Source organism: Staphylococcus piscifermentans, from assembly GCF_900186985.1.
In the GTDB taxonomy this organism is placed as follows: domain Bacteria; phylum Bacillota; class Bacilli; order Staphylococcales; family Staphylococcaceae; genus Staphylococcus; species Staphylococcus piscifermentans.
In genome coordinates this window covers 1,730,144-2,191,516 of sequence record NZ_LT906447.1, presented here as the reverse complement: position 1 = coordinate 2,191,516, position 461,373 = coordinate 1,730,144, and the positions used below count along the sequence as shown (strand labels likewise).

Below are 461,373 nucleotides of genomic sequence, written 5' to 3'. Positions count from 1 at the left end.
GATGGAACAAGGGAATCCGTCACTGCAAAAAGTAGCGATTGCGATCGACTTACGCGGGCAAGAATTTTTCAAATCCTTAGTTAAAGAAGTAGACTTACTTCGCAGTCAAAACCATGTTATTGTAGATGTGATGTTTGTGGAAGCGAGTGAAGCTAAGCTGATTTCTAGATATAAAGAAACACGTCGTGCGCATCCATTAAATGATAATGGACAACGTTCTTTGATAGATGCGATTCAAGAAGAAAAACACTTATTATCAGAAATCCGTAGTTTTGCAAACTTTGTCATAGATACAACAGCACTTAAACCTAAAGAATTACGCGCGCAAATAGATGAGTTGTTCAATCGAGATAATATTGAAACTTTCAGTATCAGTGTGACAAGTTTTGGGTTTAAACATGGTATTCAACAAGATGCAGATTTAGTATTTGATGTGCGTTTTTTACCTAATCCATTTTACGTAAAAGAATTGAGACCTTTGACTGGGGTAGATGACGCAGTCTATCAATACGTCATGAAATGGCAAGAGACGGCTATCTTTTATGACAAGTTGTTAGATTTATTGAAGTTTATGATTCCGGGATACAAGAAAGAGGGCAAGACACAGCTAGTGATTGCAATAGGCTGTACTGGTGGACAACATCGTTCGGTTGCCTTAGCGAAACGTCTTGCCGAGGATTTAAACGAAAGTTATGACTATAATGTGTATGTCCATCATCGGGATGCACATATTGAAAGTGGCGTGGAGAATGAAAAAGGTTAAAATTGTATTAATCGGAGGCGGCACAGGACTCTCAGTCTTGGCGCGTGGTCTAAAAGATTATCCGATTGACATTACTGCTATTGTGACTGTAGCCGATGACGGCGGCAGTACAGGTAAAATACGCAATGAGATGGATATACCGGCCCCTGGAGATATCAGAAACGTTATTGCAGCTTTAAGTGATACAGAACCTACTTTAAAAGAATTGTTTCAATATCGTTTCCAAGACAATCAAGTGGAAGGGCATTCGTTAGGTAACCTGCTTATTGCAGCGATGACCAATATTACAGATGACTTCGGTCATGCAGTAAAAGAACTAAGTAAAATATTAAATATTAAAGGACGTGTGATTCCTTCTACTAATTCTAGTATTCGTCTGAATGCTGAAATGGAAGATGGGGAAATCGTCTATGGCGAATCTAATATTCCAAAACGCCAAAAGAAGATTAAACGTGTATTTATTGAACCTGCTGATGTACAGCCGATGGAAGAGGCGATTGATGCATTAGAGCATGCGGATTTAATTGTTTTAGGGCCTGGTTCACTTTATACAAGTGTGCTTTCGAATTTGTGTGTTCCAGGTATTGGGGACGCTATACAAGAAAGCGATGCACCTAAAGTATATGTATCTAACGTCATGACACAACACGGGGAAACAGATGCCTTTGATGTTATGGATCATGTACATGCATTAAATCGACATATGGGTACGAACTTTATCGATTATGTCATTTGTTGCGGAAATGAAGATTATAGCAATCAAATTTTAGAAAATTATCGTAAAGAATGTGCCGAACCAGTTAAATATCATAAAGAAGATATTGAAGCAGAAGGTATTATACCCTTAACTCACCCTGATTTAGTGCATATTTCTGAGAAGAATCGAGTAAGACACAATACTACGCGACTTGCTCGGATGATTTATGATTTAGCTCTAGATTTGACAAGCACAATTCCGTTTAAACCTAAAAAAAGAAAAAAGTAAAGAAAGGAATGGCGCAGCATGAGTTTTGCATCAGACATGAAAAACGAATTAACAAGAATAGATGTCGATGAAAAAAATGCGCGGGCTGAATTAAGCGCCTTGATACGTATGAATGGAGCCCTCAGTTTATCTAATCAGCAATTTGTGATTAATGTACAAACTGAAAATGCTACAACTGCAAGACGTATCTATTCTTTAATCAAAAAAGTTTTTAATATTGAGGTAGAAATCCTTGTTCGTAAGAAAATGAAACTAAAGAAAAATAATATCTATATTTGTCGTACGAAGGTAAAATCTAAAGAAATCTTAGATGAATTAGGCATATTGAAAGATGGCGTTTTCACCCATGCAATTGCACCTGAAATGATTCAAGATGATGATATGAAACGCAGCTATCTCAGAGGTGCCTTTTTAGCAGGCGGATCTGTAAATAATCCTGAAACTTCATCTTATCATTTAGAAATCTTTTCTTTATATGAGAACCATTCAGAAGGATTAACTGAATTAATGAATGAATATGATTTGAATGCTAAACATTTGGAACGAAAGAAAGGCAGTATCGTTTATTTGAAAGAAGCGGAAAAAATATCGGATTTCTTGAGTTTGATAGGCGGCTATCAAGCAATGCTGAAATTTGAGGATGTACGCATTGTGCGTGATATGCGCAACTCCGTAAACCGGTTAGTCAACTGTGAAACAGCAAATTTAAATAAAACAGTAAGTGCTGCCATGCGCCAAGTTGAAAGCATTCAACTGATTGATCAAGAGATTGGGATAGAGAATTTACCAGATCGCTTGAGAGAAATTGCCAAGTTGCGTGTGGAGAATCAAGACGTGTCACTCAAAGAATTAGGTGAGATGGTCTCTACTGGTACGATTTCAAAATCAGGTGTCAATCATCGTTTGCGTAAATTGAATGAGTTGGCAGATAAAATTCGAAGCGGCGAACATATCGATATGTAAAAAATGGCTGAGACAAATCAATGTCTCAGCCATTTTTATCTCATTTCTTAATCAACAAATTGTGATTTTGGAATTAAGAATGCAATAACTAAACCGATAAAATTAACGATAGATAAAGCTATAAACATCATCGTGAATGAAGGCAATTCTAATAATCTTAGAGATAAAACCGGCGCGATTGCTGTACCAATAAACAGCATAAATGTGTTTATAGAAAGGTAGAATCCTTTATCTTTATCTGTTAATAAACCGATTTGTGAAATGACAGATGGAACGGCAAATGCAATACCTGCGATAAAGGTAATACTGAATGTAGTAATCAGAACAATATTATGAGTAAGTCCCATTAAAATAATTGAAATACCGCTTGTAAGCAATGCAATAAGCAATACCTTTTTAACACCAATGAAATCACTCGCACGTCCAGCTAATAGTGCAAGCACCATACCGATTAAACCAAATAATTTAATAGTGGAAATCATAGTTAAATCTGCGTGAATCGCTTTGGATGTTAAAAACTCATTCAATATTGTATACATCGAAACAAATGAAGTGAGAATTGTGAGCGATACGAAGAAACATAACACAATCCCTTTATTGTCAAAGATGTGTCGCATATTTTTAAAGAACACAGAGAATTTTGTATCTGGCGTATGATACGGACTTTTAGGAATAGTACGCAAGATCCAAATTGCCAATAGAATATAAACGACTGTCAAAATAAAGTAGACAATACGCCAGCTCATATGTGCAGCGATAATATCACTTAAGTTTTGGCCGATAACACCGGATAACATGAAACTTGTACTGATAAAGCTGATTGCAGTAACACGTTTATTGATTGGGAACACTTCAGTAACATATGTGAGTGATACAGGTGAGAAACTTGCTGCAGCCATACCTTGTAAAACCCTTACTACTAAAAGCAAAATGAAATTATGAATAAATCCAATTGCAAGTGTAGTTAAAGTTAATCCGCATAAACCAATAAGAATCACTTTTTTCTTGCCGAATTTATCTGAAATAATTCCATAGAACATGCAGCTGACTGAATAAGAAATAGAGAATACGACACCGATCAGAGTAGTTGCACTCTCACTTAAATGAAGTTCTTTACCGATAACAGGCATCAAGGGGATAGCAGAATAAAGGCTGCACATAACTGCAATACCTGTTATAAAGAACACAGTTGTGATTAAGTTGTAATTAAACTTTTGCTCCATTACAAACCTACCTTTCTTTAAATAATTAATATGAATGAAAATTGTTTAATGGGAATTTCAAAATTTACATAAAGAAATAGGGACAAATGTTTTAACACGTCCCATTAATTATGCAAAATGCTCGCAAGATGGCAATATGTCATCGAGCACAAACGGGGGATTGGACAATATTTCTGTCTAACCCCATCACCTTTAAAATGCAATTTTAATTTTAACACATGAAACTTAAATTAAAACGGGTTTGCTCAATATAAAAATATTGTGAAAAATCAGCAGAAAAAATATAAAACCGATGGAAATAGAAACCAATTCCATCGGCTTAATAGCAAGATTAAATTTATATTCGATTATTTAAACTTTCTGTGCTTCAGTACAATGTGAGGACCTATTATTTCGATTTCTAACGAAGTCGATAATAATACCGATAAATGTTAATACTAAGAAGGGATATAACCATGCCAATCCTTGTTCAGACAAAGGCAATGCTTGGTATAAACCGTTTAAAGGCTGAATTAATTTAAAAGTATTAAAAATCTCAAGTACCGAGATAATCAATGTTGAAATAGTCGGTAGAATATATGCGATTTTTAAATGTGTAGGTATCACAATAGCAATTAACGAAATGAGTACTAACACAATAGAAATCGGATAAATAAATGTCAACAATGGTACTGCAATTTGCAAGATCATATTTAATCCTAAAGTTGAAATTAAGAATCCAACTAATGAAAAAGCAATAACATAGGTTTTATATGAAATTTTAGGAAATTTCTTCATTCCAAATGCTGAGCTTGCGTTGACGAGGCCGATACATGTCGTTAAACATGCTAGAATAACGATAACCCCAAATAATATATTACCGAAAGCTCCAAATAATCTGACTGAGTTATAAGTTAGGATACTCGCTCCATTTTTAAATCCTGGCTTGCTTGTAGTAATACCGAGATAGGCAAGTGAAAAGTAAATGACTGTTAACAAAACAGCTGAAATCAAACCTGCTAAAATCACATTTTTAACAATCTTCTTACTATCTGAAATGCCCGCTAGTTTGAAACTTTGTACAATAACAACTGAGAAGGCGAGTGCAGCCACTAAATCCATTGTGTAATAACCTTCTAAGATACCTGAAACTAATGGCGCTTGAGCGTATTTACCTTGTGGTTCGCCGACTTTGCCTTCTGGGTGAATAATAGCAGCCACACAAAGCGCTCCGATTACTAGTAATAACGCAGGTGTCAGAACTTTTCCTAAATTGTCTACCATTCTATTAGGATATAAAGCAATTAACCCTACTATTATAAAGAATACAAGTGAAAACCCAACTAATGTCCAAGTGTTATGGACAGGGATAATAGATTTAGCGCCGATTTCATATGCGACATTTGCAGCACGCGGAATGCCGTAAAGCGCTCCAATAGATAAATAAATACATACTGCAAAAATAAATCCAAACTTTGGATGAACACGATTACCTATAAATTCTACACCACCGTCATAATAGGCGATTACGATAACTGTTATGTATGGCATTAAAATACCGGTAATTGCAAATCCAGTCATACCAGCCCACATATTACCCTGTGCGGTATAACCTAACATTGGTGGAAATATCAAGTTGCCAGCTCCGAAAAATAAGGAGAAAAGCATTAAACCGGATACTAATATTACTTTTTTCATTTGAACCTCCCGAAAATCAAGAAACAATATTTACTAAAATTTCTGAATATTATCTAATGTTGAAACCTTTCAAACATATAAACTTTAACATAATTCTAATTATTAGCAAAGTTTAAATTGAAGAATTAATATAAAAAGTGATAAATTGAACCGAATAGTGCAAATTGAAATGGTTATAAAGTGTCAAAAGCAGGAAAATTTTAAGGCGAATTTCGGCAAATAAAAGAAACGCTGAATTATTTATCAGCGTTTCTGGTTAATAAATATTAGTTATGGAACCCCCTCGAAGGGAATCGAACCCCTATTTTAAGAACCGGAATCTTACGTGTTATCCATTACACTACGAGGGGTAAATATTAACAGACAATTAATAGTGTACCTTTAACCGACTATAGGGTCAATATGGAGAAAGAAAATAAAAGGTGAGTATAATTTTTGACCATTTTTGACTTTTAGGTTAAAATATAGTTAATTCATAAAAGTACAAGGAGGAAATGTAATGAATTTAATTCCTACAGTAATTGAAACAACTAATCGCGGAGAACGCGCTTATGACATCTATTCAAGATTATTAAAAGACCGTATTATCATGTTAGGTTCAGCGATTGATGATAACGTAGCAAACTCAATCGTATCACAATTGTTATTCTTGCAAGCTCAAGATGCTGAGAAAGACATTTATTTATATATCAACTCACCAGGCGGCAGCGTAACAGCTGGATTTGCAATTTATGACACAATCCAACATATTAAACCAGATGTACAAACAATCTGCATCGGTATGGCCGCTTCAATGGGTTCATTCTTATTAGCAGCTGGCGCAAAAGGCAAACGTTTCGCGTTACCAAATGCTGAAGTTATGATTCACCAACCATTAGGCGGTGCGCAAGGTCAAGCAACTGAAATTGAAATCGCTGCTACTCATATCTTAAAAACACGTGCTAAATTGAATAAAATTTTAGCTGAACGTACTGGTCAATCAATTGAACAAATTGAAAAAGATACAGATCGTGATAACTTCTTAACAGCAGATGAAGCTAAAGAATACGGTCTAATTGATGAAGTAATGCAACCAGAAAAATAATATATTTGATAAATGTAAATAAAACAAGGGCGGGGACAAAATTTTGTCTCCGCCCTTGTTTCATTTGCTTAATGTTTATTGCGGTTTCTTTTCAAATATTTCATCAGCACGCTCACCAATATTACGATACCTACTAAGAGGTACAAGATAGCAATAAAGACTGATGGAGCTTGGGTCGTCATGGCGAAACTTCCGATACATATTAAAAGAATACCAGCAATTGCTAATAATGATTGAGTTAAAATATCGTTCTTATCCACAAATCCACCTTCGTTCTAACCACGTGGCTGACATTTATCAGTCAGGAATTTCTTAATTAAATACTACTTTAAATGAGTAGTTGATTATTCGTGCACTAAATTATCTAGTGCAGCTTTTAAATTTGGATAAGCAAAATCGAATCCTCGAGCTTGCAAGCGATTCGGAATTGCTTTTTGTGTATCTAAGATGATTGTAGCACGTTGCCCTAACACTAATCTCAAGACTAAACTAGGCGCCCATGTTTCATGAGGTTTGTGCATTTCTCTAGCCAGTGTATATCCGAAAAGATTTTGTCTTTCAGAGACAGGAGCAGTGAGGTTGAATACACCCTCAGCATTTGAATCATGAATTAAGAATAAAATAGCACGTGTTAAATCAGTGATGTGAATCCAAGAATACCATTGGAAGCCTGTGCCTAATTTGCCGCCAAAGTAAAATCTGTATGGAAGTTCCATAGTAGGGAGGGCGCCGCCTTCATCTGAAAGAATCATGCCGAAACGTCCGATTACGACTCTTGTACCTAATTTTTCAAATTTACGTGCAAATCGCTCCCATTGATAAGTAATATCTGAAAGAAAATCATGAGGATCGCATTTAGAAAGTTCTGTATAAGTTCTATGGAAATCAGGTCGATAATAACCCACAGCACTTGCGTTAAATAAGACAGATGGATGCGTATTCTTATGCTCGAATAATTCATAAAGCGCTTGAGTCGAACGAATGCGGCTCAACATTAAAGTACGTTTATAATCTTCAGTCCAACGATTATTTAATGAAGCACCAGCGAGATTGATTACAATATCGATATGATCAGGTACTTTGTTTTCCCATCCATCTTTATTCCAATTAACATAAGTAATCTTATTGTCTAAGCTATGACGATCTTGTCGAGTGAGAATAGTAATATGTGAATCGGTATTATAGATAGCATCGACCAAATGACTACCTACTAAACCTGTACCACCTGTGATTAAATACTCTTTCATTTTAGCCACCTCTTTTATAATATACGTAGTTCTGCTTCACTTCTTATATAGACAATATTCATTCTAAATATTCATTGTTTATTCAATGTTTAGACATTAATATGTCAATAAAATCTTAATAGAAGTATTTAAAACAAATACAGAAAAGTTATAATGAAAGTACCTTCGGAAATTAATTAAACATCTCTTAATTAAAAACAGTATACCCCATAATATACATGCGAAGGTGAAATTTTGACTCCCTTTAGTATTGGGCCTATGCGAGAAACGTATAGGTCCATTATTTTTTTAGGAGATAATTATGTGAATTTCATTATAACAATCTTTCGGAAGTTAATCATCTATACACCCTGGGCAAGAAAATGCTTGCTATATATACATTGATAAAGTGAATATTAAATTCAGATTAATATCGACTCTTTTCCTCGCAAAATGATGTATATATCATTGGAAAATGTTATCATTAGTTAATGAAAACTATGAAAATAACAATTCAATCGGGTATATAAAAATAAATTGCAAAAATCTTAATGTGTATATTATTAGGAATTGAATTCGGAAAGAGGAGAGCACATGTCTAATAAAAATCGAAATGATTTTGGCAAGCCACCTAAAAATAAAATGAGCGGCCTCGCGAAAATTGTGAGTGCTATTATTGTTGTTATTTTATTATTCACGCTTGCATTTGCCACTTTCGCGTTTGTGGATCACTCTAAGAAAGGCAGCGAGAGATTAAGTCAGGAACAGAAAAAAGAAAAACAAGAAAAGCAAGATAAAAAAGAGAAAAAAGAACGTGAAGAGAAAAAGAAAAAAGAAGAGCAGAAACGAAAAGAAAAGGAAAAAGAACAACAAGAACAAGCCGACCAACAAGCTGCAGAACAACAAAGACAAAATAATATAAATGCACAAAGAGAACAAGCAGCACGACAAGAGGAACAAAATAGAAAAGCTCAAAAACAACAGTCAGCAAACAACAAAGCACAACAAGACAAGCAACAGGAACAAGCACGTAAAGATCAAGAAGCAGCTAAAAAGCAAGCTGCAGAACAACAAAAGAAAAATGATGAAATAGCAAAAGAACGCCAACAAAAGGCGAAAGAACAAGCTGACAAAGCTATGGAACAACAAAAAGCTAAAGAACAGCAAAATCAACAACAGCAGGAACAGCAGAAAGCACAACAAGAACAAGCAAATAAACAACGCCAGCAAGATCAGCAAAAATCTAATCAACAGCAACAAAATCAACAGCAGAGTAAACCACAACAGAATACTCAGAATCAACAGTCAAACAATAAGCCCAGGCCAGGGCAAGGACAGCAATCAACAGTAGATAATACATCGAGAAACGCACAACCATCAAATAATTCTAGTGCAACACAAAATAAACAGACACCTTCAAATCAAGGTAATAATAGTGCTGCTCAGTCGAATAAATCTAATCAAAGTAATCAATCTAATAATAGTAACAATACATCATCACAACGATAATATTTGTGTTGAATCATAAAGCTGAAGTAGGAGTGAGATAGAAATGATGTCTCAGCCTCTTCAGCTTTTTTAATTAATTAAGTTTATTAACCAAGTAATTAATATAGATATAATGATAAGGAAAGGTAAACAACCGCAACCGATAGGAAAACAGCCGCCGAAAGAATAATATTTAAATCTTCTTTCATTCTCGAAATGAGATTGACGATTATCAGAGTGTTGAGGATGAAAATATGTGTCGTCTTTATATCTAGGATCTTTTGGGTCGATCACTTCTGGATTTTTATTTTTTTCAGACATATATAAACCTCCTTCAATGCATTATTATAGTGGTTAACTGGGTATATGAATAATCATAAGAAAAATTGTGTGGAAAATATAGTTTTTAGATGATTTTTCTTGCGACAAAAGGGTATAATATAATTGTTAAGGAACAATTGTATGCAACAGTAAGTTTTAAAATTTATTATAAGCATTCGGACTTGCTTTTTAAATCAGATGATAGTATTATTACAAATGTAAGAGATGTTATTTTTTTGTCCCACCCGGGACTCAAAACGTCAAAGTGTGGTTGCATGCTGACCCTTATAGATATAGAGGAGGAAATAGTAGTGGAAGACTTGCTTAAAGTCCAACAGAAGTTAATTCCTGAGCTTGTCGACAGAATGTATCGCAGATTCACTATACTCACTACTATCAAGATGCACCAACCTGTTGGAAGAAGAAGCTTGAGCGAATACATGAACTTAACTGAACGTGTATTGCGGTCAGAAACAAACATGTTGAAGAAACAAGAATTGATTAAAGTGAAACCTACAGGAATGGAAATTACTGATGAAGGTGAACATTTAATCGATGAATTGGATAATTATTTCAATATGTACTCAGATGGTTACCATTTAGCACAACTGATTAAAGAACGTTATCAAATCAGTAATGTGTATGTCGTACCTGGAAATACAGATATCGATAATGCAGTGAAGAGTGAAATGGGTAATCAAGCTGGACAGCTCTTAGAAAAAACTTTTTATAAAGACGCAATAGTATCAATAACCGGCGGCTCTACAATGGCATCGGTAAGTGAATCAATGCATGTATTGCCATTTAAAACGTTCTTTGTACCAGCAAGAGGCGGTTTAGGGGAAAATATGGTGTACCAAGCAAATACTATTGCAGCAAGTATGGCTGAACAAACTGGCGGTGATTACACAACATTATATGTTCCTGATAATGTCAGTGAGTCTACATATGAGTTGTTGATGCAAGAGCCTTCAGTTGCTAATACATTAGAAAAAATCAAGCAATCAAATATTACAGTTCATGGCATTGGTGATGCGCTGAAAATGGCGAATCGACGTCATTCACCTAAAGATGTGATTGAAATGCTTCAACATCACAATGCTGTAGGAGAAGCATTTGGTTATTACTTCGATATTCATGGAAAGATCGTCCATAAAGTTAAAACGATAGGACTTCAAATGGAAGATTTAGAATCGAAGCAATATATATATGCTGTAGCTGGAGGTGCTTCTAAAGGCGAGGCGATAAAGGCTTATTTATCGATTGCCCCTAAGAACACTATTCTTATCACAGATGAAGGCGCAGCTAAAACTATCGTACAATCTTAAACAAATTTGGTTATAAAAAGTGAAACCACTTTTTAACAATATCTTTTTAAAGGAGGCCATAATAATGGCAGTTAAAGTAGCAATTAATGGTTTTGGTAGAATCGGTCGTTTAGCATTCAGAAGAATTCAAGATGTTGAAGGTATCGATGTAGTAGCAGTAAACGACTTAACAGATGATGAAATGTTAGCGCATTTATTAAAATACGATACAATGCAAGGACGTTTCACAGAAGAAGTTGAAGTTGTAGATGGCGGATTCCGTGTGAATGGTAAAGAAGTTAAATCATTCGAAGAACCAGATGCAAGCAAATTACCTTGGAAAGATTTAGACATTGATGTTGTATTAGAATGTACTGGTTTCTATACAAGTGATGAAAAAGCTAAAGCACATATCGACGCAGGTGCTAAAAAAGTATTAATTTCTGCTCCAGCAACTGGCGACGTTAAAACAATCGTTTATAACGTAAACCAAGATACTTTAGACAGCTCTGATGTTATCGTTTCAGGTGCTTCTTGTACTACAAACTCACTTGCTCCAGTAGCAAAAGTTTTAAACGACAGCTTTGGTTTAGTTGAAGGTTTCATGACTACTATTCATGCTTACACTGGTGACCAAAATACTCAAGATGGTCCACACAGAAAAGGTGACAAACGTCGTGCACGTGCAGCAGCTCAAAACATCGTACCAAACTCAACTGGTGCTGCTAAAGCAATCGGTAAAGTAATCCCTGAAATTGACGGTAAATTAGACGGTGGTGCTCAACGTGTTCCTGTTGCAACTGGTTCATTAACAGAATTAACAGTTGTATTAGACAAAGAAGTTTCAGTTGACGAAGTAAACGAAGCAATGAAACAAGCTTCTAACGAATCATTCGGTTACAATGAAGACGAAATCGTATCTTCTGACGTAGTTGGTATGACATTCGGTTCATTATTCGATGCTACACAAACTCGTGTGATGACTGTATCAGGTCGTCAATTAGTTAAAGTTGCAGCTTGGTATGACAACGAAATGTCTTACACTGCACAATTAGTACGTACTTTAGAATACCTTATCAAAGACGTAAAATAATTTAATAATGAGATCTGAATTTGACAAGCTGTAAATGTGCTGTTGAATTTTAATGGTCAGCTTTTGAGTAAGCGGAGAGGCACATACGCTTCTCCGCTTTTTTAAAAATTAATAAGCTGTATTGAAACTTAGTGAATAGTTTGTTTCTGAACAGAAAAAATTTCAGATGCTTTAGATGTTTTTTCTGCAATATTGACAGCTATATGCTAATCTCAATCTATAGACCTTCTTTCTTTTGAACAACGTCAGACTATCAACTGAACTATCGGCATATGCCGTTGGGTATACAAAAAATTTATCGAAATTAACTAAAATTTCTATAAAACCGAACAATCATACATGAACGGTTTTGCTTTCAGCAAATGGATGAACAATGTGTATCTTCCAAGTCATCCGGATAAACATCGAGTTAAACAAAGTGCCAGCAAAGCTTTCAAACAATCTATTATGAATGTACATCGTGCTTATCAGACCTTTTTCAAAAAACCAAAAGGTTATCCGAAGTTCAAAAAGAAATCTGGTATCGGAAGTTATTATTTGATCGTTACCATCCATGTAAAACGACATCGAATTACGCCAAGTCGACAGATTTTATCCATCCAGTCAAATATGTTCTGATTGCGGTCACATACAACCCATGTCTTTAAATCAAAGAACGTATTATTGTAACCATTGCGGAATGATTAAAGATAGAGATATAAACGCCAGTATTAATTTGAAACAAGCAACAGATTACACCGTGATAGTGTAATAAAATAAAGAAAGGGAAACTGCTAAAAGGTTATCACACAATTTAAATGTATTGATAAAGTTTCAAACTACGGTGGGCTACATCGGAAGTAACGCTCTGGGAGAGGTTCATAGAATTGATTTCAATCGAAATCAACCTCATTGAAAAGAGAAATCCTCTAATAACATTTGAATATGTTTTTAGTAGCAGGAAGTTTAGATGGCTAAAAAACATGTATCTGATTTAGATTTGAAAGGTAAAGTTGTATTAGAACGTGCTGATTTCAACGTACCTTTAAAAGACGGAAAAATTACTAACGACAACCGTATTGTTCAAGCTTTACCAACTATTGAGTATATTCTTGACCAAGGTGGCAGACTCGTTCTTTTCTCACACTTAGGAAAAGTTAAAGAAGAAAGCGATAAAGAAAAATTAACACTTAAACCTGTAGCTGAACGTTTAAGCGAAAAATTAGGTAAAGATGTTAACTTTATTCCTCATACTCGTGGTGAAGTTTTAGAAAAAGCAATCGCAGAATTAAAAGATGGAGAAGTGCTTTTAGTAGAAAATACTCGTTTTGAAGATTTAGATGGTAAAAAAGAATCTAAAAACGATCCTGAATTAGGTAAATACTGGGCATCATTAGGTGATGTATTTGTAAATGATGCATTTGGTACTGCTCACCGTTCACATGCTTCAAACGTAGGGATTGCATCTCACTTAGAAAGTGCAGCTGGCGATTTAATGGAAAAAGAAATTAAATTTATCGGCGGCGTTGTAAATAACCCTGATAAACCAGTTGTGGCTATCTTGGGTGGAGCAAAAGTATCAGATAAAATCGGTGTCATCGAAAACTTATTGAATGTAGCAGATAAAGTCCTTATCGGTGGTGGTATGGCTTATACATTCTTAAAAGCTCAAGGCTATGAAATCGGTAAATCATTATTAGAAGAAGACAAAGTAGATTTTGCAAAAGATTTATTAGAACGTGCAGGAGATAAAATTGTATTACCTGTAGATGCTAAAGTTGCAAAAGAATTCTCTAATGAAGCACAATTCACTGTTGTAACAATCGACCAAATTCCAGCAGATCAAGAAGCGCTTGATATTGGTCCTGAAACAGTAGATTTATTCAAAAAAGAACTTGAAGGCGCACATACTGTAGTATGGAATGGTCCAATGGGCGTATTTGAATTTGAAAACTTCGCACAAGGTACTATCGGTGTTTGTGAAGCGATTGCTTCATTAAAAGACGCGACTACTATTATTGGTGGCGGCGACTCTGCAGCAGCAGCAATGATGCTTGGATTCGAAGACGACTTCTCACACATTTCAACTGGTGGCGGAGCTTCTCTTGAATATCTTGAAGGCAAAGAATTGCCAGGTATCAAATCTATCAGCGACAAATAAGTAATATAATTTATATAATAATTTTTCAAGGAGCGTTTAATAATGAGAAAACCAATTATTGCAGGTAACTGGAAAATGAACAAAACAGTACAAGAGGCTAAAGACTTTGTAAATGCTTTACCTCAATTGCCAGATACAAATGAAGTTGAAGCAGTCATCTGCGCACCAACTATTCAATTAGATGCTTTAACAACTTTAGTTAAAGATGGAAAAGCTGAAGGTCTGGAAATCGGTGCTGAAAACACTTATTTCGAAGAAAGCGGTGCATTTACTGGTGAAACTTCTCCAGTTGCATTAGCTGAATTAGGTGTGAAATATGTTATCATCGGTCACTCAGAACGCCGTGATTTATTCCATGAAACTGACGAAGAAGTGAACAAAAAAGCGCATGCTGTATTCAATCACGGTATGACTCCAATTATTTGTGTCGGTGAATCTGACGAGCAACGTGAAGGCGGCAAAGCTGAAGAAGTTGTAGGCGAACAAGTTAAAAAAGCTTTAGAAGGATTATCTGAAGACCAATTGAAACAAGTGGTTATTGCTTACGAACCAATTTGGGCAATCGGTACAGGCAAATCATCAACTTCTAAAGATGCTAATGAAATGAGTGCGTTTATCCGTAAAACTGTTGCTGAACTTGCTAACCAAGAAGTAGCAGATGCAGTGCGCATTCAATATGGCGGCAGTGTCAAACCTAACAACATCGCTGAATACATGGCAGAATCAGATATCGACGGTGCTTTAGTCGGCGGTGCTTCATTGAAAGTAGAAGATTACGTACAATTATTAGAAGGTGCTAAATAATATGGCAAAACAACCAACAGCTTTAATCATCCTTGATGGTTTTGCGAATAGAGAAAGTGAACACGGTAATGCAGTCAAACAAGCAAACAAACCCAACTTCGACCGTTACTATGGCAAATATCCTACTACACAAATCGAAGCCAGCGGTTTAGCTGTAGGACTTCCAGAAGGCCAAATGGGCAACTCTGAAGTTGGTCATATGAACATCGGTGCAGGTCGTATTGTTTATCAAAGTTTGACTCGTATTAATAAAGCAATTGAAGATGGAGACTTCTTTGAAAACGAAGTCTTGAACGAAGCAATTGAACATGTAAAAGCAAATGGTTCAGCATTGCATGTCTTCGGTTTATTATCAGATGGCGGTGTACACAGCCACTACAAACATTTATTTGCGATTTTAGAACTTGCGAAAAAACAAGGATTAGATAAAGTTTATGTTCACGGATTCTTAGATGGCCGTGATGTAGATCAAAAATCTGCCTTAAAATATGTCAAAGAAACTGAAGAAAAATTCAAAGAAATCGGTATTGGCCAATTTGCTTCAATTTCTGGACGCTATTACGCAATGGACCGCGACAAACGTTGGGAACGTGAAGAAAAAGCTTATAATGCAATTCGTGATATTGATGCACCTGAATACGCATCAGCTGAAGAAGGTATTGAAGCTAATTACGAAAACGATGTGACTGATGAATTCGTTGTTCCTTTCTCAATCAAAGAACAAAATGAGGGCGTTCAAGATGGCGATTCAGTAGTATTCTTCAACTTCCGTCCTGATAGAGCAGGTCAACTTTCTGAAATCTTCACTAATAAAGATTTCAAAGGATTTGAAGTGGAACAGCCTAAAGATTTATTCTTTGCAACATTTACAAAATATAATGACCAAGTAGATGCAAGTATTGTATTTGAAAAAGTTGATTTGAAACAGACAATTGGTGAAGTTGCTGAAGCTAACAACTTAAAACAATTACGTATTGCTGAAACTGAAAAATATCCTCATGTAACTTATTTCATGAGTGGTGGTCGTAATGAAGAATTTGAAGGTGAACGTCGTCGCTTAATCGACTCACCGAAAGTTGCAACTTACGACTTGAAACCTGAAATGAGTGCTTACGAAGTTAAAGATGCACTATTGGAAGAACTTGATAAAGGGGATTTAGATTTAATTCTCTTAAACTTTGCTAACCCAGATATGGTCGGCCATAGTGGTATGCTTGAACCGACTGTGAAAGCAATTGAAGCGGTAGATGAATGCTTAGGTGAAGTTGTAGATAAAATTATCGAAATGGGCGGCCACGCAATTATTACTGCTGACCATGGTAACTCAGATCAAGTATTGACTGATGACGACCAACCTATGACAACTCATACTACTAACCCAGTTCCCGTTATTGTGACTAAAGAAGGCGTAACACTAAATGAAACTGGTAAACTTGGTGATTTAGCACCTACATTGCTTGATTTATTAGGTGTACAACAACCAGAAGAAATGACTGGTGTTTCTTTAATCAAACATTAAGAAATTAATGTGTCATTACTCAACAATCAATTCAATTTTGATAGGAAAAAAGTTATAATATAAGCGAAAGCTATTATGAAAAGGAGATTATCAACATGCCAATTATTACAGATGTTTATGCTCGCGAAGTCTTAGATTCTCGCGGTAATCCAACAGTTGAAGTAGAAGTATTAACTGAAAGCGGTGCATTCGGTCGTGCATTAGTACCATCAGGTGCATCAACAGGTGAGTACGAAGCCGTAGAACTACGTGACGGTGATAAAGATCGTTATTTAGGTAAAGGCGTTACTAAAGCAGTTGAAAACGTAAACGAAAAAATCGCACCAGAGATCGTTGAAGGCGAATTTTCAGTATTAGACCAAGTTTCAATCGACAAAATGATGATTCAATTGGATGGAACTGACAACAAAGGTAAACTAGGCGCAAACGCTATTCTTGGTGTTTCTATTGCTGTTGCTCGTGCAGCTGCAGACTTATTAGGTCAACCGCTTTATAAATATTTAGGCGGATTCAATGGTAAACAATTACCAGTTCCTATGATGAACATTGTAAACGGTGGTTCACACTCTGATGCACCGATTGCTTTCCAAGAATTTATGATTTTACCTGTTGGCGCTGATTCATTCAAAGAATCATTACGCTGGGGTGCTGAAATCTTCCACAACTTAGCTAAAATTCTTAAAAAACGCGGTTTAGAAACTGCAGTAGGTGACGAAGGTGGATTTGCTCCTAAATTCCACGGCACAGAAGATGCTGTAGATACTATTTTAGAAGCAATTGAAGCTGCAAAATTAAAACCAGGTAAAGATGTTTACCTTGGATTCGATATCGCTTCTTCTGAATTCTACGAAGATGGTGTTTATGACTATACTAAATTCGAAGGTCCTGAAGGTGCTAAACGTACTTCAGCTGAACAAGTTGACTACTTAGAAGAATTAGTTAACAAATATCCTATCATCACAATTGAAGATGGTATGGACGAAAACGACTGGGATGGTTGGAAACAACTTACAGATCGTTTAGGTAAAAAAGTTCAATTAGTAGGTGACGACTTATTCGTTACAAATACTAAAAAATTATCTGAAGGTATCGAAAAAGGTATCGGTAACTCAATCTTAATCAAAGTTAACCAAATCGGTACTTTAACTGAAACATTTGATGCAATTCAAATGGCTCAAAAAGCTGGTTACACAGCAGTTATCTCACACCGTTCTGGTGAAACTGAAGATACTACAATTGCTGACATCGCTGTAGCTACAAATGCTGGTCAAATTAAAACTGGTTCATTATCAAGAACTGACCGTATTGCAAAATACAACCAATTATTACGTATTGAAGATGAATTATACGAAACAGCTGAATTCGACGGTATTCACTCTTTCTATAATTTAGATAAATAAGCAAAGGTTTACTAATATTGAGTTCACGCAAAACTTCATAAAGTAGTAATCTTATTAGAGAAGCTGCTAGAGTCTTTGAAGACTTTAGCAGTTTCTTTTTTTGTACTAGCTTTTTGTCGAAAATCATTGAGAAACTGATATAATTAAATAAATAGAGTTAAACTTTCAGCTTGAATTAAGGAGACTGAATTAAAATGGAAACTATAGATCAAGAAAAGGAGCTAAGAGCTAAAAAGTCTGGACGCTTTATTGCTTATGCTTCAGTATTATTAGCTGTTATCTATGCAATCTATCTTTTTGTTTCTTTAGACAATAGTGTGGTAGCGGATATTCTGACATCACACCATATTGATGCGACAAAAAATGCAGTAGGGAATTTTATTAACAGCTATCGTTTAACAGGAATTATGTATTTAATTGCTTATATGTGCGGATTAATCGCAATTTGGAATCAACACACTTATTTATGGTGGTTCCTCTTTGCTGTTTATATCTCTCAAGCCTTTTATACTGCAGTTAATGCAGGTGTGATTATTCAAAGTATTAATCACGTGAAGTCAGGATTTATGACATTGCCTTTATGGATTACTATCATCGGTTCACTTGCTTTAGCGGTGTACATGTTGATTATTTCCATCAAACGCAAAAGTACGTTTAATCGCTAATAAGTAAATAAGAAGATTGACCAAAAGTTGATAATTTACATTAAAATGTGTTATGCTTATTGAGTATATTATGAATGGAGGACTACGCATGCACACTTTATTGACAGTTTTATTAATAATAGACTGTATCGCTTTAATCACAGTTGTGTTACTCCAAGAAAGCAAAAGTAACGGCCTCTCAGGAGCAATCAGCGGCGGTGCTGAGCAGCTCTTCGGCGGTAAGCAGAAGCAGCGCGGTGTTGACTTATTCTTGAACCGTGTAACGATTGGATTATCTATTGCATTTTTCGTGTTGATGTTAGCAATTACTTATTTCAATATGTAAGGTCCGACAATGTAAAAGTCGGGCTTTTTTCTTTATAATAGGTCTATGAGTAAATTTGATTAATTGGGAATCATGAAAGGATTGAAAGACATGCAGATTAAATTGCCGAAGCCATTCTTTTTTGAAGAAGGAAAAAGAGCGGTATTATTATTACACGGCTTTACTGGGAATTCTTCTGATGTAAGACAGTTAGGACGTTTTTTACAAAAGAAAGGTTATACATCATATGCGCCTCAATACGAAGGGCACGCAGCACCACCGGAAGAGATTTTACAATCCAGCCCGCATGTCTGGTATAAAGATGCATTAGATGGTTATGACTATTTAGTGGAGCAAGGTTATGACGAAATTGCTGTAGCTGGGCTTTCATTAGGTGGCGATTTTGCGCTTAAAGTAAGCATAAATAGAGATGTAAAGGGTATTGTAACGATGTGTGCGCCTATGTTTATCAAGACAGAAGGCTCAATGTATGAAGGGGTACTCGAATATGCGCGCAACTTTAAAAAATACCAAGGGAAAGATGAAGCAACAATTGAACGTGAGATGGAAGCTTTTCATCCCACAAACACATTAAAAGAATTGCAACAGACAATTCAAGATGTTCGTAATCACGTTGATGAAGTGATGGATCCATTATTAGTCATCCAAGCAGAACAAGATAAAATGATTAATCCTGAATCTGCTAATGTGATTTATGATGAAGCATCTTCAGAAGAAAAAAATATAAAATGGTATGCGGATTCCGGTCACGTCATTACAATTGATAAAGAAAAAGAACAAGTCTTTGAGGATATTTATGATTTCCTTGAAAGTCTTGATTGGTCAAAATAGAAATAAGAAACAAACAAATTAAATAATGAAAGGAGGGGGCATAATGAATTTAAAACAATCTGTAGCAGATATTATTAAACAACCTGATTATGAACCCATGTCAGTTTCTGATTTTCAAGATCGTTTAGGTTTAAATAATGCCGACTCATTTAGAGACTTAATAAAGGTGTTAGTTGAACTGGAACAATCTGGCTTAGTAGAGCGAACGAAGACGGACCGCTACCAAAGAAAAGGAAGTCAAACTATGAAAAATAATCTCGTAAAAGGTACATTAAGTCAAAATAAAAAAGGTTTCGCGTTCTTACGTCCTGAAGACGAAGAAATGGAAGATATCTTTATTCCACCGACAAAAATTAATCGTGCAATGGATGGAGATACCGTGATTGTTGAGGTTCAACCATCAAAAGGTGAATTTAAAGGCAAAGTTGAAGGCGAAGTCAAAACCATCGAGAAACATTCTGTCACACAAGTCGTGGGAACTTATACAGAAGGACGTCATTTTGGTTTCGTAATACCTGATGATAAGCGAATTATGCAAGATATTTTTATACCTAAAGGTCAAAGCTTAGGCGCTGTCGAAGGTCATAAAGTATTAGTGCAAATTTCGAAATATGCAGAAGGAAATGACAACCCAGAAGGTCATGTTTCTGCAATATTAGGTCATAAAAACGACCCAGGTGTAGATATTTTATCTATTATCTATCAACACGGTATCGAAATTGAATTTCCTGATGAAGTGTTGAAGGAAGCGGAAGAAGTTCCTGAGACAATTGAACCATCTGAAATTGAAGGCAGAACAGATTTGCGTGATGAATTGACGATCACTATCGACGGTGCAGATGCAAAGGATTTAGATGATGCTATTAGTGTGAAAAAATTACCGAATGGCAATACTCAATTAACTGTCAGCATTGCAGATGTAAGTCACTATGTTAAAGAAGGATCAGCTTTAGACAAAGAAGCTTACGACCGCGGTACAAGTGTTTATTTAGTTGACCGCGTTATTCCGATGATTCCTCATCGCTTAAGTAATGGTATTTGTTCGTTGAACCCTGATGTTGACCGTTTAACTTTAAGTTGCCGTATGGAAATTGATCAAGATGGCAACGTGAAAAATCATGAAATCTTTGACAGTGTCATTAAATCTGACCATCGTATGACTTATGATGAAGTTAATCAAATTATTACTGATAAGAATCCAGAAGTACGTGAAAAGTATAAAGACGTGACGCCGATGTTGGATTTAGCTCAAGATTTATCCAATCGCTTAAAACAAATGCGTAAACGTCGTGGTGAAATTGATTTCGATATTGATGAAGCTAAAGTATTAGTTAACGATGAAGGTATTCCGGTAGATGTTCAATTACGTGACCGCGGTGAAGGCGAACGCTTAATTGAATCCTTTATGTTAGCTGCAAATGAAACCGTTGCGGAACATTTCAATAAAATGGAAGTACCATTTATTTATCGTGTCCACGAACAACCGAAATCAGACCGTTTAACGCAATTCTTTGATTTCATTACGAACTTCGGAATTATGGTCAGAGGCACAGGAGAAGATATTTCTCCAAGTACTTTGCAAGAAATTCATGAAAAAGTAAAAGGATTGCCAGAACAAACTGTTGTGTCCACAATGATGCTTCGTTCTATGCAACAAGCACGCTATGAAGATGCAAACTTAGGACACTTCGGGTTATCAGCTGATTACTATACTCACTTCACTTCACCGATTCGTCGTTATCCTGACTTAGTAGTACATCGATTGATTCGTAAATATTTAATTGATGAAACAATGAGTGGTAAAGAATTGAGAAAATGGGAAGACAAGCTTCCTGAAATTGCTGAGCATACTTCAAACCGTGAACGTCGTGCTATTGAAGCAGAGCGTGATACGGATGAACTGAAAAAAGCTGAATTTATGCTGCAACATATTGGAGAAGAATATGAAGGTATTATCAGTTCTGTGGCTAATTTCGGAATGTTTGTCGAATTGCCGAATACTGTAGAAGGTATGGTTCATGTTTCAAACATGACAGATGATTACTACCAATTTGCAGAAGGTCAAATGGCGATGATTGGTGAACGTTCAGGTAATGTATTCCGTATTGGGGATGCAGTGAAAATAAAAGTTGTCAATGTAGACGTTGAACAACGTATGATTGATTTCCAAATTGTTGGCATGCCTGAACCTAAACGTAAAAAATCTGAAGATCGCCCAGCACGAGGTACAACTATCCAAGCTAAGACGCGCGGTAAAAGCTTAGGAAACGATAAGAAAAAAGGTAAGAAGAAACAACGTAAAGGCAAAAATCAACGCAACCGTGATAAACAAAATAATACACAGCATAAACCTTATTACAAAAGCAAAAAAGTAAAACAAAAAGCGCGTAAAAAGAAATAAATTATGATTTATGATTGGGGAAGGACTGTGACAAATTCAGTCCTCCTCACTTTGAAATTAATTCAACAAGAGGTGAACACGATGTCGAAAAAGAAGAAAAAATCTCCAGGTACCTTAGCGGAGAATCGTAAAGCAAGACATGATTATAATATAGAAGATACGATTGAAGCGGGCATTGTGTTAAGAGGAACAGAGATTAAATCAATTCGACGTGGAAGCGCAAACTTGAAAGATAGTTTCGCACAAGTCAAAAACGGAGAAATTTACGTTCATAATATGCATATTGCACCTTATGAAGAAGGGAATCGATTCAATCATGATCCCCTTCGTCCACGTAAATTACTTTTACACAAAAGAGAAATTGATAAGTTGGGTACACGTACAAGAGAAATAGGATATTCGATTATCCCGTTGAAGCTTTATCTTAAACATGGCGTTTGTAAAGTCTTGATTGGTATTGCAAGAGGTAAGAAAAAATACGATAAACGTCAAGATCTGAAAGATAAAGCAGTTAAACGTGATATGCAACGTGCTATGAAAGATCGCTATTAAAAAAGGTAGAAGCGGTAATGAAAGTTTCCGCTTCTACATCTTCAAATTAATAATCGTAGTCTAAACATTAGAATTGCGTCTAATCGCGTAATTTGATATGATTAAGAATGCTATCGGATTCATCAAAGAATGAATCTCATATTTATATTACGGGGACGTTTTGGATTCGACAGGGGTCCCCAGAGCTTATTAAGCGTGTCGGAGGGTTGTCTCCGTCATCAACACACTCAGTTTATAATAACTGGCAAATCAAACAATAATTTAGCAGTAGCTGCGTAATAGCACTCTGCATCGCCTAACAGCATCTCCTATGTGCTGTTAACGCGATTCAACTTTAGTAGGATACGCTAGGCACTGCTGTTCGAAGTCTGCCTAGAAGAGATGAATCGGACTAGCATGATGCTGGTTGTCTGTTTCCTACCATCATGTGAAACTTATTAATAGACTACACACGTAGAAAGATTTGTATCAGGATCCTTGGACGCGGGTTCAAATCCCGCCGTCTCCATACATACAGGCTTACAAACGTTGATATATCAATGTTTTGTTGTAGCAAGTGTCAAATAAGTGTCGAGAAATTAATTTTCTGGCAATTATATGACACTTGCTTTTTTACATTCAACAAACAAGTGAGAATAATATCAAGTAAGATTGAAGTAGTAGAACTTCCTAAACTTTTACTAATATATATTAAATTGGAAAACTCATCTTTAATAAATCACTAAAAGTACTTAAAGATATTGAATATTGCTTATATTTAACGTTTGTAATTTTGCCTGACTTATGGACTGTTAAGTATTTCTTGAAGTATTCACTAAATGATGTGTGCGGATATTACGAAAGAAATGCTTGCATATTATGCGAAGCAATTACTCATCATAGGAGCAGCAAGTGTGCAAACAGAAACATAACGTTTTCAATACATTTAAATAATCGACGAGGGCGGAGAATAAGCGTTAATTGCTAAAATGGACGAAAAAAAGAGTGTGATATGCTAGGCGCACAAAGTAAAAGAAATGGTATCGGAAATGAGTACATCGCCATTATGCCCACATTGTATAAGTACAACAGTGCCGAACCCAGATAAAGACTGGCGTAGAGAATTCTTTTCGTAATTGAAAGAGTTTTAAGAATATTGTATAATTTAAGTGGAATAAAATATAAAGTGAGATGATTAATATGGCTGTAACTCCAATGTTAGATGGCTATATTCCATTAGAGGATATTTTGGAATCTTTGGGAGAATTGTATGAGAAAGAAATTGAAAAAGAAAAAAAGGCCTATTTAAAAAGTAAAGAAAAAGAAAACGAAAAATCTTAAGCACCTTACTAAAATAAATGGTAAAGGTGCTAATTTTATGTCTATTTTTAAGCAATTGCATATTGCAACGGATATTTTTGTGGATTTTGAAATCCGCACCCTATGACGATGTAGAAATTATCGAAGCAAAAGCATGTAAAGAACATGTCCATATATTGTTCAATATACGTCGAAAATATCCGTTTTAAGTTTTGTTGGTTACTTAAAAGGTAAGAACGGTTTGATGATTTTTGATACGCAAACAAATTTGAAATATAAATACAGAAACCGAAAATTTTGGTGCAAAGGTTTTATTGTAATAGAGGGAAACTATTCGTTTAAAGAGGATGGGATAGTAATAAATGAAATAGCAATAACAACAAATACCAAAAAACACTATCTACTACGGCAATAGTAAATGGTGTTTGGCGTTTTATCATGTCGATGACACAATAATCTTCTCAACTTACTTATAGAATATCTTTTTTATCATTGTTTGTAAAATCCCCAATAACTATTCAGACCACAAAGTATAAGGCGTTAAGTTTTATAAGTGTGTGAAAATATCTTAAACTGTATTAATAATATAAAGATGGGTGGTTTGAAAATGTTTATTAATCCTAATGAACTTGAATTAAGCAAAATGTATAAAACGCTGATAGGTACTGTAACGCCTAGACCTATAGCCTTTGTAACCTCTCAAGATGAAAATGGAAAATTAAACGCAGCACCATTCGCCTTCTTTAATATCGTGTGTCCTGACCCTCCAATGCTAATGATTTCTGTAGGTAAACAAAATGGCGCGCTTAAGGATACTAGTTCTAATATTCTTAATAACAAAGAATTCGTCATTCATATTGTAGATGAATCGATTGTAAAAGAAGTGGTCAAAACAGGTGATAATTATCCTCATGAAATTAATGAGCTGGATAAAACAAACCTGACTACTACTCATTCAAAAACAGTAAGCGTTCCAAGTGTTAAAGAAGCTAAAGTACGTTATGAATGTGAATTAGTGCATCATTTGGAATTAGGCGACAAGCAAACTGGAACGGACATGCTAATAGGTCAAGTTAAAGCGGTATATATCGATGATGCTATTTATGACCCTGAAAGTGCATACGTAGATGTTGAAAAGTTAAATCCTATCAGCCGTGTAGTCGGAGATCATTATGTAAGAATTGGTGAGTCTGTAAAAGAACTGCTTGATGAATAAACTGTTTCAGGATAAGTGCATCTAAAAAAGAAAAGAATCTTCAAAGTTTTTTCTTTTGATTACTTTTTAGAATTACAGGGAAATATCAAGAAAAGTTAACTCATGATAGAGAAAGGACAGTCTGAATTGAATACATTTTTCTTAGGTATGGAAGATGAACTTGTAATTGTAAAAGAAACAGCAACGGGTTATATAGTAGAAACGCGCTTAGAAGGAACGCATCCTGTTGACTTAGCCCAAAATCCCACATCTCCAGAAGTATTATATTGTGCAACTTATGGAAATGGACTTTGGAAAAGTGAAGATAACGGAGACCATTGGAAAGCGATAGGTCAAATGAATGCTTATCATGAACCTACGTTGGGAAAAGGGATTACCTCTGCTTATATGACTGCTGTGGCGATTAATCCGCATCATCCAGAAATATTATATGTGGGCACAGAACCAAGCGCTATCTATTACTCGGAAGATGGCGGCCAAACATTTACGGAATTCAAGGAAGTGCAACACTTACCTTCACAACCTTTTTGGGAATTCCCAGCTAGACCGTACACCAATCATGTACAAGATTTAATGCCTAGTTCTAAAGATAGTCAAACACTGAATGCAGCTATTGAATTCGGTGCTTTCATTAATACTACAGATGGAGGAGAAACTTGGAATGACCGACCATTTTTCAGTCCTAAAGATATTCATGAAATGGTAACGCATCCTTCTAAGCCAGGTAAATTGTTCGCAGTATGTGGCGATGGCCTGGCGCTTGAGGGTCATTCATTTGCGGAAAGTGATAATGATGGAATGAGTTGGCAGTATTCCAGTAAAGGTTTGGATAAGCACCCTTATTTATATTCTATCGCGATTAATCCTGAAGACGCCTCGGACTTATTAGTTGGTGCGGCACAAAATGCTTTTGCAGCGCATTATCGCGACGAGGAGAAAGAATATCCTCGCGCCACTATCTATCGTAGAAATCAAGATGGCAGTTGGAGCGAATGTGCCCAAGGTCTGCCCTATGCAGGAACTTATATGAATCAAATAGAAGCGGATTCAACTCATCCAGGCGCTTTCTATGCACTGAATAATCACGGTTTGTTTCACTTAATTGATAATCAATGGCACCAATTAGAGTTGTCTTGGAAAGATAAATACCTTTATCAGCATCCTACATTTTTAAAAATACTAAATGGATAATCTGTTTTTTAAGAAAAAAGTAATAACAATAGAGTTGCTTGCATAAGGAGCAATTGAATAAGGAAATGGATTTTTTCTAAAAATAAAAATACAAAAAGGTATACAAAACGAAAAAATAAGTGTAGTATTGAGGTTAAGTAATTATTGTTCGTGAAATTGATTTGAAGTTTTATTCGTATGAATTTACTCCCATTGATTTTTATTAACAAGTTACAAATATTCGTGCAAAAGCACATGGAGGATTTTTATATGAATAACGGTACAGTTAAATGGTTTAACGCAGAAAAAGGTTTTGGATTTATCGAAAGAGAAAATGGTGACGACGTATTCGTACACTTCTCAGCAATCCAAGGCGACGGCTACAAAACTTTAGAAGAAGGCCAAAGTGTAGACTTCGACATCGTTGAAGGCGACCGTGGTGAACAAGCAGCTAACGTTGTAAAAATGTCATAATTTTTGCTTTAGCTGATAAATAGAAGCAGTGAACAATCTATATTAATAGGTTGCTTCACTGCTTTTTTGTATAATGAGGGCAAAGATAGAAAAGGGTGGTTTTTAGTGCAGATATTCAGAGTCAGTCCTAATCCAAATGTCAGTGCAGAATTTCTAGATAATCGTCGTTTATCGAAGCAAGTATTAGAACTTTATCAAATTATTCGCGTATGTCTAGGTGAGTTGGGCGCTATCCAAACTGGAACTGGATATCGTAATCATCCCGTTGTAAAAGCAGTCTATAATGAGGGGAATCCCTATTTGTGGGGAGCCTTAGAAATTATGGATGCTATGAACCGTGAACATTTGCGTAGAGGGGGCAATCAGTCTGAACACTTTAAAAATGAATTAGCCGATCTGCGTCAAATTGTTGAAGAAGCGGTCGAAGAATATCAACTTTCGCACGCTAAGCTGCCGCCTTTTTATGTAGAAGGTAAAGTACGCATTGAAGGTGATGAAGCTTATGAACTATATCAAAAGTTATTATATAAAAAATGGAGAAATGATAAAATACCGCCACGTTGCAATATTAATTTAAAAAATAAGGGCGAGAGACAGAAATAATATTGCCAAAGAGATAAAAAACTGAGACCCTCAATTAAAGTCTCAGTCCGGTTATTATTTTTTATCATTCAGCTTGGTAAGCAGTTTGATAATTTTTTTATTTTGATGAATAATTTCTTCGTTTTGTTTAATAAGTTTATCTGTTTGAGTATCTAACGGAGAATCTAGATTTTCTGGCTGTGGTTTCTCTGGTTCTTGATTTGTACTTTTATTAAATTTACGATGCTCAATTGCTGATATCATTGTTTCTGTAGGTTCGTAGATTCCTTGAGATTCTAAGTAGCGTTTAATAATGTCGTGAGATGCTTTGTTGTTGAAAGTTTCTGTTTCGTATTTGAATTGATTTAGCAGTTTTTTCTTTACCGAAACTGATTTTTCCTTATATTCTTTACGTTTTTTTACTGATAAAGTACGTAAGTATTCAGTTTCGAGGTTGGTGTTGTCAAAAATTCCCATGATGCGCCTCCGTAATTCAATTATATAATTATTATACACTATCCATCGAATAGTCGGTAGATGCTTCATCATTAAAATATAGCTCTCAACTTTGAGGGTATTGCATTCGTTTTAATTTATCCAGAAAAAAATTAATAAGATTAGTGCTGAGGATTGTTTGTTACAGCAGACTGTTTTTGTGTTTCCGATGTTGCTTGCGGTTGGTTATTATCTAATGTTTTTTGCTTAACTGCGGTGTTTCCATAATTATCATACATATGGTAAGAAGGCGGAACTTCAGTTCCTTTTTCAATATTTAAAGAGGATTGGTAAGCCGCTTCAGGTGGTCCTTCCATAACGTTGCCTTGCGGAATAACTCCATTAGCAACCGCATTATTATAAGCATTTAATTTTTCTACTTCAGAATAATTCCCGGTCATAATTTTATCCAGTTCTGCATGATTAGTAACTTTGCTGGTATCTATATCTTCTTGGTTGCTTAGGTAATTCCAATAATTATTATCAGATACAACTGCTTTTTTATTATTTGCTACGTTTTCAACTGGAATCTTTTTGTTATCCTCTGATTGCCTATTATCCTGTTTTTCTTTTTTCGTTTGAACATTCTTCTTCTCAGTATGTTTCTCTGTCTCTTGATTATTGCATGCTGAAAGCGCCAATGAACTCGCTACAAATAGGAACAAGAATTTTTTCATAAGCATTTTCCCCTTAATATTTATTTATACACTTAAATTATACACTGTTATAATATTTTGTGGCACAAAAAATCGGAATAAAAAATTATTTTTTAATTCCGATAGATATATTTATTAATCTTTACATTAACTTAAGACTTATTGCTTATATTGATCATATTTTCCAGCACTGATGTATGCTTCTTTTTCTTGGATTCTCGATAAAAAATCGGACGAATATTATCCACTCGTCCGATTTGGTATAAAACTCTCTTAGCCTTTCATGGTTACTAAATTTTATAATCCTCAACTAAATCACCTTTTTCTAGTTGTTCGATTGACCGTTTGAGATGTGCAGCATTAGCTGGGGTTTGTTGTAAATAAAGAGTCTCCATGATTGCATTATAATCAGATTCGGACATTAAAACAACGTTTTCTTCGTTGGTTGTGATAGTAACAGTTTCGCTATTGTCATTTACTTGTTTAATTAAACTTCTAAAGTTTTTTCTAGCATTTGAATATGTTTCAACAGCCATTTTTATCATCTCCTTAAAAAGATTGTACCCTAAGTTGTACGACCTCTCTATAATTAAAAGTATACCAACACCAAAAATTAAAGAGATAATACGCTCATTTCTAATATTGTACCAATTACGCTTGAAATTACAGATAAATATTTCCTTTTGCATATTGATAAAGCCGTTTTTTATCAGGAATAAATAATGCCAGTACAGTGGCGACCCCAATTTTTCCGCAAATCATCACGAGTATAATAATCGCTTTCGTAGCAGTATGATATTCAGTCGTAAAATCCATAGTTAAGCCGACAGTACCAAAGGCGGAGATGACTTCAAAGATAACTTTGATAAAGGGAGTATTTTCGTTTAAAATACTGACGATAAAAGTAACGAGCAATACGAAAAGACCACTCACAGTAGTAACTGCTACCGCTCTCCCAATAATTCTAGGTTTGATTGTTCTATGGAAGATTACCGTATGATTTTCGTTACGCAAGGAACTGTACACAAACATGATTAAAACGATGAAAGTTGTGACTTTAATCCCGCCCGCCGCACTAAATGGCGCACCGCCGATAAACATTAGTACCATCATTAATAATGCGGTAGGTGTATGAATCAGACCCAAGTCGACTGATTGGAAGCCGGCAGTTCTTGTAGTGACAGATTGGAAAAAAGAAGTGCCGATTTGTCCCCAAATATTAAAGGGTTTCAAAGTATTATTAAACTCTAATACGTAATAGAGTAGAGTACCTCCGACAATCAATGCTAGAGTAGTAGACAATACTACTTTGGTATGTAGCTTTAATTTAGATAATCTTCGTGTTTGAACTAGGTCTGACATTACCAGGGGTCCTAGTCCTCCTAAAATAATTAATAAAGGAATTACAATATTGACTACAGGATCATTGTTAAATCCAATCATATTTTGAGAAAATAGGGCGAACCCCGCATTGTTGAATGCTGATACAGAAGTAAATAAACTGATGTATATTCCTTTGCCGAATCCGTAACGCGGTATAAAAGATAAGGCTAGTAAAAGCATACCGATGAATTCTGAAGTCAAACTGTATACTACCAGTTGGCGGATAAAACGGACCATTCCACCTGGCTCATCAATGCTCCATGTGACCATGATGAGACGACGATCATGCAGTGAAATTCTGCGGTTGGCTATGATTAATGTTAGTGTTGTAATAGTTACAATTCCAAGCCCGCCGATTTGAATCAACAACATAATAATCAAGTCGCCCAGCCAATTAAATTGTGTAGTGATATCTACCGTGGACAAACCTGTCACAGTAAATGCACTGGATGCGACGAAAAATGCATCAATAAAGGGCGTAGGATGTTTGCCGGTGATAGGCAAATACAACAAGAACGCTCCAATGAGTGTGGTACTCAAGAATAATATAAGATACACCGAAAGAGGTTTCTTTAAGAAATCCACATGAACACCTTCTTAACTAAATTATTCAACTGTTATTAGTGATTTTAATACATTAGTTATTATACATATCTTTTGCTTATGTGCACCAATTTTATTAATGAACTTTTTAAAATTTTTCAAGAGAGAAAAAAGTTCTTTTCTCTACAATCGTGTATGACGACCATTTCATGTATAATAAAATTAAGAAATTAAGAGTTAAAGGAGTTTAAAAATTTGAAGAAGACACTTACCCCGATTATTATTATTGGTATTGTAATTGTAATTATTGGCGCAATGATGATTGGTCCCTATAATAAATTGGTTGGTTTAGATGAAGATACAGATAAAGCACTCTCTAATATTGACAACCAGCTTCAACGACGTGTGGACTTAATCCCTAACTTAGTCAATACAGTGAAAGGTTATACTAAGCATGAGGAAGATGTTTTTAAACAGGTCTCTGATGCACGCAGTAAATTAGCGGGCGCTGATTCTCCAAAGGAAAAGGCAGAAGCGAATGATGAAGTCAACTCTTCATTAAGCAGATTGCTCGCAATTAGTGAAAAATATCCTGATTTAAAAGCAGATAAACAATTCACTGGATTACGCGATGAATTAGCTGGGACAGAAAATAGAATTGCCGTTTCAAGAAAAGATTATAATGATTCTGTAAATGAATATAACCAAGCCATTCGACACTTCCCAACAACAGTCGTTGCTAAAATTTTCGGATTTGACAAAAAAGAATATTTTAAAGCGGACAAAGGTGCCGAAAAAGCTCCAAAAGTAGATTTCGGTACTGATAGTTCTCAATGATGAAACGCATAATCGGCTTTTTAGCTGTTATGTTTGTTGGGGTGCTGATAACAGCACAAAGTGTTTCGGCATCAGAAAAGTTTCCACCTTTAGAGAAACCCGTTTTTGTACAAGATCACGCAGATATCATTTCACAAAATGATAAAGACGACATTGTTAAAAAGGGTCAAAAATTACAAGATGGAACGGATGCAGATATTCTAGTAATGACTATGAAATCGATTGGAAATACACCAAGAGAAGATTATGCATATGAAGCGGGACGCCATTACAAAGTCGGTGATCAAAAACATAATCGAGGCATTGTAATACTGGTGAATTTAGATAATGATAACGAAAATAACAATAGAGGCATACAAGTCGCTGTAGGTGATGGCCTAGAAGGCGTGCTTAACGATGCGAAAGTTGGTGCCTTAATTGATGACAAATTTTCTCCGTATGCTAAAAAAGCTGCTAATACAGATAATAAGGCTGAAAAAAAGCAATATTATAGTCAAGGTATTACGAATTTATATAATGCGATTTGGGACGAGATTGCTAAGGCATATGGCTATAATGGAAAGGAATTTAAGGAAGATACGCCTAAAGAAACAGATAACTCTGGCAGCGGCGGTTTCCTAGGCTCTTTCGGATTCATATTTGTAATTATCATCATTATTTTGATTATTATTACCAGAAATGGCGGCGGCGGTCCTCCTAGAGGGGGAGGCCGCAGAAGAGACGACTCTGGAATGTGGTGGGTAGGACCCGGTTCTGGAGGCGGCTTTGGAAATGGTTCTTCCGGTGGAGGCTTTAGTGGAGGCGGCTTCGGCGGAGGCGGTGGCTTCTCAGGCGGCGGAGCTGGAAGAGGATTTTAATGTAAAAGGGAGTTCGCAATTTAGCGTGCTCTCTTTTTTAATGTTAAAGTAGAATGAGAAGGAAAGAGAATTTTGTTCGCTAAATCTTCTTAAAAATAATTAATTTTGCGTAATGAAGTTGTGATTAATCGGCAAACTTTGTTGGACTGCTCTTGTATCTCTACAGAGCATCCGTTAATTTAGAATTAAGTCACTAAAGCAACATGAATAATACATTATTTATTGAGGTGGTTAGTATGGAAAAATTAACAGGAACAGGCAAAACAGGACCTATCTATCAATCAGATCAGCAGACAATTGTGAATATCGTCTTTAAAGCAGGAGAGACGCTTCCTACTCATTCTGCGCCGAATTGTGTAGTTGTAGTACCAGTAAGAGGAACGATTCAATTTAGAGGCGAAGATTTTGATGAACGCATTGCACCAGGTTCAGTTGTGCGGATAAATCCTGATGAAAAGCACAGTTTAGAAGCACTTACAGACGCAGAAGTAATGGTTATAAAATCGCATTTAGCTTAAAAGAGAAAAAATTAATGAAATCAACTTTTATGTATATAATAATTTTGTGAAAACTGTATTTATATTTTATCTGTTGTGATATACTAGAAGAAATCCTATCAACCTAATAAGAAATGTTTTTTCGATATGTCGAAAATGAGAATTATTGAATTTCTGATAAGGAAATACCTTTAAGTGAGGTTGTTGAATGTCATTTTATAAATTTATTATTACATTTATGGAAGACGATACACCATTTGGTCAATTAGCAGATTATATTACAAAAGATCATAATTTCCCAAAAGAAGAGACAAACGTTCAAAATATTTATGATTACGTACATGAACATTATATGGAAAACCATCTTCTAGAATCCGCCAATAGAGCAATGAGTATATATGAAAAACATTAAATGTAACAAGTGCGAAGTATGTATGATACTTGCACTTGTTTTTTATAAATTTAAATCGAAAAAATTACGATTTATGGTTTACAAATAGAGTATTATGCTGTAATATAAAACGTAACCGTTACGATTTGCGGTCACTTAATTACAACTTACTTTACTTAGTCAATTCGGTACACGGGAATGTGCCGAATTTTTTATTAGACAGTCATTCTAATGGATAACACAGTACGAGTTAATTAGCAGGAATTTCAGTAATTAACACGACGTTGCCTAGGGTATCAAAATAGGCGGCTTCGAAGTTAAGTACGTCAACTAACCAATGACTGATGCCTGTAGCAGCAGCCCGGTTACAAAATTCTTTAAAGGTAAATTCCCCAGCTCGCGCTCCTTGCAGAACTTCAGTAAAGGTCTTTTTATCTGCATAGTGTGGAAAAAGAACAGACGTAGCATCTTCTTGAATATAGATTTCGTCTCCTTCTTCATCTGTGAATATATATAGTCCATTTTTTAAATGATAAGTATACTTTACAACTCCGCATTCTTTAAACTTCTTTAAAGTATTCGGGAAATCAGCAGTAGATGTTTCGTTCTTCAATGCTAGTTTTAAATTAAATTTTGTGAACTCCATATTTTCCCTCTTTTCACTATTAAGTTAATGATTCACTTTTGCAGTATTTTCAATAGGATAGATAAGCCAATGCTCATCTATATAGTGATTATTATATTTACGTGAATTCGTTTCAAAACCAACTTTCGAAAATCCATATTCACTATAAAAGACCATAGCCCCAATATTATTAGAAGCAACAGGTGCTAAAATCTTTTCGATATTCATTTTATGACAGAAATCCACAACGGAATCAAGTAAGTGTTCATCCAGATGATCAATATCTTTTACATACATATTCTCAATGATACTTTTATGTTTAGTGCCGACAATAATAGGGTGGAATAAAGTCAGTGCACCTACTAAAACATCATCTAAAAAGACGCCGAAGAGATATTGTATTGTGTTATTTTCATCAAGCAGGTGTGCGAAATATTCTTCAGAGATTGTATTTTCGTCATAAATGGCCCAAGTATAAATATTTTTCTTATCTTGGGCTGCCTCTCTAAACAAGTTATATACATTTTTCAAATCATCTGGTCTCAATAAACGGATTTCTTTCATTTTTCACACTCCAAATTTCAAAATCGGATGAAATTATTTATTGTTTTAAGGCAATAGAATAACATCAAATAGTTAATTTTAATATTATAATAGGGCTATAAACAAATCAATGACAAATTCATGTACTTTTCAAAAAAGTTAAAAAGTTAAAAGATGCTATATTTGTTGTATGTATAAGCATAGAGAGAACTGTGTTTCTGGGATTGTTAAATATACAAACCATTTAATAAATTTGATATAATAAATTGCATATGTATTTGAAAGAGGTTACAACTATGGAATGGCTAGGATTTCTAATACCTACATTAGTATTGTTGATTGCAGTATTTTTCTTTATACTTATTATCTTTTTGGATAAATAGTATTGAAAGAAGTAAGGGGAAATTGAATAATAAGTGCGATGATTGAAAGTGAGGTATGTAGTATGAGTAAGGTGGATGTAGCAGTTACAATCGCTCCCTATGAGGGAAAAGATGAACAATTGAAAAGCGACTTGATAAGAGAAAAGGAAAATATTGATATCATTGAGCTGCGTATTGATCAACGCGAATCATTGGATTTCAAAGAATTAGAAAAGCTATTGAAAGATTTAAAGAATATCGATATAAAGGCTAAGGTTTTAGTAACTTATCGCACTGCAGTACAAGGTGGTAAAGGAAGTAAAAACGGCAAAGACTATTATGAATTTTTGCAAGACCTTATTCAAATTGAAGGATACAATATGATTGACATCGAGTGGGAGGAAACGCAAACTGACACATTGCTGCAATTAATTGCACAAGCGCAAGCAGCTGGATTAGAAGTCGTTTTATCGCAGCATGATTTCGAGCAGACACCTAATTTGGAAGCGTTAAAATTCACTTATTTTAAAATGAATAAATTGGGTGCAGATATATTGAAAATAGCAGTGATGCCAAAAGAAAGACAAGATGTCTTAAACTTATTAGAAGCACTTGCTACTTCTGCAGAAAGTGTACAAGCCAAATCGGTCGGTATTGCTATGTCTCATCTTGGATTGGTCTCTAGAACAGCGCAAGGCGTCTTCGGAGGAGCTATCTCATATGGATGTTTAGGTGAACCGCAAGCGCCTGGACAAATTCACGTACGCAAATTAAAAGAACTTTTGAATTTATACGAAATAAACAAATAATTTGAATAAAAACATTCGACAATCTATACTATAAATGATAATGATTATCGTTAGATGAAAGGGAGTTAGACTGTGGAATTAAAAGATGCAATTACTTCAAGACGTAGTGTTAAAATATTTGACCATGATATGCAAATAGATGATGAAGCATTGTATGAAGCGCTCAAACTTTCTACAGATGCACCTAATCATGGTATGAGGGAGCCTTGGAGAATTGTGCATGTTTCCAAAGAACGATTGGGAGATATGAGTCGATCAGTTTCTCGCTTTGCTTTTAGAAACGAACCTGAGAAACAACAAAGTCATTTTGACGCCGTAACCAAACTCGGCGGATTATTAGTGATGATTGTCAAAAGAGATCCAAGACAAAAAGAAAATCTTGAAAATCATTTAGCGTTCGGAACTTATGCACAAAATCTGATGCTCTTATTGTATGAAGCGGGCATTGGTACATGTTGGAAATCTCCGGAATATATTTTCTCACCAAAAGTAAGAAAGGTATTAGGAGTCCAAGATGACGAAGATTTAGTTGGATTTTTATATTTAACGGATTTAGAAGGTAAAATACCTCCTAAAAAACCGCGTCATACAGAAAACTTTATTTCGGAATATTAATTGAAAACGGTCTGTGATTTACTTAGAAATCACAGACCATTTTTGTTGTTTGTAATTACTTGTTGAATGTTTCACTTAAGAAAGATTCCACTTGTTCAGGGGATTTAGCATTTGCGGAATGTAAGTGTGCAAGTTTATCTCCATATTGGAAAACAAGCAGACTTGGAATTCCCATTACTTCATTTTCTTGAGCAACTTCTTCTAATTCGTCTCGGTTAACTGAATACCATTTATAATCATCGTATTTTTTAACGATTGGGTCAATCCACATGTCCATAGCTTTGCAATCAGGACACCAACCTGCTTCGAATTTAACGATTACAGGTTGTTCGCTTTGGATCACTTTATCAAATTCTTCACGTGTTTTTATAGCTTCCATTATTAAGTCTCTCCTTTAAAATTGCTTATACGCTTATTATAACTAATGATTTGCGAATCTAAAAAAATTTCAACCTATAAATTAAAGCGTTTTAATTGATAATTTGGTATATTATAAACAAAGTTAAAGGAGGTCAATAAATTGATTAGATTTTATCAGTATCAAAATTGTACAACATGCAAGAAAGCAGCTAAATTTCTAGATGAATACGGTGTAAGTTACGAACCGATTGACATTGTAGAGCTTAATCCCAATAAAAGAGAGTTGCAAGACATGATTGATAAGACCGGTGTCGAAATTGACAAATTATTCAATAAGCGCGGAGGTAAATACCGTGAATTAGGCCTGAAAGACCGTTTAGATGATTTATCAGACGATGAAAAGCTAGATTTATTGGCTTCAGACGGTATGTTAGTGAAACGTCCGTTAGCAATTTCAGGCGACAAAATAACGCTTGGATTCAATGAAAAAGAATACAAAGAAAAATGGGTAAACTAATTCGGCTGTAGTCCGTACTTGCATTCTTTTTAAGAGCTCGAATAATTAAATTAACCAAAAAAATTTAAAACATAAAAGATGTCTATAAATAGTTGAATGAAAAGGTTTCATATGGCATCATTAAAGAGTATTCATTTATATTATAGGAGGGGATTCGTGTGGCAGTGCCAGAGGAATTGAAATATTCAAAAGAACATGAATGGGTTAAAGTTGAAGGCGATACAGTAACTATCGGTATTACTGAATACGCACAAGGTGAACTTGGCGACATCGTATTCGTTGAGTTACCAGAAACAGAAGATGATATTGAAGAGGGCGAATCTTTCGGTAGCGTAGAATCAGTTAAAACTGTATCTGAATTATATGCACCTGTTTCAGGCTCTGTAGTTGAAATTAATGAAGAATTAGAAGACAGCCCTGAATTCGTTAATGAATCACCATACGAAAAAGCATGGATGGTGAAAGTGAAATTAAATGATGAAAGTCAATTAGATGACTTATTATCAGCAGATCAATATAAAGAAATGATTGGTGAATAATTTATATTGAAAAAGGCAACTCCAGGATACTTTGTATTTTGGGGTTATTTTTTTCGCGGAAATGGATATAACTAACTATATTAGTAAAGTGCAGTTACTTAACAGTGAAGTACATAATACATTTGTTTCAAAACAAGTTTCATGCAAAGCGACAAGTTTCTGCGTTACTATAGAACTATAAGTTTGATTAGCAAAATTTAATATTATTACGTATTTCTTAACTTAAGCACCACGTTTGCAAGTATTATGCAATGATATCACGAGAGTATTGGAGTGTAGTGAATATGGCATTGTTAGATAAAGTAATCGTTGTTGAAGGTAAGACAGATAAAAAGCGTGTTCAAGAGGTGATGAACGAACCGGTCCAAATCATTTGTACACACGGCACAATGGGGATTGATAAATTAGATGATATGATTGAATCCCTGTATGAACGACCAGTCTATATCCTCGTGGATGCAGATAAAGAAGGACAACGCATCCGCCAATGGTTTAAACATTATCTTTCAGAAAGCGAGCATATCTTTGTGGACAAAACCTATTGTGAAGTAGCTCGCTGTCCAAGACCTTACCTTGCTAGAGTGCTTAGAAAATATGGATTTAACGTAAAAGATGAAGCTCCTGTGAAAGGATTAGTTTATAGATGAGTACAAGCAAGACAACAAGAACAGATATTACCCAAAATTTTGATAAAGACAAACATCTGATATTTGGTTATACGCCAATGTGCGGAACATGTAAAATTTCCGAAAGAATGCTGGATATTGCTAATGATATACTGCAATTGCCAGTCGTCAAAGCGGATTTGAACTTTCATGCGGATTTCAGCGAGCAGTACGAAATCCAATCTGTTCCGGTAGTAATATTGATGTCTAAAGATCAAGAAATAAAGCGAATTTACGCATTTCAATCTGTTCCATATTTATTAGAAAATTTAAAATAGTTATTGACTATCACAGAGTGAAGTGGTAGGATAAGTATCAATTAAATAGTGTTATCTCTTATCAAGAGAGGTGGAGGGATGTGCCCTGCGAAACCCGGCAACCGTCTTATTAGAAATGGTGCCAATTCACAAAAAGTTGAACTGCTTTTGAAGATGAGAGAAAGAAATTTTAAATTGCTTTCTCTTTATCGCTTGAAGCGACGATAAGAGAGAGCATTTTTTAATGTGGTAATGTAAGCAAGGAAAGGGGAGTATAGGGTGATTCAACTCAAACAAATCGTCAAACGGTATAAGACGAAACATCAAGATGTACTAGCTGTCGATCATGTCGATTTAGATGTAGCAGAGGGTACGATTTACGGCGTTATCGGGTTTTCAGGCGCTGGTAAAAGTACGCTTGTCAGAATCTTAAATTATTTAGAAGAACCAACTTCAGGTGAAGTGATTATAGACGGAGAAGAATTGGGCAAGCTTTCTAAGTCACAATTAAGAAAGAAACGTCAAAAAGTCAGCATGATATTCCAGCATTTCAACCTATTATGGTCTAGAACAGTGTTGGATAACATTACGTTTCCATTGGAAATTGCAGGTGTAAAACGTAGCAAAGCTGTAGCCAGAGCCAAAGAATTAATTAATTTGGTAGGTTTAAGCGGACGTGAAAAGGCCTATCCTTCTGAATTATCTGGAGGACAAAAACAAAGAGTCGGTATTGCGCGTGCATTAGCGAATGATCCAAAAGTCTTATTATGTGATGAAGCAACAAGTGCATTGGATCCGCAAACAACGGATGAAATTTTAGAACTACTTTTAAAAATTAGAAAAGAAGAAGATTTAACGATTGTTATCATTACGCATGAGATGAACGTTATACGTCAAATCTGCGATGAAGTTGCAGTAATGGAAAATGGACGTGTAATCGAGCGCGGTAATGTGAAAGAAGTGTTTGAGAATCCACAGCATCAAGTCACTAAACGTTTTGTAAAAGAAGGCTTAAATGACGAGTTCGACGAATCTATTGAAGAATTGATTCCGGCAGCGGAAGATGGTTATATTCTCAGATTTAACTTTGCTGGAGAAGAAACAACTGAACCTATCGTATCTTATATCACACAGCAATATGATTTAAATGTCAACATCTTAGAAGCAAATATCCGGCATGCTAAAAATGGTCCGATTGGTTTCTTGATTGTACATATTGCAGGATTGAAAACTGAATATTTCGATGAGTTCAAAAATGAATTGGAAAAACGTAGTGTGAACGTGGAGGTGGTACGTCATGGATAAGTCATTCAGCGATATACTTCAAGAAATGATTACAATGCCGAACGTTCAATGGGATCAAGTATGGCAAGCTTCAATCGAAACACTTTATATGACGGCAATTTCTACAGTATTTGCATTTATTATTGGTTTAATTTTAGGAGTACTCTTATTTTTAACTGCTAAAAGCAAATCACCTGTAGCTAAAGTGTTTTACCAAATTGTTTCATTTATTGTTAACTTGTTCAGAGCGATTCCATTCATCATTTTAATCTTATTATTAATTCCGTTTACAAGTTTGATTTTAGGAACTATCAGTGGACCAACAGGTGCATTGCCGGCATTAGTAATCGGTGCAGCGCCATTCTATGCACGTTTAGTAGAAATTGCGTTCAAAGAGATTAATAAAGGTGTGATTGAAGCGGCACGTTCTATGGGAGCAGATACTTGGACAATTATCAGAAAAGTGTTGATACCAGAAGCACGTCCAGCTTTGATTTCAGGCATCACAGTGACAGCAATCGCTTTAGTAGGGTCTACAGCAGTTGCTGGTGTAATCGGTGCAGGAGGTCTAGGAAACTTGGCCTACTTAACAGGGTTTACTAGAAACCAAAATGATGTCATTTTAGTTTCAACTATTCTTATTTTAGTATTCGTGTTCATCATCCAATACGTGGGTGACTGGGCTACTAATAAAATAGACAAACGTTAATATTGAATTTAAAAAAGGGGTAAAGCAAATGAAAAAAATTATTAGTATTTTAGCAGTTTTAGTGTTAACAGCAGCTCTGGCAGCTTGCGGCAACAAAGACAAATCAGGCGGAGATTCAAAAACAATTACAGTAGGCGCATCTCCTGCACCGCATGCTGAAATTTTAGAAAAAGCTAAACCGATCTTGAAAAAAGAAGGTTATGACTTAAAAATCAAAACAATCAATGACTATACTACACCGAATAAATTGGTAGATAATGGCGAATTAGATGCTAACTTCTTCCAACATACACCTTACTTAAACACTGAGAAGAAAAGCAAAGGTTACAAACTTGTATCAGTAGGTAACGTACACTTAGAACCAATGGCTGTTTACTCTAAAAAATATAAAAGCTTAAAAGATCTTCCAAAAGGCGCAACAGTTTATGTTTCTAATAACCCTGCTGAAGAAGGACGTTTCTTGAAATTCTTCGTAGATGACGGCTTAATCAAGTTGAAAAAAGGTGTTAAAATTCAAGATGCTAAATTCAGCGATATCGTAGAAAACAAAAAAGACATCAAATTCAATAACAAACAATCAGCAGAATACTTACCAAAAATCTATCAAAACCAAGACGTTGATGCAGCGATTATCAACTCTAACTTTGCAATCGAACAACATTTAAGTCCTAAAAAAGACTCAATTGCACTTGAAAAACCAGAAGGTAACCCATATGCAAACTTAGTTGCTGTTAAAGATGGCGACCAAAATGAGAAAAAAATCAAAGCTTTAATCAAAGCATTGCAATCTAAAGAAATCAAAGATTACATCAATAAAAAATATGATGGTGCTGTGATTCCAGCTGAATAAGCATACAGATATTAACCCTCTAGCCGAACAAGGTTAGAGGGTTTTTGTTTGTCTGAAATCAGTAAAAAAGGGCGGAAAAAGGGCGGCTTGAAATAGTTTTGATTATTCATGATATAGAAGGATCGTTTTTAATTCACTTAAATTTGTCAACATTATTATTGTGACAGAAATATTGGTAATGATAATGTGATGCTAGAAAATGAGAATCAACAAGAATTTTTTTAGTGAATTAAATCACGAAATTGTATTAATTTAATAGTGATTCCTAGATTAGAATTCTTTTAATTTAGGTGCTCAAAAGGTTTATTAAAGGGTTCAATTGCGTTATAATTTATAAATGTATCAATGTAGTGCTATTTTGACTACAGATTAAAATTATTATAAACTAGTATATGAAATACTATTTATGTTTACGGAGGGACTTTTAATGCCATCAACATTGGAGATTAAAGACTTACACGTGTCTATTGAGGATAAAGAAATCTTAAAAGGCGTTAATTTAACAATTAACACTGGAGAAATTCATGCAGTTATGGGACCAAACGGAACTGGTAAATCTACATTATCAGCAGCTATCATGGGTCACCCTGCATACACTGTTACTCAAGGTGAAGTATTACTTGACGGTGTAAATGTTTTAGAATTAGAAGTAGATGAACGTGCTAAAGCAGGTTTATTCTTAGCAATGCAATATCCATCAGAAATTACTGGTGTAACGAATGCAGACTTCATGCGTTCAGCTATTAATGCGAAACGTGAAGAAGGTAAAGAAATCAACTTAATGCAATTCATTAAGAAATTAGATAAAGAGATGGAATTCTTGGATATGGATCCAAACATGGCACAACGTTACCTTAACGAAGGATTCTCTGGCGGTGAGAAAAAACGTAACGAAATTTTACAACTTATGATGTTGCAACCTAAATTTGCAATCCTTGATGAAATCGACTCTGGTTTAGACATCGACGCATTGAAAGTTGTATCTAAAGGTATCAACGAAATGCGCGGCGATGACTTCGGTTCATTAATTATTACGCACTACCAACGCTTATTAAACTACATCACTCCAGACTTCGTACACGTTATGTACAACGGTAAAATCGTGAAAACAGGCGGAGAAGAATTAGCACAACGTCTTGAAAGCGAAGGTTACGAATGGGTTAAAGAAGAATTCAGTGAAGCATAAGTTTTATGCACATTGATAATGACAACAGATTAAATGTTATAAGTATCGTTAGGAGGAAATGAAGTTATGACGACTGAAACTTTGAACATTTCTGAAGCAGAACTTGTTGAATATTCACAAGCCCACAATGAACCTTCTTGGATGACAGATTTACGTAAAGAAGCATTGAAACTTACTGAAACTTTGGAAATGCCAAAACCAGATAAAACAAAAATCGATAAATGGGATTTCGACTCATTTAAACAATTAGAAACAACTTCTGATAAATATAAAGACATTAAAGATGTACCAGATTCAATTGAAAAAGTAATTGATGTGGAAAAATCAGAAAACTTGATTATCCAACACAACAACACATTAGCTTTTTCCCGTGTGTCTGAATCAGCACAAAAAGACGGCGTAATTATTGAAGGCTTAGCAGATGCCTTAATTAACCACGGTGACTTAGTTCAAAAATACTTGATGCAAGATGCAGTAACTGTAGACGAACACCGTTTAACTGCATTGCACACAGCATTAATCAATGGCGGCGTATTTGTTTACGTACCTAAAAATGTTGTAGTAGAACATCCAATTCAATATGTAGTATTGCATGACGATGAAAATGCTAGTTTCTTCAACCACGTGATTATTGCTACTGAACAAAGTGCAGAAGTCACTTACGTTGAAAACTATCTTTCAGATGTCAGCGGTGAAGGTAATCAACTTAACATTGTCTCTGAAGTAATTGCAGGAGCAAATTCTACTATTACTTATGGTGCAGTTGATTACTTAGATAAAGGCTTTACTGGTCATATTATTCGTCGCGGTATTACTGAAGCAGATGCTTCAATCAACTGGGCGCTCGGCTTAATGAATGAAGGCGACCAAATTATTGATAATACTACAAACTTGATTGGCGATCGTTCTACAAGTGAATTGAAATCAGTAGCTGTAGGTACAGGAAGCCAAAAAGCAAACGTGACTTCTAAAATCGTTCAATATGGTGTTGAAACTGACGGCTACATTTTAAAACATGGTGTGGTTGAAGACAGCGCAACAATTATCTTTAATGGTATTGGTTACATCAAACACGGTGGTTCTAAATCAGTTGCGAACCAAGAATCTCGTGTCTTAATGCTTTCTGAAAAAGCACGCGGTGATGCGAACCCAATTCTATTAATTGATGAAGATGATGTTGAAGCAGGTCACGCAGCTTCAATCGGCCGTGTCGATGAAGAACAACTTTACTACTTGATGAGTCGCGGAATTTCTAAACACGAAGCGGAACGTTTAGTTATTCACGGATTCTTAGATCCAGTAGTAAGAGAATTACCAATTGAAGATGTTAAACGTCAATTAAGAGAAGTTATTGAATTAAAAGTAGCAAAATAAGAGAGATAAGCTAGGCAGGAGAGAATGAGAAAAGGGGTTGTTTCAGCCTTCTTGTCTGTACTCTTCTTCAACACGAAGATTTCCCAGAAAGCAATTCATTGAAATCCTGTCAGCTACTATTTTGCACGACAAGTGATTATTAATGAAGAAAGGTCTGAGGATAAAGTGGCCGATACACTCAATGTTAATGAAATTATAGAAGATTTTCCGATTTTAAAAGAGCAAGTAAACGGCAAACGCTTGGCTTATTTAGATACAACGGCAACAAGTCAGAAGCCACTTCAAGTCATTGAAGCAATTGACGATTATTATAAACGCTATAATTCCAATGTTCACCGCGGTGTGCACACACTCGGTTCTTTAGCAACAGACGGATACGAAGGTGCACGTGAAACAGTAAGACGTTTTATTAATGCACGTTACTTCGAAGAAATCATTTTCACACGAGGTACTACAGCTTCTATTAACCTAGTGGCACGCAGTTACGGTGATGCGAACATTTCAGAAGGCGACGAAATCGTGGTAACTGAAATGGAACATCACGCAAACATTGTACCTTGGCAAGAATTGGCACATCGTAAAAATGCGACATTAAAATTCATACCGATGACTGAAACGGGTGAATTGAATATTGAAGATGTCAAAGCGACAATTAATGATAAAACAAAAATTGTAGCAGTAGCGCATGTTTCGAACGTGCTAGGAACAATTAACGATGTCAAAGAAATAGCGAAAGTTGCTCATGAACATGGGGCGATTATCAGCGTAGACGGTGCGCAATCTGCACCGCATATGAAACTGGATATGCAAGATTTAGACGTAGACTTCTACAGCTTCAGCGGCCATAAGATGTTAGGTCCGACTGGCATTGGCGTCCTATATGGTAAACGTGATTTGTTGAAGAATATGGAACCGATTGAATATGGCGGCGACATGATTGATTTTGTAGGCAAATACGATGCGACTTGGACAGATTTACCAGTTAAATTCGAAGCGGGGACACCGTTAATTGCACAAGCAATCGGTTTAGCAGAAGCTATCAAATATCTTGAGAATATTGGTTTTGATGCTATTCATGCGCATGAAAAAGAATTAACTGAATATGCATATGAACAAATGTCTCAAGTTGAAGACTTAGAAATTTACGGGCCTCCGAAAGACAGACGTGCGGGCGTAATTACTTTCAACATTAAAGATATTCATCCGCATGATGTTGCAACAGCACTAGATACTGAAGGTGTTGCGGTACGAGCAGGTCACCACTGTGCACAACCGCTTATGAAATGGTTGGGCCAATCTTCAACAGCGAGAGCAAGTTTCTATATCTATAATACGAAAGAAGACATTGATCAACTTGTATATGCTTTGAAACAAACGAAGGAGTTTTTCTCATATGAATTTTAATAATTTAGATCAGTTGTATAGATCTGTAATTATGGACCATTATAAAAACCCTAGAAACAAAGGCAAATTGGATAACGGCTCTCTTACTGTTGATATGAACAACCCAACTTGCGGAGACCGTATTCATCTTACTTTCGATATTGAAGACGGCGTTATTCAAGATGCAAAATTTGATGGAGAAGGCTGTTCAATCTCTATGTCTAGTGCTTCTATGATGACTGAAGCTGTAAAAGGACACTCATTAAAAGAAGCGCTAGAAATGAGTCAAGAATTCTCTAAAATGATGCTCGGCGAAGATTATGAATTAACAGAAGATATGGGCGATATTGAAGCACTTCATGGTGTCTCTCAATTCCCAGCTCGTATCAAATGTGCAACACTTGCATGGAAAGCTTTAGAAAAAGGGACTGTAGAACGTGAAGGTAAAGCAGATCCCAATTCTAGCGAAGATGCAAATTAAGTCAGTATATAACGGGTAAAATATAAACAACCGGTTTATAAGGTTTCGAATAAATCGGTTAAATGATAAGCTAGTAACACCGAGTATTATCTTAGAGCAGATAATACGATAGCAGATAAGACAACTTATCGTAAATCAACAAGATGCTCTATTAAATTGAAAGATTGTCACGTGTGAATTATATCGTGTTGATTATATAAAAGGAGTGATTGAAATGGCTAAACAAGCACCTGATGTTGGGGATTACAAATATGGTTTCCACGACGAAGATGTTTCCATTTTCAGATCAGAACGCGGATTAACAGAAAATATCGTAACTGAAATTTCTAAAATGAAAGAAGAACCTCAATGGATGTTAGACTTCCGTCTAAAAGCCTTGAAGTTATTCTATAAAATGCCGATGCCACAATGGGGCGGCGACTTGTCAGAATTAAACTTTGACGACATCACTTATTATGTTAAACCTTCAGAACATGCAGAACGTTCTTGGGATGAAGTACCTGAAGAAATCAAACGTACTTTCGACCGTTTAGGTATCCCTGAAGCAGAACAAAAATACCTTGCTGGTGTTTCTGCGCAATATGAATCTGAAGTCGTTTATCAAAATATGGAACAAGAATTAGAAGAAAAAGGTGTAATCTTTAAAGACACTGACTCTGCATTGAGAGAACATGAAGATTTATTCAAAGAATATTTCGCATCAGTTATTCCTGCAAGCGATAACAAATTCGCTGCATTGAACTCAGCAGTTTGGTCAGGTGGTTCATTCATCTATGTACCGAAAAACGTTAAATTAGATACACCATTACAAGCTTACTTCCGTATTAACTCAGAAAATATGGGACAATTCGAGCGTACGTTGATTATTGCTGATGAAGGAGCGTCTGTAAACTATGTTGAAGGTTGTACAGCTCCTGTTTATACAACAAACTCTCTACACTCAGCTGTAGTTGAAATCTTCGTACACAAAGATGCTCATGTGCGTTATACTACAATTCAAAACTGGGCTAATAACGTTTATAACTTGGTTACTAAACGTACAATGGTTCATGAGAACGGTAATATGGAATGGGTTGACGGTAACTTAGGTTCTAAATTGACAATGAAATACCCTAACTGTGTATTAGCAGGTGAAGGTGCTAAAGGTAGCACACTTTCAATTGCACTAGCAGGTAAAGGTCAAGTACAAGATGCTGGCGCTAAAATGATTCACCTAGCACCTAACACATCTTCTACTATCGTTTCTAAATCAATTTCTAAAGATGGCGGTAAAGTTGTTTATCGCGGTATTGTTAAATTCGGTCGCAAAGCCAAAGGCGCACGTGCGAACATCGAATGTGATACGTTAATCTTAGATAACAAATCAACTTCAGATACTATTCCTTATAATGAAATCATGAATGATGACATTTCATTAGAACACGAAGCTAAAGTATCTAAAGTATCAGAAGAACAACTCTTCTACTTGATGAGTCGTGGTATTTCAGAAGAAGAAGCTACTGAAATGATCGTAATGGGCTTCATCGAACCATTTACTAAAGAATTACCAATGGAATATGCAGTAGAAATGAACCGCTTGATTAAATTCGAAATGGAAGGTTCTATCGGCTAATTTCTTATTGGTATGAAAGTTGAATAGATTTTAATGGCTATAGGCAACGCTTGTACTTTCGAGTATAGGCGTTGCTTTTTTATGTTTGAGAATAAGTGAACATGACTATAAAATAGTCCAGTTCAATTAAATTTAATTATTTTATAGTCTACTATTTTGTCGTGCCATATTGTAGAATATAGTTAAAATATATAGGGAGGCAGGCAATATGAAATGTTCGAAATGCGGTACTGTTGTTGAAGACGGATCAAAATTTTGTCCCAACTGCGGCAGTCCTATAGAATCTACAAACCAAGAACCGCAATTTGGTGCGCAGTCAACGCCATCATTCGGAGCGCAAGAAACACCTACTTTTGGCGCAGAGTCATCCACAAGTGCTGACGAAACTAAGCAGCAAAGTGAAAAATCAGCATCTAATACTGAAAAGACGGAATTTGGAGCAAACGCTGAAAGAGAGAAAGCAAAGACAAATTTAACAAGCAATGCAAAAGGCATAGTCTCGCGCATTTTAAAACTGCAACCTCAAGATTTTTGGATTAAATATTATATTATTTCTTTTATCTTTGCATTATTAAGCTATTTGGCAAGTTCATTTGGAGGGTTACAGTATTTATTTATTATCCTCAACTTTATCCTTTATCCGATAACAGAATCTATCTTACAAGAAGGCACTAAAATGTTAGGAATCAATTATATAGGTAACGCGTTAATCACCAATGCAGAAACGCCTGGGATTTTAGTAGTGATTATTTTAGTTATCAAGTTTATCTATAAAATGTTTATATGGTCGTTTTCTTGGATTGTTGGTCCATTAGGCGCTATATATATGAATCATCTTGGTAAAAAGATGGGATTGTAGGAGTGAAAAAATGAAAAGACCAATTACAGTCGGACATGGTTTTGGTAAAACAAAATCTCATGAACTTGTAAATAAAGCAGTGAGCGGCGATATTATTGTTTTTACACCTTCTGATAAGCCGTATTTGATAGAAGATGGATTAACTATACCTTCAGGAGTGGAAATGACGTTTAGAAGTAATAGCAAACCTGAAGATACGGTACTTAAATGTCCTTTTACGATAGAAGGACAAGTATTATTTGAAAATATGACAATTGATTTAGGCAAAAAAGGACAATTATATCTAAAGAACCAAAGTAATGTTATTTTTAGAAATGTCATCATAAAAAGTGACTCAGAAGAATATAATCCTGTATACTGTGAAAATTCTAATGTGGACTTTCACAGCGTAACATTAGTAGGAGATGAAAGTTCAACGCAAATTACTATAGCTGATAAATCTAAAGCGAAAATAGAGCGTTGCTTAATAAATAAATTCTATATTGAAGGAGAATCACATGTTGAGCTGACTGACACAAAAATTACCAATAGATTGGTAATTGACTACGATGCATTGTTGGATGTCGAAAATATATATCTTGAAAATGATGAAGATGGTATTCCTTTAATTGTAGGTGAGGGCGTGTTTCTTACAATTAAGAATCTCTATTTTTTAGGGAAAACCAAACAAACCATCGATCTTGATAATACGAGGCATGCATATATAACACGTATTTTTGCAAATAACGATGTGGAAATTTATGTGAAGGGCGATACATATATCAACAACGATATAGAAATTAACGATAATGTAGAACTTAATTATATTAGAAAGAATAGTGAAGATAAAAAGGAAAGCGTACAGCAACTGGAAAAATCACCATTTGGAGATATTCCTTTTGATTCTGAAACTGAATTAGATCCCAACTTTTTCGGAGATGATGTAGATGATTCGATAATTGGTATTGATGATTCAATTATCGAGAATACTGAAAAAGTTACCGAAACAATGCCGGTTGTGAATGAGTTGAAATATCCGCAGTTAGCTGAAAAATCTCTTGATGACTTGAACGCTTTAATCGGCTTGGAATCAGTTAAAAAAACAGTGAAGATGTTTATTGATAATGTGAAAATCAATAAAATGAAGAAAGAGAATGGCTTGCATTATGATAACATTTCACTGCATTCAGTATTTTTAGGTAACCCAGGTACTGGTAAAACAACTGTAGCAAGATTGCTTGGTAAGGTGCTGTATTATAACGGTGTCATAAAATCAGACAACTTTATAGAAGTTTCTAGAAATCAATTGGTGAGTTCTTATGTCGGAAGAACAGCTGAACAAACACAAGAAATATTAGAAAAAGCAAAGGGCGGCATTCTCTTTATAGATGAAGCATATTCACTTTATAATGATAGTTCGAATAATCCGGGACAGGAAGCGTTAGATACCATTCTTAAATTCATGGAAGATTATCGCGATGAAATTATGATTATCTTTGCGGGTTATACAGACGAAATGTATAATTTCTTTAACATGAACCCAGGTTTGCAGTCTCGTGTACAGCATAAATTCTTCTTTGAAGATTATGATGAGAACGAAATGGCAGAAATCGGAGAATCTATTTTAAATCACCAAGGTCTTGAATATAACCAAGAATTATATCGAAAACAATTATTGAAAGCCTTGCGACAATCCAATGATAATAGTAATGCACGTTGGGTGCGTAACTTCAATGAAAAATTAATCATGAATCAAAATTCGAGATTAGCTCAAACTGCGGAGGTTAATCCTGAAGCACTGAAATGTATTACGGATGAAGATATTTTACAAATGTCTGCTAATGATACACAAACAGAAAGTTTAGATGATTTATTGAACCAACTTAATCAACTTGTTGGCTTAGATAATGTTAAAACATTTGTGAAGAAATTGATCAATGAAGTCAAAGCGAATAAATTATTTGAAGAAAAAGGAATGGTCTTAGATAAACCGACGTATCATATGGTTTTCACAGGCCCTCCTGGTACAGGCAAAACAACTATCGCACGTTTAATCGCTAAGATTTTTTACAATTTAGATATTCTAGCAGAAGACAAAGTAGTTGAGGTAGATAGACAAAACTTAGTCGGCGCTTACATTGGGCACACTGAAAGGAATACTGCTAAAGCTGTCGGCCAAGCTATGGGTGGCGTGTTATTCGTAGATGAAGCTTATCAACTGGCTTCTGGAAGTGAAAATGATTTCGGACATTTAGCGGTAGAAACCTTAATTACTTCATTAGAAAATTACAGAGATAAATTTATTGCTATCTTTGCCGGCTATACAAAGGATATGGAAAGATTCCTAGATGAGAATGAGGGCCTCAAATCGCGTATTCCGTTCACTATAGAATTTCCAGCTTTTACACCAGCTGAGGTGGCCGAAATAGTTTTACGCAGTCTAAATAAAGATTGGTCATTTGATGAAGCATTTCTACTGCAAGCCGTCAGCACTAAGTATGCCAATCTTAGTACAGATCAAAAAGCAAATGGCAGATGGGCACGTAACACCGTTCAAAAACTGTTGGCAAATCACAAAACGTATATTGTTGAGCATGTAGATGACATTTCTGATATTACACATATAGAAAATGAAACAATTTTGAATACATTAAATGAATAAACATTTAAACAGTATTGGGGCCGAACATTTTGGAGTTTCGGCCCCTTTAATTTTGAGAAAGTGTCTAGAAAGGGTGTAATCTAGACACAAGATTCAGAGAAGTGTATAGAAAATCCCGTAATCTTCATACCCGATATCTTCATAGTTTTTAATAGAAAGACGTTGCCGGAGTAGTACATTATCTTGTCTCATCTCTCTGCTCCCTCTGGTTTCTATTTTAAAAAATGCACTGCTTGTGGTATATATATAATAAGTTTATGAATATAACCTTGGACGAATGAGGGATTTAACTATGAAAAATAATGAAACTTTATTGAAAGTATTGACCATTATCTTTATTGTTTTAACGTTAGTCAGTCCATTGTTTGCAATTGGCAGTATCATTTGCAGTGTGAAATTGAAAAAGTATGATGAAGTTAATGGCAATCGGTATTTAACTGCTTCCATTGTCGCTGCAGTTATTTTTATGATAATACATTTTGTGTATTATCTGACATATTTCTTTTAAACGCTCGAAAATTCAGTGTGTATCTTGAATTTCCGAGCTTTTTTGTGCATTGGAGGTGTTTTCATAGCATTTCAACTCTTCAAGTTTTTCTTTTCAAAAATAAAAAGTAATGTACAATAATAATTAATATTTAATTCTGTGTATTTCTGTACGGTTTACGGAGCTGTGCTTAGGAGAATTTATATTTTAAATACAGTGCATCTGTTTAGAAGGAGTGTCTGCCATCATGATGATTGCAATTATAGTATTGATATTTGTGTCGTTCTTCTTTTCTGGAAGTGAAACGGCATTAACTGCAGCGAATAAGGTGAAGCTGAAGACGGAAAGCAGGAATGGGGATCCGAGAGCGAAGAAGTTAGTGAAGCTCTTGGATAAACCGCGCGAGTTTATCACAACGATATTGATTGCGAATAATAGTGCGAATATTGTCTTGCCTACGTTGGTAACGATTTATGCTGTGAATCATGGTTGGAATGTCGGGGTAGCCTCCGCAATTATCACGGTAGTAGTTATTATTGTGTCTGAAGTGATTCCGAAATCGGTCGCAGCCACTTATCCTGATGCAATTTCACGACTGGTTTATCCGGTAATCCATTTGTTTGTAGTAATATTATCGCCGATTACTAAGGTGTTGAATGCGTTAACTGGCTTGATCAATAAGATGTTAGCAAATGACCGCTTCCAAGCTCAAAAGATGTCTAAAGAAGAGGTCCGCACAATGGTTGCGATTGCGGGAACTCAGGGAGCTTTCAATGAAAATGAGCGCAATCGTTTGCAAAGTGTAATGGAGTTTGACCAATTGAAAGTCAATGATGTGGATACGACACCACGTGTGAATGTAACGGCATTTTCTATTGATACGCCTTACGATGAAGTATATGAAATTATTATGTCGCATCCTTATACGCGTTATCCGGTTTATGATGAGGACATTGATGATGTTATAGGTGTCTTTCATTCGAAATATTTACTTATTTGGAGTCGTCATCATGACAAATCGTTGCGTGACTTTATCTCAGAACCTTTATTTGTGAATGAGCATAACAAGGCGGAGTGGGTGATGCGCAAGATGATTGCTTCGCGTAAACATATCGCCATTGTTTTAGATGAGTATGGCGGTACAGACGCCATTATTACAATGGAAGATTTGATTGAACAATTGCTAGGTTTAGATATTGAAGATGAAATGGATCAACGCGAGCAAAATATGGTGGAACAACGATTGAAAAATAAAAATAAACAAATTAAAAGTAAACGTTAAAATGACTTTGATATAGGAGAGATAAAAAAATGTGGTCAGATACTAAAGTCAGTGAACAGTTAGGTATTAGATATCCCATTATTCAAGCGGGAATGGCGGGAAATACGACGCCTGAATTGGTCGCGCATGTCAGTGAAAGTGGCGGTTTAGGAACGATTGGAGCAGGTTATTTCAGTTTAGAGCGACTTGCTGCAGAAATCGATGCGGTGAAAGAATTGACTTCGCAACCTTTTGCAGTCAATCTTTTTGTACCTAATCAACAAAGAATGCTCCCAGCACAAGTGGATTTAATGAATGCTTGGTTGAGCCCTTATCGACGTGCACTGAATTTAGAGGAGCCTGTTATTAATTTATCTCAAACGCAATTATTAGAAGCACAAATTGATCTTTTAATTGAAAAAGAAGTACCTGTAGCCAGTTTTACCTTCGGCATACCAGATGAAAAGCTGATTCGTAAAATGCATGAGCATCATATTATAGTGATGGGTACTGCAACCTCTATAGCTGAGGCTGCAGCGAATGAAATAGCTGGTATGGATATGATTGTGGTTCAAGGCAGTGAAGCTGGAGGACATCGTGGTTCGTTCATTAAAGAAAAGGGCGAGTATCCGATGATTGGAAGTATCTCGTTGATACCTCAAACAGCAGATGCGGTATCTGTCCCCGTTATAGCAGCTGGCGGCATTATGGAAGGTCGCGGAGTACTGGCGAGTTTGGTTTTAGGTGCTTCAGGCGTTCAGATGGGAACAGCTTTCTTAACCTCTCAAGAAAGCGGTGCGGATATTGCTTATAAACAAGCTATATTGAACAGTACGGACACCTCGACAGTGTTAACCAATGCGTTTAGTGGTAAAATGGCACGTGGTATCCGTAACGATTTTATCAATTATTTGTCTGAATTTAATGGAGAAGTACCAGGTTATCCGATTCAAAATCAATTGACTTCGGGCATCAGAAAGGCTTCTACAGCTCAGCATAATGATAAACTCATGTCATTATGGAGCGGACAGACACCGAAGCTTGCGACGAGCCGGAGTGCAAGTGATATTATTGCAATAATTGTTCAACAAATTGAAGGCATGACTCAGAATGGAATTCATCGATAAATGACGAAGAAGGTGCTGTAGCTCTATCCAGCATCTTTTTTTATAGATAAAGTTAAGATAAGAGGAGTTAAAGAGTTCTGCTGAGAAAATATGATAAAATGAAGCTGGTGATAATTATGATAAATATTGGACTGACAGGATGGGGCGATCATGACTCGCTCTATACTGATTTAAGTCGCAAAACAGATAAATTAAAGACTTATGCGAGTCATTTTCCAGTAGTAGAATTAGACGCTTCGTATTATGCCATTCAACCAGAGCGCAACATACGTAAGTGGATTAAAGAGACGCCAGAACGTTTCGAGTTTGTGGTGAAGATTCATCAAGCTTTGACTTTGCATGCAGATTATAAAGATTTTTCAGAGACCAGAGATGAATTATTTGCACAGTTTCGTTTGATGCTTGAACCGCTGATTGAAGCGAATAAATTAGCAATGGTTCTAGTGCAATTTCCGCCATGGTTCGATTGTAAGACCCAAAATATCAACTATATTCGTTATGTCCGTGAACAGTTGAAGGACATCCCTGTTTGTATTGAATTCCGTAATCAGACGTGGTTTGAGGAAGGTATGAAAGAAAATACACTACAATTTTTGACTGAACAGCATTTGATACATGCTATTGTAGATGAACCGCAAGTAGGGGAAGGTTCTGCGCCGATGATTAATCGTATCACTACAGATACAGCATTTGTACGTTACCATGGGCGCAACAGACATGGCTGGACCAAACAGGATATGACAGATGAAGCTTGGCGAGATGTACGTTATCTGTATGATTATTCAACAGCTGAATTGGAAAATTTAGCAGATCAGATTCGTATTATTCAACATAAAGCTAACAAAATCTATGTCATTTTCAATAATAATTCAGGCGGCCATGCAGCTGGAAATGCGAAAGAACTTCAACAGATTCTGGGTATTGATTATGAAGGCTTAGCGCCGCAACAACTTAAATTATTTTAGGAAGTGGTCAAATGTTGAGTATTTTATTACTCATTCTTATCGGTGCATTATCTGCCATCTTAGGCTCGATTGTAGGTATTGGCGGAGGCATTATTATCGTACCGACTTTAGTGTACTTAGGTGTAGAACATCACCTGCTTCATGGAATTACACCGCAAATTGCTATCGGTACTTCTTCGATTATTTTGATTGTGACTGGTTTAACATCGACATTAGGGTATATGAAATCCAAACAAGTGGATATTAAAAATGGTTATATCTTTTTGTTTGGTTTATTGCCAGGGTCGTTAATCGGTTCGATTATCAGCCGGTATTTAACGTTAGATTCATTTAACTTATATTTTGGTATTTTTTTAATCATTGTATCTATTATTCTGATGGTACGTTACTATATTAAACCTATTAGTTTGTTTGAAAAAAAGAAATACGAACGTACATACATTGCAAGTGACGGAACAACTTACCATTATCATGTGCCACCCGTGTTTGCCTTTTGTACTACTTTTTGTATTGGCATTTTGACTGGCTTATTCGGTATTGGGGGAGGCGCTTTAATGACGCCGTTAATGCTCATTGTCTTTAGATTTCCGCCGCATGTGGCAGTCGGCACCAGCATGATGATGATTTTCTTCTCGAGTGTAATGAGTTCAATTGGTCATATCTTTCAAGGTCATGTCGCTTGGCATTATGCGCTTATATTAGTCATTTCAAGTTATTTCGGAGCTAAATTAGGTGTTAAAGTCAATCAATCTATTCAATCTAATACAGTTGTAGTATTACTCCGCACAGTAATGCTGCTGATGGGTATTTATTTAATCATAAAATCAATTCTTTAAGGGGGACACTTAAGTATGGAGTTAACGATTTATCATACGAATGATATTCATAGCCATCTGCATGACTATGAAAGAATTGCCGCGTATATGTCTCAGCATAGACCTCAATTAAACCACCCGTCTCTCTATATCGATATCGGTGACCATGTAGATTTATCAGCCCCGGTTACAGAAGCCACACATGGTCAAAAGAATGTGCAATTGCTGAATGCAGCACATTGCAATATTGCAACGATTGGTAATAACGAAGGAATGACGATTTCACACGATGATTTAAATGCGTTATACGAAGATGCAGATTTCAGTGTGACTTGCAGCAACGTGTTTGATGAAGAGGGCAACTTGCCGCATCATATGACTTCAAGCCATATAGAGACCATTGAAGAGACACGTATTTTATTTGTAGCTGCTACTGCTCCGTTCACTCCTTTTTATCGTGCATTAGATTGGGTAGTAACCGATCCTATGGCAGCAATTAAAGATGAAATTGCGAAACAAGAAGGCCAATATGATGTGTTGATTGTGATGAGCCATTGCGGTATTTTCTTTGATCGCAAGTTATGTGAAGCACTGCCAGAAATTGATGTCATCTTCGGTAGCCATACACATCATTATTTTGAACATGGCGAAATGAAGAATGGTGTTTTAATGGCAGCGGCTGGAAAGTATGGGCACTATTTAGGAGAAGTCAATTTAAGTATTGAAAACAACCAAGTTGTGCATAAGGAAGCAGAATTACTGCCGATTGATACTTTACCTGAAGTTGAAACCCATTTTGCTGAAGAAGGAAAAGCTTTAATGAGCGATCCTGTTGTTGATCATCCAGTGGACTTGCCGAGACGCACTGATGTTATCACTAAAACGTCATATCTGCTTGCACAAAGTGTATATGAATTTACACATGCAGACTGTACAATAATTAATGCAGGACTAATCGTAAAAGGGATTGAGGGGTCTGAGGTAACTGAATTTGATGTACATCAAATGTTGCCGCACCCTATTAATGCAGTCCGAATTAAAATTTCAGGCAAAGATTTGAAAACTGTGATTTTAACAGCTGAGGAACAAAGTTATATGCATGAACATGCGCAAGGCTTAGGATTTAGAGGAGATATTTTCGGAGGATATATCTTGTATAATATGGGCTACATCGAATCTGAATCACGTTTCTTTGTGCAAGGTAAAGAAATAGAAGACGACCATATTTATACACTTGGTACCATAGACATGTATACTTTCGGACGTTATTTCCCTATTTTTAAAGATCTACCAACCGAATATCTGATGCCAGAATTTTTACGGGACATTTTTAAAAAGAAATTATTAGAACTGTGAAATTATGAGTTATAGCGTTTTCATTTTCTTATAATTTGTTATAATAAGGTGAAGATGAGTACACAGGAGGGTATGTGTTGTAATGGCTACAAAAAATGAAGAGATTTTACGTAAACCAGATTGGTTGAAGATTAAGCTGAACACGAACGAAAACTATACCGGTCTGAAGAAGATGATGCGTGAGAAGAATTTACACACTGTTTGCGAAGAAGCAAAGTGTCCGAATATACATGAATGCTGGGGCGCACGCCGTACAGCTACGTTTATGATTTTAGGAGCGGTATGTACACGTGCTTGCCGTTTCTGTGCAGTTAAGACAGGTTTACCGAACGAATTAGATTTAGGAGAACCAGAACGTGTTGCTGAATCAGTTGAGTTGATGAATTTGAAACACGTTGTTATCACGGCTGTGGCACGTGATGATTTAAGAGATGCAGGTTCAAATGTGTATGCTGAAACTGTCAGAAAAGTAAGAGAGCGTAACCCTTATACTACTATTGAAATCTTGCCTTCTGACATGGGCGGAGATTATGACGCGCTTGAAACTTTAATGGCATCTAAACCAGATATTTTGAACCATAATATTGAAACAGTACGTCGCTTGACTCCAAGAGTTCGTGCACGTGCAACTTATGATCGTACATTAGAATTCTTAAGACGTTCTAAAGAATTGCAACCGGATATTCCTACTAAATCAAGTATCATGGTAGGTTTAGGAGAAACAATCGAAGAACTTCACGAAACAATGGACGACTTACGTGCTGTAGACGTTGATATTTTGACAATTGGTCAATATTTACAACCTTCTCGTAAGCACTTGAAAGTTCAAAAATATTATTCTCCATTAGAATTCGGTAAATTGAGAAAAGTAGCAATGGACAAAGGATTCAAACATTGTCAAGCTGGTCCGTTAGTCCGCAGTTCTTATCATGCTGATGAGCAAGTTAATGAAGCGGCTAAGGAAAGACAACGTATTGGCGACGAAAAATTAGAAGCAGCTAAAAATGAAGGGTAATGAATAGTTGTTTATAGTGAAGTAGAAAAGGAGCGGGTCAAATGACTCGTTTCTTTCATTTTAATAGATTGGGTTTTGAAGACTTAGATGCCATAATGAATAAGGTATCTAAGTTTTTGTTGTATAATGGAGAATATATTGAAAAAGTTGCGAAAGAATAATGAATATAGATTAGGTGAGAATAATGATTAAAGCAGGAGATAAATACTTTGAATTAATAGAAGAATATCGTGATTGCTTTGATGAAGAGCAATTTGCAAGCCGTTATTCTGAAATTCTAGATAAATATGATTATGTAGTTGGAGATTACGGTTATGAACAGTTACGTTTAAAGGGTTTTTATAGAGATTCAAATAAAAAAGCAGAAATCAGCAAACGTTTTTCAACTATCCAAGATTATTTATTAGAGTATTGTAATTTTGGTTGTGCTTATTTCGTGTTAAGACGTATACCCGAAAGAGAGCTAAAGCAATTACGTGAATCAGAAGAGGAACAATTGGTTGATGATCCATCCGATAAATTACATGATGTGAAAATTGAACCGAGCATTCCGAAAGAACAAGAATCGAAGCAATAATAAAGAGTTGAGGAGTTGGATATATTATGAGTATCCTATTCCCTCAACTCTTTTGATTATATTAATATTCCCCGCTATCAAAAGTCCCGCTAGGTATAACATCCTTTAAGTATTCAGTGAGTTCTTCACCTTCAGCATCACTGACGCCTAATACATAAGCGACATATCCATCTTCAGCTAAATCATCCGGTCCGATAATACCGAATTTATTGGTTTGCATATTTAATACTAAAACTTTGCCATAGTGGCGATTAGTTTGAAACATCATTAAATCGTAACGGCTTTCTTCTCCAACCATGCCTACATACTGGACATCAGCTTCTTCGTTATCATCATATAAAAACATATCTATCATATTTTCAGCTCCTTTTAACAGCGTCTTTATGCCAGTATATCTACTAATGAATTGTACTGCAAAGATGTGATATGATTGAAGGGAATAGGAGTGGTAGCATGTATTTTGTGGATAAAGAGAAATTAGAACTTAAATTAAATTATTTAAAACAATTAACAGAAGATTACCCAGAACAAAAAGAAAATCATTATGCATTTGAAAGAATTGCTCAAATGTTGATTGAGTCTTCTGTAGATATCGGAAATATGATTATTGATGGTTTTGTTTTAAGAGATCCTGGCAATTATAAAGATGTCATTGATATTCTTGAATTAGAAAAAGTGATTTCTCCAAAAACAAAAGAAGGAATAAACCAAACTGTAGAGGTACGTAAACGTTTTGTACATCAATATGATCAGTTGGATTCTGAAGATTTAATTCCTTTGTTTGATGCATCACTTGAAGATTATCGTAATTTTATTGATGAAGTCATTCATTTTTTAAATAATGAAAATGTGCCTGTGACAGCATTTGGAAAAGGAGAGCATTAATTTCATGAAACAATATAAAGGCTATTTGATTGATTTAGATGGGACAATGTATAAAGGTTCTGATGAAATTGATGGGGCGAAACAATTTATTGATTACTTAAACGAACACAATATTCCTCATCTTTTTGTGACGAATAATTCAACTAAAGTTCCAAGTGATGTAGTGAAAAAATTAGCAGGTTTCGGTATTGAAGCGAAGCCGGAAGAAGTGATTACTTCAGCATTAGCAACTGCAGGATATATTAAAAAGGAAAATCCTAAAGCTTCTATTTATGTTATCGGAGAAGGCGGTATCCGTACAGCTTTATTAGATGCAGGCCTTACTTTGATTGATGATACACATGTCGACTATGTAGTAGTAGGATTAGATACGAAAGTAGATTATGATAAATTTGCACAAGCGACATTAGGCGTACGCAATGGAGCTAAATTCATTTCTACTAACCAAGATATCTCAATCCCGAATGAACGCGGTTTACTCCCAGGCAATGGGTCTATTACAAGTGTAGTTACTGTATCTACTCAAGTGCAGCCGACATTTATCGGCAAACCGCAACCTATTATTATGGATATGGCGATGGAAATTATGAAATTGCCGAAAGACGAAGTAGCTATGGTCGGCGATTTATATGAAACAGATATTATGTCCGGTATCAACGCAGGTATTGACACGATTCATGTACAAACAGGTGTAACAAGCAAAGAAGAACTAGCACAAAAAGAAACACAACCAACTTATACATTCAAAGATTTGAATGAGGTGCTAAATGAATTAGAAGGGTAGGTGTTACTATGACCAAAGTGTTAGTGACACGGAAAGTACCAGAACGTTATATAGAACAGTTGAAAGAATTTGCGGAAGTTAAAATGTGGGACGAAGAATTTGTTCCGATGCCTCGCAAAGAATTCTTGGAAGAGTTGAAAGATGCAGATGCGTGCTTCATTACTTTAAGTGAGAAAGTCAACGAAGAAACATTAGATGCCGCACCTAAATTGAAAATTATTGCCAATTTAGCTGTAGGCTATGACAATATTGATATTCCATTAGCTGAAGAACGTGGAGTAACGGTTACAAATACGCCGGAAGTATTAACCGAAACGACAGCAGAGCTTGGATTTACTTTGATGCTTGCAACAGCACGCAGAATTGTTGAAGCAGAACAATATATCCGAGACGGCAAATGGAAAAGTTGGGGTCCTTATCTTCTTGCTGGAAAAGATGTTCACGGTTCTAAAGTCGGAATATTCGGTATGGGCGATATAGGCAGAGCATTTGCACGACGTCTGAAAGGTTTCGAAGCGAATGTAATGTATCATAACCGCAGCCGTCATCGTATCGCCGAGAAAGAACTAGGAGTATTATATGTCAGCTTTGATGAATTGCTCGAAAACAGCGATTTCGTAATCTGTACTGCGCCACTAACGCCCGAAACGAAAGATAAATTCAATCGTGCAGCATTTAAGAAGATGCGTGATGACGCCATTTTTATCAATATCGGACGCGGCGCTACAGTTGTAGAAGAAGATTTGATTCAAGCGTTAGAAGAGGGCGAGATTGCAGGTGCTGGTTTAGATGTATTCAGAGAAGAACCGATTGCACCAGATCATCCTTTACTAAAATTATCTAACGCAGTGGTATTACCGCACATCGGCAGTGCTTCTGTCGTAACAAGAGATAGAATGATTCAGCTATCTGTTAATAATGTGAAAGCTGTGTTGCAAGGACACCCGCCTATCACACCTGTAACAGATAAATAGTTAGATTGAGCAGCATTTCTCTTTTGAATAAATTGAGAATGCTGCTTTTTTAAATTTTATTCTTTCTACTTCTTAAGAATGATGAAGAAAAGAAAAGTGAGTATTACAATAATGTTATGCATATAAATATTGCCTTTTTATAGGGTTAGAAGTAAACTAAATGAGTAAAATTTTTTAGGAGAAACGAAAAAAGTCTGTATCAAGTGATTTTTTTGGTTGTTAAAAGCCCACCTAGTAAGGGATAGAGCGATTGGAAGCGTTTAATTTTTTTCTCTATTCTTAACCAATATAATTGAAAAACAATGTGAAAAACATTATAATGAATTATATTTTTGTTGAATTAGGGTAGTAGTTTATTAAGATACTTCCATGTCACACTTGTACTAAGAAAAATTAATATAGCAAGAGGGGTGCTACATGAAAACCAAAGAACCCGAAACAAAATTAGAAACATTTCAAAAGTTAAAGCCATATCTATTAACTGCTCTTTATTTAGCGATATTCATTACTCTATACCTAATATACGGATCAGGAGACACGCATAATAACTTTATATACAATGAATTCTAATTAAAGGAGAAAGTTATGAAAGAGATTATTAATGTATTAAAAAGCATTGTTAAAGAGAAACCTGACAATATTGCTGTAAGACACACAGACGAAATATTGTCTTACCAAGAGTTAGATGATTTATCAGATCGCCTTGCCTACTTGATTAAAGAAAGTCAGCAACCGATAGTCTTATACGGGCATATGTCTCCTTATATGATTGTCGGCATGATAGGGGCTATTAAAGCAGGTTGCGGTTATGTACCTATAGATACATCAGTGCCTGATGATCGTACAGCTATGATTATCGAAAAGGCGACACCAGAATACATTTTAGATGTAAGCCAAGGATCACTTGATTTTCAACATGGCAAAGTGATAACAATTGAAGATATCCAGAATACAGAAGTATCTGAACCAATTGAATCACGCATGTCACCAGAAGATGTTGTTTATACGATTTTTACTTCAGGTTCTACAGGAGAGCCAAAGGGTGTACAAATTCAATACAGCAGCCTAATTGAATTTGCAGAATGGATGGATTCATTGAATCAATTAGGAGAAGGGCAAGAATGGTTGAATCAAGCGCCGTTTTCATTTGATTTATCTGTAATGGCTATTTATCCTTGTCTCTTTACAGGTGGCACATTAAACCTCGTAGATAAAGATATGATCAAGAAACCGAAACTTTTAAATGATATGTTGCAACAGACACCGATAAACGTTTGGGTCTCTACACCTTCATTTATTGAAATGTGTTTATTGTTGCCGACTTTAGAAGAAAAACAATATCCAAGTTTGAAACAATTCTTCTTCTGTGGTGAAATTTTACCGCACAGAACAGCTAAAGCACTTACCGAGCGGTTTCCATCAGCAGTGATTTATAACACTTATGGACCGACTGAAGCCACTGTAGCTGTGACAAGTGTTCAAATCACACCAGAAATCTTGGAACAATACAATCCGCTTCCAGTAGGACAAGTAAGACCTGGAACAACTTTATCTACAACAGATGAAGGTGAACTTGTGATTTCAGGAAACAGTGTCAGTGCCGGTTATTTAAAAAATGAAGAAAAAACAAAAGAAGTATTCAACTTAAAAGGCGATACACGTACTTATCATTCAGGTGATAAGGCGAAATTCGAAGATCAACAATGGTTCATTCAAGGACGTATTGATTTTCAAATTAAAATGAACGGTTACCGCATGGAACTTGAAGAAATTGAAACTATTTTACGTCAATCAGAGCACGTAAAAGAAGCAATAGTGGTTCCTATTTATAAAAACGGTAAAGTCACACAATTGATTGGTGCAGTAGTACCATCAGAAACAGTAGAAGATAATGCAGAACTTTCACACGCAATCAAAACTGATTTAAAATCCAGCTTACCTGAATACATGATTCCAAGAAAATTTGTATGGATGGATCAGTTGCCATTAACTTCCAATGGTAAAATAGACCGTAAGAAAATAGCAGAGGAATTGAATTAATGACACCATATGGCACATTTACCTTTTTCTTAATTGCTTTTATCTTGCTCATACCTGTTATTATATTAGGATTTTTAGGTAAGCGAAGCTATATTTATAACGGTATCAGCACAGCAATAATGATAGTTATTATTTTTTCATCCGATAAATTGAATTTTTTTGGCAATAAATATTTGAGTGTACAGCTAGTTAGTTTTATCATTTATATGCTATGGCAAGCAGCCTTGATTATGTGGTATTACTACTCACGTCCAAAAAACAATTCATTTATTAAATTCTTTATCGTGATGGCATTGTCTATCTTGCCACTTGCATTAGTAAAGATATTCTCAAGTTCATGGTTAGGCGGTCAACAAATCCAATTTCATGAGCACAAGTTAATTGAATTTATTGGTTTTCTAGGAATTTCCTACGTTACCTTTAAAAGTGTTCAGTTGATTATGGAAATTAGAGATGGGTCGATTAAAGAAATTAAAATAGGAAAACTCTTCCAATTTATTTCTTTCTTCCCAACGATTTCATCTGGTCCTATCGACCGTTACAAGCGTTTCGTAAAAGATGATAAAAAAGTTCCGACTGGAAATGAATATCGAGAGCTTATTTTAAAAGCAGTTCATATGATTATGCTCGGCTTCTTATATAAATATATTATCGCGTACTTTGTAAATCAATACGGTGTAATGCCATTGCAAATGCATCTTCATGGATTTGTTAAATATTGGTTATATATGTATGCCTATAGCATGTATTTATTCTTTGATTTTGCCGGATATAGTTTATTTGCGATAGCAGTGAGTTATATATATGGTATCAAGACACCGCCGAACTTCAATCAACCATTCAAGTCTAGAAATATTAAAGATTTCTGGAACAGATGGCACATGACATTATCATTCTGGTTCCGCGATTGTATTTATATGAGATCTTTATTCTTTATGTCTAAAAAGAAATTATTGAAAAGCCAATTCGCTATGTCTAATATCGCTTTCTTCCTGAACTTTTTCATCATGGGAGTTTGGCACGGATTAGAAGTGTATTACATTGTTTATGGACTCTACCATGCAGCCTTATTCATCGGCTATGGTTATTATGAACGTTGGCGCAAGAAACATCCGCCACGTTGGCAAAATGGTTTTACCACTGCATTAAGTGTTATTGTTACATTCCACTTTGTCACATTTGGATTCTTAATTTTTTCAGGAAAACTGATTTAATCAAAAAGGAGATTTATTATTATGGAATTTAGAGAACAAGTTTTAGATTTATTAGCAGAAGTTGCAGAAAACGATATTGTGAAAGAAAATCCTGATGTTGAAATTTTTGAGGAAGGTATCATCGATTCTTTCCAAACTGTAGGTTTATTATTGGAAATTCAAAATAAATTAGGTATCGAAGTATCTATCATGGACTTTGATCGTGACGAGTGGGCGACTCCTAATAAAATTGTTGAAGCTTTAGAAGAACTTAGATGAAGCAAAAATTAAAACCATTTTTACCGATTATTATCAGCGGGGCAATATTTATAATTTTTGTATTGCTGCCATCAAGCTGGTTTACAGGGTTGGTCAATGATAAAACTTTGGTAGATAATCGCATGTCTTTAACAGACCAAGTATTGAAAGGAACACTGATACAAGATGAGTTGTTCCATCACAACAAACAATTCTATCCTATTTATGGCTCAAGTGAACTAGAAAAAGATGATCCGTTTAATCCAGCCATTGCTTTGAATAAACATAATTCTCCAAGACAGGCCTTCTTATTGGGTACTGGGGGTAATACTGATTTGGTGAATGGCGTGGAATTAGCATCTCAATACGACGATTTGAAAGGGAAGAAAATTGCATTCATCATTTCGCCGCAATGGTTTACTAACCATGGATTGACCAATCTGAACTTTGATGCGCGTATGTCTCAAAATCAAATTAATCAAATGTTTAATCAAAAAAATATGAGTGACGAATTAAAACAACGTTACGCTAAAAGATTATTGCAATTTAAAAACGTCCACAATAAAGATTTTTTAAGAGATGTGGCTAAAAATCACGGTAAAACAGATGGTAATTATATTTCTTCTTTTAAAGAAAATCAATTAACGAAAATAGAAGCGATTAAAAGTTTAATGAACTTCAAGAAGGTACCGTTAGAACATGTGAAGCCTGTAACGTCTAAAGATGCTTCATGGTCTGAAATGAGAGATGTTGCTGTCCAATATGGAGAAGCACATTCACAATCTAACAAATATCATATTCGTGATAAATATTGGAAATTGATTAAAGCACATAAACGCCGCATGAATCGAGACTATGAATTTAATATCAATTCGCCAGAATTTGCGGATTTAAAATTATTAGTACAGACGATGCATGAAGCAGGTGCAGATGTTGAATATATCAGTATTCCAGTTAATGGAAAATGGTATGACCATATCGGTGTTGATAAAGATAAACGCCAACCTGTATACGATAAAATTCATCGCACTGTTGTAGATAACGGCGGTAAGATTTACGATTTAACAGATAAAGATTATGAGCCTTATGTCATTACTGATGCTGTCCATATTGGATGGAAAGGCTGGACATATATTGATGAACGTATTGTTCACCATATGAAAGAAAAATAGTTTGAATGGAAAAGGCAAGATACAATGATAAAACGTTGTATCTTGCCTTTTTACTTTTGAATTATACCCTATAAGGGTATAGATGAGTATACTATTCAAGCATCGTAAAATTAATGAGTGTTTTTTTGTCTTTAAAGGATACTTAAAGATAGTTGTGAAGATATAAGAAAGGAGTTTTAGTATGTCACAGAAACATGACTCTATGCACATGCATGAACACCATAATATGCATCATCAAAATCATATGGGGCACCATCATCATGGCGATTTTAAAAAGAAATTTCTTATCTCTTTAATATTTGCAATTCCCATTGTTATTTTATCTCCAATGATGGGCTTACATTTACCGTTCCAGTTCACATTTAAAGGTTCTGATTGGCTTGTATTAATATTTGCTACCATTCTGTTCTTTTATGGAGGTCAGCCTTTCTTATCAGGAGCTAAAGATGAATTGAAAGAGAAAAAGCCAGGTATGATGACACTTATTGCTTTAGGTATAACTGTTGCATATGTCTATAGTCTATATGCATTCTATCTTAATCATTTTAGTAATGCTTCCTCTCATGCTATGGACTTTTTCTGGGAGTTAGCAACTTTAATTATTATCATGCTATTAGGTCATTGGATTGAGATGAATGCTGTAGGCAATGCAGGCAACGCGTTAGAGAAAATGGCAGAGCTGTTACCAAATAAAGCGGTTAAAATGGATAAAGATGGCAACCATGAAACAATCCAAACTTCTGATATAAAAGATGGGGATATCATTGAAGTCAAATCAGGGGACAGCATACCCGCAGACGGTATTATTATCAAAGGAAGTACTGATGTAGATGAATCATTGGTAACTGGCGAATCCAAGAAGGTTCCGAAACATATCGATGACAAGGTTATTGGCGGTGCGATTAATGGCTCAGGCACTATTCAAGTAAAAGTTTCTGCTGTAGGAGGAGAAGGCTATTTATCACAAGTAATGGAAATGGTTAATCAAGCGCAAGATGATAAGTCTCGAGCAGAGCTTCTATCTGATAAAGTTGCAGGTTACCTCTTTTATTTTGCAGTAAGTGCAGGTCTTATTGCATTTATCGTATGGATACTGATTACCCATAATATTGATTTCGCACTTGAGAGATTGGTAACGGTATTGGTAATAGCATGTCCGCATGCATTAGGCTTAGCTATACCGTTAGTTACGGCACGTTCCACTTCAATTGGCGCGCATAATGGGTTAATTATTAAAAATAGAGAGGCTGTAGAGATTGCGCAGCATTTAAACTATGTCATGATGGATAAAACAGGTACTTTAACTAAAGGTGTGTTTACAGTTAATCACTATGAAAGTTTAGCTAGTCATTTAACAGATGACGAAGTATTGCAATTGTTTGCATCATTAGAAAGTGCCTCTAATCATCCATTAGCAACTGGTATTGTTGAATATGCCAAATCTAAAGAAATTAAAATTGAAAATCCAGAAGATGTTCAGACAATTTCAGGTGTTGGATTGGAAGGAAAAGTGAATGGACACAGTATTAAGATTGTTAATGAATCATACTTGAAAAAACATCAAATTAAATATGATAAATCATTATTTACACGTTGGGCAGAAAAAGGCAACTCAATCAGCTACTTGATAGAACACGATTCAGTTATTGGTTTCATTGCTCAAGGCGATCAAATCAAAGAAAGTTCTAAACAAATGGTTTCGGATCTGATAGAACAAAATATTACTCCCGTAATGTTGACGGGGGACAATCAAGAAGCGGCTAAGAGTGTTGCAAAAGAACTAGGGATAAAAAATATTCACTCTGAATTATTACCAGAAGATAAAGAGAAAATTATACAAAATTATCAAAAAGACGGCAGTAAAGTTATGATGGTAGGAGACGGTGTTAATGATGCGCCAAGTTTAGTTAGAGCAGATATTGGTGCAGCGATTGGTGCAGGTACGGATGTTGCAATAGATTCTGCTGACATCATTATTGTTAAAAGTAATCCTATTGATATTATTCATTTCCTTACACTATCTAAAAATACAATGCGTAAAATGGTCCAAAACCTTTGGTGGGGTGCTGGATATAATATTATTGCAGTACCTCTAGCAGCGGGTGTATTAGCATTTGCAGGTTTGATACTATCACCGGCAGTAGGAGCTGTGTTAATGTCACTCAGTACTATTATTGTAGCAATCAATGCGTTTACACTAAAATTAGAATGAACTTTAAAACTCGAGCTGAATGAGCAGTTCGAGTTTTTATGTTTATTAAACATTAATTCAGAAAATGAAAAAAGTTATTGACCTTTACGTAACGTAAACCTTTAAGATGAAAATATAGGAGGTGACATAATGGATTATTCTATAAGCGAAGTTGCAGAAATGACAGGATTAAGCACTCGAACTTTACGCTATTATGATGAAATTAATTTATTTACTGCTCGAAGAGGAGCAGTAAATAGTTATCGCGTTTATCAATCAGAAGACTTAGATGTTCTGCAAGTGATTATGTTTTTAAGAAAGATGGAAATGCCTTTAGAACAAATCAAAGCAATTATTCTTGATGAGGAAAATGATTTCAATCAATTATTGAAAAAGCAAAAAGAAAAACTGATGAAAAAGCAAGCTGAAATAAGTGCACTGATTCATTTAATTGATACTACTTTAGAAAATAAACAGGAGGGGAAACAAATGCCAGATAAAGAAAAATTTGAAGCTTTCAAACAAGAAAAAACGAATGAAAACCGTGATCATTATGGAGAAGAAGTGATTGGAAAATATGGACATGAGGCATTAGAAACATCAGAACAACATTGGAGTCATCTTTCTCAAATAGAATATCAACGCGCAGAAGAATGTGAGTTGGTAATAAAAAAAGGATTGCAAGAATTACTGAAACAAAATCATGAAAGTATGGACAAAGACATTGTAAAAGAAGTGTTTGACGCTCATGCTAAGTGGTTGAAACTCATGAGCGGACAATATAGTGAGGGGTATCATCTTGCAATGGCAGACCTATATATTGATGATGCACGATTTACAGCTTATTATGATGAGCAGTTAGTGGGAGAAGCGGGAGCTGCCACATTGCTCAGCCGTATAATAAAAGCACATTTAAATCAATAAAAAAAGAAGCATCAGCTGAATCAGTTATCAGCTTAGCTTCTTCCATAGCGCTATTTATCTGAATGCTTTAGAATACTTGTTCTACTTCAACAACGCCAGGTACTTCTTCAAGCAACGCACGCTCGATACCTGCTTTTAAAGTGATTGTTGAACTAGGGCATGTATTGCATGCACCGTGAAGTTGTAATTTAACGATACCGTCTTCGACATCAATCAATGTGCAATCGCCACCGTCACGTAATAAAAACGGACGTAAACGCTCAATAACAACTGCAACTTGATCAAACATTGTTGTATTTTCAGTTGGCATGGATATATCTCCTTCCAAGTATATAATTTCATTTTTCTGCTTGTTCATTTATTATAATAGATAAAGACAAAAAAATCTATGGAGGAATGCCAAGTGACTAAAGTAAGTGTAGTGGTTTATGGGGCTGATGTTGTATGTGCAAGTTGTGTTAACGCACCAACATCTAAAGATACATTTGATTGGCTGCAAGCATTATTAAAACGTAAATATCCGGAAATTAATTTTGAATATACGTATATAGATTTTCAAAAGGATACTGAAAATTTATCCGATCATGATCAGCAGTATATTGAACAATTAGAAAATGATGAATTATTCTATCCGCTTGTTACAATGGATGACATGTTAGTGGCGGACGGCTTTATTCAATCCAAACAAATTACACGTTTCGTAGATGAGCATTTCGAAAGTTAAATAAGAGAGATTGAGAACAATAGGGCGACTTATATTAAGTTGCCTTTGTTTTTATATCTGCTTTTTAAATGATAAAGAAAGAGGAAGACATAATATGACGTTATCTAAAAGGAAACTTCAAGAAAAAGATTACTCTATAGCTTTAGAGATATGGGCAAGATCTGTAAAAGCCACTCATGATTTTTTAAAGGAAAAAGATAGATTAGAATTAAAAACTGAAATTCCAAACTATTTTAAGTTAGTAGAAGCTTATTTGTGGTCGAATGACCAAGAAGTCATAGGTTTTTCAGGTACAAATGAGCAAAATTTAGAAATGTTATTTATTGACCCGAAATATTTCAAGAGGGGCTACGGTACAGAAATAGTTCGACACCTTATACAAGAAAATAAAATACAATACATCGATGTGAATAAGGATAACGCTCAAGCTTTGAAATTCTATTTGAAAAACGGCTTTACAATACATAGTGAATCTCAAAAAGATGGCCAAGGGAGAGATTATCCGGTTTTACACCTTAAATTGTGATTGATACAACAAAAGCCAGGATTTCCATCCTGACTTTTCAAAATAATTGATTTTATCCATTATGATATTTATACAACCATAAAATTCCTGACTTCATAATTGAAGCAATACGACCTGTAAGCGGACGATCTAGTACATAAGCGAAACCTTTTTTATCGCCTAAAGAACCAAAGAATCCTTGGATTTTCAACTCTGGCATTTTATCTGGAAGTGCTTCGTCTTTCCATTGTTTTATCATAACATCAGCGATCTGATCGCCTTGGATTTCAGCAAGTTGTGCACTCGGTGCGTGTGGTAGGCTTGCACAGTCGCCGACTACATATACATTTTGATATGTAGGAATTTGGTGATACTGATTGACAATGACTTGACCATTTTTGCTGACATCAACAGGTAAATTTCTAACTACTGAAACTGGATGGATACCTGCTGTCCAAACGACAATATCGACATCTTCTGGTTCATCATGATTGTAAATTTTTCCAGGTTCTACTTTATTGATATTAGAATTAGGAATTACCGTAACGTTATTTTTCTTGAACCATTTTTCGATATAATGACTAAGCTTCTCCGGGAAACGTGCAAGAATACGTTCACCACGGTCGTAAAGTCTGATATCTAAATCAGAACGACTTTCACGTAATTCACTTGCTAATTCAATACCGCTTAAACCTGCCCCCACAATTGCTACTTTAGAATGAGTAGGTAAGTCGCTGATTGTATGATAAGTTTTACGTGATTTTGCTAATGTTTGAATACTGTAAGTGTATTCTTCAGCTCCTGGTACATTATGATATTTATCTTCGCACCCCAACCCGATAACGAGCTCATCATAATCTACTTTAGTGTCACCGACAGAAATAATTTGTTCATCTAAATCAATCGCTGAAATCTCCCCGTAAACAATATTCAGCTTTTTAGATTCCGGAAACTGTAATCGTACATCTTTATCTGATTTAGTACCTGCTGCAAGAGCATAATATTCTGGTTTCAAACCATGATAAGGCATACGATCAATCAAAGTGATAGTGTAATCTTCAGGTAATTCATCAGGCAGGATATGCGAAAGAATACGCATATTGCCGTAGCCGCCACCTAACAATACTAAATTCTTCATTCCGATAACCCCTCTTATCAAGATTAATATAACGCTGCATCACTGCATGGTGCCTGATTATTATGAAAGTACGTAACCAACGTCATTTGCTTATTTTTAAAAATATGCTTTCATTTATTATAATCTTTTTTAAACCGCCAGACAAACAATCTTTAACAGGAAAAATAATTTCAATTTGTGCTTAGAGAGAAACAACTGAAAATATGTTATAATAATAGCACTCAAAACTATAAGAGGAGTTCAATTAATGAATCCAATAGTAGAATTTTGCATATCAAATATGGCAAAAGGCGGAGACTACGTGTATAACAAACTTGACCAAGACCCTGGTGTAGACGTATTAGAATATGGATGTCTGCAAAATTGCGGTGTTTGTTCAAGTGGCTTGTATGCACTAGTTAACGGTGATATTGTTGAAGGAGACTCGCCAGACGATTTATTGCAAAATATTTATAAGCATATAGAGGAAACTTGGATTTTCTAGTTTCAATTTTTGACGTAGCAGAATGAACTAGGAGGGAATAATTATGCCAACAGTAATTCTTACTGAAGCAGCAGCATACGAAGTGAAGAGTATGCTTGAAAGCAATGATATGCCAGACGGCTATTTAAAAATTAAAGTCAACGGCGGCGGTTGTACTGGATTGACTTATGGTATGACAGCTGAAGAAGAGCCTGGCGACAATGATGAAATTATCGAATATTACGGTTTAAAAGTACTGGTTGATAAATATGACAAACCTGTATTAGAAGGTACAACAATAGATTTCAAACAATCACTTATGGGCGGAGGCTTCCAAATCGATAATCCGAATGCAATTGCTTCATGCGGTTGCGGAAGTTCATTCCGTACAGCTAAAGTAGCCGGCAATCCAGAAGACTGCTAAGTGGTTAATAGAAAAATAGCGGGTTGAGACTGTATATTGTCTCACCCTACTGCTAGGGCGGAACGGTGAAATAATTTTACTCAATATTTATTTCTGTTCCGCTCTTTTTTATTTAATAATGTTTTTACTTTGAAAAAATAGGTAAGTATGACCATAATAAGACTATTAGGGTATCAGTAAATTCTGAAATTATGAGTGCTTTTCTTCTTATTACCTTGAAAAAATGACTGAATAATTATAAGATGAAGAGGAATGACATTTGTCTTTATTTGACATTTTTTTCAATCAAATGGGGTATATTAAGAAAGCGTATTCTATTACAAATTTTTAAGAAAGCATAGGTGAATAAAATGGCTGAAACAAAAAAAGTTATTGTTTTAGGGGCAGGTTATGCAGGCTTGCAAACTGTTACAAAATTACAAAAGATTTTACCAGCTGATGAAGCTGAAATCACTCTAATTAACAGAGATGATTATCACTATGAAGCAGTATTATTACATGAAGCTTCAGCAGGTACTGTGAATTACGAAGATATTATTTATCCAATCGAAAGTGTTATCAACAAAGACAAAGTTAAATTCCTTAAAGGCGAAGTTGTTAAAGTTGATCCAGACGCTAAAGTTGTAGAAACAAACAACGGCCGTTTCAACTATGACATTTTAGTTGTTGGTTTAGGTTGGGTAAGTGAAACATTTGGTATCAAAGGTATGTTAGAACATGCTTTCCAAATTGAAAATATCCATACTGCACGTAAATTATCTCGTCATATCGAAGATAAATTTGCGAACTATGCATCTTCTAAAGAAAAAGATCCTAAAGATCTTGCGTTCTTAGTAGGTGGTGCAGGCTTTACAGGTATTGAATTCTTAGGTGAATTAACAGCACGTGTTGACGAATTATCAAATAAATATGGCGTAGACCGTGATAAAGTTAAAATCACTTGTGTAGAAGCAGCACCAACTATGCTTCCTATGTTTGATGATGAATTAGTAAATTATGCTGTAAATTACCTAGAAGAACGCGGCGTTGAATTCAAGATCGGTACACCAATCGTTGGTGCAAACGAAAAAGGTTTCGTCGTTAAAGTTGGAGACCAAGAACAACAATTAGAAGCGAATACTTCTATTTGGACTGCCGGTGTTCGCGGAAGTAAAATTATGGACGATTCATTCGATGGCGTTAAACGCGGTCGCTTAATTGTAAACCAAGACTTGACTGCTCCTGGTTACAACGAAACATTCGTAATCGGTGATGTATCAGCATACATCCCTGAAGGTGAAGAACGTCCATTACCAACAACTGCACAACTTGCAATGCAACAAGGTGAAAGCGTTGCTCAAAACGTTAAAAACATCTTAAACGGCCAACCTAAAGAACCATTCAACTTCGTTAACCGCGGAACTGTATGTTCATTAGGTGCACATGATGGTGTTGGTATTGTTTACGGTAAAAACATTACTGGTAAAAAAGCAGCCTTCATGAAAAAAGTTATCGATACGCGTTCTATCTTCAAAATCGGCGGTATCGGTCTAGCATTCAAAAAAGGTAAATTTTAATAAAAGCTGACTAAACAAAGTTAAGTTTTATTAGACTGGTAAGAAAGACTAAGGTTGGTAATACTGTGAGTATCAAGCAGTATGCCAACCTTTTTTATAATGGAGGAGATATAAATGCCCATACAATTTACATTTGATGAGCACAATGAATTGGCAAGTGATATTCTCATTGTCGGATTGCCTGATCATTTGAATCAGTTGCAGACATTGAATTTTCAAGATAAGAATCTGACGGAAGCGTTAGATACATATAAGCAGAAACACATTATAAGCAGTGAGACAGGTAAAATCAGTTCTACAAGATTTAATGAATCAGGATTGGATATTCATCTGATTACTGTAGGTTTAGGTAATTTGAAAGAATTAACACGTATCAGCGCTATGAAAATCTTCGGCAGCTTGCTGCAGTCTTTAAAGAGAGACCATATTACTGATGCAGATGTATTATTCCAGTCATTCGCTTCAAAGGCTATCGAGAAAAAAGAAATGGCTGAATTATTTAGCTTGCAAGCTAAGAAGGCGCTTTATCATTTCAATAACTACAAAACAGATAAAAGAATACCGTATCATTTGAATTTGAAAATTCATGGAGCTGAAGCGGACGAAATTACAGCGCTTAAAGATGGAGAAGTTATTGGTGAAGGTATCAAGTTGGCAAGAGACTTCAGTAATATTCCGCCTAATATCTTAACACCTAAACATTATGCTGATTTGATTTGCGGTCATTTTGAAGAAACAGCTGTAGATGTGGAAGTGAAAGATGCTGAAACACTTCAAGCAGAAGGATTTGGTTTACTGCACGCAGTTGGTAAAGGTTCTGATTTTGGACCAAGACTCATTACTTTGACTTATAAAGGTACGGATAATGATGTGGCGCCGATCGCCTTAGTAGGTAAAGGCATTACTTATGACTCAGGCGGTTACTCTATTAAGTCGAAAACGGGTATGCAAGAGATGAAATTTGATATGTGCGGTTCTGCTAATGTATTAGGGATGATAGAAGCGGTCCACCGTCTCGCTTTACCAATCAATATTGTAGGCGTCATTGCTTCTGCTGAAAATATGATTAATGGAGAAGCTATGAAACCTGATGATGTCTTTACAGCTTTAAATGGAGAGACGGTTGAAGTTTTGAATACTGATGCAGAAGGGCGACTTGTATTAGGAGATGCAGTATTTCATGCAGCCCAGTATCAACCAAGCTTGATTTTAGACTTTGCGACTTTGACAGGAGCAGCAGTGGCAGCTTTAGGTGAAGATAAAGCTGCTGTGTTTAAGAATAATTCACAAGCGCCTTTAGAAGCCATCACTGAAATAGCTGGAGAAAATGGCGAATGGACATTTGAATTGCCGGTTACAAATACTGAAAAGCAACTGATTAAAAAAAGCGAAGTGGCTGATTTAGTCAACCATACGAATGGAATGGGCAAAGCATTATTTGCAGCAGCCTTTGTAATGCATTTCAGCGGCAGCATTCCACAATTACACTTTGATATTGCTGGTCCAGCTACCACGCACCAAAATAATTACAATGGCCCTAAAGGACCGACAGGATATTTAATTCAAACGATTGTAGAATGGTTAAGAAGAGAAGCTAAATAAGATAAATTCGGTGCTTAAATTGTACGCATTAATGTATAATTTAAGCGCCTTTTTAAAAGATTCATATTTTAAAAGAATCTAATTATGAATATTGACTTTTAGAATTACCACTGTTATCATACAAACATAATACTTTAGTTCGATAACGTAGTAAAGGAGAAACGGGAATGATAAATGCAGTTGTAATAGCAGTATTATTAATGATTATTTTATGTTTATGCAGACTGAACGTAGTATTAAGTCTGTTCATCAGTGGTTTAGTCGGCGGTGTAGTTGCAGGTATGCCGGTAGAAAAAGTAATTAAAGTTTTTACTGAAAATATTGTAGATGGTGCAGAAGTAGCGTTGAGTTATGCTTTGCTTGGAGGTTTTGCTGCACTTATTTCTTATAGCGGAATTACAGATTATTTAGTGGGCAAGGTTATTAACATGATTCATGCAGAAAATAATAGAGTTTCTCGTTCTACAATCAAAGTGATTTTAATTGTATCCTTGCTTCTATTAAGTATGAGCAGCCAAAACTTAATTCCTGTACATATTGCATTTATCCCGATTGTGATTCCTCCGTTGCTCAGTTTATTCAATGAATTAAATATAGACAGACGTCAAATTGGTTTAGTTATCGGTTTTGGATTATGTTTCCCGTACTTCTTGATGCCATTTGGATTTGGACAAATTTTCCATCAAATTATTCAAACCGGGTTTGCAAAAGCACATCACCCGATTGAATTTGATATGATTTGGAAAGCTTTATTAATACCTTCAATCGGCTATATCGTCGGATTGGCTCTAGGTTTATTTGTATACCGCAAACCACGTCAATATCGGGATGACGAAGAACAAACAAATCAAGCACCGAAAGAATTGAATAAGTATATTTTAATCGTGACGATTGTGGCAATATTACTTACATTTATTGTCCAATTGATTACTGAATCCATGATATTTGGTGCGCTTGCTGGGGTTATGGTTTTCTTTATTTCTCGAGCTTACAAATGGTTCGAGTTAGATAAACAATTTACAGAAGGTATTAAGATTATGGCTTATATCGGAGTTGTTATTTTAACAGCCAACGGGTTTGCAGGGGTGATGAATGCGACTGGAGATGTTAAGACCCTCGTAGCTAATATCGCTTCAATTACCGGAGACCACAAACTCATTGCGATTATACTAATGTATATCATCGGTTTAATCGTTACATTAGGTATTGGTTCATCCTTTGCGACAATTCCTATCATTGCAGCGTTATTCATTCCCTTAGGAGAACAATTAGGTATGAGTACAATGGCCTTGATTGCTTTAATAGGTACAGCAGCAGCGCTAGGAGATTCTGGATCACCTGCCAGCGACTCAACTTTAGGACCAACTGCCGGTTTAGATATAGACGGCCAGCATGATCATATTCGCGATACTTGTGTTCCGAACTTTTTATTCTACAATATCCCACTAATGATCTTCGGTACGATTGCAGCTATGATATTATAAAAGTAAATCTGAGATATGAGGTGTGCTGTAGTGACAAATTTACTGAAAACACTAGATATGGAAATTTTAGAAGTAAGAGAAGGCTATACAAAGGTGAAGATGCCTGTATCAGATAAAGTGAAGCAACCCTTTGGATACTTGCATGGCGGCGCTACAATGGCTTTAGGAGAAACGGCTTGTTCTGTCGGAGCTGCACATATGGTAGATACGGAAAAAATTATTCCAGTAGGGCTGGAAATGAATACCAACCATATTCGCTCTGCTACTGAAGGAAATGTTTTTGCTATTGCTCAATTGATTCATGGCGGCAGAACAACACAAGTCTGGAATATAAATATTGTAGATGATAATGAAAAGTTAATTAGTGTGATGCGTGGCACAATGATGTTGAAAACACGCTAAAAAAGTAAGGGTGAGACATTAAGTTGGTCTCGCCCTTGCTTTTTATTGCATTAAAGGTTTTTAAAGTAGTGGTAATTTCAAAATGTATAGGCGGATGTGTCGCGCCTCGACACTTTAGACCACTCATTACGACACATCTCTACATGATGAAACGTAGAAGGGGGGATTAAGACATTTAATGATGTCCTAATCCCCCAAATTTTTATGATACTTTCTCTGCTGCGCCATTAAAAGCTTTAGCAATACGGCTTGCTGATTCTCGGCCGCCCGCAAAGCTTCTTGCAAAAGGACCAAGCTCAATATCAGCTAATGCACCAGATACATAGACACCTGGCACCCATTCTAAGGTTTCTGTTAGAGAAGGGTGTTTTGTTTCTGTCAGAGGTGCATTAATATTTTCTACAAAATTCTTAATAACAGGCATTTGCATAATATTATTCTTAAAGCCGGTCGCAAGTAAAATATGGTCATATTGATATTCATCGTTTTCGGTAATGATTTTATGATTCTGTATAGCTTGAATTTCATTCACATGGATTTCTAAGTTGCCTTCTTGCATGTGTTTTTTCAAACGTAAATAGAGTTCTTTAGGCATTGAACCTTTATGACGCTCTTGCGCAATTACTTTTAAGCGTTCTTTAGATGACTCAATTTCTCTATAGCGCGTCATATTTTTAGGACCTAACCAGCCTGGATCTGCGTCAAAATCATAAACTTCTATCGATTTATTCATCCATAGATGTACTTTCGATGACTGAGATTCTTCAATGAGTTTTAAAGTCAGGTGAGCTGCGGTAATACCGCTTCCAACTACATGGGAAGATGTTTCGTATGGAATCTCGATATCTTCAAAAATATGATGGATGTCCGCATGTGCTTGATACATATCTGGTATATGAGGAATATTATTACTGCCGATAGCTAAAACCAATTTATCACTGAAAACAGGGTCATGAGTTTGCATCTCAACTTTCCATTTCCCATCTTCTTTATCAACATTAACAGCGAAATCTTTAATATGGCGTTGATTTAAATCAAATTCATGCAGCATTTTATGTGTATGATCCATAAACATATCACGTTGCGGTCGTTGATATTTACCATATGTTGCACCAGTATATTGATTAGTTTTTGCGAATTGCTTCAAATGAAATGGGTCGGGATGTACATGATGCACATGTGGTGAACGTAAAAATGGCATACCGATACGGCAAGAGAAATCATCAAATTGTTCACATAAGGAATCATGAGGATCTATAATTGTCAGTTTATCAGCAGGAAGACCTGCAGCACGTAATTTAATTGCTATGGTAACGGCGTGAATACCACCGCCAATAATTGTCCAAGACATAGCGTCACCTTCTCAAATCGTAATAGTTTCGATTTGTTTAATATACCATATAATTAATTACTGCTCAAGCAAACTTAATAGAAAAAAGCCTTGAGGAAGCCCAGTAAAAGGCTGACTCAAGACTTTAATTTAAATTATTTATTTACTAGCTGCTTTAGGTTTTTCTTCTTCAGGTTCATTAATTTCATCAAGCTTTGTAGCTTTAGTATAAGGTGTTTTTATTTTATAAGCTGCTCTGATAATTAAATGACTGGACAATGGACCAGTAATTAAAATAAATAAAATACCGATTAAGAGTTGTGGATTAGTAAAGTGATCTTTACCAATGAAATATAAGAACACACCTAATAGTAAACTCATTGAACCTAGCGTAGAAGCCTTGCCGGCAGCATGTGCACGTCCGTATACATCGCGTAATCTTAAAATACCGAGTGCAGAAAGGGCACTGATAAGCGCGCCAACCACTACAAAGAAAAGTGACAGACTAATCATTATTGTGTCGATCATGTTCAATCACCTTGCCTTCCTGCATGTATTTCGCGAAGACTGCTGTTCCTAAAAAGGCGATAATACCAATTAAAAGAATAGTTACTATCATATATTTTGTATCTAAGAAGATACTGAATAGCGCTACGATAGCCATTAATTGAATACCAATCGCATCTAAAGCTACAACCCGATCTGCCAAAGAAGGTCCGAGAATTACACGGACAAGCATTCCAAGTATTGAGAGTGCCACTACAATCAGTGCGATAACAATTACAATATTAAATGCAGACATTAGTATTCTCCCACCTCTCTAACAGCTTTTTCTAATGAAGATTTAATTCCTTCAATTTCTTCTTCTTTCGTACTGAAATCCAAACAGTGAATATAGATTTTGCGGTTATCATCACTTACCCCTAAGACGATAGTACCTGGAGTGAGGGTGATGAGTGTACATAACAAGACTACTTCCCATGGACGTTCCAAGTCTGTATCATAAACAAAAAAGGCTGGTTCGTTATCCATGTGCGGTTTGGTTACGATACGAATAACATCGATATTGGCTTTGACTAGTTCGATAAAGAAAATACAGCAAAGCTTCAATGCATAATAAAATGTAATGATATAAAAACGTCCTGGCAGGATTTTGCGCATCAAGAATACCAGTAATAATCCAAAAAGGTAACCGAGCACAAAATTGTTCAGAGTATAACTATCATTGACAAAGAGCCAAAATACAGCAAGTAACATATTAACTACGATTTGAACTGCCATATTATTTCACCCCCAGAACGCTGTCGATATAAGCTTTAGGATCATAGAATGTCACAGCAGCTTGTTTAAAGAAAGGATATAACCAATCTGCTGCAAAACTGAAGACCACGCAAAGTGCCACAGCTAGAATTGCGACACTCAATAAACCGCGGTAATGCAATTTATGATTGATTTTGTATCCTTTCGCTTCGCCGAAGAAACCTTTGATGAAAATACGCATCACTGAATAAAGGATTAATAAACTTGAAAGTAATACGATAATACCACTGATATAAAATCCTTTTTCAAAGGCTGCACGAACAATAAACATTTTTCCATAGAAGCCGCTGAACGGCGGGATACCAGCTAAATTCAAACAGGCAATGAAGAAAGTCCAGCCTAAGACTGGATAGCCTTTAATCAAGCCGCCGAATTCCCTGATGTCAGTAGTCTTAGTGATCTTCAACATGACACCGATTAAGAAGAATAAGGCTGCTTTAATCAACATATCATTAACTGTGTAATATAACGCGCCGATGATACCTTGTTCATTCATCATTGCTACACCTACTAAAATGATACCTACTGCAATCATAATATTGTAGATAATAATCTTTTTCGTGTCGTTATAACTAATAGCACCGATTGAACCGAAAATAATGGTCAACAGAGCCAGCATTAACACTGTATAGTGTGAGAATGAAAGTGTATTGACAAAGAATAAACTCAATGTTCTGGCAATTGCATAGACGCCGACTTTGGTAAGCAAGGCTCCGAAAAATGCGATAATCGCAAATGGAGGGGCATAATATGCTCCTGGCAACCATACATACATCGGAAAGGCACCTGCTTTAGTTGCGAATACAAATAAGAACAGTACAAACACGATACTGACAAGCCCGCTGTCTTTATCGGATAAATGCGCTAATTTACGGCTAATGTCTGCCATATTCAAAGTTCCGACTACAGAGTATAATATTCCGACAGCCATAACGAAGAATGCAGACGAAGCGACGTTCACTAGTAAATATTTGATACTTTCTTGTAATTGAATTTTCGTACCGCCAATTACTAGTAATGCATAAGATGAAATCAAGAAGACTTCAAAGAATACGAATAAGTTAAAGATATCTCCTGTGATAAAGGCACCGATGATACCTGTTTCCATAAACATGACAGCGAAATAATAGTAATACGTTTCGCGATGCAAACCAATAGATTGATAGGAAAACAAAATAATTAAAATCGTAACAATAATACTTGTGATCACCAGTGTTGCACTGAATAAATCTAGTACAAATACGATACTATAAGGCGCTTTCCAAGAACCTAATTCTAATTTTAAAGGTCCATGATGCCATACATTGATAAAGTTGACGATGGCTAACGCTAATGCAACGAGCGAACCTCCAAGCGCCACAAATCGCTTAATAAACGGGCGCTTACCGATGAAGACCAGAATAATCGCTGTTAACATTGGTGCAAGAAGCATAGCTGCGAGTAAGTTATTCTCAATCATCATCTTCAGGCACCCCTTTCATACGTTCTACGTTGTCAGTACCTAGTTCTTTATAACTTCTGAAAGCAAGTACCAGGAAGAATGCAGTTACTGCGAATGAGATTACAATCGCTGTTAAAATCAATGCTTGCGGAATAGGATCCACATAATTTTTCGTTCCTGGTTGAAAGATAGGCACTGCGCCGTCATTTAATCCGCCCATTGTGATAAGGAATAAGTTAGCTGCGTGCGTTTGTACTGCGGTACCGATAATGATACGAATCAAGCTTTTAGATAAAATGAGATAGACGCTGATTGATGTTAAGATACCGCAGACGATAATCATAATTATTTCCATTACTCATTCTCTCCAATCGCTAAGATTATAGTCATTACCGTACCGACAACTGCAAGCAGTACACCCAAATCGAAGAAGAGGGCAGTATGCACTTGCATCGGTTTAAGTAATGGAAGCGGAATTTCAAACACGTGATGTGTAAAGAAATTTTTTCCGTAGAACCAACTTGCGCAAGGTGTTAAAGCACAAAACGTCAAACCAATTGCAATTAATTTTTTAAAGTCCCAAGGGAAGATTTTCCGCATCGTTTTAACGTCGAAGGCTACTGAGAAAAGTACTAGTGAACTTGAAACTAGCAATCCTCCGATAAAGCCGCCTCCTGGTTGATAATGTCCATTTAAGAACAACGAAAAAGCGAAAACCATAATCAAGAAGAAAATGATGATAGTTGAGTATTGAAAGATGATATTATTTTTCTGTCTGTTCATTTTCTTCCACCCTTTCATAACCGTTTTTATGCTTAGAACGCAATTTGATAAGTGTATAAACACCTAATCCGGCAATACCTAATACTGATGATTCGAATAAAGTATCGGTACCACGGAAGTCAACTAAAATAACGTTTACCATATTGTTTCCGTGAGCTAAGCTGTGTACATTTGCTTTGTAGTAGGCAGCAATAGATTCAAAGTGCTGATTACCATAGGCAATTAAACCTAGCACTGTTACAGCAAGTCCAACACCAGCAGCAATAAGCGCATTACCGATTTTGAACGATCTAGATTCGTTATAACGGTTTAAGTTTGGTAAATGGTAGAAACATAATAAGAACAATGCTGTAGAAATCGTTTCTACCACAAATTGTGTTAATGCTAAGTCAGGAGCATTAAAGAAAATAAAGAATATCGCCATTGAGTATCCTACAGCACTCAACATGATAATACTGAACAATCTTGAACGTGCAAAGACAATCATTGTTGCTGAAGCCAGTATCATAATGACAATAATAATTTCAGTAGTACGTAATCGACTGACATGTTCAAAGTTCAAGCTGAACGGCATGCAAAGTAAAGTAATTAAAGTCAAGACAATTAAACTACCCAAAATGACAATTAACTTGTTACGAATAAAGCCGCTCATATAAGTACGTGTAATTTTCTTCGAGTAGAATGGCATATAGCGTCCAGAGCGATCGTATAAATAGTTCAGTTCTAAACGTTCTGGTATCGCTTCGATAACTTTGACCCACTTATGATACGCAAAGATTAGACCGATGCCTGCTGCGTAAATAAATAATGTAGCAAAGAACGCCGGTGTAAATCCATGGAATAAATGGAACTCAGCATGCGGAATGTACGCGTTGCTGATTGCACGGCTAGCCGGGTCTATAATTGATTGCGTTAAAATTGCTGGGAATAAACCGAATACCACAACTAAAACAGCAAGAAAAGCTGGCGCAATCCACATCATTACTGAAGGCTCATGCGGTTTATCTGGTAAGGATTCAGGTTTATAAGTACCCCAGAAAATTTGGCCGATGAAACGTACTGAATAAACGAATGTAAATAAACTGCCCACGATTGCTACAATAGGAATTAAGACACCTAAAGTATTTAAGCTGAATAGGTGGGAGTGTGTCACATTGATCATCGCCTCTAAGAAGCTTTCTTTTGATAAGAAGCCATTAAACGGCGGTACACCAGCCATACTTAAAGCTGTGATGACTGTGATAGTGAAAGAAATCGGCATTACAGTCATTAATCCGCCAAGTTTGCGAACATCTCTGGTGCCAGTTTCATGGTCAATGATTCCAGCAACCATAAAGAGTGCACATTTAAATGTTGCATGGTTGATCAAATGGAATACCGCTGCAATAAAAGCGGCTGCATAGAATTGGCTTTGTGCACCTTGGTAATGGTAACTGACTGCTCCAATTCCTAACATTGCCATGACCATGCCTAATTGTGAAACCGTCGAAAAGGCTAAGATTCCTTTCAAATCAAGTTGTTTTGTTGCATTGAGAGAGCCCCAGAATAATGTAATTAAACCGATTGCTGTGACTGTCCAAATCCAACCTTCTGATAGTGCAAAAATCGGTGTGAGACGTGCAACTAAGTATATTCCGGCTTTTACCATAGTCGCTGAATGCAAGTAAGCGCTGACAGGTGTCGGTGCCTCCATCGCATCTGGCAACCAGATGTAAAATGGGAATTGTGCAGATTTTATCATTGCACCAAAGAGTATTAAAATCATGGCCAAGATAAATGTTGGACTAGATTGAATCTCAGAGGCATGTGCAATGAGATGGCGAATACTTGTTGAATGTCCTGAAAGTGTCATTAAGATAAGGCCGCCGAGTAAAGATAAACCGCCAAATACTGTAATTAATAACGATTTTTGAGCGCCATACAAGGAAGCTTGTCTTGTGCGCCAAAAAGAAATAAGTAAGAAACTAGAAAAAGAAGTCATTTCCCAGAATAAATACAGCATAAAAACGTTATCAGATAAAACGACGCCTAACATTGCACCCATAAAGAGTAATAGATAACAGAAAAAATTCCCTAACTGTTCATTTTTACTCAAATAGCTGATTGAATAAAAGGTAACAAGCGATCCGATACCTGTAATCAATAAGCTGAAGAGTAGACTGAGTCCATCCACATACAAATTAAAATTCATACCGATTTGCGGCATCCATAACAATTGTGCAAATCGATGATTACCTGACATAGTTGTCGAAATATAACTTAGAAAATAAATAAATAAGACAACGGGGACAGGTAATGTAAACCATCCTATATGTATGCGTTTAACAAAACGATAAACAATAGGGATAATGAGTGCAAAGATGAACGGCAACAATACCGCTGCATGTAACCAACTCATTATTTGTCCTCCTTTGAATATAAGATATCCTCATTATACATCAATGTTAAGGCTCAAAAAACCTTGTTTTACGGTAACATGCTTACATTTACCGGAACTGTTAAATAGGAAGAAATGTATATTTTTAGAGAAAAAATTATTTGAAATTTTGTTTGTATTGAATACTGTAATCCTTTTTAAGTTCGTTTAAATTTTCTAATGATCGTTTGGCATGAGGTGTATCTGCTTCCTTCAATTTTTCTTCCAAATCTGTAATAGCTTTTTGCAAAGATTCTTCATATGGCATCTCTGCAACATTAAACTCACGTAATTGTGATTTCGGAGTGAAACGTTTTTCATAATGACTTAATGCGCGACGTTCATGGAAAAATACATCATCAACAGCGTTTGGATTATGTAAATCTCCTTGTTTCGGATGCTTGATAACTTGTTCTACTTTGACCAGCACTTCTCCGTTGTCTTTTTCTTCAACAATTGAAACGCCGTAACTTCCTGTTTTATGTGAAAAGCGATATAACATTTTAATACTTCCTTTCTGTGGTATATGTTACTATAAACGTATATCAATCTTAACATGAATGGAGATTTATTATGGCAAACTATCCTCAATTAAATAAAGAAGTGCAAGATAATGAAATCAAAGCAGTCATGCATACAAACAAAGGTGACATGACTTTTAAATTATTTCCTGATTTAGCTCCTAAAACAGTTGAAAATTTTGTGCAACATGCTAAAGACGGTTATTATGACGGAATTACTTTCCACCGTGTCATCAACGACTTTATGGTACAAGGCGGCGACCCGACAGCAACAGGTATGGGCGGCGAAAGTATCTATGGCGGACCATTTGAAGATGAATTTTCAATGGAAGCTTTCAACTTATATGGCGCATTATCAATGGCAAATGCAGGACCGAACACAAACGGTTCTCAGTTCTTTATTGTGCAAATGAAAGAAGTACCGGAAAATATGTTGAGTCAATTAGCTGATGGCGGATGGCCTGAACCGATTGTCGAAGCATACGGGGAAAAAGGCGGTACGCCATGGTTAGACCAAAAACATACTGTATTCGGTCAAATTATTGAGGGAGAAGCGACATTGGAAGATATCGCAAATACTAAAGTAGGACCACAAGATAAACCATTACATGATGTAGTCATTGAATCTATTGATATTGAAGACTAAACATCATTGAAGTTAAAATAATGCATGAAACAAGTAGAAATGTGTCATAAGCGCATTTCTACTTTCTATTTGTAAAAAAGGAAATAATGGAGGGTAATCCATGGCAGAGAAAGAAAAGAATGAAGTGAACATTGCGTTATATCAATTGCTTGCAGATTGGAATCCCATGCACTTTGAAGATAAAACAATGGGAGACGCCGAAGTATATGAAATGATGGATGCGGTTCACCAAATAGATGATGTAGATGAGTTGGCACAAAAATTCCAATCAATTTTCCAGTATTCTTTTGAAGAAAAGTTGCCCATAGCAGATTGTCTAAAGAAAGCGAATGAAGCTTTATCCTTGGAAGGTACATGTGGATTGTAAGCTACAAAGCATAGGGAGGATTTGAAAATGGCAGAAATGCTCGATTTGTATAATCAATACCGTCAACAGCTTAAAGGTCAAACAATAGAACGTGGTAACAAGCTAGATGAAGGTACTTTTCATTTAGTAGCACATATTTGTATTTTCAACCAACAAGGTGAAATGTTGATTCAACAACGGAAATTCAATAAGAAACTCTGGCCCGGGCTGTGGGACTTCAGTGCAGCCGGTGCGGTCATGCAAGGAGAAACCAGTAATGTTGCAGCTCAACGAGAAATCAAGGAGGAATTGGATTTGGATATCGACTTATCCAAAACACGTCCGCAAATTTCGATGACTTTCCCATTCGGCTTTGATGATATTTATTTGATACGCACGAATGTACAACTGAAGGATATTCATATTGAAGAAGATGAAGTAGAAGCGATACATTTTGCAAGCAGAGAAGAGATTGTCGAGCTGATAAAAACCGAAAAATTTATTAACTACAAACCCGGTTTAATTGATTTGATATTTGATTTTGTTGAAAGTGATAATGACGGGATGTATCAATGAAATAATATACTGATGCTACATGTTTATTTTCTTGTTATTAACTTACTTTTTTCAGAAAATAACCTTTTAAAATATCGTTTATGTTAGTGACTAGTTTTTATTTATGCTATGATAACTATGTTAGAAATAATACGAATTAAGGGGTTATTAAGTTGAATAATCACTATCAAATAGGTCAGCACGTGAAAGTTAAAGTGACTGGTATTCAACCTTATGGCGCATTTGTAGAAACCCCTGACAACACGGAAGGACTCATTCACATTTCAGAAATTATGAATGATTACGTACATAATTTGAATCGTTTCTTATCTGAAGGACAAATCGTCCGTGCTAAAATACTCTCAATTGATGAGGAAGGCAAACTTAATTTGTCGTTGAAAGACAATGACTATTTTAAAAATTATGAGCGTAAAAAAGAGAAAAAATCTGTATTGGATGAGATCAAAGAAACTGAAAAATACGGGTTTCAAACATTAGAAGAACGTTTACCGGTTTGGATTGCGCAGTCTAAGAAAATGATTAAAGAAAATAAATTGTAGCTGGGTTATTAATTAGCACAGCTGCAGTGCTTTTAATCAATGATAAAGCCAGGGAGCAGGACATCAATTTGTCCTAGCCCCCTGGTTTTTCGTTTTGCTGACAGCTTTCGCCGGGTAAAAGATAGAGGAAATAAATGAGCAGGTCAAGCAGTTTTTTTCAGTATCAAAGTATTCTGATGTAAAATATACGATTACAAAGAGATAACGAGGAGGATTTAGCAATATGGATAAAAAGTATGAGCCTTTATTTACTGAATATACATTGCCGAATGGCGTAGCAATCCGTAATAGATTTGTGCTCGCTCCGTTAACACATGTTTCTTCTAACGATGACGGCACTATCGCTGACGTCGAACTGCCTTATATGGAAAAACGTTCTAAAGATGTCGGCATCAGCATCACAGCGGCAAGTAATGTGACGGATTTAGGCAAGGCCTTTCCAGGTCAACCGTCCGTAGCACATGATTCTGATATCCCAGGATTAAAGAAATTAGCCGAAGTCATGAAGAAGAACGGCGCGAAAGCACTCGTGCAAATTCATCACGGCGGTGCACAATCACTGCCTAATTTAACGCCTGGCGGAGATGTCGCAGCACCAAGTCCCATTGATTTGAAAAGCTTTGGACAACAAGAAGAACATCATGCACGCGAAATTACACCTGATGAAATTAAAGAGACAATTAAAGCATTTGGTGAAGCAACACGCCGCGCAATTGAAGCGGGATTTGATGGCGTAGAAATTCATGGTGCGAACCATTATTTAATTCATCAATTTGTTTCTCCATACTATAATCGCAGAAACGATGAATGGAAAGACCCATTTAAATTCCCATTAGCAGTAATCGATTCTGTAGTTAACGCCGCAAAAGAACATGCCGATTCAGATTTCATTATCGGTTACCGCTTCTCTCCAGAAGAAGCTGAAGAACCAGGCATTAAAATGGAATTGACTAAAGAGTTGCTTGAACACTTAAGAGACCAACCTTTAGATTATCTGCACGCTTCTTTATTCGATATTCATTCAAAAACAAGAGAAGGACGTTACAAAGGTGAAGAACGCATTAAACTCTTGCACGAATGGATTGGAGGAAAAATGCCTTTAATCGGTATCGGCTCAATATTCACACCAGAAGATGCCTTATCAGCACTTGAAACAGGTGTAGAATTTATAGCCTTAGGCCGTGAATTATTATTAGATCCGCGCTTTATCGAAAAAATTAAAGACGGCAAAACAGATGAAATTATTTCATACTTTGATCCGACACGCGAAGATAAACATGAATTGCCGCCTAACTTGTGGAAACAATTCGATGAAGGATTTTACCCACTACCTAAAAAAGAAAAATAAATATGCGCGAGGAGCACACTAAGAGCGGGACATTTCAATGATGTCTCGCTTTTTTCTGTATAAATCGTTACTGCCAGTCTAGAAAAGGGGTGAATCTAGACATAAGATTTGTAGAAGTGTCTAGAAAAGGGGTGAATCTAGACACAAGATTTGTAGAAGTGTCTAAAAAGCGGGTGAATCTAGACACAAGTTTTGTAGAAGTGTCTAGAAAGCGGGTGAATCTAGACATAAGATTTGAAGAAGTGTCTAGAAAAGGGGTGAATCTAGACACAAGATTTAGAGTAGTGTCTAGAAAGTGGGTGAATCTAGACACAAGATTTGAAGAAGTGTCTAGAAAAGGGGTGAATCTAGACATAAGATTTAGAGTAGTGTCTAGAAAGCGGGTGAATCTAGACACAAGTTCAGCCATAGTGTCTAGAAAACCAGCGCCCGCTTCCCACTTCCAGCATCCCGCGTCCTCTACCCCTCAATTGCCCGCCGCCTCCCTGGAACAATCGAACATTCTAATTATGTAAACCACACGCTTACTTTTCCGCTTAAAATAAATTGAATTTCCACCAATATTGATGTAAAATTTCGTTAAATCTTTATATATTGCATAATATCAGGTAATTTGAAAACGTCGAATTAAAAATTTTCGCAATTTTGAAGATTTTCCTTTTACATCCATAAGAATTTATGTAATTATAGTGAATGTAAGGGCTTTCTTAACAATTTTTACACTAAACAAAGGGGGATTAAAATGATTCCATATCAACACGAACCATTTACAGATTTTTCTAAAGCAGAGAATAGAGAGGCTTATGAAAAAGCGCTCAAAAAGGTGGAAGATGACTTAGGCAGAGAATATCCACTTATTATTAATGGTGAACGTATTTTTACAGACGATAAGGTTCGTTCATTTAACCCATCAAACAGAGAAGAAACAATCGGTTATGTTTCTAAAGCAAACAAAGAGTTAGCTGCAAAAGCAGTTGAAGCAGCTAAGGAAGCATTTAAAACATGGCGTACGGTTGATCCAGCAGTCAGAGCTGACATTTTATTCAGAGCAGCTGCTATTACACGTCGCCGTAAACATGAATTCTCCGCATTATTGACTAAAGAAGGCGGAAAACCTTGGAAAGAAGCGGATGCAGATACTGCTGAAGCAATCGACTTTATGGAATATTATGGTCGTCAAATGTTGAAATTGAAAGATGGCAAACCTGTTAATTCTCGTCCAGGCGAATACAACCAATACGACTACTTACCAATAGGCGTGTCAGTGGTTATTTCTCCATGGAACTTTGCATATGCAATTATGGCAGGTACAACAGTTGCGCCAGTAGTGACAGGTAACACAGTATTATTGAAACCATCATCAAATACACCAGTTATTTCTTATAAATTTATGGAAGTTTTAGAAGAAGCAGGTCTTCCTAAAGGGGTAGTTAACTGGATTCCTGGTGACTCTAGCGATATCGGCGACTATTTAGTTGAAAACAAAGATGTCGGCTTAATTTCATTCACTGGTTCTAAAAATGTTGGTACAAGCATTATGCAAAAAGCTTCTAAAATTCAAGAAGGTCAAAACCACTTGAAACGTGTTATCGCTGAAATGGGTGGTAAAGATACTATCGTTGTAGACAGCGAAGCAGATTTAGATGTAGCAACTGATGCTATCGTGTATTCAGCATTCGGATTCTCTGGTCAAAAATGTTCAGCATGTTCACGTGTTATCGCTGTAGATGACATTTATGATGACCTAGTAGAACGTTTGAAAGCTGCAACTGAAAAATTAACAGTGGGCGACTCAGCTGAATACGATAACTTCATGGGTCCTGTTATCGATGAAAAAGCCTTAAATAAAATCAAAGACTACTTGAAAGTCGGAGAAAAAGAAGGACGCTTAGTAGTAGGCGGCAAAGTAGACGATGAAGTCGGAAACTTTGTATACCCAACTATTTTTGCAGACTTGAAATATGATAATCGCGTAATGCAAGAAGAAATCTTTGGTCCAGTTGTAGGTATTACTAAAGCTAAAGACTTCGATCAAGCTATTGAATACGCTAATGCGACTGAATATGGTTTGACAGGTGCTGTTATTTCTAATAACCGCTTCAAACTTGAACAAGCACGTCGCGACTTCATGGTCGGCAACCTTTACTTCAACCGTGGCTGCACAGGCGCAGTCGTAGGTTATCAACCATTCGGCGGCTTCAAAATGTCTGGTACAGACTCTAAAGCCGGCGGACCTGACTACCTTGTCTTACACTTGCAAGGTCGTACAGTATCAGAACATCTGTAAGTTAAACCAACTTAACATTGCTTAAATGAATATGGAATCACATTATAGTTTTATTCTGGTGTTCAGACGCTATAATGTGATTTTTTTCGAAAGTAAAATTAAAGCTTTGTAATAAATAAAGGGTTATTTGCATGTGATTAAAGAAAAATAAAGCAAAAGGGATTCTAAGGAGGAAAAATTATGACAAAATCTGAAGAAATTATCAAAAAGACAGAACATTACGGTGCACCGAACTATAAACCACTGCCAATTGTTATTTCAGAAGCTGACGGTATTTGGGTAACAGATCCTGAAGGTAATAAATATATGGATATGTTAGCTGCTTATTCAGCAGTTAACCAAGGTCACCGCCATCCAAAAATCATCGAAGCATTAAAAGAACAAGCAGATAAAGTCACTTTAGTTTCTCGTGCATTTAATAGTGATAATTTGGGAGATTGGTATGAAAAAGTCAGCGAATTGACTGGCAAAGAAAAAGTATTACCAATGAATACAGGCGCTGAAGCTGTTGAAACAGCAGTTAAAGCAGCACGTCGTTGGGCCTATGAGCACAAAGATATTGAGCCGGATAAAGCTGAAATTATCGCCTTCAACGGCAACTTCCACGGTCGCACAATGGCACCCGTATCATTATCTTCAGAAGCTGAATACCAACGTGGTTATGGTCCTTTATTAGAAGGTTTCTTAAAAGTAGATTTCGGTGATGTAGACCAACTGAAAGATGCAATTAATGAAAATACAGCAGCTATCTTAGTAGAACCGATCCAAGGTGAAGCAGGTATCAATGTACCACCTGAAGGCTATTTAAAAGAAATTCGCAAATTAGCAGATGAAAATAATATTTTGTTTATCGCTGATGAAATCCAATCAGGTTTAGGACGTTCAGGTAAAACATTCGCAACAGATTGGGATGGCGTAAAACCGGATGTTTATATTTTAGGTAAAGCTTTAGGCGGCGGTGTATTGCCGATTTCTGCAGTTGCAGCGGACAGTGAAGTATTAGATGTCTTCACGCCAGGATCTCACGGTTCTACATTCGGTGGTAATCCTTTAGCAGCAGCTGTTTCGATTGCTGCATTAGATGTTTTAGAAGATGAAAAATTGGCTGAACGTTCTCGTGAGCTTGGGGAATATTTCCAAAAAGAATTGAAAAAAATCGATAATCCAGTCATTAAAGAAGTACGAGGACGCGGCTTATTTATTGGTGTAGAATTAAACGAAGACGCAAGACCTTATGCTGAAGCATTGAAAGAAGAAGGCTTATTATGCAAAGAAACACATGATACAGTGATTCGATTTGCACCGCCATTAATCATTACTAAGGAAGAAATTGACGATGCACTAGAACGTATTAAGAAAGTTTTCAGCTAAGTTCAAAAAGTTGTAACAAAAGGAATGAAAACCCTTTAAAAAGGATAACCTTATGTTACAATACAAATGAAAGCGAAATCATTGTTAGGAAAAAGAGGCGAAAAGGATTATGACTGAGAATAATAATTTAGTGGCGTCTACACAACAAATTATTAAAGAAGCTTTGCATAAATTAGGCTTTGATGACGGCATGTATGATTTAGTTAAGGAACCATTAAGATTTTTAGAAGTACGTATCCCTGTAAGAATGGATGACGGTACTGTTAAAACTTTCACAGGATACCGTGCACAACATAATGACGCAGTAGGACCTACTAAAGGTGGCGTGCGTTTCCATCCGAATGTAAACGTTGACGAAGTGAAAGCATTGTCTATGTGGATGACTATGAAATGTGGTATTGTCGATTTACCTTACGGTGGCGGTAAAGGCGGTATCATCTGTGACCCACGTCAAATGAGTATTCATGAAGTTGAACGCTTATCACGTGGTTACGTACGTGCAATTTCACAAATTGTTGGACCTTCTAAAGATATTCCGGCACCAGACGTAATGACAAACTCCCAAATCATGGCATGGATGATGGATGAGTACAGTGCATTAGATAAATTCAATTCACCTGGATTTATTACTGGTAAACCAATCGTATTGGGTGGTTCACAAGGACGTGACCGTTCAACAGCATTGGGTGTTGTAATTGCTATTGAACAAGCAGCTAAACTACGCGATTTAGATTTGAATGGTGCTAAAATCGTAATTCAAGGTTTCGGTAATGCAGGTAGTTTCTTAGCGAAATTCTTATTCGATAAAGGCGCTAAAATCGTAGGTATCTCTGATGCATATGGTGCATTATCTGATCCAGAAGGTTTAGATATTGATTACCTATTAGACCGCAGAGACAGCTTCGGTACAGTAACAAACTTATTTGAAGAAACAATTTCAAATAAAGAACTGTTCGAATTAGATTGCGATATCTTAATTCCAGCAGCAATCGAAAACCAAATCACTAAAGAGAATGCGCCTAATATTAAAGCGGATATCTTAGTAGAAGCGGCAAACGGTCCAACTACATTAGAAGCAACACGTATCTTGCATGAACGTGGCATTCTATTAGTTCCTGACGTATTAGCAAGTGCCGGCGGTGTAACAGTATCTTACTTCGAATGGGTACAAAATAACCAAGGTTACTACTGGACAGAAGAAGAAGTTAACGAAAAAATGCGTGAAAAATTAGTCACTGCATTTAATGATATTTATGAATTAGCACAAAACCGTAAAATCGACATGCGCTTAGCTGCGTATATCGTAGGTATCAAACGCACAGCAGAAGCTGCACGTTACCGCGGTTGGGCTTAATTCTGAAAAGAAAGATTGGGAGAGCGGCTATACCAGAGAGACTGGTGTAGCCGTTTTTTTGCGTTCAAAAACTTAAAAAGTGTTGTTTTGAAACCAATAGGGTAGAGAGCCAATATTCATAAGTAAAGCGCAAGTATGCTCAATAAATTTTTGAAAAGGAGAATGATATCATGACTAAAGGTATTATTGATGTCCATCATCATATTATTCCGAATGTCTATAAATCTGCATTAGTAAAAAATGGTGTAGAAAAAGCAGGAGGTATGCCAATCAAAGATTGGACACCTGAAGATAGTATTGCTTTCATGAATCGTTTAGGAATCGAAATAGGCATCGGCTCAATTTCTGATCCGGGTTTAAATCCTTTGGATAAAGAAACGAGAAAGAAAACAGCTCGAGAAATTAATGAGTTTGAAGCACAGATGATTCAGGAATATCCAAATCGTTTTGGAGGGTTTGCGACATTACCTTTACCTGAAGTAGATAATGCTATTGAAGAGTTGAAATATGCACTAGATGACTTGAAATTAGATGGAGTGGGACTGCTTTCAAATTATAACGAACATTACTTGGGAGATCCGATTTTCGAAGATGTGATGAAAGAATTGAATGAGCGACACGCTGTAGTATTTATTCATCCGAGTGCAGCACAAGCAGACCAACAACGACCTTATTATTGTCAAATCGATTTCTTATTAGAATTTACTTTCAATACAACACGTGCAGCGGCAAATTTAGTGTTGAGTGGAACAATGGACCGCTTTCCTAATATTAAATTTATCTTGGGACATGCAGGAGGCACTCTTCCATACTTAAAATGGAGAATAGATCAATCTTATAATTGGATGGTTGAAAATCTTGATAATGCAGTTAAATTGAGTAAACGTCCTGCAGACTACATTAGCGATTTCTATTATGAAACAGCCTTATCTACTCAATCTGCTAGTTTTGAAGCATTGAAAGAAACAACGGACGAATCTCATTTATTATTCGGCAGTGATGCGCATTATGCACCAGAAAGCCAAGCTGAGAAAATGATAGAAATTATTGAAAGTTATAAGAATTTTAGTGAAAGTGACATTGCACAAATTGAACGAAAGAATGCTTTAGATTTATTCCCTAGATTTAAATAAATTTAAGCCGCTTCCCAATCACAGCAGTGATAAGAAGCGGCTAGTTTTTATGACAATAAGTCTTTAGCGACATCTATTTGATGACGAACTGCTTCTTGACCTGTAGAACCATAACTCTTTCTACGTTTAAGGCAGTTTTCAGGTTTCAAATAGTTATAAATCGTGTCATCGATTTTAGATGAAAATTCTTGGTATTTTTCAAGCGGTACATCTAGCAAGTAGCAATCATGTTGAATGCACCAATATACAATTTGTCCTACAATTGCATGAGCTTCTCTAAATGGAACATCTTTTTCCACGAGATAGTCTGCTAATTCAGTTGCATTTGAAAAATCTTGATGTACCGTTTCGTTTAAACGATCTGTATTAACAGTTAAGGATGCTAGCATACCTTCAAAGATACGCAGTGATCCAGTTACGGTATGCACTGCATCAAATAAACCTTCTTTATCTTCTTGCATATCTTTGTTATAGGCAAGCGGCAATCCTTTTAAAGTCATTAGCATACTCATTAAATGGCCAGTAGCACGTCCAGTTTTACCACGAATCAGCTCTGCCATATCTGGATTTTTCTTTTGAGGCATAATCGATGAGCCTGTAGAGAAAGCATCAGATAAAGTGATAAATTTAGCTTCATCAGTCGACCAAAAAATGATTTCTTCAGAGAAGCGAGACAGATGAATCATGACTAAGGAAATTGCATTAAGTGTTTCTACTACAAAATCACGGTCGCTGACTGCATCTAAACTATTCTCATATAAAGAACCGAAATTTAATAACTCTTGAGTTTTTGCGCGGTCGATAGGATGAGTAGTACCACTAAGAGCAGCAGCACCTAACGGATTGATATCAATACGCTTCAATGCATCTTCGAAGCGGTTTTTATCACGTTCTAACATCCAGAAATACGTCATAATATGATGTGCGAAAGAAATAGGCTGCGCACGTTGCAGATGGGTATAGCCTGGCATAATAGTATCTACATGCTCATCTGCTAATTTGACAATTGTTTCTTGCAACGAATGGATTAAATTAATGATTTCTTTGACTGCTTTTTTAGTATACAGATGTAAATCTGTAGCGACTTGGTCATTACGGCTACGTCCAGTATGCAATTTGCCGCCGACAGACCCGATTCTTTCAATTAATTCATGTTCAATATTTAAATGAATATCTTCCAAAGCTTCTGTAAATTCAACTTTGCCGTCATGATAATCTTGTTGAATATCTTGAAGGCCTTTAATGATGGTCTCACTTTCTTCTTGAGTGAGGATATCTTGTTTGGCTAACATCGTTGCATGTGCAATGCTGCCTTGAATATCTTCATCAATCAGCAGATGGTCAAAGTTGATAGAAGCATTGAAAGCATCTACCCATGCTTCTGGCTCAGATTGAAAACGTCCGCCCCAAGCTTTATTACTCATTAGAATAACCTCCGTGCAACATAGAATTAACTTCAGTCGGCAAACCGTAAATTTCGATAAATCCTATTGCTGCTTCTTGGTTGAAAGCATCTTCTTTAGTATAAGTAGCAAGTTTTTCATTATATAAAGAATATGGGGAACGTCTGCCGTTCACTGTCGCATTACCTTTGAATAATTTAACACGTACGTCCCCAGTAACATGTTCTTGCGTAGAATCAATAAATAATTTCAATGAATCTGTCAAAGGTGAGAACCATAAACCATTATAAGTTTGTTCTGCAAATTGTTTTTCAATTACAGGTTTAAAGTGCGCAACATCTTTAGTCAACGTAATTGTCTCCAATGCTTTATGTGCTTTTAAAATTACTTCAGCGCCTGGAGTTTCATAAATTTCACGAGATTTAATACCTACTAATCTATTCTCAACGTGGTCGATACGGCCGATTCCATGTTTACCAGCTAAATCATTTAAATAAAGAATTAATTCGTCTAATGGAAACTCTTTATTATCAACTGAAACAGGAATACCTTTTTCAAAATGAAGCACAATCTCATCCGGTGTATCTGGTGTGTCTTCAATTTCTCGTGTTAAATCAAAGGCATCAGCTGGAGGTGCTGCATAAGGATCCTCTAAGATACCGCATTCATTTGCACGACCCCATAAATTCTGGTCGATAGAATAAGGAGAATCATGATTGATAGGTACTGGAATATTATGTTTGATAGCATAATCGATTTCTTCTTCACGGCTCCAGCCCCAAGCACGCACTGGCGCAAATACTTTTAATTCAGGATTTAATGCTTTAATAGCTACTTCGAAACGTACTTGGTCATTCCCTTTACCTGTACATCCATGAGCGATACCTACAGCATCTGTTTTTTCAGCGATTTCTACTAATTTTTTTGAAATTAAAGGTCTTGATAATGCTGAAACGACTGGATAAGTATTTTCATACATCAAGTTTCCTTTTATTGCGTAACTGACATATTCATCACTGAATTCTTCAGTTGCATCAATGATATAACATTCAACAGCGCCCATATCTAAGGCTTTTTGATAAACTTGATCTAAGTCTTTGCCTTCACCGACATCTAAACAGCAAGCAACGACATCGTAACCTTTATCGATCAGCCATTGAACTGCAACACTTGTATCTAATCCGCCTGAATAGGCTAACACGATTTTTTCTTTCATAATTTTACACCTCGTTAGAATAGTTAGAATTTTTTAACATGTATACATCATAGCAGATTACTTATGAGAAATAAACCATTATTTTACATAAATATACAAAATAATGAAAGTTCACTCTAAAAGTGGTCGACAACCAAGCGGTTATAGGTTTCTTTATGCATTTTTCATAAATAAGTGATTAAAATACTTCAAGTTTAAAAACGTTTTTTATAGAAGAGTGAGAAACTTGACGTTTTAGTTACAATTACACACGGTAATTACAAATATACAAACAATTTTATTGAAAGCATTGTCAGAAATTTAGTAAACTATGGTTGAAATAAAAGAGCAGGAGGAAGTTCATATGACACATATTGAGCTAGACTATAACAAAGCTTTAAAATTTGTTGGCGAACACGAATTAACTCAACAACAAGAAATCGTTAAAACAATCCACCGTATTATTCATGAAGGCACTGGTGCAGGCAGTGACTTCTTAGGTTGGTTAGACTTACCTGTTGATTACGATAAAGAAGAATTTTCACGTATCTTAGAAGCAGCGAAACGTATTAAAGAACACTCTGATGTATTAGTAGTAGTAGGTATCGGTGGTTCTTACCTTGGCGCGCGCGCTGCAATTGAAATGTTAAGTTCTGCTTTCAGAAATAGCGACGAATATCCTGAAATCGTCTTTGCAGGCAACCACTTATCTTCAACTTATTTACATGACTTGATTCAATATTTAGATGGTAAAGATTATTCAGTCAATGTCATTTCTAAATCAGGTACTACTACAGAACCAGCAGTTGCGTTCAGACTCTTTAAACAACTTTTAGAAGATAAATATGGCAAAGATGAAGCGAAACAACGTATTTTTGCTACTACTGATAAAGAAAAAGGTGCGTTGAAACAACTTGCAACTAATGAAGATTATGAAACTTTCGTAGTTCCAGATGATGTAGGAGGACGTTATTCTGTATTAACTGCAGTAGGTTTATTACCGATTGCAGCAGCAGGTATCGATATCCAAGCAATGATGGATGGTGCGGCTAAAGCGCGTGAAGAATTATCATCTGATAAACTTGAAGATAATATCGCTTACCAATATGCTACATTGCGTAATATCTTATATGCTAAAGGCTATACAACAGAAATGTTGATCAACTACGAACCTTCATTGCAATATTTCAATGAATGGTGGAAACAATTATACGGTGAATCAGAAGGTAAAGACTTTAAAGGCATTTACCCATCAAGTGCCAACTATACAACTGACTTGCACTCATTAGGCCAATATGTTCAAGAAGGACGTCGTTTCTTGTTCGAAACAGTGGTTAAAGTTGAAGAACCAAAATATAATATCACAATTGAAAAAGACCCAGATGATTTAGATGGTTTAAACTATCTGGCTGGTAAAACAATTGATGAAGTTAACACTAAAGCTTTCCAAGGTACATTATTAGCACATACTGATGGTGAAGTACCAAACATGGTAGTCAAAATTCCGCGTATCGACCCAGAAACATTCGGCTACTTAGTATACTTCTTTGAATTAGCTTGTGCGATGAGCGGCTATCAATTAGGCGTTAATCCATTCAACCAACCAGGTGTAGAAGCATACAAACAAAACATGTTTGCTTTACTTGGTAAACCAGGTTACGAAGATAAAAAACAAGAATTAGAAGATCGCTTGTAATTTCTATAAAAATATACAATTCCTTACAACTGTAGACTGATTTCAGTTGTAAGGAATTTTTTTATACTTAGAACAGCTTAATTGTTTTAAAAGTAAAAATGCGTGCACAGCAAATGAATAAGTTATTCTTTTTCGGTTTCAAAATACACCGTTTCCATCTATAATAGTATTAATTGTATTACATAGAGAGATGGGTGGATATATGTCAGCACATCAAGTTGAAAGTTGGATGCACTCAATGGGAGACTTCGGTTATTTATTAGGGTTTTTACTTCCTTTTATTGAATCATTTATTCCAGTCCTTCCATTATTTGTATTTGTTTTTGTCAATGTAGATACCTTTGGTTTGTTCCTAGGAATTATCATTTCTTGGCTAGGAACATTTTTAGGGAGCTTTGTAGTCTTTTTAATTGTCAGAGCCTTTGCCAATACTGCTGTTATGGATAAAGTAAAAAGTAGAAAAGACGTGCGTAAATTTTTAAATTTCGTAAATAGACAGGGTGTTACGCCTATCTTTATTATGTTGTGTTTCCCGTTTACGCCAAGTGCCTTGATGAATGTAGTAGCAGGATTATCTAAAATGAAAATACGCACCTTCTTTTTAGTGCTTGCTGTTTCTAACTTGGTTGCAATGGCCTTAACAGGTGTGTTAGGCAGAGATATGCATAGTATTTTATCTAGCCCGATACGTGTCGGCATTATGATTATTATCCTTGCAGGCTTATGGTATTTGAGCCGCCGTTTAGAAAAACGCTTTATAAAATAGAGGGAGTATAACGTGCGTAAAATTGTAAAATATTTGCTTTCATTGATAATTGCGATTATTATTGTAATGTTGATTCAAGCTTTTCTGATTATCGGCGCAGTTGTCCCGAATAATGAAATGTCACCTGCGTTAAAGCATGGAGACCGCATTTTAATAAGTAAAGTACAGAACACTTTCAATCGCTTACATAATGGCGATATCGTGATGTACAAACAAAAGGGCAACACCTATTTTGGAAGAGTAATTGGATTGCCAGGACAATCTGTTGAATTTAAAGACAGTCGACTTTATCGTGATGATCAAATGGTTAAAGAGAATTATCGTGTGCAAGCACAAATTAAAAATTTAGCATTGCGAAATGTCAAACACTCTGAAGGAGATATTGTTCCGCCGAAACAGTATTTTATTCTTAACGATAACCGTGCTGATTCAAATGATTCTCGGACATTCGGCACAATTCAACAAAAAGATATTGTAGGAAATGTAGTTTTGCGATATTATCCTTGGAATAAGTTTGGGATTTCATTCAACGAATAATTGAGGTGTCTTATAGTGAAGAAGGAAATAAGAGAATGGATAATTGCCATAGCGATTGCTTTAGTATTAGTTTTAGTAATAACTAATTTTATTGCGAAATCTTATACAGTTCGCGGGGATTCAATGTATCCGACTTTAAAAGATGGAGAAAAAGTAATCGTTAATATGATCGGCTTTAAAACAGGAGGCTTGGAAAAAGGTAATGTCATCGTATTCCATGCCAATAAAGATAGTGATTATGTGAAACGTGTTATCGGTATGCCTGGTGACAGTGTTGAATATAAACATGACCAATTGTATGTAAATGGTAAGAAAGTTAAAGAACCTTACTTAGATTATAATGAAAAACATAAAAGCTACGACGAAATTACAGGCAGCTTCAAAGTGAAAAACTTGCCTAATGCAAATGGCTCCAATACAATTCCTAAAAATAAATTATTAGTATTAGGAGATAATCGTGAAGTAAGTAAAGACAGTCGTTCATTCGGACTCATTGACGAAGATCAAGTTGTCGGTAAAGTCAGCTTACGTTATTGGCCGTTTACAGCTTTTAAAGTAAACTTTAATCCTGATACAAAATATTAAAATGAGTACTGACTCTCAGACTCACATTTAAATTAAATAAAAGAAAATGCTGATGCTATAACGTTTAATATAGTGTCAGCTTTTTTCGTATAAGATAGAAATTTTTGTGATTAAGAATGAGAACATATGTGCTACAATATGGACAAAGGGGGAGAAAACGTGAGTCAATTAAATGCATATATAGGGCGAGCAGGAACTGGCAAGTCTCATGCTATGTTAGATGAGATTAAAACTAAAATGAAAGAAGATCCACTTGGAGATCCGATTATCATTATTGCACCGACACAAAGCACCTTTCAATTAGAACAAGATTTCGTGAAAGATCCAGAACTTAATGGCAGTATGCGTACTGAGGTTTTGCACTTTGAACGCTTAAGTCATAGAATATTTCAAGAAATAGGCGGTTTGACAGAAGACTATGCTTCTAAAGGCGCATTAGAAATGATGGTCTTTGATATCTTGCAGTCACACCGTCCTGAATTGAATTTATACCAATCTCAAACTAAATATTATGGATTTAGTGCTAAGTTAAGTGAACAAATTCAAGATTTTAAAAAGTATGCTGTTTCTCCCGCACAACTCGAACAGTTTATTGCTGAAAATCAATTGCAAACAAGAACACAAGATAAATTACATGATATTGCGCTTGTTTATCATTATTTAGAAGAACGGTTAGCTGATAATTTCGTTTCTTCAGAAGATACACTTTATAAATTTATTGAGAAAATGGATGAATCAGCTTGGCTGAGAAAGTCAGAAATTTATATCGATGGTTTCCATAACTTCTCGACGCTTGAATATCAAATTATAGAAAAGCTGTCACAATGCGCCAAATCTGTCAGTGTGTTGCTTACTACGAATGGGGATAAAGACCCGTTCAGTCTTTTCAGAAAAACTTCAGCGACATTGTCACACATTGAAGAAATTGCGCAAAGACAACAAATTCCTTTCAACTTACGTCGTTTTACAAGTCAAGAACGCTTTGAAAATCAGGATTTATCACATTTAGAAAGTTCTTTCAATGAACTCTTTTTTGAGAAAGCGAACGTAGAAGGGCATATTAATGTTTTAGAGGCTTCAAATGTTCGTGAAGAAGTAAATGCGGTAGCACGGGAGATTCTGCGTAAAGCGCGTGAGGAAAATATACGTTATCAAGATGTAGCGATTCTCTATCGTGATGATACTTATGCGCATTTAATGGAAAGCATCTTTCCGGAATTTGAAATTCCATTTAATATTGATACAAAGAAATCGATGACGCATCATCCGGTTATGGAAATGATTCGTTCATTATTAGAAGTGATTGAAACGAAATGGAGTTTCGAGCCATTAATGCGTTTGTTTAAGACTCAAGTACTGACGAAAGAATTTAAAGATAGTCGCTATCTTATCGACATCTTAGAAAACTATGTGTTAGAACGTGGTATTTATGGTCAACGTTGGTTAGATGATAAATACTTTAAATTGGAACAATTTAATCAAATGGGTCTGAAGCGCCAACCTATGACAGAGGAAACACAACAAGTTTATCAACGCGTTATAGATATGAAGAACTTTGTGATAGATAAAATCTTGCGTTTTGAAAAAGCATTGAGTGAAGCGGAAACTGCAGAGGCGTACGCGGCTGCTTTCTATGAAGTGTTTGAAGAATTCAATTTGCCGAGTCAATTAATGACAGAGCGAGACGAATTAGATTTAGCCGGCGAACATGAACAAGCTGAAGAGCTGGACCAAGTGTGGAATGGCTTTATTCAAACACTCGATGACTTAGCTACTGTGTTCGGTGATAGAGAAATGACACAGAAGCGTTTCCTTGAACTCTTTGATGTTGGATTAGAACAATTAGAATTTGTGATGATTCCTCAAACGCTAGACCAAGTAAGTATCGGTAGCATGGATTTGGCTAAAGTAGATAATAAAAAACAAATTTATATGTTAGGGATGAATGATGGGGTAATGCCTCAAACAATCTCTAATTCTGGATTAATCAGTGACGATGAGAAAAAATATTTCCAAGAAGAGACACAGCTTGAGTTGAGTCCGACTGCTGACGTATTACAAATGGACGAAGCCTTTGTGTGTTATATTGCAATGACAAGAGCGACGACCAATGTTACTTTTTCTTATAGCTTAATGGGTCTCAATAATGATGAAAAGGAAGTCAGCCCGTTTATTAATAATATTCGTGACCTTTACACTGATTTGAATATATTAAATGTACAATATGCTGCACAATACAACCCGTTGAGAGTAATGGAACATCCGCATCAAACCAAAATTCTGCTGTTTGAAGAATTGCAAGGATGGTTGAATCATGAATTAACTGCTGATACTTGGTTAGAAGCTTATCAAGCAATGTTGCATAATGAGCGCTTGAATAAAGGATTGCAGTATCTGACATCTGCCTTAACTTTCGATAACAAAACAGTACAATTAGATACTTCTTTATCGAAAGCTCTATATGGTGATAAAATCAATGCCAGCGTTTCTCGATTTGAAGGCTATCAGCAGTGTCCATTCAAACATTATACTTCACACGGGTTACGTCTGAATGAGCGTACGAAATATAAATTAGAGAATTTTGATTTAGGAGATATCTTCCACTCTGTATTGAAATATATTGCTGATAGAATCCATGGCGATTTCCGTAACCTTACAGATGCTTCTATCCGTCAACTTACACAAGAAGCTTTAGAAAATATCTTGCCTGAAGTCCAATACAACTTGTTGAATTCCTCAGCATATTATCGTTATATGTCAGTACGTATCGGTGCGATTGTGCAATCGACTTTAACAGCATTAAAATATCAAGGTACTTTTTCTAAATTCAGACCTCAAGCTTTTGAAAAATCATTTAGAAAAAATCCTAGCTCTAATGAGCAGCTTGCAGCAGAATCACTATATACCTCTCAAGGTATACCGATAAATATCCGCGGCCAAATTGACCGTATTGATACGTACACCAATCAAGACCGCAGTTTTGTGAATATAATTGATTACAAATCATCAGAATACAGTGGAACTCTAGATTTAACGAAGGTTTATTATGGATTGCAAATGCAGATGATGACCTATATGGATGTAGTACTGCAAAATAAAGAACGCTTGAATTTAGCAGAGTCCACAGAACCAGGAGGCTTATTATATTTCCACGTGCACGAACCGCGTGTTAATTTTTCCAATTGGGCTGAGATGGATGAAGTAAAAAGACAAGAAGAATTGTTGAAATCCTTCAGATTAAATGGATTAATCAATAGCAATCCTGAAGTCGTTGATGCTGAAGATACCAGATTAGAACCTAAATTCAAGTCAGACATTGTCCCAATAGACGTAGGCGCAAAAGGTAATTTGAATAAGAGTAGTAAAGTTGCAAACTCGAAAACCATTTATAAATTTATTGAACATAATAAAAATAACTTCGTGCAAATTGCTTCGGATATTATGGATGGACACACTGAAGTGGCACCCATGAAATATAAACAGAAGCTGCCTTGCGAATTTTGCAATTATCGTTCTGTGTGTCATGTTGATGGCATGATAGATAGTAAGAAATATAGAACAGTGGATGAAAGTATTAATCCGATTGATTTATTAAATCAAACACCAGATGAAGAGGAGGATGACGAATGATACCGGAAAAACCGAATGACGTTATTTGGACAGATGATCAATGGAAAAGTATTTATGCGAAAGGTCAAGATACCTTAGTAGCAGCTGCTGCAGGATCAGGTAAAACAGCAGTTCTGGTTGAACGTATCATTCAACGTATTCTTCAAGATGAAATAGATGTCGACCGTTTGCTCGTAGTGACATTCACCAATTTGAGTGCCAGAGAAATGAAACATCGGGTCGAGAAACGTATTCAAAAGGCTTCTCTAGATGACCCTAGCAACACTCATTTGAAGAACCAAAGGGTGAAAATTCATCAAGCGCAAATTTCTACTTTGCATAGTTTTTGTTTGAAACTCATTCAACAACATTATGACGTGTTAGATATTGATCCTAATTTCAGAACAAGTAGTGAAGCGGAAAATATTCTATTGTTAGAACAAACTATCGATGAAGTGTTAGAAGCGTATTATGCTGAATTAAACGAGGCTTTTATAGATTTATCTGAGCAACTCTCATCTGATAGAAGTGATGACAAGCTGCGCCAAATTATTAAGAGAGTTTACTTTTTTGCAGTAGCGAATCCTCAACCTAAACAATGGCTGTCTTCATTAGTCAATCCATATAGAGATGAACAAGTACAAGAGGAATTTTTAGAATTACTTATGGATTTAGCGAAAGTGTTTATGCATACTGCTTTAGAAAATATCAATAAAAGTTATGATTTATACAGTGAACTTGCCGGCGTGGATAAACAATTAGAAGTAGTCGAAGAAGAACGTGTATTTATGGCTCGCGCAATGGAAGGCGGTCTATTGAATACAGAATTAATAAGCAAGCATGGATTTGTAGCACGTTTTCCAAGTGCAACTAAGAAAATCAAAGAAGCCAATGAGGGTGATTTGGAACGCTTAGAAAGTGCCAAGGCTTATTATGATGACTATAAAGGTGCAGTAGAAAAGGTACAACAAGACTACTTTTCACGCTCGGCTGAAGATTTGAAAGTCGATATGGAAAGATTAGCGCCACGTGTAGAAATACTGTCACGTATTGCTCAAGATGTCATCGATACCTTTTCTAAAAAGAAAAGAAGCCGAAATATCTTAGATTTCTCTGACTATGAACATTTTGCACTGAAAATTTTAATGAATGAGGACGGCACGCCAACAGAGCTTGCCAAACATTATCGTCAAAGCTTTGATGAAATACTAGTGGATGAATATCAAGATACAAACCGCGTACAAGAACAGATTTTAAGCTGTATCAAACGCGGCGATGAAACAAACGGCAACTTATTCATGGTAGGGGATGTAAAGCAGTCTATTTATAAATTCAGACAAGCTGATCCGAGTCTCTTTATTGAGAAATATACACGCTTCTCTCAAGATGGTTCAACAGGTATGCGCATTGATTTATCACAAAATTTCCGTTCGCGTCCAGAAGTACTCTCTACTACTAATTACTTATTTAAACATATGATGGATGAATCAGTAGGAGAAATTATTTATGATGAAGCGGCACAACTTTACTATGGAGCGCCGTTTGATGAGAAACCGCATCCTCTGAATTTAAATGTAATGGTAGAGGATAATGAATCTGAGTTGACTGGAACAGAACAAGAAGCAGAATATATTGTGAACCAAGTGGAAGATATTATGAATCATCGAGAGGTTTATGATATGTCTACTGGTAACTATAGGAAGCCTTCTTATAAAGATATTGTCATTTTAGAGCGCGGTTATAATCGCTCTAGAGAATTGCAGCAAGCTTTTAAAAATAGAGATATTCCTTTTCATGTTAATAGCAAGGAAGGTTATTTTGAACAGACAGAAGTTCGTTTAGTCTTATCCTTTTTAAGAACGGTAGACAATCCGCTTCAAGACATTTATCTTGTCGGACTCATGCGTTCAGTGATTTATCAATTTACAGAGGATGAACTAGCACAAATCAGAGTATGCAGCCCAAATGATGATTATTTCTATCAATCAATCCAGCACTATTTAAAAAGCGAAGAGGCAGATTCAGGCTTAGTTGCTAAACTGCAAGATTTTCTTCAAGACTTGAAATTTTATCAAGATTTCAGTTTAGAACATCCAGTCTATCAATTGATTGACCGCTTTTACAACGACCGGTTTGTTATCCAATATTTCAGTGGCATGATTGGCGGCAAGGGACGCCGTGCCAATTTGTATGGTTTATACAATAAAGCTGTGGAGTTTGAAGATTCCAGCTTCCGCGGTTTATTCCAATTTATTCGCTTTATCGATGAACTCATTGATCGCGGAAAAGACTTTGGTGAAGAGAATGTAGTAGGGCCGAATGACGATGTGGTCCGCATGATGACTGTTCATGCGAGTAAGGGTTTGGAATTTCCATTTGTGATTTATTCAGGCTTGAGCAAACAATTTAACCGCAGCGATTTGTATCAGCCGGTTATTTTAAATCAGAAATACGGAATGGGAATGACTTATTTTGATGTTGAGAAAGATGCAGCGTATCCGTCACTAGCTTCAGTAACTTTAAGAGCTATAACGGAAAAGGAAATGATATCTGAAGAAATGCGTTTAATGTATGTTGCCTTGACCCGTGCTAAAGAGCAATTATTTTTAGTTGGACGCGTCAAAGCAGAGAAAGAATTGGACAAGATGTTAAATACTGCCATTTCAAACAACATGTTGCCGATGAGTTACCGCTTAGAAGTTAAAAATCCTTTGCAACTTATCTATGCGATTCTAGCTAAATATCAGGCAAATAATTTAACGCGTGATTTGAAATTTGAACGCATTATTGATGAATTGGACGATTCGATTCATCCTTATGCGGAAATTCATATCGACGACTATAGTGAAATTTCCCAGGAAATACAGCATAAGGAAGATGAAGATTTCCGTACTGTAAATGATATTGTAAGTTATCAAACAACAGAGCCAGAGCGCCAGCAAATGATCGAAGAACAACTAGATTATCAGTATCCATATCCAGCCGATATTGTTAAGCCGACAAAACAGTCTGTATCTGAATTAAAGCGACAATTAGATACTGAAGAAACAGGTACAAGTTATGAACGTGTCCGTCAATATCAACTCGGTGCTTCAACGTACGAACGACCAAAATTCATGAGACAACATAAGAAACGTAAAGCAAATGAAATTGGGACGCTTATGCATACTGTGATGCAACATCTTCCGTTCAAAGAAGAAAGAATGACAAATGCTGAATTAGATGCATATATTGATGAATTAATTGAAAAGAACATCATTGAAGATGATGCTAAGCCAGATATTCGTATGGACGAAGTAATGGACTTTATCGAGAGTAAACTATATATGGACATCGCTCAAAGTGACCAGATTATGCGTGAAATGCCATTTGTAGTCAATCAGGCTAAAGTAGATCATCAGATGAGCAATGATGAAGATGTTTCTATTATCCAAGGGATGATTGACTTGATTTATCGTAAAGATGGTCAATATTTCTTCGTGGATTATAAAACCGATGCATTCAACCGACGCCGAGGTGTTTCTGATAAAGAACTTGGTGAGCAGTTGAAAGCACGTTATAAAGTTCAGATGTATTATTATCAATCAGCTTTAGAAACTATTTTGCAAAAAGAAGTCAAAGGTTTCCTATACTTCTTCAAATTCGGTACATTATCTTTAGATGAAAAGCATGAGCATTAACACTTTATTCTAAGGGTAAAGAAATAAGTAAGGGATTAAAATTAAATAGTGAGCGTTGTTCCTTTATACAAACTGAATCTGAAGGTTACAGCGCTTAACAAATATTTGTTATTTTTCTGAAAATATAGTTATAATTAGTATTAAGATTGAGATGAGGAGCTGATACTGAATGAAATTCCTATCATTCAAACACAATGATGAAACATCATATGGAGTAAAGGTAAAACGTGAAGAAGCAGCTTGGGATTTAAGAAAAGTTTTTGCTGATTTTGGCGAAGGTGATTTTCATCCTAAGACTTTATTAGAAGGTTTAGAACAAAACCATACTTTAGATTTCCAAGAACAAGTCCGCAAAGCAGTGGTAGCGGCTACAGACAGTTCTAACTCAGAGGATTATAAAGTTCAATTTTCTGATATTGAATTCTTACCGCCTGTGACACCACCGAATAATGTCATTGCTTTCGGCCGTAATTATAAAAAACACGCAGATGAGTTGAATCATAGCGTAGAAAGATTATATGTATTTACTAAAGCTGCATCATCTTTAACAGGTGATGAATCTACAATTCCTAACCATAAAGATATTACAGACACATTGGATTATGAAGGTGAACTAGGAGTTGTAATTGGTAAAGCAGGAGAGAAAATTCCGACAGGCTTAGCTTTAGACTATGTATATGGTTATACAATTATTAATGATATTACTGACCGTACAGCCCAACGCCAACAAGATCAGGCATTTCTGTCTAAAAGTTTAACTGGCGGCTGCCCAATGGGACCATATATCGTTACTAAAGATGAATTACCTACACCAGAAGATGTTAATATCGTCACTAAAGTGAATAATGATATTCGTCAAGATGGCAATACGAGTCAAATGATTCTTAAGATTGATGAGTTAATCGCTGAAATTTCTAAATATGTTGCATTACATCCAGGTGATATTATTGCAACAGGTACACCAGCAGGAGTAGGAGCAGGTATGAATCCTCCGCAATACTTGCAACCTGGTGATGAAGTCAAAGTAACGATTGATAATATCGGAACACTTACAAACTTTATTGCAAAAGAAGAAGAATAGCATGAAATAATAATCGCTGAGATTAGGAATAGGTTGTAATGCAACTTATTTCTAATCTCTTTTTTATACAATGAAAAACTCTGCTGAACATCGTATAAAAGATGCAGCAGAGTTTATTATGAATATTATTTTCCGATACCGAACATACTTGAAATCGGTCCTTCAGGTAAGATAATACCTAAAGCCATTGTAACGATAATTAGTGCGATAGTCCCCCAGAATAAACCTTTATGAGACACACCGCGTTGTTTACGTACTAATGTGACTTCCATAAGCGCTACAACGCCGACACCACATACCATTTTTAAAGTTAATAACATGTGCATGCTTCCTGTTGCTGTAGCAAATTCTTCTACCACTTGCCAAACACCGCTGAATAAGATTAATACTAAGAATAATCTTAAAGTCATATGCAGTGGTTTATAAGCTTTCTTCGGCACGCCGGATTGAGTAAAACTGATGTAAGAAACGATAAATAAAATAATACCGATTACCCAGCTGAAAATGTGTAAGTGTAACATACGATTTCCTCATTTCTTCAATATTTCATTTTTAATCATAACATATATAGGATTAAAGATTATAATACCAACAATTGTTAATGTATTATTTTGTTTCTTATATCAATTAGATATTGAACAGTTATTTTTCTTGAGCTTTATAGCCGATCATATTAATAATATCTTTAGGTGAACTGTATGGAGGTGCATATGCAGTTTCAAATTCAGTCAGCTCATCTACAGTCATATCATTTTGCATAGCTAGAGATAAAATGTCAATGCGTTTATCGGCTCCTGCTTTGCCTACAGCAGCTGCTCGGATGATTTTTCTAGTACTCTTTTCGAAATACACACGTAAGTGAAGTGGTTCAGCGCCAGGGAAATAACCTGCATGATTCATTTGCTTGGATTCGACCATAGTGTAATCAAAGTGTTTCAAGTCTGCAGGAGTGACGCCGACACTCGCTAAGGTATAATCAAAGAATTTTACTGCATTAGCAGCTAAAAAGCCTTTAAAAGGAATATTACGAGTTTGGGTAATATGCTCAGCTACAATGCTGGCTGCACGATGCGCACCCCAAGCTAAAGGAACATGGGTAGGCAAGTCAACGTGGCGATAACGATAAGAAGCAATATCACCAATCGCATATACATTTCGATAATTAGTCTGGAAGAATTCGTTTACTGGAATGTAACCTGCATCGTCTTCCTCGATGCCAGCGTCTTCTAAAAATTCGGTGTTAGGCTTAATGCCGATGCCTTCAATAATGATATCAAAATCTTCCGCCTTTCCTGATTTGAAATGAACCGTTTTGCCGTCTACAGATTCAACTTCTTCATTCAGACGATAGTCAATATTTTGTTCATCCATCGTATCAAAGATAACTTGATTCATATCTTGGTCCATCAATTTATTAATTGCTTCAGAACGATGAATTAACGTGGTTTGAATACCTCTATTGTAAAAGTTCTCTAACACTTCTAAAGAGATATATCCTGCTCCTACAATAAGAGCCTTCTGTACATTATTTTCTTCAATATAAGATTCAATCGCATCTGTATCTTCTAAATTACGTAAAGTAAAAATCATGTCACTGTCTAAAGGAAGTCGATTAGCACGACAACCTGGACTCATCACTAAGTAATCGTAATCCTCAGTAAAAGTTGTGTTATTTTTTAAATCTTTCACGGTTACTGTTTGATGATTAGGCTCCACATGAATTACTTCATGAAATACTTTAGCCGTAACATCTTTCTTTTCTTTAAATTGTTCGGGAGTGAAATGTAACAGTTCTGAGCGCTTCTCGATGATGTTGCCGAGATAATAGGGAAGGCCGCAGTTTGCAAAGGTAACATCACGGTCTTTTTCGAATAGAGTGATTTCACATTCAGAATCTAAACGTCTGAGTTGGCTGGCAAATGTTGCCCCGCCAGCGACGCCTCCGATTACAATTACTTTCGTCATAATTTTTACCTCCATTTGTGTTTAAATATGAAAAAGACAAGGTTATTGGCTTTGAGTACGTATCTATACATGTACTAAAGCAAACCTTGTTTAATCTAAAAAGTAATTTATCTGGAATAAACTTTCGTTTCTTCATTATATGGGATATTCAGGCTGAAGAAATCATTCAGATATCTTCCAATGCCATTTTGATTATTAGAATAAGTGATTTCATTAGCAATATGCTTGAGTTCGTCTAGTCCATTTTCCATTGCAACGCCATGTTTAGCATATTTAATCATTTCTGTATCATTATCTTCATCGCCGAAAGCAATAATGTGATTACGATCGATACCTAATTCGTCTTTGACACTGTCAATGCCACGTGCCTTACTAATACCTCTTTTTACAATTTCGATAACTGGAAAAGGCGCGCCCCAATGTCTATGTTCGATACTTTCAGCGTAGAAGCGGGACAGCATTTGTTTAACACGAGGAATCATTACTTCATCTGCTTCGATTAAAATTGAAGTCGGCGGTTCTTTCAATTGGTTCACAATATCACCTGTTTCAATTTTAGGGTTACCCATTGAAAAACCATCGAATAAATGTTGATCGAAATTATCGATATAAACATGGTCTTTTACTTCGGCAATAATATTTTTAACTTGCATTTTTTGCAGAGATTCAATAATACTTGAAGCTAAATCCGGGTCAAGCGTTTCATGCGTGACAGGTGCATTTGAATCAGTTGGATTATGTACAAATGCCCCGTTGAAATTGACTATAGGAGTATCAAGCCCTAATTGTTCATAATAAGGCTTGCTGGCACGAAAAGGTCTGCCTGTAGCTATCATAATATAATGACCTTGTTCTTTAAGTTTTTCTAAGACTTTTAAAGTGTAAGGTGAGATTTCTTTTTCATCGTTCAATAATGTTCCGTCTAAATCTAAACAAATTAAATAAGGTTCCATAAAATTATCTCCTTAATGCTGAGGGATGGTGTTAAATTTTATAAAATCGTTAAATTCAAGTCTAAGAGGAAACGAGTTAAAGAAATAATTGCCATCATAATTATTTCTATTTTAGTTCCTAAGGTTATACGTCAGGTTAATATTTTATCCAATGTATTCTAATTACAAACATATCAGATTGAAATAGCGTTGCAGTATAACCTCACACCTAATTCAGTGTATTCTAATAATAGCATTTTATTGGAGTTTTGTCGGATATTTGATATATTTGTATTAATAATTATTGCTTAGAGAGGTGAGCGAAATGGAAGAAGCATTGAAAGATAATATTCTAGGCGCATTAGAAAATGTAATTGACCCTGAATTAGGCATTGATGTCGTAAACTTGGGTTTAATATATAAAGTAGACCTTGATGATGATGGTTTATGTAAAGTTGAAATGACTTTAACTTCGATGGGATGTCCGCTTGGACCGCAAATCATCGAACAAATTAAAATGGTGCTTGCAGAGATTCCTGAAATTCAAGATACAGAAGTGAATATTGTATGGAATCCGCCATGGAATAAAGATATGATGTCACGTTACGCAAAAATTGCGTTAGGTGTCAGCTAATATAATTAAATAAAGTTATCAATAAAGAGAAACGATACATTATAAAGACGAAGCTGTTCGAAAGCCTTGCATAGATGTATATCGTTTCTCTTTTTGTTTTTCAGAACAGATAATCATAAAATTGTCACATTTTAATTGTGCAGGTCTTTCTAATATTGAGAATTAAATCGAAATATATATAATAACTTGATATTGCAAGAGTATTACATTAAGATTACAATTGGTAATTATGACGCAATAGTGCTTTCCATATAAAAATACATAGCACTGTATAACGGAAAATTTTAAAATGGAAAGAAAGGTAAGTGCATGAACAATTTGAAGCGCAGTTCAAGAAATAACAACTCGCCGAAGAAGATGAATTACATGCCTGGCCTCGATGGGTTACGAGCGATTGCGGTTCTAGGAATCATTATTTATCATTTAAATAAGCAATGGCTCGCAGGCGGCTTCTTAGGTGTAGATACGTTCTTTGTTATTTCTGGATATTTGATTACAAGTCTCTTGTTGATTGAATATAAAAAGAATGGAAGAATTGATTTAAAAAAATTCTGGTATAGACGAATTAAACGCTTGATACCAGCTATGGTATTTGTGGTCAGCATCGTGACCATTATCACATTGATATTACAGAGAGACGAAATCATAAGAGTAAAACAAGATGCATTTGCGGCCCTCTTTTATGTATCCAACTGGTGGTACATTGCAAAAGACGTCAACTATTTTGACCAATTCTCATTTGAACCGATGAAACATCTGTGGTCATTAGCAATAGAAGAACAATTTTATCTGTTTTTCCCGTTGGTTTTAATCTTATTACTTCGCAAAGTTAAAAAACCAAAACAGATTACATTGATTTTTTGGGTAATATCCTTAGTTTCATTACTTGCAATGGTACTTTTGACACATCCGGGAATGAATTTCTCACGTGTATATTTCGGTACAGATACGAGATTGCAAACTTTATTACTAGGTGTAATTTTAGCCTTTGTTTGGCCGCCGAATCGTTTGAAGAAAGATCCGCCGCTTGCGGTACGGTCTATCGTAGACATTGTAGGGGTCATTGCATTAGCGATTTTAATCTGTCTCTTCATATATGTAGACGATCAAAGTTATTGGATTTATAACGGCGGATTCTACTTGATTTCAGGTATTACTCTGTTTTTAATTGCAAGTATCGTACATCCGTCAGGACTCTTAGCCAGATTTATGGGCAATCCGATATTTGTATATCTCGGCAAACGTTCGTATAGTTTATATTTATGGCATTTTCCAGTGATTATCTTTACGCATCGTTACTTTGTAGCTGGACAAATTCCGGTATATGTATATTTGATTGATTTGCTCTTGACGGTAGGAATGGCAGAATTTTCATATCGCTATGTCGAAACGCCTTTCCGCAAAAAAGGTTTCAAAGCCTTGTCAGTGCAGAAATGGACAAAAGGTGCGGTGGTACGTTGGATTCTGATTCTACTTATCTTGATTCCATTTATCTTGATATTAGCCGGTTTATTCGATAAATACGGTAAAGATACAGTTGGAGAAAAGGCAACACAATTTGATACAAATAGTATTGATAAATATGTAGTTCGACCTATTCCGTATGGCAAGATGGACTTCTTAGGCAACGGCGGAGGCAAGGAACCTGAAGAGAATACAGAAGTTTACGAAGATGAAAAACCGCTCTTAATTGGTGACTCCGTAATGGTAGATATCGGGGAATACTTTAAAGAAAGTGTGCCGCGCTCAGTGATTGATGGTAAAGTCGGCAGAAACATGTACCAAGCGAAACCGCTGATTGATTCTCAATATAGCCATTACAATCAAAAAGGAGACAAAGTTATCATTGAATTAGGTACCAATGGAGATTTCGATAAAAATCAACTTGATTCTGTTATCGATTCATTTGGTAAAGCGGATATTTATCTAGTCAACACACGTGTGCCGCGTTCATACGAAAAACATGTGAACCAATTGATGAAAGAAGCGGCTGAGAAACATAAAAATGTGAAATTAGTGGATTGGTACAGCAGATCAGCTGGCCATACTGAATACTTTGCTCCTGATGGTATTCATCTAGAACACTCTGGTGTTAAGGCACTCTCTGATGAAATTATTAAAACAATGGGTTTAAAGAAAGATAAAGATTAGACGCAACTCTTAAAGGTAGAGGCTGGGACAACATTTTGTTCCAGCTTCTTCACTTTTAAAATTTTTCTTTTCAGAGAGGGTAATAGGTTGAAATAAGACTTTAAAATAGCTTATACTATTATTAAGGTCAAAGTAAGTCAAAGTCAAGAGAGGTTCTTGGCTCAGTATACTGAATCGACAGAGGTGAAATGAATTGGATGCAAATAAAATGACATATGCTGTGCAAGAGGCATTGCAAGCAGCTATTGAAATTGCGAAGCAGCATGAACAGCAGAATGTAGAAGTGGAAGCGGTGTTGCTTGCGGCATTAAATGGAGATGAAAGTCTGTTCAAGAGTGTCTTAGAGCGTGCCAATATAGATACAGCAGCGCTTTCTGAAGCTTATGAAAGTAAATTAAAACGTTATGCCACAGTGAAAGGTGACAACGTCCAATATGGACAGTTTATCGGTAATAATACGAATATCCTCTTTAATAAAGCTGAAAAGATTATGGAAGCCTATGAGGATGATTTTGTTTCTATGGAACATCTTTTGCTTGCGGCAATTGAAACGAATGAAACTACTCAACAATTTGTGGGTAATAAAGATGAAGTCATCAAAGAAATTATTAAGAAAGTCAGAGGAGGAAATCACGTGACAACTCAAAATCCTGAAGCTAACTATGAAGCACTTGAAAAATATGGACGTGACTTAGTAGAAGAAGTCCGTCAAGGTAATATGGATCCGGTTATTGGACGTGATGAAGAAATTCGTAATACTATCCGGATTTTAAGTCGCAAAACTAAAAATAACCCTGTATTAATAGGGGAACCTGGTGTAGGTAAAACAGCTATTGTCGAAGGGTTGGCACAACGTATCGTGAAAAAAGATGTGCCTGAGTCTTTATTAGATAAAACAATTTTCGAATTAGACTTGAGTGCTTTAGTAGCCGGCGCGAAATACCGTGGTGAATTTGAAGAGCGCTTAAAAGCAGTATTGAAAGAAATTAAAGATTCAGATGGCAGAATTATCTTGTTTATCGATGAATTGCATATGTTGGTCGGAGCAGGTAAAACAGACGGCGCTATGGATGCCGGCAATATGTTGAAACCAATGCTTGCACGTGGTGAATTGCATTGTATCGGCGCCACTACATTAAATGAATATCGTGAATATATTGAAAAAGATTCTGCTTTAGAACGTCGTTTCCAAAAAGTAGGCGTTTCTGAACCGGATGTAGAAGATACGATTTCAATTTTACGTGGATTAAAAGAGCGTTATGAAGTTTATCATGGTGTCAGAATTCAAGACCGTGCGTTAGTGGCTGCAGCAGAATTATCAGATCGTTACATTACGGACCGTTTCTTACCAGATAAAGCGATTGATTTAGTAGACCAAGCTTGTGCAACTATTCGTACTGAAATGGGTTCTAACCCGACAGAACTCGATCAAGTCAATCGTCGAGTAATGCAGTTGGAAATTGAAGAAAATGCTTTGAAACATGAATCAGACAGTGTCAGCCAACAACGTCTGAAAGAATTGCAAGAAGAACTTTCTAATGAAAAAGAAAAACAATCTTCTCTTCAATCTCGTGTGGAACAAGAAAAAGAAAAAATTGCGAAATTACAAGAAAAACGCGCTGAATTAGATGAAAGTCGTAAAGCATTAGAAGATGCAGAAAATAATTATGATTTGGAAAAAGCAGCAGAATTACAACATGGTAAAATTCCGAAATTAGAAAAAGAATTACGTGATTTAGAAGATGCCTTCCAAGATGAACAAAGCGAAGATCACGAAAGAATTATCCGCGAAATCGTTACTGATGAAGAGATTGGAGATATTGTCAGTCAATGGACAGGTATTCCAGTTACTAAATTAGTCGAAAGCGAACGTGACAAATTATTGCACTTGAATGATATCCTGCATGAACGTGTGGTAGGACAAGACAGAGCGGTGGATTTAGTCGCAGATGCGGTTATCAGAGCTAGAGCGGGTATTAAAGACCCTAATCGTCCAATCGGCAGTTTCTTATTCTTAGGTCCTACTGGTGTAGGTAAAACAGAATTGGCTAAAGCTTTAGCTTCTTCTTTATTTGATTCAGAAAAACACATGATACGTATTGATATGAGTGAATATATGGAAAAACATTCCGTTTCAAGATTGATTGGAGCACCTCCAGGCTATGTAGGTCATGATGAAGGGGGACAATTAACAGAAGCGGTACGTCGTAACCCTTATTCTGTTATCTTGTTAGATGAAGTTGAAAAAGCACATTCAGATGTGTTCAATGTCTTACTGCAAATCTTAGATGAAGGACATTTGACTGATTCTAAAGGACGCAATGTGGATTTCAAAAATACGATTATTATTATGACAAGTAATATTGGCTCTCAAATTTTACTTGAACAAGTAAAAGAAACAGGTATCATCTCTGAAACTACTGAATCGGCAGTCATGACTAGCTTAAATCAATACTTCAAACCTGAAATTCTCAACCGTATGGATGACATTGTACTCTTCCGTCCATTATCCGTTAATGACATGAGTATGATTGTAGAAAAAATCCTTACAGAACTTAATATTCGCTTACTTGATCAACGTATTTCTATTGAAGTATCAGATGCAGCGAAAAAATGGTTGGGCGAAGAAGCTTATGAACCTCAATTTGGTGCAAGACCTTTAAAACGTTTTGTACAAAGTCAAATTGAAACACCATTAGCACGTATGATGATTAAAGAATCATTGCCAGAAGGTACAACTGTCAAAGTTGATTTAGGTGATAATGAATTAAACTTCAAAGTAGAAGAAGCCCAATTAAATTAATGAAGAACAAAAAGGCTGGAATCTCTTGAAATTAAGAGATTCCAGCCTTTTTTAATAAATATATTACTGTTTGCTATCTTTAACAGAAGTTGAATCTTTAACTGGCTTCATGAGCGCATCTAAAATTGCAACTACAATTGTGAAGATAACTGCAAATACGAGTGGGATAATAAAATTCAATTTACCGCCGCCTGCTAAACTGTTTAATACAAAGTTTACCATTTCAAGCAGCAATACTGACCAGAATAGTACCATAATGTATCTCATCTGTAGTGCCTCCATAGAATTATCTTTAGTTTAATTATAGATTACAACATGAACTTTGTATAGTGATGATAGTAAAATCAAGTATTTTCTCTAGATTTAATTTTAATCTCCATATCAGAATAATTGTGATACCAGGCCTCAAATATTATAATAGTAGAAGTAATTCCATAAGATATGATAGTTAAAGCACTTGTATTTAAAAAGTGGAATATGATAAATTAATACCTGGTATTAAAAATTTTTTTAAGAAGGTGTAAAACCATGGACGTGGGTATTAAAGGCTTCGGAACTTATGTTCCGGAAAAGGTAGTTGACAATGCCTATTTTGAAAGTTTTTTAGAAACATCAGATGAATGGATTTCTAAAATGACAGGAATTAAAGAACGCAGATGGGCAGGAGAAGATCAAGAAACATCAGATCTTGCATATGAAGCTAGCGTTAAAGCAATTAAAGATGCAGGTATTCAACCTGAAGATATAGATATGGTTATCGTAGCAACTTCAACAGGAGATTTTCCATTCCCAACTGTAGCTAATATGCTTCAAGAGCGACTTGGATTAGGTAAAGTTGCAACAATGGATCAACTTGCAGCTTGTTCAGGCTTTATGTATTCATTAATTACTGCTAAACAATATGTATTATCAGGCGATTATCAAAATATATTAGTAGTCGGAGTAGATAAATTATCTAAAATCACAGATATGACAGACCGCTCTACAGCTATTCTTTTCGGAGACGGCGCAGGTGCTGCTGTAATAGGTGAAGTATCAGAAGGACGCGGAATTATCAGCTACGAAATGGGCTCTGACGGCAGTGGCGGTAAATATTTATATCTTAATCCGGAAAATGGTAAAATCTTTATGAATGGGCGAGAAGTCTTTAAATTTGCAGTACGTATTATGGGAGAAGCTTCACGTAATGTAGTTGATAAAGCAGGTATGACTGCAGATGACGTAGATATGTTTGTTCCACATCAAGCAAATATCAGAATTATGGAATCAGCTCGAGAACGTTTAGGAATCCCTAAAGAAAAAATGAGCGTATCAGTTAATAAATACGGCAATACTTCAGCGGCTTCTATTCCGTTAAGTATCGGCCAAGAACTTGAAAACGGCAGAATTAAAGATGATGATGTCTTAGTTCTTGTTGGATTCGGCGGCGGCCTGACTTGGGGCGCAATTACACTAAGATGGGGAAAATAGGAGGATAAAGTATGAGCAAAGAGCAACGCGTTGTAATTACAGGACTAGGCGCATTATCTCCACTAGGTAATGATGCAAAAACTTCATGGGAAAATGCCTTGAAAGGTGTGAACGGTATTGATGAAATTACACGCATCGATACTTCTGATTATAATGTACACCTAGGCGGAGAACTAAAAGACTTTAATATTGAAGATTATATTGAGAAAAAAGAAGCACGCCGCATGGATCGCTTCACTCAATATGCAGTAGTTGCTGCAAGAGAAGCGGTAAAGGATGCGCAATTAGATATTAATGCTACTAATGCTGATAGAATCGGTGTATGGATTGGTTCAGGTATCGGTGGAATGGAAACATTTGAGGTTGCACATAGCCAATTACTTAACCGTGGTCCTCGCCGTGTCAGCCCATTCTTTGTACCAATGTTGATTCCGGATATGGCGACAGGCCAAGTATCAATTGATTTAGGAGCTAAAGGACCTAACGGTTCAACTGTAACTGCTTGTGCAACAGGTACCAATTCAATTGGTGAAGCATTTAAAATCATTCAACGCGGTGATGCAGATGCTATGATTACAGGCGGCAGTGAAGCACCTATTACACATATGGCAATTGCAGGTTTCAGTGCTAGCCGTGCTTTGTCTACAAATGATGACAAAGAAACAGCTTGCCGACCATTCCAAGAAGGCCGCGACGGCTTCGTTATGGGTGAAGGTGCAGGTGTATTAGTGATTGAATCATTAGAATCTGCTCAAGCACGCGACGCAGAAATTTATGCCGAAATCGTAGGCTATGGTTCAACAGGTGATGCTTACCATATTACTGCTCCAGCTCCTGAAGGCGAAGGCGGTTCTCGCGCAATGCAAGCAGCTATGGATGATGCAGGTATTCAACCTGAAGATATCCAATACTTAAATGCTCACGGTACAAGTACACCAGTGGGTGACTTAAATGAAGTATTGGCAATCAAAAATACTTTCGGTGAGGCTGCAAACAACTTGAAAGTCAGCTCAACTAAATCTATGACAGGTCATTTATTAGGGGCTACAGGTGGTTTGGAAGCTATCTTCTCAGCACTTTCAATTCGCGACAGTAAAGTTGCACCGACAATTCATGCGGTAACTCCAGATCCGGAATGCGATTTGGATTTTGTACCGAATGAAGCCCAAGATTTAGATATTACTTATGCAATGAGTAACAGTCTTGGATTTGGCGGACACAACGCTGTCCTTGTATTGAAAAAATTTGCAGACTAAACGTATTATTAAATTATTGAAAAGCATTTGAAGCGATAAATCGAATCGTTTCAAATGCTTTTTTTATTTTAGGGATAATTGTTTATAATGATGTTAACTGTTTTAAAAGTTGTTTCTGCAATGTATCAAAATAAACCTTATAAACAAATTACCAGGGGAGGGTAAAATGCATGCGCCAATTCAATCAACTTTCAAAAACCTTAAAAGCTAGAATGCTTTGCGATTTTTTGTTAACCCTTTCTAGCACTGCAATTTTACCTTTCATGGCGCTTTACCTGACTACTATGGTTAATGCAGTTTTTGCTGGTATTTTTTTAATGACGACCGTAATCGTCGGTTTTTTTGTATCGTTTATTGGAGGTTATGTCTCTGATCACTTTGAGCGCAAAAGAGTAATCAGTTTTGTTCACGGTATTTATACATTTTGTTTAGTTGTACTGATAATTACAGTGAATATGCATGACATCGGTTTAATCTTATTTTGCACTACCTTCTTCATCTTTACTATTACCAATTCTTTCGAAATGCCTATTCTAGAGGCAGCAGTTATGGATGCCATTCATCCAGCAAAGCGCGAGTTTATATATCGTTTTTTCTATTGGATGAATAACATTGCGACTGCAATCGGTATGTTAATCGGTGCAGCGTTATATGCTGAGCATCGTCATTTACTATTTGGACTTTTCCTCGTTGCGAACTTGATCAGTTGGTATGTCTTTGTATTCATCTATGATGTGCATCAGAAATTTGCGAATCACGATTCTTTAGACTCTGTGGTGAAAAAGTTTGTGCACGGGTATGTTCAAGCCTTTAAAGATAAATCTTATATCATTTTGGTTCTAGCATTTAGTTTGGTCTTCATGGCTGAAGCAAGCTTAGATACTTATGTCGTTGTTCGTCTGCAAAAGACATTTGAACCTCTTTCGTTTTTAGGAATTGAAATTGATGGCGTACGTATTTTCACTATAATTATGATTGTTAATACAGTCACTGTGGTATTCTTAACATTTTATATCAATCGTTTAGTAGAAAGTTATTCGAAGAAAGTGATATTTCTAATCGGAATTATTTGTTATACTTTCGGTTACGCCATGATAACTTCTGTTAATACATTCTTACTCATTTTAGTATTAGCATTCATTGCAACTATTGGAGAAATTATCTATTCACCGATTTATAATGCTGAAAGGTTTGCATTGACCCCTGAAGATGCGAGAGGTGTGTATAGTTCAATTAGTTCATTAGGTTTTACAACTTCAAAAATACTCGCACAATTAGGTTTGGTGATTGGAGCATTTCTAACACCATGGATGATGTCTATTTATACCGGTTTGATAGTTTTAATCGGATTTTTCTTAATGTATTTGGTGTTGTTTAAAACGTCGAAAGTACCCGAAAACTATAAATAAAAAGTTAAAAAACGGCGACGTGACGTTGCCGTTTTTTCTAAAAGGTTAATATTGCACATAAACATAAAAGGATGAAAAGTGCATTTATAATCGTTATTCTCTTTGCCCATGCTTCTACTAAATAGAAATCTTTCTTTGCTTGTTTAGGATTCACAAATTCATCATCTTTCCAAGCTTTTTGATGCTTCTTGCCAGCCATCTGATAGCGAATACGTCTGAACCCATAGCTGGTCGCATCAAAGATACCATCTTGAACTAAAATAACCACGAAGCCAGCAATAAATAAGACCATACTGACAATAAATAAAATGTCTATGTAATTCGGCCATGTATGTGCCTTGAATCCCCAAATTATTAAACTTACTAAAGGTGCAAATAACACCCAAATTAACCATTGTATATATTTATTCATTTTTTATCCCCAATCAGTAAAATTATATTCCGTTCCAACTATTAATGATAACTATAAATAATTTTTCGTAGAAATTCAAAAAGATTTATAAGTTGCCAATCCCTTGTTAATCCTAAGTTTATTATACATGTTTTACGGAACTTTTTGTTGTAAGATTTAAATTATTCAAAAAATTGTGTTGATTTAGAATGCAAACTATCGATATAATAATATTAAAATATTTCTGAATAATTAGAAGGGAATGTTTATTTTGGACTTATAAGGGGGATTGTCAATGCTTAGATATGTACTCAAACGTTTTGGATACATGTTGATTTCTTTGTTCATCATTATGACTATCACTTTCTTCTTAATGAAATTGATGCCAGGCTCACCATTTAATGATGCGAAGTTAAGTGCTGATCAAAAGGAAATTTTAAACGAAACATATGGTTTAAATGATCCAGTCATCGTGCAGTACTTACATTATCTGAAAAACGTAGTTACAGGAGATTTTGGAGTATCTTTCCAATATCATAACCAACCCGTTTGGGATTTAATACAACCTAGATTAGGACCTTCCATGGAAATGGGATTAACGGCAATGGTTATCGGTATTATTTTAGGATTGATTTTGGGGGTAGCAGCTGCAACGAAACAAAACACATGGGTGGACTATTCATCTACAGTAATTTCAGTTATCGCTGTATCAGTTCCATCATTCGTATTAGCAGTATTGTTACAATATGTATTTTCAGTAAGATTAAGATGGTTCCCAGTAGCAGGTTGGGAAGGAATTTCTACAGCTGTCTTACCATCTTTAGCACTTTCAGCGGGCGTACTTGCAACTGTTGCACGATACATACGAGCGGAAATGATTGAAGTGCTGAGTTCGGATTATATCTTATTAGCAAGAGCGAAAGGGAATTCTATGATGCGTGTACTTTTCGGACATGCACTGAGAAATGCTTTGATTCCAGTTATTACAATTATCGTTCCGATGTTAGCAGGTATTTTAACAGGGACACTGACAATCGAGAACATCTTCGGGGTACCAGGACTAGGGGATCAATTCGTAAGATCCATTCAAACGAATGACTTCTCTGTCATTATGGCCACTACACTTTTATTCAGTACGTTATTTATTGTATCGATTTTCATTGTAGATATTCTGTATGGAATTATCGATCCGCGTATTAGAGTGCAAGGAGGTAAGAAATAATGGCAGAAAATAAAGAACACTTGCATGGAGATTACTCCAATGCAGCATTAACACATACTACAGATGGAGAAAATGCACCAGATTTCTTACTTGTAGAACAAGATATTGAAAGAGAACCTGAAATCCAACGTGAAAGTAAAAACTTCTGGCAAGATGCTTGGAGTCAATTAAGAAGAAATAAATTAGCGGTCATCGGTATGATCGGCTTGATTTTAATCATTATCATGGCATTAATCGGTCCTTTGATGAGCAGCCATGATTATGCAGAACAAGACGTTAACCGACGTAATTTACCAGCTAAAATTCCAGTATTGGATAAAGTTCCTTTCTTGCCATTTGATGGACAAGGAGCAGATGGAACTAATGCCTATAAAGATGCTGGCGTAAAAGAAAACTTCTGGTTCGGTACAGACCAATTAGGACGCGATTTATGGTCTCGTACTTGGCAAGGAGCGCAAGTTTCACTCTTTATCGGTGTAGTAGCAGCAGCACTAGATATTTTTATCGGTGTAGTGTACGGAGCAATATCCGGTTTCTTTGGAGGACGAATAGATGACATAATGCAACGGATTATTGAAATTATTGCTTCTATTCCAAACTTAATCGTTGTAATCTTATTCGTCTTAATTTTCGAACCTTCTATTTGGACAATTATTCTTGCCATGGCCATCACCGGATGGATTGGAATGAGCCGTGTGGTGCGTGGAGAATTCTTGAAACTAAAAGGACAGGAATTTGTCTTAGCATCTAGAACATTAGGAGCTTCAAAATCAAAATTAATCTTTAGACATATTTTGCCGAATACATTAGGAGCGATTGTAGTAACTTCAATGTTTACAGTACCAAGTGCGATTTTCTTCGAAGCTTTCTTAAGTTTCATCGGTATCGGGGTGCCTGCACCAAAAACATCGCTTGGTTCGTTAGTAAATGATGGACGCGCCATGTTATTAATTCATCCACATGAATTATTTATTCCGGCATTAATTTTAAGCTTATTAATCTTATTCTTCTACTTGTTCAGTGATGGATTGCGTGATGCATTCGATCCGAAAATGCGTAAATAAGGGAGGCAGTTCGTATGGCAGAAAGAATATTAGAAGTAAACGACTTGCATGTCTCCTTTGATATCGACGCAGGAGAAGTGCAAGCAGTCAGAGGCGTAGATTTTTATTTAAACAAAGGGGAAACTTTAGCGATTGTAGGAGAATCTGGTTCTGGTAAATCAGTGACTACAAAAGCATTAACAAAGTTGTTCCAAGGTGATGTCGGACGTATTAAAAAGGGCAGAATCGACTTTTTAGGAGAAGACTTAGTTAACAAGCCGGAAAAAGAGCTGATTAAACTAAGAGGAAAAGATATTTCTATGATTTTCCAAGACCCGATGACTTCTTTGAATCCTACAATGCAAATTGGCAAGCAAGTTATGGAACCTTTGATGAAACACCGAGGATTTAATAAAACGCAAGCTAAGAAGAGAGCGCTGGAAATCTTAGATATGGTGGGACTTCCTAATGCTAAAGAGCGTTTTAAAGCTTATCCTCACCAATTCTCAGGAGGACAAAGACAGCGTATTGTTATCGCAACTGCTTTAGCTTGCGAACCTAAAGTACTCATTGCAGACGAGCCGACAACGGCTTTAGACGTAACAATGCAGGCTCAAATTCTAGATTTAATGAAAGAATTGCAAAAGAAAATCGATACGGCCATTATCTTTATCACACATGACTTAGGGGTCGTCGCAAATATTGCAGACAGAGTTGCAGTGATGTATGGCGGTCAAATGGTAGAAACGGGAGATGTAGATGAAATCTTCTACGACCCGCAACATCCATATACGTGGGGATTATTATCTTCTATGCCTGACTTAGAGACAGGTACTGAAACAGAACTAGTGGCTATTCCAGGTACACCACCTGACTTATTACATCCACCTAAAGGGGATGCCTTTGCAGCCAGAAGCCAATATGCTTTAGGTATCGATTTTAAAGAAGCACCGCCATGGTTCCAAGTTTCACCGACGCATTTTGTAAAATCATGGCTGTTGGATGAACGTTCTCCTAAAGTACAACCGCCAGAATTGGTGGTTAAACGTCAAAGAGCAATGCCGAATAAATTTGAGCACGCTGAACGTGTAGAAAGGGTGGCGTTCAATGAAGGATAATCAAAATAAAGATTTTAAAGAAACAAGTGGAGCATTAGAAAAGCAAGATAAAATTGACAAAGAACAAGCAGAAATAAAAGAACAACGCCAACCAGCTGAAGATAAAGAAGTATTAGTTCAAGTTAAAAATCTTAAGCAATACTTTAATGTTGGAAAACGCAACGAAGTCCGTGCCATTGAAAATATTTCGTTTGATATTTATAAAGGGGAAACATTCGGCTTAGTGGGAGAATCCGGTTGCGGTAAATCTACAACAGGAAAAGCACTGATTAAATTAAACGATGCAACAAGCGGAGAAGTGTATTACGAAGGGGTTAATATTCAAGATATTAAAAATCGTAAAGACATGCTGAAATTCAATAAGAAAATTCAAATGATTTTCCAAGATCCATATGCTTCGCTTAATCCGAGATTGAAAGTTATGGATATTATCGCTGAAGGTATTGATATTCATAAATTAGCGAAGAATACCAAAGATCGTAAGAAGCGAGTGTATGATTTATTAGAGACAGTTGGATTGAATAAAGAACATGCTAACCGTTATCCTCATGAATTCTCAGGTGGGCAAAGACAACGTATCGGTATTGCTCGAGCGTTGGCAGTTGAACCAGAATTTATCATTGCGGACGAACCGATTTCAGCATTGGATGTCTCTATCCAAGCGCAAGTAGTCAACTTATTGTTGAAACTGCAACGAGAAAAAAATATTACATTCCTGTTCATTGCACATGACTTATCGATGGTGAAATATATTTCCGACCGTATTGCTGTAATGCATTTCGGTAAAATTGTAGAAATTGGTTCAGCGGATGAAATTTATAATCATCCTTTACATCCTTATACACAATCTTTGTTATCAGCAGTACCACAGCCTGATCCAGAAAGTGAGCGTACAAGAACACGTATTACTTATAAAGAAAATGCAGAAGAAAATCCGAATCGCTCTCTGCAAGAAATCAAACCAGATCATTATGTTTTTGTGACGGATCAAGAAGCGGAAGAATTGAAACAAAGATTAGAACAAACGGTGTAAAGGGGGAGAAGCATTATGAAGAAAAAATTTATTTCGTTTGCCTTAATGCTTGGGATTGCAGCGTTAGTTTTAAGCGGGTGCAGCCAAGGCGGCGGTATTTATGATGGGAAAGGACAAGTTTATCGTTCGGTATTAGCGCAAGATATGAGTACTTTAGATAGTGTACTTGCTACAGATACAGTTTCGTTCAATGTATACAATCAAGTCTTTGAAGGACTTTACTCTTTAGATAAAAAGGACCAAGCTATTCCAGCCATTGCTAAAGGAATGCCGAAGAGAAGTGACGGCGGAAAAACTTTGACAATTAAAATGAGAAAAAATGCCAAATGGTCAAATGGAGATCCAGTTACAGCAAATGACTTCATTTATGCTTGGCGTAAAGCTGTAGATCCTAAAACGGCTTCTGAGTATGCATACATTATGTATGATGTAAAAAATGCACAAAAAATTAACGAAGGCAAAATGCCTGTTAATAAATTAGGTGCTAAAGCACTGGATAAATATACTATCCAAATCAAGTTGAATAAACCGTTACCATATTTCGATCAAATGCTAGCATTCGGTACATATATGCCGCAAAACGAAAAAGTTGCCAAAAAATATGGTAAACAATACGGAACTTCAGCAGATAAAGCCGTATATAATGGTCCATTCGAACTTACAGATTGGAAAGTTGAAGACAAAATTTTAATGAAAAAGAATCCGAAATATTGGGACAAGAAAGCTGTTAAATTAGACAAAGTCAGCTATAAAATCTTGAAAGACCAACAAGCAGGTGCTTCTTTATATGATACAGGTTCAGTAGACAATACAGGAATCACATCTGAACAAGTAGATAAGTATAAAGATAGCCCAGCCTTATTCAAACGATTAAAAGCTTCTACTTTCTTCTTAAAAATGAATGAAAAAGAGCAACCTGAATTTAAGAATAAAGATATGCGATATGCCATCGCCCAATCAATTGATAAAAAAGCATATGTAGATAGTGTGCTCGGAGATGGTTCTACACCATTTGATGGTTTCACAGCTAAAAAGACTGATATTCTTCCAGATGGCAAAGATTATGCTGACTTAGTAAAATCACCGTTGAAATTTAATAAAACGGAAGCAAAAGCACATTTGGATAAAGCGAAGAAGGCATTAGGCAAGAATAAATTTACTTTCACTTTGAACACAGAAGATACGCCAGGTTCTAAAATATCAGCACAATTTATCAAATCACAAATTGAAAAGAATCTGCCAGGGGTAACAGTCAATATTAAACAATTGCCATTTAAACAACGTGTAACTGCAGAATTAACTATGAATTACTCAATGTCATTATCAGGTTGGGGACCAGATTATCCAGACCCTATGACGTTTTTAGATATAATGACTACGGGTAATGCTCAAAATAATACTGACTGGGGCAGTAAAAAATACGATAATATGCTGAAAGAAGCGAACGGTTCATTATTGAAAAAACCGAAAGAACGTATTAATAAATTAAAAGATGCTGAAGAATATATGTTGAGTGAAGCACCAGTAGCACCGATTTATCAACAAGGGGCAGCAAGTTTGCGTAACCCTCAGTTGAAAGGTATTGTATATCATCAAATCGGCGGCGAAACAACATTGAAACATGCGTATATTGATAAGAGTATCGATAGAGAAACAGGAAAGAAAAAGAAAGATAAATAAAGTGGTCTTTAATGGGAGAAGTTCACTTCAACTTAAATAATTGCTGCTAATTTAGCAGACAAAAGCTGGGACATTAATTTGTTCCAGTTTCTTTTTATGTCTAGAGCGAGCAAATTGACTTCATATACAATTGTTCATAGTATGGCATTAAAAGAGATTATGGATGGAGGGAATGTCCATGTTGCCGATTAGTATACTGGATCAAACACCTATTATTAAAGGACAAACAGTCAAAGAAGCGCTTAATCATACGCTAGAACTTGCACAACTCGCTGATGAGTTAGGTTATACAAGATACTTTGTATCAGAACATCATAATCTTAAAGATGTAGTGGGAACTTCACCTGAAATTTTAACGATGTATCTGCTGGATCATACAAAACGGCTGCGTATAGGTTCTGGCGGAGTAATGTTGCAACACTATCATCCACTGAAAGTTATTGAACAATTTCATATAATAGATGAACTTTCTGACCATCGTGTAGATTTAGGTGTAGGAAAGGCACCAGGAGGATTTCCAAAAGTTGTAGATGTTTTACAAGAAGAATTGCAAAAGCCGCTTCCATCCTTTATTGAAAAGTTTTCGCTTTTAAATCATCTGAATCAACAAGATTTTGACGAGGCGTCAGCTTATCATGGTATACGGACTGCACATAGAGAGGAAAATAATCAACCCGTCCCAATCTATTTATTAGGTACTAGTAAAAAGTCAGCGCTACAAGCAGCCGAAGTGAAAACAGGTATAATTTACGCATACTTCATTAATTCTGACCAATCAGCGCTTGAAGAAGCTGCCGAAGCTTATCATTCACTTTACCCTGAAGGTCGTTTTATTGTCAGCATACCAGCTGTCGTTACTGCAGATGGTTCGCAAAAGTTGCCATTTCGTTTTTCACAACGTCATTACGAACTTCTTTTTGATAGTGGAGAAAGAATCGTGTTAAATACGAAACAACAAGTAGAAGAATTTAAAGCTGAATCTACTGCAAGCTTTGAAGTAGTCGAGAAGAGAATGCGTATTATCAGTGGGACTAAAGAAGAGGTGACAGCTACACTCGATAATATTAATCGTAGTGGATTAATAGATGAATGGATGCTGCATATGCCTGTGCAAAGTCATCAATTAAGAATGAATACTGTAAAACAATTAGCACCTGCCACTTCCTAAGATAGATTCAGATTATGATTACTTCATAATTAAAATTGACTTGTATAATAAAATATTGAATGTTATCATAAATTTGTAAATTAAATAATTCATTGCTAGGGGTGCCTATTTGGCTGAAAGATAATTATCAACCCTTTGAACCTGATCTAGTTAGCACTAGCGTAGGGAAGCGTTTATAATTGATGAGATAAGTGTGGATTTAATAATGGAGACATTATATATTAGTGTGTTTGTTATGAAATCCTAAATATAAATTCTTTACTGCGCATTCATAAATTAAATGAATGCGTTTTTTATTTTATCATGCATTTTTTTGGCGGATATGCCTCCTAGCTTTGATTTTGAGGAGGCAATTTTTAATGAAACAAGAAGAAATTGAATTGAAAAAAGGATTCCCGGCAAGTCGCAGAATTTTTAAACAAGGTGCAGAAGCGGATATTCGTGTTCCCTTCAGAGAAATTGAATTAAGTGATACGGTAACTGAATACAGTACAGAAGAAAATCAACCATTTGTCGTTTATGACACTGCAGGCCCGTACCATGAAGAAGGTTATGAAGTAGATGTTCAGAAAGGGATCCCAGATTTGCGTTCTGATTGGATTGAAGCACGCAACGATGTTGAAAGTTACGAAGGATGTAAGGTGCAGTCTATAGATAATGGCTTCAAAAAGGAAGGGCATCGTAAATTTGTAGAAACACCTTTCCTATATCAGCCTAAGCGCGCTCAAGCAGGTAAAAGAATTACTCAAATGCATTATGCTAAGCAAGGCATCATTACTAAGGAAATGAAATTTATTGCAGTGCGTGAAGGTGTAGAACCAGAATTTGTCCGCGATGAAATTGCGAGAGGACGTGCAATTATTCCTAATAATGTCAATCATCCAGAGTCAGAACCGATGATTATTGGTAAGAACTTCCAAGTGAAAATTAATGCTAATATTGGGAATTCAGCTGTTTCTTCATCGATTGAAGCAGAAATTGAAAAGTTAGTTTGGGCGACACATTGGGGCGCTGACACTATCATGGATTTATCTACTGGGAAAAATATTCATGCGACACGCGAATATTTATTAAGAAACTCTCCAGTTCCAGTAGGTACAGTTCCAATTTACCAAGCTTTAGAAAAAGTGAATGGAGTAGCGGAAGATTTAACTTGGGAAATTTATAGAGATACATTAATAGAACAAGCAGAGCAAGGCGTGGATTACTTCACAATTCATGCAGGTGTGTTATTACGCTATGTGCCATTAACAGTTGACCGTTTGACAGGTATTGTATCACGCGGGGGCTCTATTATGGCGCAATGGTGTTTAGCACATCATGAAGAAAGCTTTTTATATGAGCATTTCGGTGATATTTGTGAAATTTTAAATCGCTATGATATTGCAGTATCTCTAGGTGACGGTTTACGTCCAGGTTCCATTTATGATGCGAATGATGAAAGCCAAATTGCTGAATTGAAGACGTTAGGAGAATTGACAGATATTGCTTGGGAGCATGATGTACAAGTAATGATTGAAGGTCCGGGCCATATTCCAATGCATAAGATTAAAGAAAACCAAGATTTAGCTGATTTCTATTGTAAAGAAGCACCATTCTATACTTTAGGACCACTTACAACAGATATCGCGCCAGCATATGATCATATTACTTCGGCAATAGGAGCTGCTCAAATTGCTAGTCATGGAACTGCAATGCTTTGCTATGTTACGCCTAAGGAACATTTGGGTTTACCAAACAAAGATGATGTACGTGAAGGGGTAATCACTTATAAAATCGCTGCCCATGCAGCAGATTTAGCGAAAGGTCTGCCTGGTGCAACAGAACGTGATGATGCTATCAGTAAAGCGCGCTTTGAATTCCGTTGGATAGATCAATTCAACTTATCTCTAGACCCTGAACGTGCACGTGAATATCATGATGAAACATTGCCGAAAGAATCAGCGAAGGTTGCGCATTTCTGCAGTATGTGCGGACCTAAATTCTGTTCAATGCGTATTTCGCATGATTTACGCCAAAACCATTTTGATGAAAAAGAAAGACAAGAAGCGATGAAAGAAAAAGCCCAAGACTTTGTGGAGCAAGGCAGTAAAATTTATCAATAAAATTAAGCAAAGGAGGGAGCGGGACAGAAATAACCTTGGTTAAAATTATTTCTGTTCCGCTCCTATTGCTATTAATGATGAATTACTGCAAGCAGCATTGTCTCAACGTAGATAATGAGACTTGTAATAATCCAGAAAGCATCAGAGCTTTGTATGGAAGATAAAGTTTCGGAAGCGGTTTTGTTAGTTTTCTTATTGTTAAAGTGAAAATGGCCGCCATGATATAATTTTTTAATCAAGATACCTGCAAATATGACGAAAGCTAAAATAAAGAGTGCATAGTTCAAAGCTGCATAATAATTTACAAATAAATTGAAAAGCAAGTATAGAAATAAGGCAACATACAAAAGGATTCTAAAAGGATGTAATTGCAAAGTAAGTCACTCCGTTTCGATGTATTTATATTATTATACGACACTTTCTTTAACGGATAAATATAAAGTTGTACAAATCTGATAGGTAATTCAAACAAAAAAATTGCACCCACTTTGATGTAGGTGCAATTCCTTTTAAAATCAATATTATTTTTTACGTTTACGACCTAATCCCATTGCACGTTCCATTTTTTCTAAAGTACGCGCAGAAGCTTTAATCGCTTTATCACGACCAAGGTCTAAGATATCATCTAATTTTTCAGAATGGTAATAGCTTTCGTAACGTTCTTGGAAATCAGTCAAGAATTGATTAACTACTTCTGCCAAGTCTCCTTTAAACTTACCATACCCTTCGCCTTCATAACGTGCTTCTATATCTGCAATAGATTCGTCAGTTAAACTAGAGTAGATACTTAATAAATTGCTGATACCTGGTTTGTTATCTTTATCATATTTAATAATGCCGTCTGAATCTGTTACAGCACTTTTAATTTTCTTAGCTGCTGTATTAGGATTATCTAATAAAGAGATATAGTTTTTAGTATTATCATCACTCTTGCTCATCTTTTTAGTTGGATCCTGTAAACTCATTACACGTCCGCCGATTTTCGGCATGCGTACTTCTGGTTTGATTAAAATGTCATTGTAACGACTATTGAAGCGATCCACTAAATTACGTGTCAATTCTAAATGCTGTTTCTGATCTTCGCCGACAGGAACAATATTTGTATTATAAAGTACAATGTCTGCAGCCATTAATGGCGGATAAGTCAATAAGCCAGCTGGAATACCTTCTGTTTGCTTTTGAGACTTATCTTTGAATTGTGTCATTCTTTCTAATTCGCCAACAGACGAGATAGTTGTCAGCATCCATCCTGCTTGAACGTGAGCAGGGACTTCAGATTGTATGAAGAGTGTTGATTTTTCTGGATCAATACCTGACGCTAAATAAATTGCTGCTAATTGACGGATACGTTCGCGCAATTTAAGTCTGTCTTGTGGAACTGTAATTGCGTGTTGGTCTACGATGCAGAAGAAACAATTATAATCATCTTGGACTTCACTGAACTGTTTCAGTGCGCCGATGTAATTTCCTAAAGTTGGAATACCACTTGGTTGGATTCCTGAAAATAGAGTTTCCATTTTTGATGCCCGCTTTCTATGTAGAATAAGATATTTATTTCATTATAGCAGTATTTTCTTTGTTTGTAAGGTGTGTTAAACTAGATACATAGGCAGTTTTTGACATATTGCAAAGTTTAAATTTTGAAAATTCTAAAGCAAATCAGAGTTAAAAAATCAAATAGTCGATGTGTTTGAAATTTTCTATAAATAATTTCCGGATTCTCATTTAATTTTAATGTTGAATGGGTATAATTCAGATATAACGTTAAGAGAAAGAGAAATTTATAACGTGAAGACAAAGAAAATGATAAGTATACTTAACTTAACATATTTGAGTACTGCGTTTGAATTTATAAAGTTTTTCCTTAACCAATTCATTTAAAATCAATGAATTTAATTCATGATAATAGGAGAGTGAGATGTATGGTAACACTATTCACATCACCAAGCTGCACATCTTGCCGTAAAGCGAAAGCATGGTTACAAGAACATGACATTCCGTATACGGAGCGTAACATTTTTTCAGAACACTTAACAATTGATGAAATTAAACAAATCTTAAAAATGACAGAAGACGGAACAGATGAGATTATCTCAACTCGTTCTAAAACATATCAAAAATTAAACGTCGATATCGACTCTTTACCATTGCAAGAATTATATACAATCATTCAAGATAACCCAGGTCTATTACGTCGACCAATTATCTTAGATGAAAAACGTTTGCAAGTAGGTTATAACGAAGACGAAATCCGTCGTTTCTTACCAAGAAAAGTGCGTACGTTCCAATTACAAGAAGCACAACGAATGGTGGACTTATAAGTTTAAGTTCTAACTGAATTATCCTGTAAAGAGCTGCAGTACAGTTGTGCTGTGGCTTTTTATGCTTGCGGAAATAGAAAATTGATAGACACTATTGTTGGATCTATCAGACAAGTCGTTTCTATAGAGTATTTTAGGGTAATATGTTAGTATAATAAGTCAACGGTACGTCACTCTTCATACCATAAACAAATAGATTGTAATTTGCATACCGTTTTAATACAATATGGGTACTATTCTAGGTTGTCGAAAAAGTAGACCATACCTAGACTCTAGAAAGTTGTTCTAAAGTCTAGTTTTGCTATTCATCGACTGTAAGGAGTGAGATGATATGAGAATAGAGCGCGTAGATGATACAACAGTTAAACTTTTCATAACGTATGGTGACATTGAATCAAGAGGTTTCAAAAGAGAAGACTTATGGACAAACCGTCAACGCGGTGAAGAATTCTTCTGGTCTATGATGGAAGAAATCAATGAGGAAGAAGATTTTGTAGTCGAAGGCCCTCTATGGATTCAAGTTCATGCTTTTGAAAAAGGCGTGGAAGTTGTCATTTCTAAATCGAAAAATGAAGAAATGATGAATATGGCTGATGACAATATGAATAATGAATTCGATCGACAATTAAATGAATTACTTGAACAAACATTTGAAGATGAAAATGAAGAAAGTGCACAAGGTAGTCAACAACAAAGAAAAGCACATGCTTCAGATCATTCTAAACGTGCACGTCATACAAATGGACGTTTAGTGATTGTAAAATTTGATGATTTAGAGTCAGTTATCGATTATGCTCACCACAGCAATCAACCAACTGATGACTTTGAAGATTTATTATATATGTTAAATAACGAATATTATTACGCAATTCACTTCGATGATAACGTAGGTGAAGAAGTAATTAATGATTTCTACAGTCAATTACTTGAGTTTACTCAACCAAGCGATAAATCAGAAGTATACTTGAATGATTACGGCAAAATTATTATGAGTCATAATGTAACAGCTCAAGTTCGTCGTTTCTTTACTGATACAACAGAAGCTTAATTGAATATAGATAGATGAACCTGTTCCAAGTGGAGCAGGTTTTTTATTTTTTGAAAAGAAAAAGACTGGCATTGAACGTTTAATATAATGAGGTGGTTCAATGCTTATCGGAATGTCAGACAGTGGTCAACTTACAATGGCCAATCACGCAGATGGTAATACTGCTTATTATTGCCCACACTGCAAATCGAAACTTATTTTGAAAAAAGGAAATACTAAAGTGCCGCATTTTGCACATTATCATCTATCTCCAACTTATTGCAGTAAATCAGAAACGCTCTTACATTATCAAGTGAAATATTATTTAGCTTATCTCTTAAAAAATCATGGTTATGATGTGCAAATTGAGCCTTATATTAAAGGTGCTTATCAATATCCTGATTTATTGGTAAATCAACAATTTGCGTTAGAAATTCAATTTTCCAATATATCTGTTACAGAAATTCAAAAAAGAAGTTTAGGATTACAACTTCGAGGTATTCAGGTAATCTGGATTGCTGATTTAAATCAAATAATGACATCACAGATGCGTTTTAATCAAATGATCAGCAGTTTCATTCATCCTTACGATAGAAATTTATATGCTTTTGACACAGGCAGCCAAACTTTAAAAGTAATCGAAAATATTCAACATATAGGCGGGAGCAGGTTCAAAGGAATGCTACGAAGAGCGGATGTAGAGACTATATTTCAACAGCGTAAATCTGAAATAACACATGAGGTTAAAAGGCTGACGAGCACTCAGATACATCGTTATGTGAAAAGTTGTCGTAAAGCACGTTCAGTATTAGAACCGACGCTAAGTAGTTTATATCAGATGAGAAAGAATACAGAGTGGCTGGCGCATCATTGTAATTATCTTTTCCCTCAGCAACTATACATTTGTAATCATCCTATTGCCTGGCAAGTGCAACTATATCAACAACTAATGCGTGGCGATTTTGACATACACAACTTTCAGAAGCTCTTGAAATTCCGGACTTTTTATATAGAAGGTCCGACACCAGAAATGATTACGCAACAAATTGTCAGTCAATTCAAACAAATAGAGCGCTTATAGTTATAATAACGTGCAAAATGGCGTGATTAATGAGAAAATTAAGCTATTACAATTTATAAATGTTCGAGGAGGCTTTTTATTTATGAGTCAACAATTGACAAGAGAACAACAAGAACAGAAACATCCTGAGTATACTTGGGATTTAACAACAATTTTCGAAAGTGATGAAGCGTTCGAGAAAGCTTTCAAAGAAGTAGAGGGTTACTTAGGCGCTGAAGAAAAATTTAAAGGTCATTTAGCTGATAGTGCAGAAACATTATATGAAGCATTGTCTTTAGAAGATAAAATTGAAACTGAATTAGAAAAAGTCTATGTTTATGCACATCTTAAACAAGACCAAGACACAGGCAATGATAAATATACGGGGTACGAAGCACGTGCACATCAGTTAGCAATTAAATTAAGTTCAAGCTGGAGTTTCCTTGTGCCAGAAATTTTGCAAATTGATGAAGATACAATTCAAGTATTTATTAATGAAAATAAAGATTTAGAACGTTATGCTTTTGATTTAAAATTAATCAATGAACAACGTCCGCATATTTTAAGTGCAGATAAAGAGAAATTATTAACTGAAGCTCAAGATGCATTATCTACACCAAGCAATGTTTACGGCATGTTCAGCAATGCTGATTTAGAATTTGAAGATGCAGTTGACAAAGATGGAAATAAACATCCGCTCACTCAAGGTACATTTATCAAATATCTAGAATCAGATGATCGCGAACTACGTCGTTCAGCATTCCGCAATTTATATAAAGCTTATGGCGCTTATAATAATACGTTAGCAGCTACGTTAACAGGTGAAGTGAAAAAACACGTATTCAATGCACGTACTCATAATTATAAAACAGCACGTGAACAAGCATTGAGTAACAACCATATTCCAGAAGAAGTATATGATAACTTAGTTAAAACAGTTCATAAATATCTTCCTTTATTGCATCGCTATACTGCTTTACGTAAAGAAGTATTAGGATTAGACGACATGAAAATGTATGATTTATACACACCACTGGTTAAAGATATCCAATTCGAAATGCCTTATGATGAAGCGGTAGAATGGATGCTTAAAGCATTAGAACCGATGGGCGAAGAATATCTAGAAGTGGTTAAAGAAGGATTGAACAATCGCTGGGTCGATGTATATGAAAATAAAGGTAAACGTTCAGGTGGTTACTCTTCTGGCGCGCATTTAACTAATCCATTCATCTTATTGAACTGGTCAGATACTGTTTCGGATTTATTTACACTCATTCATGAATTCGGACACTCTGCGCACAGTTATTTCAGCAGAAAAAATCAACCATCTAATCACAGCGACTATTCAATTTTCGTGGCAGAAGTAGCTTCAACTACAAACGAAGCTTTACTAAGTGATTATATGGAAAAAAACTTGGACGATGAACGTCGTCTGCTGTTGTTGAACCAAGAATTAGAACGTTTCCGTGCAACACTCTTCCGTCAAACAATGTTTGCAGAATTCGAGCATAGAATTCACCAAATCGAAGAAGCGGGAGAACCTTTAACTGCTAATCGTATGAACGAAGAATATGCGAAATTAAATCGTGAGTACTTCGGTGATATCGTAGAAACTGATGAAGATATCAGCAAAGAATGGTCACGTATTCCGCACTTCTACATGAATTACTATGTATATCAATATGCAACGGGTTATAGTGCTGCGCAAAGTTTAAGTTATCAAATCTTGAATGAAGGTAAACCTGCAGTCGAACGCTTTATTAATGAATTCTTGAAAAAAGGCAGCTCAAATTATCCAATCGAAATTCTTAAAAACGCTGGAGTAGATATGAAATCTCCAGAACCTATTGAGCAAGCGTGCCAAACTTTCGAAAGAAAATTAGACGAGTTTGAAAAATTAATCAAAGCGTAAACATTGTGAAATCGTTTACAATATGACAAGTTTGTGACAAAAACGTTTTCATGATTCAACCGTCTTGAAAAGGGGATTTTAGCGTGGTATATTATGACCATGAAATTAATCACATAACAAACATACCCCTTTGTTTGAAGTGAAAAATTTCTCCCATCCCCTTTGTTTAGCGCCGTGTATTCAGACACGGCGTTTTTTTATTGCTTAAAATTTTAAAGTATCATTGAGATAGAATAAGCCGACAGTGAATGGTCATAAACACACCATTCAACTGCCGGCTTTTTGTATAGGGATAGAGAGAACTTTCTATTGATTACCGAAAAAGGAAGGGGGTTATCCTTTTTCTAGAATAAATGGCTGAGAACTGCCTATTGCTTTTAAATTCATAACTTGATAACTAAGATGGTGCAGATCATTCAACTTCAAATGAATGACGAAATCTGCATCGAAGTCTTGTGTCAAAGTCATCTCATTATCTGTAGTGCTAATCGTTTTAATTTCATAGATATCTTCTAATTCGCTAGATGTAGAGTAAAGTATGTGTACATTTACAGCAAGAGAATCATCTTGATTGATCCATTCACCTTTAAATTGGTTCAATAATTCTGCTTCTGCATCTGATAGAGCGGTGAGATATTTTACATTAAGATTAATCTGTTCCATATTTACAAGTCATCCTTTTTTATAACGAGTTTAGTAACCAGGGATTGCTGAGAACCATTTGAAGTGAGAACCATCTGATACAGGGATAATATCGCTGTCAGCAGGTTGTAAGGATACATCGCGGTCCCATGGATTCCAAAATACAATTACTTTTTGTCCATTTGCAAGTACAGCATTACCTACCACTGCCATTGCATGACGGCCATGCAAGCCATTAGGTGATGCTTCAAGTCTTTGACTTAGTATTGCTATACCCTGATTTTTAGATGTGTATTGGTCTACCATTTCGAAACTTGGCATACCATTGTATAATCTAGGATTTTTACCTTGTGAACGACCATATTGAATCATTTCATCTGGCGTTAAACCAGTGAATTGGAATCGTTGGCCAGATAATCCTGGGTGAATTGTGCGCATAATATCTTGCGCTCTATATTGGTTAGTATTTTTAGTGGCATTTAATAAGGCAGCCATGGTAAATCCTGCACACCAACCATTATTACCTTGTGTTTCGCGAATTTGGAAATGAGGCAATGTATTGACATATTTGGTAGCAACACTCTTTTGAGCAGCTACAGCTTTTGAAGCATCGACAGTTTGGTTCGTTTGTACTTTAGGAGGGGCAGGTGTAGCAACAGGTGTTTGATCATCTGCTAACTTAGTTTGTTTAATCATGGACACTTTATTATCATGTTCGACAAAATAACCGTCTTTATTTGTGAATATAGTGACAGGTATATTATTTTGACGATATTGATTGAGTGCATCCGCGATAAACTTAGAAATGTGTACGCTGTAATTTGCACTATTTTTATTTACATTTAAATCATTTTCGTTTTTAGGTGTCACGGTCAAGACATATTTGATTGTGTCACCTTGCATAATTGGATAATAGTAGTTGCCGTCTTCTTGCCCATTTAATTTATAAATTTTGAATGGATTACCTAGTTTATATTCGCCATTTGAACCTGTTTTATCAATCTGGGACAATGCTTGCGCGTAACTAGAGAATTGAGCTTTGGCTTGCTGTTCTGCTTTAGCAGGAACTTCAGTATTGCTGACTTTTACTTTTAAAGAGGCAGGACCCTTGTCTTGTGCATAAGTAGAGGGTGAAAAAGCAAAGACACCACTTAATGCCATGATGAAAGAAAATAAAATTATTGCTGCGTTCTTAAAACTCAATTTGATGCTGTTCAAAATAATTCCTCCAATCATTTTTAAATATTAATAATGCAAAATATCTCAACTCGAATATATCATAAAATTCTTTATTAAAATATATAATTTAGTAAGAATAGGATTAATGTATGAAAGTGTTATTTAAGATAAGATAAAATGATAATTTAAAAATAAAAATATAATTATATACAATTAGATAGTACGTGAGTTGGGAGGGGTATTGAAGAGAGAAAATAGAAATAATTGAAGTCAAATAAAAGGAAAACTTCCATAGTAAACATTAGAAGATTTCCTTTTTGGTTTATTTAGATTTCTTTAAAGTGTTAGTTAAATAATCGAAAGAGAAAATTGAATCGCATTGGTTGTATATCGTATAATCTAAAATAATTTTGGTCGCAAAGAAGGCAATGAAATAAGAATCTAATATTGAGCCAGTATTTGCAATAATAATTTCGTCTAATACTTTGTATGTCTGCAAGGAATCTTTGATTTGTTTAAGGTATTCTTTGTAATTAGTATAATTAATTACGCAAAGTTGTATGTTAAGTAATGAGTATCCAGTTTGAATAATTTTTATAGATGGAAATTCGATAAAAATATTTTCTAATATATCAATTGTTAAATAAAAATCATCTGCTGATATTATCAAAAAATTAATATTATTTAAATTGAGAGTCTTTTTCAGCTCAGAATAATTACTTATTTTTTTACAGAAAAACTTCGTATTATGTTCTTTAATCTTTGAAATTTTTTTGTTTATAGCTTCTACTTTGAATTTTCCTACATCATTTTTAATATAATTTTGTGAGCAAATATTTTTCGTTTGGACTATATCATGGTCAATTAAGGTTAGATTTTTAAATTCCATTTTTACTAATAATTCAACAATATGACTTCCTGCAGTGCCAAGACCAATTATACATATATTTGTTTCTTTTAATTGACGATTGTACTCATGATAAGAATAATTAGGAAATGTTGATATAAAATTAATAATGCGACTATTCAGTTCATTTTTATTATATAAAGTTAAATTATCTTCTAAATAACCTTGCTTATTTAAAAAAATAAGCATTTAATCTTTCTCAATATTTGTTATTTTATTTTTAAAACAAAAATAGTCTAATTCATCTTGAGATTTTGGGGTGATAAGAAATTTTAAGAGAGAAAAAAACTTCTTACTATTATTTGAATGAATTTCTTTTCTTAATTTTCCATTATTAAAATATACATATATTGTATCGGATAATAAAGCCCAAAAAAGGCTTGATTTCAATTGAATTCTTTTCATTTTGTCTCCTGAATTTTAATAAGACGAATGTATGCATCCATCCGTCTTATTATATTAACTAAAGTAGCTTATCGTGATGTTAATTCTAACGTTTCTAGTATCATAATTTAAGTTTTTCGATTTCTTTTCAATAATATTCATAGAAACATCTCCTTTCAAAAATAGTATTCGATAAAAACATTTTAATCGATAAAAAAATTATACTGTATCAAGAGGGAAAGTGCAACAATAAATCTGAAAATTCAGTCTTATTTGACAAATTTTTATTTCTCGCTAAAATTATTTTTAACGAGATCTAACAACAAGAGGTGGCAACTAGGAGTAAAAATGGTTTTTATTTAGCAGGAGGAAGAATTTTATCTTCAACAGGGGACAGTATCTATGGATTAACGGTAGTATGGTATATTTATCAAATAACACATAGCACGATTTATACGGGTGCAACATTTTTATTAATATATTCAGCGCAAGCATTGCACTTTTTATTTGGACCTATAATTGAGCGGGTGCATAAAAAGCGTATTCTAGTTTATACACAACTGTCTCAGTTTGTAATAATGTGTATGGTTCCGTTAGCAATTATATTTCATTTCGAGAATCTCTATTTAATATTAACTGTTGTTTTTATAGTTTCAGTTTTAGAAAATATTGAAGGGACTGCTGAAATTAGTATAGTACCAAGTTTAATGGCGGAATCGAGCATTGCAAAATATAATGCAATTGTTAACAGTGCACAGCAAATTGTAAATGTGATGATGGCATTTGCCTTTTCATTTATTATTTTTTATATTTCAGTCAAAGATATTTACTTATTTAATGCTTTTACATATTTGATTGCTTTTTTACTATTCATGAAGTTGAAATATGATAAATCTAATTATTCATTAAAGGAGAAACCTAATGGATATATGATCGGTTTAAAAGAAGGCTTTGAATATTTCAAGTCATCTATTTTTATTTGGATTACTCTTCCGTTAGCAATAGTGAATGGAGTTCTGAGTGGTTTGAATGCAGTAATCCCAAAATATGCTGAAGAGTTAGGTGATCAAAATAGTTATGGATGGATAATGTTCTCAATCTCGTGTGGCTTGTTGATTGGAAGTTTAGTAAGTCAATATTTTGTGAGATTCCAAGTTGGTAGGTTGGTATCGATGGCTGCTTTAGTTATTTTTATCTTATTACTTTTATCTTATTTCATTCATCATGTTGTGATATCAATTATTATTTTGGGTCTTGCTCTAATCCCTTTAGGCATTATTAATATGTCCCTTTTAACCTTCACGCAAACCAATGTGAATGAAAATTATTTAGCGAGAGTAGTATCTATATCAGAAAGTATTTTATTCATTATGATGCCTTTAGGTGCAATAATAGGGGGAGTTATCGCTCAATTATGGCAGGCTTCGATAGTAATATTAATCGCTGCTTTTACTTTCGCATGGATTAGTTTATTATTTATATCGAAGCGTAAGTTGAAAAACTTGCCATCAATAGTGAATAAGGAATGAAAAATATGACCGACATGAAACTAATGACAAAGGCACTATTAGACGAGAAAAACTTTCAAATTTTGAAGGTTACTTCAAAAGAACCGAAAACGACAAAAGAAATAGCAGCTTTATTGAAATTACCTACTAGTAATTTATACTATGCGATAAAAAAATTAATCGAAATAGACGCTTTAAGAGTGGTTGAAAAGAATACAATTGGAAATTTGATTGAACATAAATACAGTAGTCAACATTTATCAGACTTTAATTTGGATATAAACCATGAACAAGATACTTCTATATTTGAGAGTTATTTAAAATTATATTTAGTTTCGCAACAGAAGGCATTAAGTTTATTAAAATCCGATTTAGAAAACGAGCCAAAAGAAGATTCAGTCAAACTTATTTTAAAAGATGTAGAATTAACTAAGGAACAATGGACACAGTTCCAAACGCATATTGAAACTTTTATAAATCAATTAGAAAAAAATGAAGAAAATCCAAAAGATATGTATAGAATATCACTTGCAGCTTATAAACAATAAAAGAGGGATTGGAATAAACCCAAACCCTCTTTCAAATTCTTTTATTTCGCTTTCCAAAAATCGCCTTCTGGATTGCTGAGTTTTTCTATTTTCTGTTGCAGTGCTAATTTCTTCAACTCTTTTAATAACATTTTTTCTGGCCATTCATATATCGTTAATAACTCTTCAAATGTAACAAATTGCTGCTCTTTGATATAAGTCTCGAGTTTAGGCGGTAATTCTTTTTCGATAGGGGTTCCCATTAACTCATTAATAATATAAGTATAAATGTGATATGGATACAATCCCTCAACTTTTAAGCCTTCTTCAGTCACGTCTTCGTTAAAGAACACAAGGGAAGGTGCTTGATCAATTTCCATTTCACGCGCAATATGCAAATCAACTTTCAAACTGTCTTTGAGTTTGCCACTCTTTAAGTCTTCCTTGAATACTTCATATTCTAATCCCGCATTCTTAGCCGCAGTCTTGATCATTTCTTCAGTAATGATGTCTCGCTTGGGAATAATTTCATTCTGCATGAGATGAATGAAACGTTCTGCACGAGAACGGCCTTGTAATTCTGCTGCTTTATATGCCAAAGCGATATTATCATTTTCTGAACTGCTTTGTGCTTGACATTTTGTTAAAATCCGCAAAGATGGGTTTAAAATATGACGAATACGGATATATTGTTTATATTCAACCCTTAATTTTGACAAGATTGCTGAAAGTTTAAAGCAATCTTCATCAAAGGGATCGAAGAAAGAATAAATTTCAATTTTACTCACAGGTGAAAGATTGGTATCATCTTGTCTATTGTTACATATTAACTTTAATTCTTCAGACATCTAATTCACCTACAATTAATTTTCAGAATTAACCATATGATGGGCTGTCATCCGCAGTCTTTCATATAGGTATTCATCAACACCTGCAGGGAGCTCTGCATGTTGAATCGCTTTATTCATATTTTCTAACCAGGCGTCTCTTTCAAATGATGTGATTCTAAATTCCATATGTCGCATTTTCAGCATCGGGTGTCCGTGCTCTTCAGTGTATAAAGCAGGTCCGCCTAAAAACTGTGTTAAAAATTGTTTTTGCTTGCGACTTGTTTCAGCAAAGTCACCAGGAAAGAGATAGTTTATTCTTTCATCTTTTTCAACAAGAGAATAAAAGTAATCTATCATACTATATAATCGCTCTTTACCTATGACTTCATATGGATTTGGAGCCATAACATCACCCTGTTTCTTAAATATATATCTAATATAACATGAATTTTTACATTTTAAAGTAATACGACTTTTGATGTAGAGTATTATACATTATATGTGAATTTATTTACTTTTAGCTTCGAAAAAACGTTGAACTTTATTTTTTGGTACATAAGATTTAATATTGAATTCTTTTAAAATACTTTGAAATTTGGCCAAACCAGTTTCAGGATTTTCAACTTCAAATTCTAATTCATAATCTTCAATACCCAAATATTCGCTATGGTCGAGAACCAGTAGCCCTTCTTCGATTTTTGTTTCCATTCTATGGGTTGTCAGTGCCCCTAATACATGCAGTTTTTCCGTATCAATACCAGAATCCTTCAAGACTGAAAAGATATCTTCTGGTAATTGTTTTGAATGAATATGTTGTCCATGTTCTGGTACAATGTGCGTTTCGTTATTATATTCAGTCAATCCAATCTCTGCAGGTACTTTTAAAGTCATTTCATATTCTTTGCCGATTTGACGAATGCGTAAAGCCATTAATTGTTCAGCTAACTCAAAGTTCGGCGTATCAATATAAAAATTAGTTTGTGTAAATGGCTGCTGGCTATTAAAAAAAGCTTTTTTCAAAGCAGTATATTCCTCTTCAGATAAGAGTTGTTTGTATTCGATTTCTTGATTAATCGCCATAATATCACCCCTTTGCTTGTATATTATGGAGGATTTTTTCATTGAATGAAAGCAATTCAAATTCCATATAAATAGATGAAGCGTTTAGGTTATGTAACGGACTCAATACATATGTTAAAATAATGAAGAATAACACAAGGAGGAACACAGGTATGCGAATTTATGTGAATGAAATCAAGGTGAAAGACGATGGCATCTATTGCTATACTGATAAATCTACAGAAGGTTTAACGGAAGCAGGACAAATGCTTGTGGATAGTGACAATTATGGGTTTGCCTACATATTAGATGATGGACAATCCTATTCTTATCTTATCTTTGTGAAAGAAACATGGTCGATGCTCCATGAAAATAAGGGTAAAGCAATATATATCAATGATGATTTAAAATTAGAAATGTTTGATCAAGAATTAGACTATATTCTAAGTAATATTAAAGGCAACTCAAATTACGGTAAAGACTTTGTAGCGGAAGTTGAGGAAGCATTTGAGTTGGAGTGAAGCGGAGTGAATCACTATGAATCAATGGGATCGATTTTTAACCCCTTATAGACAAGCAGTGGATGAATTAAAGATAAAATTAAAAGGCTTGCGTAAAATATACGATTTGGAACAAGATGCATCACCGATTGAATTTGTGACAGGTCGTGTCAAACCTTTGACGAGCATTATTGAAAAGGCCACAGAAAGAGGCATTCCATTTGATCGCTTGCATGAAGAAATGTATGATATTGCAGGTTTAAGAATCATGTGCCAATTTGTGGATGATATTGAAATTGTGGTTAATTTATTACGTCAAAGAAAAGATTTTAAAGTTATCGAAGAAAGAGATTACATCAATAATACGAAAGAGAGCGGTTATCGCTCTTATCATGTAATCATAGAATATCCAATCGAAACATTAGATGGACAAAGTAAAATTTTAGCGGAGATACAAATTCGTACTTTAGCTATGAATTTCTGGGCGACGATTGAACACACTTTACGTTACAAATATGATGGGGACTATCCTCCAGAAATTCAAAAGCGCTTAGAGAATGCGGCTGAAGCAGCTTTTTCATTAGATGAAGAAATGTCTGAGATTAAAGATGAAATACAAGAAGCGCAACGTTATTATTCGAAAAAAAGGGCGAAAAAACATAATCAAGAGTGAGGTGCAGCATGCGATATAATATTGTGTCAAAGGGAGATCATAAATCCAACAGCATAAAAGAAAATATGGAAGCACAAATACAGCACACAGATATGATAAAGGATACGGAAACACCTGAAATAGTAATTTCTGTCGGTGGAGATGGTACGTTACTAGAGGCGTTTCATAAATATAGTTATCGATTAGCAGAAACTGCATTTGTGGGGGTACATACCGGACATTTAGGCTTCTATGCTGATTGGCTGCCGCACGAATCTGATAAATTGATTGAAGAAATTATCGATGGGGATTATGAAGTGATTAAATATCCTTTGATTGATATCACTGTAAACTATAACGATGAAAAGAATCCTTCACACCATATTGCTTTAAATGAGGCAACGATGAAAACCGAGGATAACACAACATTAGTTGCAGATGTGAGTTTAAGAGGAAAGCATTTTGAACGCTTCAGAGGAGATGGTTTATGTATATCGACGCCTTCAGGTTCAACCGCTTATAATAAAGCACTCGGAGGCGCATTAATCCATCCGTCATTGCGTGCGATTCAATTAACAGAGATTGCTTCTATTAATAATCGTGTCTTCCGGACAGTAGGGTCGCCATTAGTATTGCCGGCGCATCACTATTGTTTGATTACACCAGTAGATCAAAGAACGATTATGACGTCAATCGATCATGTTACAACTAAGCATCATAACGTGAAAAGCATTGAATATAAAGTAGCGAAAGAAGAAATTCGTTTTGCACGCTTCAGACCTTTCCCGTTCTGGAAACGTGTACACGATTCGTTCATTTCTGATGGACGCGATGACTAATGCAATTTCAATATAACATTGCTTCACCCATTGTCTTGAAAACTTTTTTACAAGAAAATCAATATTCTAAGAAGATGATAAGTGCCATTAAACGTGATGGCGCTTTACTTGTGAATGAGCAACCTGTCACTGTCAGAAAGGCCATGGAAGCAGGGGATATTTTGATAGTAGAATTGCCTGCAGAATTCCCGAGTGTAAATTTGGAACCTTTCGAGCAGCCTTTAGATATCCTGTTTGAAGACTCGTATTTCATTGCTGTGTCCAAAGATAAACAGCAAAATTGCGCACCTTCTCGTGAGCATCCGCATGGCAGTTTAATAGAGCAGGTCATGGGATACTTAGCTTCTAAGCAATCTGACGAGACTTCACCAGATATTCCGCATATTGTGACACGTTTAGATCGTAATACAAGCGGTATTGTGTTATTTGCAAAGCATGGACATTTCCATCATATGATGTCCTATACTGCAATGAACAAGGTTTACCACTGTATTGCTGAAGGCAGAATAGAGGAAGCGGGCAATATTGTTGCACCTATCTTAAGAGCGTCAGACAGTATTATTAAACGTCAAGTCGGAGCTGCAGGAAAATACGCAGAAACGAGCTTTCAACCTATTCAAATCGCTAATGACTTTACTTTATGCAAGGTACAGCTGCATACAGGGCGCACCCATCAGATACGCGTCCATTTTCAATACATCGGCCATCCGCTTCTAGGCGACGACTTATACGATGGCCCGCGTTCTGATATTACCGGCCAGGCTTTAGCTTGCTGTTATCTAAGTTTTAAGCATCCCATCACTCATGAATATATCGAGTTGAAAGATGATGCGAAAAGGACAGAATTAGATAATCTTTTCCAACACTTAATACAACCAACTGAGATGTGAGGAGGGCACCAATTTGGCAAAAGATGACAATAAATTCATGGATGAGAAAGAAATATATAACAAGTCATTATTAGACCATCTCTTATTAAATAATGACATTGATCAATTCCGAGAAGAATTCTTATCCATGCATACGTATGAACAAAGTGAATATTTTGAAGACAGCGATAAAGAAATACATCAAAAAATGTATCACTTACTTTCACCAAAAGAAGTGGCAGACTTTTTTGATCAGTTAGAAATTGATGATGATGAATACGAAGAGATATTTGATCAAATGAAAGTCAGTTATGCAGCACATATTCTAGAAGACATGTCTTACGATAATGCTGTTGATATCATGAATCATCTCTCTAAACGCAAGATTGCAACATTACTTGCGATTATGGATAAAAACGATGCGAAAGAAATTAAAGCATTGATGCATTATGAAGAAGATACAGCCGGCGGTATTATGACTACGGAGTATATCTCCTTGAAGACGACTACGCCGGTTAAAGAAGGGTTATTGCTTGTAAAAGAACAAGCACCTGACGCCGAGACCATCTATGTCATTTTCGCAGTCAATGATGATAAACAACTCGTCGGCGTACTTTCGCTCAGAGATTTAATTGTTGCAGAAAATGATGATTATATAGAAGATATTATGAGCGAACGTGTAGTCAGCGTGAATGTTGCAGATGACCAAGAAGATGTTGCACAGACAATGCGTGACTATGATTTCATTGCCTTGCCAGTTGTCGATTACCAAGACCATTTACTAGGTATTATCACAATTGACGATATCTTAGATGTTATGGACGAAGAAGCGTTAGAAGACTACTCAGGTTTAGCCGGGGTTTCGGATATCGATTCCACAGATGACTCTATTGTAAGAACCGCCACTAAACGGCTTCCATGGTTGCTCATCTTGACATTTTTAGGTATGATTACTGCAACTATCTTAGGTTCATTCGAAGATACGTTAGAAAAAGTAGCGTTGTTGGCAGCCTTTATTCCGATTATCAGCGGTATGTCCGGGAACTCAGGGACACAATCACTTGCCGTTTCAGTACGTAATATCTCAACAGGAGAAATTGAGAATCAGAGTAAGTTTAAAATTACGTTGCGTGAAGCGGGAGCCGGGTTCCTCTCAGGTTTAGTATGTGCCATTGTGTTATTTACAATTATCATGGTGCTCTACCGTACACCGCTTCTCGGCCTTATTGTCGGCGGCAGTTTGACAATTGCCATGACAGTCGGTACGATTATGGGCTCAATTATTCCTCTGATAATGAATAAATTGAAAATTGACCCAGCTGTTGCCAGCGGTCCATTTATCACAACCATCAATGACATTGTCAGTATGTTAATTTATTTTGGTTTAGCAACATCATTTATGTCATATCTCACATAAGGAGGGACACATGGAGTTTGTATCACTCGTAATTGTTGTCATGGCGGCTTTCTTAACACCGATCATCGTCAACAGACTCAATATCAATTTTTTGCCGGTGGTCGTTGCCGAAATCCTCATGGGACTCGTTATCGGACAATCAGGCTTTCATTTAGTTGAAAGAGACAATGTATTAAATATTTTGTCGACATTAGGATTTATTTTCTTAATGTTCCTCAGCGGTTTAGAAATAGATTTCAATGCTTTCAAGAGCCAACCGACACAAAATAACAAGAAATCTAAGAATAAGAAGAAACAACCGAGCCATTTACAATTAGCTTTACTCGTTTTCGGTTTAATTATGGTAATATCAATTATCTTGGCTTATTTATTCAAATGGTTCGGCTTAATTGATGATGTGTTATTAATGGTAATCATCATTTCTACGATTTCTTTAGGTGTGGTTGTACCGACATTAAAAGAAATGAACATCATGCGTACGACAATCGGCCAATTCATCCTATTAACTGCGGTTCTAGCAGACTTATTCACGATGATACTATTAACCGTTTATGGCGCCTTGAATGGTAAAGGCGGCGCAACATTATGGTTGATCAGTATTTTGGTTATATTTACCGTTATTTTCTATTTCTTGGGGGGTATGTTCAAGAAAGCGCAATTCTTACGCAAATTAAATGATGGAACGACTCAAATAGGAGTACGTGCCTGCTTTGCTTTGATTATTTTATTAGTAGCATTAGCAGAAGGAGTAGGTGCTGAAAATATTCTAGGAGCATTCTTAGCAGGGGTTATTGTTTCCTTGCTTGGACCTGACGAAGATATGGTAGAGAAACTCGATTCATTCGGTTATGGTTTCTTCATTCCTATCTTCTTTATCATGGTAGGTGTGGATTTAAATATTCCTTCCTTGATAAAAGAACCGTCTATTCTCATCATTATTCCAATATTGATTGTCGCGTTCTTGATTTCAAAAATAATACCTGTATATGCGATTCGACCTTGGTTTGACCAGAAGACCACAATTTCTTCAGCGTTTCTTTTAACATCGACACTTTCCTTGGTAATCGCAGCAGCAAAAATTGCAGAACAATTAAAAACCATCACACCAGAAATTTCAGGTATTTTAATTTTAAGTGCTGTCATTACCTGTGTCTTTGTACCGATTGTCTTCAAGAAAACCTTCCCAATGCCGGAAGAAGCAACAAGACGTATTAATGTCAGCTTGATTGGTAAGAACCAATTAACTATCCCGATTGCTCAAAACTTGATGTCAGACTTATATGCCATCACGTTATACTATCGCAAAGATTTGAGTGATCAACGTCATCTTTCAAACGACATTACAACCGTTGAAATCGCAGACTATGACGAAGCGATGCTGGATAAATTGGGACTGTTCGACAGCGACATTGTAGTTTGCTCAACTAATGATGATGAAATCAACTATAATGTAGCGACGATGGCTAAAGAACATGGAGTCGGCCGTGTGATTTGCCGCTTTGAAGGAGGCGGAGAAACAGAAGCCGAGCTGCGCAATGAAGGCATCGAAATCTTCAGCAGCTTCTTGAGTAATAAAATATTACTTACCGGCCTGATCGAAACACCAAATATGCTGAATCTATTGAGCAACGTGGAAACTTCGTTGTACGAAATCCAAATGCTCAACTACAAATTCGACCATATCCAATTGCGTAACTTCCCATTTGACGGCGACATCATCTTCGTACGTATTGTGCGAGATAACGAATCCATCGTGCCGCACGGGGATACAACCTTACGTTATGGCGACCGCTTAATCGTCACAGGCTCTAAAGAATACGTAGACGAATTAAAACGCGATTTAGAATACTATTCATTAGGTTCCTAATTGGAAAAAGAAAGACTTGGAGAGAAGAGCGGGACAGAAATAATTTTAATCATTATTTCTGTCCCGCTTCTATTTTTTGCAATTCAGGCGCTTAAGTACGGAAGTTGTGCAGCGTCTATCAGAAATGATAAAATACTTTTATTGTCTACATACAGTAGGTTGTAAGCAGTGCTAGCAACTTAAAAATGTTATAATACATGTAATCATGAATTAATAATAATCAAATGAAGGAGCGTTTCCATGTTTAGTTTAGAAGGTAAAACTTATGTCATTATGGGAGTAGCAAACAAACGCAGTATTGGTTTCGGTGTTGCTAAAGTGTTAGATCAATTAGGAGCGAAACTGGTATTTACATACCGTAAAGAACGCAGTAAAAAACAATTAGAAAAATTATACGATCAATTAAACCAAGAACAACAACATATGTATCAAATCGATGTTCAAAGCGATGACGATGTGATTAACGGCTTTAAACAAATCGGCGAAGACATTGGTAATATTGATGGTGTTTATCATTCAATCGCCTTTTCAAATGTTGAAGACTTACGCAATCGTTTTTCAGAAACATCACGTGACGGTTTCTTATTAGCGCAAGACATCAGTTCTTATTCTTTAACTATTGTCTCTCGCGAAGCGAAAAAAATTATGCCTGAAGGCGGCAGTATCGTAGCTACAACATACATCGGCGGCGAACTTGCAATGCCGAACTATAATGTAATGGGCGTGGCAAAAGCCAGCTTAGAAGCTAATGTCCGCTACCTTGCATATGACTTAGGCCAAGAAAACATCCGCGTCAACTCTATTTCTGCGGGCCCAATTCGTACAGTCAGCGCCAAAGGTGTAGGCGACTTGAACATTATTTTAAAAGAAGTCGAAGAACGTGCGCCATTAAGACGCAATGTTGACCAAGAAGAAGTCGGTAAAACAGCAGCTTACTTATTAAGTGACTTATCAAGCGGCGTGACAGGCGAAAACATTCACGTTGATGCTGGTTTCCACGCAATTAAATAATAATTGATATCTATACAAGGAGTTAAGACATGAGTTTGTCTTAACTCCGTTTTTTTAATTGAGGAAAGATTTATAGTTTCGACCCTTTAGTTTTCTTTATATCGCTCTATCACATCACCTCCGCCCTCGCCGCATGCCACTCCCAATTTTTCTCTTCACCACACCTATTCAACACGTCAGGAAAAGTGTATGATATGTAACAGAGAAAATTTAATGATACATATTATAAAGTAGGTGACCTTAATGACAGGTAAAATTAATCAACAAAACAAATCCTATTCAAACAAAATCTTGACATCCTCCATGCTTGGATTCGGATTAGAGAATATGGATGTAATGTTCCTTGCATTTGCACTTTCCAGTATTATCAACGAATTCCATATCACTTCAGCAGAAGCCGGACTTATTTCGTCCATCACGAACTTCGGTATGCTTTTCGGCGGAGTGATTTTCGGTGTGCTAGCAGATAAATATGGTCGCATTCGGATATTTACTTATACGATCTTCCTATTTGCGATTGCCACAGCCTTACTTTCAATAGCACATAACATTTACATCGTCTACATTTTACGCTTCATCGCTGGAATGGGAGGCGGCGGTGAATTCGGTATCGGCATGGCATTAGTCGCAGAAGTATTCGCTATGAAGAAACTAGGGCGAGTATCCTCTGTCGTCGCAATTGGCGGTCAGGTTGGTGCCTTAACCGCAGCCTTGCTAGCTGCAGCCATTTTACCCTTATGGGGGTGGCGTGCACTCTTCTTAATCGGCGTGATACCTGTTATCTTAGCTTTCTATATCCGTCGCAACCTTGATGAAACAGATGCTTGGAAACAAACTAAAGCACAACATACATTAGAAAAGAAAAAGGGCAGTCCAATCGGTCTCCTGTTCAATACTAAACATCAAGCACACACAACTATCGCTCTAACCATCATGTCCAGTGTGCAAGTTGCGGGTTACTTCGGATTAATGAACTGGCTCCCCTCAATTTTACAGAAACAGCACGGGTTGAGCGTCTCCAATTCATCATTATGGACCATCAGCACCATCATCGGTATGAGTCTCGGCATGCTCTGCTTCGGACAAATACTCGATAAATTCGGAGCCAAAGTATCCTACAGCATATTCTTGATTGCCTCAGCAGCCTCAGTATTCCTGTACGTCTTTGCACAAAGCGCGGCAGCCTTATTAATCGGCGGCGCATTCGTAGGCTTCTTCGTAAACGGAATGTTTGCCGGCTACGGCGCAGTCATCAGCAGCTTCTACCCAACACATATCAGAAGCACCGCGAACAACGTTATCTTTAACGTCGGACGTGCAGTAGGAGGCTTATCGCCAATCGCAATCGGCTTCTTGATGGATCACTCAGGCATGACAGGAACCATGATCTTCCTCGCATGCTTGTATATGATTTCCCTTGCAATGCTACTTTCCTTGAAAAAAATTCCTTTACGTGGCAGACGTTACCTAGAAAAGGCATAATATAAAGCACTATACCCGCCCTGACGAAGGCGGCATGCAGAGCACATAACAAAAAGCGTTCCTACTTGTTTTGAGAGAGTAGGAACGCTTTTTAAGTATGCTTATTTAATCTTTTACATCACTTTGCGCTTTCATCATAATAGATTGACGGTATTTAAAGACATTACGTACCACAGTTTTAATAACTGCATATAAAGGAACAGCAATTAAAACCAGAACGAAGCCGCCTAAATTTCCTGCAGCTAAAATAACTACAATAATAGTAAGTGGGTGAATACTCAATGATTTACCCATAACGTTAGGTGTGATGACATTACCTTCTAATTGTTGTGCTACCAACGTAACCACACAAACCCAAATAAAAGCTGAAGGGCTTTGAATGATACCGATTATAGCAGCAGGCGCAAAGGACATCCATGGTCCTAAGAATGGAATCATATTAGCGACACCCGCAAAGAGTACGAGTAATAATGTATAATCTAACCCGATAATAGAATATCCGATATACAGAATTACACCTAAAATAAAGCTAACAGTTACTTGTCCTTGGATATATGATTGCAAAGTATGGTTTAAATCTTTCAATAAGTTTACTACAAATACTTTACGGTCTCCATTGAATAATTTAGCAATGGACGGAATAAATTTCTCATGGTCTTTCAACATATAGATTAAGAAGAAAGGAACCATAATCAACAAGAATAAAGTTGAAATGATTTGAGACACAATCGAAATAGAGTTAGTTAGAACATTCGTGACATTGTCACCAAATGATTTAACCACTTTATTCACACGGTCTGTAACATCACTAGGGAGTTTATCCATTTGATCTAAGGCATATTTAATCATTCCTTGTGCTTCTTGTTGTAAGTGCGGTGCTTGTTTAATTAAGTTGTTGATTTGATTCATAATCAATGGCGCTACTACTGTAACAGCAGCTGTAATAATACCAATCAAGACAACAAATATTATCGTAATGCTTCCCCAACGAGGGACGCGATGTTTTTCTAAGAATTTTTGCAGCGGTAAAAATACATAAAATAAGAAACCGCTCAAAATAAATGGCAACAGTACTGATTTAACAATGATGATAATCGGATTGAAAATAACATGCACTTCCATTATCAACTTAATCAGTACGAACAGAATAATCAGCATTATGCCTGTCCTGAACCATACTTTATTAAGCATTTATTAGATCCTCCTAAAGAAATAGACTTACGTTTAATTATATCCTATTTAATAACGTTCAAAAAGTAATATTTCAAAAAAACAAACCAGCCCAAAAGATTAAAGACTTCTCTTTGAGCTGGTTCTGATTTTATAATATTCATTCTAAATTAAACTTCTTTTAAATTTTTATTTAAAGGAACACTAGGTTCTGCACCTTGGTCATTATCTTCATCATCATTACGTTCCTCTTTAAAATGCGCTTTTTTCAATCGCTTAGGATAATCTTCAAGCCAGAAAGTCGCATTCGGTAGTTTCTTCGGATCTGGATGATAAATTGCATAATTCCCAGACCCCAAACGTTTCATCTGACTTTCATAATCACGTAATGCGTCTACAGCAGGGCGATGCAAAATCCAAATCGCTATAATATTCAACCACGCCATCATACCTACGCCTAAATCACCCATACTCCAGGCTACATCAGCTGTTTTAATTGAACCGTATACCGTAGCTCCAATTAAGACAATACGTGCGACGTTAATCCAGATGGTTGTAGTAAAGCGTGAACTATTTCTAGTCATATAAGCAATATTGGTTTCCGCGATATAGTAATACGCCAGAATTGTAGTAAAGGCAAAGAAGAATAACGCAATTGCAATAAAGTATGAACCGAAACCTGAGAAAGCTGGATCGAAGTGATAACTTCCGCCTTGTAAGGCTTTATCGATACCCGCTTGAGCATACATCGCTGTTCCAGAGTAATCTTTTGTGCCATCTGCAGATTGTACGAATATTCCGTTATCTTTGATCAGTTTCGGCAATCCGCCAGGCCCGACATCACCATTCGTTGTGTTGTAAGTTCCAGATATTAAGATAATTAATGCAGTCGCTGTACACACAAATAAAGTATCCACATATACTGAGAATGCTTGTACAAGTCCTTGCTTAGCCGGATGTGATACTTCAGCTGCAGCTGCTGCGTGCGGACCAGTACCTTGACCGGCTTCGTTAGAGTAAAGTCCCCGTTTTACCCCGATTTCAATCATAGCTCCGAAAATGCCCCCAAATGCTGCTTGCATTCCGAATGCTGATTTAAAAATAAGAGCGAATAAAGCAGGTACTGCTTGAATGTTTAAGATGATAATAAACACTGCCATCAAGATATAAATAATGGCCATGAACGGTACAACCGCAGTCGCTACATTCGCAATCCACTTTACACCGCCGAAAATAATTAAACCTAGTATAACTGCTAAGATAGTAGCAATAATCCAACTCGGCACTTTAAAGGCATTGTGCATAGAACTGGAAATCGCGTTAGATTGGACTCCGGGTAAAAGGAGACCTACGGAAATAACTGTTACTACTGCAAAGATGAGGCCGTATATTTTACCAACGCGCCCTTTAATTCCGTATTGAATGTAGTAGGCAGGGCCGCCTCGGTATTCACCTTTTTCTTCTCGTTTGAAAATCTGTCCCAAAGTAGATTCGATGAAAGCACTGCTTGCTCCTAAGAATGCAGTCACCCACATCCAAAATACAGCACCAGGACCACCGATAAAGATGGCTGTAGACACACCGACAATATTACCAGTTCCGACACGGCCGGCTAATGATAAGGCAATGGCCTGGAAACTGGATATCCCAGTCGGTGACTTTTCACCATGGAACATCAGTCGAATCATTTCTTTAAAATGCCTGACTTGGAAAAATTTCATCATCAATGAGAACAAAATACCAGTGATTAACAAACCATAAACAAGCGGTTTACTCCACACCACTTCATTAAACCAAGCTACAATACTTTCTAGCATAATGATTTCCCCCTTATAAAACCTTACAGAAAGCGTTTACATCCATCCCTAAAAATAAACGGTCACCTGTTCGATTTATTTGTAAGTGTTTCGACATGCAAGAGTAACAATTATTTTTCATAATTATACTGTGTAAATAAGTTCCGTGCAACAGTTTTAATAAAATTAATAAATAAATTAGAAAACTAAAACGTAGCAACTTAATCGGAATGAGGCTTAGAAACCAATATCTATCTAGCTTAACAACATATTGAAGAGAAAATTGTTATAATGAAGAATATATTGAATTGAGGAGAGATAGGATGACTGAATTTCAAACCGGCACAATCAATACCACAACGTTTCATAGTGATATTTTAGAACGTGATATCACCTTTTCAATTTATTTACCTGAAGATTATACGCCTCTATTTAAATATAAAGTGCTCTTTTGTTTTGATGGATTAGATTTTTTCAGATATGGACGTATTCATCGTGTTTATGAGAAGTTAAGAAAAGAGGACAAAATTGAACGTGCTATTATTATCGGCTTTCATTACAAAACTGTCGATTTGCGCAGAGAAGAATTTTCTCCGAATGGCAGCAAGGCGCCTTTAACAGTAAAAGCAATGGGGAAAGAAATTCTACCGTATATCGATCAGAATTTCCCGACTTACAAAGTAGCTAATGGCCGTATTTTATTGGGAGATAGTTTAGCAGGTTCTATTGCCTTAATGACTGCGCTTTCCTATCCGCGTTTATTCAGCCAAGTAGGGATGTTCAGTCCGATGTTTAATGAAGTAGTTGAAGTGTTGACAGACCGTTGTCAATTTATCGACCAATTAAATATTTGGCAAGCAGTGGGCAAAGAAGAGATTGATTTTGAATTGCCGACCACTGGCGAACGTGCAGACTTTTTAACACCGAATCGCGAACTGAACGACTTATTAAATCGCAAACAAATTACGCATCATTATGAGGAATTTGAGGGTACGCATCGTTGGAAGTACTGGAAAAACTTAATGGAACCTCTCTTAGTTTATTTTTTAGCAGAGTAAATTATTCAGTTAATTCTGTAAAATTATTGTTTTTGGTAACGATTTCATTAAATGTTTGCTATAATGGCATTATAGTTAAATTAAGGAGGAATTCAAATGATCTTAGGGTTAGCATTAATTCCATCAAAAACGTTCTGTGAAAAAATCGATGCATATCGTAAACGTTATGATGAACGTTATGCGCAAATTCCACCTCATATCACAATTAAAGATTCGTTTGAGGTAGAAGATGGGGATTTCGATAAAGTAAAAGAAGAAATTAAAGAGCGTGTGCAAGGTGTTAAACCGTTGCATATTCACGCAACTAAAGCGTCAAATTTTGCTCCGATCAACAATGTGATTTATTTCAAAGTTGAAAAAACACCAGAATTAGAAGAGTTGGACAATCGCTTTAATAATGGCGATTTTTACGGCAAACCAGAACACTCATTTGTTCCGCATTTTACAATTGCCCAAGGTTTAACTAGTCAAGAATTCGAAGATATTTTTGGACAAGTTGCACTTGCAGGTATCGATTATAAAGAAACAATCGATGCATTGACATTATTGCAATATGATGAAGATGCTGAAAAGTGGAAAGAAGTCGACACATTCAGCTTTGAATAATGAAAACAATCAATTTACTTTTTAAAGTAAAATTAAAAAGATTTAAAGTACGAGGCTAGGACATGGTGCAGAAATAATGGGTTTATAGTTGAGATGAGAATCGCAGTGAATGATTTCAAATCCTATGTCCCAACCTCATACTTTTATACATAAGCAACAGAGCCAAGGCATTAATTTGTCTTGGCTCTTATCTTTGCGTGTGATGAATTGAATTTTTATATTTTTATAGGGGAATAATAGGTGTTTGTTTAAGAAATAGGTTGATATTGGAGAGGTTAAGGCTGAATGTGTCGAGGCTCGCGATCGTTGCTTATACAGTTAGGGGCCAAAGTGTCGAGGCTCGCGATCGTTGCTTATACAGTTAGGGGCCAAAGTGTCGAGGCTCGCGATCGTTGCTTATACAGTTAGGGGCCAAAGTGTCGAGGCTCGCGATTGTCGCCTATACATTTAGGGGCCAAAGTGTCGAGGCTCGCAGATGTTGCCTATACAGTTAGGGGTCAAAGCCGCTAACACCTAGACACTTTTAGCTACCTCCTGCCCAATAAAGAAACGACCTGGAACAAATGATGTTCCAGGCCGCTCCCCATTACCTTATGAAGTAGACGACTGCCGTCTTAATTTAATGAAATAAATACCATAGAATATCGCTAAGAAGATGAAGACTCCAGCTGAGAAATAGAAAGTATTATTAACCGCACCTGTAAATTGGTACAACATACCACCGATTAACGGTCCTATCATCGCACCGAAACCTTGAATACTATTGAACACGCCCCAGGTTTCTTCTTGCTCATCTTTATGGATAAAGCTGGCCATGAAAGTATTCCAAGCAGGCAGCAAGAATCCATACATTAAGCCGATGAAGAGGGCAATTACCCAAACGATAAATATATTAGTAATTTTTGAAAGTCCGAATATACCGATTGTATAAAGGATAAATCCTGTAAAAATAGTTGAATACATAAAGACTTTCCCATGATTATCTATAATTTTAGATAAGAAGAGCATGGAAATCGCACAACCGATACCGCCGATAACTAGGGCTGCAGTATATTCAACGGTCGTTACTTTTACAATTTTAGTGGCGTAAATTGGTAAGATAGGCACCAGCGCGCTGATTGAAGCTCCTTGTAAAATAATACCCGGGAAAAGCACACCATTCTTCTTAGCAACTCCGGCAATTTGTTTTAATTGCTGGCCGACTTTACGCGTATTGTAATTGGTAAGACGTATTTTTACAAAATAGTATAGAATCCAAGCAATCAATACCATTAGTGACATCAAGAAAGTAAAAGATGTCGGATGAACTTTCATAATTAAGTTCATGCTGATCATTCCAAGTAGTAAACCGAATAACCAAGCAAAGTAAACATGCCCCATTTGTTTGCCGCGTGTTTCATCACGTACACTGGATAACATGATGACCCAAATCGGACTGGAAGCAATACCTAATAATATGGCACTGATAAAGATAATGAATGGATTAAACGGAAACCAGATGACTAAGAATAGGCTGCCGAACGCTAACAAAAACCCTAGAGTTAAGACAGGTTTAGCTCCAAAGCGTTTTAATAAGAATCCAATCACAAAATTGGTTGCTGCATCTGAGATATAGTGAACAGAAACTGCCGCAGAGGTAAGCCCTACCGCAACTGAAGACACAGTTGGAAGAATCGGCAAGTAACTTAGGACATACATCCCTCGGGCAAATTCTATTAAGAATAAGATGACGAGCATAATAATGAAATTTCTTTGGTAGTTCGCATTTTTGTAACTACTTGAGGAAGAGCTTTGCATACATAGGAACCTTTCCGTAAATTTCTTCGAATTGTGAAGAACGGTCTAGTAGATGCAGAAGATCTCGGCATAATTTATAAGTAGGGTATTTCACCTTTAAATCTGCCATTCTTTCTGTCATTTCAACCAATGCTTCTTCATTTTGAGTCAAATCAGTAATCAGTTGAATAGCTTCTTCAGTTGTGTCCGCAACTTCTCCGATACCTTTAGATTGGAAATAACATGCATTTTCTAATTCTTGTCCTGGTGCCGGATCTAAGAAAATCAAAGGGATTCTTCTAGCTAAAGCTTCTGAAATCGTAATGCCGCCTGGTTTTGTCACCATCAAATGAGAAGAGGCCATCCATTCGTTCATATGATGTGTATAACCTAAAATCAATACATTCGCATATTCTTTAAACTGTTGGCGCAATGAGCGTTTCAGTTCTTTATTGCGTCCGCAAATCATCACAACCTGAGTGTTAGGAGTGCGTTCGATAATATCAGAAATCATCGCTTCAAATCCTTTTGAAACTCCAAAAGCACCAGCAGACATTAAAATAGTAGGGCGCTCAGGATCAAGATGATGCTTATGCATCCAAGCGTGTGTATCGATTTCTTCATCAAATTGTTCAGAGATAGGAATTCCTGTAACTTTAATAATATTTTCTGGAATACCGATATCCATAAATTCCTGTTTTAAATCAGGTGTTGCTACATAATAACGAGAAGAGTGGGGCGTTACCCAGTTTTTATGTAATCTATAGTCTGTCATTACAGTAGCAATAGGGATATTCATATTGAATTGTTCTGTCAACACTGACATTACCGGCGTAGGGAACGTCAACAATATCAAATCTGGTTTTTCCTTTATCAGCAGATTAATAAGCTTATTTAAACCGTAGTATTTGTAAAAACATTTATCTACATCATCTGGGCGGCTATAATAAAACTGTTTGTAAGAATTTCTAAAATATTTAAAACTATTGATGTAATACTTTTTGCAAATAGAAGTTAAAATAGGATGTGCTTCCATAAATAAATCATGCTCAATCACAGAAAGATGCTTCAGATTCATTTCATTCAATTGGTTCACAACGCTATTGGTTACTTGCAAATGGCCGTTACCGAATGACCCTGTAATAATCAATATCTTCTTATCTTGAGTAACCATGTGAGTAGCCACCCTCCAGTTAGTTGAATTTATAGTTTTTTCCTATATGTCGTGAAGAAGAAAAGTGTATCGTCCCTCCACCGCTTGACTTGAGTTTAACGCAAATTTGCTTAACATTAAACCGTATTCGTATTAACATCATTGAATTATAACATTTATTAATATGAGATAAAAATATTTTCACATTGCCTTAACATTTAACGCGTGGAATTTAGAAGGTATTATTGTATCCTATTACCTACTTCAGCGGGATTCAAACTTACATAGAAGTAAGGACCGCCGATGGAAATTAATATAAGTAAAAAGAAAAAATCTGTACAATAGAATTAAACCTTAGTATATAGATTTATGAGAAAAAAATGTATAAAATAGTAGTATTGGGAAAAAAGGAGCGATCGATGTGAAAGCGAACGAATTGTTCGAAAAGATAAAATCGAAACAAGTGCTTGGCAGTTTAGATAGAGAAATTAATGATGTAACCACAGATTCTCGTACTGCAAAAGAAGGAAGTATCTTTGTAGCTACCAAAGGATATACAGTGGACAGCCACAAGTTCTGTCAGGATGTAGTGAATCAAGGATGCAAGTTGATTGTGGTAGAAAGTGAACAAGAAATTGAAGGAGACGTGACTCAAGTTATAGTTCCAAAAACGCGTCGTGTGGCCAGTTTAATTGTACATAAACTCTATGACTATCCGAGTGAACAACTTACAACTTATGGTGTCACAGGTACGAACGGTAAGACTTCTATTGCGACAATGATTCATCAAATTCATCGTAAATTAGGCAAAGGCAGTGCTTATTTAGGTACTAATGGCTTTCAAATTAATGAGAAAGTCACTAAAGGTGAAAATACAACACCTGAAACAGTCACATTAACAAAGAAAGTACACGAAGCGGTTGAGGCGGGCGCTGAAGCTATGACTTTAGAAGTATCCAGCCATGGACTTGCTTTAGGGCGCTTGAGCGGTGTAGAATTTGATGTTGCCATTTTTTCTAATTTGACTCAAGATCATTTAGATTTCCACGGTACCATGGAAGCATACGGTCATGCTAAATCTTTACTTTTCAGTCAACTGGGTGAAGATTTACGTAAAGAAAAATTCGCGGTAGTGAATGCAGATGATGATTTCTCAGAATATCTTACAAGTGTGACACCATATGAAGTATTTACATATGGGATTCATCGTCCAGCACAATTCAAAGCTGAGCGTATTCAAGAATCTCTGACAGGTGCGTCATTTGATTTTGTAACTCCAGACGGAACCTTCCATGTAGATTCTCCATATGTTGGAAAGTTCAATATTTCTAATATCATGGCAGCTATGACTGCGGTATGGGGTAAAGGCACTCCAATGCAAGAGATTGTTGACATTGTTCCTCAGTTAGAACCAGTAGAAGGACGATTAGAGGTATTGGATCCTAGCTTACCTATCGATTTGATTATCGACTATGCGCACACTACAGATGGTATCGAAAAATTAATCGATGCTGTTAAGCCGTTTGTAAAACAAAAATTAATCTTCCTAATTGGTATGGCGGGAGAAAGAGACCTTACGAAAACACCTGAAATGGGTAAACAAGCATGTCGAGCAGATTATGTGATTTTCACTCCGGACAATCCGGCTAATGATGATCCGAAGATGCTTACAGCTGAATTGGCTAAAGGTGCGACACATGATAATTACGTCGAGTATACAGATCGTGCTGAAGGTATCCGCCATGCTATCGATGTTGCTGAACCTGGAGATACTGTAGTATTAGCATCAAAAGGTCGCGAACCTTACCAAATTATGCCGGGTCATGTTAAAGTGCCACATCGCGATGATTTAATTGGGTTAGAAGCGGCTTACAAGAAATTCGGAGGTGGGCCTTCTGAAGATTAGAACACTTCAACAATTAGAAGGTGCCAAGGTTTATATCCACGAAATTGACAAGCATAGTATGGTAGCAATACCAGACCTGAATTGGTCCGCTGAACTAGATATGAAGGAGACTCCAGAAGATGTAGAAGATAATTTAATCATGTATCTTTTTAATATAATGGACGAAGATGAGGCAGAACGCCTTGCACAGACACTAACTTTAATGATATTTGAAAAGGAGACAAATAATGAGTATTAAGGATGAAATTGAATCCCGAAAAACCTTTGCGATTATTTCTCACCCCGATGCCGGTAAAACGACATTGACTGAGAAACTCTTGTTATTCGGCGGCGCCATTCGTGAAGCCGGGACAGTAAAAGGGAAAAAATCCGGGAAATTTGCAACCAGTGACTGGATGAAAGTTGAACAAGAACGTGGTATTTCTGTAACCAGTTCAGTAATGCAATTTGATTATGATGATTACAATATTAATATTTTAGATACACCAGGGCATGAGGACTTCTCTGAAGATACGTATCGTACTTTAATGGCGGTCGATAGTGCTGTAATGGTAATCGACTGCGCTAAAGGGATTGAACCACAAACTTTGAAACTGTTCAAAGTTTGTAAAATGCGCGGAATCCCGATTTTTACATTTATTAACAAATTGGATCGTGTCGGAAAAGAACCCTTTGAATTATTAGATGAAATTGAAGAGACGTTGAATATCAAAACTTATCCGATGAATTGGCCAGTCGGAATGGGTCAAAACTTCTTCGGAATTATTGATCGTGAACATCGTACTATCGAGCCATTCAGAGATGAAGAACATCTCTTACATTTAAATGAAGATTATGAACTAGAAGAAGAACACGAAATTACTAAAGATAGCACCTTTGAACAAGCTATCGATGAATTTATGTTAGTGGAAGAAGCTGGAGAAGAATTTGATAATGATATGTTATTAGCAGGAGAATTAACACCAGTATTCTTCGGTTCAGCCTTAGCTAATTTCGGTGTACAAAGTTTCTTGAATGCTTATGTTGATCATGCACCGATGCCGAATGGCCGTGTGACGAAAGAAGCGGAAGAAGTCAGCCCGTTTGCACCAGATTTCTCAGGATTTATTTTTAAAATCCAAGCTAATATGGACCCTAAACACCGTGACCGTATTGCCTTCATGCGTATTGTCAGCGGTGCGTTCGAACGTGGCATGGATGTGAAATTGCAGCGTACTAATAAGAAACAAAAGATTACCCGTTCTACATCCTTCATGGCCGACGACAAAGAAACCGTCAACCATGCAGTGGCTGGAGACATCATCGGTTTATATGACACTGGAAACTATCAAATCGGCGATACCTTAGTCGGGGGCAATCAAAAGTTCAGCTTTGAAGATTTACCGCAGTTTACGCCGGAACTCTTTATGAAAGTATCAGCTAAAAACGTTATGAAACAAAAACACTTCCATAAAGGTATTGAACAACTCGTTCAAGAAGGCGCGATTCAATATTACAAAACTTTGCATACGAACCAAATTATCTTAGGTGCAGTTGGACAATTGCAATTTGAGGTATTCGAACATCGTATGAAGAATGAATATAATGTTGACGTGATAATGGAACCAGTGGGACGTAAAATTGCACGTTGGGTAGAAAATGAAGAAGATATTCAAGATAAAATGAGTACATCACGCTCTATTTTAGTGCAAGATCGTTATGAGCAAAAAGTATTTTTATTTGAAAATGAATTTGCGACACGCTGGTTTGAAGAAAAATTCCCAGAAATTAAACTTTATAGTTTATTGTAAGACTTGCATAGGGTATAATAGTTTTAAATAATTGAATACCTATGACGTTATGTCAGAGGGGAGTAACTTAGATGGACAGGCTGCAGGCCTGCCGGTACATTTTATCGTCATTACGAAGTCAGACACTTCCGGTAAAATGGGATGTTATAAAAAGAGACATTCAAGTGAGACCTTTGCTATTTATTTAGCATAGGTCTCTTTTATTGTCCAAAAAAGCGGACATGAATACTTAGACGTTTGAGTGTTCTGTACGAACCATTTTATGAAATAAGGAGTTGTTATCTAATGGATCCGAGTTTAATTTTACCTTATTTGTGGGTACTGCTCGTATTAGTATTTTTAGAAGGCTTGTTAGCAGCAGATAACGCTGTAGTAATGGCTGTTATGGTCAGACATTTACCCCCTGAACAGAGAAAGAAAGCCTTGTTCTACGGCTTGCTAGGTGCATTTGTATTTCGTTTTGCTTCATTATTCTTAATCAGTTACTTAGTAAACTTCTGGTTTATTCAAGCAGCCGGCGCTTTTTATTTACTTTATATGTCAGCGCGGAATTTATATCAATTCTTCAAAGCCGACCAGCATGGACCTGAAAGTCCAGAAGCTGGGGATGATCACCACTTTGATCAACATGGCAATGAAAAGAAAGTGGGCCCGAAAGCGTTTTGGGGTACGGTAGCTAAAGTTGAATTCGCAGATATTGCCTTTGCGATAGATTCAATGTTAGCAGCCATGGCAATTGCATTCACATTAAAACCAGTAGGCATCCACTTCGGCGGTATGGACTTAGGACAGTTCTTAGTCATGTTTGCAGGTGGTATGATTGGTGTTATCTTAATGCGTTTCGCGGCAACTTGGTTTGTAGAATTATTGAATAAATATCCAGGCTTAGAAGGTGCAGCATTTGCAATCGTAGGCTGGGTAGGTATTAAATTAGTAGTATTAGTACTTGCACACCCACAAGTACAACTGATTCCAGAAAACTTCCCGCATACCATTTTATGGCAATGTATCTTCTGGGGCGTCATGATCGGCCTTGTAATAATTGGTTGGTTGACATCACTCCGTCATAATAAAAAAGCAGCGCAACATAAAGATAAATAATCCTTTAAATACTCTTTCTGATTCGCCTAATGGGTTGAATGAGAAAGAGTTTTTTATATTGCTAAAAATAAAGTCGAATTATTTGTATAAATAACAAGGATTTACAAGAAATTCATATAAAGTTATGGCATAATTAAGACATAGTTAGATTGTAGTGAAGGAGGCGTTAATATGGCAGATGACAAACATTCGAATGAAGAGAAAAAGCATAAGGATGGAAAACAAGTCATACCGAAACGTCATTATAAACGTAAGCGTCGTGCTTTCTTCCATAACGAAGAACGCGAAAAACGTGTACAGAAAGAACGAGAAGCTAAAGAACGAGAGAAAGAACGAGAAGCGAAACTTGCTAAGAACAACGAGGAACGTGTAAAGGACAATTTACGCAAAGCAAGAATTGAAAAGTTGACTCAAGAAGAAATTCAGCATCAACAACAAAAAGCACATGAAAATCAAGAAGGCGATGTATCTTCTGAAACATTACATAGTGTGCCGAGTGAAAACAAAAAAGATAAGTCAGAATTTGATACGGCAAATCAACCGAAGCAGCGTGATGAAGATAAGAAAGAAGCGGCAGTAGGTGGAGTGGCAGGCATACAATCTGAAAAAGCTTCTAAGAAAGAAGAAGACAATTCTATGGAAAAAGATAACAAAGATAGAGAAAAATCTAAATCCGATACAAAAGAAAAAGAAGACGTTACAGAAAAGCCAAGTCATCAAAATGCTAAACAAGATACACCTTCAACACATTCACCAGATACGCATAATAATTCGGCTGTCTCAGAATTTTTACGTCGTAATTGGGCAAAAATTGCGGTGGTTATAGGCGCAATTATTTTAGTGTTATTATTGTTCGCTATTTTTCATAACTTACACAATAGAGATGATAACTCTTCAGGACAAATTTCATCCTTTAATGGCGGAGACAAGAAACAAACTGCCATGATGAAAGCTGCTAAAGAAACCACACACTCAGTAGTGACGGTTGAAAATAAAGACAGTAATAAAAGTTCGGTAGAAAAAGAAGCACCCAAATCTGACGGAGAAATCGGCTCAGGTGTCGTCTACAAAAAAGTAGGCGACTCTATTTTTATATTGACAAATGCCCATGTAGTAGGCGACAAAGCGAATCAAAATATTTTATATGATGATAAAAAAAAAACAAACGGTAAAGTTATCGGTAAAGATAAATATTCCGATATTGCAGTCGTAAAAGCTAAAGTTGATAAGGATAGCAAAGTTAAACCGATTGCCATAGGTGATTCTAACCAACTTCAATTAGCTGAACCGATAATTACTGTAGGTAACCCCTTAGGCGCTGATTTTAAAGGCAGTGTGTCCAGCGGCATCATTTCCGGATTGAATAGAAATGTACCGGTTGATATAGACAAAGATGGCAATTACGATAATCTGACGAAAGCATTTCAAATTGATGCACCAGTCAATCCAGGTAATTCTGGCGGAGCTGTGGTAGATCAGAACGGTAAATTAGTTGGAATTGTTTCATTGAAAATTGATATGCAAGCAGTTGAAGGCATGGCCTTTGCAATTCCAGTCAATCATGCACTTGATTTAGCAAAACAACTAGAGAAACACGGTCACATTAATTATCCGAATACAGGTGTGCAAGTTTCTAATGTAAGTGATTTAAATGATGGAGAACGTCATCAAATGAAATTACCAGAAAGTGTAGAACAAGGCGCAGTAGTGCGCGCAGTAAAAGATCATTCTATTGCTGAAAAAGCTGGTTTGAAATCAGACGATGTTATAGTAGAATTAGGTGGTACAAAAATTGAAGATAGTTTGCGATATAGACAAGTCATTTTTGAACATAAAGATGATAAAAAATCCTTATCGGCAAAAATCTATAGAAATGGTAAACTTAAAGATATTGAGATTAAATTGAAGTAACGTTGAGGTGAAAAAAGTTGTCCATTTTTAATCAATTATTTAAAAGAACCAGCCCTCAACAAGGTATAGTAATGTATTACCTGTTTGCTATCGTTGCAGCTTTTTTAATGTTGAACTTGCCTTACGTGCACAAACCTGGCGTGCATGTGAATCCTATTGATACACTTTTTGTGGCAGTTTCAGGTATTAGCGTAACAGGGCTGACACCTATCTCGATTGTCGATACTTATACGACATTTGGACAGATTATCATATTGATTATCTTAAATATCGGCGGCGTTGGTGTCATGGCAATGGGTACAGTTTTATGGGTGATTCTCGGTAAACATATCGGCTTGCGTGAAAGACAACTGATCATGTTAGATAATAACCGCAACACGATGAGCGGTGCAGTTAAACTGATTATTGAAATTGTACGAGCTATTCTGCTGATTGAATTGGTCGGCGCACTCTTGCTAGCATTTTATTTTTACAGAGATTCCTCTGACATTCAATATTCATTGATGCAGGGATTCTTTGTAGCGATTTCATCAACGACGAATGCAGGTTTAGATATTACCGGCAATTCTCTCATTCCATATGCTGATGATTACTTTGTACAAACTATCGTCATGTTCTTAATCACTTTAGGATCAATTGGGTTTCCAGTGTTGCTTGAAGTCAAAGCTTATATTAAAAATAGAATTCCAAACTTCCGTTTTTCACTCTTCGCTAAGATTACAACGATTACTTATTTAGCCTTGTTTGCACTGGGCACGATTGTAATCTTGTTATTAGAAGCGAACCATGCCTTTCAAGGTTCAAGTTGGCACAAAGCATTGTTTTATGCGATGTTCCAGTCCACTACGACGAGAAGTGCAGGCTTAGAAACCATCGATATTACGCATTTTTCAGATGCAACCAATATTGTGATGGGCTTACTGATGTTTATTGGTTCTTCACCAAGCTCTGTAGGCGGCGGTATTCGTACAACGACCTTTGCGATTCTAATTTTATTTATACTTAATTTCAGAAATGAAACGAACAGCACAACTATAAAGGTGTTTAATCGTGAAATCCAACCTTCAGATATTCAAAAGACCTTTACAGTCTTTGGGGTGGCTACGATACTAACGTCTGTAGCAATCATTCTCACTTCAGCTTTTGAAGGGACTAAATTAACCTTCTTGCAAGTGTTCTTTGAAATCATGTCTGCCTTTGGTACATGCGGACTTTCTCTCGGTGCCTCGAGTGACGGTAATGATTTAACCAAAGTCATCTTGATGTTGCTGATGTTTATCGGTCGTGTCGGCCTCATATCCTTTATCATTATGATTGGTGGTCGAAAAGAACCCGTGATGTACCACTATCCTAAAGAGAAGATACAAATTGGATAATTACTTTTGAAAAATAAATACGTGATAGATTACAGGAGTTGAGACATTATCTTATGTTCGGCCCCTGTTTTTTTATGTTTAATATGAAGGGAAATCGCGTGGTAGTTTCAACCTCGCTTAGCTCCCATACAACATCTCCCTACCTATTTTTACGTCAAATAACACAAATCACACACAAGATGCCGAGACAATCTTTCTGTCCCGGCACCTTATTATTCATCGTTTACCAATCTTGCACATCTTGTCTTTCGCCTTTAAAGTTGCCGCTCTTCTGGTGTCTGGCTTGCAGTACTTTTTTGACATCTGCAATAGGAACGTCGCAGGCATGTAATAATACAAATAAATGATATAAGACATCTGCCGTTTCATTGGTCAATTCTTTATGGTCTGCTTTCATCGCTGCGATGACGACTTCGAAAGCTTCTTCGCCGAATTTTTTAGTTATTTTTTCAATACCTGAAGTCAGTAGATAATGAGTATAGGATTTTTCATCGTCACTTTGCGCACGTGCAGCCACAATTTCTTCCAGACTATCCACAAAGAACGGAATTTCGGTATTAAAGCAACTTGTAGACCCGGTATGGCAAGTAGGACCTGCTGGTGTGACCTTAATTAGCAAGGTATCTTGGTCGCAGTCTAAGCGTATATCTTCAACATATTGGTAATGTTTAGAGCTTTCACCTTTTTTCCATAAACGGGCTTTACTGCGTGAATAAAACCAGCATACTTTATCGCGCAAGGTAAGCTCATAAGCTTCTTCGTTCATATATCCGAGCATTAAGACTTGTTGTGTTTGATTATCTTGTAAGATTGCTGGAACTAATCCTTTAGAAAAATCTGGTTTTACAGCCATCTGACCTGCACTCCTTTTTCTTGTAAATAAGTTTTAACGGCACCAATAGTAGTTTCTTTATCATGAAAAATACTGGCAGCTAACCCCGCAGAGACGTCTGTTTCTTGAAAAAGATCTGCAAAATGCTGAGCATTGCCTCCGCCACCTGAAGCAATGACTGGGAGATTAACCGCTTCATTTATCTTTTTCAACAACTGATGATCGAATCCTTGTTTCACACCATCATAATCCATACTGGTTACCAACAATTCCCCAGCACCTAAAGCTTCTACTTGTCGCACCCAATCTAGGACTCGAATATCCGTGGGTTGTTTGCCGCCATGTGTATAACAAAACCAATCATTACGAGCATCTTCCCATTTAGCATCTACAGCGATACAAATGCACTGGGAACCGAATTTATCGCTTGCTTCTTTAATCAGGGAAGGTTGACGTAAAGCACTGGAATTTAGCGAAACTTTATCTGCACCGTGCTTTAGTAATATTGAAATATCGGCTGTAGAACTGATGCCGCCACCGATAGTCAAGGGAATAAATAATTTCGAAGCGGTTTCTTCAATGATATCCAGCATCATTTGGTGACCGTTCTCAGTTCGGGAAATATCGAGAAACACTAACTCATCTGCTAATTCTGCATTATAATAGGCTGCTAATTCCATAGGATCACCGATATCGCGTAGGCCTTTAAATTGTACGCCCTTCACGACACGACCGTCTTTTACATCGAGACAAGGAATAATGCGTTTCTTAATCACGTTAATCCCTCCCAAAAGCTTTCAGTATTAGCAGCTTTGCCGACAATAGCTGCTTGTACACCAGCTTGTTCTAATTGAGTTAAGTCTGCTTGGTTTCGGATCCCCCCTGAAGCAATCACAGGCAGAGGAGTCGAATTTACTAATTGAGCAGTCAATTCAAAGTTAGGACCTTGCAACTTGCCATCTTTCGAAATATCGGTATAAATAATGCCGCCGAGAGGAAGGTGGTTAATCTTTGCAACAAAATCAAATAAATTAATTCCAGTATTTTCTAACCAGCCGTTTACTTTAATTTCATCTACGAATGCATCTACAGAAATGTAAATACGTCCTGGATAGTGCTCTGCAGCAGCTTTTAACCATTCCACATCTTGAATGCCTTTCGTACCTACAATGATGTATTGCACACCTTTGCTGAAATAAGTTTCAATTGTTTCCAGCGAACGAATGCCTCCACCGACTTCGAAGGGTAAGTCGGTTAACCCGACTAATTGTTCAACATAGTCTGTCTCCATCGGTGTTTGTTGCTTGGCGGCAATTAAATCGATGACATGAATACGAGTCACACATTCAAACTGGCTGTAAAAGGACACTGCTTCTTCAGCTGTTCTGGTCATTGCTTCTTTCGAGGTATAATCGCCTTCAGTTAATCTGACACTGGTTGAATCAATAAGGTCGATTGCTGGCCAAATTTCAATCATCAATAAAACCGCCTTTCAATGCTTGATTTAATATTTCTAATCCATAATCTCCACTTTTTTCCGGATGAAATTGGATACCGATTTTATTTTGCGCTTGAACAATTGCTGTAATAGGCAGTCCGTAATCTGCTGTTGCTATAATTGGAGCTTCAGTTTGTACATAATATGAGTGTATGAAGTAAACATCTTGATTAAGCAGAGGATGTTCGCTTTCTAAATTATTCCATCCTAAATGCGGCACCGGATAAGTTGTTTTAATCGGTACTACTTTACCAGGTATAATACCTAAGCCGTTACTATCTCCTTCAGCACTGTGGTCGAACATCAACTGCATCCCTAAACATATACCGATAAACGGTTTGGAATTTTGCAATTCAATCAGTACCTTATCTAACCCTGACTGTTTCAATGCTTGCATTGCATCTTTAAAATGACCCACACCTGGCAATACAATATGAGAGCTTGAACGAATGACCTCAGAATCATCAGTTAAAACGGCTTCAAAACCTAAATGGTGAATAGCGCGTTCAATATTCTTAATATTGCCAAGGCCGTAGTCTACAATTGCAATCATTCAATCACACCTTTCGATGAAGGCACACCTTTGGATCCGTCGTCAGATAGAGCAATCTTTAAACTTCTTGCAAAGGCTTTGAATATTGCTTCAATTTCGTGATGTGTATTGCCACCTCGAATTAAATCGATGTGGGTAGTGAGACGTGCATTAATGACCAGACCGCGGAAAAATTCTTCAACTAATTCCGTATCAAAGGTACCTACTTTTTCCTTTGAGAATTGGGCATTAAAAGAAAGATAAGGTCGACCGCTGATATCAGTCACCACTCGTGCTAAGGTCTCGTCCATCGGGATATAGAATGAGCCATAACGTGTAAAGGATTGTTGATTTTTAATTGCTTCCAAGAGTAATTGTCCTAGAACAATCCCAACATCTTCGGTGGTATGGTGATCATCTACTTCATTGTCACCTTGCACTTCAATTTGACAACTGATTCCACTGTGAAAGCTGAATAAAGTCAGCATATGGTCTAAGAAGCCGACTCCTGTCTTAATTGAAGTTGTTTGTTCGCCTGATAAATCTATAGCTATTTGGATAGAAGTTTCTTTTGTTTCACGTTGTTTGCTGTAAATCAAATTGATCACTCCATTCTTTAACAATCGCTGATAATTGGTTGAGTTCTAGCTCGGTAGCAATAGAGTAGCGGACAGCTTCTGATAATAATGCTACTTCATAAAAACGAGGTTGGAAACCACGCGCCATTACGTATTCGCCTAAATCACGTGCATGAGTGCCGTAAGTGAATACAAAGTTCGCTTTCGAAGGTATAACAGTCATTTTATCGTCTGCATATTGAGTGAAAATATCTTGCAGTTTTCGACATAGGAAGCGTTGTTCTGCAAGCAAGTGTTCCACACGGGTATGATTTTTAAAGAGTGCCTCTGCTAAGCGTAAAGATAAGGTACTCATCGGATAGGGATGCGCCAAACGATTGAGTAATTGGATCGTCTCAGGTGTTGAAATGACGATGCCGATACGTAAGCCTGCCAGAGCAAAAGCTTTGCTGAGTGTCTTCATGATGATGAGATGGGATTCAAGCGGTATTTCGTTGGGTTGTCCAAACTCGATATAGGCTTCGTCTAAGACAAAATAGCTGCCTATACTTTTCAATTTGTCACTAATCGCTTTTAAAAAGTCAGCAGAATATTGAATGCCGGTCGGATTATGCGGAACGCTCATAATGAAAAAGGCAGGTCGGACTTCTTCAATGCGTGTCAAAATCGTTTCAAGAGAAAAACTGAAATCTGCTTTACATTCTACATATTCGATAGGGCGGTCGGTTTGTCGTGCAAACTCGGTATACATGACGAAATCCGGATTGAGCGCAAGCACAGGACCTTTAGGCAAAGCCAGCATACATTTTTGTATCCATTCATCGGAGCCGTTCGCTGCTAATACTTGATTAGTATTTAAATGGTAGAAGTCAGCGTAGGCTTTTAAGAAAGCTTCATATTGACCTTCTGGGTAGACTTTGAAATCAGAAGCGGCCACAATATCTGTAATTTCTGATGAGGTCAAAGCTGCTATAGGACTTTCATTCTGATTGATATTAATCATTTTCCTCCATCTCCTTATTTGTTCTGACACGAACAGAAGCTTCGTGTTGATATAATCCTTCGGTATGTGCAATTTCCATGGCTCCCGGCGCAAGTTTGTCGAAGGCGGTTTGGTCAAAGCTGATAACAGAATGACTGGTTAAGAAATCGTTGACGGTCAACCCATTAGTGAAGCGGGAGGTTTGATTGGTCGGCAGCACATGACTGGGACCAGCATTATAATCACCCAGCGCTTCTGGTGCATAAGAACCTAAGAACATCGCGCCGGCATATTTGATGTGAAAAAGATATCGTTCAGGATTTTGCGTTTGAATTGAAAGATGTTCTGGCGCAACGAAATTTGCAATCTCAATAATCTCATCATTATCTTTTGCTAGAATTGCGTAATGAAAATGTTTAATACTCGATTCAATAATCGCTTTACGCGGCGCATTCTGAATCGCTTCAGGTAATAGTGCTTCCACTTTTTCTAAAATCTTTTTACTAGTAGAAAGTAAAAAAGTACGGGCATGTTCATCATGTTCTGCTTGAGCCAGAATATCTTGGACGATAAATTCAGGTTTTGCTGTCTCGTCAGCAATAATCATAATTTCGCTAGGTCCAGCAATTTGATCAATGCCTACGTAGCCGTACAATAATTGTTTGGCAGTCGCTACAAATTGATTGCCGGGTCCAACTATTTTATCAACCTTTGGAATTGTTTCAGTCCCAAAAGCTAAAGCAGCAATACTTTGTGCGCCCCCAACTTGATAGACATGATGGACACCTGTAAGCTGACAGGCAGCTAAAATACTTGGATTGATGCCTTCTGGTTGCGGAGGTGTCACGACTACTATGTTTTCTACGCCCGCTACTTGAGCTAAGGTAGCTGTCATTAATACAGTCGAAGGGTAGGCAGCTTTCCCGCCAGGTACATAGATACCAACACTTTCTATAGGGTGATATATTTGGCTTGTATGTTCTCCGATGACATTCTCATGTTTTATCTTTTGTTGAAATGATTTTATGTTTTCATAACTTTCTTCTAAGGCTATGCGTAACTCAGGAGAGATTTGATCTAGACTTTTTTCAATAGTTGCAGCAGGTACTTCTAGCTGAGCAACTTCAACATGATCGAACCCCTGGTTATATTGAAATAAGGCCGCATCTTGATTCAGTTTTACATTTTGAATGATGGCTTGAACACTATCTAACAAGTCTTGGTTTGAAGCGGACGCTGTTTCGAATTGACGATAAAAATCTTGTTTATTGAGCATGAATAGAAACCCCCAGTTGCTGGATGAAATTCTCGATAGCTTGTGATTTACTGAAAAATGCGTGTTTATTAGTAATAAGACGTGCATTGATTTCACCAATGCGTTCTCGTTCCTCTAGTCCGTTTGATTTGAGCGTAGTCCCGGTTTGTACAATATCTACTATGGCATCTACCATATCCACTACAGCAGCCAGTTCAACAGAACCAGATAAGCGAATAATAGTAACATCTGTCCCTTTCTGATTAAAATAATCACGTGTGGTTTTCACAAAGGTCGTGGCTACACGCTGTATCTCTGTTGTCTGAGATTTAGCTGCTACTGAAAAATGACACTGACCAAAGGGAAGATCAAGATAATTATTAATATTGTGCTCAGGGCATTCTTTTAAAATATCGCTTCCAGTAATTCCGATATCTGCAATGCCTTCTTCTACATAGGTTGGGACATCTGAACCTTTGACTAAGATGAATTTGATGGAACCAACAGTAATTTGAAGTTTACGTTCTCGCTGATTCAATGCATCTGCCCAAGTAGCATTACCATTTTGTTCTAAAAATCGAATAAAGTCTTTCAACAATCTGCCTTTACTGAGTGCCACTGTTAACATTCAAACAACCTCCCAGTCTAATTTAATTCCAAAGCCGAACCCTTCAATTTCACCAGCATAATGGCCGCCTGACATCACAGGTTCAGACTGATTATTAGTGAACAACTGCATGAAACTACCGATATAGTAAGACTTTGGCGGCATGGTCGTAATATCTAAATGAATACTTTCAATACCGGCTCTTCTCAATTCCTCAGACCAACGTAAGAGCGACAAATAGGTTGGATGCTCATTTGGAATAAGAGACGGAATATAATCAAGCTGTACATGTGTAGGTTGATTTAATAAAGTTATCAATGGATGAGTTGGCGTTAAGCGTTGACTTAATTCAGAAATGTTGCGTTCGTTAATTAATTTTAAGATCTCAGGCGTTTGTTCTGATTGTGTTAAAAGTAAATCTAAGAGTTGATAATGACCGATAACAGCAAAGTCAACTGGTTGCTGCATCTCTTCACGCACAAATTGCAACATGTATTGGAAACTAGTGAGCATGTCTTCATAAGAAGGATTGAATACTTCAATACCTAAATTACTGTTGATATGCTCATTATTAGCAATAGGCCCTGCATACACAGCACGTTTGAAATTCAAATCATACGTTCGAGCATAATGTTGCAGCTGATCCGTCCAGTCATTTCTCAAAGCATAAAAATTTTGACCATTTTTCCAAATACTGCGTGTACTCATACTTTCTAAATCATCTTGAGTCAACTGCTGCCAATTCAAGCGTTCAATAAAATGTAAATCAATCACTGTATAACCGTGATTTTGGAAATACTTTAAGAATTGATATTCTAATGCTTTTCTCCTCAACACTTTATCTTGATACTCAATATAATCCATTGCCGTCCCACACTTTCGCTTTTATTCTCTACCGAACTAAAGTAAAAATAAATTAATGACGTAATCATAGCATGAAAGAAAGGCGATTTCAATAGAAAATTCTGAATATTAATAAAAATTAAAAGTGAGCTTAACATGCAAAAGTAAATAGCATATATATCTAGAAGTTGACTTTGTTGAAATTGAGGAGAGATAGAGTGAGTTAAAGTTGCGTATAGAAAAAGCGACTAAGGACTTTAATAGTCCTAGCCGCTCTATAGAAAATAAGTTAGCGTTTATTTTTTTAATGCTTCTAATAATAAGCGGTTCACTTCATCTTTTTTCTCGAAGAACAATGCATGTCCTGCACCTTCAACTTTTGAAAGTGTATAATCAGGTGCTTCTTTTTCAAGATACTCAGAGAATTCGATAGGGCAAACATGGTCCGCTGTGCCATGAATACCGTATACTGGTAAATCTAATGATTTAATTTCTTCACGCAAATCTTCATCTCTTAATGATTCAGCAAGTTTAACTGTACCGATTAAAGAAGAAGTTAAAGTCATTGCATTGAAATATTGTTTATATTCATCTGAAACTTCAATATCTGAATTAAAGAATGAATCTTCACCAAAGTCGCCGATTGCTTTAGGTTGATCATCATTAATTTGCTCGATTAAAGCTGTAACGTCTTCAGGTTTCAAGCCATATGGATAGCCGTCGCGTTGAACGAAACTAGGTCCAGCTGGTCCTAATAAGACCATTTTCTTCAAGTTCGAACTGTTATGTTTGACGCCGTATTTCAAGGCTAATGCTCCGCCGACTGAAAATCCTACAACGATAATATCTTTTAAGTTTAATTCATCTACAACTTTTTGAATGTCATCTGCAATAGTATCATAATCATAACCATCTGCTGCTCTGTCTGATAAACCGAAACCGCGATGGTCAATGCCGATATAACGATAGCCGTTCTCTACAACGAAATCTGCTTGATATTCAAACATTGTGTTATTTGCTGGCCAGCCGTGTAAGAACACCAATGGTTGACCTGAGCCGAAATCATCTACATTTAATGCAACTTCATCGCTTACTTGAATTCTATGTTTCATATATTATTGCCTCCATTCGTTTATTGTACAAAGATACTATACCCTTGCGTTACTTATGAGAAACTCAATCAATAGAGCATAGCAACTTCTTAGTATTATGTTAAAATATGAAAACAAGAAAACAAAATTATTAAAATATTATGTGAGAATTAATACACAGTTATTTAAAATGTGGGTTGTAAGTGAGGAGATATAATGAAAAAAGAAGATTTAAGAGTGATTAAAACTAAAAATAATATTGAAAGTGCATTTTTAACTCTTTTTTATCAAAAAGAAATAGATAAAATTTCTGTTAAAGAAATCACATCTGCAGCACAAATAGCGAGAAAGACATTTTATCTCCATTATATAGATAAATACGATTTGTTAGAAAAAATATTTATAAAAAGGTTAGAAGAACTAAGAGAAATTTGTCATACATTTAAAATTGTTAATTTAAATTTGATAGTAGATGAATGGTTAAAGTTTTTTTATCAAAACCAAAAGTTTTATCGCACATTATTTGGTGATTATCATTTTAAAAAGAGCCGCCAGCAATTAATTCAATTTTTCCAAGAAGTATTAACAGAAGTAGTCTCTGAAAAAATATGCCGACAGAAAGCCTTGGATTATCATATGACCTTGAGCTTTCTTGGTCATGGTATAATTGGAATGGTTGACGAGTATATAGAAAATAATGAAAAGAATAGGGATGCAATCAGAAAACATATTATGGCTTTATTGAATGCTTATAGAATTTAAGATAAGGAATAAGCTCTATAAAATAGTTACACATAAAACATAGTGAGCATTAATATTATTAAGAAACTAAGGAGGCGGACACCATGAAGATAACAGGAAAGCATTTACTTTTGCTAAAAAAATTAAATATTGAAGTATATAACAGGTTAAAAACAGAGTTTTTTGTTCCATTCAAATAGATTAGAAGGTAGCACATTTAGTAAAGAAGAAATCATGGAACTCACTAAAGAGAATAGAGTGATAGGCTCACATAAACTCAATGATATTATAGAGACTGCAAATTCAATAGAAGTATTTGATTTCATCGCAAAAATATATAATGAAAAATTATCGGAGAAATTATTCAAAGAATTTCATGGTATTTTACTAAACAATTCTTTGAGTATTTTTGATTGTAAACTTGCCGGAACTTATAGACCCATGCTGGCTAGATTAAGTAAGGTAGAATTAGAATTATCGAGCCCGGAAACAATACATTTCGACATGGAACTATTATTGCAAGAATATAATGAAGTTAAGATGGACACTAGAAAAATTGCTGAGTTTCACAGTAAATTTGAAAAGATCCATCCATTCCATGATGGAAATGGCAGAGTAGGGCGCTTTATTATCCTAAAACAATGTTTAGATAACAACGTAGATTTAATAGTTGTGCACAGTGAATATGAAAAAGAGTATAAAGATGCGCTTTACATTGCTCAAACTGGCAATGGTATTGATGCATTAGTCAATATCTTTGAAAAATCTCAAAGAAGATTTGAGAAGACTATTAGGAAATGTTGAAGAATCTAGATATATAATTGATTAGAAAGCATATGTCCTTGACGTGTCTACAGTGTGTCTTTTTTATAAAAAAAGAATGGAATTTTAGACACATTGTGCCTAAAATTTTTTAGGCGATTCTAATGGATTCCAAGTAAGAAAAGTTATAAAAATTAAAAAACAGCTGTAAAGCCTTATGTATCAAGGGATAGAGGGCAAAATAAAAAATAGTTAGAATCAGTCATAACAACGGATTCTAACTATTTCTAAGTCATTTACGGAAACGGAGGGATTCGAACCCTCGCGCCGCTCTCGCGACCTACACCCTTAGCAGGGGCGCCTCTTCAGCCAACTTGAGTACGTTTCCAATGGCTCCACAGGTAGGACTCGAACCTACGACCGATCGGTTAACAGCCGATAGCTCTACCACTGAGCTACTGTGGATTAATCTGATTTATTCAAGCACAAGTACTATTATATCAATCACTTTAAAATTTTCAAGAGAAAATAACGAAAAATATGCGGAATATTTACACCAAATTAATATCAATATCCCGCATATTAACTTACTACTATAAATTTTAATTGCAGCTATGATTTGTTAGATTGATTGATAACCAGGTATTTGCAAAGTGTTTCATAAACATCTAGTGAGGGTTTGGAATAGTCGATTGGTTTCTCAGTATTCCACTTGATAGTTTTAACGCGCTTATTAATGAGATGTTCGTAATAAATGGCATTTTTATATTGATGATTGATAGTGCGGGATGTAACGGGCGCAGTAATAGATTGGCCATCAATAAAATTAATTTGGGTTTCTTTTGTACCTATTGCTTTAATATCTTTTACATATTCAATGTTTATCCAAATATTTGATGGTGAACTGATAGATTGAGTAGAAAATAAGATGATTGAAATAATAGGTGAGAGTAAGATAGGGGGCTTGCTTTTGATATCTGTTAATCTGATCGTATCTGATCTTAAAATTGAAAATTTTGAGCCGTAGAACTTGCATGATTTTTCGAGGGATTTCCTCGGAGAAATTTTTAAAATACGCGGTTCTTTTTCGTAAGATAAAATTTGGGTGAGGGGATAAGGTTCTCCTTCCATGATAATGGGCATAATAGCGATGTCGTTACGTTTGAAGATATAATGTTCTTCCATAGTCATGTCCTGTACTGTTCCTCCTATTAAGTTGTTTGAAGTTAAAATATTTATTAATCAAAACCTACAATTATTGTATACTATGGCGTGAAAAAGTCAATAGAAACTTTAGTGCTAATATTACACTTTTTATTTTTAAAAAATCAGAATATTCATTGATTTCAAAATAAATACACTGTATACTCGTAGTTACATAAAAAAGAGAAAGGCAGTGATTACTATGAATCACAATATCAATGTAAAAAATGGGACGTTGCAGGCATTTGTTGCTAATGTGAATGATTTGGGGGTTGAACTTGTTATCGATCAAGCTTTGCGTAATGTGCGAAAGGAAAAATTAACTGAGTTGATTGATCAAGCATTAGTTAATAAAGATGAAGAGGCATTTAATCGCTATACAGCAGAATATAATCAATTGGAGGATGTTTTAATTGGATAATTCGACATCGTGTTCCTGGGTAAAATAAAGGACTATTCATTGTTACTGATAATGAATAGTCCTTTGTTATGTTATTAAGACATCAATCTAATTAGTTCTTCACGCGGAATATCTCCAAAGTAATGATATAAATCATATTCAGAAAGTGCTTCTTCAATGCTTTCGAAATTATGCAAGCTGCCGATTAACGCTTCTTCTAAGTCGGATACATCACCGACACCAAAGAAATCTCCGAAAATTTTAGCGTGTTCAATACGTCCTTTTTTAACATGCAACTTAATTTGCACAAATCCTTTTTCAAATTTTTCCTCACGTTCGAAATTATATTTAGGGTTCTTACCATAATTCCAATTCCATGTACGATATTTTTCATCGCTTAACGCTTCGATATTTTTCCAATCGTCATCAGTTAATTTATATTCTTCAACTTCATGCTCGCCAAAGATATGTTTCAAAATAATTTGTTTAAACGTTTCAATATCCAGTGGTTCCTCTAGAAACTCAGAAATATTGGCAACACGTTTTCTTACGGACTTGATACCTTTAGATTTAATTTTAGCAGGATTAACACGTAATGCGTTTTGGACTTCGTTTAAATCACTGTCGAGCATTAAAGTACCGTGACTGAACATACGGTTTTTCACTTTTACCATAGCGTTTCCAGATATCTTAGCTGGTCCGACTTGAATATCGTTTCTTCCAGTCATTTCAGCATCTACTCCTAAGCTGTTTAGCGCTTGCACGATAGGCTGTGTAAATTTTTTGAAGTTATGGAAACTATTGCCGTCATCATCTGTGATAAAACTGAAGTTCAGATTACCGAAGTCGTGATAAACAGCGCCACCACCTGAAATTCGTCGGACTACATCTATATTATGTTCCTCAACATATTGTTGATTGACTTCTTCAATCGTATTTTGATTCTTGCCGATAATAATGGATGGGCGATTAATATAGAATAAGAAGTAATCATTATCTTGAGGAAGATATTTCAATACATATTCTTCCATTGCTAAATTAAGTTTGGGGTCTGTAATATTGTTGTTGCTTACAAATTTCATGCCTATTCTCTCCTTTAAGCTTACTTTTCCTTAACACTTTATTTATCTCTTATTTTGAACTAAAATGCCAATAAAATAGTTGGGATTTCACAATTAAGTTAGAATTTAGTATAATTATAACGCTTTCATATGATATTTGTTTATTTAGAGCACAAATTTTAGTACAATATAATTTAGTATAATTCGAGGAGGACCTGTAATGACTGTTGCAGAAGTAGGAGATATTGTAGAATTTTATGATGGACTTAGAGGTCGTGTTGAAAAAATTAATGATAATTCAGTAATTGTAGATTTAACAATTATGAAGAATTTCGAAGAATTGGATTTACCGGAAAAAACGGTAATTAACCATAAACGTTATAAGATAGTTGATCAAGAAGGTTAAAGAATAATGAAAACAAATACAAAAGCTTTATTGTGGTTTATTATTAGTTTTATAATTTTCCACATTATTTTATTTATCATGTGGGGAGAACGACAGGAATATTGGTATTTGTATACTGGCATCATGTTATTTGCCGGTATCAGTTACGTATTCTACCAACGTGATATTGCATCGAAACGTCTATTACCATCTATTGGTATTGGTATTATTACCGCAGTTGCTTTAATTATTGTGCAGCTGATTATGTCTTTAATAAGTCAAGAAGTGTCATACACTACTTTGATTAAAGATTTAACACGTTCAGGCGTATATTTTAAATGGCAGATTTTAGTGACTTTATTATTCGTCATTCCATGTCATGAGTTATATATGCGTACGGTACTGCAAAAACAATTACTGAACTTGAAGTTGCCTGCTTGGGCGGCAATTCTCATTACTGCTTTATGTTCAGCTTCATTGTTTTTCTATTTTGACCAAATTTGGTTATGCGTCTTTATCTTTATTGCTCAAGCTATCTTATCAATCAGTTATTTCTATACACGTCGCATTATTACAACTTCGATTGCTCAAATTGCGGCTGTAGTATTATTATTGATTTTCCATGGTTAAATACACGAGGGGCTGGGACATGATTTTTGTCCCAGCCCTTTCTTGCGCTTTATTCATTTAATAAGTAGAACGTTGTAAAATTTCAAAATGCGAGATTTTAGAAATGTTTACCACATATTCTGCAGGTTCAGTTACATGAAGCACGCCTTCATCAGTTTCTTCATTAATGCCTTCAACTGAAATTTCAGCTTGATTGTCCATGTATAAGATCAAATATTTACTTGGAAATGATTTTAAATACGAAAGAATAGTTGTTTTATTCAAATAAATCTCTCCTTAATGAAATGTAATGTTTCCATTTTTATCTGCAGGTTTGAAAAGTATAGTGAAAATGGCGCTGATGACTGCAATGACATGGGGTATCCCTGTCCAACAAAATAGCAGGAAGAGAATGCCTAAACCGGTTTGTCCTGCATAAAATTTGTGGATACCGAAGCCACCTAAGAAAATGGCCAGTGCAATATAAATGACTTTGTTTACTTCCATTAGCAAACGCTCCTTTTATGTGATATCTCTACATATACATTATGTAATAATTAGAGAAATATTTCCAATTTAGCTACTTATCCAATCATATCAAATCTATTTTGTTAAACTAGAAGGCACTTTTAAGAGTTAGAGTTGCTTTTTGAAGCTTAGGTAGATGCACTTTTTTCCAAAAGAAGAGGAATTATTGTTAAACTAGAAGTGATTAAAAGAAAAAGAGGGGACATTATGATACGACAAGCAAAACCTGAAGATAAACGTGAAATTGCTGAATTGTCTTATATTATTTGGGAAGATATGGAATTGCCGATTGTTCAACAATTTACTAAAGCGCAAGTGGTTTCTTGGTTAGAACAAGTTATTACGAAGACGCCTTACAGAACTTATTATGGTAATGTATTGGTTTATGAAGTTGAGGGAAAGATAGCTGGAATTATTGTTATATATAAAGGCGAAGAGGAAATGGATTTAGAAGCGAATTGGTTGAAATTGGATTTACCTGAGGAAGCACGCAAAATGGGGACGCCTTTACCTTTAAAGGAAGCGGAAGATGGAGAATTATACATTGAAACAGTAGCCGTATTTCCCGAATATAGGGGTAAAGGTATTGCAACACAGCTTATGCATTATGTGATTGAAGGGCATCGAGATCAGAAAATCAGCTTAAGCTGTGATTATGAAAATATTGGAGCTTATCATCTCTACCAACGATTAGGTTTTGAAACTGAGGGAACCGTTGATTTGTATGGTCACTTGTATCGTCATATGGTAATAGAAAAAAACGCCGAACAATAAATGTTCAGCGTTTTTAGCAAGATATATTTAAATGCCGCCTAACAATGCACTGATATAAATACCTAATGCATAAAGTAAACCGAATACTGTATTGGTTTTACCTGTGGCACCCATCGCCGGCATCATTTCTGCAGGTGTATCATTTTTCTTGAAGCGACGGATTGCTTTGACTGGGAATGGGAAGGATAGCAACGCGAGCAAGTAAAAGATTGAACCGCCTGGCACGAAAAAGGCTGTGTAGACTACCCATACGTACGCAATGATGTACATGAGTGCCATGAAGCGGATGGAATTTTTTTTGCCTAATAAAATAGGTAAGGTTTTACGTCCGCTTTGCTGGTCTTTCACACGGTCGCGAATGTTATTAGCCATATTAATCAAGCCGATAGTAATAATAATCGGAACACTTATCCAGACTGCATAACCTTGCAGATTATCAGTTTGAATAAAGAATGAAATCAAGATAATAATCAGACCCATAAACACGCCGGCAAATAATTCGCCAAATGGTGTCCAAGAAATCGGGAACGGCCCGCCAGTATAGAGATACCCTACTGCCATACAAACAATTCCAATCGGTATCAATAAGAAAGATGTTTGTGAAGCGATAAAAAGACCGAGCAGACCGGCAATCACATAAAAGGCAAGCGCCAAGTTCATGACCAGTTTTGGACTCATGCCATTACGGACAATCGCGCCACCGATTCCGACTGATGTATGATCGTCGAGTCCTTTCTTGAAGTCGTAATACTCGTTGAACATATTTGTAGCAGCTTGAATTAATAAGCAAGCCAGCAACATAGCTATAAATAAACTTAGTTTTAAATGATCTTCACTGCCTAATAAGAAAAGTTTTGCAGTGGCTGTCCCTACAAGCACAGGTACGACTGAAGCTGTTAATGTATGCGGACGCATCAAATGCCAGTATTTTCTAACAGTAGAATATTGTTGATATTGATTTGACATTTCTTCTCCTTCTTAATCTTTAGAATAACAAATTTCAGAGTGCGGCTGATAAATGAATAACATGCATTCTGATTAACAAATTAATTTTAAGCAATGAAAGTAGAAAGGTCAACTTTTGTAAAGATTTTAACTTATTAAAATGCAAATCAAAGTACAGTGAAACGTAAAAAATGATACAATGAGATAATGTGAATAATTTGAATGACGAAAGAAGTGAGATAGATGACTGTAAGTGTTAAGGATGATCAAATTCTCGACGCTGTTTATGAAAACTCGGAAAAATGGGTTTCAGTTGAGATTAAAATTGACCAGCCGACAGATCCGATAATGCTTTTTCAGATGACTGAGGGACAAGCAAAAGATCGTTTTTATTTTAGAGACAACTCAGGGAAAACAGCCTTTTTCGGATATAATGCACTATTAAAATTGAAAAATAATCATGAAAATAAACAATCTATTTTTCGAGAATGGGAGAAATATAAAGAAGAAATTGCACTCATCCATCCGGATACGTCTCATCATCATCTGAAAGTTTGCGGAGGTTTCCAATTTTCAACGCATAAATCAGGAGATGAATGGCGTCAGTTCGGATTGAATCACTTTGTCTTGCCAAAGGTGCTGATTACAATGGAAGGAAATCACACCTACTTAACGTATACAGTACCGAGAGATGAATTTAACATAGAAGATTTAAAGGCGCTCTCAGAAAAAATAATAAGTACTGAGGTACAGCCTACTACACCTAATGGAGAAATCAAACGTTGTGAAGATATTTATAAAGACGAGTGGCTGAATATTGTTCAAGAAGCCATAGAGACAATGAACGAGGACGAAAAAATTGTCTTAGCGCGTCGTCGTATGATTCAGTTCAATAAAGATATCGATATTGCTTATGTATTAGAAAATGCTTTGAAAAGCGAATCGAACAGTTATATCTTTGTCATCGAATCTGAGCAATCTGTTTTCTTTTCACAAACACCTGAGCAACTGATGGAAGTAGACAATCAAGTATTATCTACTAAGGCAGTGGCAGGAACGATTAAACGCACCAATGATGAGGAAGAAGACAAACAGCATTTGAATGCCTTTTTACAAGATAAGAAGAACTTGCATGAGCATCGCTTTGTTGTTCAAAGTATCTTAGATGATATTGAACCATATGTTGATGATGTAGATTATAACCAACATCCGAAAATCTTGAAAAATGACCATCTGTATCATTTATATACGGAAATTTCCGGAACACTTAAAAATAAAACGTATATCGGCTTATTAGACCGCTTGCATCCAACGCCAGCACTTGGAGGCTATCCGAAAGAAAAAGCGGTAGACTTTATCGAGCAAAGAGAGTTCGGTACGCGCGGCTTGTATGGTGCACCTGTAGGTTATATTGATATGGAAGATAATTGTCAATTTATTGTGGCAATACGTTCAATGCTGATTAAACAAAATCAAGCAACATTATTTGCTGGCTGTGGAATTATTAAGCAATCAGAACCGGAAAGTGAACTTGCGGAAACGACTTTGAAATTCACGCCGATGATGAATGCTTTAGGAGTCGAAAATCATGGATAATCATCAAACTTTATTAACAAAACAAGTGTTTACAATGGCATCAGAAATGTATGCATATGGAGTGAGAGAGGCTGTCATCAGTCCAGGTTCACGCTCTACACCGCTTGCTTTAGCCTTTGAAGCGCATCCGGGTATTCAAACATGGATTCATCCGGATGAACGTAGCGCTTCTTTCTTTGCGCTCGGCTTAATCAAAGGCAGTAACCGTCCAGTTGCTATTTTATGTACTTCTGGAACTGCAGCTACTAATTATACGTCTGCAGTAGCGGAAAGTGACATCAGTAACTTGCCGCTTCTCGTCCTTACCAGCGATAGACCGCACGAGTTGCGAGGTATCGGAGCACCGCAAACGCTCAACCAAGTCAACATGTTCCAGAATTTCGTACGTCATCAATTCGACATGCCGCTCGCTGATGATTCTGACGGTGCCGTAGAAGTAGTCAAATATCAAATGCAGATTGCAAGTCAATTCTTCCAAGGGCCGCAAAGAGGTCCAGTGCATTTGAATCTACCATTCAGAGAACCGTTGACACCTGATTTCGAAATGACAGATTTATTAACTACAGATGAAAAAGAAATACCTAACTATCAAAAAACAGCCTCTATTGATAAAATTCTGCCTATCTTGAAGCAGAAGAAAGGACTCATTATCGTTGGAGACATGCAGCATCAAGATGCACGAGAATTATTGCCGTTTGCCACGGTACATGATTTGCCTATCTTGGCAGGACCATTAAGCGGCTTGCGCCAATCTGAACATCCGAATGTGATTTCAACTTATGATCTGCTCTTTCGTTCAGGACTTGATCCTGAAGTCGACTTTGTAATCAGAGTAGGCAAACCAGTGTTATCTAAGAAATTAAATCAATGGCTGAAAGCTTCTAATGCTTATCAGATTTTAGTTCAAAATAGTGCCTTGCCAGACGCCTTTCCGGTACCTTCAGACATTACTTTCGAGATGTCTGCAAATGACTTTTTCCGCTCTTTAGGAGAAGTTCCCGTTATTTATCGTCGTGCTTGGTTGACGAAATGGCAGAAAATGAATTATCAAGCTGTGGCTGAGGTGGAAAGCTACGTGAACCATGCTACAGATGAAGCAGCAAACGTGGGCGTGCTCTTAGAAAAACTCACTGAAGAGGATACTTTATTTGTCAGCAACAGTATGCCGATTCGAGATATTGACAATTTATTCGTCAAAGGTAAAATGCAGATTTATGCTAATAGGGGTGCGAACGGTATCGATGGGGTTATCTCCACCGCACTCGGCATGGCCGTTCATAAAAAGGTAACCTTGCTGATCGGAGACTTGGCTTTTTATCATGATATGAATGGTCTGTTGATGGCTAAATTAAATGATATTCATATCAATATTGTATTGTTGAACAACGATGGCGGAGGTATCTTCTCTTACCTGCCTCAAAAGCAATCAGCTGCACAATATTTCGAACGATTATTTGGCACACCGACACATCTAGAATTCAAACATGCCGCACATCTGTATGACTTCGGTTATCAACACTTAGAAACCGTGGAAGACTTTAAATACACAACACTTTCTCAGCTGGATTCGTATATTTATGAAATCCGTACCGATCGTGAAGATAATTTGCAACAACATCAAATTCTATACAAGAAATTGAGTGAAATCGTCAATGCTTAACTATCAATTTTATAAAAGTACCGCTGCAAATCAGAACAATCAGTTACTTGTCATGCTGCACGGCTTTATCAGCGACGCTTCGACCTTCGATGCACATATTGAAAGGTTGCGTTCGCACGTTTCTATTTTAACAATAGAATTACCGGGACACGGAGGAGACCAAAGTCCAGACACCGAAACATGGGACTTCTCCTTTATTCAACGCGAATTGGACACAGTGCTGCAGCACTATCGCAAGTACCACATCACGTTACACGGCTACTCAATGGGAGGCCGTACCGCGTTGTATTATGCCCTTCACGGGAAAATAAAACCAGAGGGGCTGATACTCGAGAGTGCCTCTCCTGGTATTCAAGACAACGCTTCACGCACTGAGCGGATACAAGTAGATGAAGCACGCGCAAAAGTCTTAGAAATTGCGGGCATAGAATTATTTGTCAACGATTGGGAGAAACTGCCGTTGTTTGCCAGTCAAGCTGAAATAATGACTGCAACGCAAAGAGCGCGTATTCGTAATATGCGGTTGGCTCAAAATCCTGAACGGTTGGCCAAAGCATTACGAGACTACGGAACAGGCAATATGCCGAATCTGTGGCCTGAATTATCTGCACTGACAATGCCGGTTTGCTTGATAGTAGGGGAACGCGATGAGAAATTTGTGAGCATTGCAGATAAGATGGAAGCGGTTATACCGCGGTGTGAAGTACATGAGGTAGAAGAAGCGGGACACACTGTTCACGTGGAAGATGCCGAACAATTTGCTATAATAGTATTAGGTTTTTTAAATAAGGAGGATCATAATGACTAGACAGTGGGAAACACTTAAAGAATATGAAGAGATAAAATATGAATTTTTTGAAGGTATCGCTAAAATTACGATTAACCGTCCAGAAGTGCGTAATGCATTCACACCTAAAACAGTTCAAGAAATGATGGATGCTTTTTCACGTGCGCGTGATGATCAAAATATTTCAACTATCATTTTAACAGGTGAAGGCGACTTAGCATTCTGTTCAGGCGGAGACCAAAAAGTTCGTGGTCACGGCGGTTACGTTGGCGATGACCAAATTCCTCGTTTAAACGTTCTTGATTTACAACGTTTAATCCGTGTGATTCCTAAACCAGTAGTTGCAATGGTTAAAGGTTATGCAATCGGCGGCGGTAACGTCTTACAAGTCGTATGTGACTTGACAATCGCTGCAGACAACGCCAAATTCGGTCAAACAGGTCCTAAAGTAGGTTCATTCGATGCAGGTTACGGTTCAGGTTATTTAGCACGCATCGTCGGACATAAAAAAGCACGTGAAATCTGGTATTTATGCCGTCAATACGATGCACAACAAGCTTTAGACATGGGAATGGCTAACACAGTTGTACCTTTAGATCGTATTGAAGATGAAACAGTACAATGGTGTAAAGAAATGATGCAACATTCTCCAACGGCATTACGTTTCTTGAAAGCAGCTATGAACGCTGACACAGACGGTTTAGCTGGCTTGCAACAAATGGCTGGAGATGCTACATTACTTTACTACACTACTGATGAAGCAAAAGAAGGTCGCGATGCGTTTAAAGAAAAACGTAAACCTGACTTTGATCAATTCCCTAAATTCCCTTAATAATTTAAGCGGTATATATACAATAGTAAGATAAGATCGAGCGGAAAGCGGGACGGAAGTAATAGTGATTTCACTTATTTCATCGTCCTATTCTGGCAAAATTAACGAGAATAGAAAATGCCTTAGAGATAGGCATTTTCTGTTCGGATAGTTACTTACAGTTCAGGAGAGGAGCTAGGACATTTATTTGTTCTAGCTCCTCTCTTGTGGTTATGGCTAGTTGTTGGAGCAAAAGTGTCGAGGCACGGCTTGGTCGCCTATACAGATTAGGGCGAAAGTGTCTAGGCGCGGCTTGGTCGCCTATACAGATTAGGACGAAAGTGTCTAGGCGAGGATCGGTTGCCTATACAGATTAGGGCGAAAGTGTCTAGGCGCGGGACGGCTGCCTATACAGTTTGAGGCGAAAGTGTCTAGGCGCGGGACGGCTGCCTATACAGATTAGGGCGAAAGTGTTTAGGCACGGTTTGGTCGCTTATACAGTTTGAGACAAAAGTCTAGCATAAATAGTTTTTTGAATTAATTGCGAATTATGACATAAGTTGAAAATAATAAATTGGAATAATGAGGTATAATATAAGTGATAATAAATATAAACTTGAAGGCGCAGGTGACGCTGAGATGAAAAAAATGTTTATTAAACATGAAACCCTATCTTGTATTTTATTGATTGTTGCTTATGTAGTAATTAATTCATATTGTATACAAAACTTCGGCTTGGCAGACTATCGTAGCACGTTAATCAACACCTTGATTTCTATCTTTTTAATTTGGCTCATTATTAAATTAGGTAGAGTTCGTTATTATGGCCTTGTAAAAGTGCATGCACCGAAAAAGTATTTATATTTTATTCCATTGATACTAATAGCTACTGTAAATTTGTGGGGCGGTCTGAAAATCAACTTTACTGTTGGAGAAACCTTATTTTTTATCTTAACCATGATTAATGTCGGTTTTATTGAAGAACTAATTTTCAGAGGATTTTTATTTAAAATGATGGCAAAAGATAATTTGAAAATGGCGATTATGGTCAGTGCTGTAACTTTCGGAATTGGGCACATTATTAATTTGTTAAATGGCAGCGATTTGATTCCTACCTTGTTACAGATTTTTTATGCTGTTGCCTTAGGATATTTATTTGTGATTATTTTTTATAAAAGTAAATCTTTGGTGCCTTGTATTGTTACGCATATTCTAATTAATGTATTATCTATTTTTAATGCGAATACTAATAATACTTCGTACTTAATACCATTATTTATCATCATTGTTTCTGTATGCTATGCACTTTATATTAATAAAAAAGTAAAAGTGGCATAGAAATTGTCAGTATATTAATAAAAAAATAAGAGTTGGGCAGCGAATCGTTTGAGATTTGCTGCTTTTTTAAACTTTGTAAAAGTTAAAGCTTATTTCATATGATACTAGTTATTATATTGTTAAAGAAGTGTACTTTTATATTTTTCTTATAATAAGGTAGAACTTAACTATCTGTTAATGCAATTTATTAAATAAACGAAAAAATAGCTTAATTTAAACAAATTATAAAAAGCACTATTGAAATTACTTTTAAAACAAAAGTATTCTATTGACATTCATTGAAAAATTGAATATATTTAAAAGGAGGTGGAATATATTGGCTAATAAGCAGAACCAGAAGTTTGATCAAGATTTATGCTTTCTTTTCTATATTACAACTAAAGAAATTGTTAACCGTTTTAATAAATATTTAAAGCAGTATAACATCAGCTTTCCTAATTATATTGTTCTATCTTACATAAAAGAAGATGAAGAGATATATGTGAAAACGTTATGTGACAAATTATTTTTAGATTCAGGGACAATTAGCCCGATTGTTAAAAGATTAGAAAAGAAAAATTTGATTAAAAGAAAAAGATTACCTGAAGATGAACGTAAAGTAGTATTGAGTTTGACAAAAGAGGGTTTAGCCCTCAAAGATGAGTTTGCAGATATTTCTACGCACGTAGTTGATCAGTTGAATTTAGAAAATGATGAAAAAGAAAATTATTACAATATGATGCAACGTTTTGTAGATAAAAATTTAGCTGAACATTAATATTAATCTGGATTACTAAAATTTAATAGCTAAAAGAAGGGGTAATATGAACAACTCAGAGTATAATAAAACATTCAACGATAGTATGGTCCTTTTGAAACCAAAAAAGTGAGACAGTACTTATAAAAAGATACTATCTCACTTTTTTATTAGTCTATATTATTATGCAAATAATTTTCTAAACGATCCATTCCTTCTTTAATTGTTTCTAAATCGTAAGCATAGGAAATACGTACATGACCTTTGCCTGAGTCTGTAAATGAAGAGCCTGGAACCATCGCAATATGTGCTTTCTCTAAAGCATCTATACAAAATTGATAATCATCCTCGATATCAAATGGGGCTAAGCTAGGGAAAATATAAAATGCACCTTCAGGTTCGGCATCTAGGGCAAATCCCATATCTAACAATCGTGATTTTAAATAAGCAAGGCGTTCCTTATAAGCTTCATTCATTTTTTTAGGTGCATCAATGCCATCGGTCAATGCCGTAATACAAGCAATTTGAGCAGGGACATTTGCACAAATAGTATTATAAGCGTGCATAAAGGTTAATTTTTCAATTAAATATTCAGGACCTATTAAAAAACCTATGCGAATACCCGTTGCAGAATGAGATTTACTTAATCCGCTGATTAGAAGTAATTGATTGCGTATTTCTTTGAATTCGGCTAAAGAAGTATGTTGGCCTTTGAAAGTATTTTCAGCATAAATTTCATCACTCAAGATAAAAATTTGATGTTGTTTTAATTCTTCCGCAAGCGCCGCCGCTTCATCATGTGTCAATATCACTCCAGTAGGATTTGTCGGATAATTAAGCATAATTGCTTTAGTTTTAGGAGTAATATTAGCTCTAATCGCTTCAGGTGTTATTTTAAAACCGGTTTGTGTGGTATCTACATAGACCGGCTGGCCTCCTAGTGTTTCAATCAATGGTATATAACCTGCATAGATAGGGCTTGGAAGGATAATTTCATCACCAGGTTCTAAAATGCTTCTTAAAGCAGTATCTATGGCTTCACTCGCCCCGTTAGTGATAATAATTTCTTCTTCATTATAATCAACTTGGTAACGTTGGTTAAAATAATTGCGGACAGCTGTTCTCGTTTCCATTAATCCTTTATTATGCGAATAACTTGTTTGATCATCTTGAATCGCTTTAATATATGCGTCTTTTACAACCTCTGGCATTGGAAAATCAGGCTGTCCAATAGTGAGATTGACACAATCAGGGATATTTTTAATGCGACTTGAGAATTGACGTATACTTGGCGCTCGTAAAAATTTAGAATTGTTGTTTAAAGATAGTTCCACTGTATTACACCTCTATTATTAACTTCGATATGTATATAAATTTCATCTTATCATATTTAATAGGCAGAAATCGAATAGATATCTGAAAATAAGCAATCCTTAAGAAAAAGAGAATCTCTATTTATTTTTCTTCTATATAAAAACAGACCGAGACAATGGTTGATGTCTCAGCCTGCATACCCAATTAAGGTTTGAATTTAGAAGGAGATTTTAAATTAATAACTGGATTGGTCCACTTGGCTATAAAGTTTGAAGATAAAATATAAACAATAATAGCAGACGTTGCGAATAGATAGATATAAGTTAAGATTGAAATCGGATCTTTGAATGGATATAAATCAAATCCGCGAATAATACCAATAGCAATACCATGTAAAAGATATACATACATCGTACGTTGACCTATATAAGTATAGAAATGTTTTTTAGATGACATTAAATTCATAAATGAAAACATCGTTATACAAATTATAAAGTACAGTAATAGTCTTTTTAGTGGACTGAATAAGCTTTTACCATCTAAAGAGCTATAAGGCGAGCTTCCCAGCAACCAATCAGGATTAATTGGATGTAAAGTATAGATGACATAAAACGCGATTAAAATTGTAATTGAAATAGGCAACCAGCGTTTGTTCCGTAAAATCATAGTCTGGTGCTTATTCATGAGATAACCCAGATAAAAAATAGGGAAGAACACTATGGTTCTAGAATAACTCATGTAACCATCTATGTTTGAAGAAAATCCAGCGAACATTGCGACTAAAATAGCAATCGGCATCACATAATAAGGTTTATAATTTTTAACAATAACTAAAATCACATGGAACATAAAGAGTGTTAATAGAAACCATAATGCAAATACAGGATTAAATGGGTCTAACTGCAAGTCGCTGCTTTTTCCCGTCAGATAATAATAAACTGAAAAGAAGCAGAAGAAACAAATATAGGGCACCAACAGCTTTTTAGCTACTTTTTCTAAGTGGCCAGGTTTACCGGCATTTTTTGAAAAATAGCCTGAAATAAAAAGAAATGAAGGCATATGAAAGCTATAAATCAACAAATAAAGCGATCCCATAAATTTATGTCCTTCTACATAGGGATTAATTAAATGTCCAAGAACTACAAGATAAATGAGAAACGCACGTGCATTATCAAAGAAATAATCACGATGTTCTAGTGTCTTGTGCATAACGATATGTATCTCCTTTGGATAATTAGGATAACCCTAACGTATTACAGATATATACATAAATGCAAGGTAAACAACTTCTTGACATTTAGTGTTGTATATTTTGTTAATAAATTTTATAATATAATCAATACAGTAAGTGGGGTAGACAGCTATGTATAAACAACTCGAACAACAAATAACTGTTACGCATAACGATTTAATAATAGTAAATAAACGATTTGGACAACGTGCTAATTTAACTATAGAACAAATAGATTTATTAAGAATGCTTAATGAATATCATCGGTTATCACAATATGATTTAACGATGAAAGTAGGAAAAGAACAGTCGATTGTTTCGCGCTGGATAAAAAAATTAGTGCAATTAGGCTATGTAATCAGCCATCAATCGCATCAAGATTTACGTTGCAAGGAATTAGAAGTTACAGATAAATCTCGTATTTTAATTAACCAGATTAATGAAGCGCGTCAAGAATTAATAGAAGCACGATGTGAAAGGCTCTCTGAAACAGATGTCAAGCAACTGCATGATTTACTAGTAAAATTAAATAAAAAGAGTTTCGTTATTTAATGGAAGTCAAGCTTTGTTCAATAAGATTGCAAAGCTTGACTATTTTTTTATGAAAAAGAGAGCTAAGACATTCAATTATGTCCTAGCTCCACTTTATAAAGCTTATTAGCCTTTATAATTATCAATATCGAAATATTTACCTGATTCACCAATAGAATCATACATTTGTTTCATACGTGTTGCATTGTGACTTGCCCAGTTAATATCAGTAGCATATTGATGGTTACCTGGTGAACTTGGGTTCCAACGCATGCGATATAATGTATTTTGTCCTTGATTGATATACGCATCTTTAATGAATTGAGCACCACCGATAATCGCTTTGCTTACAGAGTCCCAACCATAATTTTGAGCTGTTTTAAAGCCGCCGCGTACAGCGTCTGTATCAATCGCTCCAATACCAAACATATTATAGTATTTAGTACTGCTGTTAGTCACAATCTTTCCAGCACTATTTACAACGCCACCATTAGCAAGCATTGAAGTACCATTACCAGTTTCTAAAAGGGCATGAGAGATTAAATATATTTCATTAATATCATATTTTTGCGCAGCTTGTGCAAATGCAGCGCCTTGTCCTTCTAAAATACCTTTACCTTTTAAGAGTTGGTTAACACTATTTGTTGAAAGCTTTTGAGCTTTATCTAAGCGCAAGAATTGATATTTTTGAGTTGCATCTTCAGTAATCGTTTTTGGATCCATAGCAGTTTTCACTTCATCCTTAGTAGCATTTGCCCAAATACCAGGTGTGCGTTGGATTTGAGGAGGCCAAGGTGAATTTGATTGTGTATTTGCTGCTTGGTTTAACGTATATGGCGATGTAGATATTCTTGTAAATGTATCACGCACATCTGCTGCTTTAATCCAAATTGTTTTTCCGTTTGCTAATACACCATGGTACCAAGTAATACCATTTACAAGTTGTTTTTCATAAACTGAAATGATGTTACCGTATTGGTCTTTTAGTGAACCTAGAACTTTACCGTTTGGTGTGCTGTAAGAAGTTCCATTTGCATTAGCGATAATATAATCATGTTTGTAAGCTGTTGCAGGTTGAGCTTTAGTTTGAGTTGCAGCTTTCTGTGTTGTTGCTTGGGATTGTACTAAGTCTTTTTCACTAATCCAACCTGTTTTGCCGTTAATTGTTCCATAAACGTAAGTTACTCCGTTAACTACTTTACGCTTAGAAGCTTGAAAGGCACCTTTAGCTTGTTTTAATGAATCGATTTGTTGTTTTTGAGTACCCCAAGGCATTGTATAAAGACCGTTGTTACCTGATTTAACATTATACTTTGTTGAAACTGGTGTAGCATTACTTTGATTTACAACTTTAACATCTTTAGCGTTAACCCAACCAAGTGGCGTTGCCAATCCATTGTTTTGTAATAAATAATATAACGTTCCATCTTGGTTGCGTTCTCTTAAAATATCGTACGTATAGCCTAAATATTTAGCTGCATTTGCACCCTTAGCATCATAAACAGAAGCGCGTAATCCATATTGATTAGATACAAATTGGCCTAATTTATTTACCACTACAGTTTGATTAAGCTTAGAAGCTGCTTTAGTTGCTGGTTTCGTTGAAACTTTAGTTGTTGCCTGAACTGCTGGTTTTGTTGTAGTAGCAGCCTTAGCAGTAGGTTGAACTGCTTTTTTCACTGAATTGATCACTTTAGTGATGGGTTTAGCTACCGCTTTAGTTGCTGTTGTTTTAGCAACTGGTTTAGCAGCTGTTTTAGTATTAACAGTCGTTTTAGCTGCCGGTTTAGCAGTGGCTTTAGCAACAGGTTGAGTTGCCTTTTTCGTTACAGTTGTTGTTTTTGCTGGTGTAGCAGATTTCACAGCTGTTTTTGTTACAGTTTTAGTTGGTGTAGCAGTTTTGGTAACTGGTTTTGCAACAGTTGTTTTCTTAGTTGTTGAAGGTGTCGTTGTATTCGCTGCTTTGACTCCAGTTTTTGGCTGATTTACAGTTTTTACTGCAGTTTTCGGTGCAGTATATTTTGTAAGTTTCGCACTGTCCACCCAAGCATTTTTACCATTTACAGCACCGTAGACGTAAGTTGAAGTACCGACTTCTGTTTGCTTCTGAGCTTTAAATTGCTGTGCGCCAGATCCTGTTACTGAACCGATAGATTGGCGCTCAGAGCCCCAAGGAGTGTGATACAGTTTAGTGCCTGGTTGAACTGAGTATGTTGTTGTATTTGTTGTTACAGGCTTTCCTACACGATAGTTAATATCGCCAGTTTGTACCCACCCAACATTTTTGTTTTGGTTATAATCTGTAATTAAATAGAATGATTTATCGCCTAATAATGCTTTTTTAGTTAAGCGGTAAGTTCTGTCATTAATCGCAGAATTTTGCACACCAGCTTTATCGTATACAGTTGTATAAACACCGTGATTATTTGCAGCAACACGACCAATTGAATCAACAGGAATTACTTTTAATTGTGAATTCGTCGGTGTTGTTGAATTATTAGGTGCAGTTGGTTTTTTAGATGTATTTGTATTTGGATGAGCAGGGGTATTGGCAGAAGTGCCCCAAGGTGCTACTTTATTCTCTTTAATTAAATATTTTTCATTAATTAAATCGTATAATTGATCGTAACTATAATTATGCGCTAGTAAGTAACCATGCGGGTCAGAATGATCAGTGCCGCCTAGGTATCTTGATATAGCGTCATGTGTCCAAACTGTTCCTTGACCATCATATTCAGCGCTATCAGGTTTCAAGCCATAATATTGCAAGTTTGTTGCTGCATAATCAGCATAATTGTTCATTTGACGTGCAAAACCGTCATAAGAATGTTCATGAACAAGTTCAATATGAATAAAACGTTGGTTGCCGGCAGGTCCAGCGCCCCATGCAAGATAATCAGTATCTGCAGTTTCTACAATACGGTTTCCGTCAATGAAACCATGTACAAAGGCATTTTGCCAATTATTTTTCATATAATTAATTTCGCCATTAATATTTGAAGTTTCATTAGCTGTATCATGAATAACGATACCTTCAGGTTTGCCATAGCGATAATTATATTTTGGAAGATATGGTGAAAAATCTTGCTCATAAGTTGGTGCTTTAAAATTATTTTTACGAATATAATCATTAATAGACGAATTTACAGTCGGTTTATACTTCGGTAAAGATGAAGTTGCTTGCGTTGCAGCATAAGTTGCAGGGGCAACCGAACGTGCTGCAGTTGCAGTTGTTGCTTTAGCAGGTTGAACTGCTAGTTTTTGAGCAGTAGCTGTTGCTGGTTTTTTCGCTTGAGTTGCAGCTGGTTTTGGATTGCTAGCCGTTGTTTTTGCTGTTTGAGCAGTAGCCGGCTTTACATTGCTAGTTGCAGCCTTCGCTGTTTGAGCAGCAGGTTGAACTGCTAGTTTTTGAGCAGTAGCTGTTGCTGGTTTTTTCGCTTGAGTTGCAGCTGGTTTTGGATTGCTAGCTGTTGTTTTCGCAGCTTGAGCAATAGCCGGTTTGACATTGTTAGTTGTAGATTTCGCTGTTTGAGCAGCGGGTTGAGCTGCAGTCGTTTTTGTCACTTGAGCGGCAGCTGGTTTTGGATTGTTAGCAGTTGTTTTCGCTGTTTGAGTAGCAGGCTGCACTGCTTGTTTTTGAGCAGCAGGTTGAGCTGCAAAAGAACGTACAGCAAACTTAGGTGTCACTTTATTTTCTGCTTCTACTGTATTATCAGTTTTTTTATTTTGAACAACTTCGTTTTCGTTGTTAAGTTGATTATCTTGTTTAACTGCTGCAGATTGAGTTTGTTGCTCATCTTGTTTGGCTGCTTCAGGTTGAGATGTCACTACATTTTGATTCGGTTGTGATTGTGTTTTTGTTGTATCAGCATTTTGATTTGTTTGGTTTTGCACATTAATACTTTCTGCTTTCGGTTGATTTTGTTGAACAGCAGTTGGTTGTTGTGCAGTTTTAGCAACTTTTTCACCTGGATTTTCTTGTACTTCAGAATTTGTTGAAGAAGTGTCTTGAACTTGTGCTTGAGCTTGTGGTGAATTTTGTTCTGTTTCTTGTTGTCCTTCTTGAGTAGGGGTAGAAACAGTGTTACTTTCATTTAAATTCGCTTCATTCGTTTGAGAACCAGTTGGATTCTGTGTTTCAGCAGTATCATTACTGTTTTCTGTATTTGAAGATAATTCCTCAAGTTTTGAATCATAACTTAAATTTTGCGGGCTGGTTAGAGGTTGAACTTGCGCAGGATCTTTATATGCTTGTGTACCTGCAACCTTGTTGTCATTATTCTCTGTTTGACCTTGAATATTATTTGTTAGATTAGTCGGTTGTTGTGTCTGATCAGCAGTACGATTGCCTTTTGAGTTTGTATCAGTTCCAGTAGAACTTTCAGCAAAAGCTTGATGCGTAGTGATTGCAGTTCCTGCAATAGTGAGTGCAATGATAGCGGGTGCTTTGTAATGAAACTTTTTAGACATGAAACTACTCCTTTTTTAACTACATATTATTTGAATATATTACAGTCTGTAGACAAACGTTTCGAGTTGTATTTTCTGTGCTCGAATAAGTTTGCAAATTCAAATACCTAGTATAGGCGTGGTGTAACGTCAGAAAATATATAACGTGAATAGAAGTGAAGGTGAACAGTATGTAAACAGACTCTCCAAGATATATATCCAAATTAAGAGAACTTAACCATTTAATTATAGTTAACTGAATGGATATAACTTCTTGTTATCACTTTGTAATATATCATTTTCATACAGTATAATACTTCTTAAGTCGTAGGTTAGCCTTTTTAATCGATTTGTAACCAAACCTTAATATCGCTAAATGAATTATAAGAAATTGAGATTATATTTTTGCAACCGATACTATTAATTCACTTAAAAAAAGACTGGGCATAAAATAACATGCCTCAGTCTAAACGTTAATTATTCAAATTTCTTTTTGCATTTCAATATGTTCAATTTCTTCTTCTAAAAAAATAGCTCCGTGAGGTTGATAGCCTAAAGATTCATAAAAAGGTTGTGCTTGGATTTGACCGTTTAATATGGCTTTCTTAAACCCATTATTTTTAGCTTGCTGCTCAATAAATTGCATTAACTGGCGCCCGATGCCATGTTTTCGGAAAGGCTTAGCTACAACTACACGTTCAATTTTAGCCATGTCATGGTAGGGACGATAGCGTGCAGCGGCAATAGGGGAACCATTATCATCATACCCAATGATATGAGTGGACTCATCTTCAAATTGATCAAATTCATTTTCTTGCGGTACATGTTGTTCATCTACAAATACTTTTTTTCTAAGTTCGAAGCAGTCATTTAATTCTTTTTTACTTTGTGCAATCTTAAACATTATTATCATCCTTTATAATTTGAAAGGTACTTCAAAGTTTCTTTAAGAATATAGAAAAATCGCTATAAATGCACTAGATTCGATACATTTATAGCGAAGTATTTATTGAGCGTATTTTCTTACGATTGCAGTATATTGCCAGAATATACGCATTTGAGCGATATTCCAATTGTTCATTCCCATTGTAAACCCAGATGGTTTGAAAATATTAACGTCTGTGACTTCCAAAGCTGCTGCAATAAGATATTGAATAGGAACACTGATTTTTTGCATTGTCTCAGTTACACCATTTTCATCATAGACCCAAGAAAATGGGAGTTCTGATTGGAAAATATCTACGCGATCGAAGATTTCAGGTAGTGCAACAATATAACATGCGCCATCGATAAATGGATTTTCTACACTATCTTTATAGTAAAGTAAGAGGGCTTCATAGTTCTCACGGTGCTGATGATTAACGTAGAAAAATTCATTGCGAAAATGGGCCATATCCTTGCTGTGTATAATCTGTTGTTCTAATACACCGAACATCCCGTTAATATTATTAAGTTTTTCATATGTTTTTCGTGGCATCTCATTCTCTCCCTTCTATAATTAATAATACCCTTGATTAGAAGGCGTTTGCTGTGCATTATTCATATCGGTTTGTGGATTACCTTGTTGAGTTTGATCCGGTACTTGTTGTTGGTCTTGATTATAGCCATTAGGATCTTGTTGGTTATAAGAATCCTGCTGCTGATTAGGATCTTCTTGATTTTGCTGTTCATCATTTTGATCTTGATTTTCACCTTGATCGACGTCTTTGTCATTTTTGCCTTTAGAAGTATCATGTTGATTTTTACGTAACAGACTTTCATCTATTTCGGTTAATGGTACTAGTTCGCCATATTGATCAATAACGCGTTGGTTTAAGAATTCATCAGTATCTTTAATTTTAGGCAAACCTAAGTCTCCACGCAATAAATTAGAGAATTTTTTGATACTCTTAATATCTGGATTGTAATAATAAATACCATTCAACATATCATTATCGCCATCTAATTGATCTGTCTTAATTTTAAGATCTGCTGGCAGATATGTACTTATTAAACTTTGAATATCTTTATTAGATAGGTCGTGTTTTGAATTCTTGCCTACAATTTCTACTAAATTGTTTAATTTATTAACAGAATCAAGTTTTTGGGCCTTTTTGAAGAGTATTTTAATCAAATCCATTTGTCTTTGGCCACGTTTTAAATCAGAATCATGATATCTTGTTCTAGCTACTGCTAAAGCTTGGTCACCGTTCAATTTATGGTAGCCTTTTTTAACTTTAGTACGTCCATCATCATTAGTGTTAGGCTCGTTTAAGTCATATGGTACATCGTAGTAGATACCGCCTAACTCGTCTACAGCTTGCACAAAAGCATCCATATCTATGCGGACATAATAATCTACTGGCACGTTCAGTGTACCTTCCACTGCATCCATTGCAGCTACTGGACCGCCGTATGCATGGGCGTGTGTAATTTTATCATAATATCCGACTTTAGGAATATAGCTGATAGTGTCACGTGGAATACTTAACATTCTTACTTGGTTTTTATCTGGATTAAGAGTGGATAGAATCATTGCGTCAGTTCTAGAATGTTCAGTTGATTGACCATTTTCTCGTCTTCCTTTATTATCATCGATTCCTAGAAATAAGATAGAAACAGGATCTTTAGCCGGATTAACTTTGCCATTTCTTAAATTGGACGTTCTGTCAGTATTTTCCCCGCTAAAAGAAGTATCGATTGCATGTTGTGATGTTCTTAAGAGAATCACCGCAAATACAATAGGAATAATGACCAGGACAAGCGAGAGTAGAATCAAAAAATATTTGAAGACTTTATTCATTATTTTTACTCCTGGTTTATTAGAATGTGCAGCAACTACAATAGAATTCACTTAGTAACTGCTTTGAAATTTGTACATTATAACCATATATTCTAATACGATGATGGTCAAATTACAAACTTATAATACACCTTATTATTTCATAAACTCTTATAATACTAAAGAGAATCGCGATTTTAATTTTAATATTTACATTAGTTTTACATTTGAGTGATATTAATACGACAGAATAGTTTTATATGTAGATGAAGTAATAGATTTCTAACAGATCATTCTATGATTCAATAATGATTTAATTTAACTGATAAGATATAATAGTATTGTTAAAACTCCGATACTTAATGGATAGAAAATAAACGGAAACAGTCTGGAAGGAGAATACAAATGAGAATTAAATGGGAAAATAAACTTGAAGAAAGTTTAGTTTCAGATTTTTATAATAACCAAGATGAAACATCACGTGCTGAAGGATTTGAGGAGACGCTGGCGTTTGGCACAGCCGGTATTCGCGGCTTATTAGGCCTAGGACCAGGACGTTTAAATGCGTTTACAGTACGCAAAGTAGCAGCTGGATTAGCTAAATACTTAAATGAACATAAACCAGGTTCGAAAGTAGTGATTCATTTCGATACTCGCTTTTTATCAGAAGAATTTGCGCACGAAATTGCAGCTATATTGTCTCAATATGACTTGCAAGCAGTAGTAGGAAAACATTATAACTCGACGCCAGAGCTTTCTTTTGCAGTGAGATATTTAGAAGCAGATGCGGGTGTAATGATTACTGCGAGCCATAACCCTAAAGAGTATAACGGAATTAAAGTGTATGGTGCAGATGGAGGGCAATTATTGCCTGAAGCATCAGAAATGCTGAGCGAATATATTAATCAAATTGAAGATCCATTGGAATTAGAAGGCGGAAACTTTGAAGAAGGATTAAGCAAAGGTCTTATTACATATCTGAATCCACAAGTAAGCGATGCTTATCGCAAGGCGGTGGAATCACTTGTTCAAAGTATACCATCACAGCAAGATAAAATTGTGCTGACAAGTTTACACGGTACAAGTCTTCCTTTACTTTCAGATATCCTTGATGATTTGGGATATCACAATTATGTAATAGAAGAAGAGCAATCTCGTCCAGATGGTAGCTTCCCAACAGTAGCGTATGCTAATCCAGAAGAAGAACAAGCTTTCGATTATAGTTTGCGCCTAGCTGAAAAAGAGAATGCGCAACTTGTGTTGGCTACTGATCCTGATGCCGATCGTTTTGGTATGATTGAACGTTACGCGGACGGAAGCTACCGTTATTTTAATGGAAATGAAATTGGATTGTTATTATTGAAGTTGCGCTATGACAATATTAAAGAGCAAAGTGAAAATCAATCTTTATATATGGTGAAATCAATCGTAAGTAGTGCAGCGAGTGATCGATTAGCACAAGCATTAGAAATAGAAAACCATACAGTTTTAACAGGCTTTAAGTATATTTCTGAAATATTGCAGAAAAAAGAAAATTTTAATGAAACATTAGTCTTAGGATATGAAGAAAGTCATGGTTATTTGGCTGCTCCATTTTCAAGAGATAAAGATGCTATACAAATGATTCCATTAGTTGTAAAATATAAAAATCAATTGACAAAAATGGGAAAGAATTTCCAAGATTTGTTAAATGAAATTTATAACATTACTGGTACGTTTAAAGACTGTACGATTTCTCCAAAATTTGAGGGACAAGCTGGACGTCAAAAAATGAATGACTTACTTGAGAATTTCCGAGTTAATACTCCTGATGAAATTTGCGGATTAAAAGTCAAACGAGTTGAAGATTATCAAACTGAATTAATTACAGATATTGAGAATGAGGAAAAAAGTGCTACGGTACTGCCAAAAGCAAATCTGATCCGATTTATTTTTGAAGAAGGATTTATCGCATTGCGTCCTTCAGGAACCGAGCCGAAAATAAAAGTTTACTTCTCTTTAAATGTAGGGGACTTAACTCAGGTGATAGATGAATTTAGATCAACTTATTTGTCTAAATGAGTCTAGTTGGCGAAGAATGACTATTATATAGAAAAATACCAGTACTCAAAGAGGATAAAATGAAAAGAAATATAAAAATAATTTCACTATTTATAATTGCTGTCGTTATTTTAGTAGCTGCTATGTTATTTGTTCTAAATCGAAGAGATTATAATCGACACACTGACTTAAGCGAAAAGAAAATTACAGGCCATGTTGCTAAGGAAGATGTGGATTACAAAACAGTTGAGAATAAAGACATACCTGTTTATAAGAATATTGATAAGTATCTAAAAAAATCTAAATATAATGGCTCTATTGCAATTTACTATAAAGGAAAAGTTATGTTGAACAAGGGGTACGGCTTCCAAGATTTTGCAAGTGGAAAAAAATCTTCTCCTAATACTATGTATCTCATTGGTTCTGCTCAGAAATTTGCTACAGGTCTGATGTTGAAAAAATTAGAAACTGAAGGAAAAGTTAATATCAATGATCCGATTACAAAATATCTGCCGTGGTTTAAAACAAGTAAACCTCTTTATTTAAAAGACTTTATGTTACATAGAAGCGGTTTGAAAAAATATGTAGCAACAGGACAAGTTCATGATATAGATGGAGCATCCAGATGGTTGCAAAAACAAGGTATACAGCCGGGTATGTATCATAAACATATGTATAATGACGGTAACTATATTGTATTGGCCCGTGTAATTGAAGTCGTTACCAAAGAACCTTATGCAAAATATTTTAATGATAATTTTGCCAAGCCTTATGAATTAGAACGTACAGCATTTTATAATGATTCAACCTTCACTCCATATATGGCTCAAGGGTATAATGAAATGAAAGCCTTTCAAAAGCCTAAGTTTTTAGATCAATACTATGGTGCTGGTAATTTATACATGGCTCCAAAAGATTTAGCAAGATTAGTCATTGATTTACAACAGTATAAAATCTTCCCTGAAAAAGTGACTAATCCATTACTTTATGATGTTAAAACTAATGAGTATCCAGGTGACTATCGTTACGGTTTCTATTCCGACGGCCCTGCAAACAGAATTAATGGTGTTTTCTTCGGACAAACCGTTACATCTTACTTTAATAAAGATTATGTAGTAGTGATGGCAACCAATTACCAAAAATCTAGAACCGAAAATGAAAAATTACTTTTCCATATATATAAAAATATGTTGCATCAACAACCTTTCCTATTTAAAAAAGCTAAACCTTTACCACCACAATAGGAATGTTTTAAATTAATTAGACGTTCGAAAAGGAGAACAATATAATGTTTTCCTTTTCGACGTCTTTTTTTCATGAAAGAAACATTTAAAATATATCTGCAACAAAAATAAGTGAAAGTATTGTTTTACGATGTAGGTCTACACTATTTTTCAAAATTCCCTTAATAATCCCTTTACATTCGGGTAAATAATTACTAAACGAGGAGGAATTGATATGAAGACAAAAATGTTATCATTACTGCTTGCATCAGGCGTTGTTTTAGCAGCTTGCGGACAAGGCGGTTCAGGTGATGAAGGCAAGAAATCAGACAACGACAGCAACAAAACTGAGCAAAAACAATCAGGTGACACATCAAGTACTTCTGAAACAGGAAAAAATAGTAAAACAATCAAATTAAGTGACATTAAAACAACACCAGAAGAGGCAGTAAAAACTGCTAAAAAAGAATATGATGGTGAAGTAAAAGAAATATCATTTGAAAAAGAACAAGGTAAATGGGCATATAAAGTTGATCTACAAAAACAAGGTGAAGAAGCTGAAGTCGTTATTAATCAAAAAGATGGCAAGTTGATGCACAAGTCTACTGAAAAAGAAGACGACTATGATAAAAATAAATCATTCGAATATAAAGACTTCAAGCCATATAAAGAAATTATCAAAAAAGCACAAAACGATTTTGATGGCGATATTAATGAATGGTCATTATCAAAAGACGATGACCAAGGAAAATTCGTATATGATTTAGATTTACAAAAAGGTAATAACAAACACGAATTCAGCTACGATGCTAAAAATGGAAAACTGTTATCAAACGAAAAAGATAATTAATGACTAAATCTTAAAGAAAGCTGCTTAGGAGCAATCCTAGGCAGCTTTTTTAATGTTTAAAAGGGAAAATGGAGACGAAAAATAAAGCGCTGTCAATTTCTCTGGCGATTATGTAACTTATTTGTCAAAATTCGTTGCTAACTAGATTATTTTTTGAAATTTGAATTGACTATATCATGGGAAAAAGTTACATTATTATTGTGAACAAAAACGAACATTAACGAACAAATAAAATGCTGCGATTTTAATTTTATAGTTGAGGTAAGTTCGTTTTCGTTGATCTACAAATAATAACTAATTACACCATGAGGGGGAAACATCATGAGTAACAAAGAAGAAAATATGATGATTGGTTTCACGATTGTTGCAATAGCAGGAGATGCACGTCGTGAGGTAATGGCAGCTTTAGCAGCAGCTAAAGACAATGACTTTGAACAAGCACGCCAGCATATTGTAGAAGCCAATAATTTTATTACTGAAGCTCATAAAGAACAAACACAAATGTTAGCTAAAGAAGCCGCAGGAGAAGCATCTGATATTAGTTTTATCATGGTACATGGTCAAGACCATTTGATGACAACAATGGCTTTACGTGATGCAGCAAATTATATGATCGATCTTTATGAACAACTCCATGATTTAAAACATTAATGAGCAGGTGACAGCATGAATAAAATAATCAAAATGATCGAAAAAATGAAACCATTTTTTGAAAAGGTTGCTTCTAACCCTTATTTAGCAGCAATCCGTGATGGTTTCGTAGCATTAATGCCCGTCGTACTTTTTTCATCTTTATTTATCCTAGTAGCATATGTACCAAATGTTTGGGGTTTCCATTGGCCTAAACATATTGAAGATATCATTATGAAAGTTTATAACTTTACAATGGGTATGTTAGCCGTCTTCATGGCTGGTACAGTTACTAAGTCTTTAACAGATAACCGAAATTTGAAATTACCGAAAACGAACCAAATCAATGTGATTTCAACTTTCGTTGCAGCAGAATCTTCTTTATTAATTTTAGCTGTAAAACCTATTAAAGATGGTATCAGCATTGATTTGTTAGGTACTAAAGGATTAATCGCAGCATTCTTAGTAGCATTTATCGTACCTAATATCTATAAATTCTGCATTGGCAGAAATATAACTATTAAGATGCCGCCTCAAGTTCCAGGTAACATTGCGCAAGCATTTAAAGACATGATTCCATTTGCATTCTCAGTAACATTCTTCTGGATTGTAGACATCGTTGTAAGAGCATTATCAAAAGGTAATACAGCAGAATTAGTGACTAACTTGTTATCTCCATTATTCAGAGCAGCTAACGGATACTTAGGATTTGCTATTATCTTTGGTTTCATGGCATTCTTCTGGTTTATCGGAGTGCATGGTCCATCGGTTGTCGGACCAGCTGTTATTGCGATTATGTACAATAACCAAGTTGAAAACTTACGTTTATTCAGAGCAGGAGAACATGCGCATTATGCGTTGACTCAGTCTACACAAGATTTTGTAGCACTTATTGGTGGTACAGGGGCAACATTACTTGTTCCTTACATGTTTATATTACTATGTAAATCACCTGAATTAAAAGCCGTGGGTAAAGCATCGTTTATACCGACAACCTTTGCGGTTAATGAACCATTATTATTCGGTGCTCCTATTATTTTAAACCCAGTATTCATGATTCCATTCATTATCACGCCGATATTAAACTCATGGATTTTAAAATTCTTTGTTGATAATTTAGGAATGAACGGCTTTATGCATTTCTTACCATGGCCTACACCGGGTCCGATCGGTATCTATATGGCTTCTAACTTCTCAACACTGTCATTATTATTAATCGCAATTATCTTAGTATTAGACTTCTCAATCTGGTTCCCATTTGTCAAAGCTTATGACAAATTGAAATTAGATGAAGAACGAGAACTTGAATTAGCTAAAGCAAGTGGTGTTGCAACTGCTGCGGCTGGTGGTGCTGCAACAACAGCTCCAGTAGAAGTAGAAGAGAATACACCAGATTTCAACTCTCGTGAACATACAAATGTCTTAGTAGTATGTGCTGGCGGTGGTACAAGCGGTATTTTAGCGAACAGCTTAAATAAATATGCCAAAGATAATGATATTCCATTAGAAGCAACAGCACGTGCTTACGGTCAAGATATGGATCTGATCAAAGATATGGATATCGTTATCTTAGCTCCTCAAATGGACGCAATGAAAGATGAAATGAGAAAATACACTGATCAATATGGTGCTGTATTAGTACCGACAACTGGTAAACAATACATTGGCTTGACTCGCGATGGAGAAGGCGCAATGAAATTGATTTTTGAAAAAATTAACGAAAATAAATAAAATTTAATTTAAAGTAACACACAACAGCCTCTTGTTGCATTTCACACGACAACACGAATCAGCATAAGCGGCAAGGGGCTCCATTTGTGTGTATAAGTAAAGTATTAATATTGAAGATTTTAATACAATCAAAAGGAGAGCTAATAATGAGTAAATTACCTAAAGACTTTGTGTTAGGTGCTGCAACTGCTGCATATCAAGTTGAAGGTTCTAGTACTGTTGATGGTAAAGGACGTATTTTGTGGGATGGATTTTTAGAAAAACAAGGACGTTTTTCTCCTGATCCTGCAAGTGATTTCTACAATCGTTACGAGGAAGATATTCGCTTAGCTTCAGAATACGGCATTAAAGGTATCCGCATTTCAATTGCTTGGTCAAGAATTATACCTGATGGTACAGGCGAAGTTAATCCTAAAGGTATTGAATATTACAGAAATGTATTTGAAACTTGTCACAAGTATGGCGTTGAACCATACGTTACATTGCATCATTTCGATACACCAGAACCGCTTTTTGAAAAAGGAGATTGGTTGAATAAAGAACAGTTGGATGCATTTGAACGCTTTGCTGAACTTGTATTCGATGAATATCATGATATTGTTACACATTGGATGACAATCAACGAACCGATTGCATATGTTCAAGGCCAATATATTACAGGTGCCTTCCCTCCAGGTGAACAATACAACACATTAAAATGTCTTCAAGCTCAACATAATCAAATCGTTGCACATAGTCGTGTTGTGAATTTATTTAAATCTAAAGGTTACGAAGGAGAAATTGGTTTAATTCATGCGTTAACTCAATTCTACAGTATTGATAATCAACCATTAAATCAAATTGCTGCCTATAAGCACGATATCTTTATGAACGGATTTATGTTAGATGGTACTTTCTTAGGTTATTACACTCCGGAAAAATTAACAGTAGTACGAGAAATTTTAGGTGAAGAGTTTGCAGAATTAGATATCCGCGAAGAAGAATTAGAAGAAATGCGTAAAGCGGCATCTCAACTTGATTTCTTAGGTATCAATTATTATCAAAGTAACTGGATTAAATATCATAATCAAGATAGCTATATCCATCATAATGGTACTGGTGAAAAAGGAACTTCAGTCTTCCGCGTTAAAGGTATCGGAGAAGTCGTTAAAAATGAAGCAATTCCTACAAATGACTGGGATTGGTATATCTATCCTCAAGGACTATACGATATAATGTCACGCGTTAAAAACGACTATCCGAATTACAAAAAAATCTATGTCACTGAAAATGGCTTAGGTTATAAAGATGTTTTAGAAGAAAATGGTGAAGTCCATGATGAAGAACGTATTGATTATATCCGTCAACATATTGAAGCTATTGAAAAAGCTTATGTAGATGGTGTAAATGTCAAAGGTTATTTCGTTTGGTCATTACAAGATATGTTCAGCTGGTCAAATGGTTATAATAAACGTTATGGTTTATTCTATATTGATTTTGAAACTCAAAAACGTTATATCAAAGATAGTGCAAAATGGTACAAAGAACTATCTGAAGATATTTACGGAAAATAAATTTGAGCAGGGAGCAGCCCAAGTAAAATACGAGCGGGGACAAATAAATGTCTCTGCTCGTATTTTTATACTTTCGTCAAACAATTAAAATAATAACAATGTTAAATACAATCCAATCAAAGTAGCAAATAAGACAGGGATTGTAATAATCACTCCCGTTTTAAAATAAACACCCCAAGAAATTTTCATACCTTTTTGACTTAATACATGTAACCAAAGTAAAGTCGCTAATGATCCGATAGGGGTCATCTTAGGGCCTAAGTCTGCACCGATAACATTTGCGTAAATAAGTGCTTCTTTGATTAAGCCATGTGCTGCCGATTGGTTGATTGCTATGGCATCAATCATGACAGTAGGTAAATTATTCATAACTGCAGATAAGAAAGCAGAAACAAATCCCATACTCATAATACTTGCGAAGAGACCATAGTGGGTGAAGTTATCGATAAAGCTAGCTAATAAACCAGTAATCCCCGCATTTTTTAAACCGAAAACTACAAGATACATACCGATAGAGAAAATAACAATATTCCATGGGGCACCTTTCAGCACTTTGCGTGTATTAACAGCTGGTGACATTTTCGCTAAGCCGAGAAAAATAAGCGCAATAATTCCAGCAATTAATGAAACAGGTATGCCAAAGAATTCACTTGCAAAATAGCCTATTAATAAAAACAAAATAACTAGCCACGAAATTTTAAAAAGGCGGGAATCTTTAATAGCCTTCTGTGGCAGCTCTAAATTTGAAACATCCACATGTCTAGGAATACTTCTTCTGAAATAAAGATATAAAATGAAGATGCTGGAAAGAAGTGAAAAGATATTCGGTAAAACCATATGTAAAGAGTAGTTTGTAAAATTAATATTGAAATAATCCGCAGAAACAATATTTACCAAGTTACTCACAATTAAAGGCAACGAAGTCGTGTCGGCGATAAATCCGCAAGCAATTATAAAAGGAAAGATGAATTTCTTATTAAAATTAAGGTGTCTGACCATTGCAAGCACAATAGGGGTAAGAATCAATGCTGCACCATCATTTGCAAATAGAGCAGCAATAAGAGCACCTAATAGTATGATATAGATAAACATACGGTTGCCGCTTCCTTTAGCAGCATGTACCATATGTATAGCAGCCCATTCAAAGAATCCGATATTATCTAGAATCAGCGAAATAATAATCAAGGCTACAAATGTCAGCGTAGCATTCCAGACAATTTGAGCTACTTGACCTGCGTCATGTAGAGAAACTACACCAGTAAGAAGTGCTAATAAAGCACCTATGGATGCGGTAATACCTATATCTAAACCTTTCGGCTGCCAGATGATGAAAATAAGTGTTAAAAGAAAAATAATAATTGCAATAATAGCCATCATAAGAGAATCCTTTTTTCTTTATCAGATTTATTTTTACATACATTATGATAGCACTCGATAAACCCCTTGTACATACAGAAGAGAAGGGGAATGCGATCACAGTGGTTAAAGCTATTTCAGGTTCACTACGAGAAAAAGAGCTCGAACATTTTCATGTTCAAGCCCTTGAAAGATCTTTAGGAAGTTAAATTATTTAACGGGTGTAGCAGTTTCATCTAATACTTTATTTAAACCTTCGATATTTGCTTTACCTTCAGTACGGAACCATTCTTGAACAGCTGCATCGCCTTCAGCAAAGTGATCAGTAGCACCTCTCCAAGTTGCACGTCCGCAAAGTACACCATTAAACGTAGAACCAGCTTCTTTAGCAAAGTATAATGTTTTTTGGAATAAATCTGCAGATACTCCAGCACTTAAGTAGATGTAAGGTAAGTTTGTTGAAGCAGCTTGTTCTTTGAAAGCTTGAGCAGCTTCTTCTTTAGTGAATAATACTTTTTCTCCAAATCCTTCAACATAGTTCATATTTACAGGTACTTCAACTTTTAATACATCTACATTGAATCGAGGTTCAGAGTATTTTTTCATTGCTTCGTTAACTTTATGTGCTTTAACTTTTGCAAATTCTTCAGAACCGCTGTCAGAGTTGTTCGCATCATATGATACTAATTCTAAGAAAAGAGGTAGACCTTCAGCTACACATTCGCTACCTACGCGTTCAACAAAAGTTTCTTTTTGGTCATTAATAGCTTTGTCTTCATCAATATCTACATACACTAATAATTTAACAGCATCTGCGCCTGCTTCTTTCAAGCGTTTCACAGACCATACGTTTAATAAATCAGGAAGACGTCCTGGTTCAGATGCATCATAACCAGTTTTTTCGTAAGCAAGTAATAAACCAGCGTTTTTAGCACGTACTTTAGTTGCTGGTAAGCCATATTCAGGGTCAAGTAAGATACTTGAAGCATAAGGAGTTAATTCTTCAGAAACATGAACTTTAAATTGTTCTAAGTCTTCAGTTTTAGCATCTTCGCCTAATAAGCGTTTTAATGCACCGCGTTGGTCGATTGCTAATGCAGCAATGTAATTTTTGTCATTTAATAAAGGTTTGATGGATTTTGTCATGAGGTTTTTGCCACCTTTTCAATAATTATTTGATTACTAAATTTATTAAAATTATCTAAATCTACATGTCCAGTTCTTGCTTCTAATGCGTTCGCCATTCCAGCAGCCATTGCAAATTTCGCCGCTGATTCAAAGCTTTCATTTTTAGAAAGACCGTAGCTGAAGCCGGCTAAACTGCTATCACCTGAACCTACGGGATTGACAGCAACAATTTTAGGAATATCAATATTGTATACTTCTTCTTTGATGCGCAATAATGCACCATTCTTACCTAATGATAATAAAATATAAGGAATATGAGCCAAGCTATCATCTAATAATTGATTAGCTAGATTGATAGAATCTGAACTTGTGATTGCTTTGATTTCTTCATCATTTGGTTTAATCAGGAGAGGAGGGCAATGTTTTGAATGCGTTACTGTATAATTCAATACCTGTCCAGAAGTATCTAGACATACAGGAATATCCTGAGCATGTGCTATTTCCAATAATTTAATGTAATAATCTTCAGGAAAGCCTTTTGGCAAGCTCCCCGAAATAGTTACTAAGTTATAGTTAGATACTATAGTATTAAAATGTTCTAAAAATCTTGTTTGAATTTCTTCAGGTTGTAATGCACCGCTTTCTAAAATTTCAGTTTGACTGCCTTCGCTGTTGATAGCGATACAAAGTCTAGTAGAAGCGGGGGAAACAGTGAAATCATGTTTGATATGTGTTTCATCCAAATTGTGTGTTAGCCATTCCCCGAATTTTCCGCCGATAATGCCTGTGCACGTAACGGGCAGGCCTAATTCAGAGGCTACACGTGCGACATTAATTCCTTTGCCGCCAGCTGATTTAAAATCTTCGGTAGCACGTTGAACAGTGTTGATCTCGAAATCCTTAATTGGATAGTTGATGTCGATTGCAGGATTTAATGTTACAGTTAATAATTTGAAAGTCATTAGTCGTGATATTCTCCGTTATCCCATTTTTTTAAGTATCCATCGAACATTTCATGTGAATAATGAACATCTTCTGGTTTTAATGTGTCATTCATCACTTTAATAAGTGCCTCTTTTTCAGGTGTTGGTTCATATTCAGTTTCAGCAAATGTGTCTACGATGTTTTTAATAAGATCTACACCAGTTACCATGCCGCCTGCAGCAATAATGTTGCAGTTATATTCGCTTTTAGCTAAACGAGCGCTTGTTGCGTCACGAACAAGGGCAACACGAGTTCCAGGTACTTTATCAGCACTAGCTGAAATACCTACGCCAGTACCGCATAATGCAACCCCGAAGTCTACATCTCCGTTAGCAACAAGTTCGCCGACACGAGTACCGTAAATAGGGTAGTGCGTACGAACATAGTCATAAGTACCAACGTCAATGACTTCGTGTCCGTTATTTTTTAAATAAGTAGCAACTTCTGCTTTAATATTAGTTACAATATGGTCACAACCAATAGCTATTTTCATAATCTTAATATCCTCCTATTAACATAAAGAATTCAACATATCAATTCTGATTTGGTGGCGTCCAGCGTCATATCCAGCTTTTAAGAATGCTTTCACGCAGTTTAAGGCATTTAATTTACCGACAACTTCGCTGCCTAAAACGATAACGTTTGTATTATTGTGTCTATGCGTCATTTTTGCTGATTGTTCGTCGGAAACAGTAGCTGCAATAATATTTTTTTGTTTATTAGCAAGAATAAACGGTGCGATACCATACTTATCAATAATTATTGCTTTTGTACCTTCATGTTCTTGAACATATCGAGTAACCTCAAAAGTAATCTCATCAATTGTTTCTGCTGAACTATTTGCTGATAAATCCTCGATTTCGTAATCTGCATCAGCTAGTGATTTTAAAATAAAATCTTTTAATTCTTGTGATTGTGCATCACTATGAATAACAATAGACATAGTAAATCCTCCTGTTCGAAATTGTTTGGTTTTGTTCTTATTTAGAATATACACCTTGCCATGAAATCTGTCAATTTAGTAGAAGAAGATTTATGAATGAGTATTTATATAATGGGGGTTTTAGCTGATTTCAAGGAGATAATTTCATAAATTAGACATAAAAAAACGCACATGAAAAATGTGCGTTTTTGTTTAGAGATTATTTATATGATTTCAGTGAGCTTACTGTAATAATCTTTTACTTTATAGGATACTTCATTATCGGTAATAATTGCAGTCAAATCTTTAATTTTATAAAAAGGAGTGAAAGCTCTCGTATTGAACTTCGAACTGTCAGAAACTAGATATTTTTCCGTAGAGTGATTTAAAATGAGTTCATTTACGTTTCCTTCTTCTTCATTAGCAGTCGTAGCTTCGTCATCTATAATACCGTTGACGCCGATGAATGCTTTATCGATATGAACTTGTTTCAACATCGTGTTAGCTAATTGCCCAATAAACGATCCTGTTTTCTTTCTGTAGCGACCGCCTATTAAAACCACATCCATATGCTTTATATCTTTGTATTGCTCAAAGATATATAGAGAATTCGTAATGATATGGAGCTTTAATTCTTTAATAAAAGGAAATATCGCTTCATTGGTAGTTCCTGAACCGATAAATACAGTATCCTCGTCGTGAATTAAACGACCTGCTTTTTCAGCAATAACACGCTTATTTTCACTGTTTAATTGTTGTTTTTCTTCGTTTGCCAATTCATCATAAAAAGTCGATTTTTCCACAGCTCCGCCATGTACGCGAACTAATAATGCTTTCTGTTCTAGTTCCTTTAAATCTCTACGAATCGTCATGGGAACTACTTGCATTTCTTCTGATAATTTTTTTACCGATACACTCTTGGATTGCTTTAATTTATTAAGGATAAATTGGTGGCGTTCTTCTTTTAAATTCATCATTTTCACAACCTGCATCTTTATTTCTTAATTTATGGTTATTATAGCATATAGAATTATGCTGCTCTTATTAGAATTCTATATTATTATTTGGCATATGATAAAGCCTCAAAAAACATTGTGATAAATTGGGATTTATCGACTGAAAGAACTACCGTTGCATTAGTCGTCGCCTCATCAAAATTAACAACAGTTTCTCCCTTTGTATATGTTCCTGTCAATTCAATTTTTACATTAGCGTCTGCTACTGAAAACATTTCAGGATAGAGTAAATATAAAATGGTATAAGCATCATATACAGCGATGCCATCACCAAATTGGTCGCCACGATAATGGTTGAACATGTGATAAAGCATGTGAGAAGTTTGGTTTATTTCTTGTAATTTATTAATCGCTTCGTAAGTTAGACTTGCACCTCTCGCAACATCCAATCCAACCATCGTAATAGGGATATGTGAGTTGAAGACAATATCTGCTGCTTCTGGGTCGCAATAAATATTGAACTCAGCAGCTGGAGTAACATTACCTCTGCCTGCACTGCCACCCATCAATACGATTTCTTTGATTTGGCGAGATACTTCTGGATAAGTTCTCAATAATAAAGCGATATTTGTAAGCGGTCCGATAGGGACAAGGGTAATAGGTTCATCGGAGTCGAGCAGTGCCTCTTTCATAGCTTGTACTGCATTATCTGAAGTTAGTAAATCATAATCAGCTTGCGAAAATTCAAAACCTGCCATTCCTGTTTCACCGTGTACATGTTCAGCGTCTACAGGTTGATTAATAAGCGGTGTTGCAACTCCTTGGTGAATAGGGACGTTGCTGTTAAAGAATGCTTTTAATTGTAAAGCATTGCTAGTAGTCTTATGGATATTTACATTGCCGTGCACAGTTGTAATCATTTTTAAATCTAAGTCAGGGTGAGTGAGGGCAATGCTGATGGCTGCCGCATCGTCAATTCCTGGATCTGTATCTATCATAATTGGGATAGCCATTTTATCGTTTCCTCCTTCAAATGAATTAATTCACCTTATATTGTATGTAAAAAAAGCCGGTGGGGCAAATGCCTCACCAGCTTAGTGTGTTCACTTGAATATAATTACTTATATTACATATGTGCACTATGTCCGCCGACCATTACCCAATAAGAACCGATTACAGTTACAAGAGTAATGATAATGGCGAAGATGACTTTGAATGTTTGAGCTTGTCCATCTTTACCTTCAGTTAAATGCATGAACATTAATAACTGAACTGCAGCTTGGATAAAAGCGAATCCAAAGATAATTGTAATTTTAGCATTGAGTGTCAATGATGTGTAAAGAGTTACGAAAACTGCGAGTAGTGTCAAAACAATAGAAGCTATAAAGCCGACTGTATGTTTTACGATTGTATTCATCCGCTATACACCATCCCTATCATATAGACTGCAGTAAAGATGAAAATCCATACAACATCTAAAAAGTGCCAATATAAACTTACGATAAATAATTTTGGAGCATTATGTTCATTAAGTCCACGTGTTGCCACTTGGATTAATAAGCAAATGATCCAGACGATACCTAACGATACGTGGGCACCGTGAGTTCCTAACAAGATGAAGAAACTTGACCAGTAAGAACCGATTTGCGGTGTTACACCTTCAGATACATAGTGTGCAAATTCGAAGATTTCTAATCCAACGAAGACTGCACCAAGTGCAACTGTGATGATCATCCAAATCATCATTAATTTTTGTTTTTCTTTTCTCATATAGTAAATTGCGATACCGCATGTATATGAACTGATTAATAATGCGAATGTCATCAATAATACTAAAGGAAGTTCAAACAAATCAGTTGTTAATTTGTCTGCGTAATCACCGGCATGTTGCATAATAAGCAACGTTGCAAATAGAGTACCGAATAAAGAGAATTCAGCTGTTAGGAAGATCCAGAAGCCAAACTTGTTCAAATTACCTTCATGCGAACGCGCATCAATAGTCTTTGTATCATGCATGACTTGCAGCCTCCCTTTCTTTTTCACGAGCCTCACGAAGTTTCGCTTCAGTAGCAGCTACTTCAGAAGCTGGAATGTAGTAACCGTGATCTTCTTGGAAGCTTCGGTAAATCATGCAGCCGAATACACCGATTAAGCAGATGATTGCTGGAATGATTGTATCGAAAGTCAAGAAGAATCCGCCGATTGTCATGAAGATACCCATGAAGAAACCAACTGGTGTGTTGTTCGGCATATGAATATCTTTATAGTTATGATTGTCTAAATAATGACGACCTTGTTTTTTCATGTCTACAAATGTGTCTAAATCATCCCAATCAGGAGTGATAGCAAAGTTGTAAACAGGAGGTACAGATGAAGCAGTACTCCATTCTAAAGTACGGCCAAGACCCCAAGAGTCACCTGAAGCGATTCTTGGTGATTTAAGGTGACTGTAGATAATGTTAGCAACTAAGAATAATACACTTGCTGCCATCATTAATGCACCGATTGTTGAAATGACGTTTAACATGAACCAACCGTCTGAAGGCATGTAAGTGTATAAACGACGTGGCATACCATCTAATCCAAGAATGAATTGAGGCATGAAACATACGTTGAAACCAATTACAAATAACCAGAAGAATGGTTTGTTCAAACGTTCATTCAATTTGTAACCCATCATCTTAGGATACCAGAAGATAAGTGCTGCGAAACAAGCGAATACAACACCACATACCAATGTGTAGTGGAAGTGGGCAACTAAGAAATACGTATTATGGTATTGATAGTCAGTAGACGCCATTGCAAGCATTACACCAGTAACCCCACCGATAGTGAATGTTGGGATAAATGCTAATGAGAATAGCATTGGTGATTCGAAACTGATTCGACCTTGATATAAAGTGGCTAACCAGTTAAAGATTTTAACTCCGGTAGGCACAGCGATTAACATTGTTGAGATTGAGAAGAATGAGTTGATTAACGCACCATTACCCATTGTGAAGAAATGGTGGACCCAAACTAAGAAACTCAAGAATGAAATAGCAGCTGTTGCCCAAATCATACTTTTATGTCCGAATAAGTGTTTACGTGCGAATGTCGGAATAATATCTGAGAAGATACCGAATGCTGGAAGGACAACGATATATACTTCAGGGTGCCCCCATACCCAGAAGAAGTTCGCCCATAACATCGGCATACCGCCATTTGCGACTGTAAAGAATTGAGTACCGAAAATACGGTCAATTGTCATAAGCGCTAAAGTAACTGTGAATACTGGGAAAACCAAGATTACGATTAAAGCAGTGATAAATGTTGTCACTGTGAACATTGGCATTTCCATAAATTTCATAGTTGGTGATTTACATCTTAAGATTGTTACAAAGAAGTTAATACCAGTCATTAACGTACCGATACCTGAGATTTGAATCGCAAGTAAGTAGTAGTTAACCCCAGGACCAGGACTGAATTCACCAGCAAGTGGTGCATAGTTTGTCCAACCTGCAGCAGGTGAACCACCGACGATAAATGAAAGGTTGAATAATAACATTGCGCCTGCGAACAACCAGAAACTGATGTTGTTCATTACAGGGAAGGCAACATCACGTGCGCCGATTTGCAATGGAATTACTGCGTTCCATAATCCGAAGATGAAAGGCATTGCCATGAAGATGATCATGATAACACCATGTGTTGTGAAAATTTCGTTGTAGTGGTTTGCTTCCAAGAACGTATTGTTTGGAATTGTTAATTGAGTACGCATTAATAGTGCATCAATACCACCGCGGACGAACATTAAGATTGCACAAAGCAAGTACATGATACCGATTTTTTTATGATCGACAGTTGTAAACCATTCTTTGTACAGATATTTCCACAATTTAAAGTATGTGATTACTGCGATGACACCAATAACTAGGAAAGGAGCACCGATTTGCGCCATTGTAATCATCCAGTTACCGTGAACGAGTAATTCATTCCATGGGAAATTCATTAATGTTCACCTCCATCATTTTTCTTTTCTAGCTCAGAAGCTTTTTTGTCTTTAGAGTTTTTGTGAGCTTTTTCCATTTCGTCCATATTATGAGATTCTTCTTTCTTGAACTCATTATCATATGGTTTGTCGTTTGGCAGGATCATTTCTTTCATGCCGTGACGGTTGTACATAACGTTTGTAATTTGTGCTTTACGTGCTGGATATTTTGCATCTGGTTTGCTTAAAACGCCTTCTTTTTGATCATAGAAGTTTGGATCTTTCGGTGTGAAGTGGAAACGTTTGTAAGCATAGAAGATGTATTCAGGATCGGCAGCTGGATCAACAAACGCCATATGCGTACCGCTGAATGTCAACTCTTGGTTTTTAGTTGTAGGTAAAAGTTGTTTATCGAAAGTATCTTGTTTAAGAACTTCTTTTTTCTTAGCTTTATCTACCCATTTATTAAACTCTGAGTTGTTGACAACGTGAACAGGGAAAGTTTGACGAGCGAAGCCTTCACCGTTGAAGTTTGAGTTACGACCTCGGTATGTACCTTCTTTGTCACCTTCTAAAGTCCATTCCATTGTCATAGCTGTCATAGCATATTTTTGACCGCCAAGTTGTGGAATCCAGAAACTTGTCATAGTATCCATAGATTGCAATTTGAATACTACTGGACGATCTTTTGGAATCGTTAAGTGATTCACTGTTTCAATCTTTTGCTCTGGATAAGCAAAGAACCATTTGAAACCTGCACTAGTTGCATAAACAACGACTGGGTCTTTGTCGCTAGCAGGCGGTTTTTCGTAATCATACAATGTTTTGACAGTTGGAATTGCCAAAGCAAGTAAGATAATGAATGGTACGATAAACCAAATAGTTTCTAACAATGTGCTGTGATGTATTTTGCCTGATTCAGTGGTATTTGAATAACGGTATTTATAAGAAAATACAGCAAACAATACAAACACAACCGCAACAATAACAAGCATAAAGATGATTGAATAAATAATCAGCCATTTCAAACTGCTTGCCATTGGCCCTTTTGGGTTAAGTACTTCCATATTTTGACAACCGCTGAGTAAAATCAACGAGCCAAATAGTAGAAGCAAAGACTTGATTTTTGACACTTTATTGACCTCCTAATACTACAATTGTAGGGCTTAACAATAATTTTAAGATATTACGTGATATTTACAAGTGGGTGGAGGAAAATTTTTTCGAAAAAATTAAAGAAAGCCCAACAGACACTAGGACTGACGGGCTTTCACAGATTTGTTAAAATTATGTGTCCATTTTGTGAATACTGACATAAATTACATTCCACACTAAAATAGGCGCTGTAGTTGAGAACGCTTATCAATTAAGGGGTTGAAAGCGGTAGCACCTAATTTAAAAATAAACACATTGTTATTAAATTTTATTTCGAATCATTTGACTTCTATGTAACGTTCGGAAATTTCTTTCGCACCATCCGAGTCAATGACTTGATATTCAACTTTATACTTACCAATTTTATTAGTATTGACGTTTCCGTTAACTTTAATTTGGTCAGTTAAATCTCCATCTTCTTTATCATAAGCACTGACCCCGTTTAACAGGTTATAGCTTTCACCTTTTTGAATGATTGCATCTTCAACGCCTTTTAATTCAGGTACAGAGTTGTCAGTTGCTTCAGCATTTAAGTTAGGTGTTACAAGAGTTGCTGAAACGCCTAAAGCTGATAAAGACTGTAATAATTTGTGCATTTTATCGACCTCCGAATTCAATGGCTTACTAACGAGTGAGTTTATATTTATACTATAACGATTTCTTTATCAAGTCACATCATACTATGGACCTAATATTTAGAACACTTACAATATTAAATGATAATTATGAAAATTGGATTAAAAACGCGTAAAAATTTGATCTATTGCTGAATTGTGAACAAAAATAGACGTTAAGAAAGGGGACAAAAGTAACTAAATGAGAAATGGTGTTTAAAAAAAGGATAAGTGTATATAAAAATTAATAGAAACGTGTCTAAATTAGTTATAATTTTTGACTATTGTGTGAACTCAAGATTTAAATGTTTATATATCGTGAAAAGCGTATTATGATTGGAATTGAGTCGAAGAGGGAGTGAAGTTAAATGTTAACTGAACAAGAAAAAGATATTATTAAACAAACAGTACCAGTATTACAAGACAAAGGTGTGGAAATTACGTCATTCTTCTATAATAGAATGTTTAATGAACACCCTGAACTTCGTAATATGTTTAACCAAACTAACCAGAAAAAAGGTTTGCAATCTACAGCTTTAGCACAAACTGTATTAGCTGCCGCAGCAAATATAGAAAATTTAGGCGCTATTATGCCTGTAGTAAGAGAAATTGCATATAAACACTGTGCATTGCAAGTACCGCCAGCTGGTTATGAAATCGTCGGCGAAAATTTAATTGCTGCAATTATGGAAGTCTTGGGATTAGAAGAAGATGATCCTGTAATTAAAGCTTGGACAAATGCCTATTGGGAAATTGCAAATGTATTTATAGATGTTGAAAAACAAATGTATGCAGATATGTTATGGGATGGTTTCCAACCATTTAAAATTACTAATATTGAAAATGTTGCTTCTGATATCAAAGCATTTACAGTTTCATCTGAAAAATATGATTTGAGTCAATTTATTCCAGGTCAATATATTACAGTAGATGTTTCTAGTGATAAATTACCTTACAGAGCTAAACGCCACTATTCTATCGTGGGTGGAGACGAAGATACTTTAACATTTGCAGTAAAACGTGATGTAACTAAAGACAATGAAGGTGAAGTCTCTACAATCTTACACGATGAATACAGTGTTGGTGATGATTTAAATTTAACAGCTCCAGTTGGTGCATTCAGATTGCATGAAACAGATAAATCTCAATTATTCCTTGGTTCTGGTATCGGTGTGACACCGTTAGTATCTATGTTCGAAGCAGCGGTACAAGGTGATTCATCAAGTGTCCAATTCATTCAAAACACTCGTAATATTTCAGATGTGCCATTTGCTGAACGTTTAGCAAACTTTGCTGCTGAATATGATAATGCCAGCTACACATTGCATGATAGAGAAGCAGATGGATATATTACTAAAGAAGATTTGAAACCATATGTTTCAGATGATACACAAATTTATATTTGCGGTGGTATCCACTTCTTGAAATCAATCGTAAATGAATTGTATGAAATGGGTGTAGATAAATCACGTATCCACTTCGAAACATTCATCCCACGTTTGAGTGTAGAAGTTTAATAAAGATAGCAAAATAAATAATTTTATAATAAATGCTAGCAGACAAGTCTTATGGATAGGCTTGTCTGCTTTTCTTTATAATTTTTAATTGCTACTATTAGAATTAAAAGAGAGGGGATGTTTAAAAATGGATGAAACAAATCAATTATTAAAAACTTTAACGGATGTAAATGGTATAGCTGGACATGAAATGCAAGTTAAGGAAACAATGCGTGAGTATCTGAATCCTGTATCTGATGAGCTGGTTGAAGATAACTTAGGTGGCATTTTTGGTAAAAAGAATGCTGCAAAAGGTGATAAAACGTTGATGGTGGCTGGTCACTTAGACGAAGTCGGGTTTATGGTAACAGATATTGATGAAAATGGATTTATTAAGTTTGCGGCAGCTGGCGGGTGGTGGAGCCAAGTAATGCTTTCTCAAAAAGTAACTTTGACGACAGAAGACGGCAGTGAAATCAGAGGAGTTATTGGTTCGAAACCGCCACATGTTTTAGCGCCTGAGGAACGTAAAAATGCGATGGACATAAAAAATATGTTTATTGATATTGGAGTAGCTTCAAAGGAAGAAGCGGAAAAATTAGGAATCGCATTAGGTGATATGATTACACCTTATTCTGAGTTTGAAGTTATGAGCGATGAAAACTATTTGCTAGCCAAAGCTTTCGATAATCGATTCGGATGCGCACTTTCAGTTGATGTATTAAGAAACTTGAAAGACGAAGACATCAACGTCAACTTGGTTGCAGGTGCGACAGTTCAAGAAGAGGTAGGATTACGCGGGGCTAAAGTAGCAGCACATAAAATCAAACCAGATTTGGCTATTGCAGTGGATGTAGGCATTGCTTACGATACACCAGGGATGAAAGGTGGCGCTGAACAATCTGAATTAGGCAAAGGGCCATTGATTATCTTTATGGATGCAACAATTATTGCTCACGTTGGTTTACGCAGACATATTAAAAAGGTAGCTGAAGAAAAAGGTATTGAAGTACAATGGGGAACTACCCAAGGCGGTGGTACAGATGCCGGCAGTATTCATTTAGTAGATGATGGTATCCCTTCAATTGTAATTGGTGTGCCATTAAGATATATGCATTCCAATGTTTCAATTATGCATAAACAAGATTATTTGAATGCCGTTAAGCTTGTTACTGAAGTTGTCAAATCTTTAGATAATGATGCAGTAGAAAATATAAAATGGTGATTTATTGAATATCAGGAGGTGGAACAAAATGGTGTTCCGCCTCCTTTTTTATTCAACAAAAAAATCGGAATGTCCCTCAAACATTCCGATCCACTATAACCCTTACTTATTATTGGATGCTACGACGCATTTTTTCAGCTAACAATGTATTGTTTAATACCATTGTAATCGTCATAGGGCCTACTCCTCCAGGAACAGGTGTAATAGCGCCTGCAATTTCTTTAACATCTTCGTATTCGACATCACCCTTTAATTTTCCATTTTCATCAGGTGTATTACCGACATCGATAACAACTGCGCCTTCTTTTACATCATCTTTAGTTACAAGTCCAGGTTTACCCACAGCGCTGACAATAATATCCGCATCTTTAAGATGTTTGCTCATATCTTTTGAATGAGAATGCAAGATTGTGACAGTAGCATTTTGCTGGATTAATAATTTAGAGACAGGTTGGCCTACAATGTGACTGCGTCCGATTACTACAGCATCTTTACCATCTAAATCAATATCCGCATTTTTTAGCAATTCCATAATACCAAGTGGCGTACAAGGAACGAAAGTCTGTTCATCAATATATAATTTACCGATGTTTTGCGGATGGAAGCCATCTACATCTTTCTCAGGATTAATGGCTTCAAGTACTTTTTGTTCGCTCACTTGAGATGGAAGCGGTACTTGAACAAGAATGCCGCTGACAGAATCATCATTATTTAAACGGTCAAGTTCGTTTAATACTTCTTCTTCAGTAGCTGTTTCTTCTAAATGTACGATTTCTGAAATCATACCGATTTTTTCAGCAGCTTTCTTTTTAGATTTTACATAGCTTAAACTCGCCCCATTATTGCCCACTAGAATTACAGAAAGTTTCGGCGTATAGCCCTTTTCTTTTAACGCTTCGACTTGATCTTGTAATCCTTGACGATAGTCCTTGGCAATTTGTTTGCCATCTAAAATTTTTGCAACCATGTGTAAATTCCTCCTAAATAATTTTCGAACTTTAACATAGAATTAAAAGTGTAAATTAACGAATTTACGTATAATTACGTAATTTTCTTTAAAAAATCTCTCGAAAGTTCGATTTTTGATTGAAAAAGCATGACCTGATTTGTTATGCTATATCTGTAATATACAACTTACTTGATTAAAATTTCAAATAATTGAAAGGGTGTTCAATTTGAAAGTGGCAGTTATTATGGGCAGTTCTTCTGATTGGGATATGATGTCAGAAAGTTGCCAGATGTTGGACCAATTTGGAATCCCGTACGATAAAAAAGTAGTATCCGCACATCGTACGCCTAAGTTAATGTTCGACTTTGCGACAGAAGCCAGATTAAATGGATATGATGTTATTATTGCCGGAGCAGGCGGAGCGGCACATTTACCAGGTATGGTTGCTTCTATGACGACATTGCCTGTTATTGGAGTTCCGATTGAATCAAAGAGTTTAAAAGGATTAGATTCTTTACTATCGATTGTTCAGATGCCAGGCGGTATTCCAGTTGCTACAACAGCAATCGGAAAAGCAGGTGCTAAAAATGCAGGTATCTTGGCAGCACGTATTTTAAGCATCCAAAGTGATGAAGTACGTCAGAAATTAGATGAATATCAACAATCATTAGTAGATAAAGTAGGAGAGATGCAAAGTGAACTTCAATAAATTAAAGTTCGGTGCAACTATAGGCATTATCGGCGGCGGCCAATTAGGCAAAATGATGGCGCAATCTGCTCAGAAAATGGGCTTTAAGGTGATTGTACTAGATCCTGACCCTGATGCGCCTTGTCAGTACGTAGCGCATGATTTCATTAATGCAGCATATGATGATATGGAAGCTTTAAGACAATTAGGAGAAGCTTCTGATGTCATTACTTATGAATTTGAAAATATCGCTGCAGACCAATTGCAAACATTAACTGAAGAATTCAATGTACCTCAAGGTTATCAAGCGATTCACTTACTTCAAGATCGTTTGACTGAAAAACAAACATTAGAATCAGCTGGCACTAAGATTGTTCCTTATGCACAGTTGACACGTCCTTCTGATTTAGAGGAAACTGCAGAAAAATTAGGCTATCCATTTATGGTTAAAACACGTTTCGGCGGCTATGACGGCAAAGGTCAAATTTTAGTGAGAAATGAACAAGATATGGATGAAGCAAAAGAGCTTGTTGAAAAACAAGAGTGTGTGGCTGAGCAGTTCCTTGATTTATACAAAGAAGTTTCACTCACAGTGACTATCGGAAATGGTGGTCAAATCTGTTATTTCCCGCTTCAAGAAAACGAACACCGCAACCAAGTACTTTTTAAAACAATCGTTCCAGCTCGTTCTGACAAAGAAGCAGAAGCAAGAGCTGAAGTAGACAAGATTACAGAAAAGGTTCATTTCGTCGGTACCTTTACAGTAGAGTTCTTTATTGATAAGAACAATCATCTTTACGTGAATGAAATTGCACCGCGTCCACATAATTCAGGACATTATTCAATTGAAGCTTGTGATTATTCACAATTCGACACACATATATTAGGTGTGACTGGCCAAAAACTGCCAGAAAGTATTGAAATCTTAAAACCAGCAGTCATGATGAACTTGCTAGGAAAAGATTTAGATTTATTAGAAGACGAATTTGGTGACCATCCTGAATGGCACGTACACATTTATGGTAAAGCAGCTAGAAAACCAGCTAGAAAAATGGGGCATATGACAGTATTGACAGATAATATTGATCAAACAGAGCAAGAAATGTTGGCAACCTTTAAAGGAGGAAACAAGTAATGTCATTATTATATGAAGGAAAAGCAAAACGTATTTTTTCAACAGATGAAGACGGCGTATTACGCGTAGAATACAAAGATGAAGTGACAGCAGGAAATGGTGCGAAGAAAGATCACATTGACGGCAAAGGCAGACTTAACAATCAAATCACTTCAATCATTTTTGAATATCTTAAAAAACACGGTATTCAAAGCCACTTTATAGAACAAACATCCGAAACTGAACAACTTGTACGTTCAGTAGAAATTATTCCTTTAGAAGTTGTTGTACGCAACATCGCAGCAGGTTCAATTACAAGACGTTTAGGTTTCGAAAAAGGACATGAATTCGAAACACCGCTCGTTGAATTCTTCTATAAAAATGATGACTTGAATGATCCGCTTATTACAGATGACCACGTCAAATTATTAAACATTGCAAATGAAGAAGAAATTGCAAAATTGAAAAAAATGGCATTAGAAATTAACAAAGCATTAGTTGAAATGTTAGATAGCATCAACCTTCGTCTCGTTGATTTCAAAATCGAATTCGGCCGTACAAAAGATGGCGATATTTTATTAGCAGATGAGATTTCTCCAGATACTTGCCGTATTTGGGAAAAAGACAGCGATACAAACTTTGATAAAGATGTATACCGTGAAGATCGCGGTTCAATTATAGACACATACCAAACTTTCTTAAATAAATTGGAGGCACTTAAATAATGAAAACAATCGAATTGCACATCACATTACAACCGCAAGTATTAGATACACAAGGACAAGCACTTAACCGTGCCGTACATGATTTAGGTTATAACCAAGTCAATGACATTCGTGTAGGTAAATTATTGTATTTTACAGTAGATGAAGCAACAGATGAAGCAGTGCATAACATTGTAAATACTTTAAGTGAGAAATTATTTGCGAATACAGTAATTGAAGAATACAACTACAAAGTAGTCGAAGATGATGAAAAGGAGAATGCATAATGAAATTCGCAGTATTAGTATTTCCTGGCTCTAACTGTGATAGAGATATGTTGAATGCAGCATTGAAAACAGGCGCAGAGGCAGAATATGTAGATTACCGCGAAACTTCATTAGAAGGCTTCGACGGTGTATTGATTCCTGGCGGTTTCTCATTCGGAGATTACTTACGTTCAGGTGCAATGGCAAGTGTAGCGCCAATTATTTCGGAAGTAAAACGCTTTGCTGCAGAAGGTAAACCAGTATTAGGTGTTTGTAACGGTTTCCAAGTCTTAACAGAGGTAGGATTACTTCCAGGTGCTTTATTGCATAACGAGACACATTTATTTGTCAGTCGTAACGAAGCATTGAAAGTAGTGAATAACCGTACACCGTTTACACGTGAATATGCTGAGAATGAAACAGTTATTTACCCAGTGGCGCACGGTAAAGGCAACTACTACTGTACAGAAGAAATGTATAAAGCATTAGAAGCAAATAATCAAATCATCTTAAAATACACTGACAATCCGAACGGTTCTTACGATGATATCGCAGGTATTGTAAATGAACAAGGCAATGTGTGCGGTATGATGCCGCACCCTGAACGTGCATTGGAATCTATTTTAGGAACTGAAGACGGCGTGAAATTATTTGAGTCAATGGTAAATAGTTGGAGGGAACAAAATGCCTAAGTTTATTGAACCGAGTATCGAAGAAATCAAAGCTGAGAAGATTTACAGCGACATGGGATTAACTGACGCAGAGTATGATAAAGTGGTTGATATTTTAGGAAGAGAACCGAACTTTACTGAAATTGGAATTTTCTCTGTAATGTGGAGTGAGCACTGTTCATATAAACATTCTAAACCTTTCTTGAAACAGTTCCCGACAACAAGCGAACACGTATTAATGGGACCTGGTGAAGGTGCAGGAGTGGTAGATATCGGCGATGACCAAGCAGTGGTATTCAAAGTCGAATCACATAACCACCCATCAGCGATTGAACCTTACCAAGGCGCTGCAACAGGTGTCGGCGGTATCATCCGTGACATCGTATCTATCGGAGCGCGTCCAATCAATTTACTCAATAGTTTACGTTTCGGTGAATTAAACGAAATTCAAAACCGTACTTTAACACGCGGTGTTGTTGCTGGTATTGGTGGTTATGGCAACTGTATCGGAATTCCGACCACAGCTGGAGAAATTGAATTTGACGAACGTTATGATGGCAATCCTTTAGTCAATGCAATGTGTGTGGGTATTATTGACCACGATATGATTCAAAAAGGTACTGCTAAAGGTGTCGGCAACTCTGTGATTTATGTCGGTTTGAAAACAGGACGCGACGGTATTCATGGTGCGACTTTTGCATCTGAAGAATTAAGCGAAGAAAGTGAAAGCAAACGACCTTCTGTACAAATCGGTGACCCATTCGTTGGTAAAAAACTAATGGAAGCGACACTTGAAGCTATTACTTTTCCTGAGTTAGTCGGTATCCAAGATATGGGTGCTGCTGGTTTAACATCTTCATCATCTGAAATGGCAGCGAAAGGCGGCAGCGGTATGCATATGCGCTTAGATCAAGTGCCTGTGCGTGAAGAAGGTATTTCACCATATGAAATGATGCTTTCAGAAACTCAAGAACGTATGTTGTTAGTAGTTGAAAAAGGAACAGAACAAAAATTCTTAGACTTATTCGATAAACACGAACTAGACAGTGCAGTCATCGGAGAAGTAACAGATACAGATCGTTTCGTTCTTACTTATGACGACGAAGTATATGCTGACATTCCTGTGGAACCATTAGCAGATGAAGCGCCTGTATATATTTTAGAAGGTGAAGAAAAAGAATATAACACTTCTAAAAATGATTACAGCAATGTAGATGTAAATGATGTATTCAAGAAATTATTAGCGCATCCAACTATTGCGTCTAAACGTTACTTATACGAACAATATGATCAACAAGTCGGCGCAAACACAATCGTAAAACCAGGTTTGCAAGCGTCAGTAGTACGTGTGGAAGGTACTAACAAAGCCATCGCTTCTACAATTGACGGAGAAGCACGTTATGTATATAACCAACCGTATGAAGGCGGCAAAATGGTGGTAGCAGAAGCTTACCGCAACTTGATTGCAGTAGGGGCAACACCACTTGCTATGACTGACTGCTTGAACTATGGTTCTCCTGAGAAAAAAGAAATCTATCAACAATTGATTGATTCTACAAAAGGTATGGCAGAAGCGTGTGAAGTACTTAAAACACCAGTTGTATCTGGTAACGTTTCTTTATACAACGAAACAAAAGGCACTTCAATTTTCCCAACACCAGTAGTAGGAATGGTCGGCTTAATTGAAGATATTGATTACTTAAACGATTTCCAACCGCATGCTGGAGATAAATTATATGTTGTAGGTGAAACACGTAACGATTTCGGCGGCAGCCAACTTGAAAAATTATTGTATGGCAAAGTCAATCATGAATCAGAAGCCTTAGATTTATCTGAAGAAGTAGCAAAAGGCGAAGCAATTAAAAAAGCAATCAGAGACGGCAAAGCTTCTCATGTACAAACTGTCGGTAAAGGCGGTTTATTGATTACACTTGCACGTTTCAGTGCTTACTACGGTTTAGGTGTAGATGTGAAATTAGATGTTACAGATGCACAATTATTCAGTGAATCTCAAGGGCGTTATATTGTGGCAGTGAAAGATGGACAAACTTTAGATATTCCGGACGCTCAAGAAATCGGAACAGTAACTGATAACAAGGAATTCAAAGTCACAAATGGTCAAACAACAGTAGAAGACAACGTGTCGACGTTAAACGAAATTTGGGAAGGAGCAATTCCTCAATGTATGACATCCGCGGATTAAATGAAGAATGTGGAGTCTTTGGAATATGGAATCATCCTCATGCAGCCACGCTGACTTACATGGCGCTGCATAGCTTGCAGCACCGTGGCCAAGAAGGTGCCGGCATTGTGTGTTCAAACGGCGAATCGCTGTTTGGCGCACGCGGTATGGGTTTGTTAACTGAAGCGATTTCAGATGCACAATTAGAATCATTGCAAGGTTATCAAAATGCAATCGGACATGTGCGTTATGCGACAACAGGAGCAAGCGAGATTGCCAACGTACAACCATTTTTATTCAAACATTCAAAAGGTGATTTAGGATTAGCCCACAATGGTAATTTGACGAATGCAGTTCAAATCCGCCATGCACTAGAATCTGAAGGCAGTGTGTTCCAAACAACGAGTGATTCAGAAGTACTTGCACATTTGTTGATCAGAGGGAAATCACCTAACATTAAAACCAATCAAAAAGCGGCATTAAATCAAGTTAAAGGTGCATTCAGCTGTGTCATGCTGAACACTGATCAATTAGCAGCAGTAAGAGATAATAACGGCGTGCGACCATTGATGTTAGGCGAAGTAGACGGCGCCTATTGTGTCGCAAGTGAAACTTGTGCGTTTCAAGCCATTGGTGCAACTTATATTCGAGACATCGAACCAGGTGAATTGATTACTTTCAGCGGCGAAAATGATATCGATTATGATTATTACTCAACCAATATCAATCACAATATGTGTTCTATGGAATATGTGTATTTTGCACGTCCCGATTCAGAATTCCATAAACATTCTATTTACAATGTGCGTAAAGCCTTAGGTAAAAAGCTTGCGAGTGAGATGGGAATTGAAGCGGATATTGTTATCGGTGTTCCTGATTCGTCATTGCAAGCAGCGAAAGGTTTTTCCGAATATACAGGCATTCCAAATGAACAAGGTTTATTGAAGAACCGTTATATCGGGCGTACCTTTATTACACCTGATCAAAGTGTTCGTGAAAAACAAGTACGAATGAAACATTCTCCAATCAGAGATGTCATTGAAGGCAAACGTGTGGTTGTCATTGATGACTCTATTGTGCGTGGTACAACAAGTAAGTATATTGTGAAAGCATTAAAATCAGCAGGAGCGAAAGAAGTACATATGGGTATTTCTTCTCCACCTCTCATCGATCCTTGTTATTACGGTATTGATGTGTCAACACATGCTGAGTTAATGGCTGCACAACATACAGTAGAAGAAATGCAAGAAATAATCGGAGCAGATTCATTAACGTACCTTTCAGTAGAAGGTATGCACGAAGTATTCCATGAATTTGATTCAAAAGGCGAATGTGATGCTTGCTTTACAGGAAACTATCCAATTGAAATTGTCGATCATCAATTACCAGAAGTAAAAGAACTTAAGAGAAGAGGAGTGTAAAGCTGTGGCAGAGTCATATAAAAATGCAGGTGTAGATATTCATGCAGGTTATGAAGCGGTTGAACGTATGAAAAGTCATGTGCAACGTACAATGCGTAAAGAAGTCTTAGGCGGTTTAGGAGGCTTCGGTGCAGCATTTGATTTATCACAATTAAATATGCAGAAACCAGTTTTAGTTTCAGGTACTGACGGCGTCGGCACTAAATTAAAGCTTGCGATTGATCATGACAAACATGACACAATCGGCATCGATGCAGTCGCAATGTGTGTCAACGATATTTTAACAACAGGTGCTGAACCACTTTATTTCTTAGACTATATCGCAACGAATAAAGTTGTACCTGAAGTCATTGAACAAATTGTTAAAGGTGTCAGCGATGGTTGTGAAGAAACAAATACCGCTTTAATCGGCGGCGAAACTGCTGAGATGGGCGAAATGTATCACGAAGGTGAATACGATTTAGCAGGCTTTGCAGTAGGTGCAGTTGAAAAAGATGACTACATTGACGGTTCGTCAGTTGAACCAGCTCAAGTCATTATCGGACTCGCTTCAAGCGGCATTCACTCAAATGGTTACAGTTTAGTACGTCATTTGATTAAAACATCAGGTGTGGACTTAAACGCTGAATTTGCTAACGGACGTACGTACTTAGACACATTCTTGGAACCGACACGTTTATATGTCAAACCCGTGCTTGCAGTAAAAGAACAAGTGAAATTGCATGCGATGACACATATCACAGGTGGCGGATTCTATGAAAATATTCCACGTGCATTGCCTGAAGGTGTCACAGCTGAAATCAATGTTCAATCCTTCCCGACACCAGCTGTTTTTGATTGGCTGCAAAAAGAAGGCAACATCGAAACTCAAGAAATGTACAATATCTTCAATATGGGTATCGGCTTTACATTAGTGGTTGATGAAGCAGAAGCTGAAAAAACATTGCGTATTTTGAAAGAACAAAATGTGGATGCTTATCAAATCGGTAAAATTGTTGAAGCGGGCGACGAACCGATTGTATTAACGGGGGTTAAAGCGTGACTAAAGTAGCAGTTTTTGCCTCAGGTTCTGGAAGCAATTTTGAAAATATCGCACAACGTGTCCAAGATGGACGATTAGACAATATTGAAATTACAGCATTATATGTGGATCATGCAGATGCTTATGCGATTGAACGTGCTGAGAAACTAGATATTCCAGTACATGTAACACTTCCTAAAAACTTTGATTCTAAACAAGAATATGAGCAGCAATTGCTGCAATATTTAAAAGAAGAAGAAGTAGAGTGGATTATCTTAGCAGGTTATATGCGTTTAATCGGTTCGGATTTATTAGATGCATATGAAGGTCGCATTTTAAATATTCACCCTGCATTATTGCCGAAATATAAAGGCATTGATGCAATTGGTCAAGCTTATAACAGTGGCGATAAAGTCACAGGTACAACAGTACATTTTGTCGACAGCGGTATGGATACGGGTGAAATTATCGAGCAAAGCCAATGTGACATCTATCCAGATGATACTAAAGAACAACTTGAAGACCGCATTAAGAACTTAGAATATGAATTATATCCTAAAGTCATTGCGAACATTATTCGATAAGAGGGGCTATTTTTAAAATGAAAAAAGTAATTTTAAGTGTTTCAGATAAAAGTGGAATTGTAGACTTTGCTAAAGCATTAGTAAGCTTAGACTACGAATTATATTCAACTGGCGGTACAAAACGTGCTCTAGACGAAGCAGGGGTGCCAGTTAAATCAGTATCAGATTTAACACAATTTGATGAAATCATGGATGGTCGTGTGAAAACATTACATCCAGCCGTGCATGGAGGTATTTTAGCAGATAGAGACAAACCTGAACATTTACAACAATTGAAAGATAAAGGCATCGACTTAATTGACATGGTCGTTGTAAACTTGTATCCATTCAAAGAAACAGTTGCTAATCCAGATGTAACTGAAATGGACGCGATTGAAAATATTGATATCGGCGGACCAACAATGTTGCGTGCAGCTGCGAAAAACTTTAAACATGTCACTACTGTAGTAAATCCTGCTGATTATGATGCGGTAATCGAACACATCAAAAATGATACTTTAGATGAAGCATTCCGCAAATCATTAATGATTAAAGTATTTGAACATACCAATGATTACGACAATGCAATCGTTAATTTCTTTAAAGAAAATAAAGAACCTTTACGTTATGGCGAAAATCCACAGCAAGATGCATACTTTGTACGTACATCTGATGCGTCGAATACCATTGCAGGTGCGAAACAATTACACGGTAAACAATTAAGCTTCAATAACATTAAAGATGCAGATGCGACGCTTGCATTAGCTAAGAAATTCGAAGAACCTGCTGCTGTAGCAGTGAAACACATGAATCCTTGCGGTGTAGGTGTAGGATCTTCAATCGAAGAAGCTTTCCAAAACGCCTACGATGCAGATAGTCAATCTATTTTCGGCGGAATTGTAGCAGTTAACCGTCCCGTTTCCAAAGAACTAGCTGAAAAATTACATTCAATCTTCTTAGAAGTAGTCATTGCACCTTCATTTACTGAAGAAGCGCTAGAAGTATTGACTAAAAAGAAAAATATTCGTTTGCTAGAAGTTGAAATGACAGTAGACCACGATGAGAAAGAATATGTATCTGTATCTGGCGGTTATTTAGTACAAGACAAAGATACAAAAACAATTTCTCGTGACGATATGAAAGTAGTGACTAAAGCAGAACCGACTGAAGAACAATGGAAAGCTATGGAATTAGGCTGGAAAGTCGTTCCTTCAGTAAAAAGTAATGCCATCATTTTAAGTAATGATCATCAAACAGTTGGTATTGGCGCAGGTCAAATGAATCGCGTAGGTTCAGCTGAAATTGCAATTGAACGTGCGATTGAAATTAACGACAATGTAGCACTTGTATCAGACGGCTTCTTCCCTATGGATGACACAGTAGAATTAGCAGCTAAATCAGGCATCAAAGCGATTATTCAACCAGGCGGATCTATTAAAGATCAAGACTCTATCGATATGGCAGACAAACACGGCATTGCAATGGTAATGACAGGTGTACGCCACTTCAAACATTAAGGTATCAGGAGGTTTAAGCTGAAGATGAAAGTATTAGTAATCGGCGGCGGGGGCAGAGAACATGTCCTTGCGCATAAATTAAATCAATCTGAACTTGTAGACCAAGTGTACGCAATTCCAGGTAATGCAGCGATGGAAACAGTTGCTGAAGTGCATAGTGAAATTGCTGAAACAGCCCATGATGAAATTGTTGAATTTGCAAAAGACCATGATGTTGAATGGACGGTAGTAGGACCAGAACAACCATTAACTGAAGGTTTAGGAGATAAATTACGCCAAGCAGGTGTTAAAGTCTTCGGACCAGGTGAAAAAGCAGCACAAATTGAAGGTTCTAAATCATTTGCAAAACGTATTATGGAAAAATATGGTATTCCAACTGCAGAATATGTAGAAGTAGATTCTAAGTCTGAAGCTTTAAAATATGTTGAAGACTGTAAGATTCCTGTAGTCTTGAAAAAAGACGGCTTAGCTGCCGGTAAAGGTGTTATTATTGCGATGACACGCGATGAAGCTATAGACGCTGTAGAAACACTTTATCCGGAAGAAGATGGAAAAGTAGTCTTTGAAGAGTTCTTAGAAGGTGAAGAGTACTCTGTCATGACCTTCGTCAACGGAGATTATGCTGTACCATTTGATACAATTGCACAAGACCACAAGCGTGCATTTGATGGCGACAAAGGACCTAATACAGGAGGTATGGGTGCATATTGTCCTGTACCGCACATTTCTGAAGACGTATTAGAACGTACGAATGCTGAAATTGCACAACCTATAGCGAAAGCCATGCAAGAAGAAGGGTATCCATTCTTCGGCGTGTTATATATAGGTGCAATTTTAACTGACGAAGGACCTAAAGTCATTGAATTTAATGCGCGTTTCGGTGATCCGGAAGCACAAGTGTTATTGACACGCTTAGAGAGTGGCTTGATGCAGCATATCTTAGATTTGGAAGCACGTAAACCAATTGATTATCAATGGAAAGATGAAGCGGTTGTAGGCGTTATGCTTGCATCTAAAGGCTATCCAGGCTCATATGAAAAAGGGGTAAAAGTCAGTGGCTTTGATTTAGACGGTCAAACATTTGTCAGCGGCTTGAAAAAAGAAGGCGATGACTACGTTACTTCTGGAGGACGTGTTATCTTAGTTATCGGCGAAGGCAAAACTGTAAGTGAAGCTAAAGCGAATGCTTATCAAAAAGCTGATGCAATTGATAGCGAAGGTTTATTCTATCGTCGTGATATCAGCGATAAAGCAATTAAACACGAAGCGTAATAAAATAATAAATTCGTTCCTAAAACAGCCAAACTAAGTGTATTGGCTGTTTTTGCTATGTCAAAACAAAAAAGTAAGGAAGCAAAAACTTCCTTACTCTTCTGGAACTGATTTAGCCATATCAATATAGGCTTGTTTGTAACCTGCGATAAAACGTGAGCTTCTTTTATTAAATAACTGGCGGAAACGCCATGCTCTTTTACGTTTCTTAATATAACGATTTAAACGTCGCTTTTTATTTTTCAATTTTGCCATAGTATCAATTTCTTTAGCGGCTTGCTGATAGCCCTTATCATATGCATCGTTTCTCTTTTTCATAATGAAATCCTCCAGTTTATGTGCGAATATTCAGTATATATTTATTATAGCATTAATTGCTCGATACTTTTAATTATTTTAAGGTAAAGAAATAGCAGCAAACGGCTGAATCGGTAACCGCTCACTGCTGGAAAAGATATGGATGAATGAAAATGTAAAATTGGTATGGGTTGCAGCTCGACTACCACAACCCAGATATGCATTGTAAGGAAATATTGACGATGCGTCAACCGCGAACGTCTGTGATTCCTGTAATTGGTAAATAATGTGCTAGTAATACAGCAATAATTAAGATTGCCGCAAACAACAGGATAAAGAGGATATCACGGTAACTGAACGGTGCGTAATAATAATAGGTTCTTGGACCGTCTTTGAATCCTTTTTTCTCCATAGCCACTGAAAGCTGATGCGCTTTGCGAATATTTTGGCTGAGCAGCGGAATAATTAAATGCTTCATACGAGCAAAACCACGATAGTTGGCTTTATCCACCATTTGATAGCGCATCTTCAATGATTTACGCAATTGCACAAATGATGAAATAATCAGCGGAACCATACGAATCGCTGCCATAAAGGCATAAGCTACTTTAGGTTTGACTTTTAAATGCTGCATCAAGCTATAGAAGATCATCACAATTTGTGAGGTGAAGGCCATCACAATACCAAAGAATGTCACTGTATCTGTACGCATAGATAAATGTAGCCCGCGTACTAAACTTTCAGTTGTGATATTGATGATACCTAACTTAAATAAGGTATGTGTTCCGTCCCCATAGAAAATCATAAAGAGGGCAGATACAATACTGAAAATTATTGTATAAAGTACGAATAGTGCTGTCACTTTAAATTTCATACCGCCGAAGACCAGCAAGAAAATCAACATGAGTGAAGTCAGGTAAATCATGACATCAAAGTTATGCACAAAGATGACAAAGAAGAATAAGAATACACCTAATCCTAACTTAGTAATAATATTTACATTATCTACAAAGGTGAAATAGCGTTTCCATGCCTCATACATTGTCTTCACCTGCCGTTTCAAATAGTTGTTCTTCGCATAGTAAATGATCTCTTAGCTCAATACGTCTTGTAGGGTAACGCTCAATAATATGGGGATCGTGCGTTACCATGACAATCGTCTGACCTTGTGCCACACGTTTTTGGAAAAGTGATAATAAGTTGAAAGTATTATGACTGTCTAAACCGAATGTAGGTTCATCCAATAGAATAATATCAGCTCGAGAACTTAAAGCTGTTGCAACACTTAAACGGCGTTTTTGTCCCATCGACAATTCAAAGGGATGGTGGTCACGCACCGCTTCCAAATTCAACAAGTCTATCAACTTCTCTGTTTCTTCTTTTGCATTTTCGCCACTAAAGTTGATAAAGATTTCTTCGTAAACAGAATTAGTAATAAATTGTAATTCTGGATTTTGATAAACCAAATACATATGTTGAGCAGCTTCTTTAATCTTATGCAGTTGCTGACCTTGATAAGTCATTTTACCGCGATATTTAATTAACTGCATCATAGATTCCAACAACGTTGTTTTGCCAGCACCATTTTTTCCAGTAATCGTAATCCACTCGCCTGGGCCTACAGCTAATTCTGGAACCTGAATCAGTGATTTTTTTCCGCGTACAATCTCACCATTGCTGAATTGGAAATCAGGTTTGATGTGAGTCTCTGATGACAAAGTGCTTTCAGGAGCATAATCCCAAGCATGCGGATGCCACACGCCGTATTCAGTCAGTAGTGCTTCATGTTGATGCAAAATCACATCAGGAGAATCATCTGCAATAATTTCTCCGCCGTAATTCATTAAAATAACGCGATCGATATGTTCCCAGATGTGTTCAACTTTGTGCTCTACAATCAGCACGGTCTGGTCTTGCCACATATCTTTAATGTGATTCCACAAGTCTTCAGTCGCATCTACGTCCAACATAGCTGTCGGTTCATCTAAGAAGAGGGTATCCGCTTCTTGCAGCACTGTTTCTGCAATGGCTAACTTTTGTTTCATGCCGCCGCTTAATTTCTGTACAGTCTGCTTAGGTCCCACATCTAAATCCACTGAAGCTAAAGCCTTCTGAATTAAGTCATCCATGTCTTTGCGCGGTACTTGCTTGTTTTCTAATACAAAAGCAAGTTCTTCATAGACCTTGGGCATGCAAAATTGTGTATCTGGATCTTGAAAGATGACACCGCTATTTAAATCGACTTCTAACTCATCATATTTCATCGGTAATTCTATTAAATTCGGAACGATGCCACTTAAGACATTCAGCAATGTACTTTTACCGCAGCCTGAAGGTCCTAATAATAGGACCTTTTGCTTATCTGGAATTTCGATATCTAATCCATCAAAGGTTTTTTCAGGCGCATTTGGATATTTGAGTCGTAAATTTTTTGCACGTAACAAGGTAAATTCTCCTTACAAATTATCGTAATCTTTTTGAGAAGCAGGTCTGAATAATTTCGTCACACCCGTCTTATCGAGCGCTTTCACTAAGTAATAAGGGAAGAGACCTGCAAGCACAATACCGCTGACACAACGGAAGAATACATATAAGAATAAGTTCCAGCCAGCTACTTCGCCTAAATAACCATAGTAGAAGTCGATAGGGAAAGTAACTAATGCTGCAGCTAAACCAGCAAGCATTGCGACCATCACAGAGCGTGATTTATAACGGAAGATAGCAAAGATAATCTCACAAGCTAAACCTTGTAATAAACCATAAACGATTGTTGCAATATCAAAGCGTCCCATGACGATAGTTTCACCGGCACCTGCTGCAAACTCAGCAAGTAAGGCAATACCCGGTTTAGGGATGATGAGGTAAGCTACGACTGCTGCCGCAAACCACATACCATAAGAGAGCTCCTCTAGATGTAATCCAGTCACTTGCATCGCTTTGTATACGAAGTTCCAGATGTTGTAGATGATAGCGAAAATAACTGCAATTAATACAGTTACCAAGATATCTGAAAGTTTAAGTCCTTTTGACATGATCAATAATTCCTCCTAAATATAAAAAAACACACAAACTTGTCTAGCAAGCTGCGTGAAATAGGCATCGGAACAAACCGGCATAACCCTTAACCAAATTGCCGGCAGATCTCCTGCACTTTCCTACGCTAGTCTCAGCTAGATCAGGTTCAAAGGGTTTGAAGCAAAACTGCTTCATCTCAGTTACGAAACACCCCTAGTGCTTTTCTTTATTGATTTATACTAAATGTATGCTTTTTAAGAGGAAATGTCAAGATGATTTCAGTAACAGAAGCCTTGAGGCGCCCACAATTTCATTCGATTTTTCTAAGTAAGCATTTTCATAGAAATTTAGGGTATTATCCGATTGAGTGCAAGGAACAATTTCGATATACTATGTACTACCATAGAATGATTTATTACATTCTCTAAAGACACAACACTTATGTTCCTATATAATAATTATGAGGTGAAAAACATGTCGTATATAAAGAAGCACGCTGAGATCATTTTTAGTTTGATTATTGGCATTGTTTCACTTTTCATTGGAATCATAATATTATTAAACGTATCCTTTATCCATAAACTTGCTAAAGGCGGCAAGGCCGATATACATATCTACAACGTATGGGATTTCATCAATGCATTCTTCGGAGAAATCATCCGGATTATGAGTCGATTTATCGGTCAATTTCCTGTTTTTAGTGCCATCTTTATTATAGTGTTCGGCATTGCATTGTTATGGATTGGTTATTTGTTATTTATGACGACGAAATATGATTATGATATCTCAATTTTCTTCCTTATTATAGGAATTCTCTTCTTTATTATTACTATTATCTTGATGACCCAAGTTTATGGGTTTGCGGCCATTATATTTGTGGTGCCGTTTGTGGTACATACAGGATATATAGTATATAAAGATGAATTGAATCATAATCATCGAAAAGAACATTATTTATGGATTATTTGTGCTTACGGTATCAGTTACTTAATCACGCAAATTGCTTTGTACGGACGTATTGAAAGTCATGAAATTGCAATGATTGATATTTTAAGTGTAAATGCATTCTTTATTGTAATGTGGATTTTAGCACAAATTTCGATTTGGAATTTCTTGTTCTTGCGCAGATCTTTACCGCTGACGAAAGCGGAATTAGGGGAAGAGATGGAATTTTCACGTACGGATAAAAATGGCACAATGAGTCAGACTAAAGAACAACTGCGTGAATTCCAAGAGCGTACACAAGAATTTACGCATCGTACAAGACGCAGTATCGATTTAGAAAAAATGAGAAATAAGCGTGATAAATTTAAAAATACAATCAAAGAAAAAATTGATATCCAAGATGATGATATTCCAAATTGGATGAAGCGTCCGAAATGGATTAAGCCCGGAATTGTAGAATTAATTTGCGGTATCATTTTATTCTTATTTACATTGTTAGAATTAAATAATAGAAATGCTTTGTTTGCATCTGGAGAGTGGGAATTATCACAGACTTCTTATGTGATTGAGTGGATCACTTTATTCTTATTACTCATCGTCATTATTATTTACATCATTACGACGTTAACACATTTCCTACGCGGCAAATTCTATTATGTGCAAATGTTTATGATTAGTATTTTATTCTTTAAATTATTGACTGAGTTTGTGAATATTATGATTCACGGATTGTTATTATCGATTTTTATTACACCAATTTTATTAATTATGCTGGTTGCAGTGATTATTGCATTTGTGATTCAGATGCGTACACCTGTGGATGGCCAGTAACATATTGAGCTGGGGAACTCTAAACGGTTTCTCAGCTTTTTGAGTCTTTCTTTTTAGAAAGGGAAGTTCGGATGCGTTATGATGAAGAAAAATACTTATAGAAGGCGGAATTGATTATGAAGACAGCGGTTATTAATAAAGGCAAGGAGCAGAAGTATTTGAACCACTATCCGTTAGTGGATGAAGAGGATATTTATGAGCACAGTCACTTGGCGGATGGAGATGTTTTCCATTTGGTGACGGATGATGGACGTTATTTGGCGACGGCTTATGTCGGACGTCAGCATAAAGGTTTGGGCTGGGTGCTGAGTTATGAAGCTGAGCAGCGGATTGATGAAGCATTCTTCGCAGAATTATTCCAAGAGGCTTTGGATTACCGGCAATATTATTTCAATGTGGATGGCACGAATGCCTTTCGTCTATTCAATGCAGAAGGGGATGGCGTCGGCGGTTTAACGGTTGATAATTATGATGGTCATTTGCTAGTGCAATGGTATTCTAAAGGGATTTATGCTTTTAGAGATATTGTGTTACAGGCCATTCAAGAGGTCTTTCCTTATACTTCGATTTTCGAAAAAACCCGCTTCAAAGATGATGCAGTTGAAAGTGGATTTGTAACTGGAACAGCGCCGGAATTCCCAATTATCATTGAAGAGAATTTCACGTTCTATAATGTGGATTTAGATGATGGCCCAATGACGGGTATTTTCTTAGATCAAAAAGAAGTGCGTAAAAAGTTACGTGATGTGTATGCGCCTGAGCGCCATGTATTGAATCTGTTCAGTTATACTGGTGCTTTCTCAGTGATTGCAGCGGAAACGGCTGCGGATACGACGAGTGTGGATTTAGCGAATCGCTCTAGAAGTTTAACAGAGGAGAATTTCGGGGTAAATGGTATTGACCCGAAATCACAATTTATTTACGTGATGGATACCTTTGATTTCTATCATTATGCTGCAAGACATGATCGTGTGTACGATACGATTGTAATTGATCCGCCAAGTTTTGCGCGTAATAAGAAGAAGGTATTTACGGTGCAGAAGGATTATCATAAGTTGATTGAAGAAGCGTTGCCTATTCTTAATGAAGATGGCGTCTTAGTGCTAAGCACGAATTCAAGTGCACTTTCTTCTAAAGCATTTAAAAATATGATTAAAAAGACGTTGGATGAAGCGGGAGTGGACTTTGAAATTGAAGAGGTAATGGGACTGCCGAAAGATTTTAGAACACATCCGCATTATAAACCTTCTAAGTATTTAAAAGTGGTCTTCGTTCGGGTATCGAGTAAAGAAGTAATCATATAATGGAGGGTCATAATTATGGGAATTAAAGATAAATTCATTAAAAATACAAGTGATAAATTAAGTAATAAAGTTTTGGATTTGGAACCTGTTACTGGAAAGTCGGCTTTGCCAGTCAATGAGAGTGACTTGTCACGCAGACGTGAACGTGCTGAAGAATTGGTACGTAAGAAATCACTGTGGTCTTCAGCAGCAAGTGTAGTACCGATTCCAGGACTCGACTTCGGTGTAGATTTGAAATTAATGAAAGATATTATTGAAGATATCAATAAGATTTATGGATTGAATCACAAACAAGTCAGTCATATGAGTGATGATTTAAGAGAGCGTATCTTGGCAGCTGCTACGATTCAAGGCAGTCAGTTTATTGGACGTACTGTTTCTAAAGCTATTTTAAAAGTAGCGATTAGAGATGTAGCGAAACGTACTGCGGCGAAACAAACGAAATGGTTCCCTCTAGTTGGTCAAGCAATTTCTGCCTCTATCAGTTATTACTTTATGAAGAAATTAGGTAATGAACATATTGAAAAATGTGAAAACGTTGCCAAAAGAATTTTAGAAACACCAACTGGCAAATAATTGTTAATTTTTTCACAAATTGATAAAAATACTACGCTTACAAGGAATTAACAAATTGAATTTAAAGGCATATTTTGGTAAAGTTAAGGTGTAATAATGTTAAGGTGAATAATCACCAATTAATTGATGCGAAGGAGAAAGATTATTATGGAACAACAATCATACACTATCATCGACGAAACAGGTATTCACGCTCGTCCAGCTACAATGCTTGTACAAACAGCTTCAAAATTTGATTCAGATATTCAATTAGAATACAACGGCAAAAAAGTCAACTTGAAATCTATTATGGGTGTTATGAGTTTAGGTGTCGGCAAAGACGCAGAAATCACTATCTATGCTGACGGCAGTGACGAAGCAGACGCAATCCAAGCAATTACTGAAGTGTTATCTAAAGAAGGATTAACTGAATAATATGGCTAAACACATCAAAGGCATTGCAGCATCTGACGGTGTTGCAATTGCAAAAGCCTATTTATTAGTTGAGCCTGACTTATCATTCGATAACGAACCGGTAACGGATACGGATGCAGAAGTTGCTAAATTCAATGGCGCACTTAATAAATCTAAAGTTGAATTAACTAAAATTAAAGAAAATGCCGAAAAACAATTGGGCGCGGATAAAGCAGCGATTTTCGAGGCACATTTATTAGTGCTAGATGATCCTGAACTGATTCAACCGATTGAAGATAAAATTAAGAATGAAAATGTTAACGCTGCACAAGCTTTAACAGATATTTCGAATCAATTTATCACAATATTTGAATCAATGGATAACGAATATATGGCTGAACGTGCCGCTGATATCCGCGATGTTTCTAAACGTGTATTAGCGCACATCTTAGGTGTTGATTTGCCTAATCCAAGTATCATTGATGAAAGCGTAGTCATTATAGGGAATGACTTGACTCCTTCTGATACAGCACAATTGAATAAACAATATGTGCAAGGGTTTGTGACAAACATTGGAGGCAGAACATCTCACTCAGCTATTATGAGCCGCTCGTTAGAAATTCCTGCAGTAGTGGGTACTAAATCTATTACTGAGGAAGTAGAAGCGGGAGACACTATAATCGTTGATGGTATGACTGGTGACGTACTTATCAATCCAAGCGATGAGGTAATTGCAGAATATCAAGAAAAACGCGATAATTTCTTTAAAGATAAGAAAGAATTGCAAAAATTACGTGATGCAGAATCAGTAACCGCTGATGGCCATCATGTCGAACTTGCAGCGAATATCGGAACACCTAATGATTTACCGGGTGTGATTGAAAATGGCGCTGAAGGTATTGGTTTATACAGAACTGAATTCTTATACATGGGCAGAGACCAAATGCCGACTGAAGAAGAACAGTTCGAAGCCTATAAAACAGTATTAGAATCCATGGAAGGCAAACGTGTAGTAGTACGTACTTTAGATATTGGCGGCGACAAAGAGTTGCCTTATCTTGACTTGCCTGAAGAAATGAACCCATTCTTAGGTTACCGTGCGATTCGTCTTTGCTTAGCACAACCTGAAATTTTCCGACCACAATTACGTGCGTTATTACGTGCGTCAGTCTTCGGTAAATTGAACATTATGTTCCCGATGGTTGCAACGCTTCAAGAGTTCCGTGACGCGAAAGCTTTACTTGAAGAAGAACGTGCAAATCTTAAAAATGAAGGCTATGAAGTGGCAGATGATATTGAATTAGGAATTATGGTAGAGATTCCTTCAACAGCTGCACTTGCTGATGTATTTGCGAAAGAAGTCGACTTCTTTAGTATCGGAACAAACGACTTAATTCAATATACAATGGCTGCTGACCGTATGTCAGAACGTGTTTCTTATTTATACCAACCATACAATCCAGCAATTTTACGCTTGGTTAAACAAGTGATTGAAGCTTCTCACGCAGAAGGTAAATGGACAGGTATGTGCGGTGAAATGGCCGGCGATCAAACAGCAGTTCCATTGTTGTTAGGTTTCGGTTTAGATGAGTTCTCTATGAGTGCCACATCTATTTTGAAAACACGTCGTTTAATCAGAAAGCTCAACGAAAGTGATATGAAAGAATTAAGCGAAAAAGCTATTCAATGTGCGACTCAAGATGAAGTTGTAGCATTAGTTAAAGAATATACTCAAAACGCTTAAGGGTTATCTTAAAAAATAAACCGTGCAAGCATGAATTTTCGAGTTCATGCTTGCACGGTTATTTGTATGCAGAAATTTAATGGTTGGCGGAATAAACGCAATTTCTATTCGGATAACTAATGACGGTCCAAAAATTAGAGGTGGAACATCAAATTGTTCCACCTCTATCAACTGTTTAAACAATATTTAATTGTGCGTACGTAACTTTATCTTTTACAAATTTGTGACAAAATATTAGGATAAAAAAACTATATAATGTGAAAACTGATTAGAATAATTGTAAAGAAGCCTTAGGAAGCGTAACATAGTTAGTACTGTGTCAATGTGCTGAGCAAATTATAATTGTTTAAACTCATACACTTCATGGTAAATATAAGAATACAGTGCATTCTATTACAGTTTAGGCATGATCGATATGAAGTAATTGATTTATTTTATCTAAATCAACCTGATACATAGGTTCTTGATCGATTAAGATAAAAGGTGTTGAAAAGGCATCATAATCAATCATTTCATTACGATATTCCGAGTTTGCAATATTTTTTTCAGTATAAGCAATGTTATGCTCATCTAAATAATTTTTCACAAATTGGCACGGCGGGCAATCATTTTGTGTATAAATTGTTACTTGAGTCATTGTTAAATCTTCCTTTTTTAATAAATTGATGATTTAACCTTATTAAAAGTGAAAAATAAAATCAAGCTTGGTGCATCATGCGTAACGAGATAGAGTGCTACAAGATATACCACATGTGTGAAGTTGAAACTAAGAATCCGCTTCAAGATCAACATCAAATATACCTCTCAACTTCTTAGAAACTTGCGGGCATTATACAGTATCAAATATAAAAAGATTAGGGTGATATCATGGAAGCGGTAGAATTAAGCAGATTTTTAACTGCTATGACTTTAGCTGTCCACATAGTTTTCGCTACCATCGGCGTGGGGATGCCGCTAATGTTCGTAATTGCTGAATTTATCGGCATCAAAAAGAACAGCGCTCGCTATATAACATTAGCTAAAAGATGGGCGAAAGGCTATGCCATTACAGTTGCAGTCGGCGTTGTAACCGGTACAATTATCGAGTTGCAATTATCATTATTATGGCCGACATTTATGAAAACAGCAGGACACGTCATTGCCTTGCCATTATTCATGGAAGTATTCGCATTCTTCTTTGAAGCGATTTTCTTAAGTATTTATTTCTATACTTGGAATCGATTTAAAAACAAATGGACACACATGATTATTGGTTTACCTGTTGTTATCGGCGGTATGTTGTCAGCGTTCTTCATTACTTCAGTGAACTCATTCATGAATACGCCAGCAGGATTCCAAATGAAAGACGGACGTATGATTCACGTGGATCCAGTTGCAGCAATGTTCAACTCTTCTTTCGGTGTAAGACAGTTCCACGTTATTATGACAGCTGTCATGACTATGGCATTCTTATTAGCGGCGATTGCAGCATTTAAATTATTGAGAGATAAAATTCCGCAAGATAGAGACTATCATAGAAGCGCATTAAAATTGACAATGATTGTCGGTTTGATTTTTACATTAGGTTCTATCTTAGCAGGGGATATGTCAGCGAAATTCTTGCATAAAGAACAACCTGAAAAATTAGCAGCATACGAATGGCATTTCGATACTGAAAAACGTGCAGATTTACAAGTATTCGGTGTCTTGAATGAGAAAGATCAGAAAGTAACAGGCGCTATCAAAATTCCTGGTATGCTCAGCTTCTTATCTGATAACAATATCAATACTAAAGTAGAAGGATTGAATGAATTCCCTAAAGATACACAACCTCCTATGATAGTCCATTACTTCTTCGATTTAATGGTTACAGGCGGTATCTTCTGCTTAGTCGTATCAGGCGTTTATACACTAACAAGAATCGTTAAAAAATGGCGTAAATTCTCTGTTAATAAAGTGTTGTTGTATGCAACCTTGATTACAGGACCGGCTGCTATGTTATCGATTGAATTTGGTTGGTTCCTAACAGAAATGGGTCGTCAACCATGGATTATCAGAGGTTACATGAAAGTTTCAGATGCAGCAACTAATGCAGGCGGCTTAACAGGCGTAACGATTGCGTTCGGATTAGTATACTTTATCATTCTGTTCACATCAGCTTATGTACTGATTCGCATGTTCAGAAACAAACCGCCATATAAAGATATTGAGAAATTAGAAGGAAACCGAGGTGAAGCATCATGAGTTTCACAGCATTAGGAATGATCGTATTGTACTTGTTCTTATTCTGTTACATCGTCATTGCTTCAATTGACTTTGGTGCTGGTGTTTTCATCTTGCAATCTCGATTAAGAGGAACACAAAAAACACTGACTCCGGTCATTGCACGTTACTTGAATCCAATCTGGGAAGTTACTAACGTATTCTTAGTGTTCTTTACAGTAGGTATCGTAGGATTCTTCCCTGACTTTGCCTATTATTACGGAACAGTGTTACTTGTTCCAGGTTCTATTGGATTACTACTATTGACCATGCGCGGCAGTTTCTATGCTTTCCAAAATTATGGTGTAGATTCCAAGTTCTCTTGGCTATTGATTTATAGTGTGTGCGGTTTATTAATTCCGCCATCTCTCAGTATGGGATTGGTAATTTCTGAAGGCGGTTATATTACGAAACACGGCGGCCATGTAGACTTGAACTGGGCTGATTTATTCTTTAGTCCGTTTGCTTGGGCAATCGTTTTCTTAGCTCTCATTTCAGTAATGTATATTTCATCAGGTTTCCTAACATTCTATGCTAGAAAAGCCAGAGCGATGAAAGCTTACGCATTACTTAGAAAGTGGTTTATTTTCTGGGGACCGCCAATGGCCCTTGTATCATTATTCGCATTTATTACCTTGCGCACGCAAAACAAAGAGCATTTTGATACTGCTGTTTCACAATACTGGTGGCTATTCTTAATCAGTATTATCTGCTTAATTGCAGCTTGGGTACTCACAATTATGAAGAAATCTCCAGGCACAGCTTTTATTTTAGTCATTCTGCAAATGGCTACAGCAATCGGTGGATACGGCATCAGTAAATGGCCATATATCCTTTATCCGTTTATCAACGGTAACGTCAATAAAACAGATGACCCAATGGCATTAGCACTCACAGTTGCAGCAGTTTGTGGTTTACTTTTATTGATACCATCGTTAATATTATTAATGAGATTATTCATCTTCAGCAAAGACTATGTTGAAGGTAAAAGTGAAGAAGGTCATTATTAATATTTAAAATCAGATGGGGCGAGGCAATCTATAGACTTGGTTTCAGCCAAACTATAGTTCAACATTGCCTGGTCCCATTTTTATTTTTCGGAGGTTACAATGGAAAAAGAATTTGTAGTGATTGGATTAGGACGCTTCGGCGGAAGTATCGTCAGAGAACTCAATGCGCTAGGCATGGACGTCATGGCAATCGATATGAGCGAAGCACGCGTTAATGAATACAGTGAGATAGCAACACATGCAGTAGTTGCAGACACTACTGATGAAGCGGTGATGAAAAGTCTCGGAATCAGAAACTTCGATCAAGTCATCGTAGCTATTGGTGAAAACATTCAAACAAGTACATTAACGACTTTAATCCTTAAAGAACTCGGCGTTAAAAAAGTTATCGCCAAAGCACAAAATGATTATCATGCTAAAATATTGAACAAAATCGGTGCCGACTTAGTCGTACACCCTGAACGTGACATGGGTCGTCGTATCGCACATAACATCGCCAGTGCCAGCGTACTCGACTATCTAGAACTCGCTGACGAATACTCTATCGTCGAAGCCAAAGCAAACGAACGCATTGCAGGCCAAACAATCGTAGACCTAGACATCCGTGCACATTACGGCATCAATATCATCGCTATCAAACGTGACAAAGATGTCATCATCTCCCCAGACCCTAACATGAACATCGAATTAGGCGACATCCTCATCATGATCGGTCACGATAACGACCTGAACCGCTTCGAGAAAAAAGTAGTACACTAATATACTTCATCGTGCCGTCGTCCGGCAAAGTTGATGAGAATAGAAAACTAGGATTAGGACAATTTAATGTTCTAGTCCTTTTTTTCTTGGAATTTTTTGGGGAAAGAAAGCTTTAGAGAGAAGTTAAGAAGAGAAGAGTGCACCTTGAGGAGAGAGGCGAGGGGATTAGGGAGTATTTGAGGACAGTGTGAGTGGTGTTTTTCGCGAGTGTATAGGCAGTGAAGTGGAAGCCTATACACTTAGGGACGAAACTGTCTAGGCAGCGAGTTGAAGCCTATACACTTAGGGACGAAACTGTCTAGGCAGCGAGTTGGAGCCTATACACTTAGGGGCGAAACTGTCTAGGCAGTGAGTTGGAGCCTATACACTTAGGGCCGAAACTGTCTAGGCAGTGAAGCGGAGCTTAGACACTTAGGGGCGAAACTGTCTAGGCAGCGAAGCGGAGCCTATACACTTTCAAGCTACCCATAGAAAAAGGCCGGAACATTTTTCATGTCCCAGCCTTTAACTGATTAATATCAATTTATTCTAAATTCGCATGATTTTTCTGCATTGCCGTTTCATCAATATTGAAATCCTGCATGAAGTCCAACACGACTGCATCTAAGAAAAGTTGTGCAGATTGTTCAAACAAACTGCCGAGCGGCTGTTCTGAACCTTCAGCATCATATTTCGTACCGGCCGGCAATTCGATAACCGTATCAGCTAACTCGCCGATTTTAGAATCAGGTTGAGTGGTAATTAAGGCTACTTTAGCGCCTTCACCTTTGGCTTTTTCAGCAAGCAGACGTAAATATTCTGTACTGCCTGAACCTGAAATGACGATGAACAAGTCGCCTTCATGAATCGAAGGCGTTGTAATACCGCCGATGATGAAAGCAGGTTGTTCGAGTTGATTCAAACGCATCGTAAAGCCGTCTGCGACAAAGCCTGAGCGACCTTTGCCGGCTACGAAAATATGCTTGGCATCTTTGACAGCCTGTTCAAAGTTTTCAACATCTTCATCTTTGACGTTGGACAAAGTCGTTTTCAACTCATCCAAAATCAATTGATATTGTAGTTTAGTCATAGATTATTCACCCTTAACTGCGTCACGGCAAGCTTTCGCAGCTGCTACAGGATCGTCAGCATTTGCAATACCGCCGCCGACGATAACTAAGTCTGGTCCTTCAGCTACGATATCTTTGATAGTGTCTGGTTTAATACCGCCAGCAACCGCAACTTTAGAATTTTTGATAACAGATTTAACTTTGTGCAAGTCTTCTAATGGAGATTTACCTTCTGCTTGCAAGTCGTAACCGATGTGTACCGCAATGTAGTCAGCACCCATTTCATCTAATTCTTTTGCGCGTTTTTCAATATCTTGCACAGCAATCATATCGACTAATAATTGTTTGTCATTTTTGTGTGCTTCTTCGATAGCAGCTTTGATTGATGCATCTTCAGCCACACCTAAGATAGTCACAACGTCAGCGCCGAATTTAACCGCTTGGCTGACTTCATAATCTGCAGCGTCCATGATTTTCATGTCTGCAAGAACTTTAACACCGTCAATATGCTCGTCCATGTATTGCACTGATGGCAAGCCTTCGTTATATATGATAGGAGTACCGATTTCTACGATATCAACATAATCTTTTACTTTGTTAGCTAATTCTGCCGCTTCTTCTTTATTTAATAAATCAATTGCTAATTGTAGTTCCAAAATGATTCATCCTTTCATATCTAATGTATATCAAGTATTACATAGCATATAAAACCTGGCAATACTGACAAATTCGACATGTACTGACAATAATAGCAGTGTTATCCTATTAATAAACAGTTGATAATAACCTTCAATTTACATCCAAGTTTAAAACATAACCATTAAAAATTAAATATATATCAAAACTACAAGGAGCATTCCCGATGTTAATAGAGTATGACAATAAAGAGTTTTTTACCTCTAAAGATTTAGCTCTTTCAGTAATAGGAGGAAAGTGGAAGATTCCGATTATCTTTCATTTACTAGAATCGAAAGTTTTAAGGTTAAGCGAATTTGAGAAAAGATTACCAGACGTGAATCAACGCATGTTAATTAGACAATTAAGAGAGTTAGAGAATGATCAAATTATTGAAAGAGTGGTCTATCCAGTAGTACCGCCAAAAGTGGAATATAGATTGACAGAAATTGGTCAGTCCTTAGATAAAGTTGTATATGCAATTTGTGAGTGGGGAGACGAATTTTTAGACTTTATCTCTAAAAAATAAAACGAAAAGGGATTTGAAACATAATTTTGTTTCAAATCCCTTTTCTGAACTAGGAGCAGCGGTTCCGCTCCTAACTGTTTTCTATTCTTTGTTTCCTTTATTAGAATCAGATTTATTTTTTGATTTTGCTTGAGATGGCGATTCTTGCTTAGCACCTGACTCATTTTTAGCTTGTGGTTTATTATTTTTAGATTGAGGCTTGCGTCCATTAGTATTACGTTTTGTAGGACGTCCACCTTGGTTATTTTTGGAATCATTATTTTTATTAGATGTTTTACCTTTAGAGTTATTTTTCTTAGGTCTAGAATTTGATTTCGATTTAGATGGTTTCGTAATTTGTTCGCCATCTTCATTTACTTTCATAATAACAGGTAAAATCATCGGTTTACGTGCTGTTTTCTCATAAAGATAAGGTTGCAATGTTTCAATAATCGATGATTTGATTTGATGCCATTGAATATCTTTATTCTGATTTAATTTACTGATGACATCTGTTTTAATTCTACGCTGTGCATCGTAAATTAAATGACCTGATTCACGCATATAAACGAATCCGCGAGAAATAATATCCGGACCGGAAAGTAGTGTATTAGTATTGAAATCAATGCTTACTACTACAATTACTAAACCTTCTTCAGATAAGAGTTTACGGTCGCGAATTACAACATTACCAATATCGCCGATACCGCTTCCATCAACTAATACATCGCCAGAAGGGATACGTCCGGCTTTACGTGCAGAATCTCTAGTCAATGCCAATACATCACCGTTATCAAAGATGAACACATTATCTTCGTCGACGCCGCATTGAATACCTGTTTGCGAATGTGCTTTTAACATACGGTATTCACCGTGAATCGGCATAAAGAATTTAGGTTGAATCAAGCGTAACATTAATTGTTGGTCGCCTTGTGATCCGTGTCCAGAAGTATGGATATTAGAGATTTTACTATGAATAACATCCGCACCTGCACGATATAACGCATTGATTGTACGATTAATACTTTTAGTATTGCCAGGAATAGGTGATGAACTGAATACAACTGTATCTTCAGGAATAATTTTAATTTGTTTGTGTGTACCATTCGCAATTCTTGAAAGGGCAGCCATCGGTTCACCTTGAGAACCTGTACATAAAATTAATAATTCGTGTTTTGGCACAGAATTGATTTTGCTTGGTTCAATAAAAGTTTCTGGTGGTGCTTTGATATAACCTAATTCCATACCAATTTTAATATTATTTTCCATTGAACGGCCAAAGACTACAATTTTACGATTATATTTGATTGCAGCTTCAACAGCCTGTTGTACACGGTAAATATTAGAAGCAAATGTTGCAAAAATGATTCTTCCTGTACATTTACGGAAAATTTTGTCAACGTTTTGTCCTACTTCGCGTTCACTTAAAGTAAAGTTAGGCACTAATGCATTAGTAGAATCAGAAAGCAGACAGAGTACACCTTCTTCTCCGATTTTTGCCATTTTAGCAATATTCGCAGGTGTTCCTACTGGTGTGAAGTCAAATTTGAAGTCACCTGTATGCACAATTTTGCCTTCTGGTGTATCAACAATGACACCGTAAGCTTCCGGAATACTGTGAGTAGTCAGATAAAATGAGATATTGAAATATTTCGAATCAATTTCAGTATCTTCATTAATTTCATGCAACTCAGCAGTTCTAAGCAAATGATGCTCTTCAAGTTTATTGCGGATTAATCCAAGTGCTAAAGGGCCACCATAAATCGGTATATTAAGTTCTTTTAGTAAGAAGGGCACACCGCCGATATGGTCTTCATGTCCATGTGTGATGAAAAGTCCGATAATCTTATCTTTGTTTTGTACAAGATAAGAATAATCAGGGATGACATAGTCAATCCCCAATAAATTGTCATCAGGGAATTTAATCCCTGCATCAATCAAGACAATCTCATCTTTATATTCGACTGCATACGTATTCTTGCCGACTTCACCAAGTCCGCCAAGCGCGTATACGCCGACCTCATTATTTTTTAATTGTTTCATTATTGAATATGCTCCACTTTAAAGTGATCAGATTGTTGTTCATATTCTAAATGTGCGCCCTCTAATTTAGTTATAAACTCAATGTTATAATTTCTGTTTTTCAAATATTTTCTTACTTCTTCTTCAGAATTACCTTCAACGTAAATAGTGTGTGTGTTTTCACGTACGATTACTTCTGATTTGTCATCTTGAAAAAATACTTTGTAAATTGCCATAATTTATTTCTTCCTCCTATGTTTTCTGTTCTTATATATTATTAATTACAATCCTAGTTGTTATTTGTTGTCTCATTCGTCTTAATAAGATTTGCTTGCTTATTCTTATAAATAAATACAACATACCAGCTTAACTGCCTAGTATGTTTGCCAGGATTATTATTTTAAAGACGTTCTATTTTGAAATGAGCCTCAGCATAATTGAGTATAAACTTATACTGATTTTACTCATTTTCAGTTACCTTTTATTTTACATGATGTATATCAATAAATAAAGCGGTTTTACTTTTATATCGATAATCTGACAGAGTACTTCTTTTAAAAAAGAGGAGCTGGGACGTAACAATGTCCCAGTTCCTCTATCTGAGCTGGCAATAGCTATCTGAATAGCTTCGCCAAGAAGGGACGACACGTCCCATCATCAGTATTCTTTTTAAAAATTATTTTTAAAACAGACGGATTGCATCTTCATGCGGTTGTAATGGATTTTCTTTATCAATATGGTCATAGAACATAATACCATCTAAATGATCGATTTCATGTTGAACCACTATCGCAATATAACCTTTAAGGCGTAAATTGATATCATTGCCGTCAATATCTTTTGCCTTTACAGTTACGCGGTTATGACGATGAACAAGTCCTGGAATATCTTCATCCACACTCAAGCAACCTTCGCCAGTAGGTAGATAAGCCTCTTGAACGCTATAGCTGACAATTTTAGGGTTGATCAGCATTAATTCATAAGACTTGCCGTTGCCGTCATCAGGAAGATGGACAGCAAGCATACGCTTAGAAATGTTTAATTGCGGCGCAGCAATACCCACGCCTGAACGTAAACCGTATTTTTTCGCAATTTCATCATCTTGGCTATTAACTAAAAACTCATGCATTTCTTGAATTTTATTACGTTCTTCTTCTGATAAAGGAAACTCAACTTCTTTTGCTTTTTCACGAAGTGTAGGGTGTCCGTCTCTTATAATATCTTTCATAGTAATCATGTCATACACCGTCCTTATTATAAAATATAACAAAAAATATTGAGATAGAACAGAAAAGTATTTGCGAAATGAGCGGAAATTAATTAACATCATTATTGAAATACCCAAGGAGGCACAGTACAGTTACTAAAAATGTAATTAAAAGGCAGTAAATATCTCTGAATATAGTTATAATTGAATTGAGGTGATAATGATGAATAAGACTAAAGAAATAATTGGAAAATTAGGGAATGCTATTTCCACCCCATTTAATCCTAAATATACAGTACATAGTTGGGTTACGAACCCATTGCAACCTATTACATTACAAAATCAATTGGAAATTTTAACACATCACCGCAACTATCCTTGCTTTTAGCGGTTGTATCTATGGTTTTGGTCCATTTAAAAAAGGGGGTGGCAGGATATGCTGAGAGCATATAAAACCGAAATCAATCCTTCTTTTGAACAACGTCAGACCATCAACCAAACCATCGGTACATGTCGTTGGGTATACAACAAATTTATCGAGACTAACCAAAATTTCCATAAAACCGGACAATCATATATGAACGGTTTTGCTTTCAGCAAATGAATGAACAATGTATATCTTCTCAATAACCCTAATAAACATTGGATTAAACAAAGTGCCAGCAAAGCTGTCAAACAATCCATTATGAATGCACATCGTGCTTATCAGACATTTTTCAAAAATAAGCAAGGTTGTCCGAAGTTTAAGAAGAAATCCGGTATTGGAAGCTATTATTTGATTGGTACAATCCATATACAACGACATCGCATCCAATTGCCGAAGTTGGGATGGATTAAATTAAAAGAAAGAGGTTACATTCCAACAAATAATATAAAGTCGGCAACAGTCATCAGAGAATTCGATCGTTACTATGTATCTGTACTGATTAATTGTGAATGTCCCCTCCTCTCTAAACCGGAACAGACAGAGGGAATCGGTATTGATTTAGGATTGAAAGAGGCTGTGTTCACACACTCCGGTGTAAAAATCAGAAGCTTCAAAACGAATCAAACCATTATCAAACTTGATAAATCTTTGAAACGACAGCAGCGAAAATTATCCAGAAAGAAAAAAGGTTCTCATAATTGGTATAAACAGTTGTTGAAAGTACAAAGATTATATAAACGTATCAAAAATATTAAAAAAGATATTAAACGCAAAGGCATACTCTCTATTCTCCGCACCAATCCGCAATTTATTACCGTTGAAAATTTAAACATCAAAGGCATGATGAGAAATAAAAGATTGGCCAACAGTTTTCAACAAATCGGACTCGGTTACATGGTTGAATGGTTGAAAATTAAATGTCGAGATTATGGTATTGAATTACGCCAAGTCGATAGATTTTATCCATCCAGTCAAATATGTTCTGATTGCGGTCACATACAACCTATGCCTTTGAATCAAAGAACGTATCATTGTAATCATTGCGGAATGATTAAAGATAGAGATATCAATGCCAGTATTAATTTGAAACAAGCAACAGATTACACCGTGATAGTGTAATAAAATAAAGAAAGGAAAACTGCTAAAAGGTTATCACACAATTTAAATGTATAGATAAAGTTTCAAACTACGGTGGGCTACATCGGAAGTAACGCTCTGGGAGAGGTTCATAGACCTGATTTCAATCGAAATCAACCTCATTGAAAAGAGAAATCCTCTAATAACATTTGAATATGTTTTTAGTAGCAGGCTAATCAAAGTATGAAATTTAATAAGACGCTCGGTTTAGTGGTTGCATCTTCACTCGTATTAGGTGCTTGTTCAACAGATACGCACGAGATTAAAGAATACAACAAGACGCTTAAAGAAGCCGTCAACAAAGAAAATGCAGCAGTTAAAGTCGGAGAAAAACTAAATAAACTTACTAATGAGAAAAATGATTTAGCTAAGAAGATTAACGGGAAAGATACGAATAAAGTCGTCGATACTTCTAAGAAAATCATCGATAATGTCGATCAACGCAAGAAAGAATTCAAGAAAGAAGAAAACGCTTTCGACGCATCTGAAAAGAAATTTGATGAAGCGAAAAAACGTACTAGCAAAATTCGTAATGATAAACGTAAAAGTAGCATAGAAAAAACGAATAAAGCAATGGAAAAAAATTATAAAGCGCATGATGATTATGCCAAAGCTTATACAAATAGTTTGGATAAAGAAAAAGATTTATTCCAATATATTGTGAGCACCAATGGTAAAGCGGAACAGTCTAAAATCGATGAGAAAACGAAAGCTATTGATGATTCTTATAAAGATGTGAATAAGAAAATCAAAGACTACAGTAAGACGCGAAATGAACGTGGCAAACAAATGGAAGCGGCTGAACAAATCAAATAAACAACACTAGTACAGTTTCATATTTCTCACTAGTACAGCCCTCTAAACTGTACTTTACATCAGTGATACAGAACTTTTTAATATTATTTAACAGTGTAGAGAATATATGTTATAATACTTATTGGATGAAATGAATTTTAATTATACGGGAAAGGTATGGTGAATTGAATGGCTCCGAAGTTACAAGCCCAATTCGACGCTGGAAAAGTATTGAAAGATACTGAAGCACAATTTAAGATGGTTCAAGTATTGGACCAAGACGGGAACGTAGTTAACGAAGACTTATTACCAGACTTATCTGATGAACAATTAGTTGAATTAATGGAAAGAATGGTTTGGACTCGTGTGTTAGACCAACGTTCTGTTTCATTAAACAGACAAGGACGCTTAGGTTTCTATGCACCTACAGCTGGTCAAGAAGCTTCACAACTCGCTTCTCAATATGCTCTTGAAAAAGGGGACTGGATTCTTCCAGGTTACCGTGATGTACCTCAATTGATTTGGCACGGTTTACCATTAACAGAAGCATTCTTATTCTCTAGAGGACATTTCAAAGGTAATCAAATGCCTGAAGGTGTAAACGCATTCAGTCCTCAAATTATTATCGGTGCACAGTACGTACAAACTGCTGGTGTAGCACTTGGTATTAAAAAACGCGGTAAAAAAGCAGTAGCAATTACTTATACTGGTGATGGTGGGTCATCACAAGGTGATTTCTACGAAGGTATCAACTTCGCTTCTGCATATAAAGTACCTGCAATCTTTGTAATTCAAAATAACAACTATGCGATCTCAACACCAAGAAGCAAACAAACTGCTGCGCAAACATTAGCTCAAAAAGCAATTGCAGTAGGTATTCCTGGCATCCAAGTTGATGGTATGGATCCATTAGCAGTTTATCAAGCAACTAAAGAAGCACGTGATCGTGCAGTAAATGGCGAAGGACCAACTTTAATCGAAACAATGACTTATCGTTATGGTCCGCATACAATGGCTGGTGACGATCCAACTCGTTACAGAACTTCTGATGAAGATTCAGAATGGGAGAAAAAAGACCCATTAGTACGTTTCAGAAAATTCTTAGAAGGCAAAGGTTTATGGTCTGAAGAGAAAGAAACTGCAGTTATGGATCAAGCTAAAGATGACATTAAGAAAGCAATCAAAGAAGCTGACAAAGTTGAAAAACAAACAGTGACTGACTTAATGGATATCATGTATGAAGAAATGCCATCTAACTTGGCAGAACAATATGAAAATTACAAAGAGAAGGAGTCGAAGTAAACCATGGCACAAATGACAATGGTACAAGCAATTAACAACGCACTTAAAACTGAACTGCAAAATGATGAAAATGTGTTAGTTTTTGGTGAAGACGTTGGTGTTAACGGTGGCGTATTCCGTGTAACGGAAGGTTTACAAAAAGAATTCGGTGAAGATCGTGTATTCGATACTCCATTAGCTGAATCAGGAATCGGCGGTTTAGCATTAGGTTTATCTGCTGAAGGTTTCCGTCCAGTAATGGAAATCCAATTCTTAGGTTTCGTATTTGAAGTATTCGACTCTGTAGCTGGACAAATTGCACGTACACGTTTCCGTTCAGGCGACACTAAATCAGCACCTGTAACAATCCGTACACCATTCGGCGGTGGTGTGCATACTCCAGAGCTTCACGCTGATAACTTAGAAGGTATTTTAGCTCAATCTCCAGGATTGACTGTAGTTATCCCTTCTAACCCATACGATGCAAAAGGTTTATTAATCTCTGCAATTAAAAGCAACGACCCAGTTGTATATTTAGAGCATATGAAATTATATCGTTCATTCCGTGAAGAAGTTCCGGAAGAAGAATATGAAATTGAACTTGGAAAAGCTAAAGTGAAAAAAGAAGGTACAGACCTTACTGTTATCGCTTATGGCGCAATGGTTCAAGAATCATTAAAAGCAGCTGAAGAACTTGAAAAAGACGGTGTTTCTGTAGAAGTGATCGACTTGCGTACAGTTCAACCGGTTGATTATGAAACATTAGTGGCTTCTGTTGAAAAAACAGGTCGAGCTGTAGTAGTACAAGAAGCACAACGCCAAGCAGGTGTCGGTGCTCAAGTTGCAGCTGAATTAGCTGAACGTACTATTCTTTCATTAGAAGCTCCGATTGCACGTGTTGCAGCAGCTGATACTGTTTATCCATTTACAGAAGCTGAAAACGTTTGGTTACCAAACAAAAACGATATCATCGAACAAGCTAACGCAACTTTAAACTTCTAATTGTGTTCAATTAGAAAATGAATCGGCATATTAACAATAGCTTTCGGGTAGATGACAACTAAGAACAGCTATCTGAAGGTTTGACAAAACATTTCTGTCCTTGCAGCTATTAAGTAGTGCAAGGGCAAATGGTTTGTCCGAGAAGTAAAATGATAAATTGAAGATAGATTTCGTTGAAACGGAATCAAGTTTTATGTCAGAATATAAACTAGAACAATATATTGATTTGATTTCAGTATGACTGTCGGCTCAAGGGTTATAGCTTGAATAAATGACACTTTGTTTCAAATTTTGTTCTTTGTACTAGTTTATAAGACTTAAATTGACTTTTAGGAGGACAAGAACGTGGCATTTGAATTTAAATTACCCGATATTGGTGAAGGTATCCACGAAGGTGAAATTGTAAAGTGGTTTGTTAAAGCTGGAGACGAAATTGAAGAAGATGATATCTTAGCTGAGGTTCAAAATGATAAATCAGTTGTAGAAATTCCTTCTCCGGTTTCAGGTACTATTGAAGAAGTAGTAGTTGACGAAGGTACAGTAGCAGTTGTGGGTGATACAATTGTTAAAATTGATGCACCAGATGCTGAAGAAATGTCATTCAAAGGCGGACACAGCCATGACGACAGCAAAGATGAAGCATCAGAACAACAAGAAACTAAACAACAAGCAGCAACAGTTTCAGAAGAAGGAACTGAAACAGCTTCTGGCGATGCACCGCAAACACCAGCACAAGATGAAGAAATTGACGAAAACCGCGTTGTGAAAGCAATGCCTTCTGTTCGTAAATTTGCACGTGATAACGACGTTAATATCAAAGCTGTTAAAGGCACTGGTAAAAACGGACGTATTACAAAAGCAGACGTAGAAGCATACTTAAGCGGAGATACTAGCTCAAGCGTTGATGAAAGCGCTACATCAAGCGAAGCTGCATCAGCAGATACTTCATCAGCACAATCAGCACCTGTATCAGCTGAAGGCGAATTCCCAGAAACACGCGAAAAAATCCCTGCAATGCGTAAAGCAATTGCAAAAGCTATGGTAAACTCTAAACATACTGCGCCTCATGTAACATTAATGGACGAAGTAGAAGTACAAGCTTTATGGGATCACCGTAAAAAATTCAAAGAAATTGCTGCGGAACAAGGTACTAAATTAACATTCTTACCTTATGTTGTGAAAGCTTTAGTTTCAGCGCTTAAAAAATACCCAGCATTAAACTCTGAATTTGACGAAGAAAACGGTGAAGTAGTAAACAAACATTACTGGAATATCGGTATTGCTGCTGATACAGAACGTGGTCTATTAGTACCAGTCGTTAAACACGCTGATCGCAAATCAATGTTCGAAATTTCAGATGAAATCAATGAACTTGCTGTTAAAGCACGTGATGGTAAATTGACTTCAGACGAAATGAAAGGTGCTTCATGCACAATCAGTAACATCGGTTCTGCAGGCGGTCAATGGTTCACTCCTGTAATTAACTACCCAGAAGTAGCTATTTTAGGAATCGGCCGTATTGCTCAAAAACCTATTGTTAAGGATGGGGAAATTGTAGCAGCACCTGTATTAGCATTATCATTAAGCTTTGACCATAGACAAATTGATGGCGCTACTGGTCAAAACGCAATGAATCACATCAAACGTTTATTAAATAATCCAGAATTATTATTAATGGAGGGGTAAAACATGGTAGTTGGTGATTTTCCAATTGAAACAGATACTATTGTAATCGGAGCAGGTCCAGGGGGTTATGTTGCAGCAATTCGCGCAGCACAATTAGGACAAAAAGTTACCATCGTTGAGAAAGGCGAATTAGGCGGTGTATGTCTTAACGTAGGATGTATCCCATCTAAAGCATTATTGCACGTTTCACACGTATTCCAAGAAGCACAACATTCAGATAACTTAGGTATTATCGCTAAAGATGTTGAGCTTAAATTCGACAAAGTACAAGACTTCAAAAAATCTGTTGTTAACAAATTAACAGGCGGCGTTGAAGGATTATTAAAAGGAAACAAAGTTGAAATTGTTAAAGGTGAAGCTTACTTCCACGACAGCAACAGCTTACGCGTTATGGATGAAAAAAGTGCACAAACTTACAACTTCAAAAATGCAATCATTGCTACAGGTTCTAGACCAATTGAAATTCCTAATTTCAAATTTGGCGAACGTGTTATCGACTCAACAGGTGCTTTAAACTTACAAGAAGCTCCTAAAAAATTAGTCGTAGTAGGCGGCGGTTACATTGGTTCTGAATTGGGCACAGCATTTGCGAACTTCGGTACAGAAGTTACAATTTTAGAAGGTGCTAAAGATATCTTAGGCGGCTTCGAAAAACAAATGACTCAACCAGTTAAGAAAAAAATGAAAGAAAAAGGTATTGAAATTGTTACTGAAGCAATGGCTAAATCTGCTGAAGAAACTGCAGATGGCGTTAAAGTAACTTACGAAGCTAAAGGCGAAGAAAAATCAATCGAAGCTGATTATGTATTAGTTACTGTTGGACGCCGTCCGAATACTGATGAAATGGGTCTTGAAGAAGTCGGCATCAAATTTGCAGACCGCGGATTATTAGAAGTTGACGATCAAAGCCGTACATCAGTTAAAAATATCTTTGCAATCGGTGACATCGTTCCTGGTTTACCACTTGCACATAAAGCAAGCTATGAAGGTAAAGTTGCTGCTGAAGCTATCTCAGGTGAAAAATCTGCAGTAGACTATATCGGTATGCCAGCTGTATGTTTCACTGAACCAGAATTAGCAACAGTAGGTTATAATGAAGCACAAGCTAAAGAAGAAGGCTTGGATTATAAAGCTTCTAAATTCCCTTACGCTGCTAACGGCCGTGCTTTATCATTAGATGATACTACTGGATTTGTTAAATTGTTAACACTTAAAGAAGATGGTACTTTAATCGGTGCACAAGTTGTAGGTACTGGTGCGTCTGATCTTATCTCTGAATTAGGTTTAGCAATCGAATCTGGTATGAATGCTGAAGATATCGCATTAACAGTACATGCTCACCCAACTTTAGGTGAAATGAGCATGGAAGCTGCTGAAAAAGCAATCGGATTACCAATCCACACTATGTAATAATACCCAACATTAGATTAAGCATATATTTAGAAACCGTCGAGCCATGGCTCGGCGGTTTTTCCGCCTTTCGAATAGTAAATCACGTGGTATAATACTATGGAAATCGACATAATAGAAGGAGGACTATAGAATGGAATACCAATACCCGATAGATGTTGATTGGTCCCAAGATGAAATGCTTGCAGTTATCAATTTCTTTAATAAAGTTGAAGATTACTACGAAAGAAAAGTAGAAGGTTCTGCTCTTAAAAACGCTTATAGCGATTTTAAAAAAGTAGTACCAGGTAAAGCAGACGAAAAAAATATCTTTGCTGAATTTGAAAAAAGCAGCGGTTATAACAGCTATAAAGTAGTGAAATTAGTGAAAGATAATCCTAATGAAAAATATTTCAGTGCAAATGCAGAATAATAGTCGCCAATAATCTTAAAAAGCCTTTTATAACAGCCATGAGCTAGGACAATAATTTGTTCTAGCTCTGGCTTTTTTTCTCCAAAAAATAAGATGAAAAGGTTACCAAACACCTATTTACAAAATAATATTCGGCAAAGTATAATAGTATAGATAAACAAAAAGTTTGGTAATACTAAACAAATCGAATCATACAGACTTAAAAATTTAAGTTGAAATAGAAAGATATAGGTGAACAGTTTGAATATTGGTCAGAAACTGCGTAACTTACGTAAAATAAAAAATTTAACACAAGAAGAATTGGCGGAACGCACCGATTTATCGAAAGGTTATATTTCCCAAATTGAAAGCGGACAATCCTCTCCCAGTATGGAAACCTTTTTACATTTATTAGAAGTGCTCGGCACCTCTCCAGAAGTATTTTTCAAAGAGAAGCCCAAAGAAAAAATATTATATCCAAAAGCAGAACAAGCAATTTACGACGAGTACGATGAAGGTTACATATTAAATTGGCCGATTAATCGCTCTAACGAATTTGAGATGGAACCGTTGATTATTACACTGCGCCCACATACCAACTACAAAACCTTCAAACCATCAGAGTCAGACACCTTCATTTACTGTCTTGAAGGTGTATTGACCTTGAATTTAGGCGAGGAAGTTTATACAGCAAGAGAAGGGGATGCACTATATTTCAAAGCAGAAAGCAATCACCAACTCTCGAATACTACACAAAGATACGCAAAGGCAATGATTGTTGCGACTGCGTCATATTTATAGGAGGAAAAGACAAAGATGACACCTTTACTATCACTGAAAACAGTCAGCAAACAATTTGACGGCCAACAAGTATTAAATAATATCGATTTAGATTTCGAGCCCGGCCATTTTTATACACTGTTAGGCCCGTCCGGCTGCGGGAAAACAACCATCCTGAAATTAATCGCAGGCTTCGAACAAGCTGACGCAGGATCCATTATTTACCAAGGGAAGACAATCAATAATATTCCCGCCAACAAACGTACCGTGAATACCGTCTTCCAAGATTATGCCCTCTTTCCGCACCTGAACGTCTATGATAATGTTGCTTTTGGTTTGAAACTGAAGAAAAAGAAAGATTCAGAGATTCAAGAAAAGGTGAGAGAAGCTCTGAAACTCGTTAAGTTAGAAGGCTATGAGCATCGCAGCATTGAAGAAATGAGCGGCGGTCAGAAACAAAGAGTCGCCATTGCACGTGCCATTGTCAATGAGCCGGAAATCTTATTATTAGATGAATCCTTGTCAGCGTTAGACTTAAAATTGCGTACGGAAATGCAATATGAATTACGTGCTTTGCAATCACGTTTAGGCATTACTTTTATATTTGTCACTCATGACCAAGAAGAAGCTTTAGCTTTAAGTGATTATATTGTGGTATTGAAAGATGGGAAGATTCAACAATTCGGAACGCCTTTAGATATCTATGATGAACCTGTAAACCGGTTTGTCGCCGACTTTATTGGCGAATCTAATATTATTGAAGGAACTATGGTCGAAGATTACTTAGTGAATATTTATGATAAAGACATAGCATGTGTAGATATGGGTATCCCTTCAGGTCAAAAAATCGAAGTAGTGATACGGCCAGAAGATATTACGATTACACCGCCGAGTGAAGGATTATTCCAAGCTAAGGTAGATGCATTGCTTTTCAGAGGTGTGCATTATGAAATCAACTGTATGGACCAAGAAGGATATGAATGGATGATTCAAACGACTAAGAAAGCTGAGGTAGGCAGTACTGTAGGTTTATATTTTGAACCGGAAGCGATTCATATCATGGTGCCAGGAGAAACTGAAGAAGAATTTGACAAACGTATCGAAAGTTATGAGGAAGTCGAGAATGAGTAAATTAAATAAGTGGTTGTTTATACCTTATATTCTTTGGATGATCGGATTTATTATTATACCTGTGATTTTACTCATTTATTTTTCTTTCATAGATATTCATGGACATTTCAGTTTTACGAATTATGAACAAATCTTTTCGTTCCGTTATTTTAAGATGATGGCTTACTCGATTTTGTATGCGGCGATTATTACTTTGGTCACTTTAGTTATCAGTTATCCTGCAGCCTACTTCATTAGTTATTCCATTCATCAAAATTTATGGATTCTTATTTTGATTATCCCGACATGGATTAATTTACTCCTCAAGACGTATGCATTTATCGGGATTTTCAGTCATGATGGAATTATCAATCAAATTCTAGGTTGGTTGCATCTTCCGAAAGCAGATTTGCTGTTTACAGCACCCGCTTTTATTATTGTAGCCAGTTATATTTATATTCCTTTCATGATACTGCCGATTTTCAATAGCATGAAAACAATTCCAAAGAATTTATTACAAGCTTCTAGTGATTTAGGAGCAGGCAAATGGACGACTTTCAGAAAAATTATTTTGCCGTTGACGAAAGAGGGCGTCTTATCTGGGATACAAGTGACGTTTATTCCAGCTTTATCGCTCTTTATGATTACACGTTTAATTGCCGGCAATAAAGTGATGAACATCGGTACTTCAATCGAAGAACAATTTTTAGTTATTCAAAACTATGGAATGGGGTCGACCATCGCTATTGCGTTGATTGTCTTTATGGCTTTGGTGTTAATCATTACCAAGTCAGGCAATGAAGGAGGCAGACGCTCATGAAATGGTATGGTAAATTATATCTTGGTGCATTAATTATCGGATTATATATCCCAATTATTTTTCTGATGGTCTATTCATTTAATTCAGCAGGCAATATGATACATTTTGAACATTTTACCTTAGAACATTATCAGACGCTTTTCCAAGATGACCGTTTAATGTCGATCCTCTTTAATACGATTGCTGTAGCTTTACTTGCAGCGGCTGTATCGACAGTAGTAGGCACGTTTGGTGCGATTGCTTTATATCATTTGCGACAAAAGAAATTGCGCTTAACATTTTTAACATTAAATAATGTATTGCTCGTTTCTTCAGATGTGGTTATTGGTGCTTCATTTTTGATTATGTTTACAGCAATCGGCCATTTTACAGGTTTAGGACTAGGATTTTGGACAGTGCTCACTTCTCATATTGCGTTTTGCATTCCAATTGTGGTTATTCTTATCTTGCCGCAACTCTATGATATGAATCAGCATATGTTTGATGCAGCGCGAGATTTAGGTGCAAGTGAATGGCAGATACTGAATCGTGTGATGCTGCCTAATTTGATGCCGGCCGTCCTTGCAGGATTTTTCATGGCGCTGACTTATTCATTAGATGATTTTACAGTGAGTTTCTTTGTGACAGGCAATGGATTCAGCGTATTGTCAGTAGAAGTCTATGCTATGGCGCGTAAAGGTATCAGTATGGAAATCAATGCGATTTCGACATTAATTTTTGCAGTCATCGTTATCGGAATTGCAGGTTATTACCTAATTCAGCATACTACTAAAAAAAGACAATCTGTGAAACGAGGCTTGATGCGATGAAAAAAATGGTTCAGTTGATTATCGGCGCATTAGTACTCGGACTTTTATTTTTAGGTTTAAGCAAATGGTATAGTGCTGAGGATAATCAGAAGACTGGTAAGAAGATATATGTTTATAACTGGGGAGAATATATCGACCCTGATTTGATTAAGAAATTTGAAAAAGAAACCGGAATCAAAGTCGTATATGAAACCTTTGATTCCAATGAAGCGATGGAAGCTAAAATTCGTAACGGCGGCACACATTATGATGTGGCGTTTCCAAGCGAGTATACGGTTCAGAAGATGAAAAAGGATCACTTATTATTACCTTTAAATCATCGTAAGTTGCCGAATATGAAAAATTTGGATAGTGATTATATGAATATGTCATATGATCCGCACAATCGCTATTCTATTCCTTACTTTTTCGGAACGGTAGGGATTATTTATAATAAAGCAGCTTATCCGAAAGAAGATTTTACAAGTTGGCAGAGTTTATATAATCCTAAGTTTAAAAATGATATTATATTAGTGGACGGTGCTCGAGAAATTATGGGCATGAGCTTAAATAAATTAGGTTATAGTTTGAACGATGCGAATCCGAAACATTTGCAGCAAGCTGAGAATGATCTGAGTCATCTGGCACCTCAAGTTAAAGGGGTAGTAGGCGATGAAGTCACTATGATGTTAGAACAGCATGAAGCAAATATCGCAGTCGTTTGGAGCGGTGCTGCTGCACCTATCGTTCAAGAACATCCTGAGTTTAATTACGTCGTGCCTAAGGAAGGCTCGAATTTATGGTTTGATAATATGGTAATTCCTAAAACCGCTCAAAATAAAGAAGGTGCCTACCAATTTATTAATTTCTTGTTAGATGCCAAAAATAGTAAACAAAATACAGAATGGGTCGGATATGCAACACCGAATAAAGCAGCTGCACAAATGTTGCCGGCTGAAATTCGCAACGACCATCGATTTTATCCGACGAAAGATACTCAAAATAGGCTTGAAGTATATAAAGATTTGGGTAAAGATATTCTAAGTGATTATAACGAACATTTTTTGAATTTTAAAATGACGTTACAATAAAAATAGATAAGTAAAATGTAATAGGGAGTGTTAGTGATGTCTGGAGAACCACAATACACACAAATTAAACGGCCAGTGAGCAGAGTGGCAGAAAAAGTACTGGGGTGGCTGAACTGGATTGGTTTGCTGCTGCTTACGGTAGCCACAATGTTTATTGCGCTGGTGTCATTCAGCAATGATACCTCCATCCAAAAGTTAGAACAAACATTGACCAATAATGAATTTGCGCAACAAGTATTGACGAATAACGGGTTGAATACCACTCAATTTGTCATTTGGCTGCAAAATGGAATATGGGCAGTGATAGTGTATTTAATTGTTTGTTTATTAATTTCATTCTTAGCACTTATTTCGATGAATATTCGAGTGCTGTCTGGTATTCTGTTTTTAATTGCATCAATTATTACTTTACCGCTTGTGTTATTGCTTGCGACTGTCATTATACCTATTCTTTTCTTTATCGTAGCAATTATGATGTTTGCCCGTAAAGATCGTGTTGAATCAGTGCCTTATTATCCAGGCAGCTATGGTCCTTATGACCGTGATTACGATTATGGACGAGATGATTATTACAATCGTCCTGAATACGATAGAGGCAGAGGACGTTACGAAGATGATTATGAAGATGAGAGCAATCGTCGTCCCCGTCATGAACCTGCATATGAAAAACGTGATAGAGAACTTGCAGAAGAAGAGGATGATACTCGCGTATACCGTCCTGAAAAAGAACGAGGTGCTGAAGCGGATGGTCGCTATCAAGATGAACAGAATCCGCAAGCTGATTATGAAGAAGAACCACAGTTCTTATCACGACAAGCTAAATATAAACAAAAATCTGCAGACGAAGTAAAAGAAGAACAAGAGATGGACGCTTATGAACGTGAACAAGCACGCATTGATGAAATAGAAGGCAACAACGAATCTGAGGAAGAAATACAAAATCGTGTCAATGAACCACGTAAAGGTGAAACACCTGAAGAGAAAGCAGCACGTAAGCGTGAAAAGAAAGAACGTAAAAAACGTGCGAAAGAACTCCGTAAGCAACGTCCGAGTGCAGTGAACCAACGTCGTATGAATTTTGAAGAGCGTCGTTCCTTCAGTCAGCAAAAATCTGAACATCCTGAGCCGGAAAAGCCAGAGGATAAAACAACAGATAATACTGAAACACCAACAGATGACGCAAAAGAAGATAAATAAATAAGTAACGGTTAGGTCTATATTAATATGTAGATTTAACCGTTATTTTTTATTTTCGACAAAGTAATGAATTCAAATGTAATTTATATAATAATTAGTTGTAATATGAAACTATGCATGCATAAACCTTATTTGACAGGGTATTAACGATTATAAGACCAGTTCAAATGGCCTTAAAATAACGGCTGAGGTTAGCGAACAACAAATAAAAATGCAACCTCGATCTTGCCTAATCAGGAGGGTAAATCCATGAATAGAAAATTAGAGAGAGTGATAGGTTGGATTGGTGTAGGCTTAACCCTACTATATACCTTATTGTTTCTCATAGGTTTAGCCATGGGGAAAGGCGCAATATCTAAATTATTATTAAAACAAGGCGATTCAAGTATGTCTGCCTCATACTTGCAACACTCAATGATTTTTGAAGCGGTATCATTAATTGTAGTTGCCATCATCGCAGCAATAGGTATTGTTTTAAGTAAGAAAAACCGTATTTTAGGCGGTGTTTTACTCGTTATTGCTGCAGTAATCGGCGTATTCTTATCTAACTTCATCGCTTCAATCTTATTCTTCATTGCAGGCATTATGTTATTTGTAAGAAGAAGTCAGAAGAAGCATAGAGAAAATCAAGAATACGATAGAAAACACGGTTACTTTGATGCTACAACAAGCAAAGATGACGATTTAGATGAATTGCATAAAAAAGGTAAAGTAGATCCAAACTTAGAAGACCCTGAACATTATTCAGAAGCAGAACATGCTGCACACAATCGTAAAGAAAGAGAAAGACGCGAAAGTGGTGTTTTAGGCGGCAAAAAACACGAACATGAAAATAACCAGCATCAAGAAAATAATCACAATCCTAAAGAAGAACGTATTTATACTGAGGAACGTGGTTATGATAAAAAAGGAAATGAATTTGTCGAAAAAGACGAAGAAACTTTCTATGAAGACAACAAAGATGATATCAGCAACAATGACTTAACAAGTCAACGTCGCCGAAATAATGACGAACGACCAAGCCGTCACGATTTAGATGATAAGAAATAAAAGAGCAACATAAAAGCCTCGCTCCGGTAAGGATGCGAGGCCTTTATGTTGTGTTTAAAGCTCTTGGAAAGTTTGAATAATTAAATGGATGTTCAAAATACTGAGCACACCAATTAAAATCCAAGAAACAATATTAATCCATAATTTGTTTTTAAAACGACCCATTAAATCTGAGTTGTTAGTAGCAAGTTGTAAAGGAATCAATGAGAACGGCAAGGCAATACTTAAAAATACTTGTGAGAAGACCAGCAATTGTTCCATCATCGCTTCGTTACCGTTAAAGATAATGAGGCAGACGATGACAGGAATGATAGCAATCCCACGTGTGATTAAACGATTCAACCAATTCGGTATTTTTAAATTGATAAAGCCTTCCATCACGATTTGTCCAGCTAAGGTACCCGTAATCGTTGAGTTTTGACCTGATGCTAGTAGTGCTACAGCAAATAAGGTGCTCATCAAACCGCCTAGAGAAGCGCCTAATAACGGTTGTGTCTTCAAGGCGTGGTATAAGTCATAGAATCCGCCAAGACTTTCTGAATTGCCGCCATAGAATAAAGCGGCTCCTAATATCAGCAATAAACAGTTAATAATGAATGCAATACTCAATTGAATGTTAGAGTCAATTGTTGCAAATTTAATAGCTTGTGCTTTAGAATCTTCATCTTTACGGTCATAAGTACGTGATTGCACGATAGAAGAGTGCAAGTATAAGTTATGCGGCATAATTGTCGCGCCTACGATACCTAAAGCAATATATAGCGCACCGTGTTCCGTAATAATCTTGCTGCTAGGGATAAAGCCGTTTAAGATACGTGTTACATCCGGAGAAGCAATATAGACTTCAAAGATAAAGATAGCTAAGACTGTAAATATTAATGTTCCAACAATCGCTTCAATCTTTCTAAAACCGAATTTCATAATGAACAATAAGATAAATACATCTAACACGGTTATGATAGCCCCGACGATTAAAGGAATTCCGAATAATAGGTCAAGTGCAATCGCGCTCCCGATTACTTCGGCAACATCGGTTGCGATAATTGCGAGTTCAGCTATAATCCAGAATATATAGCCTAAAGGTTTGTTCAAGTAATGTTTCGTAACTTGTGCTAAATCATAGCCTGATGCGATTCCTAATCTGACAGTCATACTTTGTAAGAGCATGGCAGACAAACTGGAGACAAGGATAATAAACAGCAGAATATATCCGTATTTCGCACCGCCTTGCATAGATGTAATCCAGTTACCTGGATCCATATAGCCAACAGCGACCAGTAATCCAGGTCCTAAGAAAGACAAGAATTTCTGTTTGATACTGCTGCTGGAGTTAAAACTGACAGAATTATTGACTTCATTTAAACTGTCAGTGTCATATTTGACCTGCTTTTTACTCAAGAAGGTCACCTCCGCTTCTAATACTTCTAATATTGTTCAATAATAAAGTAAAAATAAAGTTAGGTCAACCTAAAAATTTAATGTGAACGCTTTTTTAGCGTAGAACGACACAAATTTTTTATAGAAAAAACACCTCATCTGTTAAAACAGAAAAGGCGTGGAAATAATCCTGAGTGTAGTTATAAGTTTTAGAGTATGCTATTATGAGTAAAACTTAAGTAATTGCTCAAAAGTATCTTCTAAATAACTTTTAAAGGCTTTATCAGTTTTAAGTTCTGGTGCTTTAGGGGATAATGTACGTGCAATGAAAAATTCGCCTTTTTTCAATTGATGAGCGCGATGTAATGCTTCATGCAACTCATCAGTAGTAAGGTCTTTAATCAATGGTTTTTCCATTTTTACGTGGTCCGTACAAATCCGGTAATCCTCCGGCAAGTTTTCAATCTCATCAAAGTGCTTGTCAAAGACTTCAATGTAGTGATTTTTATTTTTAGCTTCATGCATGACACCGAACATGACAAAGACTTGATCTTCGTAGAGACCGATTTGGAAGTGAGGCAGCATTTTATAACCGCGTTTATTAGTTGAAAAGGCCACCCAGGTATCTTTAGGCGGATTAACTGTACGGCGAGCATGTTTTGCAATATGTGCATAGAACTCATCAGGCGTGTGGGTATTCAAGAAATCAGTGAAGTAATCACCAAGGGCTGCGAGTTTAGGTTGAATTTCTGATTCAATGGCAGCCATACGTCCTTCTAAACCTGGAACTTCAAAGACTTTAAAGTTTTGTTGAGTAAAAGTAAATTTAGACATCATTTGCCTCCTGTTTGTTGTATTGAAAATATTGTAGCATAATTTGGATAGACAAACAGAGCAGATGCAATTTCCTACAGTATAGAGAGCGTTATAATAACAATGAAGGGGTGTTCGACATGGCAGTATATGATTACGCAAAAGGGCTCGTGATTGAAGCGGGCAATAATATACGAAAAATGATGCAAGAAGAAATAGATATTGAAACAAAATCTAATCCGAATGATTTAGTAACCAATGTTGATAAAGCAACGGAGGATTTTATTTACAATAATATCATGGAGAATTATCCAGATGCGCAGGTGATAGGGGAAGAAGGACATGGCAAGCCGATGTCTGAATTGAAACCTGAAGGAGTCGTATGGGTGATTGATCCGATTGATGGTACATTGAACTTTGTGCATCAGCAAGAAAATTTTGCCATTTCCATCGGTATTTATAACGACGGCAAACCTTATGCAGGATTTGTCTATGACGTGATGAACGACAAATTGTATCATGCTAAAGCCGGCGAGGGTGCATTTGTGAATGAACATCCGTTGAAACCGATTGCAGGCAGCGAATTGAAGAAAAGTTTAATTGGAATTAATCCAAACTGGTTAACAAAGCCGCAAATAGGTGTTATATTCAAAAAGGTAGTAGATGATGCGAGAAGCGCACGGGCTTACGGTTCAGCAGCTTTAGAAATCGTGAATGTCGCGCGAGGCAAACTCGCTGCATATATGACACCAAGATTACAGCCTTGGGATTTTGCAGGCGGTTTGATTATTTTAAATGAAGTAGGCGGCGTCGGTTCAGATTTATTAGGCAAACCCTTAGAACTGACACAACCTCATTCCGTTTTAGTAGGCAACCAAGCAGTGCATGAAGAGATTTTGAATAAGCATATGCTTTCTGAAAAAGAAACCTTAGAAGCACTGCACGCAAGATACAAACAATAAAAAGGTCGGGACCATGTATGCATAAGCAAATGAGCATTAAGCTGCTCATCTGCTGCATGGCATGAACCCAACCTTTTTCTTTTGACTGAAATTTATGAGTAATCTCCATTATGCAGGGTACTGCAATAAATGGATACCTTTGTTACAAATATGTCAATTCGCTTATAGCCAGCCATTTTCTCGGTATTTCTTTTTCGTAGCAAATCCTGCGCCGAAGATACCAACCATGATTACAAATGTAATAATCGCGAATGGTAAGCTCTTAGCTCCGATACTGAAACTGAACAGTAAAAGGAACAGAACTGCTAGAACTGTGTATACCCAAAAAATCGCATGTGATTTTTTTTTCTGCATTCAAACCCCACCTTATTATTCTTTGCTCAATAATATGATATAATAAAAAAGTTGCAAATTGAAGTGGGAATTTACTCAAGAAAGGAAATTTAGTATGACAAATTTAAGAAATGACGTTCGTAATATTGCTATTATCGCTCACGTTGACCATGGTAAAACAACTTTGGTAGATGAATTATTAAAACAATCTGGTATTTTCCGTGAGAATGAACACGTTGACGAACGTGCAATGGATTCAAATGATTTAGAAAGAGAACGTGGTATTACAATTTTAGCAAAAAATACTGCGGTTGATTATAAAGGCACTAGAATTAATATCTTAGATACACCAGGACACGCTGACTTCGGTGGCGAAGTTGAACGTATTATGAAAATGGTAGACGGTGTTGTATTAGTTGTTGATGCCTACGAAGGTACAATGCCTCAAACACGTTTCGTGTTGAAAAAAGCCTTAGAACAAAACTTAAAACCTGTTGTGGTTGTAAATAAAATCGATAAACCTTCAGCGCGTCCTGAAGCGGTTGTAGACGAAGTATTAGACTTATTTATCGAATTAGAAGCAAACGATGAACAATTAGAATTCCCAGTTGTTTATGCTTCAGCGGTAAACGGTACAGCAAGCTTGGACCCTGAAACTCAAGATGACAACATGCAATCATTATATGAAACAATTCTTGAAGAAATTCCAGCACCAAAAGACAATAGAGACGAACCATTACAATTCCAAGTTGCATTATTAGACTACAATGACTACTTAGGACGTATCGGTATCGGTCGTGTATTCAGAGGAACAATTAAAGTCGGCGACCAAGTATCATTATTGAAACTTGACGGCAGCGTTAAAAACTTCCGTGTCACTAAATTATTCGGTTTCTTCGGATTGAAACGTGAAGAAATTGAAGAAGCACACGCAGGCGACTTAATTGCAGTATCTGGTATGGAAGATATCAACGTTGGTGAAACGGTTACACCGCACGACCACCAAGAAGCATTACCAGTATTGCGTATTGATGAACCAACATTAGAAATGACTTTCCGTGTTAACAACTCACCATTCGCTGGTCGTGAAGGTCAATATGTCACTGCACGTCAAATTCAAGATCGTTTAGATCAACAACTTGAAACAGACGTATCATTGAAGGTAACACCTACAGATTCACCAGATGCTTGGACAGTAGCTGGCCGTGGTGAATTGCATTTATCTATCTTAATCGAGAACATGCGTCGTGAAGGATATGAATTGCAAGTTTCTAAACCTCAAGTTATCTTAAAAGAAATCGATGGTAAATTATGCGAACCGTTTGAACGCGTACAATGTGAAGTGCCACAAGAAAATGCTGGTGCAGTTATTGAATCATTAGGTCAACGTAAAGGTGAAATGTTAGACATGGTCACAACTGACAATGGCTTAACACGTTTAATCTTTATGGTACCAGCACGTGGTTTAATCGGTTACACAACTGAATTCATGTCTATGACAAGCGGTTATGGTATTATCAACCATACTTTCGAAGAATTCCGTCCACGTGTTAAAGGGCGTATCGGCGGCCGTCGTAACGGTGTGCTAGTATCAATGGACCAAGGTAAAGCAAGTGCTTATGCTATTATCGGTCTCGAAGATCGCGGTACAAACTTTATGGAACCTGGTACTGAAGTATACGAAGGTATGATTGTTGGGGAAAACAACCGTGATAACGACTTAACAGTTAATATCACTAAAACTAAAAACCAAACCAACGTGCGTTCAGCAACAAAAGACCAAACTGAAACAATGAAACGCCCACGTATTTTGACTTTAGAAGAAGCGTTAGAATTTATTGATGATGACGAATTATTAGAAGTAACACCTGAAAATATTCGTTTGAGAAAGAAAATCTTAAATAAAGCACAACGTGAAAAAGAAGCAAAACGTGTAAAACAAATGATGCAAGAAGACGAATAATAAAATAGATATTATTAGATAGCGATGCACGCCGGGAAGTTAGATTGAATACTAACTTCCCGGCGTGTTTTTTATTTTGGTGGAGAGTAGAGAGAAAGGGTGATGTGGATGCGGGCGGGGTATAAAGTGAAATCGGTTGAATAGGAAGGTTGGCGGAGTATGCGGGTGAGAAGGGGGCAGTTGATGAGGAAGGTTGTCGGAATTAGCGGTTGAGGCGAGGATAGAATTTTGCTTTTTTGGGCAGATGAGATACTGTTTCTTCAGAATTTTTGTGTAATCTAGACATTTCTGCGGAACTAGTGTCTAGAATAGTAGGTTTTCTAGACACTTCTCGGATACTAGTGTCTAGAATCAGTACTATCTGTCAACTTCGTGTCCAATATCCTCCCTCTATCTTCTTTTTCCCACACCAACTTATAACCATCCGCTCCATATTCCCCTATAAAGACAAAAAAATATCGAAGACCAGCAAGTCTTCGATATTTTTTCTATTCATTAAAATGAAATTCGTTATTTTCTTGGTAGAAATTATTACGTTGCTTTGGAACATCTAAACGGCTTTTGCATTCGCCGCACATAAACGTGCGCATCGGATTATTTTTCAGCTGTTTAGCCTCCAAAGTATTTTCGTCAATGAGTACTTCGGTATCACAGATGATACACTGTACTTTTTTCAAATTATACCACCTCAATATAAATCACATGTTTGAATTCATGTGAGTAACCTTCTTCAGGTATGTAAATGAAACTATCAACGCCATTGTCATCGTATAAGCGTTTACCATGATCAGCAAATTTAAAGAATAGATATGGTAATAAGCTGATTGGAATTTCAATAGAATCTTCATCGTTTGATAAACGGATTGCAGTAGCATTATCGCTCGGCTCAGCATTTTTAAAGAAAGGTGTCATGTTGATAACAAATGTATCTTCAATCATGGCGCGTTTCTTATATTTTGTTTCTGAGTTTAACGTTGGCGGGTTAGTTTGACCTTCTAAAATGGCACGATTCCAAGCACGATTGTTTTGGAATTCAATCGGTTTTGTCCCTTCGAAAACACCATTTTCCAAGTCTTCAATTTTGACTTTGCGATCATCAAAAATCCAAGTCGTACTATCTAAAGTGATTGGAAATTTAACGTTACCCTTAATTTGTATCATTATTATGCGCTCCCCTTTATTATATCTGAGTATATAATAACATAGATTGGATAAAGTGAATTGAAATTTACTTGCAATTTAGTATCGAGTAGGCTAAAATTTTTAATATGACAACAAATGATAGGGGGAGTATGTCATGGCTAAAACGAAGAGTATAAATAATGCGGCATATGACCAATTAAATAAAGATGCAGACCGCATCCTACAATTAATTAAAGTACAGATGGATAATCTTACATTGCCGCAATGTCCATTATACGAAGAAGTTTTAGATACACAAATGTTCGGATTGCAAAAGGAAGTAGACTTTGCAGCTAATTTAGGCCTTATTGATATTGAAATGGGCAAAGAAATTATGTTGCGTCTTGAAAAAGAATTGTCTAAACTTCATGAAGCATTCACAAATGTTTAATTTTTAACATATCAGCACCAGATAAGACATTTTCATCGGCTGTTTATCCATCGATTTAAGATTGGATGCAGCCGATTTTTCTTATCAATCTAAATAGGAATTACTTGCATCATTTTGTAAATTTATGGTTCTATAAAGAGAGATTGTAAATTCAACTTTACATTATAGTAAAGTGTATTTATAACGGATTGAGGAGAATGTTTGGAGTACTTTCAAATATTAGAATTGGATGATTAACTAAAATGAATAATTTAAAAGCAATCTTTCGACATGTGGCAAAATACTCGAAATTTATCGATTATCCGCTTGTCATTACTTACATAACGCTTTGTTTAATCGGTTTAATTATGGTTTACAGTGCCAGTATGGTTGCTGCGACAAAAGGTACACTGACCGGCGGCATACCTGTATCAGGCACTTATTTTTACACAAGACAGTTAATGTATGTCATTATGAGCTTTATCATAGTCTTCTTTATGGCATTTTTCATGAACGTTAAATTCTTGCAGCAGAAAAAAGTACAACAAGGTATGATGTTCATTATCTTTATATTGTTATTTGCGACGCTCTTGATAGGGAAAGATATCAACGGGTCTAAAAGTTGGATCAACCTCGGCTTCATGAACCTGCAAGCTTCTGAATTATTAAAAATTGCTATTATTTTATATTTGCCTTATATGATTAATAAGAAGCGGCCTCAAGTATTTACGAATTCTAAGTTGATTAGAGGACCGATTATATTTATTCTCCTTTGTGTAGGATTAGTATTTTTACAAAAAGACGTTGGTCAAACGATGTTGATTTTAATCATCTTCTTTTCAATTTTGTTTTATGCAGGTATTTGGGTAAAACAAGTATTGAAATATGGCATAGGTATTTTTATTTTAGGCATCGTCATATTTGGTGGTGCTGCATTACTAGGCTTACTGCCTCCATACTTAGTAGCGCGTTTCAGTATTGTAACGAATCCTTTTAAATACGAATCTGGAACAGGTTACCACGTCGCGAACTCGCTTATGGCTATTGGTAACGGAGGATTATTCGGTAAAGGATTGGGCAACAGTGTGCTGAAACTAGGTTACTTACCTGAACCGCATACTGACTTTATCTTCGCAGTGATTTGTGAGGAATTAGGATTAGTCGGCGGAATGCTAGTACTAGGGCTATTGTTCTTTATTGTGTATCGTGCATTCCGGTTAGCATCTCAAACGACTTCCTATTTCTATAAGTTAGTTTGTGTCGGTATTGCGAGCTATATTGGAAGTCAAACGTTCGTCAACTTGGGTGGTATTTCAGCACTTATTCCTTTAACAGGTGTGCCATTACCGTTTATCAGTTTCGGGGGCTCTTCCATGATTGCATTAAGTATCGCTTTAGGACTGCTCTTAATTACGGCTAAACAAATTAAGTTGGATAAGAAACGAGCAAAGCAGCAACATGTTGATATACCAAGAAAATATTAAAACGCTTTTGGGGGTTGGGACAAAACATTGTTCCAACCCCTGTTTTTTGTGTCGAATGTAAACCTTTATATAAAATTAATTAACAAAATACAAACATTTTAAAAAGTTACCTCAAAAATGTTAAGGCTTTCAAATTAAGTAAACATGATTAGTGTTGAAGAAACATATAAATAATAATTATTATGGTTGATAAGGTTATGTGATATAATAGGGGTATACTGTTTAATACATCTACTAAAGTAGAATTATTACTATAAATGTAACTTGAACAGGGGGATATTTTAATTGAAAAAGGGATTTCAAAGGGTTTCTTTTTCAGCAGTAAGAGGTTGAAGTTGAACTTGAATGTTCGTGTTTCAAGGATTTTGTGCACATTAAGGGTTTTGAAAATTCTAATAATTCAGATGGGGGTAAGTGTCATTGAAGAAGATTAATAAGTTAATGGTTGCTAACCGTGGTGAAATTGCGATTCGTATTTTCCGTGCGGCAACTGAGTTGAATATTAAAACGGTAGCGATTTATTCGAATGAGGACAAGGGTTCATTACATAGAAACAAGGCGGATGAATCTTATTTGGTCGGTGAAGATTTAGGGCCAGCAGATAGTTATTTGAATATTGAACGTATTATTCAAGTGGCGAAGAATGCTGGTGTGGATGCGATTCATCCTGGTTATGGTTTCTTAAGTGAAAATGAAACGTTTGCACGTCGTTGTGCGGAAGAAGGTATTATCTTTGTCGGACCTGAATTGAAGCATTTGGATATGTTCGGAGACAAGGTCAAGGCGCGTGCAACTGCGATTGAAGCGGGATTACCGGTAATTCCGGGTACAGATGGCCCTATCGAGGATTATCATAAGGCAGCGGACTTTGCGAAAGAGGCGGGTTATCCGTTGATGATTAAAGCCACAAGTGGCGGCGGCGGTAAAGGTATGCGTATTGTGAATAGTGAAGATGAGCTGGAAGAAGCATTTTCTCGTGCGAAATCTGAAGCTGAAAAGTCTTTCGGCAATAGTGAAGTGTATATTGAAAAATATATTAATGAGCCGAAGCATATTGAAGTGCAGATCATGGGTGATTCTGAAGGCCATATTGTCCACTTGTATGAACGTGATTGTTCGGTTCAACGTCGTCATCAAAAGGTAGTCGAAGTGGCACCATCTGTTGGATTGGACGAAGGCTTGCGCGAACGTATCTGCGAAGCGGCTTTACAATTGATGAATAATGTAGGTTATGTGAATGCCGGAACTGTTGAATTCTTGGTTTCTGGCGATGATTTCTATTTCATTGAAGTCAATCCACGTGTCCAAGTTGAACATACGATTACTGAAATGATTACAGGTATTGATATTGTGAAAACGCAAATTCTCGTCGCAGATGGTGAAAGTTTATTTGGCGAAGAAATCGGGATGCCTCGCCAAGAGGATATTCAAACATTGGGCTATGCAATTCAATGTCGTATTACTACAGAAGATCCGGAAAATGATTTCATGCCGGATACTGGTCACATCATTGCTTATCGTTCTAGTGGCGGTTTCGGTGTACGTTTGGATGCCGGAGACGGTTTCCAAGGAGCGGAAATCTCACCTTATTATGATTCGTTATTAGTGAAATTATCGACGTACGCGATGACTTTCAAACAAACGATTGAAAAGATGGATCGTTCATTGCGCGAAATGCGTATTCGTGGCGTGAAAACTAATATTCCATTCTTAATTAATGTGATTCGTAATAAACAATTCCAAGAAGGCGATTATACAACTAAATTTATCGAAGAAACACCTGAATTGTTTAATATTCAAGCGACACAAGACCGTGGAACTAAGACGCTAGAATATATCGGAAATGTTACGATAAACGGCTTCCCGAATGTAGAAAAACGTCCTAAACCGGATTTTGAACGTCCGCATATTAAACAAATTCCGCAAGCTGAAATTAACCAATTACGAGGTACGAAACAATTATTAGATGAACAAGGTCCGAAAGCGGTAGCGGATTGGTTGTTGAAGCAAGATGATGTGTTGATTACAGATACTACTTTCCGTGACGCACACCAATCATTGCTTGCGACGCGTGTGCGTACGAATGATATTCTAGCGATTGCTTCTGAAACGGCTGAAATTCTGCAGGATGCTTTCTCACTTGAAATGTGGGGCGGGGCAACGTTTGATGTTGCTTATAATTTCTTAAAAGAAAACCCTTGGGAAAGATTAGAAAAATTACGTACTGCGATTCCGAATGTATTGTTCCAAATGCTGCTGCGTGCTTCTAATGCAGTAGGTTATAAAAATTATCCGGATAATGTGATTAAGAAATTTGTGAAGGAAAGTGCTGAAGCAGGTATCGATGTCTTCCGTATTTTCGATTCATTGAACTGGTTGGATCAAATGAAAGTTGCGAATGAAGCGGTGCAAGAAGCGGGCAAAATTTCTGAAGGTACAATTTGTTATACAGGTGATATTTTAGATCCGGCACGCTCTAACATCTTTACATTGGAGTACTATGTCAACTTAGCAAAAGAACTGGAAAGAGAAGGTTTCCATATTTTAGCGATTAAAGACATGGCTGGTTTATTGAAACCGAAAGCAGCCTTTGAATTAGTCGGTGAATTGAAAGCGGCGATTAACTTGCCAATCCATTTGCATACGCATGATACAAGCGGTAATGGTATTTTAGTATATAAACAAGCTGCTGATGCAGGTGTAGATGTGATTGACACAGCGGTATCTTCTATGAGCGGATTAACAAGTCAGCCAAGTGCCAACTCTTTATACTATGCATTGAACGGTTTCGGCAGAGATGCGCGTACTAATATTGAAGGCTTAGAACGATTAGGCCAATACTGGGATACTGTCCGTCATTACTACAGCGACTTTGAAAGTGATTTCAAATCACCGAACACAGAAATCTATCAATATGAAATGCCTGGCGGTCAATATTCTAACTTGAACCAACAAGCGAAAAGCTTAGGACTGGGTAATCGTTTCCACGAAGTGAAAGATATGTATCGTCGTGTGAACTTCTTATTTGGTGATATTGTCAAAGTAACACCTTCATCTAAAGTTGTCGGCGACATGGCCTTATATATGGTACAAAATGATTTGAATGAAGAAGATGTCATTAAAGATGGTTACAAACTCGACTTCCCAGAATCAGTTGTTTCTTTCTTTAAAGGCGAAATCGGCCAACCGACAAGCGGCTTCAACAAAGAGTTGCAAAAAGTCGTTCTGAAAGGTCAAGAGCCATTAACTGAACGTCCTGGAGAATATTTACAAGCGATTGATTTCGAAGCCTTACGTGAAGAATTGCAAGCTAAACAAGAAAAACCTGTTACTGACCAAGATTTAATCAGTTATGCAATTTATCCGAAAGTATATGAACAATATATCAATACTAAAGAACAATTCGGTAATATCTCATTATTGGATACGCCAACTTTCTTCTTTGGTATGAATGTTGGAGAAACAGTAGAGGTTGAAATTGATAAAGGTAAAACTTTGATTATTACCTTAGAAGCGATTACTGAGCCGGATGATAAAGGTATCAGAACTATCTTCTTTATTATGAATGGTCAAACGCGTCAAATTAAAATTCAAGATGAAAATGTGAAAACGGATGCGACTGTCAAACCTAAAGCAGACAAATCTAACCCAAATCATATTGGAGCCCAAATGCCTGGTACGGTATCTGAAGTGAAAGTGGCTGTGGGTGATCATGTAGATGCGGGTCAAGCATTATTGATTACTGAAGCAATGAAGATGGAAACAACAGTACAAGCGCCATTTGCTGGAACAGTGAAAAAAGTGACGGTGACAGATGGTGAAGGTATTCAAACTGGAGATTTATTAGTAGAATTGGAAAAAGATGAATAATTATAGCAAACATGATCTGAAACATTATTTTGTCTCAGACCTTGCTCTGGATATTTGAAAATAACTTCATATTAGATTGCGAAACAAAAGGACTAGAAAGATAGCTTGGCTTCTTTCTAGTCCTTTTTGACGTTCAAGATATTTAATAGGGGATAGTAAGCAATCAGACAAAAAACTCTGGGAGCGGGACAGAAATAATTTTTGATTAAAATTATTTCGTCTTCCCGTCCCGGCAAGGCTAGCTAGAATAGAAAAAGCTTGGAACAAGCGCATTTTCTATTCAGATAGCTACTGCCACTTCAAAAAATAGGAAGCGAGACCATATAATGTCCCGCTCCCAGAGTTAATTTTTTTAATAGGCATTATTTTTAGCTTTTTCTACCCGCTTCGTACGCAACATCAGCAAGATGAAGTAGGCGATGAGGCCGAATTCAAACGTAATAATCAAGGCGTGCAATAACGCGATTAAAAGATTAACGTGTGTGAAGATGGATAAGGCACCTGTAATGATTTGCAAGATAATCAATAATAAAGCGGCTGTATATCCATAACGGATAGTACGGTTATTTTGATAATGCTTGATTGCATAATTAAAGGCTAAGAATACACTGATACTTGCAATCAAAGCTAAAGTTCTGTGTGCAAGTTGTACCCAGTCTTGTTCTGTATGCGGAATTAAATCAGCAAATGGTAACGGCCAAGAACCGTATGCCATAGAAGATTTAGTGTGACGTACTAAAGCGCCAGTATAAATTCCGACATAAAGACAAATTGCCATTGTCCATGTATAAATACGTAATTTGCGGTCGATATGAACTTTGTTAGCTTCATATTTTTGGTCAACATCAAAGATAATTAATGTTAAGACAAAGACTGAAGAGAAGCTGATAAGTGAAATACCGAAATGCAAAGCAAGTACATAATCATTTTGCTGCCATAATACTGCAGCTGCACCAACAAGTGCTTGAATCAGCAAGAAACCTACGCTGATAATACTTAATGGTTTAACTTCTTTAATATACCCGATGTTCTTCCATGCTGTAATTACCAACCATAATACAACGATTAAAGACAATGCAGAAGTTGCTCTGTGACTGAGTTCGATTATAGTATCTATAGGCAAGTTCTGCGGTAAAAGTGCACCATGACATAAAGGCCATGAAGACCCGCAACCGTTTGCCGAGCCCGTTTTTGTAACTAACGCGCCCCCTAATTGTACCCATGCCATAATAATCGTTGCTAAAATTGATAACCATTTAAGGTTACGCTTTTTAAACAATTTTAAACACCCCACTGATTATTAACATAATTAAAGGCAGGGCATAGTAAAGATGCCCCAGCCTGTGTTGTCATTCAAATAAATTGTAAAGATTTATAAACATTATATCAATAATTGTCATAGATTTTAATAGCTGACACTTTGAATTTGTGTCACAAAAATGACGATTTGTAATGTCGATAAAGTGTCACAAATTTGTCTCATTTAATCTAGTCAATAGTTACCTTTTGCTTTATCATAGTATTATATGAATATTTTAAGGAGGGGCATTATGGATAAAGGACACACTTTGTCGCAAACTTCTGGGCGCGTTACCTTCAAAGAATTAAAGACGATTATAAAAATGGGACTCGTCCAAGGTAACCTGATTCCTGCATTTGCGGGTTCATGGCTTGCAATTGTATTGGCGAATCATTCCTTCCTATCATCTATACCGCAAATTTTGTTAATGCTGATCGGATCTACACTCATCATGGGGGGCGCATGTGCACTCAATAACTATTATGACCAAGATATTGACCGCATTATGCCTAGTAAACAGGGAAGACCCACAGTTAATGACAGAATTTCAAATAAAAATTTATTGATTTTAAGTTTCGGCATGATGGTTATCGGAGAAATTGCTCTATTTATTCTCAACATACCATCAGGCGTTATCGGTTTAATGGGGATGATCGGTTATGTATCGTTTTACTCAATCTGGTCTAAACGACACACAACTTGGAATACTGTAATTGGAGCGTTTCCTGGAGCAGTACCGCCGTTAATCGGCTGGACAGCAATCGAGGGACAGTTAAGTATGACAGCAATTGCATTATTCTTAGTCATTTTCTGTTGGCAACCGATCCATTTCTATGCATTAGCGATTAAACGCCAAGATGAATATTCAGCTGCGAATATTCCAATGCTGCCATCAGTTAAAGGATTTAATCGTACAAGAATCGGTATGTTTGTATGGTTAGTTTTATTATTGCCATTACCATTCTTATTAAGTGATTTAGGTCCAGTATTTATCGGATTGGCGACATTATTGAACTTAGGTTGGATTTATCTTGGATTTACAAGTTATAAAAAGAAATCTGATCATATGAAATGGGCTACTTTAATGTTTGTTTACTCACTGAATTATTTAGTGTTATTCTTTGCATTAGTTGTAGTAATTTCTTTAATCAATATGATTTAAATAAATTTGAGATAGGATGAGATGAATGAGCCTACCTATATTACCTACTATTAGTACAAGTTGTATTCAAATTTGTGCTGTATTGGTAGCCATTGGCTGGTATTTAATTAGAAAAGGCAATATTGAAGCGCATAAAAAAGTAATGTTAGCCGCTGCATTTTTCGCACTGACTTTCTTCATTATTTATGCAAGCAGAACTTTCTTCATTGGAAATACTGCATTCGGCGGACCTGCCTGGTTGAAAGGACCATATACTTTCTTCTTAGTTTTCCATATTATTTTGTCAACAGTCGGTGGTTTGCTTGGTTTGAACCAAATTATTACAGCATTTAAAGACAAATTTAACATCCATAGAAAAATGGGACCGATTGCTGCAGTTGTATGGTTCTGTACAGCCTTCACTGGTATCATCGTCTACATATTGTTATATGTTATGTATCCAGGTGGAGAAACAACTTCATTATTTAAAGCGACTTTCGGTTTTTAGTAGCTTAGTAATCGACTGATGACTCTGTGTTGTTAGTCGATTTTTATTTATGACTATGATTAAAAGACATTCCTTGCGAGTTGTTAATATAAACATGTACAATAAGAATACTTAACATTGAGGTGGGCGGAGAATGAGGAATTTACTTATTAAAGTTATCGGCGTTTTACTGCTCATAACTTTTCTTATTTATTTATTTTATTCGCCTCGGCTGAAATTTGATGTTTTAGAGAACCCAAATAAGAAAGCGCCGACGAAAACTGAACTAATTAAAAAAAATAATAATCAAACAGAAAATCCTAAACCTAAAACAGGAATAGGGACTTGGATTAATAATGATATTAGTCTGCTGACTAAGAAATTCGGCCAAGCAGATCGTGTTTATGCATATCATGATAATTACAAGAATTATGTCTTTAGAGAAAATAATCAATACTACATCGTAACGACTAAAGAAAATAAAATCAAATCAGTATATGCAACGGGAAGTAAAGCTGAAATATCACCAGTTAAAATTAATCAAAATGCTTCGCACATTTTTGAAAATACAAGCATTAATCCTGAACCACGTATTAAAGCAAACGGTAAGGAATATGATTTAGAACTTTCAGATGAAGACATGAAAACGCAAATGTTGATTAAATATGGTGATGAATATGCCCAAGTGTATATTGACCAACAAAATAATAAAGTAGTCGGAGTGCGTTTCTTAGATCCGGAAGCACTCGTGATGTTCAATCCATATCAAATGACTAAAGCATCTGACGATAAAACTATTGAAAATAATCATAAAGAAGAACCGTACGAGCAAAATGCAAATCAACTGATGACTTTATACGAAGTGACCAATCAAATCAGAAACTTAAAAGGCTTAAAGCCTTTTAAAGTGAATAATGATTTAGGTCACATTGCTTCAGTCAACTTATATGAAAGTACAAATAATAAAAGTGTTGAATTTACTGAAGCGGCTTTAAAACAGCAACTTGATGATAGAGGGGTACATTTTAAATCAGTAGGGCAAAACGTCGGTTATGATTTCAATGATGTTCCCACACTATTGCATAGCTGGTTGAACTCCGATACCCACCGTTCACGAATCTTGAATACCCAATATACAGAAATGGGCGGCGATGTCATGGATGGCTATTACACATTAATATTTATAGAAGATTAAAGATAGAAGGTGACTTGAATGATAAATACTGAGGTTATTGATGTATTAGACCAAGTAGATAAAGTAAGTGATATGATTTTAGATTCAGATATTTATCAGGCATATACGAAAGCCCGTTCAGTCATGAATGATGATCCAGTAGCACATGCGCGCTATCAAGAATTTATGAAAAATAAAGCGAGATATGATGAAGTCATGCGCTTTGGAAAATATCATCCAGATTATCAACAAGTAACAAGAGCGACTAGAAAATGCAAACGTGAATATGAAATGGTGCCATCCGTTATGGCATATAAACAACAAGAAGTTGAATTGCAGAATTTAGTAGATGAAGTGATTACTATTATTGCAACATCGATTTCGGAACATGTGAAAGTCGAAGTCGGAAATCCATTCTTCAGAACAGATATGCATGGCTGCAGCACTGGCGGTACATGCCAATGCAAAGTACATGCTTAATCAATATGACGCGCCCGAGTCAGAAGCGTACAGCTTTTGATTTGGGCGTTTTTTGATTTTGAAGGCTTTGGCTCATTGGGGAAGATGATAATTGTTGCAAACTGTATAGGCGGTCGAGTCGTGCCTTAACACTTTGACCGCAAACTGTATAGGCGGTCGAGTCGTGCCTTAACACTTTGACCCTAAACTGTATAGGCGGTCGAGTCGCGCCTCAACACTTTGACCTTAAACTGTATAGGCGGTCGAGTCGTGCCTCAACACTTTGACCCTAAACTGTATAGGCGGTCGAGTCGCGCCTTAACACTTTGACCTCAAACTGTATAGGCGAACAAACAGCGCCTTAACACTTATTACATCTAACCCGCCAAAAATTTCTTTTATATTCTTAGGCGCACTCATAAAATAAGAGAAGCTAGACATAATAGTGTCTTAGCTCCTCTCTTTAAACGGGCAGTAGCTATCTGAATAGAAAATGCGCTTGTTCCAAATTGGCAGTAGCTATCTGAATAGAAAATACGCTTGTTCCAAGCTTTTTTCTATTCTAGTTAGCTTTGCCGGGGCAGAACGACGAAATAATTTTAGCCCATGTTATTTCTGTTCTGTTCCCTATTCTAGTTAGCCTTGCTGGGGCAGAACGACGAAATAATTTGAACCAATATTATTTCTGTTGCGTTCCCCCCATACAATTTCTTATTTTTTAACTTGATTTTGGCGATATTGGAATGCAAGATCAGGACGATCTGTCACTACAGTATGCGCACCTTTATTGAAGAGGTCGCCCATCAAGTCGATACTATTTACGCCGTAGTAACCCGGTACAATATTACGTTCATTCAACCAGTTGATTAAACGCACAGAAGTTAACGGGATATTGTGGTAAGTTGTAGGCATTTGGAAAGTGTTGGCCTGCACTTCGAACATATTGCCGAGTCCAGCGAAGAATTTCATTAAGCCGACTGTTACTTCTTCTTCGCTCGCGCCAATCGCGACTGTACCTAAACTGATTTCGTTGAAGCGGCGAATTTGTTCTTGATAAAAGCTTGTGACCAAGACGCGATTTTGAGCGTTATGGCGGACAATAGATTCATAAATGAGTTCAGGTGCAATTTGGCCTTCCATTGAATCAGGATGATCTTTAAGATCTACATTAATCAACATTTCTGGGTAAGCTTCCAACAATTCGTCGAATGTCATAATTTTAGCATCCGGATGATTGCGGTAAGGAGTTTCGTTGTTGATGTCTTTGAAGTGGTAACCCGCATCTAGACGTTGGATTTCATCTAAACGGTGTTCGCTCACTTTACCTGAACCATTTGTAGTACGGTCAACTTCCGCATCATGAAAAACAATTAACTGTTCATCACGAGTGACACGTACGTCTGTTTCAAAGCCATCGACTTCATAATCTTGAGCTGTATCAAATGCAAGTTGAGTTAATTCAGGACGTAATGCCATTCCGCCACGATGTGCAAAAATGTATTGATTTTTGCGTGTAAAGAAAGGTGGAATAGGGTGAGATTCTGGCTGACCTTTGAATTTTGAATATAAGATAAGTCCGCTGACAATACCGGCAGCTCCTGCTACACTGTTTCTGAGTAATCTACTTATTTTTACCATATTAAAAAGCCTCCTAATTGAGTTTAAACTTAATTTCATAAGTGTAACCATTTAAACACGTTTGCGGCTGTTCGTTGGTTATTTCCAATTCAGTCAACTCGTGATACTATAGATTAAAGTAATGGAGTGATGATAATGACAGAAATCATACCAAGAACAAGTTTGATTATCTATCTTAAACATATGAAGCATGAGCGTCATATCCGTAAATATGGTCACATTATTCATAGTAACCGCCAACAAAAATACGTCATCATGTATATTAACGAAAATGATGCGGACCGTATTGTAAATCGACTCATGAAATTAAAGTACGTGCGCCAAATTGATGGTTCACCTTATAAATATTTAAAGAAAACGTATGAAAAAGAAAAATACGAAATCAATTAATTGCAGTTTAATCGTATCCTGAATTATAGCCTTTCTTGCATGAGATTAAACCTTATTGCAAAGGCGGAATCCAATGATAAAGGCGCAAGACACCGACCAAATAATTGAAATACAATTCTAAATCAGGGAAATCATCTGTAGATTTAACATCCAATTCATTGAGCGTTAAATCATATTGTTCCGCCCAATTCCGAATCATTTCAGATTTTTTATTATCTTCTGGATGAGGGTATGGAAAAGCATTGACCATGATGTACATAGCTTGAAAATAATTACCTTCTGTCGGATTCATAATAATGGCCGCAGAACTGAGCCCTTTGTGAGAATCAGGACTATTAAAGAACACAATACGATTAATTCTGCTGTGGTCATATTCGATTAAAGTTTTAAATTCGAATAAATCGGTGAGTCCTTCACCTAAAACGATAAATGATTGTTTCAATTGAGAAACCTCCTTGTTACCCAAATTATATTACAGATTTAGAGAGGAAGTGAAGTGTAAGATGAGAGTCATTGCTGGTAAGCATAAAAGTAAAGCTTTGGAGAGTTTGGAAGGCCGAAACACACGTCCTACCATGGATAAAGTCAAAGAAGGTATTTTCAATAGTCTGCACGAAGTATCCGGCATCGGGTTAGATTTGTTTGCAGGAAGCGGCGGCCTAGGTATTGAAGCGCTTTCTCGCGGAATGGATGAAATGATTTTTGTAGATCAGAATTTCAAAGCAGTTAAAATCATTAAAAACAACTTGAAAAACTTAGATTTAACGAAGCAATCTGAGGTTTATAAAAATAACGCTGATCGTGCTCTGAAAGCACTTGCAAAGCGTGAAATCCAATTTGACATTATATTTCTAGATCCCCCTTATCAAAAGGGATTGATAGATGATGCGCTAGCTAAAATTGAGGAGTTTAACTTATTGAAGAAAAGTGGTATCATCGTTTGTGAGTTTAACCATAAAGAAAATATTGATATACAATCATTTGAGGTTATTAAGCGTTATCATTATGGGTTAACTGATACTATGCTATTAGAAAAAGGAGAACGTGATGACTGAATCTAAAGCAGTAATACCAGGGAGTTTTGATCCGATTACATACGGACATGTGGATATTATCGAAAGAGTGGCACAACGTTTTGATGAAATTCATATTTGCGTTTTGAAAAATAGTAACAAGGAAGGGACGTTTACTGTTGAAGAACGCATGGCTTTAATTGAAGCTTCTGTTGCAGACATTCCAAATGTTGAAGTCCATCAATTTAATGGACTACTAGTCGATTTCTGTGACGAGGTCGGCGCTAAAACTATCATTAGAGGTTTGCGTGCAGTGAGCGACTTTGAATATGAATTACGTTTAACTTCTATGAATAAGAAGTTGAATAGCGACGTTGAGACACTTTATATGATGACAAGCACGAATTATTCATTTATCAGTTCAAGTGTAGTGAAAGAAGTTGCACAATATAAAGCAGATATCTCAGAGTTTGTTCCAGAACCTGTGGAAAAGGCTTTAAAAGAAAAGTTTGGAAAATAAGAGAAATCTCGTTTCAAAGCGATTTATTTTGAATTGCTTCGAAACGAGGTTTTTTATTTATTCTTGATTTAGTTTTTGATAAGCTCCAACGGCTACTGCTAAGTCAAAATAAGCAGCGCCGACACATTTAAATACCGTAATCGCCTCATCATTCTTGCGCGTTTGCTTATTAAGAGAAAGTGTTTTTAATTCGTCATCAATCTCTTCAAAGGTAAAGACACCCTCATCGTTTGCTTCAATAAGTTCACCAGATTCGTCTTTTACACCCTCTAAATCATCGACGACTACCCAATCTGCTTTAGGGAAAATGTTGTAATCTATTTCTTTCATAGAAGGTTGGTAAGAACCGATACCATTGATATGTGTGCCAGGTTGCACATCTCCCGCTTTAAAAACAGGCTCGGTAGAAGGTGTTTGACAGTTGATAATATCTGATTGTTTAACCAGTTCACTGACATCCTCAGTTACTTTGACTTCCAAATTCGGGTAATCTTTTAAAATGCGTTGTTTGAAGGTTTTTGCTTTTTCAGTAGTACGGTTATACAGAATAACAGTATCGATAGGGCGAACTTCCATATTACCTAGAAACTGTTCATAAGCCATGCCACCTGTACCGATCATCCCTAATATATGTGCCTCTGCTTTACTCATATATTGAGTGGCAATACCGCTTAAAGCCCCAGTACGCAATCTTGTCAGATAGCTGCCGTCTATAATTGCTTTATGTTCACCATTATCGAGCGAAGTAATCACAATTTGTGCTTGAGTTGTCGGTTTACCGGATTTCGGATTATCCGGTGTAATGGATGTGATTTTAATCGTACCGAGTTGCTGCTTCAAATCCACACAAGGCATATACAGCATAGCTTTTGCGCCTTCGCCAGTAGGTATCACTGTACGTTGCGCTTGCTGAATGTCTTCTAAATGTCCGAATGCCTGTTCAATATCTCGAATGGCATCTGACATTTTATAATGCTCTTCTACTTGTGTTTCTGAAAATACTTGCATCATGAGTTGTGCCTCCTTATAACTATTCGCTACTCATTCTTTACCCTAATTACGGGTGTATTGAAATCTGTTTGAGTTTGACCTGAGATTAAATTATATATTTCAGTTGCTTTAATTTCAGGTTGAAAATAAAGTGCATTTGTTTTATTTACATTTGTAATATAACGACGTTCTGGAAATTGTTGTTTCAATTGTTTTAAATAACGCTGGCCTGTTTCGTTCATTCCTAAAATACGGACCGCTTCAAGCGTTCTCGGCTTATTTTGTTGCTTGAAATTTAATAAGATATTCATTAGCATGCGTTGGATTCGGGTATAAGTATAACGCTTAGTCTTAAGTTGTGACATCAGCTGTTCAAAGGTGTCGGTGTTGATAATATGAGCTTTTATCCGGTGTTCGAATCCTTCGCTGATTGTATGAATTTCGTGCAATTCTGCAGGGTCAGTGCTGATTATCTTATATTTTAAAAAAGGAAAAAGTTGGTTCATGCTCAAGTGTGGCTCTACATAGAGAGAACGGATATTTTCTGGTACCACTTTTTCCCACATCTTATCATTAGTATTAAGTGCATGTCTGATAGCTGTTCCGCTCGCGAAATGCTGATCGTTAATGACTTGGTTATGATGTTCGGTTTTATGTCTTGGTATGGAAAAAGGCTGAATAGTCGGCGCCGATTTTAAGATGGCTTGTACATAAGAAAGCCCTAAGATATTGTTGGGAGTCTGCAATAGCGCAGGTTCTTCTAATAATTCGTTAATTATTCTGGGATAGCTTTTACCTTCTCGCAACTTTAGTTGAAATTCCGGATGTTCTTCGATATGGTTGATTTGCAAGGCGAGTTCTTCGAATGCTTGTATACTGCCTGATTCACTTCCGAATACAAGCGCATCAGCATTCATATAATCAGCAACTTCGACGCCCGTTTGTGCAAAGTATTCTCCAGCTGATAACGCTGCATAAGCCGGCAACTCTACGACTAAGTCACAGGTAGAAAGCGCCATTTGTGTGCGGAGAAATTTATTGTAAATTGCAGGTTCGCCGCGCATGACGAATTGGCCGCTCATAATTGCAATTGTTACATCAGCATCAGCGATTTGGCGGGCTTGTTCTGCATGATAAACGTGCCCGTTATGGAAGGGATTGTATTCAGTAATTAATGCAGCGCATTTCATTTGCAATCTGTCCTTTCAGAATTCATTATAATTATTGTATCAAAAAGTCAAGATGTTAAGAAAAAATCTTGACAACTTTACGCTAGAAAGTTAAAATAAATTTTGTGCTTGTTAGAGGTGAAGCCATATGAAATGGTCAATAACGCAATTAAGAAAATATCAAGGTAAGCCTTTTGAATTTGATCAAACAGTAAATTTTAATCATTTAATTGATAAATTAGGACTCATTGATTTGTCCGAAATACGAGTTAAGGGTCAGCTTGATGTCAAATCAAATGAAGTTGTTGCAGACATGCATATCACTGGTGAATATACGATGGAAGATGCGCGTACACTAGAACCGGTCAAAGTACCGATTGACGTTGAAACAACTGAAATTTTTGATTTAGAAGGTCATGAATACAGTGACGATGAAGATGATGAAAATGAACATTATCATCTCGCGTTAAGCGGAATGATTGATTTACGTGATATTGCAGAAGAGCTTGTCATCATAGAAAAGCCTATCCGAGCAGTGGCTGATGACAGCAGTATAGACGATATGCTGCAAGGTGGCCAAGGTTGGGATGTTATTGACGAAGACGAATTAGAACAAAATGAACAAGCAGAGGAAGAAAGTTCTAAGAAAGTCGATCCAAGGCTTCAAAAATTACAACAATTTTATGATGAAAAGCAATAGAAATTGATGTACAATAGAGAGTATTGTAATCATCATTTCCAAAGTAACAAAGATTTTGTGTTTGAATTTTAAGGAGGATTAAATCATGGCAGTACCAAAAAGAAGAACATCTAAAACTAGAAAAAATAAACGTCGTACGCACTTCAAATTATCAGTGCCAGGTATGACTGAATGCCCTAACTGCGGTGAATACAAATTATCTCACCGTGTATGTAAAAACTGTGGTTCTTACAATGGCGAAGAAGTCGTTTCAAAATAATGCATGTATAAAATCAGCTGCTTAAATGTGCAGCTGATTTTTTTATGTTTTTTTAGAAATGTATGTTTAGGGCGCTGAGGGTTGGACGTGGTTTAGGATAGGGAGCGGCGAGGATAAGTCCGGTTTGTTGTGTTTTCTAGACAGTTCTCGAAAAGTAGTGTCTAGATTCCGGTGTTTTTTAGACACTTCTCGAAAAGTAGTGTCTAGATTCATGTGTTTTCTGGACACTTCTCGAAAAGTAGTGTCTAGATTCCATGCTTTTTTAGACAGTTCTCAAAAAGTAGTGTCTAGATTCCGGTGTTTTCTGGACACTTCTCGAAAAGTAGTGTCTAGATTCCATGCTTTTTTAGACAGTTCTCAAAAAGTAGTGTCTAAATCCATGCGTTATCTTTACATTTCATATTCAATAAACAGATATATTGGCCAAGATTAGAAGCAACATGTCCAATATAACGAGTGCCGCCCGCCACTTGCACCGCACCCGCCCACGAGTCAAGTCAACTCTCCTCAATTCTCTAGCTTTCCAAGTTTTTCTTCCCCCGAATTAGCCGTTTCTTGCCAAAATCCAGCTTTCCAAGTCTTTCTTTTCCCAAGTTCGTGAAGCATGATAAAATAAGGTAAAAGTGATGAATGAGGAGATTGGTGCTATGGAGCAGATTACGTCGGCGCAAAATGCGAAGATTAAGCAAGCGAATAAATTGAAGAAGAAGAAGGAACGCGATAAAACGGGTTTGATTCTAGTGGAAGGGACACATTTGATTGATGAAGCGATCAAGAGTGGTTTAACGATTCAACAGTTGTTTGTGGTAGAACCAGAACGGTTTGCGCCTGAGTTGGTGGAAGCGGCTGAGGAACAGTATCAAATTAATTTCAAAGTTGCGGAAGTGTTGTCTGGAACGGTGACACCTCAAGGTATCTTTGCGGTAATTGAAAAGCCGGATGTTTCGAAGCAAGCGGAGGCTTCACAGCAAGTGCTGTTACTGGATCGCATTCAAGATCCTGGAAATTTAGGTACATTGATCAGAACGGCTGATGCTGCAGCGTTGGATTTAATCGTGATGTCACCTGGTTCAGCGGATCCTTTCCAAGATAAAGTGTTACGCGCAAGCCAAGGTAGTGTGTTCCATTTACCTATCATTTCCAATGATATTAAAGAATTTGTAGAACATTTCGACGGTCCGGTTTACGGAACTGCATTAGAAGATGCTATCAACTTTAATGACACTGCTGCACAAGAAAAGTTTGCTTTGTTGCTAGGCAATGAAGGGCAAGGTGTCGATCCGGAGTTGTTGGAATATACGACCGAGCGCTTAACGATTCCGATGTACGGCAAAGCTGAAAGTTTGAATGTCGCGATAGCTGGCAGTATTTTAATTTATAAATTAAAAGGTTGACCGGTAATTTTGGATTACTTATAATAAGATATGATTACAAACGCATATGTGCCGATAAAAAGACGTAAACTATAAAAATTTAGTTGAACAGGGAGAATAATCGAGACTGCAAATTATTCCAACTGAATATAGTTTTTTTCACCTTTTTGGCAACTTAAAGAGATTTAAGTCGGTTAAATACCGTTATAAATTATATAAACAAGTGTATGCGTATGCATAAATTTGGGTGGTACCACGGAAGACTTCGTCCCATATAAGAGGGGGTGAAGTCTTTTTTTATTGGAAAAAAGACCGTTTAAGACCGCAATATCAATAGGAGGGTTAACAAACATGATCCAAACTGAAGAAATGAATCAGTTGAAAGCTGAGGCGCTTGCTGACGTGGCTCAGGCATCTGATGAGAAAGCGTTGCAAGACGTTAAAGTAAAGTATTTAGGGAAAAAAGGTTCTGTTTCAGGACTGATGAAACAAATGAAAGATTTATCAAATGAAGAAAAGCCGAAATTCGGCCAAGCTGTTAATGAGATCAGACAAGCGATTGAAGGTGCGATTGCTGACCGCAAAAAAGTATTAGAACAAGAACGTTTGAACAAACAGCTTGAAGAAGAAACAATTGATGTGACATTACCAAGCCGCCAAATCAAACTAGGCGCAGCACATCCGTTGACGCGTACAATCCAAGAAATCGAAGACTTATTCTTAGGATTAGGTTTCGAAATCGTGAATGGTTATGAAGTAGAACAAGACTACTATAACTTCGAAGCGTTAAATTTACCGAAATCTCACCCAGCGCGTGATATGCAAGATACTTTCTACATTACAGAAGAAACGTTAATGCGTACGCATACTTCACCAGTACAAGCGAGAACTTTAGAACAACGCAATGGGCAAGGGCCTGTTAAAATTATTTGTCCTGGTAAAGTATATCGTCGTGACTCAGATGATGCGACACACAGTCACCAATTTACACAAATTGAAGGCTTAGTCGTTGCTGAAAACATCACAATGAGCGACTTGAAAGGGACATTAGAATTATTAGCGAAAAAACTATTCGGCGAAGACCGCGAAATCCGCTTACGTCCAAGCTACTTTCCATTCACAGAGCCGTCAGTTGAAGTCGATGTATCATGTTTCAAATGCGGCGGTAAAGGTTGCAACGTCTGCAAAGGTTCAGGTTGGATTGAAATCTTAGGCGCCGGTATGGTGCATCCGAACGTTTTAGAAATGGCAGGTTTTGACTCATCCAAATACACAGGATTCGCCTTCGGTATGGGACCTGACCGCATTGCAATGTTGAAATACGGTATTGAAGATATCCGTTACTTCTACACTAATGACGTTCGTTTCCTAAACCAATTCAAAGCTGTTGAAGATAGAGGTGAAGCATAATGTTAGTATCAAAAGAATGGTTAGAATCCTTAGTTGCTGTCAATGAGCCGATTAACGATTTAGCAGAACGCATTACACGTACAGGAATCGAAGTCGACGATATCATTGATTACACAGCAGAAATCAAGAAACTCGTAGTCGGTTATGTGGAAAGTAAAAATCCGCATCCGAACGCAGATAAATTAAATATTTGCCAAGTGAATATCGGAGAAGCAGAGCCCGTTCAAATCGTCTGCGGCGCACCAAACGTAGATGCTGGACAATACGTTATCGTGGCCACAGTCGGCGGTCGTCTGCCAGGCGGAATTAAAATCAAACGTGCGAAATTACGCGGCGAACGTTCAGAAGGCATGATCTGTTCATTACAAGAAATCGGCCTCTCAAGCAACGTTGTGCCTAAAGCCTACGAAGACGGCATTTATAACTTCCCGACAGCAGTAGAACCAGGAGCCAACGCATTGGAAGCCTTATACCTAAACGACCAAGTGATGGAATTCGACTTGACACCGAACCGTGCCGACGCCTTGAGCATGGTAGGGACTGCCTACGAAACCTCAGCACTTTATGGCGCACCACTGACATTGCCAGAGACACAGCCAGATACAACAGACCTTACTACGGAAAAAGAAATCTCTGTGAAAGTGGAAAATCCTGAAAAAGTACCTTATTACAGCGCACGCGTCGTGAAAAATGTGCAGATTGCACCATCACCAATGTGGATGCAAGCACGTTTAATGAAAGCGGGCATTCGTCCGATTAATAATGTAGTCGATATTTCTAACTATGTATTATTAGAATACGGTCAACCTTTGCACATGTTCGACCAAGACCACATCGGCTCACAAGAAATTGTAGTACGCCAAGCTGAAGCAGGCGAAAAAATGACAACACTTGATGATACAGAACGTGAATTAAAAGATTCTGATATCGTTATTACTAATGGTAAAACCCCAATCGCGCTTGGCGGTGTTATGGGCGGCGATTTCTCAGAAGTGACTGAACAAACGCACAATGTAGTCGTAGAGGGTGCTATTTTCGACCCAGTCAGCATTCGTCATACATCACGTCGTTTGAACTTGCGCAGTGAATCTTCTAGTCGTTTTGAAAAAGGTATTGCCACTGAATTCGTAGATCAAGCAGTAGACCGCGCTTGCTATTTATTAGAACACTACGCCAATGGTGAAGTTTCAGAAGGTCGCGCAGCAGCGGGAGACTTAGGCGAATTTATCACACCTGTGGAAATTACAGTAGATAAAATTAACGGCACAATCGGTTCTGAAATGTCCGTTGAAGATATCGTGCAATCATTTGAACAATTAGGTTTCAAAACAAAAAATCATGACGGCAACTTAACTGTGCATGTCCCTTCACGTCGTAAAGATATTAAAATTAAAGAAGACTTGATTGAAGAAGTGGCACGTATTTATGGTTATGATGAAATTCCGTCTACCTTACCTGTATTTGAAGATGTAACAAGTGGCCAATTAACGGATCGCCAAGCTAAGACACGTATTGTTAAACGTACTATCGAAGGCGCAGGCTTAAGCGAAGCGATTACGTATTCCTTGATTTCCAAAGCACGTGGCAAAGAATTTTCAGTGAGCGACCGTCCAAACATTGAATTATTGATGCCGATGAGTGAAGCACATGCTGTTTTACGTCAAAGTTTACTGCCGCACTTGATTGATGCAGCTGCTTATAATGTGGCACGTAAAAATGACAATGTCTTCTTATACGAAATCGGACGTGTCTTCTTTGCGAATGGCGAAGGAGAATTACCTGATGAAGTAGAATATTTAAGTGGTATCATGACAGGTGAATACAGCGGCAACACTTGGCAAGGTAAGAAAGAAAATGCAGACTTCTATCTTGCAAAAGGTGTGATTGACGCGGTAGCTGAAAAATTAGCGTTAAACTTTGAATATGAAGCTGCTCAAATGGACGGTTTACATCCAGGCCGTACAGCAAATGTCTTGTTAAATGGAGAGGTTATCGGATTTATTGGTGAACTGCATCCGCAATTGGCTGCAGATAATGACTTGAAGCAACGTACGTATGTATTTGAATTGAATTACGATAAAATCATGAATGTTTCAGTGGGTTATATTAACTACGAAGCGATTCCGAAATATCCAGGTGTAACACGTGATATCGCATTAGAAGTAGATACAGACGTGTCTGCTGCAGAATTAATCCATACTATTAAAGAACATGGACACAATATCTTGCAAGATGCACAAGTATTTGACGTCTATGAAGGTGAACATATGGAAGCAGGCAAGAAATCAGTTGCCATCCGTATTGCTTATCTAGATAGAGAAAATACTTTAACAGATGAACAAGTGTCCGCTGTACATGATGAAATTGTAGCAGCCTTAACTGCACAAGGCGCTGTAATCAGATAAATCGAAAGATAATAAAAAAGCTTCCTTCACTAGAGTGTACAAACATTCTAGAGAGGGAAGCTTTTTTGCTATTTAATGCTTTTTCTCATATAAAGCTAATGCTTTATCACGATTTTTAAAATGCGCTTTCGAAATCGCATCTAATTTTGCGATGCCGTATTGTTCAATCAGCTTTGCGGCAAATAAATCTACTTTATTACTGGCACCTTTTGGAACAGTGGTATGCAATTCACGTCCAATATGATCCATGTGTTTAACAAAGGCGTAACGTGAAATAATACTTGCTGCTGCAATAGCAATAGATTTAGACTCGCCTTTGGTTTCAAAGTGCGTTTTGTCAGGGTGAGGAAGCGGGGAAAGCGCATAATTTTGGTAGACGCCTCGTACTGCAAATTGGTCGATAACGATATAATCTAACGGTTCGTTATTCTGGTCAATTTTATTGACGACATTTTGAATCGCTTGATTATGCAGGACGGCTTTCATTTTCACTTGCGACCAGCCCTTACGTTGCTGTTCGTTATATTTAACGTTGTTCATCGTCAACAGAGAGTGTGGAATAAAGGTAATGATTTGTTCAGCAATTTCCACAATCTTTGCATCAGTTAACTTTTTAGAATCATCTACACCTAATGTTTTTAAAATTTCAGCATTTTTCTTAGACACGTAAGCGGCACAAACGGTTAACGGACCGAAGTAATCACCACTTCCAGCCTCATCGCTGCCAATACAATTCGCTTGATTAAAAGGATAACTCTGCTTAGTCGCAGTAGTTTTTTTAGCGGATGCTTTGCCGGAAACACTTGCATCCTTGTTGCCTAGCAATTGTTGGGCTGCGGTTTCGGCTTGGTTGCCTTGAAACATCACCTTGCCGGAATTATAAATATTGATAGTTGTGCCTTGATACTTCGTGCGTGCACGCATCCCAGGCGGTAAACTATCTGTTGAGAACTTTGTTTTCTCCATTAAGTGCTTTATTTCTGTTTCGGTTAATTTAAATACGGCATTTGCCATGATGAGACTCCTTGCTTATAAAAAATAATTTAAATCCATTTTACTACATTGCAATATGAATACCAATTTCCTTAGATTACAATTCGTTTAAGTTATGTTGTAAAAAGACAATCACTACTTACATATTAAATATGACTCGTGTATAATGGGTCGTGATGACGAGCAGAAACATTTCTAAGATAAGAAGTCAAATTTAAAGAGAAAATTAATCTGCTGAAAAAATAAAGGCAACCAGTTAGATGGATGGATTGCTGATCAGAATTTATAATTTACGCTAGATAGGAGTTATCATATGGGCGAATTTAAAAATAGAATCAACGTAACGATCAATAATAAAAATTATACGATAGTGGGCGAAGATAATCCTGAGCATATTCGTTATGTCGCACATTTAGTCGATGAAAAAATTCAAGATCTCGGGCGTAAAAGTGCCGGATTGGATACTACACGCAAAGCAGTATTGACTGCTGTGAATATTATGCATGAAAAAGTATTATTGGAAGAAGAAAATCGTCGTTTGACACATGAATTGAATCGCTTAAAAAATCAAGAACATTAGGTTCTGCCGATGATTTTAAATTTTATTATCTTTTTTGTCTTTTTAATCATTGCTGCGATGGGCTTTCGCAGAGGAATATGGCTGAGTACCTTGCACTTCCTGGCAACGTTAGCCTCTTTGTTTATCGCAGCAAGCTTCTATCATCCGATTGCAGAGCGACTCGAATTATTCTTGCCGTTTCCTAAGACACAAGCAGCATTAACGCATTATTATATTGAATATTCTCATATACATTTGCGATTTGAAGCGATAGCAGCATTTATTTTCATCTTTATTATCAGCAAGTTTATTTTATATCTTATTTTGACGGTATTTGATAAAATGACGTATATCAATAACATGACGCTATTCAGCCGAATTGCAGGAGTGATACTGAGCTTTGTGAGTTCAACTGCTGTGTTGCTGCCGGTATTATATATGTGCAGTCTCTATCCGAGTGTCTGGATTCAAAGTCAGTTCGCACACTCAATCATTGCGCAACTAATTTTGTTCCACACCCCATATTTATCAACGTTGATAATGGCATTATAATTTCATTTTTAAAAGAAGAAACTAAGAGGAGGCGCCGCTTTTCGCACATCAATTTTTGATAGCCGAACTGCTTTTTGTCTCTCTTTTTAATTGGAGTGAAAAAATATGAGTCAGAAGATAACTAAGAAAGATGTTGTCGGTTTACTAGAGAAAATCGCAACTTACATGGAACTTAATGGTGAAAATACCTTTAAAGTTTCTGCCTATCGTAAAGCAGCGCAAAGTTTAGAAACAGATGAGCGTACCTTGGATGAAATTGATGATGTGACGGATTTAAAGGGTATCGGTAAAGGTGTCGGGGAAGTTATTAATGAATATTTAGCGACTGGTCAGTCTGAAACTTTAGAAGCCCTAGAAAAAGAAGTGCCTGCAGGATTAGTGCCCTTATTAAAAATTCAAGGTTTAGGCAGTAAAAAAATTGCCAAGCTGTATAAAGAACTCGGAATCACTAACAAAGAAGCATTACAAGAAGCTTGTGAAAAGAATCAAGTGAGTGCTTTAAGTGGTTTCGGCAAAAAGACAGAAGAGAATATTTTGGCAGGCGTTAAAGCGCTGAGTGAACGCAAAACACATTTTCCGATTAATCTTCTTATCAAACTCAATAATGAAATTGAAGCTTATTTGACGACGGTAGAAGGCATTGATAAATTTCATGTCGCAGGCAGTTTCCGTCGTGTTAAAGAAATGAGCAAAGATTTAGATTATATTATCAGTTCAACTGATCCTGAAAAGGTGCAAAAAGCACTGATTGATATTCCTCATAAAGTGAAAGATGTCGCAGTCGGGTTGACTAAAGTATCCGTCGAAGTAGAATTTGACGATGAAATTATTGAAATCGACTTCAGGATTATTGAGCCAGCAGCTTATTATCATACGTTGCAACATTTTACAGGTTCCAAAGATCACAATATTCGTATTCGTCAACTGGCCAAAGAACGTGACGAAAAGGTCAGTGAATATGGAATTGAACAAGCGGACGGCACTTTATTGCAATTTGACAGTGAAGCTGCTATTTATGAACATTTCGGCAGACCGTGGATTGCACCGCCTATGCGTGTAGATGGCTCAGAGTTTGATCGTGATTTATCTGACATCATTACGTTAGACGATATTAAAGGTGATGTGCATATGCATACCACAATGAGTGACGGGGCTTTCAGTTTAAGAGAAATGGTTGAAGCTAACATCGCTAAAGGTTATGAATATATGGTGGTAACAGACCATTCACGCAGTTTGAAAGTAGCGCATGGACTAGATATCGACCGTTTATTACGTCAAAATGCCGAAATTAAAAAGTTGAATGCAGAATATGATGAAATAGATATTTACTCTGGTACTGAAATGGATATTTTAGCAGACGGTACACTGGATTATCCAGACGAGATATTAGCACAGTTAGATTATGTCATTGCTTCTATCCATCAAAGTTTCGGCCAAACAGAAGAGGAAATCATGCACCGCTTAGAGTCGGCATGCCGCAATCCTTACGTACGGCATATTGCACATCCGACAGGGCGCGTTATCGGACGTCGACCAGGTTATAAAGTTAATCTGCCACGCTTATTTGACTTGGCGCGTGAAACAGGTACGATTTTAGAAATCAATGCTAACCCGCAACGTTTGGATTTAAGTGCAGAGGTGTTAAGACCCGTGCATGATATCATGGTAACGATTAATACAGATGCACATCATATTGATAATCTGGAATTGATGAAATATGGTGTGGCTACTGCTCAGAAAGCCTTTATCAATAAAGACAGAATCTTAAATACGATGAGTCGTGCAGACTTTAAATCGTTTATTGAAAATAATAAAAAACTACAGAAATAGGGGAATGAAATGAGACAGAAAACCTTAGATGTGCTTGATTTTGAGAAAATCAAAGCAAGCGTTGAAAAAGAAGCAGTCAGTGATTTAGGAAAAGCTAAAGCAACCCAAATGACGCCTGCATCTGATTATGATACTGTCGTTTATCAAATGAATGAGACAGATGAACTTTCCCAAATCTATAACAAGCATCGTTTGCCGAGTTTAAGCGGATTGACAGAAGTCAAACCGCTGATTCATCGTGCGAAAATCGGCAGTATCTTAAATGTGAGAGAACTGAATCAAATTAAACGTTTAATTCAAGTTCAGAATCAATACAAAACTTTTTACAGTCAATTATTAGAAGAAGAGGAAGCCATCAATTATCCTATTTTAGATGAAAGAATGGCGCAATTGCCGATACTCTCAGATTTATATCAAGAGATTCATCAGAAATGCGATAACTTTGATTTATTTGATGATGCCAGTTATGAATTGCAAAGTATCAGAAGTCGCATTCACAGTACTTCAAATCGTATTAAACAGAATTTAGACAGAGTCGTTAAGAGTCAATCGAATCAGAAGAAATTATCTGATGCGATTATCACGGTCAGAAACGACCGTCATGTTATCCCTGTCAAAGCAGAATACCGCCAAGACTTTAATGGTATCGTGCATGACCAATCTTCTTCAGGACAAACTTTATATATCGAACCATCAGCAGTCGTGGAAATGAATAACAAAATCAGCCGTTTGCGTAATGATGAAAAGGTAGAAGTAGAACGTATTCTGAGTGCACTTTCTGCTGAAGTAGCTGCTGAAGCGGATGCATGTTTAATTGCCGAATCAGTGATGGGTCAAATTGACTTCTTAACAGCGAAAGCACGTTACGGCCAATCTATTAAAGGAACGAAACCTGAATTTACACAAGAACGCAATGTTTATCTGCCTAAAGCGTTTCATCCATTATTAGACCGTGAAACAGTAGTAGCGAATACAATTGAATTTGCAGAAGATATTCAAACAGTAATTATCACTGGGCCTAATACAGGTGGTAAAACCGTAACCTTGAAAACACTGGGCTTGATTATTGTGATGGCACAATCAGGTCTGTTGATTCCTGCTTTAGACGGCAGTAAATTAAACGTCTTCGATAACGTATATTGTGATATCGGAGATGAACAATCTATCGAACAATCACTTTCTACTTTCTCTTCTCATATGAAGAATATTGTAGAGATATTGAAACACGCAGACCATAACAGCCTGATTCTATTTGATGAATTAGGAGCAGGAACAGACCCGAGTGAAGGGGCTGCGCTTGCGATGAGCATTCTAGATCACGTGCAACAATTAGGTGCCTTAGTGATGGCAACTACCCACTACCCGGAATTAAAAGCCTATAGTTACAACCGTGAAGGCGTCATGAACGCCAGCGTGGAATTCGACGTCAACACGTTAAGCCCGACTTATAAATTATTGATGGGTGTGCCCGGTCGTTCCAATGCCTTTGAAATTTCCAGCAAACTAGGCCTGAGTGGCAACATTATCCGCGAAGCGAAATCCTTAATCGGTCAAGATGAACAAGAAATCAACAATATGATTGCTTCTTTAGAAAAGAATGCTAAGAAAGTAGAAACGCAACGTATTGAGCTCGACCAGTTATTAAGAGAAGCTAAACAAGTACATGGCGATTTAAATAAAAAATACGAGCAATATCAAAATTACGAGAAACAACTCATGGACGATGCCAAAGTCAAAGCGAATCAGCGTGTGAAAGCTGCGACGAAAGAAGCGGATGACATTATCCAAGATTTGCGTCAGATGCGCGATGAAAAAGATGCAGAAGTCAAAGAGCATGAACTGATTGAGAAACGTAAACACTTAGATGAGCAATATGAAGGCACAGATATCAAACAAAATGTTAAGAAACAAAAATGGGATGAAATCAAAGCCGGAGACGAAGTCAAAGTCTTGACTTACGGACAAAAAGGCGAAGTGCTTGAAATTTTGGATGATGATGAAGCGGTTGTCCAAATGGGTATCATTAAAATGAAGTTACCGATTGCAGATTTAGAGAAGAAAAAGAAAACTCAAGAGAAACCTGCCAAGACGATTTCACGTACCAACCGTTCCAGCGTGAAAATGGAGCTGGATTTGAGAGGATATCGTTATGAAGAGGCAATCACAGCACTCGACCAATATCTCGACCAAGCAATGCTCAGCAACTACGAAAACGTTTATATCATTCACGGAAAGGGAACAGGTGCATTGCAAAAGGCAGTACAGCAACATTTGAAAAAGCATAAAAACGTAGCTTCATTCCGCACAGGTATGCCGAGCGAAGGCGGATTCGGTGTAACAGTTGCCGAATTGAAGTAACTAAAAAAACAGTAAATGAATAGCGCAAACACGCATTATTACACAATTTTTCATGAGCAAAGCCAGTGCATTTTTAAAATGTATCTGATATACTTTGTTCATCATTAAATTCCTAAGGAGGAACGATATTTATGGCATTAGTAAAAGTAACTGACTCAAACTTTGATGAAAAAGTTCAAGACGGTGTTAAATTAGTAGATTTCTGGGCAACTTGGTGCGGACCATGTAAAATGATTGCTCCAGTATTAGAAGAATTAGCACAAGATTTTGAAGGTAAAGCTGACGTCTTAAAATTAGATGTAGACGAAAACCCTAACACTGCTGCTAAATTCGAAGTAATGAGTATTCCAACTCTTATCGTTTTCAAAGATGGACAACCTGTAGATAAAGTAGTCGGTTTCCAACCAAAAGAAAACTTAGCAGAAGTTTTAAACAAACACCTATAAGTTGCATAGAATAATGTCTTGTTTCGGCGTTTAAAGTTGAAACTTTGAAGAATATCGTCGATATGAAATAGGTTAGTTAAAAAGGCTGGATTCACTTTTTAGGGTGGTCCAGTTTTTTTGCGTCTGCTAAAGCGGTACTCAAAGTATTGCAACAAGCTAAGTAAGACGTTTAAATGTTATAATGACTGACAAATCAATGCATGTAACGCTTAAATTTAAAGAAAGGAGGAAGAAACGTGGAGGCATATCAAGAAAAAATTAAAGAAAAACTTTCAGTAGTGCCTTTTGAACCAGGCTGTTATTTGATGAAAGACCGCAATGATCAAGTGATTTATGTCGGAAAAGCCAAGCGTTTGCGTAATCGATTGCGTTCTTACTTTACAGGCGCTCACGACGCTAAGACGACACGTTTAGTCGGTGAAATCCGCAACTTTGAATTCATTGTCACCGATAGTGAAACAGAATCTTTATTACTGGAACTCAATCTCATCAAGCAATATCAGCCACGATATAATATTCTGTTGAAAGATGATAAAAGCTATCCTTTTATTAAAATAACGAAGGAAAAATATCCGCGGTTATTAGTAACGCGTACGGTTAAAAAAGGCACAGGAAAGTATTTTGGCCCTTATCCTAACGCCTATTCTGCTGTAGAAACGAAAAAGTTACTGGATCGTATTTATCCTTTCCGCAAGTGTGATAAGATGCCGGATAAACTTTGTTTATATTATCACATTGGCCAATGCCTAGGTCCATGTGTGTATGATGTGGATCAAGCAGAGTACGATAAAATGACGCAAGAAGTCAGCGATTTTCTAAATGGCGAAGATAAAACAATCATCAAAAACTTAGAAGCGAAAATGCAAGCAGCCAGTGAAAATTTAGATTTCGAGCAAGCTAAGGAATATCGTGATTTAATTCAACATATCCATAACTTGACGAAAAAACAAAATATCATGTCAGCAGATAACACTGCGCGTGATGTTTTCGGTTACTATATTTCCAAAGGCTGGATGTGTATTCAAGTCTTCTTTGTACGAAACGGGAACATGATTCAGCGTGACACTACCATGATTCCATTGCAGCAAACACCAGAAGAAGAGTTTTATACGTTTATCGGTCAATTCTATCGTTTGAATCAACATTTATTGCCGAAAGAAGTACACGTGCCGAAGAATCTAGATCGTAAAATGATTGAGTCGGTGGTAGATACTAAAATTTTACAACCAGTTCGCGGACAAAAGAAAGACTTAGTCAATATGGCTAACCATAACGCAGAAGTATCGCTGCAAAATAAATTTGAGTTGATCGCAAAAGATGAATCTAGAACCATTAAAGCGATTGAAGAGTTAGGCGAACAAATGGGAATTCAGACGCCGATTCGTATCGAAGCTTTCGATAACTCTAATATCCAAGGTGTCGATGCTGTATCTGCAATGGTTACTTTTGTAGATGGCAAACCTGATAAAAAGGGATACCGTAAATACAAAATTAAAACAGTTGAAGGTCCAGATGATTATAAATCAATGCGTGAAGTGATTCGCAGACGTTATACACGTGTGTTGAATGATGGTTTGCCATTGCCGGACTTAATTATTGTCGACGGAGGCAAAGGACAAATGTCTGTAGCCATTGATGTACTAGAAAATGAACTAGGATTAGATATTCCGGTGGCAGGTTTGCGCAAAAATGATAAACACCGCACCTCAGAATTAATTTATGGACCTGCAGCTGAAGTGGTACCTTTGAAGAAGAATAGCCAAGCTTTCTATTTATTACAACGTATCCAAGATGAAGTCCATCGCTTTGCCATTACTTTCCATCGTCAAACGAGACAAAAACATAGTTTCTCTTCAGTGTTAGATGAGGTAGAAGGAATCGGTCCAAAACGTAAAACAACTTTATTACGTACTTTCGGTTCTATTAAAAAAATGAGAGAAGCTACATTGGAAGATTTGCAAGAAGCAGGATTGCCTCAAAAAGTAGCGGAAAGTTTACAAAATGAATTGAATAAAGACGATTAAGGGTGTGTCACTGCATAAATAGTTATTATTTTATGCAGTTTGCGCACTCTTTTTGTTAATAAAAGTGTAATATTATTTGAATAAAATGCAAAATAGAAAAAAGTGCGATGAGAATTATTCTCATGCCCAAAAGACGGTCAAAAAATGTTACAATATCGTTAACGAGGTTTTATATTTTTTTAGGACTGTTTGTAAACGCTTTCTAAATGAAAACGTTTCTCAATTAGCTCTATATCAAAGTTTTTAACAGAAATTCAACAAGAAGCAAGCGTTCAGAAAAGACAGCTTAGATAGGGGTCAAATACATAGAAATACAATTTCTGAACTTGTGGGTTGCTCGCACAGACTGTGAATTACACACCAGTATTTTTATTTAGATACTTTAAAAATTTTGATTAGGGAAAATTGTGGGACAATTTAGGGCTTTTCCAATTCATATCCTTTGAATAAAACCATAAATACTATTTGTTTCACAGGGGGGACTTCCTTTTGGGTTATACTAAGAATCAATTCTACTTGCGACGTATTCACTCGTTACTAGGGGTTATTCCGATCGGAGCATTTTTACTTGTGCATTTGACGGTTAACCATCAGGCAACAAAAGGAGCTGGCGCATTCGACAAAGCATCTCAGTTCATGGAATCACTACCATTCTTGCTAGCACTTGAGATTTTACTTATTTACTTACCAATTTTATACCATGCATTATACGGTGTGCATATTGCTTTCACAGCTAAAGAAAATGTCGGGCATTATTCATGGTTCAGAAACTGGATGTTCATGATGCAACGTATTACAGGTGTTTTAGCATTTATCTTTATCGCTATCCACTTCTATCAAACTAAAATTGAAATGTGGATGGGTCATAAAACACTTGGCTTCACTATGATGCATGACTTATTAAGCAATCCATTTTGGTTGGTTTTCTATATTATTTTAACTGTTGCAGTTATTTTCCACTTCGCTAATGGTTTATGGTCATTCGGCGTAACTTGGGGATTCTTGCAATCACCGAAATCACAACGTGTATTCACATGGATTTCATTAATTGTATTCATCGTAGTCGCTTATATCGGCGTGAGTGCAATCTTAGCATTTGTTTAACAGAGCATAGAATCAGCGTAAATAAAGGTTATATTTTCAGGGAGTGACATTTAATATGGCAGAGAAAAAAGTTATTGTTGTCGGCGGCGGATTGGCCGGCATGATGACAACAATTAAAATAGCAGAACAAGGTGTACATGTTGATTTATTCTCAGTTGTACCCGTAAAACGTTCGCACTCTGTGTGCGCACAAGGGGGTATTAACGGGGCTGTTAATACAAAAGGTGAAGGAGACTCACCTTGGATTCACTTCGATGATACGGTTTATGGTGGCGACTTCTTAGCTAACCAACCACCAGTAAAAGCAATGGCTGATGCAGCACCAAAAATCATTCACTTGCTTGACCGTATGGGGGTAATGTTCAACAGAACACCTGAGGGCTTATTAGACTTCCGTCGTTTCGGTGGTACAATGCACCACAGAACAGCTTATGCTGGTGCGACAACAGGTCAACAATTAGTTTATGCACTAGATGAACAAGTTCGTAAATTTGAGGTTGATGGACTTGTAACTAAATATGAAGGATGGGAATTCTTAGGACTTGTTAAAGACCATGATGGTGCTGCTCGCGGTATCGTGGCTCAAAACTTAACAGATGCTAAAATTGATTCATTCCGTTCAGATGCAGTTGTTATGGCGACTGGTGGTCCTGGTATCATCTTCGGTAAAACAACAAACTCTATGATCAACACAGGTTCAGCAGCATCTATCGTTTACCAACAAGGTGCGGTATATGCAAACGGTGAATTTATCCAAATCCACCCAACTGCAATTCCTGGTGATGATAAATTACGTTTAATGAGTGAATCAGCGCGTGGTGAAGGTGGCCGTATTTGGACATATAAAGACGGTAAACCTTGGTATTTCTTAGAAGAAAAATATCCTGACTACGGTAACTTAGTTCCACGTGACATCGCAACACGTGAAATCTTCGATGTTTGTGTGAACCAAAAATTAGGTATCAATGGTGAAAACATGGTTTATCTTGACCTTTCACATAAAGATCCACATGAATTAGATGTTAAATTAGGCGGTATCATCGAAATTTATGAAAAATTCACTGGTGACGACCCACGTAAAGTACCAATGAAAATCTTCCCAGCCGTTCACTATTCAATGGGCGGATTGTATGTAGACTATGATCAACATACTACAATCAAAGGATTATTTGCAGCAGGAGAATGTGACTTCTCACAACATGGTGGTAACCGTTTAGGTGCGAACTCATTATTATCTGCAATTTACGGCGGTACTGTAGCGGGGCCTAACGCAGTTAAATACATTGATACAGTTGAACAATCTTACACAGAATTAGATGACAGCTTGTATCAAGACAGAGTTGACGAAGAACAAAAACGTTTCGACGAATTATTGAATATGAAAGGTACTGAAAATGCCTTCAAACTTCACCGTGAACTTGGTGAAATCATGACTAAAAACGTAACTGTAGTACGTGAAAATAAAGCATTGCTTGAGACTGACGAAAAAATTCTTGAGTTGATGAGACGTTACAAAGACATCGATATGGAAGATACACAAACTTGGAGTAACCAAGCAGTATTCTTCACTCGTCAATTATGGAATATGTTAGTGCTTGCACGTGTTATCACTATTGGTGCGTATAACCGTAACGAATCACGCGGTGCTCACTACAAACCAGAATTCCCTAATCGTAATGATGAAGAATGGTTGAAAACAACAATGGCGCATTACAATGGTAAATATGAAGCACCAACATTCACATATGAAGATGTTGATATCAGCTTAATTCCACCACGTAAACGTGACTACTCAAGTAAATCTCATACTGCAGAGAATAAGGAAGAAGAAGAAGGGAGCGAATCATAATGGCAGAAGAAGTAAAAGATCAAGCTGTTGAGCAACACCATCAACAACAGCAAGCTTCTAATAAACAAAAAACTGTAACTTTGATTATTAAACGACAAGATACAAGTGACTCTCAGCCATATGAAGAAAAATTCGAGATTCCTTATCGTGAAAACTTGAATGTTATTGCGTGCTTGATGGAAATCAGACGTAATCCAATCAATACTAAAGGCGAAAAAGTAGCGCCAGTAACTTGGGACATGAACTGTTTGGAAGAAGTTTGTGGTGCTTGTTCAATGGTTATCAACGGCCATGCACGTCAAGCATGTTCAGCAATCGTTGACCAATTAGAACAACCGATTCGCTTAGAACCAATGAAAACTTTCCCAATCATTCGTGACTTACAAGTTGACCGTTCTCGCATGTTCGACAACTTGAAACGTATGAAAGCTTGGATTCCAATCGATGGTACTTACGATTTAGGTCCAGGACCTCGTATGCCTGAGAAAAAACGTCAAACTGCTTATGAATTATCTAAATGTATGACTTGTGGTGTATGTTTAGAAGTTTGTCCTAACGTAACTAAAAATAATGGTTTCGTTGGTGCACAAGCAATTTCACAAGTACGTTTATTCAACCTACATCCAACTGGTTCAATGACAAAAGACGAACGTCTAGATGCATTAATGGGAGCAGGTGGATTACAAGAATGCGGTAACTCTCAAAACTGTGTAAATGCTTGTCCTAAAGGTATTCCTTTGACAACTTCAATCGCAGCATTAAACAGAGAAACTTCATTCTATATGTTTAAATCATTCTTTGGTTCAGATCACCAAGTGAACTAATTAATATTTTATAGAACGGCCTGGGATATTATTAAATGTCTCAGGCCTTTTTTGGTGCATGCCGCTCTCCAAAGGTTTCTTTCGACGGAGCCAGGGTAAGATGGGTAACAAATTCTGATTAATTCAATGCATTTGGCGATTGTGATAAAATATAGTTTAAGAATGTTTTGCGCAAGGATGAGAAAAATATGAACAAACCTATTGGAGTGATTGACTCAGGAGTCGGCGGCCTCACTGTAGCCAAAGAAATTATGCGTCAGCTGCCGAATGAAACGATTTATTATTTAGGTGATAGTGCACGTTGTCCTTATGGTCCGCGACCTGGTGATGAGGTGCGGAAATTTACTGTACAATTGGCACAGAAGTTAATGGAATTTGATATTAAGATGTTAGTCATTGCATGTAATACGGCGACTGCTGTAGCACTGGATACTTTAAAAGAATTGTTGCCGATACCTGTTATTGGCGTTATTGAACCGGGTTCACGTACGGCGATTATGACAACTAAAAATAATAATGTGATGGTGTTAGGAACTGAAGGGACTATCAAATCAGAGGCTTATACCAAACATATTAAAGCGATTAACCCGAATGTTGAGGTGACAGGAGTTGCTTGCCCGGACTTTGTGCCGTTGGTGGAACAGATGCGTTATCATGATCCGGTACCGACGAATATTGTGATTCACCAAACGTTAAGAGCGTTTCGTAATAATAAAGCGGATACAGTTATTTTAGGTTGTACGCATTATCCGTTGTTATTTGAGCCGATTTATGAATATTTCGGTGGTACGAAGACGGTAATTTCTTCTGGGTTGGAAACTGCGCGTGAAGTGAGTGCTTTGTTGACGTTCAGTAATGAACATGCCCCTTATACGCCAAATCCGCAACATCGTTTCTTTGCGACAGGAGACACAGAACATATTGAATATATTATTTCGCAATGGTTGAAGTTGGATGATGTTGCAGTCACAATGGTAAAAGTCGATTAAATAGAGGTGGAAGAGATGGAAGATTTAGTAATAGCAACAGGAAATAAAGGTAAAATTAATGATTTCAAAGTGATTTTTCCTGAGTATAACGTCATTGGCATCGGTGAATTGATTGAGGGGTTTGATGTAGAAGAAACTGGCTCAACATTCGAAGAGAATGCTAAATTGAAATCAGAAGCAGCGGCTCAAGCATTGGGCAAACGTATTATTGCGGATGACAGCGGCCTCGCAGTAGATGCGTTAAATGGAGAACCTGGAATTTATTCTGCGCGTTATGCAGGGACTGATAAAGATGATGAAGCTAATATTGTAAAGTTGTTGGATAATTTAGGTGAAAATGAAAATCGCGATGCGCAATTTGTGTGTGTTATCAGTATGAGTGCACCGAACGAAGAAACGGTGACTTTCCGAGGCACAGTTGATGGAGAAATTACACATGCGAAAGAAGGCGACAATGGATTCGGTTATGATCCGATATTCTTTGTTCCTGAAAAAGGTAAAACAATGGCACAGCTCTCTGCTGAAGAAAAAGGAGAAATCAGTCATAGACGTCGTGCAATTGATAAACTGCGAAACTATTTAAAGGGTGATCAAATTTGAGTAGATGGTTAATTGTCAGCGATAATCATACAGAAGCGGGTATCTTATTTGAAGTGTTTAATCACTATAATCAAGTAGATGTGGCGATTCATCTGGGTGATTCAGAATTTCAATATGATGATACGGAACTTAGTTTATATCGACGTGTGAAAGGCAATTGCGATTTTTATCCGGAGTTTCCGGGAGAAGAAGTGGTGGAAGCGGATGGTGTGCGTGCATTTTATACGCACGGCCACATGTATAATGTCAATACGACACGCATGCAATTGGCTGAAAAAGCAAAATCACTAGCATGCCAATTTGCTTTCTATGGTCACACTCATATTGCACGCTATGAAGAAATGGATGGGGTACATGTCATTAATCCTGGCAGTATTTCTCAATCGAGAAGTAACACTGAGGAAACTTATGCGGAATTATTGATTAATGAGAATGAGCAAACAGCTACACTGAATTTCCGCATTCGCCAACATACAATTATTGATACAGTTGAATTTAAGATATAAAAAATTGCCAGCGTATAAGCACCTCTTTGCAGTGCTGATTGACGCTGGCTTCTTTATTTATTTATTTTCTTTCACCGCGAAATAATTATCTTCAGAATCAGCGAAATTGAATACTCGACCTTGTGGTGATTGGACTAGTTCTCCCACAAAAATACCTTTGCTTTGAAAATCTTCGTAAAGATTATCAATATCATCTGTGCCGAACATCAAAGAAGGCGTTTCTGTGCTGATGCCAAGCGACATGGCCTCAACTTTAGCCTTATCATGCAAGACAATTTCAGTTTGAGATTGTGCTGTAGGCTTCACGACGATAGTTCGAATGGCTTGGTTAGCCACATCCGAGACTTCAACAAAGCCCAATTTTTCAATCCAAAAAGTCTTCGCAGCTTCTTGGTCATATACATACAACATAACTTGATCTAATTGATTAATCATTCTTTCACCTCAAATAAGTTTCATAATTTCTTACCTTTCACTAAAGTGTTTGAAACATAGTATAATAAGGTAAGTAAAAGTGCATATTTTTAAAAAAGGAGATAAACTGATGACTCAATTATATCCATATTTAGCATTTGAGAATACTAAAGAAGCTTTGCAATATTACGAAGAAGTATTTGGTGCGACTCATATCAATCGTTTGCCCGTTCAAAGAGAACAAGCTGAAAATTTCGGTGTTGATCCTGATAAAGCTGAAGAAAGTACGATGCATGCAGAATTTAAGATTGCAGACGTAACTTTGTTTGCTTCAGACGCATTTAATAATTCTGAAGATTATACTATTACGAAAGGCATTTCCTTATTAATTGATTATGACATTAATGATGCGGAAGATGCTAAACGTGTAGAAGCTTTGTATGAAAAAGTAAAAGATGATGAGTCTATTACTGTTGAGATGCCGTTAGCTGATCAATTCTGGGGAGGCAAGATGGGGGCTTTTTCAGATAAATATAACGTACGTTGGATGCTTCACGGACAAGATCATAGTAAAGAATAATATACAGGTTAGTTAAAAACGATGTAATGAAAGGACAAGCATATGGAAAATATCGAAATACTAATTAAAAAAACACCAGAGTTAACGCCCGAAGAATTAGTTCAAATTATGATTGAAAGAGTGAAAGTTTTTGTGGTTGAACAAAATTGTCCTTATCAAGAAATAGATGAGGAAGATTTTAATGCAGAACATGTTATTTTAAAAAAAGACAACCAAATTGCAGCATATGCTAGATTGCTGAAAACCGAAGAAGATTTTAGAATTGGACGCGTAATTGTAGTCAAAGCTTATCGTAAAAATAAATTAGGTTATCAACTTATGGAAATTGCTATTGATGCATTAAGAAAAAAGGACGCTGAAAAATCAATTAAGATATCTGCTCAAGAGCATTTACTTAAATTCTATGGTTCCTTTGGATTTAAACGTATTTCAGAAACTTATCTAGAAGATAATATCCCTCATGTTGATATGATTTTAGAGGGGAAATAATTTCATAATGAAAATAAAGCAGGACTCCTTATCATAATCGCTGAACATGTTATGATAAGGAGTCTTTTAAGGTCTATTATTTAATTTTAATCATCACAATTATTCTTGTGCATCAATATATTCTCTATAGCTTTCACGTTCCATAGATAAATTTTCCATAACTTTAGCAAATTCTACTGTTTCTGGCTTATCTTCGAATTTTAATTTTAATTCTTCATCTGATTTACCGTATTTAAATTCAACAGAATGCTCAAACATATTATTGTGGAATTTGACTTCATGCAAGTCTGCTATGACATAATCATAGACCTTGTCATCTAAGACAACATAAAGATTCACACGTCCAACAAATACAGCTCCTTCACCGTGACCTTTGCCATCGATTTTAGGATGCACATTCGCTTCAAATTCAAAGAGTACTTCAATCAAATCTGGTTTTTCTTTAGTTAAAACGTCAACATATTTTTGTTTTGCGTTCATTCTAAAACCTCCATATTAAAAAATATCATGCTAAATTGTACTCATGTCATAGTTTATAATTACCCTAAAATTCAAAGTTGATTGATGAGGGGGATAGAAATAATATTAGCCATTCTATTCAGGGTCAACTTTAACTATACTTACAAAATCAAATTGAGCATCTTGCGGTATTTTCATGATTTCTAAATTTAATGGATGATTTGAGTTCTCAGATTTTAAGTTGTAAATGTAAGGTGGTAATTCACTTTCGAATTCTACGGGATACTTTTCCAATGAATCTACTAACAGTCGGAAATAATTTTGAGCTGAATACTCATTAATTCGCTCAGTCAATAATTTTAAATACGATTTTCCAAATAAAGATTGATGCTTTCTAATTGTTTCAAATGCGCTTTCGTTTCTTAAGCTAATTAAATTCAAATCATCTTCATCAAAACTAGTGACATCCTTTAATACTACTTGTAATGATTTGAACTCTGGAATGAAATCTCCTTCATAAATAAAATGATTATATTCAAAAATAAGTTTGTAGCGATTGGAATAATTAGATGTGTTATTACTGATATATTTCAACAGAAAATCTAATTGCTGCATAAATTTTATATTCATTTTGGACAACCCCTTTACTGTTTTTAATCCATACCCCAAAATATATGAATTTGTCATTAGAATTTGAGACTTTTTTATTTCCCTCAATATTTTTGTTCAAAATACAAATTGTTGTATTAATTCATCTACTAATATATTAAAATAATCTTTAAGGAAATATATTAACCAGATAGGGGATAGAGTAATGAAAAAATTATTAATGCTTTTATTGGCTAGCTTTTTAGTATTAGGAGCTTGTGGCCAAAAGGAAGAAAGTAAATCTGATGATCAAAAATCAGATACGAGCCAAAAAAAGGACAAAAAAGAGGATAAGAAAAAATCAGATAGTAAGAAAGAAAGCAAAAAAGAAAATGATGAAAACAACCAAAACCAAGAAGCAGCTGTGCAAAATGATGATCAACAACAGGCGAATCAACAAAATACAGACAATCAACAAAATATGAATGCGCAAAATAATGAGCAACAAAATACGCAGCAAGCAACTGCTCAGCAAAACAACCAGCAGCAAAATGCTAATGTACAAAACAATCAACAAGCCACTCAACCACAACAATCTCAAGCTTTAACAAAAGAAGAAATGACTCAGAAATTAAAAAGCGGACAAAATGTAAATGGTATGGTTGATGCAGAAGGCAATACATGGCATCAAGCACCAGGCGGCGGTGATGCAGTAGGTGTGACTAAACCAGATGGCACTACATGCACAGTTGGCGGATGCATGACACCTGATGGAAGATCAGTACCAGATGAGGAATGGTAATATAATAGTTAATTTTTGAAAGGGAATAAAATGAAACAGATTATATTTTTAATTTTAGCAAGTTTATTAGTGTTGGGTGCATGTGGCCAAAAAGAAGAAAGTAAGTCAGATAACCAAAAGCGAGAGACTGCTGAAAAAGATAAGGAAAAAGTAAGAAAAGAAGAAAAAAGAAATGAAGAGTCAGATGATAAATCCACTAATAATAATGAAAATACCGAGCAAATATCAAATGACATAAATAATTCGCCCAAAGAAACAAATAAGCCTCAGATTGATGTTTCTAATATAACAGACCGCAATACTTTAGAGGCAGTTCTTAACGGCAATTATTCAGAAGAAGAAAAAATACTGGCTTATAATAGTGCAGTTGCTAATGGTGTTATTCCACAAGGAAATGTAATGGAAGGCCCAGCTAGCGCAGCTTATGAAAGTTCATTAAGAGTAGAAAACGGTACAGAAAAATCCGTATACGAACAACAACAAGAGAGAAAAGATTATGAGAATAATGGAGTTTACCGTACAGCAGAAGAACAAAAAGCACATGAAGACTGGGTAAATGGTCAACAAGAATGGCTTGATGAACAAAAAGCAAAGGAAGACAAGTTGCAAAAAGAATACTTCGATCTTTCAGATAAAATGTATCAAGATGGTGTTAGTGAAAGCGACTATAATGCAATGGAAAAAAGACAAAATGAAATACTTGATCAAGTGGAACCTATAAATTAATAGAGAGAAGCGGAACACCCTTAAAACTGTTTTGAGGGTGTTTCAAATATTTAATTACTCTTTGATAGAAATAGTTTAATTGTATTGTAATTATTAATTTTAAGTTATTATATAAAGGAGAAACATCTGATTATTTAATAACTTAGAAGTAATTAATCGTGCAATACGGTTATTAAAGTGAAAAATCATATCGAAAATTATGATGAACGGTATTGATTTCTATAATTTAATTAGATATAATTAATCTTGTGTTAAAAAAGTGTCCTGGTAGCTCAGCTGGATAGAGCAATGGCCTTCTAAGCCATCGGTCGGGGGTTCGAATCCCTCCCAGGACGTCCATAGAAGAGAATATTTTATATATTCTTTGCCCAACCCGGAGAAACGTTGATTTATTTCAACGTTTCTTTTTTGTGTTATGAAATTTACGGCTAAGTATAACTCTTATCGTATACTTCAAAATTGAAATATTGTGGCAACATACGTGTAACACGAGAAGAAGTAATTGAAGACAAGGAAGTCTAAATGACATTTAATATATAGGATAATTAAAACTAAGGACACTTAGGCATGCCCAAGTGTCGTAAAAAAGATTAGATTGTACAGTATTGAATGATACTCCATGAGTTGAGAATTATCATCCAATTTTTCAATTGAGCATAGTATAGTGAAATTAACAAAGGTCAACGAATTACATAAGTGGAGTAAACACAATTACCGTTAGTACCTTTAAATAAAATAATAGGGGTGAAATTTTATGGAAGGCTTATTTAACGCAATTAAAGGGACAGTTGAATCTGCAATTAATCACGATGGTGGGCAATTAGCTGTTAATATCGTTGATATCGTTCAAAATGGTATCCAAATCGCTTCTAAATTATTTGGTGCTTAATTCGATTAATTCAATTTCATAAATGACTATAAAAATAGAGAAAAGAGGAAATAGATTATGCTTACAAAATTAGCTCAAGCAATCGTTAATACAGTAAATGCTGCACAAGCTCATGATTCAACAAAATTAGGTACAAGCATCGTAGATATCGTACAAAACGGTGTAGGAATTGTAGGTAAATTATTCGGTTTCTAATTTTAAAACATACTTAGTAAAGCTATAAAGAAATCCATGACGATGGATTTCTTTATAGCTTTTTTAGTTAGGAAGAGAAGTAGAATGATGTATAGGCACGTTACCATCCGCCTATACAGATTCGATTCAAAGTGTCTAGGCGCGCCACCTCAGCCTAGACACTTTCACTACCATGCGACTTTATCCTAATACTTCCTTTTATTTCCCAAGTTTGACTGTACCTGATCCTTGGACTAGCACCACATCACCTTTTTTTAAATCAATATGCAAAGATTTCTTCGCATTTGCACTATCGTCGCCTATAATTTCGATTGCTTTTGATTCTCCTTTAGAGGATTGAACATTGAAATTAGCAGAGTATTTATTGCCAGGACGCACGGTATAACTGTCAGGCGCTATATCAGCTCCGACTACCCATACGCCTGTGTTTAAGTTGGTACGATATTTAATAGGTTCAGGAGTGAATTTAACATGCTTCATATCTTTGACCACTACAGTTTGGCCATCTGCTAAATAAGTGGTAATTTTACCAGCGATTGTCTCTGATTTTGCACTTAAAGCATTACTGAAAACATAGTTGCCATACTCATTGTCTACTTCGAGGATACCTATTTTATCGTTATTATGCGTAATAGTATAATGACCAGGTTGAATTTCTTTACCAACTTTATATTTACCTGAATTTATAGTAGTAGCCTGACCTTTAGCTGCTTTAGGATTAAAATCAGAAGGCAGCAGTCTATATTTACTTTCATAATCACTTGTGGATTGGGAAGTGGAATTTTTAGGTTTATCATGTTTAATAGAAGTCGGTTTATCTTCTTTTGAATGATTATCTACGTGTTGATTATCTTTTTTGTTTTGTGAGGAATCTTTATGTTTATCGTCTCCGAAGAGTGCTTTTAAAGGGTTAGGGATTGAAAGGGAAGACTTATTTTTAAAAAAGCTCGACCATTCTTTTTCAAGTGAATGATTTGAGAAAATACCAAAGAAGCAAACAATTCCTAGTATGAAGGAAATGAGAGCAACAGAAAGCCTTAATTTGAATCGTGTTTGCCTGCCGAGTGCACTAAGCGTAAGAAAAGTGAAAATTAAGAAAATGAGCGAGAAAAGAACCCATAGCAATAGATAAACTAGAGGGGAAAAGAACATGCGCGCCACTCCTTATTATTTTATTTTTTTGTTATTAAGTTAAGTATATAAAATTAATAAGATTGGAACAACAAAAATTGCAAAAATAAAAAAACGGCACGTCATCGCACCGTTTCCAACTTGCTTATCTTACTGGAGGTTGTTGGCTCCAATATTTAATTTGGGCAAAAGGTTTGCCGTCTGAAAGGCGTTGTAAGATAGCTTGTTCTTTTTCGTAGTCACTTAAAGTGCTCATATATGGCGCAGGTGGCATTTCTCCGAATTTCTCATAATATTCTTTATATAACTTAGGTACACGTTTATTCATAATTTCAACTTCCTTTCACATCTCTTAATTCAATTGCTCATTTATGTATTTACCCGTAAATGAAATGATTTAAATTCAATACGTTATTTTTAATACACACGACTTTAATTGTACTCCTTTTATCTGTAGTTAGCAATTGGAATTGAGTACTTGCTTCACTAGGGAGTTATTTGCATAATAGAGCAAGAGGTGAAATTTATGAAATACGATACGATTTTGCTTGATTTTGATGATACTATTGTGGATTTTCATGATGCGGAAGATCAAGCATTTTATCATTTAGCTGAAAGATATGACATTTCTCCTTCTAAAGAAAATTTAGCTTTATTTAAAAAGGTGAATCAAGCACATTGGGAAGCATTTCAAGAAAACAAGCTGACAAAGGAAGAAGTGTTGACGGAACGGTTTATCAATTATTTTAAACGGTTCGGGCTGGCAGTAAATGGGAGAGAAGCGGATATTATCTTTAGAGATGGCCTTGCGATGGCACCGGTCAAATATTTTCCAGAGACATTAGAAACAATTCAATATTTAACACAACACGCTAAAGTATATATCGTTACCAATGGAGTAGAAGATACCCAGTTACGTCGATTAGCTCAAACGCCTCTTAAAAATACGATACAAGACATTTTTATCTCAGAAGTAACAGGATATCAAAAGCCAATGCCTGAATTCTTCAATTATGTCTTTGATCGCATAGATGCTGAGCGCTCTCGTTCACTGATTATCGGTGATTCGTTGACTTCAGATATTCTTGGAGGGTTGAATGCGGGTATCGATACATGCTGGTTTAATGTCCGTCATAAAAAGAATGACACAGCAATTCAGCCGCATTATGAAATTACACAATTGAACGAAGTGAAAAATCTAATATAAAAAACGAGCGAAGTGTTGATCGCTCGTTTTTACATTTTAATATTCACTTTAATTATTTTGCGGTTCCCAAATCAACACATCATAGCCCTCATCATTGTTTGAGTGTAAATCTTTGAAACCATGTTTTACAAAGAAATCACGTGATTTGTTTCTTGCGAGTGCTTTAATCGGCAGTTGTGCTGATTTTGCGTAATCCACAAGTTCAGTTCCTAATCCTCTTGATTGGTAACTTGGTAATACTTCTAATTTCCATAAAATCAAATACTTATCATAGTCTGGGAAGTGCTTTTCTTCGACTTCGCCATTTTCATAAAGTGCCATTCTCGCTCCAATTTTTTCACCAATAAAAATACCATAGAAAGGTGAATCAGAACTTGCATCTATCATTTCCCCTGCAAGCTCATCAATCATTGCGAGGTTCGGGTTGCTGGTTTCTCTGAAATCTGCAAATAACTCGTCGGTTTTATAATTGATATCTAAATGTTTGACGTTGCCCATTCTCATTTCCCCCTTCACTTAGTTATATTAATTGTATAATAAATATTGCGGATATGCATTGAAAACGATAAGCCGTTAAATTGTGTTCTGCCACTATAAACATTATACTAATTGTTGAGAAAACACAGTAGTTAAGGAGAAAAGTGTATGGATTGTTTAACCGCAAATATCAATGAGCATGATCAATTTCTGGAAAAGTTGAAGGAAAGTGATGCATTGTTGAATAGCTTTTATCAATATGATGCGATGTCTCCTGAAAGCTTTAAACAAGCTTTGAATACGCCGAATAATGGCAGAGAACAGGAGCTGGCATCTGTAATCAGTGATTACATGTCAGATTTAGATATAACAGAGGCACAACAAGTAAATATTGATAAATTAAAACAAGGGGCTAAAGTAGTAATCGGAGGACAACAAGCAGGGTTGTTCGGAGGACCTCTGTATACTTTTCATAAAATATTATCTATCGTAAATCTGAGTCGCCAGTTAAGCGAGGATTACGCTAAAGATGTGGTGCCTGTATTCTGGATTGCAGGTGAAGACCACGACTTTGATGAAGTGAATCACACGTATGTATTTAATACTGAAAAGGCTAAATTGCATAAAGTGAAATATCATACGATGACACCGCCTGAAAGTAATGTTTCACGCTTTGTGCCTGATAAAGAAGCGATGATGCAAGCGCTAGATGACTTTTTAGTACAAATTCCTGAAACGATGCATACTAATCATCTACGTCAAGAGATGCAGCACATTATTAAGAATTATGCATCTTGGACAGAAATGTTTAAAGCGTTCTTGCAACTTGTATTTAAAGAGTACGGTGTTTTACTGTTAGATGCACAATATCAACCCTTGCGCAGATTAGAACAACCTATCTTAAAGGAAATGTTGAAACAACATGAGGCGGTAGATCAAGCTTTCAGAAAGAGACAAGCAGAAACTGTAGAGGCTGGACTGTCGGCGATGATTCAAACTGATACGAATGTGCATTTGTTTATCCATGAAGACGATATGCGTCAACTACTTACCTTTGAAGACGGCAAGTTTTATACGAGCAAATCTCAAACCACTTATACTTTAGACGAATTATTAGAAATAGTAGAAACTGCACCAGAACGTTTTTCTAATAATGTCGTCACACGTCCTATTATGGAAGAATGGCTCTTTAATACAGTTAGCTTTGTTGGGGGCCCTAGCGAAATAAAATATTGGGCTGAGTTGAAAGCGGCATTTGAAACTTTAGATGTAACTATGCCGATTGTCTTGCCGCGTATGAAAATTACTTACGTAACAAAGCGCATAGAAAAGTTATTACGTCGTTATCATTTAGATGCTGAACAAGTTATTGAGAACGGCATTGAGGAAGAAAAGGATAAGTTTATCAGAGCACGCGCTTCAGAAAGCTTTTTACAAGAATTAGATGATTTAGAAGCAAGACAGAAAGCCGCTTATGAGAAGTTGGCGGCAGAAGTACAAGATAACGAGGATAATAAAAATCTTGTAGAAAAGAACAATCAGATTCATCAATCGCAATATGATTACTTGCGCAAACGTTACTTCATTAATATAGAACGTGAGAATGCAATTAGCATGAAACACTTCCGAGAATTAAACGAGACTCTCCACCCAATGGGAGGGCTTCAAGAAAGAATTTGGAATGCACTGCAATTTATGAATGAATTTGGGACAGATATGTTCAGTCCCTCCACTTACCCACCACTTCGTTACACTTTAGATCAAATTATAGTAAAACCTTAGAAAAACAAGGCTTAGGCCCGTCTTCCCGGTCAGGGAGACGGGTCTTTTTTTCGTGAAAAATGAATTTTTTTTGATATGTTTATATAAATAGTGGAGGATAGTGGGGAGTTGTGGTAAATTATAAATAAGGTGAGGTGAGTAGAATGTTCATGGGTGAGTACGAACACCAACTAGACGCAAAAGGCCGCATGATTGTACCATCTAAATTCAGATATGAATTAAATGAACGTTTTATTATCACTAGAGGCCTTGATAAGTGTTTATTCGGTTATACTTTAGAAGAATGGCAGACTATCGAAGAAAAGATGAAGTCATTACCGATGACTAAGAGAGACGCGCGTAAATTCATGCGCATGTTCTTTTCAGGTGCTACTGAAGTTGAATTGGATAAGCAAGGGCGTATTAATATCCCGAAGAATTTACGGGAATACGCAAATTTAACTAAAGAATGTACAGTGATCGGGGTTTCAAACCGCATCGAAATTTGGGACAGAGCGACATGGAATAATTTCTATGATGAATCTGAGGATAATTTCGAAGATATCGCTGAAGATTTGATAGATTTTGATTTTTAAATGGAGGAATGAAAGTGTTTCATCACGTAAGCGTCATGTTAAAAGAAACCATTGATGAGCTCAATGTGAAAAAAGATGGTGTATATGTTGATTGTACGCTGGGTGGTGCAGGACATGCCCTTTATTTATTAAATCAACTTGATAAAAATGGACATTTGATTGCAATTGACCAAGATTTAACGGCAATTGAAAATGCTAAGACGGTCTTGAAGGACCACTTAGATCAAGTCACGTTTGTACACAGTAATTTCAGACAAATCAATCAAATCCTAGACGACTTGGACATTGACAAAGTAGACGGTATTTACTATGACTTGGGCGTTTCCAGCCCGCAATTAGACGTACCGGAACGAGGATTTAGCTACCATCAAGATGCGCGTTTAGATATGCGTATGGACCAAACCCAAGATTTATCAGCTTACGAGGTGGTAAATGATTGGCCCTACGAAGATTTGGTGAGAATCTTTTATCGCTACGGCGAAGAGAAATTTTCCAAACAAATCGCCCGAAGAATTGAAAAAACAAGAGAAAACGAACCAATTGAAACCACTTTACAGCTTGTCGACGTGATTAAGGAAGGTATCCCTGCGAAAGCGAGACGTAAGGGCGGACATCCGGCCAAACGTGTTTTCCAAGCCATCCGAATCGCGGTTAATGATGAATTGAAAGCATTTGAAGATTCATTAGAACAAGCAATCGAAAGAGTTAAAGTACACGGACGCATTTCTGTTATTACTTTCCATTCTTTAGAAGATCGTTTGTGCAAACAAATTTTCCAAGAGTATGAGAAAGGCCCAGAAGTTCCCCGTGGCTTACCTATTATTCCAGAAGAATATACGCCGAAATTGAAACGTGTTAACCGAAAACCGATTACCGCAACCGAAGAAGACTTAGCAGAAAATAACCGAGCGCGCAGTGCCAAATTGCGTGTCGCCGAAATTTTGAAATAACAGGGAGTGACAAACTGCTATGGCTGTAGAAAAGATTTATGAACCTTACAACGAAAGTTATGAACCCGCTAGACAGACCCCAGAAGTAAAACCTTCGTCTTCACCAGCCCGTAAAGTGAAGCGTAAAGTTGTTGTGCAACTGACAAAGTTTGAAAAAGTACTATACATATCTTTAATCGCTGTCATTGCAATGGTAAGTATTTATATCCTATCTTTAAAAATGGACGCTTATGATACTAAAGGTAAGATTGCTGATTTAGACCAAAAAATCGAAACACAATCCAGCCAAAATAGTGCATTGAAGTCTGAAATCAAAAAGAACTCTTCTTATGAACGCATTTACGAAAAAGCTCAAAAACAAGGCATGAGCTTAAAGAACGATAATGTAAAGGTAGTGCGTAATGATGCCGAAGCGAAAAATTAAAATTAAAAAAAATAAAATAGGGGCAGTCCTCCTCATCATTTTGTTCGGACTGCTCTTTTTTCTATTGGTTTTAAGATATAGTTATGTCATGTTAACCGGACATTCCTCCGGCCAAGACTTAATTATGAAAGCCAATCAGAAATATCTCGTACAACAACAAGAACAACCCGAGCGAGGGAAAATCTATGATAGAAATGGGAAAGTCCTTGCGGAAGATGTAGAAAGATTTAAATTAACTGCCGTAGTCAGCAAAAAAGCTGACGAAGGTTCAGAAAAACCGCGTCATGTTGTCGATAAGAAGAAAACAGCAGAGAAGTTAGCTACCGTGATTGATATGAAGCCTAAAGAAATAGAGAAAATGCTTGATAATAAAAAAGCGTTCCAAGTTGAGTTCGGCCGAAAAGGCAGTGATTTGACTTACCAAGAAAAAGATAAGATAGAAAAAATGAAATTACCAGGTATTATGTTATACCCTGAAACAGAACGATTTTATCCTAATGGCGTTTTTGCCTCTCATTTAATCGGTATGGCACAAAAGAATCCGGACACAGGAGAGTTAAAAGGCGCGATGGGCGTTGAAAAGATATTTGACAGTTATCTCGCAGGTAAGAAAGGGGCATTATCCTATATTCATGATATATGGGGATATATCGCTCCGAATTCTAAAAACGAGGTAGCCCCGCAACGTGGCGATGATGTACACTTGACCTTGGATTCGAATATTCAAGTATTTGTAGAAGAAGCATTAAATGACCTGGACAAGCACTTTGAACCTAAAGATGCATTTGCGGTAGTTATGGATGCGCATACGGGTGAAATTTTAGCATTCAGTCAAAGACCAACCTTCAACCCTGAAACAGGTAAAGATTTCGGTAAAACTTGGGCGAATGATTTATATCAAAATACTTATGAACCAGGTTCTACATTCAAAACGTACGGTTTAGCAGCAGCGATTCAAGAAGGGAAATTCAAACCTGACGAAAAATACATGTCTGGTCACAAAGACATTATGGGTTCGAAAATTTCCGACTGGAATAGAACAGGTTGGGGTAAAATTCCAATGAGTTTAGGATTTACTTACTCTTCTAATACCTTGATGATGCATCTGCAAGATTTAGTCGGTGCAGACAAAATGAAATCCTGGTATGAAAAATTCGGTTTCGGTAAGAAAACAGGCGGTTTATTTGACGGAGAAGCGCCAGGTGGTATCGCTTGGGATAACGAACTGCAACAAAAAACTTCAGCGTTCGGTCAATCCACAACAGTAACACCAGCTCAAATGTTGCAAGCGCAATCAGCAATTTTCAACAAAGGTAATATGGTGAAACCTTGGTATGTCAACAGTATTGATAATCCGGTCAAAGATAAATCATTATATAAAGGTAAAAGAGAAATTGCAGGAAAACCTATTACTGCAGCTACAGCTGAAAAGGTAAATAAACAGTTGGATTTAGTAGTCAATAGTAAACAAAGTCATGCAATGAACTATCGTATTCATGGATATAGAATAGGCGGTAAAACCGGTACAGCACAGGTTGCCGATCCAGATAACGGCGGCTATGTTGACGGACCTTTCCCTTATTTTGTAAGCTTTATTGGACATGCGCCAAGTAAGAACCCTAAAGTTATCGTCTATGCAGGTATGAGTTTGGCACAGAAAAATAAACAAGAAGCTTATGAAATGGGTGCCAGCAAGGCGTTTAATCCAATTATGGAAAATACCTTGAAATATCTGAATGTCGGCAAGAACAGCGAAACTTCATCTAAAGATACGTTCAGTAAAATTCCTGATGTATCTAATGAAACAGTTCAAAAAGCTGAAGATACTTTAAAATCTAAAAACTTAAAACCAGTGGTCATCGGACAAGGTGATAAAGTGACACAGCAAGCACCAAGCACTACTGAAAAAATTATTCCTCATAGTAAAGTATTGTTGAAAACAGATGGTGATATGACAATGCCTGATATGAAAAATTGGAGTAAAGATGATGTGATTGCTTTTGAATCATTGACTGGAATTAATGTTAAAATGAAAGGAAGCGGATTTGTTTCCAAACAATCTGTCAGTCCAAATGAATCGCTGCAAGGCAAGAAAGAAATTACAATTGAACTTTCTGCACCAGATGCCAGCTAACAATTAATTAATAAGGCGAAGGGAATAAATTAGAAATGGGACAAAAAAATAGCGAATGTAATTTTTGCCGTCCCATCCCTTTGCCTACTATACATAAGAAATAGAATAAGAATAAATGAGGAGATAAATATGGTTTACGTTTTAGCAATTATCGCTTTCTTAATTACATTAATATTGGTGCCTATACTCATTCCAACATTGAAACGAATGAAGTTTGGCCAAAGCATCCGTGAAGAGGGTCCGCAAAGTCACATGAAGAAAACTGGAACACCGACAATGGGTGGTTTGACATTTTTAATCAGTATTATCATTACGACAATCATCGCGATTATCTTTTCAGACAATGCCAATCCCTTTATCTTATTGTTGTTTGTCACTGTTGGATTTGGATTGATCGGATTCATAGATGATTACATTATTGTAGTGAAGAAGAATAACCAAGGCTTGACTAGTAAACAGAAGTTCTTAGCGCAAATTGCAATCGCAGTCATCTTCTTTATCTTAAGTGATGTCTTTAACATGATTCATTTTGCTACAGGAATCCATGTGCCGTTCACTAATGTGAATATTCCATTATCATTTGTGTATGTGATTTTCATTGTATTTTGGCAAGTAGGCTTTTCTAACGCAGTGAACTTAACAGATGGTTTAGACGGTTTGGCTACAGGATTATCTATTATTGCGTTTGCAATGTACGCCATCATGAGTTTCATGCTAGGCAACAATGCAATAGGTACTTTCTGTATCATTATGGTATTTGCTCTGCTCGGCTTCCTTTTCTACAATGTCAACCCAGCTAAAGTATTTATGGGAGATACAGGAAGTTTAGCACTTGGCGGTATTATTGCTACAGTTTCAATCATGTTGAATGCTGAAGTTTCTTTAATCTTCATCGGATTTGTTTTTGTAGCAGAAACATTGTCAGTAATCTTGCAAGTCGCTTCGTTTAAGTTGACTGGCAAAAGAATTTTCAAAATGAGCCCATTGCATCACCACTTTGAATTAAGCGGTTGGAATGAATGGAAAGTAGTAAGTGTGTTCTGGATTGTAGGTTTAATTACAGGATTGATAGGTTTATGGATTGGAGTGCATTAATAAATGCTTAAATACAAAGGTTTAGAAGGAAAAAATGTTTTAGTAGTAGGATTAGCAAAGAGCGGCTACGAAGCAGCTAAGTTATTACATCGTCTCGGAGCAAACGTAACTGTTAATGATGGCGGCGATCTTTCTAAAGACCCGCATGCCAAAGACTTAGAAAAAATGGGATTGAAAGTAATCGGCGGCCACCATCCGCTTTCATTATTGGACAGCAATCCGATTATTGTTAAGAATCCAGGTATTCCATATTCAGTACCGCTCATCAGTGAGGCTGAAAAACGCGGATTGAAAATTTTAACAGAAGTAGAATTAAGTTATTTAATTTCTGAAGCGCCTATTATTGCGGTGACAGGTACTAACGGCAAGACTACAGTAACATCGCTTATCGGTGATATGTTCGATAAGAGTCGTCAAACAGGATTACTATCAGGGAATATCGGTTTTGTGGCATCGAAAGTAGCACAAGAGGCGAAACCAGATGATTATTTAATTACAGAATTGTCTTCTTTCCAATTATTAGGAATTGAACAATATCGTCCGCATATCGCTATTATCACTAATATCTACTCAGCGCATTTAGATTATCATGGCACATTAGAAGATTATCGCAATGCGAAACGTCGCATTTATAAGAACCAAACGGCAGATGATTTTCTAATCTGCAATTATAATCAACGTCATCTTATTGAAACAGATACTTTGAAAGCGAAAGTTTATTACTTCTCAACTACTCAAGAAGTAGACGGTATTTATGTTAAAGACGGTTATATTATGTTGAACGGACTCAGACTGATTCACAAAGACGATATTGTCTTGCCAGGTGAACATAATCTAGAAAATATCTTAGCAGCAGTATTGGCAGCAGTGTTAGGCGGCGTATCTATTGATGCGGTTATTGCAACCTTGACTTCTTTTTCAGGAATTAAACACCGCTTGCAATATATAGGTTCAAATAAAACCAATAAATATTACAACGACTCTAAAGCAACGAATACGTTGGCAACACAATTTGCTTTAAATTCCTTTAATCAACCCATTATTTGGCTTTGCGGCGGCTTAGATAGAGGAAACGGCTTTGATGAGCTCATCCCTTATATGAAAAACGTCCGTGTGATGATTACCTTTGGTGAAACTCAAGATAAATTGACTAAATTAGGAGAAAGCCAAGGCAAATATGTTATCCGTGCAACTGATGTGAAAGATGCAGTGAATAAAGTACAAGATGTGATTGAACCGAATGACGTGGTATTACTTTCACCTGCTTGTGCCAGTTGGGATCAATACAATACCTTTGAAGAGCGCGGTGACATCTTTATTGAAAGTTTCCGCTCACATCTTCCGTCGAAGTAAGGGTGTGAAAATGCATGTCTGATAAAGTACGCAAAATTGATTCAGAATATCTGAAGGAAAAGCGTCGCAAACGTCGACAGAAACAACGACGAATTCAACTGGGTATATTCGGCGGTCTCATATTACTCATTGTTCTCATTGTACTGTACATGTTTACGCCGATCAGCCGAGTGGATCAAGTCTACATCAAAGGAAATCACCATGTGAGCCAAAGCGAAATAAAGAAAGCTTTAAATTTACAGAAGAAAACTAAAATCTATTCTTTTAATAAAGGTAAAGCCATTAATACCTTGAAAAAGAATCCCTATGTAAAAAATGTAGACATCACTAGAAAGTTTCCTAATGATATTGAAGTGAAGATCACCGAGTATGATTTGGTTGGCCTTATAGAAGAAAAGAATCATTATTATCCAGTGTTAGACAATGATCACATTTTAAAAGATGACAAACAGCAAGTACCTGAGGACGCGCCAGTCGTTTCAGGATTCACCAAGTCGAAACGTGCCCAAATTATTCAAGCACTTTCAGAAATGAAACCAGACATACGTAATTCTATTTCAGAAGTCACGTATGCAGATGATAAAGATAACCGCAATCAAATCAAGTTGTACATGAAAGATAATATTCAAGTGTTAGGAAACATTAATACGATTGCTGATAAATTGAAGTATTATCCAGAAATGTCTAAAGCTTTGGAAAGAGATGAAGATGGCAACCTGAAAAAATCAGGCTATATTGATTTATCAGTGGGTGCGTCATTTATTCCTTATAAAGATGGAGAAAAGACATCCTCAGACAGCAGTGAAAAACTTCAAGAAGGAACAGCTATGGAAGACAAAGCTAAAGACGAACTTCAGAACACCTTAAACAAGATTAATCAACAATCCAAAGATAGTTCTAAAGATAAATCGAAAGCTAATAGTACAAATAATTAAAAAAGTCTTGAATATCTTGTGTTTATAGTTCACAACGTAAGAAACGTATTGTAAACTAACTATAGTGTATTTTTTAAAGAAATTGTCAGGAGGTGCCTATCTATGGAGGAACATTACTATGTGAGTATAGATATTGGTTCATCTAGTGTTAAAACAATAGTAGGCGAAAAATTTCATAATGGAATTAATGTGATAGGTACAGGACAAACCTATACAAGCGGAATTAAGAATGGCTTAATTGATGACTTTGATTTAGCAAAACAAGCTGTTAAAGATACAATTAAGAAAGCTTCAATTGCTTCAGGCGTTGACATTAAAGAAGTATTTTTGAAATTGCCGATTGTTGCAACTGAGGTTTATGATGAAACCAACGAAATTGAATTTTATGAAGATACAGAATTAAGCGGCACACATATTGAAACCGTGCTGGAAGGCATCAGAGACAAAAACGACGTCGAAGAAACTGAAGTAGTGGATACTTTCCCTGTTCGTTTTGTAGTAGACGGCGAAAATGAAGTCTCTGATCCTAAAGAATTGATTGCAAGACACTCTTTAAGAGTAGAAGCGGGCGTTATTGCAATTCAAAAATCAATATTAGTTAACCTAATTAAATGCGTTGAATCATGCGGTGTAGATGTATTAGATGTTTATTCTGATGCATACAACTATGGTTCAGTTCTAACTCCTACAGAGAAAGAATTAGGTGCTTGTGTTATTGATATCGGTCAAGATCTTACTCAAATTGCCTTTTACGAACGCGGCGAACTTGTTGATGCCGATTCAATTGAAATGGCAGGTCGAGACATTACAGACGATATCGCACAAGGTTTGAATACGTCATTTGAAACGGCTGAAAAGGTAAAACATCAATATGGTCATGCCTTTTACAACTCAGCTTCAGATCAAGATGTGTTCACAGTTGAACAAATTGACAGCGACGAAGATGCTCAATTCACTCAGAAAGATTTAGCTGATATCATTGAAGCACGTGTGGAAGAAATCTTCTTCAATGTGTTTGATATCTTGCAAGAATTAGGTTTGACAAAAGTGAATGGCGGTTTCGTAGTGACAGGCGGTTCAGCAAATTTATTAGGTGTGAGAGAATTATTACAAGATATGGTGAATGAGAAGGTCAGAATACATACACCTTCACAAATGGGAATTAGAAAGCCGGAATTCTCTTCTGCGATTTCTACAATTTCCAGCAGTATTACTTTCGATGAATTGTTAGATTATGTTACAATTAGTAATCATGATAATGAAGAATTTGAAGAGGAAGTAATCGAATCTGAACCTAAAGAGCACACTGAAAAATCAGGCGGATTCGACTGGTTCAAGAAGAAACCGAACAAACAAGCTCCCGGAGAGCATGTTGAGGAAGAACCAAAAGCAGCGGATGATGATAATCGTGAAGAAGAAACACATCGTCCTAACCACGAAAATGATCAAAACTCAGACCAATCTCATGAGAAAGAAGAAAGTAAATTTAAAAAATTATTGAAATCTCTATTTGATTGATTGCCCATTAAAACTAGGAGGAAATTTAAATGTTAGAATTTGAACAAGGATTTAATCATTTAGCGACTTTAAAAGTCATCGGTGTCGGCGGCGGAGGTAATAACGCTGTCAACCGAATGATTGACCACGGAATGAACAATGTAGAATTTATTTCTATCAATACAGATGGTCAAGCATTGAACTTATCTAAAGCTGAGTCCAGAATCCAAATCGGTGAAAAATTAACACGCGGTTTAGGTGCTGGCGCGAACCCAGAAATCGGTAAGAAAGCTGCCGAAGAATCACGTGAACAAATTGAAGATGCCATCCAAGGCGCAGACATGGTATTCGTAACTGCAGGAATGGGCGGCGGTACTGGTACAGGTGCTGCACCAGTTGTTGCGAAAATCGCAAAAGAAATGGGTGCTTTAACAGTAGGTGTTGTTACACGTCCATTCAGTTTCGAAGGTCGTAAACGTCAAACACAAGCTGCTGCAGGTGTTGAATCAATGAAAGCAGCGGTTGATACATTAATCGTCATTCCAAATGACCGCTTATTAGATATCGTTGATAAATCTACGCCGATGATGGAAGCATTCAAAGAAGCAGATAACGTATTACGTCAAGGGGTACAAGGTATTTCTGATTTAATCGCTGTTTCAGGTGAAGTTAACCTTGACTTTGCAGACGTTAAAACAATTATGTCTAACCAAGGTTCAGCATTAATGGGTATCGGTGTTTCATCTGGTGAAAACCGCGCTGTTGAAGCAGCTAAAAAAGCAATTTCATCACCATTGCTTGAAACTTCAATTGTTGGGGCACAAGGTGTCTTGATGAACATTACAGGCGGAGAATCATTATCATTATTCGAAGCACAAGAAGCGGCTGACATTGTTCAAGACGCAGCTGATGAAGATGTGAATATGATCTTCGGTACTGTTATCAACCCTGAATTACAAGACGAAATCGTAGTAACAGTAATTGCTACAGGCTTTGAAGATAAACCAGCTACACATGCACGTAAACAATCTAATACTGGTTTCGGATCAAGTGCTTCTAATACTTCAAGCAGTGATGAAGGTATCGGACATGCACCAAGATCTCATAGTTCAGAATCATCTAGTGAATCAAGAGCACACACTACTAAAGAAGATGATATCCCAAGCTTTATCAGAAACAGAGAAGAAAGACGTTCAAGAAGAACTAGACGTTAATTTCTCTATTAGGTTTGCTTTGAGCAATCAATAATAAGTATCACGCAAGATTAGATGCAACAGGTCATCGAGTGGTCTAGTGAGAACAATAACAAAGGTGTCATCAGATCGTTTGGTCTGATGACATTTTTATATTCTAAGTTATTTGAAGAATTATATATTTCGTTTTAATATGAAAGTAAGCACGACTTAAAAAATTGGCAGCTACCAAATTACGGGAGAGATGAAATATGCCAGAAAAATTTATTAAGAAACCACACTACTTAGAACATACAGGTGCTTCAGAAGAAGGGATTATGCTCGGCTTTACTACACGAGAAGATGGAGAGAGCGATTATCCTGAACATGCTTTTAACATGGCTAGATACATTGATGATACAGACGAAAACGTCACAAAGCACCAAGAAATTTTAGCTGAATCCATCGGTTATCCTAGGAATAGATGGGTGTTTCCGATTCAAACACATGAAACGAATGTGGTAGAAATTACCGCAAAGGATGCCAATACAAATATTGATGCACTCACTGATGCACTGCATGGTGTGGACGGCATATATACCTATGAACCGGATTTATTGCTGACGATGTGTTACGCAGATTGTGTGCCAGTTTACTTTTACAGTAAGCAGCATCATTTTATTGCATTGGCACATGCAGGCTGGCGTGGGACTGTCGGCAGAATTGTAGAAGAAATCTTAGCTCATGTCGACTTTGATTTGAATGATTTAAACGTGGTCATCGGTCCAGCTACTTCCAACAGTTATGAAATTAACGATGATATTAAATCGAAATTTGAAAAGTTGCCTATAGACACGAACAAGTTTATTGAAACACGTGGTCAGGATACACATGGCATTGATTTGAAAGAAGCAAATAAACAATTATTACTGCAAGCAGGCGTGCCAGAAACGCAAATTGATGTTACTGATTACGCAACTTCGGAAAATTTAGACTTATTTTTCTCATATAGGGTAGAAAAAAGTAAGACTGGCCGTATGCTTGCATTTATCGGACAGCATAAGTAAGGGGTAATAAGCATGAATGTGAAACAAAATTTAGAAGAAATCAACCAGAACATCCATAAAAGTTTGGAAAGTGCCGAAAACGACACACAACCATGCGTGATTGCGGTTACGAAATATGTTACAATAGAGCGAGCTAAAGAAGCTTATGATGCAGGTATCAGAAATTTCGGAGAAAACCGTTTAGAAGGTTTCCAAGCTAAAAGAGCAGCCTTGCCGGAAGACGCAGTCATGCACTTTATCGGCACTTTACAATCTAGAAAGGTTAAAGAAGTCATTGATCAAATTGACTATTTGCATGCTCTAGATCGTAAAAGTTTAGCAAAAGAGATTAATAAACGTGCTTCACATGTGGTTAATTGCTTTGTGCAAGTCAATGTTTCTGGAGAAGCATCTAAACATGGCATTCCACTTAATGAAGTCAATGAATTTATCGACATGTTAAGTCAATATGAGAACATTCGTATTGTCGGATTAATGACGATGGCACCATTGACTGAAGACGAAGCGTTGATTAGAGACGTATTTAAACAATTAAGAGAAAAAAGAAATGAAATCCATAAATTGAATCTAGATTATGCGCCATGTACTGAGCTTTCAATGGGAATGAGCAATGATTATGAAATTGCGACAGAAGAGGGCGCAACTTACGTTCGAATCGGTACAAAATTAGTAGGAAAAGAGGAGTGAGCCACTTGGCCTTAAAAGACCTATTTAGCAACTTTTTTGTCATAGAAGAAGAGGAAGATGAAGTTGCTGATAATCAGCAGCAAACAAAGAAAAATAGAGCTCAAGCTGAACCAGAAACAGAGAGACCGACACAACAAAATGCTTATAATGAGTCAACACAACAACCTACGCAACAATCTAATCATCAATACAATGAAAGACAGCGTGCAATTAAAACAGTACCAAAGCGTCAAACACAATCAAATCGATTGCAGTCGTCTTCCAATGAAAGGAAATACCAACCTATGAATGAATCTACTGCAAGGAATGTGGTTAACATGAATGCTTCTAATTTACATGAAAGCTCAAAAATGTGTTTATTTGAACCACGCGTATTTTCAGATACTCAAGATATTGCAGATGAATTAAAAAATCGTCGTGCAGCTTTAGTCAACTTGCAAAGAATTGATAAAGTATCTGCAAAACGTATTATCGACTTTTTAAGCGGTACAGTATATGCTATCGGCGGCGATATCCAACGTGTAGGCAGTGATATATTCTTGTGTACACCAGACAATGTCGAAGTAGCAGGCAGTATCACTGAAGATATGGAAACTACAGAATATGATTATGAATAGAGGTCACAATCAATGGGTTTAGTTGATGGTTTAAGTATTGTCTTTAACTTCATAATGATTTTACTGCAAGTGTATTACTATGGAATGATTGTATACTTCTTTATGTCTTGGATTCCAAATGCGCAAAGCTCGAAATTCGGACGTTTTTTACAAAGTATATATGAACCATTCTTGGCACCATTCCGTAAGATTATACCGCCAATCGGTATGATTGATATCTCAAGCCTTGTAGCAATTTTCGTTCTGATCTTTTTCCAAAGAGGTCTCGGTGCGATATTCAATTTGATTTTACAACAATTACTTAAATAAACATTTAGAAGGTATGCCGCTTTTCAAGAGAAGATGCTGGCTTGCCTTTTTCTATTTTTAGAGAGGTGAATGAAGATAGATATTTACCAGCATTTCAGACAAGAAGAACAACCGGTGATTACGATGCTGCTGGATAAGGTCAATCAAGCAGAACGTAATTACGCGCCAGTGTTGACGCACTTTCTAGACCCTCGCGAACAATACATCTTGGAAGTTATTGTCGGAAGTTATCCGGAGCTCACTCTAACTTTCAATGGCGGCAGTCCGAGTAGTGAACGCAAACGTGCTATGATTGCGCCCGAGTATTTTTCTCCGCAAAAAGAAGACTTTGAATTGGTCTTGTTAGAAGTAGGTTATCCTGAAAAATTTGCGACGATTGATCATCGTAATGTCTTAGGAACCTTGATGTCCCTGAGTATTGAAAGAGACCAACTGGGGGATATTATTGTAGGCGATAAAATTCAGTTTATTTTGACAAAAAATATTCAATCGTATATAATGTTAGAATTAAAACGTATTAAAAATGTGCCGGTCAAACTGCATGAAGTTCCACTAGAAGATATGATACAATCAAAAGAGGATTGGACAACACATCAAGCAACGGTTAGCGCACTGCGTTTAGACGTTGTGTTGAAGGAAATGATTCGTAAATCACGTTCAATTGCGAAACAGTATATTGAAAAGAAACGTATCAAAGTAAATCATACCATTATTGAACGTCCAGATTTCCAACTTGAACCTGGAGATTTGCTGTCGATACAAGGACATGGCCGTGCGAGAATGACTGAAATCGGTCATAAAACAAAGAAAGACAAACTGCGCATAGTATATGAAACTTTATTCAAATAGTGTATGATTAAGGAGGACAATCAAATGTCTTTTACACCGAGTGAAATTAAGAACAAAGAATTTTCCCGTACTAAAAATGGTCTTGAACCAAGTGAAGTTGCTGATTATTTAAGCCAGCTCAGTCAAGAAATTGAACACTTGAAAGATCAGAACAAACAATTAGAGACGGTAGTTCAAGAAAAAGAAAATAACTTAAAATCTTACAAAGAAGTTCAACAATCAGTAAGCGATGCTTTAGTACAAGCACAAGCTGCCAGTCAAGAAACAAAGGCTGCAGCTACTAAAGAAGCGGAAGCCATTATCAACAAAGCGCAAGCTGATGCCGACCGCATTGTAAATGATGGAGTAGAGAAAGCAAGACGCCTTTCTTTCCAAACTGAAGACATGAAACGTCAATCTAAAATCTTCAGATCTCGTTTCCGTATGCTAGTTGAAGCACAATTGGATTTATTAAAAAATGACGATTGGGATTACTTGTTAAATTACGATTTAGATGCTCAACAAGTGACTGAAGAAAATGTTCAGCACTTGCATCAGAATGATTTGACAGAAGCTGAAAAACAACAAGCTCAACAAGCCGAACAAGCTAAAGCGCAACAAACAGCTGCTGAGAATGAAGAAGCAAACAAACCCAATAAATAGATATTGAAATGCAGTATGCACAAGCTTATACGAATATAGAGACAGACGCGTAAGAATTAGCTGGACATATCAAACACACAGCGAGTTAGGGATGGTGGAAGCCTAATATATGTTTAATTCTTATATCACTGTCTTTTTAACAATTACAGAACATGGAATGAAGAGAACTCTAAGTTGAGTTAATCAGGGTGGTACCGCGGTTGTTCGCCCCTGTTAATTGAACTTAGAGTTCTTTTTTATATTTTTAAGGAGTGAAACAAATGAACTACAAAGACACGTTACTTATGCCAAAAACAGATTTCCCAATGCGAGGCGGATTACCAAAAAAAGAACCTGAAATCCAAAAACAATGGGACGAACAAGATTTATATCACAAAATTTTAGAAAAAAATAAAGGTCATGAATCATATATTTTACATGACGGTCCTCCTTATGCGAATGGTAATTTACACATGGGGCATGCACTCAATAAAATCTTAAAAGACTTTATCGTGCGTTATAAATCTATGCAAGGTTACTATTCTCCATATGTACCAGGTTGGGATACACATGGTTTGCCTATCGAGCAAGCATTGACTAAAAAAGGGGTTAAACGTAAAGAAATGCCGATTTCTGAATTCCGTAAACTCTGCGAAGAATTCGCGTTAGAACAAATCGACATTCAAAAGAAAGACTTTAAACGTTTAGGTGTAAATGGAGATTTCAATGATCCATATATCACTTTGAAACCTGAATACGAAGCAGCACAAATCCGTTTGTTCGGTGAAATGGCGGATCGCGGCTTGATTTATAAAGGTAAGAAACCAGTTTATTGGTCTCCATCAAGTGAATCTTCATTGGCTGAAGCGGAAATCGAATATCATGACAAACGCTCACCATCTATCTATGTAGCATTTGATGTTAAAGACGGTAAAGGTGTCGTTGATGAAGATGCGAAATTCATCATCTGGACTACTACACCTTGGACATTACCTTCAAACGTAGCCATCACAGTTCACCCAGACTTGAAATATGGCCAATATAATGTCAATGGTGAAAAATATGTAGTAGGCCAAGACTTAGTGGAAGAAGTAGCTGAAGAATTAGGTTGGAACAAAGAAGATATCCAACTTGAAAAAGAATTCACTGGTAAAGAATTAGAATATGTTGAAACACAACATCCATTCATCGACCGTGTATCTTTAGTTATCAACGGCTTACACGTTACAACTGATGCTGGTACTGGTGCCGTGCATACAGCTCCTGGACACGGGGAAGATGACTATATTGTCGGCCAAAAATACGGCTTGCCAGTTATCAGCCCGTTAAATGATAAAGGGGTCTTCACTGAAGAAGGCGGTCAATTTGAAGGTATGTTCTATGACAAAGCCAATAAAGCTGTGACAGACTTGCTTAAAGAAAATGGCAGTCTCTTAAAATTAAAATTTATCACACATAGTTACCCACATGACTGGCGTACGAAAAAACCAGTTATCTTCCGTGCAACACCACAATGGTTTGCTTCAATCAGCAAAGTTCGCCAAGATATCTTAGATGCGATTGAAGATACACACTTCAAAGTCGATTGGGGTAAAACACGTATCTACAACATGATTCGTGACCGTGGTGAATGGGTAATTTCACGTCAACGTGTATGGGGCGTGCCTCTTCCAGTATTCTATGCTGAAAATGGCGACATCATCATGGACAAAGAAGTTATCTATCACGTGGCAAACTTATTTGAAAAATATGGTTCAAATGTATGGTTCGATCGTGAAGCGAAAGACTTATTGCCAGAAGGATTTACACATCCAGGCAGCCCTAACGGCGAATTTACTAAAGAAGAAGATATCATGGACGTTTGGTTCGACTCAGGTTCATCACATCGTGGTGTATTAGAAACTCGTCCAGAATTATCATTCCCAGCTGACTTGTACTTAGAAGGCAGTGACCAATATCGTGGTTGGTTCAACTCATCTATTACAACTGCAGTAGCAACTCGCGGCCAATCTCCATATAGAATGTTATTATCACATGGTTTCGTAATGGATGGCGAAGGTAAGAAAATGAGTAAATCATTAGGTAACGTTATCGTCCCTGACCAAATTGTGAAACAAAAAGGTGCAGATATCGCACGTTTATGGGTAAGTAGTGTAGACTACTTAGCAGACGTTCGTATCTCTGACGAAATCTTGAAACAAACTGCAGACGTCTATCGTAAAATCCGTAATACTTTACGTTTCATGTTAGGTAACGTTAATGATTTCAATCCTGAAACAGATGCAGTACCTGAAGCGGAATTATTAGAAGTAGACCGTTATTTATTGAACCGTTTGCGTGAATTCACAGAAAGTATCATCAATCACTATGATAATTTCGACTACTTGAACATTTATCAAGAAGTTCAAAACTTCATCAACGTGGAATTAAGTAACTTCTACTTAGATTATGGTAAAGATATCTTGTACATTGAAAAACAAGATTCTCATAAACGTCGCAGTATGCAAACTGTGCTTTACCAAATCTTAGTCGATATGACTAAATTATTAGCACCAATCCTTGCACATACTGCTGAAGAAGTTTGGTCATACATTCCTCACGTTAAAGAAGAAAGTGTGCACTTAGCTAATATGCCGGAAGTAGTTAAACCTGATGAAGAACTACTTGAAAAATGGAATACCTTCATGAAATTACGTGACGATGTGAACCGTGCATTAGAAGAAGCACGTAATAACAAAGTAATCGGTAAATCGTTAGAAGCGAAAGTAATTATCGGCAGCAACGAAAGCTTCGATGCGGCTGACTTCTTAAAAGACTTCGAGAATTTACATCAACTCTTTATCGTGTCACAAGTTGAAGTGGAAGATAAAGTAGAAGATGGTACTGAATATTATCACGGCGACATTAAAGTCGTACACGCTGATGGCGAAAAATGTGAAAGATGCTGGAACTATAGCACTGAACTTGGCTCAGTTAATGGTTTAGACCATTTATGCCCACGTTGCCAAGGCGTTGTAGCTGACCTATAATCTAAATGAAATTTTAAAATGAAAGCAGGAACTGGGAGATAATTTCATCTCAGTTTCTGCTTTTTTGTTTTTGACACATTTAAGTAAATAATTAGAGAACATATGAGCGCCTTAGAAGTAATTAAAAGCAAAAATAGTTATAATTAAAATTACTTGTGCACAGAAAAACGAAAAATTATAAATAGAACTGAACGAAAGGAGATTAACCTTGACGGAGTATAAAAGAGACCATTATCCAAACGGTGTAACCTTAAATGTCAGAGATAAAGAAGCATTGAAACCGTTCTATGAAGATATGTTAGGCTTCACAGTAATGAACGAAACATATACTTCGATTCAATACGAAGTAGGCGATTCAGGACACCGAATTACATTAAGACAATTAGATCATGGTAGGGAGCCCTTAGTTTCTGAAGCGGGACTATTTCACATTGGAATTAAATTACCGACACATGCAGATTTGGCAGATTTAATGGCACATTTAACAGAACAAGATATTGTGATTAACGGCGCTGAACATGATGTCAGTACTTCTATATATTTGAGTGATCCAGAAGGTAACGGCTTTGAATTTTATGCAGATTTGCCAGAAGAAACTTGGAATTATGATAAAGAAGACCGCGTCATTATGGATACGAGACCATTATATGCTTCCAAATTGATGAATTTAAGAACGCATAAAGATTGGGAAACCTTACCGCCTGATACGAAAATAGGAAATGTACATCTAAAAACGATTCGATTGAAAGAAGTAAAAGATTTCTATTTGAAGTATTTTGGTTTAGCAGAATCTTCTTATGTAAACTCTTCATCACTTTTCATGGCTTCAGGTGGTTACCATCATCATTTAGCTGTAAATCATTGGATGTCGAGCATGAAACGTATGGAAAGCTCAGAAACTTATGGCTTAGCTTATGTAGATTACCACTACCCAGAAACTGCACATAAATGGATTAAAGGTCCGGATGGTATTGAGTTTAGATTTAATTATTTAGGAGCATAAAGAGATAAATTAATGAAAAAACTATTAAAAATAGCTGTGTTGCTCGTGATTTTCGGAGGCGCTGCATTCTTTTTCTATGAAAATAAAAATGAAGTAGCGAAATGGATTGAGCAATTGAAGCCCGATCCTATGCGCAACAATACGTATGAAAAAGGACAGTGCACTTACTATGTATTTGATAAAGTGAAAAAAGATGGCAACTTAATCAGCAACCGTTGGGGTGACGCAGAAAATTGGGCTAAAGATGCTAAAAAAGACGGATATGTGGTCAATCATAAACCCGCCGTGCATGCCTTAATGCAGACAACAAAAGGTAAATTAGGACATGTAGCCTATATAGAACATGTAAATAAAGATGGCTCCTTTGATGTATCAGAAATGAATTACATCAAACCCTATAAAGTATCCTCACGTCCTATTACTGCAGAAGAAGCCAAGACTTATGAGTATATTCATCCTAAAAAGAATCCCAAAGCAAAGGATGAAAAGGGTAAAACTGAATAACTAGTTTATAAATTTTTAGAGATTCATATAAATGTCTGTGGATAAATCTAGTTATCCACAGATTTGCCCTAATATATTTACAAATCTAAGATTCCTTTCATAATTAAACATGAAGAAAGCTTTTTTGTTCTGTCCTTTCTTCTAATTAGACGTCTAAAAATTGTATACAATTGGAGTGTGATTGTATAGCCTTGACAGTGGACTTATAACTTGTCGTTGGTCCTGGTAGTAGACACCATTACTACCCACACACTCAATACATAATTTCCCTGTTGCTTAAAAGTGGCAGGGAAATTTTATAATTTTGAAGGCAAAAATGAATAAAAATAATATTTACAAAATTGAATATAATGATATTATTGATTTTCGTCTTCTTTTGAATGATTATATTAATTGTTTTACCAGAAAGAAATGTTTTTTGCATATTTCTGATAAATCTATAAAAGTGGCAGAAATAAGATTTAGTAAAGACCATTTACCTCATATTCTAGGATTGCATAAAGTGATAAACGAGAGTGCTAATGTTTTTTTAACTAAAATATTGCAAGGAAAATTGACGCATTCTTCTATTAAAAAGCATCATAATTATCAAAATATTAAAGATTGGTTGTATAGCTACAACTTTTTACATAGATGTTTCATTGAAAAAATTTGGCATGGTGTATAATTTTGAAATCACGTCATAATAATTCGTTAAACTTAGATATGGTATTCATAGATCATTTTAATAGAAAAGTAGTTGTTTTCGGGTTGAGAAAAATTAAAGATTTCTATATTCCAACCACTATGTACATAATGAAAAACAATAATGATCAATATAATCTGAAACCTCGTTGTAAAATAACAGGCATGGAGTGGGTTGACTATTAATAGTTTCTGAATACAAAATAGTGCTTTCTTTATTAGTTTGAAAATATACATTCAATCAAGGTATAATATAACATGTTGTAAAGAACATACGGAGAATCGTTGAATCAGATAAATTGTATTTCTCCGGGGAGGAACAAATGAAAAAACCATATTTTGTTAGTATCACATTGTTTATCACCATTGCTATTTTAGTTTTAGATCAAGTGACTAAAGCAGTTATTGCAAAGTCGATGGCAGTTGGTGATTCTTATACAGTGATACCTAAATTTTTGTATATTACTTCACATCGTAATAATGGGGCAGCCTGGGGAATTTTAAGCGGAAGAATGAGCTTCTTCTTTATTGTAACCGTTGTTGTCTTAGGATTATTAGTCTTCTTCTATATCAAAGAAGCGAAAGGCAATTTCTTAATGCAAGTAGCCATTAGTCTATTATTTGCAGGCGCGTTAGGTAACTTTATTGATCGTATGTTACATGGTGAAGTGGTTGACTTTATTGATACTAAAATTTTCAGTTATGATTTTCCAATCTTTAACGTTGCAGACTCGAGTTTAACGATCGGTGTGATTCTGGTATTAATTGCCTTATTATTTGACTCCCGCAAATCGAAAGTTCAGTAAAGGAGTATTTACATGACAGAATTTAACTATGAAATTACAGAAGCTGAGCAAGCTGGTCAGCGTATAGATAAGCTGTTGCCAGAATTTAATTCGGATTGGTCTCGAAGTCAAATTCAAGATTGGATCAAAGAAGATTTGGTAACAGTGAATGGTAAGAAAGTGAAAGCAAATCACAAAGTGAAATTGAATGATAAGATTGAAGTAACTGAGAAAGAGACAGTTGAAGCGGACATCAAACCTGAAAACTTAAATCTAGATATCTACTATGAAGATGCAGATGTGGCTATTGTGTATAAACCTAAAGGCATGGTAGTGCATCCATCACCTGGCCATTATACTGGTACATTAGTTAATGGACTCATGTATCAAATTAAAGATTTATCAGGCATCAACGGTGAAATTCGTCCGGGCATCGTCCATCGTATCGATAAAGATACTTCCGGTCTTTTAATGGTCGCGAAAAATGATATTGCACATCGTAATTTAGTGGAACAATTGATGGCTAAAACAGTGACTCGAAAATACACTGCTTTAGTTCACGGTAATATTCCGCATGATTACGGTACAATTGATGCGCCAATCGGACGAGATAAAAAAGACCGCCAATCAATGGCAGTTGTTGATGATGGTAAAGATGCAGTGACACACTTCAATGTCTTAGAGCATTTCAAAGACTATACCTTAGTAGAATGTGAACTAGAAACAGGACGTACGCACCAAATTCGTGTGCATATGAAATATATTGGTCATCCATTAGTTGGAGACCCAAAATACGGTCCGAAGAAAACAATGGATATCGGCGGGCAAGCCTTACATGCAGGCGTAATTGGTTTCGAACATCCTGTTACAGGTGAATATATTGAACGCAAAGCAGACTTGCCAGATGACTTCAAACAAGTATTAGAAGATATAAGATTGAGAGAAGCGTAAAAATAATCCCTTGAATTCAGTTAGAGAATACTGAAATCAAGGGATTTTTGCATAAAAAAAGTCTTACTGACACAGTAAGACGTTAGCATTTAAGCTACATTTTCGCTTTAAGCTTGTTTTAACTTATTTATGATCTTTTAGAATGAAGTAAACTTCTTTTACATCTTAACATAACACTTTCTAAAATGAAAGAATTTTGAGATAATTAGATAAAATAATACGACATCAGGTGATGACATGAAGAAAACAAACCCTTATATTCTCAGTTTAGATATTGGAACAGCAAGTATTGGTTATGCTTGCATGGACTTAGATTTTAATATTTTGAAATATCATGATAAAGATGCGATAGGTGTTCTTACATTTGAAGGTGCGGATACTGCGGCAGAAAGACGTGGATTTAGAACAAGCAGAAGACGAAAAAATAGAAGAATCAAACGATTAGGTTTACTGCAGGAAGTGTTGGCGCCCTTAGTAAAGAACCCAAACTTTTATCAATTGTTAAACTTACATAAATGGAAAAATTCTAACGAAGATTTTAAACACCGTAGTTTATCTGAAGTATTAAAAAATTTAGGGAAGAACCCCAAAACATATCCCACTATTTATCATTTACAACAAGAAATTCAAAATCATCCAGAAAAGAAATTCGAACCCGAATTAATTTTCTTATCGCTTTATCATTTGGTTAAATATCGAGGACATTTTTTATTCAATAACTTAAGTTTTGATAAAGGAAAAACTGTAGATAATGAAGCACAGCTATCAGAGTTATTAATACAATATCAAAGCATTAATCCATATGAAGATACTATTTCAAATAAAGATATTAAAGTGATTATTGATACTTTGAATGATGATTATTTAACAAGAAATGACAAATTTAAAGACTTAAAGAAGAAAGTGTCTAAATCTCATGCTGAGTTATTTAAAATGTTAGCCGGTCTTAAATTTAAACAAAGTAATCTATTTGAAAACATGGAAAATGCGGAAGATATAAAAGAAACGACAACAGGTAGTGATTCAATTTCGTTATCTGAAGATTATTATGAAAATTTATCAGAATTTTTAACAGATGAACAATTAAATTTTATCGAGTCAGCTAATACTTTTTTTATGGGGATTATGTTAGATAGGATTTTAAAAGGGGCATCCAGTATATCTGCAGCTAAAGTGAGAGATTATGATAATTTTAAAAATCAGTTAAAGTTAATCAAAGATATCGTTTACCAAAATAAATACGATAAATATCATGAATTTTTCGTAACAAGCAAAGAGAACATGAATGCATATAAGAAAAATCCTGATGCGAAAAATTTTGGAAAGCTTTCTAAGTTTGATCAATATTTAATTCATCCTAAAGATCAATATTCCAAATTAATGAAAGATTTAAAAGAAATTGTACCTAAAGCGTATACTGAAGTTTTAAATTTAATAGAAGAACAAAAATTCTTAGTGTTGCAAAATACAATTGATAATGCGAGTATACCGTATCAAAATAATGTGTTTGAAGCGGTAAATATACTTAGAAATCAACAAAAATATTATCCAGAAATTACTGAAGAGATGATTGATAAAGTCATTAATTTAATTACATTTAGAATTCCATATTATGTAGGTCCGATCACTAACAAAAATGGACAATCTGATTTTGCATGGATGGTACGAAAATCAGATGGACAAACTTTACCTTGGAGCTTTGATAAAGTTATTGATAAATCTAAAAGTGCTGAAAAATTCATTAGACGTATGACGAGTAAATGTACTTATTTATTAGAAGAAGATGTATTACCTAAAAATAGTCTATTATATCAAGAGATGGAAGTTTTAAATGAACTTAATAACGTTCAACTTCGAGGCGAAAATGAACCAAAAAATCGAATTCATAGACTCGAACCTAAAGTAAAACAATTTATCTATCATAAGCTGTTTCAAAAGAAAAAGAATGTAACGCACAAAGACATAATTGAATTACTTCAAAACTCTGAATACGGAAGTATGATAAACAAACTAAGTGGCCAAAAAGTTAAAGTGTTTGGTACCCAAAATGAATCTAAATTTGCGACTAAACTTTCTACGTACAATGATATGAAATCTATCTTTGGTTCTGTTGAAAGTAGAAGAGACATGATTGAGCAATTAGTTTTATGGATTACTATTTTTGAAGACAAAGCAATATTGAAAGAGAAAATTCAAGAGAAGTATCCTAATATTACAGAAAACCAGCTTAGCCAAATCATCAAATTGAATTACTCTGGCTGGGGGCGTCTCAGTGAAAAGCTGTTAACTGAAGAAGTGAATAATCGCTCTGTAATTGATTTAATGTATAATACAGAAAATAACTTTATGGAAATTATCACAGATAAAACTTTAGGATTTGTTGAATTTATCAAAAATAGCAATAAAGTCAAAAACGCCAAAATTTCTTATAAAGATGTTGCTGAGTTGAGAACTTCACCAGCGCTTAAAAAAGGTATTTGGAATGCGATAAAAATGGTGAGAGAAATTAGCGGAATATTCGGTGTGCCTGAGAAAATCATTATTGAGTTTGCGACAGAAGATCAAGTGAAGGGTAAACGCCAAAAATCACGTAGTGAACTGTGGGATGATTTAGTTAAAAAGCATAACTTGAAACGAAATAAAGAATTCAAAGACTTATTTGAAGAGCTTAAAGTATATCCTGAGTTTGATTTTTCAAATCCAAAATTATGGTTATATATTCATCAGAATGGTAAGTGCATGTATTCAAAGCAACCTATTGATTTAGGAAAGCTGATTTCTGATAAAAATGATAGTCTGTATGAAATTGATCATATTCTACCGAGAACCTTTGTAAAAGATGATAGTATCAATAATAAAGTGCTTGTTATAAAAAGCACTAACCAGAAAAAGTCAGGCGATAAAATGCCTTTAGAAATCTTTGATAATCATACACTCGTCCCATTTTGGAAACTATTGCATGAAAATGATTTGATTAGCAGCAGCAAGCTTTCTAAACTGATGAAAAAAGAGTTTAATGATTTAGATAAAGAAGGATTTATTCAAAGACAGCTTGTTGAGACAAGACAAATCATTTCACATGTTAGCGACTTCTTGACAGAAGAATATCCATCAACAACAGTAGTGCCTATGAAGGCAAATGTGGTTTCTGAACTTCGACGAAAATTTGATATTCCTAAAATTCGTCAACTTAATGATTGGCATCATGCAGTTGATGCATATTTAAATGGTTTCGTTTATCAAGCTGCACGTGTCTTATATCCTAAAGTGAATTTATTTGAATTCAACTTTAAGTGGGAAAAGGTACGAGAAAAATGGAAACAATTAGGCGAGTTTACTGAGAATAATAAACAACGTGAATTCTTCTTATTCAAGCGTATGGAAAAATATGTCAATGAATATGGAGAAAGGATGATTTCGAAATTAATTTTTGATTTAGATAATTTTAAATTCAATTATTCCAGAAAAGTGGAAAGTACAGAAAGTGCGTTCTACAAACAAAGTGCTTTTTCTCCTAAAAATACGGTCGCACTGTATGAGTCGGATAAAAGTAATACAGCTGTATATAAAGAAATGAAAAATAAACGCGGTATTGTAGTGAGTTATGCTTATTTAAAAAAAGATAAAGAAATCATAGATTATGGTGTTTTTAATGAAACAGTATTTGATTATGTCAATAATCTCGATAAAGATATGAATGCTCGTGCATTGAAAATTGTTCAAAAGACATTTCCAAAATTAGACATTAAAAAAGCACAGTATCTATTTAGTCTGAATAAAGGCGATGCAATCTTTGTAAATAGCCATCCATTCTTATTTGTTTCAGCGAAAGAGCGAATTAATGCTAAGCAATTAGAGTTTGATATTCATATGCAGCGAAAGTTAAAACAAGCACTCAATCCATATAATAAAATGACTGAATTAGAAAAAACCGAGGTATATGATCAATTTGCAGAAAAAGTAGTTATGGAATTTGAAAATAGCTTTGGTATAAAGTCTAGAAATGAAAAAGTTGAGTTAATAAGAAATCAATTTAATGAATCTGATAAATCTAATGAAGCGTTAATCCAATGTATTTTGGAAGTGTTAAAAATGACTAAAGTCTCAGCTGAGAGATCGGCTAAATTGAAAATAAGATGGAACGGACAATCCCCTAATACATTTATAGATATTAAAAATAATACTGAAATACAATACAAATCTATTACAGGATTAAAAACTATCAAGCCTAAATCAATTTTCAAACTTGCGGAGTCTAAAAATGAGCTTTAGGACTGTCATTATCACTAAAGAATCTAAGTTATCACTGAGAATGAACCATTTAATCGTAAAAGCTGATGAATTATATAAGATTCCACTTCAAGAAATTTTATGTTTAGTGATTGAAAATCCAAGCATTTCAATCACTGGACATTTATTAAATGCATTAGCGGATAATAAAATTATTACGTTATTATGCGATAAAAAGCACTTACCTTCATCATTTGTAATACCAATATATGGACACCACAAGCAATCAAGGCATATTACCAAACAGATGAACTGGAAAAAAGAATACAAAGAACTACTTTGGCAGAAAATCATTAAAAATAAAATTGCTAAACAAAAGCAAGTGATTCAATATTTTTATAGAAATATAAATGTTTCATTCTTTGATAAATACATTCGCGAAACTCAATTAAATGATTGTACGAATCGAGAGGGATTAGCCGCAAAGTCTTATTTTAATATTATTTTAGATTCGGGTGTATCCAGAAACTCAGATGAATTTGTGAATGCGGGACTAGATTACGGCTATCAAGTTTTATTAGCCGTATTTGTACGTACTATTGTAAGTAAAGGTTATTTAAGCGAAATAGGAATAAACCATAAAAATGAATTTAATCCTTTTAACTTAGCATGTGATTTCATGGAAGTATTTAGACCATTGATAGATTTCCTGGTACTGCAAAACGTATATAATCATTTTGAGAAAGAGGAAAAGCGAGCGATTTTAAACATATTTAACGAAAAAATTAAGATAAATAAAAAGAATTATTTTTTAGTCAATGCAATTGAAATATACTTGGATGGAATTTTTAAATTCTTGGAAAGTGGAGAAGCCAACTATATTAAAATGCCTGTTTTCAACTTTTGATAATAAGCATTTGAAAGGAGTATTATGAGATTCTTGAGACTTTTTATTATGTTTGATTTACCCGTTGAGACTTCGAGAGAACGACGCGATTATAGAAAGTTTGTGAAATTTCTATTGAATGAAGGATATGTCAGAAGTCAGTATTCTATTTATTGTAAGCTAATTTTGAATAGAGGAACATTAAATCATCAGTTAAGTAAACTAAAACAAAATCTACCGAGTAATGGCATAGTACAAACATTGATAGTCACTGAGAAACAATTTTCTGATATGACTTATCTTGTTGGCGAACCTTCAACTAAATATGATGTAAATACAACAGAAAGAATGCTTGAATTATGAAGGTAGTAGGAGCATTTAATCATCCAGTTGAAATAGCAAAGCAACAATTAAATGTAATTTCATTTCAAGAATCTAGAAAAATAAATACTTTGATTGAGGGACTTATAAAATATAGTTGCTCGAAAGCTAAGCATTACGACGAGAAAGTTAGACTTGTAACAGACGATTATCAAACAATATTACCAAATAGAATAAATCTAATTGTTGTTCCTTGCGGTGATATGAATCTCTTTGATAGCAAGATCTTTAAAGCAGCATTATATCATCGTTTTGAACAACAAATTTTCAGCGATGAAATGACAAATTTATTATATAATGAGGTAGAGTTGACAATAGAAAAATTTCTAAACTCATTAGAAATTAAGAATGAAAGTTATCAAGTTGACTTTCAAACTCCTAATATTGTTTTGAAAAAATTTCTTGGCATGTTCAAACCAGATTTTCATAATGATTTAGAAAACTTAGATACAATAGAACAACGTAAATTATTTATAGATACATTAGCGTCGACAGAGAAAGAAAATGTATTAGTTTTAATTTTTCCAGAGACAAAATTGGGATTGTTAGATATGAAGTTGTTTAAAAACTATATTAAAAAATTAAATATGTATACTATCATTGTTACGAGTCATCCATATTTTATCATTGAAGCAGATATATTAGCCCTTGTTAAAACAAATGGAGAAGCGGTAGATATTGAGCAAATAAAAGACGAATTAGTATTGTTTAAATCAGAAGAAGCTATAAAAGATATTAGTAAGACTAGTAAAATGATAGCTTACCATGAGTTTTGTCAACATCCGTATTTGGATGATGAGTTGTTTATTCAATTTACGAACAAATATTAATCTGCGATCATTATAAAGGTCACTAAAACCTTGATTTTTCGTTGTTTGAGGTTTTAGAATTATGATTTTTTAGAATGAAGTGGAACAACCACAATTTCTAAAATATATACACCTTTGTTTTAGAATTATGATTTTTTAGAATGAAGTGGAACCAAGGATTAGAGGGTGCTTTTAAATCACTGTTTTAGAATTATGATTTTTTAGAATGAAGTGGAACTCCGCCAATGCCTTTACTGATACCGCCAAGTTTTAGAATTATGATTTTTTAGAATGAAGTGGAACGTTGAAAATATTTTCGACCATGTGAGAATGTTTTAGAATTATGATTTTTTAGAATGAAGTGGAACCGGGCTTTGTGAACTACGGAACGCGCTATAGTTTTAGAATTATGATTTTTTAGAATGAAGTGGAACGGTCAACGTGTTAATGTGGACGGAAGGCTTGTTTTAGAATTATGATTTTTTAGAATGAAGTGGAACAGTGCCTGAATCTGATAAACGAAAAGCAATGTTTTAGAATTATGATTTTTTAGAATGAAGTGGAACTGCGCATAAAGGCGAAAAAGCAAAATAAGTGTTTTAGAATTATGATTTTTTAGAATGAAGTGGAACTAATCATTTAACTCGTGCTGCGGAAGCATGGTTTTAGAATTATGATTTTTTAGAATGAAGTGGAACCGTGTTAGTAATTTCGGGTGCGATTGGCGAGTTTTAGAATTATGATTTTTTAGAATGAAGCGGAACTTTAATTTCATTTAGAATCCCGTACTATGGTTTTAGAATTATGATCTTTTAGAATGAAGTAGAAGTTAGCGATACGCGGTATTGATAATGATTTGTTTTAGAATTATGTTCTTTTAGAATGAAGTAGAACCTTTTTCGTTGCATTCAATTTGCGCGGTCGTTTTAGAATTATGATCTTTTAGAATGAAGTAGAACAGAATGTTAAGAATCTAACAAGGAAACGTGTTTTAGAATTATAATCTTTAGAATTTAAAATTTAATATGAGTTTCTATTGCATTTTGGAAACTTTCAACTTACAAGATCCTCATATATCCTTTAAAAATGGATGAAGAGCTTGTTTTTATTTAATTTCAGTTATAACAATACATAATTTTATTATGTAAACCACACCAACCAACAACCCTTCCTCCCCAAATTTCTCTTTGACTTTTCTTCAATCTATGGTAAACTTATTACAGTTTAATAAAGAAATCGTAAGTCTTTAATTGAGAGTACCGAGATGCTCCGAAGACAGGAAGTTTCAACAAGTGTAGTTAGAATAACTGTATCTACGCCTTTAACTAGACTTGAGTCATTATACCTAAGCAGACGTGTAATCGTAGTAGGTAGAATGGATTCTGACAGGAATCGGATTCCCGTGTCTCTCAATGAGAAGACACGGGATTTTTTTATAGAAAGGTGAGGGCGAGAATGTCAGAACGTATTGTGTTAGATGAAGCAGCAATGAAACGTACGTTAACGCGTATGGCACATGAAATCCTAGAATACAATCGAGGGACGAAAGACCTTGTATTACTTGGTGTGAAGACACGCGGTGAATTTCTAGCGAAGAGTATTCAAAGCAAGATTCAACAAATTGAAGATACAACTGTTCCGACAGGCACCATTGATATTACACAATTCAGAGATGATTTAGAATTACCTACGCCAAAGATTTCAGAGAAGTCATTTGTGATAGATGTTGATATCACAGATAAAGTAGTCATCATCATCGACGACGTGCTTTATACTGGACGAACAGTCAGAGCTTCACTTGATGCGATACTCTTGCATTCACGTCCTCAGAAAATCGGATTAGCTGCTTTGGTAGACCGCGGTCATCGCGAACTTCCAATTAGAGCTGATTTCGTTGGGAAGAATATCCCAACTGCACGCGATGAAGCTGTTTCTGTATACGTTAAAGAAACAGACGGCCGCAACGCAGTCATAATTGAATAGCCGTACCCTTTTAAATCAGTACGAGAGACTGACAAAGGGTTTGATAAGAAAGCATTGAAAGAAACTTGCATGACACGAGAGGTCAGCAGGTTTCGGGTCAACGAGCATCGTCTATATGCTTGAAAACTTAAGTTCAATGCACACACTTTCTTATCTCTCCCCTTAAGTCTCTTTGCCAGCTGATTGCTGTAAAGAGATTTTTTTCATGAAAGGAAGAAAAAGAGAATGGAAAATGAACAAATGTTTGAACGTACTGTGAAACCAGTACTCGATGTGAATGAGAAACCGAAGCCGTCGCAATGGGCGTTCTTGAGCTTACAACATCTCTTCGCAATGTTTGGTGCCACAGTATTAGTACCATTCCTGACAGGATTGCCGATTTCAGCAGCGCTTCTTGCATCAGGTGTCGGAACATTATTGTACATTTTAATTACCAAAGCGATGATTCCAGCGTATCTCGGATCTAGCTTTGCCTTTATTACACCGATTATTACAGGACTAAGCACACACAGCTTAGGAGATATGCTTGTCGCACTCTTCATGAGTGGTGTCATGTACGTCATTATCGGAATTCTGATTAAGTTAAGCGGCATCGGATGGTTGATGCACTTACTGCCACCTGTAGTAGTCGGACCGGTTATCATGGTTATCGGTTTAAGCTTAGCACCGACAGCAGCCAACATGGCTATGTTTGAAAATAGCGCCGACATGAAAGGTTACAATGTCACATACTTGATTGTTGCGATGATTACTTTAGTTACAACATTAGTTGTACAAGGTTACATGAAAGGTTTCTTCTCACTGATTCCAGTATTAATCGGAATCATAGTCGGATATATCGCAGCGACAATCTTAGGTATTGTAGATTTCAAACCCGTCATGAAAGCCTCATGGTTAGATTGGCCGCACATTTACTTGCCGTTCAAAGACTATACACCAAGTTTTCACATGGGGTTGATACTGTTGATGCTCCCAATCGTATTTGTCACAGTCAGTGAACATATTGGACATCAAATGGTTATCAACAAAATCGTAGGACGTAACTTCTTTGAAAAACCAGGCTTGCATCGTTCAATCATCGGCGATGGTGTTTCAACAATGTTTGCGAGCTTGATCGGTGGACCGCCAAGTACAACATACGGTGAGAATATCGGCGTGCTGGCGATCACAAAGATTTACAGTATCTATGTAATCGGTGGAGCTGCAGTGATTGCAATCATCTTAGCCTTTGTCGGTAAGTTCACAGCATTGATTTCATCTATCCCAACTCCAGTAATGGGCGGGGTATCCATTCTCTTATTCGGTATTATCGCTTCAAGCGGCTTAAGAATGCTGGTTGAAAGCAAGGTAGATTTTTCGGAAAACCGTAACTTAGTAATTACCTCAGTCATCCTAGTCGTAGGAATCGGTAACTTAATGTTCGATATCCACGGCGTGAAAGTAGAAGGAATGGCATTAGCAGCATTGTCAGGCATTGTTTTGAACTTAATTTTACCTAAAGCTAAAGCGTAAAAATTTAAAAATAAAAATTATACAAATCTTAGGGGGATTTAACAATGAAACAATTAGTATCAATGGAAGACTTAACAAATGAAGAAATTTACTCACTTATCGAAACTGCAATCGAATATAAAAAAGGTAACAAACCTAATAAATTTACAGACAAATATGTTGCAAACTTGTTCTTTGAAAACTCAACACGTACAAAATGCAGCTTTGAAATGGCTGAACGTCAATTAGGTTTACAAGAAATTCCATTTGAAACTAGTACATCATCTGTTAAAAAAGGTGAATCATTATACGATACATGCAAAACTTTAGAAAGTATCGGTGTAGACGCATTAGTTATCCGTCATCCGCAAAATGACTACTACAAAGAATTAGACGGCTTAAACATTCCAGTTATCAACGGTGGAGACGGAAGCGGTCAACATCCGACACAAAGTTTACTAGATATTATGACTATCTATGAAGAATACGGAAACTTCGACGGCTTAAACGTATTGATTTGCGGAGATATTAAAAATTCACGCGTAGCACGCAGTAACTACCAAGCACTTACAGCATTAGGTGCAAATGTTAAATTCGCAGCACCTGATGAATGGGTAGATGAAACACTTGACGCACCATATGTGAAAATTGATGATGTTATCGAAGAAACTGACATAGTAATGTTATTACGTGTGCAACACGAAAGACATGACGGTGAATTGAGCTTCGATCCACATGAATATCATGAAAAATATGGCTTAACATTAGAAAGATATAACCAGTTAAAACCTGAAGCAATTGTAATGCACCCAGCACCTGTAAATCGCGGTGTTGAAATCGACTCTGACTTAGTAGAAGCACCAAAAGCACGTATTTTCAAACAAATGAAAAACGGTATGTTCTTACGTATGTCAGTCATCACACACATCTTGAATGAAAAAAAGGAAGGGGTTATCTTTGATGTTGCTAATTAAGAATGCCAAAGTATTAAATAACAATGGTGAGTTAACAGAAGCATCTATCCTAGTTGAAAACGATAAAGTAAAAGAAATTGCACCTGAAATTGCGGTCGGTAACGAAGTTGAAGTTATCGACGCAAAAGGTCGCTTTGCTGCACCAGGCCTTGTGGACGTACACGTTCACTTAAGAGAACCAGGCGGTGAGCATAAAGAAACAATTGAAACTGGTACGAAAGCGGCAGCACGCGGCGGATTTACAACAGTTTGCCCAATGCCGAATACACGCCCAGTACCAGATACTGTTGAACACTTAGAACAATTGAACAAATTAATTGCTGACAATGCGAGTGTACGCGTACTTCCTTACGCTTCTATCACAGTGAGACAAGCAGGCAGCGAGTTAGTAGATTTCAAAGGTTTAGCAGATCACGGTGCATTTGCTTTTACAGATGATGGTGTAGGGGTACAAACAGCAGGTACCATGTATGAAGCAATGCAACAAGCAGCTAAAGTCAACAAAGCAGTTGTCGCACACTGTGAAGATAACAGCTTAATTTACGGCGGTGCAATGCACGAAGGTAAACGCAGCGAAGAATTAGGTATTCCAGGTATTCCAAATATCTGTGAAGCTGTACAAATCGCACGTGACGTATTATTAGCAGAAGCTGCAGATTGTCATTACCATGTCTGCCACGTTTCTACAAAAGAAAGCGTTCGTGCTATCCGTGATGCGAAACGCGCAGGAATTCGTGTCACTGCAGAAGTGACACCGCACCATTTATTAATGACAGAAGACGATATCCCTGGCGATAACGCTATGTTTAAAATGAATCCTCCATTGAGAAGCAAAGAAGATAGAGAAGCCTTGATTGAAGGTTTATTAGACGGCACAATCGATTGTATCGCAACAGACCATGCACCACATGCAGCAGATGAAAAAGACCAACCAATGGTTAAAGCACCATTCGGTATTGTCGGCAGTGAAACAGCATTCCCATTATTATACACACACTTCGTGAAAAATGGAGATTGGTCTTTACAACAATTAGTAGATTATTTAACAATCAAACCGTCAAAAATCTTTGACTTGCCATATGGCACATTAGAAGAAGGTAAAACAGCAGATCTTACTTTAATCGATTTAGAAGAAGAACGCGAAATCAAAGCAGAAGATTTCCAATCAAAATCAAGCAACACACCATTTATCGGTTATAAAGTATACGGTAATCCAGTATTGACTATGGTAGCTGGAGAAGTGGCATTCAAGGAGGATTAATTAAATATGTTGGCAAAACGATATCTTGTATTTGAAGATGGTTCTATTTACGAAGGCAGAAAGCTTGGATCAGATCATTTAACTAAAGGCGAAATTGTCTTTAACACGGCAATGACAGGTTACCAGGAAACGATTTCCGACCCGTCTTATACTGGCCAAATTATCACTTTCACTTATCCGTTGATTGGTAACTATGGTATTAACAGAGATGATTTCGAATCTCTTGTCCCCACTTTAAACGGAGTAGTGGTAAAAGAAGCAAGTACGCATCCAAGCAATTTCCGCAAGCAGAAAACATTTGACGCAGTCTTGAAAGAATTTGACATTCCTGGAATTTCTGGTGTAGATACACGCAGTATCACACGTAAAATCCGTCAACACGGTGTTTTGAAAGCTGGGTTTACAGACCATGCAGAAGATATTCCAGAACTTGTCGAATCATTAAAACACTTTGAACTGTCTCGCGATGAAGTTCCTACTGTATCGACGAAATCACCTTATGTATCAACTGGCTTTGATTTAAGCGTCGTTTTAGTAGACTTCGGAAAGAAACAAAATATCGTTCGAGAATTAAATGCGCGTGGTTGTAACGTTACAGTAGTGCCTTACAACACATCAGCAGAAGAGATTATTCGGATGGCGCCAGATGGAGTTATGTTATCTAATGGACCGGGCGACCCTGAAGATGTGCCTGAAGCGATTGAAATGATTAAAGGTATTCTAGGCAAAATTCCATTCTTCGGTATCTGTCTCGGCCACCAATTATTTGCACTTTCACAAGGTGCAACTTCATTTAAAATGAAATTTGGACACCGCGGTGCGAATCATCCAGTCAAAGATTTAGCTACAGGGAAAGTAGCTTTAACGAGTCAAAATCACGGTTATGCGATTGACGCTGATTCAGTTGAACAAACAGATTTAGAAGTGACACATATTGCTTTAAATGATCAGACAGTTGAAGGCTTAAAACATAAAACGCTCCCTGCCTTTTCAGTACAATACCACCCAGAAGCATGCCCAGGACCTACTGATTCAAATTATTTATTCGACCAATTTGTCTCTATGATGAATGAATTCAAAGCGAATGAGAAGGAGCGTTACACAAATGCCTAAGAATAATGAAATTAAAACGATTTTAGTAATTGGCTCAGGACCGATTATTATCGGCCAAGCAGCCGAATTTGATTATGCTGGAACACAAGCCTGTCTTGCTTTGAAAGAAGAAGGTTACAAAGTGATTCTGGTCAACTCTAATCCAGCTACAATTATGACGGACAAAGAGATTGCCGATAAGGTTTATATTGAACCATTAACACATGACTTTATTGCCCGTATTATTCGAAAAGAACAACCTGATGCATTGCTGCCGACTTTAGGCGGTCAAACAGGTTTGAATATGGCAATCCAATTGCATGACAGTGGCGTACTAGAAGCCAATAATGTGCAATTATTAGGAACGAAGTTAAGTTCCATCCAACAAGCTGAAGACCGTGAACTATTCCGCAGCTTGATGAATGAATTAGATGTTCCGGTACCAGAAAGTGATATTGTCAACACTGTCGAGCAAGCTTTTGCTTTTAAAGAACAAGTGGGTTATCCATTAATCGTAAGACCTGCTTTCACAATGGGCGGTACTGGCGGCGGTATCTGTCATAATGATGAAGAATTGAAAGAAGTCGTCACAAATGGCTTGCATTATAGTCCGGCTACACAATGTTTAATTGAAAAATCGATTGCAGGGTTTAAAGAAATTGAATACGAAGTGATGCGCGATAAGAATGATAATGCCATCGTAGTATGTAATATGGAAAATATCGACCCAGTCGGTATCCATACAGGCGACTCCATTGTAGTAGCACCAAGTCAAACGTTGACAGATGTGGAATACCAAATGTTGCGCGATGTTTCATTGAAAGTGATTCGTGCCTTAGGTATCGAAGGGGGCTGTAACGTACAACTTGCATTAGATCCTCATTCTATGAATTACTACATCATTGAAGTAAACCCACGTGTTTCACGTTCATCAGCGTTAGCTTCTAAAGCAACAGGTTATCCAATTGCGAAGCTCGCAGCGAAAATTGCTGTCGGTTTAACTTTAGATGAAATGTTGAATCCAGTTACAGGGACTTCATATGCCGCATTTGAACCAGCTTTAGATTATGTGATTTCTAAAATTCCACGTTTCCCATTCGATAAGTTTGAAAAAGGAGAGCGTGTACTCGGTACTCAAATGAAAGCCACTGGCGAAGTGATGGCTATCGGCAGAACTTACGAAGAATCATTATTAAAAGCAATTCGTTCATTAGAATATGGCGTGCATCATTTAGGTTTACCAAACGGTGAAAGTTACGAATTAGACTACATAAAAGAACGTATCTTACAACAAGATGACGAACGTCTCTTCTTTATCGGAGAAGCGATTCGTCGTGGTACTACATTAGAAGAAATACATGAAATGACGCAAATCGATTATTTCTTCTTAAATAAATTTCAACATATTATTGATATCGAACACGAATTAAAAGAACATAAAGGCGACATCGAATATCTAAAGTATGCTAAAGATTACGGTTTCAGCGATAAAGTAATTGCACATCGATTCGATATGACAGAAGATGAAGTGACGGAATTGCGTAAAGCCAACGACATCCATCCAGTGTACAAAATGGTCGATACTTGTGCAGCAGAATTTGAATCTTCAACACCTTATTATTACGGTACTTATGAAAGAGATAATGAGTCAATAGTAACAGAGAAAGAGAAAGTCATTGTATTAGGATCAGGTCCAATCCGTATCGGTCAAGGGGTTGAATTCGATTACGCAACTGTACATGCAGTATGGGCGATTCAAAATGCAGGATACGAAGCAATTATCGTCAATAACAACCCAGAAACAGTATCCACTGATTTCTCCATCTCTGATAAATTATACTTCGAACCTTTAACAGTTGAAGATGTAATGAATATTATTGATTTAGAACAGCCTAAAGGTGTAGTAGTGCAATTTGGCGGACAAACTGCAATCAACCTGGCGGACAAGTTAGCTGAGAAGGGTGTTCGCATTTTAGGAACTTCTTTAGAAAACTTGAATCGTGCAGAAGATAGAAAAGAATTTGAAGCGTTACTCAACAAAATCCATGTGCCGCAACCTAAAGGTAAAACAGCAACTTCTCCAGCAGAAGCATTAGAAAATGCACGCGAAATAGGCTATCCAGTGGTCGTACGTCCTTCATATGTGCTTGGCGGACGTGCAATGGAAATTGTATACAACGATGCGGAACTTGAGAATTATATGAGAGAAGCGGTGAAAGCAAGTCCAGAACACCCGGTATTAGTCGACCGTTACTTAACAGGTAAAGAAATTGAAGTCGACGCTATCAGTGATGGTGAAACGGTGATTATTCCAGGTATTATGGAACATATTGAGCGAGCTGGCGTACACTCAGGTGACTCCATTGCCGTATACCCTCCGCAAACACTCACACCAGATGAAATCAGCACCTTAGAAGATTACACAACGAAATTAGCAAAAGGTTTAGACATCATCGGCTTAATCAATATTCAGTTCGTACTTGCACATGATGGGATGTATGTATTAGAAGTGAATCCTCGTTCAAGCCGTACGGTACCATTCCTAAGTAAAATCACTCATATCCCGATGGCTCAGTTGGCAATGCGTGCTATCTTAGGTGAAAAGTTAAGTGATTTAGGATATCAACCTGGACTTCAACCTTATACAAAAGGTGTCTTTGTGAAAGCACCAGTATTCAGTTTCAATAAATTAAAAAATGTAGACATTACTTTAGGGCCTGAAATGAAATCTACAGGTGAAGTAATGGGTAAAGATTTAACGTTAGAAAAGGCGTTATTCAAAGGGTTGACTGCAAGTGGCGTAGAAGTTAAAGATCACGGAACAGTCTTAATAACAGTAAGCGATAAAGATAAAGACGAAATGGTTAAAGTGGCGAAACGTTTGAACGAAGTCGGCTATAAAATTTTAGCGACAGCAGGCACAGCTCAGAAACTTTCTGAACATCACATTCCGGTTGAAACAGTCGGTAAAATCGGTGGGGAAGACGACTTGTTGACACGTATTCAAAACGGCGAAGTACAGATTGTCATTAATACTATGACAAAAGGGAAAACAATTGAAAGAGATGGATTCCAAATCCGTCGTGCTTCAGTTGAAAACGGTGTCCCTTGCTTAACTTCATTAGATACAGCAAATGCACTTACAAATGTCATTGAAAGTATGACTTTTACAATGAAACAAATGTAACAAAGCAGCTTTTAGAATCTTACTTTTAACAGAAGGTTCTAGAAGCGCTTCGTTCTGTAAGCAGCAAAGCTGAAACTGTAGATTTTTTTAAGAACAGACACATACATTTTACGGGAATTCATGTACAATAGAGAAAGCGAATTAATGAACGACAGCCAAGTAATTTATATTGAAGGAGGATATTTGCGGTGGAAGAAAATATTATCGTATCCAATCAGGAAATTGCGGACCGCATTTTCGAAATAAAAGTAAAAGGGCCGGTAACACGGAAAATGAAACAACCTGGTCAATTTGTGCATATTAAAGTGGGAGAAGGTTCACTGCACATGCTGCGCCGACCAATTTCTATTTGCCATATCGAACCAGAACTCGATACCTTTACGATGTTATACCGTGCAGAAGGCGCTGGCACACAACGTCTATCTGAAATGAAAGCGGGCGATACGATTGATATCATTGCACCTTTAGGAAACGGCTTCCCAATTGAAAAAGCAGAACGTAAAGCTTTATTAGTCGGCGGCGGTATTGGTGTTCCTCCATTATATGAATTATCCAAACAATTAAATCGACTTGGTATTGAAACTGTACACGTGCTCGGATTCAGAAGTAAAAAAGATGTGTTCTATGCGGAGCAATTTGAACAATTAGGAGAAACACATATTGTGACGGAAGATGGCTCAATGGGTGCCAAAGGATTTGTGACGAATGTGATTTCGGATCTGCCTGTAGATTATGATATTTATTATACTTGTGGGCCTAAACCGATGTTAAAAGCGATTAAAGAACATGAGAAACTTGCGGATGTAGAAGGTTTCTTATCACTTGAAGAACGTATGGGCTGCGGTATTGGAGCTTGTTATGCTTGTGTCTGCCATACTCCTGAATCTGACACAAGTTACGTGAAAGTCTGTACGGATGGACCGGTATTTGAGAAAGGAGCAGTCATCTTATGAGCCGATTAAATGTTGAAATTCCTGGATTAGATTTGAAAAATCCTGTTATGCCTGCAAGCGGTTGTTTTGCTTTCGGTGCAGAGTTCAGTCAATTTTATGATTTGAGCGAACTAGGCGCAATTATGATTAAAGCAGCAACGAAAGAAGCGCGTTATGGCAATGAAACACCACGCGTAGCTGAAACAGATAGCGGTATGATTAATGCTATCGGGTTGCAAAATCCAGGTGTGCATCACATTATTGAACACGAATTGAAGAAGCTTGAACAATTTGATGTTCCGATTATCGCCAACGTAGCAGGTTCGATTGAAGAAGATTATGTTTATGTAGCGGAACATATTTCTAAAGCACCGAATGTGAAAGCATTGGAATTGAATATTTCTTGCCCGAATGTTAAAGAAGGCGGAATGCAATTCGGTGTTGATCCACAAGTGGCTGCTGAATTAACACGTAAAGTAAAAGCAGTGTCCGAAGTGCCAGTTTACGTGAAGTTATCACCTAATGTCACAAATATTGTTGAAATGGCAGAAGCGATTGCAGAATATGCAGATGGTCTTACTATGATCAACACTCTAGTCGGTTTACGCATCGATGGTAAATCAGGCAGACCGATTATCGCGAATACCGTAGGCGGTTTAAGTGGACCAGCGATTAAACCTGTAGCATTGCGTATGGTTTATGAAGTGCGCAAAGCAGTAGATATTCCAATTATCGCAATGGGCGGCGTACAAAACGCACAAGATGTCATTGACTATATTTCAGTAGGTGCGAATGCAGTCGCAGTCGGCACAGCGAATTTCCAAAATCCAATGGTTTGCAAAGAAATCATTGATGAATTACCAGCTTTATTAGACAAACTTGGTGTCAACCATATTAATGAATTGTACGGAAGAACTCATGAGGTGACGAAATAATGACAAACACAAACTTACCTTTACCGATTATTGCGCTTGATTTCGCAACAGCAGAAGAAGTAGAAAATTTCTTAGATTTATTTGATGAACCTTTATACATCAAAATTGGTATGGAACTTTATTATCAAACTGGTCCAGAATTAATCAACCGTATTAAAGACCGTGGCCATCATCTTTTCCTAGATTTGAAATTGCATGATATCCCGAATACGGTTAAACAAGCGATGGCAGGACTCGGCCGTCTGAATGTTGATTTAGTGAATGTACATGCAGCAGGCGGAACTGAAATGATGCGTCAAGCAGTAGAAGGATTACGCAGCGTTAACAAAGATACAAAGATTATTGCTGTGACACAGTTGACTTCTACAACTGAAGAAATGTTGAATAAAGAACAAAATATCCAAACGACTATTGAAGAAGCGGTATTGAATTACGCTAAACTCACTAAGCAAGCAGGATTAGATGGTGTTGTATGTTCTCCGTTAGAAGCGAAATTGCTCACAGATGAACTTGGACCGGAATTCTTGAAAGTAACACCAGGTATCCGTCCAGCAGATTATGGTCAAGATGACCAAAAACGTATTACTACGCCAGATGAAGCACGCAAGTTAGGCTCTACACACATTGTAGTAGGACGTCCGATTACTCAAAGCGAGAATCCAGTAGAAAGTTATCATCAAATTAAAGAAAGTTGGTTAGGTTAATATGTCAAAGAAAATTGCTCAATCATTATTAGATATCGGTGCAGTAGCACTTTCACCCAATGATTTATTTACATGGAGTTCAGGTATCAAATCACCGATTTATTGTGATAACCGTGTAACTTTAGGTTATCCAGCAGTACGTAATGACATTCGTGATGGTTTAATTGAATTGATTCAAGAACATTTTCCGGAAGCTGAGATCGTATCTGGAACTGCGACAGCGGGCATTCCACATGCAGCTTTCATTTCTGAAAAATTAGATATGCCGATGAGCTATGTTCGTTCTAAAAGTAAAAGCCATGGTAAACAAAATCAAATTGAAGGTGCACCAAGTAAAGGCAAAAAAATTGTGGTTGTAGAAGATTTAACCTCTACAGGTGGCTCTTCATTAGTTGCTGCTGAAGCATTAAGAGAAGCAGGCGCTGAAGTATTAGGAGTGGTAGCCATCTTCACATATGGATTAGCTAAAGCTGATACAATGTTCAAAGAAGCAGATCTTCCTCTATATACTTTGAGTAATTATAATGAATTAATTGACGTAGCAGAAGATGAAGGCAAAATTTCTACTGAAGATATTAAGTCTTTAGTTGAATGGCGCGATAATTTAGCATAAGATGTACTTGGAGGGGATGACCATGTCCAATGCAGAAGTACATTCAGCACAAAATCCATTTGCACATTTGAATAAATTTTTATCGGCAAATGAAGATTATCGAACTCAAGATGACAACCAAGAACAACCAGAAAATCAATGGTTATCAAACGAACAAAGTACAAACATTTTTAAAAAAGCAAAATCAGATATTAAAGATAAAGGTTATATTTAAAATTGAGGCGAGACAGTCCGAAGCAAGTTACTGGTTCACAGAATCGGCAATTTGAGGCGGGCTGTTTTGTTTTTCAGAAATTAAAAAGCGAGAGCAGAACATTATCTTGTTCCATTCTCGCTTCAATCTATTATCTAAGATACCATCTTACAAAGAGGTAACCGAGCAGTACGATTAATACCATAACGATAATCGGCCAAATTAAATAAGACATGATTCATCAACCTCCAGTTGTATTATCTCGAATCGGGTTTTACTTATCAATTCATAATAAACGTATTATACTATGTATAGTAAGTTACATATACTGAAAAGGGTTTCGGTAAGCAAAATAGTAGGAGGGGATTTTTGTGCACATTCCAAAAGTTACGACTTTTTTAATGTTCGACAATCAAGCGGAAGAAGCAATTGAATTATACACATCGCTCTTTGAAGACAGCGAAGTAATATCTATGGTGAAATACGATGAGTTCGGCAGTGGTGAAGCGGGCGCTGTGCAACATTCGATTTTCCGATTAAAAGACCAGATTTTAATGGCAATAGATAACACTAACGGAACAGAAATTCCGATGAATCCATCTATTTCGTTATTTGTGACAGTAGATAATGCGATGGAAATGGAACGTTTATACAGCGGTTTGAAGAAAGGCGGCGCAATATTAATGGCTAAGACTGAATTAGGGCCTTATCGCGAATTTGCCTGGATACAAGATCGTTTCGGGGTTAATTTCCAACTTGCTTTAATGGATTAAAATAGAGTTATATGAGGTCTGGGATATTGATTTATTCCAGGCTTTTTTTCGTTCCTATTACTGCTATATTAATGTATAATTATATAGTAATGTACAATGTAATGAATGGAGACGAATTACAGTGATTGACATACATAGTCATATTCTTATTAATATTGATGACGGTGCACAAAGCAGCACAGAGGCAATTGAACTGATTCAACAAGCGGAGGAAGAAGGTATAACAGGTATTATTGCTACACCTCACTTTACGTCTCACTTTCCAAACACTTTTGATAAAGTAGAGTTGAAAATAAAAGAATTATGTAACCTAAGAGAAGTTGAACATTCAAATATCAAATTATACCCGGGACAAGAAGTAAGAATCAGCGAGGATTTAATCAGTCATTTAGAAAACGGTGATATCAAAGGTTTGAATCATTCACGCTATATATTAGTAGAGTTTCCGCCAAATGAGATACCGCAGTACACTAAGCAAGTGTTTAAAGACTTGAAAAGTAAGGGGTATATTCCGATTATTGCCCATCCAGAGCGCAATCAAGCGATTATTCAAGATATGCATTTGTTATTCGAATTAGTAAGCGAGGGTGCATTGAGCCAGATTACTTCTAGTTCATTAGGCGGGTATTTCGGCAGAACTTTGCAGAAATCTGCGATAGAAATGATCCAATGCAACCTTGCACATTTTATTGCCTCAGATGCGCATCATATCGGTTACAGACCATTCATTATGGCTTCTTTATTTGAAGAAAAGCACTTAGTAAAACTGCATGAGGTAATGCGAGAAATAATCCAAAATGCTGAGTTAATTATCGATAACAAAATAATTAAACGTAAACCACCGCAACTTCCAACCAAGCAGCGAAGTATCAGAAGATTTTCATTTTAAAAAGTATAGACATGATTATAACAACTACGAACTACACAAAGGAATTGAGTATAAATGAAAAATATTTTAGTAACAGGCGTAAATGGATTTATTGGCAAGAATTTAATAACAGATTTAGAACAATATAGTGACTATAAAGTGCTTCCTGTATCACAAGCCACGCCTATAATATTGCGACAACAATATTTGATGGAGGCAGATTTCATAGTTTATTTAGCTGATGATGAACAAACGCCGCTAGATAAAGCATTTATAAAGAAGAATACCCAATTCTTACAGGAATTTTTAGAGAATTTAAAGCGTAATACAAAGTTACCACCCATTTTATTTATATCATCTGCCTTCGAAGAAAAAGATTCGTTGCTGGTGCAAAGTAAACGTGCAGCTGAACAGGCTTTAAATCAATTTTCAGAGGAAAACGGAAATGTCATTTTAATTTATCGCTTATACCAAATATTTGGTAAATGGGCACAACCGGGCAGCGAAAATATTGTAGCGACTTTCTGTGATGCAGTTATACATGATGCTGAAATTACGCTTCACGATTCAGAGGTTCCGCTTCAACTCAACTACATTGAAGATGTCATCCAAGAAATCAAGCGTGCAGTTGAAGGAAATCCCACAGTTACCGAAAATGCTTTAACGGTCCCCAATACTTTCCAGATTACGTTAGGAAATTTAGTGAAGCGTATTGAAACCTTCAAGAATTTGCGCAAAAACGCTGAATTACCTAATTTAGGAGAGCCGTTTGCAAAAGCACTGTACAGTACGTATATCAGTTACTTACCTGCAGAACAGTTGCGCTATGAGCTTCTCTCGAAAGACAATTTCACCGGTACAACAGCAGATTTTCTAAAATCAACAGAAAAAGGGCAAATTTCTATATCGGTTGCTAAACCAGGTGTCCTTAAGGGCAATCATTGGCATCATTCAAAAGTTGAGAAATACTTAGTCGTATCAGGTACTGGAGTCATCCGTCTTAAAAATATATTCAGTCATCATACTATGGAATACTTTGTATCTGGCGAACAATTTGAAGCTGTCGATATTCCTGCAGGCTATGCGCATCAAATTGAAAATCTAGGTGCAACAGACTTAGTAACACTTATTTGGAGCAGTGGCGCTTACAATCTTGAACAGCCTGATTCCTTTTACATGGAATTATAAAAAATGCTCCCTCTATTACTGCATTTTTAGAGTGCATAATGATAGAGGGAGTATTGCTATTTCAGACTATGCTTTTTGAGCATTATTTTTCATCTCTTGAATTTTATCGTAATCCGGTGTTGCGTACAATGTTTTTTGATTATCATAAGTTACAAAACCAGGTTTCGCACCTGAAGGTTTATGCACGTTACGGATTTCAGTATAATCTACAGGGACTTGGGCAGAACTTCCTGCTTTGGAGAAGTAAGCGGATAACATAGCTGCTTCTTCCACTGTCGTTTCGCTCGGTTCATCTGCAAAGATCACCACATGTGACCCTGGGATATCTTTCGTATGGAACCACAAATATCCTTTTCGTGCTTTCTTATTCGTCAGATAATCATTCTGCTTATTATTCTTACCTACATAAATTAAATCGCCATCTGAAGATAAATACGTCTGCAATTGAATTTGCGGTTGTTTCTTTTTCTTACGGTTCTGACGTTGTTTCATGAATCCTTGTTCTGCCAATTCTTCGCGAATTTCATCAATATCTTCAACAGTGATATGCGTTAGCTGTTGTTCTATAGATTCAAAATAAGCAATATTTTCTTCGGTCAATTGAATCTGTCGTTCCAATTCATGTTCACGTGTCTTCAAACGGTTATATTGTTTGTAATAATACTGCGCATTCACAGAAGGGGATTTCGTCGGATCTAAAGGAATCGTCACTTCTTCGCCTGTATAATAATTTTGTGTAGTCAGTGATTCGTCACCTTGTTGAATACGATAAATATTCGCTGTAATAAGCTCGCCGTATAGCTGTTCTGTTTCTTTAGATTGTGTACCTTCATATTCTGCATGCAATTTCGTCAATTTATTACGACTTTTCTGTAATTGCTGCTGCACAAATTTAACTAAATCATTAGCACGCTGTTTAACACGTTCACGTTCGCCGCGCGCATCATAGAAACGATCCAGCAACTCATCAAGTGAGTCATACACGACGCTATCATCGTCAAACTGCTTTAAGCGCATGAAATAGAAGTCTTCTTTTCCGGTTTCGTGATTTTTATGAAAAATCGGTACAGGCTCTAATTTAGTTTCTGCCATGACTTCATCGTAAGCAGCAGGCAATGTTTCAGAAGTCATAAACTGACGGCGCTCGGTGATTTCTTTAGTAATCAGCGGACTGAATCCTTCAAAGTTCTGCAATAATTGTCGCGCCACATTTCCTTGATTGAAATCAATATATTTGAGCACTTCTTGGCCTGATACTTCGTAAGGATTCATTTTATTTTGAGTAGGCGGCGCCTCATATTTGAAACCAGGCATCACGGTACGATAATGATTCGTATTCGGAGTCAGATGCTTGAATCCTTCTATAATCTTGCGTTCGTTATCCACTAAGATTAAATTACTATGTTTACCCATGATTTCTAAGATAACAGTACGATAAATTTTATCGCCGAGTTCATCCGTACTTTGAATATCGATTTCAATATGTCTGTCGTTGCCGATTTGGCGAATATCTTGAATAATACCTCCATCTAAGTGTTTACGGAAAACACGCGTGAACATCGGTGGATCAAAGGGATTATTATATTTCTTCTGAGTAATGTGCATGCGTGAAAAATTGGAATGGATGGAAAGTAATAATTGATGATTCTTTCGGTTCTGACGCACAACCATAATAATGGTATCATTATCAGGCTGATTGATTTTATGAATGCGTCCACCTTTTAGGAACTGAAGTTCTTCAACCATCTTTCTAGTAAAAAGGCCATCATAAGCCATTGTCATCAGCCACCTTTAATAGTTTCGTTGTACTTAATACGTTCTTATTATTGTATCATGCATAGTAAGAGTTGACACGTACAGGGCTTGTATAGAATTTTGCATGTGGCATCTATACAACTTTATAATAGATATGGTATCATTATATAATACAACAATAGCTTAGAGAGGTCGTAAGGCATGGATAATGAAAAAGGTTTACTGATTGTCTTATCAGGTCCATCTGGAGTCGGCAAAGGCACGGTTCGTAAAGAAATATTTGATGATCCTGCAACATCATATAAGTATTCTATTTCAATGACGACACGTGACATGCGTGAAGGCGAACAAGATGGCGTTGATTATTTTTTCAAGACAAAACGAGAATTTGAACAACTCATTGCTCAAGATCAATTCATAGAGTATGCGGAATATGTAGGAAACTATTATGGCACACCTGTTCAATATGTGAAGGACACGATGGATCAAGGACATGATGTCTTCCTGGAAATCGAAGTAGAAGGTGCAAAGCAAGTACGCAAGAAATTTCCTGATGCACTATTTATCTTCCTCGCACCGCCAAGTTTAGACCACCTAAGAGAACGTTTAATCGGCCGCGGTACTGAATCCGATGAAAAGATTCAAAGCCGTGTCAAAGAAGCCCGTAAAGAAGTCGAAATGATGAATCTTTACGACTATGTAGTGGTAAATGATGAAGTGGAACTCGCTAAAGAGCGGGTACAATCCATTGTTGCTGCCGAACATTTAAAACGAGAACGTATCGAAGCAAAGTATAGAAAAATGATATTGGAGGCCAAAAAATAATGTTATACCCACCGCTTAACCAACTGACTTCAAAAGTAAGTTCAAAATATTTAATCGCTACAGTGGCAGCCAAACGCGCACGTGAATTATACGATAAACCAGATACAGCACTTTTAGAGAAATACCATTCAGTGAAAACTGTAGGTAAAGCTTTAGAAGAAATTGCTGCTGGCAAAATCACTCCAATTGAACCAGAATTGGATGAAGGCGAATTTGAAACTAAAGACTGATATCTTTAAAAATACCGTAAAAGTTGGCATTTGACTTTTACGGTATTTTTATATCATTTTCAGCTGTTCCATAGATCGTTTCAGTTTTTCAAAATCGATAATACGAGCTTGACGATGAAATTCTTTACCATTTTTAAACAAAATCACAACAGGTGATGTGAAGAGGGAAAGTTGTCCGGCAGCTTCAGGCATTTGATTAACTGTAATTTGGACAGCGAGTAAATTTATCTCTTCGACTAATGCTTGTATTCTCGGTTGATCCGCATGACAAACTGTACATCCGTCAGACATCACGAATAACAGTAATTTCTCATGAGTGTTGATTTCATTTTGCAAATCTTCAAAAGTAGTAATGGTTTTCAATGGAAAGTCTCCTTTCTTTTTTAATCTGAAGATAGATTACTGAATTCAGTCTTCATTTACAATCAATATGATTTGCAAAGCAAAGGACTTTTTCTGTATACAGTGTTAAAATAATGTGTGAACATAAAAATGAGACATGTGATTTTGTATCCATGGCCTCATTTTTTATTGTAAGTACGTGATACATAGATAGAAATCAATCATGGAGGAAAAAATCTATGAAAAATATATTATTGGCAGTATCAGGAGGCATTGCAGCCTATAAAGCCATCGACTTAACAAGTAAATTAACACAGAGTGGCTATGAAGTGCGTGTCATGTTGACTGAACATGCGCAAGAATTTGTAACGCCGCTTGCTTTTCAAGCGATAAGCAGAAACCCGGTATATACAAATACATTTGTGGAAGAAAATCCTGCTGAAATTCAACATATTGCTTTAGGTGATTGGGCAGACGCTGTAATTATTGCACCCGCAACTGCAAATATTTTAGGTAAACTAGCTAATGGTATTGCAGATGATATGATAACTTCAACGTTATTAGCTACAACAGTACCTAAATTTGCTGCACCGGCAATGAATGTGCATATGTATGAAAATCCACGCGTGCAGCACAATATGAAAGTGTTAGCGCAAGATGGTTATCGTTTCGCAGAACCTGGTGAAGGATTCTTAGCTTGTGGCTATGTTGCGAAAGGCCGTATGATGGAGCCTTTAGATATCATGGCGTTTGTGGAACAAGAAATGAAAGCTTTGAACCATATGTCTGAACAGATACAAGATGTTTCTTGGTATCGTGACAAGAATGTACTCGTCACTGCAGGACCGACTGTGGAAGTTATTGACCCAGTACGTTACGTCTCTAATCGTGCTTCTGGGAAAATGGGATACGCTATTGCCGATGCTTTGCAGAAAAGGGGCGCTCATGTCACATTGGTCAGCGGACCGACGTATCTGACACCGCCAGATAATGTGGATTTCGTACCTGTAACGAGTGCTGAAGATATGTTTGAAGCGGTCAAGACACGATATGATGCACAAGATATGGTGTTTAAATCAGCAGCCGTTTCTGATTATAAGCCAGCCGACCAATTAGAACATAAAATGAAAAAACAAGACGGCGATTTATCGATTACCTTTACGAGAACACAAGATATTTTGAAATATTTAGGAGATTATAAAGCGCATCAGAAACTCATTGGTTTTGCAGCCGAAACACAAGATGTGGAAAAATATGCGAAAGATAAATTAGAACGTAAAAATGCCGATGTGATTATTGCAAATAACGTCGGAGATACTTCCATCGGATTCAATTCTGATGATAATGAAGTGACACTCTTTTTCAAAGAAGATGAAGCAGTCAGTATTGAGAAAGGGAAGAAACAGCAACTTGCTGAACGAATTTTAGATGAATTAGAACGTAGGTGGAAATAATATGATAGCAAAGGTTATCGTTGATGTCCCAGCGAAGAATGTAGACTTTACCTTTGATTATTTAATACCAGAACGGCTCGCACCCATTATTCAAGTTGGCGTGCGGGTCATTGTTCCCTTTGGACCTAGAACGATTCAAGGGTATGTCATGGAAATTGCTGAGGAAGCAGATCCAGAGTTAGATTTAGAAAAATTAAAAGAAATTAAAGAGATTCAAGATATTAAACCAGAATTAACACCGGAATTGGTAGATTTAAGTGAATGGTACGGCAAGTATCATGTGACGAAACGTATTTCTATCTTAGAAGTGATGTTGCCGAGTGCTATTAAAGCTAAATATACGAAAGCATTCGAGATGGTAGAAGATGAATTGATTCCTGAAGATTTGCTGAAAAAATTTGACCGTGAAGGCCATTATGCATATAAAACAGCACAACAAAATGGTGATTTAGATCGCTTGGTGCCATTAATGGAGGAAGGCGCAGTTCGAGAGGTTACCCTGTTGTCGCAAAATACTAAGAAAAAAACGCAGCGTGCGATACGGATTGCACCTGAACACAATCCTGATGATGTATTAGCGATGTTAGAAAAACATCCTAAACAATATGACGTGTATGCCTATTTATTGGATGAGCAAAATCGAGATGTACCATTAAAAGAAATTGAAGAAGCGGGCTTGTCACAATCAAGTGTGAAAACATTAGAAAAAAATAGCTTTGTCGAAAAATACGATGCGATTATGGAACGTGATCCTTATGCATCTCGTATCTTTGAACAAGAAGAAAAACGCCAATTGACGCCTGGTCAGCAAGAAGCTTATGATGCGATTAAAAAAGTGATTGATGAAGAAAAACAAGAGACTTTCTTATTGCATGGTGTGACAGGTTCAGGTAAGACCGAAGTATATTTGCAGACGATTGAGGCGGTGCTGCAACAAGATAAGCAAGCCATGATGTTAGTCCCTGAAATTGCTTTGACTCCGCAAATGGTCTTACGCTTTAAAAAACGCTTCGGTGATGAAGTAGCTGTCTTGCACTCTGCTTTATCTAAGGGTGAACGTTATGATGAATGGCAAAAGATTCGTGACGGTCGTGCACGTGTCAGTGTCGGTGCACGTTCAAGTGTCTTTGCACCTTTTACAAATTTAGGCATGATTATTATTGATGAAGAACATGAAGCGACTTATAAACAAGAAGATTATCCTCGCTATCATGCGAAAGATATTGCGCTCTGGCGTTCTGAGTATCATCAGTGCCCTTTGATATTAGGTAGCGCGACGCCAAGTTTAGAAACCTATGCTCGTGCCGAAAAAGGAGTTTATCATTTGTTGAGTTTACCAGAGCGTGTAAACAATCAACCGCTTCCTGCAATCAACATCGTGGACATGCGTGAGGAATTAGCAGAAGGTAATCGTTCAATGTTCTCAACATCTCTACGTGCAGCCATTGAAGAACGCCTCGCACGCAATGAACAAATTGTCTTGTTCTTGAACCAGCGCGGCTACTCATCCTTTGTGCTATGTCGTGATTGCGGCCATGTTCCGCAATGTCCGAACTGCGATATTTCACTGACTTACCACAAATCGAGTGACCAATTAAAATGTCACTATTGCGGTTATCAAGAAACACCGCCGAATAAGTGCCCTAATTGTGAGAGTGAACACATTCGTCAAATGGGTACAGGCACGCAAAAAGTAGAAGAATTGTTGAATCGGGAATTCGAAGATGCCAAAATCATTCGCATGGATGCGGATACGACATCACGAAAAGGCGCGCATGAAAAATTATTGAACGACTTCGGCGAAGGGAAAGGTGACATTCTGCTAGGAACACAGATGATAGCGAAAGGTCTGGATTTTCCGAATATCACCTTAGTAGGAGTATTAAATGCTGATACTATGTTGAACTTGCCTGACTTCAGAGCGAGTGAACGTACGTTCCAATTACTGACACAAGTTGCAGGTCGTGCAGGACGACATGAAAAAGAAGGAGAAGTCATCATACAGACGTATAATCCAGATCACTATGCGATTCAAGATGTTCAACTTAATGATTATTTATCTTTCTATCATAAAGAAATGAAATATCGTCAAATCGGCAAATATCCGCCGTATTATTTCTTAATCAACTTCACGATTTCTCATGTAAACATGAAAGAAGTCATGCAAGCGGCCAACCATGTGCATCAAATCTTATTGCAGCACTTAACAGACCGTGCTTTAGTGCTAGGTCCATCTTCAGCTGCTCTAGCTCGTATTAACCGAGAGTACCGCTTCCAAGTATTAGTAAAATATAAAAGCGAACCGGAACTGCATAAAGCACTACAGTATTTAGATGATTATTATCATGAGAAATATCTTAAAGATAAGCTCTCATTGAAGATAGATATAAATCCATATATGATGATGTAATTAATTTAAGACAGATTAGGAAGACGAATTCCATGGATAAGTGACTATTTAGAAAGCGATTCAAGCTTTTTTGATGGTTGCTTGTTCATTTTTTTCATTAATAATTGGGTAAATAATAATGAGACGATGTAGTCTGAGGAGAGGAAGGATAGCATGATTGATTTGCACAACCACATTATTTATGGCATAGACGATGGTGCAAAGGACATAGAAGAATCGATTGAAATGGCTAAAGCAGCACAAGCAACAGGCGTTGATAAAATCATTGCGACACCACATTATAAAACAAATTCATTTATGTCAGATAAAGAGGAAATCCTACATAAAATCGAAACATTGAATCAACAATTGCAGAACTTAAATATAGAGGTTGAAGTGAAGGGTGGTCAAGAAATTCATATTGAGCCCTATACACTTGATTATTTAGAAAAAGGTCAGCTGCTTTCTTTAGCAGACAGCCAGTATTATTTTCTAATCGAACCGCCATTCAAAGGATTTCCTGATTTTATTGAAACAACTATAGATGGTTTTATTCAAGAAGGACTGCAACCTGTAATTGCGCATCCTGAACGTAATGATTATATAAGAAGGCATCCTGAAGTATTGGATGAATTAGTGAAACAAGGCTGCTTACTACAAATGAATGCTGCATCTATTCTCGGAGATTATGGACCATTTATTGAAAAGACCGCACAATATATGATTGAAAATAAGAAATTTCATCTAATCGGCAGTGATGCACATAATTGCAATAACCGTGTATTCTGCATAGATCAATGTTACGAGAGAATTAACGATGAAGCGTTTCAAAATTATATCAAAGCGAATGCTGAAAAAGTATGGAAAGGCAATAAAAAGATAGATAATATGCAGTATTTTTAAATTAAGATTTTACTAACCTCTGATACCTTTCTCATGTATAATGTTTAATTAAGAGGTGATACTATGATCGTTCTTAAAACGCTGATTATTTTGTTTTCAGTCTTTAATTTTTTACAAGCCATATTATTATTAACCAAAAATGAGATGATGCCGAAGAGTACATTAGTTTTATTAATTCTCGGAAGTAACTTATTAGATATCGGCGCTATTATTTATCCATTTGCAGCTGCTGTTACATTATTAGTGCTTGGCTTGGCTGCCATTCAAATTGGTATTATTCTTTATCAAAAATTATTCAGACATAAAATTTACTATTTAGAACAAAGTGTCAGATTGGTAATCAATATTTTAATTATCGTAGCATATATTGTTTTAAGATAATTGATGTAGATGATCTGAATTGCTATTCAATTTTAAAACGCACTTGTTAAACAACAATCGAGTTGTTTTAAACAAGTGCGTTTCTTACTCTTAATTATTCTTTTATTTACTTAATAAATTAGTATTAACTGCGTCGAATCCTTTGTCAGAAATTCGAATATCAGTTACTTTTTCGCCATCCCAGTTGCCGTCAATGTAACCTTTTTCCCACAAAACTTTACTGTTTTCCAAGAACTCATTTAAATCCTTATCACAGAAATAATCTTCTTGGAGTGAGTACTGATCTTTAAAGTCATTTGCTTCTTCAGGCGTTGAGCCGTGATTAATCTTTTCAGTATAATATTTATATAGAACAGCAACCACAAATGCCTGATCTCTATTGATATCATCCAAGAATCTTCACCACCTTAAATCTATACCCGTATAAATTGAAACTTTATACAATACCTATGATATACCCGTTTTAAGCAATTTTGAACCACTGTCACAGGCTTGTAAGAATTGTGGATTTACTATGGGCTATCGCTTTTCTCTCTTATTTACGCTATAATATAAGGATGAATTTTTTAAGGAGTCGATAAAATGGCAGTGAAACAATTAGTACCGGCAAACAGCTCGAAGTTACGCGAACGTGCAGATGAAGTAAATAAGTTTGATAATAATTTAAAACAGTTATTATTAGATATAGAGGATACTTTGTACGAAACTGAAGCTTCTGCATTAAGTGCCCCGCAAATCGGCGTTTCACTGCAAGTCGCTATCATTGATATGGAAGCGGAAGGTTTGTTGCAGTTAATTAATCCGACGATTGAGCGCCAATCAGATGAAACAGTGACAGACTTAGAGGGCAGTGTTTCATTTCCAGATGTATTCGGGACGGTAGAACGCAGTCAGATGATAGTTGTTCAAAGTTACGATTTACACGGAAATAAGGTAGAATTAACTGCATATGATGATGTTGCACGTATGCTTCTGCATATTGTAGATCAATTGAATGGCATTCCTTTTACAGAAAAAATGGAAAAACAATTAACTGAAGAAGAATTGGAGGCGTATTTAGAAGATGAGTAGAGTAATATTTATGGGAACACCTGATTTCTCAACTAAAGTATTAGAAATGTTGATAGCTGAAGAAGATGTGATTGCAGTGGTGACACAGCCTGATCGCCCAGTTGGACGTAAACATGTGATGACACCGCCACCAGTGAAAAAGGTCGCATTAGAAAACGGTATTGAAGTATATCAACCAGAAAAAATTGCTCAATCAGACGACCTTCAAACGTTAATTGATATGAAACCAGATTTAATTGTAACGGCTGCGTTCGGTCAGATTTTACCGAAATCATTATTAGATGCTCCGAAACTAGGTGCAATCAATGTGCATGCTTCTTTACTACCGAAATATCGTGGCGGCGCACCAATTCATCAAGCTATTATTGATGGTGAGAAGGAAACAGGGGTCACAATTATGTATATGGCGCCTAAACTAGATGCTGGTGATATTATTTCACAACAAGCAATTGCGATTGAAGCTTCTGATAATGTGGAAACTATGCACGATAAATTAAGTTTCTTAGGTGCAGATTTATTGAAAAAAACATTGCCTGAAATCATCAATGGAACGAATGAGCGTATCGAGCAAGATGATGCTGAAGCGACTTTTGCTTCTAATATCAGCCGTGAAGATGAACGCATTGATTGGACACAGTCAGCAGAACAAATTTTTAATCATATCCGCGGTTTGTCTCCATGGCCGGTAGCTTACACGAAACTTGAAGATAAGAATATGAAACTTTTTGCAGCACGTATTGAAGAAGGGAAAAATGGCAATCCTGGCGAAATTCTAGAAACAACTAAAAAAGCTATTATTGTCGGCACAGGTTCTGATGATGCGATTGCTTTGACTGAAATTCAGCTTTCAGGTAAGAAACGTATGCCGACTGCTAATTTCTTGAGCGGCTATCAAGAGGACTTAGTCGGGAAGGAATTGAAATAATGCAGAATGTGAGAAGCTTAGCGTTTGAAACCTTAGAAGCAATTTTTCAAGATAAAGCTTATAGCAACTTAAAGTTGAATGAAGTGTTGAAAGCAAATGATTTAAGCAGAGCGGATAAGAATTTGCTTACAGAGTTAGTGTATGGAACAATCAAGAGAAAATTAACGCTTGAATATTATTTGAAGCCCTTTGTACAAACGAGAATTAAAGGGTGGATGCGTTATTTACTGTGGATGAGTATTTATCAGTATCGCTATTTGGATAAGGTTCCAGATCATGCCATTATTAATGAAGCAGTCGAGATTGCTAAGACACGTGGCGGTTTGCATAACAGTAAAGTAGTCAATGGTATCTTGCGCAATATGATGCGTTCTGAATTACCGAATCCTGCTGATATTAAAGATGATAAACAACGCATTTCTATTATGTATAGTGTACCGAAATGGATTGTGAAACAATGGATGACGCATCATGGCTTAGAAACAACTGAGCGTATTGCGGCTGCGATGCTTGAACGTCCTGGACAAACAGTACGCGTTAATCTCACTCGCAAATCAGTAGCCCAAGCGACACAACAGTTAGAGGACGAAGGATATACGGTTACTCAAGATACAGATATTGATTACTGTCTGCATATTTCAGGACGACCGGTAGCTGAAAGCCGTGCGTTTAAAGATGGTATCGTATCGATTCAAGATAAAAGTTCAATGTTTGTGGCTCAAATCTTAGCGCCGGCTGAGGACGAAAGTATCTTAGATGCTTGCAGTGCACCAGGCGGTAAAGCATGTCAAACAGCAGAATTGCTAGATGGAAGCGGGCATGTAGATGCGACAGATATTCATGAACATAAGATTGACTTGATTGACCATAACATTCGTAAATTGCGCTTGAAAAATATAGCAGCCTTCCAACATGATGCTACAAAGCCTTATCAAAAAGTATATGATAAAATTTTAGTGGATGCACCATGCAGCGGTTTAGGCGTACTGCGTCATAAACCGGAGATAAAATACGAACAAACACCTAATACAGTAGACGGTTTAGTCACTTTACAATTAGAAATCATGAATAATGTTAAAGATTTTGTAAAGCCGGGTGGCACTATCGTCTATTCAACATGTACAATAGAACAGATGGAGAACGAAAATGTAATTTATACATTTTTAAAACAAAACAAAGACTTTGAATTTGAACCATTCCCACATCCAACAACAGGAGAGGAAGTAAAAACTTTACAAATCTTGCCGCAAGACTTTAACTCAGATGGTTTCTTTATTACAAAGATTAGAAGAAAGGAAAATAAGTAATGATAACTACTCAAAAGAAGAAAAAGAATCGTTTTCTTCCTGATTTTGATAAACAATCAATCTATTCATTGCGTTACGAAGAAATGCAAGATTGGTTAGTAGAACACGGCCAACAGAAATTCAGAGCGAAACAAATATTCCAATGGCTTTATGAGAAACGTGTTGACAGCATCGATGAAATGACCAACTTATCTAAAGACTTGCGCGAGGTATTAAAAGATAACTTTACAATGACCACTTTGGAAACCGTTGTGAAACAAGAAAGTAGAGACGGTACCATTAAATTCTTGTTTGAATTACAAGATGGCTATACGATCGAAACAGTATTGATGCGTCATGAGTACGGAAATTCAGTATGTGTGACAACACAAGTAGGCTGCCGTATCGGTTGTACTTTCTGTGCTTCTACACTTGGTGGGTTGAAACGTAATTTAGAAGCAGGCGAAATTGTTTCTCAAGTCTTAACAGTACAAAAAGCACTTGATGAGACAGACGAACGTGTCTCTCAAATCGTAATTATGGGTATTGGGGAACCGTTTGAAAACTATGATGAAATGATGGACTTCTTGAAAATCGTCAACCATGATAATGGCTTGAATATCGGTGCACGCCATATTACAGTCTCAACTTCTGGCATTATTCCGCGTATTTATGATTTTGCGGATGAAGATATCCAAATTAATTTCGCAGTAAGTTTACATGCGGCTAACGATGAAATCCGTTCTAAATTAATGCCGATTAACCGTGCTTATTCTATTGAAAAATTGATGGAAGCTATTCAATATTACCAAGAAAAAACAAATCGTCGTATTACCTTTGAATATGGTTTATTCGGTGGTGTCAATGATCAATTAACGCATGCACGTGAACTTGCACATTTAATTCAAAATTTAAATTGTCATGTTAACTTAATCCCAGTAAACCATGTTCCAGAACGTAATTATGTGAAAACACCGAAAGAAGATATTTTCAAATTTGAAAAAGAACTCAAACGACTTGGTATTAATGCAACAATCAGACGTGAGCAAGGCTCAGACATTGATGCAGCTTGTGGACAATTGAGAGCGAAGAAACGTCAAGTAGAAACGAGGTAGAATCCTATGCTAAACGCACAATTTTTTACAGACACAGGACATCATAGGGAAAAGAATGAAGATGCAGGAGGCGTATTTTACAACCAAACCGAACAGCAATTGCTCATCTTATGTGATGGAATGGGCGGGCATAAAGCCGGAGAGGTTGCAAGTCAATTTGTGGTCAATAGAATTCAAGAATTATTCGAAGCAGAAAATCTTGTTGAAGAAGACCAAGCAGAAGATTGGCTGCGCACGACACTGCAGAAAATTAATAGAGAATTATACCACCATGCCTCTACAAACGAAGCATTTCGCGGCATGGGAACAACAGCCGTAGCAGCGCTGATCTTTGATAATCATGTAGTCATTGCCAATATTGGTGATTCACGTGCTTATTTAGTGAACAGCCGCAGTATTGAGCAAATTACGAGCGATCATTCTTTTGTTAACCACTTAGTGATGACAGGCCAAATTACTGAAGAAGAAGCATTTACACACCCCCAACGTAATATTATTACGAAAGTGATGGGGACGGATAAAATGGTAATTCCAGACGTTTATATTAAACGTATTAATTTTTATGATTACCTTTTATTGAACTCTGATGGTTTAACAGATTTCGTACGTCCTCATATCATACAAACGCAGTTATCAGAACCGCTTCCTCTAGAAGAGCAAGGAGAGACACTCTTGAATCTAGCGCAAGAGTATCACTCTACGGATAACGTCAGCTTCGTATTAGCTGAAATAGAAGGTGACAAGGTATGATGATCGGTTCAATAATCAATGAGCGCTATAAAATTGTTGAATTTCTTGGCGGAGGCGGCATGAGCAATGTCTACCTCGCTGAAGATTCAATTCTCAATCGCAAAGTTGCTGTAAAGATGATTCACATTGCACCACATGAAAAAGAGGAAATGATTCGCCGCTTTGAACGAGAAGTACACAATACCTCTCAGTTATCACATGAAAATATCGTCAATGTGATTGATGTTGGAGAAAACAACGAGTATTTTTATTTGGTTATGGAATATATCGAAGGGCCTACCTTATCTGAATATATTAAAACGCATGGACCGCTCAGTATTGAGACTGCAATTAACTTTGCCGAACAAATTCTGGACGGGATTCAACATGCCCATGAAGCGGGAATTGTACATAGAGATATAAAGCCGCAAAATATTTTAGTCGATCGTCATAAAACCTTGAGAATACTAGATTTCGGTATTGCAAAAGCTTTAAGCGAAACTGCTATGACGCAAACGAGTCATGTTCTCGGTACGGTACAATATCTGTCCCCAGAACAAGCGAGAGGTGAATCTACAGATATGACTACAGATATCTATTCGATCGGTATCGTCCTCTATGAAATGTTAGTAGGAGAACCGCCTTTTACTGGTGAAACTGCGGTAAGTATAGCTATTAAACATATTCAAGATGCCATGCCTAATGCGACAGATCAACGATCAGAAATACCACAGGCGCTTAGTAACGTCATTTTAAAGGCTACGGAAAAGAATAGAAATGACCGCTATCAAGATACAGAGAGTATGAAAAGAGATTTAAGCAGTGTACTTAAAAATTCAAGAGCGAACGAATCAAAGTACGTGTCTGAGGAAGCCACTGCAAAGACGATTGAAATTGATAAGGATGCGATTGCTAAGCAAGCGAGTCCTGGACCCGAAGCACAACGCAATGCATCGAAACAAGAAGCAGAACCGTTGAATGAAACGATGCAGATTCCTATTGTGGAGCAACAGAAATTCCAAGGAGGAGAAGGTCCGATTTATGAAATGCCGAAGAAAAAACGTTCGAAAAAGAAAAAGTTTTTCTTCGCACTCATCTTCTTCCTTTTACTTGCTGGTCTGATTACATTCTTAGCGTTCGGTATGTTTGGAGATAAATACATTGAGACGCCTGATTTAAGAGGAAAATCTGAAGCCCAAGCACAGCAGATATTAAAAGAACATCATATCAAAGTCGGGAAAACAACGAGAGCGTACAGCGATAAATATCAGGAAAATCAAATTGTCACTACTGATCCTGCGCCTGGCAAACGTGTTGCAGAGCATGGAACAGTCAATATCGTGCTTTCAAAAGGACCTCAAAAAGCGCATATGCCTAACTTATATGGTATGACAAAGGCAGACGCATTAGACGCCTTAAAGAAACTCGGATTTAAAAATATCTCAATTAACCAAGAATACTCTAAAACTAAACTTGAGCGCGGCTTGATTGAAAATCAAAATATTTCAGCTGACGCTTATGTGCCAATCAAAGACACGAATATCGCACTGACTGAATCTCTAGGTATTAAACAAGTTTATGTAAAAAATTATACAGGTGAATCCTATGACAAAGCTTCTAAAGAACTTATGCAAAAAGGCTTGAAACCTGTAAAAGAGAAAGAAGAAAAAAGCGATAAAATAGAAAAAGGCAAAATTATATCTCAATCACCTACAAGCAAGTCTGTAGATGAAGATTCAACTGTTACCTTTGTAGTATCATCAGGTAAAGAGGACAGTTCAGACAGTGAAAAAGATGAAGGTAAATCAGCAAGTTCTGATGACGTCAAACAAGTGACCGAAACGGTTAAAGTACCTTATTCTGGAAAAGATGGCGACAGTCAGAAAGTAGAAGTCTTTGTACGTGATAAAGATCATCCAGGTACTTCATCTTCACAAACTTATAATATTACAAGCAGCCGTTCAGTTTCGATTCCTTTAAAAATAGAAAAAGGCAAAACTGCGGGTTATACAGTGCGTGTCGATGATAAAATTGTGGCCGATAAAGATGTTGGATATTAAATATGTGGGAGCAAGAGCTGGGACAAAATAATGTCTCAGCTCTTGCTGTTTTAAAGACGCAGTAGCTATCTGGATAATTAAAGTACTTAGCCACGTTCCAATTATCCATATATTTCTCATATTCCTAAGAACATATAAATTGATGTCGATATTTTCGTTAATTAGCCAAACCTTTGATATAATGAGGAGAAGAATACGAACGTAATAAGAGAGGTGTCTCGGTGAGAACAGGACGTATAATAAAGTCGTTAAGCGGTGTTTATCGTGTGGATGCAGATAGTGAAATGTTTGACACGAAACCGCGCGGCTTATTCCGCAAGAAGAAATTTTCCCCGATTGTGGGAGATATTGTTGATTTTGAAATTGAAAATGTCACAGAAGGTTATATTCAGCATGTACATGAAAGACGAAACGAGTTGAAGCGTCCGCCTGTGAGCAATATAGATCATCTGATTATAGTGATGAGTGCAGTTGAGCCTGAATTTTCAACGCAATTAGTAGATCGTTTTTTAGTAATAGCACATTCTTATGGTTTGAATCCTCGCATTATTGTAACTAAAAAAGATATGGCTTCAGAAGCACAAATTCAACGCATAGAACAGTATCTAGCAATCTATCGCAAGATTGGATACTCTACACAATTTGTCGGCAAAGATGATAATATCGAAGCCATCTTTGATGCGTGGGGAAGCGGCTTGGCTGTGTTGAGCGGGCAATCCGGTGTCGGAAAATCTACTTTATTGAACGCTTATCAACCTGGTTTATCACTAGAAACGAACCAAATTTCAAAATCGCTTAATCGAGGAAAGCATACGACACGTCATGTAGAGTTATTTGAACGTAAAGGTGGCTTTGTTGCGGATACGCCTGGATTCAGTGCCCTTGATTTTGATCACATTCAAAAGGATGAAGTGAAAGATTATTTTTTAGAAATACAAGAGTATGGACAAGCATGCAAATTTCGTAACTGCAATCATATTAAGGAACCGAAATGCAATGTCAAAGCGCAAGTTGAAGCGGGCAATATTGCACAATTTCGTTACGACCACTATGTGCAGCTCTTCGAGGAAATTGCAAATCGAAAGGAAAGATATTAATGGTTAAAGTATACCCATCGCTGTTATCAGCTGACTTTTTAAATTTGAAATCAGAATTAGAAGCCTTAGAGAAAGCCGGAGTAGACGGTGTGCATTTTGATGTGATGGACGGTCAGTTTGTACCCAATATTTCCATTGGATTACCAATATTAGAAGCGGTAAATGCCGGCACTGATTTAACAATAGATGTACATTTAATGATTGAAGACCCTGAAAACTTTATTCCAGAATTTGCGGCTAAAGGAGCGGATATGATTTCAGTACATGCTGAAGCAACACCGCATATTCATCGTGCCATTCAACTGATTCATGCGCACGGTGCTAAGGCTGGCGTAGTGATTAACCCCGGAACATCAGTAGCCATGATTGAACCGATTCTGCATGATGTAGATTATGTGTTGATTATGACAGTGAATCCTGGCTTTGGCGGACAAGCATTTATTTCGCAAAATATTGATAAGGTCAGTGCGTTGCATGCTTTTAAAGAAAAGTACCAGTTAGACTTTGATATTGAAGTAGACGGCGGTATTAATGAAGTGACAGCTGAACAATGTGTAGATGCAGGTGCCACAATGTTAGTAACGGGCTCTTATTTCTTTAAACAAGATGATTACGGCAAGGTTGTCAAAGCCTTGAAAAGACAAGATAATTAAGTGATTGAACGGCAGGTGATGGGCATGAAAATCAATTTATTATGCGGGAATCGAAATCTTCCTGAAAATTTATTACAGACTAAAGCAGATGAAGCGTGGGGCGGCATTGACCGGGGGGCGTTAATTTTAATACAGCAAAATATCCAACCCGTCTTCTCACTAGGAGACTTTGATTCTGTGAATGACACTGAACGCTTAGAACTTAAAGAAAAGTTAGATATTCATCCGGTCAAAGCTGAGAAAGCAGATACTGATTTGGGACTGGGTGTGGCAGAAGCGGTTGCACGCGGTTATGATGACATCTCAATTTATGGAGCAACAGGTGGCAGATTAGATCATTTCTTAGGGGCATTGCAGTTGTTGCAAATTCCTGATTACTTGAAAAGAGACATTAAAGTTTCGCTTATAGATGACCAAAATGAAATTACTTATTTAAAAAAAGGGATACATCGCGTGGAAAAAAAGGATGCCTTTCCATACATTTCATTTATACCTGCGAAAGAAGATACGCTTATTTCGCTAAGAGGGTTTAAATATCCTTTAGACCAAGAGAAGCTATATCAAGGTTCGACTTTAACCATTTCTAATGAAATAGACGAACCTGTGGCTGAGATTGAAATTGAAGTGGGTGCCTTAATTTGTATACGCAGCCATGATAATCGGTAAATGAAAAAGGATGAAACAATCTTTAATTGAATTGTTTCATCCTTTTATTTTGATTCAAAGAACATTAATAATACCTCGCGTTCAGCAATATAGTGCAGTCATTTCTGCGTCATACGTTTCCTCTGGCATAATCGCACTTTTACGTTTTATACCGATGTCTTCTCTGATAATACCGTTTCTAGTTTTAGAATATTTTTTAACTTTCGCTTTGAATTTAACACGTTGATGCAAGAAGTCCTCAGCTAATGTATAATACTTATTTTTCTCATGCAGCCACAAATGATCGGTTTCAATGCCGTTAATCGTCACATCTTTTAACAATATTTTGACATTTGATTTTGTGGTACTATAACGGTCAAGTTTGTTAATGAGCAACACTTCTTTAATGACTCCAGTCACTGTAACTTTTTTGTTGAGAAGCGGTTTAAGTTCTGTACGCGACATTTCAGCACCCCTTTTCTAAGTGAACTACTTTTATCATAGCATGTTAGTAGAGAAAAGTCGGTTAAAATGATTTGAATAATCTGAAAACTGAACGTTTATTATGAATGCATTCAATTTATTTATAAAAAATATACACAAAAAAACGACCCGCCACATACGAGTCGTTTTTCCTGTGCATATATTTATTAAACTCTAGTAACTTTACCAGATTTTAAAGCACGTGCAGAAACCCAAACTTTTTTAGGTTTTCCGTCTACTAGGATTCTAACTTTTTGAAGGTTAGCATTCCATCTACGTTTCGTAGAGTTTAAAGCGTGTGAACGACGATTTCCAGTCGATGCTTTACGACCTGTTACGTAACATTGTTTACCCATGAAAGTACCTCCTTTAATAAATATAAACACACTGACTTATGATATACTTTGTAAATTTAACACATTTAGAGCGAAATAGCAATAAAAAATTATAGCCATAGAAGATGTTTTCAGTTATTCTAAACAAAGTAGAAAGTATGATATAATTCTTAAATGTGTATGTATGCGTTTTATCTACGCTGCATGTATTGGAAAGATAAACGAATACAGGGTTTGCCAAACAATCCGGCATATTAAATAAAGGCATAGAACGCGATTTCATTATATAATAACAGTAATGATTGTAAGCCTTTATCCAGCAGCTTACCATACCTATCTTAAGGAGGAACAAATAATGACATTAGAAATTAACAATGAATACGGCAATATTGATGTTTCGAACGAAGTGATAGCTTCTGTAGTAGGCGGTAAAGCCGTAGAATGTTATGGTATTGTCGGAATGGCATCTAAACATCAAGTCAGAGACGGCATAGCTGAAATCTTAGGGCAAGAGAATTATGCACGCGGCATTGTTGTGCGTTCTAGTGATGCAGCAATCGATGTTGATATGTATATTATTGTAAGCTATGGTACCAAAATTTCCGAAGTTGCTAATAATGTGCAATCAACTGTTAAATATACTTTGGAAAAAACTTTGAGTTTGAAAGTAAATTCTATAAATATCTATGTACAGGGTGTACGTATAAATAATTACGGCAAGAAACATTAGGAGGAACACATAATGATCAGCAGAATAGATGGTAAATTATTTGCCGACATGGTAGTTCAAGGGGCACAGAATTTATCAAATAATGCAGAAATCGTGAATTCATTAAATGTTTATCCCGTTCCAGATGGCGACACGGGAACAAATATGAATTTAACGATGACTTCAGGGAGAGAAGAAGTCGAACAAAATGCATCTCAACATATCGGCGCTTTAGGAAAAACTTTTTCTAAAGGCCTATTAATGGGTGCACGCGGAAATTCAGGCGTTATCTTATCACAGATTTTCAGAGGCTTCTGCAAACATATCGAAGACGCCGAAACAATTGATGCCAAAACTTTTGCAGAAAGTTTTGAAGCAGGTGTAGATACAGCGTATAAAGCAGTCATGAAACCAGTAGAAGGGACAATTCTGACTGTTGCACGTGAATCAGCTGCTGCAGGTATTGAAAGCGCTCAACAAACAGAAGATTGCCAAGAAGTTTTAACAGCAATCATCACAAAAGGTGAAGAAGCACTTGAAAATACACCTAACCAACTTCCAGTACTAAAAGAAGTAGGCGTAGTCGACAGTGGCGGTAAAGGCTTGCTATGTGTCTATGAAGGCTTTTTGAAAGCGATGAAAGGTGAGAAAGTTGAAGCAACTTCACCTAAATTAGACACAGAAACTTTCGTGAATGATGATCATGATTTCCACGGCGTCATCAACACAGAAGATATCGTGTACGGCTACTGTACCGAAATGATGGTGCGTTTCGGTAAAGATAAGAAACCTTTTGATGAAAAAGAATTCCGTGAAGATATGGCCCAATTCGGAGATTCCCTTTTAGTTATTAACGACGACGAAATTGTGAAGGTGCATGTGCACTCAGAACATCCTGGCGATGTCTTCAACTATGGGCAGCAATACGGCGAATTAATTAAGCTGAAAGTTGAAAATATGCGTGAACAACATCGTAACGTTGTGAATAAAGAGAAATCAAAAGAAGAAAACACACAACCTGTCGAAACAGCAATTATTGCAATTTCTATGGGTGATGGAATTTCTGAAATCTTCAAATCCATGGGTGCCACTTCTATTATTAATGGTGGTCAAACGATGAATCCATCTACTAACGATATTGTGAAAGCCATTGAAGAATCTGGCGCTAAAAAAGCTATCATCTTACCAAATAATAAAAATATTCAAATGGCGAGCGATCAAGCTGCTAAAATTGTAGATATTGAAACTGTAGTGATTCCGACTAAGTGGGTTCCACAAGGCATTGCCGCATTATTCCAATATCTTCCAGACGCTTCATTAGAAGATAACAAAGCAACAATGTCTGAAGCGATTGAGCATGTTCAATCTGGCGCGATTACTAATGCTGTACGTAATACTACAATTGACGGCATTGATATTAAAGAAGGCGAATTTATGGGGCTTAAAGAAGGTAAGATTGTCGTAAGCAATCCGACCCAATTAGAAGCTTCTAAAGTATTGCTTTCAAAAATGGTTCAAGAGGATAGCGAAATTGTTACAATTTTAACTGGTGAAGATGCAGAAGCTGAAACAACTGAAGCATTGACAGACTGGTTAGAAGCTGAATATCCTGATGTTGAAATAGATGAACAAGTAGGTTCTCAACCTATTTATCCGTATTTATTCTCAGTTGAATAATTAGTACTTTCAGATTTAAATTCACTTGGAGTTTTGCACTCTAAGTGGATTTTTCTGTATAGAAAGGATTTATTTGTTTTTTTATAATTTTTAAATTCGTGCATTGAAGAGATGCTAATTGAATTAGAGAGATAATATAAGGTTTTAAATTTTTGCAATAATCAAAATTTAAAAGGAGTCAATATGAAATTTAAAAGTGTATTTGAAATTATTGGACCAACAATGATAGGGCCATCTTCTTCTCATACAGCAGGTGCTGTGAGAATTGGCCACGTTGCAAGTGCTTTATTCGGAGAACTGCCAGAACATGTTGATATATATTTATATGGTTCATTTATGGAAACTTATCGAGGCCATGGTACAGACGTAGCTTTAGTTGGAGGTTTGCTTGGCTACGAAACGGATGATGAACGCATTATCACCAGTTTAGCAACCGCAGCAGAACGAGAAATGTCTATCGAATTTATTGAAATGCAGGAAGAAAAGAAGTATCCGAATACGGTAGTGTTAGATTTGCAAAGAGCAGATAAACAACTTTCAATAGAAGGCGTTTCGATTGGAGGAGGTAAAATTGAGATTACCGCCATCAACAGTTTCCCAATCAGCTTGAGCGGCGATTATCCTGCTTTACTCGTCTTTCATCAAGATACTTTTGGCACTATAGCCAATGTAACACGCATACTCGGCAACGACAGTATCAATGTAGGAGCCATGCAGGTGAATCGTAAAGAAAAAGGCGATTCAGCATTGATGATGTGTGAATTAGATGAAAAACCGAAAGCTGCAATTATCAACGAAATACGTCAAGTCACTGGGGTGACAGCTGTCTTTTTAATGGAGAACAGTTGAGTCGGAGGAAGAAATATGTTTAAAACAATAGAAGAACTCATACACAGATGTGAGAATGAAAATAAAGCCATCTACGAAATTATGCTGGAACAGGAAATGCAAGTGACTGGAGTACCAGCTAATGAAATATATGCTGGCATGAGTCATCATTTCCAAACGATGGAAAATGCAATAGAACAAGGATTAGATGGCGTTTCATCAGTGACAGGGCTGACAGGCGGAGATGCCGTCCTTATTCGTAAGTATTTAGAAAGCGGGCAAGCTTTATCAGGACCGATACTGTTAGATGCAGTAAGTAAAGCCGTGGCAACTAATGAAGTAAACGCTGCGATGGGGAAAATTTGTGCTACTCCTACGGCAGGTTCAGCAGGCGTAGTTCCTGGCGTGCTCTTCGCCATCAGACACCGCTTCAATCCCACTCCCAAAGAGATGTTGAACTTTTTACTTACTGCAGGAGCTTTCGGATTTGTAATCGCCAATAATGCGTCTATTTCAGGCGCGGCAGGGGGCTGTCAAGCAGAAGTAGGCGCAGCTGCTGCTATGGCTGCGGCTGCTACGGTCGAAATGGCTGGCGGCACACCGCAACAGTCGGCTGAAGCTTTTGCAATTTGCATGAAGAATATGCTAGGTTTAGTATGTGATCCAGTAGCGGGACTGGTTGAAGTGCCTTGTGTGAAACGTAATGCAGCAGGGGCTTCAAATGCAATCGTGTCAGCGGATATGGCACTTGCAGGTGTATCATCGCGTATTCCGGCTGATGAAGTGGTAGGTGCAATGTACCGAATCGGTCAAACGATGCCTTCAGCGCTTCGAGAAACGGGACGCGGCGGTTTAGCTGGCACACCAACCGGCCAACGCTTAAAACAACAAATATTTGGTGATTAATATGTCTAAAGTCAATCTCATTGATCAACCTTATGCGTTAGATCAAATAAAGGGTTTAGGACCCAAACGCATTGCAGTATTAAATGAATTAAATATATATAATGTAGAAGATTTAGTGCTCTATCTGCCAGTTCGCTATGAAGATAATAGTATCGTAGATTTGAATGAAGCAGAAGATCAATCCACCGTGACAGTGACCGGCGAAGTTTATTCTACGCCCACTGTCGCTTTTTTTGGCCGCAACCGATCTAAAGTAACGGTGCATCTCATGATTAATAATATCGCTGTCAAAGCAGTCTTTTTCAATCAGCCTTATCTTAAAAAGAAAATCAATTTGCATGACCATGTAACTGTGAAAGGTAAGTGGAACCGCGGTAAACAAGAAATTAATGGCATGCGTATGTTTACGACAGGCTCAGAAGATCTGCAAAATGCTGATGGAGAACAATTAGATCCAGTTTATCGCATCAAAGAAGGTATTAAACAGAAGACCATGCGTGATATTATCCGCAAAGTATTGGATGATATTGAAATTCGCGAATGGCTGTCTGAAGATTTACGTGAAAAATATAAATTAGAATCACTGGCTACTACGATTCGTGCATTACACTATGCTGATAATAAGAAAGCTTTACTGAAAGCACGTCGTACCTATGCCTTTACTGAACTCTTCTTATTTGAATTGCGGATGCAATGGTTGAATAGACTAGAAAAAGCTAGTGATGAAGCCATTGAAATCAATTATGACTTAGAGCAGGTCAAACAATTTATTGAGGATCTGCCTTTTGAATTGACCGATGCGCAAAAGCACAGTGTGAATGAAATTTTCAGAGATTTGAAAGCACCGCTTCGCATGCACCGCTTGCTCCAAGGTGACGTAGGCTCAGGAAAAACAGTTGTGGCTGCTTTATGTATGTTCGCCTTGAAAACAGCAGGCTATCAATCTGCTTTAATGGTACCGACAGAAATCTTAGCAGAGCAACATGCAGAAAGTTTAACAGAACTTTTCGGAGATAGAATGAATGTAGCGTTGCTGACAGGTTCTGTTAAAGGCAAGAAACGTCGCTTGCTCTTAGAACAACTGGAAAATGGTACGATTGATTGCCTAATTGGAACGCATGCATTGATACAAGATGATGTTTCCTTTAATAATGTCGGACTTGTTATCACGGATGAACAACATCGCTTCGGTGTTAATCAAAGACAAGCGCTGCGTGAAAAGGGAGCCATGACAAATGTCTTGTTTATGACGGCAACCCCGATACCTAGAACCTTAGCCATTTCAGTATTTGGAGAAATGGATGTATCCTCTATCAAACAATTACCTAAAGGACGAAAGCCTATTAAAACTATGTGGGCGAAACATGAACAATATGATGCTGTCTTAAATCAAATGACTTCAGAGTTAGAAAAAGGACGGCAAGCGTATGTCATTTGTCCATTAATAGAGAGTTCTGAGCATTTAGAAGATGTGCAAAATGTCGTCGCATTGTATGAATCACTAGAAGAACATTATGGCGTAGGTCGAGTCGGTTTATTACATGGTAAAATGTCAGCTGATGAAAAAGATGATGTAATGCAACGTTTTAATCGTCATGAAATAGATATTTTAGTTTCTACGACGGTAGTAGAAGTAGGTGTGAACGTACCGAACGCCACTTTTATGATTATTTATGATGCGGATCGCTTCGGCTTATCAACACTGCACCAATTACGTGGTCGTGTCGGACGTAGCGACCATCAAAGTTATTGTGTATTGATTGCTTCACCTAAAACAGAAACCGGCATTGAACGCATGAATATTATGACTCAGACTACAGACGGTTTCGAATTGAGTGAACGAGATTTAGAAATGCGGGGCCCAGGCGATTTCTTTGGAGTGAAACAAAGTGGTCTGCCTGATTTCTTAGTTGCCAATATCGTTGAAGATTACCGAATGCTAGAAGTAGCTAGAGATGAAGCGGGCGAATTGATACAGTCAGGAAGATTCTTTACAGATGAGTATGCTGTCTTACGCAACTTCGTGGAAGAGAATTTACTGCATACCAGCTTTGATTAAAATGATTTCTGTCCCGCTCCCATTGTGTTTTTTGTTGAGCATATTTAAGAGAAAATGATATGATATGTAAGGAGTCTTAAGACTTGGTACTAAAATTAGGGGGAGAGAGAAATGAAGTTGAAAAAACAAGCACGACGAGATGCAATCAAGGAACAATTACAACAAAACCCCTTTATGACTGACAATGAATTAAGCGACTTATTTTCAGTAAGTATCCAAACAATTCGTTTAGATCGGACTTACTTGAAAATTCCAGAACTGAGAAAGCGTATTAAATCGGTAGCAGAACATAATTATAAGCACATTCGTGCGATTGAAGGCAATGAAATCATCGGTGATCTGATTCGTGTAGAACCTAATGTAACGGCTGAATCTTTAATTTATATTACTGAGGATTCTGTCTTTACGCGAAATGATATTGCACGTGGTCATATTTTATTCGCTCAAGCCAATTCATTATGCGTAGCTTTGATTCAAAAGAACATGGTGCTCACACGAGACAGCCAAGTGAGTTTTTTAAGACAAGTCAAGTTGCATGATACGGTGCATGCTTTCGCACAAGTAACAGATTTCGGTAAAAAGTATATTACTGTGGCGGTATCGTCATATGTAAAAGATAAATGTGTATTTAAAGGTACATTCAAAATGTATTATTATAGCGAGGAGGAATCATGATATGGTGACATTAGCCATTGACATGATGGGTGGAGATGACGCACCTGGTATCGTATTAGAAGCGGTAGAGAAAGCGTTGAATGACTTCCCAGATTTACATATTATTTTGTTCGGAGATGAAAAGCAGTGCAATATTAAACATTCACGCTTAGAATTCCGCCATTGTTCAGAAGAAATTGAAATGACAGATGAACCTGTACGTGCCATTAAACGTAAGAAAGATAGTTCAATGGTCAAAGCGGCGCAAGCAGTCAAAGACGGTGAAGCATCAGGTTGTGTTTCAGCTGGCAACACAGGAGCTTTGATGTCTGCTGGATTATTTATTGTCGGTCGCATTAAAGGCGTAGCACGTCCAGCACTTGTTGTTACTTTGCCGACAGTTTCAGGTAAAGGCTTTACTTTCTTAGACGTAGGAGCCAATTCAGATGCTAAACCAGAACACTTATTACAATATGCACAGTTGGGTAATATCTATGCGGAAAAAATCCGCGGTATCGGTGCGCCGAAAGTTGCGTTATTGAATATCGGTACAGAACCGAAGAAAGGTAACAGCTTAACGAAAGAAACTTATCAATTAATGAGCGCGGATACATCATTCCATTTTTCAGGCAACGTAGAAGCTAAAACTTTAATGGAAGATGCAGCCGATGTAGTGGTGACGGACGGATTTACAGGCAACATGGTCTTAAAGAATCTTGAAGGTACTGCGAAATCTATCGGTAAGATGTTCAAATCAACTTTACTAGGCAGTGTGAAGAATAAATTAGCTGCCTTAATCTTGAAAAAAGATTTAAGTGAAGTCATGAAAAAAATGGATTACGCAGAATACGGCGGTTCTGTATTGCTCGGCTTAGACGGTATCGTAGTTAAAGCACACGGCAGCTCGAATGCCAGAGCCTTTTATTCAGCCATCCGTCAAGCTAAAATCGCAGGAGAAGAACGTATTGTAGAAATTATGAGAGAAACGGTAGGTGAAGCGTAATGGGCAAGACGGCCATTATTTTTCCTGGACAAGGTGCACAAAAAGCCGGTATGGCAAAAGACTTATACCAAGTTGATGCACAAGCGACAGAAATCCTAGATCAAGCACAACAAGCAGTAGACTTTGACTTGTTAGAAACAATGTTTACAGACGAAGAAGGTAAATTAGGAGAAACAGAGAATACGCAACCTGCATTGTTGACACACAGTATCGCTTTATTGAATGCTTTGGAAAACGTTGACGCAGATTATACAATGGGACATAGCTTGGGAGAATATTCTAGTTTAGCCGCAGCCAAAGTGCTTTCTTTTGAAGATGCAGTTAAAATCGTTCGCAAAAGAGGCGAATTGATGGCACAGGCATTCCCAAGTGGTGTCGGCAGCATGGCAGCAGTACTTGGCTTAGATTATGATGAAGTGGCTAAAATTTGTGAAGAATTGTCTGAAGAAGGTTCAATCATCGAACCTGCCAATATCAATTCACCGGGTCAAATTGTAGTTTCAGGACATAAAACAGCTATCGACCGCATTGTCGAACAAGGTAAATCACTAGGTGCGAAACGTGTATTGCCATTAAATGTTTCTGGCCCGTTCCACTCATCTATGATGCAAGTGATTGAAAAAGACTTTGAAGATTATATTAATCAATTTGAATGGCATGATGCTGAAATTCCAGTAGTACAGAATTATCACGCGCAAGCAGAAACAGATGCGGAAGTTATTAAACAAAATATGGTGAAACAACTTTACTCACCAGTTCAATTTATCAAATCAACAGAATGGTTAATCGATCAAGGTGTTGACCACTTTATCGAAATCGGACCTGGCAAAGTATTGTCTGGTTTAATCAAGAAAATCAACAGAGATGTTAAATTAACTTCGATTCAAACACTCGAAGATGTTAAAGGATGGAATGAAAATGAGTAAAAGTGCATTAGTAACAGGTGCTTCTAGAGGTATCGGCCGCAGTATTGCTTTGCAATTAGCGGATGAAGGCTACAATGTAGCGGTCAACTATGCTGGTAATAAAGAGAAAGCAGAAGCGGTTGTGGAAGAAATCAAGGGCAAAGGTGTAGATGCTTTTGCGATTCAAGCTAACGTAGCCAATCCCGATGAAGTTAAAGAAATGATTCAAGAAGTCGTTTCAAAATTCGGTTCATTAGATGTTCTTGTCAATAATGCAGGTATTACACGTGACAACTTATTAATGCGTATGAAAGAGCAAGAATGGGATGACGTGATTGATACGAACTTGAAAGGTGTCTTCAACTGTATCCAAAAAGCGACACGTCAAATGATGAAACAACGCAGTGGCGCTATCATCAACTTAACAAGTGTAGTAGGCGCAGTCGGCAATCCTGGACAAGCGAACTACGTAGCCACTAAAGCAGGTGTTATCGGGTTAACGAAAACAGCAGCTCGCGAACTTGCATCACGTGGTATTACAGTGAATGCTGTGGCACCAGGTTTCATCGTATCTGATATGACAGATGCTTTGAATGATGACCTTAAAGAACAAATGAAATCTCAAATTCCGCTTGGTCGTTTCGGTGAAGATACAGATATTGCAAATACAGTTGCTTTCTTAGCGTCTGATAAAGCTAAATATATCACTGGCCAAACGATTCATGTCAACGGCGGCATGTTCATGGAATAATTTCCCAGTTTAATTAGCATAATTTGATGGAAGTAGTGCGATTACACTAATTTATGGGTAAACCTACTTGTATTATTGATAATAAAATGGGAAAATAATAGAGTCGTATAGGCTTGTTAAAGGAGGTGAATCGACGTGGAAAACTTCGATAAAGTTAAAGATATCATCGTAGACCGTTTAGGTGTAGATGCTGACAAAGTAACTGAAGATGCATCTTTCAAAGATGATTTAGGCGCTGACTCACTTGACATCGCTGAATTAGTGATGGAATTAGAAGATGAATTCGGTACTGAAATCCCTGATGAAGAAGCTGAAAAAATCAATACAGTTGGTGACGCAGTTAATTTCATCAACAACCTTGATAAATAATGAAAATATTATCTGAGTCGTCTCTTTCAGCGACTCAGATTTTTCTTTTGTTTTAAGACAAATTCACGTAAAATGAGTAACATAGACAGAGTATAAATTCCTATCTTGATAGAAAAAAAGGAGGTCTTTTTTTGACCAATCACAAGAAAGAAGCATTACTTCAAAATTTCAATAAGAAATTTGCAGATAAAATGCAGATGCTAAATTTAAACTACGATAATTTACCTCTTTACCAACAAGCATTTTCACATTCAAGCTTTATTAATGATTTCAACATGAATCGTCTCGACCACAATGAGCGTTTGGAATTTCTTGGAGATGCGGTATTAGAATTGACGGTTTCACGCTATTTATTCGATAAGTACCCAGAATTACCAGAAGGCAACTTAACTAAAATGCGCGCGACAATTGTATGTGAACCCTCACTTGTAATATTTGCGAATAAAATCCACTTAAATGAACTCATCTTATTAGGAAAAGGTGAAGAAAAAACAGGAGGACGCACTAGACCTTCATTAGTGTCAGATGCCTTTGAAGCCTTCGTAGGCGCTTTATATTTAGACCAAGGTCTAAAAGCAGTTTGGCAGTTCGCAGAAGAAGTCATCTTCCCGCATGTAGAAGATGATGAACTAATGGGAGTAGTGGATTTTAAAACGCAATTCCAAGAATTAATTCACCGTCTCAGCAAAGGAAATGTAACCTATCGCTTAATTCATGAAGAAGGACCAGCCCATCATCGTCTGTTCACTTCAGAAGTATTATTAGAAGATGAAGCTGTAGCGACAGGCCAAGGCAGAACGAAGAAAGAATCAGAACAAAAAGCTGCCGAAAAAGCATATAATACTATGAAAAAGCAATAAGTCACAGATTGTCAGAACAGGAATAAGGAGAAATAAAAAAGCATGGTTTATTTAAAATCAATCAATGCCTTCGGTTTCAAATCGTTTGCGGAACAGACTGAGGTTAATTTCGACCAAGGCGTGACGGCAATCGTAGGCCCGAACGGCAGCGGCAAGAGTAATATCACTGATGCAATCAAATGGGTGCTCGGTGAACAATCAGCCAAATCCTTACGTGGTTCGAAGATGGAAGATATTATTTTTTCCGGCGCAGAACATCGTAAAGCGCAAAATTATGCTGAAGTACGTTTGAAATTGGATAATCATGCACATCAATTAAATGTTGATGAAGATGAAATTATCGTAACACGCCGCCTATATCGCAGCGGTGAAAGTGCGTACTATTTAAATAATGACCGCGCACGTTTAAAAGATATCATTGAGCTCTTCTTGGATTCAGGATTAGGCAAAGAAGCGTTCAGTATTATTTCTCAAGGACGTGTAGATGAAATCTTAAATGCGAAACCCGCTGATCGTCGACAAATCATTGAAGAATCAGCAGGGGTCTTGAAATATAAGAAACGTAAAGCAGCTTCTGTGCAAAAATTAGATCAAACGGAAGAGAATTTAACACGTGTGGAAGATATTCTGTACGATTTAGAAGGCCGTGTAGAACCGTTGAGAGAAGAAGCGGCAATTGCTAAGGAATACCAGCATCTCTCAAGTGAAATGAAAAAAAGCGATGTGCTTGTCACTGTACATGATATCAATGATTATCAAGAGGCCATTCAAAAAGCAGATGAACAGTTGAATATACTTAAGAGCCAGCAAGCACAAAAAGAAGCGGACAAAACTTCTTATTCTAAAACATTGACCAAATATAAAGCAGAGTTGAATCAACAGAATGATGATATTGAACGTTTGAACTATGAGTTGGTACAGACAACTGAAGCAGCTGAAAAATTAGCGGGTCAATTAAATGTCTTAGAAGAACGTAAAAAGAATCAATCGCAAACGAATGCACGATATGAAGAAGAACAAGCAGCTTTAGAGCAGCAAAAGACACAATTAGAGACTGAAAGACAAGAGGCTGAAGCAGCTCAAGATGAGCTTGTACGCAGACAAAAAGAACTTGCTGGCGAAATTAAAGCTTTAGAAGACAAGTTGTATATCAGTGATACAGATCATGATGAAGAATTGGAAGAGATTAAGAATCAATACTATGACATCATGTCTGAACAATCCGAAGTGAACAACGATATTCGCTTCTTAGAACGTACCATTGAAGAAAACGAAGCGAAACAATCAAGATTAGACAGCCGTTTACTAGAGGCGTTCAACCAATTAAAATCGCTTCAATCTGAAATTACGGATATTGAACAGCAATATCAAGCACGTCAACAAACTTTTAAGAAGTTAGAAGCAGAGCTGCAAACGTGTGAAGAAAAACTTACAGCTGCTAAAAATCAACAAACCGCAGAAGAAGAAAGACTTTATCAAGCTTATCGCTATAATGACAAGTTAAAGGCTAAGATTGAAAGTCTATCGAGTCGTGAAGAAGATTATACTTATTTCTTCAACGGAGTCAAACATGTCTTGAAAGCTAAGGACAAAGAATTGTCGGGCATTCATGGAGCAGTAGCTGAGGTCATTGAAGTGCCTTCAAATTTAACGACTGCCATTGAAACAGCATTAGGTGCCTCCATGCAGCATATTATTGTGGATAATGAAAAGAATGGTCGCCAAGCGATTCAATTTTTAAAACAAAATCATTTAGGCAGAGCAACATTCTTACCGTTGAATGTCATTCAAGCCAGATATCTGAATCAAGAAATCAAGATGACTGCAGCACAAGCAGAAGGTTATATTGGAATCGGTGCGGAATTGATTCGTACCCAATCACAATATAAAAATGTGATTGCCAATTTATTAGGCACTACAATTATTGTGGATAACTTGAAGCACGCTAATGAATTAGCCCGTGCAATTCGTTATCGCACACGCATCGTGACACTAGAAGGCGACATTGTGAACCCAGGCGGCTCTATGACAGGCGGAGGCCAACGTCAGACCAAAAGCATCTTAGCGCAGAAAGATGAACTTGCACAACATCGCGAGCAGTTGAAGCAATATGAGCAGCAAACGGCACAATTCGAACAAGAAGTGCAGCAAATTAAAGCAACGGCTAATCAATATAGCGAAGATTATTTAGAAATCAGCCAGCGGTATAATCTTGAAAAACAAAGTATGCATGATTTATCTTTAGAATTGGATCGCTTAAAGACGAGTGAATCACATATTAAAAGTGAACATGAAGAATTTGAATTCGAGAAGAATGACGGTTATCAAAGCGAAACCAGCCGTCAAACGCTAAAAGACAAAGAGTTACAAAAACAAGCTTTGGCAGATAAACTCGCAGAATTAGAAAAACAAATTGAAACCTTGACTAAGCTTTCGAAAGAAGGTAAAGAAAGTTCAACACAACTACAACAGCAATTGCACCAGAAACAATCTGACTTAGCAGTCTTGAAAGAACGTATTAAGACAGGACGTGAGCAGTTAGCACGCTTAGATAAGCAACGCGAACAAAATCGTTTACAACAAGAAAAATTAGCAGAAGATATTCAATTATTTAATTCTGATGAAGTGACAGGCCAGAAAGCTTTTGAAACGATTCAAGCAGATATTGAAGTGAAAAAGGAAGAAAAAGCAGCCTTAAGCAGTCGTTTAGCTGAATTGAAACAACAACGTCAAGCTACTAACGAAGAAATTGAAGAATATGATGCCTTACTTCAAGAAGCACATCGCGATATTCTGTCAATAGAAAATAGTTATCAAGATATCAAAGCAGAACAATCTAAATTAGATGTATTGATTGACCATGCTATGGATCACTTAACTGAAGATTATCATCTGACTTACGAAGCGGCGCGTGAATTATACGAACAAGATGAGCCGATTGAGGCATTGCGTAAAAAGGTTAAACTGACTAAAATGTCGATTGAAGAACTAGGACCTGTGAATTTAAATGCCATTCAACAATTTGAGGAAGTCAATGAACGCTATACTTTCTTAGACGAACAGCGTACTGATTTGCGTGAAGCGAAAGCCACTTTAGAACAAATCATTAAGGAAATGGACGAAGCCGTGATTGATCGCTTTAAAACGACTTTCCATGCCGTACAAGGTTATTTTTCAGAAGTGTTCAAATCACTATTCGGCGGTGGTCAAGCAGAATTGCGTTTAACGGATGATGATTACTTAACTGCCGGGGTAGATATAATTGTACAGCCGCCTGGTAAGAAATTGCAGCACTTGTCATTGCTAAGTGGCGGTGAACGCGCTTTAAGTGCAATTGCGCTACTCTTTGCTTTATTGAAAGTCCGTTCAGCTCCATTTGTTATACTAGATGAAGTAGAAGCGGCATTAGATGAAGCCAATGTGATTCGTTATGCGAATTATTTGAAGCAACTATCAGAGAAGACACAATTTATTGTGATTACGCATAGAAAAGGAACGATGGAAGCGGCAGACCGTTTGTATGGTATTACGATGCAAGAATCAGGTGTCTCTAAACTGGTCAGTGTGAACTTAAATACGATAGATGAAGTGTTGAAGGAGGAGCAAGAATGAGCTTTTTTAAACGATTAAAAGATAAATTCTCTGGAAAGTCATCCGATGAAGAGAAAGAACTGAAAGATATAGACCAAGAAGGTCAAGAATCTGAGTCCTCGAAAGAAGAATCAGAATCTGAACCGAAATCTACCTTACCAGAAGCTCAACCTAAAGAAGAGAAAAAGGAAGAGCCGAAAGATGACTTTGATTTCGATGACGGTTTAATTTCCATTGAAGAATTTGAAGAAATTGAATCACAAAAACTAGGTGCGAAATTCAAGCAAGGTTTAGAAAAATCACGTGAGAATTTCCAAGAGCAATTGAATAACTTGATTGCACGTTATCGTACAGTAGATGAAGATTTCTTCGAAGCCTTAGAGGAAATGCTGATTACAGCAGATGTCGGTTTTAATACCGTTATGGAATTAGTAGATGAATTACGTACAGAAGCACAACGTCGTAATATTAAAGAAACATCCGACTTGAAAGAAGTTATTGTTGAAAAAATCGTTGAAATCTACGAACAAGAAGATGACCACTCAGAAGTTATGAATTTAGAAGACGGCCGTTTGAACGTCATCTTAATGGTAGGTGTCAACGGTGTCGGCAAAACTACAACAATCGGTAAATTAGCACATCGTTATAAAGCTGAGGGCAAAAAAGTAATGCTTGCAGCTGGAGATACGTTCCGTGCAGGTGCAATTAATCAGTTGAAGGTATGGGGCGAACGTGTCGGCGTTGATGTTATCAGTCAAAGCGAAGGTTCAGATCCAGCAGCTGTTATGTATGATGCCATCAATGCGGCTAAAAATAAAGATGTGGATATCTTAATTTGTGATACTGCAGGACGTTTGCAAAATAAAGCCAACTTGATGAATGAGTTAGAAAAAATGAAACGTGTTATCGGCCGAGCAGTACCAGATGCACCACATGAAGTATTGTTATGCTTAGATGCGACTACAGGACAAAATGCTTTATCACAAGCGCGCAGCTTTAAAGAAGTGACGAATGTTACAGGTATTGTATTAACGAAATTAGACGGCACTGCCAAAGGTGGTATCGTCCTAGCAATTAGAAATGAATTGCATATTCCTGTAAAATACGTCGGTCTTGGTGAAAAACTCGACGACTTGCAACCATTCAACCCTGAAAGCTATGTATACGGCTTATTTGCTGACATGATTGAAGAAACAGTCGATGAATATAAAGAAGAACATGGCGAACCGGTTGAACATGGAGAAGACGGCGAGGCATCCTCTCATGAGCAAAAATGATTTAGTTAAAACTTTGCGTATGAATTATTTGTTTGATTTTTATCAAGCATTACTTACGAAAAAACAACGCAATTATTTAGAACTCTTTTACCTTCAAGACTACTCCTTGAGTGAGATTGCTGATACATTTGATGTGAGTCGGCAAGCAGTATATGATAACATAAGAAGAACTGGTGATTTAGTAGAAGATTATGAAACTAAATTAGAGCTGTATTCTAAATTTGAGCAGCGCCGTGAAATTTATAATCAAATGAAAGCATCTATTGAAGATCCGGATGCCTTGAAACGATATATTGAAGAACTAGAAGAATTAGAATAATAAGGAGGTCACTTGGTATGGCATTTGAAGGATTGTCCGATCGTTTACAAGCGACCATGCAAAAAATCCGAGGTAAAGGAAAAGTGACTGAAGCGGATATTAAAGCAATGATGCGTGAAGTGCGTCTTGCATTGTTAGAAGCGGACGTTAACTTTAAGGTCGTTAAATCTTTTATCAAAACGGTTTCTGAACGTGCTTTAGGTTCAGATGTAATGCAATCTTTGACACCTGGCCAACAGGTTATCAAAATTGTCCAAGATGAATTAACAGAATTAATGGGTGGCGAGAATTCCACTATTAATATGGCAAACAAACCGCCGACTGTAGTTATGATGGTTGGTTTGCAAGGTGCAGGTAAAACAACAACTGCTGGCAAACTTGCACTCTTAATGCGTAAGAAATATAATAAAAAACCATTGCTTGTTGCTGCCGATATCTATCGTCCAGCCGCAATCGACCAATTGGAAACAGTAGGTAAACAACTGAACCTACCTGTATATAGCGAAGGCGACCAAGTTAAACCGCAACAAATCGTCGAAAACGCTTTGAAATATGCGAAAGAAGAACATTTAGACTTTGTCATCATTGATACAGCCGGACGTCTGCACATTGATGAAACATTGATGAATGAGTTGACTGATGTTAAAGAGATTTCCAAACCTGACGAAATTATGTTGGTAGTCGATGCGATGACAGGTCAAGATGCAGTGAATGTAGCGCAGTCATTTGATGATCAATTAGATGTAACAGGTGTGACATTAACTAAACTTGATGGCGATACACGTGGTGGTGCTGCACTATCTATCCGCTCTGTAACTGAAAAACCTATTAAATTTGTAGGTATGAGCGAAAAAATGGATGGGCTCGAAGTATTCCATCCCGAACGTATGGCTTCTCGTATCTTAGGTATGGGCGACGTGCTCAGCTTAATTGAAAAAGCTCAACAAGATGTCGATGAATCTAAAGCTAAAGATTTAGAGAAAAAAATGCGTACGTCTTCACTTACCTTAGATGATTTCTTAGAACAATTGGATCAAGTGAAGAACTTAGGTCCATTGGATGAAATCATGAAAATGATTCCTGGCATGAACAAAATGAAAGGAATGGATAAGCTGAATATGAGCGACAAACAAATCGATCATATCAAAGCGATTATCCAATCCATGACATTGGCAGAACGTGAACGTCCAGAAATCTTAAATGTGTCACGCAAGAAACGAATTGCGAAAGGTTCAGGACGCTCATTGCAAGAAGTGAACCGTTTAATGAAACAATTTAATGATATGAAGAAAATGATGAAACAATTCTCTGGCGGCGGCAAAGGCAAAAAAGGCAAACGCAGTCAGATGGAAAATATGTTAAAAGGTATGAACTTACCGTTTTAATTATAAGGGGTGGAACAAATTATCGTTCCATCCCTTGTTTTGAGTTGAATAACGTGGAGATTTTAGACGTTATATTACAGAATTGAGTGAATTTTAAATGGTAAAGAAAAAACTCTTTACAAACCTCAAGCTAACTGTTATTATTATTCCTTGTAGAAAAGAAAACAAAGATTTAAAGGAGAGAATTAAAACATGGCAGTTAAAATTCGTTTAACACGTTTAGGTTCAAAAAGAAATCCATTCTACCGTATCGTAGTAGCAGACGCACGTGCTCCACGTGATGGTCGTATTATCGAACAAATCGGTACTTACAATCCAGTAGACAACTCTGGTGAAAACAAAGTAACAATCGACGAAGAATTAGCACTTAAATGGTTGAAAGACGGTGCGAAACCAACTGATACAGTTCACAATATCTTATCAAGAGAAGGTATTTTGAAAACTTTCGAAGAACAACGTCATTCTAAGTAATAAGTTGCTTTAGACTCATAACCCTGAGACAATATACTTGTTTCAGGGTTTATTGTTAGGTATTAAAGATTTTTTACACAAACAGAGACCGTAATGGAGGCAAGTAATATGAAAGTTGAAGTCGGTAAAATTGTGAATACGCATGGAATTAAAGGCGAAGTCAGAATTAAATCGCAATCAGATTTCACGGATGTACGCTTTCAGCCAGGCGAAATCTTAAATGTTAAGCATGATGGTAAAGAAATTGAGCTTGTTGTAGCATCTCATCGTATGCATAAAGGATTTCATATGCTGACTTTTGAAGGCATTAATAATATCAATGATATTGAACATCTTAAAGGTGATGTGTTAACTCAAGAACGTGACCATGCGGACATCGAGTTAGACGAACACGAATTTTATTATTCAGATATTATCGGCTGTACTGTCTTCGAAGGTGACACACCTATCGGCCGCGTAAAAGAAATATTTGAAACCGGCGCCAATGATGTATGGGTCGTTCAAGGCGATAAGGAATATTTGATTCCTTATATTGCTGACGTGGTGAAAGAAGTAGACGTTGAAGGACGACGTATTCAGATTACGCCATTGGAAGGAATGTTAGATTAAAATGAAAATTGATTATTTAACACTGTTTCCGGAAATGTTTGATGGGGTGTTGAATCATTCTATTTTGAAGCGGGCTCAAGATAAAGATATCATTCAAGTCAATACGGTAAACTTCCGTGACTATTCAATTAATAAACATAATCAAGTAGATGATTATCCATTCGGCGGCGGTCAAGGAATGGTATTGAAACCAGAACCTGTCTTTAATGCAATGAAAGATCTTGAGACAAATGAAACGACGCGCGTTATTTTAATGTGTCCTCAAGGAAAACCTTTTTCGCAAGAGATTGCACAAGATTTAAGTTCCGCAGAACATATCGTCTTTATTTGCGGTCATTATGAAGGTTATGATGAACGTATCCGCGAGCATTTAGTGACAGACGAAATTTCTATAGGAGATTATGTCTTGACTGGCGGTGAATTGCCAGCTATGACGATGACGGACGCAATTGTACGCTTGATTCCAGGGGTACTCGGCAATGAACAGTCGCATCAAGATGATTCCTTTTCAGATGGATTATTAGAATTTCCGCAATATACCAGACCACGTGAATTTGAAGGAATGAAAGTTCCGGATATCCTGCTCTCAGGTAATCATGCGAAGATTGATGCATGGCGCCATGAGCAGAAATTAATCCGCACATTTGTCAAAAGACCAGATTTATTAGCAAAGTACCCACTTACTTCAGAAGATGAAAAAGTACTAGAAAACTACAAAAAGCAATTGAAAACGAAATAGCAGTGTGCTAATATAGTTGAAGTGTGCTAAGCACGAAAAATCACTATGATCCGCTGCTATTTAGTTGTCAAGGCAAGAACATAGGTTAGAGGAGAGAATAAATAATGAGTAATCACAAATTAATTGAAGCAGTAACTAAATCACAATTACGCACAGACTTACCGACTTTCCGTTCTGGTGACACAGTACGTGTACACGTACGTATCGTCGAAGGTTCACGTGAACGTATCCAAGTATTCGAAGGTGTTGTAATTAAACGTCACGGTGGCGGAATTTCAGAAACTTTCACTGTACGTAAGATTTCTTCAGGTGTTGGTGTGGAACGTACATTCCCATTACACACTCCAAAAATTGAAAAAATCGAAGTGAAACGTCGCGGTAAAGTTAGACGTGCTAAACTTTACTACTTACGTAATTTACGTGGTAAAGCTGCTAGAATTAAAGAAATTCGCTAATTTTAGACAGATAGACATACGAGATGTAAAGGTTGTTCCTACAAAGGAGCAGCCTTTTTTTGTTATCTCGTAAAAGTGATTTTGTAAAAAAGATTGAACAAATAGCTGGTTTAAAGTATTATATTATAAACAAATAAAGTTGTTGACGTTCTAAAAAGGTGGAAAGTTTTTTATACAGGTATGAATTTTAAGAACATCAAGGAGTTGTGGACATCATGAATAAGAAAATAGTATATTTCGTTATCGGCTCGCTGATACTAGCAGTAGTTGTTGCAATAGCTATTGTGCGTAATGAGCTGACAGACAGAGTAAATCCGTTCTTGGATATGGAAGATGCTTATGCGCAAGTCGAAAAAGGCACACAGAATTATGAAAATGTAGAGGCTTATAAAAAAGACGGAGAACGTTTGCCGTATAAGTTAGATTTCAATGGATTTGATCCTGATAAGGAATATGTCATTATTAGACACAAAGGAAAATATGTAAAAGAAATTCATTATATCAACAAGTTGCCATTTGAATAAAAATGAAAATTTTAGTGGGTCGTTCGGTCTAATTAATTAATAAATTAAATATGCTAGAAGGAGTAGGACAAATGATGTCTTGCTCCTTTTTGTGTTTGAATACGCAGTATTGTTATAAAAAGTTGATAGTTGTATAACTAAAAGACATTGAATATTCAAACTTCCGTAATATTATTATATTTACAATACAAAAATGTAACAATACGTGCGAAAAAGACTTTGCAATTTATAAGAACTCTTGTGAAACATTACACAATAACATTTGGAAGCCGAGAATATTATATTTTATATGCAAATAACACATATATCCATGTAACAAATTCTTGCAATTTATAACTAAATATTAAATGTTAATAAGTATAGCATTATATACAGTTGTGCAACGCCATAATATAATATTAATAGCTTTAAAATATCTATATTGGAGGACACCAAATGAAAAAGTTGGATTTTTTACCTAACTTAAAGAATAAGTATTCTATTAGGAAGTTTACTGTCGGTACTGCTTCTATTTTAATAGGATCTCTTTTATTTTTAGGTCATGATGGAGATGCGCAAGCCGCGGAGGATACAAGTAACGATAGTGTGGCTGAAGTATCTGCAGATAACACTGAAACCCAACAATCATCGCAAGAGATTGAAAAAGTGACACCCGAAACTACTCCACAAGACATAAGTGAAGACAAAGTCGAAAGTCCGTTGGAGAAAGATAAATCACAAGAAGCTTCACAAGTAGTAAATCAACCAAAAAGTGATGAAGAAGCAAATAGTTCTGCTAAAGAAACAGAGGAAGCTGCTTCTAAAGAACTATCTTCAGATAAAAAAGACGAAGTACAATCTTCAAATAACACTAAAGTTCAACAAGAACAATCAGTTTCTAAAGAAAAGGTTCAACCAGAAACTGAATCTAAGCCTAAAGAAGATACAACTGTAACTGAGAAAAAAGCAACTGAATCATCACAACCTGTACAGAAATCAGAAACAGCTCAATTTGTGTCTCAAGAGAATAAAGTTATTGAACCTGTAATAAGTAATAAAACTGAAACTATAACTACTGAACAAAAGGTAGAAAAAGTAAAAACAGAATTAGGTTCTGAGCATGAAGAAGCTGCAATCAATGAAGCATTAGGAAAAATTGATGCGGAAAACTTAAGCAGCGAACAAATTAAAGCTGAAATTTTAAAATTATTAGTTAAGCAAGGATCAGCACAAAGAGATTTATACAGCCCTCAAGCTACTTTGAATAATTCAGAAGAAAATGGACCTAAGTATGCTGTGCGCGCATTTCAAGTAGATACGAGCGCTAAAGACCAAGTAGTGGTTACAAAAGATAATTTTAATGATTATTTCTGGACAGTAGATAATGCTTCGTATGACGAAAAAACTGGTATTGCTACGTTAACACCAGATGAGTCATCTAAAAAAGGTTCAGTTTCTCTAGATACTAAATTGAATGTAAATAAGGATTTTCATTTTAGCGGAGCAGTAAATTTAGGTGATAAAGGTGAAGGTCATCCTAAAAATGGATTATCAGGTGGAGATGGTATCGCCTTTGTTTTTAATCCTGGAAATACACACGAATTAGGTCTTTATGGATCTGCACTAGGAATCGGCGGACTAAAATATGCTTTCGGATTTAAATTAGATACGTATGTAAATAATTCTCCAAAGGCTGCTGAAAAGGCTGGACCAGATCCTAAAATATTTGATACTAAGGGCGCATTCGGTGCATTTGTATGGACAGATGCTAGCAGCAAAGCTATTACGTCGACAGGAACAGGAACTGGGAAAGCAGCATTACTTAATGCGCAACCTGAAGACAATAAATTCAGACCTTTCACTATTGATTATGATGGTGATACTAAAGATATGACTGTCACATATGCTGGGCAAACTTGGAAACAAAATATGCAAAGTTATATTAACTATTCCCATAAGGATGTATTTGCTCTATCAATTAGTGCATCTACTGGAGGGGCACATAACTTACAACAAGTTAGAATTGATAAATTCACATATACTGCTTCAGCTTTATTAGAAGAAGATTATGTGGATCAAGATACTCAAGAATTGATTGGTACTCCTTTACGTACATCTGGAGATATCGATGAAGTCATTACACTTATAGAGCGTCCTGATTATTTAACTGAAAAAGGCTATAAGTTAGTAAGTAAGGATACGAGATTAGCACCTGATTACACTGCAGCTAACAATTCTGTAAAGCTTACTAATGCAAGTCAATTTATCGTATATACTGTGAAAGATATTGAAGCACCTAAAATTGGTGATATTGCTAATGTTAGCAGTAATGTGAGTGAACCAATTAACCCGATTAAACTTAATATTACTGATAATAGCGGCCATTTCAAATCTAAAACGGTAACCGGCTTACCAGAAGGCTTAACTTTTAATGAAACAACGAATGAAATTACTGGTACACCTACGAAAATAGGTTCATCTACAGTTACTGTGACTGCCACAGATAATGCAAATTTAAGTACAACTAAAACGTTTACTTATACAGTTGCTGATGCAGTGGCACCAGAAATTACAGCAGTAGAGAATAAAACATCAGAAGCGTATACGCCGATTACACCTATCACTTTAAATGCGACAGATAATTCCGGTGCAGTACCAACTCTCGAAGTGACAGGCTTACCAGCAGGTTTATCTTACGATGATAAAACTAAACAAATAACTGGTACACCTACAGCAGTAGGTCAATCAGAGGTAACAATCAAAGCAACTGATGCTTCTAATAACTCAAGTACAACAAAATTCAATTTTACAGTTGAAGCTAATAAAGCGTTAGAAGCGTTGAAACAAGCAGTTCAAGAAGCTAAAGGTTTAGATAAGACGCCTTATACTTCTGATAGTGTACAAGCATTAAATAATAAAGTTAATGAAGGCGATCAACTCATTTCGCACCCCGAAAATGGTTCAAATGATTTATTTAAACAAAAAACTGATGAAATTAATCAGGCTAAAGCACAATTGTCGACTGAAGCAGATAAAACTGAATTAATCAAAGCAATTGAAAAAGCGGCTACACTTGGCCAACTCAATGATGCAGATAAAGAAGATAAAGCAGTCAAAGATAAATTGGCAGTTGCAAATGAAGTTAAAACAAATAAAAATGCGACTAAAGATCAAGTGGATACAGCTACTAATGATTTAAATACTGCTATCAATGATAAACTTTATCACGATGCGTTAGATCGTTTAAATGCAGCTATTAATGATGCTAAGACAGTAAATCAATCTGAATATAAACCGAGCACAGTTGCACCATTTAGTAAGGCACTTACAGATGGAGAAGCAAAAGCAACTGATAAAACAGCTACACCAGACCAATTAGATAAAGCTGCGAAAGCCATCACTGATGCGAAAGCTCAATTGCAACGTGCAGCGGATAAACAAGCTTTAGAAGCAGCAATCAACAAAGCGAAAGCATTAGGTACGCTTAATGAGGCAGATAAAGAAGATAAAGGCGTTAAAGATGCTTTAACAAGCGGTGAAACAGTTAAGAATAATAATGATGCATCACAACAACAAGTTGCAGATGCAACCAAAGCACTTAATGACGCGATTGAAGCTAAAGAACATGCAGATGCTTTAGATGCATTGAAAGCTAAATTAGCAGAAGTAGCTGGCTTAGATAAAGCAACTTATACACCAAATACTGTAACACCGTTAAATGAAAAAGAAACAGCGGGCAAAGCAGTAGTTGCAGCAGAAAAATCTAAAACTACTGATGAAATTAAAGCAGCGACAGAAGCCTTAACAAATGCTCAAAACGCCTTAGTGAAAAAAGCGAATAAAACAGAATTAGAGAAAGCTATCACAAAAGCAGAAGGGTTTACTCAACTTAATCCGCAAAAACCTATGGACAAACAGCTTCAAGATACTTTAACAGCTGCCAAAGCAGTTGACGCAGATGATAATGCAACGCAACAAGCAACAGATACTAATAAAGATCAGTTAAATAAAGCAATTCTTGAGAAAGAAAGAGCAGATGCTTATGAGCGTTTACAAGCAGCAGTAGCTAAAGGGGCTCAAGTTGCAAGTTCAGAAGGATTTACACCTGACAGTGTTCAAAAGGTCAAAGATGTGATTCAAGAAGTGAATCCATTAGTTATGGCTTCAATGTCAGATGATCCTGCAGAGAAAGATAAATATGACGTGGCAGCAATCGATGCAGCTACTAAAAAAATCAACGATAGTGTTGACAGCTTAGTGAAAAAAGCTGATAAAACCGAATTGCAGAAAGCTATAGATAGAGCGGGTACTTTAGGTACGTTAGAAGCAGCTGACAAAGAAGATAAAGCTGTTCAAGATAAATTAACTGCAGCAAATCAAGTAAAAGACAATGGTAATGTTACACCGCAGGAAGTTGCAAACGCAACTAATGACTTAAATAAAGCGATTGATCAAAAATTATATCAAGATGCTTTAGATGAATTAAATGCAGCTATTAAAGATGGAGAAGGTCTAGATAAAACAGCTTATACGCCAGACAGCGTTACACCTTTTGAAGCATCACTCACTGCTGGTAAAACGAAAGCAGCTGATAAAAATGCAACACCTGATCAATTGAAAGCAGCAACTCAAGCGATTAAAGATGCGAAAGATGCTTTAAAACAAAAAGCGAATAAAGATGAACTCAATAATTCCATTACTGCAGCCGAAGCTTTACAACCGCTTCAACCAGGAAATCCTCTAGATGATGCAGTTAAAAACGCATTAGATAAAGCGAAAGCAGTCCAAGGTAACCAAAATGTTGATCAACCAGCTGTAGATGCAGCTAAGACTGAATTAGATAATGCAGTGAACGCTAAAAAAGCACAAGATGCAAAAGACGCAGCAGCTAAACAAGCAGCACTTGATGAATTGAAAGCAGAACTTGCTAAAGTTGCTAAAATTGATAAAAACAACTTTACGCCTGATACTGTGACACCTTTAACTGAAAAAGAAACTGCTGGGCAAGCTATTGTAGACGCGCCTCAAGATAAAACAGTTGATGAAATTAAAGCAGCGACTAAAGCATTACAAGATGCCGAAAAAGCTTTACAAGCAAAATCTGATAAAGCAGCATTACAAGCCGCAATTGATAAAGCAGAAGCTATCAAAGACTTGAATCCTGCAGACGTTGAAGATAAAGCTGTACAAGATAAGTTAGCTGAGGCTAAAGCAGTTAAGAACAACGACAACGCTTCTCAACAAGCAGTTCAAGATGCAACTAAAGCTTTAAATGATGCAGTTGCAGCCAAAGAACATGCAGATGCTTTAGACGCTCTAAAAGCAGAACTTAAAAAAGTAGAAGGATTAAATAAAGATACTTATACACCTGATAGTGTGACTCCTTTAACTGAAAAAGAAACTGAAGGCAAAGCGATTGTTGCAGCAGCAGATACAAAATCAACAGATGAAATCAAGAAAGCAACAGACGCCTTAAAAGCAGCAGAAGCTGGATTAGTCAATAAAGCAAATAAAGACGAATTACAAAAAGCGATTGATAAAGCAGATGCATTAAAAGATTTAGATGCAGCGGATAAAGAAGACAAAGCGGTACAGGATAAGTTAGCAGAAGCTAAAAATGTCAAAGGAAATGACAATGCGACACCTGAACAAGTGCAAGCAGCAACACAAGAATTGAATGATGCAGTTGCAGCGAAAGAGCGTCAAGATGCTTTAGATGAATTACAGAAAGCAATCGATGCAGCAAAAGCCATAAATAAAGATGATTACACACCAAATTCAGTGACACCATTAGATGCAGCTGTTAAAGCTGGTGAAACTGCTAAAGCAGATACAGCTAAAACTCCAGCAGAATTGAAAGAAGCTGCTAAAGCAATTAAAGATGCACAAGATGCTTTACAAGCGAAAGCAAACAAAGATGGTTTGAATAATTCAATCCAAACAGCAGAAGGTTTACAACCATTAGTAGCTGGCGACGCTGAAGATGATGCAGTAAAAGCAGCATTAGAAAAGGCGAAAACAGTTCAAGCTAACCAAAATGCCGACCAACCGACAGTAGATGCAGCTAAGGCTGAATTGGATAACGCAATTAAAGCGAAACAAGATCAAGATGCTAAAGAGAAGGCTGATGCGGCGAAAGCAAAAGAAGATGCTTTGAAAGAATTACAAGCAGAACTTGAGAAAGTAGCTAAGATTGATAAAAATAAATATACTCCTGACTCAGTTACACCATTGACTGAAAAGCAGACAGCAGGCCAAGCAATCGTAGACGCTCCAGATGCGAAAACAACTGAGGAAATCAAAGCAGCTACTCAAGCGTTGAAAGATGCTGAAAAAGCTTTACAACCTAAATCAGATAAAGCAGCTTTAGAAGCGGCAATCGATAAAGCAATCGCTCTAGGTGATTTAGATGAAAATGATAAAGAAGATAAAGCAGTAAAAGATGCATTAACAGCAGGTCAAGTTGTGGACGGTGACGGTAATGCAACACCTGAACAAGTTCAAAACGCAACTAAAGCGTTGAATGATGCATTAGAGGAAAAAGAACGTCAAGATGCATTGGATGAACTTCAAAAAGCACTTGATGACGCTGCTAAAGTGAAACAAGAAGATTACAAACCTAATACGGTAACACCATTTGACGCTGCTATTAAAGCAGGAGAAACAGCTAAAGCAGATGCAGCTAAAACTCCAGAAGAGTTGAAAGCAGCAGCGAAAGCAATTAAAGACGCACAAGCCGCTTTACAAGCGAAAGCCGATAAAGAAGGTTTGAACAACTCTATTACTGCGGCAGAAGCTTTACAACCTTTGAAAGCTGGGGATGCTGAGGACGATGCAGTGAAAGCAGCATTAGAGAAAGCTAAAGAAGTTCAAGCTGATCAAAATACAGATCAAGCGACTGTAGACGCAGCAAAAGCAGCCTTAGATAATGCGGTTAATGCTAAAAAAGCAGCTGATGCAAAAGAAGCGGCAGAAGCGGCTGATGCAGCTAAGGCTAAACAAGACGCATTAGACGCATTGAAAGCAGAACTTGCGAAAGTCGAAAAACTTAACAAGGATGATTTCACACCTAATACGGTTAATCCTTTAAATGAAAAAGAAACAGCAGGTAAAGATATTGTTGCAAATTCCGATGATAAAACTGCTGATGAGATTAAAGCAGCAACAGATGCGCTAAAAGCAGCAGAGACTGGATTAGTTAATAAAGCAAATAAAGAAGAATTACAAAAAGCAATTGACAAAGCGGAAGCTTTGAAAGACTTGAATCCTGCGGATACTGAAGACAAAGCAGTACAAGATAAGTTAGCAGAAGCGCAAACTGTCAAAGCAAACGACAATGCAACACCTGAACAAGTTCAAGCAGCAACAAACGCATTGAATGATGCATTAGCAGCAAAAGAACGTCAAGACGCATTGGATGAATTACAGAAAGCACTTGATGCAGCGAATGCTGTAAACAAAGATGCATATACACCAAACTCAGTGGCACCATTAGACGCAGCAGTCCAAGCTGGCGCAACTGCTAAAGCGGATGCAGCTAAGACTCCGGAAGAGTTGAAAGCAGCAGCGAAAGCAATTAATGATGCCAAAGATGCATTGCAAGCAAAAGCTGACAAAGCGGAACTTGACAAAGCAGTTACAACAGCCGAAGGTTTAGGCAACTTAGATCCTGCAGATGCAGAAGATAAAGCTGTGAAAGATGCATTGGATAAAGCGAAAGAAGTGCAAGCTGATCAAAATGCAGATCAACCGACAGTTGATGCAGCGAAAGATGCATTAAACCAAGCAATCGATGCTAAGAAAGCAGCCGATGCTAAAGAGAAAGCAGATGCGACTAAGGCTAAACAAGACGCATTAGACGCTTTAAAAGCAGAACTTGAAAAAGTCGAAAAACTGAACAAAGATGAGTTCACTCCAAATTCTGTTACACCTTTAAATGAAAAAGAAACTGCAGGTAAAGCAGTAGTAGCGGATGCAGACAACAAATCTATCGATGAAATCAAAGAAGCGACACAAGCATTGAAAGACGCAGAAGATGGACTTGTAAAACGTGCAGATAAAGGTGACTTAGAAAAAGCTATTGATAAAGCAGAGGCTTTAGGAGAGTTAGATACAACTGATACTGAGGACAAAGCAGTTCAAGATGCTATTACAGCAGGTCAAACAGTGAAAGATAACGCAGATGCAACTTCTGAACAAGTAGCTAAAGCAACAAAAGATATCAACGATGCAGTTGCAGTGAAAGAATATCAAGACGCTTTAGATGAATTGAATAGAGCACTCGACGCAGCAAATGCAGTAGCTAAAGATAAATTCACACCTGAAACTGTAAGTCCTTTAGAAGACGCTGTAAAAGATGGAGAAACGCTTAAAAATGATACAACTAAACGTCCTGAAGAATTGAAAGACGCAGCTTTAGAAATTCAAGAAGCTATCAAAGCGTTACATGCGAAGGCAGATAAAGAAGGTTTGAATAACTCAATCCAAACAGCAGAAGGCTTAGGCAACTTAGATCCTGCAGATGCAGAAGATAAAGCTGTGAAAGATGCATTGGATAAAGCGAAAGAAGTACAAGCTGATCAAAATGCAAATCAAACAGCTGTAGATAAGGCTAAAGAAGACTTAGATAATGTTATCAAAGCTAAGCAAGATCAAGACGCTAAAGAGAAAGCTGATGCAGCGAAAGCCAAACAAGATGCCTTGGATGCGTTAAAAGCTGAACTTGCAAAAGTTAAAGCATTAGATAAAGATACATTTACTCCTGATACTGTTGCACCGTTGAATGAAAAAGAAACAGCTGGTGATGCAGTAGTAGCGAATGCAGATAACAAATCTATCGATGAAATCAAAGAAGCGACACAAGCATTGAAAGACGCAGAAGATGCACTAGTAAAACGTGCAGATAAAGGTGACTTAGAAAAAGCAATCGAGAAAGCGAATGCTCTAGGTCAACTAGATGCTGCAGATGCAGAAGATAAAGCTGTACAAGATGCTATTGCAACAGGTCAAGCAGTGAAAGATAATGCAAATGCAACTCCTGAACAAGTAGCGAAAGCGACTAAAGATATCAACGATGCAGTTGCAGCGAAAGAACGTCAAGATGCTTTAGAGGAATTAAATAAAGCAATCGATGCAGCTCAAAAAGTTGAAAAAGCGGATTACACTGCACAATCTGTAGAACCATTAGAAAAAGCAAAAGAAGCAGGACAAAAACTTGCAGTAGATAACCAAGCTACACCTGAGCAATTGAAAGACGCAGCAAAACTTATCAATGATGCAATCAATCAACTAGTTCCTGATAAAGCAGAATTAGCAAAACAAATTGAAGCAGCTAAAGCATTTGAACCATTGAATGACACAGCAACTGATCAATTATTGAAACATGCATTAGATGCAGCAGTTGCCGTTCAAAATAATCCAAATGCTACGCCTCAAGAAATTAAAGAAGCGACATGGAATCTTGAAGATGAAATCGCAAATAAAATTGCAGCTGACGCGATTGAAGCATTGAAAAATGCAGTCAATAAAGCGAACGCACTTAAAGAAGAAAATTATACTCCAAACAGTTATGCGCCATTAAAAACGGCGACTACTGAAAGTCAAAGTATTTTAGATGATCCATCTTCAGCAGATGTTCCAACAACACTTGCTAAGGCAAAAGAGATTAATCAATTGATTGACGCATTGAAAGAAAAAGCTGATAAAACAGCTCTTGAACAAGCATTAGATAAAGCAGTTGCTTTTGAGAATTTAGATGATAAAGATGCTGAAGACAAAGCAGTCCACGATGCTTTACTGGCTGGTCAAGAAGTTGAAGGAGATTTAAATGCGACTCCGGAAGAAGTTCAAAAAGCTACAGAAAACTTAAATAATGCACTTGCAGCGAAAGAACATGCAGATGCTTTAGATGAATTACAGAAAGCAATCGACGCAGCCAATGCAGTAGCTAAAGATAGCTTCACACCAAACAGTGTGAAACCATTAGAAGACGCTGTAAAAGCTGGTGAAACTACAAAAGCAGATGCTGCTAATAAGACACCGGAAGAGTTGAAAGAAGCTGCGAAAGCTATTAATGATGCTAAAGCAGCGTTACAAGCTAAAGCAGATAAAGACGGATTGAATAATTCTATTCAAACAGCGGAAGGTTTAGGTAACTTAGAACCAACAGATGCAGAAGACAAAGCTGTAAAAGACGCATTAGATAAAGCTAAAGCAGTTCAAGCTGACCAAAATGCAGACCAAGCAGCAGTAGATACAGCTAAGACTGAACTGGATAATGCAATCAAAGCGAAACAAGATCAAGATGCGAAGGACAAAGCCGATGCAGCTAAGGCAAAACAAGATGCATTGGATGAGTTGAAAGCAGAACTTGAAAAAGTAGCTAAAATCAACAAAGACAACTTTACACCTGCAAGCGTAACTCCTTTAACTAATAAAGAAGATGAAGGTAAAGCGATTGTTGCTGCACCGGATACTAAGTCGACAGAAGAAATCAAAGCGACAACTCAAGCATTGAAAGATGCTGAAAAAGCTTTACAAGCTAAATCAGATAAAGCAGCATTACAAGCAGCAATTGATAAAGCGGTTGCCTTGAAAGATTTAGATGCAGCGGATAAAGAAGACAAAGCTGTACAAGATAAATTAGCAGAAGCGCAAACAGTTAAGTCGAATGATAATGCGACTCAAGAACAAGTTCAAGCAGCTACACAAGCATTGAATGATGCTTTAGCAGCAAAAGAACATGCAGACGCTTTAGATGAATTAAATAAAGCACTCGACGCAGCCAATGCAGTAGTTAAAGATAATTTCACACCAGATAGTGTAAAACCTTTAGAAGAGGCTGTTAAAGCTGGCGAAACTGTAAAAGCAGACGCTGCTAATAAGACTCCAGAAGAGTTGAAAGAAGCTGCGAAAGCTATTAATGATGCTAAAGATGCATTACAAGCGAAAGCAGATAAAGACGGATTGAATAATTCAATTCAAACAGCAGAAGGATTAGGTAATTTAGACTCTGAGGATGCTGAAGACAAAGTTGTGAAAGATGCATTGGATAAAGCCAAAGAAGTTCAAGCTGACCAAAATGCAGACCAAACAGCAGTAGATAAAGCTAAAGCCGAATTGGATAAAGCAATCAAAGCTAAGCAAGATCAAGACGCCAAAGAAAAAGTAGATGCAGCTAAGGCAAAACAAGATGCATTAGACGCGTTGAAAGCTGAACTTGCGAAAGTTGAAAAACTCGACAAAGATGAGTTTGCTCCGAACACTGTAGCTCCTTTAACTGAAAAAGAAACTGCAGGTAAAGCAATTGTCGATGCACCGACTGGCAAAACAGTTGAAGAAATCAACCGAGCAACACAAGCTGTGAAAGATGCGTTAGCAGGTTTACAAGCGAAAGCGGACAAAGCAGAACTTGGTAAATCAATCGAGAAAGCCGAAAACATCAATTCATTCGATCCGGGAGATGCAGAAGATGCAGCAGTATTGGAAGCATTATCGAATGCTAAGGAAGTAGAAGCTGATGCGAATGCAACGCAAACAGAAGTAGATGCAGCGAAAGATGCATTGAATAAAGCAATCCAAGCGAAAGCGGACCAAGATAAAGCAGATCAAGCCCAAGCAAATGCTATTAACACTGCGTTAGAAGCATTGAAAGCAGAGCTTGAAAAAGCGAAAGCTGTCAATAAAGACAACTACACACCAAACAGTGTGAAACCATTGACTGAAGCAGCCAATGCAGGTCAAGCAATTGTCGATGCACCGACTGGCAAAACAGTTGAAGAGATCAACCAAACAACACAAGCTGTGAAAGATGCGTTAGCAGGTTTACAAGCGAAAGCGGACAAAGCAGAACTTGGTAAATCAATCGAGAAAGCCGAAAACATCAATTCATTCGATCCGGGAGATGCAGAAGATGCAGCAGTATTGGAAGCATTATCGAATGCTAAGGAAGTAGAAGCTGATGCGAATGCGACACAATCAGAAGTAGATGCAGCAAAAGATGCATTGAATAAAGCAATCCAAGCGAAAGCGGATCAAGATAAAGCAGATCAAGCCCAAGCAGATGCTATTAACACTGCGTTAGATGCTTTAAAAGCAGAACTTGAAAAAGCGAAAGCTGTCAATAAAGATAACTACACACCAAACAGTGTGAAACCGTTGACTGAAGCAGCAAATGCGGGTCAAGCAATTGTCAATGTATCGACTGGCAAAACAGTTGAAGAGATCAACCAAGCAACACAAGCTGTGAAAGAAGCATTAGCAGGCTTACAAGCTAAGGCGGACAAAGCAGAACTTGAGAAAGCAATCGAGAAAGCTGAAAACATTAATTCATACGATCCAGGAGATGCGGAAGACGCAGCAGTATTGGAAGCATTATCCAACGCGAAAGAAACAGAAGCTGATGCGAATGCGACACAATCAGAAGTAGATGCAGCGAAAGATGCATTGAACAAAGCAATCCAAGCGAAAGCGGATCAAGATAAAGCAGACGCATTAGCAGAATTACAAAAAGCTTTAGACAAAGCGAAAGCAAAAGATAAAACTCACTGTACACCAGAATCAGTGAAAAACTTGGATGACGCAATTAATAAAGGTCAAGAAGTTGTTAAACATTCAAATGAGGTATCTATCAATGATATTAAAGATGCAGAAAAAGCTATCCAAGATGGATTGAAAGATTTAGAAGTTGATAAAGCACCTGTTTCAGAAAAAGATATTGAAAATGTGAAACGACCAATTGTTAAAGCTATTGAAAAAACTTCTGATAAAATTAATAAAAAATCAGAAGGTTCAAAAGCCGAAACTAAAGCAAAATCAAAAGAATTACCTAAAACCGGCCTAGAATCACCAGTAGACCCTAAATATGCTACATTAATGTTTGCAATTGGCGGGTTAATGACGTTATTCGGCAGACGTAAAAAAGAAGATAAAGATAACACAGAAAAGTAAATAAAATTCTTTTTAAACGTTAATTATTCAAAGATTTAAGATAGTATTCACCCCTAGCTGAAAATTATATCCAGCTAGGGGTGTTTGCTTATTATGAAGCTGAAACTAAAAGTAATCAAAACGAGATTTTTGTTTTCAGTCATTTAATTAGCGCTATTTATACCCTCTTGAGCTTACACGAAATTATAAAAAATTAATATTTTTGAGTTGTGATTTCCCCGGTTTAATTATGAGTAGAACAGTAGGTTTTAGGAGATTAATAGTACGCTAAGTCCTTTATTTTCAGTAATATACATGAATTTAACAAAGTAAAATCAAATAAGAAATAATGAATACATATAAGCTAGAACATTAAAATATAAATTATATTTCATATACAATCGTTCAAAATAATATTATAATAGAAGTGTAATAGGAATATACTAGTATCGGAGGACACCATATGAAAAAAATGGACTTTTTGCCAAACTTAAGAAATAAATACTCTATTAGAAGATTTACTGTAGGTACCGCATCTATTCTAATTGGATCTTTATTATTCTTAAGTCATAACGGCGAAGCCAAAGCAGCAGAGAATATAAACGATAATACCGTTGTAGAGGCTTCTATTGATACTAGTGCTTCTCAACAAGCACTAGTAGAAGATAACAACACGCCACAAGAAAAAACAGCCGAGGTTCTTCAACAGCAAACTGATGACAAAGTACAAACGCAAAATGGAGTAGAGGAAGTTGACAATTCTGCGCAACCAGCAAAAGAAGTTGAACAAGAGACAACTATTCAACCAACAGTTGAAAAGGATAAAGAAACAGAACAAATAACTGCACAGAAAGAGGATTCTGTTCAACCTCAAAAAACAGAAAATTCAAAAGAGTCAGTTGCTGAAATAGCAGATAAAGCAACAGAAACAACTTCAACTGAAGCTGAATCGCTGAAAGAAGAAGCAAAAGTTGAAAAGACTCAAACGCCTGTAGTAGAAAGCAAAGAAACAAAAGAAGTAGCGCCTGAAGCAGCCACTCAAACTACACAATCATCAACTGAACCGATAGTAGAAAAACCTGTTGTAGCCCCATCAACACCTGCACTTTCTCCACAACAAAAAGTTGAAAAAGTAAAAGAAGACTTAAGTAAAGACTATGATAATGCCGCAGTTGACGAAGTACTTGCAACAATCGATGTAAGTGACTTAACACCAGAACAACTCAAATCAGAAGTTTTAAGAATTTTAATTGAACAAGCTGCAGCTGAAAAAGACTTATTAAGTCCTCAAGCTACTTTGCCAAGAGGTAAAGAGGAGTCTACAGGTTATGCAACAAGAAGCTTTGATATTAATGTCACTGCAGATCAAGAAGTTGAAGTTAATAAAAACAACTTCGATGAATATTTCAAAGAAAACAATGCTGCCACATACGATTCAAATAGTAGTATTGCAACTTTAACTCAAAATCAAGCAAACAATAATGGTGCAATTTCTTTAGATATCAAATTAAATATGAGTAAAGATTTCCATTTTACAGGAGCAGTAAATCTTGGTGACAAATATGAAGGACATCCTAAAGATGGGGTTTCTGGCGGAGATGGCGTTGCAATTATTCTTAGCCCTGAAAAACCTCATGAATTAGGTCTGCTCGGTTCGGGCTTCGGTATAGGAAACTTACCTTGGGCTTTTGGATTTAAATTAGATACTTCTGTTAACACTGCATTCGATAACACTAGTAAAGCATATACAGATCCAGATAAATTTATAGGGCAAGGAGCTTTTGGTGCTTTCATTTATGCTAACAAAGACGGAGAAGTTATTACTGCGTTAGGAAATAATACTCCAGCAGAAGCAGCGTTATTAAATTTCCAACCTAATAATCAATTAATACCGTTAAAAGTTGATTATAGTAGTGCAACAAAAGATATGACAGTTACTTATGGTAATCAGTCATGGACACAAAATCTAGCAACTTATATTACTTCTGCACATAAAGAAGCATTTGCATTTTCTATTGTAGGTTCAACTGGAAGTGCTTATAACTTACAACAAGTTAGATTAGATGAATTCAGATTTACCGCTTCAGCTATTTTAGAAGAATATTTTGTAGATGAAGATACAGAGGAATTAATTGATAAACCTCTTCGTAGAGCTGGTGAGGTCAATGAAGATTTACCTATGCAGGATTATACTGACTATTTAACTGAAAAAGGTTATGAACTTTCAGAAACTGATGATGCTTTAGCACCAGGATATAATGATATCAGAAATGTAGTAACACTATCTAATGATGCTCAATATATCGTATATAAAGTTAAAGATATCGAAGATCCGACAATCGGTGACATTGCAGACGTTACAACTGAACCATTAAAACCAATTATGCCGATTACATTAACTATTAATGATAATAGTCATTATATCGATTCAAAAACAGTAACTGGTTTACCAGAAGGTTTAACTTTTAACGAGACAACAAATCAAATTACGGGTATTCCGACAAAACCAGGAACTGCAACAGTTGAAGTAACAGCTTCTGATGCAGCAGGATTATCTACTACAAAATCGTTCACATTTACAGTATCTGGTGCACAGGCTCCTACAATAACGCCGGTTTCAAACCAAACAAGCGAAGCTTATTCACCAATCACGCCAATCACAATTAATGCTAATGATAGTTCAAATTCAACACCGACTCTAACAGTGGCAGGTTTACCGACAGGTCTATCATTTGATCCAACAACAAAACAAATTACAGGCAGTCCTACAAGTGAAGGATCTTTTGAAGTTACTATTACAGCAACAGATTCATCGAATAATGCAAGTACTTCAAAATTTGATATTATTATTCAACCTAATTCAGCTCTTAACGCATTGAAGGCAACTTTAGCAGATGCTACAACTGTAATTAAAGATAAATACACTCCGAAAAGTGTAGAAGCATTTGAAACACAGGTAACAGCCGGTAATACGTTAGCGAATCAACCAGAAAATGGTTCAAATACACAATTCACTGATGCTTCAAACGCTATCAAAAATGCTAAAAATGCATTAGTTTTAAGAGCAGATAAAACTGGATTGAACCAATCAATTACAACTGCAGAAGCTATTCAACCATTACAAGCAGGTAATGCATTAGATGATGCATTGAAAACAGCTTTGACTAAAGCTAAAACAGTTCAAGCAGATTTGAATACAGATCAACCAACTGTCGATGCAGCTAAAATTGACTTGGATAATGCAATCAAAGCTAAACAAGCACAAACTGCCCAAGAAGCACAAGAGAAACAAAATGCTTTAGACGAACTAAGAACTGCTTTAACTAAAGCAGGAGGTACTAATACTGCTGGTTATACTACAAGCAGTTCTAATACATTCAATAATGCTGTGACAAATGGTCAAAGTATTTTAGGCACACCTGGAACTAAGACAACAGCAGAAATCAAAGCAGCAACGCAAGCCTTGAAAGATGCACAAGCTGGATTAGTTCCGCAAGCAGATAAAACTGCATTAAACACAGCTATTAACAATGCGTCAGCTTATAATAATTTAAATCCTAATAATCCTGTTGATAAAGCGTTGCAAGATAAATTAGCAGTCGCAAATACAGTTAAAACAAACGGTGATGCTACACCTGATCAAGTTAAAGCTGCAACAGATGATTTAAACAATGCGGTCAAAGCTAAACAAGCTCAAGATAATCAAATTGCACAAGATGCTGCGGCTAAACAAGCAGCGCTTAACGCATTGAATGATGCATTAAATAAAGCTAAAGCATTAGACAAATCAGGTTACACACCAAATTCAGTAACACCATTAACTGAAAAAGAAACTGCAGCTAAAGCTATCGCGGATGCGCCTGAGTCAAAATCAACTGCAGAAATTAATACAGCAACACAAGCCTTGAAAGATGCACAAGCTGGACTAGTACCAAAAGCAGATAAAAACGAATTACAAAAAGCTCTAGATGCAGCCAACTCTATTACTGGTTTAGAACCAACAGATAAAGAAGACAAAGCAGTTCAAGATGCAATTAATACAGCACAAACAGTTAACCAAGATGACAACGCATCACCACAACAAGTAACAGAAGCTACTAAAGCGATAAATGATGCTGTCTCAGCAAAAGCCCACCAAGATGCATTAGATAACTTAAATAAAGCATTAGATCAAGCTGGTAAAGTTGATAAAGCGGATTACACTGCTGATTCTTTAAAACCATTTAATAAAGCTGCAGAATCTGGTAAAACAACTGCCGGAGACAACACTTCTACGGTTGAGGCATTAAATAAAGCGGCTAAAAATGTTAATGATGCGCTTGCACAACTGGTACCAAATAAAACGAAATTAGACACTGCTATTACTAATGCGAAAGCGTTAGCACCTTTAACAGATTCAAATGCTGATCAGTTATTGAAAAATGCTTTAAATACAGCGGAAACAGTGAAAAATAATCCGAATGCGACTCCTGCTGAGATTAAAACAGCAACAACAAATCTTGAAAATGAAATTAATAATAAAAAAGAAGCAGATGCTATCAATACTTTAAAATCAGCAGTAACAAAAGCTAATGGATATAACGAAGCACAATATACACCAAATACGTTTGGACCATTAAAAACTGCGTTAACTGCTGGACAAAATATCTTAGATAATCCAACTACTGCTGATACGCAAGCAACACTTGCTAAAGCAAATGAAATTGAACAATTAGCAGGCGCATTGAAAGAAAGAGCAGATAAAACTGAACTTGGAAAAGTTTTAGATAAAGCTATTGCTTATGGAAACTTAAATCCAAATGATGCTGAAGATAAAGCTTTGCAAGATGCAGTTGCAACTGGTCAAAGAATAGATGGCGATGGTAACGCAACAACAGAAGAAGTTGTGGATACTGTTAAAGCAATCAATGATGCGATTAATGCAAAAGACCATCAAGATGCTTTAGATGAATTGAATAAAGTAATTGCAGATGCTAAAACGGTCCATAAAGAAGACTACAAACCAAATACAGTGACACCTTTAGAAGATGCGGTTAAAGCAGCTGAAACAACTAAAGCAGACGCATCTAAATCAGTTGAAGAATTAAAAGCAGCAGCTAAAACTATTACTGATGCTAAAAATGCATTACAAACCAAAGCGAATAAAACAGAACTTGATAAATCTGTGACAATAGCTGAAAATACAGGTATTCTGGATGAAAATGATAAAGAAGATAAAGCTGTGAAAGATGCATTAGACAAAGCAAAAACAGTACAAGCTGATCAAAATGCGACGCAAGAAGCGGTAAACACAGCTAAAACAGAATTAGATAATGCAGTTAATGCTAAGAACGTTCAAGATACTAAAGACGCGCAAACCAAACAAGAAGCTTTAGATGCTTTGAAAGCAGAACTTACTAAAGTTAAAGCATTAGATAAAACAGTTTATACTCCAAATACTGTTGCTACTTTAACTGAAAAAGAAACTGCGGGTAATGAAATTGCTGCAGCACCTAGCACTAAAACAACTGCAGAAATCAATACAGCCACACAAGCGTTGAAAGATGCGCAAACTGCACTTATTCAAAAAGCAGATAAAACAGAATTACAAAAAGCATTAGATAAAGCAAATACGTTAACTGATTTATCAGCAACTGACAAAGAAGACAAAGCTGTGCAAGATGCTGTAACAGCAGCCAATAGAGTAAAATCTGATGATAATGCGACAGTTGAACAAGTTACAAATGCAACTAAAGCAATCACAGATGCAGTTGCTGCGAAAGAACATCAAGATGCTTTAGATGAGTTAAATAAAGCTATCACTGAATCAAATACAGTTCAAAAAGCTGATTATAAACCAAAAACAGTAACAACATTAGAAACAGCAGTAACAGCAGGTGAAACTGCTAAAAATGATGCAACTAAAACTGTGGATGAATTGAAAGCAGCTACAAAAGCCATTATAGATGCTAAAAATGCATTAGAACCAAAAGCAGATAAAACAGAATTGCAAAAAGCTCTAGATAAAGCAAAAACATTAGGTGAACTTGTTGCGACAGATAAAGAAGATAGAGAAGTACAAGAAGCTGTAACTGTAGGTAATACAGTGAATGAAGACGATAATGCTCCTGCTGAACTAGTAGCTGACACTACAAAATCAATCAATAAAGCAATTGCTGAGAAAGTACATCAAGATGCTTTAGACGCTTTACAAAAAGCGATTGATGATGCAAACACAGTTCAAAAAGAAAATTATAAACCAAATACTGTGGCACCTTTTGAAACAGCAGTAACAAGTGGTAAAACTGTTAAAGACGATGCAACTAAAACAGTTGAAGAGTTAAATGCAGCTACAAAAGCCATTATAGATGCCAAAAATGCATTAGAAGTAAAAGCAGATAAAACAGAACTTGATAAATCTGTGGAAACAGCTGAAAAATTAGGTAAACTTGATGCAAACGATGTGGAAGATAAAGCAGTGCAAGAAGCTTTAGATAAAGCTAAAATTGTACAAGCAGATCACAATACTTCTCAAGAAACAGTAAATACAGCTAAAACTGAATTAGATAATGCAGTAAATGCTAAAAAAGCGCAGGATACTAAAGAAGCTGTTGAAAAACAATATGCTTTAGATGCATTAAAAGCAGAACTTAAAAAAGTTCAAGCAATTAATAAAGAGCTTTACACAACAAACAGTGTGAAAGAATTAACAAATTCTGAAGTATCTGGTCAAGATGTAGTTACAAATGCGACTAATAAAACAACTCAAGAAATTGAAACTGCTACAAAAGCATTGAAAACTGCACAAGCAAACTTAGTTTCAAAAGCAGATAAAACAGAATTGCAAAAAGCACTTAATAAAGCGAAAACATTAGGTGATTTAGTTGCAACTGACAAAGAAGATAAAGCAGTACAAGATGCGGTTGCGGCAGGAAAATCTGTAAATGAAAATAACAATGCAACAACTGAACAAGTATCTAATGCTACAAAAGCTATCAATAATGCAATTACTGCGAAAGAACATCAAGATGCTTTAGATGAGTTAAATAAAGCTATCAAAGAAGCAAACGCAGTGACTAAAGATAACTATAAACCGAATACAATCAAATCTTTAGAAGAAGCTGTTAAAGCTGGTGAAACAACTCGTGAAGATACTTCTAAGTCTGTCGCAGAGTTGAAAGCAGCAGCTAAGACTATCACTGAAGCTCAAAATAAACTTGAAGTTAAAGCTAATAAAGCGACATTAAATAAAGTAGTTAAATCTGCAAAAACTTTAGAACTTAATCCAAGTGATAAAGAAGATAAATCAGTTCAAGAGGCATTAAATACGGCTAAAAAAGTTCAAGCAGATCAAAATGTATCACAAGAAACAGTTGATAAAGCAACAACTGAACTTGAAAAAGCAGTCCAAAATAAAACTATTCAAGACAAAGCTGATAAAGTGAATAATGCTTTGAGCGTATTGAAAAAAGAACTTGAAAAAGCAGGTTCAATTGATAAGTACGCTTATACGCCGAACAGTGTAGAACCATTGACAAAAGCTGAAACATCAGGCCGTACAATAGTTAATAATTCTACTGGCAAAACAGTTGAAGAAATTACTAAAGCGACTCGCAATTTGAAAGCAGCTCAAAAACACTTAGTAGAAAAAGCGGACAAAGTTGAACTCGACAAAGTCATCGATACAGCAGAAAACACAGCCTTGAATCCGAATGATAAAGAAGATAAAGCAGTGAAAGACGCTTTAGACAAAGCGATAACAGTTCAAGAAAACTTCAATGCAACGCAAAAAGAAGTTAACAAAGCACAATCTGACTTGGCTAAAGCACTTAAAGTGAAAGCGACTCAAGACAAAGCTGATAAAGTGAATACTGCTTTAAGCGTATTGAAAAAAGAACTTGAAAAAGCAGGTTCAATTGATAAATATGCTTATACGCCGAATAGTGTGGAACCATTGACAAAAGCCGAAACAGCAGGCCGTACAATAGTTAATAATTCTACTGGCAAAACAGTTGAAGAAATTACTAAAGCGACTCGTGAATTGAAAGCTGCACAAAAACACTTAGTAGAAAAAGCGGACAAAGTTGAACTCGACAAAGTCATCGATACAGCAGAAAATACAGCCTTGAATCCGAATGATAAAGAAGATAAAGCAGTGAAAGACGCTTTAGACAAAGCGATAACAGTTCAAGAAAACTTCAATGCAACGCAAAAAGAAGTTAACAAAGCACAATCTGACTTGGCTAAAGCACTTAAAGTAAAAGCGACTCAAGACAAAGCTGATAAAGAAAAAGCGGATAAAGTTAATAAAGCATTAAAAGCTTTGAAAGCACAACTTGAAAAAGCTAAGTCTGTCGAAAAACACAACTTTACACCAAGTAGTGTAGAACCATTAACAAAAGCTAAAGAAACAGGTAAATCTATAGTTGATAATCCTAAAGGCAAAACAGTTGAAGAAATCACTAAAGCTACACATGCTGTGGAAAATGCATTATCATGCTTGAAAGTGAAAGCAAATAAAGCAGAACTTGAAAAAGCAATTACAAACGCAGAGAGCATCAATTCGTACGACCCTGGCGATAAAGAAGACGCCGGAGTATTAGAAGCATTATCAAATGCTAAGGAAGTAAATGCTGATGCTAACGCTTCACAAGCAGCAGTAGATACAGCTAAAGAAGCATTGAACAAGGCAGTTGAAGTGAAAGCAGCTCAAGATAAAGCAGATCAAAATAAATCTGAAGCCTTGAAAGAATTGCAAAAAGCTATTGATAAAGCTACATCAACACCAACTTCTAATTGCACTAAACAATCGGTTGACGAATTAGAAAAAGCTGTCGAAACTGGTAAGTCAATTGTTAAAGATTCAGATGAAGCTTTACTTAAAGAAATCCAAAAAGCTACTGAAGCTATCAATAATGCAATTGAAAATCTAGAAGTGGAAAAATCAACTGTATTACCAACTGGTAAAACAAAAACAGAGGTACAAACAAAATCACACGTTGAAAAATCTGTAACTCAACCAGCAAGCAAAACAAATGTTAAGCATAAACAACAAGCAACTAAAGAAGCTACAAAAGAAAAAGCAAAAGCTTTACCAAACACAGGTCAAGAATTAACTTCTATGGATCCTAAATATGCTTCATTGATGTTTGCAATCGGTGGATTAATGATGTTCTTCAGAAAACGCAAAAATGAAGATAAAGATAACACTGAAAAATAGTAAGAGTTTCTTTATTGTAAGAGGCTAACTCATCAATGCAGCTTCAAGAAGAAACCGGTGAAAATCTTAGAGATTTTCACCGGTTTTTCCATTTATTAAATTAATAAAAACTATTTTTTTAAATTCTCTATATCGATTATTTTTATCGTATCTTTCTCTAATGATTGATTACGGGCTGCTCGACGTAATTGGTAGTATTCAGAAATAGTATGGCCTCTTAGTGTCCATAAACGTAAATGATGATATAGATTTAACGCGTGTTTTTGTAATTTTTCAACGGAAGCCTTTTCAAATAATCCTTGAGCCTTCCAATCCTCTACTGTATCCTTGATATCACTTTCAAAAGGCAAAGTTTTAATGCTAGGTATAATAAGCTCTTCAATTACCAATAACTTTATTAAAGTTTTAGGGTTTTTCTCAAATTCTTTTGGTATATGGATGTGTCTTTTAAAGAAAGTAAGGCTATCTTGAATTTCGAATTGATTTATATAGGAAGATTGGGAGTTGTGGTAAATAAGTTCATCAAGTGTGTCTGGGATATAGTAAGGGATATCATGATATATATTGCTTAACATAGAATACGCATCTTCAAGTATAGGTTTGACAAAATAGCCTTCTGTTAAACTACCTCCAATATCTTTATAGAAAAAGTTAATCTCTCTTTTAATTTCAAAAATATTTTTAGGTTGATCAAAGTATTTATCATGAATTATTTTTACGATTTTCAAAGGAAGAAATCCATATAATTGAAGTAAAGCTTCGTAAAATTGAAATTTTTCATTTTCCATTTCATTCATGCTGGAAAATAGATCTTCATATAAATAATCGTTACATAAAGCTTCTATCAATATTTTTTCATCATCTTCATTAAGTTGATTATCGATTAAAGAGTATAAAAGTTCTTCTTCTTTATCTGCAGACATTAAGGTAGAAGAAAAATTAAGAACAGAATTTTTCAATATATCTGAAGGATTGATGTTTTTATCTTTGAAGAATGCTTTTAGATGATTAAAAACATCTATAGGTAAATACAAAATCTCATATGTGCTATTTTTAAAGAGCATAAAAGTCGCTAAGGAGCGGTTTTCTTCAGTAGCACCCAAATAACTGTTTCTATCTTCTAGTATCATGAGAGAAAATAAGATTCTGATAGAAGGAATAAGTTCGAAGAGTTTTTCTAACATGTAATAATCTTTCAATACTTCATTTGCAATCAGCTGGCATTGTTCTGCGATATTTATGTGATTTGAGAGATCAATTTTAAGCAACATACAAATAAAAGCAAGCTCTTTGGAATCAAAGTTATTGTTCAAACAATCGACTAGTGTAATATTTTCGTATTTTCTTCTATGAGTTTCTGCCAGTGCATAATGACCGACATTCTTATAAATATTGGTGCTTACGTCACGAAGAAAAGAATATTCTTGATTAAGAATAAGTTGATTATAATCATTTACAAATGGCGGAGAAATAAAGTAGCGATTCTTTCCAATAGGTATAAGATAAGCGGATTGATTTAATACAGTAAGTTGGTTGAAAGTTTCACGGTTTATGCGTAGGAACGGTATGCCGGTGATTAAAACATTTTCAATCACCATTTTTTCTTCAGTATTCAATAGTTCATATAGTTTAGCAAATAACTCTTTGTATGTGCTATCGGAAGGTAAGGGATTTCTGTAGCCGTGCGTGATTTGATTGATGAAGTTTAATAAGTAATGTTGAGAATTAAAGTGAGTTTGTTCCAAAGTGGTACCTCTTTTCTAGTTGTTTATATAATATATTTTGTTGAAGTAATTGGAAAATAAAAATGTGAGCAATAAGTGTTGAAAGAGACTTGATTACTGCAGTGTTTTTGAGAGTTTTTATTCGAAGTGAATACCTTGCTGAATGGTTAGAGAGAGTAACATAACCATCCATAAAGTTATCCTAGCATCGCACCATAAAAGTTTTGGTTTGATAAACTTATTATAATTTGTCGAGGAGAATTTGTATAGTAGATTTTGTACAATTATAAAACTTAAATATGTATTATTTGGAGAACTTTAACTTTATAAGTGTAAAAAATAAAGAAACTCTCGAAGTGCTGCACGCGCACCTCGAGAGTTTCTTTATAATTATTTTCTTCTTAACCAACGGCACCAGAGTATACCTGCTAATATACCGATAATGGTCATGAGTAGTAACGGTTTAATAAAAGGTTGTTCATATTTTAATAAGATATGTGTTTGGCCTTTTTTAACAGGTATCACACTCATGATACCATTACCTTGTTTGACGTTATATTTCTTACCGTCGATTTCTGCGTATAATCCGTTACGATAGGCTGTTGGGAGAACTAAATTACCTTGTGCAGCTTTAGGTTTAGTAATTTCCAAGCCGCTGTTTACTTTTTTAACTTTAACTGGAGTAACTTCTTTGGCAGCTTTTTCAAGCGTATGATAGTTTTCGCCGTATATTCCTTTTACTGACAAACGATATTTTCCTTTTGGAAGTTGAACCTTAAGATCAGGTGAAGCTTTAACTCTCATCGTAACAGGGCTTACAAAGCGTCTATATTTGTAATCAGATGGATTGCGTTTTTGCTGGTATTCATTGACTTTTACATAATGTTCGCCAAAAGGTGCTTCTTTTTCGATATCCATTTCAACGTACATATCTTTATACTGACCAGACACTGATTGGGGAAGCTGTAAAGTCATACCGCCATGATTTTTTGTAACTTTAATGTGATTTTTATCAATACGTTCAGCATGGTTCAACTTGGATGATGCGTCCTTTAAAAGGTTAGGATTTGCTTTGAACTTAGAATTTCCTTTTTGCTTTCCATCCCATACTACACCTTGCAACATCGCTTGTTCTTTATCTAACGGAGATTTCAAATCACTCATATTATAAGTTTTAGTCGTAATATGTGCACTTGGATAGTGAAGTTGGTTAGATGAATGTAAGAAATCGCCGTCTTTTCCATCTTTGACTTTATCTTGCAATTTAAAGCCATATGGCATATTCATATCTGAACCCATTTTAAAGCGGTCTGTTACATTCCATAAAGCCATCAAATTTGCACGATTATTAAATAAACGATACGTACTATTTTTGTCGACAGGCATGTTAATTTGCATCGTTTTGTCGTAGTACTTCAATATTTTTCCATCAAAAATACTAGAATAAAGCGAAATACCATTATATCCATAAATAAGCGGAGAATTTAATCCGAAAATACTCATATAGTCAATACGCATTAAATCGTTATTATTTTTCTTTTGAATCTCTTTAATTATTTTATTGAGTGGGTGACTGAAGTAATCGTATTTAGTAACTTGTTTACGATCAGTTTGGTATTGGAATAAGATATTATTATTATAATCCCAAGCTAACCAGAGTTGTTGAAAGGCAATTAGTGCAACTAAAGCAGCTTTAATCCATAAGTATTGTCGGCCTTTAAATAATAGAACAATCGCAACTAATACGATAAATATTAAAACTGTACTCATCCACCAGTGCCATTTACCTTGCATAAAGTGGTGAGAGTAAAGAAAAATCGCGATAGCTGGCAAGCTGGCTAGCAACAAAGAGCGCAGTGATAACTCAGCCAGATGCTGAATCATGAGTGCCACGATGATAGCTGCACTCATTGCTAAAATATATACCCAACGTCTTTGCGGTATTGACATACCATTAAAAAAGCTGTCAAAGCCATTAGTAAATGAACCAATTAAAAAAATCCAAGACATAATAGCGAATAAGCGATAATAGTAATGGTTATAAAGTTTAAATTGCAACAGTGCGATAATCACTAATAAAGATAAGACGATATGAAAGCCGGACAAAAATGTTTGCTTTTGCGTATCAAATAAATTTACTAAAAATGGATAATCTATAGGGTTTTGTTGGCGATCATTATGTAAAAATGAACTGATTCCTGTGAAAAATCCCCAACTGCCGATAAAGGCACTAATAACTACCGTAATAATAGATGTATAAATCTTAGCTGCTCGAGACATGATATCAGCTTTATAAACAAAGATAATTCTATAAATACAATATGCGCTGATAATAATAGTCTCATAATAACTGAAATAAAAATTAGACATCAACGTTAGAGTTAACCCTAAAATCAGTACGCCGGCTTTACGTTCTCGAAATAACTTCTCTACTCCAAGTAAAGTAATAGGGAAGTAAATCATGACGTCACCATAAAATGACCATGTAAAATTAAAGTAGAACATCACATTAGAAGCTGCGTATAAGATACTAGCAATCGTTGCTGTATAACGTTTCAAATGATAGTAACGCATTAAGTAATAAGCTGCAATATAAGTTAAACAAGCTTTGAAAATAGCAAAGAATAATTGATTACCTGGCCAAAATTCAATCGTATGCGGATTCATTTGCAGGACATGTTCTACTATCCAAACGAAAAAGAAATTAAGATAGGTTAAGGGCGAAGTTGAATAGTAATAAGCTAAATCCGTTATATAATCTCCGCCTAAACCAAATGAAATATCGTAAAAGCTGGATAAACTCGTAATGTGATTATATAAATACATTTGAAACGGCATCATTTGTCTAAAGCCGTCGCCTTCACCGCTGTAAATCAAATCGTGACGAAAGACCGAATTAAATGCTGGAAGGAAAAAAATCAGCATGAGTATAACACTCACGGCACTAATTTTTAGGAAACGCAAAACTTGGTAACTAAAGAATGACTTCATCTATAGTCGCTCCTGAAATTAATTTGTTGTATGTATAATTATTATAACTAATTATTCGATATACCCATTTTAAAGTAAATATTAACTTATTTTCATCTATAAAGTACTATTCCAACATTAAAAAAGTGTTAACATAACAATATAGTATCGAAATATTTGTCAAATTTTTGTGAATACAGTTAATCAAGAATGATTAAGATTTCTATGGGTATACTATCATAGAGGGATTTTAAGGAGGTAACTAATAATATGGTTGAAGTAAAAAATGAAGCTGGAATAACTAAAATTGCAGACAATGTAGATAGAGTGGCAGCACTTGAATTTTCATTTGTAGATGATCTGCTTGCTTTAGGAATTAAACCAGCGGCTATTGCTGATGACGGCAGTAAAGAAAACCTGTTTGAAGCGATGAGAGATAAAGTTGGGGACTATATCTCAGTCGGGCATAGAAGTAATCCTGATTTAGAAAGAATTAAAGATGCAGAACCTCAACTCATTATCGCAGATGGTCAGCGTCATCACGAAATTTATAGAGATTTACAAAAGATTGCACCAACAATTTTATTAGAAAGTTTTGAAGGTGATTATAAAGAGAGCTTGAAAATCTTCGAAACGATTGGAAAAGCAATCTCTAAAGAGCAGTTAGCTAAACGCTATGTGGCAATTTTCCAACAAAAAATTAATCAACTTGATGAGAAGGTTTCAATTGATACTAATTTATCAACTTTAGCAGCAGTAGTCACAGATGATTACATTGTTGGACACGATGCAAATAGTTTCGTCGGCCAATTTTTAAAACGTTTAGGCTTTAAATCTGCTATTACACAAGCAGATTCAAACAAATATCCTGAATACAAGGATGGACCTTACCTCAAGGTAACAGACGAGCAATTATTAGAATTGAATCCTGAACGCTTAATTCTAATGGTTGATAAAGAAGATGAAGAGGCGCTTGAAAAATTACGCCAATCAGAAGTGTATAATACGATTAATGCTAAGAAAAATAATCGAATTCATATTGTAAACCGTGAGTTATGGGCAAAAACACGCGGTATTATGGCTGCTGAATTTATTATTGATGAAATCGTCAATTTTAAAGAAGACTGAATATGAATAAGCAAGGTTAAATGAACCATAGAGCTGGAGAGGTTGATCAAACTTCTTCGGCTTTTATTTTTTCTGAAAAAGGTTAAATTATAACTTCAAAAGGGTATTTTAATAATATTAAATTAAAACATACTGTGGGGCGATTGAAATGGAATACGAAATTAAACACTTAGATACAACTCAGGTGATAGGTATATTAAGTAAATATGCCACGATGCAAGATGCACAGCAAGGATTGCCGCAAGCTTGGTCAAATTTTAACGCGTCTGATAAACCTGAAACGTTAAAAGCTATTAGCAATGATAAACTGCAAGGTTTTTTAGGTATTGTAATTCCTACTGAAAATGGAATGAATTATTTAATTGCGGTAACTTCAGATAAAAAATCTGCTGCTGGACTATATCCTTATACTCTGCCTGAAGGAAATTATATAGTAGCTGATGCGATAGGACCATTACCATACACGCTTCAGAAAACAACGGAGCGGCTTTATAATCCCGATGTATTATCTGATTTAGGTTATCAATATCGCAATGCCCCTGGTATTGAACTTTATCCGCATGGAAATACAGACGCTGATGATTATGTGGCACAAGTATGGGTGCCAATTGAAAATTAAAAGGTAAGAATAGAAAAGATGTTTCTTCGATAAGAGACATCTTTTTTGTTCGAAAAGAAAGTTTTAATAAGCGTGGAAGCTGTCTTGTATGGTATTTTTGCGGATTTTTAATTTTTTTCAACAAAATAGAAGTATAGTATAATTAAGAGAATCTGAAAGGATCAATAAAGTAATACTGAAAGGTGATGAAAAATGGTTATTCAATGGTATCCAGGACACATGGCGAAAGCTAAACGTGAAGTGTCAGAACAACTTAAGAAAGTGGATGTAGTGTTTGAATTAGTAGACGCACGTATTCCATATAGTTCGCGTAACCCGATGATTGATGAAGTCATTCAAAATAAACCAAGAGTGGTTATTTTAAATAAAAAAGATATGGCTAATTTAAGTGAAATTGCAAAATGGGAAGAATACTTCAGAAGCAAAGGCTATTATCCCGTAGCTGTAGATGCTAAGCATGGCAAAGGACTTAAACAAGTAGAACAAGCAGCAATTGAAGCGACAAAAGAAAAGTTCGAACGTGATAAAGCTAAAGGTTTAAAACCGCGTGCCATTCGTGCCATGATTGTCGGTATTCCTAACGTCGGCAAGTCAACGTTAATTAATAAATTAGCGAACAGAGCGATTGCAAAGACAGGCAATACACCTGGTGTTACGAAACAGCAGCAATGGATTAAAGTAGGGAAATCCTTACAGTTATTAGACACACCAGGAATTCTTTGGCCGAAATTCGAAGATCAGACAGTGGGAAAAAAATTAAGCCTGACAGGCGCAATTAAAGATAGTATTGTGCATCTAGACGATGTCGCTATTTATGGTTTGGATTTCTTCAAAGCACATGATTTAGCAGCCTTGCAACAGCATTTCAATGTGGATTTGGATGCCGAAGCGGAAAACTTAGAATGGTTTGATGCGATTGGGCGCAGAAGAGGGGCGTTGCAACGCGGTAATGAAGTAGATTATGAAACAGTAATTGATTTAATTATAAATGATATGCGTAATGGTAAATTAGGCACACATAGTTTTGATATTTATAAAGAAATGGCAGACGAGATTAAATAATGAGCTATTCTATTAAAGAAGTAAAAGAATTATTAAATGATATTCAAGATTTACAAACATTAGAAGCATCCGAATGGAATCAAGATGAACGTAAGGGTGTGCAGCAGGCTATATCTCGTCGTAAGAAACAGCTGGAGAAAGAAGCGGCTATGATTGCACATTATAAAGAGATGACGCAATATGAAGCGGCTATATTACAGGAACAATCTGACGCAGTGATTTGCGGTATTGATGAAGTCGGACGCGGACCATTAGCAGGGCCGGTAGTAGCTTGTGCAGTCATTTTGAACGCTGATCATGCCTATTATGGATTGGATGACTCTAAAAAGGTAAGTGCAGCGAAGCGTCAGACATTAGCGGAAGCCTTAATTGAAGGGACTGCCGCTTATGCATATGGCAAAGCAAGTCCAGAAGAAATTGATGATTTAAATATTTATCAAGCAACACAAGTGGCGATGATGCGTGCCATAGAAAATTTAGCAATTCCACCAACACATTTATTAATAGATGCAATGGAATTACCGTTAGATATTACTCAGTCATCGATTATTAAAGGAGATGCCAAAAGCGTATCGATAGCGGCAGCAAGTATCTTAGCTAAAGAGCACAGAGATGCATATATGCACCAACTTGCTGAACAGTATCCTGGTTATGATTTTGAGCACAATGTAGGATATGGCACAAAGGCACATTTGGAAGGTATTCAACAATTTGGTGTGATACCCGAACATAGAAAATCCTTTGAACCAATCAAATCGATAGTTCAACAGAAAAAAGATAATTTCTAGGAAAATGTTGAGCAACGTTGTGTAATATACTATCTATGATGAAATCTGTGTCAAATAGTAACAAACTCTTTTGGCGCAAGGTTTCAGGCTTTAATCCAAATTTTAACAAAATTGACAAAAAGAGCCTCTTTCAGTTTACAATAGCGCTTACATTTTCTATAATTAACAATGTACTTAACCTAAGAAACAGGAGGATGGAGAATGAATATCCACGAGTATCAAGGAAAACAAATCTTTCGTTCTATGGGCGTTCCCGTTCCAGAAGGACGTGTAGCATTCACTGCAGACGAAGCAGTAGAAAAAGCTAAAGAATTAGACACTGATGTTTATGTTGTAAAAGCACAAATCCACGCTGGGGGTAGAGGTAAAGCTGGCGGCGTTAAAATCGCAAAGTCATTATCTGAAGTGGAAACTTATGCTAACGAATTACTTGGGAAACAACTTGTAACTCACCAAACTGGCCCAGAAGGTAAAGAAGTTAAACGTTTGTATATCGAAGAAGGCGCTGATATTAAGAAAGAATATTATGTCGGCTTCGTTATCGACCGTGCAACTGACCGTGTTACTTTGATGGCTTCTGAAGAAGGCGGAACTGAAATTGAAGAAGTAGCGGCTAAATCTCCGGAAAAAATCTTTAAAGAAACAATCGACCCTGTTGTTGGTTTAGCACCATTCCAAGCGCGTCGTATTGCTTTCAATATTAATATTCCGAAAGAATCAATCAACAAAGCAGCTAAATTCTTAATTTCTTTATACAATGTATTTATTGAAAAAGATTGCTCAATCGTTGAAATCAACCCACTAGTATTAACTGGTGAAGGCGATGTATTAGCTTTAGATGCTAAAATCAACTTTGACGATAACGCTTTATTCAGACACAAAGATATTCAAGAATTACGTGACTTAGAAGAAGAAGATCCAAAAGAAATCGAAGCTTCTAAATATGATTTATCTTATATCGCTTTAGATGGCGACATCGGCTGTATGGTTAATGGTGCCGGATTAGCTATGGCGACTATGGATACTATCAATCATTTTGGCGGAAATCCTGCAAACTTCTTAGACGTAGGAGGCGGCGCTACGAAAGAAAAAGTTACTGAAGCATTCAAAATCATTTTAGGTGATGACAACGTTAAAGGTATTTTCGTTAATATCTTCGGTGGAATCATGCGTTGTGATGTTATTGCAGAAGGTATCGTAGCAGCAGTTAAAGAAGTCGACTTAACATTACCTTTAGTAGTACGTCTTGAAGGTACTAATGTTGAAATCGGTAAACAAATCTTAAAAGATTCAGGTTTAGCAATTGAGCCAGCAGCAACTATGGCTGAAGGCGCTCAAAAAATTGTCAAACTTGTCAAAGAAGTCTAAGGAAAGGATGAGACACTAAGATGAGCGTATATGTTGATAAGAATACAAAAGTAATCGTACAAGGTATCACAGGGTCTACAGCCCTTTTCCATACAAAACAAATGCTTGAGTATGGTACTCAAATCGTTGCAGGTGTTACGCCTGGTAAAGGTGGACAAGTTGTAGAAGGTGTACCTGTATTTAATACAGTAGAAGAAGCGAAAGAAGAAACTGGTGCAAATGTTTCAGTAATTTATGTTCCAGCTCCATTTGCAGCAGATGCAATTTTAGAATGTGCGGATGCAGATTTAGATTTAGCAATCTGTATTACTGAACACATTCCTGTTTTAGATATGGTTAAAGTTGTTCGTTATTTAGAAGATAAAAACACTCGTTTAATCGGACCTAACTGCCCAGGTGTTATTTCTCCTGATGATTGTAAAATCGGAATTATGCCTGGTTATATCCACAAAAGAGGTCACGTCGGCGTAGTATCACGTTCTGGTACATTAACTTACGAAGCTGTACATCAATTGACTGAAGAGGGTATTGGTCAATCATCAGCTGTTGGTATCGGTGGCGACCCAGTTAACGGTACTAACTTTATCGATGTATTAGATGCATTTAATAAAGATCCTGAAACAAAAGCTGTTGTAATGATCGGTGAAATCGGCGGAACTGCTGAAGAAGAAGCTGCTGAATGGATCAGCAAAAATATGACTAAACCAGTTGTAGGCTTCATTGGTGGTCAAACAGCTCCTCCAGGTAAACGTATGGGTCACGCTGGTGCGATTATTTCTGGCGGTAAAGGTACTGCAAAAGAAAAAATCAAAACATTGAACGAAAATGGCGTGAAAACAGCAGATACTCCTTCTGAAATCGGTTCTACTTTAATTGAAGCGGCTAAAGAAGCAGGTATCTACGAAGATTTATTAACAGTCAAAAAAGACTCTTAATTTGAAATCACATTATTATTCAATATTGAAAGCATGGATTTGTACGAAAAAGTGCAAATCTATGCTTTTTTACAATTTAAGTTGAGTAAACTTATCGGTTTTATTTGTTATAAGAAATGCCATATACAATAGTAGAAACTCGGCAGATTAGTTTCATAACAATTAAGTAACTATTTTGAGAATATCGGCTGACAAGGTATAATAAATATTAAACTACATAGAAAGCAGGAAATTTATGACACAACATGAATCAACTCTAGAACTCCTAAAACTCCGTTACGCTGGTTATACAACACAGCAAATGATACGGCTCTTCAAATTCTGTCCTCTTTTTTTAAGCTTAACCCCTTCAGATAAAATGACAAATCTTCGACAATTTACTTATACAAGCAAAATACGAACCCCTGCAGCTTATCTCACACGCTATTCTGAACTAAGTATCTCTACTATTTTAAACAACCTCAATCAACATGGCGTGAAATATATTTCTATCTACGATGCCACTTATCCATGCTTGTTAAAGGAAATCTATGATCCTCCGTTTATTCTTTTTTACAAAGGCAATATTGAATTATTACAGCATACACATTATTTAGGAGTAGTCGGCTCTAGACAATCAACAGCCTATACCGCTCATGCACTTTCTTTTTTATTTTCACATATTCCTACACCTCAACTTACTATTGTCTCTGGATTAGCATCCGGGGCAGACAGTGAAGCCCATCAGTCAGCACTTCAAAATCATCTTCCTACAATCGGTGTCTTGGCATTCGGACACGCACATCACTATCCCAAATCGAATTTACAGCTTAGAAATGAAATAGAAGAAAAGGGTTTGACTATTAGTGAGTATATTCCTGAAGATGAACCACGCAAATATAAATTTCCTGAAAGAAATCGGCTCATCAGCGGTCTTTCACAAGGAGTGTTGATAACTGAATCGAAAGAGAGAAGCGGTGCACAAATTACTATTGATTTAGCATTACAGCAAAACCGCAATGTCTATGTTCTGCCTGGTAGTATTTTTCAAGAATTGACCAAGGGGAATTTGAAACGTGCGCAAGAAGGTGCAACTATTGTGTTGGAAATTGGTGATATTTTAATAGATTATGATTGTGGAAATACAATGTAATCGGATTAATACTTTCATGTAAAAGAAGCAATAAATTGAATTGCAGCTAAATTAATATATTGACAAATGTAAAATAAACCGTTTATCATTTATCTTTGTAACAAGGATGCTATTAATTAATGCAAGGGGGAATCTGCTTTGGCTGATAATTTAGTCATAGTTGAGTCGCCTGCAAAAGCTAAAACAATTGAAAAATATTTAGGGAAAAGATATAAAGTAATCGCATCAATGGGGCATGTCAGAGATTTGCCAAGAAGCCAAATGGGCGTTGATGTTGAAGAAGATTTTGAACCCAAATATATTACTATTCGCGGCAAAGGACCGGTCGTAAAAGAATTAAAAAGACATGCTAAAAAAGCAAAGAAAATCTTTTTAGCGAGTGACCCCGACCGTGAAGGAGAAGCGATTGCATGGCACTTAGCGAATATTTTAGATTTAGATGAAAATGCGAAGAATCGTGTAGTATTTAATGAAATCACTAAAGATGCAATAAAGGAAAGCTTTAAGACACCAAGAGGAATTGAATTGAACCTTGTCGATGCACAGCAAGCACGCCGTATTGTAGATAGACTTGTGGGTTATAATATTTCTCCAGTGTTATGGAAGAAAGTTAAAAAAGGTCTGTCAGCAGGTCGTGTGCAATCTGTAGCATTACGCTTGATTATTGATCGTGAAAATGAAATCAGAAACTTTAAACCGGAAGAGTATTGGAAAATCGAAGGTAATTTCCGTTATAAGAAATCTACTTTCAGCGCCAAATTCTTACATTATAAAAATAAACCTTATAAATTAAACAATAAAGATGACGTCAAGTTTATTACGGACCAATTAGATGGCAACGAATTTGAAGTGACTAAAGTAACGAAGAAAGAGAAAAAGCGTAATCCAGCTAATCCATTTACGACTTCTACACTTCAACAAGAAGCTTCTAGAAAGTTGAATTTCAAAGCTAGAAAAACGATGATGATTGCACAGCAATTATATGAAGGTATTGATTTGAAAAAACAAGGTACTGTTGGTTTAATTACGTATATGCGTACCGATTCAACACGTATCTCAGCAGGCGCCAAAGCTGAAACGAAAGAATTCATTACTGAAAATTACGGTAAAGATTATATCTCTCATCGTAAAGCAGCGGCAGGCAAACAAGGAGATCAAGATGCCCATGAGGCGATTCGTCCAACAAAAACATTACGTACACCTGCTGATATGAAACCATTCTTAACTCGTGATCAATATCGTCTCTATAAATTAATTTGGGACCGCTTCGTAGCAAGTCAAATGGCACCTGCAGTGTTAGATACTGTAGCCATGGATATTGAACAAAATGACGTGAAATTCCGCGCCAACGGACAAACGATTAAATTTAAAGGTTTCATGACTTTATATGTAGAATCAAAAGAAGGAGAAGAAGAGAAGAATAATAAACTTCCAGTGATTGCAGAAGGTGAAAAGGTAACAGCTACTGATATTGAACCGAGCCAACACTTTACACAACCACCTCCAAGATTTACCGAGGCACGTTTAGTAAAAACGTTGGAAGAATTGAAAATCGGACGACCTTCTACGTACGCACCGACTTTGGATACTATTCAGAAACGTAATTACGTTAAAATGGAAAGCAAACGCTTTGTTCCGACTGAACTTGGTGAAATCGTCCATGAACAAGTGAAAGAATACTTCCCAGAAATAATCGATGTTGATTTTACAGTAAACATGGAAACATTATTGGATAAAATTGCTGAGGGCGACATCAAATGGAGAGAAGTTGTCGGTAATTTCTATGGCGGCTTCGAAAAAGATGTCGAACGTGCTGAGCAAGAAATGGAAAAAATTGAAATTAAAGATGAACCTGCCGGAGAAGATTGTGAAGAATGCGGCTCCCCAATGGTAATTAAAATGGGCCGTTACGGTAAGTTTATGGCATGTTCAAACTTCCCGGATTGTCGCAATACGAAAGCAATCGTCAAAGAAATCGGCGTTAAATGTCCGAAATGCGATGATGGCCAAGTCGTTGAACGTAAATCTAAAAAAGGCAGAGTCTTCTACGGCTGTTCTAATTATCCTGAGTGTGACTTTATCTCATGGGATAAACCAGTCGGCAGAAGTTGTCCAAAATGCGACCATTATTTGGTTGAACGTAAAAAAGGTCGCTCAAGCCAAGTGATTTGTTCAAATTGTGATTATAAAGAAGAAGTTCAAAAATAGAATGTGAAGATATGAGAGGTTGGACAATTAAGTTGCTATTGCTGATGTCCTACCTCTTTTCATCTGAATAAGGAGGATTTATTTATGGCAGATACAGTAGTCAATGTAGTCGGAGCTGGATTAGCAGGTTCCGAAGCAGCGTATCAGCTTGCACAAAGAGGCATTAAAGTGAATTTGATTGAAATGCGTCCCGTAAAGCAAACACCTGCACATCATACAGACAAATTTGCAGAACTAGTATGTTCTAATTCGTTACGTGGTAATTCACTTACAAATGCTGTAGGCGTATTGAAAGAAGAAATGCGCCGTTTAGATTCATTAATTATCAAAGCAGCAGATGCGGCACGCGTACCAGCTGGCGGCGCATTAGCTGTAGACCGTCATGATTTTGCAGGATTTATAACAGATACTTTGAAATCTCATCCTAATGTGAATGTCATCAATGAAGAAATTGAATCTATTCCTGAAGGTTATACGATTATTGCAACAGGTCCTTTAACAACTGAAGGTCTTGCTAAAGAAATTGTTGAGATTACAGGCGAAGATCAATTGTATTTCTATGATGCAGCGGCGCCTATTATCGAGAAAGACTCTATTGATATGAATAAAGTCTATTTGAAATCTCGTTATGATAAAGGTGAAGCAGCTTATTTGAACTGTCCGATGACTGAGGAAGAATTCGACCGTTTTTACGATGCTGTTTTAGAAGCTGAGGCAGCACCAGTTAATGAATTTGAAAAAGAAAAATACTTTGAAGGTTGTATGCCGTTTGAAGTAATGGCTGAACGCGGGCGTAAAACGTTATTATTCGGCCCGATGAAACCAGTGGGATTAGAAGATCCTAAGACAGGAAAACGTCCATTTGCAGTAGTACAATTGCGTCAAGATGATGCAGCAGGAACGTTGTATAATATTGTCGGATTCCAGACACATTTAAAATGGGGTGCTCAAAAAGAAGTCATCCGTTTAATTCCTGGCTTAGAAAATGTAGATATTGTGCGTTATGGTGTGATGCATCGTAATACCTTTATCAACTCGCCAGATGTGTTATCTGAAACTTATCAGCTCAAAGGTCATGATAAAGTATACTTTGCAGGTCAAATGACAGGTGTAGAAGGATATGTGGAAAGTGCCGCGAGCGGTTTAGTTGCAGGCATTAACGTCGCACACAAACTCCAAGATAAAGCAGAAGTCATCTTCCCGCGCGAAACAATGATAGGCAGTATGGCTTATTATATTTCACACGCTAACAATAATAAGAATTTCCAACCGATGAATGCTAACTTTGGTTTAGTCCCTTCATTAGAAAAAAGAATTAAAGATAAAAAAGAGCGTTATGAACAACAAGCAAATCGAGCATTAACGTATTTAGAGAATTTTAAGCAAACTTTGTGATAAATTATGAATATTTTGATAAAATTAGATTTGTGTTTAGAAAGCGTTTGCGATTTCGAGACGTAAATCACTGCAGCTCCCTCTGTCCATATGCTACAATGCAAATGATGGAGGGGTTTTTATTGAATAAAATCCAAGAGTCTTTTTTATACATGTTAAAGGTAGAACGCTTTTTTTCTAAGCATACGTTAAAGTCTTACCACGATGATTTAGTTCAATTTAATACATTTTTAGAACACGAGCATTTAAAATTAAAAACTTTTGAATATAAAGATGCTAGAAATTATTTGTCATTTTTATATTCAAAAGGCTTGAAAAGAACTACAGTTTCCCGTAAAATTTCTACGTTACGTTCTTTCTACGAATTTTGGATGACACAAGACGATACAGTCGTTAATCCTTTTGTACAGCTTGTTCACCCTAAGAAAGAACAATATCTGCCTCATTTTTTCTATGAAGAAGAAATGAGCGCTTTATTTGAAACTGTAGAAGCGGATGGTCACAAAGGTTTGCGTGACCGCGTGATTTTAGAATTGTTGTACGGAACTGGCATACGGGTTTCAGAATTAGTGAACATCAAGTTAGAGGATCTCGATTTAAATTCACCTGGTGTTAAAGTGTTAGGTAAAGGTAATAAGGAACGGTTTATCCCGTTTGGAAATATGTGCAGAGAGAGTATTGAACGTTATATAGAATTATTTCCGCCGATTCAGAATATAAGCCATGATTACTTGTTAGTCAATATGAAAGGCGGCCAAATTACTGAACGCGGCGTGCGATATGTTTTAAATGATATAGTGAAACGCACAGCAGGAGTGACAGATATACATCCGCATAAACTGCGTCACACGTTTGCTACGCATATGTTGAACGAAGGCGCTGATTTGCGAACAGTCCAATCTCTTCTCGGTCATGTCAACTTATCAACTACTGGTCGATATACGCATGTTTCAAACCAACAATTGCGTAAAGTTTATTTAAATGCACATCCTCGAGCTAAAAAGGAGAAATAATAATGAATAACTCAATTCATGCGACAACAATATTTGCTGTTAGACAAAATGGTCATGCCGCAATGGCCGGCGACGGTCAAGTTACGCTTGGCGAACAAGTAATTATGAAGCAGACAGCACGTAAAGTCCGCAGATTATATGACGGCAAGGTTCTAGCCGGATTTGCAGGCAGTGTTGCAGATGCTTTTACACTTTTCGAAAAATTCGAAACTAAGTTGCAAGAATTCAGCGGTAATTTAGAACGTGCAGCCGTAGAACTTGCTCAAGAATGGAGAGGCGATAAACAGCTGCGTCAACTTGAAGCAATGCTGATTGTAATGGACAAGAACTCTATTCTTGTAGTAAGCGGTACTGGGGAAGTAATTTCACCGGATGACGATTTGATAGCTATCGGTTCAGGCGGTAATTACGCTTTAAGTGCCGGACGTGCATTAAAACGTCATACAGAAATGGCAGCAAAAGATATCGCATATGCAAGTTTAAAAGTCGCTTCAGAAATTTGTGTCTTCACAAATGACAACATTATTGTCGAAGAATTATAAGTATTCTTTTGGGAATATTAAACAACAATATTTTTCCTGAGAAATGGAAATGAGTAAATTTTGAAATATTGGAGGTTGAACGACGGATGGATGCTAGCGCAATCAAACTTACCCCAAAAGACATTGTGTCTCAATTAAACGAGTACATTGTCGGGCAAAATGATGCTAAGAAAAAAGTAGCCATAGCTTTAAGAAACAGATATCGTCGCAGTCAATTAGATGAGGAATTGAAACAAGAAATTGTTCCGAAAAATATCTTGATGATCGGACCAACTGGTGTAGGTAAAACAGAAATTGCTCGCAGAATGGCAAAAATTGTCGGGGCACCGTTTATTAAAGTAGAAGCAACTAAGTTCACGGAAGTCGGCTATGTGGGTCGTGACGTAGAAAGCATGGTTCGTGATTTGGTAGACGTTGCTGTAAGACTTGTAAAAGAAGATAGAAAAGATAAAGTGAAAGATGAAGCAATTAAAAAAGCTAACGACAAATTAGTGAAATTGCTTGTACCGAGTATGAAGAAGAAAGCGAATCAAAATGCTGGAAATCCTTTTGAATCTATTTTCGGCGGTATGATGCCTAGCTTCGGTAACAACGAAGAGGAAGATGAAGAGCCGCCGACTGAGGAAATCAAAACGAAACGTTCTGAAATCAAACGTCAATTGCAAAACGGAGAATTAGAAGAAGAAAAAGTCCGTATTAAAGTTGAACAAGATCCTGGTGCTATGGGAATGCTTGGTACAAATCAAAATCAACAAGTTCAAGATATGATGAACCAATTGATGCCGAAGAAAAAAGTAGAACGTGAAGTGCCAGTTAAATCAGCACGCAAAATCTTGGCTGATGAATATGCTGATGAATTAATCGATCATGAAACAGCCAACCAAGAAGCATTAGAATTAGCAGAACAGATGGGCATTATCTTTATCGATGAAGTAGATAAAGTAGCCAGCAATAATCAACAAGGCGGACAAGACGTTTCAAGACAAGGTGTACAAAGAGATATCTTGCCAATTGTTGAAGGAAGTGTCGTGCAAACTAAATATGGCAGTGTCAACACAGAACATATGCTATTTATCGGGGCAGGTGCATTCCATGTATCTAAACCGAGCGATTTAATTCCGGAACTGCAAGGACGTTTCCCAATCAGAGTGGAATTAGATAGTTTATCAGTTGAGGATTTTGTGAATATTCTTAAAGAACCGAAATTATCATTGATTAAACAATATGAAGCGCTCTTGCAAACAGAAGAAGTGACGGTTAACTTCACAGATGAAGCAATTACACGCCTCGCTGAAATTGCTTACCAAGTCAACCAAGATACAGACAATATCGGAGCAAGACGTTTGCATACCATTTTAGAAAAAATGCTAGAAGATCTGTCGTATGAAGCACCTGGCATGCCGAACGCAGTGGTAGATATTACTGCACAATATGTTGATGATAAATTGAAATCTATTTCTACTAATAAAGATTTAAGTGCATTTATCTTATAATTTATAATCATAAATATAAAAGGAGAAGAAAAATGAGTTTACTTTTAAAAACGAGAGAATTAAATACACTGTTGCAAAAACATAAAGGTATTGCTGTAGACTTTAAAGATGTTGCGCGCAAAATTAGTGAGGTTACTGTAACAAATGTATTTATCGTATCACGCAGAGGGAAAATCTTAGGCCACAGCTTAAATGAATTGTTGAAAAGCAGTCGTATTAATCAAATGCTAGAAGATCGTCACATCCCAAGTGCATATACTGACAAATTAATGGATGTAAAACAAACAATATCTAATATCGGTATCGATGATGATTTGTCAGTTTTCCCTCCTGAAAACAGAGACACATTTATTGATAGTAAAACAACAATTTTCCCAGTATTAGGCGGCGGAGAAAGATTAGGCACACTTGTATTAGGACGTGTGTCTGATGATTTCACAGATAATGACTTAGTATTAGGTGAATATGCTGCTACTGTATTAGGTATGGAAATCTTACGTGAAAAACATAGCGAATTAGAACAAGAAGCACGTGATAAAGCAGCAATCAACATGGCTATTAATTCTTTATCTTACTCAGAAAGAGAAGCCATTGAACACATCTTTGAAGAGCTTGGCGGAAAAGAAGGCTTATTGATTGCCTCTAAAGTAGCGGACCGAGTAGGCATTACACGTTCTGTTATTGTAAATGCTTTGCGTAAATTAGAAAGTGCCGGCGTAATTGAATCTCGTTCGTTAGGAATGAAAGGAACATTTATCAAAGTTAAAAAAGAACAATTCCTAGATGAATTGGAAAAATCTAACTAATAGTTTCTTTTATCTCTTTCAGTTTTCGATATTGCTTTATAAAATGAATTATGTTATATTTAATGACGGCTATAAAGCCGATAACACACATAAAGAGTTTAAGTATAGAGGGTGCGATGTAATTTCGTCGTTTTTATACGAGCTTTTTATGGAGGAAAATAACCAAATTGGAGGAATTTAATCATGGCAGTAATTTCAATGAAACAATTGCTAGAAGCTGGTGTTCACTTCGGTCACCAAACACGCCGTTGGAACCCAAAAATGAAAAAATATATTTTCACTGAAAGAAATGGTATTTATATCATCGACTTACAAAAAACAGTGAAAAAAGTTGACGAAGCGTATAACTTCATCAAACAAGTATCTGAAGATGGCGGTAAAGTCTTATTCGTAGGTACTAAAAAACAAGCTCAAGAATCAATTAAAAATGAAGCAGAACGTGCTGGTCAATTCTACGTTAACCAAAGATGGTTAGGCGGAATCTTGACTAACTATAAAACAATCTCAAAACGTGTAAAACGTATTTCTGAAATTGAAAAAATGGAAGAAGACGGTTTATTCGAAGTATTACCTAAAAAAGAAGTAGTTGAAATCAAAAAAGAATACGACCGCTTGATCAAATTCTTAGGCGGTATTCGTGATATGAAATCAATGCCTCAAGCATTATTCGTAGTTGATCCTCGTAAAGAGCGCAACGCAATTGCTGAAGCACGTAAATTACACATCCCAATCGTAGGTATTGTTGATACTAACTGCGACCCAGATGAAATTGACTACGTTATCCCAGCAAACGACGATGCTATCCGTGCCGTTAAATTATTAACTGGTAAAATGGCAGATGCAGTTTTAGAAGGTCAACAAGGCGTTTCAAACGAAGAAGTAGCTGCTGAACAAAACATCGACTTAAATGAAGATGAAGTTGTTGAAGAAGAAGTTAAAGAAACTTCTGTTGAATCAAACTAAGAATAATTCTGAAAGGGGAGTGGGACAGAAATAACATATATTAAAAATATTTGTTGTCCCACCCCGGCAAAGCTGAGTAGAATAGAAAGCAGCTTGAAACAAGCGTATTTTCTATTCGGATAGCTACTGCCAGTTCAGGAAACAGGGGCTGAGACATTATTTGTCCCAGCCCCTTTTTTTAAAATATTATGAAGTATAAATGAACTCTCATTGCATATTTACTAAAGTATGTATGAATTTGTAATAAAATAAATGAATAATCAGATATTGCAAGTTTAAAGCAAGGCAAATAGAGTTATATTCATATTAAGAACTGATATACTATATTTGAAATGATTATTACGTTATATAAATGGAGGAAAAATAAATGGCACAAGTTACAGCTAAATTAGTTAAAGAATTACGCGAAAGAACTGGCGCAGGTATGATGGATTGTAAAAAAGCGCTTGAAGCAACTGAAGGCGACATCGATAAAGCAATTGACTACCTACGTGAAAAAGGTATTGCAAAAGCTGCTAAAAAAGCAGACCGTATTGCTGCTGAAGGAATGACTCATGTTGAAGTTGAAGGAAACGATGCAGTTATCGTTGAAATCAATGCTGAAACTGACTTTGTTGCGCGTAACGAAGGTTTCCAAGAACTAGTTAAAGAACTTGCGAAACATATTCTTGAAACTAAACCAGAATCTGTTGATGCTTTAATGGAAACTAAAATGTCTACAGGCGAAACTGTTAAAGAACGTATCAATGAAGCAATCTCAACTATCGGAGAAAAATTAAGCTTGCGTCGTTTTGCAATCAGAACTAAAGGCGACAATGATGCTTTCGGTGCTTACTTGCACATGGGCGGACGCATTGGTGTATTAACAGTTGTTGAAGGTACTACTGATGAAGAAGCTGCTAAAGACGTTGCTATGCACATTGCTGCAATCAACCCTAAATATGTTTCTTCTGACCAAGTAAGCCAAGAAGAACTTTCTCATGAAAAAGAAGTTTTAAAACAACAAGCATTAAATGAAGGTAAACCAGAAAAAATCGTTGAAAAAATGGTTGAAGGCCGTTTACGCAAATATTTACAAGAAATTTGCGCAGTTGACCAAAACTTCGTTAAAGACCCAGATGTAACTGTTGAACAGTTCTTGAAATCTAAAGGTGGTAAATTAACTGACTTTGTACGTTACGAAGTAGGCGAAGGTATGGAAAAACGTGAAGAAAACTTTGCTGACGAAGTAAAAGGACAAATGAAATAATTTTACTAAGTTGTTGAACAAGAAAGAAGACACCTTTGTATCTCTATATAAATGCAGACATTTGTATCAGACATACCTGTTGTGTCTTCTTTACTTGTATCACTTACATATTTTTACAATAGAGAGGATAGGAAAATGGCTGAAACTTCTAAATATAATCGCGTTGTCTTGAAATTGAGCGGAGAAGCCCTTGCAGGAGAAAAGGGATTTGGTATTAATCCAATTATTATTAAAAGTGTTGCAAAGCAAATTGCAGAAGTTGTTGAACTAGATTGTGAAATTGCAGTAATCGTTGGTGGAGGAAATATCTGGAGAGGTAAGACAGGCAGTGATCTTGGTATGGATCGTGGCACAGCTGACTACATGGGCATGTTAGCAACAGTGATGAATGCATTGGCACTTCAAGATAGCTTAGAACAATTAGACTGCGACACACGTGTATTAACTTCTATTGAAATGAAACAAGTTGCAGAACCTTATATCAGACGTCGTGCAATCAGACACTTAGAGAAGAAACGTGTTGTTATTTTTGCAGCAGGCATCGGCAACCCTTACTTCTCAACAGATACAACAGCTGCTTTGAGAGCTGCTGAAGTTGAAGCTGATGTCATTTTAATGGGTAAAAATAATGTAGATGGCGTCTATTCAGCTGATCCTAAAGTGGATAAAAATGCGAAAAAATATGAGCATTTGACGCATATCCAAATGCTTCAAGAAGGTCTTCAAATTATGGATTCTACAGCAGCTTCATTCTGTATGGATAATAATATTCCATTAAATGTATTCTCTATTACTGAAGAAGGCAATATTAAACGTGCTGTGATGGGCGAAGAAATCGGAACTACAATTACTAAATAAATTTGAGGTGTATTAATATGAGCGACATTTTAAGCGAAACTAGATCAAGAATGAAAAAGTCTATTGAAAGTTTGTCACGTGAATTAGCTACAATCAATGCTGGACGAGCTAACTCTAACTTGTTAGCAGGTGTGAAAGTAGATTACTATGGTGCGCCTACTCCAGTACAACAATTAGCAAGTATCAGTGTTCCAGAACCACGTTTATTAGTAGTGTCCCCTTATGATAAAACTTCTTTATCTGATATCGAACGTGCAATCAATGCAGCTAACCTTGGAGTGAATCCAAGTAGTGATGGTGAAGTCATTCGTATCATGGTACCTGCTTTAACTGAAGAGCGTCGTAAAGAACTAGTTAAAGACGTTAAAAAAATGGGTGAAAACACTAAAGTTTCTATTCGTAATATCCGTCGTGACAGTAATGACGATTTGAAGAAAGACGAAAAAGAAGGCGTTATTACTGAAGATGAATTACGTTCAGGAACTGACGATGTACAAAAAATTACTGATGAATCAATCAAAGAAGTAGAAAAAGTATTAGAGGAAAAAGAAAAAGATATCATGTCTGTATAATATCTCACCTCTACTTGAATGAGTTGAAAATATTGTAACCAAAACTGTACCAACTAAGACTTTGGTACAGTTTTTTAATTGTTCTATTCATTGCTATTAACGAGTGTGATAAAATGATAGATAATTGCATGAATAATCTATTATAATGTAACAGAGATAGATTGAGCTCGGAGGATAGACCATGTTTAAAAAGCTGAAAAATAAAAATCAATCTGAATCAGAAGGGACATATTCAGATTTAGATTTACATAATATACCCGAACATATCGCGATTATCATGGATGGTAATGGCCGTTGGGCGAAGAAACGTAAAATGCCGAGAATTAAAGGGCATTATGAAGGAATGCAAACAATTAAAAAGATAACAAGAGCTGCAAATGATATCGGAGTAAAATATTTAACTTTATACGCCTTCTCAACTGAAAATTGGTCACGTCCTGAACAAGAAGTCAATTACATCATGAACTTACCTGTAAATTTCTTAAAAACTTTTCTCCCGGAATTGATCGAACGAAATGTGAAAGTCGAAACAATTGGATTTACAGATAATCTACCAGCTTCTACAATGAAAGCAATTAATCACGCTAAGGAAAAAACTGCACAAAATGATGGACTGAAACTTATCTTTGCTATCAATTATGGGGGGCGTGCCGAAATTACAGATAGCGTTCGACGCATGTTTGATGATATGATTGAGCGAGGTCAAAAGAGCAGCGATATCACAGAAGAGACAATCAATGATTATTTAATGACCAGTCAGTATCCTGATCCGGAGCTTCTTATCCGCACTTCAGGAGAACAACGGATTAGTAATTTCTTAATTTGGCAAATTTCTTATAGTGAATTTATTTTTAACCAAAAACTTTGGCCTGATTTTGACGAAGATGAACTGATGGATTGTATTAAAATTTACCAGAAAAGACAACGTCGTTTCGGTGGCTTATTATAGGGAGATAGGAGTATATTATGAGAGTTAGAACGGTAACGGCAATTATAGCCTTGTTAATCTTTTTACCAATACTAATTATCGGCGGGCCTTTATTGATGTATTTCTCTTACATCTTGGCCCTTATTGCATTAAAAGAGCTGTTGAATATGAATAAAATTCGTTTTATTTCTATTCCAGGCCTAATTAGCGCATTAGGATTGGTTCTAATTATGCTACCTCATGATTTGGGCGCATGGGTGGCAGCAGTCCAATTAAAAGGACTCATTATTATGAGTTTCGTAATTTTAAGTTATACAGTTATGTCTAAGAACCGCTTCAGTTTCATCGATGCTGCATTTTGTTTAATGTCAGTAGCATACGTAGGTATTGGATTTATGTATCTCTACGAAACACGTGAAGCCGGATTAGCCTTCATCTTATTCGCATTCTTAGTGGTTTGGACCACAGATACAGGTGCATATTTATTTGGACGAACTTTCGGCAAACATAAACTATGGCCGGTTATCAGTCCGAATAAAACAATTGAAGGATTTATCGGCGGAGTATTAAGCAGTCTGCTTGTACCGCTGGTGATGCAATACTTTGTGGACTTTGACTTCAATATTTGGATTATATTGCTGGTAACAATTATTTTAAGTATGTTCGGCCAACTAGGAGATTTAGTGGAATCCGGATTCAAACGTCATTTCGGCGTTAAAGACTCTGGTAAGATTTTACCTGGACACGGCGGGATTCTTGACCGCTTCGACAGCTTCATGTTTGTCTTACCACTTTTAAATATTTTATTACTGCAAAATTAATAATGCGAGGCATGCGAGAAGTGCAAACAGATGAATATGCGTTTGCTGAACAGCATGCCTCTTTTCTGTAGCAACAACCATCTTTTTGCTTGTACATCATTCAAAATATCATTAATATAATATATTATGTTGAAAATTTTCAACACTACATATCTCAGAAGGGCAACATGGAAAGCGTTGCTTCTCCTCACTGAAACTTTTGAGAAATGAAAAATTAACCAGAGGTGGCCCATTTTGATAATTACTATCTTAGCTTTTATTATCGTATTTGGTGTCTTAGTTTCCGTTCATGAGTACGGCCACATGTTTTTTGCAAAACGCGCAGGGATAATGTGTCCTGAATTTGCTATCGGCATGGGACCCAAGATTTTTAGTTTTAGAAAAAATGAAACATTATATACAATCAGACTCTTACCAGTCGGCGGCTATGTTCGAATGGCTGGAGATGGCATAGATGAAGTGCCGGTAGAACCAGGCATGTCAGTCAAAATCAAATTAAATGATAAAGATGAAATTACACATATTATTCTTGATGATCAACATAAATTCCAACAAGCAGAAGTGATTGAAATAAAAAAATGTGACTTCAAAGATAAAATGTATGTTGAAGGTATTACATCTTATGACGATGAAAGACATCGTTTTTATATTGCGAAAGAATCTTATTTCGTAGAAGGCGGCAGTTTGATACAAATTGCACCGCGCAATCGTCAATTTATGCACAAAAAACCATATCAAAAATTCTTAACATTATTTGCCGGACCTTTATTCAACTTTATTTTAGCTTTAGTCATCTTTGTAGGTCTCGCATATTATCAAGGTACACCGACAAATTCTATTAAAGCAGTGGCAGATCATTATCCTGCGCAAGAAGCAGGATTAAAAGCAGGCGATAAAATCGAACAAATCGGATTTCATAAAATTAGTTCATTCGATGATATTCAACAAGCATTAAACAATAATAAAGATAAGCCTGTTAAAGTGACTTACGAAAGAGACGGTAAACATCAGTCTGCAGAATTAACACCGAAGAAGGTTAAAGAAGGTACAAAAGTTAATCCGAAATATGCTTATAAATTAGGTTACCAGCCTCAATCAGAACATTCATCATTGATTGAACCTTTAGTAGCAGGTGTACAACAATTTGTTAAAGCAGGCACATTAATCTTTACAGCTATTGTCGGTATGATCGGCAGCATTTTCACTGGCGGATTCTCCTTTGATATGTTGAACGGACCAGTGGGTATTTATCATAATGTTGATACTGTAGTAAAAACTGGTATCATTAACTTGATAGGCTGGACTGCACTGTTAAGCGTCAACTTAGGTTTAATGAACTTATTGCCGATTCCGGCTCTCGATGGCGGACGTATACTCTTTGTACTCTACGAAGCGATATTCAGAAAACCAGTGAATAAGAAAGCAGAAACTTACATTATTGGTGCAGGTGCCATTTTCGTCATTATAATTATGATATTAGTAACCTGGAATGACATACAACGTTATTTCTTATAAGAAACGGAGGATTATAGATTTATGAGACAATCAAAAGTATTTATACCAACGATGAGAGAAGTCCCAGCAGAAGCTGAAGCCTTGAGTCATCGACTATTATTGAAAGCAGGATTAATCAAACAAAGTACTAGCGGCGTTTACAGTTACTTGCCGTTAGCGACACGCGTTATCAATAACATCACAGCTATCGTACGTGAAGAAATGGAACGCATCGATGCAGTGGAAATACTAATGCCTGCTTTACAACCTTCTGAATTATGGGAAGAATCAGGTCGTTGGGATGCTTACGGAAGTGAATTAATGCGCTTGACAGACAGAAACGGACGCCAATTTGCTTTAGGTCCGACACACGAGGAAGTCGTAACTTCACTTGTACGTGATGAAGTGAAATCCTACAAGCAATTACCATTAACACTATTCCAAATTCAATCTAAATTCAGAGATGAAAAACGTCCTCGTTTCGGTTTATTACGTGGCCGCGAATTTATCATGAAAGATGCCTATTCATTCCATGCGGATGAAGACTCATTAGATGAAACATACAACCAAATGTACGATGCATACAGCCGTATTTTTAAACGTGCCGGCATCAACGCACGTCCAGTCGTTGCAGACTCAGGAGCAATCGGCGGCAGCCATACACACGAATTCATGGCCCTAAGCGAAATCGGCGAAGATACAATCGTCTACAGCGAGAATAGCGACTACGCAGCTAATATCGAAAAGGCAGAAGTGCCTTATGAGGCAAAAGAAAGCTCTGAAGAGTTATTAGAACTAGAAAAGGTCGCTACACCTGATGCACACACTGCTCAAGAAGTGGCTGATTATTTAAATCGTCCATTAGAACAAATTACCAAATCAATGATTTTCAAAGTCGATGGCGAATTTATTATCGTGCTAGTACGTGGACATCATGAAATCAATGATGTGAAATTGAAAGCATACTTCGGTACAGATAATATTGAACTTGCAACACAAGATGAAATTATTAATTTAATCGGTGCCAAACCAGGTTCAATCGGTCCTATCCAAGAAAAAGGCATCAAAGTATATGCAGATAACTTTGTACAAGAATCACCGAACTTAGTTATTGGAGCAAATGAAGATGGCTATCACTATATCAATGCGAATCCTGAACGTGATTTTAATGTTGAAGCATTCGGCGACTTCCGTTTCATTTTAGAAGGAGAGCCTTTAAGTGATGGATCAGGTGAAGCAAAATTCGCAGAAGGTATTGAAGTCGGACAGGTCTTCAAATTAGGTACCAAATATTCTGAAGCTATGAATGCCACATTCTTAGATAACCAAGGTAAAGCAAAACCATTAATCATGGGTTGCTACGGTATCGGTGTTTCTAGAACTTTAAGTGCCGTTGTGGAACAAAATAACGATGAAAATGGTATTATCTGGCCAAAATCAGTAACACCATTTGATTTACACTTGATTACGATTAATCCTAAAAAAGAAGATCAACGCGAATTAGGCGATAAAATCTATACCGAACTGCAATCATTATATGAAGTGCTTTATGACGACCGCAAAGAACGTGCAGGCGTGAAATTCAATGATGCTGATTTAATCGGTTTACCAATTCGTATTGTAGTCGGTAAACGTGCAGATGAAGGTATCGTGGAAGTGAAACGTCGCGATAACGGTGAGAGTGAAGAAGTTGAAGTTTCAAACTTAGCTTCTTATATCGATAATTTATATACACAAATTTAAGTAAACATTTTCCGGAGCTCTTTAAAAGGGTTTCGGAAATTTTTTTATTTTTACCGTAATCCTATCCACCAAAGTGTTTGCAGAGTTAACAACTCATTTATTACAGATTTAGAGTTTTTAGAACGAACGAAAATTTGGTATAATATTTAAGAGTTTCTAAAAATGAACGTAAGTAATGTAACCGCGCTGATTTAAAAGTGTGGTTCTGTTTTTCATAATAGTAGTGCTGCAAAAATCCTCTGACTTCCTCTTTAAACAATTGAGTTGTAATTCTATTCCTGCAGTTCTACAATTTTATTTAATCAATCATTAAGGTGGTAATTGTCTTGGCAATGACAAATCAAGAAAAATTTAAAGTTCTAGCCGATCAGATTAAAATTGCGAATCAGTTAGAACCTGAAATATTAGAACAAAGTGAGCTAACACGTATTGATGTGTCGTCAAAAGCACGCACATGGCTTTTTCAAATCACCTTGCCGCATTTCTTATCTCACGAAGATTATTTATTATTCACTCATGCTTTGACTCAAGAATTCAAAGATATTGCTACAGTGAATTGGCATTTTAAAGTTCAAGATACATTGCACCAAGATGAACATGCTATGAAATATTTCAATCACTGTATCGATCAAACAGGCTTATCACCTAAAGTCAAAGGTCAATTGAAACAGAAACGTCTGATTATGTCAGGGGACGTTTTGAAAGTAATGGTTTCTAATGATGTCGAACGCGATTATTTTCACAAAGCTTGTAATGGCAGTTTAGTGAAAGCCTATCGCCAATGCGGTTTCGATGTGAACAAAATCGTCTTTGAAACAGATAATGATGGTCAAGATGCAGACTTAGCATCACTTGAAGCTTATATTCAAGAAGAAGATCAACAAAGCGCTAAAGAAGCTACTGAAAAATTAGAAAAGATGAAAGCTGAAAAAGCGAAACAACAAGATAATAACGAAAGCTCAGTCGCAAAATGTCAAATCGGCAAACCGATTCAAGTGGACAATGTACGTTCAATTGAATCGATTATCGAAGAAGAATTCAAAGTGGCAATCGAAGGTGTCATCTTCGATATGAATATTAAAGAGTTGAAGAGTGGACGTCACATTGTCGAATTAAAAGTCACAGACTATACGGATTCACTCGTACTTAAAATGTTCACTCGTAAAAATAAAGATGACTTGGAACATTTTAAAGCACTAAGTGTCGGTAAATGGGTACGAGCACAAGGACGTATTGAAGAAGATACGTTTGTACGCGACTTAGTCATGATGATGTCAGATATTGAAGAAATTAAAAAAGCACCTAAACAAGATAAAGCAGATGATAAACGTGTTGAATTGCACTTGCACACAGCAATGAGTCAAATGGACGGTATTAATAATATCGGCGATTATGTAGCGCAAGCAGCCAAATGGGGACATCCAGCTATTGCGGTAACAGATCATAATGTGGTACAAGCTTTCCCAGATGCTTTTGCGGCAGCGGAAAAAAATGACATTAAAATGTTGTATGGTATGGAAGGTATGTTGGTAGATGACGGTGTACCGATTGCCTATAAACCGACAGACCGTATATTGAAAGATGCAACATATGTCGTATTTGACGTCGAAACTACAGGTCTTTCAAACCAATATGACAAAATCATCGAGTTAGCAGCTGTTAAAGTACATGATGGTGAAATTATAGATAAATTTGAACGTTTCAGTAATCCGCATGAACGTTTATCAGATACTATTAAGAATTTGACGCATATTTCTGATGATATGTTAGTAGATGCACCGGAAATTGACGAGGTATTGACGGAGTTTAAAGAATGGGTCGGCGATGCGATTTTCGTTGCGCATAACGCATCATTCGATATGGGCTTTATTGATACAGGTTATGAACGAGCAGGACTCGGCAATTATACGAACGGAGTTATTGATACTCTAGAATTATCTCGTACCATCAATACTGAATTTGGTAAGCATGGTTTGAACTTCTTAGCGAAAAAATACGGCGTAGAACTGACACAACATCACCGTGCCATTTACGATACAGAAGCCACAGCATACATTTTTATTAAAATGTTGAAACAGGTAGAAGAATTAGGTGTAACGAATCATAAAGATATCAACCAATCATTATCTAATGAAGACGCCTATAAACGGGCGCGCCCAAGTCATGTAACAATTTTAGTGCAGAACCAAGAAGGCTTGAAGAATTTATTTAAGATTGTCAGTGAATCTTTAGTCACATATTATTACCGAACTCCACGAATTCCGCGTTCTTTGTTAGATGAGTATCGCGAAGGGTTGTTAATTGGTACAGCTTGTGATGAAGGTGAAGTCTTTACTGCTGTAATGCAGAAAGATCAGTCGCAAGTAGAACGTATTGCGAAATACTATGACTATATCGAAGTACAGCCGCCAGCGTTGTATCAAGATTTGATTGACCGCGAATTGATTCGTGATAATAAAACGATGGAAGAAATTTATGAAAGATTGTTGAAGGCGGGAGAAGCGGTTAATGTGCCGATCGTAGCCACAGGCAATGTGCATTATCTCAATGAACATGATGCGATTGCCCGTAAGATTTTGATTGCTTCACAACCCGGTAATCCGCTGAACCGTTCAACATTACCGGAAGCCCATTTCCGTACTACAGACGAAATGTTAGATGCTTTTCACTTTTTAGGTGAAGAAAAAGCACGTGAAATCGTCATAGACAATACTCAAGCATTAGCTGATAAAATTGAACGCGTGGTTCCTATTAAAGATAAATTGTATACACCACATATGGATGGCGCGAACGAAGAAATACGAGAATTAAGTTATAAGAATGCACATAAACTTTATGGCGATGATTTACCGCAAATCGTAGTAGATCGTTTGGAAAAAGAACTTGAAAGTATCATTGGTAACGGGTTCTCGGTTATCTATTTGATTTCGCAACGTTTGGTTAAAAAATCATTGAATGACGGTTACTTAGTAGGTTCACGTGGTTCAGTCGGTTCCAGTTTCGTAGCGACAATGACTGAAATTACCGAAGTCAATCCGCTTCCTCCTCACTACATTTGTCCAAAATGTAAGAAAAGCGAATTCTTTAATGATGGTTCAGTCGGTTCCGGCTTTGACTTGCCAGATAAAAAATGTGAATGCGGTGCTGAAATGATTAAAGAAGGACAAGATATTCCTTTCGAAACTTTCTTAGGATTTAAAGGGGATAAAGTTCCTGATATTGACTTGAACTTCAGTGGTGAATATCAACCTGAAGCACATAACTATACCAAAGTATTATTCGGTGAGGATAAAGTATTCCGTGCCGGCACAATCGGTACTGTAGCAGAGAAGACAGCATTCGGTTATGTGAAAGGGTATCTCAACGACCAAGGTATTCATAAACGTGGCGCAGAAGTTGACCGTTTAGTGAAAGGTTGTACAGGCGTGAAACGTACGACTGGGCAGCATCCAGGTGGTATTATCGTAGTACCGGACTACATGGATATTTATGATTTTACACCCGTTCAATATCCAGCCGATGACCAATCATCACCTTGGATGACGACACACTTTGACTTCCACTCCATACACGATAATGTATTGAAACTCGATATTCTAGGACACGATGATCCGACAATGATCCGTATGTTGCAAGATTTATCAGGTATTGATCCGAAAACTGTACCAGTTGACGATAAAGAAACAATGCGTATCTTTAGTACACCAGAATCTCTTGGAGTTACGGAAGAAGAAATTATGTGTAAAACAGGCACATTCGGTGTACCGGAATTTGGTACTGGCTTCGTACGACAAATGCTTGAAGATACCAAACCGACGACGTTCTCAGAACTTGTACAAATTTCTGGTCTGTCTCATGGTACGGATGTATGGTTAGGCAACGCCCAAGACTTAGTCCGTTCAGGTACATGTGACTTATCTGGTGTTATCGGTTGTCGTGACGACATTATGGTTTACTTGATGTACGCAGGCCTCGAGCCATCATTAGCCTTCAAGATTATGGAAGCTGTGCGTAAAGGTAAAGGACTGCAAGAAGAATGGGAAGAAATTATGAAAGAGAATAATGTGCCAGATTGGTACTTGGATTCTTGTAAAAAAATCAAGTACATGTTCCCGAAAGCCCATGCGGCTGCCTATGTCTTAATGGCTGTGCGTATTGCATACTTTAAAGTACACTATCCGCTTTATTACTACGCAAGTTACTTTACTGTCCGTGCATCAGACTTTGATTTAATTACGATGATTAAAGATAAAGAAGGCATTAAGAGTGTCGTTAAAGATATGTATTCTAAATATATGGAACTTGGTAAAAAAGAAAAAGATGTCTTAACAGTCTTAGAAATTATGAATGAAATGGCACATCGCGGTTTCCGCATGCAGCCGATCAGTTTAGAAAAAAGCCAAGCCTTTGAATTTATTATTGAAGGAGATACTCTAATTCCACCGTTTGTTGCGGTTCCTGGATTAGGTGAAAACGTAGCAAAACGTATTGTAGAAGCACGTGAAGAAGGTCCGTTCTTATCTAAAGAAGATTTGAATAAAAAAGCCGGTTTATCACAAAAGGTTATCGAATACCTTGATGAATTAGGTTCATTGCCAGGCCTTCCTGATAAAGCACAACTATCAATTTTTGATATGTAATTGCAACTCAGTGGTTAAAACCTTGCCATTGTGCAACAATTGGCAATTAAATGTTGACTGTGTTATAATTACAGTGCGTAAAAAATGAACTTTAGTCACGAAGAGTGGGGTTTACCCGCTCTTTTCTATTTGTATAAAAGGAGGTTCGCATGAGTAAAATCACTGAACAAATTGAAGAAATCATTCAACCCGTATTAGATGATTTGAATTTTGAACTCGTAGAAATTGAATTTACTAAAGAAGGTAAAGACCGCTTCCTCAGAATTTCAATCGACAAAGAGGGCGGTGTCGACTTGAATGACTGTACGCTTGCTTCTGAGAAAATCAGTGAAGTCATGGATGAAGAAGACCCGATTGAACAAATGTATTATCTTGATGTCGCATCACCAGGTGCTGAACGTCCTATCAAAAACGATAAAGCGTTCCGTGATGCTGTCGATCAACCTGTATTTGTTTCTCTTTATGCGCCGATTGAAGGTTCTAAAGAGTGGTTAGGCGTCTTACAATCTGTAACTGATGACCATGTTGTCATCAAAGCGCAAGTCAAGGAAAAGAAAAAGGAAGTTGAAATCCCTAGAAATAAAATTGCTAAAGCACGTCATGCAGTATTGATTTAACGTGATTAGGAGGATTTAACCGTGTCAAGTAATGAATTATTGTTAGCAACAGAGTATTTAGAAAAAGAAAAGAAAATTCCAAGAGAAGTATTAATCGATGCAATTGAAGCAGCTTTGATTACAGCTTATAAGAAAAATTATGAAGCTGCGCGTAACGTCCGTGTTGAATTAAATATGGACGAAGGTACTTTCAAAGTGATTGCACGTAAAGAAGTAGTAGATGATGTATTCGATGACCGTGAAGAAGTGGATATCAGTACAGCATTAGAAAAAAATCCAGCTTATGAAATCGGCGATATTTACGAAGAAGATGTAACACCTAAAGACTTCGGCCGTGTAGGTGCCCAAGCTGCTAAACAAGCAGTAATGCAACGTTTACGCGATGCTGAACGTGAAATTTTGTATGATGAGTTCATCGACAAAGAAGAAGATATCGTCACAGGTATCATCGACAGAGTCGACCATCGTTATGTCTACGTTAATTTAGGCCGTACAGAAGCTGTATTGTCTGAAGCAGAAAGAAGTCCAAATGAAAGCTACATTCCTAATGAACGTATCAAAGTATATGTAAATAAAGTAGAACAAACTACAAAAGGACCTCAAATTTATGTATCAAGAAGCCATCCTGGTTTATTGAAGCGTTTATTTGAACAAGAAGTGCCTGAAATTTATGATGGTACTGTAGTGATTAAATCAGTAGCACGCGAAGCAGGCGACCGTTCTAAAATCAGCGTTTACTCTGACAATCCAGATATCGATGCTGTAGGCGCATGTGTAGGTTCTAAAGGTGTACGTGTGGAAGCAATTGTAGAAG

The 461,373-nt window shown here is 36.5% G+C and carries 424 protein-coding genes, 4 tRNA genes, 1 other RNA gene, 2 pseudogenes, 1 CRISPR repeat array and 3 riboswitches (2 of these 435 only partly in view); of the genes and pseudogenes, 316 read left to right on the top strand and 115 right to left on the bottom strand.

Annotated elements, in window-relative coordinates; genetic code table 11:
- The 3 genes in view from rapZ to whiA are tightly spaced (at most 18 nt apart) and all read left to right on the top strand, a layout consistent with a single transcriptional unit that may run on beyond the window.
- Nucleotides 1–763, top strand: partial view of an RNase adapter RapZ gene (gene rapZ, locus CKV71_RS10260; RefSeq protein WP_095107315.1) — the 3' portion only. Its footprint begins 161 nt before the window's first position; 763 of the gene's 924 nt are visible here — the last part of the coding sequence; the start codon falls outside the window, past its left edge; the stop codon is at nucleotides 761–763.
- A complete protein-coding gene (locus CKV71_RS10255; RefSeq protein ID WP_095106464.1) occupies nucleotides 750–1,748 on the top strand; it encodes a gluconeogenesis factor YvcK family protein in 999 nt (332 codons plus the stop codon). The genes rapZ and CKV71_RS10255 overlap by 14 nt, the downstream gene beginning before the upstream one ends.
- An 18-nt stretch (nucleotides 1,749–1,766) precedes the next feature.
- Nucleotides 1,767–2,711 (top strand): DNA-binding protein WhiA, encoded by a 945-nt coding sequence (whiA, locus tag CKV71_RS10250; protein ID WP_095106463.1) that lies wholly within the window; start codon nucleotides 1,767–1,769, stop codon nucleotides 2,709–2,711.
- 47 nt (nucleotides 2,712–2,758) lie between these two features.
- On the opposite strand, the gene CKV71_RS10245 is transcribed toward whiA, so the two are convergent.
- From CKV71_RS10245 to CKV71_RS10235, 3 genes are all read right to left on the bottom strand, one after another.
- Nucleotides 2,759–3,934, bottom strand: a complete 1,176-nt coding sequence (locus tag CKV71_RS10245; RefSeq protein WP_095106461.1) for an MFS transporter — start codon at nucleotides 3,932–3,934, stop codon at nucleotides 2,759–2,761.
- Between the two features lie 351 nt (nucleotides 3,935–4,285).
- Nucleotides 4,286–5,611, bottom strand: coding sequence for a branched-chain amino acid transport system II carrier protein (brnQ, locus tag CKV71_RS10240; RefSeq protein WP_095106460.1), 1,326 nt, complete (start codon nucleotides 5,609–5,611; stop codon nucleotides 4,286–4,288).
- A 278-nt stretch (nucleotides 5,612–5,889) separates the two neighbouring features.
- Nucleotides 5,890–5,961, bottom strand: a tRNA-Arg gene (locus CKV71_RS10235).
- Between the two features lie 149 nt (nucleotides 5,962–6,110).
- Between CKV71_RS10235 and clpP the strand changes: the two genes are divergently transcribed.
- Nucleotides 6,111–6,695: an ATP-dependent Clp endopeptidase proteolytic subunit ClpP gene (clpP, locus tag CKV71_RS10230; protein WP_015899677.1), complete on the top strand. Its 585-nt coding sequence runs from the start codon at nucleotides 6,111–6,113 to the stop codon at nucleotides 6,693–6,695.
- 68 nt (nucleotides 6,696–6,763) lie between these two features.
- Here the strand turns inward: clpP and CKV71_RS10225 are convergent, their stop codons facing one another.
- Both CKV71_RS10225 and CKV71_RS10220 read right to left on the bottom strand, forming a co-directional pair.
- Nucleotides 6,764–6,955, bottom strand: coding sequence for a hypothetical protein (locus CKV71_RS10225; RefSeq protein ID WP_095106458.1), 192 nt, complete (start codon nucleotides 6,953–6,955; stop codon nucleotides 6,764–6,766).
- A gap of 84 nt (nucleotides 6,956–7,039) precedes the next feature.
- The gene (locus CKV71_RS10220; protein WP_095106456.1) at nucleotides 7,040–7,942 is read right to left on the bottom strand and encodes a TIGR01777 family oxidoreductase; all 903 of its coding nucleotides are present in this window, start codon (nucleotides 7,940–7,942) and stop codon (nucleotides 7,040–7,042) included.
- Between the two features lie 573 nt (nucleotides 7,943–8,515).
- Here CKV71_RS10220 and CKV71_RS10215 point away from each other — a divergent pair.
- Complete coding sequence (locus CKV71_RS10215; protein ID WP_095106454.1) at nucleotides 8,516–9,430, top strand: DUF4887 domain-containing protein; 915 nt, start codon at nucleotides 8,516–8,518, stop codon at nucleotides 9,428–9,430.
- A gap of 69 nt (nucleotides 9,431–9,499) precedes the next feature.
- On the opposite strand, the gene CKV71_RS10210 is transcribed toward CKV71_RS10215, so the two are convergent.
- Nucleotides 9,500–9,730: a hypothetical protein gene (locus tag CKV71_RS10210; protein WP_095106452.1), complete on the bottom strand. Its 231-nt coding sequence runs from the start codon at nucleotides 9,728–9,730 to the stop codon at nucleotides 9,500–9,502.
- A 311-nt stretch (nucleotides 9,731–10,041) separates the two neighbouring features.
- Here CKV71_RS10210 and CKV71_RS10205 point away from each other — a divergent pair, with 311 nt between their 5' ends.
- The 20 genes and pseudogenes from CKV71_RS10205 to CKV71_RS10120 all read left to right on the top strand — a co-directional run bounded on the left by CKV71_RS10205 (nucleotide 10,042) and on the right by CKV71_RS10120 (nucleotide 27,529).
- Nucleotides 10,042–11,058 carry a sugar-binding transcriptional regulator gene (locus CKV71_RS10205; protein ID WP_095106450.1) on the top strand — a complete coding sequence of 339 codons (1,017 nt, stop codon included), beginning with the start codon at nucleotides 10,042–10,044 and terminating at the stop codon, nucleotides 11,056–11,058.
- A 64-nt stretch (nucleotides 11,059–11,122) separates the two neighbouring features.
- Entirely contained in the window at nucleotides 11,123–12,130 is a 1,008-nt protein-coding gene (gap, locus tag CKV71_RS10200) for a type I glyceraldehyde-3-phosphate dehydrogenase (RefSeq protein WP_095106448.1), read from the top strand.
- A 339-nt stretch (nucleotides 12,131–12,469) separates the two neighbouring features.
- Nucleotides 12,470–12,748, top strand: coding sequence for a hypothetical protein (locus CKV71_RS12710; RefSeq protein ID WP_151194847.1), 279 nt, complete (start codon nucleotides 12,470–12,472; stop codon nucleotides 12,746–12,748).
- Nucleotides 12,696–12,881: pseudogene (locus CKV71_RS12705) on the top strand (zinc ribbon domain-containing protein); the annotation flags it as partial. The gene CKV71_RS12710 and the pseudogene CKV71_RS12705, both read left to right, overlap by 53 nt.
- 198 nt (nucleotides 12,882–13,079) lie before the next feature.
- Nucleotides 13,080–14,270, top strand: coding sequence for a phosphoglycerate kinase (locus CKV71_RS12700; RefSeq protein ID WP_095106446.1), 1,191 nt, complete (start codon nucleotides 13,080–13,082; stop codon nucleotides 14,268–14,270).
- A gap of 42 nt (nucleotides 14,271–14,312) precedes the next feature.
- Entirely contained in the window at nucleotides 14,313–15,074 is a 762-nt protein-coding gene (gene tpiA, locus CKV71_RS12695; protein WP_095106444.1) for a triose-phosphate isomerase, read from the top strand.
- 1 nt (nucleotide 15,075) lies between these two features.
- Nucleotides 15,076–16,593 carry a 2,3-bisphosphoglycerate-independent phosphoglycerate mutase gene (gene gpmI, locus CKV71_RS10180; RefSeq protein ID WP_095106442.1) on the top strand — a complete coding sequence of 506 codons (1,518 nt, stop codon included), beginning with the start codon at nucleotides 15,076–15,078 and terminating at the stop codon, nucleotides 16,591–16,593.
- A 95-nt stretch (nucleotides 16,594–16,688) separates the two neighbouring features.
- Nucleotides 16,689–17,993 (top strand): surface-displayed alpha-enolase, encoded by a 1,305-nt coding sequence (gene eno / locus CKV71_RS10175; RefSeq protein WP_095106440.1) that lies wholly within the window; start codon nucleotides 16,689–16,691, stop codon nucleotides 17,991–17,993.
- Between the two features lie 194 nt (nucleotides 17,994–18,187).
- On the top strand, nucleotides 18,188–18,658 hold the full coding sequence (locus CKV71_RS10170; protein ID WP_095106438.1) for a hypothetical protein: 471 nt from the start codon (nucleotides 18,188–18,190) through the stop codon (nucleotides 18,656–18,658).
- Nucleotides 18,659–18,746: 88 nt separating this feature from the next.
- Nucleotides 18,747–18,983, top strand: a complete 237-nt coding sequence (gene secG, locus CKV71_RS10165; protein ID WP_047132666.1) for a preprotein translocase subunit SecG — start codon at nucleotides 18,747–18,749, stop codon at nucleotides 18,981–18,983.
- 90 nt (nucleotides 18,984–19,073) lie between these two features.
- Nucleotides 19,074–19,814 (top strand): alpha/beta hydrolase, encoded by a 741-nt coding sequence (locus CKV71_RS10160; RefSeq protein ID WP_095106436.1) that lies wholly within the window; start codon nucleotides 19,074–19,076, stop codon nucleotides 19,812–19,814.
- A gap of 43 nt (nucleotides 19,815–19,857) precedes the next feature.
- A complete protein-coding gene (rnr, locus tag CKV71_RS10155) occupies nucleotides 19,858–22,215 on the top strand; it encodes a ribonuclease R (RefSeq protein WP_095106434.1) in 2,358 nt (785 codons plus the stop codon).
- 81 nt (nucleotides 22,216–22,296) lie between these two features.
- Nucleotides 22,297–22,767, top strand: a complete 471-nt coding sequence (smpB, locus tag CKV71_RS10150; RefSeq protein WP_095106430.1) for an SsrA-binding protein SmpB — start codon at nucleotides 22,297–22,299, stop codon at nucleotides 22,765–22,767.
- 151 nt (nucleotides 22,768–22,918) lie between these two features.
- Nucleotides 22,919–23,278, top strand: a transfer-messenger RNA (tmRNA) gene (ssrA, locus tag CKV71_RS10145).
- 668 nt (nucleotides 23,279–23,946) lie between these two features.
- Nucleotides 23,947–24,087, top strand: a complete 141-nt coding sequence (locus CKV71_RS12435) for a hypothetical protein (RefSeq protein WP_157738599.1) — start codon at nucleotides 23,947–23,949, stop codon at nucleotides 24,085–24,087.
- 110 nt (nucleotides 24,088–24,197) lie between these two features.
- Nucleotides 24,198–24,385: pseudogene (locus CKV71_RS10140) on the top strand (transposase); the annotation flags it as partial.
- Nucleotides 24,386–24,673: 288 nt separating this feature from the next.
- Nucleotides 24,674–25,282, top strand: coding sequence for a flavin reductase family protein (locus tag CKV71_RS10135; protein WP_095106428.1), 609 nt, complete (start codon nucleotides 24,674–24,676; stop codon nucleotides 25,280–25,282).
- Nucleotides 25,283–25,384: 102 nt separating this feature from the next.
- Nucleotides 25,385–26,473, top strand: coding sequence for a WD40/YVTN/BNR-like repeat-containing protein (locus tag CKV71_RS10130; RefSeq protein ID WP_095106426.1), 1,089 nt, complete (start codon nucleotides 25,385–25,387; stop codon nucleotides 26,471–26,473).
- 249 nt (nucleotides 26,474–26,722) lie between these two features.
- A complete protein-coding gene (locus tag CKV71_RS10125) occupies nucleotides 26,723–26,926 on the top strand; it encodes a cold-shock protein (RefSeq protein WP_015899695.1) in 204 nt (67 codons plus the stop codon).
- Between the two features lie 105 nt (nucleotides 26,927–27,031).
- The gene (locus CKV71_RS10120; RefSeq protein WP_095106424.1) at nucleotides 27,032–27,529 is read left to right on the top strand and encodes a pyrimidine dimer DNA glycosylase/endonuclease V; all 498 of its coding nucleotides are present in this window, start codon (nucleotides 27,032–27,034) and stop codon (nucleotides 27,527–27,529) included.
- Nucleotides 27,530–27,583: 54 nt separating this feature from the next.
- Here the strand turns inward: CKV71_RS10120 and CKV71_RS10115 are convergent, their stop codons facing one another.
- The 4 genes from CKV71_RS10115 to CKV71_RS10100 form a co-directional block, all read right to left on the bottom strand.
- Nucleotides 27,584–27,985, bottom strand: coding sequence for a hypothetical protein (locus tag CKV71_RS10115; protein ID WP_095106421.1), 402 nt, complete (start codon nucleotides 27,983–27,985; stop codon nucleotides 27,584–27,586).
- 140 nt (nucleotides 27,986–28,125) lie between these two features.
- Entirely contained in the window at nucleotides 28,126–28,680 is a 555-nt protein-coding gene (locus tag CKV71_RS10110; RefSeq protein WP_095106419.1) for a hypothetical protein, read from the bottom strand.
- Nucleotides 28,681–28,949: 269 nt separating this feature from the next.
- Nucleotides 28,950–29,195 carry a type II toxin-antitoxin system Phd/YefM family antitoxin gene (locus CKV71_RS10105; protein ID WP_095106417.1) on the bottom strand — a complete coding sequence of 82 codons (246 nt, stop codon included), beginning with the start codon at nucleotides 29,193–29,195 and terminating at the stop codon, nucleotides 28,950–28,952.
- Nucleotides 29,196–29,322: 127 nt separating this feature from the next.
- Complete coding sequence (locus CKV71_RS10100; protein ID WP_095106415.1) at nucleotides 29,323–30,627, bottom strand: TrkH family potassium uptake protein; 1,305 nt, start codon at nucleotides 30,625–30,627, stop codon at nucleotides 29,323–29,325.
- A gap of 213 nt (nucleotides 30,628–30,840) precedes the next feature.
- Between CKV71_RS10100 and CKV71_RS10095 the strand changes: the two genes are divergently transcribed.
- From CKV71_RS10095 to CKV71_RS10080, 4 genes are all read left to right on the top strand, one after another.
- The gene (locus CKV71_RS10095; protein ID WP_095106413.1) at nucleotides 30,841–31,422 is read left to right on the top strand and encodes a LemA family protein; all 582 of its coding nucleotides are present in this window, start codon (nucleotides 30,841–30,843) and stop codon (nucleotides 31,420–31,422) included.
- Nucleotides 31,419–32,279 (top strand): TPM domain-containing protein, encoded by an 861-nt coding sequence (locus CKV71_RS10090; RefSeq protein WP_167376372.1) that lies wholly within the window; start codon nucleotides 31,419–31,421, stop codon nucleotides 32,277–32,279. The genes CKV71_RS10095 and CKV71_RS10090 overlap by 4 nt, the downstream gene beginning before the upstream one ends.
- A gap of 236 nt (nucleotides 32,280–32,515) precedes the next feature.
- On the top strand, nucleotides 32,516–32,797 hold the full coding sequence (locus CKV71_RS10085; RefSeq protein WP_095106411.1) for a cupin domain-containing protein: 282 nt from the start codon (nucleotides 32,516–32,518) through the stop codon (nucleotides 32,795–32,797).
- 187 nt (nucleotides 32,798–32,984) lie between these two features.
- Complete coding sequence (locus tag CKV71_RS10080) at nucleotides 32,985–33,188, top strand: YozE family protein (protein ID WP_095106409.1); 204 nt, start codon at nucleotides 32,985–32,987, stop codon at nucleotides 33,186–33,188.
- A 229-nt stretch (nucleotides 33,189–33,417) separates the two neighbouring features.
- Here the strand turns inward: CKV71_RS10080 and CKV71_RS10075 are convergent, their stop codons facing one another.
- Together CKV71_RS10075 and CKV71_RS10070 are read right to left on the bottom strand one after the other, a co-directional pair.
- A complete protein-coding gene (locus CKV71_RS10075) occupies nucleotides 33,418–33,813 on the bottom strand; it encodes a DUF1398 family protein (protein WP_095106407.1) in 396 nt (131 codons plus the stop codon).
- A 24-nt stretch (nucleotides 33,814–33,837) separates the two neighbouring features.
- Entirely contained in the window at nucleotides 33,838–34,356 is a 519-nt protein-coding gene (locus CKV71_RS10070; protein ID WP_095106405.1) for a GNAT family N-acetyltransferase, read from the bottom strand.
- A 424-nt stretch (nucleotides 34,357–34,780) separates the two neighbouring features.
- Between CKV71_RS10070 and aroD the strand changes: the two genes are divergently transcribed.
- Both aroD and CKV71_RS10060 read left to right on the top strand, forming a co-directional pair.
- Complete coding sequence (gene aroD, locus CKV71_RS10065) at nucleotides 34,781–35,506, top strand: type I 3-dehydroquinate dehydratase (protein WP_095106403.1); 726 nt, start codon at nucleotides 34,781–34,783, stop codon at nucleotides 35,504–35,506.
- A gap of 72 nt (nucleotides 35,507–35,578) precedes the next feature.
- Nucleotides 35,579–36,121, top strand: coding sequence for a nitroreductase family protein (locus CKV71_RS10060; protein WP_095106402.1), 543 nt, complete (start codon nucleotides 35,579–35,581; stop codon nucleotides 36,119–36,121).
- A 55-nt stretch (nucleotides 36,122–36,176) separates the two neighbouring features.
- Here CKV71_RS10060 and CKV71_RS10055 read toward each other — a convergent pair whose 3' ends face one another.
- On the bottom strand, nucleotides 36,177–36,500 hold the full coding sequence (locus tag CKV71_RS10055; protein WP_095106400.1) for a thioredoxin family protein: 324 nt from the start codon (nucleotides 36,498–36,500) through the stop codon (nucleotides 36,177–36,179).
- A gap of 141 nt (nucleotides 36,501–36,641) precedes the next feature.
- On the opposite strand from CKV71_RS10055, the gene CKV71_RS10050 reads away from it, so the two are divergent.
- The 22 genes from CKV71_RS10050 to CKV71_RS09945 all read left to right on the top strand — a co-directional run bounded on the left by CKV71_RS10050 (nucleotide 36,642) and on the right by CKV71_RS09945 (nucleotide 58,441).
- Entirely contained in the window at nucleotides 36,642–36,998 is a 357-nt protein-coding gene (locus CKV71_RS10050) for an arsenate reductase family protein (protein ID WP_095106398.1), read from the top strand.
- Nucleotides 36,999–37,156: 158 nt separating this feature from the next.
- Complete coding sequence (gcvH, locus tag CKV71_RS10045; RefSeq protein ID WP_046100107.1) at nucleotides 37,157–37,537, top strand: glycine cleavage system protein GcvH; 381 nt, start codon at nucleotides 37,157–37,159, stop codon at nucleotides 37,535–37,537.
- Nucleotides 37,538–37,821: 284 nt separating this feature from the next.
- On the top strand, nucleotides 37,822–38,184 hold the full coding sequence (locus CKV71_RS10040) for a toprim domain-containing protein (protein ID WP_095106397.1): 363 nt from the start codon (nucleotides 37,822–37,824) through the stop codon (nucleotides 38,182–38,184).
- On the top strand, nucleotides 38,181–38,480 hold the full coding sequence (locus CKV71_RS10035) for a thioredoxin family protein (RefSeq protein WP_095106395.1): 300 nt from the start codon (nucleotides 38,181–38,183) through the stop codon (nucleotides 38,478–38,480). Before CKV71_RS10040 ends, CKV71_RS10035 begins: the two co-directional genes overlap by 4 nt.
- A 55-nt stretch (nucleotides 38,481–38,535) precedes the next feature.
- Nucleotides 38,536–38,640: riboswitch (SAM riboswitch) on the top strand.
- 98 nt (nucleotides 38,641–38,738) lie between these two features.
- Complete coding sequence (locus CKV71_RS10030; protein WP_095106394.1) at nucleotides 38,739–39,764, top strand: methionine ABC transporter ATP-binding protein; 1,026 nt, start codon at nucleotides 38,739–38,741, stop codon at nucleotides 39,762–39,764.
- Nucleotides 39,757–40,452, top strand: a complete 696-nt coding sequence (locus tag CKV71_RS10025) for a methionine ABC transporter permease (RefSeq protein ID WP_095106393.1) — start codon at nucleotides 39,757–39,759, stop codon at nucleotides 40,450–40,452. Before CKV71_RS10030 ends, CKV71_RS10025 begins: the two co-directional genes overlap by 8 nt.
- A gap of 28 nt (nucleotides 40,453–40,480) precedes the next feature.
- Nucleotides 40,481–41,302, top strand: coding sequence for a MetQ/NlpA family ABC transporter substrate-binding protein (locus CKV71_RS10020; protein ID WP_095106391.1), 822 nt, complete (start codon nucleotides 40,481–40,483; stop codon nucleotides 41,300–41,302).
- A 427-nt stretch (nucleotides 41,303–41,729) separates the two neighbouring features.
- The gene (sufC, locus tag CKV71_RS10015) at nucleotides 41,730–42,488 is read left to right on the top strand and encodes a Fe-S cluster assembly ATPase SufC (protein ID WP_095106390.1); all 759 of its coding nucleotides are present in this window, start codon (nucleotides 41,730–41,732) and stop codon (nucleotides 42,486–42,488) included.
- Nucleotides 42,489–42,554: 66 nt separating this feature from the next.
- Nucleotides 42,555–43,862, top strand: a complete 1,308-nt coding sequence (gene sufD, locus CKV71_RS10010) for a Fe-S cluster assembly protein SufD (RefSeq protein ID WP_095106389.1) — start codon at nucleotides 42,555–42,557, stop codon at nucleotides 43,860–43,862.
- Nucleotides 43,863–44,027: 165 nt separating this feature from the next.
- The gene (locus tag CKV71_RS10005; RefSeq protein WP_095106388.1) at nucleotides 44,028–45,266 is read left to right on the top strand and encodes a cysteine desulfurase; all 1,239 of its coding nucleotides are present in this window, start codon (nucleotides 44,028–44,030) and stop codon (nucleotides 45,264–45,266) included.
- A complete protein-coding gene (gene sufU / locus CKV71_RS10000) occupies nucleotides 45,256–45,726 on the top strand; it encodes a Fe-S cluster assembly sulfur transfer protein SufU (protein ID WP_095106386.1) in 471 nt (156 codons plus the stop codon). The genes CKV71_RS10005 and sufU overlap by 11 nt, the downstream gene beginning before the upstream one ends.
- 214 nt (nucleotides 45,727–45,940) lie before the next feature.
- Nucleotides 45,941–47,338: a Fe-S cluster assembly protein SufB gene (gene sufB / locus CKV71_RS09995; protein WP_095106385.1), complete on the top strand. Its 1,398-nt coding sequence runs from the start codon at nucleotides 45,941–45,943 to the stop codon at nucleotides 47,336–47,338.
- A 208-nt stretch (nucleotides 47,339–47,546) separates the two neighbouring features.
- A complete protein-coding gene (locus CKV71_RS09990; protein WP_095106384.1) occupies nucleotides 47,547–48,197 on the top strand; it encodes a zinc-ribbon domain-containing protein in 651 nt (216 codons plus the stop codon).
- A 10-nt stretch (nucleotides 48,198–48,207) separates the two neighbouring features.
- Entirely contained in the window at nucleotides 48,208–50,838 is a 2,631-nt protein-coding gene (locus CKV71_RS09985) for an AAA family ATPase (RefSeq protein WP_095106380.1), read from the top strand.
- Between the two features lie 292 nt (nucleotides 50,839–51,130).
- The gene (locus CKV71_RS09980) at nucleotides 51,131–51,346 is read left to right on the top strand and encodes a hypothetical protein (protein WP_095106378.1); all 216 of its coding nucleotides are present in this window, start codon (nucleotides 51,131–51,133) and stop codon (nucleotides 51,344–51,346) included.
- 226 nt (nucleotides 51,347–51,572) lie between these two features.
- Nucleotides 51,573–52,607 (top strand): hemolysin family protein, encoded by a 1,035-nt coding sequence (locus tag CKV71_RS09975; protein ID WP_095106377.1) that lies wholly within the window; start codon nucleotides 51,573–51,575, stop codon nucleotides 52,605–52,607.
- Nucleotides 52,608–52,636: 29 nt separating this feature from the next.
- Nucleotides 52,637–53,713 (top strand): NAD(P)H-dependent flavin oxidoreductase, encoded by a 1,077-nt coding sequence (locus CKV71_RS09970; protein ID WP_095106376.1) that lies wholly within the window; start codon nucleotides 52,637–52,639, stop codon nucleotides 53,711–53,713.
- Between the two features lie 116 nt (nucleotides 53,714–53,829).
- Complete coding sequence (locus tag CKV71_RS09965; protein ID WP_095107310.1) at nucleotides 53,830–54,678, top strand: DUF72 domain-containing protein; 849 nt, start codon at nucleotides 53,830–53,832, stop codon at nucleotides 54,676–54,678.
- An 11-nt stretch (nucleotides 54,679–54,689) separates the two neighbouring features.
- Entirely contained in the window at nucleotides 54,690–55,514 is an 825-nt protein-coding gene (locus tag CKV71_RS09960; protein ID WP_095106374.1) for a sulfite exporter TauE/SafE family protein, read from the top strand.
- A 15-nt stretch (nucleotides 55,515–55,529) separates the two neighbouring features.
- Nucleotides 55,530–56,849, top strand: a complete 1,320-nt coding sequence (locus CKV71_RS09955; protein ID WP_095106373.1) for a bifunctional metallophosphatase/5'-nucleotidase — start codon at nucleotides 55,530–55,532, stop codon at nucleotides 56,847–56,849.
- 82 nt (nucleotides 56,850–56,931) lie between these two features.
- Nucleotides 56,932–57,864, top strand: coding sequence for a lipoyl synthase (gene lipA / locus CKV71_RS09950; RefSeq protein ID WP_095106372.1), 933 nt, complete (start codon nucleotides 56,932–56,934; stop codon nucleotides 57,862–57,864).
- 184 nt (nucleotides 57,865–58,048) lie between these two features.
- The gene (locus CKV71_RS09945; protein ID WP_095106371.1) at nucleotides 58,049–58,441 is read left to right on the top strand and encodes a YutD family protein; all 393 of its coding nucleotides are present in this window, start codon (nucleotides 58,049–58,051) and stop codon (nucleotides 58,439–58,441) included.
- A gap of 61 nt (nucleotides 58,442–58,502) precedes the next feature.
- On the opposite strand, the gene CKV71_RS09940 is transcribed toward CKV71_RS09945, so the two are convergent.
- On the bottom strand, nucleotides 58,503–58,796 hold the full coding sequence (locus CKV71_RS09940) for a DUF3055 domain-containing protein (protein ID WP_046100264.1): 294 nt from the start codon (nucleotides 58,794–58,796) through the stop codon (nucleotides 58,503–58,505).
- A 98-nt stretch (nucleotides 58,797–58,894) separates the two neighbouring features.
- On the opposite strand from CKV71_RS09940, the gene hepT reads away from it, so the two are divergent.
- The 10 genes from hepT to CKV71_RS09890 all read left to right on the top strand — a co-directional run bounded on the left by hepT (nucleotide 58,895) and on the right by CKV71_RS09890 (nucleotide 68,862).
- Complete coding sequence (gene hepT, locus CKV71_RS09935) at nucleotides 58,895–59,326, top strand: type VII toxin-antitoxin system HepT family RNase toxin (RefSeq protein ID WP_095106369.1); 432 nt, start codon at nucleotides 58,895–58,897, stop codon at nucleotides 59,324–59,326.
- 4 nt (nucleotides 59,327–59,330) lie between these two features.
- On the top strand, nucleotides 59,331–60,110 hold the full coding sequence (locus CKV71_RS09930) for a TIGR01457 family HAD-type hydrolase (RefSeq protein ID WP_095106367.1): 780 nt from the start codon (nucleotides 59,331–59,333) through the stop codon (nucleotides 60,108–60,110).
- 8 nt (nucleotides 60,111–60,118) lie between these two features.
- On the top strand, nucleotides 60,119–61,084 hold the full coding sequence (locus CKV71_RS09925; protein ID WP_095106365.1) for a 2-hydroxyacid dehydrogenase: 966 nt from the start codon (nucleotides 60,119–60,121) through the stop codon (nucleotides 61,082–61,084).
- A gap of 417 nt (nucleotides 61,085–61,501) precedes the next feature.
- Nucleotides 61,502–61,654, top strand: coding sequence for a teichoic acid D-Ala incorporation-associated protein DltX (locus CKV71_RS09920; protein ID WP_095106363.1), 153 nt, complete (start codon nucleotides 61,502–61,504; stop codon nucleotides 61,652–61,654).
- Between the two features lie 15 nt (nucleotides 61,655–61,669).
- Nucleotides 61,670–63,124: a D-alanine--poly(phosphoribitol) ligase subunit DltA gene (gene dltA / locus CKV71_RS09915; RefSeq protein WP_095106362.1), complete on the top strand. Its 1,455-nt coding sequence runs from the start codon at nucleotides 61,670–61,672 to the stop codon at nucleotides 63,122–63,124.
- A complete protein-coding gene (dltB, locus tag CKV71_RS09910; protein ID WP_095106360.1) occupies nucleotides 63,124–64,338 on the top strand; it encodes a D-alanyl-lipoteichoic acid biosynthesis protein DltB in 1,215 nt (404 codons plus the stop codon). The genes dltA and dltB overlap by 1 nt, the downstream gene beginning before the upstream one ends.
- 21 nt (nucleotides 64,339–64,359) lie before the next feature.
- Entirely contained in the window at nucleotides 64,360–64,596 is a 237-nt protein-coding gene (gene dltC / locus CKV71_RS09905; RefSeq protein WP_095106356.1) for a D-alanine--poly(phosphoribitol) ligase subunit 2, read from the top strand.
- Nucleotides 64,593–65,747 carry a D-alanyl-lipoteichoic acid biosynthesis protein DltD gene (gene dltD / locus CKV71_RS09900; RefSeq protein ID WP_095106352.1) on the top strand — a complete coding sequence of 385 codons (1,155 nt, stop codon included), beginning with the start codon at nucleotides 64,593–64,595 and terminating at the stop codon, nucleotides 65,745–65,747. The genes dltC and dltD overlap by 4 nt, the downstream gene beginning before the upstream one ends.
- 181 nt (nucleotides 65,748–65,928) lie before the next feature.
- Complete coding sequence (locus CKV71_RS09895; RefSeq protein WP_126557873.1) at nucleotides 65,929–67,959, top strand: heavy metal translocating P-type ATPase; 2,031 nt, start codon at nucleotides 65,929–65,931, stop codon at nucleotides 67,957–67,959.
- Between the two features lie 129 nt (nucleotides 67,960–68,088).
- On the top strand, nucleotides 68,089–68,862 hold the full coding sequence (locus CKV71_RS09890) for a MerR family transcriptional regulator (RefSeq protein ID WP_095106350.1): 774 nt from the start codon (nucleotides 68,089–68,091) through the stop codon (nucleotides 68,860–68,862).
- A 67-nt stretch (nucleotides 68,863–68,929) separates the two neighbouring features.
- On the opposite strand, the gene CKV71_RS09885 is transcribed toward CKV71_RS09890, so the two are convergent.
- Nucleotides 68,930–69,172 (bottom strand): NifU family protein, encoded by a 243-nt coding sequence (locus CKV71_RS09885; RefSeq protein ID WP_002481635.1) that lies wholly within the window; start codon nucleotides 69,170–69,172, stop codon nucleotides 68,930–68,932.
- A gap of 93 nt (nucleotides 69,173–69,265) precedes the next feature.
- Here CKV71_RS09885 and CKV71_RS09880 point away from each other — a divergent pair, with 93 nt between their 5' ends.
- Together CKV71_RS09880 and CKV71_RS09875 are read left to right on the top strand one after the other, a co-directional pair.
- Complete coding sequence (locus CKV71_RS09880) at nucleotides 69,266–69,586, top strand: YuzD family protein (RefSeq protein WP_095106348.1); 321 nt, start codon at nucleotides 69,266–69,268, stop codon at nucleotides 69,584–69,586.
- A 94-nt stretch (nucleotides 69,587–69,680) separates the two neighbouring features.
- The gene (locus CKV71_RS09875; RefSeq protein ID WP_095106346.1) at nucleotides 69,681–70,112 is read left to right on the top strand and encodes a GNAT family N-acetyltransferase; all 432 of its coding nucleotides are present in this window, start codon (nucleotides 69,681–69,683) and stop codon (nucleotides 70,110–70,112) included.
- A gap of 52 nt (nucleotides 70,113–70,164) precedes the next feature.
- Here CKV71_RS09875 and CKV71_RS09870 read toward each other — a convergent pair whose 3' ends face one another.
- The gene (locus CKV71_RS09870) at nucleotides 70,165–71,229 is read right to left on the bottom strand and encodes an NAD(P)/FAD-dependent oxidoreductase (RefSeq protein WP_095106344.1); all 1,065 of its coding nucleotides are present in this window, start codon (nucleotides 71,227–71,229) and stop codon (nucleotides 70,165–70,167) included.
- A gap of 247 nt (nucleotides 71,230–71,476) precedes the next feature.
- On the opposite strand from CKV71_RS09870, the gene CKV71_RS09865 reads away from it, so the two are divergent.
- The 6 genes from CKV71_RS09865 (at nucleotide 71,477) to CKV71_RS09840 (ending at nucleotide 77,160) form a co-directional block, all read left to right on the top strand.
- Nucleotides 71,477–71,713, top strand: a complete 237-nt coding sequence (locus CKV71_RS09865; RefSeq protein ID WP_015899802.1) for a YuzB family protein — start codon at nucleotides 71,477–71,479, stop codon at nucleotides 71,711–71,713.
- 43 nt (nucleotides 71,714–71,756) lie between these two features.
- Nucleotides 71,757–72,116, top strand: coding sequence for a HesB/IscA family protein (locus CKV71_RS09860; protein WP_095106340.1), 360 nt, complete (start codon nucleotides 71,757–71,759; stop codon nucleotides 72,114–72,116).
- A 350-nt stretch (nucleotides 72,117–72,466) separates the two neighbouring features.
- Nucleotides 72,467–73,672, top strand: coding sequence for an NAD(P)/FAD-dependent oxidoreductase (locus tag CKV71_RS09855; RefSeq protein WP_095106338.1), 1,206 nt, complete (start codon nucleotides 72,467–72,469; stop codon nucleotides 73,670–73,672).
- Between the two features lie 114 nt (nucleotides 73,673–73,786).
- Entirely contained in the window at nucleotides 73,787–75,274 is a 1,488-nt protein-coding gene (locus CKV71_RS09850; protein WP_095106337.1) for a M17 family metallopeptidase, read from the top strand.
- Nucleotides 75,275–75,441: 167 nt separating this feature from the next.
- The gene (locus tag CKV71_RS09845; protein WP_095106335.1) at nucleotides 75,442–76,758 is read left to right on the top strand and encodes a Na+/H+ antiporter family protein; all 1,317 of its coding nucleotides are present in this window, start codon (nucleotides 75,442–75,444) and stop codon (nucleotides 76,756–76,758) included.
- Between the two features lie 30 nt (nucleotides 76,759–76,788).
- On the top strand, nucleotides 76,789–77,160 hold the full coding sequence (locus CKV71_RS09840; protein WP_095106334.1) for a PaaI family thioesterase: 372 nt from the start codon (nucleotides 76,789–76,791) through the stop codon (nucleotides 77,158–77,160).
- A gap of 202 nt (nucleotides 77,161–77,362) precedes the next feature.
- Here CKV71_RS09840 and CKV71_RS09835 read toward each other — a convergent pair whose 3' ends face one another.
- The 9 genes from CKV71_RS09835 to kapB all read right to left on the bottom strand — a co-directional run bounded on the left by CKV71_RS09835 (nucleotide 77,363) and on the right by kapB (nucleotide 84,952).
- The gene (locus tag CKV71_RS09835) at nucleotides 77,363–78,511 is read right to left on the bottom strand and encodes an NAD(P)-binding domain-containing protein (RefSeq protein WP_095106333.1); all 1,149 of its coding nucleotides are present in this window, start codon (nucleotides 78,509–78,511) and stop codon (nucleotides 77,363–77,365) included.
- Nucleotides 78,512–78,649: 138 nt separating this feature from the next.
- Nucleotides 78,650–79,018 carry a Na+/H+ antiporter subunit G1 gene (locus CKV71_RS09830; RefSeq protein ID WP_095106332.1) on the bottom strand — a complete coding sequence of 123 codons (369 nt, stop codon included), beginning with the start codon at nucleotides 79,016–79,018 and terminating at the stop codon, nucleotides 78,650–78,652.
- The gene (locus tag CKV71_RS09825; RefSeq protein ID WP_095106330.1) at nucleotides 78,996–79,292 is read right to left on the bottom strand and encodes a Na(+)/H(+) antiporter subunit F1; all 297 of its coding nucleotides are present in this window, start codon (nucleotides 79,290–79,292) and stop codon (nucleotides 78,996–78,998) included. Before CKV71_RS09825 ends, CKV71_RS09830 begins: the two co-directional genes overlap by 23 nt.
- Nucleotides 79,292–79,771, bottom strand: a complete 480-nt coding sequence (locus CKV71_RS09820) for a Na+/H+ antiporter subunit E (protein ID WP_095106329.1) — start codon at nucleotides 79,769–79,771, stop codon at nucleotides 79,292–79,294. Before CKV71_RS09820 ends, CKV71_RS09825 begins: the two co-directional genes overlap by 1 nt.
- Before the next feature lies 1 nt (nucleotide 79,772).
- On the bottom strand, nucleotides 79,773–81,269 hold the full coding sequence (locus CKV71_RS09815; RefSeq protein ID WP_095107303.1) for a Na+/H+ antiporter subunit D: 1,497 nt from the start codon (nucleotides 81,267–81,269) through the stop codon (nucleotides 79,773–79,775).
- Entirely contained in the window at nucleotides 81,262–81,606 is a 345-nt protein-coding gene (gene mnhC1 / locus CKV71_RS09810) for a Na+/H+ antiporter Mnh1 subunit C (RefSeq protein WP_095106328.1), read from the bottom strand. The genes CKV71_RS09815 and mnhC1 overlap by 8 nt, the downstream gene beginning before the upstream one ends.
- Nucleotides 81,606–82,034 carry a Na(+)/H(+) antiporter subunit B gene (locus CKV71_RS09805; RefSeq protein WP_095106326.1) on the bottom strand — a complete coding sequence of 143 codons (429 nt, stop codon included), beginning with the start codon at nucleotides 82,032–82,034 and terminating at the stop codon, nucleotides 81,606–81,608. The genes mnhC1 and CKV71_RS09805 overlap by 1 nt, the downstream gene beginning before the upstream one ends.
- Nucleotides 82,015–84,432 carry a Na+/H+ antiporter subunit A gene (locus CKV71_RS09800; RefSeq protein WP_095106325.1) on the bottom strand — a complete coding sequence of 806 codons (2,418 nt, stop codon included), beginning with the start codon at nucleotides 84,430–84,432 and terminating at the stop codon, nucleotides 82,015–82,017. The genes CKV71_RS09805 and CKV71_RS09800 overlap by 20 nt, the downstream gene beginning before the upstream one ends.
- Before the next feature lie 136 nt (nucleotides 84,433–84,568).
- Nucleotides 84,569–84,952 (bottom strand): sporulation phosphorelay system protein KapB, encoded by a 384-nt coding sequence (gene kapB / locus CKV71_RS09795; protein WP_095106323.1) that lies wholly within the window; start codon nucleotides 84,950–84,952, stop codon nucleotides 84,569–84,571.
- Nucleotides 84,953–85,023: 71 nt separating this feature from the next.
- On the opposite strand from kapB, the gene CKV71_RS09790 reads away from it, so the two are divergent.
- The 9 genes from CKV71_RS09790 to CKV71_RS09745 all read left to right on the top strand — a co-directional run bounded on the left by CKV71_RS09790 (nucleotide 85,024) and on the right by CKV71_RS09745 (nucleotide 94,571).
- The gene (locus CKV71_RS09790; RefSeq protein WP_095106321.1) at nucleotides 85,024–85,617 is read left to right on the top strand and encodes a peptidylprolyl isomerase; all 594 of its coding nucleotides are present in this window, start codon (nucleotides 85,024–85,026) and stop codon (nucleotides 85,615–85,617) included.
- Between the two features lie 100 nt (nucleotides 85,618–85,717).
- Nucleotides 85,718–85,984, top strand: a complete 267-nt coding sequence (locus tag CKV71_RS09785) for a DUF1871 family protein (RefSeq protein WP_095106319.1) — start codon at nucleotides 85,718–85,720, stop codon at nucleotides 85,982–85,984.
- Nucleotides 85,985–86,011: 27 nt separating this feature from the next.
- Nucleotides 86,012–86,539: an NUDIX hydrolase gene (locus CKV71_RS09780; RefSeq protein WP_095106317.1), complete on the top strand. Its 528-nt coding sequence runs from the start codon at nucleotides 86,012–86,014 to the stop codon at nucleotides 86,537–86,539.
- A 152-nt stretch (nucleotides 86,540–86,691) separates the two neighbouring features.
- On the top strand, nucleotides 86,692–87,078 hold the full coding sequence (gene ygs / locus CKV71_RS09775) for a S1 domain-containing post-transcriptional regulator Ygs (protein WP_095106315.1): 387 nt from the start codon (nucleotides 86,692–86,694) through the stop codon (nucleotides 87,076–87,078).
- 223 nt (nucleotides 87,079–87,301) lie between these two features.
- Nucleotides 87,302–88,426: an NADH-dependent flavin oxidoreductase gene (locus tag CKV71_RS09770; RefSeq protein WP_095106313.1), complete on the top strand. Its 1,125-nt coding sequence runs from the start codon at nucleotides 87,302–87,304 to the stop codon at nucleotides 88,424–88,426.
- A 742-nt stretch (nucleotides 88,427–89,168) separates the two neighbouring features.
- Nucleotides 89,169–90,713, top strand: a complete 1,545-nt coding sequence (gene pruA / locus CKV71_RS09760) for an L-glutamate gamma-semialdehyde dehydrogenase (RefSeq protein ID WP_095106309.1) — start codon at nucleotides 89,169–89,171, stop codon at nucleotides 90,711–90,713.
- Nucleotides 90,714–90,893: 180 nt separating this feature from the next.
- Nucleotides 90,894–92,084, top strand: a complete 1,191-nt coding sequence (locus CKV71_RS09755; protein WP_095106307.1) for an ornithine--oxo-acid transaminase — start codon at nucleotides 90,894–90,896, stop codon at nucleotides 92,082–92,084.
- A gap of 109 nt (nucleotides 92,085–92,193) precedes the next feature.
- Nucleotides 92,194–93,438, top strand: a complete 1,245-nt coding sequence (locus CKV71_RS09750; protein WP_095106304.1) for a Glu/Leu/Phe/Val family dehydrogenase — start codon at nucleotides 92,194–92,196, stop codon at nucleotides 93,436–93,438.
- A gap of 170 nt (nucleotides 93,439–93,608) precedes the next feature.
- Nucleotides 93,609–94,571 carry an amidohydrolase family protein gene (locus tag CKV71_RS09745; protein WP_095106302.1) on the top strand — a complete coding sequence of 321 codons (963 nt, stop codon included), beginning with the start codon at nucleotides 93,609–93,611 and terminating at the stop codon, nucleotides 94,569–94,571.
- 47 nt (nucleotides 94,572–94,618) lie between these two features.
- On the opposite strand, the gene argH is transcribed toward CKV71_RS09745, so the two are convergent.
- Both argH and CKV71_RS09735 read right to left on the bottom strand, forming a co-directional pair.
- Complete coding sequence (argH, locus tag CKV71_RS09740) at nucleotides 94,619–95,995, bottom strand: argininosuccinate lyase (protein WP_095106299.1); 1,377 nt, start codon at nucleotides 95,993–95,995, stop codon at nucleotides 94,619–94,621.
- Nucleotides 95,988–97,190, bottom strand: coding sequence for an argininosuccinate synthase (locus tag CKV71_RS09735; RefSeq protein WP_095106296.1), 1,203 nt, complete (start codon nucleotides 97,188–97,190; stop codon nucleotides 95,988–95,990). The genes argH and CKV71_RS09735 overlap by 8 nt, the downstream gene beginning before the upstream one ends.
- Before the next feature lie 343 nt (nucleotides 97,191–97,533).
- Between CKV71_RS09735 and CKV71_RS09730 the strand changes: the two genes are divergently transcribed.
- The 7 genes from CKV71_RS09730 to CKV71_RS09700 all read left to right on the top strand — a co-directional run bounded on the left by CKV71_RS09730 (nucleotide 97,534) and on the right by CKV71_RS09700 (nucleotide 109,123).
- The gene (locus CKV71_RS09730) at nucleotides 97,534–98,865 is read left to right on the top strand and encodes a glucose-6-phosphate isomerase (protein ID WP_095106294.1); all 1,332 of its coding nucleotides are present in this window, start codon (nucleotides 97,534–97,536) and stop codon (nucleotides 98,863–98,865) included.
- A 202-nt stretch (nucleotides 98,866–99,067) separates the two neighbouring features.
- Nucleotides 99,068–99,631, top strand: a complete 564-nt coding sequence (locus CKV71_RS09725; protein WP_095106292.1) for a TVP38/TMEM64 family protein — start codon at nucleotides 99,068–99,070, stop codon at nucleotides 99,629–99,631.
- Nucleotides 99,632–99,643: 12 nt separating this feature from the next.
- Nucleotides 99,644–100,168: a signal peptidase I gene (gene lepB / locus CKV71_RS09720; RefSeq protein ID WP_095106290.1), complete on the top strand. Its 525-nt coding sequence runs from the start codon at nucleotides 99,644–99,646 to the stop codon at nucleotides 100,166–100,168.
- Between the two features lie 15 nt (nucleotides 100,169–100,183).
- Nucleotides 100,184–100,753, top strand: coding sequence for a signal peptidase I (lepB, locus tag CKV71_RS09715; RefSeq protein WP_095106288.1), 570 nt, complete (start codon nucleotides 100,184–100,186; stop codon nucleotides 100,751–100,753).
- Nucleotides 100,754–100,912: 159 nt separating this feature from the next.
- The gene (gene addB / locus CKV71_RS09710; protein ID WP_257213579.1) at nucleotides 100,913–104,383 is read left to right on the top strand and encodes a helicase-exonuclease AddAB subunit AddB; all 3,471 of its coding nucleotides are present in this window, start codon (nucleotides 100,913–100,915) and stop codon (nucleotides 104,381–104,383) included.
- Nucleotides 104,380–108,042, top strand: a complete 3,663-nt coding sequence (gene addA / locus CKV71_RS09705; RefSeq protein WP_095106284.1) for a helicase-exonuclease AddAB subunit AddA — start codon at nucleotides 104,380–104,382, stop codon at nucleotides 108,040–108,042. Before addB ends, addA begins: the two co-directional genes overlap by 4 nt.
- A gap of 169 nt (nucleotides 108,043–108,211) precedes the next feature.
- The gene (locus CKV71_RS09700; RefSeq protein ID WP_095106279.1) at nucleotides 108,212–109,123 is read left to right on the top strand and encodes a fumarylacetoacetate hydrolase family protein; all 912 of its coding nucleotides are present in this window, start codon (nucleotides 108,212–108,214) and stop codon (nucleotides 109,121–109,123) included.
- A 125-nt stretch (nucleotides 109,124–109,248) separates the two neighbouring features.
- Here the strand turns inward: CKV71_RS09700 and CKV71_RS09695 are convergent, their stop codons facing one another.
- The 3 genes from CKV71_RS09695 to CKV71_RS09685 all read right to left on the bottom strand — a co-directional run bounded on the left by CKV71_RS09695 (nucleotide 109,249) and on the right by CKV71_RS09685 (nucleotide 112,041).
- Nucleotides 109,249–109,644 carry a YisL family protein gene (locus CKV71_RS09695; RefSeq protein ID WP_095106276.1) on the bottom strand — a complete coding sequence of 132 codons (396 nt, stop codon included), beginning with the start codon at nucleotides 109,642–109,644 and terminating at the stop codon, nucleotides 109,249–109,251.
- A gap of 121 nt (nucleotides 109,645–109,765) precedes the next feature.
- The gene (locus CKV71_RS09690) at nucleotides 109,766–111,088 is read right to left on the bottom strand and encodes a CoA-disulfide reductase (protein ID WP_095106274.1); all 1,323 of its coding nucleotides are present in this window, start codon (nucleotides 111,086–111,088) and stop codon (nucleotides 109,766–109,768) included.
- A gap of 107 nt (nucleotides 111,089–111,195) precedes the next feature.
- Complete coding sequence (locus CKV71_RS09685; protein WP_095106272.1) at nucleotides 111,196–112,041, bottom strand: Cof-type HAD-IIB family hydrolase; 846 nt, start codon at nucleotides 112,039–112,041, stop codon at nucleotides 111,196–111,198.
- Between the two features lie 304 nt (nucleotides 112,042–112,345).
- On the opposite strand from CKV71_RS09685, the gene CKV71_RS09680 reads away from it, so the two are divergent.
- From CKV71_RS09680 to clpB, 3 genes are all read left to right on the top strand, one after another.
- On the top strand, nucleotides 112,346–112,654 hold the full coding sequence (locus tag CKV71_RS09680; protein ID WP_095106270.1) for a metal-sulfur cluster assembly factor: 309 nt from the start codon (nucleotides 112,346–112,348) through the stop codon (nucleotides 112,652–112,654).
- 309 nt (nucleotides 112,655–112,963) lie between these two features.
- Nucleotides 112,964–114,805 carry an acyltransferase family protein gene (locus CKV71_RS09675; protein WP_095106268.1) on the top strand — a complete coding sequence of 614 codons (1,842 nt, stop codon included), beginning with the start codon at nucleotides 112,964–112,966 and terminating at the stop codon, nucleotides 114,803–114,805.
- A 193-nt stretch (nucleotides 114,806–114,998) separates the two neighbouring features.
- Nucleotides 114,999–117,608, top strand: a complete 2,610-nt coding sequence (gene clpB, locus CKV71_RS09670) for an ATP-dependent chaperone ClpB (protein WP_095106266.1) — start codon at nucleotides 114,999–115,001, stop codon at nucleotides 117,606–117,608.
- 63 nt (nucleotides 117,609–117,671) lie between these two features.
- Here clpB and CKV71_RS09665 read toward each other — a convergent pair whose 3' ends face one another.
- Nucleotides 117,672–117,875 (bottom strand): YjzD family protein, encoded by a 204-nt coding sequence (locus CKV71_RS09665; protein WP_095106264.1) that lies wholly within the window; start codon nucleotides 117,873–117,875, stop codon nucleotides 117,672–117,674.
- Nucleotides 117,876–118,136: 261 nt separating this feature from the next.
- Between CKV71_RS09665 and CKV71_RS09660 the strand changes: the two genes are divergently transcribed.
- The 3 genes from CKV71_RS09660 (at nucleotide 118,137) to CKV71_RS09650 (ending at nucleotide 121,743) form a co-directional block, all read left to right on the top strand.
- Nucleotides 118,137–119,078, top strand: a complete 942-nt coding sequence (locus tag CKV71_RS09660; protein WP_095106262.1) for a beta-ketoacyl-ACP synthase III — start codon at nucleotides 118,137–118,139, stop codon at nucleotides 119,076–119,078.
- Between the two features lie 11 nt (nucleotides 119,079–119,089).
- The gene (gene fabF, locus CKV71_RS09655) at nucleotides 119,090–120,334 is read left to right on the top strand and encodes a beta-ketoacyl-ACP synthase II (RefSeq protein ID WP_095106260.1); all 1,245 of its coding nucleotides are present in this window, start codon (nucleotides 119,090–119,092) and stop codon (nucleotides 120,332–120,334) included.
- A gap of 170 nt (nucleotides 120,335–120,504) precedes the next feature.
- Nucleotides 120,505–121,743: an MFS transporter gene (locus CKV71_RS09650; RefSeq protein WP_095106258.1), complete on the top strand. Its 1,239-nt coding sequence runs from the start codon at nucleotides 120,505–120,507 to the stop codon at nucleotides 121,741–121,743.
- A 37-nt stretch (nucleotides 121,744–121,780) separates the two neighbouring features.
- On the opposite strand, the gene CKV71_RS09645 is transcribed toward CKV71_RS09650, so the two are convergent.
- Entirely contained in the window at nucleotides 121,781–122,155 is a 375-nt protein-coding gene (locus CKV71_RS09645; RefSeq protein WP_095106256.1) for a DUF3899 domain-containing protein, read from the bottom strand.
- A 274-nt stretch (nucleotides 122,156–122,429) separates the two neighbouring features.
- Between CKV71_RS09645 and opp3b the strand changes: the two genes are divergently transcribed.
- The 7 genes from opp3b (at nucleotide 122,430) to thiC (ending at nucleotide 131,503) form a co-directional block, all read left to right on the top strand.
- Complete coding sequence (gene opp3b / locus CKV71_RS09640; protein ID WP_095106255.1) at nucleotides 122,430–123,356, top strand: oligopeptide ABC transporter permease; 927 nt, start codon at nucleotides 122,430–122,432, stop codon at nucleotides 123,354–123,356.
- Entirely contained in the window at nucleotides 123,356–124,420 is a 1,065-nt protein-coding gene (gene opp3C / locus CKV71_RS09635; protein ID WP_095106253.1) for an oligopeptide ABC transporter permease, read from the top strand. The genes opp3b and opp3C overlap by 1 nt, the downstream gene beginning before the upstream one ends.
- A 14-nt stretch (nucleotides 124,421–124,434) precedes the next feature.
- Nucleotides 124,435–125,517, top strand: a complete 1,083-nt coding sequence (locus CKV71_RS09630) for an ABC transporter ATP-binding protein (RefSeq protein ID WP_095106251.1) — start codon at nucleotides 124,435–124,437, stop codon at nucleotides 125,515–125,517.
- Nucleotides 125,507–126,550, top strand: coding sequence for an ABC transporter ATP-binding protein (locus tag CKV71_RS09625; RefSeq protein WP_231917520.1), 1,044 nt, complete (start codon nucleotides 125,507–125,509; stop codon nucleotides 126,548–126,550). Before CKV71_RS09630 ends, CKV71_RS09625 begins: the two co-directional genes overlap by 11 nt.
- A 15-nt stretch (nucleotides 126,551–126,565) precedes the next feature.
- Nucleotides 126,566–128,230, top strand: coding sequence for a peptide ABC transporter substrate-binding protein (locus CKV71_RS09620; RefSeq protein ID WP_095106249.1), 1,665 nt, complete (start codon nucleotides 126,566–126,568; stop codon nucleotides 128,228–128,230).
- Between the two features lie 178 nt (nucleotides 128,231–128,408).
- A complete protein-coding gene (locus CKV71_RS09615; RefSeq protein ID WP_095106247.1) occupies nucleotides 128,409–129,398 on the top strand; it encodes an MsnO8 family LLM class oxidoreductase in 990 nt (329 codons plus the stop codon).
- 87 nt (nucleotides 129,399–129,485) lie between these two features.
- Nucleotides 129,486–129,583: riboswitch (TPP riboswitch) on the top strand.
- Nucleotides 129,584–129,757: 174 nt separating this feature from the next.
- Nucleotides 129,758–131,503 carry a phosphomethylpyrimidine synthase ThiC gene (gene thiC / locus CKV71_RS09610; protein ID WP_095106245.1) on the top strand — a complete coding sequence of 582 codons (1,746 nt, stop codon included), beginning with the start codon at nucleotides 129,758–129,760 and terminating at the stop codon, nucleotides 131,501–131,503.
- Nucleotides 131,504–131,574: 71 nt separating this feature from the next.
- Here the strand turns inward: thiC and CKV71_RS09605 are convergent, their stop codons facing one another.
- Both CKV71_RS09605 and trpS read right to left on the bottom strand, forming a co-directional pair.
- Entirely contained in the window at nucleotides 131,575–131,826 is a 252-nt protein-coding gene (locus tag CKV71_RS09605; protein WP_157738598.1) for a hypothetical protein, read from the bottom strand.
- Between the two features lie 198 nt (nucleotides 131,827–132,024).
- Complete coding sequence (trpS, locus tag CKV71_RS09600) at nucleotides 132,025–133,020, bottom strand: tryptophan--tRNA ligase (protein WP_095106241.1); 996 nt, start codon at nucleotides 133,018–133,020, stop codon at nucleotides 132,025–132,027.
- A 405-nt stretch (nucleotides 133,021–133,425) separates the two neighbouring features.
- Between trpS and spxA the strand changes: the two genes are divergently transcribed.
- The 4 genes from spxA to pepF all read left to right on the top strand — a co-directional run bounded on the left by spxA (nucleotide 133,426) and on the right by pepF (nucleotide 137,823).
- Nucleotides 133,426–133,824 (top strand): transcriptional regulator SpxA, encoded by a 399-nt coding sequence (gene spxA, locus CKV71_RS09595; RefSeq protein WP_002481951.1) that lies wholly within the window; start codon nucleotides 133,426–133,428, stop codon nucleotides 133,822–133,824.
- 331 nt (nucleotides 133,825–134,155) lie between these two features.
- On the top strand, nucleotides 134,156–134,872 hold the full coding sequence (gene mecA, locus CKV71_RS09590; protein WP_095106239.1) for an adaptor protein MecA: 717 nt from the start codon (nucleotides 134,156–134,158) through the stop codon (nucleotides 134,870–134,872).
- A gap of 100 nt (nucleotides 134,873–134,972) precedes the next feature.
- A complete protein-coding gene (locus tag CKV71_RS09585; protein ID WP_095106237.1) occupies nucleotides 134,973–135,932 on the top strand; it encodes a competence protein CoiA in 960 nt (319 codons plus the stop codon).
- A gap of 82 nt (nucleotides 135,933–136,014) precedes the next feature.
- Nucleotides 136,015–137,823, top strand: a complete 1,809-nt coding sequence (gene pepF / locus CKV71_RS09580; protein ID WP_095106235.1) for an oligoendopeptidase F — start codon at nucleotides 136,015–136,017, stop codon at nucleotides 137,821–137,823.
- Between the two features lie 333 nt (nucleotides 137,824–138,156).
- On the opposite strand, the gene CKV71_RS09575 is transcribed toward pepF, so the two are convergent.
- The 4 genes from CKV71_RS09575 to CKV71_RS09560 all read right to left on the bottom strand — a co-directional run bounded on the left by CKV71_RS09575 (nucleotide 138,157) and on the right by CKV71_RS09560 (nucleotide 140,956).
- Complete coding sequence (locus CKV71_RS09575) at nucleotides 138,157–138,486, bottom strand: hypothetical protein (RefSeq protein WP_095106232.1); 330 nt, start codon at nucleotides 138,484–138,486, stop codon at nucleotides 138,157–138,159.
- A 30-nt stretch (nucleotides 138,487–138,516) separates the two neighbouring features.
- Nucleotides 138,517–139,683 carry a C47 family peptidase gene (locus tag CKV71_RS09570; RefSeq protein WP_167376371.1) on the bottom strand — a complete coding sequence of 389 codons (1,167 nt, stop codon included), beginning with the start codon at nucleotides 139,681–139,683 and terminating at the stop codon, nucleotides 138,517–138,519.
- A 283-nt stretch (nucleotides 139,684–139,966) separates the two neighbouring features.
- Complete coding sequence (locus CKV71_RS09565) at nucleotides 139,967–140,740, bottom strand: ThiF family adenylyltransferase (RefSeq protein WP_095106224.1); 774 nt, start codon at nucleotides 140,738–140,740, stop codon at nucleotides 139,967–139,969.
- Nucleotides 140,741–140,956, bottom strand: a complete 216-nt coding sequence (locus tag CKV71_RS09560) for a hypothetical protein (protein ID WP_095106222.1) — start codon at nucleotides 140,954–140,956, stop codon at nucleotides 140,741–140,743.
- A gap of 308 nt (nucleotides 140,957–141,264) precedes the next feature.
- On the opposite strand from CKV71_RS09560, the gene CKV71_RS09555 reads away from it, so the two are divergent.
- Both CKV71_RS09555 and CKV71_RS09550 read left to right on the top strand, forming a co-directional pair.
- Nucleotides 141,265–142,464, top strand: a complete 1,200-nt coding sequence (locus tag CKV71_RS09555; protein WP_095106220.1) for an MFS transporter — start codon at nucleotides 141,265–141,267, stop codon at nucleotides 142,462–142,464.
- Nucleotides 142,465–142,469: 5 nt separating this feature from the next.
- Entirely contained in the window at nucleotides 142,470–142,991 is a 522-nt protein-coding gene (locus CKV71_RS09550; RefSeq protein ID WP_095106218.1) for a winged helix-turn-helix domain-containing protein, read from the top strand.
- 41 nt (nucleotides 142,992–143,032) lie between these two features.
- On the opposite strand, the gene yjbH is transcribed toward CKV71_RS09550, so the two are convergent.
- The 3 genes from yjbH to CKV71_RS09535 all read right to left on the bottom strand — a co-directional run bounded on the left by yjbH (nucleotide 143,033) and on the right by CKV71_RS09535 (nucleotide 144,880).
- Nucleotides 143,033–143,818 (bottom strand): protease adaptor protein YjbH, encoded by a 786-nt coding sequence (yjbH, locus tag CKV71_RS09545; RefSeq protein ID WP_095106216.1) that lies wholly within the window; start codon nucleotides 143,816–143,818, stop codon nucleotides 143,033–143,035.
- A 15-nt stretch (nucleotides 143,819–143,833) separates the two neighbouring features.
- A complete protein-coding gene (locus CKV71_RS09540; protein WP_095106214.1) occupies nucleotides 143,834–144,205 on the bottom strand; it encodes a truncated hemoglobin YjbI in 372 nt (123 codons plus the stop codon).
- A 102-nt stretch (nucleotides 144,206–144,307) separates the two neighbouring features.
- Nucleotides 144,308–144,880 (bottom strand): CYTH domain-containing protein, encoded by a 573-nt coding sequence (locus CKV71_RS09535; RefSeq protein ID WP_095106212.1) that lies wholly within the window; start codon nucleotides 144,878–144,880, stop codon nucleotides 144,308–144,310.
- A gap of 152 nt (nucleotides 144,881–145,032) precedes the next feature.
- Here CKV71_RS09535 and CKV71_RS09530 point away from each other — a divergent pair, with 152 nt between their 5' ends.
- The 8 genes from CKV71_RS09530 (at nucleotide 145,033) to CKV71_RS09495 (ending at nucleotide 153,496) form a co-directional block, all read left to right on the top strand.
- A complete protein-coding gene (locus CKV71_RS09530) occupies nucleotides 145,033–145,380 on the top strand; it encodes a UPF0738 family protein (protein ID WP_095106209.1) in 348 nt (115 codons plus the stop codon).
- A gap of 16 nt (nucleotides 145,381–145,396) precedes the next feature.
- On the top strand, nucleotides 145,397–146,032 hold the full coding sequence (locus CKV71_RS09525; protein ID WP_095106205.1) for a GTP diphosphokinase: 636 nt from the start codon (nucleotides 145,397–145,399) through the stop codon (nucleotides 146,030–146,032).
- 8 nt (nucleotides 146,033–146,040) lie between these two features.
- Complete coding sequence (locus tag CKV71_RS09520) at nucleotides 146,041–146,850, top strand: NAD kinase (RefSeq protein WP_095106202.1); 810 nt, start codon at nucleotides 146,041–146,043, stop codon at nucleotides 146,848–146,850.
- Nucleotides 146,850–147,740 carry an RluA family pseudouridine synthase gene (locus tag CKV71_RS09515; protein WP_095106200.1) on the top strand — a complete coding sequence of 297 codons (891 nt, stop codon included), beginning with the start codon at nucleotides 146,850–146,852 and terminating at the stop codon, nucleotides 147,738–147,740. Before CKV71_RS09520 ends, CKV71_RS09515 begins: the two co-directional genes overlap by 1 nt.
- 37 nt (nucleotides 147,741–147,777) lie before the next feature.
- Nucleotides 147,778–149,136, top strand: coding sequence for a magnesium transporter (gene mgtE / locus CKV71_RS09510; RefSeq protein ID WP_095107299.1), 1,359 nt, complete (start codon nucleotides 147,778–147,780; stop codon nucleotides 149,134–149,136).
- Nucleotides 149,137–149,146: 10 nt separating this feature from the next.
- Nucleotides 149,147–151,003, top strand: coding sequence for a monovalent cation:proton antiporter family protein (locus CKV71_RS09505; RefSeq protein WP_095106198.1), 1,857 nt, complete (start codon nucleotides 149,147–149,149; stop codon nucleotides 151,001–151,003).
- A 240-nt stretch (nucleotides 151,004–151,243) separates the two neighbouring features.
- Nucleotides 151,244–152,014, top strand: a complete 771-nt coding sequence (gene fabI / locus CKV71_RS09500; protein WP_095106196.1) for an enoyl-ACP reductase FabI — start codon at nucleotides 151,244–151,246, stop codon at nucleotides 152,012–152,014.
- Between the two features lie 243 nt (nucleotides 152,015–152,257).
- Nucleotides 152,258–153,496 carry an MFS transporter gene (locus tag CKV71_RS09495; protein WP_095106194.1) on the top strand — a complete coding sequence of 413 codons (1,239 nt, stop codon included), beginning with the start codon at nucleotides 152,258–152,260 and terminating at the stop codon, nucleotides 153,494–153,496.
- A gap of 105 nt (nucleotides 153,497–153,601) precedes the next feature.
- On the opposite strand, the gene cozEa is transcribed toward CKV71_RS09495, so the two are convergent.
- Both cozEa and CKV71_RS09485 read right to left on the bottom strand, forming a co-directional pair.
- Nucleotides 153,602–154,687 carry a lipoteichoic acid biosynthesis protein CozEa gene (gene cozEa / locus CKV71_RS09490; protein ID WP_095106192.1) on the bottom strand — a complete coding sequence of 362 codons (1,086 nt, stop codon included), beginning with the start codon at nucleotides 154,685–154,687 and terminating at the stop codon, nucleotides 153,602–153,604.
- A gap of 149 nt (nucleotides 154,688–154,836) precedes the next feature.
- Nucleotides 154,837–156,483, bottom strand: a complete 1,647-nt coding sequence (locus CKV71_RS09485) for an alanine/glycine:cation symporter family protein (RefSeq protein ID WP_095106190.1) — start codon at nucleotides 156,481–156,483, stop codon at nucleotides 154,837–154,839.
- Between the two features lie 302 nt (nucleotides 156,484–156,785).
- Here CKV71_RS09485 and CKV71_RS09480 point away from each other — a divergent pair, with 302 nt between their 5' ends.
- The gene (locus tag CKV71_RS09480; RefSeq protein ID WP_095106188.1) at nucleotides 156,786–157,520 is read left to right on the top strand and encodes an esterase family protein; all 735 of its coding nucleotides are present in this window, start codon (nucleotides 156,786–156,788) and stop codon (nucleotides 157,518–157,520) included.
- Nucleotides 157,521–157,616: 96 nt separating this feature from the next.
- Complete coding sequence (locus CKV71_RS09475) at nucleotides 157,617–158,126, top strand: YjcG family protein (RefSeq protein WP_095106186.1); 510 nt, start codon at nucleotides 157,617–157,619, stop codon at nucleotides 158,124–158,126.
- A gap of 591 nt (nucleotides 158,127–158,717) precedes the next feature.
- On the opposite strand, the gene ltaA is transcribed toward CKV71_RS09475, so the two are convergent.
- Nucleotides 158,718–159,923 (bottom strand): lipoteichoic acid biosynthesis MFS flippase LtaA, encoded by a 1,206-nt coding sequence (gene ltaA / locus CKV71_RS09470; protein WP_095106184.1) that lies wholly within the window; start codon nucleotides 159,921–159,923, stop codon nucleotides 158,718–158,720.
- Nucleotides 159,901–161,076: a diglucosyl diacylglycerol synthase gene (locus CKV71_RS09465; RefSeq protein WP_095106182.1), complete on the bottom strand. Its 1,176-nt coding sequence runs from the start codon at nucleotides 161,074–161,076 to the stop codon at nucleotides 159,901–159,903. The genes ltaA and CKV71_RS09465 overlap by 23 nt, the downstream gene beginning before the upstream one ends.
- A 400-nt stretch (nucleotides 161,077–161,476) precedes the next feature.
- Here CKV71_RS09465 and CKV71_RS09460 point away from each other — a divergent pair, with 400 nt between their 5' ends.
- From CKV71_RS09460 to CKV71_RS09435, 6 genes are all read left to right on the top strand, one after another.
- Nucleotides 161,477–162,961 carry a UDP-N-acetylmuramoyl-L-alanyl-D-glutamate--L-lysine ligase gene (locus CKV71_RS09460; RefSeq protein ID WP_095106180.1) on the top strand — a complete coding sequence of 495 codons (1,485 nt, stop codon included), beginning with the start codon at nucleotides 161,477–161,479 and terminating at the stop codon, nucleotides 162,959–162,961.
- The gene (locus tag CKV71_RS09455) at nucleotides 162,942–163,199 is read left to right on the top strand and encodes a YueH family protein (RefSeq protein WP_095106179.1); all 258 of its coding nucleotides are present in this window, start codon (nucleotides 162,942–162,944) and stop codon (nucleotides 163,197–163,199) included. The genes CKV71_RS09460 and CKV71_RS09455 overlap by 20 nt, the downstream gene beginning before the upstream one ends.
- Entirely contained in the window at nucleotides 163,189–164,751 is a 1,563-nt protein-coding gene (locus CKV71_RS09450) for a peptide chain release factor 3 (RefSeq protein WP_095106177.1), read from the top strand. Before CKV71_RS09455 ends, CKV71_RS09450 begins: the two co-directional genes overlap by 11 nt.
- Before the next feature lie 285 nt (nucleotides 164,752–165,036).
- A complete protein-coding gene (locus tag CKV71_RS09445) occupies nucleotides 165,037–165,852 on the top strand; it encodes a TerC family protein (protein ID WP_095106175.1) in 816 nt (271 codons plus the stop codon).
- 171 nt (nucleotides 165,853–166,023) lie between these two features.
- Nucleotides 166,024–167,763 (top strand): S1C family serine protease, encoded by a 1,740-nt coding sequence (locus CKV71_RS09440; protein WP_095106173.1) that lies wholly within the window; start codon nucleotides 166,024–166,026, stop codon nucleotides 167,761–167,763.
- 17 nt (nucleotides 167,764–167,780) lie between these two features.
- On the top strand, nucleotides 167,781–169,139 hold the full coding sequence (locus tag CKV71_RS09435) for a TrkH family potassium uptake protein (RefSeq protein WP_095106171.1): 1,359 nt from the start codon (nucleotides 167,781–167,783) through the stop codon (nucleotides 169,137–169,139).
- 223 nt (nucleotides 169,140–169,362) lie between these two features.
- Here CKV71_RS09435 and hisIE read toward each other — a convergent pair whose 3' ends face one another.
- The 10 genes from hisIE to CKV71_RS09385 all read right to left on the bottom strand — a co-directional run bounded on the left by hisIE (nucleotide 169,363) and on the right by CKV71_RS09385 (nucleotide 177,378).
- Nucleotides 169,363–169,992, bottom strand: coding sequence for a bifunctional phosphoribosyl-AMP cyclohydrolase/phosphoribosyl-ATP diphosphatase HisIE (gene hisIE / locus CKV71_RS09430; RefSeq protein WP_095106169.1), 630 nt, complete (start codon nucleotides 169,990–169,992; stop codon nucleotides 169,363–169,365).
- The gene (gene hisF / locus CKV71_RS09425; RefSeq protein WP_095106167.1) at nucleotides 169,983–170,747 is read right to left on the bottom strand and encodes an imidazole glycerol phosphate synthase subunit HisF; all 765 of its coding nucleotides are present in this window, start codon (nucleotides 170,745–170,747) and stop codon (nucleotides 169,983–169,985) included. The genes hisIE and hisF overlap by 10 nt, the downstream gene beginning before the upstream one ends.
- The gene (gene hisA / locus CKV71_RS09420) at nucleotides 170,744–171,448 is read right to left on the bottom strand and encodes a 1-(5-phosphoribosyl)-5-((5-phosphoribosylamino)methylideneamino)imidazole-4-carboxamide isomerase (RefSeq protein WP_095106165.1); all 705 of its coding nucleotides are present in this window, start codon (nucleotides 171,446–171,448) and stop codon (nucleotides 170,744–170,746) included. Before hisA ends, hisF begins: the two co-directional genes overlap by 4 nt.
- Entirely contained in the window at nucleotides 171,441–172,022 is a 582-nt protein-coding gene (gene hisH, locus CKV71_RS09415) for an imidazole glycerol phosphate synthase subunit HisH (RefSeq protein WP_095106164.1), read from the bottom strand. Before hisH ends, hisA begins: the two co-directional genes overlap by 8 nt.
- Complete coding sequence (gene hisB, locus CKV71_RS09410; RefSeq protein ID WP_095106162.1) at nucleotides 172,019–172,600, bottom strand: imidazoleglycerol-phosphate dehydratase HisB; 582 nt, start codon at nucleotides 172,598–172,600, stop codon at nucleotides 172,019–172,021. Before hisB ends, hisH begins: the two co-directional genes overlap by 4 nt.
- Nucleotides 172,578–173,582 (bottom strand): pyridoxal phosphate-dependent aminotransferase, encoded by a 1,005-nt coding sequence (locus tag CKV71_RS09405; RefSeq protein ID WP_095106158.1) that lies wholly within the window; start codon nucleotides 173,580–173,582, stop codon nucleotides 172,578–172,580. The genes hisB and CKV71_RS09405 overlap by 23 nt, the downstream gene beginning before the upstream one ends.
- The gene (hisD, locus tag CKV71_RS09400) at nucleotides 173,575–174,837 is read right to left on the bottom strand and encodes a histidinol dehydrogenase (protein WP_095106155.1); all 1,263 of its coding nucleotides are present in this window, start codon (nucleotides 174,835–174,837) and stop codon (nucleotides 173,575–173,577) included. The genes CKV71_RS09405 and hisD overlap by 8 nt, the downstream gene beginning before the upstream one ends.
- Complete coding sequence (hisG, locus tag CKV71_RS09395; RefSeq protein WP_095106152.1) at nucleotides 174,827–175,444, bottom strand: ATP phosphoribosyltransferase; 618 nt, start codon at nucleotides 175,442–175,444, stop codon at nucleotides 174,827–174,829. The genes hisD and hisG overlap by 11 nt, the downstream gene beginning before the upstream one ends.
- Nucleotides 175,445–176,287, bottom strand: a complete 843-nt coding sequence (locus CKV71_RS09390) for an ATP phosphoribosyltransferase regulatory subunit (RefSeq protein ID WP_095106150.1) — start codon at nucleotides 176,285–176,287, stop codon at nucleotides 175,445–175,447.
- A gap of 275 nt (nucleotides 176,288–176,562) precedes the next feature.
- Nucleotides 176,563–177,378 (bottom strand): alpha/beta fold hydrolase, encoded by an 816-nt coding sequence (locus tag CKV71_RS09385; RefSeq protein WP_095106148.1) that lies wholly within the window; start codon nucleotides 177,376–177,378, stop codon nucleotides 176,563–176,565.
- A gap of 195 nt (nucleotides 177,379–177,573) precedes the next feature.
- Here CKV71_RS09385 and CKV71_RS09380 point away from each other — a divergent pair, with 195 nt between their 5' ends.
- On the top strand, nucleotides 177,574–178,119 hold the full coding sequence (locus CKV71_RS09380; RefSeq protein ID WP_095106146.1) for a TetR/AcrR family transcriptional regulator C-terminal domain-containing protein: 546 nt from the start codon (nucleotides 177,574–177,576) through the stop codon (nucleotides 178,117–178,119).
- A 213-nt stretch (nucleotides 178,120–178,332) separates the two neighbouring features.
- The gene (locus tag CKV71_RS09375; protein ID WP_095106143.1) at nucleotides 178,333–178,902 is read left to right on the top strand and encodes a Fic family protein; all 570 of its coding nucleotides are present in this window, start codon (nucleotides 178,333–178,335) and stop codon (nucleotides 178,900–178,902) included.
- Nucleotides 178,903–179,159: 257 nt separating this feature from the next.
- On the opposite strand, the gene CKV71_RS09370 is transcribed toward CKV71_RS09375, so the two are convergent.
- From CKV71_RS09370 to CKV71_RS09360, 3 genes are all read right to left on the bottom strand, one after another.
- Nucleotides 179,160–179,248 (bottom strand) — tRNA-Ser (locus tag CKV71_RS09370).
- A gap of 2 nt (nucleotides 179,249–179,250) precedes the next feature.
- Nucleotides 179,251–179,325, bottom strand: a tRNA-Asn gene (locus CKV71_RS09365).
- Nucleotides 179,326–179,472: 147 nt separating this feature from the next.
- Entirely contained in the window at nucleotides 179,473–180,051 is a 579-nt protein-coding gene (locus tag CKV71_RS09360; protein WP_231917518.1) for a competence protein ComK, read from the bottom strand.
- A gap of 214 nt (nucleotides 180,052–180,265) precedes the next feature.
- Between CKV71_RS09360 and CKV71_RS09355 the strand changes: the two genes are divergently transcribed.
- Nucleotides 180,266–180,484: an IDEAL domain-containing protein gene (locus CKV71_RS09355; RefSeq protein ID WP_047131718.1), complete on the top strand. Its 219-nt coding sequence runs from the start codon at nucleotides 180,266–180,268 to the stop codon at nucleotides 180,482–180,484.
- Between the two features lie 74 nt (nucleotides 180,485–180,558).
- Here CKV71_RS09355 and CKV71_RS09350 read toward each other — a convergent pair whose 3' ends face one another.
- Nucleotides 180,559–181,545, bottom strand: coding sequence for a lipoate--protein ligase (locus CKV71_RS09350; RefSeq protein ID WP_095106142.1), 987 nt, complete (start codon nucleotides 181,543–181,545; stop codon nucleotides 180,559–180,561).
- A gap of 199 nt (nucleotides 181,546–181,744) precedes the next feature.
- Here CKV71_RS09350 and CKV71_RS09345 point away from each other — a divergent pair, with 199 nt between their 5' ends.
- Complete coding sequence (locus CKV71_RS09345) at nucleotides 181,745–181,930, top strand: YkvS family protein (protein ID WP_095106140.1); 186 nt, start codon at nucleotides 181,745–181,747, stop codon at nucleotides 181,928–181,930.
- Between the two features lie 6 nt (nucleotides 181,931–181,936).
- Nucleotides 181,937–182,539: a CPBP family glutamic-type intramembrane protease gene (locus tag CKV71_RS09340; RefSeq protein ID WP_095106138.1), complete on the top strand. Its 603-nt coding sequence runs from the start codon at nucleotides 181,937–181,939 to the stop codon at nucleotides 182,537–182,539.
- A gap of 57 nt (nucleotides 182,540–182,596) precedes the next feature.
- Here the strand turns inward: CKV71_RS09340 and CKV71_RS09335 are convergent, their stop codons facing one another.
- Both CKV71_RS09335 and CKV71_RS09330 read right to left on the bottom strand, forming a co-directional pair.
- Nucleotides 182,597–182,803 carry a hypothetical protein gene (locus CKV71_RS09335; protein ID WP_095106136.1) on the bottom strand — a complete coding sequence of 69 codons (207 nt, stop codon included), beginning with the start codon at nucleotides 182,801–182,803 and terminating at the stop codon, nucleotides 182,597–182,599.
- A 12-nt stretch (nucleotides 182,804–182,815) separates the two neighbouring features.
- Nucleotides 182,816–183,025 (bottom strand): TM2 domain-containing protein, encoded by a 210-nt coding sequence (locus CKV71_RS09330; protein ID WP_095106134.1) that lies wholly within the window; start codon nucleotides 183,023–183,025, stop codon nucleotides 182,816–182,818.
- A gap of 228 nt (nucleotides 183,026–183,253) precedes the next feature.
- On the opposite strand from CKV71_RS09330, the gene CKV71_RS09325 reads away from it, so the two are divergent.
- Nucleotides 183,254–183,820: a GNAT family N-acetyltransferase gene (locus CKV71_RS09325; RefSeq protein ID WP_095106132.1), complete on the top strand. Its 567-nt coding sequence runs from the start codon at nucleotides 183,254–183,256 to the stop codon at nucleotides 183,818–183,820.
- A 27-nt stretch (nucleotides 183,821–183,847) separates the two neighbouring features.
- On the opposite strand, the gene CKV71_RS09320 is transcribed toward CKV71_RS09325, so the two are convergent.
- A complete protein-coding gene (locus CKV71_RS09320) occupies nucleotides 183,848–184,786 on the bottom strand; it encodes a 1,4-dihydroxy-2-naphthoate polyprenyltransferase (RefSeq protein ID WP_095106130.1) in 939 nt (312 codons plus the stop codon).
- Between the two features lie 222 nt (nucleotides 184,787–185,008).
- Here CKV71_RS09320 and CKV71_RS09315 point away from each other — a divergent pair, with 222 nt between their 5' ends.
- The 6 genes from CKV71_RS09315 (at nucleotide 185,009) to CKV71_RS09290 (ending at nucleotide 191,714) form a co-directional block, all read left to right on the top strand.
- The gene (locus CKV71_RS09315) at nucleotides 185,009–186,361 is read left to right on the top strand and encodes an isochorismate synthase (RefSeq protein ID WP_095106128.1); all 1,353 of its coding nucleotides are present in this window, start codon (nucleotides 185,009–185,011) and stop codon (nucleotides 186,359–186,361) included.
- Nucleotides 186,354–188,021, top strand: a complete 1,668-nt coding sequence (menD, locus tag CKV71_RS09310; RefSeq protein ID WP_095106126.1) for a 2-succinyl-5-enolpyruvyl-6-hydroxy-3-cyclohexene-1-carboxylic-acid synthase — start codon at nucleotides 186,354–186,356, stop codon at nucleotides 188,019–188,021. Before CKV71_RS09315 ends, menD begins: the two co-directional genes overlap by 8 nt.
- Nucleotides 188,014–188,829, top strand: coding sequence for a 2-succinyl-6-hydroxy-2,4-cyclohexadiene-1-carboxylate synthase (gene menH, locus CKV71_RS09305; RefSeq protein WP_095106124.1), 816 nt, complete (start codon nucleotides 188,014–188,016; stop codon nucleotides 188,827–188,829). Before menD ends, menH begins: the two co-directional genes overlap by 8 nt.
- A complete protein-coding gene (gene menB, locus CKV71_RS09300; RefSeq protein ID WP_186824460.1) occupies nucleotides 188,819–189,640 on the top strand; it encodes a 1,4-dihydroxy-2-naphthoyl-CoA synthase in 822 nt (273 codons plus the stop codon). Before menH ends, menB begins: the two co-directional genes overlap by 11 nt.
- A gap of 561 nt (nucleotides 189,641–190,201) precedes the next feature.
- The gene (locus tag CKV71_RS09295) at nucleotides 190,202–190,957 is read left to right on the top strand and encodes a CPBP family intramembrane glutamic endopeptidase (RefSeq protein WP_095106120.1); all 756 of its coding nucleotides are present in this window, start codon (nucleotides 190,202–190,204) and stop codon (nucleotides 190,955–190,957) included.
- A gap of 316 nt (nucleotides 190,958–191,273) precedes the next feature.
- The gene (locus CKV71_RS09290; protein ID WP_095106118.1) at nucleotides 191,274–191,714 is read left to right on the top strand and encodes a MarR family winged helix-turn-helix transcriptional regulator; all 441 of its coding nucleotides are present in this window, start codon (nucleotides 191,274–191,276) and stop codon (nucleotides 191,712–191,714) included.
- A gap of 149 nt (nucleotides 191,715–191,863) precedes the next feature.
- Here the strand turns inward: CKV71_RS09290 and CKV71_RS09285 are convergent, their stop codons facing one another.
- Entirely contained in the window at nucleotides 191,864–193,027 is a 1,164-nt protein-coding gene (locus tag CKV71_RS09285) for an aminotransferase class I/II-fold pyridoxal phosphate-dependent enzyme (RefSeq protein WP_095106116.1), read from the bottom strand.
- Between the two features lie 184 nt (nucleotides 193,028–193,211).
- Entirely contained in the window at nucleotides 193,212–194,216 is a 1,005-nt protein-coding gene (locus CKV71_RS09280) for an acyltransferase family protein (protein ID WP_095106114.1), read from the bottom strand.
- A 154-nt stretch (nucleotides 194,217–194,370) separates the two neighbouring features.
- Between CKV71_RS09280 and CKV71_RS09275 the strand changes: the two genes are divergently transcribed.
- Nucleotides 194,371–194,790: a MarR family transcriptional regulator gene (locus CKV71_RS09275; RefSeq protein ID WP_095106112.1), complete on the top strand. Its 420-nt coding sequence runs from the start codon at nucleotides 194,371–194,373 to the stop codon at nucleotides 194,788–194,790.
- 105 nt (nucleotides 194,791–194,895) lie between these two features.
- Here CKV71_RS09275 and CKV71_RS09270 read toward each other — a convergent pair whose 3' ends face one another.
- The 4 genes from CKV71_RS09270 to CKV71_RS09255 all read right to left on the bottom strand — a co-directional run bounded on the left by CKV71_RS09270 (nucleotide 194,896) and on the right by CKV71_RS09255 (nucleotide 202,000).
- Entirely contained in the window at nucleotides 194,896–199,239 is a 4,344-nt protein-coding gene (locus CKV71_RS09270) for a glucosaminidase domain-containing protein (protein WP_095106107.1), read from the bottom strand.
- A gap of 460 nt (nucleotides 199,240–199,699) precedes the next feature.
- Nucleotides 199,700–200,122 (bottom strand): GNAT family N-acetyltransferase, encoded by a 423-nt coding sequence (locus tag CKV71_RS09265; RefSeq protein WP_095106103.1) that lies wholly within the window; start codon nucleotides 200,120–200,122, stop codon nucleotides 199,700–199,702.
- Between the two features lie 102 nt (nucleotides 200,123–200,224).
- Entirely contained in the window at nucleotides 200,225–200,695 is a 471-nt protein-coding gene (locus CKV71_RS09260; protein ID WP_095106098.1) for a DUF2538 family protein, read from the bottom strand.
- Nucleotides 200,696–200,716: 21 nt separating this feature from the next.
- Nucleotides 200,717–202,000 carry an LCP family protein gene (locus tag CKV71_RS09255; protein ID WP_095106093.1) on the bottom strand — a complete coding sequence of 428 codons (1,284 nt, stop codon included), beginning with the start codon at nucleotides 201,998–202,000 and terminating at the stop codon, nucleotides 200,717–200,719.
- Between the two features lie 384 nt (nucleotides 202,001–202,384).
- On the opposite strand from CKV71_RS09255, the gene CKV71_RS09250 reads away from it, so the two are divergent.
- The 6 genes from CKV71_RS09250 to lacG all read left to right on the top strand — a co-directional run bounded on the left by CKV71_RS09250 (nucleotide 202,385) and on the right by lacG (nucleotide 210,006).
- Nucleotides 202,385–204,040 carry a phospho-sugar mutase gene (locus CKV71_RS09250; protein ID WP_095106091.1) on the top strand — a complete coding sequence of 552 codons (1,656 nt, stop codon included), beginning with the start codon at nucleotides 202,385–202,387 and terminating at the stop codon, nucleotides 204,038–204,040.
- Between the two features lie 59 nt (nucleotides 204,041–204,099).
- Nucleotides 204,100–205,263 carry a serine hydrolase domain-containing protein gene (locus CKV71_RS09245; RefSeq protein ID WP_095106089.1) on the top strand — a complete coding sequence of 388 codons (1,164 nt, stop codon included), beginning with the start codon at nucleotides 204,100–204,102 and terminating at the stop codon, nucleotides 205,261–205,263.
- A 214-nt stretch (nucleotides 205,264–205,477) separates the two neighbouring features.
- Nucleotides 205,478–206,092: a PepSY domain-containing protein gene (locus CKV71_RS09240; protein WP_095106088.1), complete on the top strand. Its 615-nt coding sequence runs from the start codon at nucleotides 205,478–205,480 to the stop codon at nucleotides 206,090–206,092.
- Between the two features lie 321 nt (nucleotides 206,093–206,413).
- Nucleotides 206,414–206,743 carry a PTS lactose/cellobiose transporter subunit IIA gene (locus CKV71_RS09235; protein WP_095106087.1) on the top strand — a complete coding sequence of 110 codons (330 nt, stop codon included), beginning with the start codon at nucleotides 206,414–206,416 and terminating at the stop codon, nucleotides 206,741–206,743.
- A 15-nt stretch (nucleotides 206,744–206,758) separates the two neighbouring features.
- Nucleotides 206,759–208,453, top strand: coding sequence for a PTS lactose transporter subunit IIBC (locus tag CKV71_RS09230; RefSeq protein WP_095106085.1), 1,695 nt, complete (start codon nucleotides 206,759–206,761; stop codon nucleotides 208,451–208,453).
- A 146-nt stretch (nucleotides 208,454–208,599) separates the two neighbouring features.
- The gene (lacG, locus tag CKV71_RS09225) at nucleotides 208,600–210,006 is read left to right on the top strand and encodes a 6-phospho-beta-galactosidase (RefSeq protein WP_095106083.1); all 1,407 of its coding nucleotides are present in this window, start codon (nucleotides 208,600–208,602) and stop codon (nucleotides 210,004–210,006) included.
- A gap of 84 nt (nucleotides 210,007–210,090) precedes the next feature.
- On the opposite strand, the gene CKV71_RS09220 is transcribed toward lacG, so the two are convergent.
- From CKV71_RS09220 to CKV71_RS09165, 12 genes are all read right to left on the bottom strand, one after another.
- Nucleotides 210,091–211,380 carry an arsenic transporter gene (locus tag CKV71_RS09220; RefSeq protein ID WP_095106081.1) on the bottom strand — a complete coding sequence of 430 codons (1,290 nt, stop codon included), beginning with the start codon at nucleotides 211,378–211,380 and terminating at the stop codon, nucleotides 210,091–210,093.
- A 192-nt stretch (nucleotides 211,381–211,572) separates the two neighbouring features.
- Nucleotides 211,573–212,508: a tagatose-bisphosphate aldolase gene (lacD, locus tag CKV71_RS09215; protein ID WP_095106079.1), complete on the bottom strand. Its 936-nt coding sequence runs from the start codon at nucleotides 212,506–212,508 to the stop codon at nucleotides 211,573–211,575.
- Nucleotides 212,505–213,452 (bottom strand): 1-phosphofructokinase family hexose kinase, encoded by a 948-nt coding sequence (locus CKV71_RS09210; protein ID WP_095106077.1) that lies wholly within the window; start codon nucleotides 213,450–213,452, stop codon nucleotides 212,505–212,507. The genes lacD and CKV71_RS09210 overlap by 4 nt, the downstream gene beginning before the upstream one ends.
- Complete coding sequence (gene lacB / locus CKV71_RS09205; RefSeq protein ID WP_095106075.1) at nucleotides 213,452–213,967, bottom strand: galactose-6-phosphate isomerase subunit LacB; 516 nt, start codon at nucleotides 213,965–213,967, stop codon at nucleotides 213,452–213,454. Before lacB ends, CKV71_RS09210 begins: the two co-directional genes overlap by 1 nt.
- An 18-nt stretch (nucleotides 213,968–213,985) precedes the next feature.
- Nucleotides 213,986–214,417 carry an RpiB/LacA/LacB family sugar-phosphate isomerase gene (locus CKV71_RS09200; protein ID WP_095106073.1) on the bottom strand — a complete coding sequence of 144 codons (432 nt, stop codon included), beginning with the start codon at nucleotides 214,415–214,417 and terminating at the stop codon, nucleotides 213,986–213,988.
- Between the two features lie 203 nt (nucleotides 214,418–214,620).
- On the bottom strand, nucleotides 214,621–215,373 hold the full coding sequence (locus tag CKV71_RS09195) for a DeoR/GlpR family DNA-binding transcription regulator (protein ID WP_095106071.1): 753 nt from the start codon (nucleotides 215,371–215,373) through the stop codon (nucleotides 214,621–214,623).
- An 83-nt stretch (nucleotides 215,374–215,456) separates the two neighbouring features.
- Nucleotides 215,457–216,365, bottom strand: coding sequence for a ribonucleoside hydrolase RihC (gene rihC, locus CKV71_RS09190; RefSeq protein WP_095106069.1), 909 nt, complete (start codon nucleotides 216,363–216,365; stop codon nucleotides 215,457–215,459).
- Between the two features lie 113 nt (nucleotides 216,366–216,478).
- The gene (qoxD, locus tag CKV71_RS09185) at nucleotides 216,479–216,769 is read right to left on the bottom strand and encodes a cytochrome aa3 quinol oxidase subunit IV (protein ID WP_095106067.1); all 291 of its coding nucleotides are present in this window, start codon (nucleotides 216,767–216,769) and stop codon (nucleotides 216,479–216,481) included.
- A complete protein-coding gene (gene qoxC / locus CKV71_RS09180; protein WP_095106066.1) occupies nucleotides 216,766–217,368 on the bottom strand; it encodes a cytochrome aa3 quinol oxidase subunit III in 603 nt (200 codons plus the stop codon). The genes qoxD and qoxC overlap by 4 nt, the downstream gene beginning before the upstream one ends.
- Nucleotides 217,361–219,343 (bottom strand): cytochrome aa3 quinol oxidase subunit I, encoded by a 1,983-nt coding sequence (gene qoxB, locus CKV71_RS09175; RefSeq protein ID WP_095106064.1) that lies wholly within the window; start codon nucleotides 219,341–219,343, stop codon nucleotides 217,361–217,363. Before qoxB ends, qoxC begins: the two co-directional genes overlap by 8 nt.
- Nucleotides 219,343–220,455: a cytochrome aa3 quinol oxidase subunit II gene (qoxA, locus tag CKV71_RS09170; RefSeq protein WP_095106062.1), complete on the bottom strand. Its 1,113-nt coding sequence runs from the start codon at nucleotides 220,453–220,455 to the stop codon at nucleotides 219,343–219,345. Before qoxA ends, qoxB begins: the two co-directional genes overlap by 1 nt.
- Before the next feature lie 300 nt (nucleotides 220,456–220,755).
- Entirely contained in the window at nucleotides 220,756–221,073 is a 318-nt protein-coding gene (locus tag CKV71_RS09165) for a DUF5011 domain-containing protein (protein ID WP_095106060.1), read from the bottom strand.
- A gap of 386 nt (nucleotides 221,074–221,459) precedes the next feature.
- Between CKV71_RS09165 and CKV71_RS09160 the strand changes: the two genes are divergently transcribed.
- Nucleotides 221,460–222,608: a globin domain-containing protein gene (locus CKV71_RS09160; protein WP_095106058.1), complete on the top strand. Its 1,149-nt coding sequence runs from the start codon at nucleotides 221,460–221,462 to the stop codon at nucleotides 222,606–222,608.
- 127 nt (nucleotides 222,609–222,735) lie between these two features.
- Nucleotides 222,736–223,812, top strand: coding sequence for a M42 family metallopeptidase (locus CKV71_RS09155; protein ID WP_095106056.1), 1,077 nt, complete (start codon nucleotides 222,736–222,738; stop codon nucleotides 223,810–223,812).
- A 109-nt stretch (nucleotides 223,813–223,921) separates the two neighbouring features.
- Here CKV71_RS09155 and folD read toward each other — a convergent pair whose 3' ends face one another.
- Nucleotides 223,922–224,779 (bottom strand): bifunctional methylenetetrahydrofolate dehydrogenase/methenyltetrahydrofolate cyclohydrolase FolD, encoded by an 858-nt coding sequence (gene folD / locus CKV71_RS09150; RefSeq protein WP_095106054.1) that lies wholly within the window; start codon nucleotides 224,777–224,779, stop codon nucleotides 223,922–223,924.
- 208 nt (nucleotides 224,780–224,987) lie between these two features.
- Between folD and purE the strand changes: the two genes are divergently transcribed.
- From purE to purD, 11 genes are read left to right on the top strand one after another with little or no spacing between them, the layout of a single operon-like run.
- A complete protein-coding gene (purE, locus tag CKV71_RS09145) occupies nucleotides 224,988–225,470 on the top strand; it encodes a 5-(carboxyamino)imidazole ribonucleotide mutase (protein ID WP_095106049.1) in 483 nt (160 codons plus the stop codon).
- The gene (gene purK, locus CKV71_RS09140) at nucleotides 225,457–226,584 is read left to right on the top strand and encodes a 5-(carboxyamino)imidazole ribonucleotide synthase (protein WP_095106047.1); all 1,128 of its coding nucleotides are present in this window, start codon (nucleotides 225,457–225,459) and stop codon (nucleotides 226,582–226,584) included. The genes purE and purK overlap by 14 nt, the downstream gene beginning before the upstream one ends.
- Nucleotides 226,584–227,288 carry a phosphoribosylaminoimidazolesuccinocarboxamide synthase gene (purC, locus tag CKV71_RS09135; protein ID WP_095106045.1) on the top strand — a complete coding sequence of 235 codons (705 nt, stop codon included), beginning with the start codon at nucleotides 226,584–226,586 and terminating at the stop codon, nucleotides 227,286–227,288. The genes purK and purC overlap by 1 nt, the downstream gene beginning before the upstream one ends.
- Nucleotides 227,288–227,554: a phosphoribosylformylglycinamidine synthase subunit PurS gene (purS, locus tag CKV71_RS09130; protein ID WP_095106041.1), complete on the top strand. Its 267-nt coding sequence runs from the start codon at nucleotides 227,288–227,290 to the stop codon at nucleotides 227,552–227,554. The genes purC and purS overlap by 1 nt, the downstream gene beginning before the upstream one ends.
- Nucleotides 227,554–228,225, top strand: a complete 672-nt coding sequence (gene purQ / locus CKV71_RS09125; RefSeq protein ID WP_095106038.1) for a phosphoribosylformylglycinamidine synthase subunit PurQ — start codon at nucleotides 227,554–227,556, stop codon at nucleotides 228,223–228,225. Before purS ends, purQ begins: the two co-directional genes overlap by 1 nt.
- Complete coding sequence (gene purL, locus CKV71_RS09120; protein ID WP_095106034.1) at nucleotides 228,218–230,407, top strand: phosphoribosylformylglycinamidine synthase subunit PurL; 2,190 nt, start codon at nucleotides 228,218–228,220, stop codon at nucleotides 230,405–230,407. Before purQ ends, purL begins: the two co-directional genes overlap by 8 nt.
- Complete coding sequence (purF, locus tag CKV71_RS09115; RefSeq protein ID WP_095106032.1) at nucleotides 230,386–231,807, top strand: amidophosphoribosyltransferase; 1,422 nt, start codon at nucleotides 230,386–230,388, stop codon at nucleotides 231,805–231,807. Before purL ends, purF begins: the two co-directional genes overlap by 22 nt.
- Nucleotides 231,808–231,811: 4 nt before the next feature.
- The gene (purM, locus tag CKV71_RS09110; RefSeq protein WP_095106031.1) at nucleotides 231,812–232,849 is read left to right on the top strand and encodes a phosphoribosylformylglycinamidine cyclo-ligase; all 1,038 of its coding nucleotides are present in this window, start codon (nucleotides 231,812–231,814) and stop codon (nucleotides 232,847–232,849) included.
- A complete protein-coding gene (gene purN / locus CKV71_RS09105) occupies nucleotides 232,846–233,412 on the top strand; it encodes a phosphoribosylglycinamide formyltransferase (RefSeq protein ID WP_095106030.1) in 567 nt (188 codons plus the stop codon). Before purM ends, purN begins: the two co-directional genes overlap by 4 nt.
- A 17-nt stretch (nucleotides 233,413–233,429) precedes the next feature.
- On the top strand, nucleotides 233,430–234,908 hold the full coding sequence (purH, locus tag CKV71_RS09100) for a bifunctional phosphoribosylaminoimidazolecarboxamide formyltransferase/IMP cyclohydrolase (protein ID WP_095106029.1): 1,479 nt from the start codon (nucleotides 233,430–233,432) through the stop codon (nucleotides 234,906–234,908).
- A 24-nt stretch (nucleotides 234,909–234,932) separates the two neighbouring features.
- The gene (gene purD, locus CKV71_RS09095; protein ID WP_095106028.1) at nucleotides 234,933–236,180 is read left to right on the top strand and encodes a phosphoribosylamine--glycine ligase; all 1,248 of its coding nucleotides are present in this window, start codon (nucleotides 234,933–234,935) and stop codon (nucleotides 236,178–236,180) included.
- A 93-nt stretch (nucleotides 236,181–236,273) separates the two neighbouring features.
- On the opposite strand, the gene CKV71_RS09090 is transcribed toward purD, so the two are convergent.
- The 4 genes from CKV71_RS09090 to CKV71_RS09075 form a co-directional block, all read right to left on the bottom strand.
- Nucleotides 236,274–236,498: a hypothetical protein gene (locus tag CKV71_RS09090; RefSeq protein ID WP_095106027.1), complete on the bottom strand. Its 225-nt coding sequence runs from the start codon at nucleotides 236,496–236,498 to the stop codon at nucleotides 236,274–236,276.
- A gap of 226 nt (nucleotides 236,499–236,724) precedes the next feature.
- Nucleotides 236,725–237,519 (bottom strand): energy-coupling factor transporter transmembrane component T family protein, encoded by a 795-nt coding sequence (locus CKV71_RS09085; protein ID WP_095106023.1) that lies wholly within the window; start codon nucleotides 237,517–237,519, stop codon nucleotides 236,725–236,727.
- The gene (locus CKV71_RS09080) at nucleotides 237,512–238,921 is read right to left on the bottom strand and encodes an ABC transporter ATP-binding protein (RefSeq protein WP_095106020.1); all 1,410 of its coding nucleotides are present in this window, start codon (nucleotides 238,919–238,921) and stop codon (nucleotides 237,512–237,514) included. Before CKV71_RS09080 ends, CKV71_RS09085 begins: the two co-directional genes overlap by 8 nt.
- Before the next feature lie 12 nt (nucleotides 238,922–238,933).
- Nucleotides 238,934–239,509, bottom strand: a complete 576-nt coding sequence (locus CKV71_RS09075; protein ID WP_095106016.1) for an ECF transporter S component — start codon at nucleotides 239,507–239,509, stop codon at nucleotides 238,934–238,936.
- A 103-nt stretch (nucleotides 239,510–239,612) separates the two neighbouring features.
- A riboswitch (TPP riboswitch) is annotated at nucleotides 239,613–239,717 on the bottom strand.
- Between the two features lie 249 nt (nucleotides 239,718–239,966).
- Here CKV71_RS09075 and auxA point away from each other — a divergent pair.
- The 5 genes from auxA to ptsP all read left to right on the top strand — a co-directional run bounded on the left by auxA (nucleotide 239,967) and on the right by ptsP (nucleotide 245,285).
- Entirely contained in the window at nucleotides 239,967–241,268 is a 1,302-nt protein-coding gene (gene auxA, locus CKV71_RS09070; RefSeq protein WP_095106011.1) for a lipoteichoic acid stability factor AuxA, read from the top strand.
- A gap of 116 nt (nucleotides 241,269–241,384) precedes the next feature.
- Nucleotides 241,385–242,572, top strand: a complete 1,188-nt coding sequence (locus CKV71_RS09065) for a class I SAM-dependent rRNA methyltransferase (RefSeq protein WP_095106007.1) — start codon at nucleotides 241,385–241,387, stop codon at nucleotides 242,570–242,572.
- A gap of 15 nt (nucleotides 242,573–242,587) precedes the next feature.
- Nucleotides 242,588–243,148 (top strand): DUF697 domain-containing protein, encoded by a 561-nt coding sequence (locus CKV71_RS09060; RefSeq protein WP_095106006.1) that lies wholly within the window; start codon nucleotides 242,588–242,590, stop codon nucleotides 243,146–243,148.
- Between the two features lie 147 nt (nucleotides 243,149–243,295).
- On the top strand, nucleotides 243,296–243,562 hold the full coding sequence (locus tag CKV71_RS09055) for a phosphocarrier protein HPr (RefSeq protein ID WP_047132399.1): 267 nt from the start codon (nucleotides 243,296–243,298) through the stop codon (nucleotides 243,560–243,562).
- A 1-nt stretch (nucleotide 243,563) separates the two neighbouring features.
- A complete protein-coding gene (gene ptsP / locus CKV71_RS09050) occupies nucleotides 243,564–245,285 on the top strand; it encodes a phosphoenolpyruvate--protein phosphotransferase (protein WP_095106005.1) in 1,722 nt (573 codons plus the stop codon).
- A 400-nt stretch (nucleotides 245,286–245,685) separates the two neighbouring features.
- On the opposite strand, the gene CKV71_RS09045 is transcribed toward ptsP, so the two are convergent.
- Complete coding sequence (locus tag CKV71_RS09045) at nucleotides 245,686–245,922, bottom strand: glutaredoxin family protein (protein WP_095106004.1); 237 nt, start codon at nucleotides 245,920–245,922, stop codon at nucleotides 245,686–245,688.
- Between the two features lie 230 nt (nucleotides 245,923–246,152).
- Here CKV71_RS09045 and CKV71_RS09040 point away from each other — a divergent pair, with 230 nt between their 5' ends.
- The 3 genes from CKV71_RS09040 (at nucleotide 246,153) to CKV71_RS09030 (ending at nucleotide 249,295) form a co-directional block, all read left to right on the top strand.
- The gene (locus tag CKV71_RS09040; protein WP_095106002.1) at nucleotides 246,153–247,508 is read left to right on the top strand and encodes a cytochrome ubiquinol oxidase subunit I; all 1,356 of its coding nucleotides are present in this window, start codon (nucleotides 246,153–246,155) and stop codon (nucleotides 247,506–247,508) included.
- Nucleotides 247,505–248,536: a cytochrome d ubiquinol oxidase subunit II gene (locus CKV71_RS09035; RefSeq protein WP_095106001.1), complete on the top strand. Its 1,032-nt coding sequence runs from the start codon at nucleotides 247,505–247,507 to the stop codon at nucleotides 248,534–248,536. Before CKV71_RS09040 ends, CKV71_RS09035 begins: the two co-directional genes overlap by 4 nt.
- A gap of 99 nt (nucleotides 248,537–248,635) precedes the next feature.
- On the top strand, nucleotides 248,636–249,295 hold the full coding sequence (locus tag CKV71_RS09030) for a potassium channel family protein (protein WP_095106000.1): 660 nt from the start codon (nucleotides 248,636–248,638) through the stop codon (nucleotides 249,293–249,295).
- 523 nt (nucleotides 249,296–249,818) lie between these two features.
- On the opposite strand, the gene hxlB is transcribed toward CKV71_RS09030, so the two are convergent.
- Together hxlB and hxlA are read right to left on the bottom strand one after the other, a co-directional pair.
- Complete coding sequence (gene hxlB, locus CKV71_RS09025) at nucleotides 249,819–250,364, bottom strand: 6-phospho-3-hexuloisomerase (protein WP_095105998.1); 546 nt, start codon at nucleotides 250,362–250,364, stop codon at nucleotides 249,819–249,821.
- A 3-nt stretch (nucleotides 250,365–250,367) separates the two neighbouring features.
- Entirely contained in the window at nucleotides 250,368–251,000 is a 633-nt protein-coding gene (hxlA, locus tag CKV71_RS09020; protein WP_095105997.1) for a 3-hexulose-6-phosphate synthase, read from the bottom strand.
- 206 nt (nucleotides 251,001–251,206) lie between these two features.
- On the opposite strand from hxlA, the gene CKV71_RS09015 reads away from it, so the two are divergent.
- Nucleotides 251,207–251,548, top strand: coding sequence for a winged helix-turn-helix transcriptional regulator (locus CKV71_RS09015; RefSeq protein WP_095105995.1), 342 nt, complete (start codon nucleotides 251,207–251,209; stop codon nucleotides 251,546–251,548).
- A gap of 81 nt (nucleotides 251,549–251,629) precedes the next feature.
- Here CKV71_RS09015 and rnjA read toward each other — a convergent pair whose 3' ends face one another.
- The 3 genes from rnjA to def form a co-directional block, all read right to left on the bottom strand.
- Complete coding sequence (gene rnjA / locus CKV71_RS09010) at nucleotides 251,630–253,570, bottom strand: ribonuclease J1 (protein ID WP_095105994.1); 1,941 nt, start codon at nucleotides 253,568–253,570, stop codon at nucleotides 251,630–251,632.
- Nucleotides 253,570–253,785: a DNA-dependent RNA polymerase subunit epsilon gene (locus CKV71_RS09005; RefSeq protein ID WP_095105993.1), complete on the bottom strand. Its 216-nt coding sequence runs from the start codon at nucleotides 253,783–253,785 to the stop codon at nucleotides 253,570–253,572. Before CKV71_RS09005 ends, rnjA begins: the two co-directional genes overlap by 1 nt.
- Before the next feature lie 446 nt (nucleotides 253,786–254,231).
- Nucleotides 254,232–254,786, bottom strand: a complete 555-nt coding sequence (gene def, locus CKV71_RS09000) for a peptide deformylase (protein WP_095105990.1) — start codon at nucleotides 254,784–254,786, stop codon at nucleotides 254,232–254,234.
- A gap of 406 nt (nucleotides 254,787–255,192) precedes the next feature.
- Here def and CKV71_RS12690 point away from each other — a divergent pair, with 406 nt between their 5' ends.
- From CKV71_RS12690 to CKV71_RS08930, 15 genes are all read left to right on the top strand, one after another.
- Nucleotides 255,193–255,360 carry a helix-turn-helix domain-containing protein gene (locus tag CKV71_RS12690; protein ID WP_151194858.1) on the top strand — a complete coding sequence of 56 codons (168 nt, stop codon included), beginning with the start codon at nucleotides 255,193–255,195 and terminating at the stop codon, nucleotides 255,358–255,360.
- Nucleotides 255,361–256,302 carry an RNA-guided endonuclease InsQ/TnpB family protein gene (locus CKV71_RS12685; protein ID WP_218958481.1) on the top strand — a complete coding sequence of 314 codons (942 nt, stop codon included), beginning with the start codon at nucleotides 255,361–255,363 and terminating at the stop codon, nucleotides 256,300–256,302. It abuts the gene before it with no gap.
- 201 nt (nucleotides 256,303–256,503) lie between these two features.
- Entirely contained in the window at nucleotides 256,504–257,136 is a 633-nt protein-coding gene (locus tag CKV71_RS08990; protein ID WP_095105988.1) for a YkyA family protein, read from the top strand.
- A 168-nt stretch (nucleotides 257,137–257,304) separates the two neighbouring features.
- Entirely contained in the window at nucleotides 257,305–258,417 is a 1,113-nt protein-coding gene (pdhA, locus tag CKV71_RS08985) for a pyruvate dehydrogenase (acetyl-transferring) E1 component subunit alpha (RefSeq protein ID WP_095105983.1), read from the top strand.
- Between the two features lie 3 nt (nucleotides 258,418–258,420).
- The gene (locus tag CKV71_RS08980; RefSeq protein ID WP_095105978.1) at nucleotides 258,421–259,398 is read left to right on the top strand and encodes an alpha-ketoacid dehydrogenase subunit beta; all 978 of its coding nucleotides are present in this window, start codon (nucleotides 258,421–258,423) and stop codon (nucleotides 259,396–259,398) included.
- A gap of 345 nt (nucleotides 259,399–259,743) precedes the next feature.
- On the top strand, nucleotides 259,744–261,084 hold the full coding sequence (locus CKV71_RS08975; RefSeq protein ID WP_095105977.1) for a dihydrolipoamide acetyltransferase family protein: 1,341 nt from the start codon (nucleotides 259,744–259,746) through the stop codon (nucleotides 261,082–261,084).
- A gap of 3 nt (nucleotides 261,085–261,087) precedes the next feature.
- On the top strand, nucleotides 261,088–262,494 hold the full coding sequence (gene lpdA / locus CKV71_RS08970) for a dihydrolipoyl dehydrogenase (protein ID WP_095105976.1): 1,407 nt from the start codon (nucleotides 261,088–261,090) through the stop codon (nucleotides 262,492–262,494).
- Between the two features lie 133 nt (nucleotides 262,495–262,627).
- On the top strand, nucleotides 262,628–262,906 hold the full coding sequence (locus CKV71_RS08965) for a UPF0223 family protein (protein WP_095105974.1): 279 nt from the start codon (nucleotides 262,628–262,630) through the stop codon (nucleotides 262,904–262,906).
- Nucleotides 262,907–263,146: 240 nt separating this feature from the next.
- Nucleotides 263,147–263,686 carry a helix-turn-helix domain-containing protein gene (locus CKV71_RS08960; RefSeq protein WP_095105973.1) on the top strand — a complete coding sequence of 180 codons (540 nt, stop codon included), beginning with the start codon at nucleotides 263,147–263,149 and terminating at the stop codon, nucleotides 263,684–263,686.
- 15 nt (nucleotides 263,687–263,701) lie between these two features.
- Complete coding sequence (locus CKV71_RS08955; protein ID WP_095105972.1) at nucleotides 263,702–264,796, top strand: ABC transporter ATP-binding protein; 1,095 nt, start codon at nucleotides 263,702–263,704, stop codon at nucleotides 264,794–264,796.
- Nucleotides 264,789–265,595: an ABC transporter permease gene (locus tag CKV71_RS08950; RefSeq protein WP_095105971.1), complete on the top strand. Its 807-nt coding sequence runs from the start codon at nucleotides 264,789–264,791 to the stop codon at nucleotides 265,593–265,595. The genes CKV71_RS08955 and CKV71_RS08950 overlap by 8 nt, the downstream gene beginning before the upstream one ends.
- A complete protein-coding gene (locus CKV71_RS08945; RefSeq protein WP_095105970.1) occupies nucleotides 265,592–266,404 on the top strand; it encodes an ABC transporter permease in 813 nt (270 codons plus the stop codon). Before CKV71_RS08950 ends, CKV71_RS08945 begins: the two co-directional genes overlap by 4 nt.
- Nucleotides 266,401–267,474 carry an ABC transporter substrate-binding protein gene (locus CKV71_RS08940; RefSeq protein ID WP_095105969.1) on the top strand — a complete coding sequence of 358 codons (1,074 nt, stop codon included), beginning with the start codon at nucleotides 266,401–266,403 and terminating at the stop codon, nucleotides 267,472–267,474. The genes CKV71_RS08945 and CKV71_RS08940 overlap by 4 nt, the downstream gene beginning before the upstream one ends.
- Nucleotides 267,475–267,510: 36 nt before the next feature.
- The gene (gene auxB / locus CKV71_RS08935; RefSeq protein WP_095105966.1) at nucleotides 267,511–268,671 is read left to right on the top strand and encodes a lipoteichoic acid stability factor AuxB; all 1,161 of its coding nucleotides are present in this window, start codon (nucleotides 267,511–267,513) and stop codon (nucleotides 268,669–268,671) included.
- Between the two features lie 249 nt (nucleotides 268,672–268,920).
- Nucleotides 268,921–269,721 carry a DUF4064 domain-containing protein gene (locus CKV71_RS08930; RefSeq protein WP_095105964.1) on the top strand — a complete coding sequence of 267 codons (801 nt, stop codon included), beginning with the start codon at nucleotides 268,921–268,923 and terminating at the stop codon, nucleotides 269,719–269,721.
- 54 nt (nucleotides 269,722–269,775) lie between these two features.
- On the opposite strand, the gene CKV71_RS08925 is transcribed toward CKV71_RS08930, so the two are convergent.
- Nucleotides 269,776–271,119: an Nramp family divalent metal transporter gene (locus CKV71_RS08925; protein WP_095105961.1), complete on the bottom strand. Its 1,344-nt coding sequence runs from the start codon at nucleotides 271,117–271,119 to the stop codon at nucleotides 269,776–269,778.
- A gap of 201 nt (nucleotides 271,120–271,320) precedes the next feature.
- Nucleotides 271,321–271,932, bottom strand: coding sequence for a DUF1054 domain-containing protein (locus CKV71_RS08920; RefSeq protein WP_095105958.1), 612 nt, complete (start codon nucleotides 271,930–271,932; stop codon nucleotides 271,321–271,323).
- A 119-nt stretch (nucleotides 271,933–272,051) separates the two neighbouring features.
- Between CKV71_RS08920 and CKV71_RS08915 the strand changes: the two genes are divergently transcribed.
- Complete coding sequence (locus CKV71_RS08915) at nucleotides 272,052–272,873, top strand: inositol monophosphatase family protein (protein ID WP_095105956.1); 822 nt, start codon at nucleotides 272,052–272,054, stop codon at nucleotides 272,871–272,873.
- A 162-nt stretch (nucleotides 272,874–273,035) separates the two neighbouring features.
- On the opposite strand, the gene CKV71_RS08910 is transcribed toward CKV71_RS08915, so the two are convergent.
- A complete protein-coding gene (locus CKV71_RS08910) occupies nucleotides 273,036–273,227 on the bottom strand; it encodes a DUF5325 family protein (protein WP_095105954.1) in 192 nt (63 codons plus the stop codon).
- Between the two features lie 94 nt (nucleotides 273,228–273,321).
- On the opposite strand from CKV71_RS08910, the gene typA reads away from it, so the two are divergent.
- Nucleotides 273,322–275,169, top strand: coding sequence for a translational GTPase TypA (gene typA, locus CKV71_RS08905; RefSeq protein WP_095105952.1), 1,848 nt, complete (start codon nucleotides 273,322–273,324; stop codon nucleotides 275,167–275,169).
- A 488-nt stretch (nucleotides 275,170–275,657) separates the two neighbouring features.
- Here typA and CKV71_RS08900 read toward each other — a convergent pair whose 3' ends face one another.
- Together CKV71_RS08900 and CKV71_RS08895 are read right to left on the bottom strand one after the other, a co-directional pair.
- The gene (locus tag CKV71_RS08900; RefSeq protein ID WP_095105945.1) at nucleotides 275,658–275,846 is read right to left on the bottom strand and encodes a DUF2197 domain-containing protein; all 189 of its coding nucleotides are present in this window, start codon (nucleotides 275,844–275,846) and stop codon (nucleotides 275,658–275,660) included.
- A 1-nt stretch (nucleotide 275,847) separates the two neighbouring features.
- Complete coding sequence (locus CKV71_RS08895; protein WP_095105939.1) at nucleotides 275,848–276,330, bottom strand: hypothetical protein; 483 nt, start codon at nucleotides 276,328–276,330, stop codon at nucleotides 275,848–275,850.
- 136 nt (nucleotides 276,331–276,466) lie between these two features.
- Here CKV71_RS08895 and CKV71_RS08890 point away from each other — a divergent pair, with 136 nt between their 5' ends.
- The 3 genes from CKV71_RS08890 (at nucleotide 276,467) to CKV71_RS08880 (ending at nucleotide 282,075) form a co-directional block, all read left to right on the top strand.
- On the top strand, nucleotides 276,467–276,742 hold the full coding sequence (locus tag CKV71_RS08890) for an Fpa/YlaN family protein (RefSeq protein ID WP_095105937.1): 276 nt from the start codon (nucleotides 276,467–276,469) through the stop codon (nucleotides 276,740–276,742).
- A 242-nt stretch (nucleotides 276,743–276,984) separates the two neighbouring features.
- Nucleotides 276,985–278,205: a cell division peptidoglycan polymerase FtsW gene (gene ftsW / locus CKV71_RS08885; RefSeq protein ID WP_095105936.1), complete on the top strand. Its 1,221-nt coding sequence runs from the start codon at nucleotides 276,985–276,987 to the stop codon at nucleotides 278,203–278,205.
- A gap of 420 nt (nucleotides 278,206–278,625) precedes the next feature.
- The gene (locus CKV71_RS08880) at nucleotides 278,626–282,075 is read left to right on the top strand and encodes a pyruvate carboxylase (protein ID WP_095105935.1); all 3,450 of its coding nucleotides are present in this window, start codon (nucleotides 278,626–278,628) and stop codon (nucleotides 282,073–282,075) included.
- Between the two features lie 352 nt (nucleotides 282,076–282,427).
- On the opposite strand, the gene CKV71_RS08875 is transcribed toward CKV71_RS08880, so the two are convergent.
- Entirely contained in the window at nucleotides 282,428–283,354 is a 927-nt protein-coding gene (locus tag CKV71_RS08875) for a COX15/CtaA family protein (RefSeq protein WP_095105934.1), read from the bottom strand.
- A 271-nt stretch (nucleotides 283,355–283,625) separates the two neighbouring features.
- Here CKV71_RS08875 and cyoE point away from each other — a divergent pair, with 271 nt between their 5' ends.
- The 4 genes from cyoE (at nucleotide 283,626) to CKV71_RS08855 (ending at nucleotide 286,657) form a co-directional block, all read left to right on the top strand.
- Entirely contained in the window at nucleotides 283,626–284,537 is a 912-nt protein-coding gene (gene cyoE / locus CKV71_RS08870) for a heme o synthase (RefSeq protein ID WP_095105933.1), read from the top strand.
- Between the two features lie 25 nt (nucleotides 284,538–284,562).
- Complete coding sequence (locus CKV71_RS08865) at nucleotides 284,563–285,024, top strand: DUF420 domain-containing protein (protein ID WP_095105932.1); 462 nt, start codon at nucleotides 284,563–284,565, stop codon at nucleotides 285,022–285,024.
- Nucleotides 285,025–285,157: 133 nt separating this feature from the next.
- Nucleotides 285,158–286,198 (top strand): CAP domain-containing protein, encoded by a 1,041-nt coding sequence (locus CKV71_RS08860; protein WP_095105931.1) that lies wholly within the window; start codon nucleotides 285,158–285,160, stop codon nucleotides 286,196–286,198.
- 18 nt (nucleotides 286,199–286,216) lie between these two features.
- Nucleotides 286,217–286,657 (top strand): YlbF/YmcA family competence regulator, encoded by a 441-nt coding sequence (locus tag CKV71_RS08855; RefSeq protein ID WP_095105929.1) that lies wholly within the window; start codon nucleotides 286,217–286,219, stop codon nucleotides 286,655–286,657.
- A gap of 690 nt (nucleotides 286,658–287,347) precedes the next feature.
- Here the strand turns inward: CKV71_RS08855 and CKV71_RS08850 are convergent.
- Nucleotides 287,348–288,274: a lysophosphatidylglycerol phospholipase D gene (locus CKV71_RS08850; protein WP_095105928.1), complete on the bottom strand. Its 927-nt coding sequence runs from the start codon at nucleotides 288,272–288,274 to the stop codon at nucleotides 287,348–287,350.
- 135 nt (nucleotides 288,275–288,409) lie between these two features.
- Here CKV71_RS08850 and CKV71_RS08845 point away from each other — a divergent pair, with 135 nt between their 5' ends.
- A complete protein-coding gene (locus tag CKV71_RS08845) occupies nucleotides 288,410–288,664 on the top strand; it encodes a DUF2129 domain-containing protein (RefSeq protein WP_095105927.1) in 255 nt (84 codons plus the stop codon).
- A 52-nt stretch (nucleotides 288,665–288,716) separates the two neighbouring features.
- Here CKV71_RS08845 and CKV71_RS08840 read toward each other — a convergent pair whose 3' ends face one another.
- A complete protein-coding gene (locus tag CKV71_RS08840) occupies nucleotides 288,717–289,106 on the bottom strand; it encodes a DUF7147 family protein (protein ID WP_095105926.1) in 390 nt (129 codons plus the stop codon).
- Nucleotides 289,107–289,167: 61 nt separating this feature from the next.
- Here CKV71_RS08840 and rsmD point away from each other — a divergent pair, with 61 nt between their 5' ends.
- Both rsmD and coaD read left to right on the top strand, forming a co-directional pair.
- Nucleotides 289,168–289,719: a 16S rRNA (guanine(966)-N(2))-methyltransferase RsmD gene (gene rsmD / locus CKV71_RS08835; RefSeq protein WP_095105924.1), complete on the top strand. Its 552-nt coding sequence runs from the start codon at nucleotides 289,168–289,170 to the stop codon at nucleotides 289,717–289,719.
- Nucleotides 289,712–290,197 (top strand): pantetheine-phosphate adenylyltransferase, encoded by a 486-nt coding sequence (coaD, locus tag CKV71_RS08830; protein WP_046100552.1) that lies wholly within the window; start codon nucleotides 289,712–289,714, stop codon nucleotides 290,195–290,197. The genes rsmD and coaD overlap by 8 nt, the downstream gene beginning before the upstream one ends.
- Nucleotides 290,198–290,254: 57 nt before the next feature.
- Here coaD and CKV71_RS08825 read toward each other — a convergent pair whose 3' ends face one another.
- Together CKV71_RS08825 and CKV71_RS08820 are read right to left on the bottom strand one after the other, a co-directional pair.
- Complete coding sequence (locus tag CKV71_RS08825) at nucleotides 290,255–291,205, bottom strand: ornithine cyclodeaminase family protein (protein ID WP_095107295.1); 951 nt, start codon at nucleotides 291,203–291,205, stop codon at nucleotides 290,255–290,257.
- A gap of 29 nt (nucleotides 291,206–291,234) precedes the next feature.
- Nucleotides 291,235–292,377, bottom strand: a complete 1,143-nt coding sequence (locus CKV71_RS08820; RefSeq protein ID WP_095105922.1) for a nucleotidyltransferase — start codon at nucleotides 292,375–292,377, stop codon at nucleotides 291,235–291,237.
- Between the two features lie 127 nt (nucleotides 292,378–292,504).
- On the opposite strand from CKV71_RS08820, the gene CKV71_RS08815 reads away from it, so the two are divergent.
- From CKV71_RS08815 to pheT, 5 genes are all read left to right on the top strand, one after another.
- Nucleotides 292,505–293,056 carry a YceD family protein gene (locus tag CKV71_RS08815; RefSeq protein ID WP_095105921.1) on the top strand — a complete coding sequence of 184 codons (552 nt, stop codon included), beginning with the start codon at nucleotides 292,505–292,507 and terminating at the stop codon, nucleotides 293,054–293,056.
- Between the two features lie 85 nt (nucleotides 293,057–293,141).
- A complete protein-coding gene (rpmF, locus tag CKV71_RS08805) occupies nucleotides 293,142–293,315 on the top strand; it encodes a 50S ribosomal protein L32 (RefSeq protein ID WP_002480558.1) in 174 nt (57 codons plus the stop codon).
- 647 nt (nucleotides 293,316–293,962) lie between these two features.
- Nucleotides 293,963–294,709 carry a TrmH family RNA methyltransferase gene (locus tag CKV71_RS08800; RefSeq protein ID WP_095105919.1) on the top strand — a complete coding sequence of 249 codons (747 nt, stop codon included), beginning with the start codon at nucleotides 293,963–293,965 and terminating at the stop codon, nucleotides 294,707–294,709.
- A 330-nt stretch (nucleotides 294,710–295,039) separates the two neighbouring features.
- Nucleotides 295,040–296,098: a phenylalanine--tRNA ligase subunit alpha gene (gene pheS / locus CKV71_RS08795; protein WP_095105917.1), complete on the top strand. Its 1,059-nt coding sequence runs from the start codon at nucleotides 295,040–295,042 to the stop codon at nucleotides 296,096–296,098.
- Complete coding sequence (gene pheT, locus CKV71_RS08790; RefSeq protein WP_095105915.1) at nucleotides 296,098–298,503, top strand: phenylalanine--tRNA ligase subunit beta; 2,406 nt, start codon at nucleotides 296,098–296,100, stop codon at nucleotides 298,501–298,503. Before pheS ends, pheT begins: the two co-directional genes overlap by 1 nt.
- A gap of 72 nt (nucleotides 298,504–298,575) precedes the next feature.
- Here the strand turns inward: pheT and rnhC are convergent, their stop codons facing one another.
- The gene (rnhC, locus tag CKV71_RS08785) at nucleotides 298,576–299,517 is read right to left on the bottom strand and encodes a ribonuclease HIII (RefSeq protein WP_095105913.1); all 942 of its coding nucleotides are present in this window, start codon (nucleotides 299,515–299,517) and stop codon (nucleotides 298,576–298,578) included.
- A gap of 292 nt (nucleotides 299,518–299,809) precedes the next feature.
- Between rnhC and zapA the strand changes: the two genes are divergently transcribed.
- The 12 genes from zapA (at nucleotide 299,810) to CKV71_RS08725 (ending at nucleotide 313,137) form a co-directional block, all read left to right on the top strand.
- Nucleotides 299,810–300,076 (top strand): cell division protein ZapA, encoded by a 267-nt coding sequence (zapA, locus tag CKV71_RS08780; protein ID WP_095105911.1) that lies wholly within the window; start codon nucleotides 299,810–299,812, stop codon nucleotides 300,074–300,076.
- A 9-nt stretch (nucleotides 300,077–300,085) separates the two neighbouring features.
- A complete protein-coding gene (locus tag CKV71_RS08775) occupies nucleotides 300,086–300,607 on the top strand; it encodes a CvpA family protein (RefSeq protein WP_095105909.1) in 522 nt (173 codons plus the stop codon).
- Nucleotides 300,608–300,724: 117 nt separating this feature from the next.
- The gene (gene polX / locus CKV71_RS08770) at nucleotides 300,725–302,437 is read left to right on the top strand and encodes a DNA polymerase/3'-5' exonuclease PolX (RefSeq protein WP_167376392.1); all 1,713 of its coding nucleotides are present in this window, start codon (nucleotides 300,725–300,727) and stop codon (nucleotides 302,435–302,437) included.
- A 9-nt stretch (nucleotides 302,438–302,446) separates the two neighbouring features.
- Complete coding sequence (locus CKV71_RS08765; protein WP_095105905.1) at nucleotides 302,447–304,795, top strand: endonuclease MutS2; 2,349 nt, start codon at nucleotides 302,447–302,449, stop codon at nucleotides 304,793–304,795.
- A gap of 131 nt (nucleotides 304,796–304,926) precedes the next feature.
- Entirely contained in the window at nucleotides 304,927–305,241 is a 315-nt protein-coding gene (gene trxA, locus CKV71_RS08760; protein ID WP_047132443.1) for a thioredoxin, read from the top strand.
- Between the two features lie 236 nt (nucleotides 305,242–305,477).
- A complete protein-coding gene (uvrC, locus tag CKV71_RS08755; protein ID WP_095105903.1) occupies nucleotides 305,478–307,265 on the top strand; it encodes an excinuclease ABC subunit UvrC in 1,788 nt (595 codons plus the stop codon).
- Nucleotides 307,266–307,754: 489 nt separating this feature from the next.
- Nucleotides 307,755–308,369: a succinate dehydrogenase cytochrome b558 subunit gene (locus CKV71_RS08750; RefSeq protein ID WP_095105901.1), complete on the top strand. Its 615-nt coding sequence runs from the start codon at nucleotides 307,755–307,757 to the stop codon at nucleotides 308,367–308,369.
- Nucleotides 308,370–308,424: 55 nt separating this feature from the next.
- Nucleotides 308,425–310,218 carry a succinate dehydrogenase flavoprotein subunit gene (sdhA, locus tag CKV71_RS08745; RefSeq protein WP_095105899.1) on the top strand — a complete coding sequence of 598 codons (1,794 nt, stop codon included), beginning with the start codon at nucleotides 308,425–308,427 and terminating at the stop codon, nucleotides 310,216–310,218.
- Nucleotides 310,218–311,042, top strand: a complete 825-nt coding sequence (gene sdhB, locus CKV71_RS08740; RefSeq protein WP_095105897.1) for a succinate dehydrogenase iron-sulfur subunit — start codon at nucleotides 310,218–310,220, stop codon at nucleotides 311,040–311,042. Before sdhA ends, sdhB begins: the two co-directional genes overlap by 1 nt.
- Nucleotides 311,043–311,230: 188 nt before the next feature.
- Entirely contained in the window at nucleotides 311,231–312,031 is an 801-nt protein-coding gene (racE, locus tag CKV71_RS08735) for a glutamate racemase (protein WP_095105895.1), read from the top strand.
- Between the two features lie 15 nt (nucleotides 312,032–312,046).
- Nucleotides 312,047–312,631 carry an XTP/dITP diphosphatase gene (locus CKV71_RS08730; protein ID WP_095105893.1) on the top strand — a complete coding sequence of 195 codons (585 nt, stop codon included), beginning with the start codon at nucleotides 312,047–312,049 and terminating at the stop codon, nucleotides 312,629–312,631.
- On the top strand, nucleotides 312,628–313,137 hold the full coding sequence (locus tag CKV71_RS08725) for a YfcE family phosphodiesterase (RefSeq protein ID WP_095105891.1): 510 nt from the start codon (nucleotides 312,628–312,630) through the stop codon (nucleotides 313,135–313,137). Before CKV71_RS08730 ends, CKV71_RS08725 begins: the two co-directional genes overlap by 4 nt.
- Nucleotides 313,138–313,194: 57 nt before the next feature.
- On the opposite strand, the gene CKV71_RS08720 is transcribed toward CKV71_RS08725, so the two are convergent.
- On the bottom strand, nucleotides 313,195–313,572 hold the full coding sequence (locus CKV71_RS08720) for a VOC family protein (protein WP_095105889.1): 378 nt from the start codon (nucleotides 313,570–313,572) through the stop codon (nucleotides 313,195–313,197).
- A gap of 109 nt (nucleotides 313,573–313,681) precedes the next feature.
- On the opposite strand from CKV71_RS08720, the gene CKV71_RS08715 reads away from it, so the two are divergent.
- Nucleotides 313,682–314,131 (top strand): VOC family protein, encoded by a 450-nt coding sequence (locus CKV71_RS08715; protein ID WP_095105887.1) that lies wholly within the window; start codon nucleotides 313,682–313,684, stop codon nucleotides 314,129–314,131.
- Nucleotides 314,132–314,173: 42 nt separating this feature from the next.
- Nucleotides 314,174–314,620, top strand: coding sequence for a GNAT family N-acetyltransferase (locus tag CKV71_RS08710; RefSeq protein WP_095105885.1), 447 nt, complete (start codon nucleotides 314,174–314,176; stop codon nucleotides 314,618–314,620).
- A gap of 99 nt (nucleotides 314,621–314,719) precedes the next feature.
- Here the strand turns inward: CKV71_RS08710 and CKV71_RS08705 are convergent, their stop codons facing one another.
- On the bottom strand, nucleotides 314,720–315,100 hold the full coding sequence (locus CKV71_RS08705) for a hypothetical protein (RefSeq protein ID WP_095105883.1): 381 nt from the start codon (nucleotides 315,098–315,100) through the stop codon (nucleotides 314,720–314,722).
- A gap of 114 nt (nucleotides 315,101–315,214) precedes the next feature.
- Nucleotides 315,215–315,766, bottom strand: a complete 552-nt coding sequence (locus CKV71_RS08700; protein WP_157738596.1) for a hypothetical protein — start codon at nucleotides 315,764–315,766, stop codon at nucleotides 315,215–315,217.
- 127 nt (nucleotides 315,767–315,893) lie between these two features.
- On the opposite strand from CKV71_RS08700, the gene CKV71_RS08695 reads away from it, so the two are divergent.
- From CKV71_RS08695 to CKV71_RS08675, 5 genes are all read left to right on the top strand, one after another.
- Complete coding sequence (locus CKV71_RS08695; RefSeq protein WP_095105879.1) at nucleotides 315,894–316,469, top strand: hypothetical protein; 576 nt, start codon at nucleotides 315,894–315,896, stop codon at nucleotides 316,467–316,469.
- 30 nt (nucleotides 316,470–316,499) lie between these two features.
- Nucleotides 316,500–317,195 carry a glutathione S-transferase family protein gene (locus tag CKV71_RS08690; RefSeq protein WP_186824439.1) on the top strand — a complete coding sequence of 232 codons (696 nt, stop codon included), beginning with the start codon at nucleotides 316,500–316,502 and terminating at the stop codon, nucleotides 317,193–317,195.
- A 261-nt stretch (nucleotides 317,196–317,456) separates the two neighbouring features.
- A tRNA-Arg gene (locus tag CKV71_RS08685) sits at nucleotides 317,457–317,530 on the top strand.
- Nucleotides 317,531–317,949: 419 nt separating this feature from the next.
- A complete protein-coding gene (locus tag CKV71_RS08680) occupies nucleotides 317,950–318,084 on the top strand; it encodes a beta-class phenol-soluble modulin (protein WP_095105877.1) in 135 nt (44 codons plus the stop codon).
- Between the two features lie 57 nt (nucleotides 318,085–318,141).
- On the top strand, nucleotides 318,142–318,279 hold the full coding sequence (locus tag CKV71_RS08675; protein ID WP_095105875.1) for a beta-class phenol-soluble modulin: 138 nt from the start codon (nucleotides 318,142–318,144) through the stop codon (nucleotides 318,277–318,279).
- Nucleotides 318,280–318,477: 198 nt separating this feature from the next.
- Here the strand turns inward: CKV71_RS08675 and CKV71_RS08670 are convergent, their stop codons facing one another.
- Nucleotides 318,478–319,431, bottom strand: a complete 954-nt coding sequence (locus CKV71_RS08670; protein WP_095105873.1) for a hypothetical protein — start codon at nucleotides 319,429–319,431, stop codon at nucleotides 318,478–318,480.
- Nucleotides 319,432–319,555: 124 nt separating this feature from the next.
- Nucleotides 319,556–319,738, bottom strand: coding sequence for a hypothetical protein (locus tag CKV71_RS08665; protein WP_095105871.1), 183 nt, complete (start codon nucleotides 319,736–319,738; stop codon nucleotides 319,556–319,558).
- 198 nt (nucleotides 319,739–319,936) lie between these two features.
- Here CKV71_RS08665 and CKV71_RS08660 point away from each other — a divergent pair, with 198 nt between their 5' ends.
- Nucleotides 319,937–320,617, top strand: coding sequence for a YjjG family noncanonical pyrimidine nucleotidase (locus tag CKV71_RS08660; protein ID WP_095105869.1), 681 nt, complete (start codon nucleotides 319,937–319,939; stop codon nucleotides 320,615–320,617).
- A 48-nt stretch (nucleotides 320,618–320,665) separates the two neighbouring features.
- Here CKV71_RS08660 and CKV71_RS08655 read toward each other — a convergent pair whose 3' ends face one another.
- The gene (locus CKV71_RS08655; RefSeq protein WP_095105867.1) at nucleotides 320,666–321,115 is read right to left on the bottom strand and encodes an N-acetyltransferase; all 450 of its coding nucleotides are present in this window, start codon (nucleotides 321,113–321,115) and stop codon (nucleotides 320,666–320,668) included.
- Between the two features lie 147 nt (nucleotides 321,116–321,262).
- Between CKV71_RS08655 and bshC the strand changes: the two genes are divergently transcribed.
- From bshC to CKV71_RS08450, 40 genes are all read left to right on the top strand, one after another.
- Nucleotides 321,263–322,876: a bacillithiol biosynthesis cysteine-adding enzyme BshC gene (gene bshC / locus CKV71_RS08650; RefSeq protein ID WP_095105865.1), complete on the top strand. Its 1,614-nt coding sequence runs from the start codon at nucleotides 321,263–321,265 to the stop codon at nucleotides 322,874–322,876.
- Nucleotides 322,877–323,019: 143 nt separating this feature from the next.
- Nucleotides 323,020–323,451: a division/cell wall cluster transcriptional repressor MraZ gene (mraZ, locus tag CKV71_RS08645; RefSeq protein WP_095105863.1), complete on the top strand. Its 432-nt coding sequence runs from the start codon at nucleotides 323,020–323,022 to the stop codon at nucleotides 323,449–323,451.
- Between the two features lie 14 nt (nucleotides 323,452–323,465).
- Entirely contained in the window at nucleotides 323,466–324,401 is a 936-nt protein-coding gene (gene rsmH, locus CKV71_RS08640) for a 16S rRNA (cytosine(1402)-N(4))-methyltransferase RsmH (protein WP_095105861.1), read from the top strand.
- Nucleotides 324,402–324,420: 19 nt separating this feature from the next.
- On the top strand, nucleotides 324,421–324,825 hold the full coding sequence (gene ftsL, locus CKV71_RS08635; protein ID WP_095105859.1) for a cell division protein FtsL: 405 nt from the start codon (nucleotides 324,421–324,423) through the stop codon (nucleotides 324,823–324,825).
- On the top strand, nucleotides 324,806–326,959 hold the full coding sequence (locus CKV71_RS08630; protein WP_095107290.1) for a penicillin-binding protein: 2,154 nt from the start codon (nucleotides 324,806–324,808) through the stop codon (nucleotides 326,957–326,959). Before ftsL ends, CKV71_RS08630 begins: the two co-directional genes overlap by 20 nt.
- Before the next feature lie 129 nt (nucleotides 326,960–327,088).
- On the top strand, nucleotides 327,089–328,054 hold the full coding sequence (gene mraY / locus CKV71_RS08625; protein ID WP_095105857.1) for a phospho-N-acetylmuramoyl-pentapeptide-transferase: 966 nt from the start codon (nucleotides 327,089–327,091) through the stop codon (nucleotides 328,052–328,054).
- Nucleotides 328,055–328,057: 3 nt separating this feature from the next.
- Entirely contained in the window at nucleotides 328,058–329,407 is a 1,350-nt protein-coding gene (murD, locus tag CKV71_RS08620) for a UDP-N-acetylmuramoyl-L-alanine--D-glutamate ligase (protein ID WP_095105855.1), read from the top strand.
- A gap of 14 nt (nucleotides 329,408–329,421) precedes the next feature.
- Nucleotides 329,422–330,342, top strand: a complete 921-nt coding sequence (locus CKV71_RS08615; RefSeq protein ID WP_095105853.1) for a cell division protein FtsQ/DivIB — start codon at nucleotides 329,422–329,424, stop codon at nucleotides 330,340–330,342.
- 102 nt (nucleotides 330,343–330,444) lie between these two features.
- The gene (gene ftsA / locus CKV71_RS08610) at nucleotides 330,445–331,860 is read left to right on the top strand and encodes a cell division protein FtsA (protein WP_095105850.1); all 1,416 of its coding nucleotides are present in this window, start codon (nucleotides 330,445–330,447) and stop codon (nucleotides 331,858–331,860) included.
- 29 nt (nucleotides 331,861–331,889) lie between these two features.
- Nucleotides 331,890–333,053, top strand: a complete 1,164-nt coding sequence (gene ftsZ / locus CKV71_RS08605; RefSeq protein ID WP_095105848.1) for a cell division protein FtsZ — start codon at nucleotides 331,890–331,892, stop codon at nucleotides 333,051–333,053.
- Between the two features lie 230 nt (nucleotides 333,054–333,283).
- Nucleotides 333,284–334,078 (top strand): peptidoglycan editing factor PgeF, encoded by a 795-nt coding sequence (gene pgeF / locus CKV71_RS08600; protein ID WP_095105845.1) that lies wholly within the window; start codon nucleotides 333,284–333,286, stop codon nucleotides 334,076–334,078.
- Nucleotides 334,079–334,090: 12 nt separating this feature from the next.
- Nucleotides 334,091–334,765: a YggS family pyridoxal phosphate-dependent enzyme gene (locus CKV71_RS08595; RefSeq protein WP_095105843.1), complete on the top strand. Its 675-nt coding sequence runs from the start codon at nucleotides 334,091–334,093 to the stop codon at nucleotides 334,763–334,765.
- A gap of 5 nt (nucleotides 334,766–334,770) precedes the next feature.
- Nucleotides 334,771–335,382 carry a cell division protein SepF gene (locus CKV71_RS08590; protein ID WP_095105842.1) on the top strand — a complete coding sequence of 204 codons (612 nt, stop codon included), beginning with the start codon at nucleotides 334,771–334,773 and terminating at the stop codon, nucleotides 335,380–335,382.
- 12 nt (nucleotides 335,383–335,394) lie between these two features.
- The gene (locus CKV71_RS08585; RefSeq protein WP_095105841.1) at nucleotides 335,395–335,691 is read left to right on the top strand and encodes a YggT family protein; all 297 of its coding nucleotides are present in this window, start codon (nucleotides 335,395–335,397) and stop codon (nucleotides 335,689–335,691) included.
- Between the two features lie 69 nt (nucleotides 335,692–335,760).
- Complete coding sequence (locus tag CKV71_RS08580) at nucleotides 335,761–336,540, top strand: YlmH family RNA-binding protein (protein ID WP_143565859.1); 780 nt, start codon at nucleotides 335,761–335,763, stop codon at nucleotides 336,538–336,540.
- 24 nt (nucleotides 336,541–336,564) lie between these two features.
- Nucleotides 336,565–337,182: a DivIVA domain-containing protein gene (locus CKV71_RS08575; protein ID WP_095105840.1), complete on the top strand. Its 618-nt coding sequence runs from the start codon at nucleotides 336,565–336,567 to the stop codon at nucleotides 337,180–337,182.
- A 260-nt stretch (nucleotides 337,183–337,442) separates the two neighbouring features.
- On the top strand, nucleotides 337,443–340,190 hold the full coding sequence (ileS, locus tag CKV71_RS08570) for an isoleucine--tRNA ligase (RefSeq protein WP_095105838.1): 2,748 nt from the start codon (nucleotides 337,443–337,445) through the stop codon (nucleotides 340,188–340,190).
- Nucleotides 340,191–340,398: 208 nt separating this feature from the next.
- On the top strand, nucleotides 340,399–341,193 hold the full coding sequence (locus tag CKV71_RS08565; RefSeq protein WP_095105836.1) for a VOC family protein: 795 nt from the start codon (nucleotides 340,399–340,401) through the stop codon (nucleotides 341,191–341,193).
- 12 nt (nucleotides 341,194–341,205) lie between these two features.
- A complete protein-coding gene (locus tag CKV71_RS08560) occupies nucleotides 341,206–341,697 on the top strand; it encodes a CHAP domain-containing protein (protein ID WP_095105834.1) in 492 nt (163 codons plus the stop codon).
- A 316-nt stretch (nucleotides 341,698–342,013) separates the two neighbouring features.
- Nucleotides 342,014–342,364 (top strand): PBECR4 domain-containing protein, encoded by a 351-nt coding sequence (locus CKV71_RS08555; RefSeq protein ID WP_095105832.1) that lies wholly within the window; start codon nucleotides 342,014–342,016, stop codon nucleotides 342,362–342,364.
- Between the two features lie 340 nt (nucleotides 342,365–342,704).
- Nucleotides 342,705–343,187: a signal peptidase II gene (lspA, locus tag CKV71_RS08545; RefSeq protein ID WP_095105828.1), complete on the top strand. Its 483-nt coding sequence runs from the start codon at nucleotides 342,705–342,707 to the stop codon at nucleotides 343,185–343,187.
- Nucleotides 343,188–343,199: 12 nt separating this feature from the next.
- Nucleotides 343,200–344,117 carry an RluA family pseudouridine synthase gene (locus CKV71_RS08540; RefSeq protein ID WP_095105826.1) on the top strand — a complete coding sequence of 306 codons (918 nt, stop codon included), beginning with the start codon at nucleotides 343,200–343,202 and terminating at the stop codon, nucleotides 344,115–344,117.
- Nucleotides 344,118–344,354: 237 nt separating this feature from the next.
- Nucleotides 344,355–348,389 carry a type II CRISPR RNA-guided endonuclease Cas9 gene (gene cas9 / locus CKV71_RS08535; protein ID WP_095105824.1) on the top strand — a complete coding sequence of 1,345 codons (4,035 nt, stop codon included), beginning with the start codon at nucleotides 344,355–344,357 and terminating at the stop codon, nucleotides 348,387–348,389.
- Nucleotides 348,379–349,254 (top strand): type II CRISPR-associated endonuclease Cas1, encoded by an 876-nt coding sequence (gene cas1, locus CKV71_RS08530; RefSeq protein WP_095105822.1) that lies wholly within the window; start codon nucleotides 348,379–348,381, stop codon nucleotides 349,252–349,254. The genes cas9 and cas1 overlap by 11 nt, the downstream gene beginning before the upstream one ends.
- A gap of 24 nt (nucleotides 349,255–349,278) precedes the next feature.
- Complete coding sequence (gene cas2, locus CKV71_RS08525) at nucleotides 349,279–349,596, top strand: CRISPR-associated endonuclease Cas2 (RefSeq protein ID WP_095105819.1); 318 nt, start codon at nucleotides 349,279–349,281, stop codon at nucleotides 349,594–349,596.
- Nucleotides 349,593–350,444, top strand: a complete 852-nt coding sequence (locus CKV71_RS08520; RefSeq protein WP_095105816.1) for a hypothetical protein — start codon at nucleotides 349,593–349,595, stop codon at nucleotides 350,442–350,444. Before cas2 ends, CKV71_RS08520 begins: the two co-directional genes overlap by 4 nt.
- Before the next feature lie 50 nt (nucleotides 350,445–350,494).
- Nucleotides 350,495–351,382: a CRISPR direct-repeat array (repeat unit 36 nt; unit sequence GTTTTAGAATTATGATTTTTTAGAATGAAGTGGAAC).
- A gap of 496 nt (nucleotides 351,383–351,878) precedes the next feature.
- Nucleotides 351,879–352,406, top strand: coding sequence for a bifunctional pyr operon transcriptional regulator/uracil phosphoribosyltransferase PyrR (gene pyrR, locus CKV71_RS08515; protein ID WP_095105813.1), 528 nt, complete (start codon nucleotides 351,879–351,881; stop codon nucleotides 352,404–352,406).
- 225 nt (nucleotides 352,407–352,631) lie between these two features.
- A complete protein-coding gene (locus CKV71_RS08510) occupies nucleotides 352,632–353,918 on the top strand; it encodes a uracil-xanthine permease family protein (protein WP_095105811.1) in 1,287 nt (428 codons plus the stop codon).
- A gap of 44 nt (nucleotides 353,919–353,962) precedes the next feature.
- Complete coding sequence (locus CKV71_RS08505) at nucleotides 353,963–354,871, top strand: aspartate carbamoyltransferase catalytic subunit (RefSeq protein ID WP_095105808.1); 909 nt, start codon at nucleotides 353,963–353,965, stop codon at nucleotides 354,869–354,871.
- Nucleotides 354,858–356,132: a dihydroorotase gene (locus CKV71_RS08500; protein ID WP_095105802.1), complete on the top strand. Its 1,275-nt coding sequence runs from the start codon at nucleotides 354,858–354,860 to the stop codon at nucleotides 356,130–356,132. Before CKV71_RS08505 ends, CKV71_RS08500 begins: the two co-directional genes overlap by 14 nt.
- Nucleotides 356,133–356,138: 6 nt before the next feature.
- Nucleotides 356,139–357,245: a carbamoyl phosphate synthase small subunit gene (locus CKV71_RS08495; RefSeq protein WP_095105799.1), complete on the top strand. Its 1,107-nt coding sequence runs from the start codon at nucleotides 356,139–356,141 to the stop codon at nucleotides 357,243–357,245.
- A complete protein-coding gene (carB, locus tag CKV71_RS08490; RefSeq protein WP_095105797.1) occupies nucleotides 357,238–360,411 on the top strand; it encodes a carbamoyl-phosphate synthase large subunit in 3,174 nt (1,057 codons plus the stop codon). The genes CKV71_RS08495 and carB overlap by 8 nt, the downstream gene beginning before the upstream one ends.
- Nucleotides 360,412–360,599: 188 nt before the next feature.
- On the top strand, nucleotides 360,600–361,364 hold the full coding sequence (locus CKV71_RS08485; protein WP_095105794.1) for a dihydroorotate dehydrogenase electron transfer subunit: 765 nt from the start codon (nucleotides 360,600–360,602) through the stop codon (nucleotides 361,362–361,364).
- Nucleotides 361,361–362,278 (top strand): dihydroorotate dehydrogenase, encoded by a 918-nt coding sequence (locus tag CKV71_RS08480; protein ID WP_095105791.1) that lies wholly within the window; start codon nucleotides 361,361–361,363, stop codon nucleotides 362,276–362,278. The genes CKV71_RS08485 and CKV71_RS08480 overlap by 4 nt, the downstream gene beginning before the upstream one ends.
- Nucleotides 362,278–362,982 carry an orotidine-5'-phosphate decarboxylase gene (gene pyrF, locus CKV71_RS08475; RefSeq protein ID WP_095105788.1) on the top strand — a complete coding sequence of 235 codons (705 nt, stop codon included), beginning with the start codon at nucleotides 362,278–362,280 and terminating at the stop codon, nucleotides 362,980–362,982. Before CKV71_RS08480 ends, pyrF begins: the two co-directional genes overlap by 1 nt.
- Nucleotide 362,983: 1 nt before the next feature.
- Complete coding sequence (gene pyrE / locus CKV71_RS08470) at nucleotides 362,984–363,595, top strand: orotate phosphoribosyltransferase (RefSeq protein ID WP_095105784.1); 612 nt, start codon at nucleotides 362,984–362,986, stop codon at nucleotides 363,593–363,595.
- A 22-nt stretch (nucleotides 363,596–363,617) separates the two neighbouring features.
- A complete protein-coding gene (locus CKV71_RS08465; RefSeq protein ID WP_095105781.1) occupies nucleotides 363,618–363,809 on the top strand; it encodes a hypothetical protein in 192 nt (63 codons plus the stop codon).
- A gap of 350 nt (nucleotides 363,810–364,159) precedes the next feature.
- The gene (locus CKV71_RS08460) at nucleotides 364,160–364,561 is read left to right on the top strand and encodes a VOC family protein (protein ID WP_095105778.1); all 402 of its coding nucleotides are present in this window, start codon (nucleotides 364,160–364,162) and stop codon (nucleotides 364,559–364,561) included.
- A gap of 121 nt (nucleotides 364,562–364,682) precedes the next feature.
- Nucleotides 364,683–365,450 (top strand): tyrosine-protein phosphatase, encoded by a 768-nt coding sequence (locus tag CKV71_RS08455; protein ID WP_095105775.1) that lies wholly within the window; start codon nucleotides 364,683–364,685, stop codon nucleotides 365,448–365,450.
- A gap of 54 nt (nucleotides 365,451–365,504) precedes the next feature.
- On the top strand, nucleotides 365,505–366,617 hold the full coding sequence (locus tag CKV71_RS08450) for a polysaccharide biosynthesis C-terminal domain-containing protein (protein WP_095105772.1): 1,113 nt from the start codon (nucleotides 365,505–365,507) through the stop codon (nucleotides 366,615–366,617).
- Nucleotides 366,618–366,683: 66 nt separating this feature from the next.
- Here CKV71_RS08450 and CKV71_RS08445 read toward each other — a convergent pair whose 3' ends face one another.
- A complete protein-coding gene (locus tag CKV71_RS08445) occupies nucleotides 366,684–368,393 on the bottom strand; it encodes an Rqc2 family fibronectin-binding protein (RefSeq protein ID WP_095105769.1) in 1,710 nt (569 codons plus the stop codon).
- 180 nt (nucleotides 368,394–368,573) lie between these two features.
- Between CKV71_RS08445 and gmk the strand changes: the two genes are divergently transcribed.
- Nucleotides 368,574–369,197: a guanylate kinase gene (gene gmk, locus CKV71_RS08440; RefSeq protein WP_095105766.1), complete on the top strand. Its 624-nt coding sequence runs from the start codon at nucleotides 368,574–368,576 to the stop codon at nucleotides 369,195–369,197.
- Entirely contained in the window at nucleotides 369,197–369,427 is a 231-nt protein-coding gene (rpoZ, locus tag CKV71_RS08435; protein ID WP_095105763.1) for a DNA-directed RNA polymerase subunit omega, read from the top strand. Before gmk ends, rpoZ begins: the two co-directional genes overlap by 1 nt.
- A gap of 48 nt (nucleotides 369,428–369,475) precedes the next feature.
- Here rpoZ and CKV71_RS08430 read toward each other — a convergent pair whose 3' ends face one another.
- The gene (locus tag CKV71_RS08430; RefSeq protein WP_095105759.1) at nucleotides 369,476–369,790 is read right to left on the bottom strand and encodes a thioredoxin family protein; all 315 of its coding nucleotides are present in this window, start codon (nucleotides 369,788–369,790) and stop codon (nucleotides 369,476–369,478) included.
- Between the two features lie 218 nt (nucleotides 369,791–370,008).
- Here CKV71_RS08430 and coaBC point away from each other — a divergent pair, with 218 nt between their 5' ends.
- From coaBC to CKV71_RS08410, 4 genes are all read left to right on the top strand, one after another.
- Nucleotides 370,009–371,223 carry a bifunctional phosphopantothenoylcysteine decarboxylase/phosphopantothenate--cysteine ligase CoaBC gene (gene coaBC, locus CKV71_RS08425; protein WP_095105753.1) on the top strand — a complete coding sequence of 405 codons (1,215 nt, stop codon included), beginning with the start codon at nucleotides 370,009–370,011 and terminating at the stop codon, nucleotides 371,221–371,223.
- A 1-nt stretch (nucleotide 371,224) separates the two neighbouring features.
- Nucleotides 371,225–373,633, top strand: coding sequence for a primosomal protein N' (priA, locus tag CKV71_RS08420; RefSeq protein ID WP_095105750.1), 2,409 nt, complete (start codon nucleotides 371,225–371,227; stop codon nucleotides 373,631–373,633).
- 153 nt (nucleotides 373,634–373,786) lie between these two features.
- On the top strand, nucleotides 373,787–374,515 hold the full coding sequence (locus tag CKV71_RS08415) for a tyrosine-protein phosphatase (protein ID WP_095105747.1): 729 nt from the start codon (nucleotides 373,787–373,789) through the stop codon (nucleotides 374,513–374,515).
- Nucleotides 374,516–374,578: 63 nt separating this feature from the next.
- A complete protein-coding gene (locus CKV71_RS08410; protein WP_095105744.1) occupies nucleotides 374,579–374,896 on the top strand; it encodes a hypothetical protein in 318 nt (105 codons plus the stop codon).
- A 102-nt stretch (nucleotides 374,897–374,998) separates the two neighbouring features.
- Here CKV71_RS08410 and CKV71_RS08405 read toward each other — a convergent pair whose 3' ends face one another.
- Nucleotides 374,999–375,289, bottom strand: a complete 291-nt coding sequence (locus CKV71_RS08405; protein WP_095105741.1) for a hypothetical protein — start codon at nucleotides 375,287–375,289, stop codon at nucleotides 374,999–375,001.
- 189 nt (nucleotides 375,290–375,478) lie between these two features.
- Here CKV71_RS08405 and CKV71_RS08400 point away from each other — a divergent pair, with 189 nt between their 5' ends.
- From CKV71_RS08400 to CKV71_RS08360, 9 genes are all read left to right on the top strand, one after another.
- A complete protein-coding gene (locus CKV71_RS08400; RefSeq protein ID WP_095105738.1) occupies nucleotides 375,479–375,967 on the top strand; it encodes a peptide deformylase in 489 nt (162 codons plus the stop codon).
- Entirely contained in the window at nucleotides 375,960–376,892 is a 933-nt protein-coding gene (fmt, locus tag CKV71_RS08395) for a methionyl-tRNA formyltransferase (protein WP_095105735.1), read from the top strand. Before CKV71_RS08400 ends, fmt begins: the two co-directional genes overlap by 8 nt.
- Nucleotides 376,889–378,199, top strand: a complete 1,311-nt coding sequence (gene rsmB / locus CKV71_RS08390; protein ID WP_095105732.1) for a 16S rRNA (cytosine(967)-C(5))-methyltransferase RsmB — start codon at nucleotides 376,889–376,891, stop codon at nucleotides 378,197–378,199. Before fmt ends, rsmB begins: the two co-directional genes overlap by 4 nt.
- Nucleotides 378,199–379,293, top strand: coding sequence for a dual-specificity RNA methyltransferase RlmN (rlmN, locus tag CKV71_RS08385; protein WP_095105728.1), 1,095 nt, complete (start codon nucleotides 378,199–378,201; stop codon nucleotides 379,291–379,293). The genes rsmB and rlmN overlap by 1 nt, the downstream gene beginning before the upstream one ends.
- Nucleotides 379,294–379,299: 6 nt before the next feature.
- Nucleotides 379,300–380,043, top strand: a complete 744-nt coding sequence (locus CKV71_RS08380; protein ID WP_095105721.1) for a Stp1/IreP family PP2C-type Ser/Thr phosphatase — start codon at nucleotides 379,300–379,302, stop codon at nucleotides 380,041–380,043.
- On the top strand, nucleotides 380,043–382,082 hold the full coding sequence (gene pknB / locus CKV71_RS08375) for a Stk1 family PASTA domain-containing Ser/Thr kinase (RefSeq protein ID WP_095107285.1): 2,040 nt from the start codon (nucleotides 380,043–380,045) through the stop codon (nucleotides 382,080–382,082). The genes CKV71_RS08380 and pknB overlap by 1 nt, the downstream gene beginning before the upstream one ends.
- 221 nt (nucleotides 382,083–382,303) lie before the next feature.
- Nucleotides 382,304–383,179 (top strand): ribosome small subunit-dependent GTPase A, encoded by an 876-nt coding sequence (gene rsgA, locus CKV71_RS08370; RefSeq protein WP_095105718.1) that lies wholly within the window; start codon nucleotides 382,304–382,306, stop codon nucleotides 383,177–383,179.
- Nucleotides 383,179–383,832, top strand: a complete 654-nt coding sequence (rpe, locus tag CKV71_RS08365) for a ribulose-phosphate 3-epimerase (RefSeq protein WP_095105715.1) — start codon at nucleotides 383,179–383,181, stop codon at nucleotides 383,830–383,832. Before rsgA ends, rpe begins: the two co-directional genes overlap by 1 nt.
- Before the next feature lie 24 nt (nucleotides 383,833–383,856).
- A complete protein-coding gene (locus tag CKV71_RS08360; protein ID WP_095105713.1) occupies nucleotides 383,857–384,498 on the top strand; it encodes a thiamine diphosphokinase in 642 nt (213 codons plus the stop codon).
- A gap of 81 nt (nucleotides 384,499–384,579) precedes the next feature.
- Here the strand turns inward: CKV71_RS08360 and CKV71_RS08355 are convergent, their stop codons facing one another.
- Nucleotides 384,580–384,942, bottom strand: coding sequence for a hypothetical protein (locus CKV71_RS08355; RefSeq protein WP_095105712.1), 363 nt, complete (start codon nucleotides 384,940–384,942; stop codon nucleotides 384,580–384,582).
- A 185-nt stretch (nucleotides 384,943–385,127) separates the two neighbouring features.
- Complete coding sequence (rpmB, locus tag CKV71_RS08350) at nucleotides 385,128–385,316, bottom strand: 50S ribosomal protein L28 (RefSeq protein WP_015900097.1); 189 nt, start codon at nucleotides 385,314–385,316, stop codon at nucleotides 385,128–385,130.
- 334 nt (nucleotides 385,317–385,650) lie between these two features.
- Between rpmB and CKV71_RS08345 the strand changes: the two genes are divergently transcribed.
- The 22 genes from CKV71_RS08345 to CKV71_RS08240 all read left to right on the top strand — a co-directional run bounded on the left by CKV71_RS08345 (nucleotide 385,651) and on the right by CKV71_RS08240 (nucleotide 427,491).
- On the top strand, nucleotides 385,651–386,025 hold the full coding sequence (locus tag CKV71_RS08345) for an Asp23/Gls24 family envelope stress response protein (RefSeq protein ID WP_095105711.1): 375 nt from the start codon (nucleotides 385,651–385,653) through the stop codon (nucleotides 386,023–386,025).
- Nucleotides 386,026–386,037: 12 nt separating this feature from the next.
- Nucleotides 386,038–387,681, top strand: coding sequence for a fatty acid kinase catalytic subunit FakA (fakA, locus tag CKV71_RS08340; RefSeq protein WP_095105710.1), 1,644 nt, complete (start codon nucleotides 386,038–386,040; stop codon nucleotides 387,679–387,681).
- 183 nt (nucleotides 387,682–387,864) lie between these two features.
- Entirely contained in the window at nucleotides 387,865–388,530 is a 666-nt protein-coding gene (gene sdaAB, locus CKV71_RS08335; RefSeq protein WP_095105709.1) for an L-serine ammonia-lyase, iron-sulfur-dependent subunit beta, read from the top strand.
- Nucleotides 388,531–388,545: 15 nt separating this feature from the next.
- Nucleotides 388,546–389,415, top strand: coding sequence for an L-serine ammonia-lyase, iron-sulfur-dependent, subunit alpha (gene sdaAA, locus CKV71_RS08330; protein WP_095105707.1), 870 nt, complete (start codon nucleotides 388,546–388,548; stop codon nucleotides 389,413–389,415).
- Nucleotide 389,416: 1 nt separating this feature from the next.
- Nucleotides 389,417–391,474: an ATP-dependent DNA helicase RecG gene (gene recG / locus CKV71_RS08325; protein ID WP_095105706.1), complete on the top strand. Its 2,058-nt coding sequence runs from the start codon at nucleotides 389,417–389,419 to the stop codon at nucleotides 391,472–391,474.
- 111 nt (nucleotides 391,475–391,585) lie between these two features.
- Nucleotides 391,586–392,149, top strand: a complete 564-nt coding sequence (gene fapR / locus CKV71_RS08320; RefSeq protein WP_095105705.1) for a transcription factor FapR — start codon at nucleotides 391,586–391,588, stop codon at nucleotides 392,147–392,149.
- 1 nt (nucleotide 392,150) lies between these two features.
- Nucleotides 392,151–393,131, top strand: coding sequence for a phosphate acyltransferase PlsX (gene plsX, locus CKV71_RS08315; RefSeq protein ID WP_095105704.1), 981 nt, complete (start codon nucleotides 392,151–392,153; stop codon nucleotides 393,129–393,131).
- Nucleotides 393,131–394,057, top strand: a complete 927-nt coding sequence (gene fabD / locus CKV71_RS08310) for an ACP S-malonyltransferase (RefSeq protein WP_095105703.1) — start codon at nucleotides 393,131–393,133, stop codon at nucleotides 394,055–394,057. Before plsX ends, fabD begins: the two co-directional genes overlap by 1 nt.
- Entirely contained in the window at nucleotides 394,050–394,787 is a 738-nt protein-coding gene (gene fabG / locus CKV71_RS08305) for a 3-oxoacyl-[acyl-carrier-protein] reductase (protein WP_095105702.1), read from the top strand. Before fabD ends, fabG begins: the two co-directional genes overlap by 8 nt.
- A gap of 135 nt (nucleotides 394,788–394,922) precedes the next feature.
- The gene (locus CKV71_RS08300; RefSeq protein WP_095105700.1) at nucleotides 394,923–395,156 is read left to right on the top strand and encodes an acyl carrier protein; all 234 of its coding nucleotides are present in this window, start codon (nucleotides 394,923–394,925) and stop codon (nucleotides 395,154–395,156) included.
- A 191-nt stretch (nucleotides 395,157–395,347) separates the two neighbouring features.
- Nucleotides 395,348–396,016, top strand: a complete 669-nt coding sequence (gene rnc / locus CKV71_RS08295; protein WP_371685074.1) for a ribonuclease III — start codon at nucleotides 395,348–395,350, stop codon at nucleotides 396,014–396,016.
- A gap of 42 nt (nucleotides 396,017–396,058) precedes the next feature.
- Nucleotides 396,059–399,628: a chromosome segregation protein SMC gene (gene smc / locus CKV71_RS08290; RefSeq protein ID WP_095105698.1), complete on the top strand. Its 3,570-nt coding sequence runs from the start codon at nucleotides 396,059–396,061 to the stop codon at nucleotides 399,626–399,628.
- Nucleotides 399,625–400,884, top strand: coding sequence for a signal recognition particle-docking protein FtsY (gene ftsY / locus CKV71_RS08285; protein ID WP_095105697.1), 1,260 nt, complete (start codon nucleotides 399,625–399,627; stop codon nucleotides 400,882–400,884). The genes smc and ftsY overlap by 4 nt, the downstream gene beginning before the upstream one ends.
- Nucleotides 400,871–401,203, top strand: coding sequence for a putative DNA-binding protein (locus CKV71_RS08280; RefSeq protein ID WP_015900110.1), 333 nt, complete (start codon nucleotides 400,871–400,873; stop codon nucleotides 401,201–401,203). Before ftsY ends, CKV71_RS08280 begins: the two co-directional genes overlap by 14 nt.
- Nucleotides 401,204–401,220: 17 nt before the next feature.
- A complete protein-coding gene (ffh, locus tag CKV71_RS08275) occupies nucleotides 401,221–402,588 on the top strand; it encodes a signal recognition particle protein (protein WP_095105693.1) in 1,368 nt (455 codons plus the stop codon).
- A gap of 192 nt (nucleotides 402,589–402,780) precedes the next feature.
- A complete protein-coding gene (gene rpsP, locus CKV71_RS08270) occupies nucleotides 402,781–403,059 on the top strand; it encodes a 30S ribosomal protein S16 (protein ID WP_095105688.1) in 279 nt (92 codons plus the stop codon).
- A 108-nt stretch (nucleotides 403,060–403,167) separates the two neighbouring features.
- Complete coding sequence (rimM, locus tag CKV71_RS08265; protein ID WP_095105684.1) at nucleotides 403,168–403,668, top strand: ribosome maturation factor RimM; 501 nt, start codon at nucleotides 403,168–403,170, stop codon at nucleotides 403,666–403,668.
- Between the two features lies 1 nt (nucleotide 403,669).
- Complete coding sequence (trmD, locus tag CKV71_RS08260) at nucleotides 403,670–404,407, top strand: tRNA (guanosine(37)-N1)-methyltransferase TrmD (RefSeq protein WP_095105680.1); 738 nt, start codon at nucleotides 403,670–403,672, stop codon at nucleotides 404,405–404,407.
- Between the two features lie 104 nt (nucleotides 404,408–404,511).
- Complete coding sequence (gene rplS, locus CKV71_RS08255; protein ID WP_095105678.1) at nucleotides 404,512–404,862, top strand: 50S ribosomal protein L19; 351 nt, start codon at nucleotides 404,512–404,514, stop codon at nucleotides 404,860–404,862.
- Nucleotides 404,863–405,077: 215 nt separating this feature from the next.
- Entirely contained in the window at nucleotides 405,078–405,386 is a 309-nt protein-coding gene (locus tag CKV71_RS08250; RefSeq protein ID WP_095105676.1) for a YxeA family protein, read from the top strand.
- 435 nt (nucleotides 405,387–405,821) lie between these two features.
- Nucleotides 405,822–418,313, top strand: a complete 12,492-nt coding sequence (locus CKV71_RS08245) for a lectin-like domain-containing protein (RefSeq protein WP_095105674.1) — start codon at nucleotides 405,822–405,824, stop codon at nucleotides 418,311–418,313.
- Nucleotides 418,314–418,755: 442 nt separating this feature from the next.
- The gene (locus CKV71_RS08240; protein ID WP_095105672.1) at nucleotides 418,756–427,491 is read left to right on the top strand and encodes a lectin-like domain-containing protein; all 8,736 of its coding nucleotides are present in this window, start codon (nucleotides 418,756–418,758) and stop codon (nucleotides 427,489–427,491) included.
- Between the two features lie 110 nt (nucleotides 427,492–427,601).
- On the opposite strand, the gene CKV71_RS08235 is transcribed toward CKV71_RS08240, so the two are convergent.
- Together CKV71_RS08235 and CKV71_RS08230 are read right to left on the bottom strand one after the other, a co-directional pair.
- Nucleotides 427,602–429,236 carry a hypothetical protein gene (locus tag CKV71_RS08235; protein WP_095105671.1) on the bottom strand — a complete coding sequence of 545 codons (1,635 nt, stop codon included), beginning with the start codon at nucleotides 429,234–429,236 and terminating at the stop codon, nucleotides 427,602–427,604.
- Nucleotides 429,237–429,605: 369 nt separating this feature from the next.
- Complete coding sequence (locus CKV71_RS08230) at nucleotides 429,606–432,206, bottom strand: YfhO family protein (protein ID WP_095105669.1); 2,601 nt, start codon at nucleotides 432,204–432,206, stop codon at nucleotides 429,606–429,608.
- 249 nt (nucleotides 432,207–432,455) lie between these two features.
- On the opposite strand from CKV71_RS08230, the gene CKV71_RS08225 reads away from it, so the two are divergent.
- The 24 genes from CKV71_RS08225 to nusA form a co-directional block, all read left to right on the top strand.
- On the top strand, nucleotides 432,456–433,313 hold the full coding sequence (locus CKV71_RS08225; RefSeq protein ID WP_095105667.1) for an ABC transporter substrate-binding protein: 858 nt from the start codon (nucleotides 432,456–432,458) through the stop codon (nucleotides 433,311–433,313).
- 148 nt (nucleotides 433,314–433,461) lie between these two features.
- Nucleotides 433,462–433,932, top strand: coding sequence for a GyrI-like domain-containing protein (locus CKV71_RS08220; protein WP_095105665.1), 471 nt, complete (start codon nucleotides 433,462–433,464; stop codon nucleotides 433,930–433,932).
- Nucleotides 433,933–434,124: 192 nt separating this feature from the next.
- Nucleotides 434,125–434,994 (top strand): ribosome biogenesis GTPase YlqF, encoded by an 870-nt coding sequence (gene ylqF / locus CKV71_RS08215; RefSeq protein ID WP_095105663.1) that lies wholly within the window; start codon nucleotides 434,125–434,127, stop codon nucleotides 434,992–434,994.
- Complete coding sequence (locus CKV71_RS08210; RefSeq protein ID WP_095105661.1) at nucleotides 434,994–435,782, top strand: ribonuclease HII; 789 nt, start codon at nucleotides 434,994–434,996, stop codon at nucleotides 435,780–435,782. The genes ylqF and CKV71_RS08210 overlap by 1 nt, the downstream gene beginning before the upstream one ends.
- Nucleotides 435,783–435,983: 201 nt before the next feature.
- Nucleotides 435,984–437,150 (top strand): ADP-forming succinate--CoA ligase subunit beta, encoded by a 1,167-nt coding sequence (gene sucC / locus CKV71_RS08205; protein ID WP_095105659.1) that lies wholly within the window; start codon nucleotides 435,984–435,986, stop codon nucleotides 437,148–437,150.
- A gap of 20 nt (nucleotides 437,151–437,170) precedes the next feature.
- Nucleotides 437,171–438,085 (top strand): succinate--CoA ligase subunit alpha, encoded by a 915-nt coding sequence (gene sucD, locus CKV71_RS08200; RefSeq protein WP_095105657.1) that lies wholly within the window; start codon nucleotides 437,171–437,173, stop codon nucleotides 438,083–438,085.
- 235 nt (nucleotides 438,086–438,320) lie between these two features.
- Nucleotides 438,321–439,217, top strand: coding sequence for a DNA-processing protein DprA (dprA, locus tag CKV71_RS08195; RefSeq protein WP_095105655.1), 897 nt, complete (start codon nucleotides 438,321–438,323; stop codon nucleotides 439,215–439,217).
- A 138-nt stretch (nucleotides 439,218–439,355) separates the two neighbouring features.
- Nucleotides 439,356–441,425: a type I DNA topoisomerase gene (topA, locus tag CKV71_RS08190; protein ID WP_095105653.1), complete on the top strand. Its 2,070-nt coding sequence runs from the start codon at nucleotides 439,356–439,358 to the stop codon at nucleotides 441,423–441,425.
- Between the two features lie 84 nt (nucleotides 441,426–441,509).
- Nucleotides 441,510–442,820 (top strand): FADH(2)-oxidizing methylenetetrahydrofolate--tRNA-(uracil(54)-C(5))-methyltransferase TrmFO, encoded by a 1,311-nt coding sequence (trmFO, locus tag CKV71_RS08185; protein WP_095105651.1) that lies wholly within the window; start codon nucleotides 441,510–441,512, stop codon nucleotides 442,818–442,820.
- A gap of 122 nt (nucleotides 442,821–442,942) precedes the next feature.
- Complete coding sequence (xerC, locus tag CKV71_RS08180) at nucleotides 442,943–443,833, top strand: tyrosine recombinase XerC (protein WP_095105649.1); 891 nt, start codon at nucleotides 442,943–442,945, stop codon at nucleotides 443,831–443,833.
- A gap of 2 nt (nucleotides 443,834–443,835) precedes the next feature.
- Entirely contained in the window at nucleotides 443,836–444,375 is a 540-nt protein-coding gene (hslV, locus tag CKV71_RS08175; protein ID WP_095105647.1) for an ATP-dependent protease subunit HslV, read from the top strand.
- Between the two features lie 86 nt (nucleotides 444,376–444,461).
- A complete protein-coding gene (gene hslU, locus CKV71_RS08170; protein WP_095105645.1) occupies nucleotides 444,462–445,868 on the top strand; it encodes an ATP-dependent protease ATPase subunit HslU in 1,407 nt (468 codons plus the stop codon).
- A 32-nt stretch (nucleotides 445,869–445,900) separates the two neighbouring features.
- Nucleotides 445,901–446,674 carry a GTP-sensing pleiotropic transcriptional regulator CodY gene (codY, locus tag CKV71_RS08165; RefSeq protein WP_095105643.1) on the top strand — a complete coding sequence of 258 codons (774 nt, stop codon included), beginning with the start codon at nucleotides 445,901–445,903 and terminating at the stop codon, nucleotides 446,672–446,674.
- Between the two features lie 183 nt (nucleotides 446,675–446,857).
- Complete coding sequence (rpsB, locus tag CKV71_RS08155; protein WP_095105639.1) at nucleotides 446,858–447,637, top strand: 30S ribosomal protein S2; 780 nt, start codon at nucleotides 446,858–446,860, stop codon at nucleotides 447,635–447,637.
- 367 nt (nucleotides 447,638–448,004) lie between these two features.
- The gene (tsf, locus tag CKV71_RS08150; RefSeq protein ID WP_095105637.1) at nucleotides 448,005–448,886 is read left to right on the top strand and encodes a translation elongation factor Ts; all 882 of its coding nucleotides are present in this window, start codon (nucleotides 448,005–448,007) and stop codon (nucleotides 448,884–448,886) included.
- Nucleotides 448,887–449,021: 135 nt separating this feature from the next.
- Nucleotides 449,022–449,744: a UMP kinase gene (gene pyrH / locus CKV71_RS08145; RefSeq protein ID WP_095105635.1), complete on the top strand. Its 723-nt coding sequence runs from the start codon at nucleotides 449,022–449,024 to the stop codon at nucleotides 449,742–449,744.
- A 17-nt stretch (nucleotides 449,745–449,761) separates the two neighbouring features.
- Nucleotides 449,762–450,316, top strand: a complete 555-nt coding sequence (gene frr, locus CKV71_RS08140; protein ID WP_095105634.1) for a ribosome recycling factor — start codon at nucleotides 449,762–449,764, stop codon at nucleotides 450,314–450,316.
- A 181-nt stretch (nucleotides 450,317–450,497) separates the two neighbouring features.
- A complete protein-coding gene (locus CKV71_RS08135) occupies nucleotides 450,498–451,265 on the top strand; it encodes an undecaprenyl pyrophosphate synthase (RefSeq protein ID WP_095105632.1) in 768 nt (255 codons plus the stop codon).
- A 17-nt stretch (nucleotides 451,266–451,282) separates the two neighbouring features.
- Complete coding sequence (locus tag CKV71_RS08130) at nucleotides 451,283–452,065, top strand: phosphatidate cytidylyltransferase (protein ID WP_095105630.1); 783 nt, start codon at nucleotides 451,283–451,285, stop codon at nucleotides 452,063–452,065.
- Between the two features lie 234 nt (nucleotides 452,066–452,299).
- A complete protein-coding gene (gene rseP, locus CKV71_RS08125) occupies nucleotides 452,300–453,580 on the top strand; it encodes an RIP metalloprotease RseP (RefSeq protein WP_095105628.1) in 1,281 nt (426 codons plus the stop codon).
- A gap of 21 nt (nucleotides 453,581–453,601) precedes the next feature.
- Complete coding sequence (locus CKV71_RS08120; protein ID WP_095105626.1) at nucleotides 453,602–455,302, top strand: proline--tRNA ligase; 1,701 nt, start codon at nucleotides 453,602–453,604, stop codon at nucleotides 455,300–455,302.
- A gap of 332 nt (nucleotides 455,303–455,634) precedes the next feature.
- On the top strand, nucleotides 455,635–459,942 hold the full coding sequence (locus tag CKV71_RS08115; protein ID WP_095107284.1) for a PolC-type DNA polymerase III: 4,308 nt from the start codon (nucleotides 455,635–455,637) through the stop codon (nucleotides 459,940–459,942).
- Nucleotides 459,943–460,091: 149 nt separating this feature from the next.
- Nucleotides 460,092–460,559: a ribosome maturation factor RimP gene (rimP, locus tag CKV71_RS08110; protein WP_095105624.1), complete on the top strand. Its 468-nt coding sequence runs from the start codon at nucleotides 460,092–460,094 to the stop codon at nucleotides 460,557–460,559.
- A gap of 21 nt (nucleotides 460,560–460,580) precedes the next feature.
- Nucleotides 460,581–461,373, top strand: the 5' portion of a protein-coding gene (gene nusA, locus CKV71_RS08105; protein WP_095105622.1) for a transcription termination factor NusA. Its footprint extends 530 nt past the window's final position; only the first 793 of its 1,323 coding nucleotides appear in the window; it begins with the start codon at nucleotides 460,581–460,583; its stop codon lies off the right edge, out of view.

Bases quoted from the DNA above. Each gene is read 5' to 3' on its own strand.
- CKV71_RS10255 (WP_095106464.1), top strand. From the start codon at position 750: ATGAAAAAGGTTAAAATTGTATTAATCGGAGGCGGCACAGGACTCTCA.
- whiA (WP_095106463.1), top strand. From the start codon at position 1,767: ATGAGTTTTGCATCAGACATGAAAAACGAATTAACAAGAATAGATGTC.
- CKV71_RS10245 (WP_095106461.1), bottom strand. From the start codon at position 3,934: ATGGAGCAAAAGTTTAATTACAACTTAATCACAACTGTGTTCTTTATA.
- brnQ (WP_095106460.1), bottom strand. From the start codon at position 5,611: ATGAAAAAAGTAATATTAGTATCCGGTTTAATGCTTTTCTCCTTATTT.
- clpP (WP_015899677.1), top strand. From the start codon at position 6,111: ATGAATTTAATTCCTACAGTAATTGAAACAACTAATCGCGGAGAACGC.
- CKV71_RS10220 (WP_095106456.1), bottom strand. From the start codon at position 7,942: ATGAAAGAGTATTTAATCACAGGTGGTACAGGTTTAGTAGGTAGTCAT.
- CKV71_RS10215 (WP_095106454.1), top strand. From the start codon at position 8,516: ATGTCTAATAAAAATCGAAATGATTTTGGCAAGCCACCTAAAAATAAA.
- CKV71_RS10210 (WP_095106452.1), bottom strand. From the start codon at position 9,730: ATGTCTGAAAAAAATAAAAATCCAGAAGTGATCGACCCAAAAGATCCT.
- gap (WP_095106448.1), top strand. From the start codon at position 11,123: ATGGCAGTTAAAGTAGCAATTAATGGTTTTGGTAGAATCGGTCGTTTA.
- CKV71_RS12710 (WP_151194847.1), top strand. From the start codon at position 12,470: ATGAACGGTTTTGCTTTCAGCAAATGGATGAACAATGTGTATCTTCCA.
- CKV71_RS12700 (WP_095106446.1), top strand. From the start codon at position 13,080: ATGGCTAAAAAACATGTATCTGATTTAGATTTGAAAGGTAAAGTTGTA.
- tpiA (WP_095106444.1), top strand. From the start codon at position 14,313: ATGAGAAAACCAATTATTGCAGGTAACTGGAAAATGAACAAAACAGTA.
- gpmI (WP_095106442.1), top strand. From the start codon at position 15,076: ATGGCAAAACAACCAACAGCTTTAATCATCCTTGATGGTTTTGCGAAT.
- eno (WP_095106440.1), top strand. From the start codon at position 16,689: ATGCCAATTATTACAGATGTTTATGCTCGCGAAGTCTTAGATTCTCGC.
- CKV71_RS10170 (WP_095106438.1), top strand. From the start codon at position 18,188: ATGGAAACTATAGATCAAGAAAAGGAGCTAAGAGCTAAAAAGTCTGGA.
- secG (WP_047132666.1), top strand. From the start codon at position 18,747: ATGCACACTTTATTGACAGTTTTATTAATAATAGACTGTATCGCTTTA.
- CKV71_RS10160 (WP_095106436.1), top strand. From the start codon at position 19,074: ATGCAGATTAAATTGCCGAAGCCATTCTTTTTTGAAGAAGGAAAAAGA.
- rnr (WP_095106434.1), top strand. From the start codon at position 19,858: ATGAATTTAAAACAATCTGTAGCAGATATTATTAAACAACCTGATTAT.
- smpB (WP_095106430.1), top strand. From the start codon at position 22,297: ATGTCGAAAAAGAAGAAAAAATCTCCAGGTACCTTAGCGGAGAATCGT.
- CKV71_RS12435 (WP_157738599.1), top strand. From the start codon at position 23,947: ATGGCTGTAACTCCAATGTTAGATGGCTATATTCCATTAGAGGATATT.
- CKV71_RS10135 (WP_095106428.1), top strand. From the start codon at position 24,674: ATGTTTATTAATCCTAATGAACTTGAATTAAGCAAAATGTATAAAACG.
- CKV71_RS10130 (WP_095106426.1), top strand. From the start codon at position 25,385: ATGATAGAGAAAGGACAGTCTGAATTGAATACATTTTTCTTAGGTATG.
- CKV71_RS10125 (WP_015899695.1), top strand. From the start codon at position 26,723: ATGAATAACGGTACAGTTAAATGGTTTAACGCAGAAAAAGGTTTTGGA.
- CKV71_RS10115 (WP_095106421.1), bottom strand. From the start codon at position 27,985: ATGGGAATTTTTGACAACACCAACCTCGAAACTGAATACTTACGTACT.
- CKV71_RS10110 (WP_095106419.1), bottom strand. From the start codon at position 28,680: ATGAAAAAATTCTTGTTCCTATTTGTAGCGAGTTCATTGGCGCTTTCA.
- CKV71_RS10105 (WP_095106417.1), bottom strand. From the start codon at position 29,195: ATGGCTGTTGAAACATATTCAAATGCTAGAAAAAACTTTAGAAGTTTA.
- CKV71_RS10090 (WP_167376372.1), top strand. From the start codon at position 31,419: ATGATGAAACGCATAATCGGCTTTTTAGCTGTTATGTTTGTTGGGGTG.
- CKV71_RS10085 (WP_095106411.1), top strand. From the start codon at position 32,516: ATGGAAAAATTAACAGGAACAGGCAAAACAGGACCTATCTATCAATCA.
- CKV71_RS10080 (WP_095106409.1), top strand. From the start codon at position 32,985: ATGTCATTTTATAAATTTATTATTACATTTATGGAAGACGATACACCA.
- CKV71_RS10075 (WP_095106407.1), bottom strand. From the start codon at position 33,813: ATGGAGTTCACAAAATTTAATTTAAAACTAGCATTGAAGAACGAAACA.
- CKV71_RS10070 (WP_095106405.1), bottom strand. From the start codon at position 34,356: ATGAAAGAAATCCGTTTATTGAGACCAGATGATTTGAAAAATGTATAT.
- aroD (WP_095106403.1), top strand. From the start codon at position 34,781: ATGAGTAAGGTGGATGTAGCAGTTACAATCGCTCCCTATGAGGGAAAA.
- CKV71_RS10055 (WP_095106400.1), bottom strand. From the start codon at position 36,500: ATGGAAGCTATAAAAACACGTGAAGAATTTGATAAAGTGATCCAAAGC.
- CKV71_RS10040 (WP_095106397.1), top strand. From the start codon at position 37,822: ATGGCATTGTTAGATAAAGTAATCGTTGTTGAAGGTAAGACAGATAAA.
- CKV71_RS10035 (WP_095106395.1), top strand. From the start codon at position 38,181: ATGAGTACAAGCAAGACAACAAGAACAGATATTACCCAAAATTTTGAT.
- CKV71_RS10025 (WP_095106393.1), top strand. From the start codon at position 39,757: ATGGATAAGTCATTCAGCGATATACTTCAAGAAATGATTACAATGCCG.
- CKV71_RS10020 (WP_095106391.1), top strand. From the start codon at position 40,481: ATGAAAAAAATTATTAGTATTTTAGCAGTTTTAGTGTTAACAGCAGCT.
- sufC (WP_095106390.1), top strand. From the start codon at position 41,730: ATGCCATCAACATTGGAGATTAAAGACTTACACGTGTCTATTGAGGAT.
- sufD (WP_095106389.1), top strand. From the start codon at position 42,555: ATGACGACTGAAACTTTGAACATTTCTGAAGCAGAACTTGTTGAATAT.
- sufU (WP_095106386.1), top strand. From the start codon at position 45,256: ATGAATTTTAATAATTTAGATCAGTTGTATAGATCTGTAATTATGGAC.
- sufB (WP_095106385.1), top strand. From the start codon at position 45,941: ATGGCTAAACAAGCACCTGATGTTGGGGATTACAAATATGGTTTCCAC.
- CKV71_RS09990 (WP_095106384.1), top strand. From the start codon at position 47,547: ATGAAATGTTCGAAATGCGGTACTGTTGTTGAAGACGGATCAAAATTT.
- CKV71_RS09985 (WP_095106380.1), top strand. From the start codon at position 48,208: ATGAAAAGACCAATTACAGTCGGACATGGTTTTGGTAAAACAAAATCT.
- CKV71_RS09980 (WP_095106378.1), top strand. From the start codon at position 51,131: ATGAAAAATAATGAAACTTTATTGAAAGTATTGACCATTATCTTTATT.
- CKV71_RS09975 (WP_095106377.1), top strand. From the start codon at position 51,573: ATGATGATTGCAATTATAGTATTGATATTTGTGTCGTTCTTCTTTTCT.
- CKV71_RS09970 (WP_095106376.1), top strand. From the start codon at position 52,637: ATGTGGTCAGATACTAAAGTCAGTGAACAGTTAGGTATTAGATATCCC.
- CKV71_RS09965 (WP_095107310.1), top strand. From the start codon at position 53,830: ATGATAAATATTGGACTGACAGGATGGGGCGATCATGACTCGCTCTAT.
- CKV71_RS09960 (WP_095106374.1), top strand. From the start codon at position 54,690: ATGTTGAGTATTTTATTACTCATTCTTATCGGTGCATTATCTGCCATC.
- CKV71_RS09955 (WP_095106373.1), top strand. From the start codon at position 55,530: ATGGAGTTAACGATTTATCATACGAATGATATTCATAGCCATCTGCAT.
- lipA (WP_095106372.1), top strand. From the start codon at position 56,932: ATGGCTACAAAAAATGAAGAGATTTTACGTAAACCAGATTGGTTGAAG.
- CKV71_RS09945 (WP_095106371.1), top strand. From the start codon at position 58,049: ATGATTAAAGCAGGAGATAAATACTTTGAATTAATAGAAGAATATCGT.
- CKV71_RS09940 (WP_046100264.1), bottom strand. From the start codon at position 58,796: ATGATAGATATGTTTTTATATGATGATAACGAAGAAGCTGATGTCCAG.
- hepT (WP_095106369.1), top strand. From the start codon at position 58,895: ATGTATTTTGTGGATAAAGAGAAATTAGAACTTAAATTAAATTATTTA.
- CKV71_RS09930 (WP_095106367.1), top strand. From the start codon at position 59,331: ATGAAACAATATAAAGGCTATTTGATTGATTTAGATGGGACAATGTAT.
- CKV71_RS09925 (WP_095106365.1), top strand. From the start codon at position 60,119: ATGACCAAAGTGTTAGTGACACGGAAAGTACCAGAACGTTATATAGAA.
- CKV71_RS09920 (WP_095106363.1), top strand. From the start codon at position 61,502: ATGAAAACCAAAGAACCCGAAACAAAATTAGAAACATTTCAAAAGTTA.
- dltA (WP_095106362.1), top strand. From the start codon at position 61,670: ATGAAAGAGATTATTAATGTATTAAAAAGCATTGTTAAAGAGAAACCT.
- dltB (WP_095106360.1), top strand. From the start codon at position 63,124: ATGACACCATATGGCACATTTACCTTTTTCTTAATTGCTTTTATCTTG.
- dltC (WP_095106356.1), top strand. From the start codon at position 64,360: ATGGAATTTAGAGAACAAGTTTTAGATTTATTAGCAGAAGTTGCAGAA.
- dltD (WP_095106352.1), top strand. From the start codon at position 64,593: ATGAAGCAAAAATTAAAACCATTTTTACCGATTATTATCAGCGGGGCA.
- CKV71_RS09895 (WP_126557873.1), top strand. From the start codon at position 65,929: ATGTCACAGAAACATGACTCTATGCACATGCATGAACACCATAATATG.
- CKV71_RS09890 (WP_095106350.1), top strand. From the start codon at position 68,089: ATGGATTATTCTATAAGCGAAGTTGCAGAAATGACAGGATTAAGCACT.
- CKV71_RS09885 (WP_002481635.1), bottom strand. From the start codon at position 69,172: ATGCCAACTGAAAATACAACAATGTTTGATCAAGTTGCAGTTGTTATT.
- CKV71_RS09875 (WP_095106346.1), top strand. From the start codon at position 69,681: ATGACGTTATCTAAAAGGAAACTTCAAGAAAAAGATTACTCTATAGCT.
- CKV71_RS09870 (WP_095106344.1), bottom strand. From the start codon at position 71,229: ATGAAGAATTTAGTATTGTTAGGTGGCGGCTACGGCAATATGCGTATT.
- CKV71_RS09865 (WP_015899802.1), top strand. From the start codon at position 71,477: ATGAATCCAATAGTAGAATTTTGCATATCAAATATGGCAAAAGGCGGA.
- CKV71_RS09860 (WP_095106340.1), top strand. From the start codon at position 71,757: ATGCCAACAGTAATTCTTACTGAAGCAGCAGCATACGAAGTGAAGAGT.
- CKV71_RS09855 (WP_095106338.1), top strand. From the start codon at position 72,467: ATGGCTGAAACAAAAAAAGTTATTGTTTTAGGGGCAGGTTATGCAGGC.
- CKV71_RS09850 (WP_095106337.1), top strand. From the start codon at position 73,787: ATGCCCATACAATTTACATTTGATGAGCACAATGAATTGGCAAGTGAT.
- CKV71_RS09845 (WP_095106335.1), top strand. From the start codon at position 75,442: ATGATAAATGCAGTTGTAATAGCAGTATTATTAATGATTATTTTATGT.
- CKV71_RS09835 (WP_095106333.1), bottom strand. From the start codon at position 78,511: ATGTCTTGGACAATTATTGGCGGTGGTATTCACGCCGTTACCATAGCA.
- CKV71_RS09830 (WP_095106332.1), bottom strand. From the start codon at position 79,018: ATGATCGACACAATAATGATTAGTCTGTCACTTTTCTTTGTAGTGGTT.
- CKV71_RS09825 (WP_095106330.1), bottom strand. From the start codon at position 79,292: ATGTCTGCATTTAATATTGTAATTGTTATCGCACTGATTGTAGTGGCA.
- CKV71_RS09820 (WP_095106329.1), bottom strand. From the start codon at position 79,771: ATGGCAGTTCAAATCGTAGTTAATATGTTACTTGCTGTATTTTGGCTC.
- CKV71_RS09815 (WP_095107303.1), bottom strand. From the start codon at position 81,269: ATGATTGAGAATAACTTACTCGCAGCTATGCTTCTTGCACCAATGTTA.
- mnhC1 (WP_095106328.1), bottom strand. From the start codon at position 81,606: ATGGAAATAATTATGATTATCGTCTGCGGTATCTTAACATCAATCAGC.
- CKV71_RS09805 (WP_095106326.1), bottom strand. From the start codon at position 82,034: ATGAACAGACAGAAAAATAATATCATCTTTCAATACTCAACTATCATC.
- CKV71_RS09800 (WP_095106325.1), bottom strand. From the start codon at position 84,432: ATGAGTTGGTTACATGCAGCGGTATTGTTGCCGTTCATCTTTGCACTC.
- kapB (WP_095106323.1), bottom strand. From the start codon at position 84,952: ATGTTATATCGCTTTTCACATAAAACAGGAAGTTACGGCGTTTCAATT.
- CKV71_RS09790 (WP_095106321.1), top strand. From the start codon at position 85,024: ATGGCAAACTATCCTCAATTAAATAAAGAAGTGCAAGATAATGAAATC.
- CKV71_RS09785 (WP_095106319.1), top strand. From the start codon at position 85,718: ATGGCAGAGAAAGAAAAGAATGAAGTGAACATTGCGTTATATCAATTG.
- CKV71_RS09780 (WP_095106317.1), top strand. From the start codon at position 86,012: ATGGCAGAAATGCTCGATTTGTATAATCAATACCGTCAACAGCTTAAA.
- CKV71_RS09770 (WP_095106313.1), top strand. From the start codon at position 87,302: ATGGATAAAAAGTATGAGCCTTTATTTACTGAATATACATTGCCGAAT.
- pruA (WP_095106309.1), top strand. From the start codon at position 89,169: ATGATTCCATATCAACACGAACCATTTACAGATTTTTCTAAAGCAGAG.
- CKV71_RS09755 (WP_095106307.1), top strand. From the start codon at position 90,894: ATGACAAAATCTGAAGAAATTATCAAAAAGACAGAACATTACGGTGCA.
- CKV71_RS09750 (WP_095106304.1), top strand. From the start codon at position 92,194: ATGACTGAGAATAATAATTTAGTGGCGTCTACACAACAAATTATTAAA.
- CKV71_RS09745 (WP_095106302.1), top strand. From the start codon at position 93,609: ATGACTAAAGGTATTATTGATGTCCATCATCATATTATTCCGAATGTC.
- argH (WP_095106299.1), bottom strand. From the start codon at position 95,995: ATGAGTAATAAAGCTTGGGGCGGACGTTTTCAATCTGAGCCAGAAGCA.
- CKV71_RS09735 (WP_095106296.1), bottom strand. From the start codon at position 97,190: ATGAAAGAAAAAATCGTGTTAGCCTATTCAGGCGGATTAGATACAAGT.
- CKV71_RS09730 (WP_095106294.1), top strand. From the start codon at position 97,534: ATGACACATATTGAGCTAGACTATAACAAAGCTTTAAAATTTGTTGGC.
- CKV71_RS09725 (WP_095106292.1), top strand. From the start codon at position 99,068: ATGTCAGCACATCAAGTTGAAAGTTGGATGCACTCAATGGGAGACTTC.
- addA (WP_095106284.1), top strand. From the start codon at position 104,380: ATGATACCGGAAAAACCGAATGACGTTATTTGGACAGATGATCAATGG.
- CKV71_RS09700 (WP_095106279.1), top strand. From the start codon at position 108,212: ATGAAATTCCTATCATTCAAACACAATGATGAAACATCATATGGAGTA.
- CKV71_RS09695 (WP_095106276.1), bottom strand. From the start codon at position 109,644: ATGTTACACTTACACATTTTCAGCTGGGTAATCGGTATTATTTTATTT.
- CKV71_RS09690 (WP_095106274.1), bottom strand. From the start codon at position 111,088: ATGACGAAAGTAATTGTAATCGGAGGCGTCGCTGGCGGGGCAACATTT.
- CKV71_RS09685 (WP_095106272.1), bottom strand. From the start codon at position 112,041: ATGGAACCTTATTTAATTTGTTTAGATTTAGACGGAACATTATTGAAC.
- CKV71_RS09680 (WP_095106270.1), top strand. From the start codon at position 112,346: ATGGAAGAAGCATTGAAAGATAATATTCTAGGCGCATTAGAAAATGTA.
- CKV71_RS09675 (WP_095106268.1), top strand. From the start codon at position 112,964: ATGAACAATTTGAAGCGCAGTTCAAGAAATAACAACTCGCCGAAGAAG.
- CKV71_RS09665 (WP_095106264.1), bottom strand. From the start codon at position 117,875: ATGAGATACATTATGGTACTATTCTGGTCAGTATTGCTGCTTGAAATG.
- CKV71_RS09660 (WP_095106262.1), top strand. From the start codon at position 118,137: ATGGACGTGGGTATTAAAGGCTTCGGAACTTATGTTCCGGAAAAGGTA.
- fabF (WP_095106260.1), top strand. From the start codon at position 119,090: ATGAGCAAAGAGCAACGCGTTGTAATTACAGGACTAGGCGCATTATCT.
- CKV71_RS09650 (WP_095106258.1), top strand. From the start codon at position 120,505: ATGCGCCAATTCAATCAACTTTCAAAAACCTTAAAAGCTAGAATGCTT.
- CKV71_RS09645 (WP_095106256.1), bottom strand. From the start codon at position 122,155: ATGAATAAATATATACAATGGTTAATTTGGGTGTTATTTGCACCTTTA.
- opp3b (WP_095106255.1), top strand. From the start codon at position 122,430: ATGCTTAGATATGTACTCAAACGTTTTGGATACATGTTGATTTCTTTG.
- opp3C (WP_095106253.1), top strand. From the start codon at position 123,356: ATGGCAGAAAATAAAGAACACTTGCATGGAGATTACTCCAATGCAGCA.
- CKV71_RS09630 (WP_095106251.1), top strand. From the start codon at position 124,435: ATGGCAGAAAGAATATTAGAAGTAAACGACTTGCATGTCTCCTTTGAT.
- CKV71_RS09625 (WP_231917520.1), top strand. From the start codon at position 125,507: ATGAAGGATAATCAAAATAAAGATTTTAAAGAAACAAGTGGAGCATTA.
- CKV71_RS09620 (WP_095106249.1), top strand. From the start codon at position 126,566: ATGAAGAAAAAATTTATTTCGTTTGCCTTAATGCTTGGGATTGCAGCG.
- CKV71_RS09615 (WP_095106247.1), top strand. From the start codon at position 128,409: ATGTTGCCGATTAGTATACTGGATCAAACACCTATTATTAAAGGACAA.
- thiC (WP_095106245.1), top strand. From the start codon at position 129,758: ATGAAACAAGAAGAAATTGAATTGAAAAAAGGATTCCCGGCAAGTCGC.
- trpS (WP_095106241.1), bottom strand. From the start codon at position 133,020: ATGGAAACTCTATTTTCAGGAATCCAACCAAGTGGTATTCCAACTTTA.
- spxA (WP_002481951.1), top strand. From the start codon at position 133,426: ATGGTAACACTATTCACATCACCAAGCTGCACATCTTGCCGTAAAGCG.
- mecA (WP_095106239.1), top strand. From the start codon at position 134,156: ATGAGAATAGAGCGCGTAGATGATACAACAGTTAAACTTTTCATAACG.
- CKV71_RS09585 (WP_095106237.1), top strand. From the start codon at position 134,973: ATGCTTATCGGAATGTCAGACAGTGGTCAACTTACAATGGCCAATCAC.
- pepF (WP_095106235.1), top strand. From the start codon at position 136,015: ATGAGTCAACAATTGACAAGAGAACAACAAGAACAGAAACATCCTGAG.
- CKV71_RS09575 (WP_095106232.1), bottom strand. From the start codon at position 138,486: ATGGAACAGATTAATCTTAATGTAAAATATCTCACCGCTCTATCAGAT.
- CKV71_RS09565 (WP_095106224.1), bottom strand. From the start codon at position 140,740: ATGCTTATTTTTTTAAATAAGCAAGGTTATTTAGAAGATAATTTAACT.
- CKV71_RS09560 (WP_095106222.1), bottom strand. From the start codon at position 140,956: ATGAAAAGAATTCAATTGAAATCAAGCCTTTTTTGGGCTTTATTATCC.
- CKV71_RS09550 (WP_095106218.1), top strand. From the start codon at position 142,470: ATGACCGACATGAAACTAATGACAAAGGCACTATTAGACGAGAAAAAC.
- yjbH (WP_095106216.1), bottom strand. From the start codon at position 143,818: ATGTCTGAAGAATTAAAGTTAATATGTAACAATAGACAAGATGATACC.
- CKV71_RS09540 (WP_095106214.1), bottom strand. From the start codon at position 144,205: ATGGCTCCAAATCCATATGAAGTCATAGGTAAAGAGCGATTATATAGT.
- CKV71_RS09535 (WP_095106212.1), bottom strand. From the start codon at position 144,880: ATGGCGATTAATCAAGAAATCGAATACAAACAACTCTTATCTGAAGAG.
- CKV71_RS09530 (WP_095106209.1), top strand. From the start codon at position 145,033: ATGCGAATTTATGTGAATGAAATCAAGGTGAAAGACGATGGCATCTAT.
- CKV71_RS09525 (WP_095106205.1), top strand. From the start codon at position 145,397: ATGAATCAATGGGATCGATTTTTAACCCCTTATAGACAAGCAGTGGAT.
- CKV71_RS09520 (WP_095106202.1), top strand. From the start codon at position 146,041: ATGCGATATAATATTGTGTCAAAGGGAGATCATAAATCCAACAGCATA.
- CKV71_RS09515 (WP_095106200.1), top strand. From the start codon at position 146,850: ATGCAATTTCAATATAACATTGCTTCACCCATTGTCTTGAAAACTTTT.
- mgtE (WP_095107299.1), top strand. From the start codon at position 147,778: ATGGATGAGAAAGAAATATATAACAAGTCATTATTAGACCATCTCTTA.
- CKV71_RS09505 (WP_095106198.1), top strand. From the start codon at position 149,147: ATGGAGTTTGTATCACTCGTAATTGTTGTCATGGCGGCTTTCTTAACA.
- fabI (WP_095106196.1), top strand. From the start codon at position 151,244: ATGTTTAGTTTAGAAGGTAAAACTTATGTCATTATGGGAGTAGCAAAC.
- CKV71_RS09495 (WP_095106194.1), top strand. From the start codon at position 152,258: ATGACAGGTAAAATTAATCAACAAAACAAATCCTATTCAAACAAAATC.
- cozEa (WP_095106192.1), bottom strand. From the start codon at position 154,687: ATGCTTAATAAAGTATGGTTCAGGACAGGCATAATGCTGATTATTCTG.
- CKV71_RS09485 (WP_095106190.1), bottom strand. From the start codon at position 156,483: ATGCTAGAAAGTATTGTAGCTTGGTTTAATGAAGTGGTGTGGAGTAAA.
- CKV71_RS09480 (WP_095106188.1), top strand. From the start codon at position 156,786: ATGACTGAATTTCAAACCGGCACAATCAATACCACAACGTTTCATAGT.
- CKV71_RS09475 (WP_095106186.1), top strand. From the start codon at position 157,617: ATGATCTTAGGGTTAGCATTAATTCCATCAAAAACGTTCTGTGAAAAA.
- ltaA (WP_095106184.1), bottom strand. From the start codon at position 159,923: ATGCAAAGCTCTTCCTCAAGTAGTTACAAAAATGCGAACTACCAAAGA.
- CKV71_RS09465 (WP_095106182.1), bottom strand. From the start codon at position 161,076: ATGGTTACTCAAGATAAGAAGATATTGATTATTACAGGGTCATTCGGT.
- CKV71_RS09450 (WP_095106177.1), top strand. From the start codon at position 163,189: ATGAGTATTAAGGATGAAATTGAATCCCGAAAAACCTTTGCGATTATT.
- CKV71_RS09445 (WP_095106175.1), top strand. From the start codon at position 165,037: ATGGATCCGAGTTTAATTTTACCTTATTTGTGGGTACTGCTCGTATTA.
- CKV71_RS09440 (WP_095106173.1), top strand. From the start codon at position 166,024: ATGGCAGATGACAAACATTCGAATGAAGAGAAAAAGCATAAGGATGGA.
- hisIE (WP_095106169.1), bottom strand. From the start codon at position 169,992: ATGGCTGTAAAACCAGATTTTTCTAAAGGATTAGTTCCAGCAATCTTA.
- hisA (WP_095106165.1), bottom strand. From the start codon at position 171,448: ATGATTGAAATTTGGCCAGCAATCGACCTTATTGATTCAACCAGTGTC.
- hisH (WP_095106164.1), bottom strand. From the start codon at position 172,022: ATGATTGCAATTGTAGACTACGGCCTTGGCAATATTAAGAATATTGAA.
- CKV71_RS09405 (WP_095106158.1), bottom strand. From the start codon at position 173,582: ATGATTAATATCAATCAGAATGAAAGTCCTATAGCAGCTTTGACCTCA.
- hisD (WP_095106155.1), bottom strand. From the start codon at position 174,837: ATGCTCAATAAACAAGATTTTTATCGTCAATTCGAAACAGCGTCCGCT.
- hisG (WP_095106152.1), bottom strand. From the start codon at position 175,444: ATGTTAACAGTGGCACTCAGTAAAGGCAGATTGTTGAAAGACTTTATT.
- CKV71_RS09390 (WP_095106150.1), bottom strand. From the start codon at position 176,287: ATGGATTATATTGAGTATCAAGATAAAGTGTTGAGGAGAAAAGCATTA.
- CKV71_RS09385 (WP_095106148.1), bottom strand. From the start codon at position 177,378: ATGAAACATAGAATTCAAGTAAGCGATGAAGTTGCATTAAATGTAGAT.
- CKV71_RS09380 (WP_095106146.1), top strand. From the start codon at position 177,574: ATGAAAAAAGAAGATTTAAGAGTGATTAAAACTAAAAATAATATTGAA.
- CKV71_RS09375 (WP_095106143.1), top strand. From the start codon at position 178,333: ATGGAACTCACTAAAGAGAATAGAGTGATAGGCTCACATAAACTCAAT.
- CKV71_RS09360 (WP_231917518.1), bottom strand. From the start codon at position 180,051: ATGACTATGGAAGAACATTATATCTTCAAACGTAACGACATCGCTATT.
- CKV71_RS09355 (WP_047131718.1), top strand. From the start codon at position 180,266: ATGAATCACAATATCAATGTAAAAAATGGGACGTTGCAGGCATTTGTT.
- CKV71_RS09350 (WP_095106142.1), bottom strand. From the start codon at position 181,545: ATGAAATTTGTAAGCAACAACAATATTACAGACCCCAAACTTAATTTA.
- CKV71_RS09345 (WP_095106140.1), top strand. From the start codon at position 181,745: ATGACTGTTGCAGAAGTAGGAGATATTGTAGAATTTTATGATGGACTT.
- CKV71_RS09340 (WP_095106138.1), top strand. From the start codon at position 181,937: ATGAAAACAAATACAAAAGCTTTATTGTGGTTTATTATTAGTTTTATA.
- CKV71_RS09330 (WP_095106134.1), bottom strand. From the start codon at position 183,025: ATGGAAGTAAACAAAGTCATTTATATTGCACTGGCCATTTTCTTAGGT.
- CKV71_RS09325 (WP_095106132.1), top strand. From the start codon at position 183,254: ATGATACGACAAGCAAAACCTGAAGATAAACGTGAAATTGCTGAATTG.
- CKV71_RS09320 (WP_095106130.1), bottom strand. From the start codon at position 184,786: ATGTCAAATCAATATCAACAATATTCTACTGTTAGAAAATACTGGCAT.
- CKV71_RS09315 (WP_095106128.1), top strand. From the start codon at position 185,009: ATGACTGTAAGTGTTAAGGATGATCAAATTCTCGACGCTGTTTATGAA.
- menD (WP_095106126.1), top strand. From the start codon at position 186,354: ATGGATAATCATCAAACTTTATTAACAAAACAAGTGTTTACAATGGCA.
- menH (WP_095106124.1), top strand. From the start codon at position 188,014: ATGCTTAACTATCAATTTTATAAAAGTACCGCTGCAAATCAGAACAAT.
- CKV71_RS09295 (WP_095106120.1), top strand. From the start codon at position 190,202: ATGAGGTATAATATAAGTGATAATAAATATAAACTTGAAGGCGCAGGT.
- CKV71_RS09280 (WP_095106114.1), bottom strand. From the start codon at position 194,216: ATGCACAAGACACTAGAACATCGTGATTATTTCTTTGATAATGCACGT.
- CKV71_RS09275 (WP_095106112.1), top strand. From the start codon at position 194,371: ATGTATAAACAACTCGAACAACAAATAACTGTTACGCATAACGATTTA.
- CKV71_RS09270 (WP_095106107.1), bottom strand. From the start codon at position 199,239: ATGTCTAAAAAGTTTCATTACAAAGCACCCGCTATCATTGCACTCACT.
- CKV71_RS09265 (WP_095106103.1), bottom strand. From the start codon at position 200,122: ATGTTTAAGATTGCACAAAGTAAAAAAGAATTAAATGACTGCTTCGAA.
- CKV71_RS09260 (WP_095106098.1), bottom strand. From the start codon at position 200,695: ATGCCACGAAAAACATATGAAAAACTTAATAATATTAACGGGATGTTC.
- CKV71_RS09255 (WP_095106093.1), bottom strand. From the start codon at position 202,000: ATGAATAAAGTCTTCAAATATTTTTTGATTCTACTCTCGCTTGTCCTG.
- CKV71_RS09250 (WP_095106091.1), top strand. From the start codon at position 202,385: ATGAGAATTAAATGGGAAAATAAACTTGAAGAAAGTTTAGTTTCAGAT.
- CKV71_RS09245 (WP_095106089.1), top strand. From the start codon at position 204,100: ATGAAAAGAAATATAAAAATAATTTCACTATTTATAATTGCTGTCGTT.
- CKV71_RS09240 (WP_095106088.1), top strand. From the start codon at position 205,478: ATGAAGACAAAAATGTTATCATTACTGCTTGCATCAGGCGTTGTTTTA.
- CKV71_RS09235 (WP_095106087.1), top strand. From the start codon at position 206,414: ATGAGTAACAAAGAAGAAAATATGATGATTGGTTTCACGATTGTTGCA.
- CKV71_RS09230 (WP_095106085.1), top strand. From the start codon at position 206,759: ATGAATAAAATAATCAAAATGATCGAAAAAATGAAACCATTTTTTGAA.
- lacG (WP_095106083.1), top strand. From the start codon at position 208,600: ATGAGTAAATTACCTAAAGACTTTGTGTTAGGTGCTGCAACTGCTGCA.
- CKV71_RS09220 (WP_095106081.1), bottom strand. From the start codon at position 211,380: ATGGCTATTATTGCAATTATTATTTTTCTTTTAACACTTATTTTCATC.
- lacD (WP_095106079.1), bottom strand. From the start codon at position 212,508: ATGACAAAATCCATCAAACCTTTATTAAATGACAAAAATTACATTGCT.
- CKV71_RS09210 (WP_095106077.1), bottom strand. From the start codon at position 213,452: ATGACTTTCAAATTATTAACTGTAACATTAAATCCTGCAATCGACATC.
- lacB (WP_095106075.1), bottom strand. From the start codon at position 213,967: ATGAAAATAGCTATTGGTTGTGACCATATTGTAACTAATATTAAAGCA.
- CKV71_RS09200 (WP_095106073.1), bottom strand. From the start codon at position 214,417: ATGTCTATTGTTATTCATAGTGATGCACAATCACAAGAATTAAAAGAT.
- CKV71_RS09195 (WP_095106071.1), bottom strand. From the start codon at position 215,373: ATGATGAATTTAAAAGAAGAACGCCACCAATTTATCCTTAATAAATTA.
- rihC (WP_095106069.1), bottom strand. From the start codon at position 216,365: ATGGCTATCCCAATTATGATAGATACAGATCCAGGAATTGACGATGCG.
- qoxD (WP_095106067.1), bottom strand. From the start codon at position 216,769: ATGAATACAATCGTAAAACATACAGTCGGCTTTATAGCTTCTATTGTT.
- qoxC (WP_095106066.1), bottom strand. From the start codon at position 217,368: ATGCATGATACAAAGACTATTGATGCGCGTTCGCATGAAGGTAATTTG.
- qoxB (WP_095106064.1), bottom strand. From the start codon at position 219,343: ATGAATTTCCCATGGAATGAATTACTCGTTCACGGTAACTGGATGATT.
- CKV71_RS09165 (WP_095106060.1), bottom strand. From the start codon at position 221,073: ATGCACAAATTATTACAGTCTTTATCAGCTTTAGGCGTTTCAGCAACT.
- CKV71_RS09160 (WP_095106058.1), top strand. From the start codon at position 221,460: ATGTTAACTGAACAAGAAAAAGATATTATTAAACAAACAGTACCAGTA.
- CKV71_RS09155 (WP_095106056.1), top strand. From the start codon at position 222,736: ATGGATGAAACAAATCAATTATTAAAAACTTTAACGGATGTAAATGGT.
- folD (WP_095106054.1), bottom strand. From the start codon at position 224,779: ATGGTTGCAAAAATTTTAGATGGCAAACAAATTGCCAAGGACTATCGT.
- purC (WP_095106045.1), top strand. From the start codon at position 226,584: ATGTCATTATTATATGAAGGAAAAGCAAAACGTATTTTTTCAACAGAT.
- purS (WP_095106041.1), top strand. From the start codon at position 227,288: ATGAAAACAATCGAATTGCACATCACATTACAACCGCAAGTATTAGAT.
- purQ (WP_095106038.1), top strand. From the start codon at position 227,554: ATGAAATTCGCAGTATTAGTATTTCCTGGCTCTAACTGTGATAGAGAT.
- purL (WP_095106034.1), top strand. From the start codon at position 228,218: ATGCCTAAGTTTATTGAACCGAGTATCGAAGAAATCAAAGCTGAGAAG.
- purF (WP_095106032.1), top strand. From the start codon at position 230,386: ATGTATGACATCCGCGGATTAAATGAAGAATGTGGAGTCTTTGGAATA.
- purH (WP_095106029.1), top strand. From the start codon at position 233,430: ATGAAAAAAGTAATTTTAAGTGTTTCAGATAAAAGTGGAATTGTAGAC.
- purD (WP_095106028.1), top strand. From the start codon at position 234,933: ATGAAAGTATTAGTAATCGGCGGCGGGGGCAGAGAACATGTCCTTGCG.
- CKV71_RS09090 (WP_095106027.1), bottom strand. From the start codon at position 236,498: ATGAAAAAGAGAAACGATGCATATGATAAGGGCTATCAGCAAGCCGCT.
- CKV71_RS09085 (WP_095106023.1), bottom strand. From the start codon at position 237,519: ATGTATGAGGCATGGAAACGCTATTTCACCTTTGTAGATAATGTAAAT.
- CKV71_RS09075 (WP_095106016.1), bottom strand. From the start codon at position 239,509: ATGTCAAAAGGACTTAAACTTTCAGATATCTTGGTAACTGTATTAATT.
- auxA (WP_095106011.1), top strand. From the start codon at position 239,967: ATGTCGTATATAAAGAAGCACGCTGAGATCATTTTTAGTTTGATTATT.
- CKV71_RS09065 (WP_095106007.1), top strand. From the start codon at position 241,385: ATGAAGACAGCGGTTATTAATAAAGGCAAGGAGCAGAAGTATTTGAAC.
- CKV71_RS09060 (WP_095106006.1), top strand. From the start codon at position 242,588: ATGGGAATTAAAGATAAATTCATTAAAAATACAAGTGATAAATTAAGT.
- CKV71_RS09055 (WP_047132399.1), top strand. From the start codon at position 243,296: ATGGAACAACAATCATACACTATCATCGACGAAACAGGTATTCACGCT.
- ptsP (WP_095106005.1), top strand. From the start codon at position 243,564: ATGGCTAAACACATCAAAGGCATTGCAGCATCTGACGGTGTTGCAATT.
- CKV71_RS09045 (WP_095106004.1), bottom strand. From the start codon at position 245,922: ATGACTCAAGTAACAATTTATACACAAAATGATTGCCCGCCGTGCCAA.
- CKV71_RS09040 (WP_095106002.1), top strand. From the start codon at position 246,153: ATGGAAGCGGTAGAATTAAGCAGATTTTTAACTGCTATGACTTTAGCT.
- CKV71_RS09035 (WP_095106001.1), top strand. From the start codon at position 247,505: ATGAGTTTCACAGCATTAGGAATGATCGTATTGTACTTGTTCTTATTC.
- CKV71_RS09030 (WP_095106000.1), top strand. From the start codon at position 248,636: ATGGAAAAAGAATTTGTAGTGATTGGATTAGGACGCTTCGGCGGAAGT.
- hxlB (WP_095105998.1), bottom strand. From the start codon at position 250,364: ATGACTAAACTACAATATCAATTGATTTTGGATGAGTTGAAAACGACT.
- CKV71_RS09015 (WP_095105995.1), top strand. From the start codon at position 251,207: ATGTTAATAGAGTATGACAATAAAGAGTTTTTTACCTCTAAAGATTTA.
- rnjA (WP_095105994.1), bottom strand. From the start codon at position 253,570: ATGAAACAATTAAAAAATAATGAGGTCGGCGTATACGCGCTTGGCGGA.
- CKV71_RS09005 (WP_095105993.1), bottom strand. From the start codon at position 253,785: ATGGCAATTTACAAAGTATTTTTTCAAGATGACAAATCAGAAGTAATC.
- def (WP_095105990.1), bottom strand. From the start codon at position 254,786: ATGATTACTATGAAAGATATTATAAGAGACGGACACCCTACACTTCGT.
- CKV71_RS12690 (WP_151194858.1), top strand. From the start codon at position 255,193: ATGCTGAGAGCATATAAAACCGAAATCAATCCTTCTTTTGAACAACGT.
- CKV71_RS12685 (WP_218958481.1), top strand. From the start codon at position 255,361: ATGAACAATGTATATCTTCTCAATAACCCTAATAAACATTGGATTAAA.
- CKV71_RS08990 (WP_095105988.1), top strand. From the start codon at position 256,504: ATGAAATTTAATAAGACGCTCGGTTTAGTGGTTGCATCTTCACTCGTA.
- pdhA (WP_095105983.1), top strand. From the start codon at position 257,305: ATGGCTCCGAAGTTACAAGCCCAATTCGACGCTGGAAAAGTATTGAAA.
- CKV71_RS08980 (WP_095105978.1), top strand. From the start codon at position 258,421: ATGGCACAAATGACAATGGTACAAGCAATTAACAACGCACTTAAAACT.
- lpdA (WP_095105976.1), top strand. From the start codon at position 261,088: ATGGTAGTTGGTGATTTTCCAATTGAAACAGATACTATTGTAATCGGA.
- CKV71_RS08965 (WP_095105974.1), top strand. From the start codon at position 262,628: ATGGAATACCAATACCCGATAGATGTTGATTGGTCCCAAGATGAAATG.
- CKV71_RS08955 (WP_095105972.1), top strand. From the start codon at position 263,702: ATGACACCTTTACTATCACTGAAAACAGTCAGCAAACAATTTGACGGC.
- CKV71_RS08950 (WP_095105971.1), top strand. From the start codon at position 264,789: ATGAGTAAATTAAATAAGTGGTTGTTTATACCTTATATTCTTTGGATG.
- CKV71_RS08945 (WP_095105970.1), top strand. From the start codon at position 265,592: ATGAAATGGTATGGTAAATTATATCTTGGTGCATTAATTATCGGATTA.
- CKV71_RS08940 (WP_095105969.1), top strand. From the start codon at position 266,401: ATGAAAAAAATGGTTCAGTTGATTATCGGCGCATTAGTACTCGGACTT.
- auxB (WP_095105966.1), top strand. From the start codon at position 267,511: ATGTCTGGAGAACCACAATACACACAAATTAAACGGCCAGTGAGCAGA.
- CKV71_RS08930 (WP_095105964.1), top strand. From the start codon at position 268,921: ATGAATAGAAAATTAGAGAGAGTGATAGGTTGGATTGGTGTAGGCTTA.
- CKV71_RS08920 (WP_095105958.1), bottom strand. From the start codon at position 271,932: ATGTCTAAATTTACTTTTACTCAACAAAACTTTAAAGTCTTTGAAGTT.
- CKV71_RS08915 (WP_095105956.1), top strand. From the start codon at position 272,052: ATGGCAGTATATGATTACGCAAAAGGGCTCGTGATTGAAGCGGGCAAT.
- CKV71_RS08910 (WP_095105954.1), bottom strand. From the start codon at position 273,227: ATGCAGAAAAAAAAATCACATGCGATTTTTTGGGTATACACAGTTCTA.
- typA (WP_095105952.1), top strand. From the start codon at position 273,322: ATGACAAATTTAAGAAATGACGTTCGTAATATTGCTATTATCGCTCAC.
- CKV71_RS08895 (WP_095105939.1), bottom strand. From the start codon at position 276,330: ATGATACAAATTAAGGGTAACGTTAAATTTCCAATCACTTTAGATAGT.
- CKV71_RS08890 (WP_095105937.1), top strand. From the start codon at position 276,467: ATGGCTAAAACGAAGAGTATAAATAATGCGGCATATGACCAATTAAAT.
- ftsW (WP_095105936.1), top strand. From the start codon at position 276,985: ATGAATAATTTAAAAGCAATCTTTCGACATGTGGCAAAATACTCGAAA.
- cyoE (WP_095105933.1), top strand. From the start codon at position 283,626: ATGGATAAAGGACACACTTTGTCGCAAACTTCTGGGCGCGTTACCTTC.
- CKV71_RS08865 (WP_095105932.1), top strand. From the start codon at position 284,563: ATGAGCCTACCTATATTACCTACTATTAGTACAAGTTGTATTCAAATT.
- CKV71_RS08860 (WP_095105931.1), top strand. From the start codon at position 285,158: ATGAGGAATTTACTTATTAAAGTTATCGGCGTTTTACTGCTCATAACT.
- CKV71_RS08855 (WP_095105929.1), top strand. From the start codon at position 286,217: ATGATAAATACTGAGGTTATTGATGTATTAGACCAAGTAGATAAAGTA.
- CKV71_RS08850 (WP_095105928.1), bottom strand. From the start codon at position 288,274: ATGGTAAAAATAAGTAGATTACTCAGAAACAGTGTAGCAGGAGCTGCC.
- CKV71_RS08845 (WP_095105927.1), top strand. From the start codon at position 288,410: ATGACAGAAATCATACCAAGAACAAGTTTGATTATCTATCTTAAACAT.
- rsmD (WP_095105924.1), top strand. From the start codon at position 289,168: ATGAGAGTCATTGCTGGTAAGCATAAAAGTAAAGCTTTGGAGAGTTTG.
- coaD (WP_046100552.1), top strand. From the start codon at position 289,712: ATGACTGAATCTAAAGCAGTAATACCAGGGAGTTTTGATCCGATTACA.
- CKV71_RS08825 (WP_095107295.1), bottom strand. From the start codon at position 291,205: ATGCAAGTATTTTCAGAAACACAAGTAGAAGAGCATTATAAAATGTCA.
- CKV71_RS08820 (WP_095105922.1), bottom strand. From the start codon at position 292,377: ATGAAATGCGCTGCATTAATTACTGAATACAATCCCTTCCATAACGGG.
- CKV71_RS08815 (WP_095105921.1), top strand. From the start codon at position 292,505: ATGAAATGGTCAATAACGCAATTAAGAAAATATCAAGGTAAGCCTTTT.
- rpmF (WP_002480558.1), top strand. From the start codon at position 293,142: ATGGCAGTACCAAAAAGAAGAACATCTAAAACTAGAAAAAATAAACGT.
- CKV71_RS08800 (WP_095105919.1), top strand. From the start codon at position 293,963: ATGGAGCAGATTACGTCGGCGCAAAATGCGAAGATTAAGCAAGCGAAT.
- pheS (WP_095105917.1), top strand. From the start codon at position 295,040: ATGATCCAAACTGAAGAAATGAATCAGTTGAAAGCTGAGGCGCTTGCT.
- pheT (WP_095105915.1), top strand. From the start codon at position 296,098: ATGTTAGTATCAAAAGAATGGTTAGAATCCTTAGTTGCTGTCAATGAG.
- rnhC (WP_095105913.1), bottom strand. From the start codon at position 299,517: ATGGCAAATGCCGTATTTAAATTAACCGAAACAGAAATAAAGCACTTA.
- zapA (WP_095105911.1), top strand. From the start codon at position 299,810: ATGGGCGAATTTAAAAATAGAATCAACGTAACGATCAATAATAAAAAT.
- CKV71_RS08775 (WP_095105909.1), top strand. From the start codon at position 300,086: ATGATTTTAAATTTTATTATCTTTTTTGTCTTTTTAATCATTGCTGCG.
- CKV71_RS08765 (WP_095105905.1), top strand. From the start codon at position 302,447: ATGAGACAGAAAACCTTAGATGTGCTTGATTTTGAGAAAATCAAAGCA.
- trxA (WP_047132443.1), top strand. From the start codon at position 304,927: ATGGCATTAGTAAAAGTAACTGACTCAAACTTTGATGAAAAAGTTCAA.
- sdhA (WP_095105899.1), top strand. From the start codon at position 308,425: ATGGCAGAGAAAAAAGTTATTGTTGTCGGCGGCGGATTGGCCGGCATG.
- sdhB (WP_095105897.1), top strand. From the start codon at position 310,218: ATGGCAGAAGAAGTAAAAGATCAAGCTGTTGAGCAACACCATCAACAA.
- racE (WP_095105895.1), top strand. From the start codon at position 311,231: ATGAACAAACCTATTGGAGTGATTGACTCAGGAGTCGGCGGCCTCACT.
- CKV71_RS08730 (WP_095105893.1), top strand. From the start codon at position 312,047: ATGGAAGATTTAGTAATAGCAACAGGAAATAAAGGTAAAATTAATGAT.
- CKV71_RS08720 (WP_095105889.1), bottom strand. From the start codon at position 313,572: ATGATTAATCAATTAGATCAAGTTATGTTGTATGTATATGACCAAGAA.
- CKV71_RS08715 (WP_095105887.1), top strand. From the start codon at position 313,682: ATGACTCAATTATATCCATATTTAGCATTTGAGAATACTAAAGAAGCT.
- CKV71_RS08710 (WP_095105885.1), top strand. From the start codon at position 314,174: ATGGAAAATATCGAAATACTAATTAAAAAAACACCAGAGTTAACGCCC.
- CKV71_RS08705 (WP_095105883.1), bottom strand. From the start codon at position 315,100: ATGAACGCAAAACAAAAATATGTTGACGTTTTAACTAAAGAAAAACCA.
- CKV71_RS08700 (WP_157738596.1), bottom strand. From the start codon at position 315,766: ATGACAAATTCATATATTTTGGGGTATGGATTAAAAACAGTAAAGGGG.
- CKV71_RS08695 (WP_095105879.1), top strand. From the start codon at position 315,894: ATGAAAAAATTATTAATGCTTTTATTGGCTAGCTTTTTAGTATTAGGA.
- CKV71_RS08690 (WP_186824439.1), top strand. From the start codon at position 316,500: ATGAAACAGATTATATTTTTAATTTTAGCAAGTTTATTAGTGTTGGGT.
- CKV71_RS08680 (WP_095105877.1), top strand. From the start codon at position 317,950: ATGGAAGGCTTATTTAACGCAATTAAAGGGACAGTTGAATCTGCAATT.
- CKV71_RS08675 (WP_095105875.1), top strand. From the start codon at position 318,142: ATGCTTACAAAATTAGCTCAAGCAATCGTTAATACAGTAAATGCTGCA.
- CKV71_RS08670 (WP_095105873.1), bottom strand. From the start codon at position 319,431: ATGTTCTTTTCCCCTCTAGTTTATCTATTGCTATGGGTTCTTTTCTCG.
- CKV71_RS08665 (WP_095105871.1), bottom strand. From the start codon at position 319,738: ATGAATAAACGTGTACCTAAGTTATATAAAGAATATTATGAGAAATTC.
- CKV71_RS08660 (WP_095105869.1), top strand. From the start codon at position 319,937: ATGAAATACGATACGATTTTGCTTGATTTTGATGATACTATTGTGGAT.
- CKV71_RS08655 (WP_095105867.1), bottom strand. From the start codon at position 321,115: ATGGGCAACGTCAAACATTTAGATATCAATTATAAAACCGACGAGTTA.
- bshC (WP_095105865.1), top strand. From the start codon at position 321,263: ATGGATTGTTTAACCGCAAATATCAATGAGCATGATCAATTTCTGGAA.
- mraZ (WP_095105863.1), top strand. From the start codon at position 323,020: ATGTTCATGGGTGAGTACGAACACCAACTAGACGCAAAAGGCCGCATG.
- ftsL (WP_095105859.1), top strand. From the start codon at position 324,421: ATGGCTGTAGAAAAGATTTATGAACCTTACAACGAAAGTTATGAACCC.
- CKV71_RS08630 (WP_095107290.1), top strand. From the start codon at position 324,806: ATGCCGAAGCGAAAAATTAAAATTAAAAAAAATAAAATAGGGGCAGTC.
- mraY (WP_095105857.1), top strand. From the start codon at position 327,089: ATGGTTTACGTTTTAGCAATTATCGCTTTCTTAATTACATTAATATTG.
- murD (WP_095105855.1), top strand. From the start codon at position 328,058: ATGCTTAAATACAAAGGTTTAGAAGGAAAAAATGTTTTAGTAGTAGGA.
- CKV71_RS08615 (WP_095105853.1), top strand. From the start codon at position 329,422: ATGTCTGATAAAGTACGCAAAATTGATTCAGAATATCTGAAGGAAAAG.
- ftsA (WP_095105850.1), top strand. From the start codon at position 330,445: ATGGAGGAACATTACTATGTGAGTATAGATATTGGTTCATCTAGTGTT.
- ftsZ (WP_095105848.1), top strand. From the start codon at position 331,890: ATGTTAGAATTTGAACAAGGATTTAATCATTTAGCGACTTTAAAAGTC.
- pgeF (WP_095105845.1), top strand. From the start codon at position 333,284: ATGCCAGAAAAATTTATTAAGAAACCACACTACTTAGAACATACAGGT.
- CKV71_RS08595 (WP_095105843.1), top strand. From the start codon at position 334,091: ATGAATGTGAAACAAAATTTAGAAGAAATCAACCAGAACATCCATAAA.
- CKV71_RS08585 (WP_095105841.1), top strand. From the start codon at position 335,395: ATGGGTTTAGTTGATGGTTTAAGTATTGTCTTTAACTTCATAATGATT.
- CKV71_RS08580 (WP_143565859.1), top strand. From the start codon at position 335,761: ATGAAGATAGATATTTACCAGCATTTCAGACAAGAAGAACAACCGGTG.
- CKV71_RS08575 (WP_095105840.1), top strand. From the start codon at position 336,565: ATGTCTTTTACACCGAGTGAAATTAAGAACAAAGAATTTTCCCGTACT.
- ileS (WP_095105838.1), top strand. From the start codon at position 337,443: ATGAACTACAAAGACACGTTACTTATGCCAAAAACAGATTTCCCAATG.
- CKV71_RS08560 (WP_095105834.1), top strand. From the start codon at position 341,206: ATGAAAAAACTATTAAAAATAGCTGTGTTGCTCGTGATTTTCGGAGGC.
- CKV71_RS08555 (WP_095105832.1), top strand. From the start codon at position 342,014: ATGAATAAAAATAATATTTACAAAATTGAATATAATGATATTATTGAT.
- lspA (WP_095105828.1), top strand. From the start codon at position 342,705: ATGAAAAAACCATATTTTGTTAGTATCACATTGTTTATCACCATTGCT.
- CKV71_RS08540 (WP_095105826.1), top strand. From the start codon at position 343,200: ATGACAGAATTTAACTATGAAATTACAGAAGCTGAGCAAGCTGGTCAG.
- cas9 (WP_095105824.1), top strand. From the start codon at position 344,355: ATGAAGAAAACAAACCCTTATATTCTCAGTTTAGATATTGGAACAGCA.
- cas1 (WP_095105822.1), top strand. From the start codon at position 348,379: ATGAGCTTTAGGACTGTCATTATCACTAAAGAATCTAAGTTATCACTG.
- cas2 (WP_095105819.1), top strand. From the start codon at position 349,279: ATGAGATTCTTGAGACTTTTTATTATGTTTGATTTACCCGTTGAGACT.
- CKV71_RS08520 (WP_095105816.1), top strand. From the start codon at position 349,593: ATGAAGGTAGTAGGAGCATTTAATCATCCAGTTGAAATAGCAAAGCAA.
- pyrR (WP_095105813.1), top strand. From the start codon at position 351,879: ATGTCAGAACGTATTGTGTTAGATGAAGCAGCAATGAAACGTACGTTA.
- CKV71_RS08510 (WP_095105811.1), top strand. From the start codon at position 352,632: ATGGAAAATGAACAAATGTTTGAACGTACTGTGAAACCAGTACTCGAT.
- CKV71_RS08505 (WP_095105808.1), top strand. From the start codon at position 353,963: ATGAAACAATTAGTATCAATGGAAGACTTAACAAATGAAGAAATTTAC.
- CKV71_RS08500 (WP_095105802.1), top strand. From the start codon at position 354,858: ATGTTGCTAATTAAGAATGCCAAAGTATTAAATAACAATGGTGAGTTA.
- CKV71_RS08495 (WP_095105799.1), top strand. From the start codon at position 356,139: ATGTTGGCAAAACGATATCTTGTATTTGAAGATGGTTCTATTTACGAA.
- carB (WP_095105797.1), top strand. From the start codon at position 357,238: ATGCCTAAGAATAATGAAATTAAAACGATTTTAGTAATTGGCTCAGGA.
- CKV71_RS08480 (WP_095105791.1), top strand. From the start codon at position 361,361: ATGAGCCGATTAAATGTTGAAATTCCTGGATTAGATTTGAAAAATCCT.
- pyrF (WP_095105788.1), top strand. From the start codon at position 362,278: ATGACAAACACAAACTTACCTTTACCGATTATTGCGCTTGATTTCGCA.
- pyrE (WP_095105784.1), top strand. From the start codon at position 362,984: ATGTCAAAGAAAATTGCTCAATCATTATTAGATATCGGTGCAGTAGCA.
- CKV71_RS08465 (WP_095105781.1), top strand. From the start codon at position 363,618: ATGTCCAATGCAGAAGTACATTCAGCACAAAATCCATTTGCACATTTG.
- CKV71_RS08450 (WP_095105772.1), top strand. From the start codon at position 365,505: ATGAAAAATATTTTAGTAACAGGCGTAAATGGATTTATTGGCAAGAAT.
- CKV71_RS08445 (WP_095105769.1), bottom strand. From the start codon at position 368,393: ATGGCTTATGATGGCCTTTTTACTAGAAAGATGGTTGAAGAACTTCAG.
- gmk (WP_095105766.1), top strand. From the start codon at position 368,574: ATGGATAATGAAAAAGGTTTACTGATTGTCTTATCAGGTCCATCTGGA.
- rpoZ (WP_095105763.1), top strand. From the start codon at position 369,197: ATGTTATACCCACCGCTTAACCAACTGACTTCAAAAGTAAGTTCAAAA.
- coaBC (WP_095105753.1), top strand. From the start codon at position 370,009: ATGAAAAATATATTATTGGCAGTATCAGGAGGCATTGCAGCCTATAAA.
- priA (WP_095105750.1), top strand. From the start codon at position 371,225: ATGATAGCAAAGGTTATCGTTGATGTCCCAGCGAAGAATGTAGACTTT.
- CKV71_RS08415 (WP_095105747.1), top strand. From the start codon at position 373,787: ATGATTGATTTGCACAACCACATTATTTATGGCATAGACGATGGTGCA.
- CKV71_RS08410 (WP_095105744.1), top strand. From the start codon at position 374,579: ATGATCGTTCTTAAAACGCTGATTATTTTGTTTTCAGTCTTTAATTTT.
- CKV71_RS08400 (WP_095105738.1), top strand. From the start codon at position 375,479: ATGGCAGTGAAACAATTAGTACCGGCAAACAGCTCGAAGTTACGCGAA.
- fmt (WP_095105735.1), top strand. From the start codon at position 375,960: ATGAGTAGAGTAATATTTATGGGAACACCTGATTTCTCAACTAAAGTA.
- rlmN (WP_095105728.1), top strand. From the start codon at position 378,199: ATGATAACTACTCAAAAGAAGAAAAAGAATCGTTTTCTTCCTGATTTT.
- CKV71_RS08380 (WP_095105721.1), top strand. From the start codon at position 379,300: ATGCTAAACGCACAATTTTTTACAGACACAGGACATCATAGGGAAAAG.
- pknB (WP_095107285.1), top strand. From the start codon at position 380,043: ATGATCGGTTCAATAATCAATGAGCGCTATAAAATTGTTGAATTTCTT.
- rpe (WP_095105715.1), top strand. From the start codon at position 383,179: ATGGTTAAAGTATACCCATCGCTGTTATCAGCTGACTTTTTAAATTTG.
- CKV71_RS08360 (WP_095105713.1), top strand. From the start codon at position 383,857: ATGAAAATCAATTTATTATGCGGGAATCGAAATCTTCCTGAAAATTTA.
- CKV71_RS08355 (WP_095105712.1), bottom strand. From the start codon at position 384,942: ATGTCGCGTACAGAACTTAAACCGCTTCTCAACAAAAAAGTTACAGTG.
- rpmB (WP_015900097.1), bottom strand. From the start codon at position 385,316: ATGGGTAAACAATGTTACGTAACAGGTCGTAAAGCATCGACTGGAAAT.
- CKV71_RS08345 (WP_095105711.1), top strand. From the start codon at position 385,651: ATGACATTAGAAATTAACAATGAATACGGCAATATTGATGTTTCGAAC.
- fakA (WP_095105710.1), top strand. From the start codon at position 386,038: ATGATCAGCAGAATAGATGGTAAATTATTTGCCGACATGGTAGTTCAA.
- sdaAB (WP_095105709.1), top strand. From the start codon at position 387,865: ATGAAATTTAAAAGTGTATTTGAAATTATTGGACCAACAATGATAGGG.
- sdaAA (WP_095105707.1), top strand. From the start codon at position 388,546: ATGTTTAAAACAATAGAAGAACTCATACACAGATGTGAGAATGAAAAT.
- recG (WP_095105706.1), top strand. From the start codon at position 389,417: ATGTCTAAAGTCAATCTCATTGATCAACCTTATGCGTTAGATCAAATA.
- fapR (WP_095105705.1), top strand. From the start codon at position 391,586: ATGAAGTTGAAAAAACAAGCACGACGAGATGCAATCAAGGAACAATTA.
- plsX (WP_095105704.1), top strand. From the start codon at position 392,151: ATGGTGACATTAGCCATTGACATGATGGGTGGAGATGACGCACCTGGT.
- fabD (WP_095105703.1), top strand. From the start codon at position 393,131: ATGGGCAAGACGGCCATTATTTTTCCTGGACAAGGTGCACAAAAAGCC.
- fabG (WP_095105702.1), top strand. From the start codon at position 394,050: ATGAGTAAAAGTGCATTAGTAACAGGTGCTTCTAGAGGTATCGGCCGC.
- rnc (WP_371685074.1), top strand. From the start codon at position 395,348: ATGCAGATGCTAAATTTAAACTACGATAATTTACCTCTTTACCAACAA.
- smc (WP_095105698.1), top strand. From the start codon at position 396,059: ATGGTTTATTTAAAATCAATCAATGCCTTCGGTTTCAAATCGTTTGCG.
- ftsY (WP_095105697.1), top strand. From the start codon at position 399,625: ATGAGCTTTTTTAAACGATTAAAAGATAAATTCTCTGGAAAGTCATCC.
- CKV71_RS08280 (WP_015900110.1), top strand. From the start codon at position 400,871: ATGAGCAAAAATGATTTAGTTAAAACTTTGCGTATGAATTATTTGTTT.
- ffh (WP_095105693.1), top strand. From the start codon at position 401,221: ATGGCATTTGAAGGATTGTCCGATCGTTTACAAGCGACCATGCAAAAA.
- rpsP (WP_095105688.1), top strand. From the start codon at position 402,781: ATGGCAGTTAAAATTCGTTTAACACGTTTAGGTTCAAAAAGAAATCCA.
- rimM (WP_095105684.1), top strand. From the start codon at position 403,168: ATGAAAGTTGAAGTCGGTAAAATTGTGAATACGCATGGAATTAAAGGC.
- trmD (WP_095105680.1), top strand. From the start codon at position 403,670: ATGAAAATTGATTATTTAACACTGTTTCCGGAAATGTTTGATGGGGTG.
- rplS (WP_095105678.1), top strand. From the start codon at position 404,512: ATGAGTAATCACAAATTAATTGAAGCAGTAACTAAATCACAATTACGC.
- CKV71_RS08250 (WP_095105676.1), top strand. From the start codon at position 405,078: ATGAATAAGAAAATAGTATATTTCGTTATCGGCTCGCTGATACTAGCA.
- CKV71_RS08245 (WP_095105674.1), top strand. From the start codon at position 405,822: ATGAAAAAGTTGGATTTTTTACCTAACTTAAAGAATAAGTATTCTATT.
- CKV71_RS08240 (WP_095105672.1), top strand. From the start codon at position 418,756: ATGAAAAAAATGGACTTTTTGCCAAACTTAAGAAATAAATACTCTATT.
- CKV71_RS08230 (WP_095105669.1), bottom strand. From the start codon at position 432,206: ATGAAGTCATTCTTTAGTTACCAAGTTTTGCGTTTCCTAAAAATTAGT.
- CKV71_RS08225 (WP_095105667.1), top strand. From the start codon at position 432,456: ATGGTTGAAGTAAAAAATGAAGCTGGAATAACTAAAATTGCAGACAAT.
- CKV71_RS08220 (WP_095105665.1), top strand. From the start codon at position 433,462: ATGGAATACGAAATTAAACACTTAGATACAACTCAGGTGATAGGTATA.
- ylqF (WP_095105663.1), top strand. From the start codon at position 434,125: ATGGTTATTCAATGGTATCCAGGACACATGGCGAAAGCTAAACGTGAA.
- CKV71_RS08210 (WP_095105661.1), top strand. From the start codon at position 434,994: ATGAGCTATTCTATTAAAGAAGTAAAAGAATTATTAAATGATATTCAA.
- sucC (WP_095105659.1), top strand. From the start codon at position 435,984: ATGAATATCCACGAGTATCAAGGAAAACAAATCTTTCGTTCTATGGGC.
- sucD (WP_095105657.1), top strand. From the start codon at position 437,171: ATGAGCGTATATGTTGATAAGAATACAAAAGTAATCGTACAAGGTATC.
- dprA (WP_095105655.1), top strand. From the start codon at position 438,321: ATGACACAACATGAATCAACTCTAGAACTCCTAAAACTCCGTTACGCT.
- trmFO (WP_095105651.1), top strand. From the start codon at position 441,510: ATGGCAGATACAGTAGTCAATGTAGTCGGAGCTGGATTAGCAGGTTCC.
- hslV (WP_095105647.1), top strand. From the start codon at position 443,836: ATGAATAACTCAATTCATGCGACAACAATATTTGCTGTTAGACAAAAT.
- hslU (WP_095105645.1), top strand. From the start codon at position 444,462: ATGGATGCTAGCGCAATCAAACTTACCCCAAAAGACATTGTGTCTCAA.
- codY (WP_095105643.1), top strand. From the start codon at position 445,901: ATGAGTTTACTTTTAAAAACGAGAGAATTAAATACACTGTTGCAAAAA.
- rpsB (WP_095105639.1), top strand. From the start codon at position 446,858: ATGGCAGTAATTTCAATGAAACAATTGCTAGAAGCTGGTGTTCACTTC.
- tsf (WP_095105637.1), top strand. From the start codon at position 448,005: ATGGCACAAGTTACAGCTAAATTAGTTAAAGAATTACGCGAAAGAACT.
- pyrH (WP_095105635.1), top strand. From the start codon at position 449,022: ATGGCTGAAACTTCTAAATATAATCGCGTTGTCTTGAAATTGAGCGGA.
- frr (WP_095105634.1), top strand. From the start codon at position 449,762: ATGAGCGACATTTTAAGCGAAACTAGATCAAGAATGAAAAAGTCTATT.
- CKV71_RS08135 (WP_095105632.1), top strand. From the start codon at position 450,498: ATGTTTAAAAAGCTGAAAAATAAAAATCAATCTGAATCAGAAGGGACA.
- CKV71_RS08130 (WP_095105630.1), top strand. From the start codon at position 451,283: ATGAGAGTTAGAACGGTAACGGCAATTATAGCCTTGTTAATCTTTTTA.
- CKV71_RS08120 (WP_095105626.1), top strand. From the start codon at position 453,602: ATGAGACAATCAAAAGTATTTATACCAACGATGAGAGAAGTCCCAGCA.
- CKV71_RS08115 (WP_095107284.1), top strand. From the start codon at position 455,635: ATGACAAATCAAGAAAAATTTAAAGTTCTAGCCGATCAGATTAAAATT.
- rimP (WP_095105624.1), top strand. From the start codon at position 460,092: ATGAGTAAAATCACTGAACAAATTGAAGAAATCATTCAACCCGTATTA.